We start from the raw sequence: 433,510 nt of genomic DNA, 5'->3' as shown, positions 1-433,510 counted from the left end.
GACGATGACGTTGATAGGTCGGGTGTGTAAGCGTAGCGATACGTTGAGCTAACCGATACTAATGAACCGTGAGGCTTAACCTTACAACGCCGAAGGTGTTTTGGCGATTTGAGATGATTTTCAGCCTGATACAGATTAATCAGTACGTCGTTATGACGGGCTGGTAAACAGAATTTGCCTGGCGGCGATAGCGCGGTGGTCCCACCTGACCCCATGCCGAACTCAGAAGTGAAACGCCGTAGCGCCGATGGTAGTGTGGGGTCTCCCCATGTGAGAGTAGGGAACTGCCAGGCATCAAATTTAGCGTGCTGATATGGCTCAGTTGGTAGAGCGCACCCTTGGTAAGGGTGAGGTCCCCAGTTCGACTCTGGGTATCAGCACCACTTTTTAGGTTAAAGTTCGGCACTTGTAAAGAATTTGCCTGGCGACGAGAGCGCGGTGGTCCCACCTGACCCCATGCCGAACTCAGAAGTGAAACGCCGTAGCGCCGATGGTAGTGTGGGGTCTCCCCATGTGAGAGTAGGGAATTGCCAGGCATCAAATAAAACGAAAGGCTCAGTCGAAAGACTGGGCCTTTTGTTTTATCTGTTGTTTGTCGATGAGCGCTCTTCGGAGTAGGGACAAATCCGCCGGGAGCGGATTTGAACGTTGCGCAGCAACGGCCCGGAGGGGGGCGGGCAGAACGCCCGCCATAAACTGCCAGGCATCAAACAAGAAGAACCACGTACCGGAAGGTGCAGGGTTTTTTGCTGTGTGGCGTCTATCTCCCCGGTGGCGCTGCGCTTACCGGGGCTACAAAAATCGTAGCCCGAGAAAGGCGCCTCGCGCCGCCCCCGGGGAAAGCGACCATATCAATATAAACGAAAGGCCCAGTCGTGTGACTGGGCCTTTCGTTTTTGCCTTTTGCGGCCAGACGCGCCGCCAGATCCCCGGTGACGCTACGCTTACCGGGGCTACAAAAATCGTAGCCCGGGAAAGGCGCATCGCGCCGCCCCCGGGGAAAGTCGCTGTCATACCAACGTAAACGAAAGGCTCAGTCGGAAGACCTTTTGCCTTTTGCGGCCAGACGCGCCGCCAGGTCCCCGGTGGCGCTACGCTTACCGGGGCTACAAAAATCGTAGCCCGGGAAAGGCGCATCGCGCCGCCCCCGGGGAAAGCGACCATATCAATATAAATGAAAGGCCCAGTCGTGTGACTGGGCCTTTTGCCTTTCTGGGGAATAAGCCGACAGGGATACCTCCCGGCTGAGCATTATGGCGAGGAATCGCTAACGAGTAAGCGCCACGATACCTAACGTGAGACCGGCAACCGCTGCGGCACCACCGGCGATCGCGCCAGCTGTTTCCCAGTTATCCTGTGTTGTGCCTTTTACACAGGTGTTGGTATGCACCAGTCGGCCCTGCGAGTCATAGACAGGCACGCACGGGGAATCATGGGCACAGCCAGCAAGCAACGTTGCTAACAATGTCACTAATATTAATTTTTTCATGGTATTACCTCTAAATAACCGTTTGCTGTCAACGATGTCAACACATAACGGAATAGCTTATTTTACCATCGCAATGACCCAGGCCTGGAAGGGGAAATAATCTCAAATTATGAGCAGTGTAAATATCGTGAAGAGAAATGAGAAATAATGAAGAAAATATGCAGAGGGGGATATTTCAAGGCGTTAGTCGAAGATAAAAAATTAATATTTCTACTAACTTGTTGTTCTGATAGATATAAAAAAAGGCGCCGCGTGGCGCCTTGATAATTATAGTCGATTATTCTGCGTGGCGGGTAAAGCGACGCCTTACGACCACAAAGAACACCGGCACGAAGAAGATGGCCAGCAGCGTTGCGGTAAGCATACCGCCCATCACACCGGTACCGACAGCGTTTTGCGCGCCGCTACCAGCTCCATGGCTAATCACTAATGGCATGACCCCGAGAATAAAGGCTAATGAAGTCATTAATATAGGGCGCAGACGCATACGAGATGCTTCCAGGGTCGCCTCAATAATGCCTTTGCCTTCTTTATCCATAAGATCTTTAGCGAACTCGACAATAAGAATAGCGTTCTTCGCAGATAAACCAATAGTGGTTAACAGGCCGACCTGGAAATAAACGTCATTATTCAATCCTCTAAGCGAAGCTGCTAATAATGCGCCGATAACCCCTAATGGCACAACCAGCATAACTGAGAATGGAATAGACCAGCTTTCATAGAGTGCAGCCAGGCAGAGGAAGACGACTATCAGCGAAATAGCATATAGCGCTGGCGCCTGGTTGCCTGAGAGACGCTCCTGATAGGACATGCCGGTCCAGTCATAGCCAATACCCGTAGGTAGTTTACTGGCCAGTTGCTCCATCAGCGCCATCGCTTCCCCGGTACTCTTGCCCGGAGCAGCTTCGCCGAGGATCTCCATCGAAGGCAGGCCGTTGTAACGCTCAAGGCGCGGAGAACCATATACCCAACGTGAGGTGACGAATGCAGAGAACGGTACCATTTCACCGTTAGAACTGCGGACATACATATTATTGATATCACCCGGCAGCATACGGAAGCTGGCATCGGCTTGAACGTAGACCTTTTTCACGCGGCCGCGGTCGATAAAGTCATTCACATAGTAGCCGCCAAGCGCTGCCGAGATCGTTTCGTTAATGTCGGATAGTGAAACGCCCAGCGCCTGCGCTTTCTCTTGATCGACGTCGAGTTTAAACTGCGGCGTATCCTCAAGGCCATTAGGGCGAACACGTACCAGTTGAGCCGGATGTTGTTTTACCATCCCCAGAAGCTGGTTTCGGGCCTGGGTCAACTGTGTGTGTCCTAAACCGCCCTGGTCAATCAGTTCGAAGTCGAAACCAGTCGCGGTACCTAATTCGATGATGGCCGGCATGTTGAACGGGAAGACCATCGCATCTTTAATCTGGCCAAAGGCGGCAGTGGCGCGTTTGATAATGGCTTCGACACCGTTTTCCGTACCGCTGCGCGCTTCCCACGGTTTCAGGCTAACGAAGGCCATACCGGAGTTTTGGCCCTGTCCGCTGAAGCTAAAGCCGTTAACGGTGAACACGCTTTCAACGTTAGCTTTCTCTTTCTGCAGATAGTAGTCAGTGACGGAATCAAGCACCTTCTGCGTACGCTCCTGGGTGGCGCCTGCGGGCAGTTGGATCATGGTCAGGAACACGCCCTGGTCTTCATCAGGTAAGAATGATGTCGGCAGGCGGACAAACAGTACGGCCATGCCGATAACAATCAGCAGATAGATAACCAGATAGCGCCCGGTGCCGCGCAGGATCCCGCTTACGCTGTTGGTGTAGTGGTTAACGCTTTGGTCAAACCTGGCGTTAAACCAGCCGAAGAACCCCTTTTTGGCATGATGGTCTGCGGATGCTGGTTTTAACATGGTTGCGCACAGCGCCGGGGTCAGTACCAGCGCGACCAGTACAGACAGCGCCATCGCGGAAACGATAGTGATGGAGAACTGACGATAAATCGCCCCGGTCGAGCCGCCAAAGAAGGCCATCGGGACGAATACCGCCGAGAGCACCATGGCGATACCAACCAGCGCCCCCTGGATCTGCTCCATTGATTTCTCGGTGGCTTCAACGGGGGAAAGCTTCTCCTCAACCATCACGCGCTCGACGTTCTCCACCACCACGATGGCATCGTCGACCAGTAGCCCTATCGCCAGCACCATGCCGAACATGGTTAGCGTGTTGATGGAGTAGCCGAACATCGCCAGTACCGCAAAGGTGCCCAACAAAACCACCGGCACGGCAATCGTCGGGATAAGCGTTGCACGGATGTTCTGCAGGAATAGATACATCACGAGGAAGACGAGGATAATGGCTTCAAACAGCGTTTTAACCACTTCGTGAATGGAGATTTTAACGAACGGCGTGGTGTCGTAGGGATAAACAACTTTCATCCCTTGCGGGAAGAAGGGCTGCAGCTCGGCAAGTTTCGCTTTAATCGCCGTAGCGGTATCTAACGCATTGGCGCCGGTCGCCAGTTTAATCCCCAAGCCAGAGGCGGGTTTGCCGTTAATACGGGCGACAACGTTATAGTTCTCGCCGCCCAGTTCAATACGCGCGACATCCTTCAGGCGAACCACGGAACCATCGGCGTTAACCCGCAGGGTGACTTTACCGAACTCCTCCGGATCTTTCAGGCGAGTCTGGGCAATGATTGAGGCGTTGAGCTGTTGACCTTTAACCGACGGCGTACCGCCAAGCTGCCCGGCGGCAATCTGATCGTTTTGCACCTTCAGTTGGTTGATAACATCGACCGGCGTGAGGTTATATTTATTCAGCAAGTTGCCGTCAAGCCAGATACGCATGGCATATTGCGCGCCGAACAATTGCACATCGCCCACGCCGTTAAGGCGGCTAATAGGGTCCTTGATGTTAGAGGCAACGTAGTCGGAAATATCATCCTGGGTAGTGTTTGGGTTATCAGAGATAAAACCGGCAACCAGCAGGAAGCTGCTGCTGGATTTCTCAACGCTAATACCTTGCTGTTGTACTTCCTGCGGCAGTAGCGGCGTCGCCAGCTGCAGTTTGTTCTGTACCTGTACCTGCGCGATATCCGGATCGGTGCCGGATTCGAAAGTGAGCGTGATGGTCACGCTACCGGATGAATCACTGGTAGAGGACATGTACATCAGATTATCGATACCATTCATATTCTGTTCGATAACCTGGGTAACGGTATCCTGCACGGTTTGCGCATCCGCGCCCGGGTAGGTTGCCGAGATGGCTACCGCGGGCGGCGCAATCGTGGGATATTGCGCGATAGGAAGCTGCATGATGGCAAGGCCACCGGCAATCATCATGATGATTGCCAGCACCCACGCAAACACCGGTCGATGAATAAAGAACTTAGACATAGCGATTCATACCTTATTGTGCGGCAGGGGCAGCGGTATCTTCCGTCGTCTTCACGGTGATGCCCGGGCGAACCTTCTGTAATCCACTGACGATGACTTTGTCGCCGTTTTGCAGACCGCCGGTGATTAACCATTTATCGCCGATCGCCTGTGCGGCGGTGACTTCACGGTTTTCTACCTGGTTCTGCGCATTGACGATCATCACCGTGGCATCGCCGCGTGGCGTGCGGGTAACACCCTGCTGCGGTACCAGAATCGCCTGCGGATTGACGCCTTCATCGATACGGGCGCGGACAAACATGCCCGGCAGTAGAGTGTGTTGCGGATTAGGGAATACCGCGCGTAGGGTGATGGACCCGGTGCTTTCATCGACGGTCACGTCAGAAAATTGCAGCGATCCCTTCAGGGAATAGGGTTGGCCATTTTCCATAATCAGCTGCACGCTTTTACTGTCATCACCGCGCTGCAGGCTTTCCTGTTTCAGGCGCATAAAATCGTTGCTGGACTCGGTTACGTCGACATAGATCGGATCGAGCTGCTGCACCGTCGCCATGGCGTCCGCCTGGCCGTTGGTCACCAGCGCGCCTTCGGTCACGGTGGATTTACCAATCCGCCCGTCGATGGGCGAAGTCACTTTGGTGTACGCCAGGTTGATACGGGCGCTTTCGACCGCGGCTTTAGCCGCCACGACGTCGGCATCGGCCTGACGCGCGGTCGCGACGGCCTGATCGTATTCCTGCTGACTGATATACTGAGTTCCAAGCAGAGGGACATAGCGTTTCACCGTCAGATGGGCGATAGCCGCCGCGGCTTCGGCTTTCGCCTCGTCGCCTTTGGCGCTATTCCAGGCCGCCTGATAGGTGGCAGGGTCGATTTGATAGAGCGATTCACCGGCCTTGATATCGCTGCCCTCGACAAAGTTGCGTTTCAGGATAATGCCGCTGACCTGGGGGCGAACTTCAGCGACGCGAAAAGCAGAAGTTCGCCCCGGTAGTTCGGTAGTCACAGAAAGCGGTTCGCTGTGCACCACATGCACGCTAACCTGAGGCGCTTGTGGCTGTGCCTGTTGATCGCCTGAATTATCACAACCGGTAAGCAACAAGGCGGAGATAATTAAGCTGGATAAAAGAGAAACTCTGGCATGACTCGTCATTGCTGTTCCTTATAGATTACGGGCCGGATAGGGCGGCGAATCTGCGAAGAAATAATGAATATTAAAGCGGTTCGTTATCCTACAAATAAACACCGGTGGATGTAAGAAATAGTTATTTTTGAGCAATGAACAAGGCACGCAAAAACAAAAAACAGGCAGTTGGTTTAGTTCGCTTCTCTTTAATATTGCTTCCGTGAATGTGTTTTGTATTTATATTTGTCGTGTGTATTATATTTCCTCGAAATTAAATATTCGTATCTGCATTTTTGCTAAATAATATTTTCTTTGGAATGCTAAATTGACAGATGTATCAGTCAATTCTGTATTCACCGTTAGGTTGCGAGTGGGAAAAGGTTATGGCCAGAAAAACCAAAGAGGACGCATTAAGAACGCGTCAACTCCTGATTGAGTCCGCTATTCAGCAGTTCGCACAGCGCGGCGTCACCAATACCACTCTCACTGATATCGCCGACGCCGCTGGCGTCACGCGTGGGGCGGTGTACTGGCATTTTTCCAGCAAGGCTGAATTGTTTAATGAGATGTGGCAGCAGCAACCGCCGCTCAGAGAGTTACTGCCTCATCAGCAGTGGGAACTGGATAACCAAAATCCGTTAACCGGGTTACGTAAAAAATTTATTACCGGATTGCAATATATCGCTGAGAATCCCCGGCAGCAGGCACTATTACAGATTCTTTATCATAAATGTGAGTTCGCCAGCGATATGTTACCGGAAACGGAAATTCGCAAGCGAATTGGCTTTAATTACGCGATAGTCCGTGACGTACTACAATGCTGTGTCAGAAACAGACTATTACCAGCGGAAACAAATATCGAAATTACGTTGATTATATTACACGGGGCTTTTACAGGAATTATTAAAAACTGGTTAATGGATCCTGAACAATTCAATCTCTATCAGCAGGCGCCCGTGCTGGTAGACAATATTATGTCGGCGTTATCGTTGCAGCAACCTGACCATAGCGGGTGGCCGATGGCTGCCGTGGGGCAGTAATTCCGTATAAAAACTCAGGCCATAAAAAAAGGCGCTTCCCCATGCCGAAGAGCGCCTTTTTAATTCAGCAATTCACTGATTAATATCAGTTCATGCCGTATTTTTTCAGTTTCTTACGCAGAGTACCGCGGTTGATACCCATCATCAGGGCAGCGCGGGTCTGATTACCACGGGTGTATTGCATCACCATGTCCAACAGTGGCTGTTCAACTTCAGCCAATACCAGCTCATACAGATCATTAACATCCTGACCATTCAGTTGAGCAAAATAGTTCTTCAGTGCCTGTTTAACCGAGTCACGCAGGGGCTTTTGAGTTACCTGATCCTGAGAGTTAACGGTAGAAACGGTCAGTACGTCAGAATTTACGCGTTGTTCGAACATAGTTCTGTCAGCTCTTTATTTCTATTACGCAAAATTTTCGAAGTATGCCTCCAACGCCTCCAGCTGTTCGCTGGCATCCTCAATGGCGTTGAATGTGCGCCGAAACTGGTCATTTGGAGCATGCTCCTGGAGATACCAGGAGACGTGTTTACGCGCGATTCGGTACCCTTTTGCCTGACCGTAAAAGTCATGCAGTTCCCGAACGTGCGCGCAAAGCAAGCGCTTAACCTCTGCCAACGGCAGGGGGGGCAGCAACTCCCCAGTGTCCAGATAATGCTGGATTTCCCGAAAGATCCAGGGTCTTCCCTGAGCCGCACGGCCTATCATGAGAGCGTCAGCCCCCGTGTAGTCGAGCACGGCTCTGGCTTTAAGCGGGTCAGTAATGTCACCATTCGCGATAATCGGAATGGAAACTTTCTGCTTAACTGCCCGAATACTGTCGTATTCAGCTTCTCCGTTAAACAAGCAGGCGCGAGTGCGTCCGTGAATAGTCAGAGCCTGAATGCCACATTCTTCAGCCAGTTGGGCAATCTCTACACAGTTACGGTGTTCCGGTTCCCAACCGGTGCGAATCTTGAGAGTCACCGGAACGTCCACTGCCTTGACGACCGCGGTCAGGATTGACTTCACCTGATCGGGATACTGCAAGAGGGCTGAACCAGCGAGCTTACGATTCACCTTTTTAGCCGGGCACCCCATATTGATATCAATAATCTGGGCGCCGCTTTCCACGTTAATACGGGCGGCCGCGGCCATCTCTTCCGGTACGCTACCGGCGATTTGCACGGTACGAATACCGGGCTCATCAATGTGCACCATCCGTAACCGGGACTTGTCGCTCTCCCATACCTGCGGGTTGGAGGACATCATCTCGGAGACGGTTAAACCTGCTCCCATCTCGTAACACAGCGTCCTGAATGGTCTGTCAGTGATGCCAGCCATAGGTGCTGCGATCAGGCGATTTCTGAGCTGGTGGTGTCCGATGCGCATGAGTTAAGAAATGACCATACTGTGACTGCAAGGCGGCGTATATTACGCATTTTTTGCGCGAGATGAAAGGCCAAACTTTGACCAATCCTCTGTTACAGATCAATGAATCCAGGAGTAACGTAATAGCCGTGAATAAATTATCATATTAATCATTACGTTATTAACAACGGGATAATTTGTGTCCAATTATAAAATCACAAAACTTCTCGATTTTTCTGAGATGAAGGCGATACGAGACGGGATAAAACGCTGTTTTTGTAGCCAAAAAAGGGCATCGTAATGCGATCCGGCTCTCATTTCCTGGCAATATTCGACGGTTACTGGAAACAAAAATGCGGCCCGTAGGCCGCAGTCTCACTTAATTTTTCCGGCCGGTAATCCGGCACCACTCCTCTTTCTCCACCACCGGGTCAAGGGTGAAGAGCGGAGCGTAGGCTTCGCAGACGCTTTCCGCCTGGCTTGCCAGGATTCCGGAAAGGCCCAGCAGGCCGCCTGTAACCGGCAGCACGCTGATTAACGGGGCCAGCTCACGCAATGGGCCCGCCAGGATGTTTGCGACCACCACATCGGCTTTCATGGCTTCTGGCTGATCCTGCGGCAGATAAAGTTCAAGACGTTCGGAGACACCGTTGCGCTGGGCATTATCACGACTGGCCTGAATGGCCTGCGGATCGATATCAATACCGATAGCTTTGGCGGCGCCGAGCTTCAGCGCGGCGATGGCCAGGATGCCGGAACCGCAGCCAAAATCGATAACCGTTTTGCCCTGCAGATCGAGGCCGTCAAGCCACTGCAGACACATCGCGGTCGTCGGGTGAGTGCCGGTACCAAAGGCCAGTCCAGGATCAAGCATCACGTTGACCGCATTCTCATCAGGAACATCGCGCCAGCTCGGGCAAATCCACAGTCGTTCGCCGAAACGCATCGGGTGGAAGTTATCCATCCACTCGCGTTCCCAATCTTTATCTTCCAGTTGTTCAATTTTATGCGCGAAGCCGGCGCCGAGCAGCGGATGCTGCTCAAGGATAGCAACCGCTTCGTTCATGTCGCTTTCTGCGTCGAACAGGCCGATAACGTCGGTATCGCCCCATAAACGGGTTTCACCCGGCAGCGGCTCGAACACCGGCGTGTCGTGGGTGTCCTGGAAGGTAATCGAGACCGCGCCGGCCTCCATCAGCGCGTCGCTCAGTTCTTCCGCGTGAGCGCCGGTCGTATTCAGTTTTAGTTGGATCCAAGGCATGGCAAAACTCTTTATTTATCAGTAGTCATAATAGGGGCTGGTGGTACGGGTTGACCGAAGCGGTTCCCGACGACAAAAGCCAACAAACTTAGCAGCAGCGAGGGCACGATAGGATGGAAGCCCAGGTACTGAATATTAAACGTCGCGAGCACGGCATACAGTACGCCGCCGACTAACATCGCGCTGAGCGCGCCGGCAGCATTTGCCCGCTCCCAGTAAAGGCCCAATACCAGCGGCCATAAGAACACCGCTTCCAGGCCGCCAAAGGCCAGCAGATTAAGCCAGATAATCATTTCCGGCGGCCGCCAGGCGGCCAGCATCATGAGTATGCCCAGCACTAAAGTGGCGATCGTTGAGATCCGCTTCAGCTTCTGCTCATTACGCTTTTTCGTCGGCTGAGCGCTGAGCCATAGATCTTTAATGATCGTAGCCGATGCCTGCAGTAAATGGGCGTTAACGTTAGACATAATCGCGGCCATCGGCGCCGCTAAAAACAGCCCAGCGGCCCACGGCGGCAGCACCTGAACCATTAACGTCGGGATCACCTGATCGGGCACGGTGAGGCCCGGCAGGACGGCGCGGCCAAGAGCGCCGGCGAGATGCATACCGAACATCAGTATCGCTACTACGATAGTGCCAATAACGATCCCGCGGTGTACGGCCTTACTGTCTTTATAAGAGATACAGCGTACGGCGGTATGCGGCAAGCCGATGACGCCGAAACAGACCAGCACCCAAAACGAGGTCATAAAGGTTGGCGTGAGGATATCATCCGCGCCGTGGGGCGATACCAGCTGCGGATCGATTTGCTGGAGCGTGTCTACCGCCTGATGCAGGCCGCCGGCGGCATGGACGACGCCAACCAGCAGGACGATCGTTCCGATCAACATCACCATCCCCTGCATCGTATCGTTGAGTACGCTGGCGCGGAAGCCGCCAAAAGCGGTGTAGAGCGCAATCGTGATGCCAAATATCAGTAGTCCGGTTTCGTACTTGATCCCGGCGGCGGTTTCCAGCAGGCGCGCGCCGCCGATAAACTGCACCGCGATGGCCCCAACAAAGGCCACCAGCAGACTGACGCTGGCAATCCATACCACCGCGCGGCTTTGGTAGCGCGCCTGCAACATATCGTTAAGGGTAATGGCGTTGTAGCGGCGCGCCAGGATCGCGAACTTCTTGCCGAGGATTCCGAGAGAAAGCCAGATCGTCGGTACCTGGATCATCGCCAGCAGTACCCAGCCCAGCCCATATTTGTACGCGGCGCCGGGGCCGCCGATAAACGAGCTGGCGCTAATATAGGTCGCGGTGAGGGTCATGGCTAATACAAAACCGCCCATCGATCGGCTGCCGAGGAAGTACTCGCTAAGGAAGTTCCCGGTACTGCGTTTACGCATCGCGTAAAGAGATAGCCCGAAGACCACAAACAGATAAGCGATCAGCACCACGATAATCTCAAGCTGCATCGTTATCCTCCAGAGAGATATCACGGAAGATAAAGCGCACCATCGCCCAGCACAGCAGGATGAACAGCAGCGGCACCAGCAGGCAGGCCAGTTCGAACCAGTGCGGCAGGCCGGTAAAGCCGATACCGACGCCCGGTAAATAGGCCGCAGCCAGCCAGGCGGCAAGATAGAGAAGGGTCAGCCACAGCGCCCAGCGCGCTTCTTTATGGGCCTGAACAAATCTTTTGTCCATTTTTTGTCCCTTGAGGATGAAGAAAGCGGGGATTGTACCGCATGGAAAAGTCGAGGGGAGAGAAAAAGAAAAAAGGCCGGATTATCCGGCCTTTTGCAGCGAGTACAGGATTATTTTTCCTGCAGTCCGAGTTTTTTCTCCAGATAGTGGATATTGGTGCCACCATGCTGGAAGTTCTCGTCGCTCATAATGCGCATCTGCAGCTCAACGTTGGTTTTGATGCCATCGATGATCAGTTCCTGCAGCGCGTTCTTCATGCGGGCAATCGCCACATCACGGCTTTCGCCGTAGCAGATCAGTTTGCCGATCATTGAGTCATAGTACGGCGGTACGGTGTAACCGGCGTAGATATGAGACTCCCAGCGCACGCCAAAACCGCCCGGCGCGTGGAAGCGGGTAATTTTACCCGGGCTCGGCAGGAAGGTGTTCGGGTCTTCGGCGTTGATACGGCATTCTACCGCATGGCCGCGGACCTGCACTTCTTCTTGCTTGATAGACAGCGGCTGACCCGCCGCGATGCGCAGCTGTTCTTTGATCAGGTCAACGCCGGTGATCATTTCGGTAACCGGGTGTTCTACCTGGATACGGGTGTTCATCTCAATGAAGTAGAACTCGCCGTTTTCGAACAGGAACTCAAAAGTACCCGCTCCGCGGTAGCCGATATCCACACAGGCTTTCGCGCAACGTTCGCCGATGTAGCGACGCAGTTCCGGGGTAATGCCCGGCGCCGGCGCTTCTTCGACGACTTTCTGGTGACGACGCTGCATGGAGCAGTCGCGTTCCGCCAGATAGATAGCGTTGCCCTGGCCATCCGCCAGCACCTGAATCTCGATGTGACGAGGATTTTCCAGGTACTTCTCCATATAGACCATGTCGTTGTTGAAAGCCGCTTTCGCTTCCGCTTTGGTCATGGAGATGGATTGCGCCAGTTCAGCGTCGCTGCGCACGACGCGCATGCCGCGACCGCCGCCGCCGCCGGAGGCTTTGATGATAACCGGATAGCCGATACGTTTGGCATGCGCGCGGTTAGCGTCCATGTCGTCGCCCAGCGGGCCATCAGAACCTGGAACAGTCGGGACGCCAGCTTTCTTCATCGCGGTGATAGCGGACACTTTGTCGCCCATCAGGCGGATGGTGTCGGCTTTCGGGCCGATGAAGATGAAACCGGAACGTTCAACCTGCTCGGCAAAGTTAGCGTTCTCGGAGAGGAAACCGTAACCCGGGTGAATCGCTACCGCGCCGGTGATTTCCGCCGCACTGATGATAGCCGGGATGTTCAGATAGCTTTTTACGGACGGAGCCGGGCCGATGCAGACCGTCTCATCCGCTAATAATACGTGTTTTAAATCGCGATCCGCGGTGGAGTGCACAGCAACGGTCTTGATGCCCAGTTCTTTACAGGCACGCAGGATGCGCAGTGCGATCTCGCCACGGTTAGCGATGACAATTTTATCCAGCATGTTCGCCTCGTTACTCGATGACAACCAGCGGCTCGTCGAATTCTACAGGTTGGCCGCTTTCGATCAGAATGGCTTTAACCACGCCGGCTTTGTCGGCTTCGATCTGGTTCATCATTTTCATCGCTTCTACGATGCACAGGGTGTCGCCCACGTTAACTTTCTGACCGACTTCCACAAAGGCTTTCGCGTCCGGGCTCGGGGTGCGGTAGAAAGTACCGACCATCGGGGAACGTACGATGTGACCACTGATTTCCGCTTTCGCTTCAGCGGCAGGTGCTGCTGCCGGCGCTGCGGCGGCTGGCGCCTGAGGCTGGGCGATTGGCGCAGCATAGGCTTGCTGCATTACCGGATAGCTAGCAGCAGGCGCTGCACGGCTGATGCGTACAGACTCTTCGCCTTCAGAAATTTCCAGTTCGGAGATGCCTGATTCTTCAACCAGCTCGATCAGTTTTTTAATCTTACGAATATCCATGAGTGGGTTCCGTACTCTTTGTTTAGTGTGTTTGTGACAGGCGTTTGACCGCCGTCTGTAAAGCGTATGAATAGCCGTCCGCACCTAATCCGCAGATTACGCCCGAGGCGACATCAGACAGATACGAGTGGTGACGGAACGGCTCGCGCGCATGCACGTTGCTCAGGTGAATCTCGATAAACGGGATACTCACGGCAAGCAGCGCGTCGCGGATGGCCACGCTGGTATGCGTAAACGCGGCCGGATTGATCAGGATATAGTCCACAGAGTCTTTAGCCTGATGAATTCGGTCGATGAGCGCGAACTCCGCATTGGATTGCAGGTGGTCGAGCGTCACGTTTAGCGCTTCCGCTTCTGCGGTTAAACGGTTAACAATTTCTGCCAGCGTTAGCGAACCGTACTTCTCGGGTTCACGGCTGCCGAGCATATTAAGGTTTGGTCCGTTCAAAAGCAAAATGCGAAACTTGTCAGCCATTGTGCAGCTATCTCCTGCTAACCTCGGGTAAAAAACAAAATATACCTTCGATACGCGCTTGTCACCTTTTCAGGGTTCGAAAACCCCTTCAGGAAAACCAAAGTCGCACATTATAACGATTTCGTAGCAATTGGCAGCTAAATACTGGTCTTATCAGGGAAGATTATCAACCGCTATCGTAAAAAGAGTCGCGGTTGATAAACGTTCTGCGGGGAACTGCACATATCCGGAGATTAGCGCCACCACTGGCGAAACTTCTTGTAGCGGCTGGCTAAAAGTACTATTGCCAGTCCGGCATAAATCAGCGGCTGCGGCGATAAAATCTTCACCGACCACAGATAATGAATAGGGGCGAGGATCGCCACCAGATAGACGAAGTTGTGCAATGTTTGCCAACGTCGGCCTAATTTTCGTTGCATGTACTGGGTTGACGTCGCCGCCAGCGCCAGTAAAACCAGCCAACTGATTAAACCAAGCGTGAGATACGGACGGTTGATTATCTCGGAACCGAGCAGCGCCAGATTGTTAATGCCGAGCTCCAGCAACGTATAACTGGTGAGGTGCAACGTGGCCCAGGCAAAGCACCATAACCCTAATAACCGGCGGGTGCGTATCAATAATGGCTGTTTAGCGTAACGCGCCAGCGGCGTAATAAGCAAGGTGGCAAGCAAAAACTTCAGCGCCATCCGTCCGGTAAAATGCTGGATATCCTTTGCCGGATCGGCGCTGAAATAGCCCTGATGTCCGGCCCAGAACAGCCAGACCAGCGGTAAAAAACCGGCTAAATGCAGCACAACTTTCAGCCAGCCTATCTGTTTAACGCTCAGGCGCACTAGAAATTCTCCCGTAAGTTAAGCCCTCGATACAGCGACGCGACTTCCTCGGCATAGCCATTAAACAGCAACGTCGGCTGGCGTTTTACATCGAGTACGCCACCGGCGCCGATAAACCGCTCGCTGGCCTGCGACCAGCGCGGATGATCGACGTGCGGGTTCACATTGGCATAGAAACCGTATTCATCCGGCGCCGCCAGATTCCAGGTGGTCGGCGGCCGCTCGCGGGTTAATTCGATGCTTACGATAGATTTAATCCCTTTAAATCCATACTTCCACGGCACGGTCAGGCGGATGGGCGCGCCGTTTTGCGGCGGCAGCGCTTTCCCATAGACGCCAACGCTCATCAACGTGAGCGGGTGCATTGCTTCATCAAGGCGCAACCCTTCGACATAGGGATAGGTCAGGCCGCCGCCGATGAAGCGATCTTTTTGTCCCGGCATTTGTTCCGGCGCATACAGCGTTTTGAAAGCGACGTAGCGGGCGTTGCTGGTGGGCTCCACCAGCGCGAGCAGTTTATGCAGCGGGAAGCCGACCCACGGCACGACCATCGACCAGGCCTCTACGCAGCGCATACGATAAATACGCTCTTCCAGCGGGAAACGATGGGTCAGGTCGTCGTGATCGAGCGTCAGGGGTTTGGCGACTTCGCCGCCGATGGTAAGCGTCCAGGGGTCAGTGCGCAGGCTGCCTGCGTTAGCGGCCGGATCGGCTTTATCGAGGCCGAATTCATAAAAGTTATTGTAGCCGGCGACTTTATCTTCCGGGGTGAGGGCGAGCTTATTTTGCCATGCTGCGGGTTTATCGAAGGTCAGCGCCTTTCCGGCGGGCGCCGGCGGGCGGTCATGGCCTTTAAACCAATCGAGCAGGTCGGCGTGGGCCTTCGTTGAGAGCGACATCGCCGTCGCGCCGATACCGAGCATTTTCAGCACCTGGCGGCGCTGCAGGTTAAATACCGATTCCGCCGTTACGTCGGCTTCCGTCAGTTTTCTGGTTTTCATGGCGTCCTCCGTCATACTTTTTTCTAAGCATGACGGAGGCGGAGCGCGATCGCGAATATGTCACGAAAAATTGCAGATTAGCCGATTTTGACCAGCGTACGTCCCTGGATCTGGTTGTTCATGATTTTGTCGGCAAAGGCCGGGGCATCCGCCAGACTGATTTCGGTCGCGCTTTGCGCGTAAAAAGACTCAGGCAGATCGCGCACCAGCCGGCGCCAGGCTTCTGCGCGGCGCGCAGGCGGAGTCATTACCGAATCGACGCCCTGCAGGCGTACATTGCGCAGGATAAACGGCATCACGGTGGTCGGCAGCGCGAAACCGCCCGCCAGGCCGCAGGCCGCGACGCAGCCGCCGTAATTCATCTGCGCCAGCACCTTAGCCAGCACTTTATCGCCGACGGTATCGATAGCGCCCGCCCAGATTTGTTTTTCCAGCGGACGGCTCTCAGCGAACTCGTCGCGGCCCAGAATACGCTGCGCGCCGAGGCTTCTCAGATAGTCATGGGTACTTTCGCGACCGGACACCGCCGCCACCTGATAACCCAGGTGATGCAGCAGAGCGACTGCTGTGCTGCCGACGCCGCCGCTGGCGCCTGTTACGACGATCTCGCCATCCTGCGGTCGCACCCCGGCGTCTTCCAGCGCCATCACGCATAGCATGGCGGTAAAGCCTGCGGTACCGATGGCCATCGCTTTGCGTCCGTCGAGACCTTCAGGCATGGCCACCAGCCATTCGCCTTTGACACGGGCGCGCTCGGCCAGGCCGCCCCAATGGTTTTCTCCCACGCCCCAACCGGTGAGTAACACCTGTTGGCCAACGTGAAAACGCGGATCTTCGCTGGCATGGACGGTACCGGCAAAATCGATACCAGGAATCATCGGAAAGTTGCGGATAATTTTTCCTTTGCCGGTAATGGCCAGGGCATCTTTATAATTGAGGCTCGACCAGTGAATATCGACAGTCACATCGCCTGGCGGCAGCAGGTTGGCATCGATGTTTTGCACCGAGGAAAGGGTTTTGCCATCCTGCTGTTCTAAGATTAAAGCCTGCATATGTGGTTCCTCGCGGTTTGAAGATTGGAAAAATTATTCTGCAGACTATACTCGCTAACGGCATTATTACGTGGATGTAACGCAATAAATTGCCAGATACGCCAGCTTTGGTAGTATGCGTCGCTTCAGAAAGTTAGTACTTACTTAAGTAAAAGTCTTAAAAGGGGCCCGAATGCCCATCGGGTAGTTATTCACACGCGGAGTTAACACAGGGATGCGATTAACGACGAAATTCTCAGCATTTGTTACGCTGCTCACCAGCCTGACGATTTTTGTCACGCTGATCGGCGCGTCGCTGAGCTTTTACAACGGCATTCAGATTAAAGTTGAGAATCGCGTGCAGGCGGTGGCGACGATGTTGGATAGCCGCCTGGTGACCACCTCTTTTGAGAAGCTCGAACCGCAAATGGACGAGCTGCTCACGCCGGTAGAAGTCGAACATATTGATTTTCTGCTCAACGGCAAATCGCTTTACAGCCATACCCGCGGCGACAGTTACCGTCCGCTGGGCAGTAACAACCAGTATCGTGAAATGACGGTACCCTCGCTCAAACATCCCGGAATTTCGATTCGTCTGGTCTACATGGACCCGATGGTCAATTACTTCCGTTCGCTTCACGTCACCGCGCCGCTCTCCTTCGCCATCGGCTTCATGGTGCTGATTATCTTCTTTTCGATTCGCTGGATCCGCCGCCAGCTGGCGGGACAGGAGCTACTGGAGCTGCGCGCGCGGCGCATTCTCAGCGGCGAGCGCGGGCCGCAGGTGCGCGGTTCGGTTCATGAATGGCCGGCCAGTACCAGCAGCGCGCTGGATATGCTGCTCTCTGAGCTGCAGTTCGCCAGCGATCAGCGCAGCCGCATGGATACCCTGATTCGCTCCTACGCCGCCCAGGATTCCAAAACCGGCCTTAACAACCGCCTGTTCTTTGATAATCAACTGGCGACGCTGCTGGACGATCAGGAAAAGGTGGGGGCGCACGGTATTGTGATGATGATTCGCCTGCCGGAGTTTGATCTGCTGCGCGATAACTGGGGACGGGCGGCGGCGGAAGAACATTACTTCACGCTAATTAATTTGCTGTCTACTTTTATTATGCGCTATCCCGGCTCGCTACTGGCGCGCTATCACCGTAGCGACTTCGCCGTCTTATTGCCGCATCGCACTTTAAAAGAGGCTGATAGTATTGCCGGGCAGTTGCTGAAGGCAATGGATGCGCTGCCGTCAACGCGGGTGCTGGATAAAGACGACACGATGCATATCGGCATCTGCGCGTTCCGCAGCGGCCAGTCCACCTCTCAGGTGATGGAACATGCTGAAGCCGCCACCCGCAACGCCGTGCTGCAGGGGAGTAATAGCTGGGCGGTTTACGATGATTCGCTGCCGGAGAAGGGGCGCGGCAACGTGCGCTGGCGAACGCTTATCGAGCAGATGCTCAGCCGCGGCGGCCCGCGCTTGTATCAGAAACCGGCGGTCATGCGCGATGGGCGGGTACATCACCGCGAGCTCATGTGCCGCATCTATGACGGTAAAGAAGAGGTGATTGCCGCCGAGTATATGCCGATGGTGCAGCAGTTCGGCTTAGCGGAAGAGTACGATCGCCTACAGATTACGCGTTTGCTGCCGTTATTAAGTTATTGGCCGGATCAAACGCTGGCGCTACAGGTGACCGTGGAGTCGCTGATTCGCCCGCGTTTCCAGCGCTGGCTGCGCGATACCATGATGCAGTGCGAAAAATCGCAACGTCGGCGGATTATTTTTGAACTTGCAGAGGCGGATGTTTGTCAATATATCGGCCGTTTACACCCGGTTATGCGGTTGATAAACGCGCTGGGCATTCGCGTCGCTGTGGTTCAGGCCGGGTTGACGCTGGTTGGCACCAGTTGGATCAAGCAGCTGGATGTGGAAGTGATCAAGCTGCATCAAGGGCTATCGCGCAATATTGAAAAACGCAGCGAGAACCAGTTACTGGTTCAAAGTCTGGTGGAGGCCTGTAAAGGGATGCCGGTACAGGTTTTTGCGACGGGAGTCCGCAGTCGCAGCGAGTGGCAGGTGCTGTCGCAATGCGGCGTGACCGGCGGTCAGGGGGAATTTTTTGCCGCCTCACAGCCACTTGACACAAATGTGAAAAAATATTCGCAAAGATACTCTGTTTGATCTGCCGTTTGGCGTGATTTCACGTAGAATAACGCGCGCCATAGTAAAGGGGGTGTGCTTGTCTACCCGCCGGAATGTCGCAACTTACGCAAGACTGACCTTTGACAGGTACAAACAGAGCACGGAGCGCAGCTGATTTATTCAGCGCCGAAGGGACTTCGTAAATGTTTGTAACAAAGGAAATGAACTGCACTAATTTTCACCGTAGCAGATGATTTTTGCGCCTTGTCGCTGCTGCGTGTGGTTGGTAAAGTAAGCGGATTTTGTTTTCCGCCCCAGCTTTCAGGATTATCCCTTAGTATGTTAAAAAAATTTCGTGGCATGTTTTCCAATGACCTGTCCATTGACCTGGGTACCGCGAATACCCTTATTTATGTAAAAGGACAAGGCATCGTATTGAATGAGCCTTCCGTTGTGGCCATTCGTCAGGATCGTGCCGGTTCGCCGAAAAGCGTTGCCGCTGTAGGTCATGAAGCGAAGCAGATGCTGGGCCGTACGCCGGGCAATATCGCGGCGATTCGCCCGATGAAAGACGGCGTTATCGCCGACTTCTTCGTGACTGAAAAGATGCTGCAACACTTTATTAAACAGGTGCATAGCAACAGCTTTATGCGCCCGAGCCCGCGCGTGCTGGTGTGCGTGCCGGTTGGCGCGACTCAGGTTGAGCGTCGTGCTATCCGCGAATCCGCGCAGGGCGCTGGCGCCCGCGAAGTCTTCCTGATCGAAGAGCCGATGGCGGCCGCGATCGGCGCAGGCTTGCCGGTTTCTGAAGCGACCGGTTCTATGGTTGTTGATATCGGCGGCGGTACTACCGAAGTCGCGGTTATCTCCCTGAACGGCGTGGTCTACTCTTCTTCCGTACGTATCGGCGGCGACCGTTTCGATGAAGCCGTGATCAATTACGTGCGTCGTAACTACGGTTCCCTGATCGGCGAAGCGACCGCTGAGCGTATCAAACACGAAATCGGTTCTGCTTACCCGGGTGATGAAGTACGCGAAATCGAAGTGCGCGGCCGTAACCTGGCTGAAGGCGTTCCACGCGGCTTCACCCTGAATTCCAACGAAATCCTCGAAGCGCTGCAGGAGCCGCTGACCGGCATCGTCAGCGCCGTTATGGTCGCGCTGGAACAGTGCCCGCCGGAGCTGGCATCCGATATCTCCGAGCGCGGTATGGTCCTGACCGGCGGCGGCGCGCTGCTGCGTAACCTTGACCGTCTGTTAATGGAAGAGACAGGGATCCCTGTCGTAGTTGCAGAAGATCCACTGACCTGCGTCGCTCGTGGCGGCGGTAAGGCGCTGGAAATGATCGATATGCACGGCGGCGACTTGTTCAGCGAAGAGTAGTCAGCCTGAAGGTCTGGGGCAGCTTAAGGGCTGCCTCTGGTCTTTACTGACACGAGAATACGCATAGCCTATGAAGCCAATTTTTAGCCGTGGCCCGTCGCTACAGATTCGCCTTATTCTGGCGGTTTTGGTGGCGCTTGGCGTCATTATCGCCGACAGCCGCCTGGGTACGTTCAGCCAAATCCGAACGTACATGGATACAGCCGTCAGTCCTTTCTACTTTATCTCAAATGGTCCCCGGGAACTGCTCGACAGCGTATCGCAATCGCTGGCGACCCGCGATCAGCTCGAACTGGAAAACCGCGCGCTGCGTCAGGAACTGCTGCTGAAAAACAGCGATCTGCTGATGCTTGGTCAATACAAACAAGAAAATGCCCGTTTACGTGAGCTGTTAGGCTCGCCGCTGCGTCAGGACGAGCAGAAGATGGTGACTCAGGTTATCTCGACGGTTAACGACCCTTACAGCGATCAGGTCGTTATCGATAAAGGCAGCGTCAATGGCGTATATGAAGGCCAGCCGGTTATTAGCGACAAGGGCGTTGTCGGCCAGGTGGTGGCGGTTGCGAAAATGACCAGCCGCGTGCTGCTTATTTGCGATGCGACCCATGCCTTGCCGATCCAGGTGCTGCGTAACGATATCCGCGTGATTGCCGCCGGCAACGGCTGCACTGATGATTTACAGCTTGAACACCTGCCGGCGAATACCGATATTCGCGTCGGCGATGTGCTGGTGACCTCCGGGCTCGGCGGACGCTTCCCGGAAGGATATCCGGTTGGGGTGGTCTCCTCGGTACGTCTGGATACTCAACGTGCTTATACGGTAATCCAGGCCCGTCCGACCGCCGGTCTGCAGCGTTTGCGCTATCTGCTGCTGCTGTGGGGCGCCGATCGCAACGGCGCCAACCCGATGACCCCGGAAGAGGTTCACCGCGTTGCCAATGAGCGCCTGATGCAAATGATGCCGCAGGTGCTGCCTGCGCCTGATGCTATGGGGCCGCAGATGCCGGCGCCGGCGACGGGCCTGACGCCGCCGCCGTCCGCGCAACCTCTGCCAGCAGGGGGGCAATAGTGGCAAGTTATCGTAGCCAGGGACGCTGGGTTATCTGGCTCTCGTTTCTTATCGCGCTATTGCTGCAGATTATGCCCTGGCCGCAGGACATCACCGTCTTCCGGCCAAACTGGGTGTTATTGATTCTGCTGTACTGGATCCTCGCGCTGCCGCATCGGGTTAACGTCGGTACCGGCTTTGTTATGGGGGCGGTTCTCGACCTCATCAGCGGTTCGACCCTCGGCGTACGCGCGCTGTCGTTAAGTATTGTTGCCTATCTGGTCGCTTTAAAATATCAGTTGTTCCGTAATCTGGCGCTCTGGCAACAGGCGCTGGTGGTCATGCTGTTGTCTCTTGCCGTTGATATCATTGTTTTCTGGGCAGAGTTTTTAGTGATCAACGTCTCTTTCCGTCCGGAAGTGTTCTGGAGTAGTGTAGTAAACGGTGTGCTCTGGCCGTGGCTATTCCTGCTAATGCGTAAAGTGCGTCAGCAATTTGCGGTTCAATAAAGGTTGATATGACAACTCTGTATCTGGCTTCTGGTTCCCCGCGTCGGCAGGAACTGTTAACTCAGCTTGGTCTCTCTTTCGAACGCCTGGTTCCGGGTATTGAGGAACGGCGCGACCCGCAGGAGAGCGCTGCGCATTACGTTGCGCGTCTGGCGCGTGAAAAAGCGCTGGCTGGCGTTGCTATGGCGCCGCGCGATCTGCCGGTGTTGGGCGCGGATACGATTGTCATTCTTAACGGCGAAGTGCTGGAAAAGCCGCGCGACGCCGGGCACGCCGCAGAAATGCTTCGCATGCTTTCCGGAAAAACCCACCAGGTGATGACCGCGGTGGCGTTGGCGGATAAGCAGCAAACGCTGGATTGCCTGGTGGTGACGGAAGTGACCTTCCGTCTGCTCTCCGAGCAGGATATCGCTACCTACGTAGCCAGCGGCGAACCTTTAGATAAAGCAGGCGCATACGGTATTCAAGGGTTGGGTGGTTGTTTTGTCAGGAAGATAAATGGCAGCTATCACGCCGTAGTCGGCTTACCGCTGGTGGAAACGTATGAGTTGCTGAGTAACTTTAACTCACTGCGTGAAGAAAAGGGATAAAGATGACGGCTGAATTATTAGTTAACGTAACGCCATCCGAGACGCGCGTCGCGTATATCGATGGCGGGATCCTGCAGGAAATTCATATTGAGAGAGAAGCGCGGCGCGGAATCGTAGGCAATATCTACAAAGGTCGTGTCAGTCGTGTGTTGCCTGGAATGCAGGCGGCTTTTGTAGATATTGGCCTGGATAAGGCCGCCTTCCTGCATGCTTCCGATATCATGCCGCACACCGAGTGCGTGGCGGGTGAAGAGCAAAAGCAGTTTACCGTTCGCGATATTTCCGAACTAGTGCGTCAGGGCCAGGACCTGATGGTGCAGGTGGTGAAAGACCCGCTGGGTACCAAAGGCGCGCGTCTAACCACCGACATCACCATACCTTCCCGCTATCTGGTCTTTATGCCGGGAGCTTCGCACGTCGGCGTATCGCAGAGAATTGAAAGCGAGGCCGAGCGCGAACGTCTGAAAAGCGTGGTCACCGAATATTGCGACGAGCAGGGCGGGTTTATTATCCGCACCGCGGCGGAAGGCGTGCATGAGCAAGAGATGGCGGCGGATGCGGCCTACCTCAAGCGCGTCTGGACCAAAGTGATGGAACGCAAAAAGCGTAACCAGACCCGCTATCAGATGTACGGCGAGCTGGCGCTGGCCCAGCGCGTGCTGCGCGATTTCGCCGATGCTCAGCTTGACCGCATTCGCGTGGATTCGCGCCTGACCTACGAGGCGCTGCTGGAGTTCACCGCGGAATACATCCCGGAAATGACCAGCAAGCTGGAACATTACAGCGGCCGCCAGCCGATTTTCGATCTCTTTGACGTTGAGAACGAAATCCAGCGCGCGCTGGAGCGTAAAGTCGAGCTGAAATCAGGCGGCTATCTGATCATCGATCAGACCGAAGCGATGACCACCATCGATATCAACACCGGGGCGTTCGTTGGCCACCGCAATCTCGACGACACTATCTTCAATACCAATATTGAAGCCACGCAGGCCATCGCGCGCCAGCTGCGTCTGCGTAACCTGGGCGGCATTATCATCATTGATTTTATCGATATGAATAATGAAGATCATCGTCGTCGGGTACTGCATTCCCTGGAGCAGGCGCTGAGTAAAGACCGGGTGAAAACCAGCATTAACGGCTTCTCGCAGCTGGGGCTGGTCGAGATGACCCGTAAACGCACCCGTGAAAGCGTGGAACATGTGCTGTGTAACGAGTGTCCTACCTGTCATGGGCGCGGTACGGTAAAGTCGGTCGAAACGGTCTGTTATGAGATCATGCGCGAAATAGTCCGCGTGCATCATGCGTATGACTCAGACCGCTTCCTGGTCTATGCTTCACCTGCCGTCGCGGAAGCTCTGAAAGGGGAAGAGTCCCACGCGCTGGCGGAAGTTGAAATCTTTGTCGGCAAGCAGGTCAAAGTACAAATTGAGCCGCTCTATAATCAAGAGCAGTTCGATGTGGTAATGATGTAATCATTCAGCCTGTCGCTCCCGATGGCGTCGGGGGCGGGTAAACAGGCGGGCTGAAGGATAAAGCGTAACAGGCTGACAAGGAGAGATGCGTTGAGGCGATGGCCCGGGATATTACTGCTCACCGTGGCAACCGTGGTGGTGATTGTTGCGCTGCTGGTGAGTGGCCTGCGTCTGGCATTGCCGCAGCTAAATAACTGGCGTCCCCAACTGCTGGAGAAAATTACCGCGGTATCCGGGGTCGCGGTTGATGCCTCGCAGATCAACGCCAACTGGGAAAACTTCGGCCCGACGCTGGACGTTCGCGATATTAAAGCCACCTTGAAAGACGGTGGCGAAATGACGATCAAACGGGTTACCCTTGCGCTCGACGTCTGGCAAAGCCTGCTACATATGCGCTGGCAGTTCCGCGACCTGACCTTTTGGCAGCTGCAAATTCACACCAATACGCCCATCCAGACTAACGACGACGGCGCAAGTCTGAAGACCGATCGCATCAGCGATCTGTTCCTGCGTCAGTTTGACCACTTTATTCTCCGTGATAGCCATTTGAGCTTCCTGACGATTTCCGGTCAGCGTGCTGAACTGGCGATCCCACAGCTGACCTGGCTTAACGGTAAAAACCGCCACCGCGCCGAGGGGCAACTGAGCCTTTCGAGTCTCACCGGCCAGCACGGCGTCATGCAGGTGCGGATGGATTTACGTGACGAGAACGGCCTGCTCAACAAGGGGCGCCTCTGGTTACAGGCCGATGACATCGACGTTAAACCCTGGCTCGGACGCTGGATGCAGGACAACATAGCCCTGCAGAGCGCGCGCTTTAGTCTCGAAGGCTGGATGACTATCGATAAAGGCGATGTCGCCAGCGGTGATGTATGGCTGAAAAAAGGCGGTGCCAGCTGGCAGGGCGATAAACATCTGCATAAGCTGTCGGTGGATAACCTGACGGCGCATATCACACGCGAAAATCAAAGCTGGGCATTTCATATCCCCGACACGCGGATCTCGATAGACGGCAAGGCCTGGCCGCGCGGCGCGCTGGCGATGGCGTGGATCCCGGCGCAGGAAGTGGGTGGTAATAACAATCAGCGCAGCGATGAGCTACGCATCCGCGCCAGCAATCTCGATCTTGGCGGCCTGACCGGTCTGCAACCGATGGCCGATAAGCTGGCGCCGAGCTTCGGCGAAGTCTGGCGAACCACCCAGCCGAGCGGAAAAATTAACCTGTTGGCGTTAGATATCCCGCTGCAGGCAACGGAGAAGACCCGTTTCCAGGCTGACTGGAGCGATCTGGCGTGGAAGCAGTGGAAACTGTTGCCGGGGGCCGAGCACTTTTCCGGCAGCCTGAGCGGCAGCGTGGAAAACGGCGAACTGCGCGCGCATATGACCCAGGCGAAAATGCCTTATGAAACGGTCTTTCGCGCGCCGCTGGAGATAGCCCAGGGCGATGCGACCCTGAGCTGGGAGAAGAACAGCAAGGGCTTTATGCTGGATGGCCGCGATATCGACGTGCAGGCAACCGGCGTTCGCGCGCGCGGCGGCTTCCGCTATCTGCAGCCGGAAGGCGATGAGCCGTGGTTAGGCATCCTGGCGGGCATCAGCACTAACGACGGCGGCCAGGCGTGGCGTTATTTCCCGGAAAACCTGATGGGCAAAGCGCTGGTGGATTACCTGAGCGGCGCAATTAAGGGCGGACAGGCCAGCAACGCTACCCTGGTTTACGGCGGCAACCCGCATCTGTTCCCTTATGAGCATAACGAAGGCCAATTCCAGGTTTCGGTACCGCTGAAGAACGCGACCTTCGCCTTCCAGCCGGACTGGCCGGCGCTGACCGGATTAGATATCAACCTTAACTTCGTCAATAACGGCCTGTGGATGAAGGCGGATAAAGCGATGCTGGGCAACGTCACCGCCAGCAACCTTGACGCGGTGATCCCTGACTATTCCCATGAAAAATTGTTTATCGATGCCGATGTTAACGGTCCAGGCAAAGAGGTTGGCCCTTATTTCAAACAGACCCCGCTGAAGGACACGCTCGGCTCGGCGCTGGATGAACTACAGCTTGATGGTAATGTGAGCGCTCGCTTACATCTTGCTATCCCGCTCGATGGCGAGATGACCACCGCCAAAGGCGATGTGCGGCTGAAAAATAACGATCTGTTTATCAAGCCGATTGACGCGACGCTGAAGAATCTCAATGGTCAGTTCAGCTTTGAGAATGGAGATTTAAAAAGCGGGCCGCTAAGCGCGACCTGGTTTAATCAACCGCTGAACCTCAATTTCACCACCACGGAAGGGGCGAAAGCCTTCCTCGTTGACGTCGGCATGAACGCTAATTGGCAGCCGACGCGTACCGGCCTGCTGCCGAAAGCGGTCAACGATGAACTCAGCGGCAGCGTCCCCTGGGATGGCAAAGTGGCCATTGAGTTACCGTATCGCGGTAGCGCGAGCTACAAAGTCGATATCAACGGCGATCTGAGAAATGTGAGTAGTCACTTACCTGCGCCGGTGAATAAATCGGCGGGCGAACCGTTGCCGGTGAAAATCAACGTGACCGGCGGCTTAAACAGCTTCGATTTGACCGGCAATATCGGCAGCAAGAACCACGTCAATAGTCGCTGGCTGCTGAATAATAAGCTGACGCTCGACCGGGCGATTTTGACCTCCGACAGCAAAGCGATTCCTTCGCTGCCTGAAGCATCAGGCGTCGAGCTGAATATGCCGGCGATGGATGGCGCGCAATGGCTGGCGTTGTTCCAGCGGGGGGCCGTCAACGAAGTGAGCAGTAATATGGCCTTCCCGGAGCGCGTGACGCTTCGTACACCGTCGCTGGCCTTCGCCGGACAGAACTGGAATAACGTCAGTCTGGTTTCCCAGCCTGACGGTAGCGGCTCGAAGGTGGAGGCGCAGGGGCGTGAAATCAACGCCACGTTGACGATGCATAAGAACGCGCCCTGGCTGGCGGCCATTCGCTATCTCTATTACAACCCTTCCAGCGATAACAACGGCACGGTGAAAAAAGAGAGCGGCCCGCTGGCTGATACGCGTCTGGATTTCCGCGGCTGGCCTGATTTACAGCTGCGCTGTAAAGAGTGCTGGCTGTGGGGGCAAAAGTATGGGCGAATCGACGGTGACTTCAATATCAAGGGCGATACGCTAACCCTCAGCAATGGCCTGGTGGATACCGGCTTTGGCCGCCTCACTACCGATGGCGTCTGGGTGAATGCGCCCGGCGGCGTGCGTACCTCGCTGAAAGGCAAGCTGCACGGTAATAAAACGGACGACTTCGTGAACTTCTTCGGTGTTTCGACGCCGGTGAAAGGGTCGTCGTTTGATGTCGATTACGATCTGCACTGGCGCGCGCCGCCATGGCAGCCTGATGTCGCTTCGCTGAACGGGATCCTCAAAAGCCGCCTCGGCAAAGGCGAGTTTACTGACCTGAGCACTGGTCATGCCGGTCAGCTGTTAAGGCTATTGAGCGTTGATGCGCTGCTGCGTAAGCTACGCTTCGATTTCAGCGACACCTTCCAGGAAGGGTTCTGGTTCGATTCAATTCGCAGTACGGCGTGGATTAAAGACGGCGTGCTGAATACGGATGATACGCTGGTGGATGGGCTTGAAGCCGACATCGCGATGAAAGGTTCGGTCGATCTGGTGCGCCGTCGTTTAGATTTACAAGCGGTGGTGGCGCCGGAAATTTCGGCAACCGTGGGCGTAGCGGCGGCATTCGCCGTCAACCCGATTGTCGGCGCGGCGGTGTTTGCCGCCAGCAAGGTGCTTGGGCCGCTGTGGAACAAAGTATCGATTCTGCGCTATCGCATTACGGGTCCAATCGATCAGCCGGAAATCAATGAAGTGCTGCGCCAGGCGCGCAGCAACAAAAAGCAATGATTTGACGAGTACGGGGAATTATCGCACTCTCAATAGAGAGTATTTTCTCCCCGTCATCTTTTTCGCCGCATGGCATTTCCCTGTGTCAGGCGGCAACAAACGAGTAGCGTAACGATGAGTTTGAACCTGGTAAGTGAACAATTACTGTCGGCAAATGGCCTGAACCATCAGGACCTGTTTGCCATTCTTGGCCAACTGGCTGAGCGCCGTCTCGATTACGGCGATCTTTATTTTCAGTCGAGCTATCACGAATCCTGGGTTCTGGAAGACAGCATCATCAAAGATGGGTCGTACAATATTGACCAGGGCGTAGGCGTCCGGGCGGTAAGCGGCGAAAAAACCGGTTTTGCCTATGCGGACCAAATCAGCAAACTGGCGCTTGAGCAGAGCGCCCAGGCGGCGCGTACTATCGTCCGCGACCATGGCGACGGCAAAGTGCAGACGCTCGGCGCGGTGGAATACAGCTCTCTCTATACCAGCGTCGATCCGCTGCAGAGCATGAGCCGCGAAGAGAAACTGGATATCCTGCGCCGCGTTGATAAGGTGGCGCGTGCTGCCGATAAGCGCGTGCAGGAAGTTTCCGCCAGCCTGAGCGGCGTCTACGAGCTTATCCTGGTGGCGGCAACGGACGGAACGCTGGCCGCTGATGTTCGTCCGCTGGTTCGTCTCTCCGTGAGCGTGCTGGTGGAAGAAGACGGCAAACGCGAGCGCGGCGCCAGCGGCGGCGGCGGACGGTTTGGCTATGATTATTTCCTCGCGCCGCTGGATGGCGACGTACGGGCGGATGTCTGGGCGCGTGAAGCGGTACGTATGGCATTAGTCAATCTGTCCGCGGTTGCCGCGCCAGCCGGTATGCTGCCGGTGGTGCTTGGCGCGGGCTGGCCTGGCGTGCTGCTGCATGAAGCCGTCGGCCACGGCCTGGAAGGTGACTTTAACCGTCGCGGCACCTCGGTCTTCAGCGGTCACATGGGCGAATTAGTCGCCTCTGAACTGTGCACCGTCGTGGATGACGGCACCATGGCCGATCGCCGTGGTTCGGTCGCGATTGATGACGAAGGTACGCCGGGTCAATACAACGTGCTTATCGAAAACGGCGTCCTGAAAGGTTATATGCAGGATAAGCTCAACGCGCGTTTAATGGGCGTTGCGCCGACCGGTAATGGTCGCCGTGAATCCTATGCGCATCTGCCGATGCCGCGGATGACCAACACCTATATGCTGGCCGGTAAGTCGACGCCGCAGGAGATTATCGAATCGGTCGATTACGGTATCTATGCGCCGAACTTCGGCGGCGGCCAGGTGGATATTACCTCCGGTAAATTTGTCTTCTCGACCTCGGAAGCCTATCTGATTGAAAAAGGCAAAGTGACTAAAGCAGTCAAAGGCGCGACGCTAATCGGTTCCGGTATCGAAGCGATGCAGCAGATTTCTATGGTCGGTAACGACCTGAAGCTGGATAGCGGCGTTGGCGTGTGCGGTAAAGAAGGGCAGAGCGTACCGGTCGGCGTCGGACAGCCGACGCTGAAAGTCGACAACCTTACCGTTGGCGGCACCGCCTGATAACGGCTGGTCCCGGCGGCGCGAAGCCGCTGCCGGGAAGTCAATTAACGGGTCATCCCGCGCCCGTGCATTCCCTGATAAATCTTCGCCACTTCGACGAAATAATCCGTCAGATAGTTAATACACACCTGCACCTTCAGCGGCAGTTTGTCTTTTTCGGTATACAGCGCATAGACCGGTCGCGGATCCGATTGATAGCTCGGCAGCAGGATCTCCAGTTCGCCGCGGTTGATCTCGTCGATCGCCCACATCAGCGGAACGTAGGCCACGCCAACGCCGGCAGTCAGCCAGCGGATCAGCGTCATCGGGTCGTTGGTGACGAAGCGTCCTTGTGGGATCAGGCGTGTTGAGATCCCCTCCGGGGCGATAATTTCGAACTCATTATCTGGCCGTACGCTATATTCCAGCCACGAATGGCTGGCAAGATCCGCCGGTTTTTCCGGGCATCCCGCGTGCTGGAGATAGCTTTTCGCCGCGCAGAGCACCATTGGCATCGAGCCCAGCCGCCGCGAGAAGAGGCTGGAATCCTGCAACGCGCCGACGCGTATCACCACGTCGAGGCCGTCGGCAATCAGGTCCGGGGCGGGGATGCCGGTCACCAGATTAATCGATAAACCCGGATATTCTTTGAGCATTTCGGCGGTTATGCGCGCCAGCACATTCTGTGCCATAGTTGAAGAGCTACCGATGCGCAGCGTGCCAATAGGGGTATTGTTGAAGGCATACAGCTGTTCATGGACGTCCTGCGCTTCAAAGAGCATTCTTCGGCAGCCCTGGTAATAAATTTTACCCGCTTCTGTTAAGCCCAGGCTGCGGGTGCTGCGGTTGAGCAGCTTTACCTGTAGCTCGTCTTCCAGTTTAGCAACGGTCTGGCTGATAGATGAAACGCTCATCTGGAGCTGGCGTGCGGCGGCGGTGAAAGAGCCCAGCTCAACCACTTTGGCGAACACCGACATACGTTTTAGTCGTTCCATTATTCACTCTGGCTTAAAAGTGATTTAGATCACATATTATAGATAAGGCTGCAATTGTTACGTTAATATATAGTTAGCTACATAATAAACGCATCACGCTACCACCTGTACGCTTCTTATCAAGGTCATCATGAGTCTGTTTCCTGTCATAGTGATTTTCGGCCTATCGTTTCCGCCGATCTTCTTTGAGCTGCTATTGTCGCTAGCCATCTTCTGGCTGGTGCACCGTTTGCTGGTTCCGACCGGTATTTATGATTTTGTCTGGCACCCTGCACTGTTTAATACTGCGCTGTATTGCTGTCTGTTTTATCTGATATCGCGCTTGTTCGTTTGAGGTCGATGTGAAAACACTAACAAGAAATATCCTGCGTACTGCCATCACTGTGATACTGGTTATTCTGGCGTTTATCGCTATTTTTCGCGCATGGGTGTACTACACCGCGTCGCCGTGGACGCGCGATGCACGCTTTAGCGCCGATATCGTCGCCATCGCGCCGGACGTGTCGGGGCTTATTTCGCAGGTGAATGTCAAGGATAACCAACTGGTTAAGAAAGACCAGGTATTGTTCGTTATTGACCAACCTCGTTACCAAAAAGCGCTGGCGGAGGCGGAAGCCGACGTCTCCTATTACCAGACGCTGGCTCAGGAAAAACGCGTTGAAGCCGGGCGCCGTAACAGGCTCGGCGTGCAGGCCATGTCGCGCGAAGAGATTGACCAGGCCAACAACGTGCTGCAAACCGTTGAGCATCAGCTGGCGAAAGCGGTGGCCAGCCGCGATTTAGCCAAACTGGATCTTGAACGTACGGTGATTCGTGCGCCAGCCGATGGCTGGGTGACCAACCTGAACGTCTACTCCGGCGAATTCATTACCCGCGGTTCGACCGCGGTCGCTTTGGTTAAACAAAATACCTTCTACGTGATGGCCTATCTGGAAGAGACCAAACTGGAAGGCGTGCGTCCGGGCTATCGTGCCGAAATCACTCCGCTCGGCAGTAGTAAGGTGATAAAAGGTACCGTTGACAGCGTTGCCGCGGGCGTGACTAACGCCAGCAGCAGCAGCGATGCGAAAGGCATGGCTTCCGTTGACTCCAACCTTGAGTGGGTACGTCTGGCGCAGCGCGTGCCGGTACGTATCCGTCTTGACCAGCAGCAGGGCAACCTCTGGCCGTCGGGCACCACCGCGACCGTTGTCATTACCGGTAAAGAAGATCGCGACGCCAGCCAGGCCAACTTCTTCCAGAAAGTCGCCATGCGCTTGCGTGAGTTTGGTTAATCGCCATGGGGACCTATACCATTGCTCCCCGGCATCTCCGCTTTGCCATTAAGCTTGCATGCGCGGTGGTGCTGGCGCTGTTCGTCGGCTTTCATTTTCAGCTTGAGACGCCGCGCTGGGCCGTACTGACCGCGGCTATCGTGACCGCCGGTCCGGCATTTGCCGCCGGCGGAGAGCCCTATTCCGGGGCGATTCGCTACCGCGGGATGCTGCGTATTGCCGGGACGTTTATCGGCTGTATTGCCGCACTGGCGATCATTATCCTCATGATCCGCGCGCCGCTATTGATGATGCTGGTTTGCTGTCTCTGGGCCGGTTTCTGCACCTGGATCTCCTCGCTGGTGAAGGTGGAAAACTCCTACGCCTGGGGGCTGGCGGGTTACACGGCGCTGATTATCATCATCACCATTCATACTGACCCGATGCTGGCGCCGCAGTTTGCCGTCGAGCGCTGCAGCGAAATCGTCATCGGGATCGTCAGCGCTATCGTCGCTGACCTGCTATTTTCCCCGCGCTCTATCAAAAAAGAGATCGACCTTGAACTGGATAACCTGCTGCTGGATCAGTATCGCCTGATGCAGCTTTGTGTCGCCCATGGCGATAGCGAGGTGGTGGACAAAGCCTGGGGAGCGCTGGTGCGCCGTACCGCCGGGCTGGAAGGGATGCGCGGCAATCTGATCATGGAATCTTCGCGCTGGTCGAAGGTAAACCAGCGGCTAAAGGCTATCAACACGCTATCGCTGACGCTGATTACTCAGGCCTGCGAAACCTATCTGATCCAGAACTCACGCCCGGAGATGGTGACTGACGACTACCGCGAGCTGTTTGCCGAGCCCGTAGAAACGGTACAGGATGTGCATCAACAGCTTAAGCGTATGCGCCGCTTCCTGACCTGGAAAGGTGAACACAATACGCCGGTCACTATTTATAGCTGGGTCGGCGCGGCGACGCGCTATCTGCTGCTCAAGCGCGGCGTGGTCGGCAATACCAAAATTAGCCGTATTGAAGATGAAGTCTTACGCGGCGAAACGGTGGTGAAGGTTGAGTCCGCCGAGCGTCACCACGCAATGGTTAACTTCTGGCGAACCTCTATTTCCTGTATTCTCGGCACCCTGTTCTGGCTATGGACCGGCTGGACATCCGGTAGCGGGGCTATGGTTATGATTGCCGTGGTGACCGCGCTGGCGATGCGCCTGCCTAACCCGCGAATGGTGGCCTTAGACTTCCTCTATGGCACCCTTGCCGCTTTACCGCTCGGCGCGCTGTTCTTCCTTGTCGTCATGCCTGCGACGCAGCAGAGTATGCTGCTATTGTGTATCAGCCTTGCCGCGATGGCGTTCTTTATCGGTATTGAGGTACAAAAGCGGCGGCTCGGATCGCTGGGGGCCCTGGCGAGCACCATCAATATTCTGGTGCTGGATAACCCGATGCAGTTCCAGTTTAGCCAGTTCCTCGATAGCGCTCTGGGGCAGATTGTCGGCTGTTTCCTCGCGCTGATGGTGATTCTGTTAGTGCGTGATAACTCGCAGGCCCGCACCGGACGGGTGTTATTGAACCAGTTCGTCTCGGCGGCGGTCTCTTCGCTCACCACGAATAGCGCCCGGCGTAAAGAGAACCATTTGCCGGCGCTGTATCAACAGCTGTTTTTACTGCTGAATAAGTTTCCCGGCGATATCGCCCGCTTCCGGCTGGCGCTGACGCTGATTATCGCGCACCAGCGTCTACGCGATGCCCCGGTGCCGGTAAACGAGGATCTGTCGGCCTTCCACCGCCAGCTGCGGCGAACCGCCGATCACGTTATCTCCGCCGGTAGCGACGATAAGCGCCGTCGTTACTTTACCCGCTTGCTGGAAGAGCTTGATGTTTATCAGGAAAAACTCCTTCACTGGCAGGCGTCGCCCCAGGTCACTGAGCCGGTACGACGACTGGTCGATATGCTGAAAAAATATCAGCACGTATTTACCAATAGCTAACCTGCAAACCGACGCCCGGCGTCGGTTTTTTTATCGCTATACTTATTTGGTGTAGAGGGACAGAGCTGAAGGGGCGCCGGGCAATGACTGTTTATACCTTTGATTTTGATGAAATAGCTGAGCAACAGGATTTCTATCGTGAGTTTTCCCGCGCCTTCGCGCTACCGGATAAGCAGGTGGATAACCTTGACGCGCTGTGGAGCGCGGTGACGGGAGGGCGCTTACCGTTCCCGCTGGAGATTGAATTTGTCCATCTGGATGAAAAACAGCGTCGTCGCTTTGGTGCGTTAATTTTGCTGTTCGATGAAGCGGAAGAGGAGCTGGAAGGGCTACTACGTTTTAATGCCCGTTGGGCATAAAAAAGCCCCCGGCAGGCGGGGGCAAGTCGTCGGATAAGACGACGAGGGTTTATTTGTACAACTCAGCAGTCGCGTGCCAGCTGTCGCCGGTACGAGCTTCAATAATGCGGTAGCTGCTGGCGCCTTCTTTCTCGGCTTTAGCCGCCAGTTCCTGGCGCATATCCATTGGCGCGCTACCTACTTGCGATACAGAGATAGTGCCCATTGGTTGCAGGTTTTGTGCTTGATCGGCGTTCACTTGCTGTACGGCTGCGCTTGCGCCGAAAGAGAGAACAGATGCCAGACCCAGGGATGCGATGATAATTGCGCTTTTCATAATCTTTACTCCAACCATTTGTGCAGCGGCGGGAGATTTCATATGAACCCAGGCCGCTGAAGAGATACTGTTTCAGTTAATGACCGACAATCGTTAAAGCTTATTTATAAAGTTCAGCAGTGGCGTGCCAATGGTCGCCGGTGCGAGCTTCGATAATGCGATAAGAAGAAGCACCTTCTTCTTGTGCTTTTTTGTTCAGCATTTCATGCATATCCATCGGGGAAGAACCTACCGCGCCGATAGATACGGTGCCCAGTGACTGGCGGCTTTCCGCTTGAGTGCTGTTGATTGAATCAGCGGCGAAAGCGCCAAAGGACAGTACGGATAGCATGCTGAGTGCGGCTACAGTGGTTTTGATTTTCATGATGTTCACCTCGTCGAATTTTATTATTAGGGGGCTTTGTTTCGTGACCCTCATCACAAAATCAAGTATACACTAATCACCAAAAATATTAATACCATGCTAATTGTTTTCAGTGTAAATAATTTCCAAGAAATGTCGTTTTTATAACGTATAAGAATTAGAAATGTCATTCATGGGGTGAATGACATGATTATTTATATTTAAATCAAATAGATATTGCGCTTTGATCTTTTGTGCGCTTTAGTCGTTATCATTCGGTAAAGGAATGTATAGAGGTGGAAAACCACACTAAATGTTAAAAAAATGCTGCTTTATTTGAAGGTTTGGGGAATAGCATTTTGCGGGGAAGAACCCTCTGGCAGGAACCAGAGGGGGAGCGCTTAGAGTTCCTGTTCGAACAGGACCAGAATCGCGTCGTAGAGATCTTTAACGGAAAAACCGCGGGCAGGGGTGGTAAAGATAGTGTCATCACCCGCGATACTACCCAGAATACCTTCGGCTTTGCCTAAGGAATCCAGCAGGCGTGCGATCAGCTGCGCCGCGCCGGGGCTGGTGTGGATCACTACCACTGCATCGTTATAATCGATGTCCAGCACCAGGTTTTTCAGCGGGCTGGAGGTCGTCGGCACGCCGAGTTCGGCAGGCAAACAGTAGACCATTTCCATTTTGGCGTTACGCGTGCGAACGGCGCCAAACTTTGTCAGCATGCGGGAAACTTTCGATTGGTTGATGTTCTCGAAACCTTCTTCCTGCAGCGCCTGAACGATTTCGCCTTGCGAGCTGAATTTTTCTTCTTTAAGCAGCGATTTAAACGCTTTAACCAGTTCTTCTTGTTTTGCCGAACTACGCATAAGTCACCCAGATTATGGTGGTAAAAACAACATCATTATGCATACAAGTGCATTTTTATGCAAATAATCCGCAAAGGAATAGCGTAAATAATGTTATGAAAGGCGCATATTTTAGCAAATAACCCTGATGAGGAACATGCCTGCATCACAGCGGGTAAATTGCTGTAAAAGTGAAATAAATGTTATGAAATTGATATTGTTTTGCCGAGCGAGCTGGGTGTATTGTAACCAATAGTCGATCCGGTACTACGGCTTTGCTGGATGGCCAGTCTCAGGAAGAAAAATGCGAATTTGCTGCATCATTGCGCGTACCCCGCATTCTTCAGCCATAATTATTGTAATTGTTCATCTTGTGAATTAAGGTCCAGGCGACGGAATAACGAAAGACTATACCCGTCATACTTCGAGCTGCATGGGCGTTGGCTGCAATCGTTCACCCCAGTCACTTACTTCAGTAAGCTCCTGGGGATTCACTCTCTTGCCGCCTTCCTGCAACTCGAATTATTTAGGGTGTAAATTAACCATAATAAGGAGTTTAGGATGAAAGTTGCAGTCCTCGGCGCCGCTGGTGGAATCGGCCAGGCGCTTGCCCTACTACTTAAGACCCAACTGCCTTCAGGTTCAGAGCTCTCGTTGTACGACATCGCTCCGGTTACGCCGGGCGTGGCGGTAGATCTAAGTCATATTCCCACAGATGTAAAAATCAAAGGTTTCTCCGGTGAAGATGCTACCCCGGCGCTGGAAGGCGCTGATGTGGTGCTGATTTCCGCCGGCGTCGCGCGTAAGCCCGGCATGGATCGCTCCGACTTATTTAATGTTAATGCCGGTATCGTTAAAAACCTGGTGCAGCAGATTGCGAAAACCTGTCCGCAGGCCTGCATCGGTATTATCACCAACCCGGTAAATACCACCGTCGCTATCGCCGCCGAAGTGCTGAAAAAAGCCGGCGTGTACGATAAAAACAAACTGTTTGGCGTTACCACTCTCGATATCATTCGTTCTAATACTTTTGTCGCCGAGCTCAAAGGCAAGTCGGCCACCGAGGTTGAAGTTCCGGTCATTGGCGGCCACTCTGGCGTCACTATCCTGCCTTTATTGTCGCAGATTTCTGGCGTCAGCTTTAGCGAGCAGGAAGTCGCGGATCTCACTAAACGTATTCAAAACGCCGGGACGGAAGTCGTGGAAGCGAAAGCGGGCGGCGGGTCGGCAACACTCTCTATGGGCCAGGCCGCTGCGCGTTTCGGGCTCTCACTGGTGCGTGCCATGCAGGGTGAAAAAGGCGTGGTTGAATGTGCCTACGTCGAAGGCGACGGCCAGTATGCCCGTTTCTTCTCGCAGCCGCTGCTGTTGGGCAAAAATGGCGTGGAAGAGCGCCAGTCCATCGGTAAACTCAGCGCTTTTGAACAACAGGCGCTGGAAGGCATGCTGGATACGCTGAAGAAAGATATCGCCCTCGGCGAAGATTTCGTCAACAAGTAACGTCTCGTTAGCAGAAAAGCCGGAACCGTCGTTCCGGCTTTTTTATCACCTCATATCCCTGGCGAATGCGCCGCCTGGCGGCTAAATCTGCTAAAATCCCCGCGTCTTAAGCCCCAAGCAATGAGGACGTTGTGAAAAAGATCGACAGAAAGCAGACCAGGGACCACATTACGCAAATTATTCGCTATCAAATTCTTTCCGGAGCGATGAAAGCGGGAGATGAGCTGGCGCAGGAGAGTATTGCCGAGCAGCTAGGGCTTTCACGTATGCCGGTTAGAGAAGCGTTGCAGTCTCTTGAACAAGAGGGGTTTCTGGTGCGCTTGCCTAACCGTCATATGCAGGTATCAAAGCTGGTGCCCGATGATGTTAGCCATATTTTCCGCGTGATAGCGGTGATGGCTGCCGAATTGTTCACTCTCGTGCCGACAAACCAGGGGGAATTGCTGCTCGGGCGCGCGCAGGCCCTGGCGCAGCCTGGCGACAAAACTCGCGAACTGGATTTTCATCAGTTACTGATTTCCTATCTTGATAACCGTTATCTGGCGAAGGCATATCAGCAATTTTTGGATGGTTATATCTCTTATGTCATTCTGTATCTGAAAGACGATAGCCAGGAATCGGCACTGATACTACATGAACTGGCTGGAGCCATTAGCCGCGGCGATGCGGGCAATATTGCTCAGGCAACACAGCGTTATTTCCTCATGCTTGCGGAAATTATGCGTCAACATATGAAGGATTGGGAAAGTGCAGAAGCCTAAATTAGGGAAAATTAAGCTTCTTTCGGCGAAAGAGCAGGTCGCGGCGGTATTACGCAAAGCGATTCTTTCGCGGGATTTAGTGGAAGGGCAGGAGATAACTCTCGAAGGCATTGCCCGCATGGTTGGGGTTTCCAGCATGCCGGTGCGCGAAGCGTTTCAGATTTTAGCCACCGATGGCCTGATTAAAGTCCGCCCCAATAAAGGGGCGGTGGTGTTAGGGATCAACGAGCAGACGATTCGCGAGCATTATGAAATTCGCGCGCTGCTGGAAAGTGAGGCGGTGGCGAAGGCATCTCGTCCCGGCACGGATATTTCGCGCATTGCCCAGGTACACTACTCAGCAGAAAAAGCGCTGGCCGATAATAACTTCACTGAATATTCCGACCTGAATCAGGCTTTCCATATGGAGATCTGGAACGCCGCGGGCAACGAAAAAATGAAGATGCTGCTCTGCAACATGTGGAACGGACTGTCGATGGGGCACAAGGTCACCGAAGCGGAGTATGCAGCTATCTCGATACAGGAACATAAAGAGATTTTACAGGCACTTGAACAGCATAATGAAGAGCTGGCGCGTCAGCGCATGCGCGAGCATATTATCCGCTCAATGGAAAATATGCTCACGCGATACCTTCCCGAAACCTCTGTATAGCGCTAAAGCCTGCTGGTTTTAGTCGCATTCATCAACGCTATTAATCATCTCTTGTGACGATCTGCAGAGGATCTTGATGCAGATCGCACTGCGCGATCTTTGTGTAAAAACGCATTGACTTACTTTTTGCATGGGCATAATTTCTCCCTCGTCAATATTGGATACAATATCATATATCATTGATAGGGATAATTATAAATATGGAACCGATTACCATCACCTTATGTTTGCTGGTGTTCGCTATCGTCATGTTCGTCTGGGAGAAGGTGCCTTTGGCAGTGACTTCCATGGTGGTCTGCGTGGCGTTAGTGCTCACCGGCGTGTTGGATCTAAAACAAGCTTTTGCCGGTTTTATCGACTCCAACGTCATTCTTTTTGTCGCCATGTTCATCGTCGGCGGGGCGTTATTTGAAACCGGGATGGCCAATAAAGTTGGTGGGGTGATCACTCACTTCGCCAAAACCGAAAAACAGCTGATTTTCACCATCATGGTGGTCGTCGGCGTGATGTCGGGTTTTCTTTCCAACACCGGTACGGCGGCGGTACTGATCCCGGTAGTGATTGGCGTGGCGGCGAAATCGGGTTTTGCCCGCTCTCGTTTACTGATGCCGCTGGTATTTGCCGCCGCGCTCGGCGGTAACCTGTCGCTGATTGGCGCGCCCGGCAACCTGATCGCGCAATCGGCGTTGCAGAATATCGGTAGCGGGTTTGGCTTCTTTGAGTATGCGAAGGTGGGTTTACCGATGCTGCTCTGCGGCATCCTCTATTTCCTGACGATTGGCTATAAATTCCTGCCTGCTACCGCGAATGGCGGTGAAGTCGGTAGCGTCGGCGAACAGCGAGATTACAGCCACGTTCCGCGCTGGAAACAGATCCTGTCTCTGGTGGTGCTGATCGCCACGATCCTCGGCATGATTTTTGAGAAACAGACCGGCATTAGCCTGACGGTGGCAGGCTGTATCGGTGCGTTAGTTCTGGTGTTTACCGGCGTGCTGACGGAAAAGCAGGCCTATAAAGCGATTGATTCACAGACTATTTTCATTTTTGGCGGCACGCTGGCGCTGGCAAAAGCGCTGGAAATGACCGGTGCTGGGAAGCTGGTTGCCGATCATGTCATCGGCATGCTGGGCCAGAACTCTTCCCCATTCATGTTGATGGCGGTGGTCTTTGCGCTGTCCGTCATCATGACCAACTTTATGTCCAATACCGCCACCGTCGCGCTACTGGTACCGGTGAGTTTGTCGATCGCGGCCGGTATGGGCGCCGATCCGAAAGCGGTTTTGATGGCGACCGTTATCGGCAGCTCCTGCGCCTACGCGACGCCGATCGGCATGCCCGCCAACATGATGGTGCTATCGGCCGGCGGCTATAAGTTTGTCGATTACGCCAAATCCGGCCTTCCTCTGATTCTCGTTTCTACCATTGTCAGCCTCGTACTGCTGCCAATTCTTTTCCCTTTTCACCCGTAATTTACGGACGCTGTTCTGACTAAGGAGCCTTTATGAGCAAAAGCGAACAGATATCCCGAATGACCGATATTATGGCCAAATTCGTGGGATATACCGGCAAAGTATTGCCTGATGACGTCACTGCAAAACTGAAAGAGTTGCATAAAAAAGAGACCAGCCATCTGGCGGACGTCATCTTTACCACCATGATTGAAAACCAGCGTCTGGCGAAAGAGCTGGATCGTCCGTCTTGCCAGGACACCGGCGTGATTCAGTTTTTGGTTGAGTGCGGCGCCAACTTCCCGCTGATTGGTGAACTGGAAGCGCTGCTGCGCGAATCGGTGATTAAAGCCACCGTGGATTCTCCGCTGCGCCACAACAGCGTAGAGACCTTTGACGAATACAACACCGGTAAAAACGTGGGTAAAGGTACGCCGACGGTATTCTGGGAGATCGTCCCTGATTCTGACCAGTGCAGTATTTACACCTATATGGCCGGCGGCGGCTGCTCGCTGCCGGGTAAAGCGATGGTGCTAATGCCGGGCGCTGGATACGAAGGCGTAACTCGTTTCGTGCTGGATGTCATGACCAGTTATGGCCTGAACGCCTGTCCGCCGCTGCTGGTTGGCGTTGGCGTCGCGACTTCCGTTGAAACCGCGGCGCTACTGTCGAAGAAAGCGCTGATGCGCCCGGTGGGGTCGCACAATGAGAATGAACGTGCCGCATCGCTGGAGAAAATGCTCGAAGACGGCATTAATAAAATCGGCCTTGGCCCGCAGGGAATGTCCGGTAACACCTCGGTGATGGGCGTCAATATCGAAAATACTGCGCGCCATCCTTCCACCATCGGCGTGGCGGTCAACGTCGGCTGCTGGTCGCACCGCAAAGGACATATCGTTTTCGATAAAGATTTGAATTACACCATTACTTCTCACACAGGAGTGGCTTTCTGATGACTAAAAAAATACTCACTACGCCAATTAAAGATGAAGATTTAGCTGATATTAAAGCGGGCGATATTATTTATCTCAATGGTCATATTGTTACCTGTCGTGATGTTGCCCATCGTCGTTTGATTGAAGGCGGACGTGAATTACCGGTCAACGTTGCCGGCGGCGCGATATTACATGCCGGGCCCATTGTGCGGCCGATTAAAGGTACAGAAGATAAATTTGAAATGGTTTCTGTTGGACCAACCACCAGTATGCGCATGGAGAAATTTGAAAAAGAATTTATTGCTAAGACCGGTGTGAAATTAATTGTCGGCAAAGGCGGCATGGGTAAGGGGACCGAAGAGGGCTGCGCCGAACATAAAGCGCTGCACTGCGTCTTCCCGGCCGGATGCGCGGTGGTCGCCGCGGTCTGTGTAGAAGAAATTGAAGATGCCCAGTGGCGTGATTTGGGGATGCCGGAAACCTTATGGGTTTGCCGGGTGAAAGAGTTCGGTCCACTGATTGTGTCGATCGATACCCACGGGAATAACCTGTTTGAGCAGAATAAAGTGATATTTAATCAGCGCAAAGAGATTGTCGCTGATGAAATCTGTCAGCACGTAAGTTTTATTCAATAACTCCCGGTTAAATATATTGCGCAGTAGTGGCGAAAATTAATTTCCGCGATAAAGAGGCTTCTGACTATGTGGTCTGGGGAAATCCACTCGGCTATCGCGGCTGTTTATTACGCCATTATTGCGCCCCTCCAAAGGCTATTTTATGACTGATGCTGCGCTGTTAGGCGAAGGCTTCACCCTGATGTTTCTTGGCATGGGCTTCGTGCTGCTGTTCCTGCTGCTGCTCATTTTCGCCATCCGGGGGATGTCCGTCGCCGTTACCCGTCTGTTTCCTGAGCCGCCTGCCGCGCCCAAAGCGGCGCCCGCGGCCGTCGCGCCCGCTGACGACTTCGCCCGTTTAAAGCCGGCGATTGTCGCCGCCATTCACCACCATCACCGCCTTAATCCTTAATTCACGGAGGAATTCATGACCGTTGCCATTACCGATGTCGTCCTGCGCGACGCCCACCAGTCCCTGTTCGCCACCCGCCTGCGTCTCGACGATATGCTGCCCGTTGCGGCCGCGCTCGACGACGTCGGCTACCGCTCGCTGGAATGCTGGGGCGGCGCCACCTTTGACGCCTGCATCCGCTTCCTCGGCGAGGACCCGTGGGTCCGCCTGCGCGAGCTGAAAAAAGCGATGCCGAAAACCCCGCTGCAGATGCTGCTGCGCGGCCAGAACCTGCTCGGCTACCGCCACTACGCCGACGACGTGGTGGAGCGCTTTGTCGAGCGCGCCGTCAAAAACGGCATGGACGTGTTCCGCGTCTTCGATGCCATGAACGACCCGCGCAACATGCAGGCCGCCCTGCAGGCGGTCCGCCGCCACGGCGCCCACGCCCAGGGCACCCTCAGCTACACCACCAGCCCGGCGCACACCCTGCAGACCTGGCTCGACCTCACCGAACAGCTGCTGGAGAACGGCGTTGACTCCATCGCCATCAAGGACATGTCCGGCATCCTCACCCCGCATGCCGCCTTTGAGCTGGTCAGCGAAATCAAAAAACGCTATGACGTCACCCTGCACCTGCACTGCCACGCCACCACCGGCATGGCGGAAATGGCGCTGCTGAAGGCCATTGAAGCCGGCGTCGACGGCGTTGATACCGCCATCTCCTCGATGAGCGCCACCTACGGCCACCCGGCTACCGAAGCGCTGGTGGCCACCCTCGCCGGCACGCCGTACGACACCGGCCTCGATATCCACAAGCTGGAGAGCATCGCCGCGTACTTCCGCGAGGTACGCAAAAAATACCACGCCTTCGAAGGCCAGCTGAAAGGCACCGACAGCCGCATCCTCGTCGCCCAGGTGCCGGGCGGGATGCTCACCAACCTCGAAAGCCAGCTGAAGCAGCAGAACGCCGCCGATAAGCTGGACCAGGTGCTGGCGGAAATTCCCCGCGTGCGCGAGGACCTCGGCTTCATCCCGCTGGTCACCCCGACCTCGCAGATTGTCGGCACCCAGGCGGTGCTCAACGTGCTGGGCGGCGAGCGCTACAAAACCATTGCGAAGGAGACCGCCGGTATCCTGAAAGGCGAATACGGCCACACCCCGGCGCCGGTTAACGCCGCCCTGCAGGCGCGGGTGCTCAACGGCGCCGACGCCGTCACCTGCCGCCCGGCGGATTTACTCAAGCCGGAGCTGGCGGAGCTGGAAGCCGACGTGAAACACCAGGCGCAGGAGAAGGGCATCACGCTTGCCGATAACGCCATCGACGACGTGCTCACCGTGGCGCTGTTCCCGCAGGTCGGCCTGAAGTTCCTCGAAAACCGCCACAACCCGGCGGCCTTTGAGCCCGTGCCGCAGGTGGAAGAAGCAAAATCTGCCGCGCCGGCAAAAGCCGCCGCCTCCGGCGTCTACACCGTCGAAGTGGAAGGCAAAGCCTTCGTGGTCAAAGTCAGCGACGGCGGCGACGTCAGCCAGCTCAGCGCCGCTGCGCCGGTAGCCGCTGCCGCCCCGGCCCCGGCAGGCGCCGGCACCCCGGTGACCGCGCCGCTGGCGGGCACTATCTGGAAGGTGCTGGCCAGCGAAGGCCAGGCGGTGGCGGCAGGCGAGGTGCTGCTGATTCTGGAAGCCATGAAGATGGAAACCGAAATCCGCGCCGCGCAGGCCGGTACCGTACGCGGTATCGCGGTGAAATCCGGCGATGCGGTGGCGGTCGGCGACACCCTGCTGCAGCTGGCGTAAGGACGAGGAGCGCAAATGGAAAGTCTGAACGCCCTGATTCAGGGCATGGGGCTGATGCACCTGGGGGCCGGCCAGGCGGTGATGCTGCTGGTCAGCCTGCTGCTGCTGTGGCTGGCGATTGCGAAAAAGTTCGAGCCGTTACTGCTGCTGCCGATTGGCTTCGGCGGCCTGCTCTCCAATATTCCGGAGGCCGGGCTGGCGCTGAGCGCGCTGGAAAACCTGCTGGCCCATCACGACCCGGTCCAGCTGGCGGTGATTGCCGCGAAGCTCAACTGCGCGCCGGATGTCCACGCCATCAAGGAGGCGCTGGCCCTGGCCCTGCCGTCGGTGCAGGGGCAGATGGAGACGCTGGCGGTGGACATGGGCTACTCCTCCGGGGTGCTGGCCATCTTCTATAAGGTGGCGATTGGCTCGGGTATCGCGCCGCTGGTGATCTTTATGGGCGTCGGGGCGATGACCGATTTCGGCCCGCTGCTGGCCAACCCGCGCACCCTGCTGCTGGGGGCGGCGGCGCAGTTCGGGATCTTCGCCACCGTGCTCGGGGCGCTGGCGCTGAACTACTTCGGCTTCATCCACTTCACCCTGCCGCAGGCGGCGGCCATCGGCATCATCGGCGGCGCCGACGGCCCGACGGCCATCTACCTGTCGAGCAAGCTGGCGCCGGAGCTGCTGGGAGCCATCGCGGTAGCCGCCTACTCCTACATGGCGCTGGTGCCGCTGATCCAGCCGCCGATCATGAAGGCGCTGACCAGCGACAAAGAGCGGAAGATCCGCATGGTGCAGCTGCGTACGGTGAGCAAACGCGAGAAGATCCTCTTCCCGGCGGTGCTGTTGCTGCTGGTGGCGCTGCTGCTGCCGGACGCCGCGCCGCTGCTGGGGATGTTCTGCTTCGGCAACCTGATGCGCGAAAGCGGCGTGGTGGATCGTCTGAGCGACACGGTGCAGAACGCGCTGATCAACATCGTCACCATCTTCCTCGGGCTGTCGGTGGGGGCCAAGCTGGTGGCGGACAAGTTCCTGCAGCCGCAGACGCTGGGGATCCTGCTGCTGGGGGTGATCGCCTTCTGCGTGGGCACCGCGGCCGGGGTGATCATGGCGAAGCTGATGAACGTGTTCAGTAAACACAAGATCAACCCGCTGATCGGCTCCGCCGGGGTGTCGGCGGTGCCGATGGCGGCGAGGGTGTCCAACAAGGTGGGTCTGGAAGCGGACGGGCAGAACTTCCTGCTGATGCACGCGATGGGCCCGAACGTGGCCGGGGTGATCGGCTCGGCGATCGCCGCCGGGGTGATGCTCAAGTACGTGCTGGCGATGTAAACCGGCATCCTTCCCGGATGGCGGCTGGCGCCTTATCCGGGCTACCGGTCCGCTCCGGTTTGTAGCCCGGTAAGCGCAGCGCCACCGGGGAGAGGTTCCCGGATAGCGGCTGGCGCCTTATCCGGGCGACCGGTCCGCTCCGGTTTGTAGCCCCGGTAAGCGCAGCGCGAGCCGGGAATTTTCCCTGAGGAGGCTTTGATGAATGAAACGGTAGCATTACGTCCTGGCAGCAGGTCGTCGGCAAAAGAGGGAGTCGTTGATGACACCCTGGCGTCGCTGGAGGAGCTTGAACAACTGCACCCGGCGTTGAATCTGCTGGCGCACCCGTCAATCGACCATGGCAGCCATGATTTCTTTGTCTGTTGTTATGACGCGGGTGTACAGCATGCGCAGACCGGGGAGGATGAAACGGTAGCGGCGTTGCTGGGTTCGCGGACGCATGAGCAGCAAAGGAGCGGCCTGCTTTGCGCCGCCGCCGGGCATCTGGATGCGCTGCGCCAGCCGCTGACGCATAACCGTTTATGCGATCTGGCCGGGCAGATGTGCGCCAGCGTGGCGCAGGCTGATAGTGAATCGCGCAGCGGTTTCTACAGCGTACGCAGTATCTCGCTGCCGGTGTATCGACGATTGCTGCGGGACAGTCATTCGCACAGCGTTTGTTTACAGCAGTCGCTGCTGCATTTGCTGGCCTGGAAGAGTGAATCGCCGTGGGCGCGGCAGCAGGCGCAACGGCTGTTGTGGCAGGGCGGCGTTCTCGGCGAGAGAGGGGAGTTCGCGTTACTGACGCTGGATGATGAACTGCGGGAGCGGCAGGTCCGCTGGCCATCGTTGTGGTCGCTGCTGGCGGTGACCGGGTTTCTGGCCAGATTCCCGGCCGGGCCGCTGTTTGTTGATTAATCGCGCTCCGATAACGGAGCGCTAATCGTTAATTTGTCGCCGGATATTCCTGTACCGCCACGTGCAGGGTGATTTTCTTATCATCGCGCATGATGACCACCGGGATTTCTGAACCCGGGCGAATTTCTGCGACCTGGTCCATGGTTTCCAGCGCCGAAACCGCTGGTTTATCGTTCACCGAGATGATCACGTCATTAGCGCGGATCCCCGCCTGCGCCGCCGGGCCATCCGGGGCGACGTCATTGACGACGATCCCCTGGATCTGATCCATGCCGCCGCTCTGCGCATGCATCGGCGCGATCTCGCGGCCGCTGATCCCGATGTAACCGCGGATCACCCGGCCGTCACGGATCAGTTTATCCATGATCTTGGTCGCCAGCTGGAACGGGATGGCAAAGCCGATCCCTTCCGGCGTTTCGCCGTCATTGCTCTTATCGAATGACAGGGTGTTAATTCCCATCAGTTCACCCAGCGAGTTGACCAGCGCGCCGCCGGAGTTGCCGTGGTTGATAGAAGCATCGGTTTGCAGGAAATTCTGCCGCCCGGTAGGGTTCAGGCCGATACGACCGGTCGCGCTGATGATGCCCTGGGTGATGGTTTGCCCGAGGTTATACGGGTTGCCTATCGCCAGTACTACATCGCCGATGTGTGGAACGCGTTTCGGGTTAATCGGGATGACCGGCAGGCCGCCGCTGGCGTTGATTTTGAGCACCGCCAGGTCGGTCAGGGTATCAGAACCGACCAACAGGGCCTCAAATACCCGTCCATCCTGCAAAGCGATGATTATCTGATCGGCATCGTTGATGACGTGCTTGTTGGTGAGGATATATCCGCGTTGGTCCATGATAACGCCGGATCCAAGCGTCAGCTGGTTATGGCTGGTGCTGTTCAGCGCGCGGTTATAGACGTTGACCACCGCAGGCGCGGCGCGTCTTACCGCTGCATTATAGCTGGCGGGCGATTCATCAGCGGTATCGCTCGGCGTCGCCGATGATAGCTGCCACTGGCGCAGCGAAGGCATCGCCGCCAGCAGGATGCCGCCGACGATTAAACCGATAAGGACTGAACGTAAAAGCTTTCCTGGCATGATGCGAATATCGTTAATTAATGGGCAGGCGCAGCATAGCATGACTTATCCGGACATCGCACGACGCACGATGTCCGGAAGCAGCCGTCAGCGTAGCAGCAGATAAATGCTTTCGTTACCGCGCAGCACATTCAGCGCGATGACGGCCGGTTTGGTTTCCAGCACTTTACGTAGCTCGGCGATGGAACGCACGCGCTGGCGGTTGAGGCCGATAATCAGATCGTCTTTATGCAAGCCAACCTGCGCCGCCGCGCTGCCTTTATCGACGTTATCGATGGTCACGCCCTTAGTGCCGTCTTTCAGCTGGCCATCGCTTAGCGCCGCTCCCTGTAGGGCCGGGATAATCAGATCGGCGCTGGCGGTGGAAGAGGTGCTCTTATCCAGCGTGACTTCGACATCCAATGGTTTGCCGTCGCGCAGTAGCCCCAGTTTCACTTTAGTGCCAGGGGCGGTAGTGGCGATACGCGAACGCAGCTCGGCGAAGCTGCTTAGCGGCTTGCCGTTCATGCTGACGATAACGTCACCGGATTTAATCCCCGCTTTTGCGGAGCCGGAATTGGCCAGGACTTCGCTTACGAAGGCGCCGCGCTGAGCGTTGATGTTCATCGCTTTGGCGATATCCGCGCTCATTTCCATGCCTTTAATGCCCAGCAGGCCGCGTTTGATTTCGCCGTATTGAATAAGCTGATCGGCGAGGGTCTTCGCCATGTTGCTCGGAATGGCGAAGCCGATGCCGATGCTGCCGCCGCCCGGCGCCAGAATGGCGGTATTAATGCCGATAAGCTCGCCGTTGAGATTCAGCAGCGCGCCGCCGGAGTTGCCGCGGTTAATTGAGGCATCGGTCTGAATAAAGTTTTCCAGCCCTTCGAGATTAAGGCCGCTTCGGCCCAGCGCGGAGATGATGCCGGAAGTGGCGGTTTGGCCGAGGCCGAAGGGGTTGCCGACGGCAACGGCGAAATCGCCGACGCGCAGCTTGTCGGAATCCGCGATGGCGATTTGCGTTAAATTGCTGGGTTTTAAAACCTGCAGCAGGGCGATATCGCTCTGCTCGTCGCTGCCGACCAGTTTGGCATCGAATTCGCGGCCATCGTTCAACTGAATGCTGATTTTCTGCGCCTGGCTTATTACGTGGTTGTTGGTCAGCACGTAGCCTTTGGCGGCGTCGATAATCACCCCTGAACCGAGGCCTTCAAACGGCTGCGCCTGCTCTTGCGGCGCGTTATCGCCGAAGTATTTTTTCAGCTCTTCCGGCATATTCTGCACCGGCGAGGCGGTGCCTTCTACCTGCACGCTCACCACCGCAGGCAATACTTTTTCCAGCATCGGCGCGAGGCTCGGTAGCGCGCCCTGGCCTGGAACCTGGGTCGGCAGTGATGCCGCCGCCGGAGGCAGGACCGACAACGATAATCCAATGCTTAACGCTAACGCACTCAACAGCAAAGTCTGTTTCTTCATTAGATGCTGGCTCTCGTAACCTGAGGTGTATGGAAAAAACGTCCGAATGATTTGATGTTATTGAATTTTCGACCGGCTAACAATGCGGTCCGTGCTTAAATTGTAGCTGGGATGCAGGGGGAAGACGGGCGCGGAAGGCGCGCCCGGTAAATATTTTTACGCAGACAGCGGGATCAGTCGCGTTTCGCGCCACCGCGCAGCAGGCCGGATGCGCCTTCAGAATAATCGCGCGGCATCTGAACAGGCGCCTGATCGTTGCTGGCTTCGGACTCCGCCAGGCGATTGCGGAACGGATTAGCTTCCGCCATCGCGTCCGGCAGCAGGCTGCTGGAGCTTTTTGCCATGTGCTGATACAGCTGACGGTAGTCATCCGCCATGTTGTCCAGCAGTTCTGCGCTGCGCGCAAAATGGCTGACCAGCTCTTCGCGATACTCTTCAAGCTCTGCTTTATTCTTTTCCAGTTCGAACTGCAGCGCTTGTTGCTGACGCAATTTGCGGTTACCAAAACGCATGGCGACGGCACCGATGATGATACCGACGACTAATCCAATTAGCGCGTATTCCCAGGTCATGAACATCTCCCGTTGTTTTATGGTTCCGTAGGGGGGCTGTTAGGCTCTCCGCCTGCGCCCGATAGTGCCACTATAACCGCTAATTCCACAGAAGTGGAATCCTGGCGTATCATCGCGTACTGTAGAACCGCCTTTTTTTCGTCAATCGTGCGTCACGGCGCCACGGTTTTCAAGGAATAACAATAAGATCATGCAAAGCCTGTCCCCAACATCGCGTTACCTTTTAGCTCTCAAAGAGGGCAGCCATCAACCTGACGACGTGCAACAAGAAGCGGTCAGCCGCCTCGATACCATCTATCGTGAACTGCAGGAAAAACCTGTAGCCGCAGCGCCCGCGGGCGGCGGTCTGCGGGCGAAATTCAGCAAACTACTCGGCAAGCGCGAACCGACGGCGGAAGCAACCGCCGTGCGTGGCCTGTATATGTGGGGCGGCGTGGGGCGCGGTAAAACCTGGCTGATGGATATGTTTTATCAAAGCCTGCCGGGCGAACGTAAACAGCGCCTGCATTTCCATCGCTTTATGTTGCGCGTGCACGAAGAGTTAACCACCCTGCAGGGGCATAGTGACCCGCTGGAGATCGTTGCCGATCGCTTTAAAGCGCAAACCGATGTGTTGTGCTTTGACGAGTTTTTTGTCTCCGACATCACCGATGCCATGCTGCTCGGCGGCTTAATGAAAGCGCTGTTCTCGCGTGGGATTACGCTGGTCGCTACCTCGAACATCCCGCCGGACGAACTCTACCGCAATGGTCTGCAACGCGCGCGTTTCCTGCCGGCGATAGACGCCATCAAACAGCACTGCGACATTATGAACGTGGATGCGGGGATTGATTACCGCCTGCGCACGTTGACCCAGGCGCATCTGTGGCTGTCGCCGCTCAATGGCGAGACCAGCCAGCAAATGGATAAGCTCTGGTTGGCGCTGGCGGGGGCCAAACGCGAGCAGATGCCGACGCTGGAAATTAACCACCGGCCGCTGCCGACGTTGGGCGTGGAAAACCAGACCCTGGCGGCGTCGTTTGACACGCTGTGCGTGGATGCGCGCAGCCAGCATGATTACATCGCGCTGTCACGCCTGTTCCACACCGTGATGTTGTTCGATGTGCCGGTGATGACGACGCATCTTGAGAGCGAAGCGCGGCGCTTTATCGCGCTGGTGGATGAATTCTACGAACGTCACGTAAAACTGGTGGTTAGCGCGGCGGTGCCTCTGTATGAGATCTATCAGGGCGAACGCCTGAAGTTTGAGTTCCAGCGCTGTTTATCGCGCCTGCAGGAAATGCAAAGCGAAGAGTATCTGAAACAACCGCACATGCCCTGAATCCAGCCTTCTTCTCACGCTGAGAAAAACCTGCTGCAAATCACATAAAGGGGTCGATCTTTGGCCCCTACTTCTCTATAATCTTGCGACCCCACGTTACGAGAAGGTTTTTTTTCCCGAAATCTTCTATGTGCTGGCATAGGCTATTCGAAGGGGTAGGTTTGCCGGACTTTGTCGTGTGAACCTCAACTGACTAAACGTTTGGGTGTTCACCAACGTGTAACTTATTTATTTGGGTAAGCTTTTAATGAAAACTTTTACAGCTAAACCAGAAACCGTAAAACGCGACTGGTATGTTGTTGACGCGACCGGTAAAACTCTGGGCCGTCTGGCTACTGAACTGGCTCGTCGCCTGCGCGGTAAGCACAAAGCGGAATACACTCCGCACGTTGATACTGGTGATTACATCATCGTTCTGAACGCAGAAAAAGTTGCTGTAACCGGCAACAAGCGCGAAGACAAAATGTACTACCACCACACCGGCCACATCGGTGGTATCAAAGAAGCGACCTTTGAAGAGATGATTGCCCGCCGTCCTGAGCGTGTGATTGAAATCGCGGTTAAAGGCATGCTGCCAAAAGGCCCGCTGGGTCGTGCTATGTACCGTAAACTGAAAGTTTACGCTGGTAACGAGCACAACCACGCGGCACAGCAACCGCAAGTTCTTGACATCTAATCGGGATTATAGGCAATGGCTGAAAATCAATACTACGGCACTGGTCGCCGCAAAAGTTCCGCAGCTCGCGTTTTCATCAAACCGGGCAACGGCAAAATCGTAATCAACCAGCGTTCGCTGGAACAGTACTTCGGTCGTGAAACTGCCCGCATGGTAGTTCGTCAGCCGCTGGAACTGGTCGACATGGTTGAGAAACTGGATCTGTACATCACTGTTAAAGGTGGTGGTATCTCTGGTCAGGCTGGTGCGATCCGTCACGGTATCACCCGCGCTCTGATGGAGTACGACGAGTCCCTGCGTTCTGAACTGCGTAAAGCTGGCTTCGTTACTCGTGACGCTCGTCAGGTTGAACGTAAGAAAGTCGGTCTGCGTAAAGCACGTCGTCGTCCGCAGTTCTCCAAACGTTAATTGTTTTCTGCTCACGCAGAACAATTTGCGAAAAAACCCGCTTCGGCGGGTTTTTTTATGGATAAAACGGCTGTTATCCACAAAGAAATGGCCTGTTCTTACCACTTTTTCAGCATTTCCAGAATACCCTCACCACAACGTCCGCAAAATCTGGTAAACTATCATCCAATTTTCTGCCCAAATGCTGGTGGTTGTTCATTTTTTAGTTAATCAATGAACATATCGTCGCCGTGCGAATGGGGTTTATACATCTGGCTGGCCATGCGTGGTCGGCAGCAGTAAAAATTCTGAATATACCTGGAGGTTTTCATGGCTGTCGCTGCCAACAAACGTTCGGTAATGACGCTGTTTTCTGGTCCTACTGACATCTATAGCCATCAGGTCCGCATCGTGCTGGCCGAAAAAGGTGTCAGTTTTGAGATAGAGCACGTGGAGAAGGATAACCCGCCTCAGGATCTGATTGACCTCAACCCGAATCAAAGCGTCCCGACGCTGGTGGATCGTGAGCTCACTCTGTGGGAATCCCGCATCATTATGGAATACCTGGATGAGCGTTTCCCGCATCCGCCGCTAATGCCGGTTTACCCGGTGGCGCGTGGTGAAAGCCGTCTGTACATGCAACGTATCGAGAAAGACTGGTATTCGCTGATGAATACCATCCAGACCGGTACCGCGGCCCAGGCTGATGCCGCTCGTAAGCAGCTGCGTGAAGAACTGCAGGCGATTGCGCCGGTCTTTACTCAGAAGCCTTACTTCCTGAGCGACGAATTCAGCCTGGTCGATTGCTACCTGGCTCCGCTGCTGTGGCGTTTGCCGGTTCTCGGCGTAGAACTGGTGGGTGCTGGCGCGAAAGAGCTTAAGGGCTATATGACTCGCGTCTTCGAACGTGATTCTTTCCTCGCTTCTTTAACTGAAGCCGAGCGTGAAATGCGCCTCGGCCGGGGCTAAATAATGGATGTATCACAGCTGACGCCGCGTCGCCCGTACCTGCTGCGGGCGTTCTATGAGTGGCTGCTGGATAACCAGCTGACTCCGCACCTGGTCGTCGATGTGACGCTGCCAGGCGTTCTCGTGCCGATGGAGTACGCTCGCGACGGCCAAATCGTTCTGAACATTGCGCCGCGTGCGGTGGGCAATCTGGAACTGGCGAATGACGAAGTGCGCTTTAACGCTCGCTTCGGCGGCGTACCGCGCAACGTTTCCGTGCCGCTGGCTGCGGTACTCGCTATCTATGCCCGTGAGAACGGCGCAGGAACGATGTTTGAACCTGAAGCGGCCTATGACGAAGATGTCAGCAGCCTCAACGATGATGACGTTGCGCCTGAGAGCGAAAACGAAACGGTGATGTCGGTGATTGATGGCGATAAGCCGGATAATCACGATGACGATCCTGACGATACGCCACCGCCGCCGCGCGGTGGTCGTCCGGCGCTGCGCGTTGTGAAGTAATTCCTGACAGGCCCTCCGGGGCCTGTTTTTTTTGCCCACGCTTAACCACGATCAAGCATAAAAAAGCCCGGTGGCGTTAACCATCGGGCTTTTATGCGCTGAGACTCAGGCTTTAATCAGACTTCAAGGTAATTGAGGATACCGTCTGCCGCTTTGCGGCCTTCGGCAATCGCCGTTACCACCAGGTCTGAACCGCGAACGATATCGCCGCCGGCAAAGATTTTCGGGTTGCTGGTCTGGAACGCGTTGTCGCTGCCTTCCGGGGCGATGATGCGGCCCTGAGAATCCAGCTCGACGCTATGCTTCGCCAGCCATTCCATGCTGTGTGGACGGAAACCAAACGCCATCACCACCGCGTCTGCGGGCACCACGTGCTCGGAACCGGCGACGATTTCCGCGCGGCGGCGGCCTTTCGCATCCGGCTGGCCCATTTCGGTGCGCGCCATTTTCACGCCGCACACTTTGCCGTTGGCGTTCACTTCCACGCCCAGCGGCTGGACGTTGAACTGGAATTCGACACCCTCTTCACGCGCGTTTTTCACTTCACGTTTGGAGCCTGGCATGTTTTCTTCGTCACGGCGATAGGCGCAGATAACGTGCGCCGCCCCCTGACGAACAGAGGTCCGCACGCAGTCCATCGCGGTGTCGCCGCCGCCGAGCACTACCACGCGTTTGCCTTCCATACTGACGAAGGGTTCGTGCGCCGTTTCGCCAAAGCCCATGATCTGTTTGGTGTTGGCGATAAGGAACGGCAGCGCGTCATACACGCCGTTGGCATCTTCGTTTTCCAGCCCGCCGCGCATGGACTGGTAGGTGCCCACGCCCAGAAATACCGCGTCGTATTCTTTCAGCAGCTCGTCGAGCTGGACGTCACGACCCACTTCGGTATTGAGCCGGAATTCAATCCCCATGCCGGTGAAGATCTCGCGGCGGCGGGTCATCACCTCTTTTTCCAGCTTAAACGCCGGGATGCCGAAGGTCAGCAGACCGCCGATTTCCGGATGACGATCGAAGACGATAGCCTTCACGCCGTTGCGGGTCAGCACATCCGCGCAGGCCAGGCCTGCCGGACCGGCGCCGATAATGGCGACGGTTTTTCCGGTTTGCTTCACGCCGGACAAGTCCGGGCGCCAGCCCATCTCAAACGCTTTATCGTTGATATAGCGTTCAATGTTGCCGATGGTCACCGCGCCGAACTCATCGTTCAGGGTGCAGGAACCTTCGCACAGGCGGTCCTGCGGGCAGACACGTCCGCAGACTTCCGGCAGGGTGTTGGTCTGATGCGACAGCTCCGCCGCTTCAAAAATACGCCCCTCGTTGGCCAGTTTCAGCCAGTTAGGGATGTAGTTGTGCACCGGACATTTCCATTCGCAGTACGGGTTGCCGCAGGAGAGGCAGCGATCCGCCTGCGCCTTGGCCTGGCCTTCTGAAAACGGCTCGTAAATTTCTACAAATTCAATTTTACGGATCTTCAGCGGTTTCTTTGGCGGATCAACGCGCTGCAGGTCGATAAATTGGTATACGTTCTGACTCATCTTAACCCCTTACTGCGCCTGCACCCGCAGCTCAGCTGCGGAACGACTACGGTGACCCAACAGTGCTTTAACATCGCTGGACTTCGGTTTAACCAGCGCAAACTTCGCCGCGAAGGCCGGCCAGTTGGCGAGGATCTCTTCGCCGCGCTGCGAACCGGTAAGCTGGACGTGCTCGGTAATTAAGCCGCGCAGGTGCTCCTCATGGATAGCCAGCGTGTCCACGTCCAGAACTTCCACCAATTCGGGGTTAACGCGTTTACGGAAGTCGCCATCTTCATCCAGGACGTAAGCAAAGCCGCCGGTCATACCTGCGCCGAAGTTCACGCCGGTTTTCCCCAGGATACAGACAATACCGCCGGTCATGTATTCACAACCGTTGTCGCCGATGCCTTCCACCACGGTGATGGCGCCGGAGTTACGTACCGCAAAGCGTTCGCCCGCGCGTCCTGCCGCGTACAGACGACCGCCGGTTGCGCCATACAGACAGGTGTTGCCAATGATGCTTGCTTCATGGCTACGGAAGGCGGAGCCGACCGGAGGACGAATCGACAGCAGACCGCCCGCCATGCCTTTACCCACGTAGTCGTTGGCGTCGCCGGTCAGGTGCAGCTCAACGCCGCCGGCGTTCCAGACGCCGAAGCTCTGGCCCGCGGTACCGCTAAAGTGGGCGGTAATCGGGTCGGCGGCCAGCCCCTGGTCGCCGTGAGTCTGGGCGATATAACCGGACAGCGACGCCCCAACGGAACGGTCGGTGTTGCGAATATCGAACCAGAACGTTTTGCTCTGTTTGTTATCCACATACGGCTTCGCCTGCTGCAGCAGCTGCGCGTTGAGCACGCCGTTATCGAACGGCGGGTTGCTCTCGGTGCAGTACAGCGCCTTGCCTGGCAGTGGCTCAGCGGTTTCCAGCAGCTTGCCGAGCTCCAGTTTCTGCTGTTTCGCCGTAAAGCCTTCCAGTTCTTTCAGCAGGTCGGTGCGGCCGATCAGGTCCACCAGACGCTTCACGCCCAGCTGCGCCATCAGCTCGCGGGTTTCGCGGGCGATGAATTCAAAGTAGTTGGTCACTTTGAACGGCAGGCCGTGGTAGTGGTTCTTACGCAGTTTGTCGTCCTGGGTCGCCACGCCGGTGGCGCAGTTGTTCAGATGACAGATACGCAGGTATTTACAGCCCAGCGCGACCATTGGGCCGGTGCCGAAGCCGAAGCTTTCCGCGCCAAGGATCGCCGCTTTGATGATATCGAGGCCGGTTTTCAGGCCGCCGTCTACCTGCAGGCGAATTTTATGACGCAGACCGTTGGCGACCAGCGCTTGCTGGGTTTCCACCAGGCCAAGTTCCCACGGACAGCCGGCATATTTCACCGATGAGAGCGGGCTCGCCCCGGTGCCGCCATCGTAGCCGGCGATAGTGATAAGGTCTGCGTAGGCTTTCGCTACGCCGGTGGCGATAGTGCCGACACCCGGTTCGGAAACCAGTTTGACGGAAATCATCGCCTTCGGATTGACCTGCTTGAGGTCGAAAATCAGCTGCGCCAGATCCTCGATAGAGTAAATATCGTGGTGCGGCGGCGGGGAGATCAGCGTCACGCCCGGTACCGAATAACGCAGTTTGGCGATATAGGGCGTCACTTTGTCACCCGGCAACTGTCCACCTTCACCGGGTTTCGCGCCCTGAGCGACTTTAATCTGGATTACGTCGGCATTCACCAGGTAGGCTGGGGTAACGCCGAAACGACCGGAAGCCACCTGCTTAATACGCGAGACTTTGTTGGTGCCGTAGCGCGCCGGGTCTTCACCGCCTTCACCGGAGTTGGAGAAGCCGCCGATGCTGTTCATCGCTTCCGCCAGTGATTCGTGCGCTTCCGGGCTCAGTGCGCCGATCGACATGGCCGCGGTATCGAAGCGTTTAAACAGCTCTTTCGCTGATTCCACCTCATTGATGCTAACGGCTTCATCGCCTGGGTTGAGCGCCAGCAGATCGCGCAGCGTGGCCGCCGGGCGTTCATTAACCAGCTTCGCGTATTCCTGATAATCACGGTATTCGCCGCTCTGAACCGCCTGCTGCAGGGTGCGAACGACGTCCGGGTTATAGGCGTGATATTCGCCGCCGTGGACATATTTCAGCAAACCGCCCTGAGCCAGCGGTTTACGCGCCAGCCATGCGCGTTTCGACAGATTCAGCAGGTCCTGCTGGAAGTCGTCGAAACCGGCGCCGCCGATGCGGCTCACTACGCCCTGGAAGCAGAGGTCGGCCACGTCGCGATGCAGACCGACCGCTTCGAACAGCTTCGAGCAGCGGTAGGAGGCGATGGTCGAGATCCCCATCTTCGACATGATTTTGTACAGGCCTTTGTTGATGCCGTTACGGTAGTTCAGCATCACCGCACGGTATTCTTTATCGATAGCTTTGCTATCTACCAGTTTCGCCAGGGTTTCATAAGCTAGATACGGATAGATAGCCGTCGCGCCAAAGCCCAGCAGCACCGCAAAGTGGTGCGGGTCTCGGGCGCTGGCGGTTTCGACGATGATGTTAGCGTCGCAGCGCAGGCTCTTATCGACGAGGCGCGTCTGGATGGCGCCAACGGCCATCGGCGCCGGTACCGGCAGACGATCTTTCGCGATGTTGCGGTCGGACAGCACCAGCAGTACGGTGCCGTTACGCACCATCTGTTCCGCTTTATCGCACAGCGCTTTTACCGTCTCGGCCAGCGTGGTTTCGTTGGCATCAAAGGTAATATCCAGGGTGTCGGCGCGATAGTGCTCCTCTTCCATGGTGGTCAGCTGTTTAAAGTCTGAGTACAGCAGGATCGGCGATTTGAAGCTCAGACGGTGCGCCTGGCCTTCCGCTTCGCAGAAGACGTTCATTTCACGGCCGATACTGGTAGCCAACGACATCACGTGCGCTTCACGCAGCGGATCGATAGGCGGGTTTGTCACCTGGGCGAACTGCTGGCGGAAATAATCGTAAATGATACGCGGCTGGCTGGAGAGCACGGCGAATGGGGTATCATCGCCCATCGAACCGACCGCTTCCTGGCCATTTTCCCCAAGGACGCGCAGGACGGAGTCCAGCTCTTCGGCGCTGTAGTTAAACTGTTTCTGGTAGCTGGCGAGCGTGTCATCATCCAACTGACGGCTGCCGACTTCTTCTTCCGGCAGGTCTTCGAACGGCACCAGACGGCGGACGTTTTTCTCCATCCACTCTTTGTACGGATGGCGGCTTTTCAGATCGTTATCGGTTTCCGCCGAGTGCAGAATACGCCCGCTGCGGGTATCGATGACCATCAGCTCGCCAGGCCCAACGCGGCCTTTTTCCATCACCTCATCCGGCTGGTAGTCCCAGATACCGACTTCAGACGCACAGGTGATGAGTTTGTCTTTAGTGATGACGTAGCGCGCCGGACGCAGACCGTTACGGTCGAGGTTACAGGCGGCGTAGCGGCCGTCGGACATGACGATGCCCGCCGGGCCGTCCCACGGCTCCATATGCATGGAGTTAAAGTCGAAGAACGCGCGCAGCTCCGGATCCATGTCCGGGTTATTCTGCCAGGCTGGCGGTACCAGCAGGCGCATCGCGCGGACGATATCCATCCCGCCTGCCAGCAGCAGTTCCAGCATATTATCCATCGAGCTTGAATCAGAGCCGGTTTCATTGACGAACGGCGCGGCGTCATGCAGATCGGGGATCAGCGGGGTCTGGAATTTATAGGTACGTGCGCGGGCCCACTGGCGGTTACCGGTGATGGTATTGATTTCACCATTGTGCGCCAGATAGCGGAACGGCTGCGCCAGCGGCCAGCGCGGCACGGTATTGGTGGAGAAGCGCTGGTGGAACAGGCAGATGGCGGATTCCAGGCGCAGGTCCGCGAGGTCCAGGTAGAAGCGCGGCAGATCCGCCGGCATACACAGACCTTTATAGATATTAACCAGGTTCGACAGGCTACAAACGTAGAAATCTTTGTCTTCCTGCAGGCGCTTTTCAATGCGACGGCGGGCGATGAACAAACGGCGTTCCATATCGCGCGGACGCCAGCCTGCCGGGGCGTTAACAAAAATTTGTTCAATACGAGGCAGCGAGGAGAGGGCGATTTCACCGAGTACGCCTTCGTTAGTTGGCACATCGCGCCAGCCAACGATAGACAATGTTTCGCGTTGCAGCTCTTCTTCAACGATACGGCGCGCAGCGCTTGCCAGCTCGGGGTCTTTATTCAGGAACAGCATCCCGACGGCGTAGTTTTTGGCTAAGCGCCAGCCGCGCTCTTCCGCCACAATCCGGAAGAAACGATCGGGTTTTTGTAACAGCAGGCCGCAACCGTCGCCGGTTTTACCATCGGCAAGGATCGCGCCGCGGTGCTGCATTCGGGCCAGTGCGTGTATAGCGGTGCGCACTACCTTGTGGCTAGGTTCGCCTTCTATGTGGGCGATCAGGCCGAAACCACAGTTATCCCGCTCAAGGGATTTGTCGTACAACATATCAGTGAACCTCCCCAGGCTCTACGGGACGCCCCCTTAATCGATTGCGCGCAAGGCACAGCAAGAGCATGGCGACGGGGTAAGGGCATCTTTGCCTACCTCGCATTCGCCCTCTTTAAATCCTTTTCGCATCGGTACACAAGTTTGAGGACTTGCTATTAAGAGGGAATCTCAATTACTGCATAAATATGATGAGCAGAGCGCTCATCCAGAAAGCTTCCAGCGGATTCCCAACTTATCGAGAATCCACACTTACGTCAAATGGCAATCTTATTTATACAAAAGTGTGCTAAGAGGTGTTTAATTTTATGATTTTAAAAAGAATTGTTGTTTTTTTAAAGGCATATAAACTCTCAGAGATGCGTAATCTAGTGTGATCTGTCTCACTATATCCGCAGCCTAAGATTACCTTTCTGTGCTGAATTGTTTTTTTATAGCAGAGTATTTGACTGCTGGTGTTCTTAATGGCAGGAAATAAAACTGTTTTTTGCTGCGTCAAAGATAATTGAAACTCAGTATTGAAGTATAAGTAAATGTTATTACCGCGGGCGTGAATGAAACCGCGTTTATTTTGATTGATTATGCAATGAGGTAAGCGGCCGCGCTGACGATTGATCCAGGTCATCGCCGTCGGAGGCTAAAAATGGCAGGCTTGGCCCCTTTCTTGAGGCCGGTCTATCAGATTATGCAGTTACAAAAATTAGTCAACATGTTTGGTGGGGATCTTACGCGCCGCTACGGCGAAAAGGTACATAAACTGACGCTGCATGGTGGATTTAGCTGCCCGAATCGCGATGGCACAATCGGCCGCGGCGGCTGCACATTTTGTAATGTCGCCTCCTTCGCCGACGAGGCCCAGCAGTACCGTTCGATTGCCGATCAACTGGCGCACCAGGCGCAGTTGGTTAACCGAGCGAAACGCTACCTTGCTTATTTCCAGGCCTACACCAGCACCTTTGCCGAAGTACAGCTGCTGCGTTCAATGTATCAGCAGGCGGTGAGCCAGGCGAATATCGTTGGGCTGTGCGTCGGCACCCGTCCCGACTGCGTTCCCGATGCGGTGCTGGATCTGCTCAGCGAATATCGGGAGCAGGGCTATGAAATCTGGCTGGAGCTGGGATTGCAGACCGCGCATGATAAAACGCTGCATCGTATCAATCGCGGCCATGACTTTGCCTGCTACCAGCGCACCACCCGACTGGCGCGCGAGCGCGGATTAAAGGTCTGCGCGCATCTTATCGTCGGCCTGCCGGGCGAAACCCAGCAGCAGTGCCTGCAAACCTTGCAACGGGTAGTCGAAACCGGGGTCGATGGCATCAAGCTGCACCCGTTGCACATCGTGACCGGCAGCATCATGGCGAAAGCCTGGCAGGCGGGGCGCCTGAACGGTATTGCGCTGGATGATTATACGGTCACCGCCGGTGAGATGATTCGCCATACCCCGCCGGAGGTGATTTATCATCGCATCTCGGCCAGCGCCCGTCGCCCGACGCTCCTGGCGCCGCTGTGGTGCGAAAACCGCTGGACCGGTATGGTCGAGTTGGACAAATACCTTAATACCCATGGCGTTCAGGGGTCGGCATTGGGGACGCCGTGGGTCCTGCCCGCCTGATGTTCCACTTCCTTAACGGCTGATTACCGCCGCATTTTTTGCACAACTTACAGCGTAATGTTCAGAATTGGGTATTATTGTGCGGAGTTGGCGATAAGGAATCCCTCATGAAGCAAATTCGTATGCTGGCGCAGTACTATGTCGATCTGATGATGAAGTTAGGTCTGGTGCGCTTTTCAATGCTGTTGGCTCTGGCGCTGGTGGTGCTGGCTATCGTGGTGCAGATGGCCGTCACGATGGTGCTGCATGGGCAGGTTGAGAGTATCGATGTTATCCGCTCTATATTCTTCGGGCTGCTGATTACCCCCTGGGCGGTCTATTTTCTGTCGGTGGTGGTCGAACAACTGGAAGAGTCGCGCCAGCGACTCTCGCGGCTGGTGGAAAAGCTGGAAGAGATGCGCGAGCGCGATCTTAAGCTTAACGTGCAGCTCAAGGACAATATCGCCCAGTTGAATCAGGAAATTGGCGAACGTGAGAAAGCGGAAGCGGAACGTGAAACCACGCTGGAACAGCTGAAAATAGAGATGAAAGAGCGTGAAGAGACGCAGATTCAGCTGGAACAACAGTCCTCCTTCCTGCGCTCTTTCCTTGATGCCTCACCGGATCTGGTTTTCTATCGTAACGAAGATAAGGAGTTCTCCGGCTGTAACCGGGCGATGGAATTGTTGACCGGAAAAAGCGAAAAGCAGCTGATTCACCTCAAGCCGCAGGATGTCTATAGCGAAGAAGCCGCGGTAAAAGTGCTGGAGACCGATGAGAAAGTCTTCCGCCACAATGTCTCGCTAACCTACGAACAATGGCTCGATTATCCCGATGGGCGTAAAGCCTGCTTTGAGATCCGCAAGGTCCCCTACTATGACCGCGTGGGCAAGCGCCGTGGCCTGATGGGCTTTGGCCGGGATATTACCGAGCGTAAGCGCTATCAGGACGCGCTGGAGCGCGCCAGCCGGGACAAGACCACCTTTATCTCAACCATCAGCCACGAGCTGCGTACGCCGCTCAACGGCATCGTTGGGCTCAGCCGCATCCTGCTGGATACTGAACTGACCAACGAGCAGGAAAAATATCTGAAAACTATCCATGTTTCAGCGGTGACGCTGGGGAATATCTTCAATGATATTATCGACATGGATAAAATGGAGCGGCGTAAAGTGCAGCTCGATAATCAGGAAGTGGACTTCACCAGCTTCCTTGCCGACCTGGAAAACCTCTCAGGCCTGCAGGCGCAGCAGAAAGGTTTACGCTTTGTGATGGAGCCAACCCAGCCGCTGCCGCATAAAGTGGTAACTGATGGTACGCGCCTGCGGCAGATCCTGTGGAACCTGATCAGCAATGCGGTGAAGTTTACCCAACAGGGCAATGTCACCGTGCGCGTCCGCTATGACGAAGGCGATATGCTGCACTTCGAAGTTGAGGACTCCGGTATCGGTATCCCGCAGGCGGAGCAGGACAAAATTTTCGCCATGTATTATCAGGTGAAAGACAGCCACGGCGGTAAACCGGCAACCGGTACCGGGATTGGCCTGGCGGTGTCGCGCCGTCTGGCGCGTAATATGGGCGGCGATATCAGCGTGACCAGCCAGCCGGGGCAGGGGGCGACGTTTACCCTGACCGTACACGCGCAGGCGGTGGCTGATGAAGTCGAAGATACGCTGGCCGAAGACGATATGCCGCTGCCGGCGCTGAACGTGCTGCTGGTGGAAGATATCGAACTGAACGTGATTGTCGCCCGTTCGGTGCTGGAAAAATTGGGCAACAGCGTGGACGTGGCGATGACCGGTAAAGCCGCGTTGGAGATGTTCGAACCCGGCGAATACGACCTGGTGCTGCTGGACATTCAGCTACCGGACATGACCGGCCTCGATATCTCGCGACAGCTAAAACAACGCTATGCCGCCGATGAGCTGCCGCCGCTGGTGGCGCTGACCGCCAACGTCCTGAAGGACAAAAAAGAGTACCTTGATGCCGGCATGGACGATGTGCTGAGCAAGCCGCTGTCGGTACCGGCGTTAACCGCGATCATCAAGAAATTCTGGGATGCGCCGGAAGACGATGGCCATGAGCCGCCCGCGGTGGATGTGGCGAAATCGGCATCGGTACTGGATACCGACATGCTGGAACAATATATCGAGCTGGTGGGGCCGAAGCTGATTACCGACGGGCTGGCGGTGTTCGAGAAGATGATGCCGGGCTACATGTCCGTGCTGGAATCGAATCTCACCGCGCGCGACCAGAAAGGTATCGTCGATGAAGGCCATAAAATTAAGGGCGCGGCGGGGTCGATAGGCTTGCGCCATATCCAGCAATTAGGGCAGCAGATCCAAACGCCAGATTTACCCGCCTGGGAAGACAACGTCGGCGAGTGGGTGGAAGAGATGAAATCCGAGTGGCAAAACGATGTTGCGATACTGAAGGCCTGGATTGCGGCGGCGGATAAAAAATGACCCCGGATAAACCGGGGTGCGCGAATACTGCGCCAACACCAGGGAACTGGTTGTTGAGCCAGGATTGTTCGAGTGATTTTTTTTACACGGCGCAACCTGAGGATTTGGCTTGCTCGCTCATTAAGATAGCAAACCATAAATATTTTGTTACGTGAATCGGTAAAATATGTGAAGCATAGCGAGTAAATCAAAATTATTTACTTGTTTCATAGAGTTGCGCTAAGGGGTTAGCAAGATGAAGAAGATTGGCGTGGTACTAAGCGGCTGCGGCGTTTACGACGGCGCAGAAATTCATGAAGCGGTCATTACCCTGTTGGCCATTGCGCGTCGCGGCGCGCAGGCGGTTTGCTTTGCGCCGGATAAGGCGCAAAGCGACGTGATCAACCATCTGACCGGCGAAACGATGGCGGAAAGCCGCAACGTGCTGATTGAAGCGGCGCGCCTGGCGCGCGGCGCTATTCAGCCTTTGGCCAGCGCCCGCGCGGACGAGCTGGATGCGCTGATTGTGCCCGGCGGCTTTGGCGCGGCGAAAAACCTGAGTAATTTTGCCGCCCAGGGGAGTGAGTGCGCGGTTGACCGCGATTTGCAGACGCTAACGCTGGCGATGCACGAAGCGGGTAAGCCGCTGGGCTTTATGTGTATCGCGCCGGCGCTGTTGCCGAAGATTTTCCCGACGCCGCTGCGGATAACCATCGGTACCGATCCGGATACTGCCGAGGTGCTGGAAGAGATGGGCGCGGAGCACGTGCCGTGCCCGGTTGACGACATCGTGGTCGATGAAGACAACAAAGTAGTGACTACGCCTGCTTATATGCTGGCGCAGAATATTGCCGAGGCCGCCAGCGGTATTGAGAAACTGGTCGATCGCGTACTGGTTCTCGCTGAATGAGTAAGCGTGTTGCGCCGCTGGCGATGATCAAGCGCCTGCTGTTACGCCTGGCGCTTATCTGCGTGGTGTTCTGGGGCGGCGGTATCGCCTTATTCAGCGTCCTGCCGGTGCCGTTCTCAGCGGTGATGCTGGAGCGCCAGGTTAGCGCCTGGTTCTCCGGTGATTTTCATTATGTCGCCCATTCTGACTGGGTTGGGATGGACGAGATTTCCCCCTGGATGGGGCTGGCGGTGATTGCCGCCGAAGATCAGAAATTCCCCGACCACTGGGGTTTTGACGTGCCGGCAATCGAAAAAGCGCTGGCGCACAACGAACGGAATGAAAATCGAATTCGCGGCGCGTCGACGCTCTCTCAGCAGACGGCGAAAAACCTGTTTTTATGGGATGGCCGTAGCTGGTTGCGCAAGGGGCTGGAAGTGGGCTTGACCGTCGGTATCGAAACGGTCTGGAGCAAGAAACGCATTCTCACCGTGTACTTGAATATTGCCGAGTTTGGCGACGGTATTTTTGGTGTTGAAGCGGCGGCCCAGCGCTATTTTCATAAGCCGGCCAGCCGTTTAACCCCTGCAGAGGCCGCGCTGCTGGCGGCGGTATTACCGAACCCAATTCGTTTTCGCGCCGATGCGCCGTCAGGCTATGTTCGCAGCCGACAGGCGTGGATCCTGCGCCAGATGCGTCAGTTAGGCGGCGAAAGCTTTATGCGGGCCAATAAGCTGCATTAACCGCGATCCCGCCGGGAGATGATTAGTCTTCATCAAACCCGGCGTTGAACAGCGCAATCACCGCCGCCAGCGCTTCGACTTCCTGCGGGCCGCTGGCCTCAACCTCAATTTGGCGTCCTTTGGCGGAATCCAGCATCAGCAGGGCGATAACGCTGTTGGCTTCCGCCTCCGTGCCTTCGTCGTTGCGTAGCAATACTTCCGCATCGAAATTCTGCATCAGCTCGAAAAGCTTCATTGCCGGGCGCGCGTGCATGCCCAGCTTGTTGGTGATTTCAACGGTTTGCTTGACGGTCATGATTTACGTTTTTCCAGCGTCCGGTGACGAGATTGTACGTTCTTACCGCGCGAGCGGAAGTAGTCAGCCAGCTGTTCGGCAATATAGACCGAGCGATGCTTACCGCCGGTACAACCAATGGCCACCGTCAAATAGCTGCGGTTATTGGTTTCCAGCATTGGCAACCATAGCTCAAGATAGCTACGCGTCTGATAAATAAAGTTATGCACTTCCGTATGGCGATCGAGGAAGGCGGCAACCGGTTTATCGAGGCCGGTCATCGGGCGCAGCTTTGGATCCCAGTGCGGGTTTGGCAGGAAGCGGACGTCAAAGACGTAATCGGCATCGATAGGGATACCGTGTTTGAAGCCGAATGATTCAAACACCATCGTCAATTCACGCTCGCGTTTACCTAACAGGCGAGTACGCAGCATCTCGGCCAGTTCATGCACCGACATTTCGGAAGTATCGACGATCAGATCCGCACGGGAGCGCAGCGGCTCGAGCAGATCGCTCTCTTCGTCGATCGCGCTTTCGAGCGACAGATTCTTGCTGGAGAGCGGATGCAAGCGGCGGGTATCGCTGTAACGGCGGATCAGGGTGTTGCGGTCGGCATCAAGGAACAGCAGCTGCGGGGAGAAGGATTCCGGCAGATTCTGCATCGCTTGTTCAAAGATTTCCGGTGATTCCGGCATATTACGCACGTCAATGCTGACGGCCGCGGAGATATCGCGGTCGGCCAGCGTTCGCGCCAGCTCAGGCAACAGCACTACCGGCAGGTTATCCACACAGTAGAAGCCCATATCTTCCAGCGCTCGCAGGGCGACGGATTTCCCCGAGCCAGAGCGGCCGCTGACGATCATCAGTACCATGCACCGTTTCTCCTCAGTACGATAAAGGTTAAGTCGCGACTCACGTTAAGCGTCATCGCTGCTTCCTGCTTCGGTGATGATCTCATACAACTCTTCATCGCTCACCGCAGCGCGCAGGCGACGGCAGATGGTTTTGTCCGCCAGACGTTTGGCGACCAGCGAGAGCGTATGCAGATGGGTTTTGGTTTGATCGGCCGGCACCAGTAGCGCAAACAGCAGATCGACCGGCTGATTGTCGATCGCATCGAAGGCGATCGGCGTTTCCAGCTGCACAAAGACGCCAACGGCGCGCAGGGTATCCTCTTCAAGCTTGCCGTGAGGGATCGCAATGCCGTTGCCGATCCCGGTACTGCCCATTTTTTCACGGGTCAGGATCGCTTCAAAGACCACCTGCGGCGGTAAACCTAGCTGCTTCGCCGCCAGTTCGCTGATGATTTCCAGCGCGCGTTTCTTGCTCTGGCAGTGAACCTGGCTACGGGTACAATCCTGGTTAAGGACATTGCTCAGTTGTAGAGCGGAATCGTTGTTCATCATAATTTCACCTGAGCTGCCCTTATCCGCGGGCTGCGGATAAGGGCGATCGCCCGGACAATTAGTGTTGTTTCAGTTTATCTTTATGTTTTGTTAACTGTCTTGCCAGCTTATCGATAAGACCATCGATAGCGGCATACATATCCTGCCCTTCCGCACTGGCATGGATTTCGCCACCGTTGACATGCAAATTGGCGTCCGCGATTTGCGTCACCTTCTCTACTTTTAACACAATATAGACCTGGTTGATCCTATCGAAAAACTGCTCCAGTTTGCTGAACTTCGTGGTAACGAAGTCGCGCATAGCAGGAGTGATCTCGACGTTGTGTCCTGTAATGTTGAGCTGCATAGTGTCTTCCTTATCGGTTGTGTCAGACCAGTTGTTTGCGCTGGTTTGACGGCGGAATGGATAAAGACTCTCGGTACTTAGCAACAGTGCGTCGCGCCACCATAATACCCTGATCGGAGAGCATGGTGGTGAGCTTGCTGTCGCTCAACGGCTTCGCGGGGTTCTCCGCGGCGATTAACTTCTTCACCAGCGCGCGAATGGCGGTAGACGAGGCTTCGCCGCCGCCTTCGGTATTGACGTGGCTGGAAAAGAAATACTTCAACTCAAAAATACCGCGTGGACTGTGCAGATATTTTTGCGTGGTAACGCGTGAAATTGTTGATTCATGCATCTCGACGGCCTGGGCGATGTCCGCCAGCACCATCGGTTTCATAAATTCTTCGCCCTGCTCAAAGAAGGCCTGCTGTTGCTCGACGATGCAGCGGCTCACGCGCAGCAGGGTATCGTTACGGCTCTCAAGGCTTTTAATCAGCCAGCGAGCTTCCTGCAGGTTGCTGCGGATAAACTGGCTGTCGGCGTCGTTGCGCGCATTATTGCCCATCGCCGCGTATTGCTGATTAATCTTCAGCCGCGGAATGCTATCGGAATTGAGCTCGACAACCCAGCGGCCGCTAACCTTGCGCACCAGCACATCCGGGATCACGTATTCCGGCTCGCTGGTTTGAATGGACTGCCCCGGGCGCGGATCCAGCGACTGGATCAGGCAAACCGCCTCTTTCAGAACGTCTTCTTTCAAGCGGGTGACGCGCATCAGGCTGCGGAAATCATGGTTGGCCAGGAGATCAAGATGCTCGCTGATGATCAACCGGGCTTCTTCCAGCCATGGTGTCTCTTTGGCAAATTGTGAAAGCTGGATCAGCAGACAGTCACGGAGATCCCTGGCGGCGACGCCGACCGGATCGAAGCGCTGTACGCGCTTGAGTACCGCTTCAACTTCCTCAAGACCAATTTCATCATCTTCGATACTGTCGACAATGTCCTGAATGGGAATAGTGAGGTAGCCGGTATCGTCAACGGCATCGACGATGGAGGTGGCAATTGCGCGGTCGGTATCGGTGAATGGCGTGAGCTCGACCTGCCACATCAGATAATCCTGCAGGCTTTGGGTGGTCTCGCCCTGATAGATCGGCAGTTCATCGTCCTGGTAGTCGACGCCATTACCCGACGGCGTGCCGGCGGTGTAGATTTCATCCCAGCTGGCGTCCAGCGGAAGCTCATCCGGCATCTCTTTTTGTTCGAGCGCGTCGACGGTATCCAGAGATTCGCGGTCCTCGGCTTCTGTGGTCTCAACCTCTTCGTGAAGATCGGTTTGCTCAAGCAACGGGTTACTCTCCAGCGCCTGCTGGAGTTCTTGCTGGAGTTCTAACGTGGACAGCTGCAACAAGCGGATAGCCTGCTGCAGTTGGGGCGTCATGGCAAGCTGTTGGCTTAGCCTTAATTGCAAACCTTGCTTCATGTTCAGGGTCAATATCTCCGGCTAAAACGTCTATAACCTCTACCCTATCAGAGTCTGAAGTCTTCCCCAAGGTACACGCGTTTTACCTGCTCGTCTTCAAGGATTTGCTGCGGGGTGCCGTGGGCGATGAGGTGGCCCTGGCTTACGATATAAGCTCGTTCACAAACCGCCAGCGTCTCCCTGACGTTATGGTCAGTAATGAGTACGCCCAGCCCGCTGTCGCGCAGGTGTTCGATGATGCGTTTAATATCGATAACGGAGATAGGGTCAACCCCGGCGAACGGTTCATCCAGCAGGATGAATTTCGGGTTCGCCGCCAGCGCGCGGGCGATTTCGACGCGGCGGCGTTCACCGCCGGAGAGCGCCTGACCCAGGCTATCGCGCAGGTGTTCGATGTGGAACTCTTCCATCAGCTCTTTAGCGCGATCTTCACGCTGCTCGCTGCTGAGATCGTCGCGGATTTGTAGCACCGCCATCAGGTTATCGTAGACGCTCAGGCGGCGGAAAATAGAGGCCTCCTGCGGCAGGTAACCGATGCCGCGGCGCGCGCGGGCATGTAGCGGCAGCAGGCTGATATCTTCATCGTCAATGATAATGTTGCCGGCGTCGCGCGGCACGATGCCCACTACCATATAAAAGGTGGTGGTCTTACCGGCGCCGTTCGGGCCCAGCAGGCCGACTATCTCACCGGAGTTGACGGTCAGGCTGACGTCTTCCACCACACGGCGGCCTTTGTAGGCTTTGGCGAGGTTTTTTGCAGTTAATGTTGCCATAACGGATTACTTACCTTTCTTCTGCTGATCGCCGCTTTTGTCCTGCAACTGCGAAGGCACCAGCACCGTAGTCACGCGACCGCCTTTGTTGCTGAAGGCCTGCATTTTCTGCTCTTTCACCAGATAGGTGATTTTGTCGCCCTGAATATTGCTATCCAGCTGTTCCAGATGCGCGTTGCCGGTCAGCACCACGAAATCGTTCTGCAGTTCATAATGCATTTTCGACGCGCGGCCTTTCACCGGCTTACCGTTGTCCTGCATCTGATAGAAGGTGGCCGGATTGCCGAAACCGTCGATCACTTCTTTGCCTTTTTCACCGCCAGGGCGGGTAACCACGACTTTGTCGGCATTGATCTTAATGGTCCCCTGGGTGACGACCACGTTGCCGGTGAAGGTCACGACGTTGCCCTGCATATCCAGCGACTGCTGATCGGATTCGATGTGAATCGGCTGATCGGTATCGCCGGTTTTTGCCAGAGCCGGCAGGCTGGCGGCCAGAAGCGCGCTTGCGAGCGCAATGTTAAGGCTGAGTTTGTTTGTTCTGAATTTCATAAGAGGTTCTAACCTTTTCAATCAGCTCGGCATTTTTGCTGCGTAGGTTCCCGCGCATTTTCAGGCCGCTGGAATTAAATGTTGTTCCGTATAACGTCACCATATCGTCAGAGGTTACATCCTGGGTCACCAGGTTTACCTGCGCGTTATCGGTGGTAATTTTGCGCAGTTGAGAGTCGGGACTCAACGCGTCGACCTCAACGTGGCCGTAAAGATACAGCATACGGTCGTTGGTTAACTTGGCTTTATCCGCTCTGATTGACCAGGTCGGAACCTTATTGGTATCAAAGGTGGTCATCACCGGGTTGGTGAACCACGATACTTCTTGTTCGGAAAAGTATTCGACATGCTCGGCTATCAGACGATAGCTCAGCGCGCCTTCCGGGCTGTACACCACGGTATCGGTATGCTCGCTTTTATACGTCGGATCGTTAGGATTGACCGCGACGGTCGCGGTGTCGTCCGTACTCGCCAGGTTCAGGCCGATCAGGATCAACGCGACCAGCGATAGTAAGATGATAACCCAACGTCTGGTTTTACTCATATTGATTGCCCTTTGGCCTCATCAAGCTTGCCCTGCGCCAATAGTAACAAATCGCAGACTTCGCGTACCGCGCCGCGTCCGCCGTTAATTCGCGTGACGTAATTCGCCCGTGGCAGCAGCAGCGGATGCGCATCGGCGACGGCGACGCTTAAACCGACTTCCGCCATTACCGGCCAGTCGATCAGATCGTCGCCAATATAAGCCACTTCATCCGGGCGAACCGCCAGTTTGCTTAATAATTCACGAAACGCCAACAGCTTATCGGACTGACCTTGATACAGATGCGTAATGCCCAGCGTCTGGCAGCGGTCTTCTACCAGTTTAGCTTTTCGCCCGGTAATAATCGCGACTTCAATACCGGAAGTCAGCGCACAGCGGATCCCGTAGCCATCGCGGACGTTAAACGCTTTCAGCTCTTCGCCGTTGTTGCCCATATAGATAAGGCCGTCGGAAAGCACGCCGTCGACGTCGAGGATCAGTAAACGGATCTTCGCCGCCCGGTCGATAAATTCCTGGCTTACCGGCCCGTAGCAGGTGTCGACCTGGGCATCAGCATTATTCATTATTTTATCCTTACTTACACTACGCCAGCGCGCAGCAGATCGTGCATATGTACCACACCTAGCAGTCGGTCGCCATCGGCAACCAGCACGCAGGTGATATGGCGGGACTGCATCAGGTTGAGCGCATCTACCGCCAGCATGCCCGGACGAATGCGGATCCCGCCTGGAGTCATGACTTCAGCGATGCTGGCGTTGCGCATATCGACGCCGGTATCGAAGACGCGGCGCAGATCGCCGTCGGTGAAGATGCCGATGATATTCATCTCGTCATCGCAGATGGCCGTCATGCCCAGATTTTTGCGGGTGATTTCCAGCAGCGCGTCGCGCAGGGTAGCCTGCAGGCCGACGTGGGGGATCTCGTCGCCGGTATGCATAATATCATTGACCCGCAGCAGCAGCTTACGACCGAGTGCGCCGCCGGGGTGCGACAGGGCGAAATCTTCGGCGGTAAAGCCGCGCGCTTCGAGCAGCGCCACGGCGAGGGCGTCGCCCATCACCAGCGCGGCGGTGGTGCTGGAGGTCGGCGCCAGACCTAGCGGACAGGCTTCTTTCGGCACTTTCACGCACAGATGAATATCGGCGGCGCGCGCCATGCTGCTATCCGGACGACTGGTGACGCAGATAAGCGGCACCTGCTGGCGTTTAAGCACCGGAATCAACGCCAGGATTTCATTGGATTCACCGGAGTTAGATAACGCGATGACCACATCCTGCGGCGTCACCATCCCCAGATCGCCGTGCGCGGCTTCACCGGGGTGGACAAAAAAAGCCGAGGTACCGGTACTGGCGAAGGTCGCTGCCATTTTGCGCCCGATATGACCGGATTTGCCCATACCCATCACGACGACCTTACCGCCGCAGCGGAAAATCGTCTCACAGGCGCGGGTGAAATCTTCATTAATATACTGATCGAGCTGGGCCAGACCTTCACGTTCAATTTCCAGAACCTGACGTCCTGCCTGTTGAAAGTCAAAATCCGTTGGCAAATCTATTTGCGACATGATGTTATCCCAATTCATTCAACGAAGTACGGCGCTGAACAAAACAGCAGCGCCAACCAAACCATAAAGCCGCCGACCAGCAAGGCGCCCGCTACGCGACCCGGCTGCCGTTTACGCCGCCAGCACAGCAGCGCGAAGATCGCGCTCACCAGCAGCATCACGCTGTAGTCGCGCGTAAAAGCTTCGGCAGGGAAGGCGCCAGGGGCGATTAACGCCGGTAGCCCGAGCACCAGCACGAGGTTAAGAATATTGGCGCCAATGATATTCCCGATGGCGATATCGTCTTCCCCTTTTCGTGCGCCGGCGATGGCGGTGGCCAGTTCCGGCAGGCTGGTGCCGATAGCAATAACCGTTAAGCCGACCGTCAGTTCACTAATGGCGAAATAGTTCGCCAGCACCGTGGCGTTATCCACCACCATGCGGGTGGCCATCGGCATGACGATCATCGCCACCCCGAGCCACAGCAGGGCGACGGGCAGCGAACCGCCGCGCGGCAGCTCCGCCAGCTGTTCCCGCGTCAGGCTATCGCTGCCCTGACGTTCCGCCAGGCGCGCTATTTTTAGAGTGAATACCAGCCATAGTATGGCCAGCGCCAGTAAAAACAGACCATCCAGACGCGACAGCTGGCCATCGTAGAGCACAAATCCCGCCAGTAAACTAACCAGCAACATTAACGGCAATTCGCGGCGCAGGATATCAGAATGCACGGTAAATGGATGGAGCAGGGCGGCAAGACCGAGAATTAATAGAATATTCGTAATATTGGATCCCAACGCCGTACCGATCGCCAGATCGGTTTGCCCGTGAAGGGAGGCCGCGGTGGAAACGATGATCTCCGGCAGGCTGGTACCGATGCTCACGACAGTCATGCCGATGATGAGCGGCGGGATCCCCATCATGCGACACAGTATTGAAGCGGCGTATACCAGACGATCGGCGCTGTAAACTACCAGCAGTAAACCAATTATTAACAGAGCCGTTGCTAAGAGCATCTAAAGTCCTTTCTTCAGGTATAATCGTCGCCTCGCTGGCCGTCCGTACGCAGCGTAACGAATTCTTAATTTTGACTTTATGTGTGGCAAAAGTAAAACAAATGCCAGCTTTCGCTAACCCGGGCAGGTAAGATTCTGTAAAAATGTTGGGTTTGTGGTGAAAGAAAGCGCCATGCTTAGCCCGAAGGTTTAGTAAGGATGATTTTATGAGCCAAACTCTGGCGAATTTAGTCGAGGTTCGCGGTATTCGTTTCTCTCGGGGCGACCGCGTCATCTTCGATGATATCTCGCTATCGGTGCCTCGCGGCAAGATTACCGCCATTATGGGGCCATCGGGGATCGGCAAGACGACCCTGCTGCGTTTGATAGGCGGCCAGATCCCGCCGGACAGCGGCGAGATCCTGTTTGACGGCGAAAACGTGCCGCAAATGACGCGCTCGCGGCTGTATACCGTGCGTAAACGCATGAGCATGCTGTTTCAGTCCGGCGCGCTATTCACCGATATGAACGTGTTTGATAACGTAGCTTACCCGCTGCGTGAACATACGCAGTTGCCGGATGCGCTGCTGCATACCACCGTCATGATGAAGCTGGAAGCGGTTGGGTTACGCGGCGCGGCGAAACTGATGCCTTCGGAGCTCTCCGGCGGGATGGCGCGGCGCGCGGCGCTGGCGCGGGCGATTGCCCTTGAGCCGGATCTGATCATGTTTGACGAACCCTTCGTCGGACAGGATCCCATCACCATGGGCGTATTGGTTAAACTTATCTCAGAGCTAAATAGTACCCTGGGAGTGACCTGCATTGTGGTATCGCACGACGTGCCGGAAGTGCTGAGCATTGCGGATTACGCCTACATTGTGGCGGATAAGAAAATCGTTGCCCACGGCAGCGCGCAATCGCTGCGTGAAAATAGCGATCCGCGCGTGCGCCAGTTCATTGATGGCATCGCTGACGGCCCGGTGCCGTTCCGCTATCCTGCGGGCGATTACCACCATGATTTATTAGGCAAAGGGAGTTAAACGACTCATGCTATTTAATGCGCTGGCAGCGCTCGGACACCGCGGCATCAAAACCACCGCGACCTTCGGGCGCGCCGGATTAATGCTATTTAATGCCGTGGTGGGCAAGCCGGAATTTCGCAAGCATGCGCCGCTGCTGGTACGCCAGCTGTATAACGTCGGCGTGCTATCGATGCTGATTATTATCGTCTCGGGGCTGTTCATCGGTATGGTACTGGGGCTGCAGGGCTATCTGGTATTAACGACCTATAGCGCAGAGACCAGTCTGGGTATGCTGGTGGCGCTGTCGCTGCTGCGCGAGCTGGGGCCGGTGGTGGCCGCGCTGCTGTTCGCCGGACGAGCCGGTTCGGCGTTAACCGCCGAGATTGGCCTGATGCGGGCGACCGAGCAGCTCTCCAGCATGGAAATGATGGCGGTAGATCCGCTGCGCCGGGTGATTTCGCCGCGCTTCTGGGCCGGAGTCATCTCGCTACCGCTGTTGACGATCATTTTCGTCGCCGTGGGCGTCTGGGGCGGTTCGCTGGTTGGCGTCAGCTGGAAAGGCATCGACGCGGGGTTCTTCTGGACCGCGATGCAAAACGCCGTCGACTGGCGAATGGATCTGGTTAACTGCCTGATTAAAAGTCTGGTTTTTGCCGTTACGGTAACCTGGATTGCGTTATTCAATGGTTATGACGCTATCCCCACTTCCGCTGGGATTAGCCGGGCAACGACGCGCACCGTGGTGCATTCGTCGCTGGCGGTTCTGGGGCTGGATTTTGTGCTGACTGCGCTGATGTTTGGGAATTAAGTTCATGCAAACGAAAAAAAATGAGATCTGGGTAGGTGTGTTCTTACTGGCAGCGCTGCTGGCGGCGCTGTTTGTCTGTCTGAAGGCGGCAAACGTGACCTCGTTACGTACCGAACCGACTTATCGTCTTTATGCGACCTTCGATAACATCGGCGGCCTGAAAGCGCGTTCACCGGTGCGTATTGGCGGCGTGGTGGTTGGTCGCGTCGCGGATATCACCCTCGATCCAAAAACCTATCTGCCGCGCGTTGCCATCGATATCGACGAAAGCTACAACCACATTCCGGATACCAGTTCGCTGGCGATTCGTACTTCTGGTTTGCTCGGGGAGCAGTACCTTGCGCTGAACGTCGGTTTCGAAGACCCGGAGCTGGGCACCGCTATTCTTAAAGACGGCGGTACGATTCAGGACACCAAGTCCGCGATGGTGCTGGAAGATCTGATAGGCCAGTTCCTCTATAACAGCAAGGGCGGCGATAATCAGAATTCTGACAATGATAAGGCGGCGGCTGAGGGTCATACTGACGCTACGCCGCAGGCCGGCATGACGCATTAATTTCAGGAGAGACAAGATATGTTTAAACGCTTACTCATGGTCGCCATGCTGGTGATTGCTCCACTGACCGCCGCGCATGCCGCGGATCAAACTAACCCGTATAAGCTGATGGACGAGGCGGCGCAGAAGACCTTCGATCGTCTGAAGAACGAACAGCCGAAGATCAAAGCGAACCCGAACTATCTGCGTGATATCGTCGATCAGGAACTGCTGCCTTACGTGCAGGTGAAATACGCCGGTGCGCTGGTGCTGGGCCGTTACTACAAAGAGGCGACGCCTGCACAGCGTGAAGCCTACTTCGCCGCCTTCCGCGAGTATCTGAAACAGGCTTACGGTCAGGCGCTGGCGATGTATCACGGCCAGACATACCAAATTGCGCCTGAACAGCCGCTGGGCAGCGCAACCATCGTTCCGATTCGCGTCACTATCCTCGATCCGAACGGCCGTCCTCCGGTACGTCTGGACTTCCAGTGGCGTAAGAATACCCAAACCGGCAACTGGCAGGCTTATGACATGATCGCCGAAGGCGTCAGCATGATCACCACCAAACAAAACGAGTGGAGCGACCTGCTGCGTACGAAAGGCGTTGATGGTCTGACCGCGCAGCTGAAAGCTATTTCAGCCCAGCCGATCACTCTGGATCAGAAAAAATAATGAGTGAACAACTGAGCTGGAACCGCGACGGTGAACGCCTGGCGTTGCGCGGCGAACTGGATCAGGAATTTATACTGCCGCTATGGAATGCACGCGCGCAGGCGACCGACGGCGTATCCACTATCGACCTCAGCGACGTTTCACGGGTCGATAGCGCCGGGGTGGCGTTACTGGTTCATTTTGTCGCGCTGGTACGTCGGCAGGGCAAAACGGCGCAAGTGGTGGGGAAAAGCGAAAACCTGCAAACGCTGGTCAGTCTTTACAACCTTCCGGCGGACATGATCCCGTAATTTTTTCAGTGAGTTAATGCTGAAGCTATTCTGAAAGCCCCATCAATCTGTTCGATGGGGCTTTTTGCTTGTTTAAGACAGCGCCACTTTCCTCTAAGATGTTGGGCTGTTTTCACTCTCAGAAAAATTTGATCCCATGGAAAATCATGAAATTCAGACCGTGCTGATGAACGCACTCTCCCTTCAGGAAGTCCACGTCTCTGGCGATGGCAGCCACTTTCAGGTTATCGCTGTGGGTGAGATGTTCGACGGCATGAGCCGGGTAAAAAAACAGCAGGCTATCTACGCGCCGCTGATGGAATATATTGCCGACAATCGCATTCATGCGCTGTCGATCAAAGCGTTTACCCCGCAAGAATGGGCGCGCGATCGCAAACTTAATGGCTTTTAAGCTGTAGGGATGTTCCCTACAGCATTGATGAATTTTTAACCGAGAACAGAATCAATGGATAAATTCCGTGTTCAGGGGCCGACTCGCCTGCAGGGCGAGGTCACCATTTCCGGCGCTAAAAACGCTGCCCTGCCAATCCTCTTTGCCGCGCTGTTAGCCGAAGAGCCGATTGAAATCCAGAACGTACCGAAGCTGAAAGATATCGATACCACCATGAAGCTGCTGAGTCAGTTGGGCGCGAAGGTTGAGCGCAATGGTTCCGTATGGATCGATGCTGGCCCGGTAAATGTTTTCTGTGCTCCGTACGATTTAGTGAAAACCATGCGTGCTTCCATCTGGGCGCTGGGGCCGCTGGTGGCGCGTTTCGGCCAGGGCCAGGTTTCTCTGCCGGGCGGCTGCGCTATCGGCGCGCGTCCGGTCGACCTGCACATTACCGGCCTGGAACAGCTGGGCGCGGAAATCAAACTGGAAGAAGGTTATGTGAAGGCGTCAGTCAACGGGCGTCTGAAAGGCGCGCACATCGTGATGGATAAGGTGAGCGTAGGCGCGACCGTGACTATCATGAGCGCGGCGACGCTGGCTGAAGGCACCACCGTTATCGAAAACGCCGCGCGCGAGCCGGAAATCGTCGATACCGCCAACTTCCTTAACGCGCTGGGTGCGAAAATCAAAGGCCAGGGCAGCGACCGTATCACCATCGAAGGCGTCGCGCGTCTGGGTGGCGGCGTTTATCGCGTACTGCCGGACCGTATCGAAACCGGTACCTTCCTGGTTGCCGCGGCGATCTCCGGCGGTAAAATTATGTGCCGCCATGCGCAGCCGGATACCCTGGATGCGGTACTGGCGAAGCTGCGTGAAGCTGGCGCGGATATTGAAGTCGGTGAAGACTGGATTAGCCTCGATATGCACGGTAACCGTCCGAAAGCGGTCAACGTGCGTACCGCGCCGCACCCGGGTTTCCCAACCGACATGCAGGCTCAGTTCACTTTGTTGAACCTGGTGGCTGAAGGGACTGGCGTTATCACCGAAACCATCTTCGAAAACCGCTTCATGCACATTCCGGAACTGATCCGTATGGGCGCGCACGCGGAAATTGAAAGCAATACCGCGATTTGCCATGGTGTCGCGAAGCTGTCTGGCGCACAGGTCATGGCGACCGACCTGCGTGCATCTGCAAGCCTGGTGCTGGCGGGTTGTATTGCGGAAGGGACGACCATCGTCGACCGTATCTATCACATCGATCGCGGCTATGAGCGCATCGAAGATAAACTGCAGGCTCTGGGCGCGAATATCGAACGCGTCAAAGGCGAGTAATCCCGCTTCGGTAGCAGCCCTCTGACGTCCGTCCGGGGGCTGTTATCGAGCTCTCCCTCACATTAGGTCTTATTTCTCTTCTGACGCATCATCTGCGTTCTGTCGATGAACTGATGGGTAATGGGATCGTGATAACGCGATGGCCAGATAACCCACGGCTCGGTTCCCAGCGCGTTAGCAATAATCAATTCGCCCTTTGGCCACGGACGGGTTAGCGCGTTGGCAAGCGTAGAAGAGCTTAAACCGTGACGTCGCGACTCAGCTGCGAGCGACGTCCCCTTTTTGCGAAGGCCGGCAATAATATCCGCTGAATGCCAGTCGATGAACTTATCCATAAATTCTCCCGGTGATAACTGTCTGCGCGTCAATACGGACGGCTGGAATACTATACCCTGGTTCTTATATGGTTTTAACAAGTTCCCTTATTGTTCCTGTATATTCAGAATATATTAAGGTTTCTGGCGTCATTTGAAGGATATTGGATTTTATTGGAACTCTCCCGCGCAATGCGCGCGGGAGAAAGGGGGGATTAGTGGTCGCGCTGAACGGCGATATGGGCAAGGCCGATGAGCGCCTCGCGCCACGGCGTATCCGGCAGAACCTGCAGCGCGGCGATAGCTTTATCGGCTTCTTCTTCCGCACGTTTCTGCGTCCACTCCAGCGAACCGCAGGCCGCCATGGTTTCAAGTACCGCGTCAAGCAAATGGCGCCCGTTCCCCTGCTCGATAGCGCCGCGAATCATCGCCGCCTGATCCGGGGTACCGTGATGCATCGCGTGCAGCAGAGGCAGCGTTGGTTTGCCTTCGTTCAGGTCATCACCGACGTTTTTGCCAAGGCGTTCGCCATCGGAACTGTAATCCAGCAGATCGTCAATCAGCTGGAACGCGGTGCCGAGGTAACGGCCATAATCCTGCAGCGCCTGCTCTTCTTCCGCGCTGCAACCAGCCAGGATGCCGGAACACTGCGAAGCGGCTTCGAACAGACGGGCGGTCTTACTGTAGATGACCCGCATATAGTTCTCTTCCGTGATATCCGGGTCGTTGACGTTCATCAACTGCAGGACTTCGCCTTCGGCGATGACGTTTACGGCTTCCGACATCACTTCCAGCACCTTCAGCGAACCGAGACGGGTCATCATCTGGAAGGCGCGGGTGTAGATAAAGTCGCCCACCAGTACGCTGGCGGCATTGCCGAATGCGGCATTGGCCGTCGCCTTGCCGCGGCGCATATCGGACTCGTCGACGACGTCGTCATGCAGTAGGGTCGCGGTATGAATAAATTCGATCAGTGCGGCAATGTTGACGTGCGCATTCCCCTGATAGCCGACCGCGCGAGCTGCAAGCACGGCGATCATCGGACGAATACGTTTACCGCCTCCGCTGACGATGTAGTAGCCTAACTGATTGATAAGCTGAACATCTGAGTTGAGCTGCTCAAGGATTGCCGCATTGACACCCGCCATATCCTGCGCGGTTAACTCATTGATTTTTTCTAAATTCATCGCAAAAGCCGGGCCAAATGTCCTGTTACCGCGAATCCAGGTGGGATCACAGAAGGATTAAGATAGAATTAAAAGAAGATATGATTGTACTGAAAAATCAGCGCAGATAAACGTTAGCGTGAAAGTTGTGTTTTTTTTCTGCGTTGATCGATGATCGCTCTTGTCAAAGGGTCGCGTTTTGCGTAATATTCGCGCCCTATTGTGAATATTTATAGCGCACTCTGAATCACACGAAGAGGTGCGCGGAAGCGGAGTTTTATATGTACGCGGTTTTCCAAAGTGGTGGTAAACAACACCGAGTAAGCGAAGGTCAGACCGTTCGCCTGGAAAAGCTGGACATCGCAACTGGCGAAGCTGTTGAATTCGCTGAAGTTCTGATGATCGCAAACGGTGAAGAAATCAAGATCGGCGTTCCTTTCGTTGAGGGCGGCGTGATCAAAGCTGAAGTTGTTGCTCACGGTCGTGGCGAGAAAGTTAAAATCGTTAAGTTTCGTCGTCGTAAACACTATCGTAAGCAAGCAGGCCACCGTCAGTGGTTCACTGATGTGAAAATCACTGGCATCAGCGCCTAAGACTTGAGGGAGTAGATTTAAATGGCACATAAAAAGGCTGGCGGCTCGACTCGTAACGGTCGCGATTCAGAAGCTAAACGTCTGGGCGTAAAACGTTTCGGCGGTGAAGCAGTTCTGGCAGGTAGCATCATCGTTCGTCAACGTGGTACTAAATTCCACGCTGGCACCAACGTTGGTTGCGGCCGTGACCACACTCTGTTCGCTTTGACTGACGGTAAAGTCAAGTTCGAAGTTAAAGGCCCGAAAAACCGTAAATTCATCAGCATCGTTGCTGAATAAGTTTTTCGCGTCCTGGTGACGGATGAAAGCCCCGCAACACGTTGCGGGGCTTTTTACATTAGAATCCCGGAAAAAATTTCTGCAGGGAAAACGGGCATCATGAAGCAGCAGGCCGGCATTGGCATTCTTTTGGCGCTAACCACCGCGATGTGTTGGGGAGCACTGCCAATTGCAATGAAGCAGGTTCTCGAAGTGATGGAGCCGCCAACGGTGGTCTTTTATCGCTTTTTGATGGCCAGTATTGGTCTTGGCGCGATCCTCGCCATCAAAGGCAAGCTGCCGCCGCTGCGAATTTTTCGCAAGCCGCGCTGGTTGGTTTTATTAGCGATTGCTACCGGCGGTTTGTTCGGTAACTTCATTCTGTTCAGCTCTTCCCTGCAATATCTCAGTCCAACGGCCTCCCAGGTCATCGGCCAGCTATCGCCGGTCGGTATGATGGTGGCAAGCGTTGTGATTCTGAAAGAGCGCATGCGTGGTACCCAGGTTGTGGGGGCGCTGATGTTGCTCAGCGGGCTGGTGATGTTCTTCAACACCAGCCTGATTGAAATCTTTACCCGTCTCACGGACTACACGTGGGGGGTAATTTTTGGTGTCGCAGCGGCAACGGTGTGGGTAAGCTACGGAGTCGCGCAAAAGGTGTTATTGCGGCGCCTGGCATCACAGCAGATACTATTTTTGCTGTACACTTTATGTACGATTGCTTTACTGCCGCTCGCTAAACCGGGGGTTATCTCCCAACTGAGCGACTGGCAACTGGCTTGCCTGATTTTTTGCGGGCTGAATACCCTGGTCGGCTACGGGGCGCTGGCGGAAGCCATGGCGCGCTGGCAGGCGGCGCAGGTCAGCGCGTTAATTACCTTAACGCCACTGTTTACGCTACTGTTTTCTGATTTATTATCAATGGCCTGGCCCGATGTTTTCGCCAGACCGATGTTAAACCTGATTGGTTATCTCGGTGCGTTTGTCGTGGTTGCGGGCGCGATGTATTCCGCCATTGGCCATCGTCTTTGGGGACGTTGGCGCAAGCGAGAGGCGGTTGTACCGCTGCCCCGCTCAGGCGAATGATTTACGGAGAGTAAAATGAAGTTTGTAGATGAAGCAACGATCCTGGTCGTAGCAGGTGACGGCGGCAATGGTTGCGTTAGCTTCCGCCGCGAAAAATATATTCCGCGAGGCGGCCCTGACGGCGGTGATGGCGGTGACGGCGGCGACGTTTGGCTGGAAGCGGACGAGAACCTCAACACCCTGATCGACTATCGATTCGAAAAATCTTTCCGCGCAGAACGCGGACAGAACGGTCAGAGCCGCGACTGCACCGGTAAACGCGGTAAAGATGTTACGGTGAAAGTGCCTGTAGGGACCCGCGTCATCGACCAGGGGACCGGCGAGACCATGGGCGATATGACCAAGCACGGTCAGCGTTTAATGGTCGCAAAAGGCGGCTGGCACGGTCTGGGCAACACGCGCTTCAAATCATCCGTTAACCGTACCCCGCGTCAGAAAACCATGGGTACGCCGGGCGATAAGCGCGATCTGCAGCTCGAACTGATGCTGCTGGCCGACGTGGGGATGCTGGGGATGCCGAATGCCGGTAAATCCACCTTCATTCGCGCGGTCTCCGCGGCGAAGCCGAAAGTAGCCGATTATCCATTTACCACCCTGGTGCCGAGCCTGGGCGTGGTGCGTATGGACAACGAGAAGAGCTTTGTGGTCGCCGATATTCCGGGGCTGATTGAGGGCGCGGCGGAAGGCGCTGGCCTTGGTATTCGCTTCCTTAAGCACCTCGAGCGCTGCCGCGTGCTGCTGCATCTTATCGACATCGAGCCTATCGACGGTTCCGATCCGGTTGAGAATGCGCGCATTATCATCGGCGAACTGGAGAAATACAGCGAGAAGCTGGCCTCTAAACCGCGCTGGTTGGTCTTCAACAAGATTGACCTGATGGACAAAGCGGAGGCTGAAGCCAAAGCGAAGGCCATCGCCGAAGCGCTGGGTTGGGAAGATAAATTCTATCTGATCTCCGCGGCCAGCCAGCAGGGCGTTAAAGACCTGTGCTGGGACGTGATGACCTTTATCATCGAAAACCCAATCGTGCAGGCGGAAGAAGAGCAGAAGCCGGAGAAAGTCGAGTTCATGTGGGACGACTATCACCGTCAGCAGCTTGAAGAAGCCGAACTGGAAGAAGATGACGAAGACTGGGATGACGACTGGGACGAAGACGACGAAGAAGGCGTCGAATTCATCTACAAACGTTAATCCTGAGTAAAAAGGGCCGCATCATCCAATGCGGCCCTTTTGTTTTTAGTTGTTCTGGTACAAATCTTTATACAGTCGACTTTCGAAGCGCACCAATGGTATGCGGCGGTTGCGCTGGTCACCCGGCGGCACCGCGTAGCCGGAGAGGTACTGCACGAAAGCCATCTTTTGCCCGCTGGCGGTGGTGATGAAACCTGCCAGGTTATATACCCCCTGCAGAGAACCGGTCTTCGCCGAAACCTTACCGTCTACGCCCGCCTGATGAAGACCGGCGCGATACTGCAGTGAACCATCGTGTCCGGCAAGCGGCAACATCGAGATAAAGTTGAGCTCGTTATCGTGCTGAGCGATGTACTGCAATACCTGCATCATCGTCGCCGGCGCGATAAGGTTGTGTCGGGACAGGCCTGAGCCATCGGCGATAATCGTGTTACCGAGGTCAATACCCGCCTGCTGGCGCAGGATTTGCCGCACCGCGTCGGAACCTGCGCGCCAGGTTCCCGGCACGCCCATCCGCGCGTGGCCGATAGTACGAAACACCGTATCAGCAATCATGTTATCGGATTTCTTCAGCATGATGCGCAGAAGATCGTGCAACGGCGCTGATTGGGTCGTCGCCAGCACGGTGCCCGGATCGTTGGCCAGGGTCTGGCGCAAGAGAGTGCCGCTGTAGGTAATACCCGCATCGGTGAGCTCAGCTTTCAGGATCGCACCTGCATAGCCTGCGCCGTCCTGAATGGCGAACGCCAGCGGTAGCGGTTCGCTGCGCTGCGGCAGGCAGCCAGTGAGGGTGTAGCGGTTGAGATCGCCTGGTACGACGTCCAGCTCGCAGTACTGCGCTTCTGCGGAGCCGCGCGCCAGCGTCCGCACCTGGCTGAACATGGTGACCGGATAGTAAGAGGCCACGCGGATAAAGGCCAAATCTCCGGGTTTCTGTGCGCTATAGAGCGAGACGGAGAAACAGTTACGATCAACGATCGCTGCCGCTGGCGGGGCGCTGAAGCACTGCGTCATGTCATTCCATGGCCAGCCGGGGGCTTTATCGTGGCTGGCGAAAACCGAGGTATCGATAAGCACATTACCTTCAATGCGCTGCACGCCGGCTTTTTTCAGCGACGCCACCATGTTGCGGATATCCTGACGCTTTAGCGTCGGATCGCCGCCGAAGCGGGCAATCAGGTCGCCTTTCAGCACGCCGCCGTCAAGGGAACCTTTGGTTTCCAGCGTCGTAGTGAAGCGGAAGTCCGGCCCCAGCTGCAACAACGCGGCCAGCGCGGTGATCACCTTCTGGGTACTGGCAGGCAGCGCCATCTGCTGGCTGTGAAAGTCTATCTCCGGCGTCGGGGAGCCAACCTTTTGCGCCATGAAGGCAAGGTTCGCGCCGGCAGGAAGCTGGCTGATGTACTCGTCAATATTCGCGGCCTGAGCGCTAAGCGCTATACCGGCAGTCAATCCGATGATAAATCTGGGAAATCGCATAATCTCGCGCTAACAACCTGAAACCAAGCCGTCATACTACGGTGCATCGCCCTGTAAAGTAAACGATGACCCATAGTGAACTTCAGGGTAAAATGCGTATCAAATTGAAAATTGCTGCTGACCTGGGGAGTGTTTCCCGGGTCGGTTTTCTTTTTGCTTCGGCCATGGCTAAGACGTGACCGATGGCGGAACGACTCCGTCCGTTCCATGAAGGAATGATAAAGAGGTATAACAAATGCAAGCTATTCCGATGACCTTACGTGGCGCAGAAAAACTGCGCGAAGAACTGGATTTCCTGAAGTCCGTACGTCGTCCAGAGATTATTGCTGCTATCGCTGAGGCGCGTGAGCACGGCGATCTGAAAGAGAATGCGGAATACCACGCCGCCCGCGAACAGCAGGGCTTCTGCGAAGGTCGTATCAAGGATATCGAAGCAAAACTGTCGAATGCGCAGGTTATCGATATCACTAAGATGCCGAATAATGGCCGCGTGATTTTCGGCTCTACGGTCAGCGTGCTGAACCTGGATAACGACGAAGAGCAGACTTACCGCATCGTGGGCGATGACGAAGCGGATTTTAAACAGAATCTGATCTCTGTGAATTCACCGATCGCCCGCGGCCTGATCGGCAAAGAGCAGGATGACGTCGTCACTATCCGTACCCCGGGTGGTGAAGTGGAATACGAAATTACCAAGGTTGAATACCTGTAAGGCGTATTTCCCGCTACGATGTTTATAGATTGTAAAGAAAGGAAAAAGGCCGCATAGCGGCCTTTTATCAACGTCAGGAGCATGGCATTTTGCTCGCCTGGCCACAGAAATCCCTCGTTTTACACAATGTTGTGTCGGGATTCAGGATATTCTTAGCGTGGCAGCGAGATTTTACGCTCTGGCGTTGGGCGGTACAGAACCAGCGTTTTACCGATGACCTGTACGTTACAGGCGCCGGTTTCACGCACGATGGCTTCCACGATCAAGGCTTTAGTTTCGCGATCTTCTGAGGCGATCTTCACCTTGATGAGCTCATGGTGCCCTAACGCTTGTTCGATCTCGGCCAGTACCCCTTCGGTCAAACCATTATTGCCAAGCATAACTACCGGCTTGAGCGGATGTGCCAGACCTTTCAGGTGCTGTTTTTGTTTAGTACTCAGATTCATCGTATTTTTTTGCTTACGTTGGGATTGAAAACGGGTCATTCTACCGCCATCTCCCATATATCGCCAAACTACCGCGTCGATTTTTACGCAGTAAAGTACGATGAACCCGAATGGGAATGTTAAATGACAGGTAAAAAGCGTTCTGCCAGCTCAAGCCGCTGGCTTCAGGAACACTTTAGCGATAAATATGTTCAACAGGCACAGAAAAAGGGGTTACGTTCCCGTGCCTGGTTTAAACTTGATGAAATACAGCAAAGTGACAAGATTTTTAAGCCGGGGATGACGATAGTCGATCTCGGCGCTGCTCCCGGTGGCTGGTCGCAATACGCGGTTACGCAGATCGGAAACAGCGGCCGCATCATCGCTTGCGATCTTTTACCAATGGATCCAATCGTCGGTGTGGACTTCCTTCAGGGCGATTTTCGTGATGAATTAGTCCTGAAAGCGTTACTTGAGCGAGTAGGCGACAGTAAAGTACAAGTTGTCATGTCCGATATGGCGCCGAATATGTGCGGAACACCGGCGGTGGATATTCCCCGGGCTATGTATCTGGTAGAACTGGCGCTTGAAATGTCTCGTGATGTATTAGCGCCAGGTGGTAGTTTTGTTGTGAAGGTGTTCCAGGGCGAAGGCTTCGATGAGTATCTTAGAGAAATTCGCTCCCTGTTTACGAAGGTCAAAGTTCGTAAGCCGGACTCTTCCCGCGCTCGTTCGCGTGAAGTGTATATTGTAGCGACCGGGCGTAAACCATAACCGGTAGATTTCAAACGAAAGTTTGAAAGACGCTGGATATAGAGTATCCTGACGCTGTTTTTAACACAGTTGTAATAAGAGGTTAATCCCTTGAGTGACATGGCGAAAAACCTAATACTCTGGCTGGTCATTGCCGTTGTGCTGATGTCAGTATTCCAGAGCTTTGGGCCCAGCGAGTCGAATGGCCGCAAGGTGGATTATTCTACCTTCCTGCAAGAGGTCAATCAGGACCAGGTTCGCGAAGCGCGTATCAACGGACGTGAGATCAACGTTACCAAGAAAGATAGTAACCGTTACACGACTTACATTCCGGTTAACGATCCGAAGCTGCTCGACAACCTGTTGACTAAAAACGTCAAAGTGGTTGGCGAACCGCCGGAAGAACCGAGCCTGCTGGCTTCCATCTTCATTTCCTGGTTCCCGATGCTGCTACTGATCGGCGTCTGGATATTCTTTATGCGTCAGATGCAGGGCGGCGGCGGAAAGGGCGCGATGTCCTTCGGCAAGAGCAAGGCCCGAATGCTGACCGAAGACCAGATCAAAACCACCTTTGCTGACGTTGCCGGTTGCGACGAAGCGAAAGAGGAAGTGGGCGAGCTGGTTGAATATCTGCGCGAACCGAGCCGTTTCCAGAAGCTGGGCGGTAAAATCCCGAAAGGCGTCCTGATGGTCGGCCCTCCGGGTACCGGTAAAACGCTGCTGGCGAAAGCTATCGCCGGCGAAGCCAAAGTGCCGTTCTTTACTATTTCCGGTTCTGACTTCGTAGAAATGTTTGTGGGTGTCGGCGCGTCTCGCGTACGCGACATGTTCGAACAAGCTAAGAAAGCAGCGCCTTGCATCATCTTCATCGATGAAATCGACGCCGTCGGTCGCCAGCGTGGCGCCGGTCTTGGCGGTGGTCACGATGAGCGTGAACAGACCCTTAACCAGATGCTGGTTGAGATGGACGGCTTCGAAGGTAACGAAGGTATCATCGTTATCGCCGCGACTAACCGTCCGGACGTTCTGGACCCGGCACTGCTGCGTCCTGGCCGTTTCGACCGTCAGGTTGTCGTTGGTCTGCCGGATGTTCGTGGTCGTGAGCAGATCCTTAAAGTTCACATGCGTCGCGTACCGCTGGCGCCGGATATCGACGCGGCAATTATTGCCCGTGGTACTCCTGGTTTCTCCGGTGCTGACCTCGCGAACCTGGTGAACGAAGCAGCCCTGTTTGCTGCCCGTGGCAACAAACGCGTCGTCTCGATGGTTGAGTTCGAAAAAGCGAAAGACAAAATCATGATGGGTGCGGAACGTCGCTCCATGGTGATGACGGAAGCGCAGAAAGAATCGACCGCATACCACGAAGCGGGCCACGCGATTATCGGCCGTCTGGTACCAGAGCACGATCCGGTACACAAAGTGACGATTATCCCGCGCGGCCGTGCGCTGGGTGTGACCTTCTTCCTGCCGGAAGGCGATGCTATCAGCGCCAGCCGTCAGAAACTGGAAAGTCAGATCTCCACTCTGTACGGCGGGCGTCTGGCTGAAGAGATTATCTACGGTGCGGAACATGTTTCTACCGGCGCGTCCAACGATATTAAAGTTGCGACTAACCTGGCGCGTAACATGGTCACCCAGTGGGGCTTCTCTGACAAACTCGGCCCGCTGCTGTATGCCGAAGAAGAGGGCGAAGTGTTCCTCGGCCGTAGCGTCGCGAAAGCGAAGCATATGTCTGATGAAACCGCGCGCATCATCGACCAGGAAGTGAAATCGCTGATTGAGCGTAACTACGGTCGTGCTCGCCAGCTGCTGAACGACAACATGGATATTCTGCACGCGATGAAAGATGCGCTCATGAAATATGAGACCATCGATGCGCCGCAGATTGACGACCTGATGGCTCGTCGCGATGTTCGTCCGCCGGCGGGTTGGGAAGAACCTGGTTCTTCTAACAACTCTGGCAACAATGGCACCCCGACGGCGCCGCGTCCGGTTGATGAGCCGCGTACGCCGAACCCGGGCAATACCATGTCGGAACAGCTGGGCGACAAATAAGTCTCCACGCTTTGCTAAAGCGCTCTGACTAATAAGGGCCGCAGCCTAATCCGCTGCGGCCCTTTTGTTTTTATACGCCCGTCTTTACCGGCTGCGCGGGATCCTCTTTCAGAACATAACTATGGCGATGGCGTGCTATCGTCCATCGCGTAAAATGTTTTCGGGATGGCGGCGGCTGCAACACGCGCGGATGAGCCGTCTGTCTGATAATATTCATTTTTTGAATATTTAAACGCCGGTGCTTCATTATCCTCTTGAGGAATTGAATGATGTCACCGCCAGAATCTCTAAGATGGTGCGGGCCGAGCCCTGTCCGTACTACAACTGTATAAACCATAGCGGAAAGAAAACATGCAATTACACGCCCAGGGGTCAACGCTCGATCTCTCCCATCCGCATGTGATGGGGATCCTTAACGTTACGCCGGATTCCTTCTCCGATGGCGGCAGCCACAATTCACTGATTGAAGCGGTTAAGCATGCCAACCTGATGATTAACGCCGGGGCGACTATTATTGATATCGGCGGTGAATCAACCCGACCTGGCGCGGCGGATGTCAGCGTCGAGGAAGAGCTGGCGCGGGTGATCCCGGTGGTTGAGGCAATTGCACAGCGTTTTGAAGTCTGGATCTCGGTTGATACCTCGAAAGCCGAGGTCATCCGCGAATCCGCGCGCGCTGGCGCACATATCATTAACGATATCCGTTCATTAACCGAGCCTGGCGCCCTGCAGGCCGCCGCGCAAACCGGGCTACCGGTGTGCCTGATGCATATGCAGGGGCAGCCGAAAACGATGCAGGAAGCGCCGAAGTACGAAGATGTTTTTGCCGATGTTGACCGTTTTTTTGCTGAACACATTGTGCGCTGCGAACAGGCGGGGATCGCAAAAGAAAAATTGTTGCTCGACCCGGGATTCGGATTCGGTAAAAATCTTTCCCATAACTATGAACTGCTTGCCCGACTAGGGGAGTTCCATCATTTTGGGCTTCCGCTGCTGGTGGGGATGTCGCGTAAGTCGATGGTGGGTCAGCTGTTGAACGTAGGGCCGTCGGAACGGCTGAGCGGCAGCTTGTCCTGCGCAGTCATTGCTGCAATGCAGGGCGCGCAGATAATTCGCGTCCATGATGTCAAAGAAACGGTAGAAGCGCTGCGCGTGGTGGAAGCCACCCTGGCCGCTAAGGAAAATAAACGTTATGAGTAACCGCAAATATTTTGGCACCGATGGTATTCGTGGCCGCGTTGGCGACGCACCTATTACACCTGAGTTCGTGCTGAAGCTGGGTTGGGCGGCAGGCAAAGTGCTGGCACGCCATGGTTCACGTAAAATCATTATCGGCAAAGACACGCGAATTTCTGGCTATATGCTGGAATCCGCGCTGGAAGCTGGCCTGGCGGCTGCGGGTTTGTCCGCCTCGTTTACCGGCCCTATGCCGACGCCGGCTATCGCCTATCTGACCCGCGCCTTCCGCGCTGAAGCGGGAATCGTCATCTCTGCCTCTCATAACCCTTTCTACGACAACGGTATTAAATTCTTTTCCATCGAAGGCACTAAGCTTCCGGATGACGTCGAAGAAGCGATTGAAGCAGAAATGGAAAAAGAGCTGACCTGCGTTGATTCCGCTGAGCTTGGGAAAGCCAGCCGTATCGTCGATGCCGCCGGCCGCTATATTGAGTTTTGCAAAGGCACCTTCCCGAATGAGCTGAGCCTCGGCTCGCTGAAGGTGGTGGTGGATTGCGCCCACGGCGCGACTTACCACATTGCGCCGAATGTATTCCGCGAATTGGGCGCGCAGGTTATCGCGATGGGCTGTGAACCTGATGGGCTGAACATTAACGAAGAGGTTGGCGCAACCGATGTACGCGCGCTGCAGGCTCGCGTACTGGCGGAAAAAGCCGATCTGGGTATTGCCTATGACGGCGATGGCGATCGCGTCATCATGGTTGACCATGAAGGTAATAAAGTCGATGGCGATCAGATCCTCTATATTATCGCCCGTGAAGGCCTACGTCAGGGCCAGCTGCGCGGTGGCGCAGTCGGCACGCTGATGAGCAACATGGGTCTTGAGCTGGCGCTTAAGCAGCTTGGCATTCCGTTTACCCGCGCGAAAGTGGGTGACCGTTACGTGCTGGAAAAACTGCAGGAAAAAGGCTGGCGCATTGGCGCGGAAAACTCCGGCCACGTGATCCTGCTGGACAAAACCACCACCGGCGATGGCATTGTCGCCAGCCTGCAGGTGGTGGCGGCGATGGTGCGCAATCATATGAGCCTGCACGATCTGTGCAGCGGAATGAAAATGTTCCCGCAGATTCTGGTCAATGTGCGCTTTACCGAAGGCAGCGGCAATCCGCTGGAGCATGAAAGCGTGAAAGCGGTGACTGCCGAAGTAGAAGCTGCGCTGGGGAACCGTGGACGCGTGCTGCTGCGTAAATCCGGTACTGAACCGCTGATCCGCGTGATGGTTGAAGGCGAGCATGAAGCGCAGGTGAAGGAATTTGCCCACCGTATCGCCGATGCGGTCAAAAGCGTATAACTATCGCAGCTAAGTGATTAAAAAGGCGGCTCTTGCTGCCTTTTTAAGCATATAAAAACGCTTTTTGCTGTTTTTTTCCGCAGTTGATACAATACGCCAAAATTGCCCTTGCGAAGGTTATTCGCTTTGGTTAGTATTCACACCCGCTTCAGTGGGAAATATTAAAACGTCCCGCTTTATTGGTGAAGCACTTGGTATGCGGCGAATCCGCAAGGAACAGGTTGATTATGTACGAAGCTCTTTTAGTAATTTTCCTTATTGTAGCGATTGCCCTTGTTGGCCTGATCATGCTGCAGCAAGGTAAAGGCGCTGACATGGGAGCCTCCTTCGGAGCAGGCGCTTCTGGCACGTTGTTTGGTTCTAGCGGTTCTGGTAACTTCATGACCCGTATGACCGGCATTCTGGCCGCGCTGTTCTTCATCATCAGTCTGGCGCTGGGTAATATCAACAGCAACAAGACCAATAAAGGAAGCGAGTGGGATAACCTGAGTGCGCCGAAATCTGAGCAGACTCAGCCAACTGCACCGGCTCAGCCGGCCAGCGATATCCCGCACTAAGTATTCTGTACCGAGGTGGTGGAATTGGTAGACACGCTACCTTGAGGTGGTAGTGCCCTAACGGGCTTGTGGGTTCGAGTCCCATCCTCGGTACCAATATTCCAGAAAAAAGACGCTGAAAAGCGTCTTTTTTTGTTTTTGTCCTTCTTGTTGGCTGTTTATTTATAAACAACACTCCGCTGGTTTTGAACCCCGTGAAATCGCTAAAGTCGCCCTCATCAATTTTGACGAGGTTCAGTGACGCCATGCGTACTTTAAAAGTAGTTATCATTGCCGGTATGTTGGGCCTGGCCGGATGCAGCAGCCATTCGTCGCCAGAAACAGTAGACACGTTGAATACCCTACAGGTGCCGGTTATTAATAATTCCGCGCCCGCGCCGGAATCATCAACGGTCGTTAACTGTTTTAAGGATAACAGTCTACTCATCAGCAAGTTAAGCCAGTCGCTTAAAAGCAACTATTTACAGGATGTGGATAAACGGGATGTCTTTGATAAGGATAGCGAGGCGTTTCAAGTCTACGGTGCGTTAACCAAACTTGAGCAAATGGCGTCGATGAACGATGTCTACCGTAAAGAGAACAATATGGCAGGCTTGCAGGAAATTAATAAGCTGCTGAAAACCATCCCATCAGTCGCATAATAAGGAGGGATTGCCGGTAGGCAATCCCTTTTGTCGAACTTAGAAACGGAAATTGAAACCTGCATAGGCGCCATCCGCCAGGACGTTATCGCGGTGGTCATGTTTCCCCGCCATATCAATGTAGCGATAGCCCGCTTCGATGCTCATGGATTTGATGATATTCACGCGTAAGCCGGCATTGGCTTCGAGATATTCATCAACGCCGCTGGACATGGAATCCGGGGAATAATAAGTCTCACCGAACAAGGTAAAGAAATCGCCAAGCGGTAGCTGAGCGCCGCCGCCGAGGGCAATCGCATAGCCTTCATCGCCATCGTTCGGATTCAGGTATACCGCTTTACCGCCGGCCGTCAGCAGGAACGGACCCAGATCGAAGTTATAACCCATACCTAATCCCACCGTATCGCCATCGTTATCGCTATGCGCCCAGTTACCGTTAAAGGTCATTCCGGGAGACTGCGGATTAAAGCTGGCTGATAAGTTGGTGAATTCTGAACCGGCTTCACCGTGAAGACTAACGGAAGCGAAGGCGGCGCTGCTGGCGCTCAGGGCGGCGATAAGCAGGATGGATTTCAGTCTGAACATGCTCATTATTCGTATTCCTTCGGGTAAAAAAATGCCCGATACGAGCGTTCGGGCAAAAATTAACGGGTTTCTGGTTTAATAGTTATGTGCAGAATAAAAGCATTTATCGCCCACCGTTACCGTTTATATGTTTAATTTTAAACAATGGTGGGGCGATAAGTGGCAGGGTCGATAGGGGATTAAAACTTCTCAGGCAGGGAGGTGATACTCTGTAAATAACCACCGCGGGCAAACTCGATATAGCCACCCTTTTTCAACGCTGATAACACATTCAGAATGCTGCTGCGCGACAGGTGTGTGCGGTCCTGAATATATTCCAGCATGGATACCCGCAATCGGGTTTCTTCCGGAAGGAGTAACATTTCCATTAAATGATTACGAATGACCGAATAAGTCCGCTGTTGTAATACTAAATCGTCGCGATACACCAAATAAGAGGTGTGGTAAGCCAGCAGCCGGGTGACCTCTTCCCACATGTTATGCTCACTGATGAGTTGCATGGCTTTGTCGCTGTCAATCCGCAGGATCTCCGTGTCGACTTCCGCGCGAAGGCCGTGGCTACGGCTGGGCTGCAGCATCTCGGCTACGCCAAACAGGTGCGGTTCATAGACGGTGACCATGAGTAATCTGTCCGATGAGCGAAAAATAGATAACTCACCTTTCTTAAACAGATAGAGCTGGATTTTGCCTTTATATTCCCAGCTAAGCCTTTTCCTTGCGACCATATTTATTGGCGTGGCATACGGTTCCAGCAGCGCCATCAGACGATTGATCGCCTCTTGCGGCCGAACGGGAGGTTTAATATTCATTGCGATCCTCTCGGTATAAGAGTACAGGTATTCGATAAATTATAGATGGTGATTATTAAAAATAGTGATGCCATAAACTATAACGATAAAGTAGGGTTGTCATTTAGGATTTATTGCGGAAATAAAAAAGCCGGCGGGTTAGCGCCGGCTGGAGAGTTTGGCTTCGCGGTTTATTTATCGCGATTTTCCAGGTTTTCAACTTGTGGCAGACCGGTGGCGGAAGATGCGCTGAGCAGCCCGGATTGGGCATAGCCGAAGAGCTTCTCACGGGTATCGGTAATGTCCAGGTTGCGCATGGTCAACTGGCCGATACGATCTTCAGCGGTAAACATAGAATCGCCTTTTTCCATGGTCAGACGCTCTGCTTTATAGGTCAGATTGTCTGAAACGGTATTCAGGATTGAGTAGTCGTTGCCGCGACGCAGTTCCAGCGTCACTTCGCCGGTGATCTGGCTGGCAACCCAACGCTGCAGCGAATCGCGCAGCATCAGCGCCTGGGAATCGAACCAGCGACCCTGATAGAGCAGGCGACCCAACTGGCGGCCATGAGCATGATATTGCTCAATGGTATCTTCGTTATGGATACCGGTCAGCAGGCGCTCGTAGGCGATATGCAGCAGTGCCATCCCCGGAGCTTCATAGATGCCGCGGCTTTTCGCTTCAATGATGCGGTTTTCAATCTGATCGCTCATGCCCAGACCGTGGCGACCACCGATGCGGTTAGCTTCCAGCATCAGTTCGACGTCATCGCTGAACGTTTTGCCATTCAACGCAACCGGGTGGCCCTGTTCAAAACGCACGGTCACTTCTTCAGCGGCGATTTTTACGCTTTCATCCCAGAACTTCACGCCCATAATCGGGTTGACGATTTTCACGCTGGAATTAAGGAATTCGAGATCTTTCGCTTCGTGCGTCGCGCCCAGCATGTTGGAGTCGGTGGAGTAGGCTTTTTCGACAGACATTTTGTAGTCGAAGCCGCAGGCTATCATAAACTCGGACATTTCATGACGGCCGCCCAGTTCATCAATGAAGTCGCTATCCAGCCACGGTTTGTAAATCTGCAGTTCCGCATTGGTCAGCAGGCCGTAGCGATAAAAACGCTCGATATCGTTGCCTTTATAAGTGCTACCGTCGCCCCAGATGTTGACGCCGTCTTCTTTCATCGCGGCAACCAGCATGGTGCCGGTTACGGCGCGGCCCAGCGGCGTGGTGTTGAAATAGGTTAAGCCGCCGGTGGTGTTATGGAATGCGCCGCACTGAATCGCCGCGATGCCTTCCGCCACCAGTTGTTTGCGGCAATCAATCAGACGAGCGCCTTCAGCGCCATACTCTTTTGCACGACGCGGAATGGCCTCGTAGTCGTCTTCGTCAGGCTGGCCCAGGTTCGCGGTATATGCATAAGGAACCGCGCCTTTTTTACGCATCCACAGCAGGGCGGCGCTGGTATCCAGTCCACCAGAGAAAGCAATACCAATACGTTGACCAACCGGGAGATGCTTAAGAATCGTCGTCATAAAATAAAACCCTGCTAGATAGACTGTGGTGAGTTCGACTCAACAACAAATTTGCATTTTTATGCACTAATTGTGAGTTTTCATTTAATCATCTTTTGCTGGCGACAGGAAGAGCCTGATGGTGATTTTGCTAAAAAAGCCTGAAATGCCAGCATAAACGGCAAGCGAGTGGTGTAAAATGGATGTTGACAAAATATATGATTTATCGATACAATTCACCACGATTTTATGTCCCGTCCTCGGTACCAAATCCCAGCAGTATTTGCGTCTTTTACTCAGAAAGAGTAAAATATGCCACGTTTCAGGCGCGGGGTGGAGCAGCCTGGTAGCTCGTCGGGCTCATAACCCGAAGGTCGTCGGTTCAAATCCGGCCCCCGCAACCACTTTCCCATTAAGTACTTTTTCAAATATACTGTGAGGACTAGGTCCTTCGTAGCCGGATTTGAAAGAATTCTTCTGGAAGGTGTTCCAGATCGCAATTGCGGTCTCAGGGTTCAGTTATCTAAAGCCCCGATTTATCGGGGTTTTTTGTTATCTGACTTCAGAATAACTGGGCTATACGCCCTTTTTTTATGTCTTGGGGGTGGGTTTGTCCACATTAGAGCAAAAATTAACAGAGATGCTCACTGCGCCAGTTGAAGCGCTTGGCTTTGAGCTGGTCGGCATCGAATTTATTCGCGGTCGCACATCCACACTGCGCATCTATATTGATAGTGAAGATGGCATCAATGTTGATGATTGTGCTGATGTGAGCCACCAGGTCAGTGCTGTCATGGATGTCGAAGATCCAATCACCGTCGCTTACAACCTGGAAGTCTCTTCGCCTGGTCTCGACCGTCCGATGTTTACTGCTGAACACTATCAACGTTTCACCGGTGAAGAAGTTTCGCTGGTGCTACGTATGGCGGTACAGAACCGTCGTAAATGGCAGGGCATTATCAAAGCGGTAGACGGTGAGATGATCACGGTAACCGTCGAAGGCAAAGATGAAGTGTTCGCGCTGAGTAACATCCAGAAGGCGAACCTGGTTCCCCACTTTTAACAGTCTGGATTGAGGTGAAAGGCCCCGATGAACAAAGAAATTTTGGCTGTTGTTGAAGCCGTTTCCAACGAAAAAGCGCTGCCGCGCGAGAAGATTTTCGAAGCGTTGGAAAGCGCTCTGGCAACGGCGACCAAGAAAAAATACGAACAAGAGATCGACGTTCGCGTAGAAATCGACCGTAAAAGCGGTGATTTCGACACCTTCCGTCGCTGGCTGGTGGTTGAAGAGGTGACTCAACCGACTCGCGAGATCACGCTGGAAGCGGCGCGTTACGAAGATGAAAGCATGAACGTCGGCGACTACGTTGAAGATCAGATTGAATCTGTCACCTTCGACCGTATCACCACGCAGACCGCTAAACAGGTTATCGTACAGAAAGTACGTGAAGCTGAGCGCGCGATGGTTGTCGATCAGTTCCGCGAGCACGAAGGTGAGATCATCACCGGCGTGGTGAAAAAAGTAAACCGCGACAACATCACTCTGGATCTGGGCAGCAACGCTGAAGCCGTGATCCTGCGTGAAGATATGCTGCCGCGTGAAAACTTCCGTCCGGGCGACCGTATTCGCGGTGTGCTGTACGCCGTTCGTCCGGAAGCGCGCGGCGCGCAGCTGTTCGTGACTCGCTCCAAACCGGAGATGCTGGTCGAACTGTTCCGCATTGAAGTGCCGGAAATTGGCGAAGAAGTGCTGGAAATCAAAGCCGCAGCCCGCGATCCGGGTTCTCGTGCGAAAATCGCCGTGAAAACCAATGACAAGCGTATCGACCCGGTTGGCGCTTGCGTAGGTATGCGCGGCGCGCGCGTTCAGGCGGTTTCTACCGAGCTTGGCGGCGAGCGCATCGATATCGTCCTGTGGGATGATAACCCGGCGCAGTTCGTGATTAACGCTATGGCGCCGGCTGACGTTGCGTCCATCGTGGTGGATGAAGATAAACACACCATGGACATCGCGGTAGAAGCAGGCAACCTGGCGCAGGCGATCGGCCGTAACGGTCAGAACGTCCGCCTGGCATCGCAGCTCAGCGGCTGGGAACTCAACGTCATGACCGTTGATGACCTGCAGGCTAAGCACCAGGCTGAAGCCCATGCCGCTATCGATACCTTCACCAAATATCTCGATATTGATGAAGATTTCGCAACCGTACTGGTTGAAGAGGGCTTCTCCTCGCTGGAAGAACTGGCCTATGTGCCGATGAAAGAACTGCTGGAAATCGACGGCCTTGATGAAGCGACCGTTGAAGCACTTCGTGAGCGTGCGAAAAACGCACTGACTACACTGGCGCTGGCTCAGGAAGAAAGCCTGGGAGACAACAAACCTGCCGACGATTTACTGAATCTGGAAGGTTTGGACCGTGCTCTGGCGTTTAAGCTGGCTGCCCGTGGTGTTTGTACGCTGGAAGATCTCGCCGAACAGGGCGTTGATGACCTGGCTGATATCGAAGGTATGACCGACGAGAAAGCTGGTGAACTCATCATGGCTGCTCGCAACATTTGTTGGTTCGGCGACGAAGCGTAATAAACTGTAGCAGGAAGGAACAGCATGACAGATGTGACTATTAAAGCGCTGGCCTCAGAAATTCAGACCTCTGTGGATCGCCTGATACAGCAATTTGCTGATGCAGGTATTCGCAAATCGGCTGATGATTCTGTGACCGCGCAAGAGAAGCAAACCTTGTTAACGCACCTGAACCGTGAACACGGCTCGGCGCCTGACAAGCTGACGTTGCAGCGTAAAACGCGCAGCACGTTGAATATTCCAGGTACCGGTGGAAAGAGTAAATCGGTACAAATCGAAGTCCGCAAGAAACGCACCTTTGTGAAACGCGATCCGCAAGAGGCTGAACGCCTGGCCGCGGAAGAGCAGGCGCAGCGTGAAGCGGAAGAGCAGGCCCGTCGTGAAGCTGAAGAAGCAGCTAAACGCGAGGCGCAATTAAAAGCTGAACGTGAGGCCGCAGAACAAGCTAAACGTGAAGTCGCTGAAAAAGCGAAACGTGAAGCCGCGGAAAAAGACAAAGTGAGCAATCAACATACCGACGAAATGACCAAGACCGCCCAGGCTGAAAAGACCCGCCGTGAGAACGAAGCAGCGGAGCTGAAGCGCAAATCGGAAGAAGAAGCACGCCGCAAACTTGAAGAAGAAGCGCGCCGTGTAGCGGAAGAAGCACGCCGTATGGCTGAAGAAAATGAAAAAAACTGGAGTGAAACTCCGGAAACCCCAGAAGAAACGACCGACTATCACGTAACCACGTCTCAGCATGCGCGTCAGGCTGAAGATGATAACGATCGTGAAGTTGAAGGCGGTCGCGGCCGTGGCCGTAACAGCAAAGCTGCTCGCCCGGCGAAGAAAGGCAACAAACACGCTGAATCGAAAGCTGACCGTGAAGAAGCCCGTGCGGCCGTTCGCGGCGGTAAAGGCGGCAAACATCGCAAAGGTTCTTCTCTGCAGCAGGGCTTCCAGAAGCCGGCTCAGGCCGTTAACCGTGATGTTGTGATCGGCGAAACCATTACCGTTGGCGAGCTGGCCAACAAAATGGCGGTCAAAGGTTCTCAGGTCATCAAAGCGATGATGAAACTGGGCGCGATGGCGACCATCAACCAGGTCATCGACCAGGAAACCGCTCAGCTGGTTGCCGAAGAGATGGGCCACAAAGTTATCCTGCGTCGTGAAAACGAGCTGGAAGAAGCAGTAATGAGCGACCGTGACACCGGCGCTGCGGCTGAACCGCGCGCACCGGTAGTGACCATCATGGGTCACGTTGACCACGGTAAAACCTCTCTGCTGGACTACATTCGTTCTACTAAGGTTGCCTCCGGCGAAGCGGGTGGTATTACCCAGCACATCGGTGCGTACCACGTAGAAACCGACAACGGCATGATCACCTTCCTGGACACCCCGGGCCACGCCGCGTTTACCTCCATGCGTGCTCGTGGCGCGCAGGCGACGGATATCGTGGTTCTGGTCGTGGCGGCAGACGACGGCGTGATGCCGCAGACTGTGGAAGCTATCCAGCACGCCAAAGCGGCGCAGGTGCCGGTAGTAGTTGCAGTGAACAAGATCGATAAGCCGGAAGCGGATATGGATCGCGTGAAGAACGAACTCTCCCAGTACGGCGTTATGCCGGAAGAGTGGGGCGGCGAAGCGCAGTTCATCCCAGTATCAGCGAAAGTCGGTACCGGTATCGACGACCTGCTGAACGCTATCCTGCTGCAGGCTGAAGTTCTCGAGCTGAAAGCGGTACGTAACGGTATGGCGAGCGGCGCGGTCATCGAATCCTTCCTGGACAAAGGTCGTGGCCCGGTGGCTACCGTTCTGGTTCGCGAAGGTACTCTGCACAAGGGTGATATCGTACTGTGTGGCTTTGAATATGGCCGCGTACGTGCGATGCGTGACGAGCTGGGTCGCGAAGTGCTGGAAGCGGGTCCGTCCATTCCGGTGGAAATCCTCGGTCTGTCCGGCGTTCCGGCGGCGGGTGATGAAGTTACCGTCGTTCGTGACGAGAAAAAAGCGCGTGAAGTTGCGCTGTATCGTCAGGGCAAATTCCGTGAAGTTAAACTGGCTCGCCAGCAGAAATCTAAACTGGAAAACATGTTCGCTAACATGACCGAAGGCGAAGTTCACGAAGTGAACATCGTACTGAAGGCGGACGTGCAGGGTTCTGTCGAAGCGATTTCCGATTCCTTACTGAAACTGTCTACCGACGAAGTGAAAGTGAAGATCATCGGTTCCGGCGTAGGTGGTATCACCGAAACCGACGCGACCCTGGCTGCAGCTTCCAACGCGATTCTGGTTGGCTTCAACGTTCGTGCCGATGCTTCCGCACGTAAAGTTATCGAGTCAGAAAGCCTGGATCTGCGTTACTACTCCGTCATCTATAACCTGATCGACGAAGTGAAAGCGGCGATGAGCGGCATGCTGTCTCCGGAACTGAAACAGCAGATCATTGGTCTGGCTGAAGTGCGTGATGTCTTCAAATCGCCGAAATTCGGCGCCATCGCGGGCTGTATGGTTACCGAAGGTACGATTAAGCGTCACAACCCAATCCGCGTCCTGCGCGACAACGTGGTTATCTATGAAGGCGAGCTGGAATCCCTGCGCCGCTTCAAAGATGACGTTAACGAAGTCCGTAACGGCATGGAATGTGGTATCGGCGTGAAGAACTACAACGACGTTCGCGTTGGCGATATGATCGAAGTGTTCGAAATCATCGAAATCCAGCGTAGCATCGATTAATCGTCAGATAGCTAAGCGTAAGCCGGGTAAGCGAAGCGCCACCCGGCAATAATTTTAAAAAGGGGCTTTTGGCCCCTTTTTTGTCTTTATTCTGGAGAATTTATTATGGCGAAAGAATTTGGTCGCCCGCAGCGCGTGGCCCAGGAGATGCAAAAAGAAATTGCCATCATCCTGCAGCGTGAAATCAAAGACCCGCGTCTGGGCATGATGACTACCGTTTCCGGCGTAGAAATGTCCCGTGACCTGGCCTATGCCAAAGTGTATGTCACCTTCCTCAACGACAAAGATGAAGCCGCGGTGAAAGCGGGCATCAAAGCGCTGCAGGAAGCGTCTGGTTTTATCCGCTCTCTGCTGGGCAAAGCGATGCGCCTGCGCATCGTGCCGGAACTGACTTTCTTCTACGACAACTCGCTGGTAGAAGGGATGCGCATGTCCAATCTGGTTACCAGCGTGGTGAAACACGACGATGAGCGTCGTGTGAACCCGGACGACAGCAAGGAGGACTAATGAGTCGTCCTCGTCGTCGCGGCCGCGACGTGCACGGCGTATTGCTGCTGGATAAGCCTCAGGGCGCCTCCAGCAACGATGTGCTGCAGAAAGTAAAACGCATTTATAACGCCAACCGCGCTGGGCATACCGGCGCGCTGGATCCACTGGCGACCGGTATGCTGCCGGTGTGTCTAGGCGAAGCGACTAAGTTTTCCCAGTATCTGCTGGACTCTGATAAGCGTTATCGCGTGATCGCCAAACTTGGTCAGCGTACGGATACCTCCGACGCCGATGGCCAGGTGGTAGAAGAACGCCCGCTCACCTTTAGCGAAGAACAGCTGGCGGCGGCGCTGGATAGCTTCCGCGGCGAAACGCAGCAGGTGCCGTCGATGTACTCGGCGCTGAAATATCAGGGTAAAAAGCTGTATGAATACGCTCGTCAGGGCATTGAGGTTCCGCGTGAAGCCCGGCCGATTACGGTCTATGAGCTGCTGTTTATTCGCCATGAAGGAGATGAACTGGAGCTTGAGATCCACTGTTCGAAAGGCACCTACATCCGTACGATTATCGATGATTTGGGCGAGAAGCTTGGCTGCGGCGCGCACGTGATTTTCCTGCGTCGCCTGGCGGTGAGCAAATATCCGGTCGAGCGGATGGTGACTCTTGAGCAACTGCAGGCGCTGGTCGAACAGGCGGCGGCGCAGGATATTCCAGCCGCTCAACTGCTTGACCCGCTGTTGATGCCGATGGACAGCCCGGCGTCGGATTATCCGCTGGTTCATATTCCAGAAACTTCCGCGGTCTACTTTAAGAACGGTAATCCGGTTCGTCAGTCAGGCGCGCCGCTTAACGGGCTGGTGCGGGTGATGGAAAGCGAGTCCGGCAAGTTCCTCGGCATGGGCGAAATCGACGATGAAGGCCGCGTCGCGCCTCGTCGTTTGGTGGTGGAATACCCGCAGTGAGCGCTTTTGTTGCGATAAAAGCCTGCTACGAGTAGAATATCGCCGCTTAACGTCCGCTAAAGTGTTTTAACATTTTCGGGCGTTGCATCAGGGGTTGCTGAATTAGAGATCGGCACCCTTTCTTTACTTATAATTTTGGAGTTTGAAAATGTCTCTAAGCGTTGAAGCTAAAGCACAAATCGTTTCTGAGTTCGGTCGTGGCGCAAACGACAGCGGTTCTACTGAAGTTCAGGTTGCACTGCTGACTGCACAGATCAACCACCTGCAGGGTCACTTTGCAGAGCACAAAAAAGATCACCACAGCCGTCGTGGTCTGCTGCGCATGGTTTCTCAGCGTCGTAAACTGCTCGACTACCTGAAACGTAAAGATGTTGCACGTTACTCTTCGCTGATCGAGCGTCTGGGTCTGCGTCGCTAATTCTGCGAGTTTCAGAAAAAGGGGCCTCACGGCCCCTTTTTTCGACCAGGCGGCAGCAATTCATTAAAAACTCATGTATTGTTGCTATTAATGATCTTCATGCAGAGGTTCGCGCGGCTAATGAGAGGCTTCATCCGCAGGGGCGGGTAAAGGTTGTCATTAGTCGCGAGGATGCAGAGGATCGGGTCATCAGACGCGATATCGTGGATATGGCGTCATTTTTAGATAAAAGGATAGAATTTTGCTTAATCCGATCGTTCGTAAATTCCAGTACGGCCAACACACCGTAACCCTGGAGACCGGCATGATGGCGCGCCAGGCAACGGCCGCTGTGATGGTTAGCATGGATGACACCGCGGTATTCGTTACCGTTGTGGGTCAGAAAAAAGCGAAACCGGGCCAGGACTTCTTCCCGCTGACTGTTAACTACCAGGAGCGTACCTACGCTGCCGGTAAAATCCCGGGTGGCTTCTTCCGTCGTGAAGGCCGTCCAAGCGAAGGCGAAACCCTGATCGCGCGTCTGATTGACCGCCCGGTTCGTCCGCTGTTCCCGGAAGGCTTCGTTAACGAAGTTCAGGTTATTGCCACCGTCGTTTCCGTTAACCCGCAGGTTAACCCGGATATCGTCGCGATGATCGGCGCTTCCGCAGCGCTGTCGCTGTCCGGTATTCCGTTCAATGGCCCAATCGGCGCCGCTCGCGTGGGTTACATCAACGACCAGTACGTACTGAACCCAACCCAGGAAGAGCTGAAGTCCAGCAAACTGGATCTGGTGGTTGCCGGTACCGAAGCGGCCGTACTGATGGTTGAATCCGAAGCTGAACTGCTGAGCGAAGACCAGATGCTGGGCGCGGTGGTCTTTGGCCACGAGCAGCAGCAGGTTGTTATTCAGAACATCAACGACCTGGTGAAAGAAGCCGGTAAACCGCGTTGGGACTGGCAGCCGGAAGTGGTTGACGCCGCCCTGAACGCGCGCGTTGCTGCACTGGCTGAATCCCGCCTGAGCGATGCTTACCGTATCACCGACAAACAAGAGCGTTACGCTCAGGTTGACGTGATCAAATCTGAAACCATCGCGACGCTGGTTGCCGAAGACGAAACCCTGGACGCCAACGAACTGGGTGAAATCCTGCACGCTATCGAGAAAAACGTCGTTCGTAGCCGCGTACTGGCAGGCGAGCCGCGTATCGATGGCCGCGAAAAAGACATGATCCGTGGTCTGGACGTTCGTACCGGCGTACTGCCGCGTACCCACGGTTCCGCACTGTTTACCCGTGGCGAAACTCAGGCGCTGGTTACCGCGACTCTGGGTACCGCACGCGACGCGCAGAACATCGACGAACTGATGGGCGAGCGCACGGACTCCTTCCTGTTCCACTATAACTTCCCTCCGTACTCCGTAGGCGAAACTGGTATGGTTGGTTCTCCGAAGCGTCGTGAAATCGGTCACGGTCGTCTGGCTAAGCGCGGCGTTCTGGCCGTGATGCCGACAATCGACGAATTCCCGTACACCGTTCGCGTGGTATCTGAGATCACCGAATCCAACGGTTCTTCTTCCATGGCTTCCGTCTGTGGCGCATCTCTGGCGCTGATGGACGCTGGCGTGCCGGTAAAAGCCGCCGTTGCGGGTATCGCAATGGGTCTGGTGAAAGAAGGCGATAACTTCGTCGTACTGTCCGACATTCTGGGTGACGAAGACCACCTTGGCGATATGGACTTCAAAGTTGCGGGTTCTCGCGACGGTATCTCTGCGCTGCAGATGGATATCAAAATTGAAGGTATCACCAAAGAAATCATGCAGGTTGCTCTGAACCAGGCTAAAGGTGCGCGTCTGCACATCCTGGGCGTGATGGAACAGGCGATTAACGCGCCGCGCGGCGACATCTCCGAATTCGCACCGCGTATCCACACCATCAAGATCAACCCAGACAAGATCAAAGACGTTATCGGTAAAGGCGGTTCTGTTATCCGTGCCCTGACCGAAGAAACCGGCACCACCATCGAAATCGAAGATGACGGTACCGTGAAGATCGCAGCGACCGACGGCGACAAAGCGCAGCACGCTATCCGTCGTATCGAAGAGATCACCGCTGAGATCGAAGTTGGCCGTATCTACAATGGTAAAGTGACCCGTATCGTTGACTTTGGCGCATTCGTTGCCATCGGCGGCGGTAAAGAAGGTCTGGTCCACATCTCTCAGATCGCTGACAAGCGTGTTGAGAAAGTGACTGATTACCTGCAGATGGGTCAGGAAGTACCGGTTAAGGTTCTGGAAGTTGACCGTCAGGGCCGCGTACGTCTGAGCATTAAAGAAGCAACTGAGCAGACTCAGCCAGCTAACGCGCCGGAAGCTCCGGCTGCAGAGCAGGGCGAGTAAGGTTGCCGATTGCCCTCCGCTTCGGCGGAGGGTCTATTCCGGGCAGGATGCCTTTTTGCAGCCGGGGAACTGGACGTTCATCCAATCGTTGTCTTCGGGAGTGGGAAATGAAGCCTTTTCTGCGCTGGTGTTTCGTGGCGACAGCTCTCACGCTGGCAGGATGCAGCAACTCTGCCTGGCGTAAGGACGCCGTCCTCGCGGTACCATTGCAACCGACTTTGCAGCAAGAAGTGATTCTGGCGCGCATGGAACAAATTCTTGCCAGTCGGGCTTTAACCGATGACGAACGCGCACAGCTTTTATATGAGCGCGGAGTGTTGTATGATAGTCTCGGTCTGAGGGCATTAGCGCGAAATGATTTTTCACAAGCGCTGGCAATCCGACCCGATATGCCTGAAGTATTCAATTACTTAGGCATTTATTTAACGCAGGCAGGCAATTTTGATGCTGCCTATGAAGCGTTTGATTCTGTACTTGAGCTTGATCCAACTTACAACTACGCGCACTTAAACCGCGGCATCGCTCTGTATTACGGTGGCCGTGCTAAGTTAGCGCAAGATGATCTGCTGGCGTTTTATCAAGACGATCCCAATGATCCTTTCCGCAGTCTGTGGTTATACCTCGCCGAGCGTAAGCTTGATGAGAAGCAGGCGCTTGAAGCACTGAAACAGCGCTTCAACAAGTCGGATAAAGAGCAATGGGGATGGAACATTGTCGAGTTCTACCTTGGCGACATTAGCGAAAAAGAGCTGATGACCCGTCTGAAGGCAGACGCAACGGATAACACCTCGCTCGCTGAGCATCTCAGTGAAACCAACTTCTATTTAGGTAAGTACTACCTAAGTCTGGGGGACAAGGACAGCGCTACGGCACTGTTCAAACTGGCGGTCGCTAACAACGTTCATAACTACGTTGAGCACCGATACGCATTGTTGGAATTATCGCTCTTGGGCCAGGAGCAAGATGACCTGGCAGAATCGGACCAGCAATAGCTGACGAACACACATCAGCCCATTTTTTGATTGCCATCACCTTCGCGGGTGAGGGCGTTGTTGTTCGTTAATACACCTACTTTGAGCCGGTTCACACTTTTCAATGAAAATTACTCTAAATTTTCACGATGAGTTATGTAGACTGGCCGCCATTAATTTTGAGGCACACGTACTACATGGCTGAATTCGAAACCACTTTTGCAGATCTGGGCCTGAAGGCTCCTATCCTTGAAGCGCTTAACGATCTGGGTTACGAAAAACCATCTCCGATCCAGGCTGAGTGCATTCCGCATCTGCTGGACGGCCGCGACGTTCTGGGTATGGCCCAGACCGGTAGCGGTAAGACCGCAGCGTTCTCTTTACCGCTGCTGAACAACATCGATCCTGAGCTTAGAGCACCACAGATTCTGGTGCTGGCGCCGACCCGCGAACTGGCGGTACAGGTTGCTGAAGCAATGACGGAATTCTCTAAACATATGCGCGGCGTAAACGTGGTTGCCCTGTATGGCGGCCAGCGTTATGACGTGCAGCTGCGCGCCCTGCGTCAGGGGCCGCAGATCGTCGTCGGTACCCCGGGTCGTCTGCTGGACCACCTGAAGCGCGGTACGCTGGATCTCTCTAAACTGAGCGGTCTGGTACTGGACGAAGCAGATGAAATGCTGCGCATGGGCTTTATCGAAGACGTAGAAACTATCATGGCGCAGATCCCGGAAGGTCATCAGACCGCTCTGTTCTCCGCCACTATGCCGGAAGCGATTCGTCGCATTACCCGCCGCTTTATGAAAGAGCCGCAGGAAGTGCGCATTCAGTCCAGCGTCACCACGCGCCCGGACATTAGCCAGAGCTACTGGACTGCTTACGGCATGCGTAAAAACGAAGCGCTGGTGCGTTTCCTGGAAGCGGAAGACTTTGATGCGGCGATTATCTTCGTGCGTACCAAAAACGCGACTCTGGAAGTGGCAGAAGCGCTGGAGCGTAGCGGCTATAACAGCGCCGCGCTGAACGGCGATATGAACCAGGCGCTGCGTGAGCAGACTCTGGAGCGCCTGAAAGACGGTCGTCTGGACATCCTGATCGCCACCGACGTTGCGGCCCGCGGCCTTGACGTTGAGCGTATCAGCCTGGTTGTTAACTATGACATCCCGATGGATTCCGAATCTTACGTTCACCGTATCGGCCGTACCGGTCGTGCGGGTCGTGCGGGTCGCGCGCTGCTGTTCGTTGAGAACCGTGAACGTCGCCTGCTGCGTAACATCGAACGTACGATGAAGCTGACGATCCCTGAAGTAGAACTGCCGAACGCGGAACTGCTGGGCAAACGTCGTCTGGAGAAATTCGCCGCTAAAGTTCAGCAGCAGCTGGAAAGCAGTGATCTGGACCAGTATCGTGCGCTGCTGGCTAAAATCCAGCCGACTGCGGAAGGCGAAGAGCTGGACGTAGAAACGCTGGCCGCTGCGCTGCTGAAAATGGCCCAGGGCGAACGTTCTCTGATCGTTCCGCCGGATGCGCCGATGCGTCCTAAGCGTGAGTTCCGCGATCGTGATGACCGTTTCGAACGCCGTGGCGACCGTAATGACCGCGGTCCGCGTGGCGATCGTGAAGATCGTCCGAAGCGTGAGCGTCGTGACGTGGGTGAAATGGAACTGTACCGCATTGAAGTGGGCCGTGATGACGGCGTTGAAGTTCGTCATATCGTTGGCGCGATCGCTAACGAAGGCGACATCAGCAGCCGCTACATCGGTAACATCAAGCTGTTCGGTTCTCACTCCACCATCGAACTGCCGAAAGGTATGCCGGGCGAAGTGCTGCAGCACTTTACTCGTACCCGCATCCTGAACAAGCCGATGAACATGCAGCTGCTGGGCGATGCGCAGCCGCGCACCGAACGTCGTGGCGGCGGCGAGCGTCGTGAAGGCGGTCGTGGCTTCGGCGGCGAGCGTCGTGAAGGTGGCCGTAGCTTCGGTGGCGAACGTCGCGAAGGCGGACGTGGTGAAGGTCGTCGTTTCAGCGGCGAACGTCGTGAAGGCGGCCGCGCGCCGCGTCGTGACGATGCTTCTGCGCCGCGCCGTGATGACTCCGCTGGTCGTCGTCGTTTCGGTGGCGATGCGTAATAAGCGCAATCCGCTAGCGTAAAGTAAATAATACAGCCCCGATCGTCATGATTGGGGCTTTTTTTATTTCTTTTGTACTCGTGTACTGGTACAGTGCGTCATGCTCAACGTGAGCGAAGTATTTTCCACTGGAGATTTCGGCAAATGGCGACACTAACGACTACGGCCACCCGACCGTCTTTATTCGGCGGCGTGGTGATTATCGGCGGCACGATTATTGGCGCAGGCATGTTCTCGCTGCCGGTGGTCATGTCCGGCGCGTGGTTCTTCTGGTCGTTGGCGGCGCTGGTTTTTACCTGGTTCTGCATGCTGCACTCCGGTTTGATGATTCTGGAAGCCAACCTTAACTACCGGATTGGCTCCAGCTTCGACACCATTACCAAAGACCTGCTCGGCAAAGGCTGGAACCTGGTGAACGGCGTGTCGATCGCCTTTGTGCTGTATATCCTGACCTACGCCTATATTTCGGCGAGCGGTTCGATCCTGCACCACACCTTCAGTGAGATGTCGCTGAACGTACCGGCGCGCGCTGCGGGCTTCGGCTTTGCGCTGCTGGTGGCCTTTATCGTCTGGATGAGCACGAAAGCGGTGAGCCGCATGACGGCTATCGTACTGGGCGCTAAGGTGATTACCTTCTTCCTGACCTTCGGCAGCCTGCTGGGGCACGTCGAGCCGACGACGCTGTTTAACGTCGTGGAGAAGAATGCCTCCTATGCGCCATACCTGCTGATGACGCTGCCGTTCTGCCTGGCCTCGTTTGGCTATCACGGTAACGTGCCGAGCCTGATGAAATATTATGGTAAGGATCCACGCACCATTACCCGCTGTCTGATTTACGGTACGCTGCTGGCGCTGGGTCTGTATGTCGTCTGGCTGCTGGTGACGATGGGTAATATCCCTCGTCCGCAGTTTATCGGTATCGCCCAGAAGGGCGGCAACATTGATGTGCTGGTGCAGGCGCTGAGCGGCGTGCTGAATAGCCGCGGTCTGGATCTGCTGCTGGTGGTGTTCTCCAACTTTGCCGTCGCCAGTTCCTTCCTCGGCGTGACGCTGGGGCTGTTCGATTATCTCGCGGATCTGTTTGGCTTTGACGATAGCGCGATGGGACGCTTTAAAACCGCGCTGTTGACCTTTATCCCGCCGATGATTGGCGGGCTGGTGAAACCAGATGGGTTCCTTTATGCCATCGGCTATGCCGGCCTGGCGGCGACGGTATGGGCGGCGATTGTGCCGGCGCTGCTGGCTCGCGCTTCGCGTAAACGCTTCGGCAGCCCACAGTTCCGCGTTTGGGGCGGAAAACCGATGATTGCGCTGATCCTGCTGTTCGGGCTCGGCAACGCGGTGGTGCATTTCCTGTCGAGCTTTAATCTGCTGCCGGTTTATCAATAACCGTATTGCCCGGTGGCGTGACGCGCACCGGGCTTACCGCGTTACTAACCTAGCAATTCCTCTTTCACCTGCATCGCTAAATCAAAGGAGTGCAGGCGCGCCTGGTGGTCGAAGATCTGGCCGTTGACCATGATTTCGTCCGCTTCCGTTTCGCGAAGAATCGACGCTAACCCATGGCGAACTTTGGTCTTATCGCCAACCAGCGACATGCTTAATGCCTGCTGTACACCATACTGCTCAGACGCTGACCACAGCTGATGCATATTTTCCACCGGCGGCGGCAACTGCCCGGTTTCACCGCGGCGCAGCTTAACGAACGCCTGCTGCATCGAGGTAAAGAGGAACTCCGCGTCGCGATTACTATCGGCGGCGATAATATTGATGCATACCATCGCGTACGGTTTTTCGAGCCGCGCCGAAGGTTTGAAGTTGCTGCGGTACAGATGCAGAGCCTGGAATAGCATGTCCGGCGCGAAGTGAGAGGCGAAGGCAAACGGCAGACCAAGCTGCGCCGCCAGCTGCGCGCTGTACAGGCTTGAGCCCAGCAGCCACACCGGAATTCGTTCGCCATAGCCGGGAACCGGGCGCACCTGCGGATTAGCCTCGCGAGCGTCAAACCAGTCCACCAACTCCGCCACATCGCGCGGGAAATTATCGACATCGCCGCTCATGTGGCGACGCAGCGCGCGCATGGTCGGCTGATCGCTGCCCGGCGCGCGGCCAAGGCCGAGATCGATACGTCCGGGATACAGCGTATTCAGGGTGCCGAACTGTTCGGCGATCACCAGCGGCGAGTGGTTTGGCAACATCACGCCACCGGATCCCAGATGCAGGGTGGTGGTATTGGCGGCAAGATAGCCAATCAACACCGAGGTCGCCGCGCTGGCAATGCCCACCATATTATGGTGCTCAGCCAGCCAATAACGGTGGTAGCCGCGGGATTCCGCCAGTTGGGCGAGAGCGAGAGAATGGGAAAAGGCTTCTTTAGCAGAAGAACCCTGCGGGATCGGCGCCAGATCGAGCACCGAGAACGGAATGTTTTTATCAGTCATAACAGCTCACTTTGTCGACGGTGAATCTTTTAATAGTGCATTAAAAATTAATAACCGTTGTTAACAAAGTGAGCTTTTACACTTCACCTTACGCCTGCAGCTCCAGCCCGGCCAGCCGTTTCCAGTAGCCGTTGCAATCGCTGTTAGCGGTGAGATCCAGCGGCGCAGCGCCATTTTCATTGGCGCGGAAGGCGTCGAGCATGGCGAAGGTCTCGCTGCCCATCGGCGACAGGCGCACCATATCCACCAGACCGTGCATCGAGGTTAACTCGTTGCCAAGGTTATAGACGTAGCCGCTCATCGTCTGAATGCCGTTAAGCACAAACACCTGCTGGTTCTCCTGCGACAGCATGCTGCGCCCGGTTGGGTACTTGATGCAGCAGGTTTCGCATTCGTCTTTTGGCCGGTCTTCCGAGCGAGCGGTAAAGCAGCGCGCGGAATAGGCCAGCGGCAGATGGCCGTAGCTCAGCACTTCGACTTCAAACTGGTTGCGAATACCCAGCTCTTCACACTGGGTCAGTAAATTAGCCAGCCAGTCGCGGGAGAGTTCAACCGGCATACACCAGCGCACCATGCCCTGTTTCAGCAGCAGGCGCAGGGTGACGGCGTTGTAGCAGTTCAGCGCATGACCCGCGACGAAGGGCAACTTGCGTTCGGCACAGAGATTGACCACGCCGAGGTCGCTGGCTTCAATCAGGAATTCGCCGTTCTCGACATAGCGCTTCAGCTCGCCCAGTTCGGAGGAGGCCTGCACCAGCGCGAGGGTGGAAAGCACCACCTGCTTGCCGCTACCGGCCAGCGTTTTCGCCATCTCAAGCCAATCGCCGACTTTAGTGGCGCGGCGTTTGCTGCACACCGCTTCGCCCAGATAAATGGTGTCAGCGCTACTGTTTGCCGCCTGCTGGTAAAAATCTTCCAGCGTCTCTTTTGGCCAGTAGTACAGCACCGGCCCTAATGAATATTTCATGTTTCTCACTGCCATTTACGGTGATAGGCGCCAAGGGTGGTTTGCGTTCCTTCGGACATCGAACCAAGGGTTTCCATCCATGCGGATTGCGGTACGAAGTTCTGCGGATCGGCTTTACAGCGATCGATCGCCTGACGCCAGACCTTCGCTACCTGGGTGACGTATGCCGGGCTGCGCTGACGGCCTTCGATTTTTACCGAGGCGATATTGGCGGCCATCAGTTCTGGCAACAGCTCCAGGGTATTGAGGCTGGTGGGTTCTTCCAGCGCGTGGTAGCGCTCGCCGTCGACCAGGTAGCGGCCTTTGCACAGCGTCGGATAACCGGCATTTTCGCCATCCTGATAGCGATCGATCAGCACTTCGTTAAGGCGTGACTCCAGCCCCTGCGGCGTTTGCTGCCAGCGGACGAAGCGCGCGGGCGAACAGGCGCCGACGGTATTTGGCGATTCGCCGGTGAGATACGACGAGAGATAGCAGCGGCCTTCCGCCATGATGCATAAGCTACCGAAGGCGAAGACTTCCAGTGGCACCGGCGTGGCGCGGGCTAACTGTTTCACCTGGTGAATGGATAACACCCGCGGCAGTACGACGCGGGCAACGTCAAAGTTGCGGTGATAAAAACGCACCGCCTCTTCGTTAGTGGCGGACGCCTGCACTGAAACGTGACGTTCGATGTGCGGGTAGCGTTCCGCGGCGTACTCCAGCATCGCGATATCGGCGAGGATGAGCGCGTCGGCGCCCAATTGCGCGGCCATATCCACCGCTCGCTGCCAACGGGCATAACCGTCGGGATGGGCGAAGGTGTTAATCGCGATATGTAGCTTACGGCGATGCTGGTGCACAAAGCTGACGGCTTCCTGCAATTTCTTTTCGGTGAAATTAAGGCCGGCAAAGTGGCGGGCATTGGTATCATCTTTCAGCCCGATATACACGGCATCGGCGCCGTTTTCGATGGCCGCCTTAAGAGCCGGGAGGTTACCGGCGGGGCAGAGCAGCTCCATAATTTTTCCTGAAAAACGCGGCCGGTCAGGGACGCAAAATGGTTAACGAGCTGGGATTTTAGTTAACCTTCTGGTGACAATTTTTGATTTGAGGCAGTTAAAAGCGTATTGGTGGGCTCAATAGCTGGCGGCCATCATCGCGATTTTGTTGATTTACGCCGCTATGTCGTTTATTTGATATGGCACAATAGCGAAACTATTGCATGCATGGAGTGAAGCTTGTGTTGGATGAACTGCGTTCCCGGCTGGTCCGTTTTGGCCCGTCTTTAATGAGCGTGCCGGTTAAGCTGGCGCCTTTTGCCCTCAAGCGCCAGGTGCTGGAACAAGTATTGAGCTGGCAATTTCGCCAGGCGCTGGCGGATGGAGAACTGGAGTTTCTCGAAGGTCGCTGGTTAAGTATTAATGTGCGCGATATTGGCCTGCTGTGGTATACCTCGGTAGTCGACGGTCGCCTGGTGGTCAGCCAGCAGGCTGACGCCGATGTCAGCTTTAGCGCCGATGCCAGCGATCTGCTGATGATTGCCGCGCGTAAACAGGATCCGGATACGCTATTCTTCCAGCGTCGTCTGGTGATTGAAGGTGATACTGAGCTGGGTCTATACGTGAAGAACCTGATGGATGCCATCGAGCTGGAGCAGATGCCGAAAGCACTGCGCGTCATGCTGCTGCAGATGGCGGATTTTGTCGAAGCAGGCCTGAAGAGCCCGCAGAAACCTGAACAGACATCGGTAGGTGAGGCATGCTGATTCGAGTGGAAATTGGGATTGATGCGCCGGGTATCGACGCGCTGCTGCGCCGTACGTTCGGCAGCGACGCGGAAGCGAAGCTGGTGCACGATCTGCGTGAAGATGGTCTGATCACGCTGGGCTTAGTCGCCACTGACGATGAAGGCCAGGTGGTTGGCTATGTCGCCTTTAGCCCGGTCACCGTCGAAGGCGAAGAGCTGCAGTGGGTAGGGCTGGCGCCATTGGCGGTAGATGAAAGCTATCGCGGCCAGGGTATTGGCCGACAGCTGGTCTACGAAGGGCTGGATTCATTAAATGAATTTGGGTACGCCGCGGTGGTCACGCTGGGCGAGCCGGCGCTGTATGGCCGTTTGGGCTTTGAACCCGCGGCTGCGTTCGATTTACGCTGCCGTTGGCCGGACACCGCGGAAGCCTTCCAGGTGCATCGTCTGGCGGATGACGCGCTGCAGGGCGTACACGGTCTGGTTGAGTACAGCGATCATTTCAATCGCTTCTGAGCCCCTCCAGTAGGGTCTCGAACGAACCATCCCCGGCAACGAGGCGCTCTTTCTGGCGCTTCGTTAGCTGCTTGATGCGATACTCCAGCCGCAGCGCAAGTGAGTGGTCACCAACTTTCTGACTAAACGCCAGCGCCAGTTCTCCTTTGCCGCGCAGCGCTTTCGCCCCTTTGCCTTCCTGATGCTGAAGAAAGCGGCGTGGGACATCGGTGGTGATGCCGGTATACAGGCGGTTATCAGCGGTTCGAATAAGATAGAGAAACCAGCACACGGTAATAATGTCAGTCTGTTAGGGTGTGTGCACCATAACATAATGGAGAATAAAGATGGATACGCTTGCCGCGATTAGCCGCTGGCTGGGCAAACAGCACGTCATCACCTGGTGCGTGGCACGTGATGACGAGCTCTGGTGCGCCAATGCGTTTTATGTTTACGACCCGGATAACGTCGCTTTTTATCTACTAAGCGACGAAAAAACCCGTCACGGCCAGATGACCGGCGAAGGCGCGAGAGTCGCCGGGACGGTCAACGGCCAGCCAAAGACCGTTGCCTTGATCCGCGGCGTGCAGTTTAAGGGTGAGATCCGCCGCCTTCACGGTGACGAAGAGGCTGAGATGCGCAAGCGCTACGTCAAGCGCTTCCCGGTTGCCCGCATGTTGTCGGCGCCGGTGTGGGAAATTCGTCCCGACGAGCTTAAATTTACCGACAACACGCTGGGTTTTGGCAAAAAGCTATATTGGCTGCGCGACTCAAGCCCCGAGCAGGCGTAGCGCCTCGCGATTGAACGCCGGCAGGTCATCTGGCGTTCGGCTGGTGACTAACTGATCGTTATCAAGCACCACTTCCTGATCGTAAAACTCACCGCCGGCATTTTTCACGTCGACCACGATGGGTTTAACCGCCGTGAGTTTACGCCCGCGAATGACGCCTGCGCTGATAAGCAGCTGCGGGCCATGGCAGATGGCAAAGACCGGCTTACCGCTATTCACGAAGTCGCGAGTAAAAGTGACGAAGCGCTCATCCCCCCGCAACTGGTCCGGTGAATAGCCGCCTGGCAGCAACAACGCGTCAAACTGTGCCGGCGTCACGTCATCTATTGCTTTGTCGATCGCCACTTCAGCCTCGCCTTGTTTCCCTTTTACCGTTTTTCCTGCCTGTTTCTCAATCGTCACGACCTGATGCCCGGCAAGTTTAAAGGCCTCGGCAGGTGAGGTGAATTCAGAATCTTCGAAGTCGTCGGTGATTAGTACGGCAATCTTTTTACTCATTCTTCCTCCGATCTTTTGGCAGTGAATGAGGCATTTCCATGATGATGGTGGATACTTACCTCGTAAGCTATTAAGCCTGGAACATGTGGGGCAAAGTGCAAGGCAGACAATTCTGCAAAGGAGATTCGATGAGTCAGGTATTATTAACCGGCGCGACTGGTTTGGTTGGTGGGCACTTACTTCGTTTGCTGCAGAGTGAGCCGGGCATTAGCGCGATTACTGCGCCGACTCGCCGCCCACTCCCGCCCGCGGAAGGGGTCTTTAATCCTTACGATCCGCAGTTGACCGATGCACTGGCGCAGGTGGTTGAACCTGTCGATATCGTTTTCTGCTGCCTGGGCACCACGCGACGGGAAGCGGGGAGTAAAGAAGCGTTTGTGCATGCTGACTATACGCTGGTGGTGGATACGGCACTGGTCGGGAAGCGCCTTGGGGCGCAACATATGCTGGTGGTCAGCGCGATGGGCACCAATGCGCATTCGCCCTTCTTCTATAACCGCGTGAAAGGGGAAATGGAAGAGGCGCTGATGGCGCAGGAGTGGCCGCGGCTGACCATTGCCCGTCCTTCAATGTTGCTGGGGGATCGGGAGCACAAACGCGCCAATGAAACGCTCTTTGCACCGCTATTTCGTTTTCTGCCTGGAGACTGGAAAGCTATTCAGGCTCGCGATGTAGCGGCTGCCCTGCTCGCGGAGGCGCTGGCGCCGAGCCATGAAGGCGTCCAGATCCTGACCTCGTCTCAGCTACGGGAGCGCGCTGCCCGGCAGGCGGATTAACCATTTTCAAATTTGGATGGCAGGCGTAGTATTCACCTCCTTATTTGTTATCACTTCTCCCTGGGGAATGCTATGGCTGGTCAGTCTTCATCTCAGGCGGCATCACCATTTCAATGGTGGAAACCCGCGCTGTTCTTTCTCGTCGTTATCGTTGGTCTGTGGTACGTCAAATGGCAGCCGTATTACGGTAAAGCCTTTACGGCCGCGGAAACCCACAGTATCGGTAAATCTATTCTCGCGCAGTCTGATGTAAACCCGCTACAGGCGGCATGGGATTACGCGATGGTTTACTTCCTCGCGGTCTGGAAAGCGGCGGTGCTCGGCGTGCTGCTCGGGTCGCTTATTCAGGTGTTGATCCCACGCGACTGGCTGCTGCGCACGCTTGGGCAATCTCGTTTTCAGGGCACGCTGCTGGGAGCGATTTTTTCGCTACCGGGGATGATGTGTACCTGCTGCGCCGCGCCGGTCGCCGCCGGTATGCGTAAACAGCAGGTGTCGATGGGCGGAGCGCTGGCGTTCTGGATGGGCAACCCGCTGCTGAACCCGGCAACGCTGGTCTTCATGGGCTTCGTGCTAGGTTGGCAGTTTGCTCTGATCAGACTAGTGGCCGGGCTGGCGACGGTGCTAGTGGTGGCGACGCTCGTGCAAAAATGGGTAAAAGAGGCGGCGACGCAGCCGGTGGCGACAGAAGACATTAGCCAACTGCAGCGCGATGAGGGCAGTTTTATCAGCCGTTGGCTACGCGCGCTGTGGTCGCTGTTCTGGAGTACGATCCCGGTTTATATCCTCGCGGTGCTGGTACTGGGCGCGGCGCGGGTCTGGCTGTTCCCGCACGCTGAGGGCGCGGTCGATAACACGCTGTTCTGGGTGATCGCAATGGCGATAGCCGGTTGCCTGTTCGTTATCCCGACGGCGGCGGAAATCCCGATTGTGCAGACGATGATGCTGGCCGGAATGGGCACCGCGCCGGCGCTGGCGCTGCTGATTACCTTGCCGGCGGTGAGCGTGCCGTCGCTGATTATGTTGCGTAAGGCGTTCCCGGCTAAAGCGCTGTGGCTAACCGGCGGGCTGGTGGCGTTGTGCGGGGCGATCGTTGGCGCGCTGGCGCTAGTGTAATTTTCCGGGGCGGGGCTGTAGCCCCGGCGCCGGATTTTGTGCCGGGTGGCGGCTACGCCTTACCCGGCCTACAGCGTAGTGCTATTGGGTAGCCCGGCTTAGCGAAGCGCCAGCCGGGTTAGATAACGTTTATTTAAGATAGGTAAAGGCGGTGGTGACGCGGCTCACGCCACTAACCCGGCTGGCGATATCCGCCGCTGCGCGGCCTTCACGGTCGGTGACCAGGCCCATCAGGAACACTTCGCTGTTTTCGGTCGTCACTTTCACATTGGAAGACTTCACCTGATCGCTACCCAGCAGCTGGGAACGAACTTTGGTGGTGATCCAGGTATCCGACGACGCGGTGCCTAAGCCAATCGGCTGGCCTTGACGTACTTCATTGAAGACTTCGGTAGTCCCTTCAACCCCCATCGCAATTTGTTTGGCGCGAGAGGAGAGATCGGCGGTCGGCGACTGGCCGGTCAGCAGGACTTTGCCCTGATAAGCGGTGACGTTAATACGCGCTTCTTTCTTAATCTGTTCATCTTTCCCTAAGGCGCTGTTAACGCGCAGCTCCAGGGTGCTGTCATCAACCTGCGTACCCACCGTACGCGGGTCCGTTGCCGCTTTGGTGCCGACGGCTGCCGTACCGACTACCGCTGCGGCGACGCAGCCCTGTAGCAGTAGCGCAGAAAGCAGGATGGCGAGGGGCGAGAGAGCCTTCATGTGTTCTCCTTATTCGTCCTGGTGTGGAAAAAGCGTGTTATCAATCAAATCGCACAGACAATTGACGGTGAGCATGTGCATTTCCTGGATCCGCGCGCTGCGGTGTGAAGGAATGCGGATTTCAACGTCCTGCTGACCTAACAGGCCAGCCAGCTCGCCGCCGTCGTAACCGGTTAGCGCCACGATAGTCATATCGCGGGTGACCGCCGCTTCCACGGCTTTCACGATATCCCGGCTATTGCCGCGCGTAGAAATCGCCAGCAGTACATCGCCGGCGTGTCCCAGCGCGCGCACCTGCTTAGCATAGATTTCATCATGCAGGCGATCGTTGGCGATTGCGGTTAAGACCACATTATCGGTATTTAGTGCAATGGCGGGTAAACCAGGGCGCTCTGTTTCGAAACGATTGATCATGCTGGCAGCAAAATGCTGTGCGTTGGCGGCGGAGGTGCCATTACCACAACAGAGGATTTTGTTGCCGTTAAGCAGCGACTGAACGAGCGTCATTGCCGCGCGCGAGATGGCGTCCGGGAGCGCTTCCGCGGCGGCGATTTGGGTTTGAATGCTTTCGGTAAAGCAGGCTTTAATTCTGTCGAGCACGGGATCCCTTAAATCTGATAATACGCTATTCGCCAAAGGCGTTTTTCAGCCATTGGATGTCGTTGCCGGTGAAGGCTACCACATCGAAACGGCAATCCACAGTATCAAAACTCCCATTCTGTCGGGAGAGCCACAGACGAGCGGCCTTGAGAAGGCGTTGTTGCTTTTGCGGCGTGACGCTGGCGGCGGCATCGCCGTAGCTGGCGCTGCGCCGGTAGCGCACTTCGACGAACACGATAACCGCGCCGTCGCGCATAATAAGGTCGATCTCGCCGCCGCGCTCGCGGGCGTTGGCGGCGATAAAACGCAGTCCATGCCGTTCTAACCACCGACGCGCCTGGCTTTCCCAGGCGTCGCCGGTCTGTTTACTTAGTTGGCTGCGACGATTTGTCCCTGTTGGTACTTGAGCCATGATAACTTCCTGTTAATCACGCAGTCCGGCGTGGCCGTCAGATCGCCCGTATTGCCGTTCAGCTGGTAACCTGGGCTCTGGCGCATTTGCGCGAAATGATTCGCCAGCGACCAGGCATCGGCGCCCATTGCATACAGCCGCGCCAGCGAGTAGTCGTTACGCACGGTGGAGAGCGCCTGCTGCATCAGCGCCGGGTTACTGCCGGCCAGCATCGGGATTTCGCTATATTGCAGACCTTCCATCTCCAGACGGAAATCCGGGCCAGAGGTGCCTTGCGCGCTACGGGAGCTGGCGTACAGGGTGACGTTGCTCTGGCTGCCGTTGCGCATCGCGATCAGCGGCTTGATATAGCCAATTTGTTCCGGGGTGGCGACGATATAGGCGGCATCGATGGTGCCGCCGCTGCTGACCGGAACGTCGCTTGGGCTGCCGAGCGAGCTATCTACAGATGACGGCAGCGTCGATACCGGGCTGCCGGTCAGTGAGATCCCGCCGCCGTTGACGCCGGATTTCAGCTCCGCCGTCGATCCCAGACGCTGCTGCAGCACCGTACCGCCGCCCAGCTTCAGCCACTCGTCGGCGAAAGCGCTGACCACGCGGTCGCCAAGCGCGCCGCGCGGCACCAGCAGTAACGGCGTTTGTTTGCCCTGATCGTGAATATGACGCGCCGCGTCGCGGGCTTCATCTTCCGGGGAGAGCGCGAAGTAGCACAGGTTCGGGCGGTTCTCGACTTTCCCCGGCTGGTTAAGGGCCAGCACGTTCAGCGAGGTGTTGCTTTTCATCACCTCTTCGACGTTTTCTTTCAATAGCGGGCCGACAACGATGGTTGCGCCGTCCTGCTGTACCTGCGCCAGAAGCTGGCTCATCGGCTGGCTGGTGGTGTCGTAAATTTTCAGCTCAGCGGCAGGATTGGCGGTTGCCGCCACCGAGGGCTGCGGCTGCGCGGCTGGCGCGCTCACCGGTTGTGCTGCCGGCGTTGCGGCAACCGGGGCGGGTAGCGGAGCGGCTGCTGGTTTTGCGGCAGGCGCGGCCTGCGTTTCCGCTGGCGCCTGCACCGGTGCGGCCTGGCTGCTGGTGGCGGTGAGATCGCCGACTTCCGCCTGCGAAGGGCTCACCACATCATTATTGCCGGCAACATTCGCCGCCTGGGCGACCTGCGCCGGCACTGCGTTGCCCTGGACCGCTGGGGCGCCATTCTTCGCCGCTTCAAAACCCTGCTGGATAGTGCGGCCGAAAATCGCCGCCTGGCCGTTCAGAGGCAGCAGCAGGGCGATTTTATTGGTCGAGGCCGGTTTATAGTTTTGCATGTTCACCAGCGCGGTGGGCAGCATCTGCGCCCCCGGGTTCTGCGGATAACGGATTTGCCAGTCTTTGACGCCCGCTTTCAGCATCGCCGGATCGTTGCGGTTATCGAACCACATCCGCTGCAGATCCAGCCAGCCCTGCAGCACGTTTTCGTCGGCATTGATCACCAGCGCGTTGGCCTGCTGTGGGGTCATCGCCGTCAGCGCTTTCCACGTGGCGTCGATGTTTTGTTGTTTTTGTTTCGCCTGGCTTAGCAGGGGCTGCTGGGCAATCAGCGCGCGCAGCAGCGCCAGAGAGGGCTGCCCCTGGCTGGCGTCAATTTGCGCCTGCCAGTAGCGCGGCTGCTGATTTTTCTCAAAACTGAGAGGGTCGAGTTTGCTCAGTAATGCCTTCGCGCCCTGGTAATCGCCTTGCGCCAGTTTGACTTCCACCGCCAGCAGCGACTGTTCGCGGGCCTGCGTGCTGTTCAGGTTCGACGGCAGTTGGTTGTACAGGTCGATAGCCTGCTGCTTCTTACCTTCCTGCAGCAGTGCACGAATGGCGAGTAATTGCCAGTTGGTCTTGCTATCATTCGTGCTTTGCTGCATCTGCTGTAGGTAGAAACTGGAGTTGGCCTGCGACGTACCCTGCATAAACGCCGTGCTTTGATCCTGCGTGTGGGTGCCGCAGCCAGCAAAAAGAAGAGTAGCCAGCAATACGGGCAGACAGCGCGCGGGCTTAGAACGAAGAAATGTTGACGGTACCATATGTATCCAGTGATATTTTTTTGGCTCAATGCTCAATATTAAATCGGCAATACGGACGAGACAATGAAACAACACGAATCAGCGGATAATTCTCAGGGGCAACTGTATATTGTGCCCACTCCGATAGGGAATCTGTCTGATATCACGCAGCGCGCACTGGAAGTGTTGCAAGCTGTTGATTTAATTGCTGCTGAGGATACCCGCCACACCGGTTTGCTACTGCAGCATTTTGCGATTAACGCCCGTTTATTTGCCCTTCACGACCATAACGAGCAGCAAAAGGCCGAAACACTTTTAGCGAAATTAAAAGAGGGACAAAACATCGCGCTGGTGTCCGATGCCGGCACGCCGCTGATTAACGATCCCGGCTACCATCTGGTGCGCACCTGCCGTGAAGCCAATATCCGCGTGGTGCCGCTGCCGGGCCCTTGTGCAGCGATTGCCGCTCTGAGCGCCGCCGGTTTGCCGTCCGATCGTTTCTGCTATGAAGGTTTCCTGCCGGCGAAATCGAAAGGCCGCCGCGATACCCTGAAGGCGCTGGAAGAAGAGCCGCGCACCATTATCTTCTATGAGTCAACGCACCGCCTGGTGGAGAGCCTGGAAGATATCTGCGCGGTTCTGGGCGAATCCCGCTACGTGGTGTTGGCGCGCGAGCTGACCAAAACCTGGGAGTCTATCCACGGCGCGCCGATTGGCGAGCTGGTGGCGTGGGTGAAGGAAGACGAAAATCGCCGCAAAGGCGAGATGGTGCTGATCGTCGAAGGGTTTAAGGCCCAGGAAGAGGCGCTGCCGGCAGCCGCGCTGCGGACTCTGGCGCTGCTACAGGCGGAACTGCCGTTGAAGAAAGCCGCCGCGCTGGCCGCGGAAATCCACGGCGTGAAGAAGAACGCGCTGTATAAATACGCGCTGGAGCAGCAGGGGGAGTAAGCCTGTCAGGTGTAGCTGAGGACAGCAAGGTGCCCTTCTGATGTTGAAGGGCACCTTGGATTTCATCCTACATGTCGGAATAAATGTCGGAATAAATGTCGGAATAAAACCGCCGATTCGCGCGCAATTACACGATCTTCAATTCAACCTTCTTGCTATTTAACGCCGCGCGGTCGGCGTCACTGATGCCGTCGTCGGTAATCACGCAGTCAATTTTGTCCATCGGCAGAACCTGGTTAAAGCCCCGGCGATTGAATTTGCTGGCATCGAGCACGGCGATCACTTGATGCGCGGCGGCGGCCATCACGCTGCTGATCGAATAGCCTTCATTAAAGGTGGTGATGCCGTTGGTCGCGTCGATACCATCGGCGCCAACGAACATCAGGTCGGCGCAAATCCCCTGCAGCGAACGTTCAGCGATGGTTCCGTGCATTGAATGCGTTTTGTGCCGAACCGTACCGCCGCATACCACCAGCGTAATATCTTTATTTTCCGACAGCGTAAACGCGGCGGGTAGGCTATTGGTGATGACGGTGATATTGGTCATTCGTACCAGCGCCTCGGCTATCAGCAGCGTGGTGCTGCCGCTATCGAGGATCACCGTCATGCCTTCATGGATCATTGCCGCGGCGGCCTGAGCGATACGCTTTTTCGGATCGCTGGCGAGCTGATAACGATCTTCCAGCACCACTTCCAGATTATCACTCTCGGTCAGATCGCTACCCGGGCGGGCGGCGCCGCCGTGAAAACGGGTCACCAGGCCTTTCTCTTCCAGCATACGGAGGTCGGCGCGAATGGTGACTTCAGAGATGCCAAAGAGATTCGAAAGGTCTAAAACCAATACGCTGCCCTGCGTATTCACCATATCGACGATTTTGTTCCTTCGTTCAAATGAGTTCATCTTGATTTGCCTGATAATTAACTCAACTTAGTTTAATCGAAGGATAACGAAAGTTGAACGATAATTTTCGAAAGGTAATGTGAGCCAGCGCAGATTGCTGGCTCAAGCGATCAGGAAAGTTTAAGTAGGATTTTACCCTGCATCGGCGCGCCGTTTAGCGCCTGAACTTCGCGAGCAAAACTCTCGGCATCGCCGCGATGGGCTATCAACGGCGCCAACTGCAGGCGTTTTTCCGTCAGCAGGCGGGTTGCTGTTTGCCACTCTTCTCCCGGCCACGGGCCTGAGTAGTTCATCCAACTGCCGACGATATTCAGCTCTTTACGCAGAATTTGCCCGAAGGTGACGGCAGGCAGCGTTAGGTCGTGATGCAGGGTACCGACCAGCGCCAGCTGCGCCCGCGGCCCGGCGGCTTCAATTGCTAATGCGACGGTCTGTGGCGTACCGGCGGTCTCGAGGACGAGCTGATCGAACTGGATTTCCTCCAGCGCCTGTTGAATCGCCTGGCTGCTCATCTCGCGGCTGTTGAACACCCGGCTCGCGCCAAGGGTTTTGGCCAGCTCCAGCTTCTGTGGATTAATGTCGATAGCCGTGACGCTATTGGCTCCTAGCTCGCGGGCGCACTGCAGCGCCAGCAGGCCGATGGTGCCGGCGCCGATAATAATGACGTTTTTACCCTCGCAGCCCTGCGCCAGATGAAAAGCGTGCAGGCCAACGGTTATCGGCTCGATAAACGCGCCGTCATCAATGGGCATCTGATCCGGCAGGCGGAACAGGTTGGCGCGCTTCACCACCACGTATTCGGCGTTGCCGCCCTCGCTGCGGGAGCCGACGAACTGATACTGCTTACATAAAGAAAAATATTCGCGCTGGCAATGCGGACACTGGAAGCAGGGCAGCAGCGGCACGCAGGCAACAGCATCACCGGGCTGTAGATCGGTCACCGCCGCGCCGTAGGACTCGACATAGCCGCTGAATTCATGCCCAAGCGTAATAGGGTAGTAGTGCGCGCCTTTGGCGAAAATGCGCGGGATATCGGAGCCGCACAGCCCGGAGCTGACCACTTTGACCAGGACATCGTCTTCCGTTTGCAGCGTGGGGATGGGACGTTCTTCAACGCAGACGTTCCCCTCAGCATGGATTACCACTGATTTCATACCATTCTCCAGAAATGTTCAGGGGAGCGGCGCTCCCCTAATGCTTAAGATGCGGTTGGATGCTGTTGCGCGGCGGCGCTTTTCTCTGCTTTCTCTACCGCCATGAAGCGGCGGGCGCGACGCCAGGTCAGCAGGACGCCAGCCAGATAGATGATGCCGATAATTGCGAAGCCGACCACGTTCTGCCAGGTGAAGAGCTGGATTAGCAGCCAGGTAATCGGCGAGCCGCCCTGGTCCATCGAAGCCACCATACCGCCCGCTTTTAACGCCCCGGCGTTTGCCGCCAGCTGCGTGTGTAAGCCGATGGTCTGGGTTGCGATCCATAGGGTGATACCCATAATGATGACCCCGGAAATTAGGGTGCGGAACAGGTTGCCCTGATGCACCGCTACCGCCATCGCCACGAAGAAACCAATGGTCGCCAGGTCGCCGAACGGCAGGACCTGGTTGCCTGGAACCACGACGGCGATCAGAATGCTCAGCGGGATGAAAATCAGGCTGGCGGATACCACCGAGGTATGGCCAAGCAGCAGCGCCGGGTCGAGACCAATCAGGAACTCCTGGCCGCCGAATTTAGCCTGCAGACGTTTACGCGCCTGTTTGGCTATCGGGTTGAGGCCATCCATAATGGGTTTGATCACCCGCGGCATCAGCAGCATCACCGCCGCGGTTTTCACCGCCAACTGCAGAATGCCTTTCAGGTCATAACCCGCCAGCGCGCCAATCACCAACCCCATGACGAAACCGACGGTGACCGGTTCGCCGAAGGGGCCGAAGCGTTTCTGGATATCATCGGCGCTAAAGTGAATGCGGTTAAGGCCGGGGACTTTTTCGATGATGGTATCGACGAGCACCGCAATCGGCCCTAAGTACGCCGAACTGCCGTGCGGTATCGCGATGCCATCAAGGCCGAAGAAATCGCGGGTATCCCTGGCAAACCAGTCGCCCAGTTTGTAAACGAAGGCGGCATGAACCACGACGCCGAGAATCCCTATCCAGTAGGAACCGGTCGCGATATGCAGCATCGCGCCGGTAAAGGTCATATGCCAGATGTTCCAGATATCGACGTTCACCACGCGGGTCATGCGGGTGACCAGCATGACGATATTGACCACGATGGCGACCGGAATGGCTACCAGCGCGATTTGCGACGCCCAGGTCATCGGCGATGACCCCGGCCAGCCGATATCAATCACGTGAAGGTTAATCTGGAAATGCTCCGCCATCGCCTTTGCCGCCGGGCCGATGGAGTCGAGCATCAGGCCAATAACCAGGCCGATGCCGACAAAACCGATCCCGATGTGCAGACCGGATTTGAAACAGTCCCCGAGCTTCATCCCCAGCAGTTTGGAGAAGATAATGATCACGATCGGCAGCATCACCGTCGGACCAAGATCGAGGATATAACGCATGATTTCGCTGAACATGGCGTTTACTCCGCGAGGATGCCGAGGATTTTCTGCTGTAAGGCTTCAATGCCGACGCCGGAGACAAACGGCATGCCGTGAACCACTGGAATATCGCCGAAGGCGCGGTCCACGCGGGCGGTGGTGCAGATAAGGTCCGCGCCGTCCATGTAGGTTTCGATTTCATTGACCCGGCACTGCACCAGATCCAACTCAATGTTGTGGTCTGCGCACAGCTCTTTAATCTCTTCTGCGGCCATCGTGGAGGTGGCGACGGCGCCGCCGCAGGCGACGATTACTTTGCGTTTCATAGGGTACCCCTTTTATTATCAGTATGTTATGAAGCCTGGGCGCTAAGCTCGGGCTCAAGGATAAATTGCTGGAACAGCACCGGTAACTGCTCGTCGGAAGCGGAGAGCAGAACCTCCAGCGTGTTTGGATTTTGTAGCTCACTAAATAACCGGCGCAGCAGCTTCAGCTGTGCCGCCGGGTTTTCAACAATCAGCGCGATGATAAGCGAAACGTCGATATCGCCATCGTCATCAGCGCGCTGAAAAGGGACCGGCGCGTCCGGGCGAATCAGGTAAATCGCCGGTGACTTCGCGTGCATGGCTTCGCAATGGGGAATGGCCACGGCGTGTTGCTCCAGCGCGATGCCGGTCGGAAAAGTTGCCTCGCGTTCGAGCAGGGCTGCCGGATAGCTATCATGCACAACACCTCGCGCCAGCATCTCCGCGCCAATATGCTCCAGCGCCTGCTGGCTGGAGCTGAAGTGAATGCCGGTACGAACAAACAATTGACTCATAGATCCTCTTTATTTCACGCGGTTTCAGAAGAACAGCCGTAGCGGTAGGCGCGCAGAACATCCTGGATTTTGTCGAGGATGAGCTCGTGCGGCACGGCGTTCAGTTCATTCAGCGACAGTCGTTCAAACTGCACCGGCATATATTGGCTGATAAGCCCCAGCGGCAGCTTAGCGTCGGTCAGGTTCGCGATAAGTTTCTCAACGCTCTGCCGAATACGCGGATGCGGCCAGTAGTAACGGATACGGTCGGAAAGGCTAAAGTGGATATCGACCATCGCCTGACTCCAGGTCGGGCGATAGTATTTTTTCCAGTAGCCCGGTTCGTTGAGCATCACTTCGTCGATCACTTCCATCACCCGGCTACGGGACTCGGGCGCGATGAGCTCATTTTCCATCTGTGCGAGAGCGAAAATGGCTTCGCGCAGGGCAAAGGTGAGCGCCGGGCCGACTTTCAGAATGGCGAAGTGGTCGCGGACCAGCGCGCGGTAGGCCTGGCGGGATTGGTAGTCGGTGGAGTGGGCTTCGTACACCATCGGGGTATTTTCGATCCACGCGGACAGCGCTTTCGCTTCCTGCGGTTGGTAATGAATGATTTGCGTGTGGTCGAACTCCACGCCCGGCTGCACGACGATGGCGATGACGCGCTTCAGCGCGGCGTCGAGCCCCAGTTTGCGGAACGCCGCTTCATGGGTTTCGAGGGTGGCGGCGGCATCCTGCGCCCGGGTGACATGTACGCTGCCGATGGTGCTGGCTTCGCCGCCGGGAACCGGTACTTCTGTTCCGATAACGTAGGTCAACTGGCGCTTTTGTTCATCGCTGGCGGTCTCTTCAGCAGCCTGACAGAGGCGGGCGGCGCGCTCTGCCACTACGCTTGGGTTCAACGGTATCGGGTCATCGGCGCAGGACATTGATGCATCCAGGTGGATCTTACTAAAGCCTGCGGCGACATAGGCTTTGATAAGGTCGATGGATTTTTTCATCGCATCGGCAGCCGGTTCGTCTTGCCAGCAGTTTGGGCCCAGATGATCGCCGCCAAGAATAATGCGTTCTGCCGGGAAACCGACGGTGTGGGCGATGTTGTAGACGAAGTCGCGGAAATCGGCCGGCTGCATACCGGTATAGCCGCCAAACTGGTTGACCTGGTTTGATGTTGCTTCAATCAGCACTTTGTTGTTGGTCGGCAGATCGAAACGTAACGCAGCTTCGATAACCAGCGGATGGGCTGAACAAACTGAGCAGATGCCGATGTGTTCGCCGGATTTATGGCGAGAGATAATATCTTTCATTTACAACCTCCGTTTTCTTTCGAATATATTCGTTATGTTTTGTTTTGGTCGCAAATGTCTTTGTTTTGAATTGTGATCTGTATCGATAAATTGCTGTGCAAGCGTTGAACAGGGTGTCTTACTGGCAAAAAAAACGCCCTGACCAACACGGCAGAGCGTTTTTAATTAATTGAAAATTAACTGAATAACCGGGACAGCCAGCTGCGTTTGCTTTTTTCTGCCGCCTGAGAGACCTGCTGCGGTTGGGCGGCGATCTCGCCGAGCCCGGCGTTAAAGGCGTCGCCAATTGCTTTCAGCGCCTGATGCGCATCGCTGCCGCTGGCCATAAAGTGCAGACGATGACCCTGTTTGGCGCCAAGCGATACGACGCGCATCAGATTTTTGGCATCGACAATTGACGATCGAGTATCCAGGTTTTCGACCTGGATTTGCGACTGCCACTGCTTGACGGCTTTCACCAGTACCGCGCTGGGCCGGGCATGCAGGCCGTGCGGATTGCGCAGCGTAAAGATTGCCTCTTCATCAAAGCGCGGCGGCGGTTCCGGTTCTTCGCCTTGCGCCGGCGCGATATCGCCGGCAAGTATCTCCAGCACCGCCTGCGGAGTATCGGCCCGCGACAGCGCGGCGGGCACCCGATCGTCGCCTAGCGCATGAGTGAGCTGGCGTAAGATATCGAGATGTTCGTTGTCCTGTGCGGCGATACCAACAATCAAATAGGCGGTTTGCCCTTCGCCCCAGTCCACCCCCTGCGGACAGGCTAGCACCTTCACACCGGTTCTTAGCACCGCATCGCGGCTTTGCGGCGTGCCGTGAGGAATGGCGATGCCGTTGCCCAGATAGGTACTGATTTGCCCCTCGCGTTCGCGCATTCCCTCCAGATAGGCCATCTGTGTATGCCCGGCTGCGGTCAGGGAACCGACGACGCGCTGTAGCGCTTCATCTTTCGTTTTGACCTGATGGTCGAAATGAATGTCTGCGGAAGTCAGCTGCATAGTTCGCTCCTTATTTAATGGCGCCGGCAAGCGCCGTCGCTTCCTGAGTGCGTTTTTGCCACAACCGCCAGCATCCCAGCATGAGCGCGCCGCAGGCGGAGCCGGTAAGAATGCACAGCACCCACACCAGCGGTTTGCTGACCAGCGGTAGGATCAAGAAGCCGCCGTGCGGCGCCGGGACCTGAATATGTAGGCTGTAGCTGAGGACGGCCGAGATTGAAGAGGCGATCATCATCATCGGGATCACCCGTAGCGGATCCTTAGCGGCAAAGGGAATCGCGCCTTCGGTGATGTGCGTGCAGCCGAGGATATAGTTCACCATCCCGGCGGCGCGCTCTTCTTCGCTAAAGCCTTTAGGGAAGAACGTGGTTGCCAGCGCAATCACCAGCGGCGGGGTAATGCAGGCAGCGGAGACGCCGGCCATAAAGAAATAGTTGCCCTGTCCTAGCAAGAGCGTTCCGGTGACGTAGGCCGCTTTATTGACCGGGCCGCCGAAGTCGAATGAACACATTGCCCCGACCACAATCCCCAGCAGAATGGGGTTGGCTTCTTGCAGAGAGCTAAGCCAGTTCATCATGCCGTTGTTGATCGCCGCCACCGGTTGGCCAAGTAGCACCATCATCACGCCAATCACCAGTACGCCAATCAGCGGCATAATAAAGATCGACTTTAGTCCTTCGTACTGACGCGGCAGGCCGTCGAGCAGGCGGCGGATAAGCAGCATAAAGTAACCGGCGGCGAAACCGGCGATGATCCCGCCGAGGAACCCGGCGCCGGTGGCGTTTGCCAGCAGGCCGCCGACAAACCCGGCGACCATCCCCGGACGGCCGGAAATGGACCAGGCAATGTAGGCCGTGAACACCGGTACCATGATCGAGAACGCCTGCTGGCCGACTTTCATCAGGGTGGCGGCAATCACGTTGTACTGCGCTGAATTTGGATCGGCGGAGTAGATACCCCACAGGAAAGAAATGGCGATTAAGATCCCGCCGGCCACCACGAAGGGCAGCATATTGGAAACACCGCTCATCAGATGTTTATAAATCTGCCGGCCGAATGATTCCTGCTCATATTTCTCCGCAGGATCCGCTGTGGCGGAGATCCCCTGACGGCGTTGCGCCTGACCGCTGACGACTTTATTAATTAATTCTGCCGGATGATGAATGGCCTCTTTAACCGGTACTTCAATAACCGGTAAACCATTAAAACGTTCGGCATTAACATCTTTATCGGCAGCGATAATAACACCATAAATATCTTTCAGATCTTCCGGTGTAATGACATTTTCTACCCCGGAAGCGCCGTTGGTTTCAACTTTGATCTCAACGTTTAATTTTTTTGCTGCGGTCTTTAAGGCTTCTTCAGCCATAAATGTATGGGCAATACCTGTAGGGCAGCCGGTAACGGCAATAATCTTTTTCATAATCGGACCTTTATAATTGGACGATCTGAAGTTGTTGTAATAATTCTTGTGTACGGTTTAATTTGCCAAGCCCGGCGGAGGCGGCAACATCGGCGCCGGTGGCGCTGGCCAGCGCCAGAGCGGGAACGACATCATCTTCGTTAAGCCATTTACTCAGGAATGCTCCCAGCGCGGCATCGCCGGCGCAGGCCGAGCTAACCAGTTTGATTTTCGGCGCCGAGCAGAACCACAGTTGCTCGCCGTTTGAAAAGTAGAGCCCCTGCGCGCCCAGGGTGAGCAGCACGTTTCGGGCCCCGAGCTGGTGGAGCGTGCGCATTGCGTCATGTACCTGCTGCGGGCTGCCGACGTCGAGATCGAAGATCTCTTTGAGTTCGTCGTCATTGGGTTTAATCAATAGCGGGCGTAGCTCGAGCAACTGCCGCAGCGCCGGGTGGCTGATATCTAAAATAACTTCACAGCCTTTTTGCTGACACAAGGCCATTATTTCGCTATAGAACCGGCTTTCAATTCCCGGCGGCAAACTGCCGCTGATTACCAAATAATCACCGGGTTTGACGCACTGTAAATGATGAATAATTTGCTCTTTGCCTTCATCATTAATACGAGAGCCGGGATTTACTAACTTATATTCTTCGTGTCCGTCATTAATAAAAATATTAATACGGGTGGGTTCGGCGACCCATGCCGGAGTCACTTTAATATGCTGTCTGCGCAGCTCTTCGACTATATAGCGGCCAGTAAAACCGCCAAATATACCCATGACGTGGGTGGGCTGTAGGTAATGATCTAATACCAGCGAAACGTTCACCCCTTTGCCATTTGGGCAATATTCCGTCTGCCGGGTGCGGTTGACGGCCGCAGGCCGAAGCGGATCGCAAAAGATATTCATATCGATCGCGGTATTCAGTGTCAGGGTATGGATCACGACATTGCTCCTTCGATCCGCGGATTATAGTTGCCCTTCGCAGCCACAAACGTGAATCACTTTGCGGACAACCTCTTTCATTGCCGCTTTCGCCGGCGTCATATAGTGACGCGGATCGTTGGCGCCCGGATTTTCCAGGAAGTAGGTTTTCAACGCATCAGAGAAGGCGATTTTCAGTTCGGTGGCGACGTTGACTTTGCAGACGCCCAGAGAAATGGCGCGGCGAATATCGCTATCCGGGAGGCCAGAAGCGCCGTGCAGTACCAGCGGAACGTCAACGCAGTCGCGGATGGCGGCCAGGCGGTCAAAATCAAGTTTCGGTTCGGCGGTGTAGAGCCCGTGCGCGGTGCCGATGGCGACGGCCAGCGAATCAATACCGGTACGGGCGACGAATTCACGGGCCTGTTCCGGGTTGGTATAGAGCGCATCTTTGGCATCAACCACCAGATCGTCTTCCACGCCCCCCAGTCGGCCCAGCTCGGCTTCCACGCTGGCATCGTAGCGATGACTTAATTCCACCACGCTTTTCACCAGCGCTACGTTTTCTTCGAACGGTGAATGAGATCCATCGATCATGACTGAGCGAATGCCCGCCTGAACTTTGTGCGTGATGTCGACCAGATCCTCGTGATGATCGAGGTGCAGGGCGAGCGGGAGATCCCATATTTTCGCCAGATCGCGGGCGATCGCCACCACATTGCCGGTGCCGGCATAGCTGTAGGTTCCCGGCGTGCCGGCAAGGATCAGCGGCGAGCGCAGCTCTGCTGCCGTTTCCACCACTACCTGCATGGTTTCAAGATTGTGGATATTGAAAGCGGGGACCGCGTAACCATGACGCTGGGCCTTTAACAACATGTTTTTACTGGAAATGATGTACATTCTAACCCTCTATTTTCAATTTGTAAGTAATTAGTTCAATTAAACCTTCAATTTGAAAGTAATGTAACGATCGTTTCCGCGTTTAGGTGTGATCCATCGCACACAATGGGGAATTGATTTTTAAAATGAAAGTTAATAATCTTTTTTATGTTTCTTTTTTAAAATTCCAATGAAGCGATATCATGTTGTTATCTATTTGAATTTTATTATCTTTATTAATTTTTCTTCACGGGACTAACTGGCGTGGTTTGACATTAAGATGGGGAAATTTAAAAATGAAAGTTATTCCAGGAGAAAATAAAAAGGCATAACCCGTGGCAAAACCGTCAACCAGCCTGCTGAAAAGGCGCTTGGACATCGCGGAGATCGTTCGTAAGAACGGCGAGATTAAAGTCGACGATCTGGCTGAAATGCTGGCTGTTTCCGGAGTGACAATCCGTAACGATCTTAACTATCTGGAGCAGCAGGGGTATCTGAAGCGTTCATTCGGCGGGGCGATTTACACGGCTCAGGCCGGCACGCCGGTCGCTACGGTTCGCGACGCTCCACAGGTGACGGACAAAGCGCTGGAAACGGAAATGGCGCGTCAGGTGGCGGTGCAAATTGAAGATAGCGAAACGCTATTTTTAGGCCAGGGTTCCATTTTGCGTAAAGTGATCCCGTTTCTGGCTAACAGTGAGGAACTTTGCCTGCTGCTTAACGATCTGGCCCACGTTGCGCTGGCGCAGGAGTTCCTGAATGGGGAAACGGTGCTGCTCGGCGGCGTGCTTGGCGGCAACGGGCGGATAGTCGAAGGCGATTTGGCGCTGAAAGCGTTAGGCCATTATCGGCCATCACGCGCGCTGATTGCGGTTGATCACGTCGCTGAAGACGGCACCCTGAGCGTACGCAACGAAACTAGCGCTCGCCTGCTGAGCGAAGTCGTGGCGCAGAGCGAGCGGGTTATCGCGGTTGTTGCTTCCCGTCCGGTCTATGGTGAAAAACGCTATGCCATCGGCGAACTTCAGCAAATGAGTAGCGTGGTGACGCCGCAGGTTGTCGCCGCGGAATATCATGCCCGTTTCCTCGCCGCGGGTTTAACTAACAGCTACACCAACAATGAATGCCTGACATGGCTCAACACGGCTTTGCAGAAGACAAACCAGGAGCGGTGATGAACGTAACCATTTGCACCATCGGCGAGCTGCTGGTGGAATTTCTCGCCAAGGAAGAAAATCAGGGATTTTCCCGCCCCGGTGAATTTTGGGGTCCCTATCCCAGCGGCGCGCCGGCAATTTTCGCCGATCAGGTGGCGAAACTGGGTTTTGGCTCCGTGCTGTTTAGCTGTGTCGGTAGCGACGCATTTGGCGAAATGAATATTGCGCGGCTGGAGAAAGATGGCGTTAACGTTAACGGCATTGCCATGCTGCATAAAGCGACAACCGGCAGCGCGTTCGTCAGCTATCGTAGCCAGGCGCAGCGCGATTTTATTTTTAATATGCCTAACAGCGCCTGTGGTCTGCTGACTGCGGACCACATCGACGAGGGGCTGCTTAACCAGTGCCAGCACTTCCACATTATGGGGTCATCGCTGTTCTCATTTCGCATTATCGATGCGATGCGTAAAGCGATTGAAAACATTAAAGCGCGCAACGGCACGGTGTCGTTCGATCCTAATATTCGCAAAGAGATGCTGAATATTCCCGAGATGTCGCAGGCGTTTGAATACATTCTCGATTACACCGATATCTTTCTACCAAGCGACGGTGAACTGGACTACTTTGGCCTGAATCCGGGGCGAAATGAGCAGGTGCTGGTTGATAAGCTGCTGAAACGCGGTGTTAAACACGTGGTGATTAAACGCGGCCCGCGTGGCGCGAGCTACTTTAGCGCCGCTGAAACACACCACGTCACCGGTTTTAACGTGCCGGTTGTCGATCCGACTGGCGCAGGCGACTGCTTCGGCGCGACCTTCGTTAGCCTGTTCCTCAGCGGCGCCTCGCCGCAGGAAGCGCTGAAATGGGCAAACGCCAGCGGTTCACTGGCGATCGGTCAGCGTGGCCCCATGGAAGGCACTTCGACGCAGGCGCAAATCAAAAACTTTTTGGCAGCGCAACACAACTAATAATAAGCCCGGATTTTCCGGGCTTATTATTATAGTTGGACGGGGGCATATCACGTCACCGGCGCCGGGTTAAACACCGCCAGCTGGTTATGCAGACCCCATTGATCGGAGAAGGTTTTCTTACGTCCGCTGGCGACGTCGAGAATGAACTCGAACAGTTTCAGCCCGACATCCTCAATCGTCTCTTCGCCGGTTGCGATGGTACCGGCATTGATGTCCATTAAGTCATACCAGCGGTTGGCAAGCTCGGTACGGGTCGCCATTTTAATCACCGGGACCGCCATCAGCCCGTAAGGGGTGCCGCGCCCGGTGGTGAACACCTGAACGGTAATGCCGGAAGCCACCTGTTGAGTGCCGCAGACAAAATCGCTGGCCGGCGTCGCCGCATAGATAAGCCCGCGTTTCGTCGGGCGCTGACCCGGCGAAAGGACTTCGACGATGGCGCTTTTGCCTGATTTGGCAATCGAACCCAATGCTTTTTCCACTACGTTCGCCAGACCGCCTTTCTTATTGCCCGGTGACGGGTTGGCGCTGCGGTCGGTTTTCCCCAGCTCCAGATAGTTATCATACCAGGCCATCTCTTCCAGCAGGCGCTTGCCAACTTCTTCGTTGATGGCTCGCGGGGTTAACAGATGAATAGCATCGCGTACCTCGGTCACTTCCGAGAACATCACCGTCGCGCCGCAGCGCACCAGCAGGTCGGAGGCATAGCCCACAGCCGGGTTGGCGGTCACGCCGGAGAAGGCGTCGCTGCCGCCGCACTGCATACCGACCACTAATTCCGAAGCCGGGCAGGTTTCACGCTGGCGGGCGTTCAGCTTCGCCAGGTGGCGCTCGGCAACCTGCAGGATATCATCGACCATCGATTTAAAACCGACATGCTGTTCATCCTGCAAGCGCACTACGCTTGCGCTATCGACGGCGATCGGCTGCACGTCTTCGGTTCCCTGCAGCAGACGTTCCGGCTGCAGCTTTTCACAGCCAAGACCAACCACCATTACCTCGCCGCCAAAGTTGGGGTTCAGCGCGATATTGTGGATGGTGCGAATCGGCACGATGGCCGCCGGGGCGTTAATCGCCACGCCGCAGCCGTAGAGGTGGTTTAATCCCACCACGCCATCGACATTGGGGTATTTCGGCAGCAGGTCGCGTTCAATGATCTTGACCACATAATCCACCACGCCGGCGACGCAGTGCACGCTGGTGCTGATCCCCAGCAAATTCTTGGTTCCCACGCTGCCATCGGCATTGCGATACCCTTCAAAGGTGTATCCTTCCAGCGGCGGCAGCGGCTCGGGGACTTTAGTCGCCAGCGGTAGGGTGTTCAGCGGTGGGGCGGTCGGCAGTTCGACCAACGACTCATCAATCCAGCTTCCCTTTGGTATATCGCGAACGGCGAAGCCAATCACTTCGCCATAGCGGATGATTTCACCATGGGCAGGAATATCGACAAGAGCGACTTTATGGCCTTGCGGGATATGTTCAACGAGGGTCAGGCCATCCGGAAAACGCGTTCCGGCGGTTAAACCGCGATCGTTAACAATAATTGCCACATTATCAGTAGGGTGTACTTTTATATAAAACGCCGTCGGCGACTGTTGTCGAATTTCAATGTCAGCCATTGTCCAGTGCTCTCCAAACCGGTGCTAATAATAAAATAAAACGCTAATTAAATTTCTGCTTAGCAGAATGATGAAATAAAGAATGTCAGGAGTTATCGCGTTAGGATGTGATCTACGTCACTCCTTGCCGCGCCGGCCATGACACATAGATGAGTAATCCTGAGAACTGTGGATTAGCGCCCATGGCCTATGGCATTTGCATAACTAAAATGATTATTTAGGCATTTATATTGTGATTATGCATAGTGTCTGGTGGCGGAGGGCTGATTATACTGAGCCATGTTTTTGAGGAATCTGATATGTGAATAGATAGCTTAAAATAAATAGCTCGCTGAAAATAATAAAAGGTGTTCTGTGTCAGATGAATATTTAAATGATTCTGCATTGGGCCACAGAAAAGGAGTACCAGCCCGCTATTTAACTCTGCTAATTATATTGGTGATTGGCGAGATGAAACGTATAGAGCAGCAGAAGTAAGCAACGATTAACCCAAGGTAAAAATCATGGATAACGCAATTTTCCCGAACAAGTTCAAAGCCGCGTTGGCGGCTCACCAGGTACAAATTGGCTGCTGGTGCGCCCTGGCGAATCCGATTAGCACCGAGGTATTAGGACTTGCTGGTTTCGACTGGCTGGTGCTTGACGCGGAGCATGCGCCGAATGATGTGACCACGCTTATCCCGCAACTGATGGCGTTGAAGGGCAGCCACAGCGCGCCGGTTGTGCGCGTGCCGACCAATGAACCGATTATCATCAAGCGCATGCTGGACATCGGTTTCTATAACTTCCTGGTGCCGTTTGTCGAAACCGCTGAACAGGCGGCGCAGGCGGTGGCATCAACCCGCTATCCGCCGGAAGGGATCCGCGGTGTTTCGGTTTCTCATCGCGGCAATATGTTCGGCACCGTGCCGGACTACTTCGCTCAGTCCAACAAGAATATCTCCATTCTGGTGCAGATTGAGAGCCAGACCGGGGTGGATAACGTTGATGCTATCGCTGCGACCGATGGCGTTGATGGCCTGTTCGTCGGTCCGAGCGATCTTGCTGCGGCGTTGGGCCATCTGGGTAACGCCGCCCATCCTGAGGTTCAGCGTGCTATCCAGCATATTTTCTCCAGCGCGAAGAAACACGGTAAACCGAGCGGCATTCTTGCACCGGTAGAAGCCGATGCGCGTCGCTATCTGGAGTGGGGCGCGACCTTCGTCGCCGTCGGTAGCGATTTAGGCGTCTTCCGTTCAGCAACCCAGAAACTTGCTGATTCTTTTAAAAAATAATCACCAGGATTAAGAGAGAATATTATGACAATCAAAGTGGGTTTTATTGGCCTTGGCATCATGGGCAAGCCGATGAGCAAAAATTTGCTGAAGGCGGGTTATTCGCTGGTGGTATCCGACCGTAACCCTGAAGCTATTGCTGACGTGATTGCCGCGGGCGCAGAGACCGCGAGCACGGCGAAGGCCATTGCTGAGCAGTGCGATGTCATTATTACCATGCTGCCAAACTCTCCGCACGTGAAAGACGTTGCGCTGGGTGAAAACGGCATTATCGAAGGCGCGAAACCAGGCACCGTGGTGATCGATATGAGCTCCATCGCGCCGCTGGCGAGCCGCGAAATCAGTGAAGCGCTGAAGGCCAAAGGCATCGATATGCTGGACGCGCCGGTAAGCGGCGGCGAACCCAAAGCGATCGACGGCACCCTGTCGGTGATGGTTGGCGGTGACAAGGCGATTTTCGATAAATACTACGACCTGATGAAAGCGATGGCGGGATCCGTGGTGCATACCGGCGATATTGGCGCAGGCAACGTCACCAAGTTGGCCAACCAGGTGATTGTGGCGCTGAACATCGCGGCAATGTCGGAAGCGTTAACCCTGGCCACCAAAGCCGGTGTTAACCCGGACCTGGTGTATCAGGCGATTCGCGGCGGCCTGGCGGGCAGCACAGTACTCGACGCTAAAGCGCCGATGGTGATGGATCGCAACTTCAAGCCGGGCTTCCGCATCGATCTACATATTAAAGATCTGGCCAATGCGCTGGATACTTCTCACGGCGTCGGCGCCCAGCTACCGCTGACGGCGGCGGTGATGGAGATGATGCAGGCGCTGCGGGCGGATGGCCTGGGCACCGCTGACCATAGCGCTCTGGCGTGTTACTACGAAAAACTGGCGAAAGTGGAAGTCACTCGCTAACAAGATGGGCGCGTGCCTGCGCCCTGTTATGCTTACTTTTCGCAGCGCCGTCAGGCTACATCACCACGAACATTTTCTTCGTCCCAGACTCTTATAAACAAAGCCTTTCTGCCGGCGAGGGAAGGGTAAAAGCCATGATTGCCGCGAGGCTGGCGAGCGGAATGCGCTGTGCGGGGTGACAAAGGCGCGCGAACCCTCTATACTTCGCGCCGAAGCTGACCAGACAGTCGCCGCTTCGTCGTCGTCCTCTTAGGGGGAGACGGGCGGAGGGGAGGAAAGTCCGGGCTCCATAGGGCAAGGTGCCAGGTAACGCCTGGGGGGTGTCACAGCCCACGACCAGTGCAACAGAGAGCAAACCGCCGATGGCCCGCGCAAGTGGGATCAGGTAAGGGTGAAAGGGTGCGGTAAGAGCGCACCGCGCGGCTGGTAACAGTCCGCGGCACGGTAAACTCCACCCGGAGCAAGGCCAAATAGGGGTTCATAAGGTACGGCCCGTACTGAACCCGGGTAGGCTGCTTGAGCCAGTGAGCGATTGCTGGCCTAGATGAATGACTGTCCACGACAGAACCCGGCTTATCGGTCAGTTTCACCTCTTCAATGTAAAAACCCCGCTCCGGCGGGGTTTTTGCTATCCGGAGGGTGGAACAAAGATGAATGACTGTCCACGACGCTATACCAGAAAGAAAGCGGCTTATCGGTCAGTTTCACCTATTTAATGTAAAACCCCGCTCCGGCGGGGTTTTTGCTATCCGGAGGGAGGAACAAAGATGAATGACTGTCCACGACGCTATATCAGAAAGAAAGCGGCTTATCGGTCAGTTTCACCTCTTCAATGTAAAAACCCCGCTCCGGCGGGGTTTTTGCTATCCGGAAGGTGGTACAAAGATGAATGACTGTCCACGACGCTATACCAGAAAGAAAGCGGCTTATCGGTCCGTTTCACCTCTTCAATGTAAAAACCCCGCTCCGGCGGGGTTTTTGCTATCCGGAGGGTGGAACAAAGATGAATGACTGTCCACTTTTAAACAGCTTTCTGGCTGCATTGCAGGCCGCGCTCGTTGATACTGTCACGCTTTGAAAATGTATCTTCTATTCATTAATCTCAATCCCTCATTTGCAGCGGTCATCATTCAGCTTAATGGATAGCAGGTTTTAGGTATTATCCAGACAGGGCGGTGGACGTGAAAAATGTAGTGTTATTCCCCCAAATCAAAGCGGCGCTCGCCTGGCTTGTCGGCCATGGCGATACAATTATGCAGTTTGCGTGGAATATCGCGGCGGCGCTAATCATTTTGTTTGTTGGTAAGCTGATTTCGAAATTACTCGGCAAAACTCTCGAGAAAATTCTGCTGCGACGCAACGTAGATGCGACAATCGTCCACTTCTTCGCCGCGCTGGTGCGCTATATCACCATGGCTTTTGCGATTATCGCCGCGTTAGGCCGGGTAGGGATTGAAACCTCATCCATTATCGCCGTCCTTGGCGCGGCAGGTCTGGCCATTGGCCTGGCGCTGCAGGGCTCGCTGTCAAATTTTGCCGCAGGCGTATTGCTGGTGACGTTACGCCCCTTCCGCGCGGGTAACTTTGTGCAGGTGGGGGCGGTATCCGGTCTGGTACAATCGGTACATGTTTTTTCCACCACACTGCTGACTGTGGATAATAAAGAAGTCATTATCCCGAACGGTAAAATTATTGCCGATAGCATCGTTAACTATTCCCGCCATCCCTATCGCCGCATCGATCTCACGCTTGGGGTGGCATGTCATAGCCAAATATCACACGTTAAACAGGTGATCCAGACGCTTATCGATAATGAAAAGCGCATCGATCGTTCTCGCGGTACCACGGTTCGCCTGATCGAGTTGGCTCCTGGTTCGCTTAATTTTACCATTCGCGTATGGGTAAAAAATGCGGAGTATTGGGATACCTATTTTGATTTTCTGGAAAATATCAAAAATGCGCTCGATGAAAATAAAATTATGCTGGCTGCGCCGCGCATGGATATTAATTTAACGTCGCCGGATTTAGTGCGTGTTCAATAAGCAAGAAGAATTTTATATTTCATATAATTCATTTGGTGAATGTATTATCTGAATATTTACACTGGTGAACATGCTTTTTTACACATCGTCATTATTGTTCAGGGAATAATAGAGCGTCTTATCACTACGTACTTATTCAGGATAACAAGATGAACAAACTTTCTCGGATGGTATTAATGACGGCTGTAGCCGCGGGATTCTCCATGGCGGCACAGGCTGCTGAGGTTAACGCCGCTCCGGCGCCGGCTCAGGATCCTATCGTTCAGCATTTAAAATTGAACCAGGATCAGGTCGCTAAAATTAAGAGCCTGCATCAGGAAATGGAAAAGAACGTCCAGCAGGTTTCGCAGAAAGATATTAAAGATGGCGTTTTATTTGACGTGATCGATTCCGGTAAGTGGAATGAGAAAGCGGTGAAAGATCAGCTGGCGGCCTTTGGCAAGGTTGAACAGCAGGTGCGCTATTATCGCGTGAAGTACTATTTCGGTGTAAATCAGGTTCTGACGCCGGAACAGCGTACTCAGGTGAAAAAAGATCTCTCTCAGGCATTGAGCGAGTAATAAAGTCGGCCCCGTTATGGGGCCGATTTTCATCAGGCGGCGTTATCTTCGTCCTGCAACCGCGTTTGCGCATCTTCCACGATGGCTTCCAGTTCACTCAGCATCTCTTCATAGCCAAAGCCGATTGGGCTCATGGTTTCCACAGCGACTGGCTGGTCTAACGGTTGCGCCTTTTTGCTCTTTTTCTTGCTCACTCACAAACTCCCGGCTTCCTTGTTACACCGGTAAATCTATCAGCAAAGCGCGCAGCGGCGTATCGGCGACGAGGGTAATGTTAGCTTCGTCACGAATAAAAGCGCCATCACCGCAGGTTAATGCCTGTTTCTCTTCCTTTTTTGCCACGGCATGTACCGTACCGTGAATCGACTGCAGATAGGCGCGCGGGCCGTGCAGTTGAACGCTAATCTCTTCACCCTTCGCCAGCTGCAGATGATGGATCCATACCTGTTGGCGCAGCTGTACACTGTCACCGCCGCCATCCGGTGAAGCCAGTAACTGGATTGACGAGTCGCTAACCGCGAGTTTCTGCACCAGCGGATTTTCGCGTTCCGGGCAGGCGTCGAGCCACAGCTGCATGCGCGTCAACGACTGCTCTTTACTGAGATTATGCTCACTGTAGCTGACCCCCGGTTGGGTGGAGAGCAGCAAGGCTTCACCAGCCTTTGCCTGTACGTGGTTGCCGTCGCTATCGCGATATTCCGCTTCACCTTCCAGAATCAGATTCAGGATATCGACCTTTGGATAGGTACGCGGCTGAAATGACGCGCCCGGCGCCAGCACTTCTTGATTGAGTACGCGCAGCGAGGCGTAACCCAGCAATTTAGGGTCGAAGTAGTGGCCAAAGGAAAAGGTGTAGCGGGCCTGCAGCCAGCCGAAGTCTGCTTGACCGCATTGTTTGGCTGTTCGGGTTGTAATCATTTTCTTGACCTCTCTTTACACTAAATCAATGGTAAAGGTATGGACGCTGTATTGTTAGCCAGATATTCTGCCCGGTATGTTCAAAATTCCTGAATGAGAGCGAAATGGCGAAAGAGAGAGCATTAACGCTGGAAGCGTTACGCGTAATGGATGCGATAGACCGACGCGGGAGCTTTGCCGCTGCGGCTGACGAGCTGGGGCGCGTGCCTTCGGCCCTAAGCTACACCATGCAAAAACTGGAAGAAGAACTGGATGTGGTGCTGTTTGACCGTTCTGGCCATCGCACAAAATTTACGAACGTTGGCCGCATGCTGCTGGAACGCGGGCGCGTGCTGCTGGAAGCGGCGGACAAGCTGACTACCGACGCCGAAGCGCTGTCGCGCGGCTGGGAAACTCACCTGACCATCGTCACCGAAGCCTTGGTTCCGACCACCGATCTGTTTCCGCTGATTGAGAAGCTGGCGACCAAATCCAATACCCAGCTGTCGATTATTACCGAAGTGCTGGCCGGCGCCTGGGAGCGGCTGGAGCAGGGGCGTGCTGATATCGTCGTCGCGCCGGATATGCATTTTCGTTCATCGTCAGAAATTAACTCACGTAAGCTCTATTCGGTGTTAAGCGTTTACGTCGCCGCGCCGGATCACCCGATTCATCAAGAGCCAGAACCGCTTTCCGAGGTGACGCGGGTGAAATATCGTGGCGTCGCGGTGGCGGATACCGCGCGCGAGCGCCCGGTGCTGACGGTGCAACTGCTGGATAAACAGCCGCGTTTAACCGTCAGCACCATTGAAGATAAACGCCAGGCGCTGCTGGCGGGGCTAGGGGTTGCAACCATGCCTTATCCGTTGGTTGAGAAAGATATTGCCGAAGGGCGCCTGCGGGTTGTGAGTCCTGAATACACCAACGAAATTGATATTATTATGGCCTGGCGCCGTGACAGCATGGGCGAAGCCAAATCGTGGTGTCTACGGGAGATCCCGAAACTGTTCGCCGGCAGATAACGGGAAGATGCGCTCCTCCGCCGCGAGGAGCGCGTAAATCAGTAGGAGTAGGGTTTTGGATTTGGCCCAAAGCGATTGTCGCCGGGCGTGCCGTTCTGGCAATTGAAAATCAAAATCACCAGCCAGCCGATGACCGGGATCAGCAGCAGCAGTAGCCACCACGCCGAGCGGTCGGTGTCATGCAGGCGACGAAACTGCACCGCCCACCAGGGTAAAAAAACCAGCACGCCGTAAATGGTCGTCAGGATGCCTTCACCCCCAGCACGCTGCCAGCCGAGCATCTTATCAATGATGCTGAGCACTGCGGTGAGAATGATGTTGACCAGAATAAACATCCAGTACTCTTTGCGCCGGGCGCGACCGCCAAAGCCAATATAGTTTCGTAATACTTTTAGATACCAGTCCATTTTCTCACGCCTTAGTTAACCATTAATCACTTGTTTTTAAAGCGATCAAAATAATCATAGGCGTGAATATCAAACTGGTAAATATCCGTTATCTGAATAAAAGGCGCCTTTCGGCGCCTTATCGATCAGCGGGAAACGCGATCCCGCCCGTGCGGTTCGTTGAGATCCTGCAGCGGGCCCACGGAGATGATCCCCGTCGGGTTGATGGTTTTGTGGCTGCGATAATAGTGATTGCGGATATGCGGGAAATTCACCGTTTCCGCAATCCCCGGCATCTGGTAGATATCGCGCAGGAAACCGTACAGGTTGAGATAGTCGCTGATGCGGCGCTTATCGCATTTAAAGTGGGTGACATACACCGGGTCGAAACGAACCAGCGTTGTCCACAGGCGGATATCCGCTTCCGTTAACTGGTTTCCGGTCAGATAGCGGTGCTGACCGAGGATCTGCTCAAGGCGTTCGAGCGAGGTAAACAGCGCGTCTACGGCTTCGTCATAGGCCTGCTGGCTGGTGGCGAAACCGGCTTTATACACCCCGTTGTTAACGTTGTCGTAGATCCAGCTATTCAGATCGTCGATCTTTTCTCGCAACGCCGGCGGATAATAGTCGCCCGCCCGCGCGCCCAGGCCATCAAACGCGGTATTGAACATGCGGATGATTTCAGCCGACTCATTGCTGACGATGGTCTGTTGTTTTTTATCCCACAGCACCGGAACGGTCACCCGGCCGGTGTAATGCGGATCGGCCTGCAGATAAAGCTGATAGAGGAACTGATGATGATAGAGCTGGTCGCCGGTCGCATCGGGGAAATCGTCGGCGAAGGTCCAGCCGTTTTCCAGCATCAGGGGATTCACCACTGAGACGGATATAAAGGGTTCTAATCCTTTTAACTTGCGCAGAATCAGGGTGCGATGCGCCCACGGGCAGGCCAGTGAAACGTACAGGTGATAGCGGTCTTTCTCTGCGGCGAAGCCACCTTCGCCCGCAGGGCCCGGCGCGCCATCGGCGGTGAGCCAGTTGCGGAAGGCTGAAACGGAACGCTTGAACCGTCCTCCGGTGGATTTGGTGTCATACCAGGTATCTTGCCAGACGCCGTCGACTAATTGTCCCATTACTTCCTCCTTCAGATAGCAAAAGCGAGGAGATAGCCCCTCGCTTTTTTAGATTTTTACTCAGTATAGTGCGCTTACCACTTTTTATTCAGCACGCGGTCGATGCTGAATGCGCCCGGACCTGTCACGGCCAGCAGCAGATAACCACCAGCGATGGTCAGGTTTTTCATGAACATCAGCGAGTTCACGCCTTCAGCAAAGTTGCTGTGGAACAGGAACGCGGTCAGCAGGGTGAAGCCTGCGGTGAACAGCGCGGTAGTGCGAGTCAGGAAACCGAACAGAATCGCCAGACCGCCGCCAAACTCAAGCAGAATAGTCAGCGGCAGCAGCGCTCCCGGAACACCCATTGCTTCCATATACTGCTGCGTACCTGCATACCCGGTGATTTTTCCCCAACCAGCGGTAATGAACAGAATCGGCATCAGAATACGCGCTACCAATACACCAACATCTTCTAATTTTTTCATTTCTTACTCCAGAAAACCCAAAGGGCGGCGATTTCGTTTTTTAGTGCAATCCTGCGTGGTTACGCGGGCTTGCTGTCGATGGAGAGGATATTAGCGAGCTTGAGAGGGGATTGTTAGCAAGGAAAACTGTAGTTCTTTTTCAAAGTTTCTGAGCAATTGGTGCGATCGGTGAAAATATTTTCCGAGGCGCCTCGCAGCGTACGTGGCTATCGGTTGTTTTATCACCAGAGGCACCTTATCCTTGCCCGTTCCGGCCATTTGACCAGCCCTGGCAGATTTTTTCGTCAACTGGCGCAGGGAATGCCTGAACATAAGGAGCAACTGATGACATTAGCAGAATGGTTTGAAGAGCGTGGGCGCACGAAGGGAAGAAAACAGGGTCGTGAAGAGGGGCGTGAAGAAGGTAGAGAAGAAGGCGAACGTCAGGCGACGCGTAAAATAGCTCTTGCGATGCTTCGTAACGGCGTTGATAGCGCGCTGGTCAGTAAAACCACCGGTTTAAGCGAACAAGAGCTCAGCGCGCTGGCGCACTGAGCGAGCAATTAACGCGATGCGGACTGGCGCAGAATCTCTTTGACCATCCGCCAGGTGCTCCAGATGCCGAGGCCGCGTTTGCCCCAGCGGATTAAAAAGCGCGGATGGCGTACTGACCAGATAGCCATCACCCCGCTGCCGACCATCGCCCATGAACGCAGGTGTTTCAGCGTTTGCCAGCCGCGATCGATAGGCGAGGTGGCTTCCAGCCAGTGACGATGGCTGGCGGCCAAATCCAGCCGCTGTTGCTGGATTTGGCGCAGCAGCAGCGCTTTTCGCTGGTCGCGTTCCTGTTGGCCGCTCATCGACGCTCGTCCTCAAGCAGCGCGCGATCGTTCGCCAGCTCGTCGCGGGTGTGACGTAAAAACGTTGAGCGGCGAGCTTTCCTGAGGGTCCAAATTCCCCCTATCAATGAGGCGAGCAACAGGACGCTGGTGGTCGCGATCATCACATGCAGGCGGTACTGCGGATCGACAGCCCAGATGATCAGCACCAGCAGGCTCATCAGCCCAAAAGCGGCGAATAACAGCGTTAGCCCGAGCATCAGCAACAGCTGGAAGAGGTTCGCTTTCTCCTCTTCCAGCTCCACGACGACCAGGCGCAAGCGCGTTTCCACCATTTCGACCAGCAGCGTGATAATCCGCTGGCCGATGCCGAATACGCTCTGTCCCGGGCCCTGCGTGTGTTGAGAGTTTGCCATAATTAACGGCGCGACAGCAGTACGCCGACAACCAGCCCGACGGCTGCGCCAATGCCCACGCCGGTCCACGGATTTTCGCGGACGTACTCATCGGCCCGAGCGGCGGTTTCACGCGTCTGCTTGACGATGGCATCGCTGGTGTCGCTGAGACGCACACGGCTGTCTTTCAGTACGCTTTCCGCTTTGCTACGCAGTTTGCCGAGTTCTTCTTTCGATTTATCGGTGGAGGAGTTCAGTACTTCTTCCAGCGTGTCAGCCAGATTTTTCAGCTCAGCGCGTAGATCTTCTGCAACGTTATCTTTAGCCATCTTGTTCTCCTGTAGCGTTTACCAATTAATAATCGCGTGACTCAAGCGCTTTCAGTTCCTGCTGCGCTTCATCCAGTTTGCGTTCCCGTTTGCTAATTTTGTCTGCATCGCCTTTCTGCTTCGCCTCGCTCAGATCGCGCTGACGTTCGGCAACTTCGGCCTTCTGTTTAGCGATTTTCTGCTGATGTTCAGCCCTGACTTTGCTGTCGCTGCAGTTAGCGCGAACTTCCTGCAGCGCTTTGTTCAGGCCGTCTATGCGATGCTGATTATGGTGTTTTTCGGCATAGCTGATCTCCCGTTGGATGCTTTGTTCTTTTTCCTGACAAGGAGAGGCTGCGAAGGCGCTGGCGCTAAGTGAGGTCAGAGCCAGTAATAGTGCGATGCGGTAATTCATGGATTCTACCTTCCATTGTGTGAGGGGATATCGGTGATATACCCAATCCAGTCAACATTACAAGCCAGTCGGTTCCCGCAGTGTTAATAATAGACACGAAAGCGAGACTTCACCAAACCGTGCGAAAAGATTCGGAATTTTTGACGCGTTATCCCAAACGGCGCGGAGCATCGCGCAGGCGGGATAACCAGGCGGTGGCCGAATTTTCTTCATCCACCAGAGCAATAATATAACCGTGAGGCAGAGCTCGGCCCAATACTTCTTTTGCCGCGGCGCCCTGAGCATTGGAGTCGAATTTGATCAGCAGGCCGTCTTTTTGCGGCGTGATGCTCTTAAAACGGATGCCGTTGGCGTCAAGATGATGCCAGACGGAAAAACCGTCCGGCATAGCGACGCCCTGGCTGACGGGACGGATGGCCAGGGTGGACTCATGCTGACTGACGGTCAACCACAGCCAGACGATGGCGCAAAGCAGCAGTGAGCCGCCCAGCAGCCACCGCAGCTGGCGCCAGGAAGGACGTTTGATGACCATGCTCAGCTCCGACTGCTGTGTTTTTTCTTCCACAGTACAACCAGGGAGCCGATCAGACCAAAGACCAGCAGCGCAACCGGTAGCAGCATCAGACATGACATCAGCTGATCTTCATACTTCAGGAACACCGGTGTTTTACCCAGCAGATAGCCGAGAGAGGTAAGAATCAGCACCCACAGCAGGCCGCTCATCCAGTTAAAGAACTGAAAACGCGCGTTATTCAGACCAGAGATACCGGCAATTGTTGGCAGAAGCGTACGCACGAAGGCGATAAAGCGGCCAATCAGCAGCGCTGACAACCCGTGCTTGTGGAACAGGTGATGCGCTCGCTGGTGATAATGCGAGGGTAAATGCGAGAGCCAGTTTTGCACGATCCGCGTATTGCCCAGCCAGCGTCCCTGAATGTAGCTCACCCAGCAGCCGAGGCTTGCCGCCGCCGTCAGAAGCAGTAAGGTTTCCGGGAAGCCCATCGCCCCTTTGGCGATCAAAACGCCGACCAGCACCAGCAGACTATCGCCCGGTAAAAACGCCGCCGGCAGCAAACCGTTCTCAAGGAACAAAATCATAAATAAGACAAAATAGAGCATGCCAATCATGGAGGGATTAGCGAGCGTTTCGTAATCCTGGGCCCATAAGGCATTCAGTAATTGGGTTAGTAGTTCCATTCACGATTCCTGGTACATCGGTTAACGGTACGTCTTATACATAGCGACTAGATTATTTTTAGAGTATGGCCGCTGTTGAGACGTTCTGATCGGATCCTTGATTAAACAGTAAGTAAACACTTACCTACAGAACGGCAAAATGCATCTAATTGTAACAAACTAGCTGACTTTCCGTCAGAGAAATTGCAGTTTGTTGCTGATTGATTTTGCGGGTTGCGTGGACGAGTAGCGAGAGGATTTACACAGGCTGACACTATATATGCTTTGCTTACCCTGTCGGGTTTGCGGGCAGAAAAAGAGGTTCTGCCCGTGGAGGGGATAATACGTTATTTTGCTCCGTTCGCCGCGGTATCGAGATGAACCACCGGATTTTCGGCAAACAGATAGCGATCGGCATTGAATTCAAAGTCATCGCTGGTTTCGTTAAACAGCATCAGCTTGGTATTCTCCAGATGTTGCCACATCGCCAGCTTCGCCGCATGAGGGTCTTTACGAATTAGCGCTTTGAGGATTTGGTCATGATCGTCGCACCAGTTATCGACGGTGCGCAGATCGATGTGATCGTGTAGTTTTTTCCAGTATGGGTTATGCACACGCTGGGTCCACATCTTCTCAACGATGGCGGCAAGGGCGGTATTCTGGGTGGCCAGCGCGACCTGGACATGGAACTGCAGGTCCCATTCGGAATCACGGAAACACTTCTCGTTGCGGGCTTTCTCCTGAATTTCCATTAGCTTCATGATGTCCTGTTTGGTCACCTGAGTCGCGGCGAATTCAGCGATATTGCTCTCAATTAACTGACGGGCCTGGAGTAATTCAAACGGGCCATAGTTGGCGAATTCCAGCGATTCGTCCACCACCTGTTGGTATTTCGGGTGGTTGGAAATAACGTGGATGCCGGAGCCTTTGCGGACTTCAACATAGCCTTCGACTTCCAGCATGATGATGGCTTCGCGAACCACGGTGCGGCTGACGCTTTTTTCATCGGCGATGAAGCGCTCTGCGGGCAGCTTATCCCCTACAAGGTAGACGCCTTGTTCGATACGCGTCTTTAGCTCAGCGGCAAGCTGCTGATAGAGACGGCGCGGTTCACTGATTTCCATATTCGCTCCCGGAAGATGGCGACAATATTCGATTTGTTATACCACTTTTACGCGCTTTCCACCACTGGAAGGCATAAAAAAAGCCGCCTCAAAAAGGCGGCTTAGTCAGTGCACAATCATCTTGCAGTCTAGCTTTGCGTCACCGGTTTACTGGTATTGAGCGGCGTCGAGTCATCGTCGGCCGATTTGTTTTTCAGTACCGTCCAGATAACCAGCGCGCCGAGTAGGTCGAAGACCGCCAGCACCGCAAACAGCGGGCTGAAGCCGATGGTATCCGCCAGCGCGCCGACGACCAGCGCGAATAGGGTGCTGGCCAGCCATGCGGCCATCCCGGTCAGGCCGTTGGCGGTCGCCACTTCGTTACGACCAAAGACGTCGGAAGAGAGGGTGATCAGCGCACCGGACAAGGCCTGATGAGCAAAACCGCCGACGCACAGCAGCGCAATCGCCACATACGGGCTGGTGAACAGGCCAATCATGCCAGGACCAATCATCAGCAGGGCGCCCATCGTCACGACCATTTTACGTGAGACGATAAGATTCACGCCAAACCAGCGCTGGAACAGCGGAGGCAAATAGCCGCCGACGATGCAGCCGAGGTCGGCGAACAGCATCGGCATCCAGGCGAACATGGCGATCTCTTTCAGGTTAAAGCCGTAAACTTTAAACATGAACAGCGGGATCCAGGCGTTGAAGGTACCCCAGGCCGGTTCTGCGAGGAAGCGCGGCAGCGCAATACCCCAGAACTGACGGTTACGCAGGATCTGCCACGGCGACATTTTCTTCGCGTTGTTGGTCTGATGGTGAGATTCCTGGCCGCCGATGATGTAGTCACGTTCTTCATCGGTGAGTTTTTTCTGATCGCGCGGGTGTTTGTAGAAAATCAGCCAGGCCATCGCCCAGGCGAAGCTCAGAACCCCGGAAATAATAAATGCCATCTGCCAGCTATGCATGACAATCGCCCATACCACCAGCGGTGGAGCAATCATCGCGCCGATGGAAGAGCCGACGTTGAAGTAGCCGACGGCGATGGAACGCTCTTTCGCCGGGAACCATTCGGAGCTGGCTTTCAGACCGGCTGGAATCATCGCCGCTTCCGCTGCGCCGACCGCGCCGCGGGCCAGCGCCAGGCCGCCCCAGCTCCCTGCCAGCGCCGTTGAACCGCAGAATACCGCCCAGGCGATAGCAAAGAAGGCGTAGCCAATTTTGGTGCCAAGCACATCCAGCACATAACCGGCAACCGGCTGCATAACGGTATATGCAGCGGAGTAGGCGGCGATGATATAAGAATATTGTTGGGTTGAAATGTGCAACTCTTCCATCAGCGTCGGCGCAGCCGCCGCTACGGTGTTACGAGTCAGGTAACCCAGCACGGTGCCCAGCGTCACCAGTGCGATCATATACCAACGTAACCCTTTAATTTTACGCATGTAAAACCTCATCGTTGTTGTCTCTCCGCAGCGTCTGCGGCCATCTTTCCCCTCGTTAAGAGGAGCAGGATGGGGAAACGGAGGGTTCAGGACGTGAACTGAACCTTGCCATCAGTGGTTAAAGTGAAACCGGCATCCCTACCGTTTAAGCCGATGTTATTCACACCGGTAATGCATTCCGTCGGTTTATATGTTGCGACGGCAGAAAGATAACTTGTCATACAACTTTAAAAGTTGAGTACTGTCACAAAAGTGGGAAAGTTTGTAGGGACATTAATTGCGGCAATCAAAGCCAGTTCTGGCGCGGCTTGCAGCGATGTTTACTCCTTTGGTGGTGCTTTTTTTGTCGACGTTTATTGATCTAACTCACGAAAAATACTTCGGCCTGTAGAAATTGGTGTGATAACTTTGTCAGCATTAGAGTCAATCATCTGATGGGCTCCTTGATGGGGCGAAGAGGACACGACAATGACACCGTTTATGACCGAAGATTTTCTGCTTGATACCGAGTTTGCCCGCCGTCTTTACCACGATTACGCCAAAGATCAGCCGATTTTCGACTACCACTGCCACCTTCCGCCGCAGCAGGTTGCCGAAAATTACCGTTTTAAAAATCTGTATGACATCTGGCTGAAAGGCGACCATTACAAATGGCGTGCGATGCGTACCAACGGCGTGGCGGAGCGCCTGTGTACCGGCGATGCTTCCGATCGCGAGAAATTTGACGCCTGGGCGGCGACCGTTCCTCATACCATCGGTAACCCGCTATACCACTGGACGCATTTAGAGCTGCGCCGTCCTTTTGGTATTACAGGTAAGTTACTGTCGCCAGCCACGGCGGATGAAATCTGGGATCGGTGTAATGAGTTACTGGCTCAGGAGTCGTTTTCCGCCCGTGGAATCATGAAGCAGATGAATGTGAAGATGGTGGGGACGACCGACGATCCGATTGATTCGCTGGAGCATCACGCGGCGGTCGCCAAAGATAGCACCTTTGATATCAAGGTACTGCCGAGCTGGCGCCCGGATAAAGCGTTCAATATCGAGCAGGCCACTTTTAACGATTACATGAACAAGCTTGGCGAAGTCTCCGATACCGAGATTCGCCGTTTTGCCGATCTGCAAAGCGCGCTGACTAAGCGTCTGGATCACTTTGCCGCTCACGGCTGTAAAGTTTCCGACCACGCGCTGGACGTTGTGCTGTTCGCTGAAGCCACTGATAGCGAACTGGATAGCATTCTGGCGCGCCGTCTGGCGGGCGAAACGCTCAGCGACCATGAAGTCGCGCAGTTCAAAACGGCGGTGCTGGTGTTCCTAGGTGCGGAATACGCGCGCCGCGGCTGGGTACAGCAGTACCACATCGGCGCGCTGCGTAACAACAACCTGCGTCAGTTCAAACTGTTAGGGCCGGATGTTGGCTTCGACTCCATCAACGATCGTCCGATGGCTGAAGAGCTATCAAAGCTGCTGAGCAAGCAGAACGAAGAAAACCTGCTGCCGAAAACCATTCTGTACTGCCTGAACCCTCGCGATAACGAAGTGCTGGGCACCATGGTCGGTAACTTCCAGGGCGAAGGCATGCCGGGCAAGATGCAGTTCGGTTCCGGCTGGTGGTTCAACGATCAGAAAGACGGCATGGAACGTCAGATGACCCAGCTGGCGCAGCTTGGTCTGCTGAGCCGCTTTGTCGGTATGCTGACCGACAGCCGCAGCTTCCTCTCCTACACCCGCCATGAATACTTCCGCCGTATTCTGTGCCAGATGATCGGCCGCTGGGTGGCTGCTGGCGAAGCGCCTGCGGATATCGCGCTGCTGGGCGAGATGGTGAAAAACATCTGCTTTAACAATGCGCGTGATTACTTCGCCATTGAATTGAACTAAGGCCTGAGGTCGGTTGATATGCAATACATTAAAATCCATTCGCAGGATAACGTCGCGGTGGCGCTGGCGGATATGGCGTCAGGAACCGTGGTGACGATTGATAACGATACCGTCACCCTCCGCCAGGATGTTGTCCGCGGTCATAAGTTCGCGCTGCGGGCCATTGCGAAAGGTGAAAACGTCATTAAGTACGGGTTGCCGATTGGTCATGCGCTGGCGGATATCGCGCCGGGCGAGCATGTTCATGCGCACAATACGCGTACCAATCTGAGCGATCTCGACGCGTATCGCTATCAACCTGATCGGGTTGAACAACCGGCGCAGCCTGCGGATCGCGACGTTGAGATTTATCGTCGCGCCAGCGGTGAAGTCGGCGTGCGTAACGAATTATGGATCCTGCCGACCGTGGGCTGTGTTAACGGCATCGCCCGGCAGATCCAGAACCGTTTCCTGAAAGAGACCAACGACGCGGAAGGCACCGACGGTGTCTTCCTTTTCAGCCACACCTATGGCTGCTCGCAGTTGGGAGACGACCACATCAACACCCGTACCATGCTGCAAAACATGGTCCGCCACCCGAATGCCGGGGCGGTGTTGGTGATTGGTCTTGGCTGTGAGAACAACCAGGTTGATGCCTTCCGTGAAACGCTGGGGGATTTTGACCCGGAACGCGTGCACTTCATGATTTGCCAACATCAGGAAGATGAAGTGGAAGCGGGAATTGAGCATCTTCATCAGCTCTATGAAGTGATGCGCCATGATAAACGCGAAGCGGGTAAACTGAGCGAACTGAAGTTTGGCCTTGAGTGTGGCGGCTCGGACGGCCTGTCCGGCATTACCGCTAACCCAATGCTGGGGCGTTTTTCTGACTATCTGATTGCGAACGGCGGCACCACGGTGTTGACCGAAGTGCCGGAAATGTTCGGCGCCGAGCAGCTACTGATGAGCCACTGTCGCGACGAAGAGACCTTCGGCAAACTGGTCACTATGGTCAATGATTTTAAACAGTATTTTATTGCCCACGACCAGCCTATCTATGAGAACCCGTCGCCGGGTAACAAAGCGGGCGGTATCACGACGCTGGAAGATAAGTCGCTTGGCTGCACGCAGAAAGCCGGTTCCAGCCAGGTGGTTGACGTTCTGCGCTACGGCGAACGGTTGAAAGTCCACGGGTTGAATCTGTTGAGCGCGCCGGGTAACGACGCGGTGGCGACCAGCGCGCTGGCGGGCGCCGGCTGTCATATGGTGCTGTTCAGTACCGGTCGCGGCACCCCTTATGGTGGTTTCGTACCGACGGTAAAAATCGCTACCAACAGCGAGCTGGCGGCGAAGAAAAAGCACTGGATTGATTTCGATGCCGGGCAGTTGATTCACGGGAAAGCGATGCCGCAGGTGCTGGAGGAGTTTGTCGATCTGATCGTTGATATCGCCAACGGCAAGCAAACCTGCAACGAACGCAATGATTTCCGCGAACTGGCTATCTTTAAAAGCGGCGTCACGCTGTAACGGCAGTGACCACCGCGGTGTTTGCAAGGTCGGATAAGCGCAACGCCATCCGACAATATTGAGCTCTCCCCGGTTGCGCTTACGCTTACCGGGGCTACTACCCGCATACCGGACCGTAGGTCGGATAAGCGTAGCGCCATCCGACAAACTAACGGCGCCGCCGTTGAACTCTCCCCGGTCGCGCTTACGCTTACCGGGGCTACCAGCCGAATACCGGACCGTAGGTCGGATAAGCGTAGCGCCATCCGACAAACTAACGGCGCCGCCGTTGAGCTCTCCCCGGTCGCGCTCACGCTTACCGGGGCTAACAGCCGAATACCGGACCGTAGGTCGGATAAGCGTAGCGCCATCCGACAAAGTAACGGCGCCGCCGTTAAACTCTCCCCGGTCGCGCTTACGCTTACCGGGGCTACCAGCCGAATACCGGACCGTAGGTCGGATAAGCGTAGCGCCATCCGACAATACGCTAACTACGCAGGGCGTTTTTCGCCAGCTGTTCGTCTTCGGCCATACAGGCCGCAGCGGTAAACAGCGCATCGGTTGATGAGTTGAGCGCCGTTTCGCAGGAGTCCTGCAGCACGCCGATAATAAAGCCGACGGCGACGACCTGCATGGCGACATCGTTCGGAATACCGAACATGTTACAGGCCAGCGGGATCAGCAGCAGTGAACCGCCCGCTACTCCGGAAGCGCCGCAGGCGCACAGTGAAGCCACAACGCTCAGCAGCAGCGCTGTCGGCAGGTCCACCGGAATATTCAACGTATGCACCGCCGCCAGCGTTAGCACGGTGATAGTAATCGCCGCGCCCGCCATATTGATGGTCGCCCCCAGCGGAATAGATACCGAATAGGTATCGCGATCCAGATTCAGCTTCTCGCACAGCGCCATATTTACCGGAATGTTGGCGGCGGAGCTGCGGGTAAAGAAGGCGTAGACGCCGCTTTCACGCAGGCAGGTCAGCACCAGCGGATACGGGTTACGACGGATTTTCCAGAATACCAGCAGCGGGTTAATCACCAGCGCCACCAGCAGCATGCAGCCGACCAGCACCAGCAGCAGCTGGGCGTAGCCCCACAATGTGTCGAAACCGGTCGTCGCCAGCGTCGAGGCGACCAGGCCAAAAATACCCAGCGGCGCAAAACGGATGACCATCTTGACGATAAAAGTCACGGCGTGCGAGACGTCGTTAATCAGGTTTTTAGTGCTGTCGTTACCGTGGCGCAGCGCGAAGCCCAGGCCCACCGCCCACACCAGAATACCGATGTAGTTGGCGTTCAGCAGCGCGTCGATAGGATTAGCCACCATACTCATCAGCAGTCCGCGCAGCACCTCTACAATTCCCGACGGCGGGGTGATGCTGTCCGCCGCGCTGGTCAGATGCAGCGTAGAAGGGAAAACAAAGCTAAACAGCACCGCGGTGAGCGCCGCGCTGAAGGTGCCCAGCAGATAGAGAAACAGAATCGGGCGGATACTGGTTTTTTGTCCGTGCTGATGGTTAGCGATCGACGCCATCACCAGCATTAATACCAGTACCGGCGCGACGGCTTTTAGCGCGCCGACGAACAGCGTTCCCAGCAGCCCGACCGCGATAGCGGCCGGTTTCGAGACCAGCGCCAGTATCACGCCAAGTACCAGTCCCAACAGGATTTGTTTCACCAGACTGCCATGCGCCAGGCGCTGCAGCAGCCCCGACGGGCGGGTTTGTGTTGTCATAAATCATTCCTTCCAGTGATGTAGCAGTCCATCCCGGCGACGTATTATTTGTTACGTTTATGTCCGGATGTAAATGAATGTTTGCATGGTCGAGTATACGGAAAGAACGCGAGGGAGGAAGCGTAATCTACTGTTTCTTACGCGCCGATCTTGTTTTTTAACTATGTATTAACGTTTTTGTGACATAGATAAAGATTATGCGCGGGAAGCCTGAAGCAGTGATGCGTATCCCGGCCAGATACGCGATATCTGACCGGGAGCAGGGAGTTATTGCAGCTGTTTCTTCTTATCGTTCTGTTTGTTCACCCAGGCGTTAATCAGCAGCGTCGCCGCCAGAATGCCGCCCACCACGCCGAGGGAAACGGCAATCGGAATGTGGTAGAAATCGACGATCAGCATCTTGATACCGATAAACACCAGGATCACCGACAGGCCATACTTCAGCATCGAGAAGCGTTCGGCCACACCCGCCAGCAGGAAATACATCGCACGCAGACCGAGAATCGCAAATAGGTTAGAGGTCAGCACGATAAACGGGTCGGTGGTCACCGCGAAAATCGCCGGGATGCTATCAACGGCGAAAATCACGTCGCTCAGCTCAACCAGGATCAGCACCAGCAGCAGCGGCGTGGCGAACAGTACGCCGTTTTTACGGGTGAAGAAGCGCTCGCTCTCGATTTTATCCGTCATACGCAGATGGCTGCGGATCCAACGCACCAGCGGCTTATCGCCGATCCCGGAATCATCTTCTTTCGCCAGCGCCATTTTCACCCCGGTAAACAGCAGGAACGCGCCGAACACGTACAGTAGCCATTCGAACTGCGAAATCAGCCAGCTGCCGGTGAAGATCATAATGGTACGCAGGACAATCGCCCCGAGGACGCCATACACCAGTACCCGGCGCTGTAGCGCAGGCGGCACGGCAAAGTAGCTAAAGAGCATTAACCAGACGAAGACGTTATCGACCGCCAGTGATTTTTCAATCAGATAACCGGTGAGGAAGGCTAACGCCTGCGGATCGGCGACGGCGCGGCCCTGCGTTTGCACCAGGTACCACCAGAAAGCGGCGTTAAACAGCAGGGAGAGGGTGACCCACAGGATGGACCAACCGGCGGCCTGCTTCATGGTCATGGTATGCGCACCGCGCCTTCCCTGAAGCAGTAAATCGATCGCCAGCATGATGACCACGACTACAGCGAATCCGCCCCATAACAACGGCGTGCCGACACTATTCATTGCGTTATTCCTTACATAAAAACAAAACGGCTGTCGTCGGAAGACGGCAGCCGCTGCGCTTTTATGCATAGACCTCGCCTTCCGGCAAGGTCTCACTTACAACAAGACGGGAACTGGACCCTTGGTCTTGTTGCCCGGCGACCGGATGCGGTTTTGCACGCATCGTAATGACGATCGACCGGCCAGGAAGTTACTCCCCTTTGCACGTAACAAAGTATTACAAGTTATAAAGGGCGTCAATGGAGGTCGAGGGCCCATTTACACTGCTTTACGCGATATACCCGTCATACTTCAAGCTGCAGGTGCGTTGGCTGCGTGCGTTCACCCAGTCACATAGTTATCTATGCTCCTGGGGATTCGCGCACTTGCCGCCTTCCTGCAACTTGAATTATTTAGGGTATAGGCTGGGTATCCGCCGGGAAGACCACGCCGGTCTGGCGACGGATTTCGCTTAGCAGTTTTGCCGTAATGCGGCTGACCTCAAGCCCGGGATGATCGACGTCGTTGGCTTCCACCAGCCGCGCGAACGCCTCCGCTTCATACAACATAGTATTGATGTGCTGAGGCTGGGTGAGATCCTGCGCTTTTCCGCCGCGTGGAATAAAGGCCACCTTCTGGCATTCGGAGATTTTCTCAATCACCAGCGCGCCTTCTTCACCCTGGATTTCGCTAGGGATAGTGGAGTCGCTGACCTTCGAGTGGTGCAAGGTGACATCGAAATCGCCGTAGCTCAGCACCACCGTACCCTGGCCATCAACGCCGCTCGCCAGCAGGCTGGCGCTGGCATGGACCGTTTGCGGTTCGCCCCACAGCGCGACCGCCGAGGCGAGGCAGTAAAAACCGATATCCATAATCGAGCCATTGGAAAAAGCCGGGTTGAAAGTATTCGGGTTTTCGCCGTCGAGATAGCGCTGGTAGCGCGACGAGTACTGACAGTAGTTGATGAAGGCTTTGCGCAATTTGCCCACTTTATCGAGCGCTTCGCGCAGCAGCAGGAAGTTGGGCAGGCTGGCGGTTTTGAAGGCTTCAAACAGTACCACGTTGTTTTCTTTAGCCATGGCAATCGCCGCTTCGACTTCCTGGAGGTTTGATGCCAGCGGCTTTTCGCAAATCACGTGCTTTTTATGGCTCAGGAACAGGCGAGTTTGCGGGAAGTGCAGCGAGTTCGGACTGGCAATATAGACCGCGTCAACGTCAGGACTCTGCGCCAGTTCATCGAGCGAAGTAAACAGATGCTCGACCGGGTAGTCATTAGCGAAAGCTTGCGCCTGTTCAAGGCTGCGGGAATAAATCGCGGTGAGTTTAAATTTACCGGTTTCATGGGCGGCATCGACAAACTGCTTAGTAATCCAGTTTGTGCCAACAACTGCGAAACGTATCATAAACGTTGACGAACTCCGTTAAAGGGGACCTTTCGTCACTCTAGCACGCCATGATGACAAAACGAGTGCGCAAATACGCACTCTGGTAAATTGCTAGTTCTTGGTGGGGCATCCTCGCTGAACCTCTTGACCTATGCTAACTACTGAACCCAGATATTTAGGTTGTCGATGTAATATCTTTGCATCGATAACTGCGCTAACTCGGGCTAGTTTTTCTCTAAAATGCGTGAATATTCGCGCTTTTTGGGGGATATCGGGAGCATTAACGGCAATAGCGCGAATACCATATTCTCTGGCCAGCCATAGCGCCCGCGGGTTATGGAAGCCTTGGGAAATAATAGTCATATCGGTTATGCCAAAAACTTTTTGCGCGCGCACTACCGAGTCTAGCGTCGAAAAACCTGCGTAATCGCAGAAAATCGCTTCTTCAGGCACTCCTTGATGGATGAGCGCCTGCTGCATCGCCGAGGGTTCGTCATAATTTTTTTTGCTATTGTCGCCGCTGACCAGTAGCCACTTTACTTTTCCGGCATGGTACAGCGCGGCTGCGGTATTAATACGGCGAACAAAGAATTTATTGCCAGGCTTGGCGCCGAGAACTAATCCAACATTATTGTAGGGAAGCGTGTTGATATCGTTCCAGATAAGATGTTGTGTTGTTTTGATAATGAGCGTGTCGGCGTAAAAGATTAATGTCACGCAGGCGGTAAGCAACATGCAAGCGGCGAAAATAAATCGACGGATAAGTTGGACCGTCCTGATAGTAAAAGTACCGCTTATTTTGTTATATAACTCTGTTATGAACATCCAGTTCATTGACACATTCCCTGTGCTGAAATTAAACGAAAACTCCTTTAACTAATTGATTCTAAATTTAAGCGTATAAAAAAACTATCGGGACAAAAATTTTTCAGAATCAGGGTAAAGCAAGATGCGTCAGCCACAGGCGGGTATCAAACTCTAGCTGGTGATACTGCGGCTCCATATGACAGCAAAGCTGATAGAAGGCTTTGTTGTGATCCTTCTCTTTTAAATGCGCCAGTTCATGAACCACGATCATACGCAGAAACGCTTCCGGCGCGTCGCGAAACACCGTCGCTACGCGAATTTCCGCTTTAGCTTTTAGTTTGCCGCCCTGAACGCGGGAAATAGCGGTATGCAGACCAAGCGCGTTCTTCAGCACGTGGATTTTACTGTCGTACATCACCTTATTGATTGGCGCCGCCCCGCGCAGATAGCGGGCCTTCAGATCCTGGGTATATTGATATAACGCCTTATCGCTGTTGACATCATGCCCCTGCGGATAGCGCTTTTGCAGCACCTCGCCGAGGCGACCTTGCTCGATTAAGGTCGTCACCTGCGACAGCAGCGATTCGGGGTAACCCTGAAGGTAAGGTAGCGTGTTCATGGTGAAAAAAGTTTACTTCTCCGGAGAATTGAGCGATAACACGCGCGAATTTTAGCATTTCGGAGGGGCGATGAGCCAGGTAGAGTTAAACGGTGAGTTATTCACATTAGAGCGGTTCCCACCTAACGCTGAAGAAGAAGCGCTTCAGGCATGGGAAGCGGCGGATGAATATCTGCTGCAACAGGTGAATGACGTCGACGGCCTGACGCTCATCTTCAACGACGGCTTCGGCGCGATCTCCTGCGCGCTGGCGGAGCGCAACCCGGTCAGCATCAACGACTCCTTTATTTCCGAGCTGGCGACCCGCCACAACCTGCGGATGAACGGTATCGATGAAGAGAGCGTGCGCTTTCAGGATAGCCTGAGCCCGCTGCCGGTCGCGCCGGCGCTGGTGCTGATTAAGGTGCCGAAACAGCTGGCCCTGCTGGAACAACAGCTGCGCGCGCTGCGCGAAGTGGTGACGCCGGAAACCCGCATCATCGCGGCGGCGAAAGCCCGTGATGTGCACAACTCGACGCTGGCGTTGTTTGAAAAAATCCTCGGCACCACGACGACCTCGCTGGCGTGGAAAAAAGCGCGTTTGATTCACTGCGTTTTCACCGCGCCTAAACTTGCCGATGCGCCGCAAACCTACAGTTGGAAGCTGGACGGTACGCCATGGACTATCCATAACCATGCCAACGTTTTTGCCCGCAGCGGCCTGGATATCGGCGCGCGCTTTTTCCTCGAACATCTGCCGTCCGATCTGGAAGGCGAGATCGCCGATCTCGGCTGCGGCAACGGGGTGATTGGCCTGCAGGCGCTGGCGCAAAACCCAAACGCCAGCGTGATGTTCACCGATGAGTCGCACATGGCGGTGGCTTCCAGCCGTTTGAACGTCGAGCGCAACCTGCCGGACGATATCGCACGCTGTGAATTCATGGTCAACAATTCGCTTTCCGGCATTGAGCCTGACCGCTTTACGGCGATTCTGTGTAATCCGCCGTTCCATCAGCAGCACGCTATTACCGACCATATTGCCTGGCAGATGTTTAACGATGCCCGCCGCAGCCTGAAATACGGCGGCGAGCTGTACGTCGTCGGCAACCGCCACCTTGATTACTTCCGTAAGCTGAAGCGCGCTTTTGGTAATTGCACGACGATTGCGACGAACAATAAGTTTGTCATTTTGAAAGCAACGAAGGTGCGTAAGCAGCGCTGATGCATGTCGCTGCTTCCCCCGGCTTGCGGCTGTCGCCTTAGCCGGGCTACCGACTGGTAGTTTCAGTCAGCATGGTGAATAAATTAAAGGCAGGTCGCAAGGACCGTAGGTCGGGTAAGGCGTTAGCCGCCACCCGACAAAAAACGACACCGCGGGTAACCTGGGGAAGGCGCATCGCGCCGCCCCCGGGACACGGCTAAATCGCCAGCGCCAGTTTTGTGCCCTGGGCAATCGCCCGGCGCGCATCCAGCTCCGCCGCCACGTCGCAACCGCCGATTAAATGCACCGTTTTCCCCGCCGCGCGCAGCGGTTCCGCCAGCTCGCGGCGCGGTTCCTGACCGGCGCAGATAATTACCTGATCGACCGCCAACAGTTGGCGCTCGCCGCCGATAGTGACGTGTAACCCTTCATCATCGATCTTTTCATAGCTGACCGCCGGGATCATTTTCACGCCGCGCGCCAGCAGCGTCGCGCGGTGGATCCAACCGGTGGTTTTGCCGAGCCCTTCGCCCGGTTTGCTGGCTTTGCGCTGTAGCATCACAATCTGTCGCGGGCTTTTACTCAGCTGTGGGCCTTCAGCACTCAGCCCTCCCGCCGTTTGCAGGCTGGTATCGATACCCCATTCGCGGCAGAACTCGCCGATATCCTGGCTGGTGGCCGCGCCCGACTGGCTTAAATACATCGCGGTGTCGAAGCCGATGCCGCCGCAGCCGATAATCGCCACCTTCGCGCCAACCGGCGCTTTATCGCGCAAGACATCAAGGTAGCTCAGCACTTTGGGATGATCGATCCCGTCGATCTCCGGCAGGCGCGGGGCGATGCCGGTGGCGAGGATCGTCTCATCGAACGCCAGCAGATCGTCTGTCGTGACGCGGGTGTTCAGGCGTAGATCGACACCATGAAGATCGAGCATGGTGCGGTAGTAACGCAACGTCTCGTGAAACTCCTCTTTGCCGGGGATCTGTTTGGTGATATTAAACTGGCCGCCGATCTCAGAGAGCGCATCGAACAACGTGACATGATGACCGCGGGCGGCGGCGTTAACGGAGAAGGCCAGACCGGCCGGCCCGGCGCCGACGACCGCCAGCCGTTTAGGCGCGTTGGCAGGCAGGACCGGCATCAGGGTTTCATGACAGGCGCGCGGGTTGACCAGACAAGAGGTGACTTTGCCGGCGAAGATCCGATCGAGACACGCCTGGTTGCAACCGATGCAGGTATTGATCTCCCTGGCGCGATCGCGCTGCGCTTTCGACATAAATTCGGCGTCGGCGAGGAACGGGCGGGCCATCGATACCATATCGGCATCGCCGCGGGCGAGAATATCCTCCGCGACCTGCGGATCGTTGATGCGGTTGGTGGTGATCAACGGGATCGACACCGCGCCTTTCAGCTTGCGGGTGACCCAGCTGAAAGCTCCGCGCGGTACCGGCGTGGCGATGGTCGGAATGCGCGCTTCGTGCCAGCCAATCCCGGTGTTGATAATTGTCGCCCCCGCCGCTTCAATCGCTTTGGCCAGTTCGGTGACTTCCGCCAGCGTGCTGCCGTCGTTGACCAGATCGAGCATCGACAGGCGGTAGATGATAATGAAATCGTGGCCGGCGCGCTGGCGTACCGCCTTAACCACCTCTACGGCGAAACGCATGCGCCTGGCATAATCGCCGCCCCATTGGTCGTCGCGCTGGTTGGTGCGCGCGGCGAGAAATTCGTTAATCAGATAGCCCTCAGAGCCCATCACTTCGACGCCGTCATATCCCGCTTCACGCGCCAGTTGGGCGCAGTGGGCAAAATCATCGATCAGCGTCAGGATCTCATCGTGGCTCAGTTCATGGGGCGTAAAACGGTTAATCGGCGCCTGTAGCGCCGAAGGAGCCACTAGCACGGGCTGGTAGCTGTAGCGCCCGGTGTGCAGGATCTGCAGGGCGATTTTGCCGCCTTCCTGATGTACCGCGTCGGTAATATGGCGATGGTGCGCCAGATGGCTGGCATCGTTGAGTACCGCGCCGCCGGCCATGGTGACGCCAGAGGGCGCCGGAGCGATGCCGCCGGTGACGATCAGCGCCACGCCGTGACGGGCGCGTTCGGCGTAAAAGGCCGCCAGCCGCTGCGCGCCGTCCGGCAGCTCTTCCAGCCCGGTGTGCATTGAGCCCATCAACACGCGGTTTTTGAGCGTTGTGAAGCCCAGCTCAAGCGGGGCGAAAAGCGACGGATAGCGGCTCATAGTGGCTTCCAATGTAAAATTATTGTTATGTGGTCGGATGAGTTACTAATTTAGCCGTCGCGGAGAAAAAGGGAAAAGGGGAGTGCGGTGATTGTGATGGGATTCAAAGAACGGAAATCGTTGTCCCTCACCCCGGCCCTCTCCCAGAGGGAGAGGGGGAAAGGCGGATCGGTACCGGTGGTTAGGGTGACGGGGAAGACGCTACGCGCTGGCGGCGCTCCAGGCCCGGTGCCTGCCACATCGATGTTGTCAGCCCGCTATCGACAAGGCCAAGCTGATCGGCGTACACCGTCTGCCACTTGCTCATCATCTCCTGATACAGCTCGCGATGCTGCGGATTTGGGGTGAACTCGCGGTGCCAGCTCACTAACCGTTCTCCTGTACTGGCCATATCGCCATACAGTCCGGCGCCGGTTCCGGCGGCGATGGCGCAGCCCAGAGCGGTGGCCTCGCGGACGACCGGCACCCGCACCGGCAGGCCGGTGACGTCGCTGAGGATCTGGCTCCACAGCGCGCCTTTAGAGCCGCCGCCGGCAAACACCAGGCTCTCGAATGTCACCCCAGAGAACTGCGAAATCTGCGCCAGGTTGCAGGCGGAGACAATCGCCGCGTTCTCCTCCAGCGCGCGGAACAGGGTCGCTTTGTTGCACTTCTCCGGATCGATGGAGAGGTTAATAAACGACGGCGCGGCGTGGTACCACTGCTTAAAGTGCATAGCGTCGGAAAAAATAGGCATCACGCCATGGGAACCGGCTGGCACGCGGCTGGCCATCTCTTCCAGCAGCGAATAGGCATCGACGCCGAGCCGCTCGGCAATCAGTTTTTCTTCAGCGCAGAAGGCGTCGCGAAACCAGCGCATGGTCAGGCCAGTAAAGAAGCTGATCGATTCCGCCTGCGCCATGCCGGGAATGACATGAGGATTAACGCGAATATTCATCTGCGGATCGGTACGCACCTGCGGCAGGTTGACCACCTGCTGCCAGAAAGTGCCGCCAAGTACCGCGGTTTGCCCGGCGCGCACCACCCCAAGGCCCAGGCAGCCGAGCTGGACGTCGCCGCCGCCCATCACCACCGGCGTCCCGGCGCGCAGGCCGCTCTGCTGCGCCGCCGCTTCGGTGACGGCGCCCAGCAGGGTACCGGTCTCTTTGACCGGCGACAGCATATCGGCGCGCAGTCCGGCCATATCCAGCAGCGCCGGACGCCAGTCGCGGCTGAACAGGTCGAGCATGCCGGTGGTGCCGGCGTTTGACGGGTCGACCGCCAGCTCGCCGGATAGCTTCGCCGCCAGCCAGTCGCTGATCATGGTGATGGTTGCCGCTTTGCGGTAGATATCGGGGCGGTGGTGCGCCAGCCACAGCAGGCGCGGCATGGCGCTAAGCGCCAGGGTTTGTCCCGAGACCTCGTACACCTCGGATTCAAAACGATAGTCGTGGATCTCCTTAAGCTCCGCCACTTCGCGGCTGGCGCGGGCATCGACGTTGGCGCAGGCCCAGATGGCCTCGCCGTCGCGGTCATAGAGGACGATCCCTTCGCGCATCGAACAGCAGGCGACGGATTGAATGTCAGCGGCAGAGAGCCGGGCGGCGTCGAGCGCCTGGCGAATGCACTGGCAGGCCAGCTGCCAGTTGGTGGTAAGGTCGAACTCCATCGAGCCGGGGACGTTATCGACACTCAGGTGTTTCCATTCGGCCTGGCCTACCGCCAGCTGGCGGCCATTAAGATCGAAAATGACCGCCCGAATGCTGCCGGTCCCGGCATCTAACGCTAACAGGTAACTCATGACATGCGCCTCGCTGTTGTCGCGCGGCGCCAGGCCGTCAGGAGGCCAGTGCGAGCACCGCGCGTGCTGTTGTCTCTTCCGTTACCAGGCCATTAATGCGCTTGCCAATCAGAGCGGCATGAATCGCCTGCGCTTTTTGTTCTCCCCCGGCGACGCCGACAATGGTTGGCAGCTGCGCCAGCTCATCCAGGGTTACGCCGAGCAGTTCCCGATGGATCTCCAGTCCTTCTACCGGCCGGCCGTCGGCCTGCAGGAAATAACCTAAAATGTCGCCGACCGCGCCTTTGCGCGCGTACATCAGCTGTTCGCCCTCGCTGATATAGCCGGAGCGTAAAATGGTGGCGTCGCGCCGCTGATCGATGGCGCCAATGCCAACCACCGCCGCGTCCGCCGCCATCGCCGCCAGCATCACGTCGCGCACGCTCGACTCGCGGCGCAGGATCTCGGCGACCTCCGCCGAAGAGACCCGCAGCGGCGCCGGAATAATGCTGACGCTGCAGGCGGCATCAAGCTGGCCGATGCCGGTCATATAGGGGCCGACGCCGCCGGAGAGGGTCACCAGCCGCACCTGCTGCGAGCCGATAAAGCCGCTGAGATGCTGCAGGCAGCTCATGGTGGCTTCGCCGAAACCGACTGCCAATAATTGCCCCGGTTGCAGAATGCCCATCAGCGACTGCGCCGCGCCGATACCCAGCCGGGTATTCATCGGCGGGGTGTTGAGCGCCGGCAGCACGCGGGCAATCTTGAGGCCAAAACGCTGCTGGAGTTCACTTTCCAGCGCCAGACAGCCCTCATAGCGCGAGTTGATCTGCACGCGGATCACCCCGGACTGGCGGCCTTTCTCCAGCAGACGGGAAATCTTCAGCCGCGGCAGCCCCAAACGCTCGCCGATGTCATTTTGCGTCAGGCCGTCGTGGTAGTAGCACCACGCCACCCGCGCCACCAGCTCTTCCTCGGCTAACGCCAGCCCGGCGTAGCGGTTCTCTTCCGTAATGCGTTTTTCGCTCATAAATTGAACTCTTATAAAAATTTAGATCATATGTTCGCTATTGCGCGGTCGGAAAGTGTGAGCCGACTGGCAAAACGGATCTTTCATCGCTGGCGCCTTATTTCCTGACAATCTAAAGCGCCAAACTGTGATCTTCGCACGGTTGTAAATATAGTTCACGGTCTACGCTTTTGAACATTATTAAATCTAAAAATCATTTGTTCAATCGAGGCGCGACGATGAAGCCACTGCTTGAAGCTCGCCAGATTTGCAAACAGTTCTCCGGCGTTGCGGTGCTGAAAGGCATCGATTTCACGCTAGGCGCGGGACAGGTGCATGCGCTGATGGGGGGGAACGGCGCGGGTAAATCGACGCTGATGAAGATCATCGCCGGTGTTGAAACGCCGGACAGCGGTGAACTGACGATCGGCGACCGCGCGTTTGCGCGCCTCAGCCCGGCGCTGGCGCACCAGCTTGGCATCTATCTGGTGCCGCAGGAGCCGATGCTGTTTCCCAACCTCAGCGTGCGCGAGAATATTCTCTTCCGCTTGCCGAAGCGGGCGGATACCGCCGCGCGGTTGCAGGACAAACTGCAGCAGCTGAACTGCCAGATCAACCTCGATGCCAGCGCCAGCACGCTCGAGGTGGCCGATCAACAGATGGTCGAGATCCTGCGCGGGCTGATGCGCGAAGCCAGGATCCTGATCCTTGATGAACCCACCGCCTCTTTAACGCCGGGTGAAACCGAGAGACTGTTTAGCCAGATCCGCGCGTTACAGGCGCTGGACGTTGGGATCGTCTTTATCTCACACAAATTGCCCGAAATCCGCCAGCTTGCCAGCCATATTTCGGTGATGCGCGACGGCGCGGTGGTGCTGAGCGGCGAGACCGCGGCATACCGCGATGAGCAACTGATTAACGCGATGACGCCGGTCAGCCGCGACCATACGCTGAGCGACACGCAAAAGCTGTGGCTGTCGCTACCGGGTAACCGCCGTACGCAACCGCAGGACTTTCCCGTGCTGCGGGTGGAAGATCTCACCGGAGAAGGTTTTATCGATCTCAATCTGGAGATCCGCGCCGGAGAGATCGTCGGTCTGGCCGGGCTGGTGGGATCCGGGCGCACCGAATTTGCCGAAACCCTATACGGCCTGCGCCCACCGCGCGCCGGGCGGATCTGGCTGGAGAACCGCGAGATTAGCCGCGACAGCACCCGCGCCAGGTTGGCCAGCGGACTGGTTTATCTGCCGGAAGACCGTCAGGTCTCGGGGCTGTTTCTTGATGCGCCGGTGCGCTGGAACACGGTGATGTTCAATCAGCCGTCATGGTGGCAGCAGGGGAAACGGGAGGCGGCGGTGGTTGAGCGCTATCACCGGGCGCTGGGGATCAAGCTGGCCGATGGCGATCAGCCGGTGCGCACGCTCTCTGGCGGCAACCAGCAGAAGGTACTGCTGGCTCGCTGTCTGGAAGCTAATCCGTTGCTGCTGATTGTCGATGAGCCGACGCGCGGCGTGGATGTCTCAGCCCGCGCCGATATCTATCAACTGCTAAAAAGCGTTGCCGCGCAAAACGTGGCGGTGCTGATGATCTCCTCCGATCTGGATGAGTTCGTCGGCCTTGCCGACCGGGTGCTGGTGATGCATCAGGGCCGCTACAGCGGCGAGCTGGCGCGGCAGGCGGTGACCGTCGATCGCATGATGACCCTGGCCTTCGGAGGGCAGGCATGAAAACGTTACTGAAGAATCGCGAACTGAGCGCCTTCTTTGCCATCGTGGCGCTCTTTATCGTGCTGGTGGCGCTCAATCCAGCCTATTTCAGCCTGCAGACCCTGGCGATGATTTTCGCCAGCTCGCAGATCCTCTGCCTGCTGGCATTGGGCGCGACGCTGGTGATGCTGACCCGCAATATTGATGTGTCGGTAGGCTCGACCGTTGGGCTGTGCGCCATCGCCGTCGGCGTGGCGCTGAACAACGGTTACGGGCTGGCGACGGCTATCGCCTTCGCGCTGACGATTGGCGCGCTGGCCGGGGCTTTTAACGGCCTGCTGGTCGTGGGGCTGCGCATTCCGGCGATCGTCGCGACGCTCGGTACGCTGGGGTTGTATCGCGGAGTGATGTTGCTGTGGACCGGCGGGAAATGGATCGAGGGCTTGCCCGACAGCCTGAAATCGCTCTCGGAGCCCGCGTTTATTGGCGTGTCGCCGCTGGGCTGGCTGGTGCTGGCGCTGCTGCTGGCGGGCGGCTGGCTGCTGTCGCGCACCGCCTTTGGTCGTGATTTTTACGCCGTTGGCGATAATCTCGCCGCCGCGCGTCAGCTGGGCGTGGCGGTCAACCGTACGCGGATGCTGGCCTTTACCCTCAACGGCATGCTGGCGGCCTGCGCTGGGATCGTCTTCGCCGCGCAAATTGGTTTTGTGCCTAATCAGACCGGCAGCGGGCTGGAGATGAAAGCCATCGCCGCCTGCGTACTGGGCGGGATCTCGCTGCTCGGCGGCACCGGTACGCTGCTCGGCGCGTTTCTCGGCGCCTTTTTCCTCACCCAAATCGACACCGTGCTGGTGCTGTTCCGCCTTCCCGCCTGGTGGAATGACTTTATCGCCGGCCTGGTGCTGCTCGGCGTGCTGGTGCTTGATGGCCGCCTGCGCCAGGCGCTGGCCCGCCATCAACGGGCGCTAAAGTACAGCCGTTTCCAGCCCGGTAACAAAGGGGGCAAACAGGTTGCCCGCTTTCCCGAACGCAAAAGCAAAGAGGTGGCTTAAATGAAGCTGAAGCTTAACTGGGAAAGCGCGCTGCTGGCGTTACTGATCGCGGAAATCCTGCTATTCGGCGCGTTGAATCCGCGCATGCTGGATCTCAATATGCTGCTCTTTAGCACCAGCGACTTTATCTGCATCGGCATCGTCGCGCTGCCGCTGACGCTGGTGATCATCAGCGGCGGAATCGATATTTCGCTGGGCTCGACCATCGGCCTGTGCGCCATCGCCCTCGGGGTGATGACCCAGGCGGGCTGGCCGCTGTGGCTGGCGGTATCGCTGACGTTGCTATTGGGGCTGCTGTGCGGGTTATTCAACGCCGCGCTGATTCACTACACCGGCATCAGCCCGCTGGTGATCACCCTCGGGACGCTGTATCTGTACGGCGGCGGCGCGCTGCTGCTTTCCGGCATGGCCGGCGCGACCGGTTACGAGGGGATTGGCGGCTTCCCCGATAGCTTCACCGCCTTCGCCAATTTAACTTTCGCCGGACTGCCGCTACCGCTGGTGCTGTTCGCGATTATCACCTTTTTCTTCTGGCTGCTGGCCCATCGCGGTCGCTTTGGCCGCCATCTCTTTTTACTCGGGCAAAATTCGCGCGCCGCGCGCTATGCCGCGCTGTCGGTGAACGGCATCCCGTACGTGCTGTATGGCCTGGTTGGCGTCGCCTCGGCGGTCGCGGCGCTGGTGATGGTCTCCTATTTCGGTTCGGCGCGTTCGGATTTAGGCCGCGACCTGCTGATGCCGGCGCTGACCGCGGCGGTGCTCGGCGGGGCCAATATATACGGCGGTTCGGGATCGATACTGGGTACCGCGCTGGCGGCGTTGCTGGTGGGGTATCTGCAACAGGGTTTACAGATGGTCGGCATCCCCAACCAGGTGTCGAGCGCGCTGTCAGGGGCGCTGTTGGTTGTGGTGGTGATGGGGCGCTCGCTGAGCCTGCACCGTGAATGGGTGCGCGCGACCTGGCGGCGTCTTTTCTCGCATAAAACAATCGGAGCATAAAATGAAATTAAAACTGATCGTGCTGGCGTTGGCGATGAGCGTAGTCACCGCCCAGGCGGCGGACCGCATCGCCTTTATTCCTAAGCTGGTCGGCGTCGGCTTCTTTACCAGCGGCGGCAACGGCGCGAAAGAGGCGGGGAAAGCGCTGGGCGTGGATGTCACCTATGACGGCCCAACCGAGCCCAGCGTCTCCGGCCAGGTGCAGCTTATCAACAACTTCGTCAACCAGGGCTACAACGCCATTATCGTCTCCGCCGTCTCGCCGGATGGCCTGTGCCCAGCGCTGAAGCGGGCGATGCAGCGCGGGGTGAAAGTCCTGACCTGGGATTCCGATACCAAGCCGGAGTGCCGCAGCATCTATATCAACCAGGGCACGCCGCAGCAGCTCGGCGGCCTGCTGGTCGAGATGGCGGAAAAGCAGGTCAGCAAACCTGCCGCCAAAGTCGCGTTTTTCTACTCCAGCCCAACGGTGACCGACCAGAACCAGTGGGTGAAGGAAGCCAAAGCCAAAATCGAAAAAGAGCATCCGCAGTGGCAAATCGTCACCACCCAGTTCGGCTATAACGATGCCACCAAATCGCTGCAAACCGCCGAGGGGATCTTAAAAGCCTATCCGGATCTCGATGCCATTATCGCGCCGGATGCCAATGCGCTGCCGGCGGCGGCGCAGGCGGCGGAGAACCTCAAGCGTCAGGGCGTGGCGATCGTCGGCTTTAGTACACCGAACGTGATGCGCCCGTACGTTGAGCGCGGCACGGTGAAAGCCTTTGGTCTGTGGGATGTGGTTCAGCAGGGCAAAATTGCGGTTAACGTCGCCGATCGATTGCTGAAAAAGGGCGATCTTAACGTAGGCGACAGCGTTGAGGTGAAAGATATCGGCCCGCTTAAGGTCGAGCCGAACAGCGTACAGGGTTACCAGTATGAGGCGAAGGGCAACGGTATCGTGCTGCTGCCGGAACGCGTGGTGTTCAGCAAAGAGAACATCAACAACTACGACTTCTGACGGAGGATGAGATGGCTGATTTAGACGACATCAAAGAGGGTAAGGACTTCGGTATCGACCGCCCGCAGCAGAACACGCTGTATACCCTGAAAGGCTGCGGCTCGCTAGATTGGGGCATGCAGTCGCGGCTGGCGCGCATCTTTAATCCGCACAGCAATCGCACGGTGATGCTGGCCTTCGATCACGGCTACTTCCAGGGGCCAACGACCGGGCTTGAGCGTATCGACCTGTCGATTGCGCCGCTGTTTGCCGACACCGACGTGCTGATGTGCACCCGCGGCGTATTGCGCAGCCAGGTACCGGCGGCCACCAATAAGCCGGTGGTGCTGCGCGCCTCCGGCGGTAATTCGATTTTGAGCGAACTCTCCAACGAATGCGTGGCGGTGGCGATGGAAGACGCGCTGCGTCTCAACGTTTGCGCGGTGGCGGCGCAGGTCTATATCGGCAGCGAATACGAACATCAGTCGATCAATAACATCATCAAACTGGTGGATGCCGGTAATCGCTACGGTATGCCGGTTCTGGCGGTTACCGGCGTCGGCAAAGAGATGACCCGCGACGCGCGCTACTTCTCGCTGGCCAGCCGGATTGCCGCCGAAATGGGGGCGCAGTTTGTGAAGACCTATTTCGTTGAGGAAGGCTTTGAAAAAGTAACCGCCAGCTGTCCGGTGCCGATCGTCATCGCCGGCGGTAAAAAACTGCCGGAGCATGAGGCGCTGGAGATGTGCTGGCGGGCGATCGACCAGGGGGCGTCCGGGGTGGATATGGGGCGCAATATCTTCCAGTCCAGCGCCCCGCGCGCGATGCTGAAGGCGGTGAAAAAGGTGGTGCATGAGAATCTGAACGCCCGCGAAGCGTATCAGTTCTGGCAGGAAGAGAAACAGGGAGAGCTGAAATGAACGTCACGCTGGTGGAGATCAATATTAAACCCGAGCGGGTGGATGAGTTTCTCGAGGTGTTTCGCGCCAACCACGAAGGCGCGCTGCGGGAACCGGGCAACCTGCGCTTTGATGTCCTGCAGGATCCCGAGGTGAAAACTCGCTTTTTTATCTACGAAGCCTATAAAGACGATGAGGCGGTGCTGGCGCATAAGAAGACGCCGCACTATTTAGCCTGCGTCGAAAAGCTGGAGGAGATGATGTCGCAGCCGCGGCAGAAGCGCAGCTTTATCGGCCTGTTACCGCAGGTGTGAGACGAGCCCTCACCCCGACCCTCTCCCCAGGGGAGAGGGAGAAAAGCGGCTTCGAACGGTTCCCTCTCCCTGTGGGAGAGGGTTAGGATGAGGGGAAAACGCTACGGCTTACGGAAAAACTCGTTATACAACATATATAAATGCGCTGCGCTCCATGAGAAGTTGGGCGCCCCCTGCTGGGCGCCGGTCAGCGGATTGTAGTTCTCCTGAATCGGGCCATCGGCGGTTAAGCCTTTGGCGTGCTGGAAGAAGGCGTCCGCCAGCTTCAGCGCCTCATCGCGATGACCGTAGCGCTCCATTCCCTTCAGGCCGAACCAGAACTGATCCACCCACACCCGTCCGCGCCAGTAAATATCGGCGCCAAAGGCCGGGTTGGTCAGCGCGGCGGTACCCAGCGGCACAAAGGTGTTGAACTCTTTCGGGTCGAGCATCACCGAAACCACATCGTCAGCATGTTGTTGCGTCGCCGCGCCATTAAACAGCGGCGACCAGCCTTCCGGCCCTTTGCCGCGCTCGACGATCGGTTTACCGGCGCAGCCGTTAGCCAGCGGTTGTTCTTCGATACGAATGTCGTAATAGAAACGAGTCTGCGGGTCGAACATGCAGGTATTGATATAATCCGCCAGCTTCGCCGCCAGCGCCTGATAGCGCTTTGCTTCCTCCGCTTTGCCAAGAATCGTCGCCATCTGCGCCAGATAGTGGTTATCGCTGTACATATAGCTGGCCTGATCGACCGATTCCTGGAGCAGCGAATACCCCAGCAGGTTGCCGTCACGGTCGCGGTTTTCGGCGAATTTCACCGTCCAGTCGCTGCGTTTGCCGCCGTTGGCGACGTATTTATCCAGCTGTTCTTTATCGATAAAACCAAATACCGCCGCATCGTCGCGTCCGGACTCCCACGACGCCGCTACCTGCGCCGGAATTTCGAGGCTGTCGTAATCGCCTTTGGCCGTCACCTGTTCGTAGGCGCTAAGGCCGGAAAGCGTCTGCTCGGTTTGCCCTTTTTTCACCGTGAACAGCATGGCGCCGTCGGCGGTGTTGTGCGCCTTATCGCGGGTCGCGCCATATTCCGGCACGCCGTTACCGTTATGGTCGCGATTGCGCAACCACCAGTCGTGATAGGCCACCAGCTTCGGATACATCTCTTCCAGCCACGCTTTATCTTTGGTGACGTTATACACCTCCATTACCGACCAGGCCGCGAGGCTTGGCTTGGTGTTGCGTTCGTTCCAGTTGCCGCCGTCGCCGCCGCGCTCAGGGCTCAGGTTCCAGGCAATCAGGTCGGGCACAAATCCGGCATCCTGCGGGCGCACCTTATCATTGGCTTTAATCTGCCAGGAGAAGACGGCGCGGATATTCTCTTTGGCGATATCCGGGTTGAAGTGGGCCATGGCGTAGGCCTGTTTCCAGGTATCCCACGGCCAGGTCTGGTTGCCGGAGAACCAGCGGCCGGTCACGGATGGGGTGACGGTGTGGTAATGCACCGCGCCGCCCGGCGCGCGCCAGTTGCCGTTGAGCGTCTCAATGGCTTTCACCGCCACGCGGGTCTGTTCGGCGGTAGCGTCGGGGTTGCTGAGCCCTTTTTGCAGATAGCCGTCCCAGCGCTGTTCGGAGGCGGTGAGATAGTAAGCCGGCCGCGCCAGAATATCGCGGATCTGCGCTTTTTCCCGCCGCGCTTGCTCCGCGGTGAGTAGGTGCGAATAGGTGGTGTAGAGGGTGGTGGAGCCGCGGATCTCCGCGCTGCTGGTGAAGCTGTGACCGTCGATACGGGTCTTGGTTGCCAGTGAACGGTGGATCTGATACTGCGATTCGCCGGAGGTCATCAGGTCGGAGGCGGCGCGAACCTTGCCAAAGCTCACTGTCAGGCCGTCGGGCGTGGCGTTCAGACGGCGCTGATAGTCCGGGAAGGCTTCATCAATGGTTTTGTCCGATAGCGCTTTACCCTCTTTGGCGGCCAGTTTTTCCAGCAGTTCGCCATCCCACACCAGCTTCAGTGGAGTGTTGCTGGTGATTTTGGTCTCCAGCAGTGAAGTGTGGGCGCTGGCGAAGCGCAGCGTCATCTCCACCTTCACGCCGGGGGCGGTCAGCGTTTGTTTCAGCGCGCCGGGCAGGCTCCAGGCCTGCAGGGTGAAATCGACCTTTTTGCCGTTCTGATACACCGTCAGGCGATCGAAGTTGGTGGCCATAAAGTTGATGTACTCTTCGGTCAGCAGCGCCGGGCCGGGGAAGCCGCCCATGGTCGCCGGGCCGTCGGGCAGCAGGTGGCCGTGCCACGCCCCGAGGTCGAAAAAGGGGTTGAAGCGCTGGTGGTCATCGGCGTCGAAATCCTGCATATACTGCGGCGCGCCGCTGCGGTCGATGACGTTTTTAAACGCCTGCGCGGTGACGGCATGGGCGGAAAAACTCAGCATCAGCGCGCAGGCCAGCGGCGTCAGCGTAGTGGTGAAGTTCATGGTATCTCGGCTCCTTGTTACCAGTAGAAGTATTGCATCAGGAAAATTTTGTCGCTCGGGTCGCCGCTGGCGTTGCTGGTATAGAAACGGCTGTCGGCGGCGGTGGCGAAACGCCCGCCGCCGTATTCGTACCAGATGCCAAATTGCATAAACGCGGTGGTTTCATCAGCGGCGTGGTCCGGGCGGTGTTTGGCGTAGCTGTATGCGGTGGAGAAGTAGAGCCCGCTTAATGCTTCATACATGGCGCTGGCCATAAAGCCGGTTTCGCTGCCGGGAACATCCAGCCCTTTGGCGCGGCCGGTATGGTGCCAGGCGCGGAAGGCCAGATTGGGCGACAGAACGCCGGTCAGGAATAGCTGTCCGGTGCCGTCGGTCACTTCAAGGCCGTTCATCCAGGTGACGTCTTTGACGATGTCGTACTGCACGTAGCCGTTGATCATCGCCGGATAGGTGTACTTATCGTCATAGCGATCGTATTTGCCGAAGTGCAGCCAGGCCTTGCTTTCATCGTGATGCCCGGCCGGCGTGGCGGTGACGCTATAGCGGAAATCGCCGCTGCGGTTTTGTACCTTCAGCGCGTACATGATGTCGCGGGTATTGGGGATCACGTAACCCAGATCGGGGGTAAAGTCGCCCCACCACTGCAGGTCGTCCAGTGACGAGTCCTGGCGCAGGCTGAGCATGATCTCGGTGTTGTTATCGGTTTTATAGCCGCCATAGAGGCGGTTAAGGCCGCCTTCCACGCCGCCCCAGCTGTGGCCCGGCGTCCAGGCATTGCCCTGGCTATCGGCCTGTACCGTCCAGGCTTCGCCGTAGATCAGCCCGAACCAGTGGCCGTTTTTGACCTCCAGCCCGCCCTCGATATAGGTGCCATCGCTGTATTTATGTTTGTCCTCGCCTTCTAAATCCATGTATCCGCCAACCCCTAACTCGCCGTAAAAGCGATAGGAGGTGGTGGTTAATTCCGGCGTTTTGGTATCGTCGTGCTCGGCCGGATGGACAGTCTCAGCGGCCGCCGCAGGGGCGCAAAAAGCCAGGGCAACGAGTGCCCCGTATAAGTAAGAGTTAGTTTTCATTTTTTTAAGGTATTTAAGAGGTATGGGAAGCCGGAGCCGCTTCTATTTGTTGTTGTTCCTGGGTTAATCCTTTGACGTATCTGCTGTATTTCCACCACGCGAAGCCAAGGAAAATCACGATCCCGCCGACGTTGTAGAAAATAATGGTCAGGATGTTGCCGCCGGTTGGGAAGGTTGAGGCGACGAAGCCGATGGCGAAAATCACAATCAGCATGGATACCACCACGATGCCGGTAGTACGCGAGCCCATGCGGAAATCGCGCGGCAGATGGTCGAGTTTGCGGCGCAGGTTGAGGTAGGCCAGCATGATGAACAGTGGCGGCAGCATGGAAGCGGCAGCGGTCATGTTGATGATGGTGTTCATCAGATCCTGCACGGTGTTGGATCCCAGCGTCGGGATGATCATCAGCGGAATAACGATCAGATACTGGATCCAGGCCGCGCGCGCCGGGACGCCGTTCTCATTGAGCTCGACGGTTTTTTTACCAAAGATGCCGGAGGGAATTTCCGAGAAGAAAATTTTAACCGGGGTGGCGGTCCACATCAGCAGCGAGCCAAACATCGCGGTAAACGAAACGAGGCCGACGAAGCGGTTCATCAGAATTTCCGGCAGGCCAAAATAAGCCGCCAGGCCGTGGAACACCTGCACCGATCCGCCGGTAAACTTCAGCTCTTTGCTGCTGACGAAGACGTTGATCAGTACGGAGGAGATCGAGTACAGCACGCCGATGAAGATCCCGGCAAGAATGATCACTTTGACGAAGGATTTAGAGCCGCCTTTCACATCGTTGACGTACACCGCCACCGATTCCGCGCCGCCCGCCGCCATAAAGATCCACGTGGTAATACCGAGGAACGCCCAGTTGAAGTTAGGGATCATCGCCTCGACGGTGATCGGATCCGCTGGCTGCACGCCGCCCACCAGCGCGGTACCGGCCAGCAAAATATAGGAGAGCGTCAGCAGCAGCATCAGCGATGAGGTGACGGAGGTGATAGGCCCCAGCATTTTCGCGCCGTTGGTGGAGATCCAGGTGGAGAAAGCGAACAGCGCCATGCTCAACACGGTGGTGGCGAACGGCGTCAGAATGTATTCGTAGCCGAGGAAGGCGTAAGAGGCATAGGCGATTACGCGCGGCAGCAGCGAGGTGAAGAAAAACAGGTTTACGAACCAGTAGGTATAGGCGGTGATAAACGCCCAACGGCCGCCGAGCGAACTTTTCACCCAGGCGTAAACTCCGGCCTCGGAGTTTTTATTCAGTGATACGAACTCGGCGATAATCAGGCAAAACGGAATGAAGTAGAACAGGGTGGCGAGGAAGAACATCGGCGCCGACGCCAGCCCCAGTTCGATATTGTTGTTGATGACGTTATTGAAACTGTAAACGGCGGCAAAGGTTAGCGATAACAGGCCGAACTTGCCGATGGTATTACGTTTAGTATCAGACATAACACATCTCCACACATTGTCCTTCAGAGGGTCGCTGAAGGGGGTTGTGTTGTTTGTAGGGTAGAGGTAGTTAAGAATTAATGTCGATTTTAGTAAAAGTTTTAGTAAATAGAAGTAAAGAAACCGAATAGCTTTAACTCGATCACGAAAAAGGTTGAGTAATACGTAATCAGGCGAGGGATAAAAAAATCCCGCCAGCCGACGAGGGGCTGACGGGACGACAGGAACGTTATTTACCGGCGGCAGCAGCGTTAACCGGCGCCGCGGCGCGCAGACGTTGCTGCTTTTTTTCAAAGCGGGTGATCCACCACCACGCCAGGCCGGAGAAGACCGCGGTCATAAAGACGTTGATAAAGAAAGCGTTAACCAGATCGACGCCCGGCGGGAAGGCCGAAGCAGTCATGCTGATGACGAAAATGACCATCAACATGGTGACTATGCTCATGCCCACTTTTCTTGAGCCCATACGGAAGTCGCGCGGCGTGTCATCGTGTTTCCAGCGGAAGACGAAGTAGGCGGCCATGATGAACAGCGGCGGCAGCATGGCGGTACCGGCGGTGAGATTAATGGCGGTGTTCATCATCTGCTGCACGCTGGCGGAGCCGAAGCCGTTAACAATCAACATCAGGAAAACGAACAGGAACTGCCACCAGGCAGCGCGTACCGGCACGCCGTGGGCGTTCAGCTCGGTGGTTTTCTGGCCGTAGATACCCTTCGGGATTTCCGAGAAGTGGATTTTGACCGGCGCGGCGGTCCACATCATCATGCTGCCGAAGATAGCGATAAACAGGATGATGCCGACGAAGCGGCCCATCAGCGCTTCAGAAATGTGGAAGTAGGCGCCGAGACCGGTAAAGATTTCCACCATTCCGCCGGCGTAGGTCAGGTTTTCACGGGCGACAAAGACGTTAACCAGCAGCGAACCTAAGGCGTACATACCGCCAATCAGCACCCCGGCGGTGATGATGACTTTAATAAAGGATTTCTGCCCGCCCTTGGTGTCGTTGAGGTAGGCGGCAACGGTTTCCGCGCCGCCTGCGGCCTGGAAAATCCAGCACATGATACCGAGCGTCGCCCAGTTGATGGTCGGCTCCATCGCCGCCAGGGTAATCGGCTGCGCCGGGACGTGACCGGAACCCAGCGCGGTCAGCGCGCCGACGACGTAAATCGCGAACAAAGCGAACACGCCGTAGGCCACACATTCGGAAATTTTCCCCAGCCAGGTCGCCCCTTTGGTGGATATATGGGTGGCCATGGCGAACAGCACGATGGAGATAAGCGAGGTCACCATCGGCGAGAAGGGGATCGCGTACCCGGTGATCGCATACGAGGCGTAGGCCACCACGTTCGGCAATAGCGAGAGGAAAAAGAACAGGTTCACAAACCAGTAGAGGAAGGAACCAAGATAGGCGGCGCGGGTGCCCAGCGGCTGCTTCAGCCACGCGTACATCCCGGATTCAGAGTGTTTATTGGCCGAGACGAATTCGGCGATGATAAACACGAACGGGATAAAATAAACGATAGTGGCAAATAAGAAGATAGGCGCGGAACTGAGCCCTAACTCAATGTTATTATTGACGATATTTCGCACGTTAAAGACGGCGGTAAAGGCCATCGATAGCAGCGCGAACTTGCCGATTTTGGCACGTACAGATTCGGACATACGTCCTCCAATCATTCATCTACCCGCCGCAGCGGGCTGGAACCGAAAGGCCAACGGGCGTACCCGTTGACCTCCCTTGTCGCTTAACGCGGGTTTACTTATTGAGGAAGTAGCCGTCTTCAACCGTGACTCGCAGCACCACTTTTTTTACCGGCGCATCGCAGATAAAGCGGTAGGCTTCGTCGATATCGCAAATCACCATCTGCCCTTCGTGAACCTTCACCGTTTCACCGATCCCTTTCAGGTATTCGCGATCGGTTTCGTCGCGGTAGCAGGCGACGGTTTGCAGATTTTCTTTGGCGGCAAACTCGATTTTCTGCTGTCCTTGCAGGTAATAGTGCACCTCAAAGTAGCGGCGGTTGCCGACAAATAGCGCATCGGTCGTACTATCGGTTTCCACCCGATAGGAGAGCGAATCGCCAATGGAATGCGCCACGCCCGGGCGGATGTTGTCGATGTTATTGATGGCTTCCACGCAGCGCTGCCATTTGCGGCCGCTATGATAAACCTGCTTAAACTGTTCTAAATTATCGAGAATTCTCATTGTTCAGCCTCGCTGTGTGCAACGGGGGAAAAGAAACCGGCGCCGAAGCTATGGTTCGCCAGTACCTGCGAGGTGCCGCATCCGCCCTCCAGCGGCAGCAGCGTAAAGCCATAGTTGAAGGTGTTGAGCCAGACGCGCCAGCTATCCAGCACTTCGCTGCCCCAGGAGTTGGAGCCTAGGCCGAGCAGTTGCGCATCGATATTCAGGGTGATGTCATCACTGCGCTGCAGTTCGTTGCAGTGCTGGGCGGCGTGCAGGTTTTCTGCCGTAAAGTGCCAGGCGCTGACGTTGAGCGGATTGCGCGGAACGACCAGCAGGCCGCTGCCGTGGCGGTCGCTGAACGATGCCCAGCGCACGTGCTGACGGTTACCGTTATTCTGTGGGAACGGATAATTGACGAACATATCGTCGACGGTGGTATGCCAGATATCAATGATGTTGCTTTGCTGGCTGTCGGCGTAGTTCTCGCCCGGCCCGCGGCCATAGTAGTTCACCTGGTCGAACTCACCGTTAATGCCCAGCATAAAGCCGATGCACGGGACAATGTGCGGATATTCGCCGTAGCGCTCGCCGGCCAGCTCAACGTTGATGTGGCCCTGTGGCGTAATCTGCCAGCGATAGGTGCAGCGCATACCGAAGTCGAACACCGGCGGCGCAATCACGCTGCGGGTGGTGATCATCACCGTTTCACCCTCTATTTCAGCGCTGAATTCGCGAAGATGCTCCTGCATTATCTGCAGGTGGGCCGGCTGCCACAGCCCTTCGTATTCCTGTTTATGGTTATCAATCATTGGCTTGAAGAAGTTAATCTTCGGCTCGCGGGTTACCTGATCGACGCCGTTGACCTGCCATTCACTGAGTTTGCCGCTGACCTTGCTGAATACCACGCGGAAGTTATGGCCGCTGATGGTGTAGTTCAGGCGTTCATCGGCAATCTGCAGCGGGGTGGCGCTGGCGTTTAACAGCGGAGTTCGCGCGGCGGTCCGCGCCTTAAGCGGGAACTGATAGACGGCGATATCGTGATTGGCTTCGCTATACGGGGTGCGCGAATCTTTGGTCACCATGATGTTGACGAAAGCTTCACGCTCGTCGAGTTGCGGCAGGGCGATTTGCAGGTCGCGGCCGCTGTTCGGCGCCAGGTCTTTCACTTTCAGCAACTGGCTGGAGAGCGTTTCGCCCTCGGCGCGGACTTCTACGCGCAGGGTGTAGTCATCGAGAGTGGAGAACCACAGTTTGTTTTCCACCCGCAATTCGCCGCGGCAGATATCCCGCGCCTGTACTTTTACCGGGGCGATGACCTGTTTATATTCGCGCAGGCCCGGCCCCGGCGTTTGGTCGGAGAAAATCAGCCCATCAAGGCAGAAGTTGTAGTTGTTCGGGTAGTCGCCGTAATCGCCGCCGAATTTGTACCACACCGCGCCGTTATCGTCGGTGGCCTGAATCCCGTGGTCGCACCATTCCCACACGTAGTGGCCCTGGATACAGTCGTGCTGGTAAAAAACGTTCTGATATTCAGTTAATCCGCCGGGACCATTGCCCATCGCATGGGCGTATTCGCAAATAATGCGCGGTTTTTCATGCGGATGCTCGCCGAATTCGTTCATCAGCGGTACGCGGGTATACATCGTGGAGATAATATCCACTACTTCGGCATCGCGGTCCTCTTCGTAGTGCACCAGCCGGGTATCATCCAGCGCTTTGGTGGCGTGGTACATAGCGCGGATGTTGCAGCCGTAGCCGGATTCATTACCCAGTGACCAGATGATGATAGACGGATGGTTTTTCTGTGCGTGAACGTGGCGCACGATGCGCTCAACGTAGATATGTTCCCAGGCCGGATCGTCGGTGATGGCGCTGAGGTTGCCGACGTTGGCGAAACCGTGGGATTCCACATCGGTTTCCGCCATCACGAACAGCCCATAAATGTCGCACATTTCATAGAAGCGCGGGTCGTTCGGATAGTGAGCGGTGCGCACCGAGTTGATGTTGTGCTGCTTCATCAACAGCAGATCTTTTTCCACGCGATCCATGCCGACCGCGCGGCCTTTCAGATGGTCGTTATCGTGGCGGTTTACGCCGTGCAGCATTACGTAGCGGTTGTTGATGTAGAACAAGCCGTCACGCACTTTGATATCGCGGAAACCGACGCGCTGCGGAATGATTTCCAGCACCTCGCCGGCGGCGTTCTTTAACGTCAGCACCAGATGATAGAGATATGGGCTTTCCGCCGACCACTGCTGCGGCGCGCTCACATCAATCGTGAAGCCGGTGTTTAGCTGCTGGCTGACCTGCAGTTGACCAACGTTGCCCGAATAAAGCGCCTTTTCGCCGTCGAACAGAGTATATTCCAGCGTCGCCGCCGCCGTCTGCGGAGCCAGGTTTTCCAGCGTCAGCTGGCAGGAGAGGGTCGCGTCGATGTAGTCATCGTTAAAATCGGTGCGCACGGTGAAATCCTGCACGTGCAGCGGATTTTTCCCCACCAGATAGACGTCGCGGAAAATGCCCGCCGACCACCACATGTCCTGATCTTCAATATAGGTGGAGTCCGCCCACTGCATCACGCGCACGCACAGCAGGTTGTCGCCGGTTTGCACCACCGCGCTGATATCGAACTCGGCGGTCAGGCGGCTGCCTTTGCTAAAGCCGATGTACTGGCCGTTAACGTAAACTTCGAAATAGGTTTCGACGCCATCGAATTTGATGATGGTTTGTTTGCCCTGCCAGCCGTCGCCGAGGGTGAACAGGCGCTGGTAGGCGCCGGTCGGGTTATCGGTCGGGACATAGGGCACGTCGATGGGGAAGGGGAAACCTTCGTCGGTGTACTGTAACTGGCCATGGCCTTCCATCTGCCACATGCCCGGTACGGTAATCGGCCCCCACTCGTTCTGATAGCATGAGGTAAAGCTCTCCGGTACCAGCAGCGGGTTGGTGAAGAAGCGAAAGTTCCACTGCCCGCTGAGGGACAGGAAGCGGCTGCTGGTTTCGCGGGCGAAGGTCCGCGCCTGGGCCAGTGAGTCGTAAGAGAAGAAATACGCCCGCGGCGGCAGCCTGTTTTCATGAGTGAGTTGAAGGTTTTCCCAGCGATTCATATCGCCTCCCTGAACGGCTTAATAAGATAAAACTCATTTTAGTAAAACTTTTACTAAATAAAATCGCCAGGGATGATTTACTTTAACTCGATCACAAAATGAACCGCTTTGTGTCGGGTAGCGGCTGCGCCTTACCCGGCCTACAGAATGGCGTTCCGGCCAGGACCGGAAGCCCGGCCAAGCGTAGCGCCGCCGGGATGGGGTTGGATTAACGGGTGGTGCCGCGCAGCTTCAACACGCTGGGAACAAAAACGTTAAGCGGCAGGGCGCGGCCATCGCGGGCCTTCTCTATCAGCAGGTTCACCCCCTGACTACCCATCATTTCGGAGTGGATCCGCACCGTTGACAGCGGCGGGAAGGTAAAGCGCGCGGTGGGGATATCGTTGACGCTAATCAGCGAAATATCTTCCGGGATCGCCAGCCCGCGTTCGTGAATGGCGCGCAGCACGCCGATGGCGATGGAGTCCGAGGCGACAAACAGCGCCCGCGGAAACTCCGCTTGCGCCAGCATCTGCTTCGCCAGCTCATAACCGGAAGAACTGGAAAAACCGCCGCGCCAGATATCATCGGCTGAAACCACGCCCTTCAACTGACCGTACTCCACAAACGCCACTTCGCGAATATCGGCCTTGCCGGGCTGGTCCTGGCCGCCGATAAATCCAATACGCGACGCGCCCTGCTGGATAAAGAAGTCGACCACCTCTTTAGCGATACGTACCAGGTCGATATCCACCGCATCGTACGGGCTGCCGGCTTCGTGGAAATCAATAAAGCAGATATTGTCGGTCAGCGCGCTGGCGGTCTCGCGGAGCTCGCGCGTCGGCTGGCCGATAATCAATACGCCAGTGACCTTTTTCAGCTCTGGCAGGGTGTTATTGAGATAGCAGTTGGTGAGTTCGATAGCGAGCTTTTCGCACTGTGTTTCAATACCGTGGCGAATGGCGAGATAGTAAGGGTCGTTAATTTCCAGCTCTTGCTGGTAGCTGTACAGCGCCAGGATATGATGATGGCCGACGGGAAGGACCTGCGTTTTACGCGCGCTGCTGCTTTTATACTCCAGCTTCTCCGCAATCTCGAGAATGCGATGCTTGGTCTCTTCTTTTACGTTCAGGGTGGGATCGTCGTTTAACACCCGGGAAACCGTCGCCAGCGAAACACCCGCTTCGGTCGCAATGTCTTTTAGCGTTGCCATCTTTTTCCTTTATCGGACGTTGCCCATGTTTGCCCATCTATTGTAAAGCAAGCGTCGCGTCCTGCACCTTATTTCAGTAAAAAACGCTTGCGCGCGAGGGCTGTTTTCCCCGCCGATAGCGTGACAGAAGTAGCATTATTATCAGCATTATGCAGACGAACGGCAAAAAATTGCTATCTTTTAGTAAAAATTTACTGGAGGTGAGAGATGGATACCGTAGCTTACGCTGATTTTGCCAAACTGGAGATGCGCGTCGGCAAGATTGTCGAGGTGAAACGCCATGACAATGCCGACAAGCTGTATATCGCGCGGATTGATGTCGGCGACCGCACGCTGCAGACGGTCACCAGCCTGGTGCCCTACTATAGCGAAGAGGAACTGCTGGGGAAAACGGTGGTGGTGCTGTGTAATCTGGCGAAAGCCAAAATGCGTGGCGAAACATCTGAGTGCATGCTGCTATGCGCGGAAACCGAGGATGAAAGCGAAAGCGTGCTGTTGACGCCGGAACGCGTCATGCCGGCGGGCGTGCGGGTGGTATAACGCGAAAATACCCTCTCCCGACGGGAGAGGGTCGGGTGTGAATTATGTCTCTTCGACCGAAATGCGCAGTGCCGCCAGCGCCTTGCGCGCTGCCTTCAGTACCTGCTCGCACTGCTCGAGGGTGAGCGTCAGCGGCGGTTCAACGCGGATCGTCTTGGCGTTGTTTAACGTCCCGGCGACCAGCACCCGCTGTCTGAACATCTCGCTGGCAAAGTTGTAGCCAATCTCGTTATCGACAAACTCAATAGCCATCAACATGCCTTTCCCGCGGACTTCATTCACCAGATCCGGATATTCGCGCGCCAGTTGACGGAAACCGTCCAGCAACAGATCGCCTTTCTGCTCAGCCTGCGCCGGCAGGTTCTGCGAGAGCAAGACGTTGATCGTCGCCAGCGCCGCCGCGCAGGCCAGGGGGTTGCCGCCGAAGGTGGTGGTGTGCAGGAATGGGTTATCGAACAGCACCGAGAAGACCTCTTCCGTCGCTACCGTCGCGCCGATCGGCATTACGCCGCCGCCGAGCGCTTTAGCCAGACACAGAATATCCGGCTGCACGTTTTCATGCTCGCAGGCGAACATCTTGCCGGTGCGGCCCATGCCGGTCTGTACCTCGTCGAGGATCAGCAACGCGCCAAACTCGTCGCACAGTTTACGGACCGCCGGTAAGTAACCCGCCGGCGGCAGGATCACGCCGCCTTCGCCCTGGATAGGCTCAAGGATCACCGCCGCGACGTCATCACCGGTTTTCTTGCACTCGCTCAGTATGGAACGCATGGCGTTAATATCGCCGAACGGCACGTGGCGGAAGCCCGGCAGTAGCGGCATAAACGGTTTGCGGAAGGTCGATTTCGCGGTGGCCGAAAGCGCGCCGAGCGATTTACCGTGGAACGCGCCGCTGGTGGCGACGAAGGTAAATTTGCCGCGCGGAGACTGATAGGCTTTTGCCAGCTTCAGCGCCGCTTCCACGGATTCCGTGCCGCTGTTGCAGAAGAAACTGTATTTGAGCTTACCGGGCGTTAAGGCCGCCAGCGTTTTCGCCAGCATCGCCCGCAGCGGGTCCAGCAGCTCCTGGCTGTGAAGCGGTTGTTTCGCGAGTTGATTTTCGACGGCGGATACCACAACTGGATTACGGTGCCCTACATTGAAGATGCCAAACCCACCAAGGCAGTCGATAAACTCCTGTCCCTGGGTGTCGACAAGCGTATTTAACCCTCCCGCTTGCCACTCTACGGCTCCGTAATCCCCGCCGGCTGTGACCGATTTTCTATACTCCAGAAACCCCGGGTTCACATGTTCTTTAAAGTATTCTCTCACCTCCTGGTTCAGTGCTTTCATTTCGTCATGGGAGAGCGATTGCTTCTCAATGAGATTCAGTGCGTGCGCGCTGCAGGCCAGAGCCGATGCGCTGGAAGGTAACCTGTTCAAAATGTGCTCCTGGGGGGGGCGTATCACATGATACTGAATTAAGTATTGCAGGGATTACGCCAGCCTGGCGGCGACGATGAAAATCGGGATAAACGCAAAGTTAAGGCGCAAATGTGCAAAATTTAATCTCATAACTTAATTATTGGCACGTTTTATTCCTGAGGCCGCAAGATAAACTGCCGTTGGGGTGTGAAGCGGTATGAATTGGGGTGGTGCAGGCTGCCGCGTGATGGAGCAGCCTGGGAACTATTGTGGTGCGAGAGGTTAATCGAGCTGGGAAATTTCCATCGCCGCGCGGTCAATCACGCCGATAATCTGTTTCAACTGCGCGTCGCTGATGCTCTGCTGGTTGACCTTCAGGTCCAGCACCGCTTTAAAGTTTTCCAGCGCGCGTTTCATCTGCGGATTTTTGCGCAATTCGCAGCCGACCATGCGTTCCTGCAGGCGCGTCTGAATTTGGCTTAACTGTGCGCCGCTTTCGGCGCACAGGCGGCGTCCCTCTTCGGTGATAGCGATTTTTTTACGCCCATTTTCCTCTTCTACGCTAATCAATCCCTGATCCTGCAGCAGGTCGAGCGTCGGATAGATAACGCCGGGGCTGGGGCTGTAATTGCCCTGCGTCAGCGCCTCAATCTCTTTAATCAGCTCATAGCCGTGGCTGGCGTTGCGCGAAAGGATATCGAGGATCACCAGGCGCAATTCGCCGTGGCCAAAGAAACGCTGGCGGCGTCCGCCGCCGCGACGGCCCTGTTCGCCGTGGCCCTCTTCGTGATGATGTCGCATCGATACCTCCTGTCTTTTTGATATATCTAATTTATATCTAAAAAATAATAAAAGACAATATTTTATTTTTAATTAATTGATTTAAATGAATTTGTTTTTGATTTTTGCTTTATTGTGACTTTCTCTCGCTTTATATCAAAAAAAACTTGCCATTTTTATTAATGGCAATCATTATCATTTGCACTGAGTTTAGATATATCTATTTACCCTTCACCAAGGCGACGACGGATGACCACAATTAATCAAGTAAAATATCCGCAGCGCGTGCGTAACGAACTACGTTTTCGCGAATTAACCGTGCTGCGCGTTGAGCGTATCGGCCAGGCGTTCCAGCGGATCGTGCTGGGGGGCGAGGCGCTGGATGGCTTTGTTTCACAAGGTTTTGACGACCACACCAAACTGTTTTTCCCGCAGGCGGGCAGCGTATTCACGCCGCCGGAAGTGACCGACGAAGGCATTAACTGGGGCGAGGGCGTGCGCCCGGCGACCCGCGACTACACGCCGCTGTACGATGCCGAACACCATGAGCTGGCTTACGATTTTTATATCCACGATGGCGGTATTGCCAGCCGCTGGGCGCTGGAAGCCAACGTCGGCGATAAGCTGGTGATCGGCGGGCCGCGCGGTTCGCTGGTGGTGCCGGAAGATTACGCCTGGCAGCTTTATGTCTGTGACGAGTCGGGCATGCCGGCGCTGCGCCGTCGCCTGCTGGGATTACGTCAGCTGCCGGTGACGCCGCAGGTGACGGCCATCGTCACCGTCGCGGATGCTTCGTATAAAGATTATCTGGCGGATCTCGACGGCTTTAATATCGAATGGGTGGTGGGCCACAACCCGGGGTTCGTTGCCGAGCGTCTGGCACAGGTTAAGGTGCCGTCAGACGATTATTTTATCTGGCTGACCGGAGAAGGCGGAGTGGTGAAATCACTGCTGGCGCGCTTTGAGGAGCCGAGTATCGATCAGCAACTGGTGCGTTCGCAGGCGTACTGGCATAGCAAATAATCGGCAGTGTGGTAAACCCGGATGGCGGCGCGTTGCGCCTTCTCCGGGCTACCTTTCAATGGTGTTATGTCGCCCCGGTAAGCGCAGCGCCACCGGGTGAGGCTTAGCGTTCCGCCAGCGCCTTAAACACCATCGCCACCGCGTGGGCGCCGGGGTCCATATTGCCGAGCAGGCTCTCGCTATTGAGATAGGAGGCGCGTCCGGCGCCGGCTTTGCTCGACTGGCAGGTGCGATCCGCGCCGGCCTGCGCCGCGGCGAAAGCGGCCTGCAGATTATCCGGTTCGGCCAGCAGCGCCGCCAGCGCCGGCTGTAGAGCATCAATCATCGTCCGGTCGCCCTCATCGGCGCCGCCGTAAAATTTCATCTGCCCCAGACCCGCATTCAGCGCTTCGGCCACGCTGGCGCCTTGCTCCAGCTTCTGCCCGGCGGCGGTGAAGAAAATCGACATCAATACGCCGCTGGAGCCGCCCATTACCACCGTCAGGCGTTCGCCGATTAGCGCGAACAGCGTGGGTAAATCATTGAGCGGCAGTTGCTGGCGTTGCAGCAGAGCGGCAATCTCGCGCGCGCCGGCGGCGAAGGTGGAGCCGGTATCGCCGTCGCCCACTTTGGCGTCCAGCGCGTTGAGATGGGTTTCGAGGCCGGAGAGCGTGCTGGTCACCTGCGCCACGTAATCGCCCACCTGCGGGTTGGCCGATGGCGTAAAGGCGACGCGTGCGCTGGCGAGCGCGGACGGCATGATATTAACGGCCCGCGGCTGCACCGGCTTCTGCCAACTGGCGGTTTCGACATCCGACAGCAGCGCCTTTTCAATGCTCTCTTCCAGCACGATAGTGGTCAGCGAAAAGCCTTTCATATCCAGCGCCGTTACCAGCGAAGCCGGACCAATCAACCAGTCAATGCGCGCATGGAGTGGGGTATTGGCCAGCTCGCGGGTCAGAATCGCCATCTCGGCCACCGACACGCCGCCGAGATTATTGAGCATCACCGCCAGGCGGCCGGTTTCAGGTAGGGCGGCGGTCAGCTTCTCTACCATAATCTGCATGATTTCCGCGCTGTTATGGGTCGCGATCGTCGAAGCTCCCGGTTCGCCGTGGATGCCCATCCCCAGCTCGGCGTGGCCGGGCTGATGGCGCGGCGCGCTTTCCGCTTCCTGCGGCAGGTGACAGCTGGCCAGCGCCACCCCGATGCTGGCGGTATGGTTGGCGGCATATTGCGCTTCACGCAGGACGGTGGCGAGGTTGAAGCCGCGCTCGGCGAAATAGCCCGCCACTTTATGCACCAGAATGGTCCCGGCGATGCCGCGCGGCTGTTTGTTATCCGGCAGCGAAATATCGTCGCCGACGATCAGCATCTCTACGTTATAGCCAAGACGGCGCGCTTTCTCCGCCGCGAGGCCGAAGTTAAGCCGATCGCCGGTGTAGTTTTTAACGATCAGCAGACAGCCCGCCTCGCCGGTCACCGCCTGAATCGCGGTGAGTACCGCGTCGACGCTCGGCGAGGCGAACAGATCGCCGCAGACCGCGGCGGTCAGCATGCCTTTACCAATAAAGCCGACGTGCGCCGGTTCATGGCCGGAGCCGCCGCCGGAAATCACCGCCACGTTGTTTTTATTCAGATCGCGGCGCACCACCACGCGGATCGCCGGGTCGCTCTCCAGCCTGGCGAGGTTGTTCCACGGGCTGGCAATAATGGTTCCCTCGATCACGTCGTTAACGAGGCTGGCGCGCTGGTTAAAAAAGAATTGAGACATAGTGGTTCCTGATCAGTAAGCGAAAACTCACCCTCCGGAGGCGGGCCTCCGGAGGGGTAATGGTCAAAGTGGATTTAGCGACGAATAAGACGTTGCTGACGCATATCGAGCGCGATGGCTTCGCCAGGCTCAATATCATTCAGCGCTTCGCCCTGCTGGCATAGCCAGGCGATCCCCGCCGCGCGGGCGATAATCGCGCCGTGGGCCTGTTCGCTGCCGTCGCGCAGGCACAGGCCGGTGATCTTGCTGGCATCCAGTTGGAGTACGGTCGAGGGATAAATATTGTCGGCGATAATAATCGTCGGCTCACTGGGAGTTGGCAGTATTTCCTTAATACCCTGCAGATGGCGTAGCGTGCGCTGCAGAATATCTTCGATATCGATATAGCGCGCCTGCAGGTAGGCGTCATCCAGCTGGCGATACTGTTGGCTGAGCTCCATCAGCACCTGATGCCACGCCCATTCCGCCGAGCACTGTTCGGTGAGCAGGCGATCGTTGGCGGCATCAAACAGATCTTCATCGTCGAGCAAGGTGTGATGGCCGGCGAAGATCGCCGCGATATCGGCGTTAAATTTGTGTTCCGCCAGCTCGGTGAGAGCATTGAGATCGACCAGCGTCTGGTCGATCGCCTGGCGCAGGCGCTGCTGCTCGCGGGCGATGTCGGCGGCGGTGGGGAGCGCCGGTTGGATCGGCGCCAGCGGATAAAGCAGCGCCGCGCCTTCAACACGCGCAGGTATGGCGGGTTCCGCTGTCGGTTGCGCCTCCGGCGACTCGCCGAAGTTATCGGCGGCCAGCGCCTGAAACGCCGCCAGCGCGGCATCGGCGTCCGGACCACGAGCCAGCAGGCGCAGCTTATCGTGGCGGCGCACCTGCAGCAGAGCGATTTGATTCAGACTGTCCGGGGTAACGCATTTGCCGTTTTTCTCCAGTACCAGGTCGGCGTTAAAACCCGCCAGTGCGGCGACCAGCTTTGATGCCGGACGCACGTGCAGGCCGTTGTGATTGTTAATAATGACTGAAACCGATTTAGCGTCGCCGTCGTCAGCAAACGTTGGGGCGGCGGCGTCAGGCGTGTGCGAAGGTAAACCCAGCTGAACCCGCTTGGCTTCCAGGGCGTTCATGGCATCGGCGATAACTTTGTCGATTCCGGCGCCGGAGGCGGCGCTGACGGTGGCCGCCAGTGTCCCTTCGACCAGCGGCGCGGCGCACAGCCGCACTTTTGCCGCAATCGCCGGATCGAGTAGATCGAGGGCGGTTTCGGCGCTGAGCAGGGCGCTGCCGATATCCATCATCACCAGTACATGGTCGGTGTCGGCGACGGACTCGATCGCCTCCATGACTTTAATCGGATCGGTGCCGATGGGGCTGTCGGGATCGTCGATCCCGGCGGCGATCGCCAGCTTACAGCCATCGTTCATTAACATCTGCCGGGCCAGTTCTCCGACACCTTCGCCCAGCCGGGCGCTATGAGAAACAATAACCAGGTTTACCATCGCGATTTCCTTACTCTTTGGCGGCGGCAGCCAGCATCTGAACCATAAACAGCACCGAGGTCGCGCCGGGATCCTGATGCCCGATGCTGCGCTCGCCGAGATAGCTGGCGCGGCCTTTACGCGCCTGCATGGTGATGGTGGCGTGGGCGGCGCGCTCGGCCACTTCACAGGCGGCATCCAGCGCGGCAGGGATAGACAAATGCTGCTCGCTGGAATGACGCAGGGATTCCACTACCGGCAGCCAGACGTCGCACATCGTCTTATCGCCCGGCTCCGCTTTACCACGGTTGACGACGCCGTCCGCGCCTTCGCGGATCATCTGATAAAGTTCGTCGAGGGTCAGGCTTTGATGCGCCTGGGTGACCTGGGCGGCGCGGATAAAGAAGGTGCCGAACAGCGGACCGCTGGCGCCGCCGACGTTGGAAAGCAGCGTCATCCCGGTATTCTTGAGAATAAAACCGATGTCTTTATCGGCGATCGACGGCAGCTTTTCGACCACTTTGCTGAAGCCGCGGTGCATATTGAGGCCGTGGTCGGCATCACCGATCTCTTTATCAAGGCCGGTGAGAAAATCGCTCTGTTTGGTGAAAATGTCGCCGCAGCGGTACAGCCAGTCGACGATTTGCGTTCTGTTCAGTGACATGTCGTGCTCCTTATTTTCCCCAGTTCAGCGCCGGGGTATGGACCGGGGCGTCCCATAACGCCAGCGTGTCATCATCCGCTTTCAGCAGGGTGATGGAGAAACCCGCCATATCCAGCGAGGTGCAGTAGCTGCCGATGAGGTTGCGTTCAATCACAATGCCGGAGGCTTCGCAGCGCTGGGCGAGGCGGTTGTAAACGCCGTATAGTTCGGAAAGCGGGGTGGCGCCGAGGTTATTGACCAGCGCGATAACCCGATCGCCGTTTTGCAGCGCGGTTTTGCTCTGTTTCACTTCCTGCCACGCTCCCTTGACGTTATCCCACTGGCGCAGCGTGCGGCTGTATGCGCCGTTTTCCAGCAGGGTATCGAACATTTCATCGACGGTTTGGTCGAGCGAGCTGAAGCGGCGGCGGTCGATACCTGGCTCGCCATGGATGCCGACGCCGAACTCCATCTCATCGTCTTTCAGGGTAAAGGAGGGCTGTCCGGCGGCCGGTACGGTGCAGGCGCCCAGCGCGATGCCAATCGAGTGGCCAAGGTTATTTAAACGGCGGCCCAGTTCAGCGCAGACTTCCAGCGAGTCGCCGCGTTCGGCGGCGGCGCCGACCAGTTTTTCAATCAGCACGGTATTGGCGACGCCGCGGCGTCCGGCGGTGTAGAGACTATCTTTTACCGCCACGTCGTCATCCACCACGACGGTGGTGACCTTAACGCCGCTTTCGTGCAGCAGCTCGGTAGCGGTCTCAAAATTCAGGATGTCGCCGGTATAGTTTTTGATAATCAGCAGGACGCCTTCGCCGCCGTCAATCTGCATCGCGCATTCGAACATTTTGTCCGGCGTCGGCGAGGTGAAAATTTCCCCCGGGCAGGCGCCGGAAAGCATGCCCTGGCCGATGTAGCCGCAGTGCATCGGTTCGTGTCCGCTGCCACCGCCGGAGAGCAGCGCCACTTTGCCGGCGACCGGCGCATCGGCGCGGGTGACATAGACCGGGTCCTGGTGCAGCGTCAGTTCAGGATGCGCCTTCGCCAGGCCGATAAGCTGTTCACTCAGTACATCTTCCACACGGTTAATCAGTTTTTTCATTGTTTATGCTCCGTAGGGTAGGGGGAGGTCGCCTGTCTATAAGGGTAGCCCGGCGATGTAGTGATTCTGGCTGAGCGGGCGCAAAATAAAATGCCGTCAAAATTGGTTCCATAACGGAACGTAGAAAATGATTTTTGTTCCTTTATGGAACGTTATTCACCGATAAACACCAGAAATGCGAGCCAGCGCTAATAATTTGTCCGTTTTTTTCTGCTATCAGAGCGGGGACAATGATGATTTTTTTCGCCATTACGCCGCGTTGAGCCGATTTTGTGCGTTAAAGAGGAGGGACGATAGCGGCTTTTAGCCAAAATGAGCCGATCGCGATCGCAATCCGATCGCTTTCTCAGTAATGACGTTTCAATATGAAACGTATTATTTTTTTATCTGTTTCAGAAGAGAACAAAAAAGGGAAAAATTTTTTTCGCCGTGGCTCGCCCTACAGTGGTTGCATCGCTCCGGCAGCGTGGCTGTAAGCGCCATTGATATCAGGCGCCGCGGCATGACGGCCTGGGCTCACGTGTCAACATACGCACTTATTTGAGGGTGAAAGGAATGCTAAAAGTTATTCAATCTCCAGCCAAATATCTCCAGGGACCTGATGCCGCCATGCTGTTTGGCGAATACGCTAAAAACCTGGCCGACAGCTTTTTTGTTATCGCCGATGACTTCGTGATGAAGCTGGCGGGCGACAAAGTATTGAACGGCCTGCATAGCCACAATATTAGCTGCCATGCGGAACGGTTTAACGGCGAGTGCAGCCATGCGGAAATCAACCGTCTGATCGCCATTCTTAAGCAGCACGGCTGCCGCGGCGTGGTGGGTATCGGCGGCGGGAAAACCCTCGATACCGCGAAGGCTATCGGCTATTACCAGAAGCTGCCGGTGGTGGTGATCCCGACAATTGCCTCAACCGATGCGCCGACCAGCGCGCTGTCGGTTATCTACACCGAGGCGGGCGAGTTTGAAGAGTATCTGATCTACCCGAAAAACCCGGATATGGTGGTGATGGACACGGCGATTATCGCCAAAGCGCCGGTACGCTTGCTGGTGGCCGGGATGGGCGATGCGCTCTCCACCTGGTTTGAAGCCAAGGCCTGCTTCGATGCGCGAGCCACCAGCATGGCGGGCGGGCAGTCCACGGCGGCGGCCTTGAGCCTGGCGCGCCTGTGCTATGATACGCTGCTGGCGGAAGGTGAAAAAGCACGTCTGGCGGCTCAGGCTGGAGTGGTGACCGATGCGCTGGAGCGCATTGTCGAAGCCAACACCTATCTGAGCGGTATCGGCTTTGAGAGCAGCGGCCTGGCCGGCGCGCACGCGATTCACAACGGTTTCACCATTCTTGAAGAGTGCCACCATTTGTATCACGGCGAAAAAGTCGCCTTCGGCACCCTGGCGCAGCTGGTACTACAAAACAGCCCGCTGGAAGAGATCGAAACCGTGATGGGCTTCTGTGAAAAAGTCGGCCTGCCGATCACCCTTGCGCAGATGGGCGTGAAAGAGGGTATCGAAAGCAAAATCCACGCGGTCGCGAAAGCCACCTGCGCGGAAGGCGAAACCATCCACAATATGCCGTTCCCGGTCACCGCGGATAGCGTCTACGCCGCCATCCTTACCGCGGACCTGCTTGGGCAGCAGTGGCTGGCGCGTTAAGTCTTTCACAAGGTTCTATGCCGCGGCGCATTGCGGCATCAACTCCTCCCTCCGGCAGCCGCTGCCGGAGGGTTTTGTCGTTTTAACTGTGTTAACTCCAGCGGAAAAGGGATATGACAGCTCAGACTCAGGGTGCGGAAAATGAAGTTTCAGCCGTTATCAGCCAGTCGTGGCATCGCTGCAGCAAATTTATGCAGCGTGAAACCTGGCAGGCGCCGCATCAGGCGCAGGGGCTGACCTTTGAATCGATCTGCCGTCGCAAAACCGCGCTGCTTACCATCGGCCAGGCAGCGCTGGAAGATGCGTGGGAGTTTATGGCCAACCGCCCCTGCGCGCTGTTCATCCTTGATGAGTCGGCCTGTATTCTGAGCCGCTGTGGCAATCCTCAGACCCTGGAACAACTGGCGGAGCTGGGATTTCGCGACGGCAGCTACTGCGCGGAGAGCATTATCGGCACCTGCGCGCTGTCGTTGGCTTCGATGCTCGGACAGCCGGTCAACACCGCGGGGGACGAGCACTTTAAGCAGGCGCTGCGGCGCTGGTCGTTCAGTTCGACGCCGGTGTTCGATAACCATGGCCGTCTGTTTGGATCAATTTCGCTATGCTGTCTGCGCGAAGAGTGGGCCCCGGCGGATCTGTCGCTGACGTTGGCCATCGCCCGCGAAGTGGGTAACTCGCTGCTTACCGACAGCCTGCTGGCGGAATCTAACCGCCACCTTAATCAAATGTACGGCCTGCTGGAAAGTATGGACGACGGGGTGATGGCGTGGAACGAGCAGGGAGTGCTGCAGTTTCTCAACGTGCAGGCGGCCACGCTGCTCCATCTCGATACCCAGGCCAGCCAGGGGCGAAATATCAATGAGCTGCTGACCCTGCCGGCGTTGCTGCGCCGTGCGATTAAACAGGCCCGCGGCCTTAATCATGTGGAAGTGACCTTCGAGAGCCAGCATCAGTTTATCGACGCGGTGATCACCCTGAAGCCTATCGTGGAGGAGCAGGGCAATAGCTTCATTTTACTGCTCCACCCGGTGGAGCAGATGCGTCAATTAATGACCAGCCAATTGGGCAAAGTGAGCCATACCTTCGAACAGATGTCGGCGGATGACCCGGAAACCCGCAGGCTGATCCACTTTGGCCGCCAGGCGGCGCGCGGCGCTTTCCCGGTGCTGCTGTGCGGCGAGGAAGGGGTGGGTAAAGAATTACTGAGCCAGGCGATCCATAACGAAAGCGAGCGGGCGCCGGGCCCATATATTTCGGTTAACTGCCAGCTGTACGCCGACAGCGTACTGGGCCAGGATTTTATGGGCAGCGCGCCAACCGACGATGAAAATGGCCGCCTCAGCCGCCTTGAGCTGGCCAACGGCGGCACGCTGTTCCTGGAAAAAATAGAGTATCTGGCCCCCGAGCTGCAGTCAGCGCTGCTGCAGGTGATAAAACAGGGCGTGCTGACGCGTCTTGATGCCCGGCGGCTGATTCCGGTGGATGTGAAAGTGATCGCCACCACCACCGTCGACCTCGCCAACCTGGTGGAGCAGAACCGCTTTAGCCGCCAGCTTTACTATGCGCTACATTCATTTGAAATAGTCATTCCGCCGCTGCGGGCGCGGCGCGGCAGTATTCCTTCGTTAGTGCATAGCCGTCTGCGTCGGCTGGAAAAACGCTTTTCATCGCGCCTGAAGGTGGATGACGACGCGCTGGCGCAACTGGTGGCCTACCCGTGGCCAGGCAACGATTTTGAGCTTAATAGCATTATTGAGAATATCGCGATGAGTAGCGATAACGGTCATATCCGCTTAAGCAATCTCCCCGAGCATCTCTTCTCTACCCGGCCGGGCAGCGAAACGGCGTCCTCATTACTACCATCAAGCCTGTCTTTCAGCGCCATCGAGAAAGAGGCGATTATCCAGGCGGCGCGAGTCACCAGCGGCCGGGTACAGGAGATGTCGCAGTTGCTGAATATTGGCCGTACCACACTGTGGCGCAAGATGAAGCAGTACGACATCGACGCCGGGCAGTTTAAGCGCCGGGGGCAAAATTAACCGACGGTTATTTGAATCAAGCGGCAATCGAGGCCGCCGCCTCGCTTGCCGATCATTAGCGATGGAGCCATATCCCCTGACTTCTTGCTCAGGAGCGGCTTTACCTTTCATTACGCTTGCATACTGAACAATCTGCGATTGGTCCTCAAAGCCAGAAACGGCGCGGCATGACGGCCAGGACATTTCTCTTAATCTTGCGCAAATCAGTAGATTCTTGCGCTAGAATACGCCGTGATGCGTTTGATTTTGTTTTGATGTCAAATTAAAATGCAGTCAATTATTCTGTTATAAATTCATCCTGCTAGTGAAATAAACCATTGTTTTTTCGTTTTAAGGGATACGATTTTGCTGAGAAGGGAGGCTTCTTTGTGTTCAATGGTGCAGCGCGCTCTGACGTAAACAACTTCATTAATATAGAAAAGGGAAGGCGCGGTAGAAAGAGTCAGCCGTTTATCTCTTTCTCCAAAAATGGGGGGCATGTCAGGATCGCGGCTTTTATTGCTCGTCACGGAGAACATGTTGATATTCAAATAGATTATTCCACCAGAACCATTCGGGTTAAGAAGGTTGAGCACAACGGCGTGCGTATTAACGTCGGCGGCGTTTTTACCCGTAAGGTACTGGTGAAGCAGTTTCTGTTTGGCGAGAAGAAGACTATCCGCGTCGATCTCACCCAACAGGACGATAGCTGGTTTTATGGCGACTTGCCGGTAGAGTTCACGGCCAATTGCGCATAAGACGTTATTGTGGAAATTAGCCATTATTCAGCTATGTTGATACGGAGATAGCGGATAATGGCTTTTTTATATCAATAAGATATAAATGCGAGTCATTATAGTTTCGTATTAAAAATTTATTTTTAAGTAAATAAGCACCATTAAACCCTATTAAATAATAGTTATTTCCAATGATATCTTTGCAATAATTAAGGGAAAATAGAGACTCAAAAAAGGAAGCGATAATTAATGGAACATTTACTCAGACACTGTGAACAGGTTGTAGTTGGCCCCTATAGCCGCGACGCCCGGGCGCTGGCGCATGAAGTGATCGATACCATCTCGGCGGGCGTTCCGCCGGAGCAACTGATTCTCCCCTGGATGTCGGTTAAAGAGGGGCTGCCCGACGCCAATAGCGGGCGCTACGTGTGCGCTTATACACCAGCGAAATCTCAGGACCGCCGCTATCAGCTGGTCTCCGCTGCGATGTTCCGCACCGTTTGTCGGGATGCCACCCACTGGTTTTATATGTGGGAAGCGCTATAAGTGAAGGAGGCTGAATATAGAGCATCGGGTGTTTCGATAATCTTTAGGGCTGGTAATATAAATATTATATTTATAAATATGATGGCAAATTTTTAAACAACAGAATAATCCACACCCTAATTGAATAAAAATATAATCATCGATATCAAAATCTTCATGCTGTTACAGGATTAGCGAGTGAGCGGTAGCAATGGCAGGATAGTGCGGCTGACGATCACAAATTCGCCATTCTGAATCGATGCCGGGTAAAAAATGGCTTATCGTGCCGTGGTGCGCTAAGTCGTTTGGGCAGCGTCAATGGCTACACTGAGTACTGCATATTATTCGCCAGTCGCGGCGATTTTCATTTTTACGCCGAGTAGCGCGCGGTGTCAGAAAGGATGAGAGATGAGTAAATCAGATAATCAGGCAGATCGCGATGCTGGCTATCGCCGCGTGCGGCTGGAGGATATCGCTACCCGTTGTCGTACCTCGCTCAGTACCGTGTCGCGGGCGCTATCGGGCGAAAAAGGGGTCAGCCACGAACTGCGCACGCGTATTCAGGAAGTGGCGCGGGCCATGCGATATACGCCGGCTCAGGAGCTGGGCGGCGCGCGGATTGTGCTGGCTATTTCACAAGTGGCGATGCTGGATTACAACCGCTATCAGTTTAGCTGGTACGTTCTGCAAGGGTTAAAAGAGCGAGCGAAGGTGCTGGGCGTTGATCTCATTACTCATCAGCTCAGCGATAATGACAACGGCGCTCTGCAGGCGCTGCTGGAAGAAGCGGACGTAGGTGGCGTGCTGGCGCTGACGGTGGACGACAGCGGCTTTCTGAATACGGTGGCGAACCTGAAAAAACCGGCGGTATTGGTGAATACCGACGATCCGTTAATGCGCTTGTCCAGCGTGCTGCCCTGTAACCGTTCGGCCACGCGCATGGCCTGTGAATATTTGCTCGAGCGCGGCCACCGCGACATTCTTTTTTTAACCCACCCAGGCAGGCGAACCATTGAACAGCGTGAGGATGGTTGGCGGGAAGCGATGCGCGCTCGCCAGCTGTTGTGCGACGATTCGCGGATTCTGACGGTTACCGACTGGCTGCCGGAGCTGGCGGAGCAGGCGGTGATCGCGCGTTTCCGTGATACTCCGCGCGAGTGTACGGCGATACTGTGCGCCAATGATTCGCTGGCGATCGGCGCGATCAACGGCGTGCGGGCCTTAGGACTGCGCGTGCCGGAAGATATCTCGGTGGTGGGTATGAATAACCTGCCGCAGGCGGAGTTTGCCACACCGCCGTTGACTACCGTTCACCTTCCGGTACACGAAATCGGCACGCTGGCGCTGGAGCTGCTGCAGGATATGATTGCGGGTAGTGTCGAAATTCCAAGGCGTGTTGAGCTGGCGTGCGCCATCGTCGAACGTCAATCGGTGGCCCGTATCGCCTGATACGCGCCACCGGCAAAGGGAACGGGTTAGTCGAATTTAGCCCGTTCCATCTTCGGCACTAACAGTAAATACATAATCGCCCATGCCAGCAGATAAGCCACAGAGCTGATGGCGAACAGCGCCCAATAGTTACCAGAGGCTTCAAGCACGGCGCCAATCACCGTTGAGAAGATTACGCTGCCGATCATCCCGAAGGTACTGCCAATCCCTACGACCGAACCGACGGCTGCGCTCGGGAACAGATCGGATACCGAGGTCAGAATATTGGCAGACCACCCCTGGTGCGCCGCCGCAGCTAACCCGACCAGCGCGACGGCGGCCCACAGATTTTCGACCTGGGTGGCGGCGAAAATCGGCAGGACCAGGCAGGCGCAGATCAGCATCGTGATTTTACGTGCGCTGGCGGTGCTAAAGCCTTTACTCATCAATTTGCCGGGTAACCAGCCTGCGCCGAGGCTGCCGACGATGGCGAAGAGATAAATAACGATCAGCGGTAGACCCAGGCCTTCCATGTTGATACCGCGGGATTCGTTGAGCCACTTCGGTAGCCAGAAGAGAAAGAACCACCAGATTGGGTCGGTCAACATTTTGCCTAATGCCACGGCCCACAGTTGGCGATAGCCCAGCAGATGTGTCCATTTAATGGCCGAAACGCTGACGGCTTCTTCTTTATCCTGAGCAATCCAGGCCTGCTCTTCGGCGCTGGCCTTCGCTTTCACCGGACCAAAGGCAATGAACCAGGGAATCAGCCACAGTAAGCCAATGGCGCCGAGAATTAAGAACGCGCCGTGCCAGCCGTAATGCACTGCGATAAGGGGGATCAGCGCAGGTGAGATAACCACGCCGATATTGACCGCGACGCCAAGAATGCCGGTCGCCAGCGTGCGTTCCTTTTTAGGATGCCACTCGGCAATCACCTTCATCGCCGCCGGGAAGTTAGCGGATTCACCTAGCCCAAGCAGGACGCGAACCAGCGCGAATCCCGCTACCGACCCGACGACGGCATGCGCCATCGCCGCGACGCTCCAGACGACCATCGCCGCCGCATAGCTGATTTTGGTCCCCAGTTTGTCGATAATTCGCCCGCATACCAGCGTGCCGACGCCATACGCGACGGTAAATGCATTAACCAGCCAGCTATATTCCATTTGCGTCCAGCCGATATCTTTTTGCAGCATCGGCGCCAGCAAGCCGAGGATCTGGCGATCCATATAGTTAACCGTCGTGGCAAACACCAGCATGGAACAGATGACCCAGCGATAGTTGCTTTTCGGTTTAGCCATTTCGCGAGCGGGATTGTGCAGCGTATTCGGATTAACATCATCAGCGGCCTGCCCGGAGGGCACAGCCTGTTTGTCGATTTGCGTATCCATTATTATTTTCCTTGCCCGGTCTCTGCCGGGCGTTGGTTACAGAGGAAGTTCACGACTGCTGCCCACGACGCTCCACTGCTGTGGGTCCAGCGTGCGGTTTTCGGCGCTCACTCGTCCATCGGCCAGGAAGCGCACCGTACCGTACAGCGGATCGTTTACTTCAATACTGCCGTCGTCGTGCTGGATGAGGGTCAGGCCGCTGAAACATGCGCTGAAGGATTCCAGGGAGCTATCGACCCGATCGTTGATGCGAACCAGCCAGCGGGTTTGTTGCCCGTTAAGGCGAATTTCGCAGCCGCGGGTTGGCCCCGTATTCACCGTTTCAAACGGCTGATTACCCACCAGCAGCGCCATACCGTCACCGCTGCGTACCGCCGCGCGCTGTCCGCTAATAACGACCTCATCAAACTGGCTTTGCGGCAGCCAGGCGTGAGTAAAGTCAGGCTGATCGGCGTGCAGATTGAAAGTCAGCACCGCCAGCCCGCGATATTGCTGCACGCGCGGCAGCGTGCCGCACCCGCCCCAGTAAGAGGGGCGACCGAATCCGCCGTGCAGGGTCTCGCCTGGATGGTTGATCCAGATCTGCGCTTCAGGTTGGTTGCCCAGACGTAAATGGAACGGCGTCTCCTGATAGCCCCATTCTCCCCAGCGATAGCCGGCGATGGACCCCATCGCCGCATGGCGGTTTTTGTAGTGATAGAGTTTGGCGATCCGGTTGGCGCCCTGGGCAAAACACCACTCGATGGCGCTCTCTTTTTGCCAGGCGGCAACTTCTGCTAGTTCCGCCGGAAGGGTGAGCAGGCCATCACGCAGCAGCAGGGCTAATTGCGGCAGCGCATGGAAACGACAACCATAGTTACCTTTGCCCCACAGCAGACGCGAAATCGCCGCCAGTTCCAGAGAGCGTCCGGCGCGTAGGGTGTGTTCGTAAGAACGTCCCTGCGAGGCGGTCAGAAAACCCTGGTGGGCGGAGCGGGCAATCTGCGCCAGCAAGCGTGTGATTGCCGCGATGGCGCGCTGGCTTATTTGCGCGTCGCCGGACAGTGCCGCCAGTGCGGTGAGACCTTTTAAATCAATGGGGAAGTAGGGCGCTGAGTTCCATTCGGCCATTTCACACTGCTCGAAATGGTCCAGCCAACTGATGACCCGCGCTTTACCCGCCGCCGCCTGCTCGCGTCCGCTGCGCCCGGAACGAGTGAAAGTCGCGTCCGGGAAGAGATTGCCCGCCAGCAGCGCCGCAGTGTGGAACAACAGGGCGTGGTTCTCAGAGAAGTACCACTGTACATCGTTGCCGGGTTCGTCCATCCAGTAGCGGAAACGCAGAATCGCGTCATCGATGCGCCCGCGAACCTCCGGGTCGATCTTGTCGCCCCATACCGTCCGGCACCACAGCAGCGGCACAAGCGTAAAGTCGGCACAATCGTGGCAGTCGAGCACCGACGGCAGAACGCCATCCAGCATCTGCTGGGTTTGCTCATCGTTCAGGCCGCAGGCCAGGCGCGCTAGCGCTTTGACGCTGCTATATTCACCTTCATGAGCGACCACCTCCAGCGCTTGCGCAATACGTGCTTCCAGCGTTGCCGGGATCGCCGTTTGGCGGTCAGCGTGGCAGATTTCGACGCCCAGCGTGCGGCTTATCTTGAACCCTTCACGCTGCAGCGTGATGTGGAAATTGCGGAAGTCCGCCGGAATAGCTTCACTTTCAGCAATGGCGACCAGCGACTCGCCGGCGGGGAGTCGGCTATCGAGCGTGACCGGTTCATCCAGCGAGATAAAATCCCCCAGCACGTTGACGCGCAGGCCGTAGTCCGTCGATGCGGGCTGAGGAAATACCAGGCGAATGGTGCCGCGGTTATATACCGGATGTTCAAAGGAAACGCCGTCCAGGAGCTGTTCCATCTCTTTGACCTGCGCATCGGTTAGCGGCGTTGCCAACGCAATACGCAGCGGCTCGCCGGCGAGGTAGTCGAGTTGGAAAAAGAAGCGAATATCGCGTTCGGCTAAGTCATCAAACCACAGCTCCAGCTCATTTTTCCCCGCCTGTAACGACAGGCTGAATTCACGCTGGTTTTCGAGGTTACGCTGATAATCCGCCATCCAGAGCACTTCTTCGCCGTTCAGCTTTAGCAGCGCGCCGCCACAGGTGGAGAGGCGAAAACGATACTCGCCCGCCTGTGGGCAATCGAGAAGCGTTCTGGCCCAGGCGCCGACCCGAGTTGGACGGAACCAAAAGCCGGAGAGATCGACCCTGTCGGAAGCAAAAGGGAACCACCAGCGTGAGTAGTTTGCGCTGGCGAAAGGCTGCGGTTTTTTTTCAGCAAAGTGCTGGCGAAAATCGTCGCGGCACGGGTAGGTATGTGGAATGAAGTTTTTATGTTTGCTTAAAAAGAAAAACGGGTCCATTTCGCCAGCCATCGGCGTGTCCACCGTGTCATAGCGTAAACTGGTAATATCGGATAGCTGCCAGTAGCGCACGGCGTTACCCGCCGTTAAATTAAAATTACTATATTCGATAGTCATTATTACTTTCTCCAAATAGAGAAGGAATCTATTTTATTTATTATCAGTCAGGCGCAAACCTTCGCTCAGGCATAATATTGCTAAGGCCTGCCCATAACCGGTAGGTTGTAATGGAATGTCTTTATAAAATTGCAGGGTGCGCCCCATTCGCGTGCCATAAGAAACATTGTGCACCGTTCCTGCGGCATCAATATTATCCTGAACAATCGCCAGTGCTTTCATACCCGCCTGTAGCCATCGTTCATCGCCAATGCCAAGACGGGCGCCTTTTAATAAGCCATAGCCAAAACCGGCGGTGGCGGAAATTTCGATGTAAGAGTCAGGATGGTCGAGCAGGGTGTGCCAGGCGCCATTAGCGGCCTGCAGATCGATTAACGTATTAACCTGCTTTTTCAGGCACTCTATCAGGTACTCCCGAACGCCCGCGCCTACGTCGGCTAGTTCCAGTAATTCGAGTATACCGACGGTGATCCACGCATTACCGCGCGCCCAGCGGGCTTTGGCAAAGTTGCTGTTCTCGACAAAGCTCCAGCCGTGGTACCACAGGCCGGTCTGCGGATCGTTGAGATAGCGCGCATGCAGCAGAAACTGCCGAACGGCTTCATCTACCAGTTCCTGACGCCCGGAAACCGTACCGTAGTGCGCGAGGAACAGTACCACCATAAACAGCGTGTCGTCCCAGATCTCCATGTCGTTAATGCCGTCGGAGACCACATGCTGGAAGCCTTGTTCCGGCGTACGCGGTAGTTCCGTCATCACGCGGTTTGCCCAGTTATCCAGCACCTGCTGGTAGTGCGGTTGCCGATGATGGGACCAGAAAAGCGAGAGGGGAAGCATCGGCGCGGTGGTATTGACGTTCAGGCCTGGTAGGCCTTTTTCGATATTTCCCTGAAACCACTGGTCGATAATTTGATATAGCTCATCAGACTTCGTGTTTTCCCATAAACGTACCAGACCAAATAGCCCTACGCCCTGCGGCCATTCCCAACTGGAAAATGAAATATAATCTCCGGCGCTACCGTCAAGATTGGGTTCATTAAACCGCCCGTTATCCTTTAATTCAGTAAATCTGCGCAGCAGTAAATCAATATTTTTATTCAGTGGACGCTTTTCCATTTTTATTCTCATTCTATCTGTAAGGATGATTTGGCTATAAGAATTAAATCACTACGCATTTCATATGCGCAATACGAAAAAATTTTGCGTTTATATTTTGTGAGCCTTGCCGATATTTTATTGCCCTGCGAGGACGTCGTTTTTTGCGAAAAACAGGCAGGAATTGTTGATAAAACAAGAGGTTGTTGGAACGCTGTTTCACTTTTTATTTTGGAAGCGCTAAAATTTTTTGCGTGAACAGCAAAATGGCTGGAAACCATCGAACCATCATTACTTAATCCAGAAAAAAAGCCACTCAGTGGAGTGGCTTAATTGTATGATTTTGTTACTTATATTTTTTATTAGTCAACACGGCGAGGCCTGTTTTATTAAAGTTTGATGGTCACCTGGTTTCCGATAACCCATGCATCTTTAATCTCCTCTATTCCTCCCGGATGGGCGAGTAGCTGGAGATTAGGCCGCAAGGTCAGCCATGGCGTAACGTGAAAGCTATAATGCAGCTCTGCGGCATACTCGCTTTTGCGGACCGGGACATACAAGGGATCATCATAATCATCGATCCCCCGCATCTGGTTCTGGAGCTGCGCTCGACGAGCGACTTTGGCGTTGGCATGCATTTTACTTACGCCGAAGCTGATAAAGTCCTGCGGGCGACTGGCGAAAGGGCCCTTATAAATGATACCGGCCTGGATCTGATAGTCCATTGTCGCCGTATTTTTATCATTTATGGCCAGATGCCCGAAAATGTTGAGGCCATTTTGTCGCTGGCTGCCCGCGTGGGTCAACTGCTGGCTGACATAGAGATAACCTCCGTAACGGCCGCCGTGTCGCCGGGCAGCCTGCCGCGTGAGGACATAGGGATCGCCATTGTCGTCATCCAGTACATCATTGGCGTCCGCTGTGTTGTACCAGCCGCCGATTTTCCAGGTGTCCGGCAGGAATGTGGCGCCTGGAGTGGGCCTATGCCCCAGTTCAACAATATACATGTACCCCAAATGCCCGGTGCCATCGAGCTCGAAACTGCCGTGGCGGGTAGCGTAGTTAGGGTTATATTGAAATCCGCCAGCCTGGATATAAAGCGCCGAACTAAGAGCGTATTTAATGCGGCCACCCCACTGGCCTATGGGAGTGTTATACCAGACGCCGCTACCGTGCCCGGCTAACGAACCGCACAACGACAGGTTTTGAAAAAAACAGCCGCTATTATCAAAGTCCTCTCCTGGCGGCATGAGACCGACCTTGAGATCCCACTTTTTATCCTGCCAGGTTTTTTTAAACCAGAACTGTGCCGCGTGCCATGTTTGTCCCCGACCGTAGTTACTCTGAACACCCGAGCCGATTACCGGAGCGCGCGGGTCCTGGAGACGATCCTGAGTCAAATCTCTCCCGTTACGATCGTTTAGCGACGCTTTAAATTCTCCGTCGTGAATGCCGAAAATCTTCTCCAGATCCATATCGATGCCGAGAATATACTGATCGCTGTAGCGCAGGGTTTTATCGCGATCGTAGCCGCCGGAAATATTCGTGGCGGTCATCGAACTATATTCCAGCGTAAAGTCATAACCACGATGGCGCAGATCCGTGCGCACGCCGCCCCACTCTCCGGTCATGTTTTTTGCTGTGGAAGAAAAAAACGTATCGTTGGCCAACGCCAGGAAAGGGTGTAGTAAAGCCAGCAGCATCGTGCCGCTTTGAATCAGTTTGTTCATATTTTTCACCGCCTGTTGATGATCCAGGTCTATGAATTTTTTCGATAAGACGCAGTTGAATCAGCCTGGTGCGTCGTTTTCTTGCCAGAGGCGGCCCCGCATCTCCCGGAGCCACGGAGCATTTATGGCGATAGCTCTTCTAACGATTTTCCTTTGGTTTCAATGGCAAAAAACCAGGTAATTAAGCCGCCAATCAGCGCAATAACCGCGAAAGTGATAAACACAAAACGGATCCCGAAGCCTCCGACGATAAAACCCACCATCAGTGGGCCAATGGATGAGCCCGCGCGCAGCCATGCGCTGGAATATGCGGTGCCAATGGCGCGTAGTCGGGTGGGATATAGTTCTGCCGCGTATAGATAAAGCGAGAAAGCGATGGTCTGCAAAATGGCGTAGGTCAGGCTTCCCAGAATCAGAATTTCAACGGCAGACTTTGCGCCCAGAATAGAAAGCGTAATCAGCGGAACAATCGCCAGTAAAAAAGCCCATGTGTACCAGCGCTTACGCCCGACGCGGTCGATCAACAGGGCGCAAATCACTGAAGCCACGACGCCGCAGGAAGAGGTGATCCAGCCGTAGGCCAGACTGGTATCGAGAGAGAGGTTAAACCAGGTTTTATAGAGGGTTGGAAACCAGGTGATCATGCCGTTGTTGACGCTATAAACCGTCAGCCACAGTCCCCACAGCATAAAGGTTCGGGATTTATAGATCCCGCCAAACAGGGCTTTTACGCCTTCCGGAGCCGATTTTTGCACCTTAGGGGTTTTTATTTCAGGCTCGGGTAACGTCATGCCGCGCCTGATGACCTCTGATTCCAGCGTAGATACGATATTATCCGCTTCCTTTAGTCTACCTTTTGCGGCCAGCCAGCGTGGTGATTCCGGCATTAACCAGCGCAGGGGAACGGTCAACGCGGAAGGAACTAAGCCAATTAAAAACATGACTTTCCAACCATAGATGGGCACCAGAAAATACCCCACCAACCCGGCAAACATCATGCCAATGGGGAAAATCACCTCATACAACAAAAAGAAACGCCCTCGCTTTTTTGCCCCGACAAATTCATTGATATAGGCGCTGGCAACGGGAACCTCCGCACCGATTCCCACTCCCTGCAAAAAGCGAATAATAAGAATGGACCAACCGTTCCACGCAAAAAGACAGGCCGCATCCATCAGTACAAACAGAATGATGGTGATACGTAATACGCCGATACGACCTATTTTTTCCGCCAGCGAACCAAAAAATAGCGCGCCGCATAGTTGGCCCACATAACTGGCCGCAATAATAAGACCGACAAACGTCGGCGTTAAACCCCACTCCTGGGTAAGCTGCGGGAGCGCAAAAGCGATAGCGATAATGGTATAGGCATCGAAAAAGGTCGATAAGCCGACGATAACGCGGATAGCCTTTAGCCGTCGGGTGATAGGGAGGCGTTCCAGCCTTGCCAGCAGCACGTCTGGTGTTGACGTCGTTCCGCTGGCAACGGCGTAATCTGAAGCAATGGCCTGAGTTGACATAGTATTACCCTGTTAAACGTTGTCTGGGGCATACACGTAAGGTTCTGAATAACCACAGGGCAACGAACCCTTATTCATAGACGTGCTGCATATAATGCTGTCTTGATTAGTTTGTGGTAACGTTACTGCAATCGATTTCACATTCAGCTAATCCTTTGCTGGATTTGGCGCTAAGTCAATTACGCTCGTTGTATAAATGTCGAGCAGTTCACAATCTGAATAAACTCACGAGCAAAAAAGCGAAGTGACGAATACAGGTTAAAACGAATAAGAAATGTGAATTAACGGCCCGTCGAATGAACCCGGCAAAGTTAAGTACCATTCCTTTTGTCCGGGCGAGGTTTGACGTAAGATCCTTTCACCCCACGGTTTGCACGATGGTATCCCTTGCACGGGCAACACGGATTTTTACCCGCATTGATGAGTTGGAGCAGCAGATGGATCAAGAAAGTGAACTGAACGATTTTCCGGAAAAAAAGCTGGTGACAATGCGGGACGTTGCTCGCGCTGCGGGCGTGAGCGTCTCGACCGTTTCGCGCGTACTCGATGAAAGATTACCCACCTCGCGCAGCGCCTCGGCAGATAAAATTCGCCAGGTGGCCCGAGAGCTGGGCTACCGTCGGGACTATGTTGCTTCCAGCCTGCGCCGTGGCGATACCGGAACGCTTGGCGTCCTGGTTCCGAGGCTGACCGATGCCGTCACGGCGATGCTTTTCGAAGAGATAGCCAGGGCTGCGGCGAGGAGAGGGTATTTCGCGATCGTGGCGACCTGCGGAGATAGCAAGGAGCAGGAGAAGAACGCCGTTGAATCGCTGCTGGATCGTCGTGTGGATGGGTTGATTATGTCAACCTGCCGGCTGGACGATCCTTTGCCGCAAGCCCTGCGTGAACGGGATGTGCCCCATGTTCTGGCGCTGCGTACCGATGGGTTTAGTCCTTCATCGGTCGGGGACGATGACCTTGGCGGCTATCTGGCAACCCGACACCTGATAGATTTAGGCCACCGTGATATTGGTCTGATCGGCGGTCCCGATTTTGCCTCCAATGCGCTTAACCGGCGTAAGGGCTTTGAGCGGGCAATGCAGGAGGCCGGGCTCAGGATCGAAGCGGAATGGTGCTGCCATTCTGATTTTAATATCGCCTCTGGAGAGCAGCAGGGAATGAAAATTCTCAGCCAGCCCCATCGCCCGAGTGCGCTGTTTGCCGTCAATGACGAGTTGGCGATTGGCGTGCTCGCTGCCGCCCATCAGCAAGGGCTGGTGATTGGTGAGGATCTGTCTCTGGTGGGATACAATGATATTCCTCTGGTGAGCAGGCTGCCCGTAGCCCTGACTTCGGTTAGAACGCCACTGGAGCATATCGCCAGTAATGCGGTAGATATGTTATTGAATCCAGAGGTAAATAATAATATGCGGATTACCACGCCTTCCCTTATTCCTCGTAAGTCTACCTCGTCCCCACGTCACTAATCCGTCGGCGATCCTCCTGGCTTTCCTGGTGAAAGCGGGGAGGAATGAATTTTGTATAACGGATCTCATCCCGGATGCGGAATGCTGTTTAGTTTGTGATCTGCGTTGCATTTTTAACCAATTCGGCGTTGACGGTTTTATTTTTGCGGTTCAATGTCAACTGCGTGAAAACGATTGCAGAAACGATTTCATGTCCGTTTCAAACGATTGCTAACCTGCAAATATACGCTTACTCATCAAGGGGATACTTATGATTAACATCGATCTCAGAGGTTTGACTCCGGCTCCGGTTACACCCTTCACTCGCGAGGGGCGGGTAGATTATGATGCCATCCAGCGCCTCGGTAGCTGGCTGGGCAGCATCGACGGCGTAAAAGGTCTGGTGGTTCTGGGACACGCAGGGGAAGGGACTTTTCTCACTCAGGAAGAGCAGGCGAATGTGATCCGCGCATTTGTGAAGTCGGTAGATGGCAAGCTTCCAATTATTGCCGGTATCACCGGAGAAGGGACGGAAGTCGCTGCGCTGGAGGCCAAGCGTGCTGTTGCCGCCGGCGCATCCGCTGGTTTGCTGTATCCTTCTCACGGCTGGTTGCGTTTTGGCTATCAGGACGGCGCGCCTCAGGATCGTTACCGCGTGGTTTATGAAGAAAGCGGCCTGCCGCTGATTCTTTTCCAGTATCCGGATGTCACTAAAGCCACTTACAATCTGCAAACGTTATTGGATATTTCCGCACAGCCTGGCGTATTCGCCATGAAGAATGGCGTGCGTAATATGCGCCGCTGGGATACTGAAATTCCGGTTATTCGCCGCGAGCGTCCGGATCTGCAAATTTTAAGCTGCCACGATGAATATCTGCTGCACACCGCGTTTGATGTCGATGGCTTCCTGGTTGGCTACGGTAATATCGCGCCTGAACCATTAATTGAAATGATTAAGGCGGGTAAAGCGGGTGATTATGTGAAAGCGCGTGAGCTGCACGATCGACTGCTGCCGGTGACCAAAAGCGTATACCACCGCGGTTCTCATATGGAAGGTACCGTGGCGCTGAAACATGCGTTAGTCGCGCGCGGGATCCTTGAGCATGCCACCGTCCGCTCTCCGCTTTTGCCGCTCGAAAAAGGGGCTGAAAAAGAGATCCACGATGCCATGCGCGCTGCTGAGCTGGGCCTCGTTCGTTAATTTATGCTGAGTCTGTTGTTAATCCGCAATGCAGAAAGATGTCTTGCTGTATTGCGGATATCGGCGCGTTCAGCGCGAGCTCTCCGGGAGATGTCATCCTGATCGGCACACCCGGCTACCAGAACTAGCAGGTCATTTCATTATGTAAAGGGTTAATGCCGGACAGGGAGCCGTGGAGGCAAATTATGGTATTAGTTCAGTTTCTGGTCGTGCTGCTGTTTCTTTATATCGGCATGCGGGTTGGCGGTATCGGCGTAGGTTTTGCCGGCGGCGCTGGCGTGATTGTCCTCAGCGCGCTCGGCGCCACGCCGGGGGATATGCCGATGCTGGTTATCGTGTTTATCATGGTGGTGATTGTGGCGATTGCGGCCATGCAGGAGGCCGGCGGTATCGAATATCTGGTTGACCTCACCGAGCGCCTGCTGCGCCGCTATCCGCGATTGTTAGTCATCACCGCGCCGCTTTCCACCTGGCTATTAACCATGATGGCCAGCACCGGACAGGTCTCTTTTGCCTGTATGCCGGTGATTGTCGGCGTGGCGAAAGAGAACAATATAAAACCTACCCGGGCGCTCGCTCTCTCCGTCAGCGCCTCTTTACTTGGCATTGTGGCATCGCCCATTTCCGCAGCGGTGATTTTCTTTTCGGGGATTCTGGAAAAGAGCCATTCTGGCTGGGGCTATATTGAGCTTATTGCGGTATCCATCCCTTCCACCTTTCTTGCGTTACTGGTCACCTCCGTGTTTTACCTGTGCTGGGACAGAATTCGCCAGCAGGATAGGCTCTATGACAATCCGGTGCAGGTGAAGGCACGGACTGAGCGGGAGATCCCGACTTATGCCGCTCGTTCGGTGCTGATCTTTATCGTCGGGCTGGTGGTGCTGTGCTATGCGATTGTCACCAGCCCCAAATTAGGGCTGATTACCGATCCGGTCATGAGCAGCGGGCAGGCGCGGGTAGGGGTGATGTTGGGCGTTGCGTTGCTGATTCTGGTGAGTTGCCGGGTTAACGTACAAAAGGTCCCGTCCGGCTCGGTATTTAAAACCGGGATGACCTCCTGTATCTGTATACTCGGCGTCGCCTGGCTGGGGTCAACCTTTATGGATAGCAATCAGCAGTGGTTGCAAAGTACGCTCTCGTCACACTTCCTGGAGTCACCCATTATGCTGGCCATTATTATTATGGCGGCGTCATGTTTCCTGTATTCTCAGGCGGCTTCAACAAAAATTTTATTTCCCGCCGCGCTGAGTATGGGCGTTGCCCCCGGTATTCTGGTGGCCTGCTTCCCGGCTACCGCTTCGCTTTTTATTTTACCAAACTATCCGACGTTACTGGCGGCGGTGGAACTGGATGTTACCGGCTCGACTAAACTGGGGCGGCATATTATCGATCATCCTTTTCTGCTGCCTGGCCTGGCATCGGTGCTGCTTTCTATTCTTTTCGCAGCCGGGCTGGCTTTTTTGATTCAGTGAATGATACGAGCAGTGGCAAAGTGATACAGGCGGACGACTGAGCAAAAAGGAGTTAGATGATTTAACTCCTTTTTTAATTGTCACCCCATCATCACCTTCTGGGGACATGAAAATGGCTGGCTTTGTCGGGTTTATGGCGCTGGCTTACGTAGTCGCCTCAGAAGGGCATCGCCAGCAATGTATATCCAGAATCACGCTTTGCATAATGTTAACTACCGTGCTGATTGCCCGGCAGAAAAATATAGCCATTTGTACATAGCTCACATTTGAACAATTAAATGGATAAACCTTTTGATACTTAAGCAAAATATAGTCCATATTAAAGCCTTGTACCGAACGTGGATATTTTAAGGATAAGAATATGTCAGCAGTAATTGATAAAGCACTGGATTTTATTAATGGCATGAACACGTCATCTTCAGCACCGCACACCATGGATGAAAGTACGGCTAAAGGCATTTTCAAGTATCTTAATGAGTTAGGAGCTCCGGCCAGCGCGGCTGATGTGTGTGCCCGGGGCACTCAAGAGGGCTGGGATCCCGAATTTACTAAAACGTTAGCTGGATGGGCGGAACGAATTGAGTCCGGCGAGCGTATAGTTATTAAGAATCCTGAGTACTTTTCTTCATACATGCGCGAGGAACTGCGGGCTCTGGTATAAGATGAACTCTGCTCAACCGTGAGCGGACTGGAATGCGTTGCGCTTTCGCTATATTGCAAGCTTCTAACCCGGCGCGTTTATACTCCGCAGTACTTGCCTGCCGTATTCTGTAGGTATCCTGGAAAAGACTAAGGGCATACGAGTAATCGTAAGCCCTTGATATTTGGTGGCCCCTGTTGGGTTTGAACCAACGACCAAGCGATTATGAGTCGCCTGCTCTAACCACTGAGCTAAGGGGCCGTGGCGAGGGATTATAATGTAACTGCACGCTGCAATCCAGCGTAAAGCGCTCGGCTGCTGTTTTTATAAACAATGCATTTTCAATCCTTTATAATCAGCTTTTTAGTCATTCAGCCGGAGAAATTATGATTAGCGATATCCTGGCGCCGGGGCTACGGGTGGTCTTTTGCGGCATCAATCCGGGGAAGTCCTCCGCGCATACGGGGTTTCATTTTGCCCATCCCGGAAATCGATTCTGGAAGGTCATTCACCAGGCGGGGTTCACCGAGCGGCAGCTGAAGCCGGAAGAGGAGCAGCATCTGCTGGATACCGGCTGCGGTATCACCATGCTGGTTGAGCGGCCGACGGTGCAGGCCAGCGAGGTTGCCCTGTTGGAACTGCGCAATGGCGCGCAGGAGCTAATAAGCAAAATCCAGGACTATCAGCCGCAGGCGCTGGCGGTGCTCGGCAAGCAGGCCTTTGAGCAGGCATTCAGAGTGCGTGGCGCGAAGTGGGGACGTCAGGAAGCGACCATCGGTGAAACTGAAATCTGGGTGCTGCCCAATCCCAGCGGTTTAAACCGGGCGACGCTGGACAAGCTGGTTGAAGCCTATCGCGAACTGGATGAGGCGCTGGCGGGACGAGGGCGGTGATGGCGCCCGAATCGCAGGCATAAAAAAAGCTCCCCGCGGGGAGCTTTTTACTCTCTTTGCAGCGCGACGATTAATCGTCGAGGAAGCTACGCAGCACTTCAGAACGGCTTGGGTGGCGCAGTTTACGCAGCGCCTTCGCTTCGATCTGACGAATACGTTCGCGGGTAACGTCGAACTGTTTACCCACTTCTTCCAGCGTGTGGTCGGTGTTCATGTCGATACCGAAACGCATACGCAGCACTTTCGCTTCACGAGCGGTAAGGCCCGCCAGCACGTCGTGCGTTGCCGCACGCAGGCTCTCGGTGGTCGCAGAATCCAGCGGCAGCTCGAGGGTGGTATCCTCGATGAAGTCACCCAGATGCGAATCTTCATCGTCGCCGATCGGCGTTTCCATGGAGATTGGCTCTTTGGCGATTTTCAGCACCTTACGGATTTTGTCTTCCGGCATCAGCATGCGTTCAGCCAGTTCTTCCGGCGTCGGCTCGCGGCCCATTTCCTGCAGCATCTGGCGGGAGATACGGTTGAGCTTGTTGATAGTCTCAATCATATGCACCGGAATACGGATGGTGCGCGCCTGATCCGCGATGGAGCGGGTGATAGCCTGACGGATCCACCAGGTCGCATAGGTGGAGAACTTGTAACCACGACGGTATTCAAACTTATCTACCGCTTTCATCAGACCGATGTTGCCTTCCTGAATCAGGTCGAGGAACTGCAGACCGCGGTTGGTGTATTTCTTGGCGATAGAAATAACCAGACGTAAGTTCGCTTCAACCATCTCTTTCTTCGCACGGCGGGCTTTCGCTTCGCCGATGGACATGCGACGGTTGATATCTTTAACCTGCTCGATGGTCAGGCCGGTTTCTTCTTCAATTTGCTGCAGTTTCTGCAGGCCGCGCTGAACGTCTTCTTTAACGTCATGCAGCTTCTCGGACCACGGCTTGTTCATCGCCACGGCGGCGTTGAACCAGGTTTCGCTGGTTTCGTTGCCGGTGAACAGGGTGATGAAGTTTTTCTTCGGCATTTTGCACTGTTCAACGCACAGCTTCATGATGATACGTTCTTGAGTACGAACGCGATCCATCATGCTGCGCATGCTGTTGACCAGGTAATCGAACTGTTTCGGCACCAGACGGAACTGTTTGAAGACCTCGGACAGCTTGAGGATCTCTTCCTGCGCGGCGGCGTGGCTGCGGCCTTTCGCTTTGATGGTGTCGCGAGTCAGCTCGTACTGGGTGCGCAGCTCGGCGAATTTCTCGCGGGCCAGCTCCGGATCGATGCTGTTATCGTCATCGCTGTTGTCGTCGTCGTCATCTTCTTCTTCATCTTCGTCGTCGTCCATCTCTTCCTGAGACAGCTCGGAACCGACGTGAGTGGCGGTCGGCGCCATATCTTCTTCAGCGTTCGGATCGACGAAGCCGGTAATCAGGTCAGACAGGCGAGCTTCTTCAGCTTCGACGCGGTCGTACTGTTCCAGCAGATAGGTGATGGCTTCCGGATATTCCGCAACGGAGCACTGGACCTGGTTGATCCCGTCTTCGATGCGTTTAGCGATGTCGATTTCGCCTTCGCGGGTCAGCAGTTCAACGGTACCCATTTCGCGCATGTACATGCGCACCGGGTCGGTCGTACGGCCAATTTCAGATTCAACGCTCGACAGCACCTGGGCCGCCGCTTCTTCCGCGTCTTCATCGGTATTATTGGAGGTTTCAGCAAGCAGCAGATCATCGGCATCCGGTGCTTCTTCCATCACCTGAATACCCATGTCGTTGATCATTTGGATGATGTCTTCGATCTGATCGGAGTCGACGATATCTTCCGGCAGATGGTCATTGACCTCGGCATAGGTCAGATAGCCTTGCTCCTTACCACGTTGGACAAGAAGCTTCAGCTGTGACTGCGGGTTTTGCTCCATAAGACGGTATCCACACTTAATTCGTTTGATTGGTGCAGGCAGACGAACTGCCAACATTTAAAGCGAGGGCGTACTTATATTATTGCCGCTGCGCCTCAGCGCGGCTGTCGGGGGCTTCCCGAGCGATATTCGGCACTTAAGCCGTTAAATTCATTTTTTGGCCAGTTCCTGGCTGATAGTCCAGAGTTCCCGGCGCTCCTCACTGCTTAAACCATGTGTGCGATCGCGAGCTATCAACTCTTCTTGTCGCAGTTCCAGCAGTGAGTCAAACATATGGTTGAGCGAGTCGGTGAAGGTTTGTTCAGCGATATCCTTATCTGCTATATCGTCCCACATCGACAGTTTTTCAAGGGTTGCCGCTTCATTTGTCCCGCGATACTGCTCTAAAAGTTGCCCGGTGGTCAGACCTGGCTGCGCCAGACACGTATTGACCAGTTCGCTGAATAAACCAAGCCCTGGCATCTTTTGCTGATCCAGACCGGCTAAGGGCGGAACCAGCGGCGCCAGATCGGGGTTCTGCACCAGTAACCCTATAAGTATACGCATGGTCGTGCGTTTTAGCTGCGGCGCCGGGCGTTGAGCGCTATTTTCCGCCTGTTTCGGCATTAAACGTTCAAGCTGGGCGTCATCCAGAATGCCCAGTTTGTTGCCCAGCTCCTGACGCAAATAGATGCGCAGCGTTTCGCCCGGCACCTGGGTTATCAGCGGCAGCGCCAGCGTGCTCAGCTGCGCGCGCCCGTCCGGAGTGCTCAGGTCGACCTGCGGCATCAGACTATTGAATAAAAACGTGGAGAGCGGCTGTGCCTGCTCCATCCGCGCTTCAAACGCCTCTTTGCCCTCTTTACGCACCAGCGTATCCGGGTCTTCGCCGTCAGGTAAAAACATAAAGCGTAGCTGGCGGCCATCGGTCATATACGGTAGCGCCGTTTCCAGCGCGCGCCATGCCGCGTCGCGGCCAGCCCGGTCGCCGTCGTAACAGCAGATGACCTGATTGGTCGCCCGGAACAACAGCTGAATGTGGTCGGCGGTCGTCGAGGTGCCCAGCGAGGCCACGGCATAATTAATGCCGTACTGCGCCAGCGCGACGACGTCCATATAGCCTTCGACCACCAGCAGACGCTGAGGTTCGGCGTTATCCTGCTGCGCTTCATACAGGCCGTACAGCTGGCGGCCTTTATGGAAAATATCGGTCTCCGGGGAGTTCAGGTATTTTGGCAGCGCATCGCCCAGCACGCGCCCGCCAAAACCAATCACCCGGCCTCGCTTATCGCGGATCGGGAACATTACCCGTTCGCGGAAGCGGTCGTAACTGCGCCCCTGATCGTTGGTGACCAGCATGCCCGCATCAATAAGCGACTGGCGGTTTTCCTGATTGCCGCCAAAACGTTTTAAAACGTTATCCCAACCAGGGGGAGCGAAGCCTATTGCGAAGCGGGTAATCACCTCGCTGCTTAAGCCGCGTTTTGCCAGATACTGGCGCGCGGGTTCGGCGGCGGGTTGGTTCAGAGACTGTTGGTAAAACGTGTTCAGACCGTCCAGCAGTTGATAAAGATTCTGCCGCTGATGCCGTTCTATCTGGCTCGGTCCATTACCTGCTTCATAGGGCACTTCAAGGTTGTGCATGGCGGCCAGCTCTTCGACGGTTTCGACGAACTCGAGCTTGTCGTAGTTCATCAGGAAGTCGATGGCGTTGCCGTGCGCACCGCAGCCGAAGCAATGGTAAAACTGCTTTTCACCGTTGACGGTGAAGGAGGGGGTTTTTTCGTTATGGAATGGACAACACGCGTGATAATTCTTGCCCTGCTTTTTCAGCTTCACCCGAGCATCGATCAGATCGATGATGTCGGTGCGCGCCAGCAGGTCATTGATAAATACGCGTGGGATTCGTCCAGCCATATGCCCCGTAATCTATACACTGCATCCTGCAAACGGCCTCGATATGTCGCCTGAAGACAGTTTGAACGATCTCGTGTATCTGCTAATGCATAAACGAAAATAAGCCGCGCATTCCTTTCGGAAGCACGGCCTTACAACTACAACTCGGTCTGAATTGAGAGCTTCGCTCTCAACAGATTAGTACAGACGAGTGCGGCGTGCGTTTTCGCGAGCCAGTTTCTTCGCGTGACGTTTCACTGCAGAAGCTTTAGCGCGCTTACGTTCGGTAGTCGGTTTTTCATAGAACTCACGACGACGAACTTCCGCCAGAACACCTGCTTTTTCGCAGGAACGCTTGAAGCGACGCAGAGCTACGTCGAACGGCTCGTTTTCACGTACTTTAATTACCGGCATGTGCCTCTCACCTTTGATTAATTCGGTTTGCCGCTGGCCGCAATGCCAGCTTATTTCAAAATGGTGCGGAATTTTACTGCAACTACTGCTGCTTTGTAAAGCACCGGCGCCTTTTTTGAAAGGGGACTTTTATAAGGGTGAGGAGTATACACGAAGAGAACACCAGGGGTGAGCAAAGTTTTACATCGCCGGTCATTGGTCCTACACTGCGCGGTATTGAAACGAGGTAAAACAACTCATGCGTGTACTGGGAATTGAAACATCCTGCGATGAAACCGGCATCGCCATTTACGACGATAAACAAGGTCTGTTAGCCAACCAGCTGTATAGTCAGGTGAAATTGCACGCCGACTACGGCGGCGTGGTGCCTGAACTGGCGTCGCGCGACCACGTGCGTAAGACCGTTCCGCTGATTCAGGCGGCGCTTAAAGAAGCGGGTCTGACGGCGAAAGATATTGATGCCGTTGCCTATACGGCAGGCCCTGGCCTGGTGGGCGCGCTGCTGGTCGGCGCGACCGTTGGCCGCTCGCTGGCGTTCGCCTGGAACGTGCCGGCGATTCCGGTACACCATATGGAAGGACACCTGCTGGCGCCAATGCTGGAAGATAACCCGCCGGCGTTCCCGTTCGTCGCTCTGCTGGTTTCAGGCGGTCACACCCAGTTGATTAGCGTCACCGGCATTGGTCAGTATGAACTGCTGGGCGAGTCAATCGATGATGCCGCTGGTGAAGCCTTTGATAAGACGGCGAAACTGTTGGGGCTGGATTATCCCGGCGGGCCGATGCTGTCGAAAATGGCGTCTCAGGGCACCGAAGGCCGCTTCGTTTTCCCGCGGCCAATGACCGATCGTCCGGGGCTCGATTTTAGCTTCTCCGGCCTGAAAACCTTCGCCGCTAATACCATTCGTAACAACGGCGACGATGAGCAAACCCGTGCCGATATCGCCCGCGCATTTGAAGACGCGGTGGTCGATACGCTGATGATTAAATGCCGCCGCGCGCTGGAGCAAACCGGCTTTAAGCGTCTGGTGATGGCGGGGGGCGTAAGCGCTAACCGTACGCTGCGCGCGAAGCTGGCGGAAATGATGAGCAAACGCGGCGGCGAAGTGTTTTATGCCCGTCCTGAGTTCTGTACCGATAACGGCGCGATGATCGCTTACGCCGGGATGGTCCGCCTGCAGGGCGGCGCCAATGCCGGACTCGGCGTTACCGTGCGGCCGCGCTGGCCGTTGGCGGAACTGCCGGCCGCCTGATAACCACAAAGAAGCCGCCCATCGAGGCGGCTTTTTTACGCGTGGATTAAGGCTGCTGATAATCCTCGGCGTCGATGTCGTAGCCTGACGGCTCCCAGCGTATCGCCAGCAGCGACAATAGCCCAGTCAGCGGCGCCGCGGCGATGATCCAGAAAACGCGGGTATCCAGCGCGGCGACCAGCAGCGGGAAGAGGAATAAAGAAAGCGTTGAGCTGCCGCGCATAAGCGTCTGGTTGAGCCCGACGCCAACGCCGCGCAGCGATGTCGGATAGCTTAACGAGGCGAAGGTCATAGTGTGTGCGCCGGGGCCAAACCCCTGGCCGAAAAGGAACAGCGCCAGCATCGCCACGGCGGCGACGCCTTCGCCTGCGCCATCAGGGCGACCAATCAGCGCCAGGCCGAGCAGCGCCGTTAGCTGGCAGCCATAACCCGCCAGCGACATCCGCCAGGCGCCGAAGCGCGGTACCAGGCGTACCGCCAGCATCCCTCCTACGAAAGCGAACAGCAAATTCAGCGCCAGCGAAATCAAAATCGTCGTCAACATTGACTGCACGAAGAAGCTGGAGATGATTACCGGCAGACCGAACGCGACGGCGTTATAGGCAAACGAGGAAACCACCGACAGCAGGGTAGAAAGCGTGGTGCGGCGCAGGTAGACGCCGCGGAACAGGCGCAGATAGTTACTCCATTGGGCGCTACGAACTTTGGGCGCCGGTTTTTCCAGCGCGTCCTGGGCAACGTGTGCATTGATGTTGTACGCCTGGCGTAGAATAGACGCAGCTTCACGCAGGTTGCCCTGGTTGGCGGCCCACACCGGCGATTCGCTCATGTAGCGGCTACGGATAGCGATAATCACCAGCGCCGGGATGGCGCCAAAACCAAGAATAATCCGCCATAGCCAGTCGCTATGGCTTTCCGGCAAGACGGCATAGAAAAAGAGTACCAGCAGATATGAAATGCTGATTGCCGCGTACCATGTGGGGCACCACATCGCCACGCTGGCCGCCTTGTTGCCGGGCCCTTTGAGCCTCGCGAATTCGCTGAGAAACGCCATCGCCACCGGCAGGTCGATCCCGACGCCGAGGCCCATCACGAAGCGCGCGCCAGTAAGGACGTATTCATTCGGCGCCAGCGCGCAGGCGATTGCCGCTACCACGAAGAACAGCATATCCGCCATAAACACGCGATAGCGGCCAATTTTGTCCGTCAAGTAACCGCCGAGCAGCGCGCCAACGATAGCGCCGAAGGTGATGGCCGAGGCGACCATCCCGGTACCGGCAGGCGTCAGGTTGAATTCCCGGGTAATATCTTTCAGGCCGAAGGCCAGCGAGCCAAGATCGTAGGCATCAAGGAAAATACCGCCGAGGGCGATTCCCATGACGATACGCGCGTTATTGCGCCCGCTGCTGCCTTCATTGATGAGGCGCGAGACGTCCGCCGCGCTGCCGATCCATTTTACTTCCCCGCCGGGCGACGCAGAGGTTGCCGCTGGCGTCGCGTTAATTACATCAGTCATGGTGTTGTGCTTTTTTCTCTTATAAAGATCTTCAGAGTAAACAGCGACGCGGGGACGAAAAAATCACTTTTGGTTATAACTCATAACTAAGTCATTGTAGTGAAAGGATTATCTTTGGTTTTCTCTTTTGCCGCTATGATTGGCTAAAAAAGTGGGAAATAGAATGCGTTTGTGGGGGCAAAGAAGCCCGGCACAGGCGGCCGGGCGTGGAGATTATTTCTGCTCTGGCGTTTTTTTCTTCTTCTTAAAGCGTGACCAGATTTTCGTTTCCTGACGGCGCCACAGGCGCTGGATGTTGTCGTGATGGCGCAGCAGGATCAGGCAGGAGAGCATGGAGACCGGAAAGGTGTACTGCGGCTTGAACCACCAGACGTAGAAAGGGGCGACCAGCGCGCTGACGATAGCGCCCAGCGAGGAATACCCGCTGAGCAGAATAGTCAGCAGCCAGGTGCCAGCCATCACGCCGGTGAGATCCCAGCCGATGGGCGCGATAGCGCCAAATGCGGTTGCCACGCCTTTGCCGCCGCGGAAATTAAAGAACACCGGCCAGATATGGCCGACGCAGGCGGCGATCGCCACCAGCCCGAGCCAGAATGGCGTCAAGCCGAGCGCCCAGGCGCCCCAAACCGGCAGCATCCCTTTCAGGACATCAAAAATTAATACCGTTACGGCTGCTCCCTTGCCGCCAATTCGGAGTACGTTCGTCGCCCCAGGGTTGCCGGAACCGCTATCGCGAGGGTCGGGCAAACCAGCAAGACGGCATACCAGAATGGCGCTGGAAATTGAGCCGCAGAGGTAGGCGAGGATAACTAGTCCAGGCGCGATTGCACTCATCAGCTGTTCCATTTTGAAAATGTCGTTAGAACCCCACCCATTTTCGTGTTAACAGTTTGTTGGCTTTCTTTGCGCGATAGGTTACATAGTGATGCTGCTATGTTCCCGAAATCTTGCCGCGTCGCCGCTGTCAGGACACGTGAATTCTTTAGGGGATGTCTTTGCATCTGTGGATAATACGCATAATTCGCCGGAAGTGGTATCCGGTTTAGCCAAAAAGCAGGCAGGTCGTGATGGATATTGTATTTATAGAGCAACTTTCGGTAATCACCACTATCGGTGTTTACGACTGGGAACAGACCATCGAACAGAAGTTAGTGTTCGATATCGAAATGGCGTGGGATAACCGCAAAGCTGCCGCCAGCGACGATGTGAGCGATTGCCTGAGCTATGCTGATATCAGCGAGTTGGTTATCAACCACGTCGAGGGCGGGCGTTTTGCGCTGGTCGAGCGGGTGGCGGAAGAGATAGCCGATCTCCTGCTGCAAAAATTTAATTCTCCGTGGGTGCGGATTAAAGTCAGCAAGCCTGGCGCGGTGGCTCGTGCGGCCAACGTTGGCGTAATCATTGAACGTGGCAGTAATCTGAAACAAAACGTTTCTCGTCATAATGTTTAAACAAATTTGTTTTATACCGGTCTTAGTGCCTGGATTTTAATTTTACTTTTTCTTTTAAGGGTTTATTGAATGGGCGATTTACACTCGCTGCTGATAGCGGCAATTTTGGGTGTGGTTGAAGGGTTGACGGAGTTTTTACCGGTTTCCAGTACGGGACATATGATTATTGTTGGTCATCTCCTTGGCTTTGAAGGGGATACCGCCAATACTTTTGAAGTCGTAATTCAATTAGGATCTATTCTCGCGGTCGTCGTGGTGTTCTGGCGTCGACTGTTTGGCCTGATCGGCATTCATTTTGGCCGCCCGCCGGTGCATGAAGGCGAAGGCAGCGGGCGTCTGTCGTTGATTCATATCCTGTTAGGCATGATCCCGGCGGTGGTGCTGGGGCTGGTGTTCCATGACCTGATTAAATCGCTGTTTAACCCGGTTAACGTGATGTACGCGCTGATTGTCGGCGGTTTCCTGCTGATCGCGGCGGAACTGTTCAAACCGAAACAACCGCGCGCGGTGGGGATTGACGATATGACCTATCGTCAGGCGTTCGCCATCGGCTGCTTCCAGTGTCTGGCGCTGTGGCCGGGCTTCTCTCGCTCCGGGGCGACCATTTCCGGCGGTATGCTGATGGGCGTTAGCCGCTATGCGGCATCGGAGTTCTCTTTCCTGCTGGCGGTGCCGATGATGATGGGCGCCACCGTGCTGGACGTCTACAAGAGCATCGGCTTTCTTAACGCCGGGGATATTCCGATGTTCGCCGTCGGTTTTATCATGGCGTTCATCGTGGCGCTGATTGCGATTAAAACCTTCCTGCAGCTGATTAAACGTATTTCGTTTATTCCGTTTGCAATCTACCGCTTTATCGTCGCGGCAGCCGTCTACGTGGTCTTCTTCTAAGGCCCTGGCCCTCAGCCTTGCGGCTGGGGGCAACGTTGTTCTTTCCACTGCCCCACGGCCGCAATTCTGCGCCGCGTCAGCTCTTCGCGAATCTCCGGCCCTTTGAAACCTTCCGCTACCACATCTTTAGTGGAGACCGACTGCGCCACTTCCCAGGCTTCAAGCAGCAGGCGCCCCTGCGGATAATCACAGGACTCAAAACCGGTACGCCCACGCACGTCGGCCTCGCTGGTGAGGGCGATTTGCTGTACACGCTGCGGCTTGCGCCAGGCATCGATGCTATCAAACAGCTTCACGATGGTTTTTGGCTGCAGAATCGGCAGGGTGTGGATCAGATCGTGGAATTCGGCGACCAATCTGGCCAGATCGCGGATATCGTTTGGCACCCGCAGGCGCTGGCAAATCTGTTCCACCAGCTTCACTCCCGCCGGGCCGTGGCCGTGGTGGCGCGGCCAGAACTCTTTGGGCGTTAAACCTTTACCAAGATCGTGGCACAGGGTGGCGAAACGGACGTCGATGGCCGGCGATAGCATCGCCGCCATGGTGAGCGTCATCAGGGTGTGTACGCCGGTATCGATTTCCGGATGCCATTTGGCCGGCGCGGGTACGCCATACAGGGCGTCGATTTCCGGGAACAGAACCTTCAGCGCGTGGCAGTCGCGCAGGGTCTGGAAAAAGACCTGCGGGTTACGCGTGCTAAGCGCGTTCTCCGTCTCTTTCCATACCCGCTCCGCGGTTAAATGCGCCAGTTCGCCGGCGTCCGCCATCGCGCGCATCAGCGCCATGGTTTCATCGGCAATGCGAAAACCGAGATGGGCATAGCGTGCGGCAAAACGCGCGACGCGCAGTACGCGTAGCGGATCTTCGCTAAAGGCTGGGGAGACGTGGCGCAGCAGGCGCTGGCGTAAATCGGCCTGGCCGCCATAGGGGTCGTAAATCTGACCGTCAGTGTCCTGAGCCAGCGCGTTAATGGTGAGATCGCGGCGCAGTAGATCTTGCTCAAGGGTGACGTCAGCGGCGGCATAACAGGTGAAACCGGTATAGCCGGAACCGGATTTACGTTCGGTACGCGCGAGGGCGTACTCTTCACGGCTTTGCGGGTGAAGAAACACGGGAAAATCGCGGCCTACCTGCTGGTAGCCCGCGTCGAGCAACTGCTGGGGCGTGGCGCCAACCACCACCCAGTCTCTGTCTTTGACCGGTAGTCCTAATAACGCATCTCGTACCGCACCACCGACCAAATAAATCTTCACGCCTGTTTCTCCCGCATCGACTTTTCGCAAGATGATACGTAAGTCTGGCAGAGAAGACGAATTAGTTCATCCACCGGTCTTTACGCTTGCGGCTTGGTACCAGATGCGGCAGCACCAGGCCAAGGATCAGACCGACGCCAAGCACGCCGCCGCCGTACATAAACCACTGCATGATAATGGTGCGCTGTTTATCATCAAGCTGCAGATTCGCCGCGTTCACCTTCTTCTGAGCGACAACCAGCTCGTTTTTCAGCTTTTGGTTCTCTTCTTTCAGAGCGTTGATCGCGCCATCGCTACCGGCGACTTTTTTCTGCATGTCGGCGGTACGCTGGTTCCAGGTGGCGTCAATATTGTTCAGCTTGTCGGTCAGCGTTTTGACCTGATTTTCCAGATCCGGCACGCGAATGCGCAGGCTGGGCTCGTTGCTCAGCTCTTTCAGCGGGATCCAGGCGGTACGGCCGTTGCTGTCGCGTACCTGCGCGTAATTCGTGCTGTCATTGGTTTGCAGAACGTCGACGGCTTCGCCGGCGTTAATGGTGCCGACCAGACGATAGTTATCGCCAGGACCGCTGCGAACCCAGGTGTTCAGCTCATCGGAAACGTAGCGCTTTTCTTCTGCGTGAACCGCCGTAGCGGCGCTAAGCGCTAGCAATGTAAAGGTAATAAGGCGTAATTTTGGCATCAGGTCATCGTTTGGTCATAAAAAGTTGAACGATAGTAGTGGCATCGCCAGAGCGACGCAAAGTTTTCCGCCACAATCGGAATCATCCAAATGCAGCTGGCAAATGCGCATTGCATGGCGATTCGCCGCAAAATACTATTTACTGACAAAAAATATCGTCATTAGTTCGCCGCATTTTCCCGGCGACGCTTATCAGGTGGAAGAATTCAGCCATGGCTCAAGAAATCGAACTGAAGTTTATCGTTGCCCACGACGGCGTTGAGGCGCTGCGCCAGCATCTCAATACGCTGGACGCGAAGCACACACCGGCAGGTCAACTGCTGAATATTTACTACGAAACCGCCGATAACTGGCTGCGTCGTCACGACATGGGCTTGCGGATCCGCGGCGATCGGGAGCGCTATGAAATGACGCTGAAAATTGCCGGTCGGGTGGTGGGCGGTTTGCATCAGCGTCCGGAATACAATATTCCGCTGGAAAAAGCTGAGCTGGCGCTGGATAAGCTGCCGGCTGAAGTCTGGCCGCAGGGGCAATTGCCGGCAGAACTGGCGCAAAATGTGCAGCCGCTGTTTAGCACTGATTTCCTCCGTGAAAAATGGGTGGTGAAAGAGGGCGATAGCCAGATTGAGATAGCTCTTGACCTTGGCGACGTCAAAGCCGGTGAGCATCAGGAAGCCATTTGCGAACTGGAGCTTGAGCTGTTGAGCGGCGATACCGCCGACATTCTGGCGCTGGCGCGACGTTTACTGGCAACCGGCGTATTGCGCCAGGGCAGCCTGAGTAAAGCGGCGCGTGGCTATCAGCTGGCGCAGGGCAACGAAGCGCGCCCGGTTAAACCGTTAACGGTAGTAGGCGTGGCGGCCAAAGCCAGCGTCGAGCAGGGGCTGGAAGCGGCGCTGGAAAGCGCGCTGGCGCACTGGCTCTATCATGATGAAGTCTGGAACCGGGGCAACGCGGCCGCTAAACGTGAAATCCAGCGGGCGATGGCTCGCGTACGCCATGCGCTGGTGCTGTTTGGCGGCATTGTGCCGCGAAAAGCCACCGTACAGTTGCGTGAATCGCTCACTGAGGCCGAAGCGGCGCTGGACGGAGCGGAGAAAGCCGAAGCGGCGTTGTTCAACCGCGCTACGGTTGGCGCCAAACTGCTGCTGACCGAATGGCTGGTTACCCGCGGTTGGCGTTCGTTCCTCAACGACGCGGGGCAAAAGAAAATCGCCGGTTCGTTCAAACGCTTTGCCGATATTCAGCTGTCGCGAGCCGCGGCGGATCTGAAAAGCAACTTCCAGCAGACGCAGGACGACTATAGCGATCGGCTCACGCGTCTGGCGCGCGAGATCGACAGTATTCAATTGCTTTCCAGCGCCTATGCCGAGGTCGCCGAGGCCTGGCTGGAAAACTGGCAAGAGGTGCGCCGCGCTATCGAGAACAATGACCGCAGCGTCATCGAATATTTCCGTCGTCAGGCGCTGGCCGCGGAACCATTCTGGCTGCATAGTGGAAAACGATAATTTCAGGCCAGGGAGACCCCTATAATGGCGCTTTCTTCGCAGTTACAGCAGCACTGGCAGACGGTTGTAAACCGGCTTCCGGCAGATTTTTCCCTGCAAACGTTAAGTTCGCAGGCGCAGTCGGTGATGACGTTCAGCGAGTTTGCTGAACAGAGTCTGGTCGCTCAGCCGCAGTGGCTGGCTGAACTGGAAAGCGCGCCGCCGCAGGCCGACGAATGGCGCCATTACGGCGACTGGCTGGCGGAACAGCTACAAAACGTGACTGACGAGGCCGCGCTAATGCGCGAGCTACGCCAGTTCCGCCGCCGGATAATGGTGCGTATCGCCTGGGCGCAGGCGCTGCTGCTGGTGAGCGAAGAGAGCAGTTTGCAGCAGCTCAGCGCCCTGGCGGAGACCTTAATCGTCGCCGCCCGCGACTGGCTGTACGCCGCCTGCTGCCGGGAGTGGGGGACGCCGTGCAATGCGCAGGGCGAAGCGCAGCCGCTAATGATCCTGGGCATGGGGAAATTGGGCGGCGGCGAGCTTAACTTCTCTTCCGATATCGACCTGATTTTTGCCTGGCCGGAACACGGCGCCACCCAGGGCGGACGTCGCGAGCTGGATAACGGCCAGTTCTTTACCCGTCTGGGCCAGCGGTTAATCAAAGTACTCGATCAGCCGACGCAGGATGGTTTCGTCTACCGCGTGGATATGCGTCTGCGACCATTTGGCGACAGCGGCCCGCTGGTGTTGAGCTTTGCGGCGCTGGAGGATTATTACCAGGAGCAGGGGCGCGACTGGGAGCGTTACGCGATGGTAAAGGCGCGGATCATGGGCGATAACGACGGCGAGCACGCCAACGAACTGCGCGCCATGCTGCGCCCGTTCGTCTTCCGCCGCTACATCGATTTTAGCGTTATTCAGTCACTGCGTAATATGAAGGGGATGATTGCCCGTGAAGTGCGCCGCCGCGGCCTGACAGACAACATCAAGCTTGGCGCGGGCGGCATCCGCGAAATCGAATTTATCGTTCAGGTTTTCCAGCTGATCCGCGGCGGTCGCGAACCGGCCTTGCAGCAGCGCGCGCTGTTGCCGACGCTGACGGCGATTGACGAGCTGCATTTGTTGCCGGAAGGCGATGCCGCCCAGCTGCGCGAAGCCTACCTGTTCCTGCGCCGTCTCGAAAACCTGCTGCAGAGCATTAACGACGAGCAAACCCAAACTCTGCCGCAGGATGAGCTTAACCGCGCGCGTCTGGCGTGGGGGATGCGCGTCGCCGACTGGCAGACGCTCAGCGCACAGCTGGAAGAGCAGATGCGCCGCGTGCGTCGCGTCTTTAACGAGCTTATCGGCGACGACGAGGCGCAATCGCCGGATGAACAACTGGAAGAGTACTGGCGCGAACTGTGGCAGGACGCGCTGGAAGAAGACGACACTACGCCGGCGCTGGCTCATCTTGACGACAACGATCGGCGCAGCGTGTTGGCGCTGATCGCTGATTTTCGCAAAGAGCTCGACCGGCGCACCATCGGCCCACGCGGGCGGCAGGTACTCGACCAGCTGATGCCGCATCTGCTCAGCGAGGTCTGCTCGCGGGCGGATGCGCCGCTGCCGCTGGCGCGAATCACCCCGTTGCTGACCGGAATCGTCACCCGTACCACCTATCTGGAGCTGCTCAGCGAATTCCCCGGCGCGTTAAAACACCTGATTAGCCTGTGCGCCGCTTCGCCGATGGTTGCCAGCCAGCTGGCGCGCCACCCGCTGCTGCTGGACGAACTGCTGGATCCGAACTCGCTTTATCAACCGACGGCGACCGATGCGTACCGCGACGAGCTGCGCCAGTATTTGCTGCGCGTGCCGGAAGAAGACGAAGAACAGCAGCTGGAAGCGCTGCGTCAGTTTAAACAGGCGCAATTGTTGCACATCGCCGCCGCCGATATTGCCGGCACGCTACCGGTGATGAAAGTGAGCGATCACTTAACCTGGCTTGCCGAGGCGATGATCGATGCGGTAGTTCAGCAGGCGTGGCTACAGATGGTCGCCCGCTACGGCCAGCCGACCCATCTGCGCGACCGTCAGGGGCGCGGTTTTGCGGTAGTGGGTTACGGTAAACTCGGCGGTTGGGAGCTGGGTTATAGTTCCGACCTCGACCTGGTCTTCCTCCACGACTGTCCAATGGAGGTGATGACCGACGGCGAGCGAGAAATCGATGGCCGCCAGTTCTATCTGCGCCTTGCCCAGCGGATCATGCATCTTTTCAGCACCCGCACCTCGTCGGGCATCTTGTATGAAGTGGACGCTCGCTTACGTCCATCCGGCGCGGCGGGCATGCTGGTGACTACCGCCGACGCCTTTGCCGATTATCAGCGCAATGAAGCCTGGACCTGGGAACATCAGGCGCTGGTTCGCGCCCGGGTGGTGTATGGCGACCCGGCGCTGCAGGCGCGCTTCGATGCGATCCGCCGCGATATCCTGACCACTCCGCGTGAAGGCGCGACGCTGCAAACCGAAGTACGTGAGATGCGGGAAAAGATGCGCGCCCATCTCGGCAATAAGCAGCGCGATCGCTTTGATATCAAAGCCGATGCCGGCGGGATCACCGATATTGAATTTATCACCCAGTACCTGGTGCTGCGCTACGCGCATGAAAAGCCGAAGCTGACGCGCTGGTCCGATAATGTGCGTATTCTGGAACTGCTGGCGCAGAACGACATCATGGATGAGGAAGAAGCGCGGGCGCTTACCCATGCCTACACCACGCTACGCGATGCGTTGCACCATCTGGCGCTGCAGGAGCAGCCGGGCCACGTTGCGCCGGATGCCTTTGACGGTGAACGCCAGCAGGTGAGCGCCAGCTGGCAGAAGTGGTTGATGGCTTAATTAACAAATCGGGTGTGCTATTATCGCGCGCAAAGTTTGCATCTCGCAGGAGAGAGTAATGAAAGTAACGCTGCCAGAGTTTGAACGTGCAGGAGTGTTGGTGGTAGGCGATGTGATGCTGGACCGCTACTGGTATGGCCCTACCAGCCGTATTTCCCCGGAAGCCCCGGTGCCGGTGGTGAAGGTGGAAAATATCGAAGAACGCCCTGGCGGCGCGGCTAACGTGGCGATGAACATTGCTTCGCTCGGCGCGACTTCTCGTCTGGTCGGCCTGACCGGTATCGACGATGCCGCACGCGCGCTTAGCAAAGCGCTGGCTGACGTAAAAGTGAAGTGTGATTTCGTTTCGGTACCGACGCATCCGACCATCACCAAACTGCGCGTGCTGTCGCGCAACCAGCAGCTGATCCGCCTCGATTTTGAAGAGGGCTTCTCCGGGGTCGATCCACAGCCGATGCATGAACGTATTCAGCAGGCGCTGGGTTCAATCGGCGCGCTGGTGCTGTCAGACTACGCGAAAGGCGCGCTGGCCAGCGTGCAGACCATGATTAAGCTGGCGCGTGATGCTGGCGTTCCGGTGCTGATTGATCCGAAAGGCACTGAATTTGAACGCTACCGCGGGGCGACGCTGCTGACGCCGAACCTGTCTGAATTCGAAGCGGTCGCCGGAAAGTGTAAGGATGAAGCAGAAATCGTCGAACGCGGGATGAAAATCATCGCCGACTTCGAGCTTTCCGCACTGCTGGTAACGCGCTCCGAGCAGGGTATGACGCTGCTGCAGCCGGGTCGTCCGCCGCTGCATATGCCGACCCAGGCGCAGGAAGTGTATGACGTCACCGGCGCAGGCGACACGGTTATCGGCGTGCTGGCGGCGACGCTGGCGGCGGGCAACACGCTGGAAGAGGCCTGCTATTTCGCTAACGCCGCGGCCGGTGTGGTGGTTGGCAAGCTGGGGACTTCCACCGTTTCGCCAATCGAGCTGGAAAACGCGGTGCGCGGGCGTGCCGATACCGGGTTTGGCGTGATGAGCGAAGAAGAGCTGAAACAGGCGGTTGCCGCGGCGCGTAAGCGTGGCGAAAAAGTGGTGATGACCAACGGCGTCTTTGACATTCTGCACGCGGGCCACGTCTCGTATCTGGCCAATGCGCGCAAGCTGGGCGATCGACTGATCGTCGCCGTCAACAGCGATGCCTCAACCAAACGTCTGAAAGGCGAAACCCGCCCGGTTAACCCGCTGGAACAGCGGATGATCGTGCTGGGTGCGCTGGAAGCTGTCGACTGGGTGGTGTCATTTGAAGAAGATACTCCGCAGCGGCTGATTGCCGGGATCCTGCCGGATCTGCTGGTGAAAGGCGGCGATTACAAGCCGGAGCAAATTGCCGGCAGCGAAGAGGTATGGGCCAACGGCGGCGAAGTGCTGGTGCTCAACTTTGAAGATGGCTGCTCGACAACCAATATTATCAAGAAGATTCAGAAAGATAGCGACAAGTAATCAATACGCTTTACCGCTCTGAACGGAGCGGTCTACAACGGCCTGCGGGGATACCTTCGCGGGCCGTTTTTATTTAATCATGCGGAAAATGATTTAGCGCAATAAACAACCCGGTTAAGCGCATTTTTCGTACAAAGTGCGTTAAGGTAAGCGTAAATACTGAAGTGAGTAAAAGGCATATGACCAATCAGAACGCCAACGGCTGAAGGAGTATGCGGATGAACCATAACGATATGTATTCTATGAAGAACTTCGATTTTCTGGCACGTAGTTTCGCCAGGATGCACGCACAGGGCCACTCGGTTGATCTTCAGGCTATTGTCGGCAATATGGATGAGGAACATCGTGAATGGTTTTGCCAACGCTATGAGCTTTATTGTCGCCAGGTGAATAGCACGGCCGAGCTAGAGCACTAAGCCAAATGAAAACGGGCCATCAGGCCCGTCAGACTGCTGACAAAGAAGGAAAAAGCGTGGTTTTTCCTTCTTTGTGGTTATCAGCCGAAAATCAATAAATTGATTTTCCATGTTTTTCATCTGCTGCAATCTGTAACTGCAAAGGTTGCATGAGATTTGTCATCAATCTCAAACGGGCCATCAGGCCCGTTTTTTATTGCTGTTCTTCGCTCTTCGGGGCAGCTGAGCGGCTTTCCAGATCGCTAATGCGCTGCTCAAGTAAAGCCAGCTTTTCGCGGGTGCGCAGCAGAACCTGTGTTTGCACATCGAACTCTTCGCGGCTGACCAAATCCAGGCGAGTTAACTGCGATTGCAGTACCTGGCGGATTTTCTTTTCTACGTCATCTCCAAGATCGCGAAGGCCTTTCGGCATCGATTCATGGACCTGGCGGGCGATTTGTTCAATTTTTTTCGGGTCAATCATGGCGGATTCCTGCGCTGGTCTAGTTACAGTTCATTGTAGTGCGAACGGGAGCGCCTATAAACCACAAATGTCAGATGTATAGCGAGTAGCCATTGATGAAGATAGTTAATGGCGTTATAGTTATCTCGCTTATTCTCAGGGCGGGGCGAAATTCCCCACCGGCGGTAAATCAACCTATGCGTTGAAAGCCCGCGAGCGCTTCCTGTGAAAACGGGAAGGTCAGCAGATCCGGTGTAATTCCGGGGCCGACGGTTAAAGTCCGGATGGGAGAGAGTAACGGCTCAGTCGGATTACGATCCGCTTGCGTTGACTTTTGCCGCTAAACCGGCACTCCTAAGACTGCCCTGATTCTGGTAACCATAATTTTAATGAGGTTTTTTTACCATGAATCAGACGCTCCTTTCTTCTTTTGGTACCGCTTTTGAACGTGTGGAACACGCTTTAGACGCACTGCGCGAAGGCCGCGGTGTGATGGTGCTTGATGATGAAGACCGTGAAAACGAAGGCGATATGATCTTCGCCGCCGAAACCATGACCGTTGAGCAAATGGCGCTGACCATTCGTCACGGCAGCGGCATTGTCTGCCTGTGCCTGACCGAAGACCGCCGCAAGCAGCTTGACCTGCCGATGATGGTGGAGAACAACACCAGCGCCTACGGCACCGGCTTTACCGTGACCATCGAAGCGGCAGAAGGCGTAACCACCGGCGTATCCGCCGCTGACCGCATCACGACCGTGCGCGCCGCCATTGCCGATGGCGCGAAACCTTCCGATCTCAACCGTCCGGGCCACGTCTTCCCGCTGCGCGCGCAGCCAGGCGGCGTAATGACCCGCGGCGGCCACACTGAAGCGACCATCGACCTGGTGACCCTTGCGGGCTTTAAACCGGCAGGCGTTCTCTGTGAACTGACTAACGACGATGGCACCATGGCGCGCGCGCCGGAGTGCATCAAGTTCGCTCAGCAGCACAACATGGCCGTGGTCACCATTGAAGACCTGGTGGCTTACCGCCGCGAGCACGATCGCAAAGCCAGCTAAGTTGCCGCTGCTTTGATGACAAGCCCACTTTACGGTGGGCTTTGTTGTTTCTGGGGCGAGCTAATATGCTTTCTCTGCGGGTACATGGGAGAGATTTTTCACCTTCAAATTTTCTGATGATGATCATCACGCTTATCTGAGTTTATCTGCGGCTAAAAGCGCGTAATGTGAAGGAATCAAATACTCCCTACTGAAGGATACCATCATGTCCCGTACCCGTATGCCAGCGTTGTTTTTAGGCCATGGTAGCCCGATGAACGTGCTGGAAGATAATATTTATACCCGCGCCTGGCGTCATCTCGGCGAAACGCTGCCGCGTCCAAAGGCTATCGTGGTTATCTCCGCGCACTGGTTTACCCGCGGGACGGGCGTGACGGCGATGGAAGCGCCGAAAACCATTCATGATTTTGGCGGTTTCCCGCAGGCCTTATACGATACGCACTACCCTGCGCCGGGATCGCCGGAGCTGGCGCAGCATCTGGTTGATCTGCTGGCGCCGGTACCCGTTGCCCTCGATAAAGAGGCGTGGGGTTTTGATCACGGTTCGTGGGGCGTGCTGATCAAAATGTACCCTGATGCCGATATTCCCATGGTTCAGTTAAGTATCGATAGCACCAAGCCCGCGGCGTGGCATCTGGAGATGGGGCGTAAGCTGGCGTCGCTGCGTGATGAAGGCATTATGCTGGTGGCGAGCGGCAACGTGGTACATAACCTGCGCACCGCACGCTGGCATGGCGAAAGTACGCCGTATCCGTGGGCCGAGTCGTTTAACGACTATGTGAAAGCGAATTTAACCTGGAAAGGGCCGGTCGACGCGCATCCGCTGGTGAACTATTTAAGCCACGAAGGCGGATCGCTCTCTAACCCAACGGCTGAGCACTTCCTGCCGCTGCTCTATATTCTGGGGGCGTGGGATGGCGAAGAGCCGATAACGATCCCGGTCGAAGGGATGGAGATGGGGTCGCTAAGTATGCTGTCGGTGGTGGTGGGTGCCGCGTAACGGCAGCTATCGCACATGAAAAAACCCCGGCCACTCAGGTTGCCGGGGTTTGCCGTTATTCGACGAAAATGTGCGGATAGAAACGCGAAAGATCCTGGGTGATCAGCGCCCGATCTTCACGAATGCCGATCCCGGCAGGCTGGTCGTTAATAAGCCAGCTGCCAATCAGCGTAAAGCTATCGCCAAATTTCGGCAGCGGATAAAACTCCTGCACGATAGTGCCTTCTTCCCCGTATGGGCCTTCCACCGCTTCCACCACTTTGCCATTTTCAACGATTGACACGTTAGCGCCTTCGCGGGAGAAAATCGGCTTAATGACGTACTTCTCAAGCTGCGGATGGTTATCTTCGCTGAAGTAAGCCGCCAACAGGTTAGGGTGGTTGGGGAACATTTCCCACAGCATCGGCAGCAGCGCTTTATTGGAGATAATGCTCTTCCACGCTGGCTCCAGCCAGCGTACGCCGGCGTCTTCCAGCTTGGTGGAGAACATCTCGCGCAGCATAAATTCCCACGGATAAAGCTTGAACAGATTGCCGATGACCTGATCCTGCAAATCGGTAAACTGGCCTTTCTCGCCAAGACCGATATCTTCGATATACAAGAACTCGGTGGCGACGCCCGCTTCTGCCGCACAGTCCTGCAGATATTGCACGGTGCCGCGGTCTTCAACGGTATCGCGGCAGCAGGCCATATGCAGCAGTTGGAAGCCAAACTGTTCACGCAGCTCGCCGAAGCGTTCAATCAGTTTTTCCTGCAGGCTGTTGAACTGATCGCTGTCGGCAGGCAAATTACCGGCGTTAAGCTGATCTTCTAGCCAGATCCATTGAAAGAACGCTGCTTCATATAGCGAGGTTGGCGTATCCGCGTTGTTCTCCAGCAGCTTCGGCTCGCCCACGCCATCCCAGGCCAGATCCAGACGCGAGTACAGCGACGGCTGGTTGGTTTTCCACGACTGACGCACAAAGCCCCAGGTGTGTTTAGGGATGCGGAATTTGGTCATCAGCTCGTCGCTGGCGATCACTTTCTCAACGACCTGTAGACACATTTGATGCAGCTCGGCGGTGACCGCTTCGAGCTTTTCAACCTGCGCCAGCGTCAGCTTGTAGTAGGCCTCTTCGCTCCAGTACGGCTCGCCGTACATGGTGTGAAAATTGAAGCCATACTCGGTCGCTTTCTCGCGCCAGTCCGGGCGCTCGGTAATGCTGATTCTTTCCATGCCGCTTAACCGCCCATCGAGCGTGAAGAGGAGCTGGAGCCCGCGGCACTACGCTGCATCGTCGATTGCTTAGCAACGGATTCGCCAAAACCGCCGCGGGTGACGGTCGTCGTGGTGGCCGGCTTCGGCGCCATCGCGGTTTTCGGCACGTTCATGGTACGACCCGGTTGCGCCGCGCCGTAACTCTTACCGCTGGCATCGGTGTACTGGCCGTAGGCCGGGCTGGCCGGGTTTTTCGAACTAAACAGCGGCTGCTGCGCGGCCATGCCACCGCCCATCAGGCGGCCCATCATGTAACCGGCCATCAGCGGCATCCAGAAGCTGCCGCTGCTTTGCGCCTGCGCCTGGTTTTCCGGGGCGACGCCCGCCTGAGCCGGCGCCTGCTGGCATTGGCCTTCGCCGAACTCGGCGACACAGTCTTCACGGCTGGCGTATTTCGGCGCGGTGCGCGCGGCTTCTTTCACCGCGTTATTGTAGGCGGTGGTGCACTCTGCGGCTTTGCTTGGGTTAGCCGCGGAGCAGTCATCGGCGTTCTGATACAGAGAAACCGTCTCGTCAGTTTTTTCGCAACCGGCGAGCATAAAGACGGCGGTGACGGCAAGGGCGACCGGCGTCAGGTGGCGAGCGCTCCAGCTTTTGCGGAACGACGCATGATTAATATTTTTTGTCCGTTTCATATTTGTCTTCCAGGACCCAGTGGTAGTGCGTTTGTCAACGCTCAGGATAGAGTATGAGTGGTGGAAAATGAAGCGAAAGAGGGGAAAAGCGGGGGTCTTTACGTTGTCTTACGTTTTACGCCCCGCCTGAGCCGAAGGCCAGACGAGGCGTAATCACGTTCAACGATTAGTGACTAAACGGATTGGAACCGCTGGTCTTCGTCGTACGGGCGGCAGCCGGCTGTGCGGAGGCGGTGTTCGCATAACCGTCAGCAGCGGCGTCCTGCTGCGGGTTTTCCGGCGCGACGCTGTCTGGTGAAGTCGGAATCGCTTTACCCAGCGTGTTGTTCAGCGCAATCAGATCCTGTTCGTTCAGCGTACCAAGAGCAGACTTAATGTTCAGCTCGTTGATCAGGTAGTTATAACGGGCGTTGGAGAGCTGCTGCTTGGCGTTGTACAGCGTGGTGGTCGCATCCAACACGTCAACGATGGTACGCGTACCCACCGAATAACCCGCTTCCATCGCATCCAGGGAGCTCTGCGCAGAGACCACCGCCTGTTTGTAGGCATTGATGCTGCTGATGGAGGCATTCACGTTGTTAAACGACGAACGCACGGTCTGCACCACGCTGCGGTGCGCGCTTTCCAGCTGCTCGCTGGCGCCGACGAAGTTGTACTGCGCCTGTTTCACCTGCGAGTTAACCATCCCGCCCTGATACAGCGGCAGAGAGAAGTTCAGGCCGATTTGGTTCTGGCCGGCATCGTTATCTTTATACTGTTGAATGCTAGTCTGAGAATTAGCATGAGTTTTTGAACCACTATAACTGGTATTCGATACCGAACTTGAAGCGGATAGACTAAGTGTTGGCAAATGACCATCCTGCGCCTGGCGAATCTGCTCACGCGCCAGATCCTGGTTCAGACGCGCCTGCAGCAGCGACAGGTTGCGGTTTTCCGCTTCCTTCAGCAGCGCGTTCACCGCCTGCGGTTTGTTGGTTTTGAAACCGTTAACGTTCAGCGACGCCAGCTCCGGATAGTAGTTGCCGGTGACCTGACGCAGCTCTTCAACGGCGTTGTCGAGGTCGTTACGCGCGGTCACTTCATTTGCCAGCACGGCGTCGTATTGTGAGCGGGCGTTCTGCACGTCGGTGATGGCAACCAGGCCCACGTTAAAACGCTGGGTGGTTTGATCCAACTGGCGGTAGATGGCCTGTTTCTGGGCTTCGGTATAGGAGAGCGTATCGATAGCGGCCAGAACTTTAAAGTAAGCCGTCGCGGTATTCAGAATCAGCGTTTGCTGGTCAGTCTGATAGGTGACATCCTGAATGCCCGCCGCTTTTTCCTGCAGGGTCAGCGCGCGCCATTTCGACATATCGAACAGGGTTTGCGTTAACTGCAGTGAACCACTGGTGACATTGGAATTAAGACCGTTACTGTCACGGAATCCATTGGTATAGGTATAATCCGCGCCCAGACCGAGTTGCGGCAGTAATGGGCTACGCGCTTCGTTGATTTTTTCGAATGCAGCATCGCGATCGGCTGCCGATTTACGCAGATCAGGGTTGCTAATACGCGCCTGCTGATAAACCTGCAACAGGTTCTCTGCCTGGCTCATGGCGCTGAAGCCAGTCAGGCCCAGGCCGATAAGGATGGGAAAAAGTTTCTTCATTTGCATTCCTTGTTGTGAAGCATTTAGCGCTACTCAAATTCTAAAAATAATCGCTGATTGTATCGACTCTGTCGCCGTAAAAAGTTGGCGTTACGTGCCATAGGGCGGTAATTTGCACCAATCTAACATACAGGCTGTAAAACGGTAGCCAAACGGCCTATAAATCCCTACTTTCGGATGAGCAGGACACAGACAATGAGCAAACCCAATCAGCAGGGAATTACCTTCTCTAAAAACGATGTAGAAATTATTGCACGCGAAACGCTTTATCGCGGTTTTTTTTCGCTCGATTTGTATCGTTTTCGCCATCGCCTGTTTAACGGCGGGATGAGCGGCGAGGTGACCCGCGAAATTTTTGAGCGCGGGCACGCCGCGGTCTTGCTACCCTTTGACCCGGTACGCGATGAAGTTGTGCTGGTCGAGCAGATCCGCATTGCCGCCTATGATACCAGCGAGAGCCCGTGGCTGCTGGAAATGGTCGCCGGGATGATAGAAGAAGGCGAAACGGTAGAGGATGTCGCCCGCCGCGAAGCGCTGGAAGAGGCCGGGCTTGAAGTTGGGCGTACCAAACCAATATTAAGCTATCTGGCAAGCCCTGGCGGCACCAGCGAACGGTTATCGATCCTGGTGGGCGAAGTTGATGCATCGACGGCAAAAGGCATTCACGGCCTGGCCGAAGAAAACGAGGATATTCGGGTGCATGTGGTGAGCCGGGAACAGGCTTACCAGTGGGTAGAAGAGGGGAAAATCGACAACGCAGCTTCTGTCATCGCCCTGCAATGGCTGCAGCTGCATTATCATAGCTTACGAAACGAGTGGAAATAATATGAAGCGTTATACACCTGACTTCCCGGAAATGATGCGCCTGTGCGAAACCAATTTCGCCCAGCTGCGCCGCCTGTTGCCTCGCACTGAGGCGGTTGGCGATATGGCGAACTATCAGGTGGGTGCGGCGCAATACCGATTAACGGTGGTCGAATCGACCCGCTACACTACATTAGTGACAATAGAACAGACTATGCCTGCGGTGAGCTACTGGAGCCTGCCGTCAATGACGGTGCGCCTGTATCACGACGCCATGGTGGCTGAAGTGTGTTCAAGTCAGCAGATTTTTCGCTTCAAAGCGAGATATGATTATCCTAATAAAAAGTTGCATCAACGCGACGAAAAGCATCAAATTAATCAGTTTCTGGCCGACTGGCTGCGTTACTGTTTAGCACATGGAGCGATGGCGATTCCGGTTTGTTAGCGTCGTGAAACCTAAGGACACCATTTGGAAAGCCTGTTAAACCTACCTCTGGCTGGTGAGGCCAGAGTCAGGATATTACAAATTACTGATACTCACCTGTTTGCTGAAAAACATGAAACGCTGTTGGGTATCAATACCTGGGAAAGTTATCAGGCTGTATTGGATGCGATACATGCCTCACAGCGTGAATGCGACCTGATTGTAGCAACAGGCGATCTGGCGCAAGACCACTCTGCCGCGGCCTATCAGCATTTCGCTGAAGGCATCGCGAGCTTTGCCGCACCCTGCGTCTGGCTGCCGGGAAACCATGATTTCCAACCGGCGATGTACAGCACGCTGCACGATGCCGGCATCTCCCCCGCAAAACGCGTCCTGTTGGGCGACCATTGGCAAATCCTGCTGCTGGACAGCCAGGTCTTTGGCGTGCCTCACGGCGAGCTGAGCGATTTCCAACTGGAGTGGCTTGAGCATCAATTGAATGCGGAACCTGAGCGCTACACGCTGCTGTTACTGCATCATCATCCGCTGCCGGCGGGCTGTAGCTGGCTCGATCAGCATAGCCTGCGCAACGCCGGCGCGTTAGATCACATCCTGAGCAACTATCCGCGGGTTAAGCACCTGCTGTGTGGCCATATTCACCAGGAGCTGGATCTCGACTGGAACGGGCGGCGGATGATGGCGACGCCATCGACCTGCGTACAGTTTAAGCCGCACTGCGCTAATTTCACCCTCGATACCGTCTCTCCTGGCTGGCGCTGGCTTGAGCTGCATCCCGATGGCGCGTTGACGACTGAAGTCTGTCGTCTCAGCGGCGCCGAGTTTCACCCGGATATCGCTTCAGAAGGATACTGATGTCTACTCTTCTTTATCTGCACGGATTTAACAGCTCGCCGCGCTCGGCAAAAGCGACGGCGCTGAAAACGTGGCTGACGCAGCACCACCCGGAAATTAACATGGTGGTGCCGGAACTGCCTGCTTTCCCGGCGCAGGCGGCAGAGATGCTGGAAGCTATCGTGCTGGAGCACGGCGGCGAGCCGTTAGGCGTGGTGGGGTCGTCATTGGGCGGCTACTACGCTACCTGGCTGTCGCAATGTTTTATGCTGCCGGCGGTGGTGATTAACCCGGCGGTGCGGCCATTTGAACTGCTGAACAATTTTCTTGGCCCCAATGAGAATCCGTACACCGGGCAGCAATATGTGCTAGAGTCTCGCCATATTTACGATCTTAAAGTCATGCATATCGACCCGCTGGAAGCGCCTGACCTTATCTGGTTATTGCAGCAAACGGGCGATGAAGTGCTTGATTACCGCCAGGCTGTTGACTACTTCGCCTCCTGCCGTCAAACGGTCGAGGAGGGCGGTAATCACGCATTTGTTGGCTTTGAAGATCATTTCACCCAGATTATCGATTTTCTGGGCCTGCGCTAAGCGGTTCAGAACGACCTACGAATACACACCATGACGCAATCTTCATATAACGCTGATGCCATTGAGGTACTCACCGGGCTTGAGCCGGTTCGCCGCCGCCCGGGAATGTACACCGACACAACCCGTCCTAACCATCTTGGTCAGGAAGTTATTGATAACAGTGTGGATGAAGCACTGGCTGGTCACGCCAAACGCGTGGAGGTCATCCTTCATGCCGATCAATCGTTGGAAGTTATCGACGATGGGCGCGGGATGCCGGTTGATATCCACCCGGAAGAAGGGGTTCCGGCGGTTGAGCTGATCCTTTGTCGGCTGCACGCGGGCGGGAAGTTTTCCAACAAGAACTACCAGTTCTCCGGTGGCCTGCATGGGGTGGGGATTTCTGTCGTCAACGCCTTGTCTAAACGCGTGGAAGTCAACGTGCGCCGCGATGGCCAGGTCTACAGCATCGCCTTTGAGAACGGGGAAAAAGTTGAAGACCTGCGCGTCACCGGCACCTGCGGTAAACGCAACACCGGGACCAGCGTCCATTTCTGGCCAGATGAAAGCTTCTTCGATAGCCCGCGTTTCTCCGTCTCGCGGCTAACTCACCTGTTAAAAGCGAAAGCGGTGCTGTGCCCGGGCGTGGAAATTGTTTTCCGCGACCAGGTGAACAACAGCGAACAGCGCTGGTGCTATGCGGACGGCCTTAATGATTATCTGTGCGAGGCGGTCAATGGCCTGCCGCTGCTGCCGGAAAAACCGTTTGTCGGTAACTTCTCCGGCGAAACGGAAGCGGTGGATTGGGCGCTGCTGTGGCTGCCGGAAGGCGGCGAACTGCTGACTGAAAGCTACGTAAACCTGATCCCGACCATGCAGGGCGGTACGCACGTTAACGGTCTGCGTCAGGGGTTGCTCGACGCGATGCGCGAGTTTTGCGAATACCGCAATATTCTGCCGCGCGGCGTGAAGCTGTCGGCGGAAGATATCTGGGATCGCTGCGCGTACGTACTGTCGGTGAAAATGCAGGATCCGCAGTTCGCCGGGCAGACTAAAGAACGTCTGTCGTCGCGTCAGTGCGCGGCATTCGTCTCCGGGGTGGTTAAAGACGCCTTCAGCCTGTGGCTGAATCAGAACGTACAGGCTGCGGAGCTGCTGGCGGAAATGGCCATTTCCAGCGCTCAGCGTCGCCTGCGCGCCGCCAAGAAAGTGGTGCGCAAAAAGCTCACCAGCGGCCCGGCGCTGCCGGGTAAGCTGGCGGATTGCACCGCGCAGGACCTGAACCGCACCGAACTGTTCCTCGTCGAAGGGGATTCTGCGGGCGGTTCGGCGAAACAGGCGCGCGACCGTGAATATCAGGCGATCATGCCGCTGAAAGGCAAGATCCTGAATACCTGGGAAGTCTCTTCCGATGAAGTGCTCGCTTCGCAAGAGGTGCACGACATTTCGGTGGCGATTGGTATCGACCCGGATAGCGATGATTTAAGCCAGCTGCGTTACGGTAAAATCTGTATTCTCGCCGATGCCGACTCGGATGGTCTGCACATCGCTACCCTGCTGTGCGCGCTGTTCGTGAAGCATTTCCGTACCCTGGTGAAAGAGGGGCACGTGTACGTCGCGCTGCCGCCGCTGTATCGTATCGACCTGGGTAAAGAGGTTTACTACGCGCTGACGGAAGAAGAAAAAGCCGGCGTGCTGGAGCAGTTGAAGCGTAAGAAGGGTAAGCCGAACGTACAGCGCTTTAAAGGGCTGGGCGAGATGAACCCGATGCAGCTACGTGAAACCACGCTCGACCCGAACACCCGCCGCCTGGTGCAGCTCATCATCACCGATGAAGACGAGCAGCAAACGACCGCGGTGATGGATATGCTGTTGGCCAAGAAGCGTTCTGAAGACCGTCGCAACTGGCTGCAGGAAAAAGGCGATATGGCGGATCTCGAAGCCTAAGCCGACGTCAGCCGCCAGATGCGAAAAAGGGAGCCTGAGGCTCCCTTTTTTACTTCTGCCGGGCTTATACGCCAGCCTGCAGAATGCGGATGCTGGTTTCCAGCACGTCGCCTTTGACCGCTTCAGCGTAAGCCTTCATGTGCGGCGTTTGCAGATGCGCTTCAAGATGCGCGACGCTTTCCCACTGCTCGACCATGACGATCGAATCCGGGGCGGAAGTCTGGAAACTCACGCCGGCAGCGTGGTCAACCAGCGGCGTGTAGCCGTGGCAGCCTTCTTCCTGCAGTACCACTGGGACAATTTTAGCGAACTGATCCAGTACCGCCTGACGGTGGTGTTGGCCCGGACGAGTACGAATTTCGGCAATCACTGTTAACATGGTTAACTCAACTCCTTCTGTGTGTAAACTCGCCATACTTCAAGGTTAGTGACTTGAATAACAGCGAGTGTAGACATCTAGTTAACCAAAAATCTCGGCCAGATGCTTGCGATATTCTGCGATGACGTGGGGAACGTCAGGCATTTTAATCACGTCGTTGGCGATAAAGGTCGGCATCGCGCTCATGCCAAGGAACTGATTGGCTTTGTGGAACGGCAGGTAAACGCCATCAACGCCGACGCCGTGGAAGAATTGATCTTTATCGGTGAAGGCTTCCATCGGCGCATTCCAGGTCAGCGACAGCATGTACTGTTTGCCTTGAATCAATCCGCCGGAGCCATATTTTTTGCTGTCATCGGAGCGGGTACGGCCATCGCTGGCGTACAGAGAACCATGGCCTTCGGTGAAGACGTCATCCATGTACTTTTTCACGGTCCACGGCGCGCCCATCCACCAGCCCGGCATCTGCCAGATAACCACATCGGCCCACAGGAAATTCTGCACTTCTTCTTTTACATCGTACTCGCTTTCCGCGCGGACGATTTTAACATCATGCCCGACGTCGCGCAGATAACCATCCGCGACCTCGGTCAGGGTGTCGTTTAATTGGCCATTAGAGTGAGCGAATTTTTTCGCCCCGTTGATAATCAGGATATTGCTCATTTTTTGCCCTCAATCTATTAAATTTGTCGGCAATTTTACCCCGCGAAGCGGGGCAGTAAAATGAGCAAAATGTGCAAAGTCTTTTGCATTTTTGGCAATAATGCGGCTACCAGTAAACGCGCGCCTCGAAGCCGCCGCCGCGCGCGTTAGCAAAATCAACCCGCATACCGTGCAGCGAGGCGATGCGGCGAACGATCGATAAGCCTAATCCGCTGCCGGGGGCGTCCTGGCCCGGCGGACGATAAAAACGCTCGCCAATGCGCGCCAGGGCTTGCGGACTAATGCCTGGACCATTGTCGCGAACCCGGAACTCGCGGGCGGAAAGCGTAATATCCACCCGGCTACCGCGCGGGCTATAGCGCACGGCATTATCCAGCAGGTTGCGTACCAGTAGGCTTAGCAGCAGCGGCTGGCCGGTACGGACGATATTGCTGGCATTCAGATGCAGGCGTAGCTCAATGGCGGACTGCTGCGCGTGGTGATACATCTCCATCACCGCCGACTGCAGCAGGTCGTCGATGGCGACCGGCTGCACGTCATCCAGTTGCGCCAGGGAATCCAACCGCGACAGCGTAAGTAATTGATCGACCAGTCGGGTAGCGCGGTCGATGCCCTGATGTAATTGCGCCAACGCTTTATCCCGACCTTCAGGATCGTCCATTGAAAGCTGGGCAACTTCGGTTTGCACTTTCAGCGCCGCCAGCGGGCTGCGCAACTCATGGGCGGCATCAGAGGTAAAGCGGCGCTCGCGCAGCATGGTTTCGTGGGTACGGCTGAACAGTTGGTTCAGGGCATCGACCAGCGGGCGAACTTCTGAAGGGATTTTGTCGTCCGACAGACGTTCCGCCGAGTCCGGCGCGCGCTGGTGCAGGGTGCGAGCCAGTTTCTTCAACGGCGCCAGCTCGCGGCTTAATAGTACGATGAGCAACACGAACATCAGCGGTAGCGCGACCAGCCACGGCGTGAGCTGCGAGGTCACGATATCCATCGCCATTTCCCGGCGATAATCCCACTCCTGACCGACGGCGATACGATGGCGGCCGTCAGCGGTGGTCAGCCACAAGAAGCGCCATTGGTCGTCATCGCCGCGCAGGTAGCCATCGCTGAAGCCTTCGCGCTGCGAGCCCCATTGAATGTCTTCGCCGTTTTCACCATCGTTAAGCACCATTTTCCCGTCGCGGGTGAAGAGAGCGAAGGCCAGCGCGTCATCATCAAGATGGCCGTGTTTAACTTTTTTCTTTTCGCGGATCTGCGCCGGTCGCGTCTGCAGCTCATCGACATTCATCGCGCTCAGGCGGCGGGCGAAGAGCAGTTGTTGGGTATCAAACAGCTTATCCAGCTTTTCACTGGTCTGCTGCCAGGCGATAACGCTGGCGATCCCCCAGGCGGCGCTGGTGAGCAGGACAAACAGCAGCGTCAGGCGCAGGCGCAGGCTTAAACGGGCGAGTCGTTTCATGCGTCACCCAGGGTATAGCCGATGCCGTGCACGGTGCGGATAAAACCGCTGCCGAGTTTGCGCCGCAGATGATGAACGTGTACTTCCACGGCGTTGCTGGAGACCTCGTCGTCCCAGTTATAGAGTTTTTCCTCGATAAGCTTACGCGGCAACACGCGCCCGGCGTTGCGCATAAGCAGTTCCAGCAGGGCGAACTCCTTAGGCTTCAGCGCCAGGCTTTCGCCGTCGAGGCTGGCGGTTAAGCGGTTTGGATCGAGGCTCACCTTGCCGTGGCGTAGCTCGCTGCTGCTCTGGCCGTGAGCGCGGCGGATCAGCGCTTCGAGACGCGCCGCCACCTCTATCAGGGCGAAGGGTTTACACAGATAGTCATCGGCGCCGAGCTGTAGCCCTTCGATCCGCTGGCTCAGCGCGTCGCGGGCGGTGAGGATCAGCACGGGTTCATTACGGCCTTTATCGCGCCATTCGCGCAGAATATCGAGGCCGTCAATGCCGGGGAGGGTAAGGTCAAGTATCGCGGCGTCGTAAGGGGCGCTATATAAGGCATTTTTGCCCTCCTGGCCTGCGGTGAACCAGTCGATACTGAAGCCCATTTTGCTCAGCCCGGCTTTGATGCCGTCGCCGATCAGTTTGTCATCTTCTACCAATAATATGCGCATGTTTCCCTCCGCCGATCCCGTTTCTTTGCGCAGTAAACCGCGTTGAAGTAGGGGATGTACAGCATTAAAATTTCTTTTTTCCGCTTAAGAAGTCGTTAAGTTTTGTCAGGCGTAATAGGAGCCATACCAACACAAAAGGGAGAATATAAGATGAAAAAAATTGCTGCGATGACCGCGATTATTGCTTTGGTTTCCATGCCGGTACTGGCCGCCGGGCAGGGTGGATTCACCGGGCCGTCGACTACCACCACCTCGCAGGCCGGCGGCTTCACCGGGCCGAGCGGCGCGGTGACCACCGTGGCGAACGCCAAGTCGCTGCGTGATGACACCTGGGTGACCCTGCGCGGTAAAATCGTCGAGCGCATCTCTGATGACCTGTATAAATTCCAGGATGCCTCCGGCGTGGTGAACGTCGATATCGACCACAAGCGCTGGAACGGCGTCACCGTCGGCCCGCAGGATACGGTAGAAATTCAGGGTGAAGTCGATAAAGACTGGAACTCGGTCGAGATCGACGTGAAGCAGATCCGTAAAATCACGCCATAACGCCCGCGCCAGAGTGCGCAAGATCGGTCAGGAATCGCTATCCTCGCTCTGGCAGAGTGTGTCGCGTGGAGGAGACGATGAACGATATTAAGGCCAGCCCGGCGTACGTCGGGCGTTTTCAGCGAGTCTGTTTGTACATTGAGAACCATCTTGATGAGCCGCTAACGCTGGAGGCGCTGAGCGCGATTGCGTATAGCTCGCCTTACCATTTTCACCGGCAATTTAGCGCGTATACCGGCGTTCCGCTGTACCGGTATATTCAGTGGTTACGCCTGCGGCGCGCCTGTTGGCGCCTGGCCTTCAACCCGCACGATAAAATCATCGATATTGCCCTTGATGCCGGATTTCAAAATTCGGAGTCGTTCAGTCGCGCCTTCCGTACCGCGTTTGATCAAAGCCCGACTCAGTTCCGTCAGCGACCGGATTGGGCCGAGTGGCATCGACGCGTACCGAAACATACGCTACAGGAGCAAACTTCGATGGACGTAAACATCATTCAATTTCCAGCTACAAGGGTCGCCATACTACAACATCGCGGGAGCCCGGACCTGGTCAACGCCACCGCCGCGCGTTTTATCGCATGGCGTAAAACGAGCGGGCTGTCGCCAGTCGCCACCAGCGAAACCTGGGGCATTGCCTGGGACGATCCGCAAACAACGCCAGGCGACGCATTTCGTTTTGATATCTGCGGTACCGTCGATCGGCCGATTAGCGAAAACGCGTTTGGCGTGATTAACGGCGAGATCCCGGCAGGCCGTTGCGCCGTGGCCCGCCACCACGGTTCGCTGGACACGCTGGCGCAAAGCGTCTGGTTCCTCTATCGCGACTGGCTACCCGCCGCCGGGGAGACGCTAAGGGATTTTCCGGTGTACTTCCGCTACCTCAATTTTGTGCATGAAGTTGGCGAGCATGAACTCCGCACCGATATTTATTTGCCGCTAGCCTGATTGATATCCTCATCCTCTTTAACCGATCTCACTTCCTGTGACTCAGGGCGTGAGATCGGGTATTATCGCGGGTAGTTTTGCCGCCGCAATGGCCGCGTCCCAGATTGAGGATCCACGATTAATGAGCGATATGGCAGAGCGCCTCGCGCTACATGAATTCACGGAAAATGCCTACCTGAACTACTCCATGTACGTCATCATGGACAGGGCATTGCCGTTTATTGGCGATGGCTTAAAGCCGGTTCAGCGCCGCATTGTCTATGCAATGTCCGAGCTGGGCCTGAACGCCAGCGCCAAGTTCAAAAAATCCGCCCGCACCGTCGGCGACGTGCTGGGTAAATATCACCCGCACGGCGACAGCGCTTGCTATGAAGCGATGGTGCTGATGGCGCAACCGTTCTCTTACCGCTATCCGCTGGTAGACGGCCAGGGGAACTGGGGGGCGCCGGACGATCCGAAATCCTTCGCGGCGATGCGTTACACCGAATCCCGCCTGTCAAAATACGCCGAATTGCTGCTCAGCGAACTGGGTCAGGGCACCGTCGATTGGGTACCGAACTTTGACGGTACGCTGCAGGAGCCGAAAATGCTGCCGGCGCGTCTGCCGAACATCCTGCTGAACGGCACCACCGGCATCGCCGTTGGTATGGCGACCGATATTCCGCCGCACAACCTGCGTGAAGTGGCGCAGGCGGCGATTACGCTGCTGGAAAAACCGAAAACCACCCTCGATGAACTGCTGGATATCGTGCAGGGGCCGGACTACCCGACCGAAGCGGAAATCATTACCCCGCGCGCGGAAATTCGCAAAATCTACCAGAACGGCCGCGGTTCGGTACGGATGCGCGCCGTGTGGGCGAAAGAAGACGGCGCGGTGGTGATTAGCGCGCTGCCGCATCAGGTGTCCGGCGCGCGCGTGCTGGAGCAGATCGCCGCGCAGATGCGTAACAAAAAGCTGCCGATGGTTGATGATCTGCGTGATGAATCGGATCATGAAAACCCGACCCGTCTGGTGATCGTGCCGCGTTCCAACCGCGTAGATATGGAGCAGGTGATGAACCACCTGTTCGCCACCACCGATCTGGAAAAGAGCTACCGCATCAACCTCAACATGATCGGCCTGGACAACCGTCCGGCGGTGAAGAATCTGCTCGAAATCCTGACGGAGTGGTTGACCTTCCGTCGTGATACCGTGCGTAACCGCCTGAACTACCGGCTGGAAAAAGTCCTCAAGCGCCTGCACATCCTCGAAGGTTTGCTGGTCGCGTTCCTCAACATTGATGAAGTGATTGAGATAATCCGCCACGAAGATGAACCAAAGCCGGCGCTGATTGCCCGCTTCGGCATCAGCGAAACCCAGGCGGAAGCGATTCTGGAATTAAAACTGCGCCATCTCGCCAAACTGGAAGAGATGAAGATCCGCGGCGAGCAGAGCGAGCTGGAAAAAGAGCGCGATCAGCTGCAGGCGATTCTGGCCTCCGAGCGCAAGATGAATAACCTGCTGAAGAAAGAGCTGCAGGCCGATGCCGATACCTTCGGCGACGACCGCCGTTCGCCGCTGCGCGAACGCGAAGAAGCGAAGGCGATGAGCGAGCACGATATGCTGCCGTCCGAGCCGGTCACTATCGTTCTGTCGCAGATGGGCTGGGTGCGTAGCGCCAAAGGTCACGATATCGACGCGCAGGGGCTGAGCTACAAAGCCGGCGATAGCTGGAAAGCGTCGGTGAAAGGCAAGAGCAACCAGCCGGTGGTATTCATTGATACCACCGGTCGCAGCTACGCCATCGACCCGATTACGCTGCCTTCCGCCCGCGGCCAGGGCGAGCCGGTCACCGGTAAAGTGACGCTCCCGCCGGGCGCCAGCGTAGAACATATGCTGATGGAGGCAGACGATCAGAAGCTGCTGATGGCTTCCGATGCCGGCTACGGTTTCGTCTGTACCTTCAACGACCTGGTGGCGCGCAACCGCGCCGGTAAGGCGCTGATTACGCTGCCGGAGAACGCGCATGTCATGCCGCCGCTGGTCATTGAAGACGATGCCGATATGCTGTTGGCGATCACCAACGCCGGGCGCATGCTGATGTTCCCGGTGAGCGATCTGCCGCAGCTGTCGAAAGGCAAAGGCAACAAGATTATCAACATTCCGTCGGCGGAAGCCGCCTCCGGCCAGGATGGGCTGGCGCATCTGTTTGTCCTGCCGCCGCAGAGCACGCTGACCATTCATGTTGGCAAGCGTAAGATCAAACTGCGGCCGGAAGAGCTGCAAAAAGTCACCGGCGAGCGCGGCCGTCGCGGTTCGCTGATGCGCGGCCTGCAGAAAATCGACCGCGTGGAGATCGACTCCCCGCGCCGCGCCTCGGCTGGCGACAGCGAAGAGTAAGACCCGCATCCTTCACCCGGCTGGAGGATGCGAAAATTTGCCGCAAAATCGTTGTTTATTCAGGCATTGCGATTAACATGTCCTCCAGGGGCGGAAATTTTCCGCCCCGCGTTGAGAGGGCAGCGGTGTCCTGAACCTGTGATTCAACGGGTATAACGCTAAGCGGTTTGGGTTTCAGAGGAAGCTATGTTATTTATTTTTCGACTAATTTTTGTTGTCATTTATTGCATCGTGGTGTGCATATTTGGCAGTCTTTACTGCTTGTTCAGCCCGCGCAACCCTAAGCACGTCGCGACGTTTGGTCATCTGTTTGGCCGTCTGTCCCCGGTATTCGGCCTGAAAGTCGAACTGCGTAAGCCCGCGGATGCGGAAAGCTACGGCAATGCGATCTACATCGCTAATCACCAGAACAACTATGATATGGTGACAGCGTCAAATATCGTGCAGCCGCCGACGGTTACCGTAGGGAAAAAAAGCCTGCTGTGGATCCCGTTCTTTGGCCAGCTTTACTGGCTGACGGGCAACCTGCTGATTGACCGTAATAACCGAACCAAAGCGCACGGCACTATCGCCGAAGTAGTGAATGCGTTTAAAAAGCGCAAAATTTCGTTCTGGATGTTCCCGGAAGGGACCCGCAGCCGCGGCCGCGGTCTGCTGCCCTTTAAAACCGGCGCGTTCCACGCGGCCATCGCCGCTGGCGTACCGATTATTCCAGTATGCGTGTCGAATACATCGAACAAAATTAAACTCAATCGCTGGAACAACGGTCTGGTGATTGTCGAGATGCTGCCGCCGGTCGATACCAGCCAGTACGGTAAAGATAATGTGCGCGCGCTGGCGACACACTGCCGCGAGCTGATGTCCGCAAAAATCGCCGAGCTGGATAAAGAAGTGGCCGAGCGCGAAGCGGCTGGAAAGAAATAATACAGGAAACGCCGCGAACGCGAGCGTATTGCTGGCGGGAAACGAATTCCCTTTTTGCATTGTCAGTATTTCATGGAGTTAATATGTCACTCAGTCGGCGTCAGTTTATTAAGGCTTCAGGTGTAGCGCTGTGCGCGGGCGCCGCGCCGCTGAAGGCTCATGCCGCCGGCCAGCAGCCGGCGCTCCCCATTCCGCCTCTGCTGGAATCCCGTCGCGGTCAGCCGCTGTTTCTGACCCTGCAACGTTCTCATTGGTCATTTACCCAGGGCACGCGCGCGCCGGTATGGGGCATCAATGGCCGCTACCTGGGGCCGACCATTCGCGTCTGGAATGGCGATGACGTCAAACTTATCTACAGTAACCGCCTGACCGAAAATGTCGCCATGACGATTCGCGGCCTGCAGGTGCCGGGCCCGCTGATTGGCGGCGCGGCGCGCATGATGTCGCCGAATGCGGATTGGGCGCCGGTATTGCCGATTCGCCAGAGTGCGGCCACTTTGTGGTATCAGGCGAATACCCCGAACCGGATGGCGAAACAGGTTTACAACGGCCTGGCGGGAATGTGGCTGGTGGAAGATGAAGTCAGCAAGAATCTGCCAATTCCTAATCATTATGGCGTTGATGACTTCCCGGTGATTATTCAGGATAAGCGGCTGGATAACTTCGGTACTCCGGAATATAGCGAACCGGGCAGCGGTGGTTTCGTGGGCGATACCCTGTTGGTCAACGGCGCGCAGGGGCCCTATGTCGAAGTCTCACGCGGCTGGGTACGACTGCGTCTGCTGAACGCTTCTAACTCGCGCCGCTATCAGTTGCAGATGAGCGATGGTCGTCTGCTGCACGTTATCTCAGGCGATCAGGGCTTCCTGCCGGCGCCGGTCTCACTTAAGCAATTGTCGCTGGCCCCCGGCGAGCGGCGAGAAATTCTGGTGGATATGACCAACGGCGATGAAGTGTCGATTACCTGCGGCGAAGCGGCGAGCATCGTCGACCGTATCCGCGGTTTCTTCGAGCCGTCGAGCATTTTGATCTCCACGCTGGTGTTGACGCTGCGTCCGACCGGGCTGCTGCCGCTGGTTACCGATAGCCTGCCGGTGCGGCTGCTGCCGACCGAGCTGCTCTCCGGCACGCCGCTGCGCAGCCGCGATATTACGCTCGGCGACGACCCCGGCATCAACGGCCAACTGTGGGATCCGCAGCGTATTGATATCACCGCCCAGCAGGGAACGTGGGAGCGCTGGACCGTGCGCGCCGACCGCCCGCAGTCGTTCCATATTGAAGGCGTGATGTTCCAGATCCGTAACGTTAATGGAACGATGCCGTTCCCGGAAGACCGAGGCTGGAAAGATACCGTATGGATCGACGGGCAGGTAGAACTGCTGGTGTATTATAACCAGCCTTCCTGGCCGCACTTCCCGTTCCAGTACCTGAGCCAGACGCTGGAGCTCGCCGACCGCGGCTCGATTGGCCAGATTCTGGTGAATCCGGCGCCGTAATATCCGTAACCCTGGCCGCAACACGGTCAGGGTTTGAGAAAATCCTCCTTCATTTCCACTATCATTCCGGCTTATAATCCACGCCCTTTTGGTTATTTTTTTATCATTTTCCCCGGAAGCAATATGAGCGCAATATCCCTGATCCAGCCGGATCGTGACCTATTTTCCTGGCCGCAATACTGGGCTGCCTGTTTTGGCCCTGCGCCATTTTTACCGATGTCGCGTGAAGAGATGGATCAACTTGGCTGGGATAGCTGCGACATTATTCTGGTGACCGGCGACGCCTACGTCGACCATCCAAGCTTCGGCATGGCTATCTGCGGCCGTATGCTGGAAGCGCAGGGCTTCCGCGTAGGGATCATCTCTCAGCCGGACTGGAACAGCAAAGAAGACTTCATGCGCCTGGGTAAGCCGAATCTGTTCTTCGGCGTGACCGCGGGCAATATGGACTCAATGATCAACCGCTATACCGCCGACCGTAAGCTGCGCCATGACGACGCTTATACCGCCGGCAACGTCGCGGGTAAGCGCCCGGACCGCGCGACGCTGGTTTATACCCAGCGCTGTAAAGAAGCATGGAAAGACGTGCCGGTGATCCTCGGCGGTATTGAGGCCAGCCTGCGCCGTACCGCGCACTACGATTATTGGTCCGATACCGTGCGCCGCTCGGTGCTGGTGGATTCAAAAGCCGATATGCTGATGTTCGGCAACGGCGAGCGCCCGCTGGTAGAAGTGGCGCATCGTCTGGCGATGGGCGAGGCCATCGGCGATATTCGCGATGTGCGTAATACCGCGATCATGGTAAAGGAAGCACTGCCGGGCTGGAGCGGCGTTGACTCCACACGTCTGGATACGCCGGGCAAAATCGACCCGATTCCGCATCCGTACGGTGAAGACCTGCCGTGCGCAGACAACAAACAGGTTGCGCCGAAAAAAGCTGAGGCCAAAGCCGTTGTCGTGCAGCCGCCGCGGCCAAAACCGTGGGAAAAAACCTACGTATTGCTGCCTTCCTTTGAGAAGGTCAAAGGCGACAAAGTGCTGTACGCTCACGCGTCGCGCATTCTGCACCATGAAACCAACCCAGGCTGCGCCCGCGCGCTGATGCAAAAGCACGGCGAGCGTTATATCTGGGTTAACCCGCCGGCGATCCCGCTGTCGACTGAAGAGATGGACAGCGTCTTTGCGCTGCCGTACAAGCGTGTGCCGCATCCTTCTTATGGCGATGCGCGTATCCCGGCCTACGAGATGATTCGCTTCTCCATTAACATCATGCGCGGTTGCTTCGGTGGTTGTTCTTTCTGCTCGATCACCGAGCACGAAGGGCGCATCATCCAGAGTCGCTCCGAAGATTCGATAATCAATGAAATCGAAGCGATTCGCGACACGGTCCCCGGCTTTACCGGCATTATTTCCGATCTTGGCGGCCCAACCGCCAATATGTATATGCTGCGCTGTAAATCGCCGCGCGCTGAGCAGACCTGCCGCCGCCTCTCCTGCGTCTACCCGGATATCTGCCCGCACATGGATACCAACCATGAGCCGACGATTAATCTGTACCGTCGCGCCCGCGACCTGAAAGGCATCAAGAAAATCCTTATCGCATCGGGTGTGCGTTACGACATCGCCGTAGAGGATCCGCGCTATATCAAAGAGCTGGCGACCCACCACGTCGGCGGCTATCTGAAGATCGCTCCGGAGCATACCGAAGAGGGGCCGCTGTCGAAGATGATGAAGCCGGGCATGGGCAGCTATGACCGCTTTAAAGAATTGTTTGATACCTATTCGAAGCAGGCGGGTAAAGAACAGTACCTGATCCCGTACTTTATTTCCGCCCACCCAGGGACGCGCGATGAAGATATGGTGAACCTGGCGCTGTGGCTGAAACGTCATCGCTTCCGTCTCGACCAGGTACAGAACTTCTATCCGTCGCCGCTGGCGAACTCAACCACCATGTATTACACCGGCAAGAACCCGCTGGGTAAAATCGGCTATAAGAGCGAAGACGTGGTGGTGCCGAAGGGCGACAAACAGCGCCGTCTGCATAAAGCGCTGCTGCGCTATCACGATCCGGCAAACTGGCCGCTGATCCGTCAGGCGCTGGAAGCGATGGGTAAAAAGCATCTGATTGGTTCACGCCGTGACTGCCTGGTACCGGCGCCGACCCTTGACGAGATGCGTGAAGCGCGTCGCCAGAACCGCCATACCCGTCCGGCGCTGACGAAGCATACGCCGGTTGCGCATCAGCGCCAGACGCCGGCCGCGCCGGGCGCGAAAAAGCGTATTAAGCCGAAGACGGCGTCCCGCTAAGACGCTTCCCCGGCGGGTTCGCTCGCCGGGGGAAAGCTGTCATATAAGGAGAGAGAACGATAATGACGCCGGTAATCCTGTCACGACAGCAGCTGGAAATGTTGTGGGAGATAGATCGCAGTGAAATTATCGACACCCTTTATAAGCTCGATAATGGCCGGCTTCAGGCGTACTCGCAATATTATGATGTGCGAGGTTGGGATCCTCACGATCGCCAGGTTTATACGCCTATTCACGAGGCCTGCTACGATCGCGGCGGTATTTTTTTCGCCTTTTTCGAACAGGATAAAATCATTGCCGCGGCGGCGATTGATGCCTTGCCACGGGGTGAAAAGGGCGATCTACGCCAACTGCTATTCTTTTATGTGGGCGCGGCGCAGCGTGGCCAGGGATGGGGACGGTGTCTGTTTGATTATGCGCTGCAGCAGCTTCCTGATCTGGGCGCGTCCGGCCTGTATATTTCGTCCATTCCCAATAAAAGTACCGTTGATTTTTATCTCTCACAGGGGTGTCGTTTAATTGATGAGCCCGACCCGGAGCTGTTTGATCTGGAGCCTGAGGATATACATTTAATTTGCGAAAGCCTTTAGCGCCGTGCGGCGCTAAAGGCAAAAGTGAAGGGGATTAACCGCCAAACTGGTCCGGGTCGGGGCCGAGACGTTTGCCCTGGTCCAGCTTAGCGATTTCACTGAGTTCGTCTTTGTCGAGACGGAAGTCCCAGACGTCAAAGTTTTCCGCGATACGCGATGGCGTGACGGATTTCGGGATTACCACCAGTCCGCTGTCGAGATGCCAGCGAATGACGATTTGCGCCGGCGTTTTGCCGTATTTATCCGCCAGATGGTGAATAATTTTCTGATCGAAGACCCCTTTGCCGCCCTGCGCTAATGGGCTCCAGGATTCGGTCTGGATTTTGTGGGTGGCGTTCCATGCATGTAGCTGACGCTGCTGCATTAACGGGTGCAGCTCAATCTGGTTGATCACCGGAGCGACGCCGGTTTCATCAATCAGCTTTTGCAGATGTGGCACCTGGAAATTACATACCCCAATGCTTTTTGCCAGCCCTTGCTGCTGCAATTCGATCAGCGCCTGCCAGGCTTCGACGTAATGGCCTATCGCTGGCACCGGCCAGTGAATTAAATAGAGATCCACATAGTCCAGTTTCAGCTTGCTCAGGCTCTCTTTTAGCGCTTCATGCGGCCGTTTTTGATCGTCGTTCCACAGTTTGGTAGTGATGAAGAGCTCATCGCGATTGACGCCCGCGCTGCTTAACGCGTTGCCGACGCCAGCCTCATTTTGGTACGCGGCGGCGGTGTCAAAAGAACGATAACCGACTTCCAGCGCCTTATGAATGGCGGAGACGACTTCCTCGTTGCCTGCTTTCCACACGCCGAGACCCAACTGCGGCATCAGGTTGCCGTCGTGTAGTTTTATAACGGTTGGATGTGTCATGCCTTCCTCCTGTTAATGAACTCAGCGTGAAAAATCCGCCGAGGGGTAGCATTAAGTCTGGACGAAATAGCTAAAAACGGTAGTAAAAACACCTCTCCCCGGCGTTTGTTTAACGTAAGGAGAGGTGAATCAGGTGGGGAGAACTTAGCGGGCAGCCTCGTAAATACGGCGGCTGACGTCCAGAGTGATATCCTGATTTTCGCCAAGTTTAGTCATGCCGTGCTCTTCCAGTTTCGCCAGCAGCGCCGGGATGGAGCTACCGTCGAGACCGAAATCGGAAAGGCGAGTCGGCACGCCCATCTGCTCGAAGAAACTCCGGGTTGCGGCGATAGCGGCATCGATACGTTGCTCTTCGGAACCTTCGGTAATATTCCACACGCGCTCGGCGTACTGCAGCAGCTTAGCGCGCTTGGTATCGCGTTTCTCATTCCACAGCGCCGGCAGCACGATAGCCAGCGTCTGCGCGTGATCCAGGCCGTGCATCGCCGTCAGTTCGTGGCCGAGCATATGCGTCGCCCAGTCCTGAGGGACGCCTGCGCCAATGAGGCCGTTCAATGCCTGCGTCGCCGCCCACATAATGTTGGCGCGCACGTTGTAGTTCTCCGGCTCCTGCAGCGCTTTCGGGCCATCTTCCACCAGCGTTAGCAGAATGCCCTCCGCGAAACGGTCCTGAATTTTACCATCAACCGGGTAGGTCACGTACTGCTCAACGGTATGGACGAAAGCGTCAACGACGCCGTTAGCGACCTGGCGTGGCGGCAGGGTGTAGGTATAAACAGGATCGAGGATCGCAAAGACCGGCTGAACGTGTTCGGACATAAACGCGCGTTTATCGCCGGTGGTTTTACGCGAGATAACCGCGCCTTTATTTGATTCGGAACCGGTCGCCGGCAGGGTCAATACTGAGCCCATCGGAATAGCGCGGGTAATCTTGCTGCCGTAGGTTTCCAGAATTTCCCACGGATCGATATTCGCGTCATAGTGCGCGGCCGCGGCGATAAATTTGGTGCCGTCGAGCACCGAACCGCCGCCAACCGCCAGCAGGAAAGTCACTTTCTCTTCGCGAGCGATTTTCACCGCGTTCATCAGCGTTTCGTAAGACGGGTTTGGCTCAATCCCGCCGAACTCCAGCACGTCAAAGCCAGCCAGCGCGCTCAGTACCTGATCCAGTACGCCGGTTTTCTTCACGCTACCGCCGCCGTAAGTCACCAGCACGCGAGCGCCGGCTGGGATTTGTTCGCGCAGATCGGCGATGGCGCCTTTGCCGAACAGAATGCGGGTTGGGGTATGTAAATTGAAGTTATTCATGGCTGGTGCCCTCATAAAGATGAAACTCCCGGCAGAAAGGACGACTCTCTGCCCGATGGCGGCTATTGTGTTCCTGCGACCGTTTCCTCTCAATGCACATTCCTGCCATTGTCTTGCCCATTTCTCCATTGGGCTGGAGAAAAAGAAGGAAACTACGCACAATAAGCTTGTAGAAAAGTCGTCGGAGAAGCAGCGAAAATGAACCGTGCCGAGATATGCCAGCTATTAACAGATAAAGTTAACAAGCTGAAAGATAAGCAAGAAATGCTAAGTGAACTGCTGCCGGATATCCGTCTGCTGTACGGGACGCAGCCGGGCACCCGTACGCCGGTGATGTACCAGCCGGGGATCGTTTTTCTCTTTTCCGGCCATAAAATTGGCTATATCAATGAACGAACCTTCCGTTATGACACCAACGAATACTTACTGTTAACCGTTCCGCTACCGTTCGAATGCGAAACCTTCGCGACCCCGGAAGTGCCGCTGGCGGGAATGCGGTTGAATGTCGATATTTTGCAGTTGCAGGAGCTGCTGATGGATATCGGCGAAGATGAGCTTTTTCAGCCGTCGGTCGCCTCCAGCGGGATCAACTCGGCGGTGTTATCGGAAGAGATCCTCTGCGCGGCGGAACGCCTGTTAGACGTGATGGAGCGGCCGCTGGACGCGCGCATTCTCGGCAAACAGATTATTCGCGAGATCCTTTATCATGTCCTGATTGGCCCCTGCGGCGGCGCGCTGCTGGCGCTGGTCAGCCGACAGACGCACTTTAGTCTGATTAGCCGCGTTTTGAAGCGTATTGAAAGCCAGTACACCGAAAACCTCAGCGTCGACCAGCTGGCGGCGGAAGCGAATATGAGCGTTTCGGCGTTTCACCATAACTTTAAATCGGTTACCAGCACCTCGCCGCTGCAGTATTTGAAGACCTATCGCCTGCATAAGGCCAGAATGCTGATGATCCATGACGGTATGAAAGCCAGCGCGGCGGCAATGCGCGTCGGCTATGAAAGCGCCTCGCAGTTTAGCCGTGAGTTTAAACGCTATTTTGGTATTACGCCGGGTGAAGATGCTGCGCGTATTCGCACAATGCAGGGGATTTGATAAGGATGCGGCGCCTGTAGCCCCGGTAAGCGTTAGCGCTACCGGGGACTTTGAGACATCCGGGGCGAGTGAATCAGGCGCTGCAGTATTTCTTCTTGATAACGACGATAACCGTACCAACGAGGCCGGTCACCAGCAGGGCGATCGGTAAAATCATCAGGCAGGTCATGACCTGGTCTTCGTGGTTTTTCACGAACGGGATCATGCTCAGCGCATAGCCGAGACCGGTGACGACGCCAACCCACAGCAGGCCGCTGAGCCAGTTAAAGAACTGGAAACGACGATTCGGCAGGCCGGAAATACCCGCCATGGTTGGCAGCAGGGTGCGGACAAACGCCAGAAAACGCCCGGCCAGCAGCGCCAGCAGGCCGTGTTTATCAAACATGTTGGTGGCGCGCTGATGATATTTGTGCGGCAGATGCGACAGCCAGCCTTTCACCATCGTGGTATTACCCAGCCAACGCCCCTGTAAATAGCTCAGCCAGCAGCCGAGGCTGGCGGCGGCGGTCAGTATGGCGAGAGTGGGGATAAAATCCATGACGCCTTTAGCGATTAACGCACCGGCGAGCAGCAACAGGCTATCGCCCGGTAAAAACGAAGCCGGCAGCAGCCCGTTTTCCAGAAACAGGGTCGCGAACATGACCAGATATACAAAACCCACAACGTGAGGGTTTGCCAATGCGGCAAAATCATGTTGCCACAGCGCGGCGACAATCTCTTGAATGACAACCATGGACTTTCCTAAGTGGTACCGTTTTTCGACTAGTGTACTCCTGAAGCGGCCCGAGCACCTTGATCCCGGGCGCAACAAAAGCGGCCGCTTTTCTGAAAGCGTCCGCTTTTGTTGCCACTTCCTGTCACTTTACACGATACGCGCGAAACCTGCCGCTAAATCCGCCAGCAGATCGTCAACATTTTCTAAACCTATGTGCAGTCGAATAAGAGTGCCGCTGAAATCCACTTCCGCCCCGGGGCGGATGGCCGCGATATGTTCCGGCTGATTGGCGAGAATCAGCGATTCGAACCCGCCCCACGAGTAGGCCATGCTGAACAGGCTGAAGTTGTCCAGATAGGCTGCCAGCTCGGCGTCGGTCAGACGTTTATTAAGGACGAAAGAGAACAGCCCGCTGCTGCCGCTGAAGTCGCGCTTCCAGAACTCGTGGCCCTTGCTGCCCGGTAGCGCCGGATGATTGACTCGCGCCACCTGCGGGTGCTGCGCCAGCCATTCGGCGACGCGCAGGCTGCTTTCATGATGCTGACGCAGGCGGACGCCAAGCGTGCGCAAGCCGCGGCTGGTCATGTAGGCGGTGTCGGCATCGACCATCTGGCCCATCAGATAGGCGTTTTCACACAATTGCTCCCAGCAGCGGGCGTTGGCCACCGCGGTGCCGATCATCCCGTCGGAGTGACCAATTAAATATTTCGTTGCCGCCTGAATAGAGATATCGATACCAAAATCGAGCGCTTTAAACAGTACCCCTGCCGCCCAGGTGTTATCGATCATGATAATGGCTTCCGGCGCGACGCGGCGCACGGCGGCGACGATGGCCGGCACATCATGCACTTCCATGGTGATCGAGCCGGGGGATTCCAGAAACACGACTTTAGTATTGGGTTGAATCAGGTTGGCGATATCCGCACCGATGAGCGGATCGAACCAGCCGGTCGTCACCCCGAGCTTCGCGAGGATCTTAGTGCAGAAGTCCTGGCTGGGCTCATAGGCGGTGTTGGTCATTAACACGTGGTCGCCCTGTTCGACGAAGGCCAGAATCGTGTTGGCGACCGCGGCCGCGCCGCAGGGGAAGAGGGCGCAGCCGGCGCCGCCTTCCAGTTCACACATGGCTTCCTGCAGCGAAAAGTGGGTCAGCGTGCCGCGGCGGCCATAAAACAGCTCGCCTTTGGCGCGATTACGGGTGGCGTGTTTTTTAGCCTCGACGGTATCGAACACCAGCGATGAGGCGCGTTGGATAACGCTATTCACCGAACCCTGAGTATATTTTTTGCGGCGCCCGGCGTTGACCAGCGCGGTATCAAGATGTTTATCAGCCATGTTATAGAAACCTGTTTTTATACGTCTGGACGTCTAAACTACCATGAATACCGGTTTGTGTACTGGGCCGCAAACGATACAGGCAAAAATTTTCCCGAAACCGGCGTCAGCCGCTTTTTTACTGCGTAAGCGCAAAGAAAATAAACGTGATTTGCTGCACAGTGTAAATACTAATGAGAACCACTATCAATTCGATGTCGTTTTGATATTATTATGCTCAGTTTTTGTGATTGACGTCCTGGAGAAACAGTGTGGGTAATAATTTGATGCAGGCGGATCTCTCCGTTTGGGGTATGTATCATCACGCCGATATTGTCGTTAAGGTTGTGATGATTGGCTTGATTCTGGCTTCAGTAGTCACCTGGGCTATCTTCTTCGGCAAGGGTGCCGAAATGTTGTCCAGCAAGCGTCGCCTCAAGCGTGAGCAGCAGCAGCTCAGCGAAGCGCGTTCTCTCGATCAGGCTAACACTATCGCGAATGGATTCCATGCTAAAAGCCTGACCACTCAGCTGATTAACGAAGCCAATAATGAGCTGGAACTGTCGGCAGGCGTGGATGACAACGAAGGCATTAAAGAACGTACCGGTTTCCGCCTTGAGCGTCGCGTGGCGCAGGTTGGCCGCTACATGGGCCGCGGAAATGGTTATCTGGCAACCATCGGCGCTATTTCCCCGTTCGTCGGTCTGTTTGGTACCGTCTGGGGCATCATGAACAGCTTTATCGGTATCGCGCAAACGCAGACCACTAACCTGGCGGTTGTCGCGCCGGGTATCGCGGAAGCGCTGCTGGCAACGGCCATTGGTCTGTTTGCCGCGATTCCGGCGGTGGTTATCTACAACGTTTTCGCCCGCATGATTGCCAGCTACAAAGCGTCTCTCGGCGATGTGGCCGCGCAGATTATGCTGCTGCAAAGCCGTGACCTTGACCTGAACGCCAGTGGTTCTCAGCCGCTGCGTCCGGCGCAGAAATTACGGGTAGGTTGATCCGCTATGGCGATGCATTTTAACGAAAACCTCGATGACAACGGCGAAATGCACGATATTAACGTCACGCCGTTTATCGACGTCATGTTGGTGCTGTTGATTATCTTCATGGTGGCGGCGCCGCTGGCCACCGTGGACGTCAAAGTCAACCTGCCGGCCTCATCCAGCCAGCCGCAGCCGCGTCCGGAAAAACCGATTTACCTGTCGGTGAAGGCGGACAAATCGATGTTCCTCGGCAACGATCCGGTGACCGAAGAGAGCGTGATTGCCTCGCTGGACGCGCTGACTCAGGGTAAGAAAGACACCACCGTGTTCTTCCGCGCCGACAAAACCGTCGACTACGAGACGATGATGAAAGTGATGGATACGCTGCATCAGGCCGGTTACCTGAAAATTGGTCTGGTGGGCGAAGAGACCGTCAAAGCGAAGTAATTTCCCCCAGGATTTCTCCCGAAAGGCCAACACAGTGTTGGCCTTTTTTATTTCCCTACCGACTGCGTATCGTTTTGATATGGGCCAGCTGCGATATAATGGCGGCCATTTTTACAAACTGACAGGACCTTATGGAACGCTTTCTGGAAAACGCTATTTATGCTTCGCGCTGGCTGCTGGCGCCGGTTTATTTCGGCCTCTCGCTGGGGCTTATCGCGCTATCGATAAAATTTTTTCAGGAGATATTCCACATCCTGCCGCATATCTTCAGCGTTAGCGAGTCGGATCTGATTCTGACGCTGCTTTCGCTGGTCGATATGACGCTGGTGGGCGGGCTGCTGGTGATGGTGATGTTTTCAGGTTATGAGAACTTCGTCTCGACGCTGGATATTAACGAAGGCAAAGAGAAGCTCAACTGGCTTGGCAAAATGGATGCGACATCGCTGAAAAACAAGGTGGCGGCGTCGATTGTGGCTATCTCTTCCATTCACCTGCTGCGGGTGTTTATGGATGCGAAGAACGTGCCGGATAACAAGCTGATGTGGTACGTCATTATCCATCTCACCTTTGTGCTGTCAGCCTTTGTGATGGGCTATCTCGATCGCCTGACCAAGGTAAAGCACTGATGTGACAACTTACCCGGCAGCCTCGCGCCGCCGGGTAAGGGGTATTACGCCTGGCGTTTGTCTTCGGTCTGGGTGTCGAAATCGCGGGCATCATGGCGCTCGTGCAACTGTTCGTCGAGCGGGCCATTAGTGCGGTTAACCATCCGTCCGCGCTTCACCGCCGGGCGATTGCCCACGTCCTGCGCCCAGCGCAGCACGTTAACGTAACTGCCGGCATCGAGGAATTCCGCGGCGTTATAGACGTTGCCCAGCACCACGTTGCCGTACCACGGCCAGATAGCCATATCGGCAATGGTGTACTCTTCTCCGGCCACAAAGCGGCCGCGCGCCAGCTGCTTATCCAGCACGTCGAGCTGACGTTTCGCTTCCATGGTAAAGCGGTCGATCGCGTACTCGATTTTCACCGGCGCATAGTTATAAAAGTGGCCGAAGCCGCCGCCGAGGAACGGCGCTGCGCCCTGTAGCCAGAACAACCAGTTCAGCGTTTCGGTGCGCCCGGCCGGGTCTTTCGGCAGGAAGAAACCAAATTTTTCCGCCAGATATAACAGGATGCTACCGGATTCAAATACCCGGGTCGGCGGAGTGGTGGAGTGGTCGCTCAGCGCCGGGATCTTCGAGTTTGGGTTCACTTCGACAAAGCCGCTGGAAAACTGATCGCCTTCGCCGATACGAATCAGCCAGGCGTCATATTCAGCGCCAGCCACGCCCAGCGCCAGCAGCTCTTCCAGCATGATAGTCACTTTCTGCCCGTTCGGCGTGCCCAGCGAATAGAGCTGCAGCGGGTGATTGCCAACGGGCAGCACTTTCTCATGCGTCGCGCCGGAAACCGGACGGTTGATATTGGCGAATGCGCCGCCGTTATTCTGTTTCCATTCCCATACTTTCGGTGGTTGGTAGTGATTGTCGGACATACTGACCTGCCTCTTTAGTAAGGTGTACAAAAATAGTGAGGTGTACAAAAAAGTCTAGCAGCTAATCTCAGGCCATAATCCGTGCGGCCCACACGCTGACGTCATCGCCGCTGCCGAGGTCAGGCTGCACCAGACCGTTGACCATAAACGTCGGCGATACATGGATGCCATTCTGGCGGGCGTATTTACTGTGCCATTTGATTTCGTTTTGCAGCTCAGGGCGGGCAAATGCCGCCGCCAGCGACACGTGGCTGTAGCGTTCAAGGCGCTCGATAATTTGCTGCGGAGTGGTATTCATATTCGGCCCGCTGCAGTGGTCGGTGAATTCAAACTCTTCACGATGATCGGCAACCGCCTGCAGGACTTTGTGCGCCTGCTCTCTGCCATGCGGCAGGGTGGAGGCGGCCAGCACGCAGCGCACTATTACCCCGGAAAACAGATGCCACGGCTGGGACTGCAGGCGAATCTTAATCGTGACGTTTTCGGCGCCGACTTCATCCAGCAATTCATCAAGCTTGTTGAAGGCGCGAACGGAAAACGGACAGGTTGGTTCGAGGAATACTTCAAAAGTCCGCGGGCCGTGTCCCCAGACCAGCGGCTGGGCATTGAGATGCGAAGGTGCGCTCATTGTCGACTCCTGATGTAGTGATGTTTTTTTGTTATGTGTTGGCTAACAATATCACTTTTGCCAATGGACGCCGGGTTATTTTCTATAAGGGCACGTTTAGCGAATCGAATGAGTGGTATCATCTTTTCACCTCTGTCTGGTAAGTGCCTGCGGCAGGATAAGAAGAGGGAGTTTTGTTCCGCCAACTGCCCGGGCTGCATTAATTTGAGGTCAGGCTAAATGAGTAAAGGATCGACCAGTATTGACGCCCCTTTCGGCACGCTTTTAGGCTACGCGCCGGGCGGCGTGGCAATTTATTCTTCGAATTACAGTAGCTTAAATCCACAAGATTATCCGGATGACGCCGCTTTCCGCAGCTATATCGGCAATGAGTATATGGGGCATAAATGGCAGTGCGTAGAGTTCGCGCGGCGCTTTTTATTCCTCACCTACGGCTTTGTCTTTACCGATGTCGGTATGGCTTATGAAATCTTCTCGCTGCGCTTTCTGCGCGAAGTGGTGAATGACAACATTCTTCCCCTGCAGGCCTTCGCCAACGGCTCGCGTCGTCCGCCGATCGCCGGCTCGCTGCTAATCTGGCAGAAAGGCGGCGAGTTTAAACATACCGGCCACGTGGCGGTGATTACGCAACTGGTAGGGAATAAGGTCCGTATCGCCGAGCAAAACGTCATTCACGCGCCGCTGCCGCAGGGCCAGCAGTGGACCCGCGAGCTGACGCTGGAAGTGAAAGACGGCGTCTACACCATCAAAGATACCTTTACCGATACCGAAATTTTAGGCTGGATGATCCAGACCGCCGATACCGAGCACAGCCTGCCGCAGCCGGTGCTGCCGGGCGAGGAGATGAAAATCAGCGGCGCGCGGCTGCCGAATAAGGGCCAGTTCCGCGGTAACTGGCTCAATGAGAAAGACGCGCTGCAAAAGGCCTATGTTGAAGCCAACGGTCATTTCATCAATCAGGATCCCTACCAGTACTTCACCATCAGCGAGAGCGCCGAACAGGAGCTGATTAAAGCGACTAACGAACTGCACCTGATGTATCTGCATGCCACTGATAAGGTGATGAAGGATGACAACCTGCTGGCGCTGTTCGATATTCCGAAAATTCTTTGGCCGCGCCTGCGCCTCTCGTGGCAGCGCCGCCGACATCATATGATTACCGGGCGCATGGATTTCTGCATGGACGAGCGCGGGCTGAAAGTGTACGAATACAACGCCGACTCTGCCTCTTGCCATACGGAAGGTGGATTGATCCTCGAACAGTGGCTGAAACAGGGCTATCGCGGTACCGGCCATAATCCGGCGGAAAATCTGCTCGAGGAGCTGGCGGGGGCGTGGAAACACAGCCGCGCGCGGCCATTCGTGCATATCATGCAGGATAAGGATCTTGAAGAGAACTACCACGCCCAGTTTATTCAGCGTTCGCTAACCGAGGCGGGCTTTGAGAGCAAAATTCTCTTTGGTCTTGATGAGCTGCGCTGGGATGCCGCCGGGCAGCTTATCGACGGCGATGGCCGCTTGGTTAACTGCGTGTGGAAGACCTGGGCATGGGAAACCGCCATCGAGCAGGTGCGTGAAGTCAGCGCCGATGAGTATGCGGCAGTGCCGATTCGTACCGGTCATCCGCAAAATGAGGTGCGCCTGATTGACGTCCTGCTGCGCCCTGAAGTATTGGTATTCGAACCGCTGTGGACGGTTATCCCCGGCAACAAGGCAATTCTGCCGGTGCTGTGGTCGCTGTTCCCGCATCATCGTTATCTGCTGGATACCGATTTTGTGGTCAATGACGAGCTGGCGAAAACCGGTTATGCGGTCAAACCGATCTCCGGGCGCTGCGGTAATAACATCGATCTGATAAGCCCGCACGATGAGGTATTGGATCAGACCAGCGGGCAATTTGTCGATCGCAAAAATATTTACCAGCAGCTGTGGTGTCTGCCGAAGGTTGACGGCAAGTACATCCAGGTGTGCACCTTTACGGTGGGCGGTAACTATGGCGGAACCTGCCTGCGCGGCGATGATTCGCTGGTGGTGAAGAAAGAGAGCGATATTGAGCCGTTAGTCGTACTGAAAGACAACGAGTAACGGCCGCAAACCGGGCAGCGGCTAGCATCGCTGCCCGGCACCTGCAAAGCTTCAACGTACAACTAATAACACAACAACAAGACAGAAAAGGAAAAGCATATGCACGATCGGCGCCTCGCCGCCCGCGCGGGTGAACTTAAGCCCTCCGCCGTCCGCGAACTTCTCAAACACAGTAAACTGCCCGGCGTTATTTCGCTTGGCGGCGGTATTCCGGCTCCGGAACTGTTTGATACCGAAGGTCTCAACCTCGCGGTGCAAAAGGTGATGAGTGAACGTTTTAATGATGCGTTCCAGTACGGCCTTACCGAAGGATATCCGCCGCTGCGCCAGGCGGTGAGCGAAATCTGCCAGTCGCGCGGCGTGGCCTGCTCGGCAAGCCAGGTGTATATCACCTCCGGTTCGCAGCAATCGCTGGATATCGTTGCCCGCACGCTGCTCGATCCGGGCGATGCGGTCGTCGTTGAACGTCCGACCTACCTTGCCGCGCTGCAGGTATTCCATCTGGCGCAGGCGAATATCCTGAGCGTCGATACCGACGATAACGGCATGCTGGTTGAACAACTGGCCGATCTGCTGGAAACCACTAAGGTTAAAGCGGTCTATCTGGTGCCGACGTTTGGCAACCCCGGCGGTAAAACCCTCAGCGACGATCGCCGCCAGCGGCTGGTGGCGCTAGCGAAGCAACATGATTTTGTGATCATCGAAGACGATCCCTACGGCGAAATCAGCTTCACCGATAAAGTGCGTCGTCCGCTGTATCAACATGCGATCGAACAAGGCTGTGAAGAACGGGTGGTGTACACCTCCACGTTCTCCAAGATCCTTGCGCCGGGAATGCGTATCGGCTGGATCGTGATGCCGGAGTGGCTGGCGCACCAGGCGGTGATCGTGAAGCAGGCGGCGGATCTGCATACTAATATGCTCTCTCAGGTTATCACCGCTGAGTATCTGGAAATGAATCGCCTGAACGATCAGATCGCCCTGATCCGCGAAGACTACCGCAAGAAGTGCGTGGCGCTGGCCGAGGCACTGGAAAGCCGTCTTGGCGAGCATCTTGAGTTTAGCCGCCCGGAAGGGGGAATGTTCCTGTGGGCCCGCTTCCGCTATCCGTTCGATACCATGGCGTGGTTGAATAAGACGCTGGAAAACGGCGTGGTTTACGTACCTGGCGAAGCGTTCTACAACGATAATCCGGATACCCGCACGCTGCGTCTTTCCTATTCGACGGTTTCTGAAGCCGGTCTGCTGACCGCCGTCGAACGTCTGGCGAAATCGCTGTAATCTTTTGTCTCCGCACCGATGACCGGTGCGGAGAGCTTTAAATCGGGGGAGGGATTACTCCTGCTCGGCGATGCGATCGTCAAGCCAGATGAGCATCAGAGAAGAGAGAAAAGCGACAGCAATAGTGCCAATAAACAACAACATAAAAATTTCCTCAGGGGTTTTATTATTTTTCTAATGTAACCGGTGAGTGGCTATTTTTGTTTGCAATGGTGATTTTGGTGTCATGCTGCGCTGTTGCAAGGGTGAAAAAATCATCAGCGTCAACATCGAAGTTCAGTACTATTTCCCGGTACTTTCTGGCATTAACAAGTTCTTTAGCTTCTTTCATACTACTGGCGATAATAGTAGGCATCAGTTTCATCTCAGTTTGAAAACTAGCAGCAAAATAAAAGCTTGTTCGTATCAGATCAACATTTTTTTGCTACTTTACACATCACCAGAAAGCCTGTCTTTGCGCAATCGTAACCAGAGTGGGAGCGTATGCAGAAGCGGAGGCCAGATGCCACCGCTCACCGTCTTAAAGCTGATACTGCCAGGAGAACAGGAAGCGCTTTTCGGCTTCATTGAGATAGGTGTTGTTATCCTGCACGTAGGTCATAAATTTCACCGAGTTGTGCTCGGTCAGGTTATATCCCACGCCGACCCCGGCGAAATAACCTTTATAGTTATCGCCATCGTCGTTTTTCGAGCCATACGCTCCCCCGGCGAAACCTAACAGGCGCAGATCGGCGCTCAGTGGTTTCAGGACAAATGCGCCGAGATAGCCGCTGCTGCCGGAGATATTCGTCGATTCAAAACCGTTCTCCGGCGACGGCATGCCGTTAAAACCCGACTGCGAACAGGCGCTATGTTGATCCTTATTACAGGCCATATGGTCGCCGGTATTATAGGTATAACCGGCCATCGGGAATATTTGGAAGCCTGCTGGTTCAAAGCCAAAATAACTGAGCGGCAGGAACGTGCCGATAGAATAGTTGGTTTGTGAGGAGTCATCGGGATAAACATTTTTCCCAAAGTTAAAGTTAAAAATACCAATGGGAAATAGCCATGAACCGCCGACGCGCCATTCCGTGGCGTCGCTATTAATACGCACATTGAGTTTCCGCGCTTCGTCAAAGGCCAGCGAGCCGGAAAATGCGAGATTGCTGTCGTCCAGATCGTAGTTATCTGACCACGTCACGCCGAATTTGGTGGTCACTTTAGTCGGGTCATCCGCCGATTTCTCGGCGTTGGTTTTAACTTCCCCCGTCTTGGCAAAGAGCGCGCCTGGCAGCAGACCGATACACAGCGCGCATACCGGGAGATATTTAATAAGCATAAAAATTCACAATTTCAAAAAATCAAATACAACAAACTACTGTACACGACGATATTCATCGCTAATATCACCGATATATTTAATTTTGCATTTCACCGCCGGCACTAGTTAATTATTCGAAACTTCATAAATAACCCGCATATAGCGGGTTATTTATGAAAGAGGGTACGTAATAATATTTATAGCAGGCCAATCTCTTTCGCGGTGCGGTCAACGGCGCGCTTGGTTTTTTCAACCAGTTCATCGAGTTCGCTATGTCCGGCAATCAGCGCCGGCGCCATGATCATGCGCCCCAGCGTCGAGCGAATAATCACCCCTTCTTCAAAGCCGATGGTGCGACAGCGCCAGGCCAGTTCGTTCTCGTTGGCAAAGCGTTTGCGAGTGGCTTTATCTTCAGCAAACTGCAGGGCGGCCACCAGCCCGGCTCCCTGCACCTCGCCAATAAGCGGATGATTTTCAAACACTTCACGCAGCGTTTTTTGCAGATAGGGGCCGCTATCGGTGCGAACCCGGGTGACGTGGTTTTCATCGCGCAAGGCTTTCAGGTTGGCAATCGCCACCGCGGCCGCCACTGGGTGGCCGGAATAGGTCAGGCCGTGTGGGAAAACGCCGCCTTTTTCCACCAGCACGTCGGCCATGCGTTTGCTCAGCACCAGCCCGCCCATTGGTACGTAACCGGAGGTTAGCCCCTTGGCAATCGACAGCGTATCCGGTTCAAAACCAAAGTACTGATGCGCAAACCACTCGCCGGTACGGCCAAAGCCGCCAATCACCTCATCGGCGCACAGCAGCACGTCATATTGCCGGCAGATACGTTGGATTTCCGGCCAGTAGCTTTCCGGCGGGAAGATCATCCCACCCGCGCCCTGGAACGGCTCGGCGATAAAACCGGCGACGTTTTCCGCGCCCAGCTCAAGGATCTTCTCTTCCAGCTGGCGGGCGCAGTGCAAGCCGAACTCCTGTGGGGTCAGGTTGCCGCCGTGCATAAACCAGTAGGGTTCGTCGATGTGGGCCACGTCCGGGATCACGCCGCCCATTTCATGCATGAACTTCATGCCGCCGAGCCCGCTTGCCGCCAGCGTGGAGCCGTGATAGCCGTTCCAGCGGCCAATCATCACCTTTTTCTCCGGCTTACCGAGGATCTGCCAGTAGCGACGAACGGTGCGAATCAGCACTTCATTCGATTCCGAACCGGAGTTGGTGTAGATAGCGTGGCTGTAGTGCGGCGGCAGCAGGCTGAACAGTAGCTCGGAAAGCTCAATCACCGCCGGGTGGGTCGTGTGGAAGAACATATTGTAATAGGGCAGTTTGGCAAACTGCGCCGCGGCGGCGTCCGCCAGATCCTGGCGGCTGTAGCCCAGCTGGGTACACCACAGGCCGGACATTCCATCGAGGTATTTATTCCCGTCGTTGTCCCACAGGTATAGTCCTTCGCCGCGTACCATGACGCGCGCCCCTTCGGCGTTCAGCGCTTTTTGATCCAGGAAGGCGTGAATATGGTGAGCCGCATCTGAATGTTGGTAATCGGACGTCGAACGGTTCTGATTGCTTGGATTAGTCATTTCGTCTCTCCTGTCTGCTGAAACTGAAACCAGGTGGTTTTGAGGCTGGTGAATTTATCAAAGGCATGTAGAGACAGATCGCGGCCAAAGCCCGACTGCTTGTTGCCGCCAAAGGGAACGGTGACGTCCAGCGCATCGACGGTATTTACCGAGATTGTTCCGGCGGTCAGCTGCGCGGCGACGCGATGGGCGCGGTGCAGATTGTCGGTCCATAGCGAGGCGGCCAGCGCATAGATATGGTTATTCGCCAGATGAACCGCCTCCTGCTCGCTATCGAAGGCGCAAACGGCCAGCACCGGGCCGAAGATCTCCTCTTTCCACAGCGCCATCTCTTCGTTCACGTTGATCAGCAGCGTTGGCTGAACGTAGTTGGCGACGCCGTCTATTTCCACCGTACGGCCTCCGGTAAGCAGCGTTGCGCCCTCGTCTTGCGCGCGGCGGATAGCCGTCATCACTTTTTCGGCATGCGCGGCGCTGACCATCGCTCCCATGCGGGTTTGCGGCTCGAGCGGATGCGCCGGAGCCCAGGCCTGCATTCTTTCCTGTAGTTTGGCAATGAAGGCCGCGTAAATCGGGCGCTCAACCAGCAGGCGAGAGTTGGCAGAGCAGACTTCGCCCTGATTAAAACAAATACCGAAAGCTGCTTTTTCAGCGGCCAGGTCGAGATCCTGGCAGTCGGCGAAGATGATATTGGCGCTCTTGCCGCCGCACTCCAGCCATACTTGTTTCAGATTGGACTGGGCCGAATAGGCCATAAAGGCTTTGCCGACGGCGGTTGAGCCGGTGAAGGCGATGACATCGATATCGTGATGCAGTCCCAGCGCGCTCCCGGTTTCGGTTCCCAGTCCGGTCACCACGTTAAGTACGCCTGGCGGAATACCGGCCTCCAGCGCCAGTTCGCCCAGACGCAGGGCGCTAAACGGCGAGTTTTCCGAAGGTTTGAGGATCACGCTATTGCCGGCGGCCAGCGCCGGACCTAACTTCCAGGAGGCGAGGTCGAGCGGGAAATTCCACGGCACGATGGCAGCAACCACGCCGATGGGCTGGCGGGTAATGGTCGCCAGCGCGCCGGGCCTGGCGGGAGCCACCTCATCGTAGAGTTTATCTACGCTTTCTGCATACCAGCTGAGGATGTGCGCGGCGCCGGGTACATCAATGTTCAGCGCATCGTTGACCGGTTTCCCCATGCTGACGCTCTCCAGTAGCGCCAGCTCTTCGCGATGTTGAAGGATCAGCGCCGAGAGGCGCAGCAGCGCGCGTTTACGCTCCTGCGGCGCCAGCCCCGACCAGACGCCGGAAGTAAACGCGCGGCGCGCGGAGGCGACGGCAATATCGATATCTTCCGCCTGCAGCGAGGTGACTTCCGCCAGCAGCGTATTGCTGGCTGGATTAATGGCGGGGCAGACTTTACGGCTTTTCGCGACGTACGGTTGACCATCGATAATGGCGTGGCTGATAAAGCGCTGCTCCTGCAGCCTGCGCTGCCAAAAGTTTCTATCAGACATGAACTTTCTCCTTCGCATGTTGCGTAATTGTTATTTATTTGTTTCTTTGAGTTCATGATGCAGGAGGCCAATGCGGCGAGAAAGGACTAAAAATTGAGGCTACCTCTATAAAAATCGTTGTTAGTCAGGATTGGCGATTTTCTGTGATCGAGGACGGGAGGTCGTGCGTTGTGATGGCGTTCAAAAATCGGGGAGGTGCAATTTTTCAATAAGCTGTAATACAAAGAGTTTTTATTTGCGGTCCGTTTTCTATAACGAAGGGGCCCGGTGGGTTTTGGCAATATTAAATATTCTCAAATAAAAATATTGAGAACATAAATACTAATTAAGGCAAAATGAATAACGATGAAACGTTCGACCTCACCAGCGCGTTTTAGTGAGCGTAAGCATAATTAATACGTTGTAATATAAGGTAGTTATATGCCTTGTTTTTTCTCATCCTGCTTATACTGGCCGAAGTATTATCCTCCGGCGCTCGCAATTTTCTCGCCAGGTATCTGTTAATTTTCTGTAAAAATCTGATCGCTGTCGGATTGTTGATCTTTTTCACGGCAGAGGGTTGCAGGCCAGGGTATTCATCGTTTAAAGCTAACCAGCCTGCCTCCTTGATGATAAAAAATAAGGTATCACATGCCCCATTTCACCCTGAAACAGCTCAAATACTTTGTTGCCGTCGTCGAGGCGGAAAGTATTGCTGAAGCCTCACGCCAGCTGCATATCGCGCAGCCGTCAATTTCCATTGCCGTGAAGACGCTGGAAGATATGTTTGAGCAGCAGTTTTTTATTCGCCACCACGCCCAGGGGGTATCAATGACCCCGAGCGGGCAGCGTTTTTATGAAAAAGCCAAAGAACTGCTGCGGCTCTCTTATCAATTCGAGCAAAACTCGAAGGCCGATAATGAGCTGGTCTCCGGGATTATTTCCATCGGCTGTTTCGAGACCGCCGCGCCGCTGTATATGCCATCGTTGATGGCCGGGTTTAAGAAAATTTATCCGGAAATCACCATTAAAATTTACGACGGCGAGCAGCACGAGATTGCTCACGGCCTGCACCGCGGGCGTTTTGATTTGGCTTTTCTCTATGACCTCGAACTGGATACCTCGATTTATACCGAGAGCCTCAACGCGCCGCAGAAGCCCTATGCGTTGTTACCGGCGGACCATCCGCTGGCCCAGCGGCACGCCGTGCGGCTGTCGGAGCTGAGCAATCTGCCAATGATCCTGTTGGATGTGGTGCCGAGCAAAAACTACTTCATCAGCATTTTCAAAGATAAGGGCTACAACCCGCAGGTGGCCTACAGTTCGCCGTCGATTGAGATGGTGCGCTGCATGGTCGGCCAAGGGCTGGGCTTCTCGGTGCTGGTAACGCGTCCGGTGAATGACATGACCTATGACGGCCAGCAGGTTCGCTGTGTGGAAATTCAGGATGAGATGGCGAATTCGGCGCTGGTAATGGCGCACCTGCGCAGTAGTGAACCGACTAAACCCACCAAACTGTTTATGGAATATTGCCGCAATGCGGTGTTGAGCCCGCCGCAGCAAGAAGTGAAAGTCGCCTGAATGAGCAAATTTACCCGCGATTAGCGCGGGTAAATATATTCATGCGGTATTTTCTACGTTTTATTGCTTATAAAAAAACGAGGCTCTGACGATATTTTCATGAGCCTCGAAAGCCATTGTTATTTTTCCTTTCAAAATCCCGTTCCTGAAAAATAAATACTGCGTATTCGCGTGGCGGAAATGGCCTGAAGGCAGGGGGAGACCGCTGCATCATTATTTTATTCTCAGGTACTAAATTTATAATAATTTACCTGTGTATAACGGTTTATTAACCTCGGTCATGAGCAGAACATCATCCGAAGGACACATATATGACCGTAGAAAAAATACAAATCGAGACGCTGGTTGTTGGCGGGGGGCAGGCCGGGATCGCTATGAGCGAGCACCTGAGCAAACAGGGTATTTCGCATCTGGTCGTGGAAAAGAATCGCATTGCCGAAGCATGGCGTACCGGCCGCTGGGATTCACTGGTGGCGAACGGCCCGGCGTGGCATGACCGTTTTCCGGGCATGGAGTTTAAAGGCGGCGACCCCGATGCCTTTATTGCCAAGGATGATGTTGCGCAATACTTTGTCGATTATGTGCGCGAGTTTAATCTTCCGGTCCGTACCGGCGTGGAAGTCAAAAGCGCGGTGCGTAACCACGGTCGTCCGGGGTTTACCATTGAAACCACCGACGGCGTGATTGAAGCGCTGAATATTGTCGCGGCGACCGGGCCGTTCCAGAAGCCGGTTATTCCGCCGATCGCCCCGCGCGACAGCGCCATCCATCAAATTCATTCGGCGAAATATTACAACCCGCAGCAACTGCCGGAAGGTGCGGTGCTGGTGGTGGGCGCGGGCTCGTCCGGCGTGCAAATCGCCGATGAACTGCAGCGCGCGGGCCGCAAGGTTTATCTGTCGGTCGGCGCCCATGATCGCCCGCCGCGCGCCTATCGTAACCGGGATTTCTGCTGGTGGCTGGGGGTATTAGGCCTGTGGGATGCGCCGGCCAGCGAACCCGGTAAAGAGCACGTTACCATCGCGGTTAGCGGCGCGCACGGCGGCCACACGGTTGATTTCCGCGAGCTGGCGCATCGCGGTATCACGTTGGTTGGTCTCACCGAATCCTTCGCTGGGGGCACCGTCTCCTTTAAAAATAATCTCGTCGAAAATATTCGTCTCGGCGATGAAAACTACCTGGCGCTGCTGGATGCCGCCGATGCTTACATCGCCGCCAATGGCCTGGATTTACCGGAAGAGCCCGCCGCACGGCAATTCTTAGCGGACCCGGACTGCATGACGTCGCCGATCCTGTCGCTCGATCTGGCGCGGGCGGGGATTAACACCATTATCTGGGCCACCGGCTATGCGGTGGACTACAGCTGGCTCAACGTTAACGCTTTCAACGAACAGGGCCGTCCTCAGCATCAGCGCGGCGTCTCCAGCGAACCGGGGGTCTACTTCCTCGGCCTGCCGTGGTTATCGCGCCGGGGATCAACCTTTATCTGGGGCGTCTGGCACGACGCGAAGCATATCGCCGACCATATCGCTACCCGCCGTAAATATAGCCAGTACAAAGACGCCAGCCAGCGTTAATCATGACTTACTGAACAGGATAACCATTATGCCGACCCATACTCGTATTCGGATGTTCAATACCAAAGAGACTTACCCTAATCAGACGCTGGACAATGATTTATGTCAGGCGGTGCGCGCCGGTAATACCGTCTACGTTCGCGGCCAGGTAGGGACGGATTTTGCCGGCAATCTGGTGGGCCTTGGCGACCCTAGAGCGCAGGCGGAACAGGCGATGAAAAACGTCAAACAGCTACTGGAAGAGGCGGGTAGCGATCTGTCGCATATCGTCAAAACCACCACCTATATTATCGATCCGCGCTATCGCGAACCGGTCTATCAGGAGGTAGGAAAATGGCTAAAAGGCGTGTTCCCGATCTCCACCGGGCTGGTGATTTCCGCGCTGGCGCAGCCGCAGTGGCTAATGGAAATCGATGTTATCGCCGTCATCCCTGATGACGTGGCGAAATAAGGAGGCAGAATGACATTTTCGATTGCCGCACGCTGCCCGGAAAGCGGGCAGTTTGGTATCGCGATCAGCTCTTCAAGCATTGCCGTCGGCGCCCGCTGCCCGTGGCTGCAGGCGGGGGTAGGGGCGGTATCGAGCCAGAACATTACCTTACCGGCGCTGGGGCAACTCACTCTGGCGCAGATGGAGCAGGGGCTGACGGCGGAGAAAGCGATGCGCCGGGCGCTGGCGGAAGATGATTTTAGCCGCTATCGGCAGATTATCGCCATCGACGCCAGCGGCCAGACCGCGTGGTTCAGCGGCGATAAAACGCTGGGGACCTGGCATGTTGTGCAGGGCGATAACTGTATCGCCGGCGGTAATATGCTGGCATCTGAAGCGGTGATTGCCGCGATGGCGGCAACGTTTTCGCAAACCGAAGGCGAGCTGGCGACGCGACTGGTTGCCGCGCTGCAGGCCGGTGTAGCAGAGGGCGGCGAGGCCGGGCCGGTCCATTCGGCGGCGGTAAAGGTGGTGGATGATTACTCCTGGCCGCTGGTGGATCTGCGCGTTGACTGGAGTGAAACGGACCCGATTGGCGAGCTGGCGGCGTTGTGGCAGGCCTATGAACCGCAAATGCAGGCTTACGTGACGCGCGCTCTCGATCCGCGGGAGGCTCCCAGTTACGGAGTACCCGGCGATGAATAGTCGATTACAGGATATTCTGGCGCGGCTGCTGGCGTTTGACACCACCAGCCGCGAATCGAACCTGGCGATGATCGACGATATCGCCGAATATCTCCACGGCTTCGCAATCGAAACGCAGCGCTTTTATGATGCGGAAGGGAGAAAAGCTAATCTCTATGCACGACTGGGCCCTGCGGGGCCCGGCGGCGTTATGCTGTCCGGCCACACCGACGTGGTGCCGGTTGACGGCCAGCCATGGACGGTTCCCCCTTTTGCCCTCACGCAACGCGATGGCCGCTGCTACGGCCGCGGTAGCGCCGATATGAAAGGCTTCCTCGCCTGTGTACTGGCCGCCATTCCTGATTTTCTCGCCCAACCGCTACGCATGCCGCTGCACTTGGCTTTTTCCTACGATGAAGAGGTGGGATGTCTTGGCGTACGCAGCCTGGTCGCCCATCTGCAGGCGTCGACAGAGAAACCGGCGATGTGCATTATCGGCGAGCCGACGGAGATGCGCCCGGTCTATGGTCACAAGGGGAAGCTGGCGATGCGCTGCGATGTTCACGGCCACGCTTGCCACTCCGCTTATGCGCCTGATGGCGTGAATGCGATTGCCTGGGCGGCAAAGCTGATTGGCCGCCTGGACGAGCTGGGCGAGCAGCTTGCGCTTCGCAAGGATTCGCGTTTCGATCCGCCTTTCAGCACCCTGCAGGTGGGGGTGATTAAGGGCGGCGCGGCGTTGAATATTGTACCGCAGCACTGTCAGTTCGATTTTGAAATTCGCCATTTACCGGATGTGTCGGTCGATGATGCGCTGGCCTCGCTGCAGGCGTATGCCGAAGGCGAGTTGTTGCCAAAAATGCGCGCGAAGGTGGCGGGATCGGCTATTAGCTTTCAACCGCTCAGCCAGTATCCCGGCCTGCTGAGCGACCCGCAGTCGGCGTTCGCCGGCTGGCTGGCGCAGTGGGCCGAATGCGAGGATTTTTCAACGGTTGCTTTTGGCACCGAAGGCGGATTGTTTGATGAGGCCGGCGTGGCCACGCTTGTTTGTGGTCCGGGGAGTATGGAGCAGGGGCATAAGGCGGATGAATTTGTTAGCGAGGCGCAGTTGGAAAAGTGCGCGCAGATGTTGAAAAACCTCTGCCGCTGGATGTCAGCTTAAACGCCGGCGCGCCGCAAAGGCGGCGCGCTTTCTTGTGGGCTTTAAATCTTCTCTTTAGCAAAAGCCATGCTTTTAACACTCTTCGCTTTCGAGAAATAATAATAGACCGGTGAGACCACCAATAAACCTATAATCCAGGAGAGATCCGCGCCGCCGAAAGTGAGGGCGATTGGCCCGGTATAAATTGAGGTCGACATAAACGGTACTTCGACCAGAATACCGAGGATATAGCAGGATATTGCCGTTGCATTAAAGTAGCCGTAAATACCGCCATCGCGTTTAAAGAAAGACTCAACGTGATATTCGCCATGGGCCACTAAATAATAATCGACCAGATTAATTGCCGTCCACGGCACCAGCACATACAACAGCACGGTAATAAAGTTGGTGTAGATTAGCAGGAAATTTTCCTGGCCATAGATAGCGAGGAATATCTCCAGCAGCATGGTCAAAATAGCGGTGATAATGCGTGCCCGCGCCATCGGCGACCAGCCGTCGATAAAGGTCTGGCCGAGCGTCAGGGTACAGAGTACGCCGCAGTACAGCATCATCGAGTTGGTGGCGGCGATCCCCAGCGCCAGTACGATAATCACTATCGCCCCCATGCTGCCGGTCAGATCCATAATCCCTTGAATAATATCGTCATTACCGATACAAATCGCCACCAGTACCCCGAGCACCATCGGCAAATAGGAGCCGAGAATGCAGCCAAAATAGCTGGCGTAAAAGACGCTTTTATCGTTGGTGCTGTAGGGCATATAGCGGGAATAGTCAGAGACATACGGCGCATAGGCCAGCTGCCAGAGCGCGGCGATAGAGACGGCGCCGAGAAAACCGACGATGTTGAAGCCGCCGCGGTCGACAAAATCGCCCGGCAGGCCATGGATGAAGACTATCCACACGAAGGTTGCCGCCAGTACGATGCCGGAAATCCACGACATGATCCGCGCGTAGGAGTGGATGATCTTATAGCCAAAGATGGTGGCGAACAGGCTTAGCGCGCCGACCACGATAATCCCGATGTCCGAGTTCATCGGCTGATAAATCGCGTGCATCGACTGCCCGCCGAGCACCAGACTGGAGGCGGTAAAGCCGATATACATCAGTACGACGATGGAGACCACCAGTACCGAACCATAGGAGCCAAATTGCCCCTTGGTCTGGACCATTTGCGGCACCCCGAGTTTTGGCCCCTGCGCCGAATGCAGCGCCATAAAGAGCCCGCCGACCAGGCTGCCGATAAATAGCGCAATCACTGACCATAAAAAGGAAAGATGAAAAATCGTCACCGACATCGCGCCGGTGATGACCGTTAACAACATAATGTTGGAGCCAAACCAAATGGTAAAGAGATCGCCTGGTTTGCCGTGACGCATATTTAAGGGGATAGGTCTGATGGTATTACTTTCAAGATTCTCGACATTAACAGATTGATGTTTTGTCATGGTGCTCTCTCATTATTTTGGTCTTCATCAGCGTAAGAGTGATATTTCAATGAGGAGTACAGCTAATCTACTCATCACAACATTTCATTCACCATTTTTACAACTCTGTATCATTTGCGAAATGACAAAAAATATCGGTGCTGGATATAAAAAAAATGCTTTACCCGGCGCTGGAAAAACGCTGCATTTGTGCGTTTAGTTTTTTTTAGAGTTTTATGCTTCGTGCTTAATTTTTTACTGGCAAACCCGCTGATGGTTTTTTATCGGGCAGATAAAACTCTGCCATATTGCGAGGGGATTAGAATGATGAACCGTAGAGAGAAATAACAATTCCCTGTTTTTATTGCGGTCTAATGAGATAGATGTTTGACCCCATAAAATAATGGGGAAATAAAATAATTAGCTGATACATCATGACATTAGAATTGTCGTATTGAGTAACCTAAAGTCACACATATAATGTGGATAAGGGCGTTATGCGAGGCGCTTCACAATAACCAACAGATAATCAATATAAGGGCAGGAATGCGACATCCTGCCCGAAAATAATTAATAACCGACTTTATAAACCCGCCCGCTTTGGATCCCTTCGACGCTGCGGCGGTAGGCCTGCGCCACCGCTGCGGCCGATACGCTGGAGAAACCGGGGAAAAAGCCGTCATAGGCTTCGACGGATTCACTGAGCACGGTGGGGCTTATCAGGTTAATGCGGATCCCGCGCGGTAATTCACAGGCGGCGGCGCGAACGAAGCCGGCCAGTCCGGCGTTAACGGTGGTGGCATTCACCCCTTGAGCGATGGGTTCATCGGCGACGATGCCGCTGATCAGGGTGATGGAACCGCCATCGTTAAGATAATGCTGGCCGGTGAGGGCGAGACGAATCTGCCCCAGCAGTTTATCCTGCAGTCCCTGGTCAAAATCGCGGTCGGTCATCGTGCTTAGCGGGCCAAAGTATAAGCTACCGGCTGCTGAGACGATGGCATCGACCGGGCCAATTTTCTCGAACAGCGCCTGCACGCTGTGCTGCGAGGTGATATCAACCTGCTCGTCGCCGTGGGTCCTGCCAACGCGGATAACCTCATGTTGGCGGCTCAGTTCTTCCGCAACCGCGCGGCCAACGGTACCGCTGGCGCCAATAACGATAATTTTCATCGCAAACTCCTCAGTGAAGTGAGCCTCTATTCTTTAATTAATCGATTGTCGGATAAACTGGCTAAAAGTTAGATGATTACTAACCAGGAGTTTGTAATATGGACAAACTGCGTGGAATGGAGACGTTTGTCGCGGTGGTGGAGTGCGGTAGCTTCACCGGCGCGGCGGCGCGTCTCGAAATATCGGCGGTGATGGTCGGCAAATATATCGCCTTACTTGAGGGCCAGCTCGGTACCCGCCTGCTGGAGCGAAATACCCGTCGGCAAAGCCTGACCGATGCCGGGCGAGTCTATTTTGACGAGGCCCGACGGGTACTAGAGCAGGTGGCGAATGCCGAGCGTTCGGTTGAAAGGTTACGGCTGGCCCCTGCCGGTACGCTACGGGTGAGCGCGCCGGTTTCTTTCGGCGCCAGCATTATCGCGCCGCTGACCGCCTCCTTTCTGCAGGCCTGGCCGGAGGTACGCGTCGAGCTTGATTTGACGAACCGCATGGTGGACCTGGTAGATGAGGGAATCGATCTGGCGATTCGCATCGGCGACATCCAGCGTACCGATCTGGTGGCGAAATATCTCGCTCCCTATCGTATGGCGATCTGCGCGGCGCCGGATTATCTGGCGCGCCACGGCACCCCGCAAACCCCCGCTGATTTAGCCGGGCATCAGTGTCTTTCGCATACGGTGTGGACCGCGCGCAACGAGTGGCGGCTGCCGGGCGCTGCGGAAGAGGTGCGCTGGAAGCGCGACGCGGTGCTGCGCTGCAACGATGGCTACGCGCTGCGTATGGCGGCGGTGGCCGGCGCCGGGCTGTTATTGCAGCCGGAAGTGCTGCTGGCGGAAGACTTAGCCAATGGCCGACTGGTGCGTATTTTGCAAAATTACACCCCGGAACCGAGGCCGATACACCTGCTGTGGCGCCAGGATCTGCGCCCGTTACCAAAACTTACCCGTTTCGTCGAGCATTTGTTAAAGGAAGTGAACGGTATTTATAAGCTATGATTATCGTGTCTGATGAAAGCATTCATCGTGAAACAGTAATGGAGGTATGGATAGATGGGATTATTAAGTTTTGTGAAAGAAGCGGGCGAGAAGATCTGGGATGCCGTGTCCGGCTCCAGCAAGGAAGATCAGGCTGACAAGCTGAAAAAACATATTGATAGTCTTAACCTGCCTGGTGCCGAAAAGGTCAATATTGCCGTAGCGGACGATGGTACCGCGACGGTAACGGGCGACGTCGGTTCACAGGAAGATAAGGAAAAAATTCTGGTGGCGGTAGGTAACGTAACCGGGATTGGCCAGGTCAACGATAGCGTTACTGTGACGCAGAGCGGAGCGGAAAGCCGTTACTATACGGTTAAATCCGGTGATACCCTCAGCGCCATCTCGAAAGCGATGTATGGCTCCGCCAATGACTATCAGCGTATTTTTGAAGCCAATAAACCGATGCTGAAGCATCCCGATAAGATCTATCCGGGGCAGGTGCTGATTATCCCGGCGAAGTAAGCCGTGAATCAGGGATTAATAGCAACGTTTTGATGGAGTCTGTAATGGGATTATTAGATCAAATCGGCGGCGTGCTTGGCGGGCAGGCTGGCAAGGCTGAACAACTTCAGGCGATCATGGCCTGGATTGAACAGCAGGGCGGTATCCAGGGGATTCTGGAAAAATTCCGCAGCGGCGGCTTAGGTGAAATCGTCGAGTCCTGGCTTAGTCAGCAGAGTAATATGTCGGTGAATAGCGATCAGATTACCTCGGTGTTCGGCTCGCCTGCGCTGCAGGATCTCGGCGCCAAACTGGGCGTTGATTCGCAAATTGCCTCATCGCTGATTGCGGAATACCTGCCAAAAATCGTCGATGGCCTGTCGCCGCAGGGCGAAGCGCCGGCCCAGGGCGACCTGGTCTCCGCAGGGCTTAATCTACTGAAAGGTAAGTTATTTAGTTAAACGCTTGCCGTTTGAGTTTTAACTTATCACATAATACGGGCCTGAATAACGGCCCGTATTTTATTATCCGCCGTAAATTCACCGCCTCGCGATTATTTATTCTGTATTACTAATTGACAACTTACCGCTGCGTTGAAAATATCATTATTTAATCTTACCGGAACGGTTATGATAAATTTTTATGATATTTATCGGCGTCCTGCCGGACTAATTAGTTTTTTTATTTCCTGTAGCCATAAACAAAGTAATTTACCCTTTCGCAAAATAATGCGCATTATCTCCAAAACATAAAAACACCTGCACATCACAACCATTATTAATGGTTTCTGACTTTGGAGAATGCTATGCCGACCAAAGAATCATCGCCGCCGCTTATTGAGAAGCACACCATTGGCTATATTCCGCCAGAAGATCGCCACGGTAAAACCCGCGATCTCTTTACCCTGTGGTTTGGCGGCAACATCGCGCCACTACCGATCGTTACTGGCGCCCTGGGGGTACAGATCTTTCACCTGAATCTGCTGTGGGGGATCGCTGCGATTTTAGTCGGCCATCTGGTTGGCGGGGCGCTGATGGCGCTGCACTCGGCGCAGGGGCCGCAGATGGGGATCCCGCAGATGATCCAGAGCCGCGCGCAGTTTGGATCGTTTGGTTCGCTGCTGGTGGTGGCGATCGCCGGGGTGATGTACGTCGGCTTCTTTGCCTCGAACATCGTGCTGGCTGGGCAGTCGCTGCACGGCATCGCCCCTGCCGTCCCACTGCCGGTTGGGATCGTGATCGGCGCGGTGGGATCCTGCGTGATTGGCATTATCGGCTACCGATGTATTCACATTCTCAACCGAATCGGCACCTGGGTGCTGGGCATCGGCATTATGGTCGGCTTTGGCTACATCTTCACGCATCTGCATACCGCCGATTTCTTAACCCGCGGCGGCTTTTCCTTCTCGGGCTGGCTGGCCACCGTGTCGCTGGCGGCGTTGTGGCAGATTGCCTTCGCCCCGTATGTTTCTGATTATTCGCGCTACCTGCCGGCGGATGTGCCCGTCGCCGCGACGTTCTGGACCACCTATCTTGGCTCGACGCTCGGTTCCAGTCTGTCGTTTATTTTCGGCGCGGTAGCGGTGCTGGCAACGCCGGTGGGGCTGGAAACCATGGATGCGGTAAAGCTGGCGACCGGTGCGATAGGCCCGTTGATGTTGGTGCTGTTCCTGCTGAGCGTCATCAGCCATAACGCGCTTAATCTGTATGGCGCGGTGATGTCGGTGATAACCCTGGTGCAAACCTTTCTGTGGCGCTGGATCCCCGGCAGCCGCAGCCGCGCGCTGCTGTCGGTCATCGTGCTTATTTGCTGCGTGGCGGCGGCGATCTTCGCCTCGGCGGACTTTATCAGCCACTTTATCGATCTGGTCCTGGCCCTGCTGGTGGTGCTGGTGCCGTGGACCGCGATTAACCTGATCGATTTCTACGCCATTCACAAGGGCAACTACGATATTAACTCGATATTTCAGGTGGATGGCGGTATCTATGGCCGTTACAACCCGCACGCGCTGCTGGCCTACGCCATCGGCATCCTGGTGCAGATCCCGTTTATGAATACCCCGCTGTACGTCGGCCCGGTCTCGGCGTGGTTTAACGGCGCCGATCTCTCCTGGCTGGTTGGCCTGCTGGTAACCTCGCCGCTGTACTATTGGCTGGCGAGCCGCGATAGCGCCTGGCGTCGCCGTCAGGTTGGCCTCAAGCAGGCGATGGATTAAGTTATAAAGCGGAGCGCCGCTGGCTGGCCTTACGGTACTGCAGCGGCGTCTGGCGCATCATCTTTTTAAAACAGGTAATGAAGTAGGTCACCTCGCCAAATCCCACCGCTAATGCGATGGCATCAATGCTCTCATCGCTATTACGTAGCAGATCGCAACTGCGTTTTATTCGCCGGGTGAGCAAATATTCATGGATATTGCCGCCGGTCTGCTGACGAAAAACCCGCGAGGTGTAGCTGCGCGAAAGTCCGAGGTCGCAAGCCAGCTGGTCAAGAGAAAACTTGCTGGCATAGTGGGCTTCGATCCAGTTCATAATCCGCGAGGCGACGGTCTGCTGGCGCGGCGGGTAGCGTTGCGGCTGCTCGGGTAGAAACGTCATCAGCTGCATCATCAAAAACGCCACCTCGCAGGCGGTGGTCTGCTCGTTATCCTCCAGACGCTGAAACTGTTCAAGGATCCTTTCGATAAATGCCGCGTGCTCGCTGAGGTCGTAAATTTGCGCCGGCAGATTGCTGGCGGCCAGCGCTGCGAACTGGGCCTGATGGCGCGGGAAAGCGCTGAGCGCGCTCTCAACGACCGACTGCTCAATGTGCATGGTGGTGCGGTGATAAGGATTTTTATCGCTATGATCGACCTGCACTTTGTGCAAACGGAAGGGCGGGAAGATAAATAATCGCCCAGGACGGGCGGTGTAGTGCTGGTTATCCACCACCACGATGCCGTAGCCGCTGGAAATATAAAGCAATTCAACGCATTGATGCCAGTGGTAGTAAAGCACGCTGGTGGTATACATGCGATTAAACGAAATGGCCTGCCGATCGAGCGTAATACGTTCCAGCAGTTGCGCTTCGCCCATTTTGCCTCCAGGACAACAGATTTAAATTTTTACGCCATCATTTGCAATTTATCCTCCGTGCGGTCGACAAAATCCAGCAAAAATGAAATGGCGGTTTAATTTTGTGAGTCCGCTCACTCAGCGCCGGGAATAAAAGCGGTTACTCTTCATCCAGACGTCGCACACGTGGCTTGATAAAAGCCTAATAACAATAACTTACCTCTATCCTCGTGTTATACGGGAGGACCCTGTGCAACCTGAAAATATTCATCTGGATAACCCACTGATAAGCCGGGAAGAGGTGCTACGGCTGGTCAATGAAATGCTGAACGCGGTGGCGCCTTATTTTAAAAACGACGCCAGCCGCATTGATTTAGCGAACTTCACCGCTCACTACGGCCAGCAGGTCGCGAGCATGGAAACCTTTTCCCGCCTGCTGTGGGGCGTGACGCCGCTGTTGGCTGGCGGCAGCGAGCCGCAGCATTTCTCCTTCTATTTACAGGCGATAAAAAACGGCACCAATCCGCAGCATGCCGATTACTGGGGCGAAGTAGCGCCTTACGATCAACGCATTGTCGAGATGGCGGCTTACGGATTATTGCTGGCGCTGGCGGGCGAAACCGTACTGGCGCACTTCACTGCTGCGGAAAAAGAGAACTTATGGCGCTGGTTAAAGCAGTGCGAGACCCAGGATATCCCGGATAATAACTGGCACTTCTTTCCGATTCTGGTGCAGGTTGGCTTTCATTATTGCGGTATGCCGACCAATCCGCAGGCGCGGGAAGATCATTTCGCCGCCATGGAACGTTACTACCTCGGCGATGGCTGGTACTCGGATGGTCCGGGCCGCCCGCGCGACTATTACATTTCGATGGGCTTCCATTTCTATGGCCTGATTTACGCGAAGCTGATGGCCGATGTCGATCCGCAGCGCTGTGCGGAACTGCGTCAGCGGGCCGCGCGTTTCTCCTCTGACTTCATCCATTTCTTTGCCGATGACGGCGCGGCGATACCGTTCGGCCGTAGTCTGACCTATCGCTTTGCCGAAGCGGCGTTCTGGAGCGCGGCGGCCTTCGCCGGGCTGGAAGTCTTTTCGCCGGGCGTGATGAAAGGCATCGTGTTACGCCACCTGCGCTGGTGGCTGAAGCAGCCGATGTTCGACCGCGACGGCGTACTGAGCGTTGGCTACAGCTACCCGAACCTGGCGATGGCGGAAGATTACAACGCGCCGGGTTCACCGTACTGGGGGCTGAAAACCATGCTGGTGCTGGCGTTAGGCGAGGGCGACGCCTTCTGGCAGGCGGCTGAGTTGCCGCTGCCGCCGCTGCCCGCGCAGCACACAATAGCCCATGCGGATCAGGTGCTGGTACATCAGGCCGATCACCTGTGGATGCTAACTTCCGGCCAGTTGGAGCTGAACAACTTCGTTAATACCGAGGCGAAATACTGCAAATTTGCCTACTCCACCCGCTTTGGTTTCACCATTGAGCGGGGGCGCTACGGGTTGAACCATGCCGCTCCCGATTCGATGCTGCTGCTGGCCGAAAAGGATAACTACTGGCGCGGCCGCCGCGAATGCGAGCAGGTGGTCACCGCTGATGGCACTATTTACAGCCGCTGGCTGCCGTGGCGCGACGTGGTGATTGATAGCTGGCTACTGGCGCGGGGCGACTGGCAGCTGCGCGTCCATCGCATAACTACCCAGCGCGCGCTGGATTGCGCGGAAGGCGGCTTTAGCCTGGCGAATCGTCCGCTGCCGCAGGCGCAAGAGAGTGACGGCGCCTGCTGCTTACGCAACGCCCGCGATATCTCGGCGATTTTCTGTTTACATCCGCACGCCCGCCGTGGCGAGACGGTACTGACGCCGCCGAACAGCAATCTGTTGTTCGCCGAACGCGCGGCGGTGCCGGTGCTGCGCGGCGAGCTTGATGCGGGGACGCATTGCCTGGTAAGCGCGGTATGGGCGGGGAATGCCGCCGACTTCGAACCGCAACACTGCCCACAGGCCTTCATTAGCGATGACGCGGTACGCTTCGTGACGGCACGACAAGAAACGACGCTCGTTCTGGCCCCGGAGGCATCGCTATGAGCACATCATCGTCCGTACGCGCCGCGCAGTACAAAATGAGTACCTTTATTTTTCTCTACTTCTTCACCTGGTCATCCAGTTTTGGCCTGTACGCGCTGTGGCTGAGCCAGAAGGTAGGCCTCGATAGCATTACCATCGGCAGCGTGTTCGCCATTAATGGCGTTTTCGCGGTGGTCCTGAAACCGGTGTACGGCTACATCATGGACAAAATCGGCATGAGCAAGTGGCTGCTCTATTTTGTCTGCGCCATTTCCGCGCTGATGGCGCCGTTCTTCGCGCTGGTGTACCAGCCGCTGCTGCAAAGCCACGCGACGCTGGGGATTATCATCGGCGCGCTGTATTTGAGCCTTGGCTGGTACGCCGGGGTGGCGGCTTCCGAATCTTATGCCGACCGCTTTAGCCGTCTGTACGGGCTGGAGTTTGGCCGTATCAGAATGTGGGGTTCGCTGGGCTGGGCGATGGCGGCTTCGGTCTCCGGACTGCTGTTTAACTTCACGCCGCTGGCTAACTTTTTGCTCAGCAGCGGCACCTCGGTACTGATGCTGCTGGTGCTGATTAGCCTCAAAATCGGTGATGAACAGCTGCGCAATAACAACGTCATTTCCGCGAATAAGATAGTCTTTGCCGATGTGCTGATGCTGCTGAAAAATCGCAAATTCTGGATGTTCAGCCTCTACGTCGCCGGAGTGGCGTGGATGATGTTCATCGCCGAGCAGCAGTTCCCGCGCTATTTCGTCTCGTTCTTCGCCACCAAAGAGCAAGGGAACGCCTGGTACGGCTATCTGAGTACCGTCCAGTCGGGGATGGAGTTTGTGATGATGATGTTTATCCCGTGGCTGGTGAACCATTATGGCGCCAAGCGCGGCCTGCTGTTCTGCGGCTGCGTGGTGGGGGCGCGGCTGATTGCCTCCGGCCTGACCAACGACCCGATAGTCATCTCCATCATCAAACCGTTTTACGGCGTCGAGATCGCGCTGCTGCTGATTTCAGTCTTCAAATACATCGCCGAACACTTCCATCGTCGGGTTAACGCCACGATGTACCTGCTGGGTTACCAGGCGATGATTTATGTCGGATCGATTGTGGTCGCGCCGCCGGCGGGTTACCTGTACGACAAAATCGGCTTTGAGCATACCTATCTGCTGATGGGCTGCTGCGCCCTGACGTTTACGCTGATTTCCGCTTTTACGCTATCGCGCTGCCAGTCGAAGCGCGATGCCTCACGACCCTTTACTCCGGCTTTAGATACCGCCTCGGCTGAACCGGCCAAACATTAATTCAGGAGTTGTTATGACCAAATCTGTTATCACCGAAGCGCTGCGGCCGATAGAACTGCATCAGGTTGACCGCCTGGCGTTGAGCCAGAAGCTGGAAGACGCGCTGGACCGCGTGACGCGCAAGCTCGACAAAAATATCGTTGCCTTCGGCGATAAGTTCCCCGGCGAAGCTTGTGAAAACGGTATCTGGCCGCGTACCGAGAACGTAGAGTGGACCACCAGTTTTTGGCCGGGCCAGCTGTGGCTGGCGTGGGAGATGACCGGCAAAGCGCGCTACCGCGAAGCCGCCGAGCGCTATTTACCGTCGTTCGCCCGGCGTATTGAGCAGCGTATCGACACCGCGACTCACGACCTCGGCTTCCTTTATTCGCTCTCCTGCATCAGCGCCTGGCGGCTCACCGGCAATGAAGCCGCTCGCCAGTCGGCGCTGCTGGCTGCCGAGCGCCTGATGGAGCGTTTTAACCCGACGGCCAAAATTATTCAGGCGTGGGGCGACTTAAACGATCCGGAGCAGCAGGGGCGAATGATCATCGACTGCAATATGAACCTGCCGCTGCTGTACTGGGCCAGCGAGCAGACCGGCGACCCGCGCTACGCGCAGGCGGCAACGGCCCACGCCGGGCAGGCGGCGAATTATATCGTGCGTGAAGACGCTTCGACTTATCACACCTACTATATGGATGTACAGACCGGCGAGCCGCGCTTTGGTAACACCCATCAGGGCTACAGCGATACTTCATGCTGGTCGCGCGGCCAGGCGTGGGGCATTTACGGTTTCCTGCTGAGCTATCAGCACACCGGCGATAAGCAGATGGTTGAACTGTCGCGCAGCCTGGCGCACTACTTCCTCAACCGTCTGCCGGAAGATGATGTTTGCCATTGGGATCTGGCGCTGCTCGGCACCGATGCCGTGCGCGACAGTTCGGCAGCGGCGATTGCCGCCTGCGGTCTGCTGGAGCTGGTCAAGGCGCTGCCAACGCTCGACGCCAACCGCGCGTATTACGAAGAGATGGCGCTGCGCATTGCGCTGTCGCTGACCGACAACTACCTGGCCCACGACGACACACCGACCGAAGGGTTGTTGCAGCACTCGGTTTATCACATGGGTAGCGGCAAGGGCGTCGATCAATGCTGTAGCTGGGGTGACTATTTCTATCTTGAGCTGCTGGCGCGGCTGCGACAGATTTGGTACCCGTACTGGTAACCCTCAAGGAATGGAGAGCGAGATGAAAAGCGTAGCCGTGTTATTAGCCCCCGGGTTTGAAGAGGGGGAAGCGATAGTCACTATCGATATCCTGCGCCGTCTGAATATTGCGGTGCAGACAATTGCCTGCGGCGAGAGTCGCGAAGTGGTGAGCTACCACGCTATCCCGATGATAGCGGATAGCACCCTGAAGGCCAGCTTCGATCGAACCTTTGATGCCGTGGTGTTGCCGGGCGGCCCGGAAGGCAGCGTTAACCTGGCGAAAAACGCGGAGGTTATTGCCTTCGTTCGCCGCCACGATGAAGCGGGCAAATATATCTGCCCGATTTGCTCCGCAGCCGCCCGCGTGCTGGGCGGCAATGGGCTGCTGAAGGGGCGTCGCTATGTCTGTTCCGGCGATCTTTGGCAGCAGGTGAGCGATGGCGTGTACGTGGACGCCGACGTTGTGGAAGATGGCAATCTGCTGAGCGGCCGGGGACTGGGCAAGGTGTTTGATTTCGCTTTTACCCTGGCGGCGCGGTTACAGGGCGATGAAGCGCCGGCGCGCGAACAGGCGGAACATATTTATTATCCGTGGTAGAGGAAAATAGCCAGTAACTGCTAAAGGCGCCTTAATGGCGCCTTTTAATTTTGTAGCGCCCTCTCATGTCGCCAGGTTATTAGCGCGTCAAGGATTGCCTTAACCCCACTTAAATGATATTAATTATCATTCTCATAATAAAAACATAATAACAATATTAATACCTGGCAAGGATGTGAGCTTAACGAACAACCACTTTAAGTTAGGCATGAATTAGGGAATAGGTATGAGAATTAACAAGATCCTCTGGCCGCTCACCGCGCTTGTGGTAGGGCTGAATAGCCCGCTATCCGCCGCCAAATCTTCCGACGATAGCGATGAAACGCTGGTCGTTGAAGCCACCGCAGAACAAGTACTTAAGCAGCAGCCGGGCGTTTCAATTATTACCAGCGAAGATATTAAAAAGGACCCTCCGGTCAACGACCTCTCCGATATTATTCGCAAAATGCCGGGGGTGAACCTCACCGGCAACAGCGCGTCAGGCACCCGCGGTAATAACCGCCAAATCGATATTCGCGGTATGGGGCCGGAAAACACCTTAATCCTCATTGATGGCGTCCCGGTGACCTCGCGTAACTCCGTACGCTATAGCTGGCGCGGCGAGCGTGATACCCGCGGCGATACTAACTGGGTACCGCCGGAACAGGTTGAACGTATCGAAGTCATTCGCGGCCCCGCGGCGGCGCGCTATGGCTCCGGCGCGGCGGGCGGGGTGGTGAATATCATTACTAAACGCCCAACCAATGACTGGCATGGCTCGCTCTCGTTATACACCAACCAACCGGAAAGCAGCGATGAAGGGGCCACCCGACGCGCCAACTTTAGCCTGAGCGGGCCGCTGGCCGGCGATGCGTTGACGATGCGTTTGTACGGCAACCTGAATAAAACCGATGCCGACAGCTGGGATATTAACTCTTCCGCGGGGACGAAAAACGCCGCCGGCCACGAAGGGGTACGCAACAAAGATATTAACGGCGTCGTTTCCTGGAAAGTGAATCCGCAGCAAATTCTCGATTTTGAAGCCGGATATAGCCGTCAGGGTAATATCTACGCCGGCGATACGCAAAATAGCTCTTCCAGCGCGGTGACTGAAAGCCTGGCGAAATCTGGCGCAGAGACTAACCGGCTGTATCGGCAGAATTACGGTATTACCCATAATGGGGTCTGGGATTGGGGGCAAAGCCGCTTTGGAGTCTATTACGAAAAAACCAATAACACCCGTATGGATGAAGGTTTATCCGGCGGCGGCGAAGGGCGTATTTCGGCGGATGAGAAATTCACCACTAACCGCCTGACCTCCTGGCGCACCAGCGGCGAACTCAATATTCCGCTGGATCTATGGGTCGATCAGACTCTGACCGTTGGCGCGGAGTGGAACCGCGATGAGCTTGACGATCCCTCTTCCACTGGTTTATCGGTAAATGATAATAACATTGGCGGTATTCCCGGTTCAGCGGCGGATCGCAGCAGTAAAAATCATTCACAAATTAGCGCCATCTATTTTGAAGATAATATTGAACCGACGCCCGGAACCAATATTATTCCCGGCCTGCGTTTTGATTATCTTAATGAGTCCGGCGGCAACTTTAGCCCCAGCCTGAACCTGTCGCAGGAATTAGGTGATTACTTCAAAATTAAAGCCGGGATAGCCAGAACCTTTAAAGCCCCAAATCTCTATCAATCCAGTGAAGGCTATCTGCTCTATTCGAAAGGCAACGGTTGCCCTAAAGATATTACTTCAGGCGGCTGCTATTTGATTGGTAACAAAGATCTCGATCCAGAAATCAGCGTGAATAAAGAGATCGGCCTGGAGTTCGCCCTCGACGATTATCATGCCAGCGTGACTTATTTCCGTAACGATTATCAGAATAAGATTGTGGCCGGCGATGATATTATTGGGCAAACCGCTTCCGGCGCTTATATCCTCCAGTGGCAGAACGGTGGTAAAGCGTTAGTGGACGGCATTGAAGCCAGTATGGCGTTCCCGCTGGTGAAGGATCGTCTGAAATGGAATACCAACGCCACATACATGATTACCTCGGAACAAAAAGATACCGGTAATCCGCTCTCGGTTATTCCGAAATACACCATCAACAACTCCCTGGACTGGACGATTACCCAGGCATTTTCCGCCAGCGTCAACTGGACGCTGTATGGTAGACAAAAACCGCGTACCCATGCGGAGTCGCGCAGCGAAGATACCGGCGGCCTGTCGGGTAAAGAGCTGGGGGCTTATTCGCTGGTGGGTACCAACTTTAATTACGATATTAATAAAAATCTGCGTCTGAACGTGGGGGTCAGCAATATCTTCGATAAACAGATCTATCGTTCATCCGAAGGGGCGAATACCTATAACGAACCCGGTCGGGCCTATTATGCCGGAGTGACGGCGACATTCTGATCGCATCGTCATCAGTATACTGCCCGCAACCGCGCGGGCAGTATCAACGCTGGGTTAAGGACAACTATGCTGGTTGGACGCTTTTTCGCGACTCATATCCAGCAGCGCGCTGTGGAATGAGGCGTCAAACATCGGCCCGTGCCCCAGGCCAGGGAAATCCCAAAAGGCGGCATTAACCCCTTTCTCTTTCAGCGTGGCGAGGGTGGCATGTACTTTAGTTAGCACTTCAGCGGCGTGCGTTGCCCGGTTATCACCCGGCGTCGCCGAACCCTCCATAATGGCCAGGCTTTTGGCGCAATATGATGCAGGCTCGACCGCCGTGATTCGGTTCAGCAGGGCAAAGTTGTCCCGGCCAAGCGAAGGACTGGCGCTGTAATATGAATGGAAGAACGAGGACGAAAGCCAGGAGTCGAGCGCGAACAGGCCGCCGTATGAGTGGCCCCACAGGCCGCGGCGCTGTGGGTTGATTTTCAGCCCTTGCTCCGCCTTAGCGGCTATACGCGTTTCCAGTAATTGACGGAAGTCTTCACTGCCGCCGCTATTGCGGCCAGCATATGTTTCATTATTCTTTCTGACTGCCGGCGTATAGTCGTAGGCCCGGCCGTTAAGATCGAATGGCAGGTTGGTCTGATAACCGATCGCGACGATCACCGGCGGCGATTGCGCCGTCAGCTGCTTGAGTAGTTCGTCAGACAGGCGATCCATTACCGCATTACCATCAAGCATATATAGCACGGGATAGCCCGTTGGTGGCGCGGCTTTATTCGGTATGGCCGTCCATACCCGATAGTGGCGAGCGCCGTCGGCGGAATCGAACTGATTGACGCTGAAGTGGTAAAACGCTGAACCCTTATCGGCGATATTGGGCCCCAACGGCTGCATATCCGGTTTTGCTAAGCCTGAAGCGCTATAGCTGAGGGTGAGGCAAGAAAGAACGGCAAAAAGCGCCTTGCGCGGGCGCGTAGAGCGAGACTCGCGGGCATACATCTGATGATTATTCCTTTTCCGCAGGTGAAATTTTCGTTATTCAGAAAGCACATACAGTTGCCTGAAAGCGCTTGCTGGTCAAGTCAACCCTGCAGTAAGCCGAGCCCATCAAGCAAGGCGCCGCGCCACCAGGCGTAGTCGTGCCCGCCGGTGTAAATGGCGCAATGACTATCAACGCCGGACGCCTGTAGCTGCTGATGAAGCCGCTGGACGTGAGGCACCGTCGAACCTTCCAGTGAGCCCACACACAGGCGTATACGTACAGTACGCGGTGGCGCAGACAACACATGTTCGCTGACCCATGAAGTATCGGTTGCGCTAAATAAATGGGGGCGACTGCCGCCATCTGGCGTCCACCACATGGAAGGCGAATGGCTGAGCACCAGACCGAAAGTTTCCGGCGCATGGCGGGCGGCCATCAGCGCGCTGACGCCGCCGAGGCTCTGCCCGGCCAGGACGGTGCGTGAGCGATCCGCCCATTTTTGTCGCGGCTGTTCGCGGCGAATGGTCGGCAGGAGATGTTCCGCGACGTCCCGTATTAGTTCGCTGCGCCCGCCGAGTATCGTGGTGCGCTCGCGCTCATCGATATTGTCGATGCCCAGCAGCGCCACGGGAACAATGCGACGGCTATCGATCGCGGCGTCGATGGCTGCGCACACCCCAAGATGATCGAACCAGGTTTCGCCATCGGGTAGCACCACCAGCCCCAACGGCTGTGACTTATCAACCACGGGCAGGTACAGACGCACCTGCCGTGATTGCCCGGCAACGATCCGTTCTGAGGTCAGCAAGGTGCCGGCGTGGCGGCCTCCGCGCCATTCGGATTGAGCGGGGGCGTTATCAAGCGCCAGCACCGACTCCCGCACGCCGTCGCGAATAGCGATCCCCGGCGTCTTATTGAGCGGATCGGCCTGTCCGGCGAGAGCGGCAAAGCGGCTCCCAAGCTGGTTAACAACCTCTTCCGGCGTGCCGGGCGGGATCTCCACCAGTGAATAAGAGCCGCAATAGCTGGCCGGTAGGCGCAACGTCAGGGTCCAGATATCCGTTGCGGGAATCTGGGTCATCAGCCCTCTTGCCACCTGTTCTTTGTCGGTTACCCGGTTTAATCGCAGATAAACGCCTCTGAGCGGATGGCGGGCGCGCCACAAAAAAGTGACTTCACGTTCATCGGCTGCGCCGTCTACCGTTGTTACTAGCGGTACCGGCAGCGATGCGGCCTGCTGCCAGAAATGAGAAAGATTGGTAATGTTGCCGGTAGCCAACTGGCGGCGCAGGCCGGCGATAGCCGCTGAAACCGGCGGATGTGGATTGATATTGAACATTCTATCTCTTTGAAAAATCATGCTACCAGTAAAAATAGCTAAAGCGGCTGTTCCATGAACAGCCGCTTTAGGCGTGTTGATTAAGGTCTAACGCTTACCATCACTATCCCACGATTTCTCCCGTTATGTCGTGTTGGTTGCGTGCATCTGCCGGGCCGACGCTATCGCGCCATAAGCGGGCGTAGAGGCTGTTCGCCGCAAGTAATTGCTCGTGGGTACCGTATTCTGCGAGCCGCCCTTTATCGACAACGGCGATCAGATCGCAGCGCTGGGCAGTGGTCAGGCGGTGCGCCACGATTAGCGCCAGGCGTTTTCTGGCACGGGCGACTTCGGTTAACGAAGACATGAGGCGCTCTTCCGCGCGGCGATCCAGGCGCGATGTGGCTTCATCGAGCAGCAGGACGTGGGCATTCGCCAACTGGGCGCGAGCCAGCGCAATCAACTGACGTTGTCCGGCGGATAAATCCGCGCCGCCGTTATTGACTGGCGTGCGGAAACCTTGCGGGAGCTGACGTACCAGCTCAAACAGGCCTGCCTGCCGTGAAGCGATCTCAACTTCGGCATTGCTGCTGGATGGCCGCGAATAACGTATATTCTCCGCAATATCGCCGCTAAAGAGCGCAACATCTTGATCGACCAGCCCGATCTGACGGCGGTAATCGGCAAGGGTTGTCGCCGTCATCTGTCGTTCCCCAATGCCGATGGTCCCGCTGGTGGGCGAATAGAGTCCGGCGATAAGTTTAATCAATGTCGACTTCCCGGCGCCGCTGCGGCCAACGACCGCCACGACACTGCCCTCGGGGATGGTCAGGGTGAGCTTGTCCAGCGCTGGCTCAGCGCTGCCGGGATAACGGTACGTAACTTCATCAAGCTGTAATGCACCCGTGGCCGGCTGGGTGGAGGAAGGGGTGACGTTTTCTGTCTCTTCGGTCGCCAACAGTTCATCAATATGTTTACCGCTGGCCGTCGCCTGCTGGAAGGAATCCACAATCCCGGATAATTGCTGTACCGGGCCGTAAAACTGCCCCAGCAACAGGAAGAATGCCGCCAGCACCCCGGCGGTCATTTCGCCTTCGGCCACCCTCGATGCGCCAACCAGAAGCACGGCGGCATAGGAGGCCTCGGTACAGAAGGTCAGGAAGGGGAAGTAGACCGCAAGATATTTCTGCGCGCGTACGCGGGTAGCGCGGAAGCGATCCGATAATGCGCGCAGCCGGGCGGCCTCTTGCTCCTGTTGACCATGGGATTGCACGACGCGCAGGCCGGAGACTTTCTCCTGCAGAGTGCTATTCACCTTGCCGATTTCAAGGCGCGCCTGGGCATAGGCTGGAGAGCTCAGGCGACGATAAACCCAGGTCGCCAGCGCGACTACCGGCACTGCGCTTAAGGCCGTCAACGCCAGAATGGGGTCGAGCCAGAACATGGCCGCGGCGATGGCGAACATCGTGACCAGGCTGGTGGCCGCGCCGGCAAGGCCGTTTTGCAGAAAGCGGGCGAGGGAGTCGACATCGACGGTCATCCGGGTCAGGCGTGAATCAACGTGCTTTTCATGCCAGGGGAGGGCAAGACGCAGCATATGGCCAAAGCTGCGCAAGCGTACCGTATGTTGAACCGACTCCGCCGCTCTGGCGGCGAAGATGGTTTGTAGTGAATAACAACACCAGCTTATGACCACCAGGCACAGGGCGAGCAGGGCGCAGATGCCGATAGTCGCCATATCGCCTGCGGCAACCCCCGAGTCAATACCGCGCTGCAGCAGTATTAACACGCCGACGCCAGCGGCAGAATCCAGCGCGATCAGCAGGGCGGCGATGATGAACATCCACGCCACCGGCCGCAGCAGCGAGGTCAATCTACGTCCCTCTCCGGCCAGCGCCTGTTGAACCGCCTGTTCCGGCACGCGGGTCATGCGGGCGACAAAACCGTTGCCGTCAACTTCCGGCAACGCTTGCGGCTCCTCGTTCTGCATCGCTGGCGTTGTTGGCCAAAGATCGCGGCAGCCGCCGGCGCCAGGTTCGAGGAAATCCCCGTCGCCGGTCATCAGCGCGCGGAACGCCGGGCAGCGAGACTCAAGCTCAGCCTGGCTGCCGATGTCCACCACTTGCCCTTTATCCAACACCACAATTCGACTGGCCAACCGCAGCGTCGCCCGGCGGCGGGCAATCACCAGCAGCATGTGCTGGTCATCGGCGTAACGACCCAGCGCGGCATTGATCTCCGCTTCGGTACCGGCATCTACCGCCGATGTGGTGTCATCGAGAATCAACAGTTCCGGTGCGGTAATCAGCGCCCGCGCCAGCGCGATGCGTTGCCGCTGTCCACCGGAGAGGTTAGTGCCGCGCTCGGTTAGGCGGGTATCGAAGCCTTTCGGTAAGGCATTGATAAACTCGCTGGCGCCTGCCGCCGCCGCCGCGCGGCGAATATCTTCCATCGTCGCCTGCGGGTGGCCGTAGGCGATATTTTCCGCGACCGTTCCGGCAAACAGAAAGGCGTCTTCAAATACCACCCCCACCTGACGGCGCAACGCCTCAAGCTTGAGATCGCGAAGGTTCTGCCGACCGGTGCTGGTGTTTAGCCAAATATCGCCAGCGCTGGGATCGTAAAAGCGCGCCAGCAGCATTAGCAGCGTCGATTTACCGGAGCCCGACGCGCCGACTACCGCCAGCGTTTCACCCGCCTGTAGGGAGAAGGAAACATCGCTCAGGATACGGCTGCCGCCGCCATAACCGAAGTTCACTTTTTCTAGCTGCAGGCCAATAACTCGACCATTGAGCGCTTCGCTACCGTCAACCATTTGCGAACGGGTGTCGATCAGAGCGAATACCCGTTCTACGGATGCCTGGGTTCGTTGGGCGATCACCAGGAATGACGCCAGCACACGGGTAGGTCCGGTCAACATGGCGAGGAAACTGGCAAAGGCCACGAATGTCCCGAGGTCAATTCGCCCGTGCATCACTGACCAGCCGCCGTAGCACAGTAGAACGATTTGCCCGAGCACCGGTAGCGCCAGCATGGTAGCGCCAGGCATCGCCTGCGAAATGGCCGCGCCGATGCGCACGCGCACCATCTGCCGCGACTGACGATCCAGCCAGCGCGTTTCGCGCAGTTCCGCCACGCAGGATTTCACCACCGAGATCTGCGCCAGAACTTCGCGCATGTGCTCGGTCAGATTCGCCAGCCGGTCTGAAGCCAGCCCCGTCTGAGCGAATACCCGACGACGGGCGCGCAGCGCGGTAATGGCAAGACACGCCAGCACGCAGACCACGATTAGCGTCATGGCCGGCGACATCCACAGCATCACGGCAATACCGGCGATGTAGTAGGTAAATACCGCCAGCGGTACCGGAGCCATCTGCAATAGGGTATGCATTTGCTGCAGATCGCTATTGGTCCGTGAAATCACCTGTCCGGTACGCAGCGCATCCTGGCCTGCGCCATCGAGCTTTTGAATACTGTCGAACGCTCGTCCTCGCAGGGTGTGCTGCACCCACAGCGATAGCTCGCCAGCATAGCCGCGTCGTACATAGTTACCGATGAAATCAAAAAAGGCGATCAGTAGCAGCCCGCAGGCCAGCCACGGCAGGCGGGTAGGATTTCCCGCCAGCGCATCATTTACCGCCTGTCGTGTCAGTAGCGGCGTTAGCGCAGCCAGCAGAATGGTCGACACCGACGCCACCACTACGATGGCGCTAAGTTTCTTACGTTCCCAGCACACGCGCGCAAGGCGGATTATCCATGACCGCGCGGGTGTGGGAGAGTGAGTCGCAGGCATTAAGCCTCCTCCGTCAATTTAAAGATGAAATCCGCCACGGCGGCCATTACCTTTTTGCGCCATGGCGGCCAGTTCTTTCGCCACCTCGGTTGGGCAGGCCTGCGCCGCCATTTCCGCTGCCACCTCTTCAGAGGCCGTACGTAATTCGCGATCGTCGAGAAAAGCATTGATCATGCTGCTCGACAGACCTCCGTCGCCGGGGATGATCCCGCAGCCGCGATCGACTACCGCGCGGGCGTTTACTGGGCGATCGGCCCCTTGGCCGAAAACGATCTGTGGAATACCCGCGTGCAGTGCCGTCAGGGTGTTGCCAGCGCCGCCGTGATGGATAAAACCATCGGCGCCGTTGAGGAAGGCGCCCATCGGGATCCAGTCAACCAGGCGAACGTTCGACGGCAACGCGCGTAGATCGGAGCGCGCATTAGCTGAGAGATGCAGAATGATCTCGGCATCGACTTCACTGGCGGAATCCATCACCCAGGAGATCAGATCGAGGCCGTCGACCATCGGTTTGACGGTGCCCAGGCTGACCAGTAGCCTTTTGCGATCGGGCGTGCGTTCCCACCATTCCTCCCAAACCGCACCGCCGTTATACGGCACGTATTGCATGGGAATGATCGGTTCGCCATCGTTTTGCAGGATACTCATACTCGGCGGCGTCACGTCGATCCACGCCATATCCTGCGGCGGAGCTTCGACGCCGTGGCGGCGGTAGGCGTCAGCGAGCGAGCGCGTTACACCTTTGATATGCCAGGGGGTGTGGCCGAAGCCGACGGTTTGCATGACTACCGGGATATCGTATTTGGCGGCGATCAGCGGCCCGACGACGCCGAGGGGAGGATAGACGATAAGGTCGGGCCGCCAGTGTCCGGCAAACTCCACCAGTTGGTCGGCCATCTCTTCGCTGAAGAACGAGAAGTTGCCCATTTTGGTGCCGATGTTACTTTCCTTCCGCTGCGCCTCGCGGCGGCGATAATCGGCCTCAGAATCGAAGCCGGGCGCGGCATCGAACACCACCAGCCCTGCCTCGGCCGCCTTTTGGGCGAATTTACCGCTACTGGCGATAAGCACTTCATGACCGTTAACGCGAAATGCCTGCGCCAAAGACAGCACCGGATACAGCAGCCCATAGAGTGGCGGGCCAACAAACAGAATACGCATGAGAAAATCCCTCTCCGCTTGACGAACTAATTCAGGAAGTCGACGCAGTCAATATGCCGGCCAGCGCGAAGTTAACTATCGTTAACCCGGCTGTGCCTGGCGCTGCGCCATTTTTTAGTTTCGCCAGCGCGGCGCACGGCAACGCCGGCGACCCTATCGCAGGCGGTGAATCCGTAGCGCGCGCTGACGAATCGGGAATTCCCTGTCCCGACTTCCATTAACGCTTGCGCGTCATTGTCCTGATGAACGGTCTGACGCCCCGCCGCACTGCCACGGCGGCTTGTAAGGCCGCATTTGCCGGATGAGAGGCCGGTCAACGCGCTGGGCGATGTCCGTAATTCCTGAAGACACCGTGTCGCATCATCCTGATAGCGTCGCCTTCGCGGGTCGGTAAGGGACAAAGCGCCGTTGTTCAGACGATGCTCGTTCCCTTACGGCCTCGGTATACCTTGCCAAAGAAATCACCAATGCAAATGCTAATGAGAATAATTACCAATATCATTTGCGAATTGCAATGATAAGTAAAAACTTAATGGAACGGGTAAACGTTTATAGGACAAATCGCAGGTGAGCTTTTCAGGAGGGGCGATGGGTTCCAGTAAGTGATGTTGTTCTGCAAGAAAAAAGGCCAATCGGTTGTTTTTTTATTCCGGAAAGCGGCTGCTTACCGCTCTTCATTACCCGTGTAGGATTTGTGATATGATGAAAAAGCGAAACTTTTTCTCTTTTTTCCAGGTTAAACGATACTTATGAGCGCGTTCGATCACTCGTCAGATGACACCCAGGAAACTATCGGCAACAGCCTGCGCCGACGCCCACTGGCGCGCAAAAAGTTGTCTGAAATGGTGGAAGAAGAGTTGGAGCAGATGATTCGTCGCGGCGAGTTTGGCGAAGGTGGACAGCTTCCCTCCGAACGTGAGCTGATGGCGTTTTTTAACGTCGGGCGCCCGTCGGTACGTGAAGCGCTGGCTGCGCTCAAGCGTAAGGGCCTGGTGCAAATCAACAATGGCGAACGTGCGCGAGTCTCGAGACCGTCGGCGGACACCATCATTTCCGAGCTTTCCGGGCTGGCGAAGGATTTTCTCTCCGCGCCTGGCGGTATCGCGCATTTCGAGCAGTTACGCCTTTTTTTCGAATCAAGCCTGGTGCGCTATGCGGCTGAGAACGCCACGGATGAGCAGATTTCCCTGTTAAGCAAGGCGCTGGAGATTAACGGCCAGTCGCTGGATGATAACGCGCAATTTATTCGCTCAGACGTCGATTTCCACCGCGTGCTGGCGGAGATCCCCGGCAACCCTATCTTTATGGCGACGCATGTTGCTTTGCTTGACTGGCTAATCGCTGCGCGGCCGAAAGTGTCGGAGCAAGAGCTTCATCATCACAATAACGTCAGTTTTCAAGAGCATATCGCCATATTTAACGCCATACGCGATCGCGATCCGGACGAAGCCGATCGTGCGTTGCAAACCCACCTCAAAAGTGTTTCCGCCACCTGGCGAGCCTTAGGTAAAACCAAAAAATCCGCTAAATGATCCCTGCTTCGCGATCGGTTTAGTGAACTCGATCGCACAATAAGCTTTCCTTATTGTACTGCTTTAAAAATGTTCTGGTATAACAGGTATAAAGGTACATAGTTAATCCAGTCAAACATCATTACGAGGTATATATGGTTAGCCATTTACGTGGCGTGATGCCCGCGCTTCTGACCCCATTCGACGCACAGCAGAACATCGATCGGGCGAGCCTGCGTCGGTTAGTACGTTTCAATATTGAGCAGGGCGTTGATGGGGTTTACGTCGGCGGATCGACCGGGGAGGCCTTCGTTCAGAGCCTGTCCGAGCGCGAAGAAGTCCTTGAAATCGTAGCGGAAGAGGCGAAAGGGAAAATTACCTTAATTGCGCATGTTGGTTGCGTCAGTACGGCGGAAAGCCAGCAGCTGGCGGTGGCGGCTAAGCGCTATGGTTTTGATGCGGTTTCCGCGGTAACGCCGTTCTACTACCCGTTCAGCTTTGAAGAGCACTGCGATCATTATCGCGCAATTATTGATTCTGCTGATGGGATACCGATGGTGGTCTATAACATTCCGGCGCTGAGTGGGGTAAAACTGACCTTAGAGCAGATTAACCAACTGGTGACATTACCGGGGGTGGGCGCGTTAAAACAAACGTCTGGCGATCTCTATCAAATGGAGCAAATCCGTCGCGCGCATCCGGAACTGGTGCTCTACAACGGCTATGACGAAATTTTCGCTTCCGGCTTGCTGGCGGGCGCTGACGGCGGGATCGGTAGTACCTATAACATTATGGCCTGGCGCTATCTGGGGATCGTGCAGGCGCTGAAAGAGGGCGACACCGCGAAGGCGCAGCAGCTGCAGCATGAGTGTAATAAGGTCATCGATCTGTTAGTCAAAGTGGGCGTATTCCGTGGACTGAAAACGGTGCTGCACTATATGGATGTGCTCTCCGTACCACTCTGCCGTAAACCGTTTGCGCCGGTAGAGGATAAATTCCAGGCCGAATTGAAAGCGCTGGCGCAGCAGTTAATGCAGGAGCGCGGCTGATTTCTCGCCGGAGACGCTCATAAACTGCGCTTTCGATAAGAGATTTAATCAGACATCTGAAGCGGGCGTCATCCGGCAACAACGATATTCAATTCATACCAAAGCGAGTGGGCGCAGCCCATCGCGGGAGACTCACCATGAGTACAACAACCCAGAACATCCCGTGGTATCGTCATCTTAACCGGGCGCAGTGGCGGGCATTTTCCGCCGCCTGGTTAGGGTATTTGCTTGATGGTTTTGATTTTGTCTTAATCGCCCTGGTGCTCACTGAGGTTCAGGGGGAATTCGGTTTAACGACGGTGCAGGCGGCAAGCCTGATTTCCGCCGCTTTTATCTCTCGCTGGTTTGGCGGCTTGATGCTCGGGGCAATGGGGGATCGCTACGGTCGCCGCCTGGCGATGGTGACCAGCATTGTTCTTTTTTCGTTGGGTACGCTGGCCTGTGGTTTTGCCCCTGGCTACACCTCTCTCTTTATTGCCCGGCTGGTTATTGGGATGGGCATGGCGGGAGAATATGGCTCCAGCGCCACCTATGTTATTGAAAGCTGGCCGAAACACTTGCGGAACAAGGCGAGTGGATTTCTGATCTCTGGCTTCTCGGTTGGCGCCGTCGTCGCCGCGCAGGTTTATAGTCTGGTGGTGCCCGTTTGGGGCTGGCGTGCGCTCTTTTTCATCGGCATTGTCCCCATCGTTTTTGCCCTCTGGCTGCGTAAAAACATTCCGGAAGCGGAAGACTGGAAAGAGAAGCACGAAGGTAAAGCGCCGGTACGTACGATGGTCGATATTCTCTATCGCGGCCAGCATCGGGTGCTAAACATCATCATGACCTTTGTGGCCGGCGCGTCGTTATGGTACTGCTTTGCCGGCGAGGCGCGTATCGCCGGGTTGGTTGCGCTGCTGGGCCTGGTATGCGCCATTATTTTCATCAGTTTCATGGTGCAAAGCAGCGGTAAACGCTGGCCGACCGGCGTGATGTTGATGGTGGTGGTGCTATTCGCTTTCCTCTACTCCTGGCCGATTCAGGCGCTGCTGCCTACTTATCTGAAAACTGAACTGGCCTATGATCCACATACTGTTGCTAACGTATTGTTCTTTAGCGGTTTTGGTGCAGCCGTCGGCTGCTGCGTCGGCGGTTTCCTCGGCGACTGGCTGGGGACCCGTAAAGCTTACGTTTGCAGTTTACTGGCTTCGCAACTGCTCATCGTTCCGGTATTTGCGATAGGCGGCACCAATGTTTGGGTGCTCGGTTTGTTACTGTTCTTCCAGCAAATGCTGGGTCAAGGAATTTCAGGGATCTTACCGAAGCTGATCGGCGGTTATTTCGAAACCGATCAGCGTGCTGCGGGTCTGGGATTTACTTACAACGTCGGTGCTTTGGGCGGCGCGTTAGCGCCGATTCTCGGGGCGTTAATTGCTCAACGCCTGGATTTAGGCACCGCGCTGGGTTCGCTCTCCTTTAGCCTGACGTTCGTGGTGATCTTACTCATCGGGCTTGATATGCCAACTCGCGTCCAGCGGTGGATCCGCCCGGAAGCCATGCGTACCCATGATGCGATCGATGGCAAACCGTTCAGCGGCGCAGTGCCGTTTGGTCGCGGTAAAAGCACATTAGCGAAAAGTAAAAATTAACCATGGCGCCCGGCCAATCACGAATGTTTGCCTAAGGATATGATGATGTCTCTACTTCAACAGCTTAATCAAAACATTGCGCAATCTGGTGGTTTGATAGTTTCCTGCCAGCCTGTACCAAATAGCCCGCTGGATAAGCCTGAAATTGTCGCTGCGATGGCCCTGGCGGCGGAGCAGGCAGGGGCGGTCGCGCTGCGTATTGAAGGTATTGATAATTTACGCGCCACCCGCGCCGTCGTTTCTATTCCTATCATCGGGATTATGAAACGCGATCTCGACGATTCGCCAGTCCGGATCACCCCGTTCCTTGAAGATGTTGATGCGCTGGCGCAAGGCGGGGCGGATATTATCGCCGTGGATGGTACCGATCGCCTGCGCCCGGTTACCGTTGCGGCACTGCTGGCGCGAATTCATCAGCATGCTTTGCTGGCGATGGCCGACTGTTCCACTTTTGAAGATGGGATGGCTTGCCAGCAGCAGGGAGCCGACATTATCGGGACGACGCTTTCTGGCTACACGACGGTAAAAACGCCGGAAGAACCCGATTTCGCTCTGGTGAAAACACTCAGCGAGGCCGGATGCCGGGTGATTGCGGAGGGGCGCTACAATACCCCGGCGCAGGCGGCAACTGCGATGCGCCAGGGGGCATGGGCCGTGACCGTTGGCTCTGCCATCACTCGTCTTGAGCATATCTGCCAGTGGTATAACTCGGCGTTAAAAAAGGCGGTGTCATGACTACGCTTGCTATTGATATCGGCGGAACCAAACTCGCCGCCGCGCTGGTGGATGATGACCTGAACCTCCTTAAACGCCGTGAGTTGCCGACACCCGCCAGCAAAATGCCGGAAGCGCTATGTTCGGCGCTGCAAGAGCTGATCGTGCCGTTATTTGCTCGCGCCCAGCGAGTGGCAATTGCCTCTACCGGAATAATTAGCGGCGGCGTGCTTTCGGCCATCAATCCCCACAATCTGGGCGGTTTGCAGCATTTTCCGCTGACGCAGACCCTGGAAAAAATCACCGGCCTACCCACACTGGCGGTTAACGATGCGCAAGCTGCGGCATGGGCGGAATACCATGCTCTGGGGGATGAATGTCGCGACATGGTTTTCATCACGGTATCCACAGGTGTGGGGGGCGGTGTAGTGAGTAATGGTCGGCTAATCACCGGGAATGGCGGTCTCGCCGGCCATCTGGGCCATACGTTAGCGGACCCGAATGGACCGCTATGCGGTTGTGGTCGGCGCGGCTGCGTAGAGGCTGTTGCTTCCGGACGTGGAATGGCGGCCGCAGCCCAGGGAGAACTCAGCGGATGTGATGCGAAAACGATTTTCATCCGTGCCGGGCAGGATGATGAGCAGGCTATTGGGCTTATTCACCGTTCGGCACAGACCTTAGCGAGATTGATCGCTGATGTAAAAGCGACAACGGATTGCCAGCGCGTGGTGGTCGGTGGCAGCATCGGCCTGGCGGAAGGTTATCTGGAGATGGTGAGAGCTTACCTTGCGCAGGAACCGTCGGTATATCACGTAATGTTACAACCCGCGCATTACCGACATGACGCGGGATTGCTGGGAGCGGTGTTACTGGCTCGGGAGAATAACTCATGATAGCAGGTGATATTGGAACGCTAACCGCCTCCGGGATACATCCCGTTTTAGCCGAAGCGTTGATGCTGGCGGTAGCCGCTTGTCCACAGGAGAAATCTCCTGGACGTTTCAATCTACGCGGTGACGATATTTTTATGAACGTCATGGTATTTACTACCCAGCCAGCGGAAAGTAAAAAATCGGAACAGCATGCGCAATATATCGATATTCAACTGTTGCTAAGCGGTGAAGAACGTATTCTGTGGGGAATGGTAAATTGTGCACAGCAGTGCGAAGCGATACACGTTGAAGAGGATTATCAGTTGTGTAATGCGATTGAAAATCAGCAGGCCATTACGCTACGGCCTGGTAATTTCGTGATATTTATGCCTGGTGAGCCGCATAAACCTGGATGTATTACGACATTGCCGCAGGAGATTAAAAAGGTAGTCGTTAAGGTTAATGTTAGCCTTTTGCAAAACGAATACTGATGCTGAGATTATTCCTGGTTTTGTTTGTGTAATGTGTTCTTCATTTAAATCTGCAAAATTTAAACTAGCTTATTAGGGGGCTCCTTTTCTTAAAACATGCAATATAGGGACTGTTATGGCTATTGATATGTATCTGAAGGTTGATGGGGTAACCGGTGAATCTAACGACTCAAATCATAAAAATTGGATAGATGTTTTGTCATTTAGCTGGGCGGCTGAGCAGCCTGGGAATATGAGCGTTGGCGGCGGTGGCGGAGCGGGTAAAGTTAATTTTCAGGACCTTTCGGTACAAGCATTGATAGATAAAGCAACGCCGGCAGTTCTCAAGTTTTGCGCTAGCGGTAAACATGTCGCTAAAGTCGAACTATCAATTTGCAAAGCCGGCGGCTCGCAAATTGAGTATTCGCGTGTTGTCCTTGAAGATGTTCTGGTGACGAAAACCAGTTTTAGCGGTGTGGGTCATACCGACACTATTATGGTGAATTACCTGTTTCAGGCATCTAAAGTTAATCTGCATTATTGGGAGCAGTCTTCCCAAGGGACCAAAGGCGCAGAAACTAAATCGGGTTGGGATATCAAACAGAATAAAGAAATTTAATCGACGCTGGAGCGCCTGCAATGCCAGATATTACCTCCGAGATAAATGCGGTTCTCTCCGATCATTCCCGGTTTGACGCGGAGCAGCTGGATATTATTATTTCATTCGTCAATGAACTGGATAAAGGAACATTGAGTCAGTTTGAGAACGCTCCGGATCGCACGATTATGGATACCTATGAGCGGTTGCTTTCTGCCAGTAAAGAGCCTGCCAGAAGACAACGCGACGAAGAATACGAACTGGAATCTCTGACGGGGGCCAGTCGTCGTACTGCTACCATGAGCAATCATGCCGCGTTTTTTGATCGCTTCAGAACAACGCCTGCGCATATGTATGGTTACGGCGGTAACGTCTACCGGGATCAGACTAAAAGCTATTATGATGTAGCCGGTAAAATACTGGCAGGCATTGGCGGGCTCGCTTCTTTTGGCGCAGGTACAGCCGCCATCGCCGCCTCGCAGGCGGGTTCGTCGCTTTCGGGTATAGCAGCGCGTTATGCGTTATCTTCTGTCGGCGCGACCGGCCTGGCCGCTGGCGCGATGGCGTTGCTCCGTAATAATTTTTCCGATGTTCAGGTTGCGACGAATAAAGATTTCCTCGAAACCATCAAGTCTATCGCCAAGCTAAGAAACAAGCTGAATGATTTCTTCCAGGGCCTCAACAACAAAGTCTATTCGGATAAGACAAAAGCAGAAACGGCGCTCAACAATGAAATGAGGTCACATCCGTTACGTTTTGGTGTCGGTTCAGGAAGTCAGGTAGTACATGCAAACCTGGCCCCTATTCAACGTTTGGTCACTCAGGACTTTGTTACCGTAAACCACGAGATCAGAGCCAAAATTCTGCCGAAGGGTACAAATTCAGCCTGGAGTGTTGCGGTTTCGAGCTCAGAAATGGGTTGGGATGAACGGGTATTGGACCAGGCTAACATGGGCATTCTGCAGCAGGTCGTTCATCAGCTTTAACGCGGTTGTGTTGGCGGCGAATAATCGAACGCAGTTCGATGGAGAGTCCGGCTGCAGAAAAGCAAAAACCCGCCTTTTGGGCGGGTTCTTTAAATAGTGGTGCCCGGACTCGGAATCGAACCAAGGACACGGGGATTTTCAATCCCCTGCTCTACCGACTGAGCTATCCGGGCAACGGGGCGCATTAAACCTGATTCACCGCGCCTCGTCAACGAAATTTATAAATTTCGCAGCAGACTGCACAATCTATCACCACTTTGCCGTAAAAGCACGCGTCGTCAGGCAAAAAAGGCCGTCCACGCGACCGAAATCGGCATTGCCAGTAGCAGGGCGGGGAGCATATTGACCACCGCGAACATCTTAATCCCGCAGATACGCAGGCCGGTCGCCACCAGCAGCATACCGCCGACGGCGCTGAAGTCGGCCATCATCATCGGCGTGGTCAGCGGCATGATAAGCGAGGCGCAGGCCGCCAGACTCAGCTGAATCAGCAGCATCGGCACCGAGATTGCCGACACCGCCAGCCCCAGGGTGCAGGCGAAAATAGTGGCGGTGAAAAAATCGAGAAACGCTTTGGCGATAAGGATGCTGGCGTCGCCGGTCATTCCTTCGCGCATGGCGCCAAAAACGCCCGTACCGCTGGCGCAAAATAGCACGATGATCGCCACGTAGCTCTGAATATAAGACTCGTGGGCCGAGGCCTTTTTCCTGCCCTTTGGCGACAATAGTTGCTGGAGTTTGCTCACCAGGGTATTGATGCCTTTCTCCATATTACACACTTCGCCGAGCAGCGCGCCGACCAGCGTCGCCAGCACCATCACCGGCAGGTTGGCGCACTTGATGACCAGTAAAATACCAATCCCCAGTGATGCCAACCCAAAAATCGAGGTCATCGAGGTGCGGATCCGTTCCGGCAATCGTTGGCTCAGCAGCGCGCCCAGTACGCCGCCGACAAGCACCGCGCTGGCGTTAATAAATGGCCCTATAACCAAAGTAAACTCCTGTTAATTATTCCTGATGTCCGCATTATTATGACGTTGTTTCGCCGCTAAGGCTTGCGGATACGTGGGGAGAATGCATATGGATTTCATCTTGCGCCACTTTCGGAAAGGTGCCATGATTGCGCGGATTTTCACCTCTTTACCCTGAGGCCGCCGGGATGACGACATCGCCATTACATCGCCGTTGCCGCTGCGTACTGCTGCGCGGTATGCCTCGTTCCTTACTCTCCCTGTTCACCATGCGGTGAAGGCCACGTATGCTCACTGTAGGACAACAGTAAGATCGGACGCGTCTGCTTTTACTGATGTCCGGCGGTCGGAGCTGAATTCCGTCAGACCCGGACACATCGTTGGGCAAGGCTCCACCTTTGCCTGAGATTTTTACACTCCCGATACGGGCATTTGCGCTTATGAAATCTATGCACATTGCCGCCAGCTGCGAGCTGGTCTCCCGTCTGTCCACCCATCGTCAGGTTGTGGCGCTGGACAGCACTGATTTTACCGATGCGGCAGCGGTCGTCATCACCGCGGCGGATAGCCGCAGCGGTATCCTGGCCCTGCTCAAGCGCAGCGGATTCAATCTGCCGGTCTATCTATTTAGCGAAACGCAAACGGATAAACCGGAAGGAGTCGTCGCGGTGATTAGCGGCAAAGAGCAGGAGTGGCTGGAGCTGGAAGCGGCCGCCTGCGGCTATGAAGAGAAACTGCTGCCGCCATTTTTCAATACGCTTAGCCAGTACGTTGAGATGGACAACAGCACTTTCGCCTGTCCCGGCCATCAGCATGGCGCGTTCTTTAAAAAGCATCCCGCGGGCCGCCAGTTCTACGAGTTTTTCGGCGAGAACGTTTTTCGCGCTGACATGTGCAACGCCGACGTCAAGCTCGGCGATCTGCTGATCCATGAAGGTTCGGCGAAGCACGCGCAGAAATTTGCGGCAAAAGTCTTCAATGCCGATAAAACCTACTTCGTGCTTAACGGCACTTCCGCGGCGAACAAGGTCGTGACCAATGCGCTGCTGACCCGCGGCGATCTGGTACTGTTCGATCGCAACAACCATAAATCAAACCACCATGGCGCGCTGATCCAGGCCGGGGCGACGCCGGTCTATCTGGAAGCCGCGCGTAACCCGTTCGGCTTTATCGGCGGCATCGACGACCACTGCTTTGATGAAACCTACCTGCGCGAGCTGATCCGCGAAGCGGCGCCGGAAAAAGCCGACGCGCGGCGCCCGTTCCGTCTGGCGGTGATCCAACTGGGCACCTATGACGGCACGGTGTATAACGCGCGTCAGGTGGTCGATAAAATCGGCCATCTCTGCGATTACATTCTGTTTGACTCGGCGTGGGTCGGTTACGAGCAGTTTATCCCGATGATGGCTGACTGCTCGCCGCTGCTGTTGGATCTCAATGAAAACGATCCGGGCATTTTTGTGACGCAATCGGTGCATAAGCAGCAGGCCGGTTTTTCGCAGACCTCACAAATCCACAAGAAAGATAACCATCTGCGCGGCCAGGCGCGTTTCTGCCCGCATAAGCGGCTGAATAACGCCTTTATGTTGCATGCTTCCACCAGTCCGTTTTATCCGTTGTTCGCCTCGCTCGATGTGAATGCCAAAATCCACGAAGGAGAGAGCGGTCGGCGGCTGTGGGCGGAGTGCGTTGAGCTGGGTATCGAAGCGCGTAAAGCGATACTAGCGCAGTGTAAATTGTTGCGGCCGTTTGTACCGCCGCTGGTCGGCGGGAAACTGTGGCAGGAGCATTCGACGGCGACTATCGCCAGTGAACGTCGCTTCTTTAGCTTCGAACCGGGCGCGAGCTGGCACGGCTTTAGCGGTTATGCTGACAATCAATACTTTGTCGATCCGTGTAAGCTGCTGCTGACCACGCCGGGCATCGATGCCGATAGCGGAGACTATACCGAGTTTGGCATCCCGGCGACCATCCTGGCGCACTACCTGCGCGAAAACGGCATCGTGCCGGAGAAGTGCGATCTCAACTCGATTTTGTTCCTGCTGACGCCGGCGGAAAGCGCGGAAAAACTGGCGCGGCTGGTGGCGATGCTGGCCCAGTTCGAACAGCATATCGAAGCGGATTCGCCGCTTGCTGAGGTATTGCCGACTATTTACAACAAATACCCGGTTCGCTACCGCGATTACACCATTCGCCAGCTGTGTCAGGAAATGCACGATCTGTACGTCAGTTTTGATGTTAAAGACCTGCAAAAGGCGATGTTCCGCAAGCAGAGTTTCCCGCCGGTGGTGATGAACCCGCAGGACGCCAACCGTGAATTTATCCGCGGTAACGTTGAGTTGGTGCGCCTGAGCGAGGCCGAAGGCCGCATCGCGGCGGAAGGGGCGCTACCGTATCCGCCGGGCGTGCTGTGCGTGGTGCCGGGCGAAATCTGGGGCGGCGCGGTACTGCGCTACTTCCTCGCGCTGGAAGAGGGGGTCAATATGCTGCCAGGCTTTTCGCCGGAGCTGCAGGGGGTTTATAGCGAAACGGATACCGATGGTATTAAGCGGTTGTATGGGTATGTGCTGAAAGCGTAAACCGGGACCAGGCATTGTGCGCGTATTTTGCCGGATGGCGGCTGGCGCCTTATCCGGCCTACGGTCCGTGCGGCCTGCCTTTAATTTAATCATCGTGCTGGCTGAAACTGCCGGTACCAATGACCTCAAAACCCCCGGTGGCGCTGTCGCTTACCGGGGCTACAGCGCTGTGCGATTTGGTAGCCCGGAGAAGGCGCAACGCGCCGTCACCGGGCAATGACGATCAGGCGTGATGGCGCGCGGCGGCAGGCTGTCTGACGTGTTGATACTTAAACAGCGCTACGAAAGCGAAGGCCAGCACCAGCGAGTAGGCGGCGAAAATCAGCCACACGCTTTGCCAGTTAGTGATCCCCTCAACGGTAAAGTGCTCGACAACTTTGCCACTCACCATCCCACCAAGGATACAGCCGAAGCCGTTGGTCATCATCAGGAACATTCCCTGGGCGCTGGCGCGGATTTCCGGACGTACCTCTTTCTCAACGAACACTGAACCAGAGATGTTGAAGAAATCGAAGGCGCAGCCGTAGACGATCATCGACAGTACCAGCAGCACGGTACCGAACGGCGTCGGATCGCCGAAGGCGAACAGGCCGAAGCGCAGCATCCACGCCACGATACTAATCAGCATCACGTTCTTAATGCCGTAGCGGCTAAGGAAGAACGGGATGGTCAGGATAAACAGCGTTTCGGAGATCTGCGAAATCGACATCAATACCGACGCGTGCTCGACGATAAAGCTACCGGAGAACAGCGGGTCTTTATCGAAGCTGTGCAGGAAGGTGTTGCCAAACATATTAGTGATTTGCAGTTCGGCGCCGAGCATCATGGAAAAGATAAAGAAGATTGCCATACGCTTGTTTTTAAACAGCGCAAAAGCGTTCAGGCCGAGCATCTCGGTCCAGCTCTGGTTACGTTGGGCGTTGGCGACCGGAATATGCGGCAGCGTCAGGGTGAACAGCGCCAGCAAGACCGACAGCGTCGCGCCGATATAAAGCTGCATATGGCTAAGCTCGAAGCCCGAGAAGCTAACGCCCCACATGGCGAGGATAAAGCCGATGGTGCCCCAGATACGAATTGGCGGGAAATCGGTCACGATATCCAGCCCCGCCGACTGCAGGCGGTAGTAGGAGATGGTGTTGATCAAGCCAAGCGTCGGCATATAGGCCAGCGAGTTAAGCAAGATCACGAGGAACATCTCGCCTGGCGTGGTGACCTGCGCCGCGAGGTACAGCGTTAATGCGCCGACCAGGTGGCAGATGGCATACACCCATTTGGCGCTGATCCATTTATCGGCGACGATCCCGAGCAACGTTGGCATCAGGACGGCGGCGATACCGAGCGAGCTATACACCGCACCGATGGCCGCGCCGTCAAACTTCAGCGTAACAAACATGTACGAGCCGAGCGTGGTCAGCCAACTCCCCCAAAGGCAGAACTGCAGGAACGACAGTATTTTTAACTGCAGCTTAAGATTCATGTATTTATCCTCACGAATGTGGGCTGGTTATGTTTTTTAAATAACATAACCACCGTTATTTTGATGCGATTCTATCATTCAGCGGTTACAAGCTTCTGTTAACTGCCGCAGAAAATCGAAAGATATTACGAAGTATGTCGTATAAAAGAGAGGCCCGGTGCGATGTCCGGGCCTGCGGGAGAGGGGCTACTTACGGCGATAGCTTTTCTGCGCGGTGTTAACTTTATACAGATAACGGCGCGATTCCGCCGACGGATGGCGGGTGGTGAGCGTCTGGTAGACGTCGCCTGGGGCCATGCTGTTAATGATGTTCGCCGCCTGGACTTTATCGCTGGAGAAGACGCGCAGTACGCTGCCGGCGCCGCCGTTATAGGCGGTGATCACCGCGTAGCGACGCGAGGTGGGGTTATCGATGCCGGCGAGATAAACGTTGTTCAGCATCGCCAGATAGGCGGTACCGGTATCGATGTTATTCGCCGGGTCAAACAGATAGCTGCGGCTCGGCAGGCCGGATTTGCCCTGCGAGCGGAAGACGTCTTTCCCCGCGCTGTGCTGGACGACCTGCATCAGCCCCATGGCATCCGCGTGGCTTACCGCATAGGGGTTAAACGACGACTCTGTCTGCATTATCGCAAGGATCAGCGACTCATCTACACCGTATTTACGCGAGGCCTGGCGCACCATGCCGAGATATTTATGCGCACGTTTATCGAGGTGGTTCGGCACCAGGTTGATGGTGATGCTATAGACCACGCGCAGGCCATTGCTGCGGCTCTTCAGGCGGGTTTGCAGCAGATAATCGGCATAGCGCGCGGCGCGCCACTCCCAGCGGATGGATTCACCGGTGTTATCAACGACCTGGCCGTAGAGGAACGGTTCTTTGGAAATCTGAATATCATCGACATCGGAATAGAGGTCGATAGAGTTGGGGTCATCGCCCATCAACAGGGTTTTGATAATCGCCTGGCGTAACCGTCCTTGCGGATCGGTCCCGGCGATGGTCTCGACGGTAATCGTACCGGCATCAAAGTTGATGTGGCTGCGGGTTTGATACTGGTCGGTATATTTTACGTAGTCCTTCGGCCCGGCGAGCAGAACTTCGTTATACCCCCAAATGTTCTCGATGTTATGGGCAAACTGGCCCATCAGGATATCGAATCCGTTAGTGTCCTTGACCCAGGCCTCGTTATATTCGGCGCCTTTTTTATTGGAACTGGAACAGGACACGAGCAGTGGCGCAATCAGCGCGAGCGCTAAGTATTTTTTCATCATTCCGGGAGTGCGTGTTGTGTTTGTTTGGTAAAGGCCGTGAGGCCCTTACTGTTGTTCCGGCGGCGTGTAGCCTTCGATGTGAACGTCTTTCCCTTCAAACAGGAACTGCACCATCTCCTGTTCCAGCAGCTTGCGGTGCTCCGGGTTCATCATGCTGAGTTTTTTCTCGTTGATCAGCATGGTCTGCTTATGCTGCCATTGCGCCCAGGCCTCTTTGGAAATTTCGTTGTAAATGCGCTTACCGAGTTCGCCCGGATAGAGCTGGAAATCCTGGCCATCCGCTTCACGCTGCAAGAAAGTACAAAAAATCGTTCTGCTCATAATCAATCCTCTTTTATAGCCGAAAAAACTAGACCGGCGTTCCGGCTTTCAACTGTTGCAACAAGCGCTCCACGGGGGCCGCCAGTCCGACCGATGGCGGCTGCGCTAAGTTATACCAGAGTGCGTTACCTTCATCCATGCATGCGCCAGATGAGTGCACTGTAAGCCACATCGGCACAATATCCAGGTGGAAATGGCTGAAAGTGTGGCGGAAGGCGGTTAATTGCGTCAGATTATCGGCCTTTATCTGACGTTGCGCCAGCCACTCACGCAGCCCGGCTTCATCCTCAAACTGCGGAAAACAGAACAATCCGCCCCATAAACCCACCGGCGGACGTTGGGAAAGAAACACCTCGTCGCCGTGCTGCATCAGCAGGAAGTAGCCGGTGCGCTCCGGGATGGTCTGCTTCGGTTTTTTCCCCGGATATTCCGCCCATGAATGGTTAGCGTAGGCCACGCAGCCGTTACTCAGCGGGCACAGTTCGCACTTCGGCTTCGAGCGGGTACAAACCATGGCGCCGAGATCCATCATCGCCTGGTTGAAGCGTTCTACGCCCTGCGCCGGCGTCACCTCTTCGCTTATTTCCCACAGCCGTTTTTCCACCTCTTTTTTCCCCGGCCAGCCGCTCACAGCATAGCAGCGGGCGAGTACCCGCTTCACGTTGCCGTCGAGAATCGGATAATGCTGACCGAGCGAAAGGGATAAAATCGCCCCCGCCGTCGAGCGCCCGACGCCGGGAAGCGCGGCCACCTCTTCAAAGGTTTGCGGGAACTCGCCGCCGTGTTGCGTGGCGACCTGCTGCGCGGCTTTATGTAAATTGCGCGCCCGCGCGTAGTAGCCAAGGCCGGTCCACAGATGCAGCACTTCATCCAGCGGCGCGTTGGCTAAATCAACAACCGTTGGGAAATGCGCCATAAAGCGTTCAAAATAGGGAATAACCGTGGTGACCTGGGTTTGTTGCAACATCACTTCGGAGAGCCATACTTTGTAGGGCGTCTTGGCGATTTGCCAGGGCAGGGTTTTACGGCCGTATTTGTCGTACCAGTCCAGGACCTGGGCTGAAAATTGCGCGGCGAGAAAAGTCAAAGCTACGGCTCCGGAATCGCGATTACAGGGTGGCAGATTGCAGCACAAGGGCGAGTGGCTGTAAACCCTTGCATCCGCCGGGTAACTTTGGATAATGCCCGTTTTCCGAACACATTCACAAGCAGACTTAACTTTTATGAAAAACGACGTCATTTCTCCGGAATTCGATGAAAACGGTCGCCCGCTGCGCCGTATTCGTAGCTTCGTCCGTCGCCAGGGCCGCCTGACGAAAGGGCAGCAGCATGCGCTGGATAACATTTGGCCGGTGATGGGCGTTGAATTCAACGATGCGCCGCTCGATTTCGCCGCCCTGTTTGGCCGCGAAGCGCCGGTCACCTTAGAAATTGGTTTCGGCATGGGCGCCTCGCTGGTGGCGATGGCGAAAGCTAAACCGGAGCAAAACTTCCTCGGTATTGAAGTGCACTCGCCGGGCGTCGGCGCATGCCTGGCGTCCGCGGAAGAAGAAGGCGTACAAAATCTGCGCGTAATGTGTCACGATGCGGTCGAAGTGCTGCACACTATGATCCCGGATAACTCGCTGAATATGGTGCAGCTGTTTTTCCCTGACCCGTGGCATAAAGCGCGTCATAATAAACGTCGTATCGTGCAGCCGCCTTTCGCCGAGCTGGTGAAAAGTAAGCTGAAGCTGGGCGGCGTCTTCCATATGGCGACCGACTGGGAAGCCTATGCCGAGCATATGCTGGAAGTGATGTCTTCGCTGGAAGGCTATCGTAACCTGTCGGAAAGTAACGATTACGTACCGCGCCCGGAATCGCGCCCGGTAACCAAATTTGAACAACGTGGTCATCGTCTTGGCCACGGCGTATGGGACTTAATGTTCGAGAGGGTGAAATAATGGCCAAGAATCGTAGCCGTCGTCTGCGTAAAAAAATGCATATCGACGAGTTTCAGGAGTTAGGTTTCTCCGTAGCCTGGCGTTTCCCGGAAGGGACCAGCGAAGAGCAGATCGACCAGACGGTCAACGATCTGATTGAAGAGGTCATTGAGCCGAACAAACTGGCCTTTGACGGCAGCGGTTATCTCTCGTGGGAAGGGCTCATCTGCATGCAGGAAATCGGTAAATGTACCGAAGAGCATCAGGCCATCGTTCGCAAGTGGCTGGAAGATCGTAAATTAGCGGATGTGCGCACCAGCGAACTTTTTGACGTCTGGTGGGACTAAGTTTGACAAGGGTCGGCAATTGCCGGCCCGATTTGTCTTAAGGGAGTAAAAAGATGCGCAAAACGCTGCTGGCGGTGGCGCTTTCCGTCACCGCTTTGTCTGCCCACGCGGACTACCAGTGTAGCGTCACGCCGCGTGACGATGTGATCCTCAGCCCGCAGCAGGTGCAGGTGAAGGGTGAAAACGGCGATCTGGTGATTAAGCCGGACGGCAATCTGACCTTTAACGGTAAAGCCTATGCCCTTAGCGCCGCCCAGCGCGAACAGGCGCAAGATTATCAGGCCGGTCTGCGCAGCAGCCTGCCGTGGATTGACGACGGCGCGCGCTCGCGCGTCGAAAAGGGCCGCAAGGCGCTGGATAAAATCATCACCGAGCAGGTCGGCGCCAGCAGCAGTATGCATAGCCGCCTGACCAAGCTGGACGCGCAGCTGAAAGAACAGATGAACCGCATTATCGAACGTCGCAGCGATGGCCTGACTTTCCACTATAAAGCTATCGATCAGGTTCGCGCCGATGGCCAACAGCTGGTGAATCAGGCGATGGGCGGCATTCTGCAGGACAGTATCAACGAGATGGGCGCGAAAGCGGTGCTCAAAGGCGGCGGCAATCCGCTGCAGGGCATTCTCGGCAGTCTTGGCGGCCTGCAAACCGCAATTCAGGATGAGTGGAAAAACCAGGAAGCGGATTTCCAGCAGTTCGGCAAAGATGTCTGCGGCCGGGTGGTTTCGCTGGAAGAGAGCCGCAAAGCGCTGGTTGGCTCGTTAAAATAATCAAGATTTCGCGGCCCGCTTTCCTTTGGGCCGCGCTCTTCTCCACTCAGGCCCGGCCGTGCGACACGCGTGAACGGCGAGCCAGAGAATCAATGATGACCGCAATCGCCAATACCGCGCCGGTAATGATATAGCGCAGCGATGACGGCAGGTTCAACAGCGTCAGCCCATTTGAAATCGACTGAATCACGATGATCCCCAATAGCGCGGACCAGGCACTGCCGCGTCCGCCGAACAGGCTGGTGCCGCCGATCACCGCCGCGGCGATGGCGTTGAGGTTGACGTCGCCGGTGCCGGCCTGCTGGCTGGCGGAAGCCAGTCGCGACGCCGCGAGAATGCCGCCGAAGGTCGCAAGCGTGGTACACAGTACAAAAGCGCTCACATAAATCGCCCGCACGTTAATCCCCGAACGGCGCGCCGCTTCACGGTTGCCGCCGACCGCGAACATCGAGCGACCCCATTTTGTCCGTTTCAGCGCGTAGTTGAGGATCATCACGCAGGCGACAAAGAGACCGAAAATCCACGGAATACCGCGCCCCTGATTGAGGTAAAGCACCGCGGCCTCGAAGATAATCGTCAGCGCGATCGCGCGCGCCAGTAGCGAGCTGACTCCCTCGGCGGAAAGATTGGCCGCCAGGCGCCGCGAGCGTTTTTTCAGACCAAAGACAATAATCGCCAGCCCTGGCAGCAATGCCATCAGGTGTGAGAACCAGCCGGGCATCACCAGCAGTTGGCCAAAGCGTACCAGCGGCGATGTGTAGGGCAGGTTAATGCTGCCGCTCGGCCCGAGGATATACAGCTGCATGCCCAGCAGCGCCAGCAGGCCGGCGAGAGTGGCGACGAAACTCGGCATTCCGACGCGGTTATACAGCAGCGCGTAGACCAGCCCGACGGCCACGCCGCAGGCCAGCGCCACGGCGATGGCTCCCACCAGCGGCCATCCTGCGTTTACCCACAGCACGCCGACGATAGCCGATGCCAGGCCGCTCATCGAGCCAACCGACAGGTCTATCTCGCCAAGCATCAGCACGCAGACGATGCCGAGCGAGATAAACCCGACCGTCGCGCAGTCAAACAGCAGGTTCACCAGGTTATTCGGGGCGATATAGACCGGGTTGAGAAAGGTGAAAACCAGGGAAATCACAATCAGCCCGGCTATCACCGGCGCGGTGCCGAGGTCGCCGGTTTTGATGCGGGTTATCTGCGCGCGCAGGGCGCCAAACAGCCCCTCGTCGTGACGAACGCGCTCATCGCTGCGGTCCAGCGCGGTGTGGGATGCGGTCTTACTGTTCATAAAATTACATCGCTCCGGAAGTCGTGGGCTGTGATTTACGTTCAACCCGGCGTGAGACGGCGTTTTCCGTCGCGCCGGTGATCGCGGCGACCAGATCCTGATTAGAAGCATCGGGCGTGAAGATCCCTTTGTTGCGCCCGAGACGCAGCACCACGATACGGTCGGCGACGGCGCGAACGTCTTCCATGTTGTGACTGATGATGATGACGCCAAGCCCGCGCTCGCGAACGCGCTCAATCAGGTTGAGCACTTCCGCGGTCTGCGCGACCCCCAGCGCCGCGGTGGGCTCATCGAGCATAATGATTTTAGGGTTCAGCAGCAGCGAACGGGCGATAGCGACGGTCTGCCGCTGGCCGCCGGAAAGCGATGCCACCGGTTCGCGTACCGACGGAATACGTGCCGCCAGCTCCTGCAGCAGCGTCCAGGCTTTCACTTCCATCGCCACTTCATCGAGCTGGAACGGCGAAATTTCATGACCCAGAAACAGGTTTGCCACCACATCAAGGTTTTCACACAGCGCCAGATCCTGAAACACCGTGGCAATACCGTATTCCAGCGCCTTGCCGGGGCTATCGAGGGTGACGGGGTTGCCGTCAAACTCAATGGTGCCGGAGGTCGGCTGGTGGACGCCGGCGAGGATCTTCACCAGCGTGGATTTGCCCGCGCCGTTGTCTCCGACTAGCGCGACCACCTCGCCGGCGTGGACTTCTAATTCGATATCCGTCAGCGCGGACACCGCGCCAAAATGCTTAGAGACGTTGCGCAGTTGCAGTATTGGCCGCCCGGCGGCGGAGTTGTGTTGTTGTTGCGGCATACAAAACGACCTCAATAATGGCGAAATCACGCCCGCCGCGGCGGGCGCAGGGGCACAGCTTACTTGCTGATGCCTAACTTCTGGCAGGCGGCGGCGTACTCGCCGCTACACACCTGATCCCAGGTCTGGATTTTTTTATCGAAGATTTCCGCTTTGATGTTTTTGGCCGTCACCACTTCCGGGGTAAATAGCTGGGAAGGGGTGTTGTACAGGGTAGTGCTGGCCTGCGGTTTTTTGCCCTGAATAAAATCAACCGCCACTTTGGCCGCCGCCGCGGCGACGATCTCCGATGGTTTGGAGATGGTGTTGTACTGGTCGCCGGCGATGATCAGCTGCAGCGCGGCGATAGTGGCGTCATTGCCGGTGACCGGCGGCAGCGGCTGGACCCCGGCAGCCTTAAAGGCGGCAATCGCGCCGCCGCCGGTACCGTCGTTCGCCGCGACCACGCCCTTAATTTTGTCGCCAAAGCGGGTAACCTGCCCGGCGGTCCACTCCTGGGCTTTCGGCGGCGCCCACTCCGGGGTGTCAAATTCGGCCAGCGTTTTGTAACCGGACTCTTTCAATCCGCGATGGATACCGTCGCGGATCAGCCCTGCGGCGGCATCGGTTGGCGAACCGTTAATTTGCAGCACACCGGCATCCTGCGGCACGCCGCTCGCTTTCAAATGGTCGGTGAGAGATTTCGCGATGGCGTAGCCAATGCCCTCGTTATCAAACGAAACATAAAAATCGGCCGGTTTGTTTGGCACCGGGCGGTCATAGGCGATGACCTTAACCCCTTGAGCCTGGGCGTTTTCGACCAGCGCGGCGGCGGCGGAAGAGTCAACCGGATCCAGGACGATCACTTTCGCCCCTTGGGCGATAACCGAGTTGAACTGCTGCTGCTGAAGCGACGCGTTGGCGTTGGCATTCTGATAAATGACCTTACAATCCGCGCAAAGCTTGCTCATTTCCGCCTTAAAACCGGGGAAGTCGTGCTGCTCATAGCGGGTAGAGGCCTGATCGGGCATTAAAAAGGCCACGGTGGCGGACTCTGCAGACCAGGCTGAAGCCGTGATGGTGCCGGATAGTGCGGCGAGTGTGATAAGAATATTACGGTAATTCATTGTGTTACCCTCTTTTTTATAGGCTTAAGCCCGCCGGGTTGCGCCGACGTTACAGAGACTTTTTTAATCAGAGTTACCAATAATTCACATGCAGGATACTTCGGTTTTACATTTGCTCAACCGATGAAGCAGGATTACCACTGTGCAAAAAATGAGTCAAGAAAAGGAAAAAAGTCGATCTGATTTTGTGATTCGCTGCAAATAAGCGAACAAAAAAACGCCAGTCAATTTGACCGTAGCGGGAGATGATATAGGGGGAAGATACGGGCGACGATGCGCCGCCCGTAGGGATTACTCTTCGCTGAGGAACAGTTCCAGCAGCGAATTTAAAAACAGCTTACCGTGCTCGGTAATTTGCCAGTTTTGCGCATCTTCCAGCAGATAGCCTTCGGCGATGGCGGCATCGATTTGCGGACGGATAACCTGCTCATCAAGGCCGGTATACAAGCTGAACTCCGCGCGCGGCGCGGCCTCCAGCAGGCGGAAGCGGTTCATAAAGAACTCGAACGGTTTATCCGCCGCCTCCACGTCGTGCTGGCGCTCCAGGTAACGGCCTTCCATGTAGCCGCGCGGGTGACGGGTTTTTGCTGTACGCAGAATGCGGCCATCAGGGAAGGTCACTTTGCCGTGTGCGCCGCAGCCGATACCGAGGTAGTCGCCAAAGCGCCAGTAGTTGAGATTGTGCTGGCACTGATAGCCTGGTTTGGCGTAAGCGGATGTCTCGTACTGCTGATAACCTGCGGCGCTCAGCAATTGATGTCCCTGCTCGAAAATATCCCACAGCGCATCGTCATCCGGTAACACCGGCGGACGCGAACCAAACAGCGTATTCGGTTCAATGGTCAATTGATACCACGACAGATGCGGCGGATTCAGCGCGATCGCCTGGCGCAAATCATCCAGCGCCTCATCCAGCGACTGGTCCGGTAGGCCATGCATTAAATCGAGGTTAAAGCTACGCAGCCCCAGGCCGCTCGCCAGCCGCGCCGCGCGCTTTGCCTCTTCAGGACCGTGAATACGCCCCAGACGCTGCAATTTGGGCTCGCTAAAGCTCTGCACGCCGATGGAGATACGGTTGACCCCGGCACGCTGATACTCAACGAAGCGATCGGCCTCCACGGTCCCCGGATTGGCTTCCATGGTGATCTCCGCATCCGCCGCCAGCGGCAGGCAGGCGCGCACGCCATCAAGCAGGGTTTGCATCGCCGGGCCGGAAAGCAGGCTTGGCGTACCGCCGCCGATAAAAATAGTCTTAATTTCACGTCCCTGTGCGTATGGCGCATCGTGGCGCAGATCGGCAAGCAGGTGCTGGACGTAGTCGTCGTGCGGCACTTCGCCCTTCAACGCATGCGAATTGAAATCGCAGTACGGGCATTTCTGCACGCACCACGGGATATGAATATAAAGACTCAGAGGCGGCAAATTAGCCATTACGTAATGCTTCCAGTAACAGTTTCAGCGCCTGCCCGCGGTGGGAAATGGCGCTTTTCTCTTCACGGCTCAGCTCCGCCGCGGTTTTACCCTCGGACGGAACAAAGAAAATCGGGTCATAGCCAAAGCCGCCGTTACCCGCCGCCTGACGAGTAATCACGCCCGGCCAGCTGCCATGGCATACCAGCGGCGTCGGGTCTTCGGCATGACGCAGATACACCAGCACGCAGTGGAACTGGGCCTGACGTTGCTCATCGGGCACATCCTGCAGAGCATCCAGCAGCTTTTCCAGATTCTGCTGGTCGCTGGCGTTTTCACCCGAGTAGCGAGCGGAGTAAATTCCCGGCGCGCCGCCCAGCGCATCCACCGCCAGGCCCGAATCGTCGGCGATGGCCGGCAGGCCGGTGACCTGCGCGGCGTGACGCGCTTTGAGGATCGCGTTTTCGATAAAGGTCAGGCCGGTTTCTTCGGCGGAATCGACCCCAAGCTCAGTCTGGGCGACGACGTCGAGGCCAAAATCTTCCAGCAGCGAGGCCAGCTCGCGAACTTTACCGGCGTTGCCGGTAGCGAGTACAACTTTTTGCATATTCAATCCTGTTTAGTCAGCCAGCGCCGCGACGGCGGGCGGGATCTGCTGCGGGTGAATGATTTTTATCTGTTTATGACGGCCCAGTTCGCCTTTTTCGATAAGCACCTGGCTTTTCGCGACGCGGAACTGTTTAGCGAGATATTTTACCAGATGGGCATTTGCCTGGCCGTCGACGGGTGGGGCGGTGATGGCGACTTTGAGCTCGTCGCCATGCAGACCAACAAGGCTGTCGCGGCTGGCCTTTGGCTGAATATACAGCCTGAGCACCAGCCCGTCAGCACAGACTTCAACGGCACTCATAGCGCCATCCACAGCCCCGGAAGCAGGACATTGCCGGTAGCTTGCAACAGCTCCGCGATACCCATGTTAATCACGTACAGCAGCAGCACCAGCACCATCGGCGAAAAGTCGATGCCGCCCATGGATGGCAGCAGGTTGCGGATTGGACGCAGCAGCGGGTCGGCCAACTGCATCAGCACGTATTCTACCGGGCTGCGGCCCTGGCTTACCCAGCTCATAATAGCCATCAGCAGCAGCACCCAGAAAATCAGCGAACCGATGGTTTTCAGTAGGATCAGCACCGCGGCAATCCAGATAATCGGCTGGAAGGTGACCACCATAAACAGTACGATCGCCTTGATAACGCAGAGCACGAAAGCGACCAGCAGCGAGGCGCTATCCAGCGGCCCCATTGCCGGGATAATCCGGCGCAGCGGCCCGACGATAGGCTGGGTCGCTTTCACCACGAACTGCGAAAACGGATTGTAAAAGTCGCAGCGCGCCCACTGCATCCAGACGCGTAACAACATGACCATTGTGTAGAGCTCAATGACCGTTGAGAGCAGGAAGGTCAACGTCTTCATGGCGTTCCTCAGATTCCTTATTTTTTGCTGTAGTCGCGCGCGCCGAAGATTGCGGTCCCGATGCGCACCATAGTGCTTCCCGCCGCGATAGCGGCTTCCATGTCATCCGACATGCCCAGAGAGAGCGTATCAACCGAAGGGTAGAGCGTTTTCAGTTGCGCGAATGCTACCGCCATTTGTTGGGCGACGGCAAACTGCCTTTCATACTCTGACTCTGGCGCCGGAATGGCCATTAACCCGCGAAGCTGGAGGTTCGGTAAGGCGGCGACACCGGCGGCTAAAGCGTCAAGCTCCGCCAGCGGGATCCCGGATTTACTCTGTTCATCGCTGATGTTGATTTGAATCAGCACGTTCAGCGGTGGTAAATCCGCCGGACGTTGCTCGCTCAGGCGGGTGGCGATTTTCAACCGGTCGACGGTGTGGCACCAGTCAAAATGTTCGGCCACCAGCCGGCTTTTGTTGGACTGCAGCGGGCCGATGAAGTGCCACTGCAGACCGCTAGCGCCCGCCTGCTGGAAATAGCGGATTTTATCCACCCCTTCCTGGACGTAGTTTTCGCCGAATGCCCGCTGTCCTGCGGCCATTGCTTCTTCGATAGCGCTCGCAGGTTTGGTTTTACTCACTGCAAGCAACGTAACTTCTTCTGGAGCGCGGCCGCAGCGGGCGGCAGCGCCTGAGATTTTATCCCGGACCTGTGCCAGGTTATGCGCAATATCGTTCATATTCCGAGGATCAGTTATGGAGCTGGAAGAAATCGTGGCCCTTAGTGTAAAGCATAACGTCTCCGATCTACACCTGTGCAGCGCGTATCCGCCGCGCTGGCGTCGTATGGGAAAGCTTGAGCCTGCGCCGTTTACTGCGCCGGATGTTGAGAAAATCCTCACTCGCTGGCTTAACGACCCACAGCTGGCGCAGTGGCGTGCCGATGGTCAGGTTGACTTCGCTTTGGCTCTCCCGAACGGGCCTCGGCTGCGCGCCAGCGCTTTTGCCCACACGCGTGGCCTGTCGCTGGCTTTGCGTCTGTTGCCGCAGCAATGTCCACAGTTGGTTGATTTGGGCGCGCCCGCCGCGCTTAGCGAATTGCTAAATGAAGAGAGTGGTTTGATCCTGGTTACCGGCGCTACCGGTAGCGGCAAGTCGACCACCCTGGCGGCGATGGTGGACTACCTCAATCAACATCGCCATGGTCATATTTTAACCCTTGAGGATCCCGTGGAGTTTATTCACGCCAGCAGGAACTGCCTGATCCAGCAGCGCGAAATCGGCCGCCATTGCTCCTCCTTCGCGGCGGCGCTACGCGTAGCGCTGCGTCAGGACCCGGACGTCATCTTATTAGGCGAGTTGCGCGATAGCGAAACTATCCGCCTGGCGCTGACCGCAGCCGAAACCGGGCACCTGGTGCTGGCGACGCTGCATACCCGCAGCGCGGCGCAGGCCATCGAGCGGCTGGTGGATGTGTTTCCGGCGGAAGAAAAAGAGCCGGTTCGCAGCCAGCTGGCAGGGAGCTTATGCGCCGTGGCGGCGCAAAAATTGTTGCCAAATGCTTCCGGCAGTCGGGTTGCGCTATACGAACTTTTAGTGAACACGCCAGCGGTGGCAAATTTGATCCGCGAAGGGAAAACGCATCAGCTACCCGGCGTGATGCAAACCGGTCAGCAGGCAGGAATGCAAACCTTTGCGCAGAGTTTTCAACAACGTGCAGCGGCAGGTGAGTTATTGCCCTCGTAGAGATGAAACCAAGTTGGTATTCATTAAATTGTTAATTCAGTGTTCAATTAATGTTTTGATAAATGTTTTTATAATACAAATAAGTGGTACGACCTAAGCCTAAATAATGAATGTTATGACAGCGGGCTTACATTTACCTCGCTTCACCAGGAAAAAAGTAGGATTACCTTTTGACACTTTTGCGGGGTTCGATTTATGCTGTTTACGGGAATAGGAAGATTCTCATGAAATGATGTTTCAATAACCAAACTGTATTTGAAAATATAAATACATTATTGAACGTTTAATTTTCAGTTAATTTAACCGCTAAGATGGCGGGGTACTGCTAAGGAGAGTTTCAAGTGATTAATTTATCGGAGAATTTACTGCATTCGCGTCAGGTGACTTTCATTACTCATCCATCCATTCAGAGTAATGCATTTGCGGCGTGGTTGACTGAGAAGCTATCCGTAAACGTAACTCTGCATAATATCAACAAACCGCTAACTCAACGCCTGGCAAAAGATTCCGTAATATTGTTTGATATTGCTGTTTCCAATAAGAAATTGAATAGCGTGTGGCGAGATATTATTCGCGTACAGGCAGATAATCCGCGTTTGTTGATTATCAATAGCGCGCAAAAGTATGAGTTGTACGAAATGGCGCAATGGCCTGCGTTATATGGCGTATTCCGTCATGACGACGACCAATCGCGCTTAATTGAGGGCGTCAAAGCCGTATTGAATGGCGAACAGACGGCTGAATTGAGCGTGATGCACCCGGCGCTGTATTCTGCAGATCAGGTCACGGCGCCGACGGAGAACTCACCGTTGACCGAGCGTGAATGTGAGATCCTCAACGAGCTGCGCTGCGGCGCAACAAATATGGATATCGCACGAGCGTTATTCATCAGCGAAAACACCGTACGTACCCATCTGTACAATGTGTTCCGCAAGCTGAGCGTGAAGAACCGAACCCAGGCGGTAAGCTGGGCGAATGAACATCTGCGTCACTGATTGCCCGGCGGCGCTACGCTTGCGCGGACCTACGGGTGATGCCAGCGAGGGGTTTTGTAGGCCGGGTAAGGCGAAGCCGCCACCCGGCGCAAAAGCGGCTCCGCGTCCGCTGCCATGATTGCCCGGCGGCGCTACGCTTGCGCGGGCCTACGGGTGATGCCAGCGAGGGGTTTATAGGCCGGGTAAGGCGAAGCCGCCACCCGGCGCAAAAGCGAATCTATGCTTCGCTTTCATCCCAGAGCTACCGATCAGTATCCCTGTTCGAAATAGCTTTCGAGGATAACCACGGCAGAGGCGGAATCAACGCTGCCTTTATTGAGCGCACGAAAACCACCGTGTTCAAACAGGCCGGCGCGAGCTTCGACGGTGCTTAAACGCTCGTCGTGGAGGGTGATTTTCACGCCGAAGCGGCCATGAATTTTATTGGCGAAATTACGTGCGCGCGCGGTTAGCGGCTGTTCGGTGCCGTCCATGTTCAGCGGCAGACCGACAATCACCGCTTCCGGCTGCCACTCTTTCAACAGCTTTTCGATGATGTTCCAGTCCGGCTTGCCGTCCTGCGCCTTCAGCGCCGGGAGCGGACGCGCCGTGCCGGTAATGCGCTGCCCAACGGCGACGCCAATGCTTTTGGTGCCAAAATCAAAACTCAAAAAGGTACCGCTCATTATGCATGCCCCGCATCGGCAGGCATCGTCACGATATCGATACCGATAAGTTTGGCCGCCTCGCGCCAGCGATCGGCAATCGGCGTTTTAAACAAAATATTCTGATCGGCCGGTGCGGTAAGCCAGGCGTTATCGAGAATTTCCTGCTCCAGTTGCCCTTTTTCCCACGACGCGTAGCCCAACGCCACCAGCACGTTGCTCGGTTGTTTATCGGTACCGAGGGTTTCCAGCACGTCGCGTGAGGTGGTGATCACCGTGTTGTCGGAGATACGGATGCTGGAGGAAAAATCAGACGGCGGCGTGTGCAGGATAAAACCGCGATCCTCCGCCAGCGGGCCGCCGACCATCACCGGTTTATCCAGGCGAATTTCCGGGTTGCGCGCCACCGGCGCGATTTTCAGTTTTTCCAGGATCCCTTCCACCTGCAAATTTTCCAGCGGCTTATTGATGATAATGCCCATGGCGCCATCGTCGTTGTACTCGCAAATATAGACGACGGAGCGACGGAAAAGAGGGTCCTGTAGCGCAGGCATGGCAATCAGAAAGTGATGCTGTAAATTCATTGTCAGAGGTTCTGTTCCTGGTTTAAAAAAACAACACCCAGTATGCGGGTAAAGTAGAAACGTGTCGATGCACTTTGTTTTACAGGCGCCAGAGAGGCGCCTGACGGGCGGGCGTTTGCCCTTCCCAGTGCTTATTTGTTGATACGTTTTTCGATAGCGTCCATCAGCATGCCGGTAATCGACACGTCCGGGAAAGCGGCTTCGATTTCGCGCACGCAGGTCGGGCTGGTGACGTTAATTTCGGTCAGGCGATCGCCGATGATATCCAGGCCGACGAAAATAAGGCCTTTGGCTTTTAGCGTCGGGCCGACGCGGCGGGCGATTTCCCAGTCGCTTTCGGTCAGCGGACGCGCTTCGCCACGGCCGCCGGCGGCCAGGTTGCCGCGCGTTTCACCGCCCTGCGGGATGCGTGCGAGGCAGTATGGCACCGGCTCGCCGTCTACCACCAGCACACGTTTGTCGCCGTCTTTGATGGCCGGCAGATAATTCTGCGCCATGCAGTAGCGGCTACCCAGTTCGGTCAGGGTTTCGGAAATGACGCCGAGGTTCGGATCGCCTGCTTTCACGCGGAATATTGAAGCGCCGCCCATGCCGTCCAGCGGTTTGAGAATGATATCGCCGTGTTTTTCCCAGAACGCTTTCAACTGGGCTTTATTACGGGTGACCAGCGTTTCCGGAGTTAGCTCGGAGAACCAAGCGGTGAACAGCTTTTCGTTACAGTCGCGCAGGCTCTGCGGCTTGTTGACGATAAGCGTGCCTTTCTCTTCCGCGCGTTCGAGAATGTAGGTGGCGTAGATAAACTCGGTATCGAACGGCGGGTCTTTACGCATCAGGATGACGTCGAGATCCGCCAGCGGCAGATCCTGTTCGCCGGTGAACGCGTACCATTTGTCGTAATTCTGCTCGACGCTCAGCGTGCGCGTACGGGCGCGGGATTCGCCGTTGATGAGGTACAGGTCGTTCATCTCCATATAATGGAGTTCATAGCCGCGACGCTGCGCTTCCAGCAACATCGCGAAGCTGGTGTCTTTTTTAATGTTGATGGATGCGATAGGGTCCATCACGATGCCGAGCTTGATCATTGTTCTCTCCATTAGCGCTGTCGTGTTTGCGGATTGTTGCGCCAGATTTTAGCCCAGATCGCCAAAACGCACCTGCAGCGCGGTGATGGCGGTGAGCGCGGTAGTCTCAGTACGCAGAACGCGCGGTCCCAACAGGATATCAGTAAACTGGTAGCGAGCGGTCATCGCTATCTCTTCCGCCGACAGGCCGCCTTCCGGGCCAATCAGCAGGCGAACACGTTCAACCGGCAGCGGCAGCGTATTGATACTGGCGCTGGCGCGCGGGTGCAGGTTGAGCTTGAGGCCGTTTTCTTCCTCGGCGCACCAGGCTTCCAGCTGCATCGCCGGGCGTATTTCCGGCACGACGTTACGGCCGCTCTGTTCGCAGGCGGCAATGGCGATTTTCTGCCACTGCTGAATCTTCTTCTGCAAGCGTTCGGCATCCAGTTTAACGCCGCAGCGCTCGGAAAACAGTGGCGTTATGAGGCTTACGCCAAGTTCGATCGATTTCTGGATGGTGAATTCCATTTTTTCGCCGCGTGACATCACCTGGCCGAGATGGATGTGCAGCGGAGATTCACGATCGTCGAGCTGGCCGCGGATAACCTCAACCATGACGTTTTTCTTGCCCGCTTCGGTGATGACCGCGTCAAAAACCTGATTGCTGCCGTCAAACAGCTGTATTTCCTGGCCTTTGCTCATGCGCAGGACGCGGCCAACGTGGTTGGCTGCGTCTTCGCTGAGGGCAATGTGGCTGCCGGGGGTAATGCGTTCCGGGTGGTGGATGCGAGGAATGCGCATGCTTGATATTCCGTTCTTCGCGCAGATAGCGCCTTCCCCATAGCGGGGAAGACGGCGGCTGCAAATTAACAATTGCCGCTAGTGTAGGTTAGCTCTTTTGCGCCTGGCAAGCCTGCTGGACGTAAGGATTATGGTTGCCCTGTACTTTGGCGATTCGCTCATCGCGCTCGCACTCCCAGGAGGTCACCGGGTACTGCTTATCCCAGGCGGTAAACAGCTGGGTTTGCTGCCGGGAAAGAGTCAGCTGATAGCGGTCGCGCATATAGAAGTAGGTGCGGGCGATCGAGCCGCGGGCGCGTACCGGCGGTTCGGCGACTTTATCTTTGAAATCCACCTTCATGGCGCATTGACCATACTGTCCATCGCCGCCGTTCCACTGGCTGTACATAAAGTTGCCGCGATCGCCATTGACCTCGCCGACCGCAGGCTGCAGGTTATGCATATCGCTTTCCATCTTGCGGTATTCCGGATCTTTGGCGCAGTTTTTACGCCCACCATCCTGCCAGCACTGGCGCTGGTGGCCGAACTGCCACGCCGGGACCACGTGTTCCCATTCGACCCGGCTGGCGCGGTTCTCGTTTTTACGCACTTTGTAGCCGCAAGATTCCAGATCGATAACGCCTTTTTTACCCTGCCAGTCGATTTTACAGCCGCAATAAAAGTCGCCGGGGACGTCGGCATTCACTTTTACGCCTGCGGCTTTCGCCTGGGAAAAACTATGAATACCAGCTGCCGCAAGCGGGCCGCTGGCTGCCACGCTGAACAACGCGACGGCAAAAACATACATACGGGACATCGTAAACTCCGTGTCAAAACGAGCCCGCAACGTAGCGAATGAGGGTGTCAGATGCAATCAGTCAGATCAGAAAGTTTCTAATTAATTCCGGTGGTTACTTTTCCGCCACCAGTAGATCGCCGCAGCGAACGCAGCGGTAAGTGGCTTCACCGCGCACCACGCGGTTATGGCGACGGACGGTTAGCTGATGCTGCTGGCACTGGCAGCGATAGGGGAAGGTGTTCTGGCGTACTGAATCGAGCTCAAAGCGGTGGGTGCGGCGGGCGGGGACGCCCAGCACGGCCTCCATCATCCATTTCCACTCTTTACCGTGTGGCGCGACGCGGCCAAAGTGTTTCCACACCAGCAGATGCGCCAGTTCGTGCGGTACCACTTCATCGATAAACGCCTGCTGGTTTTCCAGCAATAGTACTGGATTAAGGCGGATCTCGTTTTTCTCCAGCCACGCGGTGCCTGCGGAGGTGCCGCGCTGCTGATAAACCAGCGTCGGTTCCGCATAGTGGCGTTCCAGCTTGAGATTGGCGGTGGCGAGATGCTCCCGCAGGCTACGCATGACGGCCTGCTGGATAGCGATGGGAATTCGGGGTGTTTTCATAGCGCCAGAGGATAGTGCGCCGCGCGGGGGAGAGCAAGAAGAAGCTTCCTCCCAAAGGGGAGGAAGCACAGAGGGGATTAATCGCGAGCGCCGATTTCGCGCAGCGGGCGTCCCTGCATCAGGTTGCGTTCAATATGTTCCAGCGAGACGTTTTTGGTTTCTGGAATCAGCCAGATAGTCAGCAGGATAAACAGCACGTTCAGACCGCCGTAGACCCAGAAGGTGTTGGCGCTGCCGAGAGAGTTCAGCATGGTCAGGAAGGTGGCGCCGACGATCATATTGGCAATCCAGTTGGTCGCGGTGGAGCAGGTGATACCGAAATCGCGGCCTTTCAGCGGCTGTATTTCAGAACACAGTACCCAAATCAGCGGGCCGGCGCTCATCGCGAAGCCGACGATAAACATCAGCAGCATCAGTACTGCAAAGTACTGCGCGGTAGCAGAGTGAATACCGATATGCATCATGCTGCCCAGTACGCCCATACCGGCGGCCATCACGATAAAGCCGAGGATCAGCGTCGGTTTACGGCCCCAGCGGTCGACCAGGCCGATAGCGATAAAGGTGGCCAGTACGTTGGTCAGGCCGACGATCACTGTGCCCCACATTTGCTCAGTGGTATTGGCATAGCCCGCCAGTTCAAAAATCTTCGGCGCATAGTACATGATGACGTTCATCCCGGTGAACTGTTGCATGATCTGCAGCAGGACGCCAAGGAACACCGCGCGGCGGAAGTTGCTGTTCTCTTTGAACAGCGCCCAGCCGGACTGTTTGACTTTCAAGCTTTCGCGGATTTCATCGAGCTCGCGTTTGGCTTCGGCGCTGGTATCGCGCAGGCGCAGCAGGACGCGTTCGGCATCGACGAAACGGCGTTTAGCGGCAAACCAGCGCGGGCTATCCGGCAGGAAGATTACGCCGATCAGCAGCAGGATTGCCGGGATGATAATCACGCCGAGCATCCAGCGCCACGCGCCGCTGTAGCTGAAGGCGGTGTCAGAGAGGTAGGCGCCGAGAATACCGATGGTAATCATCAACTGGTACATCGAAATCATACTGCCGCGGATTTTCTCCGGCGCGATTTCCGATAAGTACAGCGGCGCGGTGTAAGAGGCGACACCAACCGCCAGCCCCAGCAGGACGCGGGAGATCAGCAGGATTTCGACGTTCGGCGCGGCGGCGGAAAATAGCGAACCGGCCACGAACAGGATCGCGCCGATCATCAGGCTTTTTTTACGCCCAAGTTTGAAAGAGAGCCAGCCGCTGCCCACTGCGCCGACGGCGGCGCCGAACATCATGGAGCTGACCACCCACTCCTGGGTATGCGCGCTGATTTGGAATTCATTGGCAATGAACGGTAAGGCGCCGGCAATAACGCCGATATCAAGGCCGAACAGTAAGCCGGCCAGCGCGGCGAGGAAACAGACAAAGAACGTCATCGTCTTGTTTGAACGCCCTTGTTTTTTGTTGTCAGGCATAACGCCCTCCAGTTGAGTTATTGATTCTGTCGATGCTTAGAGTAGGGGAGTGCAGGACAAAAAAACGTGATTACAATCACGACTGTGTAATCGGTTACACTAAGGTAAAGATATGTAATCAGTAAAAACATATTCAAATCATAGATATAAAAGGCAAATATCGCCAATAAGAATGGGCTGAAACGGCGATTTTTGACATGTTATGTAACATTGTGAAAAGAGTTCGCGCCTGCGGGTAGCTAGAACGATCCCGCCCTTGCGGCAGATATGTAATCGCTTTCATCAAGTGGGGAAAGGAAATGGATCAAAGACGGTCAAACGTCGGGGGAGAGATTCAGGGCAACAAAAAGGCCAGCGCGGGGCTGGCCTTAAGCAGTCAAGCGGGGTGGCTTATTTCAGGCCAGCCGCTTCGCGCAGCAGGGCTGCTTTGTCGGTTTTTTCCCATGGGAAATGTTCGCGACCAAAGTGACCGTAAGCGGCGGTCTCTTTGTAGATCGGGTGCAGCAGATCCAGCATCTGAATCAGGCCGTATGGACGCAGGTCGAAGAACTCGCGTACCAGCAGGGTCAGCTGTTCAGAAGGCACTTTTTCGGTGCCGAAGGTTTCGACCATGATTGAAGTCGGTTCAGCGACGCCGATGGCGTAGGAAACCTGAATCTCACAACGATCGGCAAGGCCAGCGGCAACGATGTTTTTCGCCACATAGCGCGCCGCGTAGGCTGCGGAACGGTCAACTTTAGATGGATCTTTACCGGAGAACGCACCGCCGCCGTGACGAGCCATGCCGCCGTAGGTATCAACGATGATCTTACGACCGGTCAGACCGCAGTCGCCCATCGGGCCGCCGATGACGAAACGTCCGGTCGGGTTGATGAAGAACTTGGTGGAAGCGTTCAGCCATTCGGTCGGCAGAATCGGCTTGATGATCTCTTCCATCACTGCTTCCTGCAGGGATTTCTGATCGATATCTTCAGCGTGCTGAGTGGAAAGCACAACCGCATCGATGCCGACGATTTTGCCGTCGTCATACTGGAAAGTGACCTGGCTTTTCGCGTCCGGACGCAGCCACGGCAGGGTGCCGTTTTTGCGGACTTCAGCCTGGCGCTGTACCAGACGGTGCGCGTAAGTCACCGGCGCCGGCATCAGCACGTCAGTTTCGTTAGTGGCATAGCCAAACATCAGGCCCTGGTCGCCCGCGCCCTGTTCCAGCGGGTCGGCACGGTCAACGCCCTGGTTAATATCCGGGGACTGCTTACCAATGGCGCTCAGGACCGCGCAAGAGTTGGCGTCAAAGCCCATATCGGAATGCACGTAGCCAATTTCACGCACCGTGTTACGGGTGATCTCTTCGATATCAACCCATGCGCTGGTGGTGATTTCACCGCCAACCAGAACCATGCCGGTTTTGACATAGGTTTCGCAGGCTACGCGCGCTTTCGGATCCTGTTCGAGGATCGCGTCCAGCACGGCATCGGAGATTTGGTCAGCAATTTTGTCTGGATGCCCTTCTGATACAGACTCGGACGTAAAGAGGTGTTTTGCCATGTTTTATTTTACCTGTGAGTATTCGTGTAGCTCATACTGTTGTGTAGAGAGGCTTTGATAGATGACCCTACCAAGGCTTGCAGGTAGTGACACGAGCAGTCTGAGTGTTAATCAGTATAGATGGATTAACTTCTGGATGGCTATTTTAGGTCAGAACTTCATCGCATTTCCACATTTTTTTGACATCGCCCGCATTAATGGAAAAAGCGTGGTGGAAATTTTTCCTGACAACTCCGGCAAGACGCGTATTTTTATTTTGCATTTTACCCCGCTTCTCGGTATAAAACGCCGCGCGCGGCTCATTAAAAAAGCGCACGAAGCCCATCTCGTGACGCCACTTCCAGCCGGGTTAAGCACTCTGTTACACAGCGGCGGTTTCGCCGGCTGTACGATATGTATATACCCTAAATAATTTAAGTTGCAGGAAGGCGGCAAGGGCGCGAATTCCCAGGAGCATAGATAACTATGTGACTGGGATGAACGCACGCAGCCAACGCATCTGCAGCTTGAAGTATGACGGGTATAGCTTTGGCTTGTCGCTGGCCTGTTTCGGGGCAGTGTGGAGGTGATACCAGATAATGAACCAACGTTTTTCGCCTGATTCGCCGCGTCGTTCTGTCGCGCAATTCTATCCCGCAATCTGCATCTCTTTCGTGCAAACCTGCCGATGTTCTACCCATCTCGGCGCTTCTCAGGATTCCAGGGCCTCCAGGCTTTTTGAAAACTGAACAAGGGCGCTCTTGCGTGAGCAAGGGTTTTCTCGTGGTTTCTCCGGGCTGTCATACCAGCTTCGGGTACGTGTTTTACTATATATGAATAAGAAACCGGTCGCGCAGCTGCAGTGCCAGCACTATCTGCTGGGATTAAAGGCTGTTCATGGGTTGTTATCGCGTCTGTCGACTGCGATAGTAGTTAATATTACAAGTTGAGGTTCGCTATGTCTGACGACATGTCTTTGGGTTCGCTTTCGTCAGCAGGCGAACACGGTGTACTACGTTCCATGCAGGAGGTTGCGATGAGCTCCCAGGAAGCCAGCAAAATGCTACGTACCTACAATATTGCCTGGTGGGGTAATAACTATTACGACGTTAACGAACTGGGCCATATCAGCGTTTGCCCGGATCCTGACGTCCCGGAAGCGCGCGTCGACCTGGCCGAGCTGGTCAAAGCGCGCGAAGCCCAGGGACAACGCCTGCCGGCGCTGTTCTGCTTCCCGCAGATCCTGCAACATCGTCTGCGCTCGATTAACGCCGCCTTCAAGCGCGCGCGTGAATCCTACGGTTATAACGGCGACTATTTCCTTGTCTACCCGATCAAGGTCAACCAGCACCGTCGCGTGATTGAATCCTTGATCCACTCCGGCGAACCGCTGGGGCTGGAGGCTGGTTCGAAGGCTGAGCTGATGGCGGTGCTGGCGCACGCGGGGATGACCCGTAGCGTGATCGTCTGTAACGGTTATAAAGATCGTGAATACATCCGTCTGGCGCTGGTGGGCGAGAAGATGGGCCATAAGGTCTATCTGGTCATCGAGAAGATGTCGGAAATCGCCATCGTGCTGGAAGAGGCCGCCCGTCTGAACGTGGTGCCGCGCCTTGGCGTGCGTGCGCGTCTGGCCTCGCAGGGTTCCGGTAAATGGCAGTCCTCCGGCGGCGAGAAATCTAAATTCGGCCTCGCGGCGACGCAGGTGCTGCAACTGGTCGAAATTCTGCGCGAGGCAGGCCATCTTGAGAGCCTGCAACTGCTGCACTTCCACCTCGGCTCGCAGATGGCCAACATTCGCGATATCGCCACCGGCGTGCGCGAATCGGCGCGTTTCTACGTCGAGCTGCATAAGCTGGGCGTTAATATTCAGTGCTTCGATGTCGGCGGCGGTCTGGGTGTCGATTACGAAGGGACCCGCTCGCAGTCCGACTGTTCGGTGAACTACGGCCTGAATGAGTACGCCAACAATATCATCTGGGCGATCGGCGACGCCTGCGAAGAGAACGGCCTGCCGCACCCGACGGTGATTACAGAGTCCGGCCGCGCGGTGACCGCGCACCACACCGTACTGGTTTCCAACATTATCGGCGTCGAGCGCAACGAATACACCGAGGCGACCCCGCCGGCGGAAGACGCCGCGCGTCCGCTGCAGAGCATGTGGGAAACCTGGCTGGAGATGCACGAAACCGGCAACCGCCGCTCGCTACGCGAATGGCTGCACGACAGTCAGATGGATCTGCACGATATCCACATCGGCTACTCCTCAGGCACCTTCAACCTGCAGGAGCGCGCGTGGGCGGAACAGCTGTATCTGAACATGTGCCATGAGGTGCAAAAACAGCTCGATCCAAGCAACCGCGCCCATCGCCCGATTATCGATGAGCTGCAGGAACGTATGGCGGATAAAATCTACGTCAACTTCTCGCTGTTCCAGTCGATGCCGGATGCCTGGGGTATCGATCAGCTGTTCCCGGTGATGCCGCTGGAAGGGCTGAACAAGTCGCCGGAACGCCGCGCGGTGCTGCTGGATATTACCTGCGACTCCGATGGCGCCATCGATCACTATGTTGACGGCGACGGGATCGCCACCACCATGCCGATGCCGGAATACGACCCGGAGAACCCGCCAATGCTGGGCTTCTTTATGGTTGGCGCTTATCAGGAGATCCTCGGCAACATGCACAACCTGTTCGGCGACACCGAAGCGGTAGACGTCTTCGTCTTCCCGGACGGTAGCGTTGAGGTTGAGCTCTCCGATGAGGGGGATACGGTGGCGGATATGCTGCAGTATGTTCAGCTGGATCCGAATACGTTGCTGACCCAGTTCCGCGATCAGGTGAAAAATACCGGTCTCGACGCCGAGCTGCAGCAGCAGTTCCTTGAAGAGTTCGAAGCGGGGTTGTACGGATATACTTATCTTGAAGATGAGTAATTAAGACTAATCCGCTGGTGGGTCGGTTTATGTTAATAAACCGACCCTTTTTTATAAATGAAATCTGAAAAAACATAGTGGATGCTTTTTAAAGCGATAATAGCCTGTACACTGCCGCGAGGAATTAATACTTAGTGGAACAGGGACAGAATATGAAAAGTATATCGCGGTACGGTCTTATTATCGGTTTATTATTATTAGGCGGTTGTTCGAGCCAGGCTGTGTACCATGACCGTGCGGCGTCTACCACCGATGTCGCCACCCGCTGGGGCAGCGACGTTCACTCAACGGTTAAAGGCGTGTCCGCAGAACGCCAGGATTCCCATCCTGACGAAACCGTATTGATTAATTATTCCGGTCAATATCATACCGGTTTCGACCAGCTGTATAGCATTCGAATTAGCGATCTGGAATATGCGGTACGCGATGCTAATTTTAACTCTCTCCCTATTACTCGCAGCTATAATAATTCTACCGGAAAATGGCAATACGCTGTTGTGGCCCGCGTTGGCACACAATATCAATTATATGTTCGTAATTATAGCCATCGCGTGGATTACGAAATTATTGCCACCGTGGATGGTCTCGATGTCCTGAGCGGCAAGGCCGGTTCGCTCCAGAATAATGGTTATATTATCCGTGCCGGCGACTCGCTGGCGATCAAAGGATTCCGTAAAAATAACCGTACCGTAGCGGCGTTTGAGTTTTCTGATGTTGCGCAATCTTATGCCGCCCATTCCGCTCAGGGGGACACGCGCAACGCCGGTATCATCGGCTTTGCCGCCTTCGCCTTACGCGGAGAAAAGCCGGCGCCGCTTCCACCGTGTTCGGCTCAGGCCTTCCCGGCGAACGGTTTCGCCCCGGCGCCTTGTCAAAAATAAACGTCCCGCTTGCCGCCGGGCGGTTTTCAGGCGATAATTTGTCCTTATAAGCAGTAACCTAATTCAAACCCTTCCTCGTCGGGCCTAACGACGCGGAGGGGTTTTTTTATACTTATTTTTTACGTTCCACGACTGTGAAAAGAGGTCATACCCATGAGCACTTTAGGTCATCAATACGATAACTCCCTGGTATCCAACGCTTTTGGTTTCCTGCGTCTGCCGATGAACTTTATGCCGTATGAAAGCGATGCGGATTGGGTCATCACCGGCGTGCCGTTTGATATGGCGACCTCCGGGCGCGCGGGCGGCCGTCATGGCCCGGCGGCGATCCGTCAGGTGTCAACCAACCTCGCCTGGGAGCACAACCGTTTCCCATGGAACTTCGACATGCGTGAACGCCTGAACGTCGTGGACTGCGGCGATCTGGTCTACGCCTTCGGCGACGCTCGCGAAATGAGCGAGAAACTGCAGGCGCACGCGGAGAAACTGCTGGCGGCCGGTAAACGCATGCTCTCCTTCGGCGGCGACCATTTCGTCACCCTGCCGTTGCTGCGCGCCCATGCCAAGCATTTCGGTAAAATGGCGCTGGTACACTTCGATGCCCACACCGATACCTACGCCAACGGCTGTGAATTCGACCACGGCACCATGTTCTACACCGCGCCGAACGAAGGGCTTATCGATCCGAACCACTCCGTGCAGATCGGTATTCGTACCGAATTCGATAAAGATAACGGCTTTACCGTGCTTGATGCGGGCCAGGTTAACGACCGCAGCGTCGATGACATCATCGCTCAGGTGAAGCAGATCGTCGGTGATATGCCGGTGTACCTGACCTTCGATATCGACTGTCTGGATCCGGCTTTTGCGCCAGGTACCGGTACGCCGGTGATCGGTGGACTCACCTCCGACCGTGCGATCAAACTGGTGCGCGGCCTGAAAGATCTGAACATCGTCGGAATGGACGTGGTTGAAGTCGCCCCGGCTTATGACCAGTCTGAAATCACCGCCCTGGCGGCGGCGACTCTGGCGCTGGAGATGCTATACATTCAGGCAGCGAAGAAAGGCTAAGCGTTTACTGCTGCTGCGCGACGCATGCGCAGCAGCAGTACGCCGCCGGCGCACAGCGTGATCAGCTGTGATGCCACCAGAACGGAAAAACCTGAACTTACCGATCCCACCGATTTCATCACCACTCCCATCAGCAGCGGAATAAACGCCGCGCAGATATTGCCAATGCCGTTAATGATCCCATAGGCGCTGCCCACCGCTTCGCGCGGGGCGTGATGCTGCACCACCGCCGGGATCGCCGCCCCCTGTAATCCCCAGAAAACGTTCGCCGCCAGCATAAACAGCGCCAGCATCGCCGGCTGCTGGCTGAGCATCAGCGCCAGCACGGAACCGGCGGTGAGTAGGCCGCCGATAATAAACAGCAGCGGCGCCTGCTCCGGGCGCATTTTGTCGAGGAGCACGCCGCCAACAAACTTTGAGCCCAGGCTTAACAAAAAAGGTACTGCCGCCAGCAGGCCGGTGGCCTGCAGCGAGAAGTGGTGCTCGTCGCGTAGCCAGGCGGGCAGCCAGGCGCTACTTCCCCATAGATAGCTGAGCGTGGCGATTTCCACCAGCAGGATCCAGCCAAGCAGCGGCGTACGCCAGGCGAGGGCAAAAGTCTGACTGAAGCCCGGCTTCGCGCGCTGTGCGGTCACTTTTGGCGCGGGGAGAAACCGCCAGATTAATCCGCCGCCGAGCAGGAGGTTAAGCAGCGCCAGCGCGTAGAAGGAGCCGATCCAGCCAACATGCGCCATCAACCAGGTGACTAGCGGAAAGCCTACCGCCAGCCCAAGCGATACGCCGAGGGCGGTCACCGCATTCGGTTTACCTATTTCATCGGCGGCGAAGTTGTCGTTGATAAAACGTGTCTTCAGTGAGAATAGCGGTCCCTCCGCCACGCCAAGAACAATGCGCGCGATTAACATCCCGAAGAGCGAGCCCAGCAGCGGTGAAACTGCGCAAACCAGCGCCCATATAGCAATGCTGCTTAAGAGTCCCTGGCGGTAATGCCATTTACTTTCTATAACTGGAGTTAATAATAATGCCGAAAATCCATAACCCAGAAGAAAGCATGTCATTAGCATGCCTTGTAACATTCTGTTTTCATTTAATTGAAAATGGGCAGCAAATTCCGGGTTAAGGATCATCACCGAGATATTTACCCGATCGACGTAGGAAATAATTATTAACAAAAGTAATGCTATTACCCCTTGCCATCTTGCCGCCATTTGTTGTCTCCACGCTTAATTTAATGATTGCCGGTTATTATTTTTTTAACGCCAGAAATAGTTACATAAGTAAAATGATTCACCAGTGAAACTCGTTGTTTTTAAAAGATTAAATAAATGATTGTTTCATGGGTGAAACACCATGGCTTCCGCCGTTGCACATTTTTAATGATCGTCTGCAAAGGAAGTCAATAGTCGCGTGTGAAATTTAAATCGGCATTTTTATTTATAATGGATCACCACTTTAAATATCATCATTTCATCTGAATGCAGTTTTTCGTGATCAATTGCACACTTAGCTAATTTAAAAGTCATTCATTAACAAGTTTGTCACATTAACGCTTGACGAAACATTCACCGCTTTTATATTGACCGTATTAAATAAGAAACAGAGTTTCATATATGAAACAAAAGCCTGGAGGATTGCGATGAGCTGGATAGGCGTATGTGACGCGGAGCAAGTACAGGAAGATTTTCCATATAGCGGCAATATCGACGGTAAGGAAATCGGTATTTATCTGATTGATGGCGAATATTACGCGCTGGAAGACGTTTGCCCTCATGCCTATGCGCTCCTGAGCCAGGGCTTTGTCGAAGATGGCAAGGTGGAATGCCCGCTGCATGAGGCGGTATTCGACGTCAAAACCGGCCAGTGCCTGCATGGCCCCGGCGGTCGCAACCTTAATCGTTACCCGGTGCGGGTATACGACAATCAGATCCAGATTACCTTTATCGAGGAGAACGTGGCATGAGCGAATCCCTGGACTTCAACCCGGCGCTACCGGAAAGCCGCCAGTTTACGCCACCGGCGGAAGGCGGAAACGGCAATATCCATAAGCCTGGCGACTATCACAATCTGATTTGGCAAACCCGCAGCCGGGTGCCGGAAAACTGGGAACTGCAGCTTATCGCGACCCTGGAAACGCTGTTCGAGCAGGGCGCGGAAAGTCTCGGTGAACTGGTGAGCGGCCTTAATGGCGTCAGGATGCATGACCAGCAGGGCGAACCGTGGAGCGAAAGCAGCTTCCAGGCATTTTTACAGGTTAACGGCTACTGAGGACACAGCGATGACGACAACGGTACAAAACTATCTTGATAAAGGATTGCGCGGCCTGTGGTATCCGGTGCTGGCGAGCTGGGAAGTGCAGTCTGCGCCGGTAGGCATTACCCGTCTCGGCGAGCAGATCGTGGTCTGGCGAAATAAAGACGGCCAGGTGCAGGCGCTGGAAGACCGCTGCCCGCACCGCGGCGCGCGCCTGTCAATGGGCTGGAACTTAGGCGATCGTATCGCCTGCTGGTATCACGGGGTGGAAGTCGCCGGCAACGGCGAAGTCAAAGACGTCCCGGCGGTTGACCGCTGCCCGCTGGTCGGCCAGCAGTGCGTGCGCAGCTACAGCGTGCAGGAAGCGCGCGGGGCAATCTTCCTGTGGTTCGGCGTCACCGCCGACCAGCAGCCTGATGAACTGAGCTTCCCGGAGGAACTGGCCGACCACGAAAAATACAGTAACTTCCTGTGCACCGCGGCGTGGAAATGCAACTACCAGTACGCGCTGGAAAACGTGATGGACCCGATGCATGGCACCTATCTGCACTCATCATCGCACTCGATGGCAGAAGGCGATCGCAAAGCCGATATGGTGCTGCAGCCGACGAAAACCGGCTTTATCTTCGAGAAAAAAGGGCAGAGCGGCGTCAACTTTGACTGGGTTGAGTTGGGCAACAGCGGCGCCTACTGGATGCGCCTGTCTATTCCGTACAAAAAGCGTTTCGGGCCGGGCGGCCACTTCTGGATCGTCGGCATGGTGGTTCCGGAAGATAACGACAACTGCCGCGTCTTCTTCTGGCGCATCCGCGGCGTTCAAGGCTGGCAGCGCGATCTGTGGCGCTTTATGTACCGCAACCGTCTGGAAAAACTGCACTGGGAAGTACTGGAACAGGATCGCGTGGTGCTGGAAAGCCTGGCGCCGAACGCCCGCGATCATGAATATCTCTATCAACATGACGTCGGTTTGTCCCGCCTGCGCCGCATGATGCAGAAAGCGGCGAAAGAGCAGTTAGCGCTTCGCGAAGCGCAGCAGGGTGCCGCCTGATGAACGGCCTGCTGAACGGTAAACGTATTGTCGTCACCGGCGCGGCGCGCGGCCTCGGTTACCACTTTGCCGAATCCTGCGCCGCGCAGGGCGCGACGGTGGTGATGTGCGACATCCTGCAGGGGGAGCTGGCGGAAAGCGCTCATCGCCTGCAGCAGAAGGGCTATCAGATCGAATCCCACGCCATCGATCTTGCCAGTCAAGCGTCGATCGAGCAGGTCTTCAGCGCCATCGGCGCGCAGGGGCCTATCGATGGCTTAGTCAATAACGCGGCAATGGCCACCGGCGTCGGCGGTAAAAACATGATCGATTACGATCCGGACCTGTGGGATCGGGTGATGACGGTCAATGTCAAAGGTACCTGGCTGGTGACCCGCGAGGCGGTACCGCTGCTGCGCGAAGGGTCGGCGATCGTCAACGTCGCTTCGGATACCGCGCTGTGGGGCGCGCCGCGGCTGATGGCCTACGTCGCTAGTAAGGGCGCGGTGATTGCGATGACCCGCTCCATGGCCCGCGAGCTGGGTGAAAAGCGGATCCGTATCAACGCCATCGCGCCGGGGCTGACCCGCGTTGAGGCCACGGAATACGTTCCCGCCGAGCGTCATCAGCTGTATGAGAATGGCCGCGCGCTCAGCGGCGCTCAGCAGCCGGAAGATGTCACCGGCAGCGTGGTCTGGCTGCTGAGCGATCTTTCGCGCTTTATCACCGGCCAGCTGATCCCGGTCAACGGCGGTTTTGTCTTTAACTAATAAGTGAGGCGGTATGGCGAACGATCAGGAAGTGAAGTACCTGGTACCGGGTCTGGAGCGCGGTTTACAACTGCTGCTGGCGTTTGGCGAACAGCATCGCGATCTGACCTTTGCCGAGCTGCATCGGCTGGTGGATATGCCGAAAGCGACCGCCTATCGCGTGGTGCAGACGCTGGAATATATGGGTTTTCTCGAGCGCAACGCCCGCACCAATACCTTTTCGCTGGGCATGAACGTACTGCGTCTGGGCTTTGAATATATCGCCTCACTGGATGTCGCTCAGGTGGGACAGCCGGTCATCGAGCAACTGCGCGATATCAGCCAGTGCAGCAGTCATCTGGCGATCCGCGATGGCCGTGACATCATCTACATTGCCCGCGTCAGCGCAGCCGGTTCACGTATCAACCAGGTCAGCGTCGGAACGCGGCTACCGGTGCACTGCACCTCGCTTGGCCGCATGCTGCTGACCGATGTTTCCCGCAGCGAGTTTGAACAATTGTTCCCGGATGCACGTCTGCCGGGCAATACGCCGGGCCAGCTGTACGACCGCGAAGCGCTGTGGCAGATGGTGCAGCAGGATAAAGCTCGCGGCTACGTGATTGGCGAATCGTTCTACCGCCACGGTATCTCATCGATTGTCTATCCGGTCTTTGACCGCAGCGGGCGGGTGGCGGCGGTCGTCAGCATTCTGGTGCCGTCGGACGAGATCCCGCAAAGCGATCGCGAGCGGTTACAGAACGAGGTCAGTATGGCGGCGGACAAAATTTCCGGCTTCCTCGGATATTTGTCACAGGCAAGTTAAATCAACAACTTAACAGCAGGCGCTTGATTGCGTCGGGCATGTTTTACGCCCAAATTCGGGCGACTGAACGGTAAAGAGGCGACGAATAATGAGTATTACCGGAATTGAAAAGCTGGAATTTGGCGTAGATGACCTGAGCCACAGCGCCAAATTTATGCGCGATTTTGGCCTGACCGGCGACGCCAGCGGCCGCGCGTTTACCACCCTCAGCGGCGCGCGGGTCGAACTTAACCCGACCGATGCCGCCGATCTCCCGCCAGCCTTTGAGGCGGGCAACACTCTGCGTCGCATGACCTGGGGCGTGGCGGATCGGGCGGCGCTGGATGCGCTGCGCCCGAAGCTGGAACGCCAGCCCGGCTTCCGTGAAATCGACGGCGCGCTGGAGTGCCGCGACCCTAACGGTATGACGCTGCGGGTGCAGGTTAGCCAGCAAACGGCGGTTGAACTGAACGTTGAACCGATCAACCAGTGGGGCGATGTGCGTCGCATCGACACCCCGAGCCCGGTGTACGACCGCGCGCAGCCGATTAACGTCGGCCACGTGGTGTTCTTCGTGGAAGAACTGGCGGCGGTGGAAAGTTTCTATCGCGAAGTACTCGGCTTCCAGGTTTCAGACCGCTATATCAATCGCGCGGTGTTCCTGCGCTGCGGCGTACGCGGCGGCCACCATAACCTCTTCTTATTGCAGTTGCCCAACCGTAAACGTGGACTTAACCACGTCGCGTTTACCGTACGTGATATACACGAAGTGATCGGCGGCGGTATTGCGATGAATAAAAACGCCTGGAGCACGTTTATCGGCCCCGGCCGCCATCCGGTCTCCTCGGCCTACTTCTGGTATGTCAACAGCCCGACCGGCGGCGCTTTTGAGTACTACACCAACGATGACTATCTGACGGAAAACTGGCAGCCGCGCGAGCTTGAGCATTCACTCGTGTCCTTTACCGAATGGGCGGTGGAAGGCGGTATCGATCACGATACCCGTCGCCAGCAGAAAAAACCGGAGGCGGTATGACGGCGCGGATAGTCATTATCGGCGGCGGCCAGGCTGGCGGCTGGGCGGCGAAAACGCTGCGTGATGAAGGGTTTAGCGGCGAGATTTGCGTGGTTGCCGAAGAGCAATGGGATTTTTACGAGCGCCCGCCGCTGTCGAAAGCGGCATTGCTGGAGGCCGAACCGGCGCTGCCGCGGTTATTCAGCGCCGAGGCGCAGCAGGCGCTGGATCTGCGCTGGTATCGCCCGCTGCGCGCGGAATCGATCGATCGGCAAAATAAAACCCTGGCGCTGAGCAACGGCGAAACGCTGGCGTACGACCAACTACTGATCGCCACCGGCGGCCGCGCGCGGCTGCCGTCCGAGGCCTGGGCGCAGCATCCGCAGGTGTATACCCTGCGCCACTGGCAGGACGCGCAGCGTCTGAAGCAGCGGCTGGCATCGGCAACGCGGCTGGCGATCGTCGGCGGCGGCTGGATTGGCCTCGAAATCGCCGCCTCGGCGCGCAAAAGCGGCGTAGCCGTGACCCTTTATGAACAGCAGCCGGCGCTGTGCATGCGCTCGGTCAGTATGGAGGTCTCGCAGGCCCTGGATGAGTTGCATCGCGGGCAGGGCGTTGATATTCGCCGCGGCTGCGGCGCGCTGGAGCTGGAAGATGATAACGGCCTGCCGACGCTGCACTGCGATGGCCAACGGGAAACCTTCGATGCGGTGGTGGTGGGGATCGGCGTCGATCTGAATCTCGAACTGGCGCGCGATGCCGGGCTCACTGTCGAACGCGGGATTGTCGTTGATGCCCAGGGGCGCAGCAGCGATCCGGCGATTTTCGCCGCCGGCGATGTCGCTCAGCACCATCAATACGGCCTGTGCATTCAGTCGTGGGCCTTTGCGCAAAATCAGGCCATCGCGACGGCGAAAGCGATGCTCGATCCGCAGGCCAGCGGCTACGACGAGGCGCCGTGGCTGTGGTCGGATCAATACGATCGCAATATTCAGATCCTTGGGATCCCGCAGGCGGGCAGCCGCACCATCGTGCGTGACGAGCCGCAGGGCGCGCTCTACTTCTCGCTGAACGCCGATGGACGTTTAACGCAGCTGGTGGCCTTCAATAATGCACGTACCGTGAAGCTGGCGAAGCGCTGGATGGCGGCGGGGAGGGATCTCTCTGACGTCCCGCTCGCTGACCCGACTTTCTCGCTGATGTCATTGCGATAATTAACGCGAACCCTTAAGGGGGAGAAATGACCACATTAGAGACTAACGCCGCGCCTGCTGAGGCGAGCGGCGAGGGCGTCCGCACGCCTGAAAAGGCGGTTCGTTGGGCCATTCCGCTGTCGCTGCTGGCCTGCGTACTGCTGGCGTTTTTCGACAAAATCAGTATCGCCGCGCTGTTTTCCGATAGCCACTTCCAGCAGGCGATGGGGATCGATTTCGATACCACCCGGCTGGGTATTCTGATGAGCGCCTTTTTGCTGAGCTACGGCTTCTCGTCAGTGTTATTAAGCGGCCTTGGCGACCGGATTGCGCCGCTGCGCTTGCTAACTGGAATGATGGTGGTGTGGTGCATCCTGATGGTGATCATGGGCTTCACCCACAACTACGCGCTGATGGTGACGCTGCGCATCCTGTTGGGCATCGCTGAAGGGCCGCTGTTCCCGCTGGCGTTCGCCGTGGTGCGCCACACCTTCCCGCAGCGGCTACAGGCCCGCGCCACCATGCTGTGGCTGCTCGGCACGCCGGTTGGCGCGGCGCTGGGTTTCCCGCTGTCAATTTGGCTACTCAATACCTTCGGCTGGCAGAGCACCTTTTTCGTGATGGCGATGCTGACGGTACCGGTGCTGATTTTTGTGCGCATCGGGCTGCGCGGCGTGCAGCTGGAGGCGAAAGTCGGCAGCGATAAAACGTCGCAGGAAGCGCGCCGCAGCGCGCGGCGCGAGCTCTTCGTGAGTCCGCATTTCTGGATGATCTGCATCTTCAATATCGCCTTTCTCGCCTATCTGTGGGGGATCAACGGCTGGCTGCCGGGCTACCTGATTAAAGGCAAAGGCATTCATCTGGAACACGCCGGCTGGCTGTCGTCGATGCCGTTTATCGCCATGCTGCTAGGCGAAATTATTGGCGCCTGGCTGTCCGACCGCGTCGATAAGCGCGCCGCCGCCTGCTTTATTTCCCTGGCGGGCGCCGGAATCGGGCTGGCGGCGGTGATGCATTTTAGCGCGCCGTTGCCGGTGATCGCGGCGATGAGCTTTAGCACCTTTATGTGGGGCACCGGCGCGCCAAACATTTTCGCGCTGCTGGCTAAAGCGACCCATCCACGGGTCAGCGCCACGGCGGGCGGGATTTTCAACGGGCTGGGAAACTTTGCCGGGGCGCTATCGCCGGCGGTGATGGGCGCGCTTATCGCCTTCACCCATAGCATGGATTCCGGGCTGATTTTTCTGGCGGTGATGGCGGCGGTGGGCTGCGCTCTGTTACTGCCGCTGCTGAGACGTTACTGAGGATAAAACGATGACTGATTCAACCGTAACTGCAAAACAGAGTCTGAAACCTGACCATCTGACGATGGAAGAGTGGGTGGAGTCGCGTATCGCGCGCTTTGAAGGCCGTAAATACGACTGGAATGCGCTGAAATTCCAGGCCGATTTTGATCCGAAATATCGCCGCGCGCAGATGCGCTACATCGGTACCGGCGCCACCGGCGTCGCCAGTGATACCAACACCGTTCCGGCCGAGCACTTCACCTTCTCCACCATGGTGCTGCCGTCCAAATGTGAAGGCCCGCTGCACCTGCATGATGACGTAGAAGAGGTGTTCTTCATGCTCAAAGGGCAGATCACCCTGATGATTCAGGACGGCGACAACTATACCGAAACCGTGCTGCGAGAACGCGATCTGATCTCGGTACCGCCTGGAATCTACCGCGGTTTGTTTAACCACGGCGAAGAAGAGGCGCTGATGTGCGTGATGCTCGGCACCCATAAGCCGCATATTCCGACCTACCCGGAAGATCATCCGCTGGCAAAAGTAAAACGTAACTAAGGGGCGATGATGACGGGTTTTCGTGAACAAGGAAGCGGCATTCCGCTGACGCTGCTGCACGGCATCAGTTCCGGCGCGGCCTCCTGGCATAAACAGATGGCGCTTCCCGGCTACCGTGTGCTGGCCTGGGATATGCCCGGTTATGGCGAGAGCCCGATGCTGGCGGCAACGCCGGCGGATGCTGGTGATTACGCCGACACGCTGGCGCGAATGCTGGACCGCGCTGGAGTAGAGCAAACCATACTGGTCGGCCATTCGCTGGGCGCGCTGGTGGCGGCCGCCTTCGCCGCGAAATACCCGCAGCGGGTGCTTTATCTGGTACTCGCCGACGTCGCGCAGGGATACGGCCAGGCGGAAGCCGCACAGCGGGAAAAAGTCTGGCAGGGACGTCAACAGCAGATGGCGCTGGGCGGCGAGGCGATGGCGCAGGGGCGGGCGGCAAAACTGCTGCGCCCCGGCGCGCGCGAAGCCGATGTGGCGACGGTGGCGGCAGGCATGTGCAGGCTGCGTAGCGAAGGTTACCTCGCCGCCGCCTGGATGCTGGCGCATGACGACATCCACCGCTGGCTCGCCGACTATCGCGGTCGTCTCTCGGTGTGGTGCGGCGAGCAGGATGCCATTACCCAACCGGAGCTGGTACAGGGAGTGGCGCTGCGTTACGGCGCCCCTTACATCGCCATCCCGCAGGCTGGACATGCCAGCTATCTCGATAACGAAACCTTTTTTAATCAACAGCTTTTACGCATAGGGGAAGAGGTGCGCGATGAATGCACAAATTGAAGGACGCGTCGCGGTAGTCACCGGCGGCTCGTCAGGGATCGGCTTTGAAACGCTGCGCCTGCTGCTGGGCGAAGGGGCGAAGGTCGCCTTTTGCGGCCGCAACCCGGATCGGCTGGCCAGCGCCCATGCGGCGTTGCAAAACGAATATCCAGAAGGCGAGGTGTTCTCCTGGCGCTGCGACGTACTGAATGAAGCGGAAGTTCAGGCCTTCGCTGACGCGGTCGCCGCGCGTTTCGGCGGCGCCGACATGCTGATTAATAACGCCGGGCAGGGCTATGTCGCCCACTTCGCCGATACGCCGCGCGAGGCCTGGCTGCACGAAGCCGAACTGAAACTGTTCGGCGTGATTAACCCGGTAAAGGCTTTCCAGCCGCAGCTTGAGCAGTCGGATATCGCCTCGATTACCTGCGTGAACTCGCTGCTGGCGCTGCAGCCGGAAGAGCACATGATTGCCACCTCTGCTGCCCGTGCCGCGCTGCTCAATATGACGCTGACTTTGTCTAAAGAGCTGGTCGGCAAAGGCATCCGCGTGAATTCCATCCTGTTGGGGATGGTCGAATCCGGGCAGTGGCAGCGCCGTTTCGAAAACCGCAGCGATAAGAGCCAGAGCTGGCCGCAGTGGACCGCGGATATTGCCCGCAAGCGTGGGATCCCGATGGCGCGTCTTGGTAAGCCGCAGGAGCCGGCGCAGGCGCTGCTGTTCCTCGCTTCGCCGCTGGCCTCCTTTACCACCGGCGCGGCGCTGGACGTTTCCGGCGGTTTCTGCCGCCATCTGTAAGGAAAGATGATGAAAAAGGTCATGTTAATCGGCTATGGCGCGATGGCCCAGGCGGTGATTGAACGCCTGCCGCCGCAGGTGACGTTGGGTTGGATCGTCGCCCGCGAATCGCATCATGCGGCGATCCGCCAGCAGTTCGGCCACACGGTGACGCCGCTTACCGATCCGCTGCAGTGCGAAGAGACGCCGGATCTGGTGCTGGAATGCGCCAGCCAGCAGGCGGTCGCGCAGTACGGCGAAGCGGTGCTGGCGCGCGGCTGGCATCTGGCGGTGATCTCCACCGGCGCGCTGGCGGACAGCGAACTGGAACAGCGTTTACGCCAGGCGGGCGGCAGGCTGACGCTGCTGGCTGGCGCAGTCGCCGGGATTGACGGCCTGGCGGCGGCGAAAGAGGGGGGGCTTGAACGAGTGACCTATCAGTCGCGTAAAAGCCCGGCTAGCTGGCGCGGCAGCTATGCCGAACAGCTTATCGACCTCAGCGCGGTCAATGAAGCGCAAATTTTCTTTGAAGGCAGCGCCCGCGAGGCGGCGCGGCTATTCCCGGCAAATGCCAACGTGGCGGCAACCATCGCGCTGGGCGGTATCGGCCTTGACGCGACCCGGGTACAGCTGATGGTCGATCCGGCGACGCAACGCAACACCCATACGCTACACGCCGAAGGACTGTTCGGCGAGTTTCACCTGGAGCTGAGCGGCCTGCCGCTCGCCAGCAATCCGAAAACATCGACCCTCGCGGCACTGAGCGCGGTACGCGCCTGCCGTGAACTGGCATAACGCAGAGAGGCTGAGATGGACGAATTAGACATTTTTATCGGCGGCCAGTGGCGTCGCGGCGGCGGCAATTTGATGCACAGCCAGTTTCCGGCGGATGGCGCTATTAACGCGGCGCTGCATGCGGCAAGCCTCGATGATTTACAGGAGGCGGTCGACTGCGCCGACCGCGCCTGGCGGGAGCCAACGTGGCGGACGATGCTGCCGCATCAGCGGGCGAAGATCCTGCATAAGGTTGCCGATCTGATTGAAGCACAGCTTGATGCGCTCACCCAAAAGCAGAGCCGCGATAACGGTAAACCGCTGGCGGAAGCGCGAGGGCTGGTGATGAGCGCGGCGGGCACAGCGCGCTATTTTGCCGCCGCCTGTGAACTGCTTGAAGGCGAGCTGCCGACGCCGCGGCAGGCGGAACTATTGACCCTGAGCCGCTATGAGCCGCTGGGCGTGGTGGCGGCGATCACGCCGTGGAACTCGCCGATCGCCAGCGAAATGCAGAAGGTGGCCCCGGCGATCGCCGCCGGAAATGCGGTGATCCTCAAACCGGCGGAAGCCACGCCGCTCATGGCGCTGGAACTGGCGAAGATCTTTGAGCAGGCCGGTTTACCCGCCGGACTGCTGAGCGTGCTGCCGGGTAAAGGATCGATTATCGGCGATGCGCTAGCCCGCCATCCTAAGGTGCGCAAAATTTCCTTTACCGGCGGCACTACCACCGGGCGTCACCTGGCGCACGTGGCGGCGGAAAAGCTGATCCCGGCGTCGCTGGAGCTGGGCGGCAAATCGCCGACCATCGTGCTGGAAGATGCCGATATCGAACAGGCGGCGCGGGGCATCTGCTACGGCATTTTCAGCTCCGGCGGTCAGGCCTGCATTGCCGGCTCGCGTCTGTTTGTCCATGACAAAGTGTATCCACAATTAATGGCCCGCCTGCTGGAGTTAACCCAAGGACTGCGGGTTGGTCATCCGTTCAGCGCTGGCACCCACGTCGGGCCGCTGATCAACGATAAACACCGTCAGAGCGTGCTGGAGTACGTCGCGTTGGCGAAACGCGAAGGCGGCAGCGTGCTATGCGGCGGCGAGATCCCGGCGGATCCGGCGCTGGCGGCGGGGAGCTATTTCCTGCCGACCATCATTGAAGGGCTGAACAACCAGGCCCGCGTATGCCAGGAAGAGATCTTCGGGCCGGTGCTGGTGGCGATGCGTTTTCACGATGAAGCGGCGTTGATCCGCGAGGCCAATGATTCGGTCTTCGGGCTGGCGGCGGGGATCTGGACGCGCGATACCGGCCGCGCGCTGCGTCTGAGCGAGCAACTGGAAGCCGGTACGGTGTGGATCAATACCTACAAAGTTTTCTCCATTTCGACCCCGTTTGGGGGCTTTAAAGAGAGCGGTCTGGGCCGCGAAAAAGGGATCCAGGGGCTGAAAGCCTGGATGCAACAAAAGAGCATTTATCTGGCGACGGGTAATAGCGTCAACCACTGGTGCGACTGAGAAAGGGTGAGCAATGAGCGAAATGATAACCGTCGGCGATGCCATCGCCAGAACGCTGGAGCAGTATCACGTTGAAGCCATTTATGGCGTCATTTCTATCCATAACCTGCCGATCGCTGATGCCGTCGGCCAGCGGGAAAAAATCCGCTTTGTTCCGGCGCGCGGCGAAGCGGGCTCGGTGACCATGGCTGACGCCCACGGCCGTTTTTCAGGGCTCGGCGTGGCGCTGACCAGTACCGGCGCGGGCGCGGGTAATGCGGTCGGCGCGCTGGTTGAGGCGATGAACGCCGGTACGCCGCTGCTACACCTGACCGGACAGGTCGAAAAAGCCTGGCTGGACGCCGACACCGGTTTTATTCATGAAACCCGCGATCAGTTGACCTTCCTGAAAGCCAGTTCGAAGCGCGCTTACCGCATTAGCAACGCCAACCAGGCGGTTGCTATCCTGCATAAGGCGATTCAGGAGGCGCAAACGCCGCCGTGCGGCCCGGTATCGGTGGAAATCCCCATCGATATTCAGAGCGCCAAAATTCCGCTTTCACTGCTGACCGCGCCGTTGAAACGCGCTCCGGCGGTTGAGCCGGAAGCGTCGCTGGTCGATACGCTGTGGGCGCAGCTTAAGCAGGCGAAGCAGCCGCTGCTGTGGCTTGGCGGCGGCGCGTTAGAGAGCGGCGAGGCGGTGAAGACGCTGGCGGATGCCGGGGTGACGGTGATTTCCAGTACCCACGGCCGCGGCATTCTGGCGGACAGCCATCGGGCCAGCCTGCGCGCGTTTCATAATTCTCCCTCGGTTGAAGCGCTGATTTCACAATGTGATTTCACACTTGTGGCCGGTTCCCGGCTGCGCAGCAACGAAACGCGCTCGTGGACGCTGGAACTGCCCACGCCGCGGGTGCAGATTGATATCGACCCGGCGGCGGCCAGCCGTAACTACTTAATGGACAATACCCTGGTGGCGGATTGCCGGGCGCTATTAGCGGCGCTGGCAGCGCGGGTGCAGGGCCGGATGTGGGGCGATACGCGTTGGGATAGCCAGCTTAAAGCGGCGGTAGAGGCGGCGGAGCAGGGGCTGCGCGACCAGTGCGGCGCTTACGCTAAATTGAATGACGCGATTGCGCAGGCGCTGCCCGATGATGGCATTCTGGTGCGCGATATTACCGTCTCCGGCAGCCTGTGGGGCAGCCGCCTGTTCCGCGCTCACGGCCCGCTGATGAATATCCATTCTCTGGCCGGAGCCATCGGTATGGGGCTACCGATGGCGGTGGGCACCGCGATTGCCAATCCGCAACGGAAAGTGGTCGGCCTGGTCGGCGACGGCGGCCTGAGCCTCAACCTTGGCGAACTGGCGACCCTGGCGCAGGAGAAGGCCAACGTAACGCTGTTGATTATGAACGATGGCGGCTACGGCGTGATGCGCGGTATTCAGGATAAGTACTTCGGCGGCCGCCAGTATTACAACGAGCTGCACACGCCGGACTTTACCCTGTTGGCGCAGGCGATTGGCCTGCAGGCGTGGAGCGTGGAACGGGCGGAGGATTTCCAGGCGGTGATGACCGAAGCGCTGGCGATGCCGGGGCCATCGGTGGTGGAAGTGAAAATGGGCCAGATTGGCGCGCTGCGCTTTGCCGGCCCGCCGCAGAAGACGCTGTATTAATGATAATCCAGTGACCCCAACCCTCTCCCTTCCGGGGAGAGGGTACCGCACGGCACAGGGGGTTAATCAAGGCGCCGGACGGTTGCTCCTGCGCGCCGGGAGAGGGCCGGCCCGCAGGAGAGGGTTCATTACACGGTTAAAATACGTTAAACGGATATTCGACGTAGAACCGCACCTCATTACCGCTGACGTTATAGTCGCTGGCGTTGCTGGAAACGCGCAGCACCGAATAGCGTAGTCTCAATTTCAAATCTTTCGCCATGCCGTTTTGCACCTGGTACTGTACCTGGTTGAACCATTCGTGTTCTTTACCGTTGCTGGTCTCGGCGGTTTTAATGTTATCGCCGCGAACGTAGGCGGTGGTCCAGCTCAGGCCCGGTACACCCAGTCCGGCAAAATCCAGGCCATAGGAGGCCTGCCAGGAACGCTCATCCTCGCCGTTAAAATCGGACCAGTAGGAGTTAGCCAGCCAGATGGTGTTGCCGCCATCGCCGACGCCGCCCTGATTCTGATACCCACCGTAGTGGTAGCCGGTGCTGCCGCTGCTTTGCTGGTAAGCGACTTTAAAGGTATGAATATCCCAGATATAGCTGGCGGCCAGGCTCCAGATGCTGTTGCTGCGCCCGGTGTCATTGGCGTCGGCATATTCTTGATCTAAGCGCGAGTTATAGCCATTGAAGTCAACAATCAACTGCTGGTCGGCGGCGAACGGCTGCTTGTAGTTCAGGCCGAGATACTGCTTATTCAGCACGTCCTCGACGTGTGAAGCGTATAGCGCGCCGCTGAGCTGGTCGTTGAATTGATAGCTGGCGCCGCCAAAGGCCAGGCTTTTCAGGCCGCTGTTGTGGCTGTCGTCGCTTTTGCGCTGCTGATCGGTGAGATACCCGGCGTTAATTTCCAGGCCGTCGATTTCTCTTGAGGTCAGCATGGTACCGGTATAGCTCTCATACAGCAGCCGCGAGTCATCGGCGTAGACGATAGGCAGCATCGGGCGCTGGCTGCCGTAGCTGAGAACGGTATTCGAGAAGCGCATTTTAGCGGTAGCGCCAAATTTTGCTAAATCGGACTTCGCGCGGCCATCATCATCCTGGGCGAAAAAGTCGATACCGCCCGCGCCGCTGCGGCCGCGGCCGCCGTCGAGGCGCACGGCGTACTGCGCAATGCCGTCAACGCCGAAGCCGACCGGCCCTTGAGTAAAGCCGGACTCGAAGGTAGCGATGATACCCTGACCCCATTCGGCTTTATCCGGCAAACCATCGCGATAATCGCGTTTGATATAAGCGTTACGTAAAAAGAGATCGAGGTGGCTGTCTTCAATAAAGCCCTGACTGGTAGATTGTTGGCTGGCGAAAGCCGGCGCGGCGGCAATAATGCCAAGTGCGAGTAATGGTAATTCTTTTTTCACTGAGGGCACTTCTCTGTCTGTCGATATATTCATGGGAATCACTGCCAGTCAGATATTGTCCTGAAATAATGTCGAAAGCAATCATTGTGTGAGCAGTTATTGCAGCCGGAAACAGGCTGTATGGCGCATGAGCCGTGCGCCAGGTAGTAAGGGGTGGACTATTTATTATTCGGCTAAAGACGATTCTGGAAGCCAGATAGTGTGCGGCCTTTTTAATTTACCAAATAATATATTTCTGAATCGCCGGGCATAAAATAATTGGCTGTGATGCGCTGTGATAATAATTAACGGTTTGTGCGCTTAAATTATCAATTGATGCGGCTAAATATTTTTACGGGTATATAAAAAAGGGAGGCAATAATGCCTCCCGCTGTCGCTTATTTAATACCGTCGGCCTTCATGCGATCGCGAATATGCTGCGCGCGGGCTTCCGATGCCGGGTGATCGTCAAACATGGAGCTCTGACGGCCGGCTTCCAGCTTGGCCAGTTTTTCGAAGCTGGTGGCCAGTCCCGATGGATTGATGCCGCGTTTACGCAGCAGGTCGTAAGAGTAGTCGTCCGCTTCCGACTCCTGGCGCTGGGAGAACTGCGAGTTCACCAGTTTTTCGCCGAGATCGCCCAGCTGCGACTGAGACAGGCTGCCGACGATGCCGCCAGCGGAGGCCGCCGCCGCGCGCACGGCGTTGGTGCCCAGCGCGACCTGCATGCCTTTCTTCACGTGGCCCAACGCAACGTGGCCCATTTCGTGGCCGATAACCGCTTCCACTTCATTATCGTTCATCAGGTTCATCAGGCCGCTATAAACGCGGATGCAGCCGTTGGCCATCGCGAAGGCGTTGACGTCTTTTGTTTCATAAACCTTATAGTTGACCGGCTGGCCGTTGATGTTATCGCCCAGCGCGGCGGCAATCTTGCTCAGGCGTTTGCTGTACTCGCTGCTGGCCGGAGAAATAGTAGCTTTGGCGTCCATCTCTTTACACGCCTGGTCGCTTAAGGTTTTTACCTGTTCGTCGCTAAGAGAGTAGGCCTGGAATGCTTCCGCGCCCGAGCTCAGCAGGGCGTTGGAGTCCATGTTCTGACATCCGGTTAATGTTGCTGCGATCCCGAAGGCAAGAAGGGTTGAGCGAATTTTCATTTTTATCTTCCACAATCTTATGGTTTTTTATCTGAATAATGGGCGACGACGGACCCGCCTCGTCCTGTGCAAAGTATAAATAGTATCTCATGATCCGGGCGAGTGGATTCCGTGGCAGCACAACGTGTTCCAGAGATTTCTTAATGGGCAAAAGGATGCTCCATGTACATGCTTTGTCGCTTGGGTTACATTGTTCACACTTTTTTCCGGCGTAGCCCAAAACGCGCTCTCGTCAAGTCGTTAAGGGCATGGCCTTATAACATCCGAACTGGAGTCAAAATGTCCTCACGTAAAGAGCTTGCCAACGCTATTCGTGCGCTGAGCATGGACGCTGTACAGAAAGCCAAATCCGGCCACCCTGGCGCCCCGATGGGCATGGCTGACATTGCCGAAGTCCTGTGGCGTGATTTCCTGAACCATAACCCGCAGAACCCGTCCTGGGCCGACCGCGACCGTTTCGTGCTGTCCAACGGCCACGGCTCCATGCTGATTTACAGCCTGCTGCACCTCACCGGTTATGATCTGCCGATTGAAGAACTGAAAAACTTCCGTCAGCTGCACTCTAAGACTCCGGGCCACCCGGAAGTCGGCTACACCGCAGGCGTGGAAACCACCACCGGCCCGCTGGGTCAGGGTATCGCTAACGCAGTCGGTATGGCTATCGCGGAAAAAACGCTGGCGGCGCAGTTTAACCGTCCAGGGCACGACATCGTTGATCACTTCACCTACGCCTTCATGGGCGACGGCTGCATGATGGAAGGCATTTCTCACGAAGTGTGCTCCCTGGCTGGTACCCTGAAACTGGGTAAACTGGTGGCGTTCTATGATGACAACGGCATCTCCATCGATGGCCACGTTGAAGGCTGGTTCACCGACGATACCGCGAAACGCTTTGAAGCCTACGGCTGGCACGTGGTGCGCGGCGTTGACGGTCACGACGCTGACGCCATCAAACGCGCGGTAGAAGAAGCGCGCGCGGTCACCGACAAACCGTCCCTGCTGATGTGCAAAACCATCATCGGCTTCGGTTCGCCGAACAAAGCAGGCACCCATGATTCCCACGGCGCGCCGCTGGGCGACGCGGAAATCGCACTGACCCGCGAAGCGCTGGGCTGGAAATACGCTCCGTTTGAAATCCCGTCTGACATCTATGCGCAGTGGGATGCGAAAGAAGCCGGCCAGGCGAAAGAAGCCGCGTGGAATGAGAAGTTTGCCGCCTACGCTAAAGCCTTCCCGCAGGAAGCAGCCGAATTCACCCGTCGTATGAAAGGCGAAATGCCGTCTGACTTCGACGCGAAAGCTAACGAGTTCATCGCTAAGCTGCAGGCGAACCCGGCGAAGATCGCCAGCCGTAAAGCATCGCAGAACGCCATTGAAGCGTTTGGCCCGCTGCTGCCGGAATTCCTCGGCGGTTCTGCTGACCTGGCGCCGTCCAACCTGACTCTGTGGTCTGGCTCTAAGCCGATCAACGAAGACACCGCCGGTAACTACATCCATTACGGCGTACGTGAATTCGGTATGACCGCGATTGCCAACGGTATCGCGCTGCACGGCGGTTTCCTGCCGTACACCTCTACCTTCCTGATGTTCGTCGAGTATGCGCGTAACGCGGTACGTATGGCGGCGCTGATGAAACAGCGTCAGGTGATGGTCTACACCCATGACTCCATCGGTCTGGGCGAAGATGGCCCGACTCACCAGCCGGTAGAGCAGGTGGCTTCCCTGCGCGTCACGCCGAACATGTCCACCTGGCGTCCGTGTGACCAGGTTGAATCCGCGATTGCGTGGAAATATGGCGTAGAGCGTCAGGACGGCCCGACCGCGCTGATCCTCTCCCGTCAGAACCTGGCGCAGCAGGAGCGTACCGAAGAGCAGCTGGCAAATGTGGCCCGCGGCGGTTATGTGCTGAAAGATTGCGCCGGCCAGCCGGAACTGATCTTCATCGCCACCGGTTCAGAAGTGGAACTGGCGGTTGCCGCGTGGGACAAACTGACCGCCGAAGGCGTGAAGGCGCGCGTGGTCTCCATGCCGTCCACCGACGCGTTCGACAAGCAGGATGCGGCCTATCGTGAATCCGTACTGCCGAAAGCCGTTTCTGCCCGCGTAGCGGTAGAAGCCGGTATCGCGGACTACTGGTTCAAATACGTTGGCCTGAACGGCGCCATCGTTGGCATGACCACCTTCGGTGAGTCTGCGCCGGCTGAGCAGCTGTTTGAAGAGTTTGGCTTCACCGTTGACAACGTTGTTGCCAAAGCGAAAGCACTGCTGTAATCGCTGGTACGGTGCGGGCTGATGCCCGCACCTCAACCCTCTCCCACAGGAGAGGGTGTGAACACCAAAAACGGTAACCCCTGGGTTACCGTTTTGCTTTTATCTCGCCACCCGGTTTTTTTGTAGGCACTATTCCTCGAACATGTAACTACCCTGTAAATTATTCCAAAGAAAATGTGACGCAAGTCATATAGCTGGTTTATTGCTCTGGACAAACATTCCTTTTATTCCGACTTTGGCTTATTCTAGCTGAAGCGTTTCAGTCGTATAAATGTTCGACAATTAATCAATCAGTCGCAGTTTGCGACAGGTAAGGTTCCCCTAAAGGCGTTGCTGGATTACTCTGTCAGCCACCTCAAATCAGGGATAACCTTGCAGGAGACCTATGACCATACGCATCGCGATTAATGGCTTCGGTCGCATAGGACGCAACGTGGTTCGCGCTTTGTATGAATCCGGGCGTCGTGCGGAAATCACCGTGGTGGCGATCAATGAACTGGCGGATGCCGCAGGCATCGCGCATTTATTGAAGTACGACACCAGCCATGGCCGTTTTTCTTGGGATGTTCGCCAGGAGCGGGAACAGCTGTATGTCGGCGATGACGTCATTCGTCTACTGCATGAGCCTTCTATCGCCGCGCTGCCCTGGCAGGAGCTGGCGGTGGATGTGGTGCTGGACTGTACCGGCGTATACGGTAGCCGTGAACATGGCGAAGCCCATCTTCAGGCTGGCGCGAAGAAAGTGCTCTTTTCACATCCTGGCGGCAACGATCTCGACGCAACGGTAGTCTTCGGCGTCAACCATGATGAACTGCGCGCGGAGCACCGCATTGTCTCCAACGCCTCCTGCACGACCAACTGCATTATTCCGGTCATTAAACTGCTAGATGATGCCTACGGCATTGAGTCAGGAACGGTCACGACAATCCACTCCGCGATGCACGACCAGCAGGTGATCGATGCCTATCATCCGGATCTGCGGCGCACCCGTGCGGCCAGCCAGTCAATTATTCCGGTTGATACTAAACTTGCGGCGGGGATCACCCGTATTTTCCCGCAGTTTAACGACCGTTTTGAGGCGATCGCGGTACGTGTACCGACGATTAACGTCACCGCAATAGACCTGAGCGTGACGGTGAAAAAACCGGTAAAGGCCTGTGAAGTCAACCAGTTGCTGCAAAAAGCAGCACAGGGAGCATTTCATGGTATAGTTGACTATACGGAATTACCGTTGGTCTCGACAGATTTTAACCACGACCCGCACAGCGCCATCGTTGATGGTACGCAAACCAGGGTCAGTGGCGCGCATCTGATCAAAACGTTGGTCTGGTGCGATAACGAATGGGGCTTTGCTAACCGAATGCTCGACACGACGTTAGCGATGGCTGCGCAAGGTTTCAGGTAAGGCGCTGCGGCGCTTGCAAAACTTTATCAAGAATCAACGAGAGGATTCACCATGTCTGTAATTAAGATGACCGATTTGGATCTGGCTGGTAAACGCGTTTTCATCCGTGCTGATCTGAACGTACCGGTTAAAGATGGCAAAGTGACCAGCGACGCGCGTATCCGCGCCTCCCTGCCGACCATCGAACTGGCGCTGAAACAGGGTGCTAAAGTAATGGTTACTTCTCACCTGGGTCGTCCGACCGAGGGCGAGTACAACGAAGAATTCTCTCTGTTGCCGGTTGTTAATTACCTGAAAGACAAACTGTCTAACCCGGTTCGTCTGGTTAAAGATTACCTGGATGGCGTTGACGTTGCTGCCGGTGAACTGGTGGTTCTGGAAAACGTTCGCTTCAACAAAGGCGAGAAAAAAGACGACGAAGAACTGTCTAAGAAATACGCTGCGCTGTGCGACGTATTCGTCATGGACGCTTTCGGTACCGCGCACCGCGCTCAGGCTTCCACCCACGGTATCGGTAAATTCGCCGATGTCGCTTGCGCAGGCCCGCTGCTGGCCGCTGAACTCGACGCGCTGGGTAAAGCGCTGAAAGAGCCGGCTCGTCCGATGGTTGCTATCGTTGGCGGTTCTAAAGTTTCCACCAAACTGACCGTTCTCGACTCTCTGTCCAAAATCGCTGACCAGCTGATCGTTGGCGGCGGTATCGCTAACACCTTCGTTGCCGCTCAAGGCCACAACGTTGGTAAATCCCTGTACGAAGCGGACCTGGTTGACGAAGCTAAGCGCCTGCTGAGCACCTGCGATATCCCGGTTCCGACTGACGTTCGCGTCGCTACCGAGTTCTCTGAAACCGCCACCGCGACCCTGAAATCCGTTAACGACATCAAAGATGACGAGCAGATTCTGGACCTCGGCGACGTTTCCGCTCAGAAGCTGGCTGATATCCTGAAAAATGCCAAAACCATCCTGTGGAATGGCCCGGTTGGCGTATTCGAATTCCCGAACTTCCGTAAAGGTACTGAAATTGTCGCTAATGCTATCGCAGACAGCGAAGGTTTCTCTATCGCAGGCGGCGGTGACACCCTGGCGGCGATTGACCTGTTCGGCATCGCTGACAAAATCTCCTACATCTCCACTGGCGGCGGCGCATTCCTCGAATTCGTGGAAGGCAAAGTTCTGCCGGCAGTAGCAATGCTCGAAGAGCGCGCTAAGCAGTAATTTAGTTCAGGCGGGGAAACCCGCCTGTTTTTCAGCGCGCTAACGTACAATTTTGTACAGCTCGCGAACCTTCTTCAACGGTCGAAGATACAGATACAGGACTAAGTAACATGTCTAAAATTTTTGATTTCGTAAAACCGGGCGTCATCACTGGCGACGACGTTCAGAAAGTGTTCCAGGTAGCTAAAGAAAACAACTTTGCTCTGCCAGCGGTAAACTGCGTGGGTACTGACTCCATCAACGCCGTTCTGGAAGCTGCTGCGAAAGTTCGTTCTCCGGTTATCGTTCAGTTCTCTAACGGCGGCGCTGCGTTCATCGCGGGCAAAGGCGTGAAAACTGACGTTCCGCAGGGTGCTGCTATCCTCGGCGCTATCTCTGGCGCGCATCACGTTCACCAGATGGCTGAACATTACGGCGTGCCGGTTATCCTGCACACTGACCACTGCGCGAAGAAACTGCTGCCGTGGATCGACGGCCTGCTGGACGCGGGTGAAAAACACTTCGCTGCCACCGGCAAACCGCTGTTCTCTTCCCACATGATCGACCTGTCTGAAGAGTCCCTGCACGAAAACATCGAGATCTGCTCTAAGTACCTGGCTCGTATGGCCAAAATGGGCATGACTCTGGAAATCGAACTGGGCTGCACCGGCGGTGAAGAAGACGGCGTGGACAACAGCCACATGGACGCTTCCGCACTGTACACCCAGCCGGAAGACGTTGATTACGCGTACACCGAGCTGAGCAAAATCAGCCCGCGCTTCACCATCGCCGCTTCCTTCGGTAACGTACACGGCGTTTACAAGCCGGGTAACGTAGTTCTGACCCCGACTATCCTGCGCGACTCTCAGGAATATGTTTCTAAGAAACACAACCTGCCGCACAACAGCCTGAACTTCGTATTCCACGGCGGTTCCGGTTCTTCCGCTCAGGAAATCAAAGACTCCGTCAGCTACGGCGTTGTGAAAATGAACATCGATACCGACACCCAATGGGCGACCTGGGACGGTATCCTGCAGTACTACAAAGCGAACGAAGCTTACCTGCAGGGCCAGCTGGGCAACCCGAAAGGCGAAGACCAGCCGAACAAGAAATACTACGATCCGCGCGTATGGCTGCGTGCCGCTCAGACCTCTATGGTGACTCGTCTGGAGCAGGCATTCAAAGAGCTGAACGCGATCGACGTTCTGTAATTTCGCTTGCTGCGAGCGTAACGAAGGGAAACGGCGTTTCCTTTCATTACCGGCATAAAAAAGGCTTCCTGCGGGAAGCCTTTTTTTAGCGACTTACGCAGGTGCCTTTTTCCCCGGCTAATATCTGTGGCGCATCCTTTAACGCGCCGATGAAGGCGTTATTTCCGGTCTGTTTGACAAACTGAATGACCGCTTCCGCCTTCGGCCCCATTGCGCCGTCCGGCGCGGCAAACGGCGCGAGTGTAGCAATGGTGGCCTGACGTAACGGGCGAGCCTGCGGCGTCCCCCAATCAACATAGACCGCATCGGCATCCGTCAGTATCAGCAGGTGGTCGGCATGAATGGCGCTGGCAAGCGCCGCCGCCGTCAAATCTTTATCGATAACCGCTTCGACTCCCCGGTAACCGTGCGTATCGGCAACCACCGGGATCCCGCCGCCGCCGCAGCAAATTACCAGATGACCGGCATCCATCAGCGTCTGAATGGCCGCGCTATCAACAATATTTAGCGGCCTGGGGGAAGGGACCACCCGACGGATATAGTCGCCATCCGCTTTCATCTGCCAACCATAGCGTTTTTCCAGCTCCGCCTGCTGCTGCGGCTGATAAACCGGGCCAATATATTTCCCCGGCGCCGCGAAAGCGTCATCATTTGCCGCCACCTCTACGCGCGTCATCAGGGTGCTGACCGGCGCACCGGCGTACTGCATCAGTTCCTGAGCGATAGCGAAGCCTATCATCCCCTGACTTTCCGCGACCAGAATATCCAGCGGCCAGGCGGGAGATTCCTGATAGGCGGCGTTTTGCAGCGCCAGCAATCCTACCTGCGGGCCATTACCGTGCACGATCACCAGTTGGTAATCGCGGGCTAATTCCGCCGCCATCCGGGCAAAAAGTTGAATGCTGCGCTGCTGATTTTCCGCGCTGAGCACTTCTCCGCGCTGCAGCAGTGCGTTACCACCCAGCGCAATAACGATTTTCTTTTTCATGATGACCTCATTGAATTATAGAAGTGCGCTAAAAATATCGTTTTAGCGGCCAGGTAATGTGATGAGATCGCCACTTTATCGAGAGTAAAAAATATCTCACTAATAAATATTATATTCGCTGGTTTTATTTAAATGTTTTTAAAGATGATTATTAGATTTTTTTTAATAATTTCGTCAGCAGTCTTTAGGAATTTAAAACAATGGATTTTGTGTGACTTTGTTCAAATGAAATACATGGTTACCCCGATATGGTTAGCGGAGTTAAAACATCAATCCTTCACCCATCCTCTGGGATGGCCTGAGGTGAATATTGCCGGGAGATAGCTTATGTCAGGAACGTATGAGGTAACCGAGGTGACCAAAAGAAAAGGAATACCCGCCTGGTGGGTCACGGTATTTCTTTTCTGGTTAGGTTGGGTATTTATGTATGCCGATCGCACGGTTTTAAATCCGGTGATGGGTGAGCTGGAAAAAGAGTTTGGTTTAAGCGGAACGCAATTAGGAGTACTCAACTCCGTATTCTATTTTTCTTATGCATTGCTACAGGTGCCGGCAGGGATCCTCGGGGACAAAATTGGTAAGAAAAAAGTGCTGGTGCCTGGGTTTATTCTGTTTGGCGTTTTTACCGCGGTCACCGGCTGGGTAAAAAGCTGGTATATGCTGCTGTTTGCCCGCGTGGTCACCGGCGCAGGCGAGGGGACGTACTATGGCCCGCAGTACGGCTTGTCTTCCGAGCAGATCCCGAAAAAATTTCGCTCGCTGGGCAGCGCGATTATCAATAGCGGAATGGCCTTTGGCATCGCGCTGGGTCTGATGACCTCCAGCTGGCTGGTCTATGACCAGGGTTACTCGTGGCGGATGCCGTTTTATGCCATGGCGATACCTTCGGTGCTGGTAGGGGTTGCTATCTGGCTCTTTGTGAAAGAGAAAAAGCGCACCGCCGACGCCGAGGGCAAACCGGTACAAAAAGGCAAATTTAGCGATCTGTTGAAGAATCGTAATTTAATTCTGACCTATATCATGGTGTTCTGCAGCCTGTTTGGTTTCTTCGTTATTCTGACCTGGCTTCCTTATTATCTGCAAAACGAGCGCGGTATTGCCGGTAGCGAAACCGGATTTATTTCGTCGCTGGTCGCGTGGATCTCTATTCCCGGCGCGCTGTTGTTCTCAGGGCTGTCGGATAAATTAGGTCGCCGCAAACCGTTAATTTTATTCCTCGTGCCGGTGGCGATTGCCAGCATGATTTCCATTATTTGGATGCCGAGTATGACCGGCGTCATCGTGGCGCTGTGCGTGTATGGCCTGGTTGGCAAACTGGCGCTGGATCCGGTGCTGGTGGCGCTGGTCGCCGATAGCGTCGATGAAACCAATTACAGCACCGCGTTTGGTTTATTTAATTTTATCGGGATGAGCTCATCGATTCTGGCGCCAATTATTGCAGGGGCGGCGCGCGATATTACCGGCAGTCTGGCTTCGAGTTTTTATGTTTCCGCGGCGCTGCTGGTCATTGGTCTGGTCGCTATGCTGTTTTTAAAAGAAAAACGCACATAAAGAGGTAGCGGTAATGATTTACGCTTTTATTAAAAAGGGAAGCTTTCAGGATTCCGTAAGCCTGATGATTATTTCCCGAAAATTAAGTGAACGCCCGGAAGTGGATCAGGTTTCGGTCATGATGGGCACCCCGGCGAATAAATCGATGCTGGAGTCGACCGGATTCTGGCATCCGGATTTCGCCGAGGCGACGCCCAACGATATTTGTGTCGCAGTTCGCACGCAGGAAGCGCAGCCGGAAATTCTCGATTTAATCCGTGAACAGTTAGAGAAAGAGCTGAGCGCTATCGCTAATGCATCAGGCAGCTCAACGCAGCTGGTCAAGGCGCGGCGATGGGAGAGCGCCTGCCAGAAATTACCGGACGCGAATCTGTTGCTGGTTTCGGTGGCAGGGGAGTACGCCGCCGGGGTGGCGAAAGAGGGATTGTTAGCCAATAAGAGCGTGATGCTGTTTTCCGATAACGTCCCGCTGGAGCAAGAAGTTGAACTGAAAACGCTGGCTCGCGAGAAGGGGCTCATTGTGATGGGACCGGATTGCGGAACGGCAATGATCGCCGGCAGTCCACTGGCCTTTGCCAACGTTTTACCGCAGGGCGGAATTGGCGTCATCGGCGCATCGGGGACCGGGATCCAGGAAATCACCTCGCAGGTGGCGCTGCATCAACAGGGAATTAGCCACGCCATCGGCCTTGGCGGGCGCGATCTCAGCGCCGAAGTCGGCGGCATCAGCGCCCTGACCGCGCTGGAGATGCTGGCGGCCGATAGCGCGACGCAGGTTATCGCTTTTGTCTCCAAACCGCCTTCGCCACAGGTGCGTGCCCGCATCATTGCCGCCATGCAAAAACAGAATAAACCGGTGGTGGCGCTGTTCCTCGGCAGCCGTGCCGAGCAGCGCCGCGAGGGCAACGTCTGGCTGGCGAACTCGCTGGCGGACGCCGCGCAGCTGGCGGTACTGCTGATGCGGGTAGCGCAACAGCGGCAGAGCCAGCCGCAGGTTGCAGGCAAGGGGATTTATGGCCTGTACGCTGGCGGTACCCTTGCCGCCGAGGCCGCGATGCTGCTCTCCGATCATCTGGAAGTGCCGGTCAGCGACAGCCACGCCGAGGGCGTGATGCTGGAAGCCGGCGGGCATCGCATTGTCGACCTTGGCGACGATAGTTACACCCTCGGCAGACCGCATCCGATGATCGACCCAACCACCCGTAGCATTGAAATTGAGAAGCTGGCGGCAATGCCGGAAGTTGGCGTGCTGTTGCTGGATGTGGTGTTGGGCTATGGCGCCTGCGCTGATCCGGCCGGGGCGGTGGTTGAGGCCATCGAGCAGGTTCGCCGTAAACGTGTCGCGCCGTTGGTAGTTATCGCCACCATGACCGGTACCGATGCCGACCCGCAGGGCCGTAGCGAGCAGATAGCCATCCTGCGCGATGCCGGGGTTGCGGTGGTCGAAACCCTCGAAGAGGCGACGCTATTGGCGGTTAGCCTGACGCAGCATCAGCCGCAGAGCGAATCGGCAGCGCATAACCCGCTGCTCGACGGCGTACAGGTCATTAATGCCGGGTTGCGCAGCTTCGCGCTGGATCTACAAAGCAGCGGTACGCCGGTAGTGCATTATCAGTGGGCGCCCGTTGCCGGCGGTAACGCTCGTCTCGCCAGTTTACTCAAGCAGTTACATTAAGTTCAGAGGTATGGATATGTACTCATCAATTGCACAGGCTAACGAAGCCATTATCGAACGAATTAAAGCCGCGCGCCCGCATTGGGTTGCCGTCCGTCCTGCGAAAGAGGCGGTGGCTGAATTATCTTCTGGACGTAAATTACTGCACGCCGGGCCGCCAATCGCCTGGCAAGAGATGACCGGGCCGATGCGCGGAGCCTGTATCGGCGCATCGTTGTTTGAAGGCTGGGCGACGAGCGAAGAAGAAGCCGTGCGGATGCTGGAGCAGGGAGAGGTGGAATTCATCCCTTGCCACCACGTGGGCGCTGTGGGGCCGATGGGCGGGATCACCTCGGCGAACATGCCGGTGCTGGTGGTGCGCGATGTGGTTCATGGTAACCAATCCTGCTGTAACCTGAATGAAGGGATCGGCAAAGTGATGCGCTTCGGCGCCTACGGCGAGGATGTGCAAACGCGTCTGCGCTGGATGCGCGACACGCTCGCGCCGGTGCTGCAGGAGGCGCTGTCACGAATGGAAAACGGCGTTGACCTGACGGCGATGATGGCGCAGGCGATTACCATGGGCGATGAGTTCCACCAGCGTAATATCGCCGCCTCGTCGCTGCTGCTGCGCACGCTGTCGCCGGTCATTGCCGGCCTGGATCGGCCAAAGGCGGAAATTGTCGCCGTGCTGCAGTTCCTCAGCGTCACCGATCAGTTCTTCCTCAATCTGGCGATGGCTTACAGCAAAGCGGTGATGGATGCGGCGGCGGAAATCAAAGCCGGCTCGGTGGTGACCGCCATGACCCGCAACGGCCGCGAGTTCGGCATTCGCGTCAGCGGTACCGGCGATCGCTGGTTTACCGCACCGGTGAATACGCCGCAGGGGCTGTTCTTCACCGGCTACAGCCAGGCGGATGCTAACCCGGACATCGGCGATAGCGCGATTACCGAAACGCTGGGGATCGGCGGCGCGGCGATGATTGCCGCACCGGGTGTGACGCGCTTCGTCGGCGCTGGCGGCATGGGCGCGGCGCTGGAAACATCGGAAGAGATGTCTGAAATCTATCTTGCCAACAACCCGCTGTTCCAGATCCCATCATGGGATTTCAAAGGCGCCTGTCTGGGATTGGATGTTCGTCGGGTCGTGGAAACCGGCATCACGCCGCTTATCAATACCGGTATTGCCCACCGCGAAGCGGGGATAGGCCAGGTGGGGGCGGGAACCGTTCGTGCGCCGCTGCTGTGCTTTGAGAAAGCGCTGGAAGCGTTGGCCGAACTGCACCACATCACTGCCTGAGTCGTGAGAGGGGCGGCGCTGCCGCCCCGGAGAGACGCCGATGAAAACCCTCAATGCGCTGGCCTGTACCGGCCTTGAACAGTTAGCCGACGGCATGTGGCAGCGCCATAGTCAGTTTTCACAGGCGGTTAATTTCGTTCACGCCGATGGGACTTTGCTGACGCTGTTTCGCTACGGTAAAGGTATTGGCCCGACGGGTATTCTATTTAGCAGCACCGAGTTTGCGCAGTTGGATAATCTTCCGCGGCTGGTTAAGCAAGGGCGCTTGTTGTGGGGGGCGGGAGTCGCCATCCGCCCGCGTCGAACGCTCAAACTTCGCTTTCCCGTCGGCCGCTCGTTTCCTCTCGATCTTTCGGCTTATTCATGCCAGAGCGGACTATGCGCCGCGCTCAATCAGCCGCTGGCGGATATGCCGTTTTATTCATCTATTATGGGCGAGCTTGAGCGCTGGCGGCGCGGCGATCTCCCGGACTGGGGATGGCTGATTGGCAACGGGCCGGGATTAACCCCCAGCGGCGATGATATGCTCGCCGGGATGTTGGCGATGCTGTACGGCGCCGGTTTTTCTGACCGCCTGCACGCGTTTATCCCCCCGGCGGATCAACTTACCTCGCTGACAACTTCGGTAAGCTGTAGCTATCTGAATAGCGCCAGGCGCGGCGAGTTTTCGCTGCCGGTGGTTAAGGTGATGCGCGGGCTGCAGTCGACAGGCGATCCCAAGCGGGCAATTCAGCGTTTGCTGGCGGTAGGTCATACTTCTGGGGCTGATACCCTGCTGGGGATGGCATTCGCGCAGCACTGGTTACAGAGAGTGGATTCAAGGAGAACGCATGCTCGATCAGGAAACCATCCGCACGTTTATACAGGTCGCCGAGACCGGGAGTTTCTCCCGCGCGGCCAGTCTGCTGCACAAAACGCCAGCGGCGATTAGCTATCGTATCAAAACGCTGGAAGAGCAGGTGGCAACGCAGCTCTTCTTACGCACGACCCGATCGGTAAGCCTGACGCTGGCCGGGCAACATCTGCTTGAGCACTGTCGGCAGTGGTTGAACTGGCTCGACGTGATGCCCGATGAACTCCAGCAGATTAATGCCGGCGTCGAAAGACAGGTTAATATCGTTATCAATAATCTTCTGTATCAGCCGCAAAGCGCCGCGGATCTCCTGACCTGGCTACATCAGCAGTTTCCCTTTACCCGCTTTCAGCTTTCCCGCCAGGTCTATATGGGAGTCTGGGACTCTTTGCTATACGACGATTTCCAGCTGGCGATTGGCGTCACCGGCTCGGAATCCCTGTCCAACAATATCTCTTTATTGCCGCTCGGCGATATTCGCTGGCAGTTTGTGGTGGCGCAGAATCATCCCCTTGCCACTCATCCCGCGGCGGTGCTCTCCGACGATGCGCTACGCCGCTATCCGGCAATTAATATTGAAGATACATCGCGGACTCTGACGCGTCGTGTCGCCTGGCTGCTCAATGGGCAAAAAGAGATCAAGGTGCCGGATCTCAGCACCAAGCTGGCCTGCCATCTTAGCGGCCTGGGGGTCGGCTTCTTGCCGGAACGGATGTGTCGCGCTTACCTGGAGTCCGGCGCGCTGGTGGCCCGTGCGGTCGCCAACCCCCGCCAGCCTTCGCCGCTCTCCGTTGCCTGGAAGAATGCCGGCAGCGGTAAAGTCGTCAGTGAAATCGCCAGGGCGTTCGAGCGCAAAGAGGCATTAGTCAGCGGTTTTTTGCGGATGGTGGATCGTCCTGCGCAAGCGTAATGCTGCGTTAGTTTCATCTGGATCAGATTGAGAAATGGCATCTTCGGTGGTTTTTGTTTACCTTTAAAAGGTCATTTTCGTGAGAATGATCTCATTTGCTTTTTTTTGATATGACCCAAGGATTACTAAATGGAAGATTTGAACGTTGTCGATAGCATCAACCATGCCGGGACCTGGCTGGCGCGCAACCAGGAGTTGCTGCTGAGCTATGCCGTCAACATCGTTGCCGCTATCGTTATCCTGATCATCGGGATGATCGTGGCGCGCATCGTTTCTAACACCGTCAACCGTCTGATGCTGGCGCGTAAGATAGACGCAACTGTCGCCGATTTTCTCTCCGCGCTGGTGCGCTACGCGATTATCGCCTTTACGCTGATTGCCGCCCTGGGCCGCGTTGGCGTGCAGACCGCCTCAGTGATTGCCGTGCTGGGCGCCGCCGGTTTGGCCGTGGGTCTGGCGCTGCAGGGGTCATTGTCGAACCTTGCCGCAGGCGTACTGCTGGTGATGTTCCGCCCGTTCCGCGCCGGTGAATATGTCGATCTCGGCGGCATCGCGGGCACCGTGCAGAACGTGCAGATTTTCTCCACTACTCTGCGTACCGTCGATGGCAAAATCGTGGTGGTGCCGAACGGCAAAATCATCGCTGGCAATATCATTAACTTCTCCCGTGAGCCGGCGCGCCGTAATGAGTTTATTATCGGCGTCTCCTACGATGCCGATATCGATAAGGTGAAACAACTGCTGACCGCGATTATCGAATCCGATGACCGCATTCTGCGCGATCGCGAAATGACCGTTCGCCTTAACGAACTGGGCGCCTCTTCGGTAAACTTCGTGGTTCGCGTATGGAGCAAAAGCAGCGACCTGCAAAACGTCTACTGGGACGTGCTGGAGCGCATTAAGCGTGATTTCGACGCTAACGGCATCAGCTTCCCGTATCCGCAGATGGACGTACACATGGTAAATCAGCAGGAAAAAGCGCAGTAATTTTTTCCTGCTATGGCACAAGACCGGCACCGCCGGTCTTTTTTTTGTCTTTGTGTATTAGCTTTACTTATTAATGATTAAAATTATCAATTTCCGCTAATGATGACGACGCGCTATATTCTCCGGCATTAACGATGAAACCGGAAAATTAAACGATGCTATCTTATTACTTTCAAGGGCTTGCGCTGGGCGCGGCGATGATCCTGCCGCTCGGGCCGCAAAACGCTTTCGTGATGAATCAGGGGATCCGCCGCCAGTATCATTTAATGATTGCGCTGTTGTGCGCGCTTAGCGATCTGGCGTTGATCTGCGCCGGTATTTTCGGCGGTAGCGCGCTGCTGATGCAGTCGCCGTGGCTGCTGGCGTTGGTTACCTGGGGCGGTGTCGCCTTCTTGTTATGGTACGGCTTCGGCGCGCTGAAGACGGCGATGAGCAATAATCTCGAGCTGGCCAGCGCCGAGGTGATGAAACAGGGACGCTGGAAAATCATCGTCACCATGCTGGCGGTGACCTGGCTTAACCCTCATGTGTATCTCGATACTTTCGTGGTGCTGGGCAGTCTTGGCGGCCAGCTGGCGGTCGAGCCCAAACGCTGGTTCGCACTGGGGACGATTAGCGCGTCATTCTTATGGTTCTTCGGCCTGGCGCTGCTGGCCGCGTGGCTGGCGCCGCGTTTACGTACCGCGCGGGCGCAGCGAATCATCAACGTGCTTGTCGGGCTGGTGATGTGGTTTATCGCCCTGCAGTTGGCAAAAGATGGCCTGCAACATATACAGATGCTCATCAACCAGGCTTAGTCCGATGGACTTTCCGCGCGTAAGCGCTAAGCTAGCTGGCATGCGTCCTTAAAATGGGCGACCTAAGCAAGATGGAGAAACGACAGTGAAGTTAAAAGTCTTAGCCCTGGCGGCAGCACTCGGATTCAGCACGATGGCGGCGCAGGCAAATGAATTGCCGGATGGCCCGCACATTGTGACTTCAGGCACAGCAAGCGTTGCAGCGGTTCCGGATATCGCCACTCTGGCGATTGAAGTTAACGTCGCGGCAAAAGATGCGGCATCGGCAAAAAAACAGGCTGACGATCGCGTTGCGCAATATCTCTCTTTCCTTGAAAAGAGCGGCATTGCCAAAAAGGATATCAGCTCGGCAAACCTGCGTACCCAACCTGATTACGACTATCAGAACGGGAAAAGCATCCTCAAGGGCTATCGCGCGGTGCGTACCGTTGAAGTTACCCTTCGTCAGCTCGATAAGCTGAATGGCCTGCTGGACGGCGCGCTGAAAGCGGGGCTGAACGAAATTCGTTCCGTATCGCTGGGCGTTGCGCAACCTGACGCCTATAAAGATAAAGCGCGTAAAGCGGCTATCGATGATGCGGTGCATCAGGCGCAGGAGCTGGCTGCTGGCTTCCACAGCAAGCTGGGGCCGGTCTATAGCGTGCGTTACCATGTTTCCAACTATCAGCCGAGCCCGATGGTTCGCATGATGAAGGCGGCTGACGCCGCGCCGGTCTCCGCCCAGGAAACCTACGAGCAGGCGACCATCCAGTTTGATGATCAGGTTGACGTGGTCTTTGAACTGCAGCCAGCACAGGCCGCCGCGCCTGCCGCGCCGGCGAAACCAGCTGAAGCGCCGAAACCGGCTCAGTAAGCCGCAGCGACAAAAAAGCCACTTCAGTGAAGTGGCTTTTTTTATGCCCGCCGTTTAATCCTGGCGCAGCACCTTGTGGCCGTAATCAATAAGCGCATCGGTCACCCGGCGCATCATGCGGCTTTCCGGCGCAAAGCGGTGCCAGTAGAGCATTCGGCGCTGGAACAGCCCCGGCGTCAGGTCGATAAGCTCGCCGCTCTTCAGCTCTTTCTCGATCTGCAGGTGCGGGATCATACAGCAGGTAGTGCCCTGACGCGCCAGCTGCACGAAGGCCTCCGACGAGTTGACGATATGGCAGGGCACGCTACCCGGCGGCAGGTCGAAGTTTTGCTGCAGGAACGCCTGGTGCATATCGTCGAGATGATCGAAGGCGACCACCGGCGCTTTCAGCAGCGCAGAACGCGTTACCCCGTTAGGGAAGTAGCGTTGCGCAAACTCCTTCGAGGCGACGAACAGGTAATCGAGCGCGCCGAGTTGATCGACCAGGCAGCTTGGCAGCGCCTGCGGCTGAATACTCACCGCGCCGACCACTTCCCCACGACGCAAGCGCTCCTGGGTGCGGGTTTCATCTTCAACTTGCAGATTGAGGCGAATAGGGGAGTCGGATAACACGTTGGCCAGCGCCGGCAGCAGCCAGGTCGCCAGACTGTCGGCGTTGACCGCCAACGACAGCAGCAGCGGCGTGGAGCCGGTCTGCTCATCGCCAAGCCACTCTTCTTCCAGCAGCTCAACCTGGCGCAGCAGAGCCAACAGTTTTTGCCCCTGCTCGGTCGGGCGCGGCGGCACGGTACGCACCAGCAGCGGTTGGCCAAACATGTTTTCCAGCTGTTTGATACGCTGTGAGACGGCGGACTGTGTAATGCATAGCTTCTGCGCGGCGCGCTCAAACCCACGTTCCCTAATCACCGCATCCAGCGCTTGTAATGTTCTGTAGTCCGGTCGTTTCATTATTCTGGCGTACCCCCATAACTTTTCGTTAACCCGCACTATGACATAAATTTGTTTTTGATAAAGACGAAAATGGTCTGCTCAGATGTGTGATCGCCATCGCAGGGACAATTCATCCGTCGATGTTCTATAATGCGCGGTAAGTATTCACATCTCGGACGATAATCATGACGCAGGATGAACTGAAAAAAGCAGTCGGCTGGGCAGCGCTGCAATATGTACAACCGGGCACCATTGTGGGTGTCGGCACCGGCTCCACGGCGGCGCATTTTATTGATGCGCTGGGGACCATGAAAGGGCAGATCGAAGGCGCGGTATCCAGCTCCGACGCTTCTACCGAGAAGCTGAAAAGCCTCGGTATCCCGGTATTCGACCTTAACTCCGTTGACCGCCTCGGCATCTACGTTGACGGCGCGGATGAAATTAACGGCCACATGCAGATGATCAAAGGCGGCGGCGCGGCGCTGACCCGCGAAAAGATCATCGCCTCGGTTGCCGATAAGTTTATCTGTATCGCCGACGCCTCTAAGCAGGTTGATATTCTCGGCAACTTCCCGCTGCCGGTGGAAGTGATCCCGATGGCGCGCAGCGCCGTCGCGCGTCAACTGGTGAAGCTGGGCGGCCGCCCGGAATATCGTCAGGGCGTGGTGACGGATAACGGCAACGTGATCCTCGATGTACACGGCCTGGAAATTCTTGACGCTATCGCGCTGGAAAACGCCATTAACGGTATTCCGGGCGTGGTGACCGTCGGCTTGTTCGCCAACCGCGGCGCCGACGTGGCGCTGATAGGTACCGCCGACGGCGTGAAGACCATCGTCAACAAATAAGACGATCGGGGGGAAGTTTCGCGCTTCCCCCTAAATTTTTTTCTATGGCCTTAATTTGGTGACTTGTGTCACATTTACGTAACCTTTCTGAGTAACAATCTGCCATCTATTCTCTTTCTGGTGTTTTGTCCTGTCTTTTGCTTCAACGTGATATTTCTTCAGGTCGGCGAGGCAAACGTTCATATTGCCGCGATAGTTTTTTTTGATATGTTGCTGGAAGAGTTTTTGTTCAGCACGACATCAGTACCAATAAAAACAGGACGGGGAAATGGCTAAGGTATCACTGGAAAAAGACAAGATTAAATTTCTGCTCGTTGAAGGCGTGCATCAAAAAGCAATCGATAACCTTCGTGCGGCAGGTTACACCAACATCGAATTTCACAAAGGCGCGCTCGATACTGAAGAGCTGAAAGCGTCGATCCGTGATGCCCATTTTATCGGCCTGCGTTCCCGTACTCATCTGACTGAAGAGATCTTCGCCGCGGCGGAAAAACTGGTGGCGGTGGGCTGTTTCTGTATCGGCACCAACCAGGTCGATCTGGATGCGGCGGCGAAGCGCGGTATCCCGGTATTTAACGCCCCATTCTCGAACACCCGTTCGGTGGCTGAGCTGGTCATCGGCGAGCTGCTGCTGATGCTGCGCGGCGTGCCGGAAGCTAACGCCAAGGCGCATCGCGGCGTGTGGAATAAGCAAGCGGTAGGCAGCTTTGAAGCGCGCGGCAAAAAACTGGGGATTATCGGTTACGGCCATATCGGCACCCAGCTCGGCATTCTGGCGGAATCACTGGGGATGCACGTCTATTTTTATGATATCGAAAACAAACTGCCGCTGGGTAACGCCACGCAGGTTCAGCACCTCTCCGACCTGCTGAACATGAGCGATGTTGTTAGCCTGCACGTGCCGGAAAACGCCTCCACCAAAAATATGATGGGGCCGGAAGAGCTGGCGCTGATGAAACCGGGCGCGCTGCTGATCAACGCCTCTCGCGGCACGGTGGTCGATATCCCGGCGCTGTGCGATGCGCTGTCGCGTAAACACCTGGCCGGCGCGGCCATCGACGTCTTCCCGACGGAACCGGCGACCAACAGCGATCCGTTTAACTCTCCGCTGTGCGAATTCGATAACGTGATCCTGACGCCGCATATCGGCGGTTCAACTCAGGAAGCGCAAGAGAACATTGGTCTGGAAGTGGCAGGCAAGCTGGCGAAGTATTCCGACAACGGTTCTACGCTGTCGGCGGTGAACTTCCCGGAGGTTTCTCTGCCGCTGCACGGCGGACGCCGTCTGCTGCATATTCATGAAAACCGACCGGGCATCCTGACGGCGCTTAACCAGATTTTCGCCGCGCAGAATATCAACATCGCCGCCCAGTATCTGCAAACGACTCCGCAGATGGGCTACGTGGTAATTGATATCGAAGCCGACGGCGACGTCGCGCAGCAGGCGCTGCTGGCGATGAAAGCGATCCCGGGCACCATCCGCGCCCGTCTGCTGTACTAATTTGTTGTTGCCTCACGGGCAGGTCTGGTACCTGCCCGTATTTTTTTAACGCCTTCCGGGCGCAATTCTCGAACTCGCGCACCTATCTACCAGCGCCAGGTTTTGCCTGGCGTAATCACCGCCGGCAGCGGGACATCCCACTGTTCGATCGGCAGGGTGTCCACCTGCTGGCAGTCGTGGGCGTAGCCTACCGGCTGCAGGCGATACTGCCGCCAGTTTTGTAAGGTACGATCGTAGAAACCGCCGCCCATCCCCAGGCGTTGACCGCTGGCATCGAAGGCGACCAGCGGGGTAATCAGCACATCGAGCTCGGCAAGCGGCAGGACGTCGCGCACGTCGAGCTTTGGTTCGTAAATCTTAAGGCGATTAAAAATCAGCTCGCTTTGCGGATGGTAATGTAAAAACAGCAGATTGCCGGGGCTAAACGGATGCAGTACCGGCAGATAAACCCGCTTGCCTGCACGCCACAATTGCTCAATCAGCGGTTGGGTGTCCAGCTCGCCGTCGAAGGAGAGGAACAGCGCTACGGTATGAGCGAGAACGACGGGCGGATACGCCATCATTCGCTCAGCGGCCTGCAGGGCGAAGCGCTGCTGCTGTTCGGCACTAAGCGCGCGTCTACGCTCGCGGATCTGCTGGCGAATTTGCTGTCTGGAGAGCGGGATATCGGGCTGTATAGTCATGCTGGTCTCATTACGAGCAGGCGAAACGATACGGGAAAGTGTAATACAGGGCGGCACAGGCCGAAAACAACGTTGAGGGGATAATGCGAACTTAAGAAGGGAATCTCCGAGATGCCGCCGCAGGCTGTAACCCTTGAACCCTTGGTTCAAGGTGAATGCGTCGTCACAGTTTTAAGGCTTCTCGGGCGAACCGAGCATGCTCACCAACCGTGGAGCGCCACATTCTTGTGGTATGAAATATCGGCTCAGGGGACTGGCCCGCTTGCAAACATCTCAGAGAAATTTTGTTCTTGCGATTACTCTAACACAGTTAACTGCAAAGTGTTATTCAAACTTCGACCCCGGTCTTTCGCTTATGCGACCTTGCTCAAGCAATGCCTGTTCGATGGTCTGCTGAAGCATGCGAATGCGCTGTTCCATACTGGAGGCGTAGTCGCGGGTCTTCGCTTTTTCCTGAGTCAACTCATAGCTGATGTTCAACGCGGCGATGAAGACCAGCTGCTCAGTATTTGTGACTCTAGTGCGTTCTTTTAAATCTTGCAACCGCTGATTAAGGTCTTCAGCTGCCTGATTCAGGGCATCCCTTTGTTCAGGCGGGCAATTCACTCGCAGTGAACGGCCAAAAATTTGGAGATCTACGGGTTGTGCAGACATGCCACCTTCCTGCTGATTGACTGCGCTGCCTTCACGTCCGAGCCCGGCTCTGCGAAGGGGCGACACTATAGCTACCCTGGTGCGGGGATACAAGCCCTTTTCTGGTTCACCAGGGTCCAAAGTGGTAGCATATCATGAATATTCCTCCCAACGATGACGAATGCGCATGTCTATACAGAACGAAATGCCTGGTTACAACGATGTAGACCAGTTACTGAACCAACAAGGGGTGGGATTAACCCCGGCCGAAATGCACGGTTTGATAAGCGGCATCCTTTGCGGCGGCAACACCGACAGCAGCTGGCAGTCGCTGGTGCATGACCTGACCAACGAAGGCCTTGCCTTTGGTCATGAACTGGCCCAGGCGCTGCGTAGCATGCATTCCGCCACCAGCGACTCGCTGGAAGATGATGGTTTCCTGTTCCAGCTGTATATGCCGGAAGGCGATAACGTCAGCGTTTTCGACCGCGCCGATGCGCTGGCGGGCTGGGTAAACCATTTCCTGCTCGGCCTTGGCGTGACCCAGCCGAAGCTGGATAAAGTGAAGGATGAGACCGGCGAAGCCATCGATGATCTGCGTAACATTGCGCAACTCGGCTACGACGAAGATGAAGACCAGGAAGAGCTGGAAATGTCTCTCGAAGAGATTATTGAGTACGTACGCGTCGCCGCGTTACTGTGCCACGATACCTTCGCGCGCCAGCAGCCAACCGCACCGGAAGTACGCAAGCCAACGTTACACTAAATAAAAACGACATTCAGGGGGCGTCATGACACAGCAGGAGTTTCTTTCTCGTCGCCAGGCATTATTGGCGCAGATGCAGCCGGGCAGCGCGGCGCTGATTTTTGCCGCGCCGGAAGCGGTACGCAGCGCAGATTCGGAATATCCCTACCGGCAGAACAGCGATTTTTGGTACTTCACCGGCTTCAACGAACCGGAAGCGCTGCTGGTGCTGATCAAAAGCGATGAAACGCACAATCATAGCGTGCTGTTTAACCGCGTTCGCGATCTGACGGCGGAAATCTGGTTTGGCCGCCGTCTGGGCCAGGATGCCGCGCCGGGTAAACTCGGCGTCGATCGCGCGCTGGCGTTTAGCGAAATCAACCAGCAGCTGTATCAACTGCTCAACGGCCTGGACGCTATCTATTTTGCCCAGGGCGAATATGCCTATGCCGATGAAATTGTGTTTAACGCCCTCGAAAAACTGCGTAAAGGTTCACGTCAGAACCTGCAGGCGCCGAACTCCGTCATCGACTGGCGGCCTGTGGTGCATGAAATGCGCCTGTTCAAATCCGCGGAAGAGCTGGAAGTGATGCGCCGCGCCGGCGAAATTTCCGCCCTTGCCCATACCCGAGCGATGGAAAAATGCCGCCCGGGGATGTTCGAATATCAGCTGGAAGGCGAAATTCTCCACGAATTCAACCGCCACGGCGCGCGTTTCCCGTCTTATAACACCATCGTTGGCGGCGGCGAAAACGCCTGCATCCTGCACTACACCGAAAACGAATCCGAACTACGTGATGGCGATTTAGTGCTGATTGACGCCGGCTGTGAATACCGCGGCTATGCGGGCGATATCACCCGCACCTTCCCGGTTAACGGTAAATTCACTAAACCGCAGCGTGAAATCTACGACATCGTGCTGGAATCGCTGGAAACCGCGCTGGAGCTGTATCGTCCGGGTACCTCCATTTATGCAGTTAATCAGGAAGTGGTGCGCATTATGATTACCGGCCTGGTGCGGCTGGGGATCCTGAAAGGCGAGATTGACGAGCTTATCGCCAACAACGCCCACCGCCCGTACTTTATGCATGGCCTGAGCCACTGGTTGGGTCTGGATGTACACGATGTCGGTAATTATGACACCGACCGTTCGCGGGTACTGGAACCGGGAATGGTGCTGACCGTCGAGCCGGGGCTGTATATCGCCGCCGACGCCGACGTACCGGCGCAGTATCGCGGCATCGGCATTCGTATTGAAGATGACATCGTGATTACCGAAGATGGCAACGAAAATCTCACCGCCAGCGTGGTGAAGAAGGCGGATGAGATCGAGGCGCTGATGGCGGCGGCGCGCCAGTCATGAGCGTGCTGATTGTCGGCGGCGGGATGACCGGCGCGACGCTCGCGCTGGCCATCTCCCGTTTGACCGGCGGTGCGCTGCCGGTCCATCTGATTGAAGCGCAGGATCCGGCGTCGTCACGCCACCCTGGTTTTGACGATCGGGCGATCGCCCTGGCTGCGGGCACCTGCCAGCAGCTGGCGCGCATCGGTATCTGGCAGAACCTTGCTAAACGAGCGACGCCTATCCAGCGGGTACACGTCAGCGACCGCGGCCATGCCGGTTTTGTAAACCTGGCGGCGGCCGATTATGGCCTGTCGGCGCTAGGGCAGGTGGTTGAACTCCACGATGTCGGCCAGCGGCTGTTCAGCCTGCTGCGCGAGGCGCCGGGCGTCACCCTGCACTGTCCGGCGAAAGTGGAAGCGGTCAACCGCAGCCAGGATAGCGTCAGCCTCACCCTTGATAGCGGCGAAACGATCAACGGTAAGCTGCTGGTGGCGGCAGATGGTTCGCGTTCGTCGCTGGGCGCCCGCAGCGGCATTAGCTGGCAGCAGCAGCCCTATGAGCAACTGGCGATTATCGCCAACGTTAGCACCGCGTTGCCGCACGAAGGCCGCGCCTTCGAGCGCTTTACCGAGCACGGTCCGCTGGCGATGCTGCCGATGTCGCAAGGGCGCTGTTCGCTGGTGTGGTGCCATCCGCAGTCGCGGCGCGATGAGGTGCTGAGCTGGTCTGACGAACGTTTTTGCCAACAATTACAGCAGGCGTTCGGCTGGCGGCTTGGGCGCATTACCCATGCCGGTAAGCGTAGTGTTTATCCGCTGGCGTTAACCACCGCCATCCGTTCGGTGTCGCACCGTCTGGCGCTGGTCGGCAACGCGGCGCAGACATTGCACCCGATCGCCGGGCAGGGCTTTAATCTCGGCCTGCGCGACGTGATGAGTCTGGCTGAACTGCTTGCCGACGCCCACGCGCTCGGCGAGGATGTGGGCAATTATTCCCTGCTGTGCCGTTATCAGGCGCGGCGAGCGGATGATAAAGCCGCCACCATCGGCGTGACCGATGGGCTGGTGCATCTCTTTGCCAACCGTTGGGCGCCGCTGGTGGCGGGGCGCAACGTCGGGCTAATGGCGATGGAATTATTTACCCCGGCGCGCGATGCGCTGGCGCAGCGTACCCTCGGTTGGGTTCCCCGTTAAGGAGTAGAACGTGCAAAGTGTTGATGTTGCCATTGTTGGCGGCGGAATGGTGGGACTGGCGGTGGCCTGTGGTTTACAGGGCAGCGGCCTGCGCGTCGCGGTGCTGGAACAAGCGGCGCCGCAGCCTCTTGACGCCGATGCGCCGCCGGCGCTGCGCGTTTCGGCTATTAATGCCGCCAGCGAAAAGCTACTGGATAAGCTGGGTGTCTGGAGCGAGATCATCGCCCAGCGCGCCAGCTGCTATCACGGCATGGAAGTGTGGGACAAAGATAGCTTTGGCCGCATTATCTTCGATGACCAGAGCATGGGCTTTAGCCATCTGGGCCATATTATTGAAAATGCCGTGGTGCATCATGCGCTGTGGCAAAAAGCGCAGCGCTGCGCTGACGTTACCCTGCTGGCGCCTGCGCAGCTGCAGCAGGTGGCGTGGGGCGAAAACGAAGCCTTCCTGAGCCTGCAGGACGGCAGCATGCTGACCGCGCGGCTGGTGGTCGGCGCCGATGGCGCCAATTCGTGGCTGCGCAATAAAGCCGATATTCCACTGACCTTCTGGGACTATCGCCATCATGCGCTGGTGGCGACGATACGTACCACCGAGCCGCATCAGGCGGTGGCGCGTCAGGCGTTTCACGGCGAAGGTATTCTGGCCTTCCTGCCGCTTAGCGATCCGCATCTGTGCTCGATCGTCTGGTCGCTGTCGCCGGAGGAGGCGCAGCGGATGCAGCAGGCCGATGCAGCCGCGTTTAACCAGGCGCTGAACATCGCTTTTGATAATCGCCTTGGCCTTTGCCAGCTTGAAAGCGATCGGCAGGTTTTCCCGCTGACCGGACGCTACGCGCGTCAGTTCGCCGCCCATCGTCTGGCGCTGGTTGGCGATGCCGCCCACACTATTCATCCGCTGGCCGGGCAGGGGGTAAACCTTGGCTTTATGGACGCCGCCGAACTTATCGACGAGCTGAAGCGCCTGCACGCGCAGGGTAAAGATATCGGTCAGCATTTGTACCTGCGCCGCTATGAGCGCAGCCGCAAGCACAGCGCCGCGCTGATGCTGGCGGGTATGCAGGGATTCCGCGAAATGTTCTCCGGCAGCCATCCGGCGAAGAAATTCCTCCGCGACATGGGGCTCAAACTGGCCGATTCGCTGCCTGGCGTGAAACCGCAGCTGATTCGTCAGGCGATGGGCCTTAACGATCTCCCCGCCTGGTTACGTTAACCCCGTCACACTTCTTTTACCCGGCCTGCGCGCCGGGTTTTCTCCCTCATTTGAAATATTCTAATTTCACCTCTTATTTCGCATTAGTTTTATTAATGCGCTCTTTTTTTTGTTAAAGAAATTAGGCCCGTAAAATCGCATAAAACACCATCATCACCTGACTTGTTGGCTCATCATGTTAATTTTATGTGGCATAAATCGCTTTTTTCCAGTCAATAACTCTGTAGGCTTTCCGGCGCGCTTTGGTCATAAGCTAATGTGATGTCCTGATTTACCTTATGGTTTAGCACCGGGTTCGGTGGTAAGTTCAGGCAAAAGAGAACGTTTGCGTCGGCGTCCGTAAGCGGTGCCGTCGCCGGATTTCGTGGCGCAAAATCGCCGACAATATCGTGGCTGGTTCCGTTTTATTCGATGAGGAAAAGATGGCTCAACAGACTCCGTTGTATGAACAACACACGCTGTGCGGCGCTCGCATGGTGGATTTCCATGGCTGGATGATGCCGCTGCATTACGGGTCCCAGATTGATGAGCACCACGCGGTGCGCGGCGATGCAGGGATGTTCGATGTGTCGCATATGACCATCGTCGATTTCCACGGCAGCCGGATCAGAGAGTTCTTGCGCTATTTGCTGGCAAACGATGTGGCGAAGCTTACCACCCCAGGCAAAGCGCTCTACACCGGCATGCTAACCGCTTCCGCCGGCGTCATCGATGACCTGATTGTTTATTTCCTTTCTGAAGATTATTTCCGCCTCGTTGTTAACTCCGCCACTCGTGAAAAAGACCTCGCCTGGATTTCCGAACAAGCCGAACCTTACGGTCTTGAAATCACCGTTCGCGACGATCTGTCGCTGATCGCGGTGCAGGGTCCGCAGGCGAAAGCGAAGGCGGCGACGCTGTTCACCGACGCTCAGCGCCAGGCCGTGGAAGGCATGAAGCCGTTCTTCGGCGTACAGGCCGGCGACCTGTTTATCGCCACCACCGGTTATACCGGCGAAGCGGGTTATGAAATCGCTATGCCGAACGAGCAGGCGGCGGATTTCTGGCGCGGTCTGCTGGACGCCGGCGTTAAGCCGTGTGGTCTTGGCGCGCGCGATACTCTGCGCCTGGAAGCCGGGATGAACCTGTATGGCCAGGAGATGGATGAAAGCGTCTCGCCGCTGGCGGCGAACATGGGCTGGACTATCGCCTGGGAGCCCGCCGATCGTAAATTCATCGGCCGCGAAGCGCTGGAAATGCAGCGCGAAAAAGGCACCGAGCAGCTGGTTGGCCTGGTGATGACCGAGAAAGGCGTCCTGCGCGGCGGCCTGCCGGTACGTTTTACCGATAGCGACGGTAATCAAAAAGAAGGCATTATCACCAGCGGCACCTTCTCGCCGACGCTGGGCTACAGCATCGCGCTGGCTCGCGTACCGGCCGGGATTGGCGAAACCGCGGTGGTGCAAATTCGTAACCGTGAAATGCCGGTAAAAGTGACTAAACCTGGTTTTGTACGCAATGGCAAAGCCATTGTGTGATTTCCCTTTTTTGGAGATGAATTGATGAGCAACGTACCAGCAGAACTGAAATACAGCAAAGAACACGAGTGGCTGCGTAAAGAAGCGGACGGTACCTATACCGTTGGGATCACCGAGCACGCGCAGGAGCTGCTTGGCGACATGGTTTTCGTTGACCTGCCGGAAGTGGGCGCCACCGTTGAAGCGGGCGCCGATTGCGCCGTTGCCGAATCTGTGAAAGCGGCTTCTGATATCTACGCGCCGATTAGCGGTGAAATCGTTGCCGTCAACGAAGAGCTGAACGACTCTCCGGAACTGGTCAACAGCGACCCGTATGCCGACGGCTGGATCTTCAAAATCAAAGCCAGCGACGAAGCGCAGGTTGCCGCGCTGCTGGATGCCGCTGCGTATGAAGCTCTGTTAGAAGACGAATAAATGTGTGCCGGATGGCGCTGCGCTTATCCGGCCTACGAACTTTGTAGGCCCGGTAAGCGCCAGCGCCACCGGGCAATTCAGGTAAGTAGAGACAATCACGATTCACCGCACGTTTCAGGAACCATCGCTCATGACTCAGACTTTAAGTCAGCTTGAAAACCGCGACGCCTTTATTGAACGTCACATTGGCTCGGACGCTCAGCAGCAGCAAGAGATGCTGAAGACCGTCGGCGCGGATTCGCTTAACGCCCTGATTGGCCAGATTGTGCCGCAGGATATCCAGCTGGCGACCCCACCACAGGTGGGCGACGCGACTACCGAATTCGCCGCGCTGGCGGAGCTGAAGGCGATCGCCGGTCGCAACAAGCGCTTCAAGTCTTACATCGGCATGGGCTACACCGCCGTGCAGCTGCCGCCGGTCATTCAGCGCAACATGCTGGAAAACCCGGGCTGGTATACCGCCTATACCCCTTACCAGCCGGAAGTATCCCAGGGCCGTCTGGAATCACTGCTGAACTTCCAGCAGGTGACGCTGGATCTGACCGGGCTGGATATCGCTTCCGCTTCGCTGCTTGATGAAGCCACCGCCGCCGCCGAAGCGATGGCGATGGCCAAACGCGTGAGCAAACTGAAGAACGCCAACCGCTTCTTCGTTGCCGCCGACGTTCATCCACAAACGCTGGATGTGGTTCGCACCCGCGCGGAAACCTTTGGCTTCGACGTGATTGTCGATGACGCCGACAAAGTGCTCGATCACCAGGATGTCTTTGGCGTGCTGCTGCAGCAGGTTGGCACCACCGGTGAAATCCACGATTACAGTAAACTTATCGCCGAGCTGAAAGCGCGCAAAGTGATTGTCAGCGTCGCCGCTGACTTTATGGCGCTGGTGCTGCTGACGGCGCCGGGCAAGCAGGGCGCCGATATTGTCTTCGGTTCCGCTCAACGTTTCGGCGTGCCGATGGGCTATGGCGGCCCGCACGCGGCCTTCTTCGCGGCGAAAGATGAATTCAAACGCTCCATGCCGGGCCGTATTATCGGCGTATCGAAAGATGCGGCGGGTAATACCGCGCTGCGCATGGCGATGCAGACTCGCGAGCAGCATATCCGCCGCGAGAAAGCGAACTCCAACATTTGTACCTCGCAGGTTCTGCTGGCCAACATCGCCAGCCTGTACGCGGTTTTCCACGGTCCGGCGGGCCTGAAACGTATCGCTGGCCGCATTCATCGCCTGACCGACATTCTGGCCGACGGCCTGCAGAAGAAAGGGCTGAAGCTGCGCCATGCTCACTACTTCGACACCCTTTGCGTCGAAGTGGCGGATAAAGCCGCGGTGCTGGCGCGTGCCGAAGCGCTGCAGATTAACCTGCGTAGCGATATTCACGGTGCGGTTGGCATTACGCTCGATGAAGCGACCACCCGCGAAGATGTGCTGAACCTGTTCCGCGCCATCGTTGGTGACGATCACGGTTTGGATATCGATACCCTGGATAAAGACGTGGCGCTGGATAGCCGTTCGATCCCGGCGGCGATGCTGCGCGATGATGCGATCCTCACCCATCCGGTGTTTAACCGCTACCATAGCGAAACCGAGATGATGCGCTATATGCACGCGCTGGAGCGTAAAGATCTGGCGCTGAACCAGGCGATGATCCCGCTGGGCTCCTGCACCATGAAACTGAACGCCGCAGCGGAGATGATCCCGATCACCTGGCCGGAATTTGCCGAGCTGCACCCGTTCTGCCCGGTCGAGCAGGCGGAAGGTTATCATCAGATGATCGCCCAGCTTTCAGACTGGCTGGTGAAACTAACCGGCTATGACGCCGTCTGTATGCAGCCGAACTCCGGCGCGCAGGGCGAGTATGCTGGCCTGCTGGCGATTCGCCACTATCACGAGAGCCGCAACGAAGGCCATCGCGATATCTGCCTGATCCCAAGCTCCGCGCACGGCACTAACCCGGCTTCCGCGCAGATGGCGGGTATGCAGGTGGTGGTCGTTGCCTGCGACAAAAACGGCAACATCGATCTTGCCGATCTGCGTGAAAAAGCAGAGCAGGCGGGGGCGAATCTTTCCTGCATCATGGTCACCTATCCGTCGACCCACGGCGTGTATGAAGAGACCATTCGTGAAGTATGCGAGATAGTGCATCAGTTTGGCGGTCAGGTTTACCTCGATGGCGCCAACATGAACGCCCAGGTCGGGATCACTTCTCCGGGCTTTATCGGCGCTGACGTTTCGCACCTCAACCTGCATAAAACCTTCTGCATTCCGCACGGCGGCGGCGGCCCGGGTATGGGCCCTATCGGCGTGAAAGCGCACCTGGCGCCGTTTGTACCGGGCCACAGCGTGGTACAGATTGAAGGCATGCTGACCCGTCAGGGCGCGGTTTCCGCCGCGCCTTTCGGCAGCGCTTCCATTCTGCCGATCAGTTGGATGTATATCCGCATGATGGGCGCGGAAGGGCTGAAACAGGCGAGCCAGAACGCGATTCTCAACGCCAACTACATCGCTACCCGATTGAAAGATGCTTACCCGGTGCTGTATACCGGCCGCGATGGTCGCGTGGCGCACGAATGTATTCTCGATATTCGTCCGCTGAAAGAAGAGACCGGCATTAGCGAGCTGGATATTGCTAAACGCCTGATCGACTTTGGTTTCCATGCGCCGACCATGTCCTTCCCGGTCGCCGGGACGCTGATGGTTGAGCCGACAGAATCGGAAAGCAAGGTAGAGCTGGACCGCTTTATTGACGCCATGCTGGCGATCCGTGCGGAAATCGATCGCGTTAAAGCCGGTGAATGGCCGCTGGAAGATAACCCGCTGGTGAACGCGCCGCACACCCAGGGCGAGCTGGTTGGCGAGTGGAACCATCCGTACAGCCGCGAGCTGGCGGTATTCCCGGCTGGGTTGCACAACAAGTACTGGCCGACGGTGAAACGCCTGGATGACGTGTATGGCGACCGTAACCTGTTCTGCTCCTGCGTCCCGATGAGCGAATACCAGTAAGTGGCGAATTAGCTAAACTTTTAAAGGCGCTGCGGCGCCTTTATTTTTTGGAGGAAAGGTATGGCGATAGCTCTGATTAGCGGCGCGAGCCGCGGCATAGGCCGGGCGACGGCGCTGCTGCTGGCGCAGGAAGGGTATACCATCGCGGTCAATTACCATCACAACATTAAAGCCGCCACCGAAGTGGTCAATACCATAGTTGAATCTGGCGGCAAAGCCACGGCGCTGCGGGCGGATATCAGCGATGAAGCGCAGGTGATGGCGATGTTTGAGGCGGTTGACCGCATGGGCGAACCGCTGACGGCGTTGGTCAACAACGCCGGGATCCTGTTTACCCAATGTACGGTGGAGAGCCTGAGCGCCGAGCGTATTAACCGCGTGCTGGCCACCAACGTCACCGGATACTTTCTTTGCTGTCGCGAGGCGGTCAAGCGCATGTCGCATCGGCATGGCGGCAAGGGCGGGGCGATAGTTAACGTTTCGTCGGCGGCCTCGCGCCTTGGCGCGCCGGGAGAGTACGTTGACTATGCCGCGTCGAAAGGGGCGGTAGATACCCTGACCACCGGGCTGGCGCTGGAAGTGGCGGCGCAGGGGATTCGGGTAAACGGCGTGCGTCCGGGGCTGATTTATACCGAGATGCACGCCTCCGGCGGCGAACCGGGACGCGTGGACCGGGTGAAAAGTTCGCTACCGATGCAGCGCGGCGGCCAGCCGGAAGAGGTCGCTCAGGCCATTGCCTGGCTGCTGAGCGACAAAGCGTCGTATGTGACGGGTAGCTTCCTCGAACTGGCGGGCGGTAAATAACCCTGGCCATCGTTCAATAGCCCGGCGGCGCAGCGCGAGCCGGGGAAACCTTCCCGGATGGCGGCTACGCCTTATCCGGGCTACCCAACAACGCGAGCCGGGTAACCCGACGGTCTACCAGGAGGCCAGCCATAGCCTAAGGCGCATTTCCCAACTGCTGGTCCAGCCGGTGGTAACCGACTTCACCTCGCCTTGAGAAATGAACACCAGCGTTGGCGTCACCTGGATATCCCACTGCCGGGCCAGCTGGCCGCTCGGATCATTTACCGTCGGCAGCGCCATTTTCTTCCTGGTCAGCCACTTCTCCAGCGCGGCGTTATCGCCGGAACGCAGGGCTACCGTCAGCACATTGCCGCCATCGGCGGCAAGCGATGCCACCGACGGTGTGGTATAGCGACAGACTCCGCACCAGGTCGCCCAGACGTACAGCAGCAGCGGCTTTTGCTGGCTCATGGCGTTCAGATCCAGCGTTCTGCCGTCGCGTGTCTGCAGCGATGTGGCGCTGAAGTTTTGCGGCAGCGTGGGCTGGCGAAAATAATCCACCGCCAGGCTCACCGCCGCGCCAATCAGCAGCCACACCGCCAGCTCGCGTAGCCAGCGCCTGAGTTTACTGGCCACGGGCTTTCGCCAGCTGCTCTTTCACCAGCCCCTCCAGGTCTTCAGCAGGGATCGCGCCGGCGACCATCTGATCGCCGATGATGGTCGCCGGGGTGCCCTGAATATTCAGCACCTGCGACAAAATCAGGTTCATCTTCAGCGAATCCATGGTTTTGTCATCAATATTCACGCTATCGGTGGCGGTTTTCTTCTGCGCGGCGGCGATGCTGGCGTCATCGTGATAGCCTTTTTTCGCCATCAGCCGCTGATGCAGCGCCCAGAATTTATCGGGCTGCTGACGCCAGGTGGAGAGCGCGGCTTTAGCGGCATTCACCGAACTCTGCCCTTTAAACGGCAGCAGCTTAACGATGAGCTGGATGTCCGGATTATCGTGGACGATTTTTTCCAGCATCGGATCAAACTGTTTGCAGTAAGGGCAGTTGTAATCGGTAAACGAGACGATCGTGAGCTTCGGCGCTTTCGCGCCGGTGCGCTGGCTATTCGGATCGTTAAACAGCAGTTGGGCTAACTGGTCATTACCGTTCGATTGTGGTTCTTCCTCCGGGGCGGCGAAGCTGAAGGCCGATACGCACAGCAGCAATAAGGCGGTGATAGCTCTCATGTTATTTTCCTTTAGCGGCGGACAGGGTGGCGAGAAGTTGTTCGCGGTCTAACAGCGCAGGCAGAATCTGTCCCTGCGGCAATCCCGGTCCGTAAATCTGGTTAAACGGCACCGCGGCGCTGCCGCGAGCGGTTAAAAACTGACTAATGTCGGCGGAGGGGCGGCTCCAGTCGCCACGTAAGGCGACCAAGTCTGGTTCTGATAGCGCCTGCTGGACGTCGTCGCGCAGCAGCACGTTGTATTTATTGGCTTTACAGGTCACGCACCAGTCGGCGGTGACATCAATAAATACCCGTTTATGCTCCGCCAGGGCGTTAGCGATAGCCTGCTCGCTGAGCGGCTGCCAGTTAACCCGGTCGCGACGCGGGCCCTGGCCGTCCTGTTGTGCGACAAAGGCGACGGCGCCCGCTACCACGATGGCCAGAGCGCCCGCTCGCAGCGCCGTACGCCAGCGGTAGCGCCAGACGGTGGCCAGGAGCAGGACGATGGCCAGAATCACCAGCAGGGTAAGCACCGGCGTACGGCCGATGTGGATCGTCAACAGGCTGACCAGCCATAGCGCTGAGCCAAGCATCATCAACCCCAGCACCACCCGCAGATGATTCATCCAGCGGCCTGGACGTGGAAGTCGTTGCGCCAGACCCGGCCAGGCGACGATAAGCAGCCACGGCAGGCTCATGCCGATCCCCATGGCGAAGAAAATCCCCCACAACAGCGGCAGCGGCGCCACTAGCGCCACCGAAACGGCGGTACCGAGGAACGGCGCGGTACAGGGCGTCGCCAGCAGGGTGGCGAAGGCGCCCTGCCAGAAATGGCCCATTAAGCCGTTGCCGCCGCGGGTGGCGAGGAAGGTACTGGCGCTGGAGGAGAGACGGATTTCGAACAGCCCTAATAAACTGGCGCTGAACAGCACCATCACCAGCGCCATCGCGCCGATAAACCACGGGTTCTGGAACTGGATCCCCCAGCCGAGCGCCTGATTGCCTAAGCGTAGCGCGGTCATCATCAGCGCCAGCGCCAGGAAGGAGACGACGATCCCGCATACCGAGGCGAGGAACTGCCGCCGCACCGCGCCGCGTTCGCGACGTTCGGTTTGCACCAGCGAGCCGAGTTTCATCGCCAGCACCGGCAGCACGCACGGCATTACATTGAGGATTAGCCCGCCGGCCAGCGCCATCAGCAGCACCCAGCCTAACGCCAGCCCCGGCGCGGCGCTGCCGGCGGCGATGGCGATTTGGCTTTCCTGCGCCTGACCGCTATCGGCCAGCACCAGCGACAGCGTCTTACCGCTGAGTTCCGGCGCCGCTTCGCCCCAGCTATCGGTGACCGGTACGGTGGCAGTCAACGTATCGCCGCGGCTGGTAAAACTCGGCTTGCCGAAATCGACATCCTCCATGCTGTCAATAAACAGCGCTGGCTGCTGCCAACCGGCATCGCGGCGGGCGGTTACCGTCAGCTTACCGCTGACGTAGCTGGCGCTAAGCGCCGAGGTGAGACCGTCGCGCAGGGGCAGCGTGCCCATCGCGCGGGTGAAATCGTAATTAAATTGCTCCCCCGCCGGAGCCGTCATATCCAGCGAAAAGGGGTAGTCAGTGAGAATACAGACATTGCTGCAGGTAGAGAGCGTCAGTACGCCGCTAAGCGTCGGCGGTATTTGGCCGCGCAGGGTCATCGGGAAGCTAACGTCGCCGTGATACCCCTGAGTGGAAATACCCGCGACGTCGAAGCGTTGCGGCGTCGGCCAGCGCCAGTTCACCTCCAGCGGCGTGCGCCAGGTGATAGCCGGCGCGATGCCGCCTTCGCCCGGCGAACGCCAGTAGGTTTTCCAGCCCTTTTCCAGCGCTACGTCTAAAAGCAGGCGGGTGTCGCCATTGCTTTCGCTTTGCGCCCGCAGGCGCACGCTGGCGTGTTGATTGTCGGCGACATGCAGCCAGCCGCTATCGGCGGCCTGGCTGACGGGCAGCCATAGCCAAAGCAGGCAGACCAGCAGTCGCCTGAATACCATAAACATAAATTTTCTCCGTAAGTAATAAATTAACCTGAGCTGTCAGGAGAATTAATCACTCACGGAAGACGCATAATCGTAGATGCACCCGCAATCGGGGAGGTGAAATGACGCGGGGAGGCCAGATTCGCTCGATGCGCGGCGGGATGGCCGCCAGCACCGCCAGCAGCAGAGCGATCGCTAATAGCGCCCCTTCAAACAGCATCGGCGGAACGGCCATCAGCGACTTGGCGCTGAGTTCGCAGGGGGAAACCGGCGCCTCGGCATTATCTGGGCCAGGTTGAGCGGATTGGCTGGCGGCCGTGACGTTCATCACCAACGCATGCATCCCCGCCATTCTCTGGGCGGTGCAGATCAGCACCACCAGGCAGGCAAGGAGTACAAGAAGAATGGCTTTGCGTTGTCGCTTAATCATGGTCGCCTCAAATATTCACGAGGCCTATCTTATCGGGCGAACGCGTTTTAGCAATGGTAAAGCTGTAAAGAAGTGTCTGGCGGATAAGTGATTTGCCCCCTCCCGGCCGGGAGAGGGCGGTTAATTACAGATTCTCGCCGTTGCTGGCGATGACTTCTTTGTACCAGTTAAAGCTCTTCTTGCGCGAGCGGGACATGTCGCCGGTGCCGTCGTCGTGTTTATTGACGTAGATGAAGCCGTAGCGTTTGCTGTACTGGCCGGTGGTGAAGGAGACGCAGTCGATGCAGCCCCATGGGGTATAACCCATCAGATCAACGCCGTCATAAGTCACCGCTTTTATCATCTCTTCGACGTGGGCGCGCAGATAATCGATGCGGTAGTCATCGTTGATGCTGCCGTCGGCTTCTACTTTGTCGTAGGCGCCAAAGCCGTTTTCCACGATAAACAGCGGCTTCTGGTAGCGCTCATACAGTTCGCACAGGGCGTAGCGCAGGCCAACCGGGTCAATCTGCCAGCCCCAGTCGGAGGCTTTAACGTGCGGGTTCGGCACGCTACCTTCGAAGCCGGAAATGGCATCGCCGGTGCCGCCTTCGGCTTTCACCGCGTTGGTCATGTAGTAGCTGAAGCCGAGATAGGCGCAGGTGCCTTCACGCAGGATCTGCGCGTCGCCGTCTTCCATCTTGATGTTGAAGCCGCGGCGTTCCCATTCATTCAACACATAGCTCGGGTAGTAACCGCGCAGCTGGACATCGGTAAAGACATAGCGTTCGCGCATCGACTCCTGGGCAAACATGACATCTTCCGGTTTGCAGGAGTAAGGGTAGAGGGCGACCATTGCCAGCATGCAGCCGACCTGCATTTCCGGGTTGATGCGCCGCGCCGCTTTCACCGCCAGCGCGCTGGCGACGAACTGGTGATGCAGCACCTGGTACATGGTCTCTTCCGGGTTTTCATGCTCGGTATAGACCACGCCGGAACAGCAGTAGCCGAACAGCGGCGCGCGCCAGTTACGCTGGTTATTGATCTCGTTAAAGGTCATCCAGTATTTCACTTTGTGCTTATAGCGCTCAAAGACGACTTCGGCGAAGCGCACAAAGAAATCGACCACTTTACGGTTGGTCCAACCGCCATAATGCTGGACCAGATGCAGCGGCATTTCAAAGTGGGAAAGGGTGATCACCGGCTCGATGTTGTACTTCAGCAGTTCATCAAACATGTCATCGTAGAATTTCAACCCTTCTTCATTCGGCTGAGTTTCGTCGCCCTGCGGGAAGATGCGGGTCCAGGCAATAGAGGTGCGGAAGCATTTGAAACCCATCTCGGCGAACAGTTTGATGTCTTCTTTGTAGTGGCCGTAAAAATCAACCGCTTCATGATTAGGGTAATATTTACCTGCCTCGACCTGTTGGGTGATTTCGCGCGGCACGCCGTGCGCCCCGCCGGTTAAAACGTCGCAGATGCTGGGGCCTTTGCCGCCTTTATTCCAGCCGCCTTCAACCTGATGCGCGGCGACAGCGCCGCCCCACAAAAAGTCTTTTGGAAGAGTCAATTTTTTCATCTTTGCTAATCTCTATGAATAACTATTGCGATTGAGTCTAGCAAAGCGAAATTGAATGTCACGATATAACAAATTCCGCTAAAGGTAATATGTTACATCGGAAAAACAGGCTGTTATTTTTAGCCGATTTTGCGCGCTAATTTACGCCCCAGGGTTTCGAGAATATATATCACCGGGATCTGCGTTGTAATATCGTAAACGCCGCCGATGCGCGTTTGCGGCACGTGCCAGGAGAGATTGAAATCAGCCAGTTTTGCCAGCCGCGAATGCTCATGGCTGGTAATCGACATCACCTTGCAGTGATGCAGACTGAACTGGCTGGCAAAGCGAAGAATCTCTTCGGTTTCGCCGGAGACGGAAAGCACAATCGCCAGCGCATTGCGGGCCATGTCATTGGTGACCGGGAAATAAGGATCGTCAATATGGTTGCTGAATTTCCCGACGTTGGAAAAGAAGCGAGCGCCATATTTCGCCAGTGCGCCAGAGGTACCGGCGCCGACGAAAATAATACGTTCGGAGGACAGAATAATATCGACGGCCTGTTCGAGCAATTGATCGAACTCGTCATTATTGACGCTTTTAAAAAAGCTCATTATTTCGCTGGCGCCGATATTTGCCTGTTGAGGCTCATTCTGCTCAAGATATAATTTAAAACGTACGCGAAATTCAGAGTAGCCCTCGCACTGCAGTTTGCGGCAGAAGCGCAACACGGTGGTGGTGGAGACCCCGGCGGCCTCGGCCAGTTCGCGAATAGTCATGTACATCACTTTGTCACGATTCTTAATGACGTAGTGGTAGACCATCATCTCAAGATTATTGAGACTAGCGACAGCGGCGTGGGAGAACATACTCACAGTGGCGAACTCACAATTCATAAAGACCAGGACGGAATTATATCATGCAGGCTAATGACATTACCTTTTTTCAGCGTTTTCAGGACGACATCCTCGCCGGGCGCAAAACGATCACCATTCGCGATGCGGCGGAGTCGCACTTTAAGCCCGGTGACGTGCTGCGCGTCGGACGCTATGAAGATGACGGCTACTTCTGCACTATCGCCGTTACCGCGACCTCGACGGTGACCCTCGACACGCTAACTGAACAGCATGCTCAACAGGAGAATATGACCCTCGAACAACTGCGGCAGGTCATCAATGAAATCTATCCTGCGGAAGATCGGTTTTATGTTATTGAATTCAAACGTCTTTAAATAAAACCAGCACAACTGTTAGTTGAAATATTATTGTAACACTATGATTTTAATGTGTTTACAAATATACATCGTTTTATTTTAGCTAACAGGTGTTCACTGGAATCATTCTCAGTTAACCTAAGTGGGCAATGAAAGCGTTCTTGTTTTCACGGAGTCAAAATATGGTTCGCAAACCATTAATCACTCAGGGATATTCTCTGGCAGAGGAAGTTGCCAACAGCATCAGTCACGGGATCGGGCTGGTGTTCGGTATTGTCGGCCTTGTGTTGCTGCTGGTGCAGGCGGTAGACACGAACGCCAGCGCGACGGCGATCACCAGCTACAGCCTGTACGGCGGCAGTATGATTATGCTGTTCCTCGCTTCCACGCTCTATCACGCTATCCCGCATCAGCGGGCGAAACAGTGGCTGAAGAAATTCGACCACTGCGCCATCTACTTGCTGATTGCCGGAACCTACACGCCATTTTTGCTGGTGGGATTGAATTCGCCGCTGGCAAAGGGGTTGATGATTGTCATCTGGAGCCTGGCGCTACTGGGGATCCTGTTTAAGCTGACTATCGCGCACCGCTTTAAAATTTTGTCGCTGGTGACCTATCTGACGATGGGCTGGCTGTCGCTTATCGTAGTCTATCAACTGGCGGTGAAGCTGGCGGTGGGCGGCGTAACGTTGCTGGCGGTTGGCGGGGTGGTGTACTCGCTGGGGGTCATCTTCTACGTCTGCAAACGTATTCCTTATAACCACGCTATCTGGCACGGCTTCGTGCTCGGCGGCAGCGTGTGTCATTTCCTGGCGATTTATCTTTACGTCGGCCAGTCCTGATTAAACTTCCACGGTGGCGCTGCGCTTACCGTGGCTACGATATTCTGCGGCCTGGAAATTCCACGGTGGCGCTGCGCTTACCGTGGCTACGATATTCTGCGGTCTGGAAATTCCACGGTGGCGCTACGCTTACCGTGGTGACGATATTCTGCGGCCTGGAAATTCCACGGTGGCGCTGCGCTTACCGTGGCTACGATGCTCTGCGGCCTGTAAATTCCACGGTGGCGCTGCGCTTACCGTGGCTACAATATTCTGCGGCCTGGTAGCCCGGCTGAGGCGCAAGCGCCGCAAGCCGGGAACTGTTCCTTAATCTTCTTCCAGCGAATACGGCAATGGCTTGATGCTCAGGCTGCCGGCATCGTCACGCACGCGGAACACGCTGTCCGGTTCCATATCGTTATTCATCACCACCTGGACCATCAGGCTTCCGTCATCCAACTGTACGGCTGCCAGCACCGTACCGGTGCGGCGCCAGTTGTCGCCCATTTTCAGCTCCAGATCTTCCCCGGCTTCCGGCACCCGGCTGGCGGTACCCGCCAGCGTCCACAACGCGCGTTTATTGGCGCCGCGGAATTTCGCCCGGGCGACCATTTCCTGGCCGGTGTAGCAGCCTTTCTTGAAGCTGATACCGCCCAACGCCTGCAGGTTGGTCGCCTGCGGAATGAACTGCGCGCTGTTTACGCTGTCGATAACCGGCAGACCGGCCTCGATGTTCAGCGCCAGCCACTGCTGACTGTTGTTAAGTTGCGCTTCGCCGCGCAGCGCGTCCGTCACCCGGTTGGCGGTGTCGGCATCGGTCACCAGCAGGAAGCGTTCGGCAGGGTGTTCAAACCACAGCAGGCTGGTCACGCCTTCGGTGACCACCGGTTTACCAGCGTCCGGCAGCGCGGCGAACAATGGAGCCAGCGCGGCGCGCGCCTGGAAACCGGCAACGCCCAGCAGGACCAGATCGTCGTTTGCGGCGATGGTGACTTTGGAGAAGACGGCATATTTTTTCAGTTCGGTCAGCTGCGCTTCGCGCAGGCTGCGGCGCTCAATCCACGCGAAACCGCCGTCGCGGTGGAAGACGCGCAGGTTGCTCCACATTTTGCCTTTGGCATCACAGTGCGCGGCAAGCAGATGCCGATCGGCGGTTAAATGGCTGACATCGGCGGTGATCTGCCCCTGCAGATACTTCTCGCCATCCGGACCGGTAATCGTCGCCAGCGCCCAATCATCCAGCGTCATCAGCGTTAACGGCAGACGAGCGGAAGAAGAAGGCTGACGCGGAGGAAAAGGTGTAAAAGCCATAGTCATATCCTGAATAGCTTAACGCAGAGTGAATGACTAATGGTAAAAGAGCTATGGTGCAATGCAAGCGCTTTCGGCAAGCCATTTGTGCCCTCCGGATGCGGTGAATAGCCAACCGGATGTTGGGCTTTTATGGAATGCTGCTCGCACAAGGCGATATTACTGTAAAGTAAGTGCCTAAAAAGGGTTAAACTAAGCTATATCTTGATGCTGGAAGGACAACATGGACATTAACAACAAAGCTCGCATCCACTGGGCATGCCGCCGCGGTATGCGCGAACTCGATATCTCCATCATGCCGTTTTTCGAGTATGAGTACGACACGCTCAGCGATGACGATAAGCGTCTGTTCATCCGTTTGCTGGAGAACGATGATCCGGATCTGTTTAACTGGCTGATGAATCACGGCAAGCCGGCAGATGCACAATTACAACGGATGATTAATTTAATCCAGACTCGGAATCGGGAACGTGGTCCTGTGGCAATCTGATTTACGTATTTCCTGGCGTTCGCAGTGGTTCTCGCTGCTGCTGCACGGGGTGGTGGCGGCGATAGTGCTGCTCATGCCCTGGCCGTTAAGCTACACCCCGATTTGGCTCCTGTTGCTATCGCTGGTGGTGTTTGACTGCGTGCGCAGCCAGCGGCGGATCCACGCCTGCCAGGGAGAAATTAAGCTGTTGATCGATTCCCGTTTACGGTGGCAAAAAACGGAATGGGATATCGTCGGGACGCCATGGGTTATCAGCAGCGGTATGCTGCTGCGCCTGAAGCATGCGGAAACCGGTCGTAGCCAGCATTTGTGGGTGGCGGCGGATAGCATGGATGCGGGAGAATGGCGGGATTTGCGCCGGCTGGTGCTGCAAAAGCCGGCGCACGACTAATTATGGGTCAGGCGAAGTGCTCCGCCATTTCGCCGAGGATCTGCTCGCACCAGTTCTGGATGCGCTCATCGCTCAGGTCGTATTGATTGGTTTCATCCAGCGCCAGGCCGACAAACAATTGGCCATCGGCGATAACCGGTTTCGGGCTGGTGAACTCATAGCCCTCGGTTGGCCAGTAGCCGACAAACTTCACGCCTTTGGTCGCCAGCTTATCGTGCAGCATCCCCAGTGCGTCAAGGAACCATTCGCCGTAACCAAGCTGATCGCCCATGCCGTACAGCGCGACGATTTTGCCATTCAGATCTAAGGCGTCGAGCTGTTCCCAGACCGCTTCCCAGTCTTCCTGAATTTCGCCGAAATCCCAGGTCGGGATGCCGAGGATCAGCACATCGTACTGGCTCATCAGCGCGGGGGAGTCATCTTTCAGATTATGCAGCGTCACCAGCTCGGGGCCGATGATATCGCGGATTTTTTCCGCGGCCATTTCGGTGTAGCAGGTACTGGAGCCGTAAAAAAGACCTATATTCATCGCGTAAACGTCTCAATTCTTGCCGTGAATTGCGCCCAGTGTACCAGAAAGGCGGCCTCTTAAGGCATAATGAGGGTGTATAACGAACAAAGAGGCCGATGTGAAACAGGATCTGGCACAAATTGAACAGTTTCTCGATGCCCTTTGGCTGGAGCGTAATCTGGCGGAGAACACGCTCAGCGCCTATCGTCGCGATTTGACGATGCTCGTGGAGTGGCTGCATCATCGCGGGCTGTCGCTGGCGAGCGTCGGCAGCGACGATTTACAGGCGCTGCTGGCCGAGCGGCAAACCGGCGGCTACAAAGCGACCAGTACCGCACGGCTGCTTAGCGCCGTGCGCCGGTTCTTCCAGCATCTGTACCGGGAGAAAATCCGCCCGGACGATCCCAGCGCGCTGCTGGCTTCGCCGAAGCTGCCCCAGCGGCTGCCGAAAGATCTCAGCGAGGCGCAGGTTGAGCGTTTGCTGCAGGCGCCGCTGGTGGAGCAGCCGCTGGAGTTGCGCGATAAGGCGATGCTGGAAGTGCTGTATGCCACCGGTCTGCGCGTCTCGGAGTTGGTCGGCCTGACGATGAGCGATATCAGCCTGCGACAGGGCGTACTGCGGGTCATTGGTAAAGGCAACAAAGAGCGGCTGGTACCGCTGGGCGAAGAGGCGGTGTCATGGGTAGAAAATTACCTTGAATACGGCCGCCCGTGGCTGCTGAACGGCGTGGCTTCGGATGTGCTTTTCCCCAGCCAGCGCGCGCAGCAGATGACGCGCCAGACCTTCTGGCACCGCATTAAACACTATGCCGTACTGGCGGGGATCGACAGCGCGAAGCTCTCCCCGCACGTCTTGCGTCATGCGTTCGCCACGCATTTGCTCAACCATGGCGCCGATTTACGCGTGGTGCAGATGCTGTTAGGACACAGCGATCTCTCCACCACGCAGATCTACACCCACGTGGCGACCGAACGTTTACGACAACTTCATCAACAGCATCACCCGCGGGCGTGAGCGCTGAATAAAAGGACTGAGTATGAAAAAAGGTTTATTGATGTTCACCCTGCTGGCGGCCTCGCTCTCCGGCGCGGCGCATGCCGATAGCGCGGCGATCAAACAGTCGCTGGCGAAACTGGGTGTGCAGAGCACCGATATTCAACCGTCGCCGGTTTCCGGGATGAGCACGGTGCTTACCGACAGCGGCGTGCTGTACGTCACTGACGATGGTAAACACATTATTCAGGGACCGATGTACGACGTCAGCGGCGCGCAGCCGGTTAACGTCACCAACCAGTTGCTGGTCGGCAAGCTGAACGCCTTAACCAAAGAGATGATTGTCTATAAAGCGCCGAAGGAGCAGCATGTCATTACCGTCTTTACCGACATCACCTGCGGCTACTGCCATAAACTGCACGAGCAGATGAGCGACTATAACGCGCTGGGGATCACCGTGCGCTATCTGGCCTTCCCGCGCCAGGGGCTGCAAAGCCAGGCCGAGCAGGATATGAAAGCTATCTGGTGTGCGAAAGATCGCAATAAAGCGCTGGATGACGCCATGAACGGTAAGGGCGTACAGCCGGCGAGCTGCAATGTGGATATCGCTAAACACTACACGCTTGGCGTACAGATGGGCGTCAACGGTACCCCGGCGATGGTCCTCAGCAACGGCATGGTGCTGCCAGGTTATCAGGGGCCGAAAGAGCTTAAAGCTTTCCTCGACGAGCATCAAAAACAGACAAGCGGTAACTGATTCGCGTGAAACAACAGATACAACTACGCCGCCGCGAGGCGGTTGACGGCGTCGACCTTCCCGCCGACCTGCCGCCGCTGCTGCAGCGGCTGTATGCCAGCCGCGGCGTGCGCAGCGCGCAGGAGCTGGAACGCGGCGTCAAAGGCATGTTGCCATGGACGCAGCTTACCGGCGTTGAAAAGGCCGTTGAGATGCTGCATGACGCTTTCCAGAAAGGGCTACATATTGTGGTGGTCGGCGATTTTGACGCCGATGGCGCCACCAGTACCGCCCTTAGCGTGCTGGCGCTACGCGCGCTGGGCTACGGCAACGTCTCCTATCTGGTGCCGAACCGTTTTGAAGACGGCTACGGCTTAAGCCCGGAAGTGGTCGATCAGGCGCACGCGCGCGGCGCGCAGATGATCATGACCGTCGATAACGGTATTTCATCGCATAGCGGCGTCGATCATGCCCATGCGCTCGGCATCCCGGTGCTGGTGACCGATCACCATCTACCGGGGGATACGCTGCCGGCGGCGGAAGCTATCGTTAACCCTAACCTGCGCGATTGCGACTTCCCGTCAAAATCGCTGGCCGGGGTTGGGGTGGCGTTTTATCTGATGCTGGCGCTGCGTACTTTCCTGCGAGATAACGGCTGGTTCGAGGCCCGCGGTATCGCCGCGCCAAACCTTGCCGAGCTGCTGGATTTAGTGGCGCTGGGCACCGTTGCGGACGTCGTGCCGCTGGATGCCAACAACCGCATCCTGACCTGGCAGGGGTTAAGCCGCATTCGCGCCGGAAAATGTCGGCCAGGCATTAAAGCGCTGCTGGAAATTTCCAACCGCGATCCGCAAAAGCTTGCCGCCAGCGATCTGGGTTTCGCCCTCGGGCCGCGCCTGAATGCTGCGGGGCGGCTGGATGATATGTCCGTCGGCGTCGCGCTGCTGCTGTGCGATAACATCGGCGAGGCGCGGGTGCTGGCCAACGAGCTCGATGCGCTCAATCAAACGCGTAAAGAGATTGAGCAGGGGATGCAGGCCGAAGCGCTGACTCTGTGTCAGCAGCTGGAACGCAGTAGCGACACCCTGCCCGGCGGGCTGGCGATGTACCATCCGCAATGGCATCAGGGGGTGGTCGGCATCCTGGCATCACGGATTAAAGAGCGCTTCCATCGCCCGGTTATCGCTTTTGCGCCTACCGGCGACGGCACGCTCAAAGGTTCTGGCCGCTCTATTCAGGGGCTGCACATGCGCGATGCGCTGGAGCGCCTTGATACGCTTTATCCTGGGTTAATCCTGAAGTTTGGCGGCCACGCGATGGCGGCGGGCTTATCGCTGGAAGAGGCGCGTTTTGAGGAGTTTCAACAGCGCTTCGGCGAGCTGGTGACCGAGTGGCTGGATCCCGCATTATTGCAGGGCGAGGTGGTTTCCGATGGCCCGCTGGCGGCGGCGGAGATGAGCATGGAAGTGGCGCAGATGCTGCGCGATGCCGGGCCATGGGGACAGATGTTTCCGGAACCGCTGTTTGATGGCCGTTTCCGCCTGCTGCAGCAGCGGCTGGTGGGCGAGCGTCACCTGAAAGTGATGGTCGAACCGGTTGACGGCGGGCCGCTGCTGGACGGTATTGCCTTCAACATCGATACTTCCATTTGGCCGGATAACGGCGTGCGTGAAGTACAGTTAGCCTACAAGCTCGACATCAACGAGTTCCGCGGCAACCGTAGCCTGCAGCTGATCATCGATCACCTCTGGCCAAATTGACAACAGTGTATTAATAAGGGCGCGAATCCGGTAGAATTCCGCTCTTATCACCGCATTTTGACAAATCCATTAAAAGAAACCGACCATGTTTGAAATAAATCCGGTAAAAAACCGCATTCAGGACCTCACGGAGCGCTCCGACGTTCTTAGGGGGTATCTTTGACTACGATGCGAAGAAAGAGCGTCTCGAAGAAGTAAACGCCGAGCTGGAACAGCCGGACGTCTGGAACGAACCTGAGCGCGCACAGGCGCTGGGTAAAGAACGTTCTTCCCTGGAAGCTATCGTCGAAACGCTGGATCAGATGACCCAGGGTCTGGAAGATGTCGCCGGACTGCTGGAGCTGGCGGTAGAAGCCGAAGACGAAGAGACCTTCAACGAAGCGGTTGCCGAGCTGGACGGGCTGGAAGAGAAGCTGGCGCAGCTTGAGTTCCGCCGCATGTTCTCCGGCGAATATGACAGCGCCGACTGCTATCTTGATATTCAGGCCGGTTCCGGCGGCACCGAAGCCCAGGACTGGGCCAGCATGCTGATGCGCATGTACCTGCGTTGGGCGGAAGCGCGCGGCTTTAAGACCGAAATCATCGAAGAATCCGAAGGTGAAGTCGCGGGCATTAAATCCGTGACCATCAAAATCATGGGCGATTACGCCTACGGCTGGCTGCGTACTGAAACCGGCGTTCACCGCCTGGTGCGTAAGAGCCCGTTCGATTCCGGCGGCCGCCGTCATACCTCCTTTAGCTCGGCGTTCGTTTATCCGGAAGTTGATGACGATATCGATATCGAAATTAACCCGGCCGACCTGCGTATCGACGTATACCGCGCCTCCGGCGCCGGTGGTCAGCACGTTAACCGTACGGAATCCGCGGTGCGTATTACTCACATCCCGACCGGGTTGGTGACGCAGTGTCAGAACGACCGTTCGCAGCACAAGAACAAAGACCAGGCCATGAAGCAGATGAAAGCGAAGCTTTATGAGCTGGAAATGCAGAAGAAAAATGCCGAGAAGCAGGTGATGGAAGATAACAAATCCGACATCGGCTGGGGCAGCCAGATCCGCTCTTACGTGCTGGACGACTCGCGTATTAAAGATCTGCGCACCGGGGTGGAAACCCGCAACACTCAGGCGGTGCTCGATGGCAGCCTGGACCAATTTATCGAAGCAAGTTTGAAAGCAGGGTTATGAGGAACCAACATGTCTGAACAACAAGCACAGGGCGCTGACGCGGCAATTGACCTTAATAATGAACTGAAAACCCGTCGTGAGAAGCTGGCTGCGCTGCGTGAGCAGGGCGTCGCATTCCCGAACGATTTCCGTCGTGACCATACCTCTGACCAACTGCACGCTGACTTCGATGCCAAAGAAAACGAAGAGCTGGAAGCGCTGAATGTCGAAGTGGCCGTTGCTGGCCGCATGATGACCCGTCGTATCATGGGTAAAGCGTCTTTCGTTACCCTGCAGGATGTCGGCGGCCGCATTCAGCTGTACGTCGCCCGCGATGACCTGGCGGAAGGCGTCTACAACGATCAGTTCAAAAAATGGGATCTCGGCGACATCATCGCCGCCCGCGGTAAGCTGTTCAAAACCAAAACCGGCGAGCTGTCCATCCACTGCACCGAGCTGCGTCTGCTGACCAAAGCCCTGCGCCCGCTGCCGGACAAATTCCACGGCCTGCAGGATCAGGAAGCGCGCTACCGTCAGCGTTACCTCGATCTGATCTCCAACGACGAATCCCGTAACACTTTCAAAGTACGTTCGCAGATCCTGGCTGGCATCCGTCAGTTCATGGTTGGCCGCGGCTTTATGGAAGTGGAAACCCCGATGATGCAGGTGATCCCAGGCGGCGCTTCCGCGCGTCCGTTCATCACCCATCATAACGCGCTGGATCTGGACATGTACCTGCGTATCGCGCCGGAACTGTACCTCAAGCGTCTGGTGGTTGGCGGCTTCGAACGCGTTTTCGAAATCAACCGTAACTTCCGTAACGAAGGGATCTCCGTTCGCCACAACCCAGAGTTCACCATGATGGAACTCTATATGGCGTATGCGGATTATAAAGATCTGATTGAGCTGACCGAATCCCTGTTCCGTACTCTGGCGCAGGACATCCTCGGTAATACTGCCGTGCCTTACGGCGATCAGACTTTCGATTTCGGCAAACCGTTCGAAAAACTGACCATGCGTGAAGCCATCAAGAAATACCGTCCAGAAACCGAGATGGCGGATCTGGATAACTTCGATTCCGCGAAAGCGATCGCTGAGTCTATCGGCATCAAAGTTGAGAAGAGCTGGGGTCTGGGCCGTATCGTGACCGAGATCTTCGAAGAAGTGGCGGAAGCGCATCTGATCCAGCCGACCTTCATCACCGAATACCCGGCAGAAGTCTCTCCGCTGGCCCGTCGTAACGACGTGAACCCGGAAATCACCGACCGCTTTGAATTCTTCATCGGCGGCCGCGAAATCGGTAACGGCTTTAGCGAGCTGAACGACGCCGAAGATCAGGCGCAGCGCTTCCAGGATCAGGTTGATGCGAAAGCCGCCGGTGACGACGAAGCGATGTTCTACGACGAAGACTATGTCACCGCGCTGGAACACGGCCTGCCGCCGACCGCCGGTCTGGGCATCGGTATCGACCGTATGGTGATGCTGTTCACTAACAGCCACACCATCCGCGACGTTATTCTGTTCCCGGCGATGCGTCCGCAGAAATAATCGCTTCTCGCGAAAAGTAAAAAACCCGGCTTGCCGGGTTTTTTTATGTCTGATGTCAAGGTTCGTCGCTGGCGTAGCCTGGGTCTTTAATGCTCGTCACTCGCGGTTACGCACGTAAACGCGCGACAAAGTCTATTAACGCCTGACGCGCGTTTTTGTTTTGGGCTTCCAGTACCATCCACGGGCTAAAGGCCCACGGGGTAGCGGCCAGCGCGCTTAACATTTCCGTCAGCTCAACCCACTGATAACCCATTACTTCATCATCATTCGGTTGCAGCTCGCTGACCACGCGTGCGGCAAAAACCGGGCACACTTCGTTTTCGACGATGCCATTCGGTGCGACGGCGCGGTAGCGGAAGGCCGGATGGACGGGGGCAATATCAGCGATCTCGACGCCCAGTTCGAAGCGGCAGCGCCGGGTGACGGCCTGCTCGAAGGTCTCGCCCTGTTGCGGATGTCCGCACACCGAGTTAGTCCACACGCCGGGCCAGGCTTTTTTGCTAAGCGAACGGCGCGTGACCAGGAACTGGCCTTGCTCATTGAACAACCAGCAGGAAAATGCGAGATGCAAAGGGGTATCGAGCGTGTGGGCGGCATACTTCTCCAGCATACCTGTGGGTTTATCTTGCTCATCCAGCAAAATGACGTGTTCCCCGGCCATGACGACTCCTGAAAAAAATAAATGACCCGGCACAAACCCGCCGGGTCATGTACTCAGGCCACTAGGGTAGCCCATAAATGGGAGAAAGGCATTACCAAAACAAGCCCTGGTAGCATGTTGGCGACAGGGAAAAGCTTGATGTTACAGATGCGTAACCCGGTCGCTACCATCAGCAATCCACCGGCGCAGGAGAAATCCGCCATCATTGACGGGGTGATCATCGGCAGAATAAACACCGCCAGCATCGCCAGCGCCACCTGAATAACGATCTGCGGGATAGCGATGGTCATCACCGCGTAGCCCAGCAGGGTTGCGAATATCCCGGCGGTGAACAGATCGAGGATCGTTTTAATGTAGAGGATCGACGGATCGCCGCTCATACCTTCGGTCATGGCGCCGAAAATACCGGTACCGCTGGCGCAAAACAGCACCAGGATAGCGACGAATTTTTCGGTGAATTCTTCATGACCTAACCCCTGAACGGGCGGCAAAACTTTATTAATCAAGCCACGTGTTGAACCCGCCGCGCTGCCGATGCGTTTTTCCAGATGCAGCAGTTCGCCGAGGAAAGCGCCGAGTACCATTGCCAGCACTACCGCCGGCATATATTTCACCTTCAGCACCAGGGTGATGCCCAGGCCAACCGAACAGAGACCAAAGGTCATCGGTAGCGCGGTTTTGACGCGTTCCGGAAGTTTGCCTCCGGCCATTGCGCCGATCAATCCGCCGATAATCACGGCGGAACCATTTACATATGGACCAATTAACATTGCGAGTTCCTGTTACGCGTAATGCAGCGCGCCTTCACCCCAGCGCGGGATGTTATTGACCTCAAGGTCAAAGAGGTCGAGCGCGCGGTTCACGCTATGGGTAATAATGTCATCTGCGCTTTGCGGGCGTTGATAGAGCGCCGGAACCGGTGGAAAGATGATGCCGCCCATCTCGGTAACCGCCGCCATATTGCGTATATGGCCGAGGTTGAGCGGGGTCTCGCGCGCTAACAACACCAGCCGACGGCGTTCCTTCAGCACCACGTCCGCCGCGCGGGTGAGCAGATTATCGGTGAGACAGTGGGCGATAGCGCCCAATGACCGCATTGAGCAGGGGGCGACTAACATCCCCAGCGTTTTAAACGATCCGCTGGAGATAGATGCGCCCAGATGGTTGATAGGGTGTACCACGTCAGCCAGCGCCATCACTTCGTCTAAGCGGTAGTCCGTTTCCAGCTCGCAGGTCTTTTCCGCGCCTTTGGAGACCACAAGGTGCACTTCTACCGCCTGCGGCCGCAGAAGCTCCAGCGCTTTGACGCCGTACTGGAATCCGGAAGCGCCGCTAATGCCAATGATGATGCGTGGTGTCATGGTATTTGCCCTTATTCGAAATCCGGCAGGAAACGTTTTACATCAACCGCTTTGAACTTAGAGCGCTCAAAGTTGTGCTTCAGATGGAACGGTACGGTGCAGTCGAAAATGGTTTTACACGACATTCCCTGCTGCAGAATGCTGGGGCTGTATTCCGGCACCTGCGACGGGTCGAGCGGATGGCAGCGTACGCCAGGGATCACCACGGTATCGACATCGCCCTGGTAACGGGTTTGCATCGCCCATAGCACGTCGTCGCTATCGAAAATATCAACATCTTCATCTACCAGAATAACGTGTTTGAGTTCCGGGAAGGCGGAGAACGCCAGTAGCGCAGCCTGGCGCTGGCGGCCTTCATCGGCTGGAGACGACTTTTTGAATTGCAGCACCGCGAGCAGCTTGCCGCCGCCTGCCGAGTGGGCGAAGACGTTGAGCAATTTGCCCGGCATGGCGCGTTCTACCATATCGAGAATACTGGCTTCGGTCGGGATCCCGGCCATGTTGACATGTTCTTCGCCTGGCCCGACGGTGGTGCGCCAGATGGGGTTGATACGATGGGTAACCGCTTTAACTTTAATGACCGGAATCGCCTCTTTGGCTTCGCCGGTATAGCCAGGGAACTCCGGCATGGCGCGGCCGGTATTGGTGTTTTGATCTTCACGCACGCGTACGTTCGGCAGCAGTTCGCCTTCGATAACGATTTCAGCGTGGGCGATGGCTTTTTCATTAATGGTTTTACACTGCACCATCTCCACCGGATGGCCGCGCAGCGCGCCGGCGATACTTAGCTCATCAAAGCCCAGCGGGGTGGTCGGCGGTTCAAAGCAGGCGGCGATTTCGATAGCCGGGTCCACGCCGATACTAATCGAGATCGGCAGCGGCTGTCCCGCCGCTTCCGCCTTCATGCGGAAGGCATCGATATGGCGGCCCGGCGTCAGCCACATTGAGAGTTCATCGCGGCTCTGTACGCACAGACGATGAATGGTGATATCGGATTCACCGGTTTGCGGGTCGGAGGCATAGCACAGGCCCATGGTGATATACGGGCCAGCGTCTTCTTCGGTGTTGGTTGGCGCAGGCAGCAGCTTGCGTAGATCGAAATCATCATCGCTGGCGAGGTGCACCACTTCCTGGCATACTGCCGCGCCCTGCACCATGGTCGGGGCAATGGCATTTTCAACGGAGTCTTTCAATAGGTGGCCCAGTTTCGCCGGTTCACACTGCAGGAACTGGCTGACGCGCTGGCGTGAACCGTTCAGCCCGATGGCTACGCTGATGTCGTTGAAGCCCTTAATGTTGTTGAATACCATCACCGGGCCGTTCTTACGCGTCGGACGCTGGCAGGTACCGCCGGCGCCCACGTAGCGATAAACGCCGGAGAGCTCGGCGTGGGGATCGACTTCGGTATCGGTTTCAACATATTCGCCAGGTAGCGTTTTTAATAGCGCCAGGGCAGAGCGTAAATCATGCACCGACGACGGCGCTTTTTTATCTGAGTGTGCCATGAGTGTTCCTTTGGGAAAGCAATTTTGCTAACCGCACAATATTTTTGTTCGATTAATTAAACAAATACCGTTTACCGGATGGTCAGTAGATCAAAAAGGTTTAATTTAAAAAGCTGTTAAGAAATGATTAATTAAAATGGAGGGATTGCCGCGGCTTTTTATTTGATTCCATTAGTGCAATACTGACCTGCAGATAAAGAGGGGTTAGATAATGGATCTGAAACGCTTACGCTATTTTTGCCGGGTGGTCGAACATGGCTCGGTTAGCCAGGCGGCGAAATCGCTCAACATGGCGCAGCCGCCGCTCAGTAAGCGGATACAGGAGCTGGAAGAAGAGCTGCAGGTGTCGCTTTTTGAACGCCGCGGCAACCGTATTGAACCAACGGAAGCAGGCTATTTTCTTTATCGTAAGGGTTGTGAAATATTACGCCAGGTGGAAGATACCGCCAGGGAAACGGCCGATATTGCGCAAAAGACCCGTGCGGAAGTGCGCGTTGGCTTAACTCATCTTTATCAAAACTATTTTCAGCCTTTATTAATGGAGCTCTATCGGCGAAATCCAGAAACGGCAATAAATATCTCGGTGACCGATTCAAGTCATCTGGAAACGTTATTAAATGAAGGCGCTATCGACCTGGCCTTAATACAGCGGCCCTACCGTAGTGAGGGTTTCGATTATGTCTCCTTTGACCCGATAAAATTGGTAGCCGTCATTAATAAAAAATGTCTGCCGCAGCCGCCGTCTAATCCCTTCGATTATAACGCGCTGGCGAAGATGCCGTTGGTGCTGCTTCACCGGGCGAAAGATTCCGGCACCTATGAGATGCTGATGGATCTGTTTCGTAAATCCGGCGTCAGTGCGAAGGTGATTATGCATATTACCCAACCAGGGGTGATCCTCGACTGGCTGGAGGGCGGACTGGAAGCGGCGACGTTGTTGCCATCCTCGGAAGTGAATGCTGAAAAACTGCCTCATTGCTATGTGGTTGATGTCTTCCCCTCGCCGCAGATATTTTATCCGGCGCTGGTGAAATTACCGTCAATGTCGTATCTCCCGGCGTTGATGGATATTATCGCCGGAGGTTATCCATTTAACGCGCCGAAGGGAGTAGAGGTCGTAGAATAAGCGTAGAACATTGGGGATCGTCCATCGGGCTGGTATGATATTCGCCCATGACGCCGAGATGAGAAACCGTTGAGTGCAGGACGCCTGATGAAAACACGCTTTTATATCGCGATGATGCTGCTTGGTAGCCTGGTATTAGCCGGCTGTTCCAGTACATCCGATTCTGGTTCCACCTATACCGTGAAGCGCGGCGATACGCTGTATGCGATCTCCCGTAGCACTGGCACCAGCGTACGCGATCTGGCGCGCTTGAATAACATCTCTCCGCCATACACTATTGAAGTCGGACAGAAGCTGAAACTTAACGGCGGTTCGAAAGCAAAAAGCAGTACCGCCGGGAAAAAATCCTCCAGCACCCGCACAGCCTCCGTAACGCCATCATCGGCGGTGCCGCAGTCCTCATGGCCGCCGGTGGGGCAGCGCTGCTGGCGCTGGCCGACCAGCGGTAAGGTGGTGATGCCGTACTCCACCCGCGATGGCGGCAATAAAGGTATTGATATCGCCGGTACCCGCGGCCAGCCGGTTTACGCCGCCGGCTCCGGTAAGGTTGTCTACGTCGGCAATCAGCTGCGCGGCTACGGCAACCTGATCATGATTAAGCATAACGAGGATTACATCACCGCGTATGCGCATAACGATAAGATGATGGTTAATAACGGCCAGAGCGTGAAGATTGGCCAGCAGATTGCGACCATGGGCAGTACGGACGCCGATTCCGTACGGCTGCATTTCCAGATTCGCTATCGTGCCACGGCCATCGACCCGCTGCGTTATCTGCCGCCGCAAGGCAGTAAGCCTAAGTGCTAAAAGGTTATTTTATCAGCAGTTAGCCCAATCCGGGCTTGCCACAGGGTGCGTAAGGTCTATAATGCTTTTCGCACCTCTTCGCGGGCGTAGTTCAATGGTAGAACGAGAGCTTCCCAAGCTCTATACGAGGGTTCGATTCCCTTCGCCCGCTCCAAATCTTATTAATAATCAATAAGTTAGATTATTCAGTCAGTTACGTTGCTCTGCTTTACAGGTACAACTTAAACTACCCATTGTACTACGCCCGCACCTGTCGCGTGATTGGTCTGTGGTACAGGGGAGCATATCTTCACACTGGCAGTCGTTCCATCGTTCATACTGCGACAGTACAACAACGAACAAAAAGCCGCATACCTGGCATAACTCCCGAACAGATTGATCACACGCATTTAAGCCCGATGTGTGGCCTTGTGGCTGCGTAAACAGGTGAATAGTGGTAAACGTACCTGCACACGATATGCAGGTTCTGCCAGCGCTTCGCTCACGCTCCGAAAGATACACGAGCACCCTGATAAGGTGTGATCCTTCTGACAATCTGATTTGATCACTGATGACTTTCGCAAAGCTAAACCAACCAGGTTGGCCTGATGAAGTCGCTACGCTTGTTGCTTGTACCACTAACGGGGCGTTATGGCTTCTATTGTCTGAAATCTGATACATTGCATAAACATCATGTGGATTGCTGTAAAATTCATCAGTATGATTGCTTGCACAATCAGCGATTGGGAAAGCACTTCTGGAAGATAAGGGACGAGACGATATGAAAGTGACTGATGAGGCTTTGTTACGTTCAGGGTTTACGCAGCCTGAATTGCAGAAGATAAAAAGCAATATTGAAAAATATGGAGGAACGCTTGGAGAGGCCATAAATGACCTCGCCAGGCGATTTGTTACCTTGGCGGGAGTGGTGGCTGTGTGTGCCTTAATCCTACTGCTACTTATCGTCTTCAGCTCACCTGATAGAGCATTTGCATGGGGGCTGGCGATGATCTTTGGGGCTGCCATTATGTTCTTTGCACAGCCGCCGGTAATTTCCTATAAATCCTGGCGTTACCGAAAAACTATCAAGGATTAACTGGTTCCATTTTCTGTTGTCAATAGATCGAAAATCACTTTTGCTTTAACACCATACCCGACAATCTTCATTGTTAGCTTAGGAGTGTTCATTGTGCTGACTTTGCGATAGTAATCGTGTGGAAGCCAACGGAATAATCTCCAGGCTCCAGTTTTTCGAGCGAGACCTACAATGCTGTACACACTGGCACCAAGAGTAACACCATTATAGAGAGCCAGGCCCGTGTTAGGATTAAATCCCATGAACTGGGCCGTATGCATCGCGGAGTCAGCAATGATGCCTTGCGAGGGTTTATGTCCTGCTGGCTGATCAAAGTTGAGCACTTCTTTCGTTAATCCGTTCATTCCATCGGCAATCAGGACTGCCCCAGCCAGCATACCAATCGGCCCCATAGTGGATAACATCATAAAGCCACCAAAGAGAACCACGCCTGATAGCACCACATTTACAGCGGATATAACATAACCGACGATTTTATTGTTTTCCCTGACAAACTCGACCTTTGCATAAAGTTGGGCGGCTCTGGTTCTTAACAGGCGTTCTTGTTCTTGCAGATTATCTGTTTCGACACGCAGATTCTTGATGCATGCAATGCATTCTTCATCGGTTTTAGCTCGTCGTGCTGTTTCAAATTCTTTCTCTACGACCTGCCTTATCTCTTCGACAAACTTGATTCGTGTAAGACCATCTTGCAAATAGAATGCTGACAACCGGTTTGCTGTTTCGACGAGTTTCCGGGCTTCAAGATTCACCATGGTATCTGACCATGTTCTGTTCCAGCCCCTGTTGAGCAGCGCAATATCCATTAAAGACTCCTTCCCAAAATGTGTCTGGTCATTTTACGTGCAGTAAGGTCGAAGACAACAGGAAATGCTTTCCCAACGTCTGATTTTAGCGGAACGAACACATAATCAAACTCTGAGACTCCACATGGTAATTCTCTATTTTTCATTGTCCGACGTTTCAAACGTCCTGGAGTACGGGCAGGACTGCGAGCGCGTCACTAGCGTAATAAGCAATGCCCCATCAAGCGGAAGCTAGTACAGGCTGCGTTTAATACGCAGACCGAAGAGTTTTACTTTAACGCTGACGATTCTGTTATGTCGTTTCGTGAATGGAAAGAGGCGAACGGAATTGGCCGTAAGACCCACACCTGCCGCGCAGAGACTGAGCAATGGCTAAATAAAGAGCCTGCTCGTTATGTTGAGCCACTGCCGCCAGACTTCCCCGGCGTTCGCCTGGACGATGCCACATTGAAACCGCGCGAGCACGCCGTCCCCGAATCGACAACCGGACAGAATGCTTTTCTCAAAGCCTGCCGCGAGTTCCTGATTTGCGATGATTCCATCCTGAAAAGAATCTGCTAAAGCTGGGCGCTGACTCTATGACCGATCATCCGTGGCGATTCAGAGAGATACATCAGGTCATCCTTAACCCGACGCATATCCAGAAGGTGATTAATCCGCAAAGTGATTCATTACGCAGGCAAAGCGGGGTGAAAAGTTATCGCCAATAAGAACCGTTTCCTCATTCAGCCGCTTTAACATATACAGCTTGTCGGCACGTTCGTAAGCGTCGAAGAAGAGGTAATCGACAGCGTCCGTTGCTTCATCATCGGGGGATTTTTCGCGTCCCTCGGGAGTGAGCATGAAAACGCCGGCAGTATGTCCAAGCGGACGAGCATACCGAAAGAACAATTTTCGGTTTACAGCAAACTCGCCGTCATCGCTTTTGAGCTTTCCTTGCACTGATAATGAAAGGTGCCCGGAGTTGTAGCTGGTAATCAGCATGATTCCGTGGAGTTCCTTTTTGGTATTCTGGATGTCGAGTATCGACGTGAATTCCGAGGAGCAGGAAAAACTGATTTCTTGTTTTTTAGCATTCCCAGTGATAATCAAATAAGCGATTGCTGCCAGCCCAATAATGACGATTACGACTGACCAGAGTAAAAAAGAGTGATCGCTTTCCTGCTTCATATCATTCCTCATGATGGTGATACTGGCTGATGCAATGGTAATAGCCGAGGTTGAGGCCGCATTCAGCGGCAAACGACCAATCAACCAGGTTATGGTTGCTCGCCCAGGTATTAAGATACAGATCTTTAGGGTGCGAGCAGTTGGGGCTAATCCCCACGGACTTGAAAATATCCAGCGCTTTCTTTTCACTTATCGTGTCTGTGAGGGCATTTCCTAATATATGTACACGGCATTGCTCGTAGTCGATGGTGCGCAAGATAGCCGCGTCTGTCATGGCGATATGATTGGGTATCCATGTTAACCACGCTGTCGCCAGCACGGCGATGCTGGTAATTAACGCTGTGATAGCGACAGGCCACCGGTTTGGTTTCTTTCTCCTCGGCGTCGATGCAACATAGGCAACTCTGGCGGCCGTTTGCGCTTCTTCCATTTGCTGAATATTGATATTGACGTCGCCCATCCGAAATCCAATACGAGGAATGGTAACGATGAGTTCTGCAGGATGACCTGTTGACGTAATGGCTTTACGCAAAAATGAAATGTGCTGGTTAAGATTCGCATCCGTCGCCCTGGCGCCATTCTGCTGAAAAACATTCAGCAGAATTTCATCGCGCGAAGATATCTCTTTACCATTTTGCAACAAATAGAGCAGTAATTGTGTGGCCACATTATTCAATGTAGCTATTTCACCAGATGCCACGTCTTTTAGGGTATTTTTAAGTGGTCTGAAAACTAAACCATCACCAATAATTACGGATTTAATTTTGTTTATTGGTATATGAGAAATCACTGATGTCTCCTTTAAAGCAGGATATCTCGCATTCGAGTGGGGGAAGCAACAGCATAACATAATTCATTTATAAAAAGAGGTTGTGCCATAGATCGCTTTATTATCATTTACATAACAATATTTTAATATTCTTTATGTCATCATTCATTCTCCTTCCTTTCTTTCACTATCTTATTGTCAGCACTCACTTTTGGTATCCCTTTCAATTTTTAAAAATATTTTATAAATATATTCTGCCAGTTATCTGTTCTAAATTAAAAAATAGTTGATAGTTAAAAACTCTATAAAAACTATAAATAATAGACATTAACACTGTTGGTTGCATGTTTTTTGGCTGATTTTTAGGTAAAAGATCGATCTGCAGGCGGGAAAGCAACACGATTTCCTGAGTTTGATTGATTCCGTATTTTGGCATTGTGTCAATTTTTCGTCGACTTAATATAAGCCCCGAAACAGCGTAAACGACTGTGGACGGTATTTCTGATGGAATACCAATGAACTTCAAAATACGGTGCGGCTTGAGATGGATTGTTTGCAAGGATATGCGCTGCCGCCACCGCGAGATCGGGCTTTCCCGGACAGGAATTGTCTGTGGAAATAGATCGTCGAAATAACCAAAACACAGATATAAGGTTAAGTAGTAATATGAAAATGAAAAACGTGGCTGTGGCCTGTGCGCTGATGGCGGGAATGACTTTTACTGCATCTTCTGCTTTCGCTGCAAAAAATGTTGAACCGACTAACGGTAAAATCCACTTCACCGGTTCTCTCGTTAATTCCGCATGTGGTCTGGCGCCAGAATCCAGCCCGGTGCAGGTGAATTTTGGCGAGATCCCAACCTCTCAGTTAAAAGACAACCAACGTGCTGGCGTTAAACATGCCAAAATCGTTCTGCAGGGTTGCGATACGACTGTCGCAAAAACCGCTACCGTGACTTATACCCCGGCAACGATTGATGCAGACAACAACGCGCTAGCCGCCTTCACCTCTGGTACCGCCAAGGGCGCAGGCATCGGTATGGTTGACAGCGGCAACCAGGATGTTGAGTGGGGTAAAGCTGCCTCTCAGGTCAACATTACCGATGGCGAAACCGACATTGATTTCGTCGCTTACCTGCAGGCAAACAACGCATCTGCAGCGGTAACTCCGGGTGATTTTGAATCTACCGTTAATTTCCAGATTGATTATCAGTAACGATCTGCAGCGGGCGCATTAACGCGCCTGCTTAACCCTTCCTGCGAATAACTGAAAGGAAATGCGGTTATGCCTGGATGGCGTATTTTACTGCTTTTTATCTTCATATCGCCTGCATGGGTTTCGGCTGACACTCAACGTCTTGTCAGTACGCCCGGAAAAATGCGTATGCGGGGAAATATTATTGAGGCTGCTTGTTATGTCGATCCGCGCGACCGGTCGCTACTGGTTGAATTTGATGACCTCTCAGCCAGAGATATTTCCGGAACACCTGAAAAAGTATCTGCGCATGATTTCAGCATTCATTTGCTGGGATGCTCGCTAGGGGATTCTCAATACCCCGGTAATTTGTTCCAACGCGCCAATATTACTTTTTCCGGCGCCCCCGATAGCGACAATCCAGATTATCTGAGCGTGCAATCGGAAACTGAAAATTTAGCGATAGAAATATACGACAGCAAAGGACAGCAAATTCATCTGGGCAAACCATCACCGGACTATGTACTTAACCCAGGAAAAAATACGCTCAAGTTTACGGCTTATTTGATCTCCCGCGACGGAAGAATGACATCTGGCGAATTTACTGCGGTCACGCATTTTGTTGTGAATTATCTCTGAGCTGCACTGCAATTCGGGTATCTGAAGGTTGCGAACGAAAATGATCACGCTGAAAACAGATAAAAAACGTCTGGCACTATTTATTGCTCTGGTCTGCGCCGCTTCATGGGCTGAAGCGGATGAGGCCATTGAATTTAATACCGACGTACTGGATGCCAGCGACAGGCATAATGTCGATTTACAGCGTTTTTCCGAAGGCAACTTTGTGGCTCCCGGAGAATATCTGCTGGATGTTCGTATAAACAGCCAGGAGATTCCTCAACAGTCAATCCGTTATATCGCCGATCCTGCCAACTCACATAAATCTATGGCGTGTCTGACGGCGCAACAACTCGAGTTACTGGCGCTAAAAGAAGAGGCGTTGACCCATATTCATCCCATTAGCGCAACCTGCTATGACATTTCCCGCCTGCCGGGTGTGGCGCTGAATAATAGCGCAGGCGTGCTGGACATTACCGTGCCTCAGGCATGGATGAAATATACCGACCCAGACTGGACGCCGCCGGAGCGCTGGGATAACGGCGTCGCCGGGCTGATTTTTGACTACAGCATCTCAGGGCAGGCCACGCATTACGAACAGGGTGGCGATCATTATCGCTCGCTGTCCGGCTATGGGCAGACAGGTTTTAACCTCGGCGCATGGCGTTTTCGGGGCCAGTATCAGGCCAATTACGCTTCAGATGATAATCATGGGCGTATCGACTGGGATCAGATCTATGCATATCGCCCGTTACCAATGCAGGCTGCAAAACTGACGGTCGGCGAAATCTATCTGAATTCTCAGGTTTTTGATTCGGTGCGCTTCACCGGGGTCAACCTCGCCAGCGACGAGCGTATGCTGCCGCCAAATTTGCAGGGCTACGCGCCTGAAGTGCACGGCATCGCCCGCAGTAATGCGAAGGTCACCGTCAGTCAGCAGGGCCGTGTTATCTATCAAACCACCGTTCCTGCGGGGCCGTTTAATATTCAGGATCTGCACGGTTCGGTACGCGGTACGTTGGATGTGCGGGTCGAAGAGCAGGATGGCAGCGTACAAACTTTTCAGGTCAATACGGCTGATATTCCTTACCTGACGCGCCCGGGCTATGTTCGCTACAACGCCGCGGTCGGCAAGCCATCGCGTTATAACCACGACGTTCAGGGCCCTGCGTTTTATAGCGGCGATTTTTCCTGGGGGGTGAGCAATGCATGGTCACTGTACGGGGGCGCGTTGCTCACCGGCGAGCGCTACAACGCCTGGTCGATGGGGATTGGACGGGATTTAAGCTGGCTTGGAGCGCTGTCGGCCGATGCGACGCAATCCGTGAGTCGGGTGAAGCATCAGGCTGAACAAAAAGGCATGTCCTTTAAGCTCAGCTATGCCAAAACCTTTGATGAGTACAACAGCGCGATTACCTTTGCCGGATACCGCTTTTCACAGCGTAACTTCCGCACCTTCTCGCAGTTTCTCGACGAGCAGTATGAAAGTAACAACAGCGCCGGCAACGAAAAAGAGATGTACACCGTTACCGGCAACAAAACCTTTTTTGCTGACGATCCGCATTTAGCGACCACGCTCTACCTCACCTATACCCACCAGAACTATTGGGATCGCGGTTCCCAGGATCGTTACGGGTTATCGATGGGACACAGTTTTTCCTTCGCGGGTATCCAGGGGATCAGCGCCAACCTTGCGGCTTATCGCTCTGAGTATCAGGGCAAACGGGACGACAGTCTCTCGCTTTCAATTTCAGTGCCATGGGGCGATGGCCGCTCTATGGATTATGAATTACAGAACAGCGGTAACCAGACCAGCCAAATGGTTTCGTATTCCGATAACCGCGATCGCAACAATCCGTGGCGCTTGCGCGCAGGGGTTTCCGGGGAAGGTCATACGGCATTTGATGGCTATTACCAGCACCGCAGCATGATGGCGGAACTGGAATCCAACGTCAGCTGGCAGCAATCACGCTATTTCTCCGTTGGCGGCACGGTACGCGGCGGCTTTACGGCGACGCGTCACGGCGCGGCGTTACATAACAGCCAGGCGTCAATGAATACCGCCAGAGTGATGGTTGATACCGATGGCGTTGCCAATGTGCCGCTTAACGGCGAACAGGCGCACTCAAATCGTTTCGGTATTGCTGTTGTACCGGACGTCGTCAGCTATCACAGCTTTGATACCCGTATCGATGTGGACGCCATGGATGAGGACATTTCCGCGACCAAAGCGATCGTGACTAACACCCTGACGGAAGGCGCCATTGGCTACCAGCGCTTTGCCGTCGCGCAGGGGCAAAAAATGATGGCGCTGCTGCGCCTGAAGGATGGCTCGGTGCCGCCGTTTGGCGCCGAAGTGTTTAACGCCAACGGCGTCAGCGTCGCCATGGTGATGGAAAACGGCATGGCCTGGATTGCGGGGGTGAATCCGTCCGAGCGTCTTTCCGTTGCCTGGGCTGGTCGTGCGCAGTGTCACTTACAGATGCCGCAACAAATCAACCCGGAAGGTAACGTGCTGTTGCCTTGTGAATAATATCAATAACCTGAATGAATTTTGTCATGAATAATAAATCTCTTAATTTCGCGCGCCGTTGGCTTAAACCCGTGACCTGTGGCCTGTTTTTTATTGCCCAGATCAATGCTTCATGGGCGGGAATTGCGCTCGACCGTACCCGCATGATCATCACCGGTGATGCGCGCTCGGTAAGTGCGAACTTAACCAACACCAGCCCGAGTATTCCCTTTCTGGCTCAGTCGTGGGTAGAGGACGCCCACGGAACAAAAATTACCTCGCCATTAATGGTCTTACCGCCGCTGCAACGGATTAACGGTGGGCAGAAGGGAATCGCCCGCGTGACGAAAACCAGCGGAATAAACGCGTTGCCACAGGATCGCGAGAGTCTCTTCTATCTGAACGTGCGTGAAATTCCGCCAAAACCGGATAAGCCGAACGTACTGCAGTTGGCGATGCAGTCGCGGATCAAATTGTTCTATCGGCCGACAGCTATCGTGCCGGAAACGCCGGGGGCCGTGTGGCAAAACCAACTGACCTTTCACAAACAGGGTCAGCGCTGGACCGTGGATAACCCAACGCCATACTTCGTCACCTTAATCGGCTTAAGCCGCAAACCTGAAGCCCAGGGCGGCGGCAGGCTGACTGATTTCCCGGGGATTATGATCTCGCCGAAATCCTCCCTCGATTTCAAGGTTTCGGATGCCAGCGTCAGCCAGTTCAGCATGATGTACGTGAACGATTTTGGCGGTCACCCTGAATTGAAATTCAGCTGTACAGGCAATGTGTGTAAAGCATTGCCGATGGAGCAACAGCCCCGGTAAAGGACTCGTAAATGAAAAAGATGCTTTGCGCTCTGCTGATGGCAGGCATGGCCTGCTCGGTTCAGGCCACAAGCGGCCGCCATGATATGAGCAACGTTTCCGGCGAGTATGGCAACGTCCGCTTTCATGGCCGGGTATTCGTTTCGCCGTGCGTGCTGGATATGGCTTCACGCGATCAGACCATCGATCTCGGTGATATTTCCGCCAGCCGCTTTCGCCAGAGCGGCGATCGCAGCGATCCGGTATTGGTGACGCTGCACCTGAATGGCTGCTTAAAAGGCTCCGGGCACACGTTAAAGGACTTCCCTGGGCAGACCAGCGAGCTCCCTGAGCTGGCGCACAGTACGGTGGAGCGTGGCGTTTCGATGACTCTGATGGCCGAAAGCGCGCCGGAAAACAGCGATCTTGGGCGGATTCGCGGCGATGTGCGCGGCGCGGGCATTCGGCTACTGACCGAACGCAACCAGTTGATCCATCTGAATCAACCGCAACGCATGTGGATCCTCAAACCGGGCGATAACGCGATTCACTTTCTTGCCGCGCTGGAATCTTTTGGGCAGGAGGTGACCGCTGGCGACTTTAACGGTCTGGTCAGACTTAAGCTGGAGTATCTATGAGCGTATTGCACAAAGCACTGCTGTGGGTCGCCCTGGCGGGCTGTCCGCTGGCCGGGCAGGCATTTACCCTCGGAGAGGGAGAACCACAGGGCGGTTCGCCACATCAGTACGATATTGAACTGAGCTCGCTGGATGTCAGCAAAAACCACGAGGGCGGCAGAACGGATCCGTTCACCTGGAATTTGGGCAGTTGGTATGTCGTGGATTTTCATTGTGAGCAGGCCGACATCTCGCGACAGCCGATTTACTACACAACCACGACCACCATGCCGCCTTCTAATCAGGGAGCGAACCGTTTTCGTCTGAATGAGTACCTGGATGTGGAAGTCCAGGTATGGGTCGCAGGGCGGTATAACAACTATGTTCAGGCGCCGTTCACCAACTTTTCGAATCGCTACAACGACCATAACTGCAAAAAGCGCAAAGGCTACGAGCGAGCTACTAACATTGAAAGTGGCTCTAAAGGGAAAGTGACGTTTATTGTCACTAAACCCATTATTAACGGCATCAATATTACCTCTCAGTCGCTGGTGGAGGTTGCTGGACGTCTGGGCAACGCGGGACCTACGCCGACAACGCCAATTTCCCGTGTGGTCATTAAATCCGGGCTCATTACCGTACCGGACAAATGCATCTTTAATCGGGGAGACAAAATCAGCATTGAATTTGGCGATCTGCCAGGCTCCGCCGCCCGGCTCAACGGCACCAACTACAGCAAGTCGATCCCCATTCATGTGGTCTGCGAGGGGGGGAGCTTCGATCAGGGCGCGTTGAACATTAATCTTGGCGTACAAACTACCACGGCGTCAGGCACGGCGGGGTTTAACGATCATCTCCTCGGCACGCTGAGCGGTGGCCAAAAACGCGACGACCTTGGCATCGTGATTAAAGACGCGAGCGGCGGCACGGTCGTGCCCAATCAATTCTACAACGTGAAGGGTTTTTACCAGAATCAGGGCGACTGGAATCTTACCGCCGCGCCGGTGGCAAAACCGGGCGTGGGAAGCGTTAAAGAAGGTGAGTTTGAAGCTTCTGCCACCGTTGTCGCGCAGTTTCAGTAGGGGGATGCCATGAGATTTACGGCGTTAATCGCGACCAGCGCGCTACTGCTTGGCGGCTTGGCGCAGGCCGACACTAAGCTGGTCGGCGGCGATATGTATTTTCACGGCACCATTCGAGCGTTGGCCTGCAGCCTTGTGCCAGGAGGCGACAAAATCGAGGTCGATTTCGGGCAAATCGCGACGCAGGATCTCTATCTCTCGGGGCGCAGTAAGCCGAAAAAATTCAGCATTGAGTTACGCGACTGCAACCCTGAGGTTTTTCGCGGGATCTCGGTCACTTTCAGCGGGCGTGAGGATGCGGAGTTGGCGGATCATCTGGCGCTGGATAGCAGTGAACAAGGCGCCTCCGGAATCGGCATTGGAATGAGCGAAGAGGATGGTACGGCAATCCGCCTTGATGAAAGCACGTCAGTCAAAGAGATTACTGAAGGCTCGATGACGCTGAACTTTTTGGCATGGGTCGCGGCGGAACCGTCGGCGATAAAAAATCAGACTCTCGAATACGGCCCCTTCAGCGCCAGCGGGACCTGGACGCTGAACTACCAGTAGCATGATGAACGCATTGCATCGTATTGCGCCGCTGCCGGCGCAGAAAGTATTGCTCGTTGTCAGTCTGCTGTTCTGGGGCGGGGCAATGCATCTCTACTGGCCGAATAACGGCGGTAGCGGTTTGTCGTTGCCGCTAAATATTACGGCCTGGATTTATGCCGTTGTGCTGGCAGCTAGCGCATCGATGCTGGTACCTCGTCAACGCTGGCGGATAACTATACCCGCAGCGGGGTTTACGATGGGTGCGCTCATTCTAACGCTGCTTTGTCTGTTGACGCCTGAGGTTTGGCAGTCCGAGGCGCTACTGGTCGCGGGGGCGTTGCTGGGAGGCGTGCTTGTTTATTTGGCGACGTTGCAAATTCCGCTTACGACAAACACGCTGACAGTACTGCTGGCTCTGCTCTGGGGCGCGTGTGTCCTCGAATGTCTGGCGTTTACCTATCAATACTGGCATTGGCCGGGGGTGAATTACTGGGAGTTTGCCTGGCGGCGCGGTACGCGCCCCTACGGTATTTTTCAGCAGGTTAATCTGATGGCCAGCTTCACGGCGTGTGGCGTGCTGCTGTCAGCATTGCTCTTTTTACGGCTACGTGGCGGATATCGAATTATCATCGCGATTGCTCTGGTGCTAATGGGATTTGTACTGCATGAGTCTCAGTCGCAAACCGGTTACCTGTCTGTGGCGGTAGGCGAGGCCTTGCTGCTGGCGGTTTTTCCTGCGCAGCGCCGTACGCTGCTGTTACTTCTGCTGCCGCTGGCGATAGGCATGATTGCGGGCGCGCTTGCCCGCCATTTCTTGTCGGTGGTGACGGTTAATCACCTGACGACCTCCCAGGTGCGCTGGACGGTGTTGAAAGCATCGCTGGCATTATTTGCCGAACGTCCGTGGGCAGGATGGGGCGTGGGCAGTTTCGCCGCCGTGTTTCTTGAACGCGCGGGTCCGTTGGGGCTGAGTAGCATCTCGCATCCGCATAACGAACTGGCGCTGTGGCTGGTGGAGGGAGGGCTGATTGGATTGCTGGGGGCGCTTTGTTTTATGGCGAGTGGTTTATGGCTCTGGCTATACGGCAATCGCTGGCATCGCGCCTGTCTGGTGGCGGCGCTACCCGTCGTTATCCATATGTTGACGGAATACCCCGTCAGGCAGTCAACGCCACACTGGCTACTGCTGATTTTGTTGCTTCGTTGCGCAGACTGTAGGCGAAAGGGGGCACGGCTGCCGTTCACCCTGGCGACGCTGTTGCGTGCTGTGGCATTGATCGCGGTTGTTGTCATCACACCATTGCTGTTTCTCACGCTGCATACGCAGCAGCAACTGACGCTGGCGGAGCGACAATCAACACAGTGGCGTCTGGCCGAATCTCTTCCTGTAGGAGGCTGGTTGCTTGCCACCCGCTACCGGTTTGATGTCCAGATGGGGTATCTACAACGATACCAACATACCCGCGATGAGCGTTGGCTGGCAGCCGTTCGCCGCTGGGCGCCTGACTATGTGCGTGTTCAACCGGACCCGAATGTCTCCTTCACGCAGATCTTGCTGGCCTTACAGCAGCGAGATCTGGCTGAGGCGCATCGTCTGGCGACGCGCTTTTGTCTGTTATACCCGAATGATAGGCGTATTCCATGGCTGCAGAATGCGCGACGTCCTTTTAATCAAATAATGGAGTGAGATAAGCAAATCCTCTTATCGGCCCACGCCCATTACTGAGCCAGAACGACCTGCGCGAGCCGATCGGTGATGTTATCAAGCGTGCAAATCTTAATACGATGGTCCCGTGAATCAGAGAGGATAACCGTTTCTCCGTCGCCTTCGATTTCAAGAATAAATCTCGCCCCCAGGCGCCTGGAATTTTTATAGCGGGTGCTGATTCGTTGGGGAGAGCAGTCGTTGATGATGCTTAAATAGGGAAATTGCTGACGCAGGCTACGCCCGAGCAGCATTGCCTTAGCAGCCACACGAGGCTGGCCTGCAATAATCACAATGTCGGTCGGTGGATGCGCTCTGGCGGGTTGGGGACGATAACCGAGCAGAGTGACAATCGGCTCCATCATGAATGCAAAACCGCAGGCGGAAACCGGTTTTTCAGCAATACGGCTGGCGCAGGCGTCGTATCGGCCGCCACGGCTGATGATTAACTCGCGCTCCATGGCAATGCTGCGCCATTCAAAGACCAACTGACAATAGTCATTGGCGGGAAACAGCGCAGGATCGTATTGCCAGGCAATACCGGCTTGGGTCAGGGCGTGCTGAAGGCGCTGGAACCGATGACGGGAGTCAACGGTAATAAAATCCGCCAGGCAGGGCGCCGCAGGAGCAAGACGCTGAAGAAGGATATCCTCATGATGGATCAACCACTCCGGATGTTTCTCCAGCCAGTGCTGCTGCTCCGGGTTCAGCAAATGCGCGATGGGCTGATAATAATCGCGTAACGCCCGGCGGAAAGCCGCCAGCGAGGGCTCGTCACCCAGCATATTAATATGCAGTTCCGCCATTTCACCGAGGCCAATACGCCTGAAGAAAACCGCCTGCATGACCAGATGCTCGAGTTCGATATCAACGCCCGGCATGCCGAATGCTTCGACGCCAATTTGATGATTTTGCCGGATATCTCCATCCAGGGAGCGTTGACGGAACATGGCGCCTGAATACCAAATCCGGCTCATTACTGCGGTATGAGGGTTATCGGCCATCAGGCGTAGACATCCGGTTGTTCCATCGCCACGTAATTTTCCCTTGTCGGCCATCACCGGGCCGCCTGGGGCGAATAGCGATGTATGTTCAAGTAAGGGTAACCTGATTTGTTGATAGCCATGCTGGCGCAGAAACTGTTCAGCCTGAAGTTCCAGCCAGGTCCACTGTTCTGACGGGGAGGATTCATATTTACGCGGGCGGCCGCAATGTCTTGCCCGCAGCGGCCTTTCCATCTGGGCTTCAAGTTGCTGGCTCAACGCTTGCGAGGCGAGCAGGCAATTTTGCGCCAGTGCATGGCGGATTCTGGTCACCAGCGCCCGATTTACCGGTTGCCGGCAGAACTCCTGGAAGTGGGCCTGTCGCTGTTGCTCATTCTCACCGAGCTTGAGCCAGGCAGGATGAGGAACTATCAAACCTGAAGGCAGATTACCGTGACTATGGCACCCCGGGCTCCCGTCTTCGTCACATTCAATAAAGCGTTTTACGGCCAGGAAATAGGTTTCAGGTTCCAGCGGGCTGCATAGGTAGCGGCTGTCCCACAACGCGCCATGCCGTTGGTAACGACGATTATAATAAGGCACATAGCTGCGTCCGATATGCTGAATAAAACGGCTCAGCGCCTGTTTATCCGGAGCGCTGACCAGCAGCAGGATACGTGGAACGGCAAGTGACCAACTGTGAATAGACACGGCGTAACGTTGCGCCGCGTCTTGCATACACCGTTCGAAGGTTGAGTAATCCTCCTCGTGGCGGAATAACTCCTCGCTATTATGCCCGCGAAGCTGCGCCAGATGCGGCATCCCCGGAATAAATAATCTGTTTTTTCTCGGCATGTCCACGGTTCTCTGCTTAAGGATCTCGCTGTGTGTCAGGGTGAAATGCTGAAGGCGGGATAAGCGCCGCGACGAGTACCGTCCTGCCGCACGGTACCCAATCTGGACGTGTTTACTGACAGTGCTGTTGCAGCCAGTCAATGAGCGCTTTCTCTTCGAGCGACATTTGACGGGAGCTGGCGAGGTCCCATAGCCGTATCTCATTGTCGGTATTCAGCGTGATTATCGCGCGACACTGGCTTTGTAGGGCGGTTTGATGCTGGCGTTTAAGTTTGTTGCCGCTGCAATCCACCATCACGCTTAACTTCTCAATACGCTGGCGCAGAAGCTCCGCCAGCATCTGGGCCCGCAGGCCATCATCCTGACATTCACTGGTAATGACCACGTCTGGGTGAAAATGCCACAACGGATTATCTTTCTGGCTGACGGTCTGAATCAGTAGCAGCAGGCGTTCGATACCGATGGCAAAACCGCAGGCTGGCAACGCCTTCGGATTGAATAACTCCGCCAGGCCGTCGTAGCGGCCACCGCCGCAGACGGTACCCTGCGAACCCAGTTCATCAGTCACCCACTCAAACACGGTGCGGGTGTAGTAATCCAGCCCGCGCACCAGACGCGGATTAATGATATAGGGGATGTCGGCTTTATCGAGCAGTTCGCAGAGTAGCGAAAAATGGCGACGGGAGTCTTCGAACAGGTAATCCAGCAATCGTGGCGCCTGTTCCAGCATGGGCTGCATGGTCGGATTTTTGCTGTCGAGAATACGTAATGGATTGGTTTCCAGTCGTTTGAGGCTATCTTCATCCAATTGCTCACGATGAGCATTAAACCAGTCAACAAGGGCGGCTTTATGCGCCCGCCGTTCATCCGGCGTGCCCAGGGAGTTAATTTCCAGCCTGACATGCGGGGTCAGGCCCAGCTCCTGGAACAAATCCCGGACCATAAAAATCATTTCAGCATCGACGTCTGGCCCGGCCATGCCGAAGGCTTCAGCGCCGAACTGCGTGAACTGACGCAGTCGTCCCTTCTGCGGGCGTTCATAGCGAAACATCGGGCCCTGATACCACAGGCGCTGGGTTTTGTTGTAACACAGATTATTTTCCAGCACCGCACGCATGCAGCCGCTGGTCCCCTCGGGACGCAACGTAATCTGTTCGCCGCTTTTATCCGTAAAATTGTACATTTCTTTGGCAACGATATCTGTGGCTTCGCCAACAGCACGTTCGAATAAGGCGACCGGTTCCAGCAGGGGTAAGCGGATCTCCTGGTAGCCATAACGGTAGGTCAGACGACGGAATTTATTTTCAAGCCATTGCCAGATTGGCGTTTCGGCGGGCAGTACGTCGCGCATACCACGTATGGCTTTTAACTTTGCACTCATCGTTTATGACTCCTGATGCGAAATTCCCATATACTGTGCAGGTCTGGCGGGTTCCGGTTGGCGCTGCAACCCACCAGATTGTCCAGCGGGCAGCGGCAGTTTGCCGCTGCTCACTCTTATGCCGCCCGTTGCGCCAGGTCGGCAATCACGTCATCGATCAGCGCATCAATCCGGGAACTGTCCAGGTGGTGAGCGGTGGTGATCAGATGGGCCACGTTGCCGGACGTTGCCAGGCAGTGTTTCTTCCATACCCATTCAGAAGGCTTCGGAAAGACCACCGTGATGGAGTTTTTGTGGCACAGCGCGTCAATACCTGCTGCTTTAAAGCGATCCACGGCGTATTTCGCCATGTTGAGGCTGTGACCAATGCGGCGATGCCATTCGGCATCGGTATGGCTGCGAACGGCGGCCCACATCATCAAAGGGGTGTGACCGTTGCGTGACCCTGAAATCGTTTTATCGTGGGCGGAGATGTAGTCGATCTCTACGCTGATACGGTCGACGTTGGCTTTCTTGGCTACCACAATGCCGCATGGAATCGGGGAGCCGATCATTTTGTGTCCGGAAACGCCAATCGAATCGATACCATCCGCGAAGGTAAAGGGTTGTGGGTCCTCCACGAAAGGCAAGATCATGCCGCTTAGCGCGGCATCCGCATGCAGATAATAATCTTCACGTGGGATCCCCAGCGCAGCGATACGCTTCTGTATCTCAGCGATATTATCAACAGCGCCGCGTACCGTTGTGCCAATATTGGCGAAAATGATAGGATGGCGTTCGCCTGAGGTCCTGATTTTATTGATTAAATCGTCATAATCCATTTCTCCGTCTGGTTGAGATTCCACCAGTTGCGATTTGATACGCAGCAGTTTGACGATTTTAGCGACGGAATAGTGAGTATCTTTTGAATAGTAGAGCGTGCCTTCCGGGAACAGCTCTCTTCCCAGATAGCAACCAAACATATTACTTTCTGTGCCGCCGTTGGTGACATAGCCCCAGCTTTCCGCAAAGGGGATTTTGAATATGCCGGAGAAATACTCCATGACTTCTTTTTCAAAGTCGAAAGAGTTGAGTAAATAGTTACAGTACTCTCCCCAGTCACCACAGTTATTAATTGAGAAACGCAGAAAACGCTCCAGCATGGTGTAATCAAAATCAGCAGATTCAGGGTAGCCAATATTAAAGTAGCGATTTTTTACACAGTATGACCAAAATGCATCGAGTTTATTTTGATCGGCAATAGATAAAGACATATGAATCTCCATATTTATGTTGGTGAATAAAATATTATTTTTGAAGGTAAAGAATATCCTGGCCTTTTTTATTACGTCCGGCCGCGACAAAAGAAAACAGAGGAATGGTTACCATCATCATAATTGTGCCCCAGAAAATGGAATCAGTACCCGAACCGAGCAGGGCGAATATACTGTAAATCATACCGATGACAGTCAGGACGCAATAAAACATAAAGCCACGTCCACGGTTGAGCTTTTTAGAAACCATGATGATAGGTAGCGCGATAATGGCATACATATAAGGCAGCAGGGAGGCAAATACCGACATCAGAATCACCACCTGGAACTGTTTGGCGAGATCGGGGGAAGCCGTCAGTAACAGCACCAGACTCATCAGCACGCCAGAAATAATCAGACCTTTCATCGGGACATCATTTTTATTGGTCTCGGCGAAAACCTGCGGAAATAACCCCTGTTTCGCCCCGGCCCGCGGCCCTTCTGACTGTAGAATCAACCAGCCGGAAATGGAGCCAAAGCAGGCGATAATACTCAGCGCGGAGGCGATGTTGCCGGCCATATCGCCAAACATATAGCGTGCCGCATCGGCGAATGGGGCGGCAGATTTGACCAGTTCGGCGTGGGGAACCAGGCCCATGATAACGGTACAGCTACCGACGTAACATACGGAGGCAATCAGCAGACCATATACGGTTGCGCGAGGCACCGTGCGTTCAGGATTTTCCACCTGTCCGCTGGAGACCACGGCGGATTCCACCCCTAAGAAACCCCACAGCGCAATGGAGGCCGCGGAGACGATGGCTGAGCTGTCGCTGTTGCCCGTCCCGTTGTAGACTTCAGAGAACATTTTCGGGTCAAACCAGAACCAGCCGACAATGCCCACACCCAGCACCACGACCAGCATGCAGCTGGCGGTGAAGGACTGCGCGCGCCCGGCCGTTTTAGCCCCCAGGCTGCCTAAGGCAATAAATGCCCACAGAATCGCGATAGCGGTGATACAACCGTAAACCGGATTATGCAGCGCCGGGAAGAAGTAGCTCAGATAGCCGACCCCGGCGACGAGGAGCGCGACGTTGCCAATCCAGGCGCTGATCCAGTAGCAAACCGTCGTCTGAAACCCGATGAAAGGGCCAAACGCATCGCTGGCATAGGCCACGATCCCTCCTGCGCGAGGGGTAATGAGGCTGGTTTTAGCGAAAACCAACGCCAGCGCAATTACGCCAATAATAGTAAACAACCATCCCCATAGTGAAATATATCCCACTCCGGCGAGATTGGTCGGCAACATAAAAACACCGGAACCCATCATATTTGATGCGGTCACAAGGGTTAGTGCCGTTAACCCCATTTTTTGCGCAGTACCCGCGCTGACGCTTCCCATATATATCCCCTCTGTATTAAGTAAATGCTTACCTGGTTATTAAGCGCATTTTTTCACAGGACAGGTGCGGGAATATGATCTACATCATTTTTTGAAAATGATATGCGCGAATATATATTAATTTCTGTATGGTTTTTAAACAGTGATTGGGTAATTCACTCCGTCCCCTTTTTTATTTAAACATCAAGGTCAGTGGTGATTGTGCAATAAATAACGGACGGGCTAATTTTTATAGGCGGGCGCTACAGTGAGTGGCTGCTGATTTTTCGGATGCAAAAAATAAGGGGAAAAAGCCCCTTTATCTTTATTTCAACGCATCTTGTTATTAAGTTTCACCGCTCAGCAGGTGGTTTACTGGACCGGCTGGTACTTTTCGCCATGCTGGCAAACACGCCGTCGCGGAATATCCATGCGTGCACTAATGCCGCCGAGAGATGTAGCAACACCACCGCAAAGAGCAGTTTAGCTAACAGGCGATGGGCGTCGTGAAACCAGGCAAAAAGCGCCGGGCTGGTCGGGGTAATGGCCGGAAGGTTAAGTCCTTCAAACATAACTATCGGAACGCCCGCAGCCGACAGTTGCGCCCAGCCAAGCAATGGCATTGCCAGCATCAGCGCGTATAGCGCCCAGTGTGACGCTTTTGCCGCCAGCACCTGCCAGCGTGAGAGCTCCGCAGGAAGATGTGGCGGCCGGCTATAAAACCGGTTGGCCAGGCGAATGAGCGCCAGCAGCAAAATAGCGATCCCCAATGGCCGATGTACATCCACCAACCAAATGCGATGGTGTAATGAAGTCATCATAGCGGCGCCGATGAACAGCATGGCCAGGATCATGATTGCCATCAGCCAATGCAGATATCTCGCCAGAAGGTTGAAATGCTGCGGCGCGCGCCTTTGGTCAGGTTTATTCGATATCATTTAACCTCCTGTTTTTGCACGGCTTCGGTTGCTTTGCCATAGCCAATTTCCCGTTCGCGACGGCTCCAGGAATGCGAATAGGCGCCAGAGCGCGCATTTAAGACGGGGTCGTTAGAGACCTCTACTCCAGCAGGCACGATGGAGGGATCAAAGTTAACGTCACGGCAGGCGCCTTCGGCTTGGGCGACGAGTTGGGTGACTTTGAGCGTACCGGCGACGACCTGCTGGCGATCCTTTGGCCATGGCTGCGAAGGGTCATCCACCGCGTCGCCAGATTGGGCGAGTTGCAATACCAAATCCCAGTAAATAGGATGCTGAGAAAGCCGCTGCTGTAATTGTTCGAACAGGAAGTTATGGTCGGCTTTCTGTCGCTGTTCATCAGCGATAGAGACAAATGGATCGTGCGGCCGCATCATCCAGCGTACGGGCTGGCGCTGGCGGTCAGCGTTCACAAGATAGAACGCGTTAATGCTGAAAAATGTCGCCCCGGCAAAGCCGCCTGGCGCTGGCTTTTGCGCCGCCCACTGCAAATATTTACCGGCTTCCGGGTAGGCCTGTAAAAATGCCGTGAGACGTTGCGGATCGGGCTTACCGGTGGCCGGGTCGACGGCGGTGGCCTTCTTCATGGCAAGAAAGCCCTCCGGGTTTCGCGTGGCGAAGTAGGGCTCGTTGTTCATTGCCATGCGCCATTGCTGTTGATCGTCCGTTTTCAGTAGCAGCGCCATGCTCAGGGTTTTCGTTGAATTATCAGCCGCGTGTGGATTACCTGCGCCAATGGAGAATCGCCCTACAACGGGGGTTTTCGACTGTGAAAAGAGCCGCGCGGTGGAATAAGAAACGGCTGGAGCGGCTGGCTCGAACGTCCCGCTAAAACAGATCCCTTTGCCGTGTGCCCGGCGAAACCCGGCAGGAAAAGGCTTGTCTGGATCGGGGACTAATGACTGGCTGGTGGTTCGCGAACCCAGCCAGCCTGAAGTCCAGGCGAATGCCGCCGCCGTTGCCCCGACGATGACCGCGATGGACGCCAGCGCGCGCCAGGTATTTGGGGATCGGAAATCCAGTTTTGACATAGACCTTTTCCTGTTATTAAGTTTTATTCCACATCACGCTTACTTTATTTCAAATAATGCAGTTAATATCGTGAAAATACAGGGGCATTATTGATGTGTGGACGTTGTCGCTATATTTTTGTATGTGCTGGGGAAGATTGTGTTTATTATAATTTAGTTGGTTGTGTTTCTTCTTTAACCGCATTTTTATTCTTCATGAATTATCATGATAATAATTATAATTGGTGCGCGAACGAAAGAAACAATATCACGAAAAGTTTATACTTCTGTGCAGTTAACGTGATAATAAAAAATGTCATTATCCGCGCTGGATGACGGGCATCACCGACCCGATTCAGGGTATAGTGAAAGCCAAAGTGGTCTCGGAATACATTGCCTACAGCGTGACGAGGGTAATGTGTTGAGCTATATATCTATGTTGGATAAATTTCACTGAAAAATCAAAGTGATGAACGATAAAAAATGGATTAAAGCAGAAGACGTGGCGAAGCTTGCCGGCGTTTCCCGTTCAGCCGTCTCCCGCGCATTCACGCCTGGGGCCTCGGTGTCGCCGAAAACCCGCGCCAAAGTGCAGGCCGCCGCGGAAGCTCTGGGCTACCAGGTCAATATCATCGCCCGTACGATGAACACCGGCAGCAGCAACTTTATCGGCATCATCACTTCGGGGTTCGATAACCCTTTTCGCAGTAAACTGCTGGCGCCGCTCATCCACCAGCTGGCGCTGCATGGATTTATGCCATTGTTGATGAACGCCGATGATCCGCAGCAGTTAGCCCCTTCGCTAAAACATCTTCTCAGCTACCACGTCGCAGGCGTCATTATCACTTCCGGCGCGCCGCCGCTGGAGTTGGCTGAGGAGTATCTTGCGCGAAAAATTCCCGTTACGCTTATCAACCGTCACGCTGAGCTTCCCGGTTGCGATCGCGTCAGCAGCGATAACGCGCTCGGCGGGAAACTGGCCGCTGAGCTGTTGCACGCAGGCCAGTGCCGGGACGTCGGTTTTATTGGCGAAAATCGTGACAATTTCAGTACCCGTCAGCGCTACGAGGGGTTTATCCACCATGCCAGCGGGCTGGCTGTTACGCCGCATTTCTGCGAAACGGGCGGTTATCAGTCCGGTTTTGCTGCCGCTCGCCGGCTCGCCGCGGAAAGGCCAGGATTGCAGGCGCTGTTTTGCGCCACCGATATGCTGGCGATTGGGGCGATGGATGGGCTACGAGCGGATAATCCAGCGGCCGTCCTGCCGGCGATTATTGGCTTCGACGATATTCCCCAGGCGGAGTGGCAGCCTTATCAACTTACTACTATCCAGCAGGACACCACGCTGTTGGCTTATCACGCGGTGGAGATGCTGGTTAGCCGGATCGCCAAATTCAATCAACCTTCACGTCATCGAGAAGTTGCCGTGAAATTAATAATTCGTAATAGCGCTAAATGAAAAATTCGTTTTATGATGAATCGATCACAGAATTATCGCTAAAATCCATCCACACTCACTGCGCTCTTCGGGGCCTTTTTAAATAAAATTGCACACGTGTGCAAAAGGAGTAAATGATGACATCACTGGATTCCTCTGCGCTACATGCCCGCTATCGCCTGGCCTGCGAGCTGGCGAAAGCGGGTGCCGAGCTGGCTTTCGAATATTATCAGCAGCGCGAGGCGCTGGCGGTAGAGCATAAGGGCAATGACCTACAGGACGTGGTGAGCGTGGCCGATAAACGCGTAGAAGCCTTTGTTAAGCAGCGCATTACTGACGCGTTTGCGGAGGATGGTTTTCTCGGCGAAGAGAGCGGTACGCAGATGCCGGACGCCAGGGTGCTATGGGTGGTTGATCCCATTGATGGCACCAGCTGTTTTTTGAATGGGCTGCATACCTGGTGCTTGTCGCTGGCGATCGTCGTTGACGGCGAGCCGGTGGTTGGCGTCGTCTACGATCCCAATCATCGTGAACTGTTCCACGCGCTACGGGGCCATGGCGCCTGGCTTAATGAGACGCCAATCCGCCCACATCCCGCAGCAACGGTCAAAGAAGGGGTGATGGGCGTCGGAACGTCGCATCGGGTGACGCCGGCGCAGTTCCTGCCTTTTCTTGACGCTCTGCTCAGCGATGGCGGCATGTTCATCCGCAATGGCTCCGGCGCGTTGATGAGCGCATGGGCGGCCGCCGGGCGCCTGATCGGCTACTACGAACCGCACATGAACCCATGGGATGCCTTACCCGGTCTGGTGTTGATGCGCGAAGCGGGGGGAGTCGCCAACGACTTTCTGGCGCAAGAGGGGATTCGCCATGGTAATCCCCTCCTGCTGGCCAGCCAAACGCTGTATCCCCAACTACAAAAGATGATCCTTCAACCATTACATTAACCCTTACAGGTTCGGGCTGTTTCTGATTATGTACCCTACACAGTAACGATAACGACCCTCACGGACGAAGCACATCAATCAGTCAAGCCTCCGACCGTCGGAGAAACTATTATGTCTGGAATTATTCATTTTTTCCGGGCGTCGCCGCCGCAAGCGGGCGCCGCGTTTGATGAAAAACGTTTTCGCCGGGTACGTTGGCAAACGTTTATTGCTATGACCCTGGCCTACGTGACGTTCTACGTCTGCCGCTTATCGTTCACCGTGGCGAAAAGCGCGCTGGTGGAATTAGGCATTACCCCAACGGAATTGGGGATGATTGGCTCGACGCTATTCTTTAGCTACGCCATCGGCAAACTGGTTAACGGTTTTATCGCCGATCATGCCAACGTGGTGCGCTACATGAGCCTTGGTCTATTGCTCAGCGCCGGGATGAACCTGCTGATGGGCATGACCACCAATGCCATGCTGCTGGCTATCTTTTGGGGGATCAACGGTTGGGCGCAGTCGATGGGCGTCGGCCCTTGTGCGGTTTCGCTGGCGCGCTGGTACGGCTTTAAAGAGCGGGGAACGTTTTACGCCATCTGGTCGACGGCGCATAACATCGGCGAGGCCATGACCTACATGGTGATCGCCGCGGTGATCGCGGGTTTTGGCTGGCAAATGGGCTACCTCTCCACAGCTGCGCTCGGCGCCGCTGGCGTGGTGCTGTTGCTGCTGTTTATGCGCGATTCGCCACAGAGCAGCGGCTTTCCCTCCATTAATGTGATTCGTGATGAACCGCAGGAAGAGACTGAAGCGCGGGGATCGGTGTTCAAAAACCAACTGCTGGCATTGCGTAACCCGGCGCTGTGGACGCTGGCGCTGGCATCGGCATTTATGTATATCGACCGTTATGCGGTGAACTCGTGGGGGATCTTCTTTCTGGAGCAGGATAAAGCTTATTCCACCCTTGAGGCTTCAGGTATCATCGGCGTTAACGCGATCGCTGGTATCGCCGGGACCATCATCGCCGGCATGCTCTCTGACCGCTTTTTCCCGCGCAATCGCAGCGTCATGGCCGGATTTATCAGCCTGCTGAACACCGCGGGTTTCGCCTTAATGCTCTGGTCGCCGCATAATTACTACACCGACATCCTGGCGATGATCGTCTTCGGTGCGACCATCGGCGCGTTAACCTGTTTCCTCGGAGGATTGATCGCCGTCGATATCTCTTCACGCAAAGCGGCGGGGGCAGCGCTGGGAACCATTGGTATTGCCAGCTATGCCGGGGCGGGGTTGGGCGAATTTCTGACCGGGATCATTATCGATAAAACCGCGATCCTCGAAAACGGGAAAACGCTTTATGATTTCAGCACGCTGGCGTTGTTCTGGATAGGCACCGGATTGGGTTCCGCGTTACTCTGTTTTACCACCGCCGCCATCGTCGCCCGACGCCATGCCGTCGAACGGCAGACTTCATTCTCCTCATAACTGATTAATTGATAAGGAATATTTTATGATGCCTGCAAGACATCAGGGCTTTTTGCGCCTGTTTATCGCCTGTGCACTGCCGCTGCTGGCGATGCAATCCGCCGCCGCGGCGAACTGGCAACTGGAAAAAGTGGTGGAGTTAAGCCGCCACGGCATTCGTCCGCCAACGCCCGGCAATCGTGAAGCCATTGAAGCCGCGACCCAGCGTCCATGGACTGAATGGACCACCCACGATGGGGAGCTGACCGGACATGGCTACGCGGCGGTCGCCAATAAAGGGCGTGCGGAAGGGCAGCATTATCGCCAGCTTGGCCTGCTGCAGGGGCAATGTCCCAGCGCGGAAGATATTTATGTTCGCGCCAGCCCGCTACAGCGTACCCGGGCAACCGCACAGGCGCTGGTAGATGGGGCATTCCCCGGCTGCGGCGTGGCGATTCATTATGTCAGCGGCGATGCCGATCCGCTGTTCCAGACCGACAAGTTTAGCGCGACGCAAACCGACCCCGTCCGCCAGTTGGCGGCAGTAAAGGCGAAAGCCGGCGATCTGGCGAAGCGTCGGCAGGCGCTGGCGCCGACGATCCAGTTATTAAAAGCCGCGGTTTGCCAACAGGATAAACCGTGCCCCATTTTTGATAAGCCCTGGCAGGTGGAGCAAAACCAAAGCGGTAAAACCACCATTAGCGGGCTGAGCGTGATGGCCAATATGGTTGAAACGCTGCGTCTGGGCTGGAGTGAAAACCTGCCCTTGAGCCAGTTGGCGTGGGGGAAGATTACCCGCGCCAGCCAGATCACAGCTATTCTGCCGCTGTTAACGGAAAACTACGATCTCAGTAATGACGTGCTGTACGCCGCGCAAAAGCGCGGCTCGGTGCTGCTCAACGCGATGCTGGACGGAGTGAAAGCGGACGCCACGCCGCACCTACGCTGGCTGCTGCTGGTGGCTCATGACACCAATATCGCGATGGTGCGCACGCTGATGAATTTTAGCTGGCAGCTGCCGGGTTACAGCCGGGGCAATATTCCGCCGGGCAGCAGTCTGGTTATAGAGCGCTGGCGCAACAGCAAAAGCGGCGAACGTTATCTGCGCGTCTATTTCCAGGCGCAAAGCCTGGACGACCTGCGACGCCTGCAGATGCCGGAGCGTCAGCACCCGATGCTGCAACAGGAGTGGCGTCAGCCTGATTGCCAGCAGACCAGCGTGGGCACGTTATGCCCGTATCAGTCCGCGCTGGAGGCCTTAGGTAAACAGATCGATAAAAGCGCGGTACCGCCGGTGAATATGGTTCTTTAATCAGCGCAAACGCCATAATCCTTAGCGGAAATAGAAGGAATATGGCGTATTGCTTAAAAGCGTTAGTGATACGAGTAATAATTCCAGAGATATTGGTTTAATGGACGCATGGCACTAATTTACTGAGAGGAAAAATAAGCAAGCCTCCTCTGAGTTTTATTACGTCTTTATGTAATATGCCTTGGTTTTTTGGAATTTTTAGGAAAACATTTAGGTGCGCTAAGATTGTTCACAACTCAGGAGTTAGTTACCATTTAACTTCTCAAGGTAGTGCTCTGTAATAGTATAGATATTTACTTTAAAGAGTAGGGGTAATACTTCAATTAATAACATATTGAAGAAGTTGGTAATAGTCATATTTATTGACGGGCTAAATTTGGTCGGTGTGATATTGGTTTTGTTGGATTTTATGCCACCATTTTCGTGGGAGTAAGTTAAAGCTAAAAAGGATTTATGCAATGGTTGAATATTATTTTGGCCATGATGGCCTCCACAATATCTCTCCTTTTGATAGACCAGCAACATGGGGAGGGCCAGGTCCGGTTGATTTTAATTTTCATGATCTAGCAAAACAATTGGACTGTTCGCGGAATTTCAATCGAGTTGGTATTATTTATTCTAATGGTGTGAGCCAATGGTTGGTAAGACCCTCCCGGCGGATTGCCAATTCGGCCCAAAGCATAGCAAGTCATGTTATTGTCACAAAGGTTTGTGATATCTCACAAGAAGGTTCCACAAAAGCTATTGTTAAGACACTTCAGGCGCCATCACTGGCCACCGAAATTACATCAACGGCACTTTCATGCGGAGCGGCTGTAATCACATTAGCCCTTGCTCTTACTGGAACGGCGATACTTCCCATTACGGCTGGAGCATCGGTGCTGGTAGCCGGAGTTATTGCTGCCAGCGGCGTAGCTACCGTTGGGCAATGTTTTATCGGTGCGGGAAGATTATGGACAATAAGTAGAGGTAGGGAAGAGCGTTTAGCATGGCTTGATTCGCAGGATTGGTATCTTACTACGACTACTATCCTTGATATCATTTCTCTTGCAGGTGCCGGAGCTGGGTTAGCGAAATCTATCGAAGTGTGGAAAACGATGAAAAAAATATCTTCAGCAGAAGCTTTATCATGGCTCAGAGGCCTAAGTAGATTTGAGCGTAAGCGGCTTACTTATGAAATCATTCGTAATGAAAATCCGGGAATATCTAACTCTGGCATAAAAGCTGCTATAGAAATGGGGCGTTATCCTAAACGATTTCCATCTGAAGCATTACAACGAACTCTACAAAGGGAGTTGATGCAAGTGATTGTTAACTCATCAGCATTTGCAGGAAGCGGCATTTCCGGAACTGTTAGAAATCCACACAATCTAAAAAAAACAGGACAATATGTGATTGGGATAATACAATCCTTTTCATTAACATAAAAATTGGTTGGCATAATGATTGAGCATATCAAAAAAAGCCTTGTGTTAAATATTGATGTGGAAAAAAATCTTGCGTCAATGAGTCCCCGACAACTTGAGGTGGTTAAGCAGCGTTTGACCGAATATATAGGGGCGAGAGTTGGTGGACATACGTTCAGTATTCCAATGGTGGGCGGAATACTATTTGCTATTTTTTGCTTTGTTATGCCGCAAATTACCGTGTGGGAAATTATTTTCAGACTTAATGGATGGCCTGATTATGCTATACTGGCTGCGGCTTTTCCCTCGGGAGTTTTGTATAGCATATTGATTTGTATTCCGGGGTTTCTTACTGCACGAGGCCGGTTAATAGGTCTGAAATCTTTTTTATGTGTCATTGCTGGGACAGGAATCATTGCAATAGCATTTTTTTTATTCGCTGTTATTACTTTCATTATGGGGGGAGGTGATAATGCGGGCGATCTCATCGGTGCTATTTTAGGGGTGTTTTTTATTGCGATAGGCATCAAATGCCTCAATACGGTTATGTTCACTAAAACAATCGCATTTTACTTACTAAATCGGGTCTCCCGCCAGCAAATAAAATTGCAACACTCATCAGGTAAATATTTTGGGTGTCGATGATTGTTCATATCTACGCGTCAGTTACTATTTGAATACTCAATGCGTGACGATATCATAGTCTGGATATTGACTTTAAGAGCGCGCTGTCATTATGTATAGCTGTTAGATTATTTATCCCGGACTAGCAACGATTTCTTGAACAGCACGGGGTTGGGGTTTGCCGATGGGGATGCCGACCCCTCTTTCTTGTGGGTTTTGCTGACGTTGATGGTGATTGTGACCGTGGCGTTGAACTATCTCATCCGTAAGATTATGCCAGGAAATAGGGTATGAAATATATGTGAAGTTATTAAACAACGGACCTTTGCTGGCCCGTTATTTCTCCACATCATTCCCTTTTCTTCAGCTATTCACCTTCATCGCCATAATAGAGCTTGCCGATCTTAATCAGCGGTCGGCCCTGGGATTTACGGTGCAGATTGCTATCGCGCAGCGAGTAGACGCAGCCGCAGTACTCCTGCTGGTAAAAGCGCTCGCGCTTGCTGATATCGATCATCCGCGAGGATCCGCCCTGTTTACGCCAGTTATAATCCCAGTAGACCATGCCTGGATAATGCCCGGCAGCGCGCTCGCCGCAGTCGTTGATTTGCTGCATGTTCTTCCAGCGTGAAATGCCCAGCGAACTGCTGATAACGCTAAAGCCGTGCTCGTAGGCGTAAAGCGCGGTACGTTCGAAGCGCATATCAAAGCACATCGTGCAGCGCACGCCGCGCTCGGGTTCCCATTCCATCCCCCTGGCCCGCGCGAACCAGTTATCGGTGTCATAATCGGCATCGATAAACGGCACACCGTGTTTGTGCGCAAAACGAATATTCTCTTCCTTGCGGATTTCATACTCTTTCTGCGGATGAATGTTGGGGTTATAGAAGAAGATGGTGTAGTCGATACCGGAGGCCTGAATCGCCTCCATCACTTCCCCGGAGCAGGGAGCGCAGCAGGAGTGGAGCAGCAGTTTATCGGCTCCGTTGGGCAACGTCAGCTGTGGGCGCTGGAACTCGGACATCAAGTCATTCCTGAAGTAAATACATCCAGCGCCAACTGTATCATGTTGAAGGGCTGCTATCCTTCCCCAGAAATGTCAGGGCCGCGCAACCTCACGCGGCGCTGAATTCATCTCAAATTAACCTCTCACGCCGAGATAGCCGTGGATCGCCATATAGATCCCCACCGCGCCGATTAGCACGCTCGAAAAGTAGGGGGCCCGACGGGCGAGCGTGTTAAAACCACTCCAGCGTTTGGCCACCTGGCGAACGCTTACCGCCGCGCCAACGCCGACGGTGACCAGTGTCAGCGCCAGGCCGATGCTGAAAGAGAGGACCAGCGTCGCACCTAAGGTCAGGGCTTTGAGCTGGATGCAGATAAGCAGTACGGTGATCGCCGCCGGGCAGGGAATCAATCCGCCGGTCAGGCCGAACAGTAAGATCTGCCAGTTGGTGACCTCCCGGCCGTCAAAGCGACGTTGAATATCGTTCGCATGGGCCCGCTCGTGGGCGTCCTGATAGGCCTGACTTCCTTCCTCAGGGCCGTCCAGTTCATGATGATGATGTTCATGAAACGCCAGATCATAATCGTGGGTATGGCGCTGGTGGCCGAGCGTCAGGCGTACGTTAAAGTCATGCGGTTCCGGGATGGTCTGCGCGGATTCTAAATAATCGCCTTTATCAACAAAAGAGAACATCTGCGCGAAGCTGCTCCCGCTGCGCCGTGTCGCCAGTGAGACATCGCCAGCGGCCCATCGGTTGCCACTTAGCGTGCGTATGCGCCAGCGCGGCGGTTCTCCTTCTTCGAAGATGGAAAGGGCGATTTGACCGTGGCCGGTGTCGACGATTTGTGTTTCATCATCATGATGATGCGCATCCCGATCCTGCATGGCCTGCAGCCAGTTACGTTCACCGCGCCAGGTGCGCCAGAACATCCATATTGCGGTACCGAGAATGATGAACGCGGAAACCAGCTGTAGCCAGGGTTCAGCCGCTTCGGCGGTAAATTTCTGGCTAAAATACATGCCGCCAAAGGCGATCAGCCAGACGATGGCGGTATGCGAAAGGGTCGCGGCGAGGCCCAGCATCACCGCCTGACGTACCGTGCCTTTAATGGCGATGATGAACGCCGCCATCATGGTCTTTGAATGGCCCGGTTCCAGGCCATGTAGCGCGCCTAACAGAATGGCGCTGGGAATGAAAAACCAGGCATTGCCCTGCTGAAGTAAAGGTAAGAATTCGTTCATAAGAAGAGAGTAGGTTGTCGTTGGTGAACGGAATTCTACTCCCCCCCAGTATAAGATACTACCCCCCAGTAGATTACAAACCTATAATTGAGGCATTGAGTTCGCCAGTGAGGTTAACGTGTCGCATACGATTCGGGATAAAAAGAAGCTGCAGGCCAGAGCCAGCAAGATTGAGGGGCAGGTGAGCGCGCTGAAAAAGATGCTGGATGAGCCGCACGAATGCGCCGCCGTGCTGCAGCAAATTGCCGCTATTCGCGGAGCGGTAAACGGGCTAATGCGTGAAGTGATCAAGGGCCATCTGACGGAACATATCGTTCATGAAGGCGATGAAGTGAAACGTGAAGAGGATTTGGACGTGGTGCTGAAGGTGCTGGATTCCTATATCAAATAGCGGCCACGGATAGCGCCGGCGGCGACAGACGCGCCGCCGGCTTCAGCATTAGCTGTGTTTGTTTTTCATCTCAAAACGCGGTGATACCAGGCCGTACAGCGTCCAGCCCATAAAGGTCACAATCGCGCCGTATAGCATCGCCTCTTCGCCGGAGGAGTACAGCGCATAGAAGCTGTATACCGCGCCGATAAAGGCAATCACGTTGGTGGATCGCGCTTTGCCCGGTTCCACATTGGCCATTTTCTGGATAATCGCCAGCGCGGCCATCGACAGAATGTACGGGATGATGTTAGTCACCACCGCCAGGTTAACCAGCACGTTGAACTGATTGCTCAACGACGGGCTAATGGTCATCAGCGACAAGCCGGTTTGCAGGATAACGATGGTCAGCATCCCCTGAATCGGCGCGCCGGAAGCCGAGACGCGGGAGAAGATTTTCGGGAAGTAACCTTCGTCAGACGATGATTTAAAGACCTGCGCGATGGTGAACTGCCAGCCGAGCAGCGAACCGCAGCAGGACATCACCATCAGCCCCATAATCACTTTACCTACGCCTGGCGTGAACATCTGGGCAAACGCCAGGCCAAACGGCGCCGTGGAGTTAGCCAGATCCATGTTTGGCACGATCCCGGCGATGACGTTGGTCGAAATGATATAGATTACCGCTGCGCCGAGGGTACCGCCGAGTACGGCGATCGGCACGTTACGTTCCGGGTTTTCGACTACATCGGTGTTGGCGCAAGCGGATTCCAGACCGAGGAAGGCCCACAGCGTCATGGCGATTGACGAACCAACGGCGCCGAAGAACGGCACGTGGTGCGGGTTCCAGGACTCGACGTACATCGTCGGGCTAAACCAGAACCAGCCGATGACGCACAGGCCGACGACCGGAATGATCACCCCCCATACGGTGATGCTACTGATCTGGCCGGTAATGCGCGCGCCGCCGAAGTTGGCTACGGTACAGATCCACAGTACCCCGATAGTCGCCAGGCCAATCTGTACCGGC

406 protein-coding genes, 6 tRNA genes, 3 rRNA genes, 2 other RNA genes, 3 pseudogenes and 1 riboswitch (1 of these 421 running past the window's edge) are annotated in these 433,510 nt (G+C 55.8%); of the genes and pseudogenes, 231 read left to right on the top strand and 189 right to left on the bottom strand.

The annotated features are described in order from the left end of the window. The 4 genes from PGR79_RS08315 to rrf (PGR79_RS08300) form a co-directional block, all read left to right on the top strand. Positions 1-83: ribosomal RNA gene (locus PGR79_RS08315) — 23S ribosomal RNA — on the top strand; the annotation flags it as partial. Positions 84-177: 94 nt separating this feature from the next. After that, positions 178-293, top strand: a 5S ribosomal RNA gene (gene rrf, locus PGR79_RS08310). 14 nt (positions 294-307) lie between these two features. After that, positions 308-383: transfer RNA gene (locus PGR79_RS08305), tRNA-Thr, on the top strand. A gap of 37 nt (positions 384-420) precedes the next feature. After that, positions 421-536: ribosomal RNA gene (gene rrf, locus PGR79_RS08300) — 5S ribosomal RNA — on the top strand. Between the two features lie 731 nt (positions 537-1,267). Here rrf (PGR79_RS08300) and PGR79_RS08295 read toward each other — a convergent pair. From PGR79_RS08295 to PGR79_RS08285, 3 genes are all read right to left on the bottom strand, one after another. Next, entirely contained in the window at positions 1,268-1,489 is a 222-nt protein-coding gene (locus PGR79_RS08295; protein ID WP_015369447.1) for a hypothetical protein, read from the bottom strand. Positions 1,490-1,766: 277 nt separating this feature from the next. Beyond that, positions 1,767-4,877, bottom strand: a complete 3,111-nt coding sequence (locus PGR79_RS08290; RefSeq protein WP_113375053.1) for an efflux RND transporter permease subunit — start codon at positions 4,875-4,877, stop codon at positions 1,767-1,769. Between the two features lie 13 nt (positions 4,878-4,890). After that, complete coding sequence (locus PGR79_RS08285; RefSeq protein WP_113375052.1) at positions 4,891-6,030, bottom strand: efflux RND transporter periplasmic adaptor subunit; 1,140 nt, start codon at positions 6,028-6,030, stop codon at positions 4,891-4,893. Positions 6,031-6,386: 356 nt separating this feature from the next. Between PGR79_RS08285 and envR the strand changes: the two genes are divergently transcribed. Continuing rightward, positions 6,387-7,043: an acrEF/envCD operon transcriptional regulator gene (gene envR, locus PGR79_RS08280; protein ID WP_113375051.1), complete on the top strand. Its 657-nt coding sequence runs from the start codon at positions 6,387-6,389 to the stop codon at positions 7,041-7,043. A gap of 85 nt (positions 7,044-7,128) precedes the next feature. Here the strand turns inward: envR and fis are convergent, their stop codons facing one another. The 11 genes from fis to PGR79_RS08225 all read right to left on the bottom strand — a co-directional run bounded on the left by fis (position 7,129) and on the right by PGR79_RS08225 (position 16,643). Continuing rightward, positions 7,129-7,425: a DNA-binding transcriptional regulator Fis gene (fis, locus tag PGR79_RS08275; RefSeq protein WP_000462905.1), complete on the bottom strand. Its 297-nt coding sequence runs from the start codon at positions 7,423-7,425 to the stop codon at positions 7,129-7,131. Between the two features lie 24 nt (positions 7,426-7,449). Further along, complete coding sequence (dusB, locus tag PGR79_RS08270; protein ID WP_015369451.1) at positions 7,450-8,415, bottom strand: tRNA dihydrouridine synthase DusB; 966 nt, start codon at positions 8,413-8,415, stop codon at positions 7,450-7,452. A 358-nt stretch (positions 8,416-8,773) separates the two neighbouring features. Then, positions 8,774-9,655, bottom strand: coding sequence for a 50S ribosomal protein L11 methyltransferase (gene prmA / locus PGR79_RS08265; RefSeq protein ID WP_087859164.1), 882 nt, complete (start codon positions 9,653-9,655; stop codon positions 8,774-8,776). 11 nt (positions 9,656-9,666) lie between these two features. Further along, the gene (panF, locus tag PGR79_RS08260) at positions 9,667-11,118 is read right to left on the bottom strand and encodes a sodium/pantothenate symporter (protein WP_087859165.1); all 1,452 of its coding nucleotides are present in this window, start codon (positions 11,116-11,118) and stop codon (positions 9,667-9,669) included. After that, entirely contained in the window at positions 11,108-11,350 is a 243-nt protein-coding gene (locus PGR79_RS08255; RefSeq protein ID WP_087859166.1) for a DUF997 family protein, read from the bottom strand. The genes panF and PGR79_RS08255 overlap by 11 nt, the downstream gene beginning before the upstream one ends. Before the next feature lie 110 nt (positions 11,351-11,460). After that, the gene (accC, locus tag PGR79_RS08250) at positions 11,461-12,810 is read right to left on the bottom strand and encodes an acetyl-CoA carboxylase biotin carboxylase subunit (RefSeq protein ID WP_015369455.1); all 1,350 of its coding nucleotides are present in this window, start codon (positions 12,808-12,810) and stop codon (positions 11,461-11,463) included. A 10-nt stretch (positions 12,811-12,820) separates the two neighbouring features. Continuing rightward, entirely contained in the window at positions 12,821-13,282 is a 462-nt protein-coding gene (accB, locus tag PGR79_RS08245; protein ID WP_015369456.1) for an acetyl-CoA carboxylase biotin carboxyl carrier protein, read from the bottom strand. A 22-nt stretch (positions 13,283-13,304) separates the two neighbouring features. Next, positions 13,305-13,757, bottom strand: a complete 453-nt coding sequence (gene aroQ / locus PGR79_RS08240) for a type II 3-dehydroquinate dehydratase (protein ID WP_015369457.1) — start codon at positions 13,755-13,757, stop codon at positions 13,305-13,307. A gap of 233 nt (positions 13,758-13,990) precedes the next feature. Further along, positions 13,991-14,590, bottom strand: a complete 600-nt coding sequence (gene msrQ / locus PGR79_RS08235; protein ID WP_087859167.1) for a protein-methionine-sulfoxide reductase heme-binding subunit MsrQ — start codon at positions 14,588-14,590, stop codon at positions 13,991-13,993. Beyond that, positions 14,590-15,591: a protein-methionine-sulfoxide reductase catalytic subunit MsrP gene (gene msrP, locus PGR79_RS08230; protein ID WP_113375047.1), complete on the bottom strand. Its 1,002-nt coding sequence runs from the start codon at positions 15,589-15,591 to the stop codon at positions 14,590-14,592. The genes msrQ and msrP overlap by 1 nt, the downstream gene beginning before the upstream one ends. 77 nt (positions 15,592-15,668) lie before the next feature. Beyond that, positions 15,669-16,643: an MDR family oxidoreductase gene (locus PGR79_RS08225; protein WP_213317945.1), complete on the bottom strand. Its 975-nt coding sequence runs from the start codon at positions 16,641-16,643 to the stop codon at positions 15,669-15,671. A gap of 214 nt (positions 16,644-16,857) precedes the next feature. Between PGR79_RS08225 and csrD the strand changes: the two genes are divergently transcribed. From csrD to tldD, 8 genes are all read left to right on the top strand, one after another. Next, a complete protein-coding gene (csrD, locus tag PGR79_RS08220) occupies positions 16,858-18,798 on the top strand; it encodes an RNase E specificity factor CsrD (protein ID WP_015369461.1) in 1,941 nt (646 codons plus the stop codon). A 300-nt stretch (positions 18,799-19,098) separates the two neighbouring features. Further along, the gene (mreB, locus tag PGR79_RS08215) at positions 19,099-20,142 is read left to right on the top strand and encodes a rod shape-determining protein MreB (RefSeq protein ID WP_002918653.1); all 1,044 of its coding nucleotides are present in this window, start codon (positions 19,099-19,101) and stop codon (positions 20,140-20,142) included. A gap of 70 nt (positions 20,143-20,212) precedes the next feature. Then, positions 20,213-21,211, top strand: coding sequence for a rod shape-determining protein MreC (gene mreC / locus PGR79_RS08210; protein ID WP_015369462.1), 999 nt, complete (start codon positions 20,213-20,215; stop codon positions 21,209-21,211). Beyond that, positions 21,211-21,699, top strand: a complete 489-nt coding sequence (gene mreD / locus PGR79_RS08205) for a rod shape-determining protein MreD (protein WP_087859170.1) — start codon at positions 21,211-21,213, stop codon at positions 21,697-21,699. The genes mreC and mreD overlap by 1 nt, the downstream gene beginning before the upstream one ends. An 8-nt stretch (positions 21,700-21,707) precedes the next feature. Then, positions 21,708-22,289: a Maf family protein gene (locus tag PGR79_RS08200; protein ID WP_087859171.1), complete on the top strand. Its 582-nt coding sequence runs from the start codon at positions 21,708-21,710 to the stop codon at positions 22,287-22,289. A gap of 2 nt (positions 22,290-22,291) precedes the next feature. Next, positions 22,292-23,761, top strand: a complete 1,470-nt coding sequence (gene rng, locus PGR79_RS08195; RefSeq protein ID WP_015369465.1) for a ribonuclease G — start codon at positions 22,292-22,294, stop codon at positions 23,759-23,761. Positions 23,762-23,851: 90 nt separating this feature from the next. Next, the gene (gene yhdP, locus PGR79_RS08190) at positions 23,852-27,649 is read left to right on the top strand and encodes an AsmA2 domain-containing protein YhdP (protein WP_087859172.1); all 3,798 of its coding nucleotides are present in this window, start codon (positions 23,852-23,854) and stop codon (positions 27,647-27,649) included. 114 nt (positions 27,650-27,763) lie between these two features. Then, the gene (gene tldD / locus PGR79_RS08185; RefSeq protein WP_015369467.1) at positions 27,764-29,209 is read left to right on the top strand and encodes a metalloprotease TldD; all 1,446 of its coding nucleotides are present in this window, start codon (positions 27,764-27,766) and stop codon (positions 29,207-29,209) included. Positions 29,210-29,253: 44 nt separating this feature from the next. Here tldD and aaeR read toward each other — a convergent pair whose 3' ends face one another. Next, a complete protein-coding gene (aaeR, locus tag PGR79_RS08180) occupies positions 29,254-30,183 on the bottom strand; it encodes an HTH-type transcriptional activator AaeR (RefSeq protein ID WP_015703623.1) in 930 nt (309 codons plus the stop codon). Between the two features lie 130 nt (positions 30,184-30,313). On the opposite strand from aaeR, the gene aaeX reads away from it, so the two are divergent. The 4 genes from aaeX to PGR79_RS08160 all read left to right on the top strand — a co-directional run bounded on the left by aaeX (position 30,314) and on the right by PGR79_RS08160 (position 33,789). Next, positions 30,314-30,517 carry a p-hydroxybenzoic acid efflux pump operon protein AaeX gene (aaeX, locus tag PGR79_RS08175; RefSeq protein ID WP_002918640.1) on the top strand — a complete coding sequence of 68 codons (204 nt, stop codon included), beginning with the start codon at positions 30,314-30,316 and terminating at the stop codon, positions 30,515-30,517. A 7-nt stretch (positions 30,518-30,524) separates the two neighbouring features. Continuing rightward, entirely contained in the window at positions 30,525-31,457 is a 933-nt protein-coding gene (aaeA, locus tag PGR79_RS08170; protein ID WP_045397228.1) for a p-hydroxybenzoic acid efflux pump subunit AaeA, read from the top strand. Positions 31,458-31,462: 5 nt separating this feature from the next. Continuing rightward, entirely contained in the window at positions 31,463-33,430 is a 1,968-nt protein-coding gene (gene aaeB, locus PGR79_RS08165) for a p-hydroxybenzoic acid efflux pump subunit AaeB (protein WP_113375043.1), read from the top strand. An 83-nt stretch (positions 33,431-33,513) separates the two neighbouring features. Continuing rightward, positions 33,514-33,789, top strand: coding sequence for a barstar family protein (locus PGR79_RS08160; protein WP_087859174.1), 276 nt, complete (start codon positions 33,514-33,516; stop codon positions 33,787-33,789). 49 nt (positions 33,790-33,838) lie between these two features. Here PGR79_RS08160 and yhcN-B read toward each other — a convergent pair whose 3' ends face one another. The 3 genes from yhcN-B to argR form a co-directional block, all read right to left on the bottom strand. Further along, positions 33,839-34,105, bottom strand: coding sequence for a DUF1471 family stress response protein YhcN-B (gene yhcN-B / locus PGR79_RS08155; protein WP_015369472.1), 267 nt, complete (start codon positions 34,103-34,105; stop codon positions 33,839-33,841). 100 nt (positions 34,106-34,205) lie between these two features. Beyond that, positions 34,206-34,469 carry a peroxide/acid stress response protein YhcN gene (gene yhcN / locus PGR79_RS08150; protein ID WP_015369473.1) on the bottom strand — a complete coding sequence of 88 codons (264 nt, stop codon included), beginning with the start codon at positions 34,467-34,469 and terminating at the stop codon, positions 34,206-34,208. 380 nt (positions 34,470-34,849) lie between these two features. Further along, positions 34,850-35,320, bottom strand: a complete 471-nt coding sequence (gene argR, locus PGR79_RS08145) for a transcriptional regulator ArgR (protein ID WP_015369474.1) — start codon at positions 35,318-35,320, stop codon at positions 34,850-34,852. Between the two features lie 540 nt (positions 35,321-35,860). On the opposite strand from argR, the gene mdh reads away from it, so the two are divergent. The 10 genes from mdh to PGR79_RS08095 all read left to right on the top strand — a co-directional run bounded on the left by mdh (position 35,861) and on the right by PGR79_RS08095 (position 45,611). Continuing rightward, positions 35,861-36,799 (top strand): malate dehydrogenase, encoded by a 939-nt coding sequence (mdh, locus tag PGR79_RS08140; RefSeq protein ID WP_045397222.1) that lies wholly within the window; start codon positions 35,861-35,863, stop codon positions 36,797-36,799. 131 nt (positions 36,800-36,930) lie between these two features. Further along, complete coding sequence (locus tag PGR79_RS08135; protein WP_213317948.1) at positions 36,931-37,560, top strand: GntR family transcriptional regulator; 630 nt, start codon at positions 36,931-36,933, stop codon at positions 37,558-37,560. Next, positions 37,547-38,212: a GntR family transcriptional regulator gene (locus tag PGR79_RS08130; RefSeq protein WP_271032937.1), complete on the top strand. Its 666-nt coding sequence runs from the start codon at positions 37,547-37,549 to the stop codon at positions 38,210-38,212. The genes PGR79_RS08135 and PGR79_RS08130 overlap by 14 nt, the downstream gene beginning before the upstream one ends. A gap of 200 nt (positions 38,213-38,412) precedes the next feature. Further along, positions 38,413-39,681, top strand: a complete 1,269-nt coding sequence (locus PGR79_RS08125) for an SLC13 family permease (protein WP_087859178.1) — start codon at positions 38,413-38,415, stop codon at positions 39,679-39,681. A 32-nt stretch (positions 39,682-39,713) separates the two neighbouring features. After that, positions 39,714-40,613: a L(+)-tartrate dehydratase subunit alpha gene (gene ttdA / locus PGR79_RS08120; RefSeq protein WP_087859179.1), complete on the top strand. Its 900-nt coding sequence runs from the start codon at positions 39,714-39,716 to the stop codon at positions 40,611-40,613. Continuing rightward, positions 40,613-41,230, top strand: coding sequence for a L(+)-tartrate dehydratase subunit beta (gene ttdB, locus PGR79_RS08115; protein ID WP_271032936.1), 618 nt, complete (start codon positions 40,613-40,615; stop codon positions 41,228-41,230). Before ttdA ends, ttdB begins: the two co-directional genes overlap by 1 nt. Before the next feature lie 142 nt (positions 41,231-41,372). Beyond that, positions 41,373-41,621 (top strand): oxaloacetate decarboxylase subunit gamma, encoded by a 249-nt coding sequence (locus PGR79_RS08110; protein ID WP_113375039.1) that lies wholly within the window; start codon positions 41,373-41,375, stop codon positions 41,619-41,621. A 15-nt stretch (positions 41,622-41,636) separates the two neighbouring features. Then, a complete protein-coding gene (oadA, locus tag PGR79_RS08105) occupies positions 41,637-43,397 on the top strand; it encodes a sodium-extruding oxaloacetate decarboxylase subunit alpha (protein WP_430921417.1) in 1,761 nt (586 codons plus the stop codon). A gap of 15 nt (positions 43,398-43,412) precedes the next feature. After that, on the top strand, positions 43,413-44,714 hold the full coding sequence (locus PGR79_RS08100; protein ID WP_087859668.1) for an oxaloacetate decarboxylase subunit beta: 1,302 nt from the start codon (positions 43,413-43,415) through the stop codon (positions 44,712-44,714). Between the two features lie 198 nt (positions 44,715-44,912). Beyond that, complete coding sequence (locus PGR79_RS08095) at positions 44,913-45,611, top strand: hypothetical protein (RefSeq protein WP_213316680.1); 699 nt, start codon at positions 44,913-44,915, stop codon at positions 45,609-45,611. A 28-nt stretch (positions 45,612-45,639) separates the two neighbouring features. Here the strand turns inward: PGR79_RS08095 and degS are convergent, their stop codons facing one another. The 3 genes from degS to zapG form a co-directional block, all read right to left on the bottom strand. Next, complete coding sequence (gene degS / locus PGR79_RS08090; protein ID WP_015703614.1) at positions 45,640-46,698, bottom strand: outer membrane-stress sensor serine endopeptidase DegS; 1,059 nt, start codon at positions 46,696-46,698, stop codon at positions 45,640-45,642. A gap of 87 nt (positions 46,699-46,785) precedes the next feature. After that, complete coding sequence (degQ, locus tag PGR79_RS08085) at positions 46,786-48,153, bottom strand: serine endoprotease DegQ (RefSeq protein ID WP_045394989.1); 1,368 nt, start codon at positions 48,151-48,153, stop codon at positions 46,786-46,788. Positions 48,154-48,326: 173 nt separating this feature from the next. Beyond that, positions 48,327-48,725 carry a Z-ring associated protein ZapG gene (gene zapG, locus PGR79_RS08080; RefSeq protein ID WP_015703613.1) on the bottom strand — a complete coding sequence of 133 codons (399 nt, stop codon included), beginning with the start codon at positions 48,723-48,725 and terminating at the stop codon, positions 48,327-48,329. 190 nt (positions 48,726-48,915) lie between these two features. Between zapG and zapE the strand changes: the two genes are divergently transcribed. From zapE to sspB, 5 genes are all read left to right on the top strand, one after another. After that, the gene (gene zapE, locus PGR79_RS08075; RefSeq protein ID WP_113373142.1) at positions 48,916-50,046 is read left to right on the top strand and encodes a cell division protein ZapE; all 1,131 of its coding nucleotides are present in this window, start codon (positions 48,916-48,918) and stop codon (positions 50,044-50,046) included. Positions 50,047-50,293: 247 nt separating this feature from the next. Continuing rightward, positions 50,294-50,722: a 50S ribosomal protein L13 gene (gene rplM, locus PGR79_RS08070; RefSeq protein ID WP_002918559.1), complete on the top strand. Its 429-nt coding sequence runs from the start codon at positions 50,294-50,296 to the stop codon at positions 50,720-50,722. Positions 50,723-50,737: 15 nt separating this feature from the next. Further along, positions 50,738-51,130, top strand: coding sequence for a 30S ribosomal protein S9 (rpsI, locus tag PGR79_RS08065; protein WP_000829818.1), 393 nt, complete (start codon positions 50,738-50,740; stop codon positions 51,128-51,130). 309 nt (positions 51,131-51,439) lie between these two features. Beyond that, positions 51,440-52,078: a stringent starvation protein SspA gene (sspA, locus tag PGR79_RS08060; protein WP_015369483.1), complete on the top strand. Its 639-nt coding sequence runs from the start codon at positions 51,440-51,442 to the stop codon at positions 52,076-52,078. A 3-nt stretch (positions 52,079-52,081) separates the two neighbouring features. Next, complete coding sequence (gene sspB, locus PGR79_RS08055; RefSeq protein ID WP_045394985.1) at positions 52,082-52,579, top strand: ClpXP protease specificity-enhancing factor; 498 nt, start codon at positions 52,082-52,084, stop codon at positions 52,577-52,579. Positions 52,580-52,695: 116 nt separating this feature from the next. Here sspB and gltD read toward each other — a convergent pair whose 3' ends face one another. Then, positions 52,696-54,114, bottom strand: coding sequence for a glutamate synthase subunit GltD (gene gltD, locus PGR79_RS08050; RefSeq protein ID WP_087859936.1), 1,419 nt, complete (start codon positions 54,112-54,114; stop codon positions 52,696-52,698). A gap of 9 nt (positions 54,115-54,123) precedes the next feature. Further along, positions 54,124-58,584 carry a glutamate synthase large subunit gene (gene gltB, locus PGR79_RS08045; RefSeq protein ID WP_072050360.1) on the bottom strand — a complete coding sequence of 1,487 codons (4,461 nt, stop codon included), beginning with the start codon at positions 58,582-58,584 and terminating at the stop codon, positions 54,124-54,126. Between the two features lie 685 nt (positions 58,585-59,269). Between gltB and PGR79_RS08040 the strand changes: the two genes are divergently transcribed. From PGR79_RS08040 to mtgA, 4 genes are all read left to right on the top strand, one after another. Continuing rightward, a complete protein-coding gene (locus tag PGR79_RS08040) occupies positions 59,270-60,196 on the top strand; it encodes a TIGR01212 family radical SAM protein (RefSeq protein WP_213316678.1) in 927 nt (308 codons plus the stop codon). A gap of 107 nt (positions 60,197-60,303) precedes the next feature. Continuing rightward, positions 60,304-62,640 (top strand): aerobic respiration two-component sensor histidine kinase ArcB, encoded by a 2,337-nt coding sequence (arcB, locus tag PGR79_RS08035; protein ID WP_045394977.1) that lies wholly within the window; start codon positions 60,304-60,306, stop codon positions 62,638-62,640. A 235-nt stretch (positions 62,641-62,875) separates the two neighbouring features. After that, positions 62,876-63,529 carry an isoprenoid biosynthesis glyoxalase ElbB gene (gene elbB / locus PGR79_RS08030; protein ID WP_213316676.1) on the top strand — a complete coding sequence of 218 codons (654 nt, stop codon included), beginning with the start codon at positions 62,876-62,878 and terminating at the stop codon, positions 63,527-63,529. Further along, the gene (mtgA, locus tag PGR79_RS08025; RefSeq protein ID WP_430921414.1) at positions 63,526-64,251 is read left to right on the top strand and encodes a monofunctional biosynthetic peptidoglycan transglycosylase; all 726 of its coding nucleotides are present in this window, start codon (positions 63,526-63,528) and stop codon (positions 64,249-64,251) included. The genes elbB and mtgA overlap by 4 nt, the downstream gene beginning before the upstream one ends. Before the next feature lie 22 nt (positions 64,252-64,273). Here the strand turns inward: mtgA and npr are convergent, their stop codons facing one another. The 11 genes from npr to PGR79_RS07970 are packed head-to-tail and all read right to left on the bottom strand — an operon-like array spanning position 64,274 to position 72,158. Continuing rightward, positions 64,274-64,546, bottom strand: coding sequence for a PTS phosphocarrier protein NPr (npr, locus tag PGR79_RS08020; protein ID WP_002918431.1), 273 nt, complete (start codon positions 64,544-64,546; stop codon positions 64,274-64,276). Further along, on the bottom strand, positions 64,543-65,397 hold the full coding sequence (rapZ, locus tag PGR79_RS08015) for an RNase adapter RapZ (RefSeq protein ID WP_015369491.1): 855 nt from the start codon (positions 65,395-65,397) through the stop codon (positions 64,543-64,545). The genes npr and rapZ overlap by 4 nt, the downstream gene beginning before the upstream one ends. Before the next feature lie 45 nt (positions 65,398-65,442). Further along, entirely contained in the window at positions 65,443-65,931 is a 489-nt protein-coding gene (gene ptsN / locus PGR79_RS08010) for a PTS IIA-like nitrogen regulatory protein PtsN (RefSeq protein WP_015369492.1), read from the bottom strand. A 58-nt stretch (positions 65,932-65,989) separates the two neighbouring features. Next, positions 65,990-66,277, bottom strand: coding sequence for a ribosome hibernation promoting factor (gene hpf / locus PGR79_RS08005; protein WP_004125711.1), 288 nt, complete (start codon positions 66,275-66,277; stop codon positions 65,990-65,992). 22 nt (positions 66,278-66,299) lie between these two features. Continuing rightward, positions 66,300-67,733: an RNA polymerase factor sigma-54 gene (gene rpoN, locus PGR79_RS08000; protein ID WP_045377984.1), complete on the bottom strand. Its 1,434-nt coding sequence runs from the start codon at positions 67,731-67,733 to the stop codon at positions 66,300-66,302. Between the two features lie 47 nt (positions 67,734-67,780). Beyond that, positions 67,781-68,506: an LPS export ABC transporter ATP-binding protein gene (lptB, locus tag PGR79_RS07995; protein WP_004206203.1), complete on the bottom strand. Its 726-nt coding sequence runs from the start codon at positions 68,504-68,506 to the stop codon at positions 67,781-67,783. 6 nt (positions 68,507-68,512) lie between these two features. Then, a complete protein-coding gene (gene lptA, locus PGR79_RS07990; protein ID WP_015369494.1) occupies positions 68,513-69,058 on the bottom strand; it encodes a lipopolysaccharide ABC transporter substrate-binding protein LptA in 546 nt (181 codons plus the stop codon). Beyond that, positions 69,027-69,602, bottom strand: coding sequence for an LPS export ABC transporter periplasmic protein LptC (gene lptC, locus PGR79_RS07985; protein WP_015369495.1), 576 nt, complete (start codon positions 69,600-69,602; stop codon positions 69,027-69,029). Before lptC ends, lptA begins: the two co-directional genes overlap by 32 nt. Then, positions 69,599-70,165: a 3-deoxy-manno-octulosonate-8-phosphatase KdsC gene (kdsC, locus tag PGR79_RS07980; protein ID WP_015369496.1), complete on the bottom strand. Its 567-nt coding sequence runs from the start codon at positions 70,163-70,165 to the stop codon at positions 69,599-69,601. The genes lptC and kdsC overlap by 4 nt, the downstream gene beginning before the upstream one ends. Positions 70,166-70,179: 14 nt before the next feature. Then, entirely contained in the window at positions 70,180-71,166 is a 987-nt protein-coding gene (gene kdsD / locus PGR79_RS07975; RefSeq protein ID WP_015369497.1) for an arabinose-5-phosphate isomerase KdsD, read from the bottom strand. A 14-nt stretch (positions 71,167-71,180) separates the two neighbouring features. Further along, complete coding sequence (locus tag PGR79_RS07970) at positions 71,181-72,158, bottom strand: calcium/sodium antiporter (RefSeq protein WP_113373138.1); 978 nt, start codon at positions 72,156-72,158, stop codon at positions 71,181-71,183. Positions 72,159-72,364: 206 nt separating this feature from the next. On the opposite strand from PGR79_RS07970, the gene mlaF reads away from it, so the two are divergent. From mlaF to murA, 7 genes are all read left to right on the top strand, one after another. Beyond that, complete coding sequence (gene mlaF, locus PGR79_RS07965) at positions 72,365-73,177, top strand: phospholipid ABC transporter ATP-binding protein MlaF (RefSeq protein ID WP_015369499.1); 813 nt, start codon at positions 72,365-72,367, stop codon at positions 73,175-73,177. A gap of 7 nt (positions 73,178-73,184) precedes the next feature. Next, entirely contained in the window at positions 73,185-73,967 is a 783-nt protein-coding gene (gene mlaE / locus PGR79_RS07960) for a lipid asymmetry maintenance ABC transporter permease subunit MlaE (RefSeq protein WP_015369500.1), read from the top strand. 4 nt (positions 73,968-73,971) lie between these two features. Beyond that, the gene (mlaD, locus tag PGR79_RS07955; protein WP_045378020.1) at positions 73,972-74,523 is read left to right on the top strand and encodes an outer membrane lipid asymmetry maintenance protein MlaD; all 552 of its coding nucleotides are present in this window, start codon (positions 73,972-73,974) and stop codon (positions 74,521-74,523) included. Positions 74,524-74,541: 18 nt separating this feature from the next. Continuing rightward, entirely contained in the window at positions 74,542-75,177 is a 636-nt protein-coding gene (mlaC, locus tag PGR79_RS07950) for a phospholipid-binding protein MlaC (protein ID WP_015369502.1), read from the top strand. Continuing rightward, entirely contained in the window at positions 75,177-75,467 is a 291-nt protein-coding gene (mlaB, locus tag PGR79_RS07945) for a lipid asymmetry maintenance protein MlaB (RefSeq protein WP_015369503.1), read from the top strand. The genes mlaC and mlaB overlap by 1 nt, the downstream gene beginning before the upstream one ends. A 136-nt stretch (positions 75,468-75,603) precedes the next feature. Continuing rightward, on the top strand, positions 75,604-75,858 hold the full coding sequence (ibaG, locus tag PGR79_RS07940) for a BolA family iron metabolism protein IbaG (protein ID WP_015369504.1): 255 nt from the start codon (positions 75,604-75,606) through the stop codon (positions 75,856-75,858). Between the two features lie 54 nt (positions 75,859-75,912). After that, the gene (gene murA / locus PGR79_RS07935; RefSeq protein ID WP_045394960.1) at positions 75,913-77,172 is read left to right on the top strand and encodes a UDP-N-acetylglucosamine 1-carboxyvinyltransferase; all 1,260 of its coding nucleotides are present in this window, start codon (positions 75,913-75,915) and stop codon (positions 77,170-77,172) included. Between the two features lie 62 nt (positions 77,173-77,234). Here the strand turns inward: murA and sfsB are convergent, their stop codons facing one another. Both sfsB and ispB read right to left on the bottom strand, forming a co-directional pair. After that, positions 77,235-77,507 (bottom strand): DNA-binding transcriptional regulator SfsB, encoded by a 273-nt coding sequence (gene sfsB, locus PGR79_RS07930; RefSeq protein ID WP_087859930.1) that lies wholly within the window; start codon positions 77,505-77,507, stop codon positions 77,235-77,237. Positions 77,508-77,701: 194 nt separating this feature from the next. After that, entirely contained in the window at positions 77,702-78,673 is a 972-nt protein-coding gene (gene ispB, locus PGR79_RS07925; RefSeq protein ID WP_045394958.1) for an octaprenyl diphosphate synthase, read from the bottom strand. Between the two features lie 260 nt (positions 78,674-78,933). On the opposite strand from ispB, the gene rplU reads away from it, so the two are divergent. The 4 genes from rplU to cgtA all read left to right on the top strand — a co-directional run bounded on the left by rplU (position 78,934) and on the right by cgtA (position 81,780). Next, positions 78,934-79,245 carry a 50S ribosomal protein L21 gene (gene rplU, locus PGR79_RS07920; protein WP_015703604.1) on the top strand — a complete coding sequence of 104 codons (312 nt, stop codon included), beginning with the start codon at positions 78,934-78,936 and terminating at the stop codon, positions 79,243-79,245. A 21-nt stretch (positions 79,246-79,266) separates the two neighbouring features. Continuing rightward, positions 79,267-79,524, top strand: coding sequence for a 50S ribosomal protein L27 (rpmA, locus tag PGR79_RS07915; RefSeq protein ID WP_002434222.1), 258 nt, complete (start codon positions 79,267-79,269; stop codon positions 79,522-79,524). A 99-nt stretch (positions 79,525-79,623) separates the two neighbouring features. Beyond that, positions 79,624-80,589: a DMT family transporter gene (locus PGR79_RS07910; protein WP_015369509.1), complete on the top strand. Its 966-nt coding sequence runs from the start codon at positions 79,624-79,626 to the stop codon at positions 80,587-80,589. A gap of 15 nt (positions 80,590-80,604) precedes the next feature. Then, positions 80,605-81,780 carry an Obg family GTPase CgtA gene (gene cgtA, locus PGR79_RS07905; protein WP_045377966.1) on the top strand — a complete coding sequence of 392 codons (1,176 nt, stop codon included), beginning with the start codon at positions 80,605-80,607 and terminating at the stop codon, positions 81,778-81,780. Between the two features lie 45 nt (positions 81,781-81,825). On the opposite strand, the gene dacB is transcribed toward cgtA, so the two are convergent. Then, entirely contained in the window at positions 81,826-83,259 is a 1,434-nt protein-coding gene (dacB, locus tag PGR79_RS07900; protein ID WP_047044712.1) for a serine-type D-Ala-D-Ala carboxypeptidase, read from the bottom strand. A 235-nt stretch (positions 83,260-83,494) separates the two neighbouring features. Between dacB and greA the strand changes: the two genes are divergently transcribed. Next, positions 83,495-83,971 (top strand): transcription elongation factor GreA, encoded by a 477-nt coding sequence (gene greA / locus PGR79_RS07895; protein ID WP_045394952.1) that lies wholly within the window; start codon positions 83,495-83,497, stop codon positions 83,969-83,971. A gap of 152 nt (positions 83,972-84,123) precedes the next feature. On the opposite strand, the gene yhbY is transcribed toward greA, so the two are convergent. Next, positions 84,124-84,417, bottom strand: coding sequence for a ribosome assembly RNA-binding protein YhbY (gene yhbY, locus PGR79_RS07890; RefSeq protein WP_002918374.1), 294 nt, complete (start codon positions 84,415-84,417; stop codon positions 84,124-84,126). Between the two features lie 123 nt (positions 84,418-84,540). Here yhbY and rlmE point away from each other — a divergent pair, with 123 nt between their 5' ends. The 7 genes from rlmE to PGR79_RS07855 all read left to right on the top strand — a co-directional run bounded on the left by rlmE (position 84,541) and on the right by PGR79_RS07855 (position 90,932). Then, complete coding sequence (rlmE, locus tag PGR79_RS07885; protein WP_008806638.1) at positions 84,541-85,170, top strand: 23S rRNA (uridine(2552)-2'-O)-methyltransferase RlmE; 630 nt, start codon at positions 84,541-84,543, stop codon at positions 85,168-85,170. Positions 85,171-85,269: 99 nt separating this feature from the next. Beyond that, positions 85,270-87,204 carry an ATP-dependent zinc metalloprotease FtsH gene (gene ftsH, locus PGR79_RS07880; protein ID WP_015369514.1) on the top strand — a complete coding sequence of 645 codons (1,935 nt, stop codon included), beginning with the start codon at positions 85,270-85,272 and terminating at the stop codon, positions 87,202-87,204. 351 nt (positions 87,205-87,555) lie between these two features. Then, complete coding sequence (gene folP / locus PGR79_RS07875; protein ID WP_063414636.1) at positions 87,556-88,404, top strand: dihydropteroate synthase; 849 nt, start codon at positions 87,556-87,558, stop codon at positions 88,402-88,404. After that, positions 88,397-89,734, top strand: a complete 1,338-nt coding sequence (gene glmM, locus PGR79_RS07870; protein ID WP_032712585.1) for a phosphoglucosamine mutase — start codon at positions 88,397-88,399, stop codon at positions 89,732-89,734. Before folP ends, glmM begins: the two co-directional genes overlap by 8 nt. 227 nt (positions 89,735-89,961) lie before the next feature. Then, on the top strand, positions 89,962-90,291 hold the full coding sequence (gene secG, locus PGR79_RS07865; RefSeq protein WP_015369517.1) for a preprotein translocase subunit SecG: 330 nt from the start codon (positions 89,962-89,964) through the stop codon (positions 90,289-90,291). Between the two features lie 9 nt (positions 90,292-90,300). Beyond that, positions 90,301-90,387, top strand: a tRNA-Leu gene (locus PGR79_RS07860). A 149-nt stretch (positions 90,388-90,536) separates the two neighbouring features. Further along, entirely contained in the window at positions 90,537-90,932 is a 396-nt protein-coding gene (locus PGR79_RS07855) for a hypothetical protein (RefSeq protein WP_113373136.1), read from the top strand. 39 nt (positions 90,933-90,971) lie between these two features. Here the strand turns inward: PGR79_RS07855 and PGR79_RS07850 are convergent, their stop codons facing one another. The 3 genes from PGR79_RS07850 to argG form a co-directional block, all read right to left on the bottom strand. Beyond that, the gene (locus PGR79_RS07850) at positions 90,972-91,523 is read right to left on the bottom strand and encodes a YfaZ family outer membrane protein (protein ID WP_430921412.1); all 552 of its coding nucleotides are present in this window, start codon (positions 91,521-91,523) and stop codon (positions 90,972-90,974) included. Positions 91,524-91,696: 173 nt separating this feature from the next. Next, a complete protein-coding gene (locus PGR79_RS07845) occupies positions 91,697-92,326 on the bottom strand; it encodes a winged helix-turn-helix transcriptional regulator (protein ID WP_087859924.1) in 630 nt (209 codons plus the stop codon). A gap of 170 nt (positions 92,327-92,496) precedes the next feature. Then, entirely contained in the window at positions 92,497-93,840 is a 1,344-nt protein-coding gene (gene argG, locus PGR79_RS07840) for an argininosuccinate synthase (protein WP_015369521.1), read from the bottom strand. A 306-nt stretch (positions 93,841-94,146) separates the two neighbouring features. On the opposite strand from argG, the gene PGR79_RS07835 reads away from it, so the two are divergent. From PGR79_RS07835 to mtr, 12 genes are all read left to right on the top strand, one after another. Beyond that, a tRNA-Met gene (locus tag PGR79_RS07835) sits at positions 94,147-94,223 on the top strand. 206 nt (positions 94,224-94,429) lie between these two features. Beyond that, complete coding sequence (rimP, locus tag PGR79_RS07830; protein WP_015703598.1) at positions 94,430-94,882, top strand: ribosome maturation factor RimP; 453 nt, start codon at positions 94,430-94,432, stop codon at positions 94,880-94,882. Between the two features lie 27 nt (positions 94,883-94,909). Next, positions 94,910-96,397: a transcription termination factor NusA gene (nusA, locus tag PGR79_RS07825; protein ID WP_015369524.1), complete on the top strand. Its 1,488-nt coding sequence runs from the start codon at positions 94,910-94,912 to the stop codon at positions 96,395-96,397. A 24-nt stretch (positions 96,398-96,421) separates the two neighbouring features. Continuing rightward, the gene (gene infB / locus PGR79_RS07820) at positions 96,422-99,112 is read left to right on the top strand and encodes a translation initiation factor IF-2 (protein WP_015369525.1); all 2,691 of its coding nucleotides are present in this window, start codon (positions 96,422-96,424) and stop codon (positions 99,110-99,112) included. 105 nt (positions 99,113-99,217) lie between these two features. Then, on the top strand, positions 99,218-99,619 hold the full coding sequence (rbfA, locus tag PGR79_RS07815) for a 30S ribosome-binding factor RbfA (protein WP_002918248.1): 402 nt from the start codon (positions 99,218-99,220) through the stop codon (positions 99,617-99,619). After that, positions 99,619-100,563, top strand: coding sequence for a tRNA pseudouridine(55) synthase TruB (gene truB / locus PGR79_RS07810; protein ID WP_045394942.1), 945 nt, complete (start codon positions 99,619-99,621; stop codon positions 100,561-100,563). Before rbfA ends, truB begins: the two co-directional genes overlap by 1 nt. A 148-nt stretch (positions 100,564-100,711) precedes the next feature. Further along, a complete protein-coding gene (gene rpsO, locus PGR79_RS07805) occupies positions 100,712-100,981 on the top strand; it encodes a 30S ribosomal protein S15 (RefSeq protein ID WP_015369527.1) in 270 nt (89 codons plus the stop codon). 241 nt (positions 100,982-101,222) lie between these two features. After that, positions 101,223-103,358 (top strand): polyribonucleotide nucleotidyltransferase, encoded by a 2,136-nt coding sequence (gene pnp, locus PGR79_RS07800; protein WP_045377942.1) that lies wholly within the window; start codon positions 101,223-101,225, stop codon positions 103,356-103,358. Positions 103,359-103,465: 107 nt separating this feature from the next. Continuing rightward, on the top strand, positions 103,466-104,350 hold the full coding sequence (gene nlpI, locus PGR79_RS07795) for a lipoprotein NlpI (protein ID WP_020077841.1): 885 nt from the start codon (positions 103,466-103,468) through the stop codon (positions 104,348-104,350). Positions 104,351-104,453: 103 nt separating this feature from the next. Continuing rightward, a complete protein-coding gene (gene yrbN / locus PGR79_RS07790) occupies positions 104,454-104,534 on the top strand; it encodes a protein YrbN (RefSeq protein WP_086538083.1) in 81 nt (26 codons plus the stop codon). Further along, the gene (locus PGR79_RS07785; RefSeq protein WP_087859921.1) at positions 104,527-106,461 is read left to right on the top strand and encodes a DEAD/DEAH family ATP-dependent RNA helicase; all 1,935 of its coding nucleotides are present in this window, start codon (positions 104,527-104,529) and stop codon (positions 106,459-106,461) included. The genes yrbN and PGR79_RS07785 overlap by 8 nt, the downstream gene beginning before the upstream one ends. A 144-nt stretch (positions 106,462-106,605) precedes the next feature. Next, on the top strand, positions 106,606-107,850 hold the full coding sequence (gene mtr, locus PGR79_RS07780; RefSeq protein WP_015369532.1) for a tryptophan permease: 1,245 nt from the start codon (positions 106,606-106,608) through the stop codon (positions 107,848-107,850). A 44-nt stretch (positions 107,851-107,894) separates the two neighbouring features. Here the strand turns inward: mtr and PGR79_RS07775 are convergent, their stop codons facing one another. From PGR79_RS07775 to ubiU, 3 genes are all read right to left on the bottom strand, one after another. Beyond that, a complete protein-coding gene (locus tag PGR79_RS07775) occupies positions 107,895-108,902 on the bottom strand; it encodes a luciferase-like monooxygenase (RefSeq protein WP_113373135.1) in 1,008 nt (335 codons plus the stop codon). Between the two features lie 88 nt (positions 108,903-108,990). Further along, positions 108,991-109,869 carry a U32 family peptidase gene (locus PGR79_RS07770; RefSeq protein WP_087859949.1) on the bottom strand — a complete coding sequence of 293 codons (879 nt, stop codon included), beginning with the start codon at positions 109,867-109,869 and terminating at the stop codon, positions 108,991-108,993. A 5-nt stretch (positions 109,870-109,874) separates the two neighbouring features. Then, positions 109,875-110,870 carry a ubiquinone anaerobic biosynthesis protein UbiU gene (ubiU, locus tag PGR79_RS07765; RefSeq protein WP_045377933.1) on the bottom strand — a complete coding sequence of 332 codons (996 nt, stop codon included), beginning with the start codon at positions 110,868-110,870 and terminating at the stop codon, positions 109,875-109,877. Between the two features lie 221 nt (positions 110,871-111,091). Between ubiU and ubiT the strand changes: the two genes are divergently transcribed. Together ubiT and PGR79_RS07755 are read left to right on the top strand one after the other, a co-directional pair. Further along, positions 111,092-111,616, top strand: a complete 525-nt coding sequence (ubiT, locus tag PGR79_RS07760) for a ubiquinone anaerobic biosynthesis accessory factor UbiT (RefSeq protein ID WP_015369536.1) — start codon at positions 111,092-111,094, stop codon at positions 111,614-111,616. After that, a complete protein-coding gene (locus PGR79_RS07755; protein ID WP_015703593.1) occupies positions 111,610-112,113 on the top strand; it encodes a GNAT family N-acetyltransferase in 504 nt (167 codons plus the stop codon). Before ubiT ends, PGR79_RS07755 begins: the two co-directional genes overlap by 7 nt. On the opposite strand, the gene PGR79_RS07750 is transcribed toward PGR79_RS07755, so the two are convergent. Next, entirely contained in the window at positions 112,100-112,390 is a 291-nt protein-coding gene (locus PGR79_RS07750; RefSeq protein ID WP_026612209.1) for a GIY-YIG nuclease family protein, read from the bottom strand. The two genes, PGR79_RS07755 and PGR79_RS07750, sit on opposite strands and share 14 nt — an antisense overlap. Before the next feature lie 49 nt (positions 112,391-112,439). On the opposite strand from PGR79_RS07750, the gene PGR79_RS07745 reads away from it, so the two are divergent. Continuing rightward, positions 112,440-112,883, top strand: coding sequence for a YhbP family protein (locus tag PGR79_RS07745; RefSeq protein ID WP_430921409.1), 444 nt, complete (start codon positions 112,440-112,442; stop codon positions 112,881-112,883). Here PGR79_RS07745 and PGR79_RS07740 read toward each other — a convergent pair. Beyond that, on the bottom strand, positions 112,863-113,381 hold the full coding sequence (locus PGR79_RS07740) for a type 1 glutamine amidotransferase domain-containing protein (RefSeq protein ID WP_020077844.1): 519 nt from the start codon (positions 113,379-113,381) through the stop codon (positions 112,863-112,865). The genes PGR79_RS07745 and PGR79_RS07740 overlap by 21 nt on opposite strands. A 128-nt stretch (positions 113,382-113,509) precedes the next feature. Between PGR79_RS07740 and PGR79_RS07735 the strand changes: the two genes are divergently transcribed. Further along, complete coding sequence (locus PGR79_RS07735) at positions 113,510-114,157, top strand: NAD(P)H-binding protein (protein WP_430921408.1); 648 nt, start codon at positions 113,510-113,512, stop codon at positions 114,155-114,157. A gap of 72 nt (positions 114,158-114,229) precedes the next feature. Then, positions 114,230-115,273, top strand: coding sequence for a permease (locus PGR79_RS07730; RefSeq protein WP_113373131.1), 1,044 nt, complete (start codon positions 114,230-114,232; stop codon positions 115,271-115,273). 129 nt (positions 115,274-115,402) lie between these two features. On the opposite strand, the gene dolP is transcribed toward PGR79_RS07730, so the two are convergent. Genes dolP through PGR79_RS07710 form a run of 4 tightly spaced genes read right to left on the bottom strand, consistent with a single transcriptional unit; the run spans position 115,403 to position 119,041 of the window. After that, complete coding sequence (gene dolP / locus PGR79_RS07725) at positions 115,403-115,978, bottom strand: division/outer membrane stress-associated lipid-binding lipoprotein (protein ID WP_045394929.1); 576 nt, start codon at positions 115,976-115,978, stop codon at positions 115,403-115,405. Positions 115,979-115,987: 9 nt separating this feature from the next. Further along, positions 115,988-116,578 carry a DnaA initiator-associating protein DiaA gene (gene diaA, locus PGR79_RS07720; protein ID WP_015369544.1) on the bottom strand — a complete coding sequence of 197 codons (591 nt, stop codon included), beginning with the start codon at positions 116,576-116,578 and terminating at the stop codon, positions 115,988-115,990. A gap of 25 nt (positions 116,579-116,603) precedes the next feature. Continuing rightward, positions 116,604-116,990: a YraN family protein gene (locus PGR79_RS07715; RefSeq protein ID WP_045394928.1), complete on the bottom strand. Its 387-nt coding sequence runs from the start codon at positions 116,988-116,990 to the stop codon at positions 116,604-116,606. Then, the gene (locus PGR79_RS07710) at positions 116,948-119,041 is read right to left on the bottom strand and encodes a penicillin-binding protein activator (protein ID WP_430921406.1); all 2,094 of its coding nucleotides are present in this window, start codon (positions 119,039-119,041) and stop codon (positions 116,948-116,950) included. Before PGR79_RS07710 ends, PGR79_RS07715 begins: the two co-directional genes overlap by 43 nt. A gap of 63 nt (positions 119,042-119,104) precedes the next feature. Between PGR79_RS07710 and rsmI the strand changes: the two genes are divergently transcribed. Next, positions 119,105-119,968 carry a 16S rRNA (cytidine(1402)-2'-O)-methyltransferase gene (gene rsmI, locus PGR79_RS07705; protein ID WP_047044743.1) on the top strand — a complete coding sequence of 288 codons (864 nt, stop codon included), beginning with the start codon at positions 119,105-119,107 and terminating at the stop codon, positions 119,966-119,968. Between the two features lie 127 nt (positions 119,969-120,095). Here the strand turns inward: rsmI and PGR79_RS07700 are convergent, their stop codons facing one another. The 10 genes from PGR79_RS07700 to PGR79_RS07655 form a co-directional block, all read right to left on the bottom strand. After that, positions 120,096-120,869 (bottom strand): DeoR/GlpR family DNA-binding transcription regulator, encoded by a 774-nt coding sequence (locus PGR79_RS07700; protein WP_087859913.1) that lies wholly within the window; start codon positions 120,867-120,869, stop codon positions 120,096-120,098. Positions 120,870-120,979: 110 nt separating this feature from the next. After that, positions 120,980-122,023, bottom strand: coding sequence for a galactitol-1-phosphate 5-dehydrogenase (gatD, locus tag PGR79_RS07695; protein WP_113373129.1), 1,044 nt, complete (start codon positions 122,021-122,023; stop codon positions 120,980-120,982). A 44-nt stretch (positions 122,024-122,067) separates the two neighbouring features. Then, positions 122,068-123,450 carry a PTS galactitol transporter subunit IIC gene (locus tag PGR79_RS07690; protein ID WP_113373128.1) on the bottom strand — a complete coding sequence of 461 codons (1,383 nt, stop codon included), beginning with the start codon at positions 123,448-123,450 and terminating at the stop codon, positions 122,068-122,070. A gap of 5 nt (positions 123,451-123,455) precedes the next feature. Beyond that, positions 123,456-123,740: a PTS galactitol transporter subunit IIB gene (gene gatB / locus PGR79_RS07685; protein WP_020077852.1), complete on the bottom strand. Its 285-nt coding sequence runs from the start codon at positions 123,738-123,740 to the stop codon at positions 123,456-123,458. A gap of 26 nt (positions 123,741-123,766) precedes the next feature. Then, positions 123,767-124,234 (bottom strand): PTS galactitol transporter subunit IIA, encoded by a 468-nt coding sequence (gatA, locus tag PGR79_RS07680; RefSeq protein ID WP_087859910.1) that lies wholly within the window; start codon positions 124,232-124,234, stop codon positions 123,767-123,769. Positions 124,235-124,248: 14 nt separating this feature from the next. Beyond that, complete coding sequence (gene gatZ, locus PGR79_RS07675) at positions 124,249-125,520, bottom strand: tagatose-bisphosphate aldolase subunit GatZ (protein WP_213316667.1); 1,272 nt, start codon at positions 125,518-125,520, stop codon at positions 124,249-124,251. A 176-nt stretch (positions 125,521-125,696) separates the two neighbouring features. Further along, the gene (locus PGR79_RS07670) at positions 125,697-126,512 is read right to left on the bottom strand and encodes an HPr family phosphocarrier protein (RefSeq protein ID WP_087859908.1); all 816 of its coding nucleotides are present in this window, start codon (positions 126,510-126,512) and stop codon (positions 125,697-125,699) included. 10 nt (positions 126,513-126,522) lie between these two features. Further along, on the bottom strand, positions 126,523-127,935 hold the full coding sequence (locus PGR79_RS07665) for a PTS fructose transporter subunit IIC (protein WP_087859907.1): 1,413 nt from the start codon (positions 127,933-127,935) through the stop codon (positions 126,523-126,525). A gap of 10 nt (positions 127,936-127,945) precedes the next feature. Beyond that, on the bottom strand, positions 127,946-128,860 hold the full coding sequence (gene pfkB, locus PGR79_RS07660) for a 1-phosphofructokinase (RefSeq protein WP_430921403.1): 915 nt from the start codon (positions 128,858-128,860) through the stop codon (positions 127,946-127,948). 24 nt (positions 128,861-128,884) lie between these two features. After that, positions 128,885-129,739, bottom strand: coding sequence for a tagatose bisphosphate family class II aldolase (locus PGR79_RS07655; protein WP_087859905.1), 855 nt, complete (start codon positions 129,737-129,739; stop codon positions 128,885-128,887). A 350-nt stretch (positions 129,740-130,089) separates the two neighbouring features. Between PGR79_RS07655 and PGR79_RS07650 the strand changes: the two genes are divergently transcribed. Beyond that, positions 130,090-130,893: a DeoR/GlpR family DNA-binding transcription regulator gene (locus tag PGR79_RS07650; RefSeq protein ID WP_213793705.1), complete on the top strand. Its 804-nt coding sequence runs from the start codon at positions 130,090-130,092 to the stop codon at positions 130,891-130,893. Beyond that, on the top strand, positions 130,893-131,843 hold the full coding sequence (locus tag PGR79_RS07645) for a sugar kinase (RefSeq protein WP_430921401.1): 951 nt from the start codon (positions 130,893-130,895) through the stop codon (positions 131,841-131,843). The genes PGR79_RS07650 and PGR79_RS07645 overlap by 1 nt, the downstream gene beginning before the upstream one ends. Positions 131,844-131,893: 50 nt before the next feature. Here PGR79_RS07645 and garD read toward each other — a convergent pair whose 3' ends face one another. Then, on the bottom strand, positions 131,894-133,465 hold the full coding sequence (gene garD, locus PGR79_RS07640) for a galactarate dehydratase (RefSeq protein WP_113373125.1): 1,572 nt from the start codon (positions 133,463-133,465) through the stop codon (positions 131,894-131,896). A gap of 503 nt (positions 133,466-133,968) precedes the next feature. Between garD and garL the strand changes: the two are divergent. The 5 genes and pseudogenes from garL (at position 133,969) to PGR79_RS07615 (ending at position 138,256) form a co-directional block, all read left to right on the top strand. Beyond that, a pseudogene (garL, locus tag PGR79_RS07635) lies at positions 133,969-134,864 on the top strand (2-dehydro-3-deoxyglucarate aldolase). Next, on the top strand, positions 134,764-135,654 hold the full coding sequence (gene garR / locus PGR79_RS07630) for a 2-hydroxy-3-oxopropionate reductase (RefSeq protein ID WP_045394913.1): 891 nt from the start codon (positions 134,764-134,766) through the stop codon (positions 135,652-135,654). The pseudogene garL and the gene garR overlap by 101 nt, the downstream one beginning before the upstream one ends. A 211-nt stretch (positions 135,655-135,865) precedes the next feature. Beyond that, positions 135,866-136,246, top strand: an RNA gene (rnpB, locus tag PGR79_RS07625) — RNase P RNA component class A. Positions 136,247-136,835: 589 nt separating this feature from the next. Beyond that, a complete protein-coding gene (locus tag PGR79_RS07620; protein WP_308958045.1) occupies positions 136,836-137,696 on the top strand; it encodes a mechanosensitive ion channel domain-containing protein in 861 nt (286 codons plus the stop codon). Positions 137,697-137,845: 149 nt separating this feature from the next. Then, positions 137,846-138,256 carry a Spy/CpxP family protein refolding chaperone gene (locus tag PGR79_RS07615; protein ID WP_430921398.1) on the top strand — a complete coding sequence of 137 codons (411 nt, stop codon included), beginning with the start codon at positions 137,846-137,848 and terminating at the stop codon, positions 138,254-138,256. Between the two features lie 32 nt (positions 138,257-138,288). On the opposite strand, the gene PGR79_RS07610 is transcribed toward PGR79_RS07615, so the two are convergent. Further along, the gene (locus PGR79_RS07610) at positions 138,289-138,450 is read right to left on the bottom strand and encodes a hypothetical protein (protein WP_087859897.1); all 162 of its coding nucleotides are present in this window, start codon (positions 138,448-138,450) and stop codon (positions 138,289-138,291) included. Between the two features lie 22 nt (positions 138,451-138,472). After that, on the bottom strand, positions 138,473-139,174 hold the full coding sequence (locus PGR79_RS07605) for a pirin family protein (RefSeq protein ID WP_430921396.1): 702 nt from the start codon (positions 139,172-139,174) through the stop codon (positions 138,473-138,475). A gap of 104 nt (positions 139,175-139,278) precedes the next feature. On the opposite strand from PGR79_RS07605, the gene PGR79_RS07600 reads away from it, so the two are divergent. Beyond that, positions 139,279-140,175, top strand: a complete 897-nt coding sequence (locus PGR79_RS07600; protein WP_045377888.1) for a LysR family transcriptional regulator — start codon at positions 139,279-139,281, stop codon at positions 140,173-140,175. Positions 140,176-140,213: 38 nt separating this feature from the next. On the opposite strand, the gene PGR79_RS07595 is transcribed toward PGR79_RS07600, so the two are convergent. The 3 genes from PGR79_RS07595 to PGR79_RS07585 all read right to left on the bottom strand — a co-directional run bounded on the left by PGR79_RS07595 (position 140,214) and on the right by PGR79_RS07585 (position 142,161). Next, entirely contained in the window at positions 140,214-140,582 is a 369-nt protein-coding gene (locus tag PGR79_RS07595; protein ID WP_087859895.1) for a DUF805 domain-containing protein, read from the bottom strand. Between the two features lie 125 nt (positions 140,583-140,707). Then, positions 140,708-141,694, bottom strand: coding sequence for a glutathione S-transferase family protein (locus PGR79_RS07590; RefSeq protein WP_430921394.1), 987 nt, complete (start codon positions 141,692-141,694; stop codon positions 140,708-140,710). 74 nt (positions 141,695-141,768) lie between these two features. Next, the gene (locus PGR79_RS07585) at positions 141,769-142,161 is read right to left on the bottom strand and encodes a DoxX family protein (RefSeq protein WP_015703571.1); all 393 of its coding nucleotides are present in this window, start codon (positions 142,159-142,161) and stop codon (positions 141,769-141,771) included. 324 nt (positions 142,162-142,485) lie between these two features. Here PGR79_RS07585 and PGR79_RS07580 point away from each other — a divergent pair, with 324 nt between their 5' ends. Continuing rightward, a complete protein-coding gene (locus PGR79_RS07580) occupies positions 142,486-142,695 on the top strand; it encodes a hypothetical protein (RefSeq protein WP_032715873.1) in 210 nt (69 codons plus the stop codon). A gap of 8 nt (positions 142,696-142,703) precedes the next feature. Here PGR79_RS07580 and PGR79_RS07575 read toward each other — a convergent pair whose 3' ends face one another. The 8 genes from PGR79_RS07575 to PGR79_RS07540 all read right to left on the bottom strand — a co-directional run bounded on the left by PGR79_RS07575 (position 142,704) and on the right by PGR79_RS07540 (position 147,827). Continuing rightward, positions 142,704-143,000 (bottom strand): YqjK-like family protein, encoded by a 297-nt coding sequence (locus tag PGR79_RS07575; RefSeq protein ID WP_213316660.1) that lies wholly within the window; start codon positions 142,998-143,000, stop codon positions 142,704-142,706. After that, a complete protein-coding gene (locus PGR79_RS07570; RefSeq protein ID WP_032712570.1) occupies positions 142,997-143,395 on the bottom strand; it encodes a phage holin family protein in 399 nt (132 codons plus the stop codon). The genes PGR79_RS07575 and PGR79_RS07570 overlap by 4 nt, the downstream gene beginning before the upstream one ends. A 2-nt stretch (positions 143,396-143,397) precedes the next feature. Then, positions 143,398-143,703, bottom strand: coding sequence for a DUF883 family protein (locus PGR79_RS07565; protein ID WP_015369573.1), 306 nt, complete (start codon positions 143,701-143,703; stop codon positions 143,398-143,400). 25 nt (positions 143,704-143,728) lie between these two features. Next, positions 143,729-144,097: a DUF1090 domain-containing protein gene (locus PGR79_RS07560; RefSeq protein WP_047044796.1), complete on the bottom strand. Its 369-nt coding sequence runs from the start codon at positions 144,095-144,097 to the stop codon at positions 143,729-143,731. Positions 144,098-144,245: 148 nt separating this feature from the next. Continuing rightward, entirely contained in the window at positions 144,246-144,623 is a 378-nt protein-coding gene (gene mzrA, locus PGR79_RS07555; RefSeq protein WP_162750128.1) for an EnvZ/OmpR regulon moderator MzrA, read from the bottom strand. A gap of 8 nt (positions 144,624-144,631) precedes the next feature. Next, positions 144,632-145,294 (bottom strand): DedA family general envelope maintenance protein YqjA, encoded by a 663-nt coding sequence (gene yqjA, locus PGR79_RS07550; protein WP_015369576.1) that lies wholly within the window; start codon positions 145,292-145,294, stop codon positions 144,632-144,634. A gap of 326 nt (positions 145,295-145,620) precedes the next feature. Continuing rightward, entirely contained in the window at positions 145,621-146,397 is a 777-nt protein-coding gene (gene exuR / locus PGR79_RS07545) for a transcriptional regulator ExuR (RefSeq protein ID WP_015369577.1), read from the bottom strand. 128 nt (positions 146,398-146,525) lie between these two features. Then, entirely contained in the window at positions 146,526-147,827 is a 1,302-nt protein-coding gene (locus tag PGR79_RS07540) for an MFS transporter (protein ID WP_213316659.1), read from the bottom strand. Between the two features lie 468 nt (positions 147,828-148,295). On the opposite strand from PGR79_RS07540, the gene uxaC reads away from it, so the two are divergent. After that, positions 148,296-149,708, top strand: a complete 1,413-nt coding sequence (gene uxaC / locus PGR79_RS07535) for a glucuronate isomerase (protein ID WP_316424675.1) — start codon at positions 148,296-148,298, stop codon at positions 149,706-149,708. Positions 149,709-149,726: 18 nt separating this feature from the next. Beyond that, positions 149,727-151,214 (top strand): UxaA family hydrolase, encoded by a 1,488-nt coding sequence (locus PGR79_RS07530; RefSeq protein WP_087859888.1) that lies wholly within the window; start codon positions 149,727-149,729, stop codon positions 151,212-151,214. A gap of 466 nt (positions 151,215-151,680) precedes the next feature. On the opposite strand, the gene sstT is transcribed toward PGR79_RS07530, so the two are convergent. From sstT to PGR79_RS07505, 5 genes are all read right to left on the bottom strand, one after another. After that, complete coding sequence (gene sstT / locus PGR79_RS07525) at positions 151,681-152,928, bottom strand: serine/threonine transporter SstT (protein ID WP_087859887.1); 1,248 nt, start codon at positions 152,926-152,928, stop codon at positions 151,681-151,683. 267 nt (positions 152,929-153,195) lie between these two features. Continuing rightward, positions 153,196-154,164 (bottom strand): TerC family protein, encoded by a 969-nt coding sequence (locus tag PGR79_RS07520; RefSeq protein ID WP_020077873.1) that lies wholly within the window; start codon positions 154,162-154,164, stop codon positions 153,196-153,198. A 392-nt stretch (positions 154,165-154,556) separates the two neighbouring features. Then, positions 154,557-155,546, bottom strand: coding sequence for a Gfo/Idh/MocA family protein (locus tag PGR79_RS07515; protein ID WP_430921390.1), 990 nt, complete (start codon positions 155,544-155,546; stop codon positions 154,557-154,559). Positions 155,547-155,639: 93 nt separating this feature from the next. After that, positions 155,640-156,353: a SanA/YdcF family protein gene (locus PGR79_RS07510; RefSeq protein ID WP_375372111.1), complete on the bottom strand. Its 714-nt coding sequence runs from the start codon at positions 156,351-156,353 to the stop codon at positions 155,640-155,642. 109 nt (positions 156,354-156,462) lie between these two features. Further along, positions 156,463-156,954 carry a M48 metallopeptidase family protein gene (locus tag PGR79_RS07505; protein WP_308958046.1) on the bottom strand — a complete coding sequence of 164 codons (492 nt, stop codon included), beginning with the start codon at positions 156,952-156,954 and terminating at the stop codon, positions 156,463-156,465. A 70-nt stretch (positions 156,955-157,024) separates the two neighbouring features. Between PGR79_RS07505 and rlmG the strand changes: the two genes are divergently transcribed. Next, the gene (gene rlmG / locus PGR79_RS07500; protein ID WP_430921388.1) at positions 157,025-158,155 is read left to right on the top strand and encodes a 23S rRNA (guanine(1835)-N(2))-methyltransferase RlmG; all 1,131 of its coding nucleotides are present in this window, start codon (positions 157,025-157,027) and stop codon (positions 158,153-158,155) included. 196 nt (positions 158,156-158,351) lie between these two features. Here rlmG and PGR79_RS07495 read toward each other — a convergent pair whose 3' ends face one another. The 3 genes from PGR79_RS07495 to lsrR all read right to left on the bottom strand — a co-directional run bounded on the left by PGR79_RS07495 (position 158,352) and on the right by lsrR (position 163,162). Further along, entirely contained in the window at positions 158,352-160,373 is a 2,022-nt protein-coding gene (locus PGR79_RS07495; protein ID WP_430921386.1) for an FAD-dependent oxidoreductase, read from the bottom strand. A gap of 181 nt (positions 160,374-160,554) precedes the next feature. Continuing rightward, positions 160,555-162,153 carry an autoinducer-2 kinase gene (gene lsrK, locus PGR79_RS07490; RefSeq protein WP_015369587.1) on the bottom strand — a complete coding sequence of 533 codons (1,599 nt, stop codon included), beginning with the start codon at positions 162,151-162,153 and terminating at the stop codon, positions 160,555-160,557. A 37-nt stretch (positions 162,154-162,190) separates the two neighbouring features. Beyond that, positions 162,191-163,162, bottom strand: coding sequence for a transcriptional regulator LsrR (lsrR, locus tag PGR79_RS07485; RefSeq protein WP_064146125.1), 972 nt, complete (start codon positions 163,160-163,162; stop codon positions 162,191-162,193). Between the two features lie 218 nt (positions 163,163-163,380). Between lsrR and lsrA the strand changes: the two genes are divergently transcribed. The 6 genes from lsrA to lsrG are packed head-to-tail and all read left to right on the top strand — an operon-like array spanning position 163,381 to position 169,093. Beyond that, positions 163,381-164,868 carry an autoinducer 2 ABC transporter ATP-binding protein LsrA gene (lsrA, locus tag PGR79_RS07480; protein ID WP_430921383.1) on the top strand — a complete coding sequence of 496 codons (1,488 nt, stop codon included), beginning with the start codon at positions 163,381-163,383 and terminating at the stop codon, positions 164,866-164,868. Beyond that, on the top strand, positions 164,865-165,899 hold the full coding sequence (gene lsrC, locus PGR79_RS07475) for an autoinducer 2 ABC transporter permease LsrC (protein ID WP_308958049.1): 1,035 nt from the start codon (positions 164,865-164,867) through the stop codon (positions 165,897-165,899). The genes lsrA and lsrC overlap by 4 nt, the downstream gene beginning before the upstream one ends. Continuing rightward, positions 165,900-166,898 (top strand): autoinducer 2 ABC transporter permease LsrD, encoded by a 999-nt coding sequence (gene lsrD / locus PGR79_RS07470; RefSeq protein WP_308958050.1) that lies wholly within the window; start codon positions 165,900-165,902, stop codon positions 166,896-166,898. Between the two features lies 1 nt (position 166,899). Then, the gene (lsrB, locus tag PGR79_RS07465) at positions 166,900-167,901 is read left to right on the top strand and encodes an autoinducer 2 ABC transporter substrate-binding protein LsrB (RefSeq protein ID WP_113373114.1); all 1,002 of its coding nucleotides are present in this window, start codon (positions 166,900-166,902) and stop codon (positions 167,899-167,901) included. 11 nt (positions 167,902-167,912) lie between these two features. Next, entirely contained in the window at positions 167,913-168,800 is an 888-nt protein-coding gene (gene lsrF, locus PGR79_RS07460) for a 3-hydroxy-5-phosphonooxypentane-2,4-dione thiolase (RefSeq protein ID WP_002917724.1), read from the top strand. After that, complete coding sequence (lsrG, locus tag PGR79_RS07455) at positions 168,797-169,093, top strand: (4S)-4-hydroxy-5-phosphonooxypentane-2,3-dione isomerase (RefSeq protein WP_004181386.1); 297 nt, start codon at positions 168,797-168,799, stop codon at positions 169,091-169,093. Before lsrF ends, lsrG begins: the two co-directional genes overlap by 4 nt. 101 nt (positions 169,094-169,194) lie before the next feature. On the opposite strand, the gene ygjK is transcribed toward lsrG, so the two are convergent. The 7 genes from ygjK to ebgR form a co-directional block, all read right to left on the bottom strand. After that, entirely contained in the window at positions 169,195-171,546 is a 2,352-nt protein-coding gene (gene ygjK / locus PGR79_RS07450; protein ID WP_430921381.1) for an alpha-glucosidase, read from the bottom strand. A gap of 17 nt (positions 171,547-171,563) precedes the next feature. Further along, on the bottom strand, positions 171,564-172,622 hold the full coding sequence (ygjJ, locus tag PGR79_RS07445) for a protein YgjJ (RefSeq protein ID WP_020317097.1): 1,059 nt from the start codon (positions 172,620-172,622) through the stop codon (positions 171,564-171,566). A gap of 13 nt (positions 172,623-172,635) precedes the next feature. Further along, the gene (locus tag PGR79_RS07440; RefSeq protein ID WP_015369594.1) at positions 172,636-174,069 is read right to left on the bottom strand and encodes an amino acid permease; all 1,434 of its coding nucleotides are present in this window, start codon (positions 174,067-174,069) and stop codon (positions 172,636-172,638) included. A 229-nt stretch (positions 174,070-174,298) separates the two neighbouring features. After that, a complete protein-coding gene (locus tag PGR79_RS07435; RefSeq protein WP_087859875.1) occupies positions 174,299-175,732 on the bottom strand; it encodes an amino acid permease in 1,434 nt (477 codons plus the stop codon). Between the two features lie 94 nt (positions 175,733-175,826). Then, complete coding sequence (locus PGR79_RS07430; protein WP_004900777.1) at positions 175,827-176,276, bottom strand: beta-galactosidase subunit beta; 450 nt, start codon at positions 176,274-176,276, stop codon at positions 175,827-175,829. Next, the gene (gene ebgA / locus PGR79_RS07425; RefSeq protein ID WP_430921378.1) at positions 176,273-179,365 is read right to left on the bottom strand and encodes a beta-galactosidase subunit alpha; all 3,093 of its coding nucleotides are present in this window, start codon (positions 179,363-179,365) and stop codon (positions 176,273-176,275) included. The genes PGR79_RS07430 and ebgA overlap by 4 nt, the downstream gene beginning before the upstream one ends. A 208-nt stretch (positions 179,366-179,573) precedes the next feature. Beyond that, complete coding sequence (ebgR, locus tag PGR79_RS07420) at positions 179,574-180,557, bottom strand: transcriptional regulator EbgR (RefSeq protein WP_009485173.1); 984 nt, start codon at positions 180,555-180,557, stop codon at positions 179,574-179,576. 207 nt (positions 180,558-180,764) lie between these two features. Between ebgR and PGR79_RS07415 the strand changes: the two genes are divergently transcribed. Further along, positions 180,765-181,097, top strand: coding sequence for a tRNA-binding protein (locus PGR79_RS07415; RefSeq protein WP_015369597.1), 333 nt, complete (start codon positions 180,765-180,767; stop codon positions 181,095-181,097). A 42-nt stretch (positions 181,098-181,139) separates the two neighbouring features. On the opposite strand, the gene ygjG is transcribed toward PGR79_RS07415, so the two are convergent. Together ygjG and PGR79_RS07405 are read right to left on the bottom strand one after the other, a co-directional pair. Next, the gene (gene ygjG, locus PGR79_RS07410) at positions 181,140-182,519 is read right to left on the bottom strand and encodes a putrescine aminotransferase (RefSeq protein WP_020077886.1); all 1,380 of its coding nucleotides are present in this window, start codon (positions 182,517-182,519) and stop codon (positions 181,140-181,142) included. Between the two features lie 264 nt (positions 182,520-182,783). Beyond that, positions 182,784-183,302: a PadR family transcriptional regulator gene (locus PGR79_RS07405; protein ID WP_087859873.1), complete on the bottom strand. Its 519-nt coding sequence runs from the start codon at positions 183,300-183,302 to the stop codon at positions 182,784-182,786. 228 nt (positions 183,303-183,530) lie between these two features. Here PGR79_RS07405 and PGR79_RS07400 point away from each other — a divergent pair, with 228 nt between their 5' ends. After that, positions 183,531-184,304: a siderophore-interacting protein gene (locus tag PGR79_RS07400; protein ID WP_430921375.1), complete on the top strand. Its 774-nt coding sequence runs from the start codon at positions 183,531-183,533 to the stop codon at positions 184,302-184,304. 103 nt (positions 184,305-184,407) lie between these two features. Here PGR79_RS07400 and PGR79_RS07395 read toward each other — a convergent pair whose 3' ends face one another. The 4 genes from PGR79_RS07395 to dhaK all read right to left on the bottom strand — a co-directional run bounded on the left by PGR79_RS07395 (position 184,408) and on the right by dhaK (position 189,274). Further along, positions 184,408-186,057, bottom strand: coding sequence for a glycerone kinase (locus tag PGR79_RS07395; RefSeq protein WP_430921373.1), 1,650 nt, complete (start codon positions 186,055-186,057; stop codon positions 184,408-184,410). 74 nt (positions 186,058-186,131) lie between these two features. Next, positions 186,132-187,550 carry a dihydroxyacetone kinase phosphoryl donor subunit DhaM gene (gene dhaM, locus PGR79_RS07390; protein WP_430921371.1) on the bottom strand — a complete coding sequence of 473 codons (1,419 nt, stop codon included), beginning with the start codon at positions 187,548-187,550 and terminating at the stop codon, positions 186,132-186,134. 10 nt (positions 187,551-187,560) lie between these two features. Further along, a complete protein-coding gene (dhaL, locus tag PGR79_RS07385; protein WP_007372179.1) occupies positions 187,561-188,193 on the bottom strand; it encodes a dihydroxyacetone kinase subunit DhaL in 633 nt (210 codons plus the stop codon). A 10-nt stretch (positions 188,194-188,203) separates the two neighbouring features. After that, positions 188,204-189,274: a dihydroxyacetone kinase subunit DhaK gene (gene dhaK, locus PGR79_RS07380; protein WP_430921369.1), complete on the bottom strand. Its 1,071-nt coding sequence runs from the start codon at positions 189,272-189,274 to the stop codon at positions 188,204-188,206. Positions 189,275-189,829: 555 nt separating this feature from the next. On the opposite strand from dhaK, the gene PGR79_RS07375 reads away from it, so the two are divergent. Further along, positions 189,830-190,927 (top strand): glycerol dehydrogenase, encoded by a 1,098-nt coding sequence (locus PGR79_RS07375; RefSeq protein ID WP_007372182.1) that lies wholly within the window; start codon positions 189,830-189,832, stop codon positions 190,925-190,927. 113 nt (positions 190,928-191,040) lie between these two features. After that, entirely contained in the window at positions 191,041-192,966 is a 1,926-nt protein-coding gene (gene dhaR / locus PGR79_RS07370; protein ID WP_411325540.1) for a dihydroxyacetone kinase operon transcriptional regulator DhaR, read from the top strand. A 293-nt stretch (positions 192,967-193,259) separates the two neighbouring features. Here dhaR and PGR79_RS07365 read toward each other — a convergent pair whose 3' ends face one another. After that, complete coding sequence (locus tag PGR79_RS07365) at positions 193,260-193,496, bottom strand: hypothetical protein (protein WP_430921367.1); 237 nt, start codon at positions 193,494-193,496, stop codon at positions 193,260-193,262. 51 nt (positions 193,497-193,547) lie between these two features. Here PGR79_RS07365 and PGR79_RS07360 point away from each other — a divergent pair, with 51 nt between their 5' ends. The 3 genes from PGR79_RS07360 (at position 193,548) to PGR79_RS07350 (ending at position 195,656) form a co-directional block, all read left to right on the top strand. Further along, entirely contained in the window at positions 193,548-193,703 is a 156-nt protein-coding gene (locus tag PGR79_RS07360) for a hypothetical protein (protein WP_430921365.1), read from the top strand. 228 nt (positions 193,704-193,931) lie between these two features. Further along, positions 193,932-194,228: a hypothetical protein gene (locus tag PGR79_RS07355; protein WP_087859854.1), complete on the top strand. Its 297-nt coding sequence runs from the start codon at positions 193,932-193,934 to the stop codon at positions 194,226-194,228. A gap of 387 nt (positions 194,229-194,615) precedes the next feature. Then, positions 194,616-195,656, top strand: a complete 1,041-nt coding sequence (locus tag PGR79_RS07350; RefSeq protein ID WP_430916848.1) for a LacI family DNA-binding transcriptional regulator — start codon at positions 194,616-194,618, stop codon at positions 195,654-195,656. 26 nt (positions 195,657-195,682) lie between these two features. On the opposite strand, the gene PGR79_RS07345 is transcribed toward PGR79_RS07350, so the two are convergent. The 5 genes from PGR79_RS07345 to PGR79_RS07325 form a co-directional block, all read right to left on the bottom strand. Continuing rightward, positions 195,683-197,029, bottom strand: coding sequence for an MFS transporter (locus tag PGR79_RS07345; protein WP_113373089.1), 1,347 nt, complete (start codon positions 197,027-197,029; stop codon positions 195,683-195,685). 36 nt (positions 197,030-197,065) lie between these two features. Then, on the bottom strand, positions 197,066-199,549 hold the full coding sequence (locus PGR79_RS07340) for a hypothetical protein (RefSeq protein ID WP_430921363.1): 2,484 nt from the start codon (positions 199,547-199,549) through the stop codon (positions 197,066-197,068). 33 nt (positions 199,550-199,582) lie between these two features. Beyond that, a complete protein-coding gene (locus PGR79_RS07335; RefSeq protein ID WP_430921361.1) occupies positions 199,583-200,665 on the bottom strand; it encodes a glycoside hydrolase family 88/105 protein in 1,083 nt (360 codons plus the stop codon). A gap of 368 nt (positions 200,666-201,033) precedes the next feature. After that, entirely contained in the window at positions 201,034-202,374 is a 1,341-nt protein-coding gene (locus PGR79_RS07330; protein WP_430921359.1) for a carbohydrate porin, read from the bottom strand. Between the two features lie 122 nt (positions 202,375-202,496). Further along, complete coding sequence (locus tag PGR79_RS07325) at positions 202,497-203,894, bottom strand: MFS transporter (RefSeq protein ID WP_113373085.1); 1,398 nt, start codon at positions 203,892-203,894, stop codon at positions 202,497-202,499. Positions 203,895-204,331: 437 nt separating this feature from the next. On the opposite strand from PGR79_RS07325, the gene PGR79_RS07320 reads away from it, so the two are divergent. From PGR79_RS07320 to PGR79_RS07305, 4 genes are all read left to right on the top strand, one after another. Continuing rightward, entirely contained in the window at positions 204,332-205,363 is a 1,032-nt protein-coding gene (locus PGR79_RS07320) for a LacI family DNA-binding transcriptional regulator (protein ID WP_113373149.1), read from the top strand. A 250-nt stretch (positions 205,364-205,613) separates the two neighbouring features. Further along, on the top strand, positions 205,614-206,543 hold the full coding sequence (locus tag PGR79_RS07315; protein WP_032709182.1) for a dihydrodipicolinate synthase family protein: 930 nt from the start codon (positions 205,614-205,616) through the stop codon (positions 206,541-206,543). Positions 206,544-206,728: 185 nt separating this feature from the next. After that, positions 206,729-208,015: an anaerobic C4-dicarboxylate transporter family protein gene (locus PGR79_RS07310; RefSeq protein WP_430921357.1), complete on the top strand. Its 1,287-nt coding sequence runs from the start codon at positions 206,729-206,731 to the stop codon at positions 208,013-208,015. A gap of 361 nt (positions 208,016-208,376) precedes the next feature. Next, positions 208,377-208,676 (top strand): DUF1889 family protein, encoded by a 300-nt coding sequence (locus PGR79_RS07305; protein ID WP_113373083.1) that lies wholly within the window; start codon positions 208,377-208,379, stop codon positions 208,674-208,676. A 164-nt stretch (positions 208,677-208,840) separates the two neighbouring features. Here PGR79_RS07305 and PGR79_RS07300 read toward each other — a convergent pair. After that, positions 208,841-208,916: transfer RNA gene (locus PGR79_RS07300), tRNA-Ile, on the bottom strand. Positions 208,917-209,041: 125 nt separating this feature from the next. On the opposite strand from PGR79_RS07300, the gene mug reads away from it, so the two are divergent. Further along, the gene (mug, locus tag PGR79_RS07295) at positions 209,042-209,548 is read left to right on the top strand and encodes a G/U mismatch-specific DNA glycosylase (protein ID WP_047065600.1); all 507 of its coding nucleotides are present in this window, start codon (positions 209,042-209,044) and stop codon (positions 209,546-209,548) included. Between the two features lie 70 nt (positions 209,549-209,618). Here mug and rpoD read toward each other — a convergent pair whose 3' ends face one another. From rpoD to rpsU, 3 genes are all read right to left on the bottom strand, one after another. Next, complete coding sequence (gene rpoD / locus PGR79_RS07290; RefSeq protein ID WP_015369628.1) at positions 209,619-211,463, bottom strand: RNA polymerase sigma factor RpoD; 1,845 nt, start codon at positions 211,461-211,463, stop codon at positions 209,619-209,621. A gap of 150 nt (positions 211,464-211,613) precedes the next feature. Next, a complete protein-coding gene (gene dnaG / locus PGR79_RS07285; RefSeq protein WP_087859834.1) occupies positions 211,614-213,359 on the bottom strand; it encodes a DNA primase in 1,746 nt (581 codons plus the stop codon). A gap of 177 nt (positions 213,360-213,536) precedes the next feature. Next, positions 213,537-213,752, bottom strand: coding sequence for a 30S ribosomal protein S21 (gene rpsU, locus PGR79_RS07280; RefSeq protein ID WP_001144069.1), 216 nt, complete (start codon positions 213,750-213,752; stop codon positions 213,537-213,539). A gap of 238 nt (positions 213,753-213,990) precedes the next feature. Between rpsU and tsaD the strand changes: the two genes are divergently transcribed. Continuing rightward, positions 213,991-215,004 carry a tRNA (adenosine(37)-N6)-threonylcarbamoyltransferase complex transferase subunit TsaD gene (gene tsaD, locus PGR79_RS07275; RefSeq protein WP_032712539.1) on the top strand — a complete coding sequence of 338 codons (1,014 nt, stop codon included), beginning with the start codon at positions 213,991-213,993 and terminating at the stop codon, positions 215,002-215,004. Positions 215,005-215,050: 46 nt separating this feature from the next. Here the strand turns inward: tsaD and PGR79_RS07270 are convergent, their stop codons facing one another. Both PGR79_RS07270 and plsY read right to left on the bottom strand, forming a co-directional pair. After that, positions 215,051-216,520 carry an MFS transporter gene (locus PGR79_RS07270; RefSeq protein WP_113373081.1) on the bottom strand — a complete coding sequence of 490 codons (1,470 nt, stop codon included), beginning with the start codon at positions 216,518-216,520 and terminating at the stop codon, positions 215,051-215,053. 213 nt (positions 216,521-216,733) lie between these two features. Then, positions 216,734-217,354: a glycerol-3-phosphate 1-O-acyltransferase PlsY gene (gene plsY / locus PGR79_RS07265; RefSeq protein WP_015703522.1), complete on the bottom strand. Its 621-nt coding sequence runs from the start codon at positions 217,352-217,354 to the stop codon at positions 216,734-216,736. A 233-nt stretch (positions 217,355-217,587) separates the two neighbouring features. Here plsY and folB point away from each other — a divergent pair, with 233 nt between their 5' ends. Continuing rightward, on the top strand, positions 217,588-217,971 hold the full coding sequence (gene folB, locus PGR79_RS07260) for a bifunctional dihydroneopterin aldolase/7,8-dihydroneopterin epimerase (RefSeq protein ID WP_020077905.1): 384 nt from the start codon (positions 217,588-217,590) through the stop codon (positions 217,969-217,971). A 69-nt stretch (positions 217,972-218,040) separates the two neighbouring features. Then, positions 218,041-218,862, top strand: a complete 822-nt coding sequence (gene bacA / locus PGR79_RS07255; protein ID WP_087859832.1) for an undecaprenyl-diphosphate phosphatase — start codon at positions 218,041-218,043, stop codon at positions 218,860-218,862. A gap of 11 nt (positions 218,863-218,873) precedes the next feature. On the opposite strand, the gene PGR79_RS07250 is transcribed toward bacA, so the two are convergent. Both PGR79_RS07250 and PGR79_RS07245 read right to left on the bottom strand, forming a co-directional pair. Continuing rightward, positions 218,874-220,115, bottom strand: a complete 1,242-nt coding sequence (locus tag PGR79_RS07250; RefSeq protein WP_430921354.1) for a multifunctional CCA addition/repair protein — start codon at positions 220,113-220,115, stop codon at positions 218,874-218,876. Positions 220,116-220,176: 61 nt separating this feature from the next. Beyond that, the gene (locus PGR79_RS07245; protein ID WP_087859830.1) at positions 220,177-220,797 is read right to left on the bottom strand and encodes a TIGR04211 family SH3 domain-containing protein; all 621 of its coding nucleotides are present in this window, start codon (positions 220,795-220,797) and stop codon (positions 220,177-220,179) included. A gap of 212 nt (positions 220,798-221,009) precedes the next feature. On the opposite strand from PGR79_RS07245, the gene PGR79_RS07240 reads away from it, so the two are divergent. From PGR79_RS07240 to hldE, 3 genes are read left to right on the top strand one after another with little or no spacing between them, the layout of a single operon-like run. Continuing rightward, positions 221,010-222,305, top strand: coding sequence for an inorganic triphosphatase (locus PGR79_RS07240; protein WP_213793606.1), 1,296 nt, complete (start codon positions 221,010-221,012; stop codon positions 222,303-222,305). Between the two features lie 21 nt (positions 222,306-222,326). After that, complete coding sequence (glnE, locus tag PGR79_RS07235; protein WP_430921427.1) at positions 222,327-225,164, top strand: bifunctional [glutamate--ammonia ligase]-adenylyl-L-tyrosine phosphorylase/[glutamate--ammonia-ligase] adenylyltransferase; 2,838 nt, start codon at positions 222,327-222,329, stop codon at positions 225,162-225,164. A 58-nt stretch (positions 225,165-225,222) separates the two neighbouring features. Further along, complete coding sequence (gene hldE / locus PGR79_RS07230; protein ID WP_015369639.1) at positions 225,223-226,656, top strand: bifunctional D-glycero-beta-D-manno-heptose-7-phosphate kinase/D-glycero-beta-D-manno-heptose 1-phosphate adenylyltransferase HldE; 1,434 nt, start codon at positions 225,223-225,225, stop codon at positions 226,654-226,656. A 77-nt stretch (positions 226,657-226,733) separates the two neighbouring features. On the opposite strand, the gene PGR79_RS07225 is transcribed toward hldE, so the two are convergent. Then, positions 226,734-226,883 (bottom strand): hypothetical protein, encoded by a 150-nt coding sequence (locus PGR79_RS07225; protein ID WP_316424706.1) that lies wholly within the window; start codon positions 226,881-226,883, stop codon positions 226,734-226,736. Here PGR79_RS07225 and glgS point away from each other — a divergent pair. Then, positions 226,875-227,072 carry a cell surface composition regulator GlgS gene (glgS, locus tag PGR79_RS07220; protein ID WP_087859826.1) on the top strand — a complete coding sequence of 66 codons (198 nt, stop codon included), beginning with the start codon at positions 226,875-226,877 and terminating at the stop codon, positions 227,070-227,072. The two genes, PGR79_RS07225 and glgS, sit on opposite strands and share 9 nt — an antisense overlap. A 193-nt stretch (positions 227,073-227,265) precedes the next feature. Here the strand turns inward: glgS and ubiK are convergent, their stop codons facing one another. Further along, positions 227,266-227,535 (bottom strand): ubiquinone biosynthesis accessory factor UbiK, encoded by a 270-nt coding sequence (gene ubiK / locus PGR79_RS07215; protein WP_015369643.1) that lies wholly within the window; start codon positions 227,533-227,535, stop codon positions 227,266-227,268. A 127-nt stretch (positions 227,536-227,662) separates the two neighbouring features. Next, a riboswitch (FMN riboswitch) is annotated at positions 227,663-227,814 on the top strand. Between the two features lie 105 nt (positions 227,815-227,919). Between ubiK and ribB the strand changes: the two genes are divergently transcribed. Beyond that, complete coding sequence (ribB, locus tag PGR79_RS07210) at positions 227,920-228,573, top strand: 3,4-dihydroxy-2-butanone-4-phosphate synthase (protein ID WP_015703517.1); 654 nt, start codon at positions 227,920-227,922, stop codon at positions 228,571-228,573. A gap of 205 nt (positions 228,574-228,778) precedes the next feature. Next, the gene (ygiD, locus tag PGR79_RS07205) at positions 228,779-229,573 is read left to right on the top strand and encodes a 4,5-DOPA dioxygenase extradiol (RefSeq protein ID WP_087859824.1); all 795 of its coding nucleotides are present in this window, start codon (positions 228,779-228,781) and stop codon (positions 229,571-229,573) included. A gap of 55 nt (positions 229,574-229,628) precedes the next feature. On the opposite strand, the gene PGR79_RS07200 is transcribed toward ygiD, so the two are convergent. The 3 genes from PGR79_RS07200 to tolC all read right to left on the bottom strand — a co-directional run bounded on the left by PGR79_RS07200 (position 229,629) and on the right by tolC (position 233,114). Then, positions 229,629-230,789, bottom strand: coding sequence for a glutathionylspermidine synthase family protein (locus PGR79_RS07200; RefSeq protein WP_430921351.1), 1,161 nt, complete (start codon positions 230,787-230,789; stop codon positions 229,629-229,631). A 5-nt stretch (positions 230,790-230,794) separates the two neighbouring features. Then, positions 230,795-231,466 carry a DUF1190 family protein gene (locus tag PGR79_RS07195; RefSeq protein ID WP_015369647.1) on the bottom strand — a complete coding sequence of 224 codons (672 nt, stop codon included), beginning with the start codon at positions 231,464-231,466 and terminating at the stop codon, positions 230,795-230,797. A gap of 166 nt (positions 231,467-231,632) precedes the next feature. Next, on the bottom strand, positions 231,633-233,114 hold the full coding sequence (gene tolC / locus PGR79_RS07190) for an outer membrane channel protein TolC (RefSeq protein ID WP_045392183.1): 1,482 nt from the start codon (positions 233,112-233,114) through the stop codon (positions 231,633-231,635). A 195-nt stretch (positions 233,115-233,309) separates the two neighbouring features. Between tolC and nudF the strand changes: the two genes are divergently transcribed. From nudF to parE, 5 genes are read left to right on the top strand one after another with little or no spacing between them, the layout of a single operon-like run. Beyond that, positions 233,310-233,939 (top strand): ADP-ribose diphosphatase, encoded by a 630-nt coding sequence (nudF, locus tag PGR79_RS07185; protein ID WP_015369649.1) that lies wholly within the window; start codon positions 233,310-233,312, stop codon positions 233,937-233,939. A gap of 1 nt (position 233,940) precedes the next feature. Further along, complete coding sequence (locus PGR79_RS07180) at positions 233,941-234,363, top strand: DUF1249 family protein (RefSeq protein ID WP_015703512.1); 423 nt, start codon at positions 233,941-233,943, stop codon at positions 234,361-234,363. Positions 234,364-234,387: 24 nt separating this feature from the next. Next, positions 234,388-235,215: a 3',5'-cyclic-AMP phosphodiesterase gene (cpdA, locus tag PGR79_RS07175; RefSeq protein ID WP_087859822.1), complete on the top strand. Its 828-nt coding sequence runs from the start codon at positions 234,388-234,390 to the stop codon at positions 235,213-235,215. Next, complete coding sequence (yqiA, locus tag PGR79_RS07170) at positions 235,215-235,790, top strand: esterase YqiA (RefSeq protein WP_213316621.1); 576 nt, start codon at positions 235,215-235,217, stop codon at positions 235,788-235,790. Before cpdA ends, yqiA begins: the two co-directional genes overlap by 1 nt. A 30-nt stretch (positions 235,791-235,820) precedes the next feature. After that, the gene (gene parE, locus PGR79_RS07165; RefSeq protein ID WP_015369653.1) at positions 235,821-237,716 is read left to right on the top strand and encodes a DNA topoisomerase IV subunit B; all 1,896 of its coding nucleotides are present in this window, start codon (positions 235,821-235,823) and stop codon (positions 237,714-237,716) included. A 64-nt stretch (positions 237,717-237,780) separates the two neighbouring features. On the opposite strand, the gene PGR79_RS07160 is transcribed toward parE, so the two are convergent. The 4 genes from PGR79_RS07160 to qseB form a co-directional block, all read right to left on the bottom strand. Then, on the bottom strand, positions 237,781-238,095 hold the full coding sequence (locus PGR79_RS07160; RefSeq protein WP_213316620.1) for a putative quinol monooxygenase: 315 nt from the start codon (positions 238,093-238,095) through the stop codon (positions 237,781-237,783). Between the two features lie 81 nt (positions 238,096-238,176). Beyond that, positions 238,177-238,758: an NAD(P)H-dependent oxidoreductase gene (locus tag PGR79_RS07155; protein WP_020077910.1), complete on the bottom strand. Its 582-nt coding sequence runs from the start codon at positions 238,756-238,758 to the stop codon at positions 238,177-238,179. Between the two features lie 106 nt (positions 238,759-238,864). Next, positions 238,865-240,214 (bottom strand): quorum sensing histidine kinase QseC, encoded by a 1,350-nt coding sequence (qseC, locus tag PGR79_RS07150; protein ID WP_430921349.1) that lies wholly within the window; start codon positions 240,212-240,214, stop codon positions 238,865-238,867. Beyond that, positions 240,211-240,870, bottom strand: a complete 660-nt coding sequence (gene qseB, locus PGR79_RS07145; RefSeq protein ID WP_113373073.1) for a quorum sensing response regulator transcription factor QseB — start codon at positions 240,868-240,870, stop codon at positions 240,211-240,213. The genes qseC and qseB overlap by 4 nt, the downstream gene beginning before the upstream one ends. A 150-nt stretch (positions 240,871-241,020) precedes the next feature. Between qseB and PGR79_RS07140 the strand changes: the two genes are divergently transcribed. From PGR79_RS07140 to PGR79_RS07110, 7 genes and pseudogenes are all read left to right on the top strand, one after another. Further along, positions 241,021-241,416, top strand: a complete 396-nt coding sequence (locus tag PGR79_RS07140; RefSeq protein ID WP_015369658.1) for a YgiW/YdeI family stress tolerance OB fold protein — start codon at positions 241,021-241,023, stop codon at positions 241,414-241,416. A gap of 77 nt (positions 241,417-241,493) precedes the next feature. Further along, a complete protein-coding gene (locus tag PGR79_RS07135; RefSeq protein WP_113373072.1) occupies positions 241,494-242,363 on the top strand; it encodes an AraC family transcriptional regulator in 870 nt (289 codons plus the stop codon). Positions 242,364-242,484: 121 nt separating this feature from the next. Next, on the top strand, positions 242,485-244,743 hold the full coding sequence (gene parC / locus PGR79_RS07130) for a DNA topoisomerase IV subunit A (RefSeq protein ID WP_113373071.1): 2,259 nt from the start codon (positions 242,485-242,487) through the stop codon (positions 244,741-244,743). A gap of 186 nt (positions 244,744-244,929) precedes the next feature. Further along, complete coding sequence (plsC, locus tag PGR79_RS07125; protein ID WP_087859817.1) at positions 244,930-245,667, top strand: 1-acylglycerol-3-phosphate O-acyltransferase; 738 nt, start codon at positions 244,930-244,932, stop codon at positions 245,665-245,667. A gap of 83 nt (positions 245,668-245,750) precedes the next feature. Further along, entirely contained in the window at positions 245,751-247,163 is a 1,413-nt protein-coding gene (gene ftsP, locus PGR79_RS07120) for a cell division protein FtsP (protein ID WP_087859816.1), read from the top strand. A gap of 33 nt (positions 247,164-247,196) precedes the next feature. Next, positions 247,197-249,507, top strand: a pseudogene (locus PGR79_RS07115) (YgiQ family radical SAM protein); the annotation flags it as partial. A gap of 25 nt (positions 249,508-249,532) precedes the next feature. Then, the gene (locus PGR79_RS07110) at positions 249,533-250,060 is read left to right on the top strand and encodes a GNAT family N-acetyltransferase (RefSeq protein WP_113373069.1); all 528 of its coding nucleotides are present in this window, start codon (positions 249,533-249,535) and stop codon (positions 250,058-250,060) included. 34 nt (positions 250,061-250,094) lie between these two features. Here the strand turns inward: PGR79_RS07110 and dkgA are convergent, their stop codons facing one another. After that, the gene (gene dkgA, locus PGR79_RS07105) at positions 250,095-250,922 is read right to left on the bottom strand and encodes a 2,5-didehydrogluconate reductase DkgA (protein WP_015369664.1); all 828 of its coding nucleotides are present in this window, start codon (positions 250,920-250,922) and stop codon (positions 250,095-250,097) included. A gap of 144 nt (positions 250,923-251,066) precedes the next feature. Then, entirely contained in the window at positions 251,067-252,230 is a 1,164-nt protein-coding gene (gene yqhD / locus PGR79_RS07100) for an alcohol dehydrogenase (protein ID WP_430921346.1), read from the bottom strand. A gap of 198 nt (positions 252,231-252,428) precedes the next feature. On the opposite strand from yqhD, the gene PGR79_RS07095 reads away from it, so the two are divergent. Continuing rightward, positions 252,429-253,328: an AraC family transcriptional regulator gene (locus PGR79_RS07095; RefSeq protein WP_015703501.1), complete on the top strand. Its 900-nt coding sequence runs from the start codon at positions 252,429-252,431 to the stop codon at positions 253,326-253,328. A gap of 73 nt (positions 253,329-253,401) precedes the next feature. Here the strand turns inward: PGR79_RS07095 and yghB are convergent, their stop codons facing one another. Both yghB and metC read right to left on the bottom strand, forming a co-directional pair. Then, positions 253,402-254,061 (bottom strand): DedA family general envelope maintenance protein YghB, encoded by a 660-nt coding sequence (gene yghB / locus PGR79_RS07090; protein ID WP_087859811.1) that lies wholly within the window; start codon positions 254,059-254,061, stop codon positions 253,402-253,404. A 129-nt stretch (positions 254,062-254,190) separates the two neighbouring features. Then, positions 254,191-255,378 (bottom strand): cystathionine beta-lyase, encoded by a 1,188-nt coding sequence (gene metC / locus PGR79_RS07085; protein WP_087859810.1) that lies wholly within the window; start codon positions 255,376-255,378, stop codon positions 254,191-254,193. A 251-nt stretch (positions 255,379-255,629) separates the two neighbouring features. Between metC and exbB the strand changes: the two genes are divergently transcribed. The 3 genes from exbB (at position 255,630) to PGR79_RS07070 (ending at position 257,419) form a co-directional block, all read left to right on the top strand. After that, the gene (gene exbB, locus PGR79_RS07080; RefSeq protein ID WP_015369670.1) at positions 255,630-256,361 is read left to right on the top strand and encodes a tol-pal system-associated acyl-CoA thioesterase; all 732 of its coding nucleotides are present in this window, start codon (positions 255,630-255,632) and stop codon (positions 256,359-256,361) included. A gap of 6 nt (positions 256,362-256,367) precedes the next feature. Continuing rightward, a complete protein-coding gene (gene exbD / locus PGR79_RS07075) occupies positions 256,368-256,793 on the top strand; it encodes a TonB system transport protein ExbD (protein WP_015369671.1) in 426 nt (141 codons plus the stop codon). Positions 256,794-256,924: 131 nt separating this feature from the next. Continuing rightward, positions 256,925-257,419 carry a TIGR00645 family protein gene (locus PGR79_RS07070; protein WP_015369672.1) on the top strand — a complete coding sequence of 165 codons (495 nt, stop codon included), beginning with the start codon at positions 256,925-256,927 and terminating at the stop codon, positions 257,417-257,419. Between the two features lie 44 nt (positions 257,420-257,463). Here the strand turns inward: PGR79_RS07070 and yghU are convergent, their stop codons facing one another. Together yghU and PGR79_RS07060 are read right to left on the bottom strand one after the other, a co-directional pair. Then, positions 257,464-258,330: a glutathione-dependent disulfide-bond oxidoreductase gene (gene yghU / locus PGR79_RS07065; RefSeq protein ID WP_020077919.1), complete on the bottom strand. Its 867-nt coding sequence runs from the start codon at positions 258,328-258,330 to the stop codon at positions 257,464-257,466. Between the two features lie 67 nt (positions 258,331-258,397). Further along, complete coding sequence (locus PGR79_RS07060; RefSeq protein ID WP_015703498.1) at positions 258,398-258,958, bottom strand: DsbA family protein; 561 nt, start codon at positions 258,956-258,958, stop codon at positions 258,398-258,400. Positions 258,959-258,978: 20 nt separating this feature from the next. Between PGR79_RS07060 and PGR79_RS07055 the strand changes: the two genes are divergently transcribed. The 3 genes from PGR79_RS07055 to PGR79_RS07045 all read left to right on the top strand — a co-directional run bounded on the left by PGR79_RS07055 (position 258,979) and on the right by PGR79_RS07045 (position 262,324). Next, the gene (locus tag PGR79_RS07055; protein WP_323129966.1) at positions 258,979-259,101 is read left to right on the top strand and encodes a hypothetical protein; all 123 of its coding nucleotides are present in this window, start codon (positions 258,979-258,981) and stop codon (positions 259,099-259,101) included. A 76-nt stretch (positions 259,102-259,177) separates the two neighbouring features. Then, positions 259,178-261,043 carry a bifunctional glutathionylspermidine amidase/synthase gene (gene gss / locus PGR79_RS07050; protein WP_113373066.1) on the top strand — a complete coding sequence of 622 codons (1,866 nt, stop codon included), beginning with the start codon at positions 259,178-259,180 and terminating at the stop codon, positions 261,041-261,043. Between the two features lie 99 nt (positions 261,044-261,142). After that, positions 261,143-262,324, top strand: coding sequence for a PLP-dependent aminotransferase family protein (locus PGR79_RS07045; RefSeq protein WP_430921343.1), 1,182 nt, complete (start codon positions 261,143-261,145; stop codon positions 262,322-262,324). A gap of 166 nt (positions 262,325-262,490) precedes the next feature. Here PGR79_RS07045 and PGR79_RS07040 read toward each other — a convergent pair whose 3' ends face one another. From PGR79_RS07040 to PGR79_RS07025, 4 genes are all read right to left on the bottom strand, one after another. Then, entirely contained in the window at positions 262,491-262,679 is a 189-nt protein-coding gene (locus tag PGR79_RS07040) for a hypothetical protein (protein WP_047078357.1), read from the bottom strand. 165 nt (positions 262,680-262,844) lie between these two features. Beyond that, complete coding sequence (locus PGR79_RS07035; protein ID WP_430921341.1) at positions 262,845-263,645, bottom strand: hypothetical protein; 801 nt, start codon at positions 263,643-263,645, stop codon at positions 262,845-262,847. 179 nt (positions 263,646-263,824) lie between these two features. Next, a complete protein-coding gene (locus PGR79_RS07030) occupies positions 263,825-265,207 on the bottom strand; it encodes an aspartate aminotransferase family protein (protein WP_430921339.1) in 1,383 nt (460 codons plus the stop codon). After that, positions 265,204-266,712, bottom strand: coding sequence for an aldehyde dehydrogenase (locus PGR79_RS07025; RefSeq protein ID WP_430921337.1), 1,509 nt, complete (start codon positions 266,710-266,712; stop codon positions 265,204-265,206). The genes PGR79_RS07030 and PGR79_RS07025 overlap by 4 nt, the downstream gene beginning before the upstream one ends. Positions 266,713-267,342: 630 nt before the next feature. Between PGR79_RS07025 and PGR79_RS07020 the strand changes: the two genes are divergently transcribed. The 5 genes from PGR79_RS07020 to argE all read left to right on the top strand — a co-directional run bounded on the left by PGR79_RS07020 (position 267,343) and on the right by argE (position 272,125). Beyond that, positions 267,343-268,272, top strand: coding sequence for a LysR substrate-binding domain-containing protein (locus PGR79_RS07020; protein WP_015703484.1), 930 nt, complete (start codon positions 267,343-267,345; stop codon positions 268,270-268,272). A gap of 311 nt (positions 268,273-268,583) precedes the next feature. Further along, positions 268,584-269,849, top strand: a complete 1,266-nt coding sequence (locus tag PGR79_RS07015) for a flavin-containing monooxygenase (protein ID WP_213316614.1) — start codon at positions 268,584-268,586, stop codon at positions 269,847-269,849. Positions 269,850-269,877: 28 nt separating this feature from the next. Continuing rightward, positions 269,878-270,300: a RidA family protein gene (locus PGR79_RS07010; RefSeq protein WP_087859803.1), complete on the top strand. Its 423-nt coding sequence runs from the start codon at positions 269,878-269,880 to the stop codon at positions 270,298-270,300. A gap of 9 nt (positions 270,301-270,309) precedes the next feature. Further along, positions 270,310-270,984: a DUF1028 domain-containing protein gene (locus tag PGR79_RS07005; protein ID WP_015703481.1), complete on the top strand. Its 675-nt coding sequence runs from the start codon at positions 270,310-270,312 to the stop codon at positions 270,982-270,984. Next, complete coding sequence (argE, locus tag PGR79_RS07000; RefSeq protein WP_430921334.1) at positions 270,977-272,125, top strand: acetylornithine deacetylase; 1,149 nt, start codon at positions 270,977-270,979, stop codon at positions 272,123-272,125. Before PGR79_RS07005 ends, argE begins: the two co-directional genes overlap by 8 nt. Positions 272,126-272,166: 41 nt before the next feature. Here argE and PGR79_RS06995 read toward each other — a convergent pair whose 3' ends face one another. Together PGR79_RS06995 and PGR79_RS06990 are read right to left on the bottom strand one after the other, a co-directional pair. Beyond that, positions 272,167-273,570 carry a purine-cytosine permease family protein gene (locus PGR79_RS06995; protein WP_213316612.1) on the bottom strand — a complete coding sequence of 468 codons (1,404 nt, stop codon included), beginning with the start codon at positions 273,568-273,570 and terminating at the stop codon, positions 272,167-272,169. Between the two features lie 549 nt (positions 273,571-274,119). Beyond that, positions 274,120-274,722, bottom strand: coding sequence for a short chain dehydrogenase (locus PGR79_RS06990; protein ID WP_087859799.1), 603 nt, complete (start codon positions 274,720-274,722; stop codon positions 274,120-274,122). A 98-nt stretch (positions 274,723-274,820) separates the two neighbouring features. Here PGR79_RS06990 and PGR79_RS06985 point away from each other — a divergent pair, with 98 nt between their 5' ends. From PGR79_RS06985 to PGR79_RS06970, 4 genes are all read left to right on the top strand, one after another. Next, positions 274,821-275,717, top strand: coding sequence for a LysR family transcriptional regulator (locus tag PGR79_RS06985; protein ID WP_087859798.1), 897 nt, complete (start codon positions 274,821-274,823; stop codon positions 275,715-275,717). Positions 275,718-275,771: 54 nt separating this feature from the next. After that, positions 275,772-276,221: a peptidoglycan-binding protein LysM gene (gene lysM / locus PGR79_RS06980; RefSeq protein WP_015369692.1), complete on the top strand. Its 450-nt coding sequence runs from the start codon at positions 275,772-275,774 to the stop codon at positions 276,219-276,221. A 44-nt stretch (positions 276,222-276,265) separates the two neighbouring features. Continuing rightward, entirely contained in the window at positions 276,266-276,661 is a 396-nt protein-coding gene (locus PGR79_RS06975; RefSeq protein WP_221177584.1) for a YidB family protein, read from the top strand. 344 nt (positions 276,662-277,005) lie between these two features. Beyond that, complete coding sequence (locus tag PGR79_RS06970) at positions 277,006-278,415, top strand: purine-cytosine permease family protein (protein WP_047055790.1); 1,410 nt, start codon at positions 277,006-277,008, stop codon at positions 278,413-278,415. A gap of 1 nt (position 278,416) precedes the next feature. On the opposite strand, the gene PGR79_RS06965 is transcribed toward PGR79_RS06970, so the two are convergent. Beyond that, positions 278,417-279,271 (bottom strand): AraC family transcriptional regulator, encoded by an 855-nt coding sequence (locus PGR79_RS06965; protein ID WP_015369696.1) that lies wholly within the window; start codon positions 279,269-279,271, stop codon positions 278,417-278,419. Between the two features lie 229 nt (positions 279,272-279,500). Between PGR79_RS06965 and PGR79_RS06960 the strand changes: the two genes are divergently transcribed. The 5 genes from PGR79_RS06960 to iroN all read left to right on the top strand — a co-directional run bounded on the left by PGR79_RS06960 (position 279,501) and on the right by iroN (position 286,801). Beyond that, the gene (locus PGR79_RS06960; RefSeq protein WP_087859796.1) at positions 279,501-281,339 is read left to right on the top strand and encodes a DUF2264 domain-containing protein; all 1,839 of its coding nucleotides are present in this window, start codon (positions 279,501-279,503) and stop codon (positions 281,337-281,339) included. Continuing rightward, on the top strand, positions 281,336-282,616 hold the full coding sequence (locus tag PGR79_RS06955; protein WP_430921331.1) for an oligosaccharide MFS transporter: 1,281 nt from the start codon (positions 281,336-281,338) through the stop codon (positions 282,614-282,616). Before PGR79_RS06960 ends, PGR79_RS06955 begins: the two co-directional genes overlap by 4 nt. 13 nt (positions 282,617-282,629) lie before the next feature. Beyond that, positions 282,630-283,820: a glycoside hydrolase family 88 protein gene (locus PGR79_RS06950; protein ID WP_087859795.1), complete on the top strand. Its 1,191-nt coding sequence runs from the start codon at positions 282,630-282,632 to the stop codon at positions 283,818-283,820. 22 nt (positions 283,821-283,842) lie between these two features. After that, positions 283,843-284,400 (top strand): DJ-1/PfpI family protein, encoded by a 558-nt coding sequence (locus tag PGR79_RS06945; RefSeq protein WP_430921329.1) that lies wholly within the window; start codon positions 283,843-283,845, stop codon positions 284,398-284,400. Between the two features lie 226 nt (positions 284,401-284,626). After that, positions 284,627-286,801 (top strand): siderophore salmochelin receptor IroN, encoded by a 2,175-nt coding sequence (gene iroN, locus PGR79_RS06940; RefSeq protein ID WP_015703473.1) that lies wholly within the window; start codon positions 284,627-284,629, stop codon positions 286,799-286,801. Positions 286,802-286,855: 54 nt separating this feature from the next. Here iroN and PGR79_RS06935 read toward each other — a convergent pair whose 3' ends face one another. The 4 genes from PGR79_RS06935 to iroB all read right to left on the bottom strand — a co-directional run bounded on the left by PGR79_RS06935 (position 286,856) and on the right by iroB (position 294,043). Further along, positions 286,856-287,788 carry an alpha/beta hydrolase gene (locus PGR79_RS06935; RefSeq protein WP_430921327.1) on the bottom strand — a complete coding sequence of 311 codons (933 nt, stop codon included), beginning with the start codon at positions 287,786-287,788 and terminating at the stop codon, positions 286,856-286,858. 83 nt (positions 287,789-287,871) lie between these two features. Further along, positions 287,872-289,110, bottom strand: coding sequence for an alpha/beta hydrolase-fold protein (locus PGR79_RS06930; RefSeq protein ID WP_430921325.1), 1,239 nt, complete (start codon positions 289,108-289,110; stop codon positions 287,872-287,874). 103 nt (positions 289,111-289,213) lie between these two features. Continuing rightward, positions 289,214-292,882 carry a salmochelin/enterobactin export ABC transporter IroC gene (gene iroC, locus PGR79_RS06925; RefSeq protein WP_430921323.1) on the bottom strand — a complete coding sequence of 1,223 codons (3,669 nt, stop codon included), beginning with the start codon at positions 292,880-292,882 and terminating at the stop codon, positions 289,214-289,216. Between the two features lie 18 nt (positions 292,883-292,900). Next, positions 292,901-294,043 carry a salmochelin biosynthesis C-glycosyltransferase IroB gene (gene iroB / locus PGR79_RS06920; protein WP_430921321.1) on the bottom strand — a complete coding sequence of 381 codons (1,143 nt, stop codon included), beginning with the start codon at positions 294,041-294,043 and terminating at the stop codon, positions 292,901-292,903. A gap of 53 nt (positions 294,044-294,096) precedes the next feature. On the opposite strand from iroB, the gene PGR79_RS06915 reads away from it, so the two are divergent. From PGR79_RS06915 to PGR79_RS06875, 9 genes are all read left to right on the top strand, one after another. Beyond that, positions 294,097-294,264 (top strand): hypothetical protein, encoded by a 168-nt coding sequence (locus tag PGR79_RS06915; protein WP_113373050.1) that lies wholly within the window; start codon positions 294,097-294,099, stop codon positions 294,262-294,264. Positions 294,265-294,792: 528 nt separating this feature from the next. After that, positions 294,793-295,575, top strand: a complete 783-nt coding sequence (gene nanR / locus PGR79_RS06910; protein ID WP_042897796.1) for a transcriptional regulator NanR — start codon at positions 294,793-294,795, stop codon at positions 295,573-295,575. 134 nt (positions 295,576-295,709) lie between these two features. Beyond that, complete coding sequence (gene nanA, locus PGR79_RS06905; protein ID WP_015703468.1) at positions 295,710-296,603, top strand: N-acetylneuraminate lyase; 894 nt, start codon at positions 295,710-295,712, stop codon at positions 296,601-296,603. A 137-nt stretch (positions 296,604-296,740) separates the two neighbouring features. Further along, a complete protein-coding gene (locus PGR79_RS06900) occupies positions 296,741-298,231 on the top strand; it encodes an MFS transporter (protein WP_015703467.1) in 1,491 nt (496 codons plus the stop codon). A gap of 45 nt (positions 298,232-298,276) precedes the next feature. Next, the gene (locus PGR79_RS06895; protein ID WP_047079769.1) at positions 298,277-298,966 is read left to right on the top strand and encodes an N-acetylmannosamine-6-phosphate 2-epimerase; all 690 of its coding nucleotides are present in this window, start codon (positions 298,277-298,279) and stop codon (positions 298,964-298,966) included. Continuing rightward, positions 298,963-299,838, top strand: coding sequence for an N-acetylmannosamine kinase (gene nanK, locus PGR79_RS06890; RefSeq protein ID WP_262854163.1), 876 nt, complete (start codon positions 298,963-298,965; stop codon positions 299,836-299,838). The genes PGR79_RS06895 and nanK overlap by 4 nt, the downstream gene beginning before the upstream one ends. Then, a complete protein-coding gene (nanQ, locus tag PGR79_RS06885; RefSeq protein ID WP_015703464.1) occupies positions 299,835-300,308 on the top strand; it encodes an N-acetylneuraminate anomerase in 474 nt (157 codons plus the stop codon). Before nanK ends, nanQ begins: the two co-directional genes overlap by 4 nt. 115 nt (positions 300,309-300,423) lie before the next feature. After that, complete coding sequence (locus PGR79_RS06880) at positions 300,424-300,906, top strand: Hcp family type VI secretion system effector (protein WP_015369713.1); 483 nt, start codon at positions 300,424-300,426, stop codon at positions 300,904-300,906. 20 nt (positions 300,907-300,926) lie between these two features. After that, on the top strand, positions 300,927-301,871 hold the full coding sequence (locus PGR79_RS06875) for a transcriptional regulator (protein ID WP_411325522.1): 945 nt from the start codon (positions 300,927-300,929) through the stop codon (positions 301,869-301,871). A gap of 97 nt (positions 301,872-301,968) precedes the next feature. Here PGR79_RS06875 and PGR79_RS06870 read toward each other — a convergent pair. Together PGR79_RS06870 and PGR79_RS06865 are read right to left on the bottom strand one after the other, a co-directional pair. Further along, positions 301,969-302,044: transfer RNA gene (locus tag PGR79_RS06870), tRNA-Phe, on the bottom strand. A gap of 105 nt (positions 302,045-302,149) precedes the next feature. Beyond that, complete coding sequence (locus PGR79_RS06865) at positions 302,150-302,863, bottom strand: DUF554 domain-containing protein (protein WP_045379610.1); 714 nt, start codon at positions 302,861-302,863, stop codon at positions 302,150-302,152. 419 nt (positions 302,864-303,282) lie between these two features. Here PGR79_RS06865 and PGR79_RS06860 point away from each other — a divergent pair, with 419 nt between their 5' ends. Continuing rightward, complete coding sequence (locus PGR79_RS06860) at positions 303,283-305,421, top strand: ornithine decarboxylase (protein WP_430921318.1); 2,139 nt, start codon at positions 303,283-303,285, stop codon at positions 305,419-305,421. Positions 305,422-305,644: 223 nt separating this feature from the next. Here the strand turns inward: PGR79_RS06860 and PGR79_RS06855 are convergent, their stop codons facing one another. The 4 genes from PGR79_RS06855 to mutY all read right to left on the bottom strand — a co-directional run bounded on the left by PGR79_RS06855 (position 305,645) and on the right by mutY (position 309,578). Next, the gene (locus PGR79_RS06855) at positions 305,645-306,898 is read right to left on the bottom strand and encodes a nucleoside permease (RefSeq protein ID WP_087859785.1); all 1,254 of its coding nucleotides are present in this window, start codon (positions 306,896-306,898) and stop codon (positions 305,645-305,647) included. A gap of 186 nt (positions 306,899-307,084) precedes the next feature. Continuing rightward, complete coding sequence (gene mltC, locus PGR79_RS06850; RefSeq protein ID WP_015369719.1) at positions 307,085-308,167, bottom strand: membrane-bound lytic murein transglycosylase MltC; 1,083 nt, start codon at positions 308,165-308,167, stop codon at positions 307,085-307,087. Positions 308,168-308,215: 48 nt separating this feature from the next. After that, positions 308,216-308,491 carry an oxidative damage protection protein gene (locus PGR79_RS06845; protein WP_045392090.1) on the bottom strand — a complete coding sequence of 92 codons (276 nt, stop codon included), beginning with the start codon at positions 308,489-308,491 and terminating at the stop codon, positions 308,216-308,218. 28 nt (positions 308,492-308,519) lie between these two features. Next, the gene (gene mutY, locus PGR79_RS06840) at positions 308,520-309,578 is read right to left on the bottom strand and encodes an A/G-specific adenine glycosylase (RefSeq protein WP_113373044.1); all 1,059 of its coding nucleotides are present in this window, start codon (positions 309,576-309,578) and stop codon (positions 308,520-308,522) included. A 136-nt stretch (positions 309,579-309,714) separates the two neighbouring features. Here mutY and trmB point away from each other — a divergent pair, with 136 nt between their 5' ends. The 3 genes from trmB to PGR79_RS06825 are packed head-to-tail and all read left to right on the top strand — an operon-like array spanning position 309,715 to position 311,530. After that, positions 309,715-310,434, top strand: coding sequence for a tRNA (guanosine(46)-N7)-methyltransferase TrmB (gene trmB, locus PGR79_RS06835; RefSeq protein ID WP_045392086.1), 720 nt, complete (start codon positions 309,715-309,717; stop codon positions 310,432-310,434). Beyond that, a complete protein-coding gene (locus tag PGR79_RS06830) occupies positions 310,434-310,760 on the top strand; it encodes a YggL family protein (protein ID WP_015369722.1) in 327 nt (108 codons plus the stop codon). The genes trmB and PGR79_RS06830 overlap by 1 nt, the downstream gene beginning before the upstream one ends. 53 nt (positions 310,761-310,813) lie before the next feature. Continuing rightward, entirely contained in the window at positions 310,814-311,530 is a 717-nt protein-coding gene (locus tag PGR79_RS06825) for a DUF2884 domain-containing protein (RefSeq protein WP_087859784.1), read from the top strand. A gap of 46 nt (positions 311,531-311,576) precedes the next feature. Here PGR79_RS06825 and PGR79_RS06820 read toward each other — a convergent pair whose 3' ends face one another. From PGR79_RS06820 to PGR79_RS06785, 8 genes are all read right to left on the bottom strand, one after another. Continuing rightward, positions 311,577-312,824, bottom strand: coding sequence for a sugar ABC transporter permease (locus PGR79_RS06820; RefSeq protein WP_430921316.1), 1,248 nt, complete (start codon positions 312,822-312,824; stop codon positions 311,577-311,579). Between the two features lie 4 nt (positions 312,825-312,828). Beyond that, entirely contained in the window at positions 312,829-313,638 is an 810-nt protein-coding gene (locus PGR79_RS06815) for an ATP-binding cassette domain-containing protein (RefSeq protein ID WP_004181271.1), read from the bottom strand. Positions 313,639-313,697: 59 nt separating this feature from the next. Next, the gene (locus PGR79_RS06810; protein WP_113373042.1) at positions 313,698-314,744 is read right to left on the bottom strand and encodes an ABC transporter substrate-binding protein; all 1,047 of its coding nucleotides are present in this window, start codon (positions 314,742-314,744) and stop codon (positions 313,698-313,700) included. Between the two features lie 291 nt (positions 314,745-315,035). Further along, positions 315,036-316,175: a radical SAM family heme chaperone HemW gene (hemW, locus tag PGR79_RS06805; RefSeq protein ID WP_213316603.1), complete on the bottom strand. Its 1,140-nt coding sequence runs from the start codon at positions 316,173-316,175 to the stop codon at positions 315,036-315,038. Then, a complete protein-coding gene (locus tag PGR79_RS06800; protein WP_047044090.1) occupies positions 316,168-316,761 on the bottom strand; it encodes an XTP/dITP diphosphatase in 594 nt (197 codons plus the stop codon). The genes hemW and PGR79_RS06800 overlap by 8 nt, the downstream gene beginning before the upstream one ends. Before the next feature lie 12 nt (positions 316,762-316,773). Continuing rightward, the gene (yggU, locus tag PGR79_RS06795) at positions 316,774-317,064 is read right to left on the bottom strand and encodes a DUF167 family protein YggU (RefSeq protein ID WP_087859781.1); all 291 of its coding nucleotides are present in this window, start codon (positions 317,062-317,064) and stop codon (positions 316,774-316,776) included. After that, positions 317,061-317,627 carry a YggT family protein gene (locus PGR79_RS06790; protein ID WP_015369729.1) on the bottom strand — a complete coding sequence of 189 codons (567 nt, stop codon included), beginning with the start codon at positions 317,625-317,627 and terminating at the stop codon, positions 317,061-317,063. The genes yggU and PGR79_RS06790 overlap by 4 nt, the downstream gene beginning before the upstream one ends. 17 nt (positions 317,628-317,644) lie before the next feature. Then, on the bottom strand, positions 317,645-318,349 hold the full coding sequence (locus PGR79_RS06785; RefSeq protein WP_047043378.1) for a YggS family pyridoxal phosphate-dependent enzyme: 705 nt from the start codon (positions 318,347-318,349) through the stop codon (positions 317,645-317,647). 16 nt (positions 318,350-318,365) lie between these two features. Between PGR79_RS06785 and PGR79_RS06780 the strand changes: the two genes are divergently transcribed. After that, positions 318,366-319,355, top strand: coding sequence for a type IV pilus twitching motility protein PilT (locus PGR79_RS06780; RefSeq protein WP_113373041.1), 990 nt, complete (start codon positions 318,366-318,368; stop codon positions 319,353-319,355). 341 nt (positions 319,356-319,696) lie between these two features. Then, positions 319,697-320,350 (top strand): LuxR C-terminal-related transcriptional regulator, encoded by a 654-nt coding sequence (locus PGR79_RS06775; RefSeq protein ID WP_087859779.1) that lies wholly within the window; start codon positions 319,697-319,699, stop codon positions 320,348-320,350. A gap of 248 nt (positions 320,351-320,598) precedes the next feature. On the opposite strand, the gene ruvX is transcribed toward PGR79_RS06775, so the two are convergent. The 8 genes from ruvX to metK form a co-directional block, all read right to left on the bottom strand. Continuing rightward, positions 320,599-321,015: a Holliday junction resolvase RuvX gene (ruvX, locus tag PGR79_RS06770; protein WP_015369733.1), complete on the bottom strand. Its 417-nt coding sequence runs from the start codon at positions 321,013-321,015 to the stop codon at positions 320,599-320,601. After that, complete coding sequence (locus PGR79_RS06765) at positions 321,015-321,578, bottom strand: YqgE/AlgH family protein (protein ID WP_045392076.1); 564 nt, start codon at positions 321,576-321,578, stop codon at positions 321,015-321,017. Before PGR79_RS06765 ends, ruvX begins: the two co-directional genes overlap by 1 nt. A 131-nt stretch (positions 321,579-321,709) precedes the next feature. Continuing rightward, positions 321,710-322,660 carry a glutathione synthase gene (gshB, locus tag PGR79_RS06760; protein ID WP_045392071.1) on the bottom strand — a complete coding sequence of 317 codons (951 nt, stop codon included), beginning with the start codon at positions 322,658-322,660 and terminating at the stop codon, positions 321,710-321,712. Between the two features lie 48 nt (positions 322,661-322,708). After that, positions 322,709-323,440, bottom strand: coding sequence for a 16S rRNA (uracil(1498)-N(3))-methyltransferase (rsmE, locus tag PGR79_RS06755; protein WP_087859778.1), 732 nt, complete (start codon positions 323,438-323,440; stop codon positions 322,709-322,711). An 88-nt stretch (positions 323,441-323,528) separates the two neighbouring features. Further along, a complete protein-coding gene (gene endA / locus PGR79_RS06750) occupies positions 323,529-324,236 on the bottom strand; it encodes a deoxyribonuclease I (RefSeq protein ID WP_015369737.1) in 708 nt (235 codons plus the stop codon). Positions 324,237-324,330: 94 nt separating this feature from the next. Further along, positions 324,331-324,831, bottom strand: a complete 501-nt coding sequence (locus PGR79_RS06745) for a SprT family zinc-dependent metalloprotease (RefSeq protein WP_113373040.1) — start codon at positions 324,829-324,831, stop codon at positions 324,331-324,333. 77 nt (positions 324,832-324,908) lie between these two features. After that, the gene (locus PGR79_RS06740; protein WP_045379571.1) at positions 324,909-326,303 is read right to left on the bottom strand and encodes a sugar porter family MFS transporter; all 1,395 of its coding nucleotides are present in this window, start codon (positions 326,301-326,303) and stop codon (positions 324,909-324,911) included. Between the two features lie 390 nt (positions 326,304-326,693). After that, on the bottom strand, positions 326,694-327,848 hold the full coding sequence (metK, locus tag PGR79_RS06735; RefSeq protein ID WP_004149807.1) for a methionine adenosyltransferase: 1,155 nt from the start codon (positions 327,846-327,848) through the stop codon (positions 326,694-326,696). A 136-nt stretch (positions 327,849-327,984) separates the two neighbouring features. Between metK and PGR79_RS06730 the strand changes: the two genes are divergently transcribed. The 6 genes from PGR79_RS06730 (at position 327,985) to speB (ending at position 332,714) form a co-directional block, all read left to right on the top strand. After that, complete coding sequence (locus PGR79_RS06730; protein ID WP_162750121.1) at positions 327,985-328,260, top strand: hypothetical protein; 276 nt, start codon at positions 327,985-327,987, stop codon at positions 328,258-328,260. Between the two features lie 166 nt (positions 328,261-328,426). Further along, positions 328,427-328,576: a hypothetical protein gene (locus tag PGR79_RS06725; protein WP_419718970.1), complete on the top strand. Its 150-nt coding sequence runs from the start codon at positions 328,427-328,429 to the stop codon at positions 328,574-328,576. Positions 328,577-328,660: 84 nt separating this feature from the next. After that, on the top strand, positions 328,661-328,777 hold the full coding sequence (yqgB, locus tag PGR79_RS06720) for an acid stress response protein YqgB (protein WP_015369741.1): 117 nt from the start codon (positions 328,661-328,663) through the stop codon (positions 328,775-328,777). A gap of 8 nt (positions 328,778-328,785) precedes the next feature. Continuing rightward, positions 328,786-330,762 carry a biosynthetic arginine decarboxylase gene (gene speA / locus PGR79_RS06715; RefSeq protein WP_020077953.1) on the top strand — a complete coding sequence of 659 codons (1,977 nt, stop codon included), beginning with the start codon at positions 328,786-328,788 and terminating at the stop codon, positions 330,760-330,762. A 152-nt stretch (positions 330,763-330,914) separates the two neighbouring features. Continuing rightward, complete coding sequence (locus PGR79_RS06710; protein ID WP_113373039.1) at positions 330,915-331,643, top strand: hypothetical protein; 729 nt, start codon at positions 330,915-330,917, stop codon at positions 331,641-331,643. A 153-nt stretch (positions 331,644-331,796) separates the two neighbouring features. Beyond that, the gene (speB, locus tag PGR79_RS06705) at positions 331,797-332,714 is read left to right on the top strand and encodes an agmatinase (protein ID WP_047080345.1); all 918 of its coding nucleotides are present in this window, start codon (positions 331,797-331,799) and stop codon (positions 332,712-332,714) included. Here the strand turns inward: speB and PGR79_RS06700 are convergent. Then, complete coding sequence (locus PGR79_RS06700) at positions 332,711-333,922, bottom strand: MFS transporter (RefSeq protein WP_087859775.1); 1,212 nt, start codon at positions 333,920-333,922, stop codon at positions 332,711-332,713. The genes speB and PGR79_RS06700 overlap by 4 nt on opposite strands. 428 nt (positions 333,923-334,350) lie before the next feature. Here PGR79_RS06700 and PGR79_RS06695 point away from each other — a divergent pair, with 428 nt between their 5' ends. From PGR79_RS06695 to PGR79_RS06630, 14 genes are all read left to right on the top strand, one after another. Then, positions 334,351-334,674 (top strand): Rieske (2Fe-2S) protein, encoded by a 324-nt coding sequence (locus PGR79_RS06695; RefSeq protein WP_004151769.1) that lies wholly within the window; start codon positions 334,351-334,353, stop codon positions 334,672-334,674. Then, entirely contained in the window at positions 334,671-334,979 is a 309-nt protein-coding gene (locus tag PGR79_RS06690) for a recombinase-like helix-turn-helix domain-containing protein (protein WP_045379565.1), read from the top strand. Before PGR79_RS06695 ends, PGR79_RS06690 begins: the two co-directional genes overlap by 4 nt. A 10-nt stretch (positions 334,980-334,989) precedes the next feature. Further along, positions 334,990-336,012, top strand: coding sequence for a Rieske 2Fe-2S domain-containing protein (locus PGR79_RS06685; RefSeq protein WP_430921312.1), 1,023 nt, complete (start codon positions 334,990-334,992; stop codon positions 336,010-336,012). Beyond that, positions 336,012-336,761, top strand: a complete 750-nt coding sequence (locus tag PGR79_RS06680) for an SDR family oxidoreductase (RefSeq protein WP_015703448.1) — start codon at positions 336,012-336,014, stop codon at positions 336,759-336,761. The genes PGR79_RS06685 and PGR79_RS06680 overlap by 1 nt, the downstream gene beginning before the upstream one ends. 13 nt (positions 336,762-336,774) lie before the next feature. After that, a complete protein-coding gene (locus PGR79_RS06675; protein WP_113373038.1) occupies positions 336,775-337,563 on the top strand; it encodes an IclR family transcriptional regulator in 789 nt (262 codons plus the stop codon). Between the two features lie 88 nt (positions 337,564-337,651). Continuing rightward, positions 337,652-338,578 (top strand): VOC family protein, encoded by a 927-nt coding sequence (locus tag PGR79_RS06670; RefSeq protein ID WP_113373037.1) that lies wholly within the window; start codon positions 337,652-337,654, stop codon positions 338,576-338,578. After that, the gene (locus tag PGR79_RS06665) at positions 338,575-339,771 is read left to right on the top strand and encodes an NAD(P)/FAD-dependent oxidoreductase (protein WP_015703445.1); all 1,197 of its coding nucleotides are present in this window, start codon (positions 338,575-338,577) and stop codon (positions 339,769-339,771) included. Before PGR79_RS06670 ends, PGR79_RS06665 begins: the two co-directional genes overlap by 4 nt. A gap of 26 nt (positions 339,772-339,797) precedes the next feature. Beyond that, a complete protein-coding gene (locus tag PGR79_RS06660) occupies positions 339,798-341,054 on the top strand; it encodes an MFS transporter (protein WP_015703444.1) in 1,257 nt (418 codons plus the stop codon). Positions 341,055-341,064: 10 nt separating this feature from the next. Then, the gene (locus PGR79_RS06655; protein ID WP_004152888.1) at positions 341,065-341,595 is read left to right on the top strand and encodes a cupin domain-containing protein; all 531 of its coding nucleotides are present in this window, start codon (positions 341,065-341,067) and stop codon (positions 341,593-341,595) included. A gap of 9 nt (positions 341,596-341,604) precedes the next feature. Next, on the top strand, positions 341,605-342,375 hold the full coding sequence (locus PGR79_RS06650) for an alpha/beta fold hydrolase (RefSeq protein ID WP_430921309.1): 771 nt from the start codon (positions 341,605-341,607) through the stop codon (positions 342,373-342,375). Next, on the top strand, positions 342,359-343,153 hold the full coding sequence (locus PGR79_RS06645) for an SDR family oxidoreductase (protein ID WP_430921307.1): 795 nt from the start codon (positions 342,359-342,361) through the stop codon (positions 343,151-343,153). Before PGR79_RS06650 ends, PGR79_RS06645 begins: the two co-directional genes overlap by 17 nt. A 9-nt stretch (positions 343,154-343,162) precedes the next feature. Then, complete coding sequence (locus tag PGR79_RS06640) at positions 343,163-343,927, top strand: aspartate dehydrogenase (protein ID WP_049053886.1); 765 nt, start codon at positions 343,163-343,165, stop codon at positions 343,925-343,927. 15 nt (positions 343,928-343,942) lie between these two features. Next, the gene (locus PGR79_RS06635) at positions 343,943-345,412 is read left to right on the top strand and encodes an aldehyde dehydrogenase (RefSeq protein WP_430921305.1); all 1,470 of its coding nucleotides are present in this window, start codon (positions 343,943-343,945) and stop codon (positions 345,410-345,412) included. 13 nt (positions 345,413-345,425) lie between these two features. Next, positions 345,426-347,066 carry a thiamine pyrophosphate-binding protein gene (locus PGR79_RS06630; RefSeq protein ID WP_430921303.1) on the top strand — a complete coding sequence of 547 codons (1,641 nt, stop codon included), beginning with the start codon at positions 345,426-345,428 and terminating at the stop codon, positions 347,064-347,066. 136 nt (positions 347,067-347,202) lie between these two features. Here PGR79_RS06630 and PGR79_RS06625 read toward each other — a convergent pair whose 3' ends face one another. Both PGR79_RS06625 and PGR79_RS06620 read right to left on the bottom strand, forming a co-directional pair. Beyond that, on the bottom strand, positions 347,203-348,471 hold the full coding sequence (locus PGR79_RS06625) for an OprD family outer membrane porin (RefSeq protein ID WP_108684058.1): 1,269 nt from the start codon (positions 348,469-348,471) through the stop codon (positions 347,203-347,205). A gap of 377 nt (positions 348,472-348,848) precedes the next feature. Beyond that, complete coding sequence (locus tag PGR79_RS06620; protein WP_015369758.1) at positions 348,849-349,607, bottom strand: M48 family metallopeptidase; 759 nt, start codon at positions 349,605-349,607, stop codon at positions 348,849-348,851. A 279-nt stretch (positions 349,608-349,886) separates the two neighbouring features. Between PGR79_RS06620 and tkt the strand changes: the two genes are divergently transcribed. From tkt to fbaA, 4 genes are all read left to right on the top strand, one after another. Further along, the gene (tkt, locus tag PGR79_RS06615; protein WP_213793561.1) at positions 349,887-351,878 is read left to right on the top strand and encodes a transketolase; all 1,992 of its coding nucleotides are present in this window, start codon (positions 349,887-349,889) and stop codon (positions 351,876-351,878) included. Positions 351,879-352,263: 385 nt separating this feature from the next. Further along, positions 352,264-353,283 (top strand): erythrose-4-phosphate dehydrogenase, encoded by a 1,020-nt coding sequence (gene epd, locus PGR79_RS06610; protein WP_015369761.1) that lies wholly within the window; start codon positions 352,264-352,266, stop codon positions 353,281-353,283. Positions 353,284-353,334: 51 nt separating this feature from the next. Then, complete coding sequence (gene pgk, locus PGR79_RS06605) at positions 353,335-354,498, top strand: phosphoglycerate kinase (protein WP_087859766.1); 1,164 nt, start codon at positions 353,335-353,337, stop codon at positions 354,496-354,498. A 110-nt stretch (positions 354,499-354,608) separates the two neighbouring features. Next, complete coding sequence (gene fbaA / locus PGR79_RS06600; protein ID WP_004144748.1) at positions 354,609-355,688, top strand: class II fructose-bisphosphate aldolase; 1,080 nt, start codon at positions 354,609-354,611, stop codon at positions 355,686-355,688. Positions 355,689-355,773: 85 nt separating this feature from the next. On the opposite strand, the gene PGR79_RS06595 is transcribed toward fbaA, so the two are convergent. Next, complete coding sequence (locus tag PGR79_RS06595) at positions 355,774-356,676, bottom strand: carbamate kinase (RefSeq protein ID WP_087859765.1); 903 nt, start codon at positions 356,674-356,676, stop codon at positions 355,774-355,776. A 327-nt stretch (positions 356,677-357,003) separates the two neighbouring features. On the opposite strand from PGR79_RS06595, the gene PGR79_RS06590 reads away from it, so the two are divergent. The 8 genes from PGR79_RS06590 to PGR79_RS06555 all read left to right on the top strand — a co-directional run bounded on the left by PGR79_RS06590 (position 357,004) and on the right by PGR79_RS06555 (position 365,581). Beyond that, on the top strand, positions 357,004-358,227 hold the full coding sequence (locus tag PGR79_RS06590) for an MFS transporter (RefSeq protein ID WP_308958123.1): 1,224 nt from the start codon (positions 357,004-357,006) through the stop codon (positions 358,225-358,227). Positions 358,228-358,240: 13 nt separating this feature from the next. Then, entirely contained in the window at positions 358,241-359,902 is a 1,662-nt protein-coding gene (locus PGR79_RS06585) for an acyl-CoA synthetase FdrA (protein ID WP_113373030.1), read from the top strand. A 16-nt stretch (positions 359,903-359,918) separates the two neighbouring features. After that, positions 359,919-361,181, top strand: coding sequence for a DUF1116 domain-containing protein (locus PGR79_RS06580; protein WP_063415661.1), 1,263 nt, complete (start codon positions 359,919-359,921; stop codon positions 361,179-361,181). 40 nt (positions 361,182-361,221) lie between these two features. Next, positions 361,222-362,112 (top strand): DUF2877 domain-containing protein, encoded by an 891-nt coding sequence (locus PGR79_RS06575; protein WP_395226615.1) that lies wholly within the window; start codon positions 361,222-361,224, stop codon positions 362,110-362,112. After that, complete coding sequence (gene allS, locus PGR79_RS06570; RefSeq protein WP_032706364.1) at positions 362,012-362,944, top strand: HTH-type transcriptional activator AllS; 933 nt, start codon at positions 362,012-362,014, stop codon at positions 362,942-362,944. Before PGR79_RS06575 ends, allS begins: the two co-directional genes overlap by 101 nt. Positions 362,945-363,073: 129 nt before the next feature. Further along, entirely contained in the window at positions 363,074-363,931 is an 858-nt protein-coding gene (locus PGR79_RS06565; protein ID WP_015369769.1) for a small-conductance mechanosensitive channel MscS, read from the top strand. A 155-nt stretch (positions 363,932-364,086) separates the two neighbouring features. After that, on the top strand, positions 364,087-364,728 hold the full coding sequence (gene argO, locus PGR79_RS06560) for an arginine exporter ArgO (RefSeq protein WP_015703435.1): 642 nt from the start codon (positions 364,087-364,089) through the stop codon (positions 364,726-364,728). Between the two features lie 85 nt (positions 364,729-364,813). Then, positions 364,814-365,581, top strand: coding sequence for an oxidative stress defense protein (locus PGR79_RS06555; RefSeq protein ID WP_087859762.1), 768 nt, complete (start codon positions 364,814-364,816; stop codon positions 365,579-365,581). Between the two features lie 54 nt (positions 365,582-365,635). Here PGR79_RS06555 and argP read toward each other — a convergent pair whose 3' ends face one another. Further along, the gene (gene argP, locus PGR79_RS06550) at positions 365,636-366,529 is read right to left on the bottom strand and encodes a DNA-binding transcriptional regulator ArgP (protein WP_008806448.1); all 894 of its coding nucleotides are present in this window, start codon (positions 366,527-366,529) and stop codon (positions 365,636-365,638) included. A 167-nt stretch (positions 366,530-366,696) separates the two neighbouring features. Here argP and rpiA point away from each other — a divergent pair, with 167 nt between their 5' ends. Both rpiA and serA read left to right on the top strand, forming a co-directional pair. Then, a complete protein-coding gene (rpiA, locus tag PGR79_RS06545; protein ID WP_015369772.1) occupies positions 366,697-367,359 on the top strand; it encodes a ribose-5-phosphate isomerase RpiA in 663 nt (220 codons plus the stop codon). A gap of 268 nt (positions 367,360-367,627) precedes the next feature. Next, positions 367,628-368,860, top strand: a complete 1,233-nt coding sequence (serA, locus tag PGR79_RS06540) for a phosphoglycerate dehydrogenase (protein ID WP_015369774.1) — start codon at positions 367,628-367,630, stop codon at positions 368,858-368,860. Between the two features lie 86 nt (positions 368,861-368,946). On the opposite strand, the gene PGR79_RS06535 is transcribed toward serA, so the two are convergent. The 3 genes from PGR79_RS06535 to zapA all read right to left on the bottom strand — a co-directional run bounded on the left by PGR79_RS06535 (position 368,947) and on the right by zapA (position 370,197). After that, positions 368,947-369,543, bottom strand: a complete 597-nt coding sequence (locus PGR79_RS06535; RefSeq protein WP_430921299.1) for a 5-formyltetrahydrofolate cyclo-ligase — start codon at positions 369,541-369,543, stop codon at positions 368,947-368,949. Positions 369,544-369,642: 99 nt separating this feature from the next. After that, a non-coding RNA gene (ssrS, locus tag PGR79_RS06530) (6S RNA) lies at positions 369,643-369,826 on the bottom strand. A 41-nt stretch (positions 369,827-369,867) separates the two neighbouring features. Then, a complete protein-coding gene (gene zapA / locus PGR79_RS06525) occupies positions 369,868-370,197 on the bottom strand; it encodes a cell division protein ZapA (protein ID WP_004205298.1) in 330 nt (109 codons plus the stop codon). 166 nt (positions 370,198-370,363) lie between these two features. On the opposite strand from zapA, the gene PGR79_RS06520 reads away from it, so the two are divergent. The 8 genes from PGR79_RS06520 to PGR79_RS06485 all read left to right on the top strand — a co-directional run bounded on the left by PGR79_RS06520 (position 370,364) and on the right by PGR79_RS06485 (position 380,411). After that, positions 370,364-370,942, top strand: coding sequence for a YecA family protein (locus tag PGR79_RS06520; protein WP_430921297.1), 579 nt, complete (start codon positions 370,364-370,366; stop codon positions 370,940-370,942). A gap of 25 nt (positions 370,943-370,967) precedes the next feature. Further along, complete coding sequence (gene pepP, locus PGR79_RS06515; protein WP_430921295.1) at positions 370,968-372,284, top strand: Xaa-Pro aminopeptidase; 1,317 nt, start codon at positions 370,968-370,970, stop codon at positions 372,282-372,284. After that, positions 372,281-373,459 (top strand): 2-octaprenyl-6-methoxyphenyl hydroxylase, encoded by a 1,179-nt coding sequence (gene ubiH / locus PGR79_RS06510; RefSeq protein WP_430921293.1) that lies wholly within the window; start codon positions 372,281-372,283, stop codon positions 373,457-373,459. The genes pepP and ubiH overlap by 4 nt, the downstream gene beginning before the upstream one ends. A gap of 10 nt (positions 373,460-373,469) precedes the next feature. Further along, complete coding sequence (ubiI, locus tag PGR79_RS06505) at positions 373,470-374,672, top strand: FAD-dependent 2-octaprenylphenol hydroxylase (protein ID WP_430921291.1); 1,203 nt, start codon at positions 373,470-373,472, stop codon at positions 374,670-374,672. A 422-nt stretch (positions 374,673-375,094) separates the two neighbouring features. Then, on the top strand, positions 375,095-376,189 hold the full coding sequence (gene gcvT / locus PGR79_RS06500) for a glycine cleavage system aminomethyltransferase GcvT (RefSeq protein ID WP_430921289.1): 1,095 nt from the start codon (positions 375,095-375,097) through the stop codon (positions 376,187-376,189). 24 nt (positions 376,190-376,213) lie between these two features. Continuing rightward, the gene (gene gcvH / locus PGR79_RS06495; protein ID WP_015369780.1) at positions 376,214-376,603 is read left to right on the top strand and encodes a glycine cleavage system protein GcvH; all 390 of its coding nucleotides are present in this window, start codon (positions 376,214-376,216) and stop codon (positions 376,601-376,603) included. A 130-nt stretch (positions 376,604-376,733) separates the two neighbouring features. Beyond that, on the top strand, positions 376,734-379,607 hold the full coding sequence (gcvP, locus tag PGR79_RS06490; protein ID WP_087859757.1) for an aminomethyl-transferring glycine dehydrogenase: 2,874 nt from the start codon (positions 376,734-376,736) through the stop codon (positions 379,605-379,607). Between the two features lie 60 nt (positions 379,608-379,667). Then, complete coding sequence (locus tag PGR79_RS06485) at positions 379,668-380,411, top strand: SDR family oxidoreductase (protein WP_430921286.1); 744 nt, start codon at positions 379,668-379,670, stop codon at positions 380,409-380,411. A 114-nt stretch (positions 380,412-380,525) separates the two neighbouring features. Here PGR79_RS06485 and PGR79_RS06480 read toward each other — a convergent pair whose 3' ends face one another. From PGR79_RS06480 to PGR79_RS06455, 6 genes are all read right to left on the bottom strand, one after another. Then, positions 380,526-381,029: a protein disulfide oxidoreductase gene (locus PGR79_RS06480; protein WP_430921284.1), complete on the bottom strand. Its 504-nt coding sequence runs from the start codon at positions 381,027-381,029 to the stop codon at positions 380,526-380,528. After that, entirely contained in the window at positions 381,019-381,630 is a 612-nt protein-coding gene (locus tag PGR79_RS06475) for a DsbA family protein (protein ID WP_430921282.1), read from the bottom strand. Before PGR79_RS06475 ends, PGR79_RS06480 begins: the two co-directional genes overlap by 11 nt. Position 381,631: 1 nt before the next feature. After that, the gene (locus PGR79_RS06470) at positions 381,632-383,641 is read right to left on the bottom strand and encodes a protein-disulfide reductase DsbD family protein (RefSeq protein WP_087859753.1); all 2,010 of its coding nucleotides are present in this window, start codon (positions 383,639-383,641) and stop codon (positions 381,632-381,634) included. 49 nt (positions 383,642-383,690) lie between these two features. Beyond that, on the bottom strand, positions 383,691-384,050 hold the full coding sequence (locus PGR79_RS06465) for a copper resistance protein (protein WP_015369786.1): 360 nt from the start codon (positions 384,048-384,050) through the stop codon (positions 383,691-383,693). 124 nt (positions 384,051-384,174) lie between these two features. Beyond that, positions 384,175-385,608, bottom strand: a complete 1,434-nt coding sequence (gene bglA / locus PGR79_RS06460; RefSeq protein WP_087859752.1) for a 6-phospho-beta-glucosidase BglA — start codon at positions 385,606-385,608, stop codon at positions 384,175-384,177. 119 nt (positions 385,609-385,727) lie between these two features. After that, positions 385,728-386,456, bottom strand: a complete 729-nt coding sequence (locus tag PGR79_RS06455) for a MurR/RpiR family transcriptional regulator (protein ID WP_087859751.1) — start codon at positions 386,454-386,456, stop codon at positions 385,728-385,730. 50 nt (positions 386,457-386,506) lie between these two features. Between PGR79_RS06455 and yqfB the strand changes: the two genes are divergently transcribed. Together yqfB and trhA are read left to right on the top strand one after the other, a co-directional pair. After that, a complete protein-coding gene (yqfB, locus tag PGR79_RS06450; RefSeq protein ID WP_316424748.1) occupies positions 386,507-386,818 on the top strand; it encodes a N(4)-acetylcytidine aminohydrolase in 312 nt (103 codons plus the stop codon). 164 nt (positions 386,819-386,982) lie between these two features. Further along, positions 386,983-387,642: a PAQR family membrane homeostasis protein TrhA gene (gene trhA / locus PGR79_RS06445; protein ID WP_008806429.1), complete on the top strand. Its 660-nt coding sequence runs from the start codon at positions 386,983-386,985 to the stop codon at positions 387,640-387,642. A gap of 306 nt (positions 387,643-387,948) precedes the next feature. Here the strand turns inward: trhA and ygfZ are convergent, their stop codons facing one another. Next, positions 387,949-388,932 (bottom strand): tRNA-modifying protein YgfZ, encoded by a 984-nt coding sequence (gene ygfZ, locus PGR79_RS06440; protein ID WP_087859750.1) that lies wholly within the window; start codon positions 388,930-388,932, stop codon positions 387,949-387,951. A gap of 223 nt (positions 388,933-389,155) precedes the next feature. Between ygfZ and sdhE the strand changes: the two genes are divergently transcribed. Next, on the top strand, positions 389,156-389,422 hold the full coding sequence (gene sdhE / locus PGR79_RS06435) for an FAD assembly factor SdhE (protein WP_015369791.1): 267 nt from the start codon (positions 389,156-389,158) through the stop codon (positions 389,420-389,422). Continuing rightward, complete coding sequence (locus PGR79_RS06430) at positions 389,403-389,813, top strand: protein YgfX (RefSeq protein WP_015369792.1); 411 nt, start codon at positions 389,403-389,405, stop codon at positions 389,811-389,813. The genes sdhE and PGR79_RS06430 overlap by 20 nt, the downstream gene beginning before the upstream one ends. 7 nt (positions 389,814-389,820) lie before the next feature. Here PGR79_RS06430 and fldB read toward each other — a convergent pair whose 3' ends face one another. Further along, on the bottom strand, positions 389,821-390,342 hold the full coding sequence (fldB, locus tag PGR79_RS06425; protein ID WP_015369793.1) for a flavodoxin FldB: 522 nt from the start codon (positions 390,340-390,342) through the stop codon (positions 389,821-389,823). A 100-nt stretch (positions 390,343-390,442) separates the two neighbouring features. On the opposite strand from fldB, the gene xerD reads away from it, so the two are divergent. From xerD to lysS, 5 genes are all read left to right on the top strand, one after another. Further along, positions 390,443-391,339, top strand: a complete 897-nt coding sequence (gene xerD, locus PGR79_RS06420; RefSeq protein ID WP_113373021.1) for a site-specific tyrosine recombinase XerD — start codon at positions 390,443-390,445, stop codon at positions 391,337-391,339. Positions 391,340-391,361: 22 nt separating this feature from the next. Further along, positions 391,362-392,075: a bifunctional protein-disulfide isomerase/oxidoreductase DsbC gene (gene dsbC / locus PGR79_RS06415; protein WP_032715786.1), complete on the top strand. Its 714-nt coding sequence runs from the start codon at positions 391,362-391,364 to the stop codon at positions 392,073-392,075. 5 nt (positions 392,076-392,080) lie between these two features. After that, positions 392,081-393,814, top strand: a complete 1,734-nt coding sequence (gene recJ / locus PGR79_RS06410) for a single-stranded-DNA-specific exonuclease RecJ (RefSeq protein ID WP_101743525.1) — start codon at positions 392,081-392,083, stop codon at positions 393,812-393,814. 85 nt (positions 393,815-393,899) lie between these two features. Further along, positions 393,900-394,998 (top strand): peptide chain release factor 2 gene (gene prfB, locus PGR79_RS06405; RefSeq protein WP_108418699.1). Its coding sequence is split into 2 segments (ribosomal slippage): positions 393,900-393,974 and positions 393,976-394,998, totalling 1,098 coding nucleotides; the frame shifts between segments, so codons are not numbered across the junction. A 9-nt stretch (positions 394,999-395,007) separates the two neighbouring features. Further along, a complete protein-coding gene (gene lysS / locus PGR79_RS06400) occupies positions 395,008-396,525 on the top strand; it encodes a lysine--tRNA ligase (RefSeq protein ID WP_015369798.1) in 1,518 nt (505 codons plus the stop codon). A gap of 106 nt (positions 396,526-396,631) precedes the next feature. Here lysS and idi read toward each other — a convergent pair whose 3' ends face one another. The 4 genes from idi to PGR79_RS06380 are packed head-to-tail and all read right to left on the bottom strand — an operon-like array spanning position 396,632 to position 400,052. After that, complete coding sequence (idi, locus tag PGR79_RS06395; protein WP_087859747.1) at positions 396,632-397,186, bottom strand: isopentenyl-diphosphate Delta-isomerase; 555 nt, start codon at positions 397,184-397,186, stop codon at positions 396,632-396,634. Positions 397,187-397,239: 53 nt separating this feature from the next. Continuing rightward, a complete protein-coding gene (locus PGR79_RS06390) occupies positions 397,240-397,956 on the bottom strand; it encodes a DUF554 domain-containing protein (protein WP_004144724.1) in 717 nt (238 codons plus the stop codon). A 12-nt stretch (positions 397,957-397,968) separates the two neighbouring features. Next, complete coding sequence (locus tag PGR79_RS06385; protein WP_045359429.1) at positions 397,969-398,547, bottom strand: UbiX family flavin prenyltransferase; 579 nt, start codon at positions 398,545-398,547, stop codon at positions 397,969-397,971. An 11-nt stretch (positions 398,548-398,558) separates the two neighbouring features. Next, positions 398,559-400,052, bottom strand: coding sequence for a UbiD family decarboxylase (locus PGR79_RS06380; RefSeq protein ID WP_015369801.1), 1,494 nt, complete (start codon positions 400,050-400,052; stop codon positions 398,559-398,561). A gap of 211 nt (positions 400,053-400,263) precedes the next feature. Here PGR79_RS06380 and PGR79_RS06375 point away from each other — a divergent pair, with 211 nt between their 5' ends. The 4 genes from PGR79_RS06375 to PGR79_RS06360 all read left to right on the top strand — a co-directional run bounded on the left by PGR79_RS06375 (position 400,264) and on the right by PGR79_RS06360 (position 403,060). After that, positions 400,264-401,178, top strand: a complete 915-nt coding sequence (locus tag PGR79_RS06375; RefSeq protein WP_101705733.1) for a LysR family transcriptional regulator — start codon at positions 400,264-400,266, stop codon at positions 401,176-401,178. Positions 401,179-401,265: 87 nt separating this feature from the next. Further along, the gene (actS, locus tag PGR79_RS06370; RefSeq protein ID WP_087859745.1) at positions 401,266-401,985 is read left to right on the top strand and encodes an amidase activator ActS; all 720 of its coding nucleotides are present in this window, start codon (positions 401,266-401,268) and stop codon (positions 401,983-401,985) included. Positions 401,986-402,065: 80 nt separating this feature from the next. Then, positions 402,066-402,139: transfer RNA gene (locus tag PGR79_RS06365), tRNA-Gly, on the top strand. 606 nt (positions 402,140-402,745) lie between these two features. Then, positions 402,746-403,060 carry a hypothetical protein gene (locus tag PGR79_RS06360; protein ID WP_113373009.1) on the top strand — a complete coding sequence of 105 codons (315 nt, stop codon included), beginning with the start codon at positions 402,746-402,748 and terminating at the stop codon, positions 403,058-403,060. Here the strand turns inward: PGR79_RS06360 and PGR79_RS06355 are convergent. Then, positions 403,057-403,866: a DUF4225 domain-containing protein gene (locus PGR79_RS06355; protein WP_113373008.1), complete on the bottom strand. Its 810-nt coding sequence runs from the start codon at positions 403,864-403,866 to the stop codon at positions 403,057-403,059. The genes PGR79_RS06360 and PGR79_RS06355 overlap by 4 nt on opposite strands. 201 nt (positions 403,867-404,067) lie before the next feature. Between PGR79_RS06355 and PGR79_RS06350 the strand changes: the two are divergent. After that, positions 404,068-404,421: pseudogene (locus PGR79_RS06350) on the top strand (DEAD/DEAH box helicase); the annotation flags it as partial. A 96-nt stretch (positions 404,422-404,517) separates the two neighbouring features. Here the strand turns inward: PGR79_RS06350 and PGR79_RS06345 are convergent. Continuing rightward, on the bottom strand, positions 404,518-405,036 hold the full coding sequence (locus PGR79_RS06345; protein ID WP_045391971.1) for a hypothetical protein: 519 nt from the start codon (positions 405,034-405,036) through the stop codon (positions 404,518-404,520). 1 nt (position 405,037) lies between these two features. Further along, a complete protein-coding gene (locus PGR79_RS06340) occupies positions 405,038-405,826 on the bottom strand; it encodes a winged helix-turn-helix domain-containing protein (protein WP_113373006.1) in 789 nt (262 codons plus the stop codon). A 645-nt stretch (positions 405,827-406,471) separates the two neighbouring features. Here PGR79_RS06340 and PGR79_RS06335 point away from each other — a divergent pair. The 8 genes from PGR79_RS06335 (at position 406,472) to PGR79_RS06300 (ending at position 414,849) form a co-directional block, all read left to right on the top strand. Next, positions 406,472-407,020 (top strand): fimbrial protein, encoded by a 549-nt coding sequence (locus PGR79_RS06335; protein WP_015369827.1) that lies wholly within the window; start codon positions 406,472-406,474, stop codon positions 407,018-407,020. A gap of 69 nt (positions 407,021-407,089) precedes the next feature. Continuing rightward, positions 407,090-407,638, top strand: coding sequence for a fimbrial protein (locus PGR79_RS06330; protein ID WP_087859742.1), 549 nt, complete (start codon positions 407,090-407,092; stop codon positions 407,636-407,638). Between the two features lie 40 nt (positions 407,639-407,678). Then, on the top strand, positions 407,679-410,150 hold the full coding sequence (locus tag PGR79_RS06325) for a fimbria/pilus outer membrane usher protein (RefSeq protein ID WP_430921277.1): 2,472 nt from the start codon (positions 407,679-407,681) through the stop codon (positions 410,148-410,150). Positions 410,151-410,176: 26 nt separating this feature from the next. Continuing rightward, positions 410,177-410,953: a fimbria/pilus periplasmic chaperone gene (locus PGR79_RS06320; protein WP_113373003.1), complete on the top strand. Its 777-nt coding sequence runs from the start codon at positions 410,177-410,179 to the stop codon at positions 410,951-410,953. Positions 410,954-410,964: 11 nt separating this feature from the next. Next, positions 410,965-411,570, top strand: coding sequence for a fimbrial protein (locus PGR79_RS06315; RefSeq protein ID WP_113373002.1), 606 nt, complete (start codon positions 410,965-410,967; stop codon positions 411,568-411,570). Beyond that, entirely contained in the window at positions 411,567-412,631 is a 1,065-nt protein-coding gene (locus PGR79_RS06310; protein ID WP_087859739.1) for a fimbrial protein, read from the top strand. Before PGR79_RS06315 ends, PGR79_RS06310 begins: the two co-directional genes overlap by 4 nt. A 9-nt stretch (positions 412,632-412,640) precedes the next feature. After that, positions 412,641-413,180 (top strand): fimbrial protein, encoded by a 540-nt coding sequence (locus PGR79_RS06305; RefSeq protein ID WP_087859738.1) that lies wholly within the window; start codon positions 412,641-412,643, stop codon positions 413,178-413,180. 1 nt (position 413,181) lies between these two features. Then, the gene (locus tag PGR79_RS06300; RefSeq protein ID WP_113373001.1) at positions 413,182-414,849 is read left to right on the top strand and encodes a PglL family O-oligosaccharyltransferase; all 1,668 of its coding nucleotides are present in this window, start codon (positions 413,182-413,184) and stop codon (positions 414,847-414,849) included. A 32-nt stretch (positions 414,850-414,881) separates the two neighbouring features. Here the strand turns inward: PGR79_RS06300 and PGR79_RS06295 are convergent, their stop codons facing one another. The 6 genes from PGR79_RS06295 to PGR79_RS06270 form a co-directional block, all read right to left on the bottom strand. After that, the gene (locus tag PGR79_RS06295; RefSeq protein WP_430921274.1) at positions 414,882-416,909 is read right to left on the bottom strand and encodes an ATP phosphoribosyltransferase regulatory subunit; all 2,028 of its coding nucleotides are present in this window, start codon (positions 416,907-416,909) and stop codon (positions 414,882-414,884) included. Continuing rightward, positions 416,818-418,086 (bottom strand): histidine--tRNA ligase, encoded by a 1,269-nt coding sequence (gene hisS / locus PGR79_RS06290; RefSeq protein ID WP_395226602.1) that lies wholly within the window; start codon positions 418,084-418,086, stop codon positions 416,818-416,820. Before hisS ends, PGR79_RS06295 begins: the two co-directional genes overlap by 92 nt. 116 nt (positions 418,087-418,202) lie before the next feature. Beyond that, positions 418,203-419,339, bottom strand: coding sequence for a histidine decarboxylase (locus tag PGR79_RS06285; protein ID WP_015369839.1), 1,137 nt, complete (start codon positions 419,337-419,339; stop codon positions 418,203-418,205). Positions 419,340-419,373: 34 nt separating this feature from the next. Next, complete coding sequence (gene hdcC / locus PGR79_RS06280) at positions 419,374-420,720, bottom strand: histidine-histamine antiporter (RefSeq protein ID WP_047039186.1); 1,347 nt, start codon at positions 420,718-420,720, stop codon at positions 419,374-419,376. 332 nt (positions 420,721-421,052) lie between these two features. Beyond that, positions 421,053-421,637: a cytochrome b gene (locus tag PGR79_RS06275; RefSeq protein ID WP_113372999.1), complete on the bottom strand. Its 585-nt coding sequence runs from the start codon at positions 421,635-421,637 to the stop codon at positions 421,053-421,055. Beyond that, on the bottom strand, positions 421,634-422,707 hold the full coding sequence (locus PGR79_RS06270) for a catalase family peroxidase (RefSeq protein WP_113372998.1): 1,074 nt from the start codon (positions 422,705-422,707) through the stop codon (positions 421,634-421,636). The genes PGR79_RS06275 and PGR79_RS06270 overlap by 4 nt, the downstream gene beginning before the upstream one ends. 481 nt (positions 422,708-423,188) lie before the next feature. Between PGR79_RS06270 and PGR79_RS06265 the strand changes: the two genes are divergently transcribed. The 6 genes from PGR79_RS06265 to PGR79_RS06240 all read left to right on the top strand — a co-directional run bounded on the left by PGR79_RS06265 (position 423,189) and on the right by PGR79_RS06240 (position 429,883). Further along, entirely contained in the window at positions 423,189-424,145 is a 957-nt protein-coding gene (locus tag PGR79_RS06265; protein ID WP_275518429.1) for a LacI family DNA-binding transcriptional regulator, read from the top strand. A 116-nt stretch (positions 424,146-424,261) separates the two neighbouring features. Continuing rightward, positions 424,262-425,071 (top strand): inositol monophosphatase family protein, encoded by an 810-nt coding sequence (locus tag PGR79_RS06260; RefSeq protein WP_113372996.1) that lies wholly within the window; start codon positions 424,262-424,264, stop codon positions 425,069-425,071. A 111-nt stretch (positions 425,072-425,182) separates the two neighbouring features. After that, a complete protein-coding gene (locus PGR79_RS06255) occupies positions 425,183-426,541 on the top strand; it encodes an MFS transporter (protein WP_015703372.1) in 1,359 nt (452 codons plus the stop codon). A gap of 25 nt (positions 426,542-426,566) precedes the next feature. Continuing rightward, a complete protein-coding gene (locus PGR79_RS06250; RefSeq protein ID WP_430921270.1) occupies positions 426,567-427,832 on the top strand; it encodes a histidine phosphatase family protein in 1,266 nt (421 codons plus the stop codon). A 458-nt stretch (positions 427,833-428,290) separates the two neighbouring features. After that, positions 428,291-429,259 (top strand): hypothetical protein, encoded by a 969-nt coding sequence (locus PGR79_RS06245; protein WP_162750119.1) that lies wholly within the window; start codon positions 428,291-428,293, stop codon positions 429,257-429,259. Positions 429,260-429,274: 15 nt separating this feature from the next. After that, positions 429,275-429,883: a hypothetical protein gene (locus PGR79_RS06240; RefSeq protein WP_113372994.1), complete on the top strand. Its 609-nt coding sequence runs from the start codon at positions 429,275-429,277 to the stop codon at positions 429,881-429,883. A gap of 346 nt (positions 429,884-430,229) precedes the next feature. Here the strand turns inward: PGR79_RS06240 and PGR79_RS06235 are convergent, their stop codons facing one another. Together PGR79_RS06235 and PGR79_RS06230 are read right to left on the bottom strand one after the other, a co-directional pair. After that, positions 430,230-430,886, bottom strand: a complete 657-nt coding sequence (locus tag PGR79_RS06235) for an epoxyqueuosine reductase QueH (protein WP_020078001.1) — start codon at positions 430,884-430,886, stop codon at positions 430,230-430,232. Between the two features lie 117 nt (positions 430,887-431,003). Further along, the gene (locus tag PGR79_RS06230) at positions 431,004-432,110 is read right to left on the bottom strand and encodes a nickel/cobalt efflux protein RcnA (protein ID WP_113372993.1); all 1,107 of its coding nucleotides are present in this window, start codon (positions 432,108-432,110) and stop codon (positions 431,004-431,006) included. Between the two features lie 118 nt (positions 432,111-432,228). Between PGR79_RS06230 and rcnR the strand changes: the two genes are divergently transcribed. Next, positions 432,229-432,501, top strand: coding sequence for a Ni(II)/Co(II)-binding transcriptional repressor RcnR (gene rcnR / locus PGR79_RS06225; RefSeq protein WP_015369853.1), 273 nt, complete (start codon positions 432,229-432,231; stop codon positions 432,499-432,501). Between the two features lie 48 nt (positions 432,502-432,549). Here rcnR and potE read toward each other — a convergent pair whose 3' ends face one another. Then, positions 432,550-433,510 carry the 3' portion of a putrescine-ornithine antiporter gene (potE, locus tag PGR79_RS06220; RefSeq protein WP_087859726.1) on the bottom strand. It continues 356 nt past the right edge of the window, so 961 of the gene's 1,317 nt are visible here — the last part of the coding sequence; the start codon falls outside the window, past its right edge; the stop codon is at positions 432,550-432,552.

The sequence above is a fragment of the Klebsiella sp. 141161 genome, from assembly GCF_050600815.1.
In the GTDB taxonomy this organism is placed as follows: domain Bacteria; phylum Pseudomonadota; class Gammaproteobacteria; order Enterobacterales; family Enterobacteriaceae; genus Klebsiella; species Klebsiella aerogenes.
Note: the sequence above shows the minus strand (reverse complement) of the source record. Positions and strands in the feature narration are given on the sequence as shown.

Bases quoted from the DNA above. Each gene is read 5' to 3' on its own strand.
- PGR79_RS07330 (WP_430921359.1), bottom strand. From the start codon at position 202,374: ATGAACAAACTGATTCAAAGCGGCACGATGCTGCTGGCTTTACTACAC.
- PGR79_RS07045 (WP_430921343.1), top strand. From the start codon at position 261,143: ATGCACGATCGGCGCCTCGCCGCCCGCGCGGGTGAACTTAAGCCCTCC.
- lptB (WP_004206203.1), bottom strand. From the start codon at position 68,506: ATGGCAACATTAACTGCAAAAAACCTCGCCAAAGCCTACAAAGGCCGC.
- PGR79_RS07195 (WP_015369647.1), bottom strand. From the start codon at position 231,466: ATGAAACGGACAAAAAATATTAATCATGCGTCGTTCCGCAAAAGCTGG.
- sstT (WP_087859887.1), bottom strand. From the start codon at position 152,928: ATGACAACACAAACCCGCCCGTCGGGGCTGCTGCAGCGCCTGGCGCAT.
- PGR79_RS07575 (WP_213316660.1), bottom strand. From the start codon at position 143,000: ATGAGCGGCCAACAGGAACGCGACCAGCGAAAAGCGCTGCTGCTGCGC.
- gcvH (WP_015369780.1), top strand. From the start codon at position 376,214: ATGAGCAACGTACCAGCAGAACTGAAATACAGCAAAGAACACGAGTGG.
- ribB (WP_015703517.1), top strand. From the start codon at position 227,920: ATGAATCAGACGCTCCTTTCTTCTTTTGGTACCGCTTTTGAACGTGTG.
- PGR79_RS06860 (WP_430921318.1), top strand. From the start codon at position 303,283: ATGAAATCTATGCACATTGCCGCCAGCTGCGAGCTGGTCTCCCGTCTG.
- elbB (WP_213316676.1), top strand. From the start codon at position 62,876: ATGAAGAAGATTGGCGTGGTACTAAGCGGCTGCGGCGTTTACGACGGC.
- yhcN-B (WP_015369472.1), bottom strand. From the start codon at position 34,105: ATGAAAAGCGCAATTATCATCGCATCCCTGGGTCTGGCATCTGTTCTC.
- PGR79_RS07570 (WP_032712570.1), bottom strand. From the start codon at position 143,395: ATGGCAAACTCTCAACACACGCAGGGCCCGGGACAGAGCGTATTCGGC.
- yhbY (WP_002918374.1), bottom strand. From the start codon at position 84,417: ATGAATCTGAGTACTAAACAAAAACAGCACCTGAAAGGTCTGGCACAT.
- PGR79_RS07615 (WP_430921398.1), top strand. From the start codon at position 137,846: ATGAACAAACTTTCTCGGATGGTATTAATGACGGCTGTAGCCGCGGGA.
- hisS (WP_395226602.1), bottom strand. From the start codon at position 418,086: ATGAGTGCAAAGTTAAAAGCCATACGTGGTATGCGCGACGTACTGCCC.
- hldE (WP_015369639.1), top strand. From the start codon at position 225,223: ATGAAAGTAACGCTGCCAGAGTTTGAACGTGCAGGAGTGTTGGTGGTA.
- PGR79_RS07510 (WP_375372111.1), bottom strand. From the start codon at position 156,353: ATGTTCATAACAGAGTTATATAACAAAATAAGCGGTACTTTTACTATC.
- PGR79_RS08295 (WP_015369447.1), bottom strand. From the start codon at position 1,489: ATGAAAAAATTAATATTAGTGACATTGTTAGCAACGTTGCTTGCTGGC.
- parC (WP_113373071.1), top strand. From the start codon at position 242,485: ATGAGCGATATGGCAGAGCGCCTCGCGCTACATGAATTCACGGAAAAT.
- PGR79_RS06575 (WP_395226615.1), top strand. From the start codon at position 361,222: ATGAAAACCCTCAATGCGCTGGCCTGTACCGGCCTTGAACAGTTAGCC.
- tldD (WP_015369467.1), top strand. From the start codon at position 27,764: ATGAGTTTGAACCTGGTAAGTGAACAATTACTGTCGGCAAATGGCCTG.
- PGR79_RS07030 (WP_430921339.1), bottom strand. From the start codon at position 265,207: ATGACTAATCCAAGCAATCAGAACCGTTCGACGTCCGATTACCAACAT.
- sdhE (WP_015369791.1), top strand. From the start codon at position 389,156: ATGGACATTAACAACAAAGCTCGCATCCACTGGGCATGCCGCCGCGGT.
- rpiA (WP_015369772.1), top strand. From the start codon at position 366,697: ATGACGCAGGATGAACTGAAAAAAGCAGTCGGCTGGGCAGCGCTGCAA.
- PGR79_RS06935 (WP_430921327.1), bottom strand. From the start codon at position 287,788: ATGTATGCCCGCGAGTCTCGCTCTACGCGCCCGCGCAAGGCGCTTTTT.
- iroB (WP_430921321.1), bottom strand. From the start codon at position 294,043: ATGCGTATTCTGTTTGTTGGCCCGCCACTCTATGGGCTGCTGTATCCG.
- PGR79_RS06915 (WP_113373050.1), top strand. From the start codon at position 294,097: ATGCCGGCCAGCGCGAAGTTAACTATCGTTAACCCGGCTGTGCCTGGC.
- mlaC (WP_015369502.1), top strand. From the start codon at position 74,542: ATGTTTAAACGCTTACTCATGGTCGCCATGCTGGTGATTGCTCCACTG.
- gss (WP_113373066.1), top strand. From the start codon at position 259,178: ATGAGTAAAGGATCGACCAGTATTGACGCCCCTTTCGGCACGCTTTTA.
- PGR79_RS07400 (WP_430921375.1), top strand. From the start codon at position 183,531: ATGACCACAATTAATCAAGTAAAATATCCGCAGCGCGTGCGTAACGAA.
- bglA (WP_087859752.1), bottom strand. From the start codon at position 385,608: ATGAAAAAATTGACTCTTCCAAAAGACTTTTTGTGGGGCGGCGCTGTC.
- parE (WP_015369653.1), top strand. From the start codon at position 235,821: ATGACGCAATCTTCATATAACGCTGATGCCATTGAGGTACTCACCGGG.
- mug (WP_047065600.1), top strand. From the start codon at position 209,042: ATGATTAGCGATATCCTGGCGCCGGGGCTACGGGTGGTCTTTTGCGGC.
- PGR79_RS07540 (WP_213316659.1), bottom strand. From the start codon at position 147,827: ATGCGTAAAATTAAAGGGTTACGTTGGTATATGATCGCACTGGTGACG.
- plsY (WP_015703522.1), bottom strand. From the start codon at position 217,354: ATGAGTGCAATCGCGCCTGGACTAGTTATCCTCGCCTACCTCTGCGGC.
- glgS (WP_087859826.1), top strand. From the start codon at position 226,875: ATGAACCATAACGATATGTATTCTATGAAGAACTTCGATTTTCTGGCA.
- bacA (WP_087859832.1), top strand. From the start codon at position 218,041: ATGGGCGATTTACACTCGCTGCTGATAGCGGCAATTTTGGGTGTGGTT.
- PGR79_RS06695 (WP_004151769.1), top strand. From the start codon at position 334,351: ATGAGCTGGATAGGCGTATGTGACGCGGAGCAAGTACAGGAAGATTTT.
- PGR79_RS07310 (WP_430921357.1), top strand. From the start codon at position 206,729: ATGGTATTAGTTCAGTTTCTGGTCGTGCTGCTGTTTCTTTATATCGGC.
- yqjA (WP_015369576.1), bottom strand. From the start codon at position 145,294: ATGGAACTACTAACCCAATTACTGAATGCCTTATGGGCCCAGGATTAC.
- dusB (WP_015369451.1), bottom strand. From the start codon at position 8,415: ATGCGCATCGGACACCACCAGCTCAGAAATCGCCTGATCGCAGCACCT.
- PGR79_RS07730 (WP_113373131.1), top strand. From the start codon at position 114,230: ATGGCTGGTCAGTCTTCATCTCAGGCGGCATCACCATTTCAATGGTGG.
- PGR79_RS07740 (WP_020077844.1), bottom strand. From the start codon at position 113,381: ATGAGTAAAAAGATTGCCGTACTAATCACCGACGACTTCGAAGATTCT.
- PGR79_RS06745 (WP_113373040.1), bottom strand. From the start codon at position 324,831: ATGAAAACACCCCGAATTCCCATCGCTATCCAGCAGGCCGTCATGCGT.
- lptC (WP_015369495.1), bottom strand. From the start codon at position 69,602: ATGAGTAAAACCAGACGTTGGGTTATCATCTTACTATCGCTGGTCGCG.
- PGR79_RS06235 (WP_020078001.1), bottom strand. From the start codon at position 430,886: ATGTCCGAGTTCCAGCGCCCACAGCTGACGTTGCCCAACGGAGCCGAT.
- murA (WP_045394960.1), top strand. From the start codon at position 75,913: ATGGATAAATTCCGTGTTCAGGGGCCGACTCGCCTGCAGGGCGAGGTC.
- ubiK (WP_015369643.1), bottom strand. From the start codon at position 227,535: ATGATTGACCCGAAAAAAATTGAACAAATCGCCCGCCAGGTCCATGAA.
- dhaK (WP_430921369.1), bottom strand. From the start codon at position 189,274: ATGAAAAAACTGATTAACCGTGTGGAAGATGTACTGAGTGAACAGCTT.
- PGR79_RS07345 (WP_113373089.1), bottom strand. From the start codon at position 197,029: ATGGATACGCAAATCGACAAACAGGCTGTGCCCTCCGGGCAGGCCGCT.
- ibaG (WP_015369504.1), top strand. From the start codon at position 75,604: ATGGAAAATCATGAAATTCAGACCGTGCTGATGAACGCACTCTCCCTT.
- kdsD (WP_015369497.1), bottom strand. From the start codon at position 71,166: ATGTCGCAAATAGATTTGCCAACGGATTTTGACTTTCAACAGGCAGGA.
- ftsP (WP_087859816.1), top strand. From the start codon at position 245,751: ATGTCACTCAGTCGGCGTCAGTTTATTAAGGCTTCAGGTGTAGCGCTG.
- PGR79_RS07600 (WP_045377888.1), top strand. From the start codon at position 139,279: ATGGCGAAAGAGAGAGCATTAACGCTGGAAGCGTTACGCGTAATGGAT.
- zapE (WP_113373142.1), top strand. From the start codon at position 48,916: ATGCAAAGCCTGTCCCCAACATCGCGTTACCTTTTAGCTCTCAAAGAG.
- PGR79_RS07970 (WP_113373138.1), bottom strand. From the start codon at position 72,158: ATGCTCTTAGCAACGGCTCTGTTAATAATTGGTTTACTGCTGGTAGTT.
- rpoN (WP_045377984.1), bottom strand. From the start codon at position 67,733: ATGAAGCAAGGTTTGCAATTAAGGCTAAGCCAACAGCTTGCCATGACG.
- PGR79_RS06305 (WP_087859738.1), top strand. From the start codon at position 412,641: ATGAGATTTACGGCGTTAATCGCGACCAGCGCGCTACTGCTTGGCGGC.
- PGR79_RS07495 (WP_430921386.1), bottom strand. From the start codon at position 160,373: ATGAGCCGCTATCCGTCGCTTTTCGCCCCGCTTGAGCTGGGCTTCACA.
- qseC (WP_430921349.1), bottom strand. From the start codon at position 240,214: ATGAAACGACTCGCCCGTTTAAGCCTGCGCCTGCGCCTGACGCTGCTG.
- PGR79_RS06955 (WP_430921331.1), top strand. From the start codon at position 281,336: ATGAGCACATCATCGTCCGTACGCGCCGCGCAGTACAAAATGAGTACC.
- yhcN (WP_015369473.1), bottom strand. From the start codon at position 34,469: ATGAAAATCAAAACCACTGTAGCCGCACTCAGCATGCTATCCGTACTG.
- PGR79_RS06620 (WP_015369758.1), bottom strand. From the start codon at position 349,607: ATGAAAATTCGCTCAACCCTTCTTGCCTTCGGGATCGCAGCAACATTA.
- aroQ (WP_015369457.1), bottom strand. From the start codon at position 13,757: ATGGCTGACAAGTTTCGCATTTTGCTTTTGAACGGACCAAACCTTAAT.
- PGR79_RS06375 (WP_101705733.1), top strand. From the start codon at position 400,264: ATGGATCTGAAACGCTTACGCTATTTTTGCCGGGTGGTCGAACATGGC.
- sspA (WP_015369483.1), top strand. From the start codon at position 51,440: ATGGCTGTCGCTGCCAACAAACGTTCGGTAATGACGCTGTTTTCTGGT.
- PGR79_RS07745 (WP_430921409.1), top strand. From the start codon at position 112,440: ATGGATACGCTTGCCGCGATTAGCCGCTGGCTGGGCAAACAGCACGTC.
- PGR79_RS06345 (WP_045391971.1), bottom strand. From the start codon at position 405,036: ATGAAGCAGGAAAGCGATCACTCTTTTTTACTCTGGTCAGTCGTAATC.
- PGR79_RS06250 (WP_430921270.1), top strand. From the start codon at position 426,567: ATGATGCCTGCAAGACATCAGGGCTTTTTGCGCCTGTTTATCGCCTGT.
- trmB (WP_045392086.1), top strand. From the start codon at position 309,715: ATGAAAAACGACGTCATTTCTCCGGAATTCGATGAAAACGGTCGCCCG.
- prmA (WP_087859164.1), bottom strand. From the start codon at position 9,655: ATGCCTTGGATCCAACTAAAACTGAATACGACCGGCGCTCACGCGGAA.
- gltD (WP_087859936.1), bottom strand. From the start codon at position 54,114: ATGAGTCAGAACGTATACCAATTTATCGACCTGCAGCGCGTTGATCCG.
- mlaD (WP_045378020.1), top strand. From the start codon at position 73,972: ATGCAAACGAAAAAAAATGAGATCTGGGTAGGTGTGTTCTTACTGGCA.
- PGR79_RS07690 (WP_113373128.1), bottom strand. From the start codon at position 123,450: ATGTTCAGCGAAATCATGCGTTATATCCTCGATCTTGGTCCGACGGTG.
- PGR79_RS08225 (WP_213317945.1), bottom strand. From the start codon at position 16,643: ATGCAGGCTTTAATCTTAGAACAGCAGGATGGCAAAACCCTTTCCTCG.
- PGR79_RS06655 (WP_004152888.1), top strand. From the start codon at position 341,065: ATGACTGATTCAACCGTAACTGCAAAACAGAGTCTGAAACCTGACCAT.
- PGR79_RS06385 (WP_045359429.1), bottom strand. From the start codon at position 398,547: ATGACACCACGCATCATCATTGGCATTAGCGGCGCTTCCGGATTCCAG.
- PGR79_RS06950 (WP_087859795.1), top strand. From the start codon at position 282,630: ATGACCAAATCTGTTATCACCGAAGCGCTGCGGCCGATAGAACTGCAT.
- PGR79_RS06380 (WP_015369801.1), bottom strand. From the start codon at position 400,052: ATGGCACACTCAGATAAAAAAGCGCCGTCGTCGGTGCATGATTTACGC.
- PGR79_RS06680 (WP_015703448.1), top strand. From the start codon at position 336,012: ATGAACGGCCTGCTGAACGGTAAACGTATTGTCGTCACCGGCGCGGCG.
- lsrG (WP_004181386.1), top strand. From the start codon at position 168,797: ATGAACGTCACGCTGGTGGAGATCAATATTAAACCCGAGCGGGTGGAT.
- PGR79_RS07855 (WP_113373136.1), top strand. From the start codon at position 90,537: ATGCGTACTTTAAAAGTAGTTATCATTGCCGGTATGTTGGGCCTGGCC.
- PGR79_RS07200 (WP_430921351.1), bottom strand. From the start codon at position 230,789: ATGGAAAGAATCAGCATTACCGAGCGCCCGGACTGGCGCGAGAAAGCG.
- PGR79_RS08160 (WP_087859174.1), top strand. From the start codon at position 33,514: ATGACTGTTTATACCTTTGATTTTGATGAAATAGCTGAGCAACAGGAT.
- mdh (WP_045397222.1), top strand. From the start codon at position 35,861: ATGAAAGTTGCAGTCCTCGGCGCCGCTGGTGGAATCGGCCAGGCGCTT.
- rpmA (WP_002434222.1), top strand. From the start codon at position 79,267: ATGGCACATAAAAAGGCTGGCGGCTCGACTCGTAACGGTCGCGATTCA.
- idi (WP_087859747.1), bottom strand. From the start codon at position 397,186: ATGGCCGGGGAACACGTCATTTTGCTGGATGAGCAAGATAAACCCACA.
- nudF (WP_015369649.1), top strand. From the start codon at position 233,310: ATGAGCAAACCCAATCAGCAGGGAATTACCTTCTCTAAAAACGATGTA.
- glmM (WP_032712585.1), top strand. From the start codon at position 88,397: ATGAGTAACCGCAAATATTTTGGCACCGATGGTATTCGTGGCCGCGTT.
- rlmG (WP_430921388.1), top strand. From the start codon at position 157,025: ATGAGCCAGGTAGAGTTAAACGGTGAGTTATTCACATTAGAGCGGTTC.
- PGR79_RS06580 (WP_063415661.1), top strand. From the start codon at position 359,919: ATGTACTCATCAATTGCACAGGCTAACGAAGCCATTATCGAACGAATT.
- PGR79_RS07515 (WP_430921390.1), bottom strand. From the start codon at position 155,546: ATGATACGTTTCGCAGTTGTTGGCACAAACTGGATTACTAAGCAGTTT.
- PGR79_RS07060 (WP_015703498.1), bottom strand. From the start codon at position 258,958: ATGAGCGCACCTTCGCATCTCAATGCCCAGCCGCTGGTCTGGGGACAC.
- ruvX (WP_015369733.1), bottom strand. From the start codon at position 321,015: ATGAGCGGTACCTTTTTGAGTTTTGATTTTGGCACCAAAAGCATTGGC.
- ttdA (WP_087859179.1), top strand. From the start codon at position 39,714: ATGAGCAAAAGCGAACAGATATCCCGAATGACCGATATTATGGCCAAA.
- rpsU (WP_001144069.1), bottom strand. From the start codon at position 213,752: ATGCCGGTAATTAAAGTACGTGAAAACGAGCCGTTCGACGTAGCTCTG.
- PGR79_RS06285 (WP_015369839.1), bottom strand. From the start codon at position 419,339: ATGTCTTTATCTATTGCCGATCAAAATAAACTCGATGCATTTTGGTCA.
- PGR79_RS07580 (WP_032715873.1), top strand. From the start codon at position 142,486: ATGACATTAGCAGAATGGTTTGAAGAGCGTGGGCGCACGAAGGGAAGA.
- yghU (WP_020077919.1), bottom strand. From the start codon at position 258,330: ATGTCCGACAATCACTACCAACCACCGAAAGTATGGGAATGGAAACAG.
- uxaC (WP_316424675.1), top strand. From the start codon at position 148,296: ATGACACCGTTTATGACCGAAGATTTTCTGCTTGATACCGAGTTTGCC.
- PGR79_RS08200 (WP_087859171.1), top strand. From the start codon at position 21,708: ATGACAACTCTGTATCTGGCTTCTGGTTCCCCGCGTCGGCAGGAACTG.
- garR (WP_045394913.1), top strand. From the start codon at position 134,764: ATGACAATCAAAGTGGGTTTTATTGGCCTTGGCATCATGGGCAAGCCG.
- dkgA (WP_015369664.1), bottom strand. From the start codon at position 250,922: ATGACACATCCAACCGTTATAAAACTACACGACGGCAACCTGATGCCG.
- PGR79_RS06640 (WP_049053886.1), top strand. From the start codon at position 343,163: ATGAAAAAGGTCATGTTAATCGGCTATGGCGCGATGGCCCAGGCGGTG.
- PGR79_RS06665 (WP_015703445.1), top strand. From the start codon at position 338,575: ATGACGGCGCGGATAGTCATTATCGGCGGCGGCCAGGCTGGCGGCTGG.
- lysS (WP_015369798.1), top strand. From the start codon at position 395,008: ATGTCTGAACAACAAGCACAGGGCGCTGACGCGGCAATTGACCTTAAT.
- nanQ (WP_015703464.1), top strand. From the start codon at position 299,835: ATGATAGCAGGTGATATTGGAACGCTAACCGCCTCCGGGATACATCCC.
- PGR79_RS06700 (WP_087859775.1), bottom strand. From the start codon at position 333,922: ATGGCGGCAAGATGGCAAGGGGTAATAGCATTACTTTTGTTAATAATT.
- epd (WP_015369761.1), top strand. From the start codon at position 352,264: ATGACCATACGCATCGCGATTAATGGCTTCGGTCGCATAGGACGCAAC.
- PGR79_RS07700 (WP_087859913.1), bottom strand. From the start codon at position 120,869: ATGAACTCATTTGAACGAAGGAACAAAATCGTCGATATGGTGAATACG.
- exbD (WP_015369671.1), top strand. From the start codon at position 256,368: ATGGCGATGCATTTTAACGAAAACCTCGATGACAACGGCGAAATGCAC.
- ttdB (WP_271032936.1), top strand. From the start codon at position 40,613: ATGACTAAAAAAATACTCACTACGCCAATTAAAGATGAAGATTTAGCT.
- argP (WP_008806448.1), bottom strand. From the start codon at position 366,529: ATGAAACGACCGGACTACAGAACATTACAAGCGCTGGATGCGGTGATT.
- PGR79_RS06830 (WP_015369722.1), top strand. From the start codon at position 310,434: ATGGCCAAGAATCGTAGCCGTCGTCTGCGTAAAAAAATGCATATCGAC.
- lsrC (WP_308958049.1), top strand. From the start codon at position 164,865: ATGAAAACGTTACTGAAGAATCGCGAACTGAGCGCCTTCTTTGCCATC.
- argG (WP_015369521.1), bottom strand. From the start codon at position 93,840: ATGACGACGATTCTTAAGCATCTCCCGGTTGGTCAACGTATTGGTATT.
- PGR79_RS06470 (WP_087859753.1), bottom strand. From the start codon at position 383,641: ATGTTTATGGTATTCAGGCGACTGCTGGTCTGCCTGCTTTGGCTATGG.
- PGR79_RS06260 (WP_113372996.1), top strand. From the start codon at position 424,262: ATGACATCACTGGATTCCTCTGCGCTACATGCCCGCTATCGCCTGGCC.
- PGR79_RS06670 (WP_113373037.1), top strand. From the start codon at position 337,652: ATGAGTATTACCGGAATTGAAAAGCTGGAATTTGGCGTAGATGACCTG.
- PGR79_RS06790 (WP_015369729.1), bottom strand. From the start codon at position 317,627: ATGAAGACGTTGACCTTCCTGCTCTCAACGGTCATTGAGCTCTACACA.
- PGR79_RS06660 (WP_015703444.1), top strand. From the start codon at position 339,798: ATGACCACATTAGAGACTAACGCCGCGCCTGCTGAGGCGAGCGGCGAG.
- PGR79_RS06595 (WP_087859765.1), bottom strand. From the start codon at position 356,676: ATGAAAAAGAAAATCGTTATTGCGCTGGGTGGTAACGCACTGCTGCAG.
- PGR79_RS07850 (WP_430921412.1), bottom strand. From the start codon at position 91,523: ATGAGCATGTTCAGACTGAAATCCATCCTGCTTATCGCCGCCCTGAGC.
- argR (WP_015369474.1), bottom strand. From the start codon at position 35,320: ATGCGTAGTTCGGCAAAACAAGAAGAACTGGTTAAAGCGTTTAAATCG.
- dhaL (WP_007372179.1), bottom strand. From the start codon at position 188,193: ATGTCACTGAACAGAACGCAAATCGTCGACTGGCTGTACCGCTGCGGC.
- dhaR (WP_411325540.1), top strand. From the start codon at position 191,041: ATGACAGCTCAGACTCAGGGTGCGGAAAATGAAGTTTCAGCCGTTATC.
- ptsN (WP_015369492.1), bottom strand. From the start codon at position 65,931: ATGATGAACAACGATTCCGCTCTACAACTGAGCAATGTCCTTAACCAG.
- gatZ (WP_213316667.1), bottom strand. From the start codon at position 125,520: ATGAAAGATATTATCTCTCGCCATAAATCCGGCGAACACATCGGCATC.
- qseB (WP_113373073.1), bottom strand. From the start codon at position 240,870: ATGCGCATATTATTGGTAGAAGATGACAAACTGATCGGCGACGGCATC.
- PGR79_RS06315 (WP_113373002.1), top strand. From the start codon at position 410,965: ATGAAAAAGATGCTTTGCGCTCTGCTGATGGCAGGCATGGCCTGCTCG.
- lsrB (WP_113373114.1), top strand. From the start codon at position 166,900: ATGAAATTAAAACTGATCGTGCTGGCGTTGGCGATGAGCGTAGTCACC.
- rapZ (WP_015369491.1), bottom strand. From the start codon at position 65,397: ATGGTACTGATGATCGTCAGCGGCCGCTCTGGCTCGGGGAAATCCGTC.
- dsbC (WP_032715786.1), top strand. From the start codon at position 391,362: ATGAAAAAAGGTTTATTGATGTTCACCCTGCTGGCGGCCTCGCTCTCC.
- pepP (WP_430921295.1), top strand. From the start codon at position 370,968: ATGACACAGCAGGAGTTTCTTTCTCGTCGCCAGGCATTATTGGCGCAG.
- zapA (WP_004205298.1), bottom strand. From the start codon at position 370,197: ATGTCTGCACAACCCGTAGATCTCCAAATTTTTGGCCGTTCACTGCGA.
- PGR79_RS07110 (WP_113373069.1), top strand. From the start codon at position 249,533: ATGACGCCGGTAATCCTGTCACGACAGCAGCTGGAAATGTTGTGGGAG.
- oadA (WP_430921417.1), top strand. From the start codon at position 41,637: ATGACCGTTGCCATTACCGATGTCGTCCTGCGCGACGCCCACCAGTCC.
- PGR79_RS07015 (WP_213316614.1), top strand. From the start codon at position 268,584: ATGACCGTAGAAAAAATACAAATCGAGACGCTGGTTGTTGGCGGGGGG.
- PGR79_RS06780 (WP_113373041.1), top strand. From the start codon at position 318,366: ATGGAGCTGGAAGAAATCGTGGCCCTTAGTGTAAAGCATAACGTCTCC.
- trhA (WP_008806429.1), top strand. From the start codon at position 386,983: ATGGTTCGCAAACCATTAATCACTCAGGGATATTCTCTGGCAGAGGAA.
- envR (WP_113375051.1), top strand. From the start codon at position 6,387: ATGGCCAGAAAAACCAAAGAGGACGCATTAAGAACGCGTCAACTCCTG.
- PGR79_RS06465 (WP_015369786.1), bottom strand. From the start codon at position 384,050: ATGATTAAGCGACAACGCAAAGCCATTCTTCTTGTACTCCTTGCCTGC.
- PGR79_RS07375 (WP_007372182.1), top strand. From the start codon at position 189,830: ATGCTAAAAGTTATTCAATCTCCAGCCAAATATCTCCAGGGACCTGAT.
- PGR79_RS06880 (WP_015369713.1), top strand. From the start codon at position 300,424: ATGGCTATTGATATGTATCTGAAGGTTGATGGGGTAACCGGTGAATCT.
- yrbN (WP_086538083.1), top strand. From the start codon at position 104,454: ATGAAAATTACTCTAAATTTTCACGATGAGTTATGTAGACTGGCCGCC.
- PGR79_RS08125 (WP_087859178.1), top strand. From the start codon at position 38,413: ATGGAACCGATTACCATCACCTTATGTTTGCTGGTGTTCGCTATCGTC.
- nanA (WP_015703468.1), top strand. From the start codon at position 295,710: ATGGTTAGCCATTTACGTGGCGTGATGCCCGCGCTTCTGACCCCATTC.
- gshB (WP_045392071.1), bottom strand. From the start codon at position 322,660: ATGATCAAGCTCGGCATCGTGATGGACCCTATCGCATCCATCAACATT.
- PGR79_RS08255 (WP_087859166.1), bottom strand. From the start codon at position 11,350: ATGGACAAAAGATTTGTTCAGGCCCATAAAGAAGCGCGCTGGGCGCTG.
- PGR79_RS06330 (WP_087859742.1), top strand. From the start codon at position 407,090: ATGCCTGGATGGCGTATTTTACTGCTTTTTATCTTCATATCGCCTGCA.
- PGR79_RS07320 (WP_113373149.1), top strand. From the start codon at position 204,332: ATGGATCAAGAAAGTGAACTGAACGATTTTCCGGAAAAAAAGCTGGTG.
- PGR79_RS07710 (WP_430921406.1), bottom strand. From the start codon at position 119,041: ATGGTACCGTCAACATTTCTTCGTTCTAAGCCCGCGCGCTGTCTGCCC.
- tsaD (WP_032712539.1), top strand. From the start codon at position 213,991: ATGCGTGTACTGGGAATTGAAACATCCTGCGATGAAACCGGCATCGCC.
- aaeR (WP_015703623.1), bottom strand. From the start codon at position 30,183: ATGGAACGACTAAAACGTATGTCGGTGTTCGCCAAAGTGGTTGAGCTG.
- lysM (WP_015369692.1), top strand. From the start codon at position 275,772: ATGGGATTATTAAGTTTTGTGAAAGAAGCGGGCGAGAAGATCTGGGAT.
- lsrR (WP_064146125.1), bottom strand. From the start codon at position 163,162: ATGAGCGAAAAACGCATTACGGAAGAGAACCGCTACGCCGGGCTGGCG.
- aaeX (WP_002918640.1), top strand. From the start codon at position 30,314: ATGAGTCTGTTTCCTGTCATAGTGATTTTCGGCCTATCGTTTCCGCCG.
- PGR79_RS07910 (WP_015369509.1), top strand. From the start codon at position 79,624: ATGAAGCAGCAGGCCGGCATTGGCATTCTTTTGGCGCTAACCACCGCG.
- mltC (WP_015369719.1), bottom strand. From the start codon at position 308,167: ATGAAAAAATACTTAGCGCTCGCGCTGATTGCGCCACTGCTCGTGTCC.
- PGR79_RS06765 (WP_045392076.1), bottom strand. From the start codon at position 321,578: ATGAATTTACAGCATCACTTTCTGATTGCCATGCCTGCGCTACAGGAC.
- PGR79_RS06970 (WP_047055790.1), top strand. From the start codon at position 277,006: ATGCCGACCAAAGAATCATCGCCGCCGCTTATTGAGAAGCACACCATT.
- sspB (WP_045394985.1), top strand. From the start codon at position 52,082: ATGGATGTATCACAGCTGACGCCGCGTCGCCCGTACCTGCTGCGGGCG.
- PGR79_RS08040 (WP_213316678.1), top strand. From the start codon at position 59,270: ATGCAGTTACAAAAATTAGTCAACATGTTTGGTGGGGATCTTACGCGC.
- zapG (WP_015703613.1), bottom strand. From the start codon at position 48,725: ATGACCTGGGAATACGCGCTAATTGGATTAGTCGTCGGTATCATCATC.
- dolP (WP_045394929.1), bottom strand. From the start codon at position 115,978: ATGAAGGCTCTCTCGCCCCTCGCCATCCTGCTTTCTGCGCTACTGCTA.
- iroC (WP_430921323.1), bottom strand. From the start codon at position 292,882: ATGCCTGCGACTCACTCTCCCACACCCGCGCGGTCATGGATAATCCGC.
- nanK (WP_262854163.1), top strand. From the start codon at position 298,963: ATGACTACGCTTGCTATTGATATCGGCGGAACCAAACTCGCCGCCGCG.
- PGR79_RS07160 (WP_213316620.1), bottom strand. From the start codon at position 238,095: ATGTTAACAGTGATTGCCGAAATTCGTACTCGTCCGGGCCAACACCAC.
- PGR79_RS06895 (WP_047079769.1), top strand. From the start codon at position 298,277: ATGTCTCTACTTCAACAGCTTAATCAAAACATTGCGCAATCTGGTGGT.
- PGR79_RS07095 (WP_015703501.1), top strand. From the start codon at position 252,429: ATGAACCGTGCCGAGATATGCCAGCTATTAACAGATAAAGTTAACAAG.
- PGR79_RS07655 (WP_087859905.1), bottom strand. From the start codon at position 129,739: ATGTACATCATTTCCAGTAAAAACATGTTGTTAAAGGCCCAGCGTCAT.
- PGR79_RS07735 (WP_430921408.1), top strand. From the start codon at position 113,510: ATGAGTCAGGTATTATTAACCGGCGCGACTGGTTTGGTTGGTGGGCAC.
- speB (WP_047080345.1), top strand. From the start codon at position 331,797: ATGAGCACTTTAGGTCATCAATACGATAACTCCCTGGTATCCAACGCT.
- dhaM (WP_430921371.1), bottom strand. From the start codon at position 187,550: ATGGTAAACCTGGTTATTGTTTCTCATAGCGCCCGGCTGGGCGAAGGT.
- truB (WP_045394942.1), top strand. From the start codon at position 99,619: ATGAGTCGTCCTCGTCGTCGCGGCCGCGACGTGCACGGCGTATTGCTG.
- folP (WP_063414636.1), top strand. From the start codon at position 87,556: ATGCAATTACACGCCCAGGGGTCAACGCTCGATCTCTCCCATCCGCAT.
- ftsH (WP_015369514.1), top strand. From the start codon at position 85,270: ATGGCGAAAAACCTAATACTCTGGCTGGTCATTGCCGTTGTGCTGATG.
- cgtA (WP_045377966.1), top strand. From the start codon at position 80,605: ATGAAGTTTGTAGATGAAGCAACGATCCTGGTCGTAGCAGGTGACGGC.
- PGR79_RS06650 (WP_430921309.1), top strand. From the start codon at position 341,605: ATGACGGGTTTTCGTGAACAAGGAAGCGGCATTCCGCTGACGCTGCTG.
- PGR79_RS07340 (WP_430921363.1), bottom strand. From the start codon at position 199,549: ATGACTATCGAATATAGTAATTTTAATTTAACGGCGGGTAACGCCGTG.
- kdsC (WP_015369496.1), bottom strand. From the start codon at position 70,165: ATGAATAATGCTGATGCCCAGGTCGACACCTGCTACGGGCCGGTAAGC.
- PGR79_RS06995 (WP_213316612.1), bottom strand. From the start codon at position 273,570: ATGACAAAACATCAATCTGTTAATGTCGAGAATCTTGAAAGTAATACC.
- secG (WP_015369517.1), top strand. From the start codon at position 89,962: ATGTACGAAGCTCTTTTAGTAATTTTCCTTATTGTAGCGATTGCCCTT.
- folB (WP_020077905.1), top strand. From the start codon at position 217,588: ATGGATATTGTATTTATAGAGCAACTTTCGGTAATCACCACTATCGGT.
- mreC (WP_015369462.1), top strand. From the start codon at position 20,213: ATGAAGCCAATTTTTAGCCGTGGCCCGTCGCTACAGATTCGCCTTATT.
- PGR79_RS07225 (WP_316424706.1), bottom strand. From the start codon at position 226,883: ATGGTTCATCCGCATACTCCTTCAGCCGTTGGCGTTCTGATTGGTCAT.
- PGR79_RS07755 (WP_015703593.1), top strand. From the start codon at position 111,610: ATGCTGATTCGAGTGGAAATTGGGATTGATGCGCCGGGTATCGACGCG.
- PGR79_RS07005 (WP_015703481.1), top strand. From the start codon at position 270,310: ATGACATTTTCGATTGCCGCACGCTGCCCGGAAAGCGGGCAGTTTGGT.
- PGR79_RS06645 (WP_430921307.1), top strand. From the start codon at position 342,359: ATGAATGCACAAATTGAAGGACGCGTCGCGGTAGTCACCGGCGGCTCG.
- PGR79_RS06590 (WP_308958123.1), top strand. From the start codon at position 357,004: ATGTCAGGAACGTATGAGGTAACCGAGGTGACCAAAAGAAAAGGAATA.
- yqgB (WP_015369741.1), top strand. From the start codon at position 328,661: ATGAATAAGAAACCGGTCGCGCAGCTGCAGTGCCAGCACTATCTGCTG.
- PGR79_RS06390 (WP_004144724.1), bottom strand. From the start codon at position 397,956: ATGTTAATTGGTCCATATGTAAATGGTTCCGCCGTGATTATCGGCGGA.
- rpoD (WP_015369628.1), bottom strand. From the start codon at position 211,463: ATGGAGCAAAACCCGCAGTCACAGCTGAAGCTTCTTGTCCAACGTGGT.
- PGR79_RS07350 (WP_430916848.1), top strand. From the start codon at position 194,616: ATGAGTAAATCAGATAATCAGGCAGATCGCGATGCTGGCTATCGCCGC.
- PGR79_RS06820 (WP_430921316.1), bottom strand. From the start codon at position 312,824: ATGAACAGTAAGACCGCATCCCACACCGCGCTGGACCGCAGCGATGAG.
- infB (WP_015369525.1), top strand. From the start codon at position 96,422: ATGACAGATGTGACTATTAAAGCGCTGGCCTCAGAAATTCAGACCTCT.
- accC (WP_015369455.1), bottom strand. From the start codon at position 12,810: ATGCTGGATAAAATTGTCATCGCTAACCGTGGCGAGATCGCACTGCGC.
- PGR79_RS07605 (WP_430921396.1), bottom strand. From the start codon at position 139,174: ATGATTACAACCCGAACAGCCAAACAATGCGGTCAAGCAGACTTCGGC.
- PGR79_RS07770 (WP_087859949.1), bottom strand. From the start codon at position 109,869: ATGAAATATTCATTAGGGCCGGTGCTGTACTACTGGCCAAAAGAGACG.
- PGR79_RS06825 (WP_087859784.1), top strand. From the start codon at position 310,814: ATGCGCAAAACGCTGCTGGCGGTGGCGCTTTCCGTCACCGCTTTGTCT.
- lptA (WP_015369494.1), bottom strand. From the start codon at position 69,058: ATGAAATTCAGAACAAACAAACTCAGCCTTAACATTGCGCTCGCAAGC.
- yqhD (WP_430921346.1), bottom strand. From the start codon at position 252,230: ATGAATAACTTCAATTTACATACCCCAACCCGCATTCTGTTCGGCAAA.
- ubiH (WP_430921293.1), top strand. From the start codon at position 372,281: ATGAGCGTGCTGATTGTCGGCGGCGGGATGACCGGCGCGACGCTCGCG.
- rng (WP_015369465.1), top strand. From the start codon at position 22,292: ATGACGGCTGAATTATTAGTTAACGTAACGCCATCCGAGACGCGCGTC.
- PGR79_RS07430 (WP_004900777.1), bottom strand. From the start codon at position 176,276: ATGAGAATTCTCGATAATTTAGAACAGTTTAAGCAGGTTTATCATAGC.
- PGR79_RS06930 (WP_430921325.1), bottom strand. From the start codon at position 289,110: ATGTTCAATATCAATCCACATCCGCCGGTTTCAGCGGCTATCGCCGGC.
- rsmI (WP_047044743.1), top strand. From the start codon at position 119,105: ATGAAACAACACGAATCAGCGGATAATTCTCAGGGGCAACTGTATATT.
- gltB (WP_072050360.1), bottom strand. From the start codon at position 58,584: ATGTTGTACGACAAATCCCTTGAGCGGGATAACTGTGGTTTCGGCCTG.
- rsmE (WP_087859778.1), bottom strand. From the start codon at position 323,440: ATGCGCATTCCTCGCATCCACCACCCGGAACGCATTACCCCCGGCAGC.
- PGR79_RS06355 (WP_113373008.1), bottom strand. From the start codon at position 403,866: ATGGATATTGCGCTGCTCAACAGGGGCTGGAACAGAACATGGTCAGAT.
- PGR79_RS06690 (WP_045379565.1), top strand. From the start codon at position 334,671: ATGAGCGAATCCCTGGACTTCAACCCGGCGCTACCGGAAAGCCGCCAG.
- actS (WP_087859745.1), top strand. From the start codon at position 401,266: ATGAAAACACGCTTTTATATCGCGATGATGCTGCTTGGTAGCCTGGTA.
- PGR79_RS06585 (WP_113373030.1), top strand. From the start codon at position 358,241: ATGATTTACGCTTTTATTAAAAAGGGAAGCTTTCAGGATTCCGTAAGC.
- PGR79_RS07845 (WP_087859924.1), bottom strand. From the start codon at position 92,326: ATGAATATTAAACCTCCCGTTCGGCCGCAAGAGGCGATCAATCGTCTG.
- speA (WP_020077953.1), top strand. From the start codon at position 328,786: ATGTCTGACGACATGTCTTTGGGTTCGCTTTCGTCAGCAGGCGAACAC.
- PGR79_RS06270 (WP_113372998.1), bottom strand. From the start codon at position 422,707: ATGTCAAAACTGGATTTCCGATCCCCAAATACCTGGCGCGCGCTGGCG.
- PGR79_RS07010 (WP_087859803.1), top strand. From the start codon at position 269,878: ATGCCGACCCATACTCGTATTCGGATGTTCAATACCAAAGAGACTTAC.
- PGR79_RS06320 (WP_113373003.1), top strand. From the start codon at position 410,177: ATGAATAATAAATCTCTTAATTTCGCGCGCCGTTGGCTTAAACCCGTG.
- lsrF (WP_002917724.1), top strand. From the start codon at position 167,913: ATGGCTGATTTAGACGACATCAAAGAGGGTAAGGACTTCGGTATCGAC.
- gcvP (WP_087859757.1), top strand. From the start codon at position 376,734: ATGACTCAGACTTTAAGTCAGCTTGAAAACCGCGACGCCTTTATTGAA.
- PGR79_RS07415 (WP_015369597.1), top strand. From the start codon at position 180,765: ATGGATACCGTAGCTTACGCTGATTTTGCCAAACTGGAGATGCGCGTC.
- serA (WP_015369774.1), top strand. From the start codon at position 367,628: ATGGCTAAGGTATCACTGGAAAAAGACAAGATTAAATTTCTGCTCGTT.
- npr (WP_002918431.1), bottom strand. From the start codon at position 64,546: ATGACCGTCAAGCAAACCGTTGAAATCACCAACAAGCTGGGCATGCAC.
- PGR79_RS06855 (WP_087859785.1), bottom strand. From the start codon at position 306,898: ATGAATCTTAAGCTGCAGTTAAAAATACTGTCGTTCCTGCAGTTCTGC.
- greA (WP_045394952.1), top strand. From the start codon at position 83,495: ATGCAAGCTATTCCGATGACCTTACGTGGCGCAGAAAAACTGCGCGAA.
- PGR79_RS06975 (WP_221177584.1), top strand. From the start codon at position 276,266: ATGGGATTATTAGATCAAATCGGCGGCGTGCTTGGCGGGCAGGCTGGC.
- rlmE (WP_008806638.1), top strand. From the start codon at position 84,541: ATGACAGGTAAAAAGCGTTCTGCCAGCTCAAGCCGCTGGCTTCAGGAA.
- PGR79_RS06485 (WP_430921286.1), top strand. From the start codon at position 379,668: ATGGCGATAGCTCTGATTAGCGGCGCGAGCCGCGGCATAGGCCGGGCG.
- PGR79_RS06800 (WP_047044090.1), bottom strand. From the start codon at position 316,761: ATGCAAAAAGTTGTACTCGCTACCGGCAACGCCGGTAAAGTTCGCGAG.
- PGR79_RS08290 (WP_113375053.1), bottom strand. From the start codon at position 4,877: ATGTCTAAGTTCTTTATTCATCGACCGGTGTTTGCGTGGGTGCTGGCA.
- csrD (WP_015369461.1), top strand. From the start codon at position 16,858: ATGCGATTAACGACGAAATTCTCAGCATTTGTTACGCTGCTCACCAGC.
- PGR79_RS06475 (WP_430921282.1), bottom strand. From the start codon at position 381,630: ATGAGAGCTATCACCGCCTTATTGCTGCTGTGCGTATCGGCCTTCAGC.
- PGR79_RS08095 (WP_213316680.1), top strand. From the start codon at position 44,913: ATGAATGAAACGGTAGCATTACGTCCTGGCAGCAGGTCGTCGGCAAAA.
- fldB (WP_015369793.1), bottom strand. From the start codon at position 390,342: ATGAATATAGGTCTTTTTTACGGCTCCAGTACCTGCTACACCGAAATG.
- hdcC (WP_047039186.1), bottom strand. From the start codon at position 420,720: ATGGGAAGCGTCAGCGCGGGTACTGCGCAAAAAATGGGGTTAACGGCA.
- PGR79_RS07305 (WP_113373083.1), top strand. From the start codon at position 208,377: ATGTCAGCAGTAATTGATAAAGCACTGGATTTTATTAATGGCATGAAC.
- PGR79_RS06240 (WP_113372994.1), top strand. From the start codon at position 429,275: ATGATTGAGCATATCAAAAAAAGCCTTGTGTTAAATATTGATGTGGAA.
- arcB (WP_045394977.1), top strand. From the start codon at position 60,304: ATGAAGCAAATTCGTATGCTGGCGCAGTACTATGTCGATCTGATGATG.
- gatD (WP_113373129.1), bottom strand. From the start codon at position 122,023: ATGAAATCAGTGGTAATCCATGCTGAGGGGAACGTCTGCGTTGAAGAA.
- yqfB (WP_316424748.1), top strand. From the start codon at position 386,507: ATGCAGGCTAATGACATTACCTTTTTTCAGCGTTTTCAGGACGACATC.
- PGR79_RS06675 (WP_113373038.1), top strand. From the start codon at position 336,775: ATGGCGAACGATCAGGAAGTGAAGTACCTGGTACCGGGTCTGGAGCGC.
- mlaF (WP_015369499.1), top strand. From the start codon at position 72,365: ATGAGCCAAACTCTGGCGAATTTAGTCGAGGTTCGCGGTATTCGTTTC.
- PGR79_RS07335 (WP_430921361.1), bottom strand. From the start codon at position 200,665: ATGGAAAAGCGTCCACTGAATAAAAATATTGATTTACTGCTGCGCAGA.
- hpf (WP_004125711.1), bottom strand. From the start codon at position 66,277: ATGCAGCTCAACATTACAGGACACAACGTCGAGATCACTCCTGCTATG.
- mtr (WP_015369532.1), top strand. From the start codon at position 106,606: ATGGCGACACTAACGACTACGGCCACCCGACCGTCTTTATTCGGCGGC.
- ubiU (WP_045377933.1), bottom strand. From the start codon at position 110,870: ATGGAGCTGCTCTGCCCCGCCGGTAACCTCCCGGCTCTTAAGGCGGCC.
- dnaG (WP_087859834.1), bottom strand. From the start codon at position 213,359: ATGGCTGGACGAATCCCACGCGTATTTATCAATGACCTGCTGGCGCGC.
- PGR79_RS07070 (WP_015369672.1), top strand. From the start codon at position 256,925: ATGGAACGCTTTCTGGAAAACGCTATTTATGCTTCGCGCTGGCTGCTG.
- yggU (WP_087859781.1), bottom strand. From the start codon at position 317,064: ATGAGTGCCGTTGAAGTCTGTGCTGACGGGCTGGTGCTCAGGCTGTAT.
- ygjJ (WP_020317097.1), bottom strand. From the start codon at position 172,622: ATGAAAACTAACTCTTACTTATACGGGGCACTCGTTGCCCTGGCTTTT.
- allS (WP_032706364.1), top strand. From the start codon at position 362,012: ATGCTCGATCAGGAAACCATCCGCACGTTTATACAGGTCGCCGAGACC.
- PGR79_RS07245 (WP_087859830.1), bottom strand. From the start codon at position 220,797: ATGCCAAAATTACGCCTTATTACCTTTACATTGCTAGCGCTTAGCGCC.
- PGR79_RS07325 (WP_113373085.1), bottom strand. From the start codon at position 203,894: ATGTCAACTCAGGCCATTGCTTCAGATTACGCCGTTGCCAGCGGAACG.
- dacB (WP_047044712.1), bottom strand. From the start codon at position 83,259: ATGCGATTTCCCAGATTTATCATCGGATTGACTGCCGGTATAGCGCTT.
- yghB (WP_087859811.1), bottom strand. From the start codon at position 254,061: ATGGTTGTCATTCAAGAGATTGTCGCCGCGCTGTGGCAACATGATTTT.
- exuR (WP_015369577.1), bottom strand. From the start codon at position 146,397: ATGGAAATCAGTGAACCGCGCCGTCTCTATCAGCAGCTTGCCGCTGAG.
- panF (WP_087859165.1), bottom strand. From the start codon at position 11,118: ATGCAGCTTGAGATTATCGTGGTGCTGATCGCTTATCTGTTTGTGGTC.
- msrP (WP_113375047.1), bottom strand. From the start codon at position 15,591: ATGAAAACCAGAAAACTGACGGAAGCCGACGTAACGGCGGAATCGGTA.
- sfsB (WP_087859930.1), bottom strand. From the start codon at position 77,507: ATGGATAAGTTCATCGACTGGCATTCAGCGGATATTATTGCCGGCCTT.
- PGR79_RS06810 (WP_113373042.1), bottom strand. From the start codon at position 314,744: ATGAATTACCGTAATATTCTTATCACACTCGCCGCACTATCCGGCACC.
- PGR79_RS08110 (WP_113375039.1), top strand. From the start codon at position 41,373: ATGACTGATGCTGCGCTGTTAGGCGAAGGCTTCACCCTGATGTTTCTT.
- argE (WP_430921334.1), top strand. From the start codon at position 270,977: ATGAATAGTCGATTACAGGATATTCTGGCGCGGCTGCTGGCGTTTGAC.
- PGR79_RS06990 (WP_087859799.1), bottom strand. From the start codon at position 274,722: ATGAAAATTATCGTTATTGGCGCCAGCGGTACCGTTGGCCGCGCGGTT.
- ygfZ (WP_087859750.1), bottom strand. From the start codon at position 388,932: ATGGCTTTTACACCTTTTCCTCCGCGTCAGCCTTCTTCTTCCGCTCGT.
- rplM (WP_002918559.1), top strand. From the start codon at position 50,294: ATGAAAACTTTTACAGCTAAACCAGAAACCGTAAAACGCGACTGGTAT.
- PGR79_RS08285 (WP_113375052.1), bottom strand. From the start codon at position 6,030: ATGACGAGTCATGCCAGAGTTTCTCTTTTATCCAGCTTAATTATCTCC.
- endA (WP_015369737.1), bottom strand. From the start codon at position 324,236: ATGTCCCGTATGTATGTTTTTGCCGTCGCGTTGTTCAGCGTGGCAGCC.
- PGR79_RS07240 (WP_213793606.1), top strand. From the start codon at position 221,010: ATGGCTCAAGAAATCGAACTGAAGTTTATCGTTGCCCACGACGGCGTT.
- hemW (WP_213316603.1), bottom strand. From the start codon at position 316,175: ATGGCTAATTTGCCGCCTCTGAGTCTTTATATTCATATCCCGTGGTGC.
- rbfA (WP_002918248.1), top strand. From the start codon at position 99,218: ATGGCGAAAGAATTTGGTCGCCCGCAGCGCGTGGCCCAGGAGATGCAA.
- PGR79_RS07775 (WP_113373135.1), bottom strand. From the start codon at position 108,902: ATGACTGATAAAAACATTCCGTTCTCGGTGCTCGATCTGGCGCCGATC.
- PGR79_RS07595 (WP_087859895.1), bottom strand. From the start codon at position 140,582: ATGGACTGGTATCTAAAAGTATTACGAAACTATATTGGCTTTGGCGGT.
- lsrK (WP_015369587.1), bottom strand. From the start codon at position 162,153: ATGAGTTACCTGTTAGCGTTAGATGCCGGGACCGGCAGCATTCGGGCG.
- metK (WP_004149807.1), bottom strand. From the start codon at position 327,848: ATGGCAAAACACCTCTTTACGTCCGAGTCTGTATCAGAAGGGCATCCA.
- PGR79_RS06740 (WP_045379571.1), bottom strand. From the start codon at position 326,303: ATGCCTGACAACAAAAAACAAGGGCGTTCAAACAAGACGATGACGTTC.
- mlaB (WP_015369503.1), top strand. From the start codon at position 75,177: ATGAGTGAACAACTGAGCTGGAACCGCGACGGTGAACGCCTGGCGTTG.
- nanR (WP_042897796.1), top strand. From the start codon at position 294,793: ATGAGCGCGTTCGATCACTCGTCAGATGACACCCAGGAAACTATCGGC.
- lsrD (WP_308958050.1), top strand. From the start codon at position 165,900: ATGAAGCTGAAGCTTAACTGGGAAAGCGCGCTGCTGGCGTTACTGATC.
- PGR79_RS06520 (WP_430921297.1), top strand. From the start codon at position 370,364: ATGTCTATACAGAACGAAATGCCTGGTTACAACGATGTAGACCAGTTA.
- degQ (WP_045394989.1), bottom strand. From the start codon at position 48,153: ATGAAGAAACAGACTTTGCTGTTGAGTGCGTTAGCGTTAAGCATTGGA.
- tkt (WP_213793561.1), top strand. From the start codon at position 349,887: ATGTCCTCACGTAAAGAGCTTGCCAACGCTATTCGTGCGCTGAGCATG.
- PGR79_RS06965 (WP_015369696.1), bottom strand. From the start codon at position 279,271: ATGGGCGAAGCGCAACTGCTGGAACGTATTACGCTCGATCGGCAGGCC.
- PGR79_RS06255 (WP_015703372.1), top strand. From the start codon at position 425,183: ATGTCTGGAATTATTCATTTTTTCCGGGCGTCGCCGCCGCAAGCGGGC.
- gcvT (WP_430921289.1), top strand. From the start codon at position 375,095: ATGGCTCAACAGACTCCGTTGTATGAACAACACACGCTGTGCGGCGCT.
- PGR79_RS06630 (WP_430921303.1), top strand. From the start codon at position 345,426: ATGAGCGAAATGATAACCGTCGGCGATGCCATCGCCAGAACGCTGGAG.
- mlaE (WP_015369500.1), top strand. From the start codon at position 73,185: ATGCTATTTAATGCGCTGGCAGCGCTCGGACACCGCGGCATCAAAACC.
- argO (WP_015703435.1), top strand. From the start codon at position 364,087: ATGCTATCTTATTACTTTCAAGGGCTTGCGCTGGGCGCGGCGATGATC.
- tolC (WP_045392183.1), bottom strand. From the start codon at position 233,114: ATGAAGAAACTTTTTCCCATCCTTATCGGCCTGGGCCTGACTGGCTTC.
- PGR79_RS07180 (WP_015703512.1), top strand. From the start codon at position 233,941: ATGAAGCGTTATACACCTGACTTCCCGGAAATGATGCGCCTGTGCGAA.
- PGR79_RS07395 (WP_430921373.1), bottom strand. From the start codon at position 186,057: ATGTCTCAATTCTTTTTTAACCAGCGCGCCAGCCTCGTTAACGACGTG.
- rpsO (WP_015369527.1), top strand. From the start codon at position 100,712: ATGTCTCTAAGCGTTGAAGCTAAAGCACAAATCGTTTCTGAGTTCGGT.
- PGR79_RS07020 (WP_015703484.1), top strand. From the start codon at position 267,343: ATGCCCCATTTCACCCTGAAACAGCTCAAATACTTTGTTGCCGTCGTC.
- gatB (WP_020077852.1), bottom strand. From the start codon at position 123,740: ATGAAACGCAAAGTAATCGTCGCCTGCGGCGGCGCCGTCGCCACCTCC.
- rpsI (WP_000829818.1), top strand. From the start codon at position 50,738: ATGGCTGAAAATCAATACTACGGCACTGGTCGCCGCAAAAGTTCCGCA.
- degS (WP_015703614.1), bottom strand. From the start codon at position 46,698: ATGCCAGGAAAGCTTTTACGTTCAGTCCTTATCGGTTTAATCGTCGGC.
- PGR79_RS08100 (WP_087859668.1), top strand. From the start codon at position 43,413: ATGGAAAGTCTGAACGCCCTGATTCAGGGCATGGGGCTGATGCACCTG.
- garD (WP_113373125.1), bottom strand. From the start codon at position 133,465: ATGGCTGACATTGAAATTCGACAACAGTCGCCGACGGCGTTTTATATA.
- PGR79_RS07135 (WP_113373072.1), top strand. From the start codon at position 241,494: ATGAACGATATTAAGGCCAGCCCGGCGTACGTCGGGCGTTTTCAGCGA.
- fbaA (WP_004144748.1), top strand. From the start codon at position 354,609: ATGTCTAAAATTTTTGATTTCGTAAAACCGGGCGTCATCACTGGCGAC.
- PGR79_RS07670 (WP_087859908.1), bottom strand. From the start codon at position 126,512: ATGCAGCTGACTTCCGCAGACATTCATTTCGACCATCAGGTCAAAACG.
- PGR79_RS07530 (WP_087859888.1), top strand. From the start codon at position 149,727: ATGCAATACATTAAAATCCATTCGCAGGATAACGTCGCGGTGGCGCTG.
- yqiA (WP_213316621.1), top strand. From the start codon at position 235,215: ATGTCTACTCTTCTTTATCTGCACGGATTTAACAGCTCGCCGCGCTCG.
- mreB (WP_002918653.1), top strand. From the start codon at position 19,099: ATGTTAAAAAAATTTCGTGGCATGTTTTCCAATGACCTGTCCATTGAC.
- PGR79_RS06815 (WP_004181271.1), bottom strand. From the start codon at position 313,638: ATGCCGCAACAACAACACAACTCCGCCGCCGGGCGGCCAATACTGCAA.
- PGR79_RS07590 (WP_430921394.1), bottom strand. From the start codon at position 141,694: ATGGGACAATTAGTCGACGGCGTCTGGCAAGATACCTGGTATGACACC.
- iroN (WP_015703473.1), top strand. From the start codon at position 284,627: ATGAGAATTAACAAGATCCTCTGGCCGCTCACCGCGCTTGTGGTAGGG.
- PGR79_RS07040 (WP_047078357.1), bottom strand. From the start codon at position 262,679: ATGCCTACTATTATCGCCAGTAGTATGAAAGAAGCTAAAGAACTTGTT.
- pgk (WP_087859766.1), top strand. From the start codon at position 353,335: ATGTCTGTAATTAAGATGACCGATTTGGATCTGGCTGGTAAACGCGTT.
- PGR79_RS06900 (WP_015703467.1), top strand. From the start codon at position 296,741: ATGAGTACAACAACCCAGAACATCCCGTGGTATCGTCATCTTAACCGG.
- PGR79_RS06710 (WP_113373039.1), top strand. From the start codon at position 330,915: ATGAAAAGTATATCGCGGTACGGTCTTATTATCGGTTTATTATTATTA.
- PGR79_RS06725 (WP_419718970.1), top strand. From the start codon at position 328,427: ATGAACCAACGTTTTTCGCCTGATTCGCCGCGTCGTTCTGTCGCGCAA.
- nusA (WP_015369524.1), top strand. From the start codon at position 94,910: ATGAACAAAGAAATTTTGGCTGTTGTTGAAGCCGTTTCCAACGAAAAA.
- PGR79_RS06875 (WP_411325522.1), top strand. From the start codon at position 300,927: ATGCCAGATATTACCTCCGAGATAAATGCGGTTCTCTCCGATCATTCC.
- mtgA (WP_430921414.1), top strand. From the start codon at position 63,526: ATGAGTAAGCGTGTTGCGCCGCTGGCGATGATCAAGCGCCTGCTGTTA.
- PGR79_RS07355 (WP_087859854.1), top strand. From the start codon at position 193,932: ATGGAACATTTACTCAGACACTGTGAACAGGTTGTAGTTGGCCCCTAT.
- PGR79_RS06565 (WP_015369769.1), top strand. From the start codon at position 363,074: ATGGAAGATTTGAACGTTGTCGATAGCATCAACCATGCCGGGACCTGG.
- PGR79_RS06335 (WP_015369827.1), top strand. From the start codon at position 406,472: ATGAAAATGAAAAACGTGGCTGTGGCCTGTGCGCTGATGGCGGGAATG.
- rplU (WP_015703604.1), top strand. From the start codon at position 78,934: ATGTACGCGGTTTTCCAAAGTGGTGGTAAACAACACCGAGTAAGCGAA.
- PGR79_RS07155 (WP_020077910.1), bottom strand. From the start codon at position 238,758: ATGAGCAATATCCTGATTATCAACGGGGCGAAAAAATTCGCTCACTCT.
- ebgR (WP_009485173.1), bottom strand. From the start codon at position 180,557: ATGGCAACGCTAAAAGACATTGCGACCGAAGCGGGTGTTTCGCTGGCG.
- PGR79_RS06985 (WP_087859798.1), top strand. From the start codon at position 274,821: ATGGACAAACTGCGTGGAATGGAGACGTTTGTCGCGGTGGTGGAGTGC.
- metC (WP_087859810.1), bottom strand. From the start codon at position 255,378: ATGGCTGATAAACATCTTGATACCGCGCTGGTCAACGCCGGGCGCCGC.
- PGR79_RS07055 (WP_323129966.1), top strand. From the start codon at position 258,979: ATGTTTTTTTGTTATGTGTTGGCTAACAATATCACTTTTGCCAATGGA.
- plsC (WP_087859817.1), top strand. From the start codon at position 244,930: ATGTTATTTATTTTTCGACTAATTTTTGTTGTCATTTATTGCATCGTG.
- PGR79_RS07270 (WP_113373081.1), bottom strand. From the start codon at position 216,520: ATGACTGATGTAATTAACGCGACGCCAGCGGCAACCTCTGCGTCGCCC.
- PGR79_RS06360 (WP_113373009.1), top strand. From the start codon at position 402,746: ATGAAAGTGACTGATGAGGCTTTGTTACGTTCAGGGTTTACGCAGCCT.
- ygiD (WP_087859824.1), top strand. From the start codon at position 228,779: ATGTCCCGTACCCGTATGCCAGCGTTGTTTTTAGGCCATGGTAGCCCG.
- ispB (WP_045394958.1), bottom strand. From the start codon at position 78,673: ATGAATTTAGAAAAAATCAATGAGTTAACCGCGCAGGATATGGCGGGT.
- PGR79_RS07785 (WP_087859921.1), top strand. From the start codon at position 104,527: ATGGCTGAATTCGAAACCACTTTTGCAGATCTGGGCCTGAAGGCTCCT.
- PGR79_RS07585 (WP_015703571.1), bottom strand. From the start codon at position 142,161: ATGAAAAAATTAGAAGATGTTGGTGTATTGGTAGCGCGTATTCTGATG.
- PGR79_RS06325 (WP_430921277.1), top strand. From the start codon at position 407,679: ATGATCACGCTGAAAACAGATAAAAAACGTCTGGCACTATTTATTGCT.
- PGR79_RS06310 (WP_087859739.1), top strand. From the start codon at position 411,567: ATGAGCGTATTGCACAAAGCACTGCTGTGGGTCGCCCTGGCGGGCTGT.
- PGR79_RS06230 (WP_113372993.1), bottom strand. From the start codon at position 432,110: ATGAACGAATTCTTACCTTTACTTCAGCAGGGCAATGCCTGGTTTTTC.
- PGR79_RS07435 (WP_087859875.1), bottom strand. From the start codon at position 175,732: ATGTCCGAATCTGTACGTGCCAAAATCGGCAAGTTCGCGCTGCTATCG.
- PGR79_RS06245 (WP_162750119.1), top strand. From the start codon at position 428,291: ATGGTTGAATATTATTTTGGCCATGATGGCCTCCACAATATCTCTCCT.
- PGR79_RS06275 (WP_113372999.1), bottom strand. From the start codon at position 421,637: ATGATATCGAATAAACCTGACCAAAGGCGCGCGCCGCAGCATTTCAAC.
- PGR79_RS06845 (WP_045392090.1), bottom strand. From the start codon at position 308,491: ATGAGCAGAACGATTTTTTGTACTTTCTTGCAGCGTGAAGCGGATGGC.
- PGR79_RS06455 (WP_087859751.1), bottom strand. From the start codon at position 386,456: ATGTTCTCCCACGCCGCTGTCGCTAGTCTCAATAATCTTGAGATGATG.
- ygjK (WP_430921381.1), bottom strand. From the start codon at position 171,546: ATGAACTTCACCACTACGCTGACGCCGCTGGCCTGCGCGCTGATGCTG.
- accB (WP_015369456.1), bottom strand. From the start codon at position 13,282: ATGGATATTCGTAAGATTAAAAAACTGATCGAGCTGGTTGAAGAATCA.
- PGR79_RS07025 (WP_430921337.1), bottom strand. From the start codon at position 266,712: ATGTCTGATAGAAACTTTTGGCAGCGCAGGCTGCAGGAGCAGCGCTTT.
- PGR79_RS07315 (WP_032709182.1), top strand. From the start codon at position 205,614: ATGATTAACATCGATCTCAGAGGTTTGACTCCGGCTCCGGTTACACCC.
- PGR79_RS07140 (WP_015369658.1), top strand. From the start codon at position 241,021: ATGAAAAAAATTGCTGCGATGACCGCGATTATTGCTTTGGTTTCCATG.
- fis (WP_000462905.1), bottom strand. From the start codon at position 7,425: ATGTTCGAACAACGCGTAAATTCTGACGTACTGACCGTTTCTACCGTT.
- ebgA (WP_430921378.1), bottom strand. From the start codon at position 179,365: ATGAATCGCTGGGAAAACCTTCAACTCACTCATGAAAACAGGCTGCCG.
- PGR79_RS07565 (WP_015369573.1), bottom strand. From the start codon at position 143,703: ATGGCTAAAGATAACGTTGCAGAAGATCTACGCGCTGAGCTGAAAAAT.
- PGR79_RS07440 (WP_015369594.1), bottom strand. From the start codon at position 174,069: ATGTCTGATACTAAACGTAATACCATCGGCAAGTTCGGCCTGTTATCG.
- PGR79_RS06635 (WP_430921305.1), top strand. From the start codon at position 343,943: ATGGACGAATTAGACATTTTTATCGGCGGCCAGTGGCGTCGCGGCGGC.
- nlpI (WP_020077841.1), top strand. From the start codon at position 103,466: ATGAAGCCTTTTCTGCGCTGGTGTTTCGTGGCGACAGCTCTCACGCTG.
- PGR79_RS06295 (WP_430921274.1), bottom strand. From the start codon at position 416,909: ATGAGATACGGCTATGGGACCTCGCCAGCTCCCGTCAAATGTCGCTCG.
- PGR79_RS06300 (WP_113373001.1), top strand. From the start codon at position 413,182: ATGATGAACGCATTGCATCGTATTGCGCCGCTGCCGGCGCAGAAAGTA.
- PGR79_RS06785 (WP_047043378.1), bottom strand. From the start codon at position 318,349: ATGAACGATATTGCGCATAACCTGGCACAGGTCCGGGATAAAATCTCA.
- PGR79_RS07560 (WP_047044796.1), bottom strand. From the start codon at position 144,097: ATGAATTACCGCATCGCACTATTACTGGCTCTGACCTCACTTAGCGCC.
- PGR79_RS07715 (WP_045394928.1), bottom strand. From the start codon at position 116,990: ATGGCTCAAGTACCAACAGGGACAAATCGTCGCAGCCAACTAAGTAAA.
- PGR79_RS07645 (WP_430921401.1), top strand. From the start codon at position 130,893: ATGAACGTAACCATTTGCACCATCGGCGAGCTGCTGGTGGAATTTCTC.
- PGR79_RS07665 (WP_087859907.1), bottom strand. From the start codon at position 127,935: ATGAAAAAGATTATTGCCGTTACCGGCTGCCCTACAGGTATTGCCCAT.
- PGR79_RS06685 (WP_430921312.1), top strand. From the start codon at position 334,990: ATGACGACAACGGTACAAAACTATCTTGATAAAGGATTGCGCGGCCTG.
- gatA (WP_087859910.1), bottom strand. From the start codon at position 124,234: ATGAGTCAATTGTTTGTTCGTACCGGCATTCACTTCAGCTCCAGCCAG.
- lsrA (WP_430921383.1), top strand. From the start codon at position 163,381: ATGAAGCCACTGCTTGAAGCTCGCCAGATTTGCAAACAGTTCTCCGGC.
- PGR79_RS06945 (WP_430921329.1), top strand. From the start codon at position 283,843: ATGAAAAGCGTAGCCGTGTTATTAGCCCCCGGGTTTGAAGAGGGGGAA.
- PGR79_RS06730 (WP_162750121.1), top strand. From the start codon at position 327,985: ATGGCTATTTTAGGTCAGAACTTCATCGCATTTCCACATTTTTTTGAC.
- PGR79_RS07520 (WP_020077873.1), bottom strand. From the start codon at position 154,164: ATGAATAGTGTCGGCACGCCGTTGTTATGGGGCGGATTCGCTGTAGTC.
- PGR79_RS06535 (WP_430921299.1), bottom strand. From the start codon at position 369,543: ATGACTATACAGCCCGATATCCCGCTCTCCAGACAGCAAATTCGCCAG.
- PGR79_RS07505 (WP_308958046.1), bottom strand. From the start codon at position 156,954: ATGAACACGCTACCTTACCTTCAGGGTTACCCCGAATCGCTGCTGTCG.
- PGR79_RS07035 (WP_430921341.1), bottom strand. From the start codon at position 263,645: ATGCTTATTAAATATCTCCCGGTATGCGCGCTGTGTATCGGTCTGCTG.
- PGR79_RS07405 (WP_087859873.1), bottom strand. From the start codon at position 183,302: ATGCGACATCATCACGAAGAGGGCCACGGCGAACAGGGCCGTCGCGGC.
- aaeB (WP_113375043.1), top strand. From the start codon at position 31,463: ATGGGGACCTATACCATTGCTCCCCGGCATCTCCGCTTTGCCATTAAG.